General features: G+C 68.2%; 435 protein-coding genes, 3 tRNA genes, 5 pseudogenes and 3 riboswitches (1 of these 446 cut by a window edge). Of the genes and pseudogenes, 227 read left to right on the top strand and 216 right to left on the bottom strand.

The window, feature by feature from the left end; translation table 11 throughout:
• The 4 genes from ACLJO0_RS29070 to ACLJO0_RS29055 form a co-directional block, all read left to right on the top strand.
• A protein-coding gene (locus ACLJO0_RS29070; RefSeq protein ID WP_410581780.1) for a winged helix-turn-helix domain-containing protein crosses the window boundary here: on the top strand, window positions 1–459 show its 3' portion. The gene continues 198 nt to the left of window position 1, outside the view; only the last 459 of its 657 coding nucleotides appear in the window; the start codon falls outside the window, past its left edge; the stop codon is at window positions 457–459.
• Window positions 460–1,622: 1,163 nt separating this feature from the next.
• A complete protein-coding gene (locus ACLJO0_RS29065; RefSeq protein WP_410581779.1) occupies window positions 1,623–2,396 on the top strand; it encodes a S1 family peptidase in 774 nt (257 codons plus the stop codon).
• Between the two features lie 464 nt (window positions 2,397–2,860).
• A complete protein-coding gene (locus ACLJO0_RS29060; RefSeq protein ID WP_410581777.1) occupies window positions 2,861–3,466 on the top strand; it encodes a YiiX/YebB-like N1pC/P60 family cysteine hydrolase in 606 nt (201 codons plus the stop codon).
• A 155-nt stretch (window positions 3,467–3,621) separates the two neighbouring features.
• Window positions 3,622–4,767 carry a hypothetical protein gene (locus ACLJO0_RS29055; protein WP_410581776.1) on the top strand — a complete coding sequence of 382 codons (1,146 nt, stop codon included), beginning with the start codon at window positions 3,622–3,624 and terminating at the stop codon, window positions 4,765–4,767.
• Window positions 4,768–4,824: 57 nt separating this feature from the next.
• Here ACLJO0_RS29055 and ACLJO0_RS29050 read toward each other — a convergent pair whose 3' ends face one another.
• On the bottom strand, window positions 4,825–5,331 hold the full coding sequence (locus ACLJO0_RS29050; RefSeq protein WP_410581774.1) for a helix-turn-helix transcriptional regulator: 507 nt from the start codon (window positions 5,329–5,331) through the stop codon (window positions 4,825–4,827).
• 74 nt (window positions 5,332–5,405) lie between these two features.
• On the opposite strand from ACLJO0_RS29050, the gene ACLJO0_RS29045 reads away from it, so the two are divergent.
• The 7 genes from ACLJO0_RS29045 to ACLJO0_RS29015 all read left to right on the top strand — a co-directional run bounded on the left by ACLJO0_RS29045 (window position 5,406) and on the right by ACLJO0_RS29015 (window position 12,653).
• Window positions 5,406–5,708, top strand: coding sequence for a hypothetical protein (locus ACLJO0_RS29045; RefSeq protein WP_410581772.1), 303 nt, complete (start codon window positions 5,406–5,408; stop codon window positions 5,706–5,708).
• Window positions 5,709–5,741: 33 nt separating this feature from the next.
• Window positions 5,742–6,158, top strand: a complete 417-nt coding sequence (locus tag ACLJO0_RS29040) for an SRPBCC family protein (RefSeq protein ID WP_410581770.1) — start codon at window positions 5,742–5,744, stop codon at window positions 6,156–6,158.
• Between the two features lie 95 nt (window positions 6,159–6,253).
• Window positions 6,254–7,219: a S41 family peptidase gene (locus tag ACLJO0_RS29035; RefSeq protein ID WP_410581769.1), complete on the top strand. Its 966-nt coding sequence runs from the start codon at window positions 6,254–6,256 to the stop codon at window positions 7,217–7,219.
• 220 nt (window positions 7,220–7,439) lie between these two features.
• Window positions 7,440–8,672: a lipase family protein gene (locus ACLJO0_RS29030; RefSeq protein WP_410581767.1), complete on the top strand. Its 1,233-nt coding sequence runs from the start codon at window positions 7,440–7,442 to the stop codon at window positions 8,670–8,672.
• 79 nt (window positions 8,673–8,751) lie between these two features.
• On the top strand, window positions 8,752–9,543 hold the full coding sequence (locus ACLJO0_RS29025; protein WP_410581766.1) for an ArsR/SmtB family transcription factor: 792 nt from the start codon (window positions 8,752–8,754) through the stop codon (window positions 9,541–9,543).
• A gap of 32 nt (window positions 9,544–9,575) precedes the next feature.
• Complete coding sequence (locus ACLJO0_RS29020; protein ID WP_410581764.1) at window positions 9,576–10,355, top strand: DUF3800 domain-containing protein; 780 nt, start codon at window positions 9,576–9,578, stop codon at window positions 10,353–10,355.
• 102 nt (window positions 10,356–10,457) lie between these two features.
• Window positions 10,458–12,653: a terpene synthase family protein gene (locus ACLJO0_RS29015; RefSeq protein ID WP_410581762.1), complete on the top strand. Its 2,196-nt coding sequence runs from the start codon at window positions 10,458–10,460 to the stop codon at window positions 12,651–12,653.
• Between the two features lie 431 nt (window positions 12,654–13,084).
• Here the strand turns inward: ACLJO0_RS29015 and ACLJO0_RS29010 are convergent, their stop codons facing one another.
• Window positions 13,085–14,272 carry a beta-1,3-glucanase family protein gene (locus tag ACLJO0_RS29010; RefSeq protein ID WP_410581760.1) on the bottom strand — a complete coding sequence of 396 codons (1,188 nt, stop codon included), beginning with the start codon at window positions 14,270–14,272 and terminating at the stop codon, window positions 13,085–13,087.
• 303 nt (window positions 14,273–14,575) lie between these two features.
• Here ACLJO0_RS29010 and ACLJO0_RS29005 point away from each other — a divergent pair, with 303 nt between their 5' ends.
• From ACLJO0_RS29005 to ACLJO0_RS28990, 4 genes are all read left to right on the top strand, one after another.
• On the top strand, window positions 14,576–15,196 hold the full coding sequence (locus tag ACLJO0_RS29005) for a sigma-70 family RNA polymerase sigma factor (protein ID WP_410581759.1): 621 nt from the start codon (window positions 14,576–14,578) through the stop codon (window positions 15,194–15,196).
• Window positions 15,197–15,659: 463 nt separating this feature from the next.
• Complete coding sequence (locus ACLJO0_RS29000) at window positions 15,660–16,280, top strand: GAF and ANTAR domain-containing protein (RefSeq protein ID WP_410581757.1); 621 nt, start codon at window positions 15,660–15,662, stop codon at window positions 16,278–16,280.
• 31 nt (window positions 16,281–16,311) lie between these two features.
• Window positions 16,312–17,025 carry a GAF and ANTAR domain-containing protein gene (locus ACLJO0_RS28995; RefSeq protein WP_410581755.1) on the top strand — a complete coding sequence of 238 codons (714 nt, stop codon included), beginning with the start codon at window positions 16,312–16,314 and terminating at the stop codon, window positions 17,023–17,025.
• Window positions 17,026–17,077: 52 nt separating this feature from the next.
• Window positions 17,078–17,977: a LysR family transcriptional regulator gene (locus ACLJO0_RS28990; RefSeq protein ID WP_410581754.1), complete on the top strand. Its 900-nt coding sequence runs from the start codon at window positions 17,078–17,080 to the stop codon at window positions 17,975–17,977.
• Window positions 17,978–18,074: 97 nt separating this feature from the next.
• Here the strand turns inward: ACLJO0_RS28990 and ACLJO0_RS28985 are convergent, their stop codons facing one another.
• A complete protein-coding gene (locus tag ACLJO0_RS28985; RefSeq protein WP_410581752.1) occupies window positions 18,075–19,067 on the bottom strand; it encodes a small ribosomal subunit Rsm22 family protein in 993 nt (330 codons plus the stop codon).
• Window positions 19,068–19,201: 134 nt separating this feature from the next.
• On the opposite strand from ACLJO0_RS28985, the gene ACLJO0_RS28980 reads away from it, so the two are divergent.
• Together ACLJO0_RS28980 and ACLJO0_RS28975 are read left to right on the top strand one after the other, a co-directional pair.
• Window positions 19,202–19,618, top strand: coding sequence for a YciI family protein (locus ACLJO0_RS28980; protein ID WP_125791289.1), 417 nt, complete (start codon window positions 19,202–19,204; stop codon window positions 19,616–19,618).
• 30 nt (window positions 19,619–19,648) lie between these two features.
• Window positions 19,649–20,917, top strand: a complete 1,269-nt coding sequence (locus ACLJO0_RS28975; RefSeq protein WP_410581750.1) for an RNA polymerase sigma factor — start codon at window positions 19,649–19,651, stop codon at window positions 20,915–20,917.
• An 82-nt stretch (window positions 20,918–20,999) separates the two neighbouring features.
• On the opposite strand, the gene ACLJO0_RS28970 is transcribed toward ACLJO0_RS28975, so the two are convergent.
• The 6 genes and pseudogenes from ACLJO0_RS28970 to ACLJO0_RS28945 form a co-directional block, all read right to left on the bottom strand.
• Window positions 21,000–21,440, bottom strand: a complete 441-nt coding sequence (locus tag ACLJO0_RS28970) for a sigma factor-like helix-turn-helix DNA-binding protein (protein WP_410581749.1) — start codon at window positions 21,438–21,440, stop codon at window positions 21,000–21,002.
• A 77-nt stretch (window positions 21,441–21,517) separates the two neighbouring features.
• A complete protein-coding gene (locus ACLJO0_RS28965; RefSeq protein ID WP_410581748.1) occupies window positions 21,518–22,390 on the bottom strand; it encodes a nuclease in 873 nt (290 codons plus the stop codon).
• A gap of 107 nt (window positions 22,391–22,497) precedes the next feature.
• Window positions 22,498–23,775, bottom strand: a pseudogene (locus ACLJO0_RS28960) (L-lactate permease).
• Between the two features lie 43 nt (window positions 23,776–23,818).
• Window positions 23,819–24,601 carry an IclR family transcriptional regulator gene (locus ACLJO0_RS28955; RefSeq protein ID WP_125782250.1) on the bottom strand — a complete coding sequence of 261 codons (783 nt, stop codon included), beginning with the start codon at window positions 24,599–24,601 and terminating at the stop codon, window positions 23,819–23,821.
• A 282-nt stretch (window positions 24,602–24,883) separates the two neighbouring features.
• Window positions 24,884–25,291: a CoA-binding protein gene (locus ACLJO0_RS28950; protein WP_125782248.1), complete on the bottom strand. Its 408-nt coding sequence runs from the start codon at window positions 25,289–25,291 to the stop codon at window positions 24,884–24,886.
• A gap of 34 nt (window positions 25,292–25,325) precedes the next feature.
• On the bottom strand, window positions 25,326–25,898 hold the full coding sequence (locus ACLJO0_RS28945) for a hypothetical protein (protein WP_410581746.1): 573 nt from the start codon (window positions 25,896–25,898) through the stop codon (window positions 25,326–25,328).
• A gap of 130 nt (window positions 25,899–26,028) precedes the next feature.
• Between ACLJO0_RS28945 and ACLJO0_RS28940 the strand changes: the two genes are divergently transcribed.
• Both ACLJO0_RS28940 and ACLJO0_RS28935 read left to right on the top strand, forming a co-directional pair.
• The gene (locus tag ACLJO0_RS28940) at window positions 26,029–26,826 is read left to right on the top strand and encodes a 2-keto-4-pentenoate hydratase (protein ID WP_410581744.1); all 798 of its coding nucleotides are present in this window, start codon (window positions 26,029–26,031) and stop codon (window positions 26,824–26,826) included.
• Window positions 26,823–27,584: a 2-keto-4-pentenoate hydratase gene (locus tag ACLJO0_RS28935; protein WP_410581743.1), complete on the top strand. Its 762-nt coding sequence runs from the start codon at window positions 26,823–26,825 to the stop codon at window positions 27,582–27,584. Before ACLJO0_RS28940 ends, ACLJO0_RS28935 begins: the two co-directional genes overlap by 4 nt.
• Here the strand turns inward: ACLJO0_RS28935 and ACLJO0_RS28930 are convergent.
• From ACLJO0_RS28930 to ACLJO0_RS28920, 3 genes are read right to left on the bottom strand one after another with little or no spacing between them, the layout of a single operon-like run.
• Window positions 27,565–28,449: an alpha/beta fold hydrolase gene (locus ACLJO0_RS28930; RefSeq protein ID WP_410581742.1), complete on the bottom strand. Its 885-nt coding sequence runs from the start codon at window positions 28,447–28,449 to the stop codon at window positions 27,565–27,567. The two genes, ACLJO0_RS28935 and ACLJO0_RS28930, sit on opposite strands and share 20 nt — an antisense overlap.
• A 32-nt stretch (window positions 28,450–28,481) precedes the next feature.
• Window positions 28,482–28,673 carry a hypothetical protein gene (locus ACLJO0_RS28925; protein WP_410581741.1) on the bottom strand — a complete coding sequence of 64 codons (192 nt, stop codon included), beginning with the start codon at window positions 28,671–28,673 and terminating at the stop codon, window positions 28,482–28,484.
• A 45-nt stretch (window positions 28,674–28,718) separates the two neighbouring features.
• Window positions 28,719–30,620, bottom strand: a complete 1,902-nt coding sequence (locus ACLJO0_RS28920; protein WP_410581740.1) for an ABC transporter ATP-binding protein — start codon at window positions 30,618–30,620, stop codon at window positions 28,719–28,721.
• A 536-nt stretch (window positions 30,621–31,156) separates the two neighbouring features.
• Between ACLJO0_RS28920 and ACLJO0_RS28915 the strand changes: the two genes are divergently transcribed.
• A complete protein-coding gene (locus ACLJO0_RS28915) occupies window positions 31,157–31,576 on the top strand; it encodes a hypothetical protein (RefSeq protein ID WP_410581738.1) in 420 nt (139 codons plus the stop codon).
• Here ACLJO0_RS28915 and ACLJO0_RS28910 read toward each other — a convergent pair.
• Complete coding sequence (locus ACLJO0_RS28910; protein ID WP_410581737.1) at window positions 31,489–32,004, bottom strand: cupin domain-containing protein; 516 nt, start codon at window positions 32,002–32,004, stop codon at window positions 31,489–31,491. The genes ACLJO0_RS28915 and ACLJO0_RS28910 overlap by 88 nt on opposite strands.
• Before the next feature lie 117 nt (window positions 32,005–32,121).
• Here ACLJO0_RS28910 and ACLJO0_RS28905 point away from each other — a divergent pair, with 117 nt between their 5' ends.
• The 4 genes from ACLJO0_RS28905 to ACLJO0_RS28890 are packed head-to-tail and all read left to right on the top strand — an operon-like array spanning window position 32,122 to window position 37,221.
• The gene (locus ACLJO0_RS28905; protein WP_410581736.1) at window positions 32,122–32,535 is read left to right on the top strand and encodes a TetR/AcrR family transcriptional regulator; all 414 of its coding nucleotides are present in this window, start codon (window positions 32,122–32,124) and stop codon (window positions 32,533–32,535) included.
• Window positions 32,536–32,573: 38 nt separating this feature from the next.
• A complete protein-coding gene (boxC, locus tag ACLJO0_RS28900; RefSeq protein WP_410581735.1) occupies window positions 32,574–34,166 on the top strand; it encodes a 2,3-epoxybenzoyl-CoA dihydrolase in 1,593 nt (530 codons plus the stop codon).
• 7 nt (window positions 34,167–34,173) lie between these two features.
• Window positions 34,174–35,595, top strand: coding sequence for a benzoyl-CoA 2,3-epoxidase subunit BoxB (gene boxB / locus ACLJO0_RS28895; protein WP_410581734.1), 1,422 nt, complete (start codon window positions 34,174–34,176; stop codon window positions 35,593–35,595).
• Window positions 35,596–35,613: 18 nt separating this feature from the next.
• Window positions 35,614–37,221, top strand: coding sequence for a benzoate-CoA ligase family protein (locus ACLJO0_RS28890; protein WP_410581733.1), 1,608 nt, complete (start codon window positions 35,614–35,616; stop codon window positions 37,219–37,221).
• 77 nt (window positions 37,222–37,298) lie between these two features.
• Here ACLJO0_RS28890 and ACLJO0_RS28885 read toward each other — a convergent pair whose 3' ends face one another.
• A complete protein-coding gene (locus ACLJO0_RS28885) occupies window positions 37,299–37,760 on the bottom strand; it encodes a MarR family winged helix-turn-helix transcriptional regulator (RefSeq protein WP_410581731.1) in 462 nt (153 codons plus the stop codon).
• 101 nt (window positions 37,761–37,861) lie between these two features.
• Here ACLJO0_RS28885 and ACLJO0_RS28880 point away from each other — a divergent pair, with 101 nt between their 5' ends.
• Genes ACLJO0_RS28880 through ACLJO0_RS28865 form a run of 4 tightly spaced genes read left to right on the top strand, consistent with a single transcriptional unit; the run spans window position 37,862 to window position 41,003 of the window.
• On the top strand, window positions 37,862–38,821 hold the full coding sequence (locus ACLJO0_RS28880) for a ring-cleaving dioxygenase (RefSeq protein WP_125791305.1): 960 nt from the start codon (window positions 37,862–37,864) through the stop codon (window positions 38,819–38,821).
• Window positions 38,818–39,450, top strand: a complete 633-nt coding sequence (locus ACLJO0_RS28875; RefSeq protein ID WP_410581730.1) for an alpha/beta hydrolase — start codon at window positions 38,818–38,820, stop codon at window positions 39,448–39,450. The genes ACLJO0_RS28880 and ACLJO0_RS28875 overlap by 4 nt, the downstream gene beginning before the upstream one ends.
• A 9-nt stretch (window positions 39,451–39,459) precedes the next feature.
• Window positions 39,460–40,608 carry a dipeptidase gene (locus ACLJO0_RS28870; RefSeq protein WP_125791307.1) on the top strand — a complete coding sequence of 383 codons (1,149 nt, stop codon included), beginning with the start codon at window positions 39,460–39,462 and terminating at the stop codon, window positions 40,606–40,608.
• Between the two features lie 38 nt (window positions 40,609–40,646).
• On the top strand, window positions 40,647–41,003 hold the full coding sequence (locus ACLJO0_RS28865; protein ID WP_410581727.1) for a lipopolysaccharide assembly protein LapA domain-containing protein: 357 nt from the start codon (window positions 40,647–40,649) through the stop codon (window positions 41,001–41,003).
• Here ACLJO0_RS28865 and ACLJO0_RS28860 read toward each other — a convergent pair.
• Window positions 40,991–41,920, bottom strand: coding sequence for a cupin domain-containing protein (locus ACLJO0_RS28860; protein WP_410581726.1), 930 nt, complete (start codon window positions 41,918–41,920; stop codon window positions 40,991–40,993). The two genes, ACLJO0_RS28865 and ACLJO0_RS28860, sit on opposite strands and share 13 nt — an antisense overlap.
• A gap of 82 nt (window positions 41,921–42,002) precedes the next feature.
• Between ACLJO0_RS28860 and ACLJO0_RS28855 the strand changes: the two genes are divergently transcribed.
• Window positions 42,003–42,401, top strand: coding sequence for a pyridoxamine 5'-phosphate oxidase family protein (locus ACLJO0_RS28855; RefSeq protein ID WP_410581725.1), 399 nt, complete (start codon window positions 42,003–42,005; stop codon window positions 42,399–42,401).
• Here the strand turns inward: ACLJO0_RS28855 and ACLJO0_RS28850 are convergent.
• On the bottom strand, window positions 42,364–43,233 hold the full coding sequence (locus tag ACLJO0_RS28850; RefSeq protein WP_410581723.1) for a maleylpyruvate isomerase family mycothiol-dependent enzyme: 870 nt from the start codon (window positions 43,231–43,233) through the stop codon (window positions 42,364–42,366). The genes ACLJO0_RS28855 and ACLJO0_RS28850 overlap by 38 nt on opposite strands.
• An 80-nt stretch (window positions 43,234–43,313) precedes the next feature.
• Between ACLJO0_RS28850 and ACLJO0_RS28845 the strand changes: the two genes are divergently transcribed.
• The 8 genes from ACLJO0_RS28845 to ACLJO0_RS28810 all read left to right on the top strand — a co-directional run bounded on the left by ACLJO0_RS28845 (window position 43,314) and on the right by ACLJO0_RS28810 (window position 55,291).
• The gene (locus ACLJO0_RS28845; protein ID WP_410581722.1) at window positions 43,314–44,096 is read left to right on the top strand and encodes an Abi-alpha family protein; all 783 of its coding nucleotides are present in this window, start codon (window positions 43,314–43,316) and stop codon (window positions 44,094–44,096) included.
• Window positions 44,097–44,103: 7 nt separating this feature from the next.
• Window positions 44,104–45,348, top strand: coding sequence for a DUF445 domain-containing protein (locus tag ACLJO0_RS28840; RefSeq protein WP_410581720.1), 1,245 nt, complete (start codon window positions 44,104–44,106; stop codon window positions 45,346–45,348).
• Window positions 45,349–45,688: 340 nt separating this feature from the next.
• Complete coding sequence (locus tag ACLJO0_RS28835) at window positions 45,689–48,661, top strand: patatin-like protein (protein ID WP_410581719.1); 2,973 nt, start codon at window positions 45,689–45,691, stop codon at window positions 48,659–48,661.
• 235 nt (window positions 48,662–48,896) lie between these two features.
• Complete coding sequence (ectA, locus tag ACLJO0_RS28830) at window positions 48,897–49,388, top strand: diaminobutyrate acetyltransferase (RefSeq protein WP_125791314.1); 492 nt, start codon at window positions 48,897–48,899, stop codon at window positions 49,386–49,388.
• Window positions 49,389–49,426: 38 nt separating this feature from the next.
• Window positions 49,427–50,677 (top strand): diaminobutyrate--2-oxoglutarate transaminase, encoded by a 1,251-nt coding sequence (gene ectB / locus ACLJO0_RS28825; RefSeq protein WP_396559817.1) that lies wholly within the window; start codon window positions 49,427–49,429, stop codon window positions 50,675–50,677.
• Between the two features lie 34 nt (window positions 50,678–50,711).
• A complete protein-coding gene (locus ACLJO0_RS28820) occupies window positions 50,712–51,101 on the top strand; it encodes an ectoine synthase (RefSeq protein ID WP_007033454.1) in 390 nt (129 codons plus the stop codon).
• 24 nt (window positions 51,102–51,125) lie between these two features.
• Window positions 51,126–52,025: an ectoine hydroxylase gene (gene thpD, locus ACLJO0_RS28815; protein WP_410581718.1), complete on the top strand. Its 900-nt coding sequence runs from the start codon at window positions 51,126–51,128 to the stop codon at window positions 52,023–52,025.
• Window positions 52,026–52,501: 476 nt separating this feature from the next.
• Entirely contained in the window at window positions 52,502–55,291 is a 2,790-nt protein-coding gene (locus ACLJO0_RS28810; protein ID WP_410581717.1) for a BTAD domain-containing putative transcriptional regulator, read from the top strand.
• A gap of 238 nt (window positions 55,292–55,529) precedes the next feature.
• On the opposite strand, the gene ACLJO0_RS28805 is transcribed toward ACLJO0_RS28810, so the two are convergent.
• The 6 genes from ACLJO0_RS28805 to ACLJO0_RS28780 all read right to left on the bottom strand — a co-directional run bounded on the left by ACLJO0_RS28805 (window position 55,530) and on the right by ACLJO0_RS28780 (window position 60,112).
• Window positions 55,530–56,180, bottom strand: coding sequence for a DUF4190 domain-containing protein (locus tag ACLJO0_RS28805; protein ID WP_410581716.1), 651 nt, complete (start codon window positions 56,178–56,180; stop codon window positions 55,530–55,532).
• A 161-nt stretch (window positions 56,181–56,341) separates the two neighbouring features.
• Window positions 56,342–57,226, bottom strand: coding sequence for a hypothetical protein (locus ACLJO0_RS28800; protein WP_125782202.1), 885 nt, complete (start codon window positions 57,224–57,226; stop codon window positions 56,342–56,344).
• Window positions 57,223–57,699, bottom strand: a complete 477-nt coding sequence (locus ACLJO0_RS28795; protein ID WP_125782200.1) for a DUF6932 family protein — start codon at window positions 57,697–57,699, stop codon at window positions 57,223–57,225. Before ACLJO0_RS28795 ends, ACLJO0_RS28800 begins: the two co-directional genes overlap by 4 nt.
• A 92-nt stretch (window positions 57,700–57,791) precedes the next feature.
• On the bottom strand, window positions 57,792–58,226 hold the full coding sequence (locus tag ACLJO0_RS28790) for a hypothetical protein (protein ID WP_410581714.1): 435 nt from the start codon (window positions 58,224–58,226) through the stop codon (window positions 57,792–57,794).
• 7 nt (window positions 58,227–58,233) lie between these two features.
• Complete coding sequence (locus ACLJO0_RS28785) at window positions 58,234–58,950, bottom strand: cell envelope biogenesis protein OmpA (protein WP_410581712.1); 717 nt, start codon at window positions 58,948–58,950, stop codon at window positions 58,234–58,236.
• A gap of 322 nt (window positions 58,951–59,272) precedes the next feature.
• On the bottom strand, window positions 59,273–60,112 hold the full coding sequence (locus ACLJO0_RS28780; RefSeq protein WP_410581711.1) for an SGNH/GDSL hydrolase family protein: 840 nt from the start codon (window positions 60,110–60,112) through the stop codon (window positions 59,273–59,275).
• Window positions 60,113–60,385: 273 nt separating this feature from the next.
• On the opposite strand from ACLJO0_RS28780, the gene ACLJO0_RS28775 reads away from it, so the two are divergent.
• A complete protein-coding gene (locus ACLJO0_RS28775) occupies window positions 60,386–61,069 on the top strand; it encodes a DUF3159 domain-containing protein (protein WP_125791321.1) in 684 nt (227 codons plus the stop codon).
• A 108-nt stretch (window positions 61,070–61,177) separates the two neighbouring features.
• On the opposite strand, the gene ACLJO0_RS28770 is transcribed toward ACLJO0_RS28775, so the two are convergent.
• Together ACLJO0_RS28770 and ACLJO0_RS28765 are read right to left on the bottom strand one after the other, a co-directional pair.
• Window positions 61,178–62,128, bottom strand: coding sequence for an N-acetylglucosamine kinase (locus tag ACLJO0_RS28770; RefSeq protein ID WP_410581709.1), 951 nt, complete (start codon window positions 62,126–62,128; stop codon window positions 61,178–61,180).
• Window positions 62,125–63,168, bottom strand: coding sequence for an SIS domain-containing protein (locus tag ACLJO0_RS28765; protein ID WP_410581708.1), 1,044 nt, complete (start codon window positions 63,166–63,168; stop codon window positions 62,125–62,127). Before ACLJO0_RS28765 ends, ACLJO0_RS28770 begins: the two co-directional genes overlap by 4 nt.
• Before the next feature lie 140 nt (window positions 63,169–63,308).
• Between ACLJO0_RS28765 and ACLJO0_RS28760 the strand changes: the two genes are divergently transcribed.
• Both ACLJO0_RS28760 and ACLJO0_RS28755 read left to right on the top strand, forming a co-directional pair.
• Window positions 63,309–64,064 carry a GntR family transcriptional regulator gene (locus tag ACLJO0_RS28760; RefSeq protein WP_005160527.1) on the top strand — a complete coding sequence of 252 codons (756 nt, stop codon included), beginning with the start codon at window positions 63,309–63,311 and terminating at the stop codon, window positions 64,062–64,064.
• Between the two features lie 255 nt (window positions 64,065–64,319).
• Window positions 64,320–65,825 carry an MFS transporter gene (locus ACLJO0_RS28755; protein ID WP_410581706.1) on the top strand — a complete coding sequence of 502 codons (1,506 nt, stop codon included), beginning with the start codon at window positions 64,320–64,322 and terminating at the stop codon, window positions 65,823–65,825.
• 83 nt (window positions 65,826–65,908) lie between these two features.
• On the opposite strand, the gene ACLJO0_RS28750 is transcribed toward ACLJO0_RS28755, so the two are convergent.
• The gene (locus tag ACLJO0_RS28750) at window positions 65,909–66,847 is read right to left on the bottom strand and encodes a threonine/serine dehydratase (RefSeq protein ID WP_410581705.1); all 939 of its coding nucleotides are present in this window, start codon (window positions 66,845–66,847) and stop codon (window positions 65,909–65,911) included.
• A gap of 150 nt (window positions 66,848–66,997) precedes the next feature.
• Between ACLJO0_RS28750 and ACLJO0_RS28745 the strand changes: the two genes are divergently transcribed.
• Entirely contained in the window at window positions 66,998–67,720 is a 723-nt protein-coding gene (locus ACLJO0_RS28745) for a hypothetical protein (protein ID WP_410581703.1), read from the top strand.
• Between the two features lie 72 nt (window positions 67,721–67,792).
• Here ACLJO0_RS28745 and thiE read toward each other — a convergent pair whose 3' ends face one another.
• Window positions 67,793–68,458: a thiamine phosphate synthase gene (gene thiE, locus ACLJO0_RS28740; protein ID WP_410581702.1), complete on the bottom strand. Its 666-nt coding sequence runs from the start codon at window positions 68,456–68,458 to the stop codon at window positions 67,793–67,795.
• Window positions 68,459–68,488: 30 nt separating this feature from the next.
• Window positions 68,489–68,596, top strand: a riboswitch (TPP riboswitch).
• Here thiE and thiO point away from each other — a divergent pair.
• From thiO to ACLJO0_RS28720, 4 genes are all read left to right on the top strand, one after another.
• Entirely contained in the window at window positions 68,590–69,663 is a 1,074-nt protein-coding gene (gene thiO / locus ACLJO0_RS28735; protein ID WP_410581701.1) for a glycine oxidase ThiO, read from the top strand. (Overlaps the previous riboswitch by 7 nt.)
• Window positions 69,663–69,863 carry a sulfur carrier protein ThiS gene (thiS, locus tag ACLJO0_RS28730; protein WP_005160548.1) on the top strand — a complete coding sequence of 67 codons (201 nt, stop codon included), beginning with the start codon at window positions 69,663–69,665 and terminating at the stop codon, window positions 69,861–69,863. Before thiO ends, thiS begins: the two co-directional genes overlap by 1 nt.
• A gap of 1 nt (window position 69,864) precedes the next feature.
• Window positions 69,865–70,623, top strand: coding sequence for a thiazole synthase (locus ACLJO0_RS28725; RefSeq protein ID WP_410581700.1), 759 nt, complete (start codon window positions 69,865–69,867; stop codon window positions 70,621–70,623).
• A 107-nt stretch (window positions 70,624–70,730) separates the two neighbouring features.
• Complete coding sequence (locus tag ACLJO0_RS28720; protein WP_125782174.1) at window positions 70,731–71,165, top strand: MarR family winged helix-turn-helix transcriptional regulator; 435 nt, start codon at window positions 70,731–70,733, stop codon at window positions 71,163–71,165.
• On the opposite strand, the gene ACLJO0_RS28715 is transcribed toward ACLJO0_RS28720, so the two are convergent.
• The 3 genes from ACLJO0_RS28715 to ACLJO0_RS28705 are packed head-to-tail and all read right to left on the bottom strand — an operon-like array spanning window position 71,143 to window position 73,754.
• Entirely contained in the window at window positions 71,143–71,949 is an 807-nt protein-coding gene (locus tag ACLJO0_RS28715; RefSeq protein ID WP_410581699.1) for an ion transporter, read from the bottom strand. The two genes, ACLJO0_RS28720 and ACLJO0_RS28715, sit on opposite strands and share 23 nt — an antisense overlap.
• Before the next feature lie 26 nt (window positions 71,950–71,975).
• Window positions 71,976–72,806 carry a bifunctional hydroxymethylpyrimidine kinase/phosphomethylpyrimidine kinase gene (thiD, locus tag ACLJO0_RS28710; RefSeq protein ID WP_410581697.1) on the bottom strand — a complete coding sequence of 277 codons (831 nt, stop codon included), beginning with the start codon at window positions 72,804–72,806 and terminating at the stop codon, window positions 71,976–71,978.
• Between the two features lie 24 nt (window positions 72,807–72,830).
• On the bottom strand, window positions 72,831–73,754 hold the full coding sequence (locus tag ACLJO0_RS28705; RefSeq protein ID WP_410581695.1) for an NADP-dependent oxidoreductase: 924 nt from the start codon (window positions 73,752–73,754) through the stop codon (window positions 72,831–72,833).
• Window positions 73,755–73,842: 88 nt separating this feature from the next.
• On the opposite strand from ACLJO0_RS28705, the gene ACLJO0_RS28700 reads away from it, so the two are divergent.
• Both ACLJO0_RS28700 and ACLJO0_RS28695 read left to right on the top strand, forming a co-directional pair.
• Window positions 73,843–74,241, top strand: coding sequence for a winged helix-turn-helix transcriptional regulator (locus ACLJO0_RS28700; RefSeq protein WP_410581694.1), 399 nt, complete (start codon window positions 73,843–73,845; stop codon window positions 74,239–74,241).
• A 95-nt stretch (window positions 74,242–74,336) separates the two neighbouring features.
• Window positions 74,337–75,854 (top strand): alkaline phosphatase family protein, encoded by a 1,518-nt coding sequence (locus tag ACLJO0_RS28695; protein WP_410581692.1) that lies wholly within the window; start codon window positions 74,337–74,339, stop codon window positions 75,852–75,854.
• 63 nt (window positions 75,855–75,917) lie between these two features.
• On the opposite strand, the gene thiD (ACLJO0_RS28690) is transcribed toward ACLJO0_RS28695, so the two are convergent.
• Window positions 75,918–76,739, bottom strand: coding sequence for a bifunctional hydroxymethylpyrimidine kinase/phosphomethylpyrimidine kinase (gene thiD, locus ACLJO0_RS28690; RefSeq protein WP_410581691.1), 822 nt, complete (start codon window positions 76,737–76,739; stop codon window positions 75,918–75,920).
• Complete coding sequence (thiC, locus tag ACLJO0_RS28685; RefSeq protein WP_396559777.1) at window positions 76,736–78,394, bottom strand: phosphomethylpyrimidine synthase ThiC; 1,659 nt, start codon at window positions 78,392–78,394, stop codon at window positions 76,736–76,738. Before thiC ends, thiD (ACLJO0_RS28690) begins: the two co-directional genes overlap by 4 nt.
• A riboswitch (TPP riboswitch) is annotated at window positions 78,388–78,521 on the bottom strand. (Overlaps the previous gene by 7 nt.)
• Window positions 78,522–78,786: 265 nt before the next feature.
• On the opposite strand from thiC, the gene ACLJO0_RS28680 reads away from it, so the two are divergent.
• A complete protein-coding gene (locus ACLJO0_RS28680; protein WP_410581814.1) occupies window positions 78,787–80,955 on the top strand; it encodes a glycoside hydrolase family 15 protein in 2,169 nt (722 codons plus the stop codon).
• 88 nt (window positions 80,956–81,043) lie between these two features.
• Here the strand turns inward: ACLJO0_RS28680 and ACLJO0_RS28675 are convergent, their stop codons facing one another.
• Window positions 81,044–81,616 carry a peptide deformylase gene (locus ACLJO0_RS28675; protein ID WP_125791338.1) on the bottom strand — a complete coding sequence of 191 codons (573 nt, stop codon included), beginning with the start codon at window positions 81,614–81,616 and terminating at the stop codon, window positions 81,044–81,046.
• A gap of 157 nt (window positions 81,617–81,773) precedes the next feature.
• On the opposite strand from ACLJO0_RS28675, the gene ACLJO0_RS28670 reads away from it, so the two are divergent.
• Together ACLJO0_RS28670 and ACLJO0_RS28665 are read left to right on the top strand one after the other, a co-directional pair.
• Window positions 81,774–82,085, top strand: coding sequence for a DUF3263 domain-containing protein (locus ACLJO0_RS28670; RefSeq protein WP_005160574.1), 312 nt, complete (start codon window positions 81,774–81,776; stop codon window positions 82,083–82,085).
• Window positions 82,082–82,726 (top strand): LytR C-terminal domain-containing protein, encoded by a 645-nt coding sequence (locus ACLJO0_RS28665; protein ID WP_410581688.1) that lies wholly within the window; start codon window positions 82,082–82,084, stop codon window positions 82,724–82,726. Before ACLJO0_RS28670 ends, ACLJO0_RS28665 begins: the two co-directional genes overlap by 4 nt.
• Before the next feature lie 51 nt (window positions 82,727–82,777).
• On the opposite strand, the gene ACLJO0_RS28660 is transcribed toward ACLJO0_RS28665, so the two are convergent.
• Both ACLJO0_RS28660 and ACLJO0_RS28655 read right to left on the bottom strand, forming a co-directional pair.
• The gene (locus tag ACLJO0_RS28660) at window positions 82,778–85,057 is read right to left on the bottom strand and encodes an AAA family ATPase (RefSeq protein WP_410581687.1); all 2,280 of its coding nucleotides are present in this window, start codon (window positions 85,055–85,057) and stop codon (window positions 82,778–82,780) included.
• A 13-nt stretch (window positions 85,058–85,070) separates the two neighbouring features.
• Window positions 85,071–85,685: a nitroreductase family protein gene (locus ACLJO0_RS28655; protein WP_410581685.1), complete on the bottom strand. Its 615-nt coding sequence runs from the start codon at window positions 85,683–85,685 to the stop codon at window positions 85,071–85,073.
• 81 nt (window positions 85,686–85,766) lie between these two features.
• On the opposite strand from ACLJO0_RS28655, the gene ACLJO0_RS28650 reads away from it, so the two are divergent.
• Window positions 85,767–86,411, top strand: coding sequence for a TetR/AcrR family transcriptional regulator C-terminal domain-containing protein (locus ACLJO0_RS28650; protein ID WP_410581684.1), 645 nt, complete (start codon window positions 85,767–85,769; stop codon window positions 86,409–86,411).
• Window positions 86,412–86,654: 243 nt separating this feature from the next.
• On the opposite strand, the gene pssA is transcribed toward ACLJO0_RS28650, so the two are convergent.
• From pssA to ACLJO0_RS28635, 3 genes are all read right to left on the bottom strand, one after another.
• Window positions 86,655–87,635 (bottom strand): CDP-diacylglycerol--serine O-phosphatidyltransferase, encoded by a 981-nt coding sequence (gene pssA, locus ACLJO0_RS28645; RefSeq protein WP_125791343.1) that lies wholly within the window; start codon window positions 87,633–87,635, stop codon window positions 86,655–86,657.
• 3 nt (window positions 87,636–87,638) lie between these two features.
• Complete coding sequence (locus ACLJO0_RS28640) at window positions 87,639–88,367, bottom strand: phosphatidylserine decarboxylase (protein WP_125791344.1); 729 nt, start codon at window positions 88,365–88,367, stop codon at window positions 87,639–87,641.
• A 475-nt stretch (window positions 88,368–88,842) separates the two neighbouring features.
• Entirely contained in the window at window positions 88,843–89,124 is a 282-nt protein-coding gene (locus ACLJO0_RS28635; protein WP_410581682.1) for a GlsB/YeaQ/YmgE family stress response membrane protein, read from the bottom strand.
• Window positions 89,125–89,246: 122 nt separating this feature from the next.
• Here ACLJO0_RS28635 and ACLJO0_RS28630 point away from each other — a divergent pair, with 122 nt between their 5' ends.
• Window positions 89,247–89,810 (top strand): ArsR/SmtB family transcription factor, encoded by a 564-nt coding sequence (locus ACLJO0_RS28630; RefSeq protein ID WP_410581680.1) that lies wholly within the window; start codon window positions 89,247–89,249, stop codon window positions 89,808–89,810.
• On the top strand, window positions 89,807–91,042 hold the full coding sequence (locus ACLJO0_RS28625) for an MFS transporter (RefSeq protein WP_410581678.1): 1,236 nt from the start codon (window positions 89,807–89,809) through the stop codon (window positions 91,040–91,042). The genes ACLJO0_RS28630 and ACLJO0_RS28625 overlap by 4 nt, the downstream gene beginning before the upstream one ends.
• Before the next feature lie 68 nt (window positions 91,043–91,110).
• Here ACLJO0_RS28625 and glp (ACLJO0_RS28620) read toward each other — a convergent pair whose 3' ends face one another.
• Window positions 91,111–92,304, bottom strand: coding sequence for a gephyrin-like molybdotransferase Glp (gene glp, locus ACLJO0_RS28620; protein WP_410581676.1), 1,194 nt, complete (start codon window positions 92,302–92,304; stop codon window positions 91,111–91,113).
• Between the two features lie 74 nt (window positions 92,305–92,378).
• On the opposite strand from glp (ACLJO0_RS28620), the gene ACLJO0_RS28615 reads away from it, so the two are divergent.
• The 5 genes from ACLJO0_RS28615 (at window position 92,379) to groL (ending at window position 97,410) form a co-directional block, all read left to right on the top strand.
• On the top strand, window positions 92,379–93,056 hold the full coding sequence (locus ACLJO0_RS28615; RefSeq protein ID WP_125782145.1) for a TIGR00266 family protein: 678 nt from the start codon (window positions 92,379–92,381) through the stop codon (window positions 93,054–93,056).
• Between the two features lie 4 nt (window positions 93,057–93,060).
• Window positions 93,061–93,684 carry an AIM24 family protein gene (locus ACLJO0_RS28610; RefSeq protein WP_410581674.1) on the top strand — a complete coding sequence of 208 codons (624 nt, stop codon included), beginning with the start codon at window positions 93,061–93,063 and terminating at the stop codon, window positions 93,682–93,684.
• Window positions 93,685–93,798: 114 nt separating this feature from the next.
• The gene (locus tag ACLJO0_RS28605; protein WP_005164266.1) at window positions 93,799–94,005 is read left to right on the top strand and encodes a cold-shock protein; all 207 of its coding nucleotides are present in this window, start codon (window positions 93,799–93,801) and stop codon (window positions 94,003–94,005) included.
• 56 nt (window positions 94,006–94,061) lie between these two features.
• Window positions 94,062–95,519: a serine/threonine-protein kinase gene (locus tag ACLJO0_RS28600; RefSeq protein WP_410581672.1), complete on the top strand. Its 1,458-nt coding sequence runs from the start codon at window positions 94,062–94,064 to the stop codon at window positions 95,517–95,519.
• 262 nt (window positions 95,520–95,781) lie between these two features.
• Complete coding sequence (gene groL / locus ACLJO0_RS28595) at window positions 95,782–97,410, top strand: chaperonin GroEL (RefSeq protein WP_125782140.1); 1,629 nt, start codon at window positions 95,782–95,784, stop codon at window positions 97,408–97,410.
• 420 nt (window positions 97,411–97,830) lie between these two features.
• On the opposite strand, the gene ACLJO0_RS28590 is transcribed toward groL, so the two are convergent.
• Entirely contained in the window at window positions 97,831–99,528 is a 1,698-nt protein-coding gene (locus tag ACLJO0_RS28590) for a hypothetical protein (RefSeq protein ID WP_410581670.1), read from the bottom strand.
• A 146-nt stretch (window positions 99,529–99,674) separates the two neighbouring features.
• Window positions 99,675–99,887 carry a PspC domain-containing protein gene (locus tag ACLJO0_RS28585; protein ID WP_410581669.1) on the bottom strand — a complete coding sequence of 71 codons (213 nt, stop codon included), beginning with the start codon at window positions 99,885–99,887 and terminating at the stop codon, window positions 99,675–99,677.
• A gap of 129 nt (window positions 99,888–100,016) precedes the next feature.
• On the opposite strand from ACLJO0_RS28585, the gene ACLJO0_RS28580 reads away from it, so the two are divergent.
• The 5 genes from ACLJO0_RS28580 (at window position 100,017) to ACLJO0_RS28560 (ending at window position 103,321) form a co-directional block, all read left to right on the top strand.
• Window positions 100,017–100,145 carry a hypothetical protein gene (locus tag ACLJO0_RS28580; protein WP_255431416.1) on the top strand — a complete coding sequence of 43 codons (129 nt, stop codon included), beginning with the start codon at window positions 100,017–100,019 and terminating at the stop codon, window positions 100,143–100,145.
• Between the two features lie 169 nt (window positions 100,146–100,314).
• Entirely contained in the window at window positions 100,315–100,788 is a 474-nt protein-coding gene (locus tag ACLJO0_RS28575; protein ID WP_410581667.1) for a DNA polymerase beta superfamily protein, read from the top strand.
• Entirely contained in the window at window positions 100,788–101,582 is a 795-nt protein-coding gene (locus ACLJO0_RS28570) for a transporter substrate-binding domain-containing protein (RefSeq protein ID WP_410581666.1), read from the top strand. The genes ACLJO0_RS28575 and ACLJO0_RS28570 overlap by 1 nt, the downstream gene beginning before the upstream one ends.
• A gap of 79 nt (window positions 101,583–101,661) precedes the next feature.
• Complete coding sequence (locus ACLJO0_RS28565) at window positions 101,662–102,255, top strand: hypothetical protein (RefSeq protein ID WP_410581665.1); 594 nt, start codon at window positions 101,662–101,664, stop codon at window positions 102,253–102,255.
• Between the two features lie 157 nt (window positions 102,256–102,412).
• On the top strand, window positions 102,413–103,321 hold the full coding sequence (locus tag ACLJO0_RS28560) for a M23 family metallopeptidase (protein ID WP_410581663.1): 909 nt from the start codon (window positions 102,413–102,415) through the stop codon (window positions 103,319–103,321).
• Window positions 103,322–103,381: 60 nt separating this feature from the next.
• Here ACLJO0_RS28560 and ACLJO0_RS28555 read toward each other — a convergent pair whose 3' ends face one another.
• Window positions 103,382–104,326: an o-succinylbenzoate synthase gene (locus tag ACLJO0_RS28555; protein WP_410581662.1), complete on the bottom strand. Its 945-nt coding sequence runs from the start codon at window positions 104,324–104,326 to the stop codon at window positions 103,382–103,384.
• A gap of 57 nt (window positions 104,327–104,383) precedes the next feature.
• On the opposite strand from ACLJO0_RS28555, the gene ACLJO0_RS28550 reads away from it, so the two are divergent.
• On the top strand, window positions 104,384–107,206 hold the full coding sequence (locus ACLJO0_RS28550) for a BTAD domain-containing putative transcriptional regulator (RefSeq protein ID WP_410581660.1): 2,823 nt from the start codon (window positions 104,384–104,386) through the stop codon (window positions 107,204–107,206).
• A 114-nt stretch (window positions 107,207–107,320) separates the two neighbouring features.
• Here the strand turns inward: ACLJO0_RS28550 and ACLJO0_RS28545 are convergent, their stop codons facing one another.
• The 3 genes from ACLJO0_RS28545 to ACLJO0_RS28535 form a co-directional block, all read right to left on the bottom strand.
• Entirely contained in the window at window positions 107,321–108,136 is an 816-nt protein-coding gene (locus ACLJO0_RS28545) for a DUF72 domain-containing protein (protein ID WP_410581658.1), read from the bottom strand.
• 52 nt (window positions 108,137–108,188) lie between these two features.
• Window positions 108,189–108,944, bottom strand: coding sequence for a DUF4253 domain-containing protein (locus ACLJO0_RS28540; protein ID WP_125782124.1), 756 nt, complete (start codon window positions 108,942–108,944; stop codon window positions 108,189–108,191).
• 335 nt (window positions 108,945–109,279) lie between these two features.
• Complete coding sequence (locus ACLJO0_RS28535) at window positions 109,280–110,926, bottom strand: DNA repair helicase XPB (RefSeq protein WP_125782122.1); 1,647 nt, start codon at window positions 110,924–110,926, stop codon at window positions 109,280–109,282.
• An 86-nt stretch (window positions 110,927–111,012) separates the two neighbouring features.
• Here ACLJO0_RS28535 and ACLJO0_RS28530 point away from each other — a divergent pair, with 86 nt between their 5' ends.
• The gene (locus ACLJO0_RS28530; protein WP_410581656.1) at window positions 111,013–111,648 is read left to right on the top strand and encodes a hypothetical protein; all 636 of its coding nucleotides are present in this window, start codon (window positions 111,013–111,015) and stop codon (window positions 111,646–111,648) included.
• Here the strand turns inward: ACLJO0_RS28530 and ACLJO0_RS28525 are convergent.
• Window positions 111,645–112,604, bottom strand: a complete 960-nt coding sequence (locus ACLJO0_RS28525) for an ABC transporter substrate-binding protein (protein WP_410581655.1) — start codon at window positions 112,602–112,604, stop codon at window positions 111,645–111,647. The two genes, ACLJO0_RS28530 and ACLJO0_RS28525, sit on opposite strands and share 4 nt — an antisense overlap.
• A 191-nt stretch (window positions 112,605–112,795) precedes the next feature.
• Here ACLJO0_RS28525 and ACLJO0_RS28520 point away from each other — a divergent pair, with 191 nt between their 5' ends.
• The 3 genes from ACLJO0_RS28520 to mdlC all read left to right on the top strand — a co-directional run bounded on the left by ACLJO0_RS28520 (window position 112,796) and on the right by mdlC (window position 117,862).
• On the top strand, window positions 112,796–115,495 hold the full coding sequence (locus ACLJO0_RS28520) for a nitrate- and nitrite sensing domain-containing protein (RefSeq protein ID WP_410581654.1): 2,700 nt from the start codon (window positions 112,796–112,798) through the stop codon (window positions 115,493–115,495).
• 16 nt (window positions 115,496–115,511) lie between these two features.
• Entirely contained in the window at window positions 115,512–116,189 is a 678-nt protein-coding gene (locus ACLJO0_RS28515) for a copper homeostasis protein CutC (RefSeq protein WP_410581653.1), read from the top strand.
• 89 nt (window positions 116,190–116,278) lie between these two features.
• Window positions 116,279–117,862 carry a benzoylformate decarboxylase gene (gene mdlC, locus ACLJO0_RS28510; RefSeq protein ID WP_410581652.1) on the top strand — a complete coding sequence of 528 codons (1,584 nt, stop codon included), beginning with the start codon at window positions 116,279–116,281 and terminating at the stop codon, window positions 117,860–117,862.
• Between the two features lie 269 nt (window positions 117,863–118,131).
• On the opposite strand, the gene ACLJO0_RS28505 is transcribed toward mdlC, so the two are convergent.
• The 5 genes from ACLJO0_RS28505 to ACLJO0_RS28485 form a co-directional block, all read right to left on the bottom strand.
• Window positions 118,132–119,001, bottom strand: a complete 870-nt coding sequence (locus ACLJO0_RS28505; protein ID WP_410581651.1) for an ABC transporter ATP-binding protein — start codon at window positions 118,999–119,001, stop codon at window positions 118,132–118,134.
• Between the two features lie 19 nt (window positions 119,002–119,020).
• Entirely contained in the window at window positions 119,021–119,854 is an 834-nt protein-coding gene (locus ACLJO0_RS28500) for an ABC transporter permease (protein WP_410581650.1), read from the bottom strand.
• Window positions 119,851–120,621, bottom strand: a complete 771-nt coding sequence (locus ACLJO0_RS28495) for an ABC transporter permease (RefSeq protein WP_410581648.1) — start codon at window positions 120,619–120,621, stop codon at window positions 119,851–119,853. The genes ACLJO0_RS28500 and ACLJO0_RS28495 overlap by 4 nt, the downstream gene beginning before the upstream one ends.
• Window positions 120,622–120,629: 8 nt before the next feature.
• A complete protein-coding gene (locus ACLJO0_RS28490) occupies window positions 120,630–121,577 on the bottom strand; it encodes an ABC transporter substrate-binding protein (protein WP_410581813.1) in 948 nt (315 codons plus the stop codon).
• Between the two features lie 308 nt (window positions 121,578–121,885).
• Window positions 121,886–122,842, bottom strand: coding sequence for an ABC transporter substrate-binding protein (locus ACLJO0_RS28485; RefSeq protein WP_410581812.1), 957 nt, complete (start codon window positions 122,840–122,842; stop codon window positions 121,886–121,888).
• Between the two features lie 712 nt (window positions 122,843–123,554).
• On the opposite strand from ACLJO0_RS28485, the gene ACLJO0_RS28480 reads away from it, so the two are divergent.
• From ACLJO0_RS28480 to ACLJO0_RS28455, 6 genes are all read left to right on the top strand, one after another.
• Window positions 123,555–126,689 carry a nitrate- and nitrite sensing domain-containing protein gene (locus tag ACLJO0_RS28480; protein ID WP_410581646.1) on the top strand — a complete coding sequence of 1,045 codons (3,135 nt, stop codon included), beginning with the start codon at window positions 123,555–123,557 and terminating at the stop codon, window positions 126,687–126,689.
• 20 nt (window positions 126,690–126,709) lie between these two features.
• On the top strand, window positions 126,710–127,168 hold the full coding sequence (locus tag ACLJO0_RS28475; RefSeq protein WP_085939650.1) for a roadblock/LC7 domain-containing protein: 459 nt from the start codon (window positions 126,710–126,712) through the stop codon (window positions 127,166–127,168).
• A gap of 25 nt (window positions 127,169–127,193) precedes the next feature.
• Entirely contained in the window at window positions 127,194–127,979 is a 786-nt protein-coding gene (locus ACLJO0_RS28470; RefSeq protein ID WP_125782102.1) for a DUF742 domain-containing protein, read from the top strand.
• Window positions 127,960–128,568, top strand: coding sequence for a GTP-binding protein (locus ACLJO0_RS28465; protein WP_125782100.1), 609 nt, complete (start codon window positions 127,960–127,962; stop codon window positions 128,566–128,568). Before ACLJO0_RS28470 ends, ACLJO0_RS28465 begins: the two co-directional genes overlap by 20 nt.
• Window positions 128,569–128,997: 429 nt before the next feature.
• A complete protein-coding gene (locus ACLJO0_RS28460; protein WP_020631857.1) occupies window positions 128,998–129,420 on the top strand; it encodes a roadblock/LC7 domain-containing protein in 423 nt (140 codons plus the stop codon).
• Between the two features lie 6 nt (window positions 129,421–129,426).
• Entirely contained in the window at window positions 129,427–130,011 is a 585-nt protein-coding gene (locus tag ACLJO0_RS28455; RefSeq protein ID WP_410581644.1) for a DUF742 domain-containing protein, read from the top strand.
• 481 nt (window positions 130,012–130,492) lie between these two features.
• Here ACLJO0_RS28455 and ACLJO0_RS28450 read toward each other — a convergent pair whose 3' ends face one another.
• A complete protein-coding gene (locus ACLJO0_RS28450; protein ID WP_410581642.1) occupies window positions 130,493–132,736 on the bottom strand; it encodes a helicase-associated domain-containing protein in 2,244 nt (747 codons plus the stop codon).
• 93 nt (window positions 132,737–132,829) lie between these two features.
• On the opposite strand from ACLJO0_RS28450, the gene ACLJO0_RS28445 reads away from it, so the two are divergent.
• From ACLJO0_RS28445 to ACLJO0_RS28425, 5 genes and pseudogenes are all read left to right on the top strand, one after another.
• A complete protein-coding gene (locus tag ACLJO0_RS28445; protein WP_007033389.1) occupies window positions 132,830–133,012 on the top strand; it encodes a hypothetical protein in 183 nt (60 codons plus the stop codon).
• Between the two features lie 101 nt (window positions 133,013–133,113).
• Entirely contained in the window at window positions 133,114–134,508 is a 1,395-nt protein-coding gene (locus ACLJO0_RS28440) for an NAD-dependent malic enzyme (RefSeq protein ID WP_410581641.1), read from the top strand.
• Between the two features lie 141 nt (window positions 134,509–134,649).
• Window positions 134,650–136,197 (top strand): alpha/beta hydrolase, encoded by a 1,548-nt coding sequence (locus ACLJO0_RS28435; RefSeq protein ID WP_410581640.1) that lies wholly within the window; start codon window positions 134,650–134,652, stop codon window positions 136,195–136,197.
• Window positions 136,198–136,214: 17 nt separating this feature from the next.
• A complete protein-coding gene (moaC, locus tag ACLJO0_RS28430; RefSeq protein ID WP_396563245.1) occupies window positions 136,215–136,685 on the top strand; it encodes a cyclic pyranopterin monophosphate synthase MoaC in 471 nt (156 codons plus the stop codon).
• A pseudogene (locus ACLJO0_RS28425) lies at window positions 136,682–137,598 on the top strand (molybdenum cofactor biosynthesis protein MoaE). The gene moaC and the pseudogene ACLJO0_RS28425 overlap by 4 nt, the downstream one beginning before the upstream one ends.
• A 207-nt stretch (window positions 137,599–137,805) precedes the next feature.
• Here the strand turns inward: ACLJO0_RS28425 and ACLJO0_RS28420 are convergent.
• From ACLJO0_RS28420 to moaA, 4 genes are all read right to left on the bottom strand, one after another.
• Window positions 137,806–138,441, bottom strand: coding sequence for a transglycosylase family protein (locus ACLJO0_RS28420; RefSeq protein WP_125791375.1), 636 nt, complete (start codon window positions 138,439–138,441; stop codon window positions 137,806–137,808).
• A 456-nt stretch (window positions 138,442–138,897) separates the two neighbouring features.
• Window positions 138,898–139,749, bottom strand: coding sequence for a phosphatidylinositol-specific phospholipase C/glycerophosphodiester phosphodiesterase family protein (locus tag ACLJO0_RS28415; protein WP_410581639.1), 852 nt, complete (start codon window positions 139,747–139,749; stop codon window positions 138,898–138,900).
• 125 nt (window positions 139,750–139,874) lie between these two features.
• Window positions 139,875–140,129: a MoaD/ThiS family protein gene (locus ACLJO0_RS28410; RefSeq protein WP_185926969.1), complete on the bottom strand. Its 255-nt coding sequence runs from the start codon at window positions 140,127–140,129 to the stop codon at window positions 139,875–139,877.
• Window position 140,130: 1 nt separating this feature from the next.
• A complete protein-coding gene (moaA, locus tag ACLJO0_RS28405; protein ID WP_199748724.1) occupies window positions 140,131–141,195 on the bottom strand; it encodes a GTP 3',8-cyclase MoaA in 1,065 nt (354 codons plus the stop codon).
• A gap of 78 nt (window positions 141,196–141,273) precedes the next feature.
• Here moaA and ACLJO0_RS28400 point away from each other — a divergent pair, with 78 nt between their 5' ends.
• The 7 genes from ACLJO0_RS28400 to ACLJO0_RS28370 all read left to right on the top strand — a co-directional run bounded on the left by ACLJO0_RS28400 (window position 141,274) and on the right by ACLJO0_RS28370 (window position 146,518).
• Entirely contained in the window at window positions 141,274–141,747 is a 474-nt protein-coding gene (locus ACLJO0_RS28400; RefSeq protein WP_410581637.1) for a MarR family winged helix-turn-helix transcriptional regulator, read from the top strand.
• Window positions 141,748–141,780: 33 nt separating this feature from the next.
• Complete coding sequence (locus ACLJO0_RS28395) at window positions 141,781–142,185, top strand: TOBE domain-containing protein (protein WP_410581635.1); 405 nt, start codon at window positions 141,781–141,783, stop codon at window positions 142,183–142,185.
• On the top strand, window positions 142,182–142,943 hold the full coding sequence (modA, locus tag ACLJO0_RS28390) for a molybdate ABC transporter substrate-binding protein (protein WP_410581634.1): 762 nt from the start codon (window positions 142,182–142,184) through the stop codon (window positions 142,941–142,943). The genes ACLJO0_RS28395 and modA overlap by 4 nt, the downstream gene beginning before the upstream one ends.
• A gap of 85 nt (window positions 142,944–143,028) precedes the next feature.
• Window positions 143,029–143,796 carry an ABC transporter permease gene (locus ACLJO0_RS28385; protein ID WP_396563434.1) on the top strand — a complete coding sequence of 256 codons (768 nt, stop codon included), beginning with the start codon at window positions 143,029–143,031 and terminating at the stop codon, window positions 143,794–143,796.
• The gene (locus tag ACLJO0_RS28380) at window positions 143,793–144,860 is read left to right on the top strand and encodes a sulfate/molybdate ABC transporter ATP-binding protein (protein WP_410581633.1); all 1,068 of its coding nucleotides are present in this window, start codon (window positions 143,793–143,795) and stop codon (window positions 144,858–144,860) included. Before ACLJO0_RS28385 ends, ACLJO0_RS28380 begins: the two co-directional genes overlap by 4 nt.
• A 10-nt stretch (window positions 144,861–144,870) precedes the next feature.
• On the top strand, window positions 144,871–145,665 hold the full coding sequence (locus ACLJO0_RS28375) for an HAD-IIA family hydrolase (protein WP_125782068.1): 795 nt from the start codon (window positions 144,871–144,873) through the stop codon (window positions 145,663–145,665).
• Between the two features lie 37 nt (window positions 145,666–145,702).
• Window positions 145,703–146,518: a metallophosphoesterase family protein gene (locus ACLJO0_RS28370; protein WP_410581631.1), complete on the top strand. Its 816-nt coding sequence runs from the start codon at window positions 145,703–145,705 to the stop codon at window positions 146,516–146,518.
• Window positions 146,519–146,605: 87 nt separating this feature from the next.
• Here ACLJO0_RS28370 and ACLJO0_RS28365 read toward each other — a convergent pair whose 3' ends face one another.
• Entirely contained in the window at window positions 146,606–146,980 is a 375-nt protein-coding gene (locus tag ACLJO0_RS28365) for a YccF domain-containing protein (RefSeq protein WP_410581630.1), read from the bottom strand.
• Complete coding sequence (locus ACLJO0_RS28360) at window positions 146,980–147,741, bottom strand: PhzF family phenazine biosynthesis protein (RefSeq protein ID WP_410581628.1); 762 nt, start codon at window positions 147,739–147,741, stop codon at window positions 146,980–146,982. Before ACLJO0_RS28360 ends, ACLJO0_RS28365 begins: the two co-directional genes overlap by 1 nt.
• Before the next feature lie 133 nt (window positions 147,742–147,874).
• Between ACLJO0_RS28360 and ACLJO0_RS28355 the strand changes: the two genes are divergently transcribed.
• Complete coding sequence (locus ACLJO0_RS28355) at window positions 147,875–149,533, top strand: AMP-binding protein (RefSeq protein WP_410581627.1); 1,659 nt, start codon at window positions 147,875–147,877, stop codon at window positions 149,531–149,533.
• A 77-nt stretch (window positions 149,534–149,610) separates the two neighbouring features.
• Window positions 149,611–150,756 carry a hypothetical protein gene (locus ACLJO0_RS28350; RefSeq protein ID WP_410581625.1) on the top strand — a complete coding sequence of 382 codons (1,146 nt, stop codon included), beginning with the start codon at window positions 149,611–149,613 and terminating at the stop codon, window positions 150,754–150,756.
• An 86-nt stretch (window positions 150,757–150,842) separates the two neighbouring features.
• Here the strand turns inward: ACLJO0_RS28350 and ACLJO0_RS28345 are convergent, their stop codons facing one another.
• Both ACLJO0_RS28345 and ACLJO0_RS28340 read right to left on the bottom strand, forming a co-directional pair.
• Window positions 150,843–151,814: a R2-like ligand-binding oxidase gene (locus ACLJO0_RS28345; protein ID WP_125791385.1), complete on the bottom strand. Its 972-nt coding sequence runs from the start codon at window positions 151,812–151,814 to the stop codon at window positions 150,843–150,845.
• The gene (locus ACLJO0_RS28340) at window positions 151,811–152,422 is read right to left on the bottom strand and encodes a TetR/AcrR family transcriptional regulator (protein ID WP_410581623.1); all 612 of its coding nucleotides are present in this window, start codon (window positions 152,420–152,422) and stop codon (window positions 151,811–151,813) included. The genes ACLJO0_RS28345 and ACLJO0_RS28340 overlap by 4 nt, the downstream gene beginning before the upstream one ends.
• Before the next feature lie 94 nt (window positions 152,423–152,516).
• Between ACLJO0_RS28340 and ACLJO0_RS28335 the strand changes: the two genes are divergently transcribed.
• Window positions 152,517–153,170, top strand: coding sequence for an HAD family hydrolase (locus ACLJO0_RS28335; RefSeq protein ID WP_410581622.1), 654 nt, complete (start codon window positions 152,517–152,519; stop codon window positions 153,168–153,170).
• Here ACLJO0_RS28335 and ACLJO0_RS28330 read toward each other — a convergent pair.
• A complete protein-coding gene (locus ACLJO0_RS28330; protein ID WP_125782053.1) occupies window positions 153,106–153,351 on the bottom strand; it encodes a hypothetical protein in 246 nt (81 codons plus the stop codon). The two genes, ACLJO0_RS28335 and ACLJO0_RS28330, sit on opposite strands and share 65 nt — an antisense overlap.
• A 132-nt stretch (window positions 153,352–153,483) precedes the next feature.
• Here ACLJO0_RS28330 and ACLJO0_RS28325 point away from each other — a divergent pair, with 132 nt between their 5' ends.
• Window positions 153,484–153,870, top strand: coding sequence for a cold-shock protein (locus tag ACLJO0_RS28325; protein WP_016337551.1), 387 nt, complete (start codon window positions 153,484–153,486; stop codon window positions 153,868–153,870).
• A 250-nt stretch (window positions 153,871–154,120) separates the two neighbouring features.
• Here the strand turns inward: ACLJO0_RS28325 and ACLJO0_RS28320 are convergent, their stop codons facing one another.
• Genes ACLJO0_RS28320 through ACLJO0_RS28310 form a run of 3 tightly spaced genes read right to left on the bottom strand, consistent with a single transcriptional unit; the run spans window position 154,121 to window position 157,355 of the window.
• Window positions 154,121–154,585, bottom strand: coding sequence for a DUF2771 family protein (locus tag ACLJO0_RS28320; protein ID WP_125791617.1), 465 nt, complete (start codon window positions 154,583–154,585; stop codon window positions 154,121–154,123).
• Between the two features lie 28 nt (window positions 154,586–154,613).
• Window positions 154,614–156,539 carry an MFS transporter gene (locus ACLJO0_RS28315; RefSeq protein WP_410581620.1) on the bottom strand — a complete coding sequence of 642 codons (1,926 nt, stop codon included), beginning with the start codon at window positions 156,537–156,539 and terminating at the stop codon, window positions 154,614–154,616.
• Between the two features lie 51 nt (window positions 156,540–156,590).
• Window positions 156,591–157,355: a glutaminyl-peptide cyclotransferase gene (locus ACLJO0_RS28310; protein ID WP_410581618.1), complete on the bottom strand. Its 765-nt coding sequence runs from the start codon at window positions 157,353–157,355 to the stop codon at window positions 156,591–156,593.
• A 49-nt stretch (window positions 157,356–157,404) separates the two neighbouring features.
• On the opposite strand from ACLJO0_RS28310, the gene ACLJO0_RS28305 reads away from it, so the two are divergent.
• Window positions 157,405–158,352, top strand: coding sequence for a DUF3027 domain-containing protein (locus ACLJO0_RS28305; protein WP_410581617.1), 948 nt, complete (start codon window positions 157,405–157,407; stop codon window positions 158,350–158,352).
• On the top strand, window positions 158,342–161,149 hold the full coding sequence (locus ACLJO0_RS28300; protein WP_410581616.1) for a sacsin N-terminal ATP-binding-like domain-containing protein: 2,808 nt from the start codon (window positions 158,342–158,344) through the stop codon (window positions 161,147–161,149). Before ACLJO0_RS28305 ends, ACLJO0_RS28300 begins: the two co-directional genes overlap by 11 nt.
• Before the next feature lie 73 nt (window positions 161,150–161,222).
• Here the strand turns inward: ACLJO0_RS28300 and ACLJO0_RS28295 are convergent, their stop codons facing one another.
• Window positions 161,223–161,450, bottom strand: a complete 228-nt coding sequence (locus ACLJO0_RS28295; protein WP_125791618.1) for a DUF2530 domain-containing protein — start codon at window positions 161,448–161,450, stop codon at window positions 161,223–161,225.
• Window positions 161,451–161,530: 80 nt separating this feature from the next.
• Between ACLJO0_RS28295 and ACLJO0_RS28290 the strand changes: the two genes are divergently transcribed.
• From ACLJO0_RS28290 to ACLJO0_RS28275, 4 genes are all read left to right on the top strand, one after another.
• The gene (locus ACLJO0_RS28290) at window positions 161,531–162,988 is read left to right on the top strand and encodes an NCS2 family permease (RefSeq protein WP_410581615.1); all 1,458 of its coding nucleotides are present in this window, start codon (window positions 161,531–161,533) and stop codon (window positions 162,986–162,988) included.
• Window positions 162,989–163,055: 67 nt separating this feature from the next.
• Window positions 163,056–163,487, top strand: a complete 432-nt coding sequence (locus ACLJO0_RS28285; protein WP_037317984.1) for a MarR family winged helix-turn-helix transcriptional regulator — start codon at window positions 163,056–163,058, stop codon at window positions 163,485–163,487.
• 107 nt (window positions 163,488–163,594) lie between these two features.
• Window positions 163,595–164,854, top strand: coding sequence for an MFS transporter (locus tag ACLJO0_RS28280; protein ID WP_410581613.1), 1,260 nt, complete (start codon window positions 163,595–163,597; stop codon window positions 164,852–164,854).
• Window positions 164,851–165,288 (top strand): hypothetical protein, encoded by a 438-nt coding sequence (locus tag ACLJO0_RS28275; protein ID WP_410581612.1) that lies wholly within the window; start codon window positions 164,851–164,853, stop codon window positions 165,286–165,288. The genes ACLJO0_RS28280 and ACLJO0_RS28275 overlap by 4 nt, the downstream gene beginning before the upstream one ends.
• Here ACLJO0_RS28275 and ACLJO0_RS28270 read toward each other — a convergent pair.
• From ACLJO0_RS28270 to ACLJO0_RS28230, 9 genes are all read right to left on the bottom strand, one after another.
• Window positions 165,285–166,298 carry a hypothetical protein gene (locus ACLJO0_RS28270; protein ID WP_410581610.1) on the bottom strand — a complete coding sequence of 338 codons (1,014 nt, stop codon included), beginning with the start codon at window positions 166,296–166,298 and terminating at the stop codon, window positions 165,285–165,287. The two genes, ACLJO0_RS28275 and ACLJO0_RS28270, sit on opposite strands and share 4 nt — an antisense overlap.
• Window positions 166,299–166,972: 674 nt before the next feature.
• Window positions 166,973–167,962, bottom strand: a complete 990-nt coding sequence (locus ACLJO0_RS28265; protein WP_410581608.1) for a hypothetical protein — start codon at window positions 167,960–167,962, stop codon at window positions 166,973–166,975.
• A gap of 45 nt (window positions 167,963–168,007) precedes the next feature.
• Window positions 168,008–168,847: an SDR family NAD(P)-dependent oxidoreductase gene (locus ACLJO0_RS28260; RefSeq protein WP_410581606.1), complete on the bottom strand. Its 840-nt coding sequence runs from the start codon at window positions 168,845–168,847 to the stop codon at window positions 168,008–168,010.
• Between the two features lie 217 nt (window positions 168,848–169,064).
• Window positions 169,065–169,814, bottom strand: coding sequence for an arylamine N-acetyltransferase family protein (locus tag ACLJO0_RS28255; RefSeq protein WP_410581604.1), 750 nt, complete (start codon window positions 169,812–169,814; stop codon window positions 169,065–169,067).
• A gap of 91 nt (window positions 169,815–169,905) precedes the next feature.
• Window positions 169,906–170,529, bottom strand: a complete 624-nt coding sequence (locus ACLJO0_RS28250; RefSeq protein ID WP_037317970.1) for a superoxide dismutase — start codon at window positions 170,527–170,529, stop codon at window positions 169,906–169,908.
• Between the two features lie 195 nt (window positions 170,530–170,724).
• Window positions 170,725–172,596, bottom strand: a complete 1,872-nt coding sequence (locus ACLJO0_RS28245; protein ID WP_410581602.1) for a serine hydrolase domain-containing protein — start codon at window positions 172,594–172,596, stop codon at window positions 170,725–170,727.
• 150 nt (window positions 172,597–172,746) lie between these two features.
• The gene (locus ACLJO0_RS28240) at window positions 172,747–173,415 is read right to left on the bottom strand and encodes a heme oxygenase (biliverdin-producing) (RefSeq protein WP_410581600.1); all 669 of its coding nucleotides are present in this window, start codon (window positions 173,413–173,415) and stop codon (window positions 172,747–172,749) included.
• 73 nt (window positions 173,416–173,488) lie between these two features.
• The gene (locus tag ACLJO0_RS28235) at window positions 173,489–174,082 is read right to left on the bottom strand and encodes a TetR/AcrR family transcriptional regulator (RefSeq protein WP_410581598.1); all 594 of its coding nucleotides are present in this window, start codon (window positions 174,080–174,082) and stop codon (window positions 173,489–173,491) included.
• A 24-nt stretch (window positions 174,083–174,106) separates the two neighbouring features.
• Complete coding sequence (locus ACLJO0_RS28230) at window positions 174,107–175,606, bottom strand: glutamate-cysteine ligase family protein (RefSeq protein ID WP_410581596.1); 1,500 nt, start codon at window positions 175,604–175,606, stop codon at window positions 174,107–174,109.
• Between the two features lie 216 nt (window positions 175,607–175,822).
• On the opposite strand from ACLJO0_RS28230, the gene ACLJO0_RS28225 reads away from it, so the two are divergent.
• Both ACLJO0_RS28225 and ACLJO0_RS28220 read left to right on the top strand, forming a co-directional pair.
• On the top strand, window positions 175,823–176,638 hold the full coding sequence (locus ACLJO0_RS28225) for a TrmH family RNA methyltransferase (protein WP_410581595.1): 816 nt from the start codon (window positions 175,823–175,825) through the stop codon (window positions 176,636–176,638).
• 28 nt (window positions 176,639–176,666) lie between these two features.
• On the top strand, window positions 176,667–177,269 hold the full coding sequence (locus ACLJO0_RS28220; RefSeq protein ID WP_410581593.1) for a DUF2537 domain-containing protein: 603 nt from the start codon (window positions 176,667–176,669) through the stop codon (window positions 177,267–177,269).
• A 32-nt stretch (window positions 177,270–177,301) separates the two neighbouring features.
• Here the strand turns inward: ACLJO0_RS28220 and ACLJO0_RS28215 are convergent, their stop codons facing one another.
• Complete coding sequence (locus ACLJO0_RS28215; RefSeq protein ID WP_410581591.1) at window positions 177,302–178,042, bottom strand: hypothetical protein; 741 nt, start codon at window positions 178,040–178,042, stop codon at window positions 177,302–177,304.
• Window positions 178,043–178,152: 110 nt separating this feature from the next.
• Here ACLJO0_RS28215 and ACLJO0_RS28210 point away from each other — a divergent pair, with 110 nt between their 5' ends.
• Entirely contained in the window at window positions 178,153–178,518 is a 366-nt protein-coding gene (locus ACLJO0_RS28210) for an MmcQ/YjbR family DNA-binding protein (protein WP_410581590.1), read from the top strand.
• A 36-nt stretch (window positions 178,519–178,554) separates the two neighbouring features.
• Here the strand turns inward: ACLJO0_RS28210 and sepH are convergent, their stop codons facing one another.
• From sepH to ACLJO0_RS28190, 4 genes are all read right to left on the bottom strand, one after another.
• The gene (gene sepH / locus ACLJO0_RS28205; protein ID WP_410581588.1) at window positions 178,555–179,439 is read right to left on the bottom strand and encodes a septation protein SepH; all 885 of its coding nucleotides are present in this window, start codon (window positions 179,437–179,439) and stop codon (window positions 178,555–178,557) included.
• A 190-nt stretch (window positions 179,440–179,629) separates the two neighbouring features.
• Complete coding sequence (locus tag ACLJO0_RS28200; protein WP_410581587.1) at window positions 179,630–180,796, bottom strand: ATP-binding protein; 1,167 nt, start codon at window positions 180,794–180,796, stop codon at window positions 179,630–179,632.
• Window positions 180,793–181,452: a response regulator transcription factor gene (locus ACLJO0_RS28195; protein ID WP_410581586.1), complete on the bottom strand. Its 660-nt coding sequence runs from the start codon at window positions 181,450–181,452 to the stop codon at window positions 180,793–180,795. The genes ACLJO0_RS28200 and ACLJO0_RS28195 overlap by 4 nt, the downstream gene beginning before the upstream one ends.
• A gap of 241 nt (window positions 181,453–181,693) precedes the next feature.
• Complete coding sequence (locus ACLJO0_RS28190; RefSeq protein ID WP_410581585.1) at window positions 181,694–183,508, bottom strand: alpha-L-fucosidase; 1,815 nt, start codon at window positions 183,506–183,508, stop codon at window positions 181,694–181,696.
• A 228-nt stretch (window positions 183,509–183,736) separates the two neighbouring features.
• On the opposite strand from ACLJO0_RS28190, the gene ACLJO0_RS28185 reads away from it, so the two are divergent.
• From ACLJO0_RS28185 to ACLJO0_RS28165, 5 genes are all read left to right on the top strand, one after another.
• Window positions 183,737–184,282 (top strand): hypothetical protein, encoded by a 546-nt coding sequence (locus tag ACLJO0_RS28185; RefSeq protein ID WP_410581584.1) that lies wholly within the window; start codon window positions 183,737–183,739, stop codon window positions 184,280–184,282.
• Entirely contained in the window at window positions 184,279–185,379 is a 1,101-nt protein-coding gene (locus tag ACLJO0_RS28180; RefSeq protein ID WP_410581583.1) for a peptidoglycan-binding protein, read from the top strand. The genes ACLJO0_RS28185 and ACLJO0_RS28180 overlap by 4 nt, the downstream gene beginning before the upstream one ends.
• Window positions 185,376–186,062 (top strand): ABC transporter ATP-binding protein, encoded by a 687-nt coding sequence (locus ACLJO0_RS28175; RefSeq protein ID WP_410581581.1) that lies wholly within the window; start codon window positions 185,376–185,378, stop codon window positions 186,060–186,062. Before ACLJO0_RS28180 ends, ACLJO0_RS28175 begins: the two co-directional genes overlap by 4 nt.
• On the top strand, window positions 186,059–187,279 hold the full coding sequence (locus ACLJO0_RS28170) for an ABC transporter permease (RefSeq protein WP_410581579.1): 1,221 nt from the start codon (window positions 186,059–186,061) through the stop codon (window positions 187,277–187,279). The genes ACLJO0_RS28175 and ACLJO0_RS28170 overlap by 4 nt, the downstream gene beginning before the upstream one ends.
• 93 nt (window positions 187,280–187,372) lie before the next feature.
• Complete coding sequence (locus ACLJO0_RS28165; RefSeq protein ID WP_410581577.1) at window positions 187,373–188,560, top strand: glycosyltransferase 87 family protein; 1,188 nt, start codon at window positions 187,373–187,375, stop codon at window positions 188,558–188,560.
• Window position 188,561: 1 nt separating this feature from the next.
• On the opposite strand, the gene serC is transcribed toward ACLJO0_RS28165, so the two are convergent.
• Window positions 188,562–189,689 (bottom strand): phosphoserine transaminase, encoded by a 1,128-nt coding sequence (serC, locus tag ACLJO0_RS28160; protein WP_125791413.1) that lies wholly within the window; start codon window positions 189,687–189,689, stop codon window positions 188,562–188,564.
• A gap of 115 nt (window positions 189,690–189,804) precedes the next feature.
• Between serC and ACLJO0_RS28155 the strand changes: the two genes are divergently transcribed.
• Together ACLJO0_RS28155 and ACLJO0_RS28150 are read left to right on the top strand one after the other, a co-directional pair.
• Window positions 189,805–190,122, top strand: coding sequence for a hypothetical protein (locus tag ACLJO0_RS28155; protein WP_125791414.1), 318 nt, complete (start codon window positions 189,805–189,807; stop codon window positions 190,120–190,122).
• The gene (locus tag ACLJO0_RS28150) at window positions 190,122–190,544 is read left to right on the top strand and encodes a hypothetical protein (protein WP_410581575.1); all 423 of its coding nucleotides are present in this window, start codon (window positions 190,122–190,124) and stop codon (window positions 190,542–190,544) included. The genes ACLJO0_RS28155 and ACLJO0_RS28150 overlap by 1 nt, the downstream gene beginning before the upstream one ends.
• 83 nt (window positions 190,545–190,627) lie before the next feature.
• Here ACLJO0_RS28150 and ACLJO0_RS28145 read toward each other — a convergent pair whose 3' ends face one another.
• The 7 genes from ACLJO0_RS28145 to ACLJO0_RS28115 form a co-directional block, all read right to left on the bottom strand.
• Window positions 190,628–191,974, bottom strand: a complete 1,347-nt coding sequence (locus ACLJO0_RS28145) for a serine hydrolase domain-containing protein (RefSeq protein WP_410581573.1) — start codon at window positions 191,972–191,974, stop codon at window positions 190,628–190,630.
• Window positions 191,975–191,988: 14 nt separating this feature from the next.
• Window positions 191,989–192,609 carry a response regulator gene (locus tag ACLJO0_RS28140; RefSeq protein ID WP_410581571.1) on the bottom strand — a complete coding sequence of 207 codons (621 nt, stop codon included), beginning with the start codon at window positions 192,607–192,609 and terminating at the stop codon, window positions 191,989–191,991.
• The gene (locus ACLJO0_RS28135; RefSeq protein WP_410581569.1) at window positions 192,606–193,766 is read right to left on the bottom strand and encodes a sensor histidine kinase; all 1,161 of its coding nucleotides are present in this window, start codon (window positions 193,764–193,766) and stop codon (window positions 192,606–192,608) included. The genes ACLJO0_RS28140 and ACLJO0_RS28135 overlap by 4 nt, the downstream gene beginning before the upstream one ends.
• On the bottom strand, window positions 193,763–194,575 hold the full coding sequence (locus tag ACLJO0_RS28130) for an ABC transporter permease (RefSeq protein WP_410581567.1): 813 nt from the start codon (window positions 194,573–194,575) through the stop codon (window positions 193,763–193,765). Before ACLJO0_RS28130 ends, ACLJO0_RS28135 begins: the two co-directional genes overlap by 4 nt.
• Window positions 194,572–195,411: an ABC transporter ATP-binding protein gene (locus tag ACLJO0_RS28125; protein WP_410581565.1), complete on the bottom strand. Its 840-nt coding sequence runs from the start codon at window positions 195,409–195,411 to the stop codon at window positions 194,572–194,574. The genes ACLJO0_RS28130 and ACLJO0_RS28125 overlap by 4 nt, the downstream gene beginning before the upstream one ends.
• Window positions 195,412–195,517: 106 nt before the next feature.
• Complete coding sequence (locus ACLJO0_RS28120) at window positions 195,518–196,426, bottom strand: endonuclease domain-containing protein (RefSeq protein WP_410581563.1); 909 nt, start codon at window positions 196,424–196,426, stop codon at window positions 195,518–195,520.
• A 116-nt stretch (window positions 196,427–196,542) separates the two neighbouring features.
• A complete protein-coding gene (locus ACLJO0_RS28115) occupies window positions 196,543–197,142 on the bottom strand; it encodes a TetR/AcrR family transcriptional regulator (protein ID WP_410581562.1) in 600 nt (199 codons plus the stop codon).
• A 127-nt stretch (window positions 197,143–197,269) separates the two neighbouring features.
• On the opposite strand from ACLJO0_RS28115, the gene ACLJO0_RS28110 reads away from it, so the two are divergent.
• From ACLJO0_RS28110 to ACLJO0_RS28100, 3 genes are read left to right on the top strand one after another with little or no spacing between them, the layout of a single operon-like run.
• The gene (locus ACLJO0_RS28110; RefSeq protein WP_410581561.1) at window positions 197,270–198,769 is read left to right on the top strand and encodes an MFS transporter; all 1,500 of its coding nucleotides are present in this window, start codon (window positions 197,270–197,272) and stop codon (window positions 198,767–198,769) included.
• Window positions 198,770–198,805: 36 nt separating this feature from the next.
• Complete coding sequence (locus tag ACLJO0_RS28105; RefSeq protein WP_410581810.1) at window positions 198,806–200,497, top strand: SDR family oxidoreductase; 1,692 nt, start codon at window positions 198,806–198,808, stop codon at window positions 200,495–200,497.
• 23 nt (window positions 200,498–200,520) lie between these two features.
• Entirely contained in the window at window positions 200,521–201,111 is a 591-nt protein-coding gene (locus ACLJO0_RS28100) for a TetR/AcrR family transcriptional regulator (RefSeq protein WP_125791425.1), read from the top strand.
• A 51-nt stretch (window positions 201,112–201,162) separates the two neighbouring features.
• Here the strand turns inward: ACLJO0_RS28100 and ACLJO0_RS28095 are convergent, their stop codons facing one another.
• Window positions 201,163–202,314: a citrate synthase 2 gene (locus tag ACLJO0_RS28095; protein ID WP_410581559.1), complete on the bottom strand. Its 1,152-nt coding sequence runs from the start codon at window positions 202,312–202,314 to the stop codon at window positions 201,163–201,165.
• 291 nt (window positions 202,315–202,605) lie between these two features.
• Between ACLJO0_RS28095 and ACLJO0_RS28090 the strand changes: the two genes are divergently transcribed.
• The 6 genes from ACLJO0_RS28090 to ACLJO0_RS28065 are packed head-to-tail and all read left to right on the top strand — an operon-like array spanning window position 202,606 to window position 207,006.
• The gene (locus ACLJO0_RS28090; protein ID WP_125791427.1) at window positions 202,606–202,908 is read left to right on the top strand and encodes an urease subunit gamma; all 303 of its coding nucleotides are present in this window, start codon (window positions 202,606–202,608) and stop codon (window positions 202,906–202,908) included.
• Between the two features lie 11 nt (window positions 202,909–202,919).
• A complete protein-coding gene (locus ACLJO0_RS28085; protein WP_410581557.1) occupies window positions 202,920–203,213 on the top strand; it encodes an urease subunit beta in 294 nt (97 codons plus the stop codon).
• Window positions 203,213–204,934: an urease subunit alpha gene (locus ACLJO0_RS28080; RefSeq protein WP_410581556.1), complete on the top strand. Its 1,722-nt coding sequence runs from the start codon at window positions 203,213–203,215 to the stop codon at window positions 204,932–204,934. Before ACLJO0_RS28085 ends, ACLJO0_RS28080 begins: the two co-directional genes overlap by 1 nt.
• Window positions 204,934–205,608, top strand: a complete 675-nt coding sequence (locus ACLJO0_RS28075; protein WP_410581554.1) for an urease accessory protein UreF — start codon at window positions 204,934–204,936, stop codon at window positions 205,606–205,608. The genes ACLJO0_RS28080 and ACLJO0_RS28075 overlap by 1 nt, the downstream gene beginning before the upstream one ends.
• A complete protein-coding gene (gene ureG, locus ACLJO0_RS28070) occupies window positions 205,598–206,305 on the top strand; it encodes an urease accessory protein UreG (RefSeq protein WP_410581553.1) in 708 nt (235 codons plus the stop codon). The genes ACLJO0_RS28075 and ureG overlap by 11 nt, the downstream gene beginning before the upstream one ends.
• On the top strand, window positions 206,302–207,006 hold the full coding sequence (locus tag ACLJO0_RS28065) for an urease accessory protein UreD (RefSeq protein WP_410581551.1): 705 nt from the start codon (window positions 206,302–206,304) through the stop codon (window positions 207,004–207,006). The genes ureG and ACLJO0_RS28065 overlap by 4 nt, the downstream gene beginning before the upstream one ends.
• Window positions 207,007–207,063: 57 nt before the next feature.
• Here the strand turns inward: ACLJO0_RS28065 and ACLJO0_RS28060 are convergent, their stop codons facing one another.
• Window positions 207,064–208,155, bottom strand: a complete 1,092-nt coding sequence (locus tag ACLJO0_RS28060) for a lipase family protein (RefSeq protein ID WP_410581550.1) — start codon at window positions 208,153–208,155, stop codon at window positions 207,064–207,066.
• Window positions 208,156–208,246: 91 nt separating this feature from the next.
• Here ACLJO0_RS28060 and ACLJO0_RS28055 point away from each other — a divergent pair, with 91 nt between their 5' ends.
• Window positions 208,247–208,867 (top strand): TetR/AcrR family transcriptional regulator, encoded by a 621-nt coding sequence (locus ACLJO0_RS28055; RefSeq protein WP_410581549.1) that lies wholly within the window; start codon window positions 208,247–208,249, stop codon window positions 208,865–208,867.
• Window positions 208,868–208,952: 85 nt separating this feature from the next.
• Here the strand turns inward: ACLJO0_RS28055 and ACLJO0_RS28050 are convergent, their stop codons facing one another.
• The 7 genes from ACLJO0_RS28050 to ACLJO0_RS28020 are packed head-to-tail and all read right to left on the bottom strand — an operon-like array spanning window position 208,953 to window position 215,716.
• The gene (locus ACLJO0_RS28050) at window positions 208,953–209,546 is read right to left on the bottom strand and encodes a GTP-binding protein (RefSeq protein ID WP_125791436.1); all 594 of its coding nucleotides are present in this window, start codon (window positions 209,544–209,546) and stop codon (window positions 208,953–208,955) included.
• Window positions 209,524–209,904: a DUF742 domain-containing protein gene (locus ACLJO0_RS28045; RefSeq protein ID WP_125789372.1), complete on the bottom strand. Its 381-nt coding sequence runs from the start codon at window positions 209,902–209,904 to the stop codon at window positions 209,524–209,526. Before ACLJO0_RS28045 ends, ACLJO0_RS28050 begins: the two co-directional genes overlap by 23 nt.
• Before the next feature lie 20 nt (window positions 209,905–209,924).
• Window positions 209,925–210,350 carry a roadblock/LC7 domain-containing protein gene (locus ACLJO0_RS28040; RefSeq protein WP_005156032.1) on the bottom strand — a complete coding sequence of 142 codons (426 nt, stop codon included), beginning with the start codon at window positions 210,348–210,350 and terminating at the stop codon, window positions 209,925–209,927.
• A complete protein-coding gene (locus ACLJO0_RS28035) occupies window positions 210,347–212,974 on the bottom strand; it encodes a nitrate- and nitrite sensing domain-containing protein (RefSeq protein ID WP_410581546.1) in 2,628 nt (875 codons plus the stop codon). The genes ACLJO0_RS28040 and ACLJO0_RS28035 overlap by 4 nt, the downstream gene beginning before the upstream one ends.
• Before the next feature lie 2 nt (window positions 212,975–212,976).
• The gene (locus ACLJO0_RS28030; protein WP_410581544.1) at window positions 212,977–213,765 is read right to left on the bottom strand and encodes an ABC transporter ATP-binding protein; all 789 of its coding nucleotides are present in this window, start codon (window positions 213,763–213,765) and stop codon (window positions 212,977–212,979) included.
• Entirely contained in the window at window positions 213,762–214,715 is a 954-nt protein-coding gene (locus tag ACLJO0_RS28025) for an ABC transporter permease (protein WP_410581543.1), read from the bottom strand. The genes ACLJO0_RS28030 and ACLJO0_RS28025 overlap by 4 nt, the downstream gene beginning before the upstream one ends.
• Entirely contained in the window at window positions 214,712–215,716 is a 1,005-nt protein-coding gene (locus ACLJO0_RS28020; protein WP_410581542.1) for an ABC transporter substrate-binding protein, read from the bottom strand. The genes ACLJO0_RS28025 and ACLJO0_RS28020 overlap by 4 nt, the downstream gene beginning before the upstream one ends.
• Window positions 215,717–216,105: 389 nt before the next feature.
• Here ACLJO0_RS28020 and ACLJO0_RS28015 point away from each other — a divergent pair, with 389 nt between their 5' ends.
• From ACLJO0_RS28015 to ACLJO0_RS27995, 5 genes are all read left to right on the top strand, one after another.
• On the top strand, window positions 216,106–216,477 hold the full coding sequence (locus ACLJO0_RS28015; protein ID WP_125791441.1) for a hypothetical protein: 372 nt from the start codon (window positions 216,106–216,108) through the stop codon (window positions 216,475–216,477).
• A 557-nt stretch (window positions 216,478–217,034) separates the two neighbouring features.
• Window positions 217,035–217,739, top strand: a complete 705-nt coding sequence (pdxH, locus tag ACLJO0_RS28010) for a pyridoxamine 5'-phosphate oxidase (RefSeq protein WP_410581540.1) — start codon at window positions 217,035–217,037, stop codon at window positions 217,737–217,739.
• Window positions 217,740–218,084: 345 nt separating this feature from the next.
• Window positions 218,085–219,368: an MFS transporter gene (locus ACLJO0_RS28005; RefSeq protein ID WP_125791443.1), complete on the top strand. Its 1,284-nt coding sequence runs from the start codon at window positions 218,085–218,087 to the stop codon at window positions 219,366–219,368.
• Between the two features lie 23 nt (window positions 219,369–219,391).
• The gene (locus ACLJO0_RS28000; protein ID WP_410581539.1) at window positions 219,392–219,976 is read left to right on the top strand and encodes a DUF3558 domain-containing protein; all 585 of its coding nucleotides are present in this window, start codon (window positions 219,392–219,394) and stop codon (window positions 219,974–219,976) included.
• Between the two features lie 95 nt (window positions 219,977–220,071).
• Entirely contained in the window at window positions 220,072–221,457 is a 1,386-nt protein-coding gene (locus ACLJO0_RS27995; RefSeq protein WP_410581538.1) for an APC family permease, read from the top strand.
• Here ACLJO0_RS27995 and ACLJO0_RS27990 read toward each other — a convergent pair whose 3' ends face one another.
• The 4 genes from ACLJO0_RS27990 to ACLJO0_RS27975 form a co-directional block, all read right to left on the bottom strand.
• Complete coding sequence (locus ACLJO0_RS27990) at window positions 221,458–222,291, bottom strand: MBL fold metallo-hydrolase (protein ID WP_410581537.1); 834 nt, start codon at window positions 222,289–222,291, stop codon at window positions 221,458–221,460.
• Complete coding sequence (locus ACLJO0_RS27985; protein WP_410581535.1) at window positions 222,288–223,118, bottom strand: MBL fold metallo-hydrolase; 831 nt, start codon at window positions 223,116–223,118, stop codon at window positions 222,288–222,290. Before ACLJO0_RS27985 ends, ACLJO0_RS27990 begins: the two co-directional genes overlap by 4 nt.
• Window positions 223,118–223,681: a TetR/AcrR family transcriptional regulator gene (locus ACLJO0_RS27980; protein WP_410581534.1), complete on the bottom strand. Its 564-nt coding sequence runs from the start codon at window positions 223,679–223,681 to the stop codon at window positions 223,118–223,120. Before ACLJO0_RS27980 ends, ACLJO0_RS27985 begins: the two co-directional genes overlap by 1 nt.
• Window positions 223,682–223,812: 131 nt before the next feature.
• On the bottom strand, window positions 223,813–225,321 hold the full coding sequence (locus tag ACLJO0_RS27975) for a fatty acyl-CoA synthetase (protein WP_410581809.1): 1,509 nt from the start codon (window positions 225,319–225,321) through the stop codon (window positions 223,813–223,815).
• A 73-nt stretch (window positions 225,322–225,394) separates the two neighbouring features.
• On the opposite strand from ACLJO0_RS27975, the gene ACLJO0_RS27970 reads away from it, so the two are divergent.
• The 4 genes from ACLJO0_RS27970 (at window position 225,395) to ACLJO0_RS27955 (ending at window position 228,677) form a co-directional block, all read left to right on the top strand.
• The gene (locus ACLJO0_RS27970; protein ID WP_410581533.1) at window positions 225,395–226,300 is read left to right on the top strand and encodes an aldose 1-epimerase family protein; all 906 of its coding nucleotides are present in this window, start codon (window positions 225,395–225,397) and stop codon (window positions 226,298–226,300) included.
• Window position 226,301: 1 nt separating this feature from the next.
• Window positions 226,302–226,784 carry a GNAT family N-acetyltransferase gene (locus ACLJO0_RS27965; protein WP_410581532.1) on the top strand — a complete coding sequence of 161 codons (483 nt, stop codon included), beginning with the start codon at window positions 226,302–226,304 and terminating at the stop codon, window positions 226,782–226,784.
• Window positions 226,785–226,795: 11 nt separating this feature from the next.
• Entirely contained in the window at window positions 226,796–228,025 is a 1,230-nt protein-coding gene (locus ACLJO0_RS27960; RefSeq protein ID WP_410581530.1) for an amidohydrolase, read from the top strand.
• Between the two features lie 67 nt (window positions 228,026–228,092).
• Window positions 228,093–228,677: a hypothetical protein gene (locus ACLJO0_RS27955; protein ID WP_410581528.1), complete on the top strand. Its 585-nt coding sequence runs from the start codon at window positions 228,093–228,095 to the stop codon at window positions 228,675–228,677.
• A gap of 4 nt (window positions 228,678–228,681) precedes the next feature.
• Here ACLJO0_RS27955 and ACLJO0_RS27950 read toward each other — a convergent pair whose 3' ends face one another.
• Complete coding sequence (locus tag ACLJO0_RS27950; protein ID WP_410581808.1) at window positions 228,682–228,975, bottom strand: hypothetical protein; 294 nt, start codon at window positions 228,973–228,975, stop codon at window positions 228,682–228,684.
• 67 nt (window positions 228,976–229,042) lie between these two features.
• A complete protein-coding gene (locus ACLJO0_RS27945) occupies window positions 229,043–230,188 on the bottom strand; it encodes an acyl-CoA dehydrogenase family protein (RefSeq protein ID WP_410581526.1) in 1,146 nt (381 codons plus the stop codon).
• Window positions 230,189–230,292: 104 nt separating this feature from the next.
• On the opposite strand from ACLJO0_RS27945, the gene ACLJO0_RS27940 reads away from it, so the two are divergent.
• The 4 genes from ACLJO0_RS27940 to ACLJO0_RS27925 all read left to right on the top strand — a co-directional run bounded on the left by ACLJO0_RS27940 (window position 230,293) and on the right by ACLJO0_RS27925 (window position 234,825).
• A complete protein-coding gene (locus ACLJO0_RS27940; RefSeq protein ID WP_125791456.1) occupies window positions 230,293–230,883 on the top strand; it encodes a TetR/AcrR family transcriptional regulator in 591 nt (196 codons plus the stop codon).
• A gap of 43 nt (window positions 230,884–230,926) precedes the next feature.
• Window positions 230,927–231,868: a carbohydrate kinase family protein gene (locus tag ACLJO0_RS27935; protein ID WP_410581525.1), complete on the top strand. Its 942-nt coding sequence runs from the start codon at window positions 230,927–230,929 to the stop codon at window positions 231,866–231,868.
• A 192-nt stretch (window positions 231,869–232,060) separates the two neighbouring features.
• Window positions 232,061–233,362 (top strand): citrate synthase, encoded by a 1,302-nt coding sequence (locus ACLJO0_RS27930; RefSeq protein ID WP_125684045.1) that lies wholly within the window; start codon window positions 232,061–232,063, stop codon window positions 233,360–233,362.
• A gap of 113 nt (window positions 233,363–233,475) precedes the next feature.
• Window positions 233,476–234,825 (top strand): cryptochrome/photolyase family protein, encoded by a 1,350-nt coding sequence (locus ACLJO0_RS27925; RefSeq protein ID WP_410581523.1) that lies wholly within the window; start codon window positions 233,476–233,478, stop codon window positions 234,823–234,825.
• A gap of 53 nt (window positions 234,826–234,878) precedes the next feature.
• On the opposite strand, the gene ACLJO0_RS27920 is transcribed toward ACLJO0_RS27925, so the two are convergent.
• The 8 genes from ACLJO0_RS27920 to ACLJO0_RS27885 all read right to left on the bottom strand — a co-directional run bounded on the left by ACLJO0_RS27920 (window position 234,879) and on the right by ACLJO0_RS27885 (window position 240,672).
• Window positions 234,879–236,069 (bottom strand): ABC transporter permease, encoded by a 1,191-nt coding sequence (locus ACLJO0_RS27920; protein ID WP_410581522.1) that lies wholly within the window; start codon window positions 236,067–236,069, stop codon window positions 234,879–234,881.
• Entirely contained in the window at window positions 236,066–236,992 is a 927-nt protein-coding gene (locus ACLJO0_RS27915) for an ABC transporter ATP-binding protein (RefSeq protein WP_125791622.1), read from the bottom strand. Before ACLJO0_RS27915 ends, ACLJO0_RS27920 begins: the two co-directional genes overlap by 4 nt.
• Window positions 236,989–237,219 (bottom strand): hypothetical protein, encoded by a 231-nt coding sequence (locus tag ACLJO0_RS27910; protein ID WP_410581520.1) that lies wholly within the window; start codon window positions 237,217–237,219, stop codon window positions 236,989–236,991. The genes ACLJO0_RS27915 and ACLJO0_RS27910 overlap by 4 nt, the downstream gene beginning before the upstream one ends.
• A complete protein-coding gene (locus ACLJO0_RS27905; RefSeq protein WP_410581518.1) occupies window positions 237,216–237,680 on the bottom strand; it encodes a hypothetical protein in 465 nt (154 codons plus the stop codon). Before ACLJO0_RS27905 ends, ACLJO0_RS27910 begins: the two co-directional genes overlap by 4 nt.
• Window positions 237,677–238,222 carry a hypothetical protein gene (locus tag ACLJO0_RS27900; RefSeq protein ID WP_410581516.1) on the bottom strand — a complete coding sequence of 182 codons (546 nt, stop codon included), beginning with the start codon at window positions 238,220–238,222 and terminating at the stop codon, window positions 237,677–237,679. The genes ACLJO0_RS27905 and ACLJO0_RS27900 overlap by 4 nt, the downstream gene beginning before the upstream one ends.
• Window positions 238,219–238,488, bottom strand: coding sequence for a helix-turn-helix transcriptional regulator (locus ACLJO0_RS27895; protein ID WP_410581515.1), 270 nt, complete (start codon window positions 238,486–238,488; stop codon window positions 238,219–238,221). Before ACLJO0_RS27895 ends, ACLJO0_RS27900 begins: the two co-directional genes overlap by 4 nt.
• A gap of 82 nt (window positions 238,489–238,570) precedes the next feature.
• The gene (locus ACLJO0_RS27890; protein ID WP_410581514.1) at window positions 238,571–240,112 is read right to left on the bottom strand and encodes a glycerol-3-phosphate dehydrogenase/oxidase; all 1,542 of its coding nucleotides are present in this window, start codon (window positions 240,110–240,112) and stop codon (window positions 238,571–238,573) included.
• On the bottom strand, window positions 240,109–240,672 hold the full coding sequence (locus tag ACLJO0_RS27885; RefSeq protein WP_410581807.1) for a TetR/AcrR family transcriptional regulator: 564 nt from the start codon (window positions 240,670–240,672) through the stop codon (window positions 240,109–240,111). Before ACLJO0_RS27885 ends, ACLJO0_RS27890 begins: the two co-directional genes overlap by 4 nt.
• Before the next feature lie 97 nt (window positions 240,673–240,769).
• On the opposite strand from ACLJO0_RS27885, the gene ACLJO0_RS27880 reads away from it, so the two are divergent.
• On the top strand, window positions 240,770–242,389 hold the full coding sequence (locus ACLJO0_RS27880) for an FAD-binding oxidoreductase (RefSeq protein WP_410581513.1): 1,620 nt from the start codon (window positions 240,770–240,772) through the stop codon (window positions 242,387–242,389).
• Here the strand turns inward: ACLJO0_RS27880 and ACLJO0_RS27875 are convergent.
• The 4 genes and pseudogenes from ACLJO0_RS27875 to ACLJO0_RS27860 all read right to left on the bottom strand — a co-directional run bounded on the left by ACLJO0_RS27875 (window position 242,367) and on the right by ACLJO0_RS27860 (window position 246,479).
• Entirely contained in the window at window positions 242,367–243,011 is a 645-nt protein-coding gene (locus tag ACLJO0_RS27875; RefSeq protein ID WP_410581511.1) for a gamma-glutamylcyclotransferase family protein, read from the bottom strand. The genes ACLJO0_RS27880 and ACLJO0_RS27875 overlap by 23 nt on opposite strands.
• 68 nt (window positions 243,012–243,079) lie before the next feature.
• A pseudogene (locus ACLJO0_RS27870) lies at window positions 243,080–243,403 on the bottom strand (alcohol dehydrogenase catalytic domain-containing protein); the annotation flags it as partial.
• Between the two features lie 8 nt (window positions 243,404–243,411).
• Window positions 243,412–244,677 (bottom strand): peptidase C39 family protein, encoded by a 1,266-nt coding sequence (locus ACLJO0_RS27865; protein ID WP_410581510.1) that lies wholly within the window; start codon window positions 244,675–244,677, stop codon window positions 243,412–243,414.
• Between the two features lie 80 nt (window positions 244,678–244,757).
• Window positions 244,758–246,479 carry a TIGR03767 family metallophosphoesterase gene (locus tag ACLJO0_RS27860; protein WP_410581509.1) on the bottom strand — a complete coding sequence of 574 codons (1,722 nt, stop codon included), beginning with the start codon at window positions 246,477–246,479 and terminating at the stop codon, window positions 244,758–244,760.
• Window positions 246,480–246,656: 177 nt separating this feature from the next.
• On the opposite strand from ACLJO0_RS27860, the gene ACLJO0_RS27855 reads away from it, so the two are divergent.
• On the top strand, window positions 246,657–247,091 hold the full coding sequence (locus ACLJO0_RS27855; protein ID WP_125789340.1) for a hypothetical protein: 435 nt from the start codon (window positions 246,657–246,659) through the stop codon (window positions 247,089–247,091).
• A gap of 159 nt (window positions 247,092–247,250) precedes the next feature.
• On the opposite strand, the gene ACLJO0_RS27850 is transcribed toward ACLJO0_RS27855, so the two are convergent.
• Window positions 247,251–248,513, bottom strand: coding sequence for an ABC transporter substrate-binding protein (locus ACLJO0_RS27850; RefSeq protein ID WP_410581508.1), 1,263 nt, complete (start codon window positions 248,511–248,513; stop codon window positions 247,251–247,253).
• 100 nt (window positions 248,514–248,613) lie between these two features.
• Window positions 248,614–250,251, bottom strand: a complete 1,638-nt coding sequence (locus ACLJO0_RS27845; RefSeq protein WP_410581507.1) for a long-chain fatty acid--CoA ligase — start codon at window positions 250,249–250,251, stop codon at window positions 248,614–248,616.
• 451 nt (window positions 250,252–250,702) lie between these two features.
• Here ACLJO0_RS27845 and mihF point away from each other — a divergent pair, with 451 nt between their 5' ends.
• Entirely contained in the window at window positions 250,703–251,014 is a 312-nt protein-coding gene (mihF, locus tag ACLJO0_RS27840) for an integration host factor, actinobacterial type (protein WP_005155963.1), read from the top strand.
• Window positions 251,015–251,123: 109 nt separating this feature from the next.
• Complete coding sequence (locus tag ACLJO0_RS27835) at window positions 251,124–252,263, top strand: isochorismate synthase (protein WP_410581505.1); 1,140 nt, start codon at window positions 251,124–251,126, stop codon at window positions 252,261–252,263.
• Between the two features lie 86 nt (window positions 252,264–252,349).
• Here ACLJO0_RS27835 and ACLJO0_RS27830 read toward each other — a convergent pair whose 3' ends face one another.
• Together ACLJO0_RS27830 and ACLJO0_RS27825 are read right to left on the bottom strand one after the other, a co-directional pair.
• Window positions 252,350–253,039 carry a 4'-phosphopantetheinyl transferase family protein gene (locus ACLJO0_RS27830; RefSeq protein ID WP_125791631.1) on the bottom strand — a complete coding sequence of 230 codons (690 nt, stop codon included), beginning with the start codon at window positions 253,037–253,039 and terminating at the stop codon, window positions 252,350–252,352.
• Entirely contained in the window at window positions 253,036–254,376 is a 1,341-nt protein-coding gene (locus tag ACLJO0_RS27825) for a cation:dicarboxylate symporter family transporter (RefSeq protein ID WP_410581503.1), read from the bottom strand. The genes ACLJO0_RS27830 and ACLJO0_RS27825 overlap by 4 nt, the downstream gene beginning before the upstream one ends.
• Before the next feature lie 126 nt (window positions 254,377–254,502).
• Between ACLJO0_RS27825 and ACLJO0_RS27820 the strand changes: the two genes are divergently transcribed.
• Window positions 254,503–255,672 carry an acyl-CoA dehydrogenase family protein gene (locus ACLJO0_RS27820; RefSeq protein ID WP_410581501.1) on the top strand — a complete coding sequence of 390 codons (1,170 nt, stop codon included), beginning with the start codon at window positions 254,503–254,505 and terminating at the stop codon, window positions 255,670–255,672.
• A gap of 87 nt (window positions 255,673–255,759) precedes the next feature.
• On the opposite strand, the gene ACLJO0_RS27815 is transcribed toward ACLJO0_RS27820, so the two are convergent.
• The 4 genes from ACLJO0_RS27815 to ACLJO0_RS27800 are packed head-to-tail and all read right to left on the bottom strand — an operon-like array spanning window position 255,760 to window position 259,076.
• Window positions 255,760–256,101 (bottom strand): hypothetical protein, encoded by a 342-nt coding sequence (locus ACLJO0_RS27815; RefSeq protein WP_410581499.1) that lies wholly within the window; start codon window positions 256,099–256,101, stop codon window positions 255,760–255,762.
• A 58-nt stretch (window positions 256,102–256,159) separates the two neighbouring features.
• Window positions 256,160–256,801, bottom strand: a complete 642-nt coding sequence (locus ACLJO0_RS27810) for a TetR/AcrR family transcriptional regulator (RefSeq protein WP_410581497.1) — start codon at window positions 256,799–256,801, stop codon at window positions 256,160–256,162.
• A complete protein-coding gene (locus ACLJO0_RS27805; RefSeq protein ID WP_410581496.1) occupies window positions 256,792–258,336 on the bottom strand; it encodes an ATP-dependent acyl-CoA ligase in 1,545 nt (514 codons plus the stop codon). Before ACLJO0_RS27805 ends, ACLJO0_RS27810 begins: the two co-directional genes overlap by 10 nt.
• Window positions 258,333–259,076: an enoyl-CoA hydratase/isomerase family protein gene (locus ACLJO0_RS27800; protein WP_410581494.1), complete on the bottom strand. Its 744-nt coding sequence runs from the start codon at window positions 259,074–259,076 to the stop codon at window positions 258,333–258,335. The genes ACLJO0_RS27805 and ACLJO0_RS27800 overlap by 4 nt, the downstream gene beginning before the upstream one ends.
• Window positions 259,077–259,123: 47 nt before the next feature.
• Between ACLJO0_RS27800 and ACLJO0_RS27795 the strand changes: the two genes are divergently transcribed.
• The 8 genes from ACLJO0_RS27795 to ACLJO0_RS27760 all read left to right on the top strand — a co-directional run bounded on the left by ACLJO0_RS27795 (window position 259,124) and on the right by ACLJO0_RS27760 (window position 265,873).
• Window positions 259,124–260,713: an amidohydrolase gene (locus ACLJO0_RS27795; protein ID WP_410581492.1), complete on the top strand. Its 1,590-nt coding sequence runs from the start codon at window positions 259,124–259,126 to the stop codon at window positions 260,711–260,713.
• Between the two features lie 5 nt (window positions 260,714–260,718).
• The gene (locus tag ACLJO0_RS27790) at window positions 260,719–261,168 is read left to right on the top strand and encodes a GNAT family N-acetyltransferase (protein ID WP_125791639.1); all 450 of its coding nucleotides are present in this window, start codon (window positions 260,719–260,721) and stop codon (window positions 261,166–261,168) included.
• Between the two features lie 22 nt (window positions 261,169–261,190).
• Window positions 261,191–261,874, top strand: coding sequence for a metal-dependent transcriptional regulator (locus ACLJO0_RS27785; RefSeq protein WP_125684091.1), 684 nt, complete (start codon window positions 261,191–261,193; stop codon window positions 261,872–261,874).
• A 188-nt stretch (window positions 261,875–262,062) separates the two neighbouring features.
• Window positions 262,063–262,449: a transcriptional regulator gene (locus ACLJO0_RS27780; RefSeq protein ID WP_410581805.1), complete on the top strand. Its 387-nt coding sequence runs from the start codon at window positions 262,063–262,065 to the stop codon at window positions 262,447–262,449.
• A 10-nt stretch (window positions 262,450–262,459) separates the two neighbouring features.
• Complete coding sequence (locus ACLJO0_RS27775) at window positions 262,460–263,518, top strand: zinc-dependent alcohol dehydrogenase family protein (RefSeq protein ID WP_410581491.1); 1,059 nt, start codon at window positions 262,460–262,462, stop codon at window positions 263,516–263,518.
• Window positions 263,519–263,604: 86 nt separating this feature from the next.
• Window positions 263,605–263,742, top strand: a complete 138-nt coding sequence (locus tag ACLJO0_RS27770) for a hypothetical protein (protein ID WP_410581818.1) — start codon at window positions 263,605–263,607, stop codon at window positions 263,740–263,742.
• Window positions 263,730–264,359: an alpha-ketoglutarate-dependent dioxygenase AlkB family protein gene (locus ACLJO0_RS27765; protein WP_410581490.1), complete on the top strand. Its 630-nt coding sequence runs from the start codon at window positions 263,730–263,732 to the stop codon at window positions 264,357–264,359. Before ACLJO0_RS27770 ends, ACLJO0_RS27765 begins: the two co-directional genes overlap by 13 nt.
• Before the next feature lie 257 nt (window positions 264,360–264,616).
• Window positions 264,617–265,873 (top strand): DUF222 domain-containing protein, encoded by a 1,257-nt coding sequence (locus tag ACLJO0_RS27760; RefSeq protein WP_410581489.1) that lies wholly within the window; start codon window positions 264,617–264,619, stop codon window positions 265,871–265,873.
• A 252-nt stretch (window positions 265,874–266,125) separates the two neighbouring features.
• On the opposite strand, the gene ACLJO0_RS27755 is transcribed toward ACLJO0_RS27760, so the two are convergent.
• The 5 genes from ACLJO0_RS27755 to ACLJO0_RS27735 are packed head-to-tail and all read right to left on the bottom strand — an operon-like array spanning window position 266,126 to window position 270,408.
• Window positions 266,126–266,983: a biotin-dependent carboxyltransferase family protein gene (locus ACLJO0_RS27755; protein ID WP_410581487.1), complete on the bottom strand. Its 858-nt coding sequence runs from the start codon at window positions 266,981–266,983 to the stop codon at window positions 266,126–266,128.
• Window positions 266,980–267,585, bottom strand: coding sequence for a 5-oxoprolinase subunit B family protein (locus ACLJO0_RS27750; protein WP_410581485.1), 606 nt, complete (start codon window positions 267,583–267,585; stop codon window positions 266,980–266,982). Before ACLJO0_RS27750 ends, ACLJO0_RS27755 begins: the two co-directional genes overlap by 4 nt.
• Entirely contained in the window at window positions 267,585–268,343 is a 759-nt protein-coding gene (locus ACLJO0_RS27745) for a LamB/YcsF family protein (protein WP_125792846.1), read from the bottom strand. Before ACLJO0_RS27745 ends, ACLJO0_RS27750 begins: the two co-directional genes overlap by 1 nt.
• Window positions 268,343–269,137, bottom strand: a complete 795-nt coding sequence (locus ACLJO0_RS27740) for a putative hydro-lyase (protein WP_410581483.1) — start codon at window positions 269,135–269,137, stop codon at window positions 268,343–268,345. The genes ACLJO0_RS27745 and ACLJO0_RS27740 overlap by 1 nt, the downstream gene beginning before the upstream one ends.
• A 26-nt stretch (window positions 269,138–269,163) precedes the next feature.
• Window positions 269,164–270,408, bottom strand: a complete 1,245-nt coding sequence (locus ACLJO0_RS27735; RefSeq protein WP_410581482.1) for an MFS transporter — start codon at window positions 270,406–270,408, stop codon at window positions 269,164–269,166.
• A gap of 182 nt (window positions 270,409–270,590) precedes the next feature.
• On the opposite strand from ACLJO0_RS27735, the gene ACLJO0_RS27730 reads away from it, so the two are divergent.
• Entirely contained in the window at window positions 270,591–271,253 is a 663-nt protein-coding gene (locus ACLJO0_RS27730) for a GntR family transcriptional regulator (RefSeq protein WP_410581803.1), read from the top strand.
• A 106-nt stretch (window positions 271,254–271,359) separates the two neighbouring features.
• Here the strand turns inward: ACLJO0_RS27730 and ACLJO0_RS27725 are convergent, their stop codons facing one another.
• Together ACLJO0_RS27725 and ACLJO0_RS27720 are read right to left on the bottom strand one after the other, a co-directional pair.
• On the bottom strand, window positions 271,360–272,586 hold the full coding sequence (locus ACLJO0_RS27725) for an RICIN domain-containing protein (protein WP_410581481.1): 1,227 nt from the start codon (window positions 272,584–272,586) through the stop codon (window positions 271,360–271,362).
• A 109-nt stretch (window positions 272,587–272,695) separates the two neighbouring features.
• Window positions 272,696–273,943, bottom strand: coding sequence for an ROK family protein (locus ACLJO0_RS27720; protein WP_410581479.1), 1,248 nt, complete (start codon window positions 273,941–273,943; stop codon window positions 272,696–272,698).
• Window positions 273,944–274,028: 85 nt separating this feature from the next.
• Between ACLJO0_RS27720 and ACLJO0_RS27715 the strand changes: the two genes are divergently transcribed.
• Window positions 274,029–275,417, top strand: a complete 1,389-nt coding sequence (locus ACLJO0_RS27715; RefSeq protein ID WP_410581477.1) for a GH1 family beta-glucosidase — start codon at window positions 274,029–274,031, stop codon at window positions 275,415–275,417.
• A 182-nt stretch (window positions 275,418–275,599) separates the two neighbouring features.
• Window positions 275,600–276,253, top strand: coding sequence for a DUF2306 domain-containing protein (locus tag ACLJO0_RS27710; RefSeq protein ID WP_410581476.1), 654 nt, complete (start codon window positions 275,600–275,602; stop codon window positions 276,251–276,253).
• Here the strand turns inward: ACLJO0_RS27710 and ACLJO0_RS27705 are convergent.
• Window positions 276,225–277,367, bottom strand: coding sequence for an acyl-CoA dehydrogenase family protein (locus ACLJO0_RS27705; RefSeq protein WP_410581475.1), 1,143 nt, complete (start codon window positions 277,365–277,367; stop codon window positions 276,225–276,227). The two genes, ACLJO0_RS27710 and ACLJO0_RS27705, sit on opposite strands and share 29 nt — an antisense overlap.
• Window positions 277,364–279,715 (bottom strand): bifunctional salicylyl-CoA 5-hydroxylase/oxidoreductase, encoded by a 2,352-nt coding sequence (locus ACLJO0_RS27700; RefSeq protein WP_410581473.1) that lies wholly within the window; start codon window positions 279,713–279,715, stop codon window positions 277,364–277,366. The genes ACLJO0_RS27705 and ACLJO0_RS27700 overlap by 4 nt, the downstream gene beginning before the upstream one ends.
• Window positions 279,716–279,763: 48 nt before the next feature.
• On the opposite strand from ACLJO0_RS27700, the gene ACLJO0_RS27695 reads away from it, so the two are divergent.
• A complete protein-coding gene (locus ACLJO0_RS27695; RefSeq protein WP_410581471.1) occupies window positions 279,764–280,168 on the top strand; it encodes a RidA family protein in 405 nt (134 codons plus the stop codon).
• A gap of 67 nt (window positions 280,169–280,235) precedes the next feature.
• Here the strand turns inward: ACLJO0_RS27695 and ACLJO0_RS27690 are convergent, their stop codons facing one another.
• Complete coding sequence (locus tag ACLJO0_RS27690; protein ID WP_410581469.1) at window positions 280,236–281,090, bottom strand: PaaX family transcriptional regulator C-terminal domain-containing protein; 855 nt, start codon at window positions 281,088–281,090, stop codon at window positions 280,236–280,238.
• Between the two features lie 73 nt (window positions 281,091–281,163).
• On the opposite strand from ACLJO0_RS27690, the gene ACLJO0_RS27685 reads away from it, so the two are divergent.
• Genes ACLJO0_RS27685 through ACLJO0_RS27675 form a run of 3 tightly spaced genes read left to right on the top strand, consistent with a single transcriptional unit; the run spans window position 281,164 to window position 282,682 of the window.
• Window positions 281,164–281,838, top strand: coding sequence for an oxidoreductase (locus tag ACLJO0_RS27685; RefSeq protein WP_410581468.1), 675 nt, complete (start codon window positions 281,164–281,166; stop codon window positions 281,836–281,838).
• A 37-nt stretch (window positions 281,839–281,875) separates the two neighbouring features.
• On the top strand, window positions 281,876–282,229 hold the full coding sequence (locus tag ACLJO0_RS27680) for a PLD nuclease N-terminal domain-containing protein (RefSeq protein ID WP_410581467.1): 354 nt from the start codon (window positions 281,876–281,878) through the stop codon (window positions 282,227–282,229).
• 36 nt (window positions 282,230–282,265) lie between these two features.
• The gene (locus tag ACLJO0_RS27675) at window positions 282,266–282,682 is read left to right on the top strand and encodes a nitroreductase family deazaflavin-dependent oxidoreductase (protein ID WP_125791657.1); all 417 of its coding nucleotides are present in this window, start codon (window positions 282,266–282,268) and stop codon (window positions 282,680–282,682) included.
• A 72-nt stretch (window positions 282,683–282,754) separates the two neighbouring features.
• Here the strand turns inward: ACLJO0_RS27675 and ACLJO0_RS27670 are convergent, their stop codons facing one another.
• Complete coding sequence (locus tag ACLJO0_RS27670) at window positions 282,755–283,936, bottom strand: acyltransferase family protein (protein WP_125791658.1); 1,182 nt, start codon at window positions 283,934–283,936, stop codon at window positions 282,755–282,757.
• A 97-nt stretch (window positions 283,937–284,033) separates the two neighbouring features.
• Entirely contained in the window at window positions 284,034–285,368 is a 1,335-nt protein-coding gene (locus tag ACLJO0_RS27665) for an FAD-binding oxidoreductase (RefSeq protein WP_410581465.1), read from the bottom strand.
• 70 nt (window positions 285,369–285,438) lie between these two features.
• Between ACLJO0_RS27665 and ACLJO0_RS27660 the strand changes: the two genes are divergently transcribed.
• Complete coding sequence (locus tag ACLJO0_RS27660) at window positions 285,439–286,323, top strand: LysR substrate-binding domain-containing protein (protein ID WP_410581464.1); 885 nt, start codon at window positions 285,439–285,441, stop codon at window positions 286,321–286,323.
• Here ACLJO0_RS27660 and ACLJO0_RS27655 read toward each other — a convergent pair.
• The 3 genes from ACLJO0_RS27655 to ACLJO0_RS27645 all read right to left on the bottom strand — a co-directional run bounded on the left by ACLJO0_RS27655 (window position 286,292) and on the right by ACLJO0_RS27645 (window position 288,953).
• Entirely contained in the window at window positions 286,292–287,386 is a 1,095-nt protein-coding gene (locus tag ACLJO0_RS27655) for a methyltransferase (RefSeq protein ID WP_410581463.1), read from the bottom strand. The genes ACLJO0_RS27660 and ACLJO0_RS27655 overlap by 32 nt on opposite strands.
• Before the next feature lie 125 nt (window positions 287,387–287,511).
• Complete coding sequence (locus ACLJO0_RS27650) at window positions 287,512–288,336, bottom strand: NAD(P)H-binding protein (RefSeq protein ID WP_410581462.1); 825 nt, start codon at window positions 288,334–288,336, stop codon at window positions 287,512–287,514.
• Window positions 288,333–288,953, bottom strand: coding sequence for an antibiotic biosynthesis monooxygenase (locus tag ACLJO0_RS27645; RefSeq protein WP_410581460.1), 621 nt, complete (start codon window positions 288,951–288,953; stop codon window positions 288,333–288,335). The genes ACLJO0_RS27650 and ACLJO0_RS27645 overlap by 4 nt, the downstream gene beginning before the upstream one ends.
• A 52-nt stretch (window positions 288,954–289,005) precedes the next feature.
• Here ACLJO0_RS27645 and soxR point away from each other — a divergent pair, with 52 nt between their 5' ends.
• A complete protein-coding gene (gene soxR / locus ACLJO0_RS27640) occupies window positions 289,006–289,452 on the top strand; it encodes a redox-sensitive transcriptional activator SoxR (RefSeq protein WP_125791663.1) in 447 nt (148 codons plus the stop codon).
• Here soxR and ACLJO0_RS27635 read toward each other — a convergent pair.
• Window positions 289,442–290,662, bottom strand: a complete 1,221-nt coding sequence (locus ACLJO0_RS27635) for an RNA polymerase sigma factor (protein ID WP_410581459.1) — start codon at window positions 290,660–290,662, stop codon at window positions 289,442–289,444. The two genes, soxR and ACLJO0_RS27635, sit on opposite strands and share 11 nt — an antisense overlap.
• On the bottom strand, window positions 290,650–291,018 hold the full coding sequence (locus ACLJO0_RS27630; RefSeq protein WP_125789303.1) for a YciI family protein: 369 nt from the start codon (window positions 291,016–291,018) through the stop codon (window positions 290,650–290,652). The genes ACLJO0_RS27635 and ACLJO0_RS27630 overlap by 13 nt, the downstream gene beginning before the upstream one ends.
• Before the next feature lie 160 nt (window positions 291,019–291,178).
• Here ACLJO0_RS27630 and ACLJO0_RS27625 point away from each other — a divergent pair, with 160 nt between their 5' ends.
• The 4 genes from ACLJO0_RS27625 to ACLJO0_RS27610 all read left to right on the top strand — a co-directional run bounded on the left by ACLJO0_RS27625 (window position 291,179) and on the right by ACLJO0_RS27610 (window position 294,205).
• Window positions 291,179–291,511, top strand: a complete 333-nt coding sequence (locus tag ACLJO0_RS27625; RefSeq protein ID WP_125789302.1) for a PadR family transcriptional regulator — start codon at window positions 291,179–291,181, stop codon at window positions 291,509–291,511.
• Complete coding sequence (locus ACLJO0_RS27620; RefSeq protein ID WP_410581456.1) at window positions 291,508–292,320, top strand: ATP-binding cassette domain-containing protein; 813 nt, start codon at window positions 291,508–291,510, stop codon at window positions 292,318–292,320. Before ACLJO0_RS27625 ends, ACLJO0_RS27620 begins: the two co-directional genes overlap by 4 nt.
• Window positions 292,317–293,000: an ABC transporter permease gene (locus ACLJO0_RS27615; protein WP_410581454.1), complete on the top strand. Its 684-nt coding sequence runs from the start codon at window positions 292,317–292,319 to the stop codon at window positions 292,998–293,000. Before ACLJO0_RS27620 ends, ACLJO0_RS27615 begins: the two co-directional genes overlap by 4 nt.
• A gap of 437 nt (window positions 293,001–293,437) precedes the next feature.
• The gene (locus ACLJO0_RS27610) at window positions 293,438–294,205 is read left to right on the top strand and encodes an SDR family oxidoreductase (protein ID WP_410581453.1); all 768 of its coding nucleotides are present in this window, start codon (window positions 293,438–293,440) and stop codon (window positions 294,203–294,205) included.
• A gap of 7 nt (window positions 294,206–294,212) precedes the next feature.
• Here ACLJO0_RS27610 and ACLJO0_RS27605 read toward each other — a convergent pair whose 3' ends face one another.
• The gene (locus ACLJO0_RS27605; protein ID WP_410581451.1) at window positions 294,213–294,749 is read right to left on the bottom strand and encodes a TetR/AcrR family transcriptional regulator; all 537 of its coding nucleotides are present in this window, start codon (window positions 294,747–294,749) and stop codon (window positions 294,213–294,215) included.
• 77 nt (window positions 294,750–294,826) lie between these two features.
• Here ACLJO0_RS27605 and ACLJO0_RS27600 point away from each other — a divergent pair, with 77 nt between their 5' ends.
• Together ACLJO0_RS27600 and ACLJO0_RS27595 are read left to right on the top strand one after the other, a co-directional pair.
• Window positions 294,827–295,321 carry a hypothetical protein gene (locus ACLJO0_RS27600; protein WP_410581449.1) on the top strand — a complete coding sequence of 165 codons (495 nt, stop codon included), beginning with the start codon at window positions 294,827–294,829 and terminating at the stop codon, window positions 295,319–295,321.
• A gap of 51 nt (window positions 295,322–295,372) precedes the next feature.
• Window positions 295,373–295,534, top strand: a complete 162-nt coding sequence (locus ACLJO0_RS27595; RefSeq protein ID WP_410581447.1) for a hypothetical protein — start codon at window positions 295,373–295,375, stop codon at window positions 295,532–295,534.
• 10 nt (window positions 295,535–295,544) lie between these two features.
• Here ACLJO0_RS27595 and ACLJO0_RS27590 read toward each other — a convergent pair whose 3' ends face one another.
• From ACLJO0_RS27590 to ACLJO0_RS27570, 5 genes are all read right to left on the bottom strand, one after another.
• Window positions 295,545–296,246 (bottom strand): hypothetical protein, encoded by a 702-nt coding sequence (locus ACLJO0_RS27590; RefSeq protein ID WP_410581445.1) that lies wholly within the window; start codon window positions 296,244–296,246, stop codon window positions 295,545–295,547.
• A 212-nt stretch (window positions 296,247–296,458) separates the two neighbouring features.
• Entirely contained in the window at window positions 296,459–300,454 is a 3,996-nt protein-coding gene (locus tag ACLJO0_RS27585; RefSeq protein ID WP_410581444.1) for a TIGR02680 family protein, read from the bottom strand.
• The gene (locus ACLJO0_RS27580) at window positions 300,451–301,671 is read right to left on the bottom strand and encodes a TIGR02678 family protein (RefSeq protein WP_125791675.1); all 1,221 of its coding nucleotides are present in this window, start codon (window positions 301,669–301,671) and stop codon (window positions 300,451–300,453) included. Before ACLJO0_RS27580 ends, ACLJO0_RS27585 begins: the two co-directional genes overlap by 4 nt.
• On the bottom strand, window positions 301,668–303,161 hold the full coding sequence (locus ACLJO0_RS27575; RefSeq protein WP_125782313.1) for a TIGR02677 family protein: 1,494 nt from the start codon (window positions 303,159–303,161) through the stop codon (window positions 301,668–301,670). The genes ACLJO0_RS27580 and ACLJO0_RS27575 overlap by 4 nt, the downstream gene beginning before the upstream one ends.
• An 87-nt stretch (window positions 303,162–303,248) precedes the next feature.
• A complete protein-coding gene (locus ACLJO0_RS27570) occupies window positions 303,249–303,575 on the bottom strand; it encodes a hypothetical protein (RefSeq protein WP_410581442.1) in 327 nt (108 codons plus the stop codon).
• A 108-nt stretch (window positions 303,576–303,683) separates the two neighbouring features.
• Here ACLJO0_RS27570 and msrA point away from each other — a divergent pair, with 108 nt between their 5' ends.
• Both msrA and ACLJO0_RS27560 read left to right on the top strand, forming a co-directional pair.
• Complete coding sequence (msrA, locus tag ACLJO0_RS27565) at window positions 303,684–304,178, top strand: peptide-methionine (S)-S-oxide reductase MsrA (RefSeq protein ID WP_125782317.1); 495 nt, start codon at window positions 303,684–303,686, stop codon at window positions 304,176–304,178.
• The gene (locus tag ACLJO0_RS27560; RefSeq protein ID WP_410581441.1) at window positions 304,157–304,648 is read left to right on the top strand and encodes a molybdenum cofactor biosysynthesis protein; all 492 of its coding nucleotides are present in this window, start codon (window positions 304,157–304,159) and stop codon (window positions 304,646–304,648) included. Before msrA ends, ACLJO0_RS27560 begins: the two co-directional genes overlap by 22 nt.
• On the opposite strand, the gene ACLJO0_RS27555 is transcribed toward ACLJO0_RS27560, so the two are convergent.
• The 3 genes from ACLJO0_RS27555 to ACLJO0_RS27545 all read right to left on the bottom strand — a co-directional run bounded on the left by ACLJO0_RS27555 (window position 304,598) and on the right by ACLJO0_RS27545 (window position 307,396).
• The gene (locus tag ACLJO0_RS27555) at window positions 304,598–305,284 is read right to left on the bottom strand and encodes a DarT ssDNA thymidine ADP-ribosyltransferase family protein (RefSeq protein ID WP_410581440.1); all 687 of its coding nucleotides are present in this window, start codon (window positions 305,282–305,284) and stop codon (window positions 304,598–304,600) included. The two genes, ACLJO0_RS27560 and ACLJO0_RS27555, sit on opposite strands and share 51 nt — an antisense overlap.
• Entirely contained in the window at window positions 305,281–306,711 is a 1,431-nt protein-coding gene (locus tag ACLJO0_RS27550; RefSeq protein WP_410581439.1) for a UvrD-helicase domain-containing protein, read from the bottom strand. Before ACLJO0_RS27550 ends, ACLJO0_RS27555 begins: the two co-directional genes overlap by 4 nt.
• A 118-nt stretch (window positions 306,712–306,829) precedes the next feature.
• A complete protein-coding gene (locus tag ACLJO0_RS27545) occupies window positions 306,830–307,396 on the bottom strand; it encodes a TetR/AcrR family transcriptional regulator (protein WP_410581437.1) in 567 nt (188 codons plus the stop codon).
• Window positions 307,397–307,474: 78 nt separating this feature from the next.
• Between ACLJO0_RS27545 and ACLJO0_RS27540 the strand changes: the two genes are divergently transcribed.
• Window positions 307,475–307,861 (top strand): cupin, encoded by a 387-nt coding sequence (locus ACLJO0_RS27540; protein ID WP_410581435.1) that lies wholly within the window; start codon window positions 307,475–307,477, stop codon window positions 307,859–307,861.
• A gap of 12 nt (window positions 307,862–307,873) precedes the next feature.
• Here ACLJO0_RS27540 and ACLJO0_RS27535 read toward each other — a convergent pair whose 3' ends face one another.
• On the bottom strand, window positions 307,874–309,616 hold the full coding sequence (locus ACLJO0_RS27535; protein WP_410581433.1) for a DNA/RNA helicase domain-containing protein: 1,743 nt from the start codon (window positions 309,614–309,616) through the stop codon (window positions 307,874–307,876).
• Between the two features lie 504 nt (window positions 309,617–310,120).
• On the opposite strand from ACLJO0_RS27535, the gene ACLJO0_RS27530 reads away from it, so the two are divergent.
• Window positions 310,121–310,255 carry a hypothetical protein gene (locus tag ACLJO0_RS27530; RefSeq protein WP_410581431.1) on the top strand — a complete coding sequence of 45 codons (135 nt, stop codon included), beginning with the start codon at window positions 310,121–310,123 and terminating at the stop codon, window positions 310,253–310,255.
• Between the two features lie 103 nt (window positions 310,256–310,358).
• Entirely contained in the window at window positions 310,359–310,502 is a 144-nt protein-coding gene (locus ACLJO0_RS27525; protein ID WP_410581429.1) for a hypothetical protein, read from the top strand.
• A 23-nt stretch (window positions 310,503–310,525) separates the two neighbouring features.
• Here the strand turns inward: ACLJO0_RS27525 and ACLJO0_RS27520 are convergent, their stop codons facing one another.
• The 10 genes and pseudogenes from ACLJO0_RS27520 to ACLJO0_RS27475 form a co-directional block, all read right to left on the bottom strand.
• Window positions 310,526–312,622 carry a DEAD/DEAH box helicase gene (locus ACLJO0_RS27520; protein ID WP_410581427.1) on the bottom strand — a complete coding sequence of 699 codons (2,097 nt, stop codon included), beginning with the start codon at window positions 312,620–312,622 and terminating at the stop codon, window positions 310,526–310,528.
• Entirely contained in the window at window positions 312,619–313,938 is a 1,320-nt protein-coding gene (gene brxD, locus ACLJO0_RS27515) for a BREX system ATP-binding protein BrxD (protein ID WP_410581426.1), read from the bottom strand. The genes ACLJO0_RS27520 and brxD overlap by 4 nt, the downstream gene beginning before the upstream one ends.
• Window positions 313,935–316,634, bottom strand: coding sequence for a BREX-2 system phosphatase PglZ (pglZ, locus tag ACLJO0_RS27510; protein WP_410581425.1), 2,700 nt, complete (start codon window positions 316,632–316,634; stop codon window positions 313,935–313,937). The genes brxD and pglZ overlap by 4 nt, the downstream gene beginning before the upstream one ends.
• Window positions 316,634–320,332, bottom strand: coding sequence for a PglY protein (locus ACLJO0_RS27505; protein ID WP_410581424.1), 3,699 nt, complete (start codon window positions 320,330–320,332; stop codon window positions 316,634–316,636). The genes pglZ and ACLJO0_RS27505 overlap by 1 nt, the downstream gene beginning before the upstream one ends.
• A 15-nt stretch (window positions 320,333–320,347) precedes the next feature.
• Complete coding sequence (gene pglX / locus ACLJO0_RS27500) at window positions 320,348–323,998, bottom strand: BREX-2 system adenine-specific DNA-methyltransferase PglX (RefSeq protein ID WP_410581422.1); 3,651 nt, start codon at window positions 323,996–323,998, stop codon at window positions 320,348–320,350.
• A 689-nt stretch (window positions 323,999–324,687) separates the two neighbouring features.
• Window positions 324,688–326,244, bottom strand: a pseudogene (locus ACLJO0_RS27495) (S8 family peptidase).
• Window positions 326,245–326,288: 44 nt separating this feature from the next.
• Entirely contained in the window at window positions 326,289–327,074 is a 786-nt protein-coding gene (locus ACLJO0_RS27490; protein WP_410581420.1) for a hypothetical protein, read from the bottom strand.
• Window positions 327,075–327,139: 65 nt separating this feature from the next.
• Window positions 327,140–328,144, bottom strand: a complete 1,005-nt coding sequence (locus tag ACLJO0_RS27485) for an AAA family ATPase (protein ID WP_410581418.1) — start codon at window positions 328,142–328,144, stop codon at window positions 327,140–327,142.
• Window positions 328,145–328,258: 114 nt separating this feature from the next.
• Entirely contained in the window at window positions 328,259–332,617 is a 4,359-nt protein-coding gene (pglW, locus tag ACLJO0_RS27480; protein WP_410581416.1) for a BREX system serine/threonine kinase PglW, read from the bottom strand.
• A gap of 325 nt (window positions 332,618–332,942) precedes the next feature.
• A tRNA-Arg gene (locus ACLJO0_RS27475) sits at window positions 332,943–333,015 on the bottom strand.
• A 371-nt stretch (window positions 333,016–333,386) separates the two neighbouring features.
• On the opposite strand from ACLJO0_RS27475, the gene ACLJO0_RS27470 reads away from it, so the two are divergent.
• The 5 genes from ACLJO0_RS27470 to lspA all read left to right on the top strand — a co-directional run bounded on the left by ACLJO0_RS27470 (window position 333,387) and on the right by lspA (window position 337,394).
• Window positions 333,387–334,040: a response regulator gene (locus ACLJO0_RS27470; protein WP_034305786.1), complete on the top strand. Its 654-nt coding sequence runs from the start codon at window positions 333,387–333,389 to the stop codon at window positions 334,038–334,040.
• Complete coding sequence (locus tag ACLJO0_RS27465; RefSeq protein WP_410581414.1) at window positions 334,040–334,654, top strand: trimeric intracellular cation channel family protein; 615 nt, start codon at window positions 334,040–334,042, stop codon at window positions 334,652–334,654. Before ACLJO0_RS27470 ends, ACLJO0_RS27465 begins: the two co-directional genes overlap by 1 nt.
• 85 nt (window positions 334,655–334,739) lie before the next feature.
• A complete protein-coding gene (locus ACLJO0_RS27460) occupies window positions 334,740–335,432 on the top strand; it encodes a response regulator transcription factor (RefSeq protein WP_037340466.1) in 693 nt (230 codons plus the stop codon).
• Window positions 335,429–336,853 (top strand): ATP-binding protein, encoded by a 1,425-nt coding sequence (locus tag ACLJO0_RS27455; protein ID WP_410581411.1) that lies wholly within the window; start codon window positions 335,429–335,431, stop codon window positions 336,851–336,853. The genes ACLJO0_RS27460 and ACLJO0_RS27455 overlap by 4 nt, the downstream gene beginning before the upstream one ends.
• Window positions 336,854–336,875: 22 nt before the next feature.
• Window positions 336,876–337,394 carry a signal peptidase II gene (lspA, locus tag ACLJO0_RS27450; protein WP_125791698.1) on the top strand — a complete coding sequence of 173 codons (519 nt, stop codon included), beginning with the start codon at window positions 336,876–336,878 and terminating at the stop codon, window positions 337,392–337,394.
• Here the strand turns inward: lspA and ACLJO0_RS27445 are convergent.
• Window positions 337,372–337,755: a VOC family protein gene (locus ACLJO0_RS27445; protein WP_410581409.1), complete on the bottom strand. Its 384-nt coding sequence runs from the start codon at window positions 337,753–337,755 to the stop codon at window positions 337,372–337,374. The two genes, lspA and ACLJO0_RS27445, sit on opposite strands and share 23 nt — an antisense overlap.
• A 92-nt stretch (window positions 337,756–337,847) precedes the next feature.
• Here ACLJO0_RS27445 and ACLJO0_RS27440 point away from each other — a divergent pair, with 92 nt between their 5' ends.
• Both ACLJO0_RS27440 and ACLJO0_RS27435 read left to right on the top strand, forming a co-directional pair.
• Window positions 337,848–338,648: a DeoR/GlpR family DNA-binding transcription regulator gene (locus ACLJO0_RS27440; protein ID WP_410581407.1), complete on the top strand. Its 801-nt coding sequence runs from the start codon at window positions 337,848–337,850 to the stop codon at window positions 338,646–338,648.
• Window positions 338,649–338,755: 107 nt separating this feature from the next.
• The gene (locus ACLJO0_RS27435; RefSeq protein WP_410581405.1) at window positions 338,756–340,186 is read left to right on the top strand and encodes a trypsin-like peptidase domain-containing protein; all 1,431 of its coding nucleotides are present in this window, start codon (window positions 338,756–338,758) and stop codon (window positions 340,184–340,186) included.
• A gap of 317 nt (window positions 340,187–340,503) precedes the next feature.
• Here ACLJO0_RS27435 and ACLJO0_RS27430 read toward each other — a convergent pair whose 3' ends face one another.
• The 6 genes from ACLJO0_RS27430 to ACLJO0_RS27405 form a co-directional block, all read right to left on the bottom strand.
• Window positions 340,504–340,917: a hypothetical protein gene (locus ACLJO0_RS27430; RefSeq protein ID WP_410581404.1), complete on the bottom strand. Its 414-nt coding sequence runs from the start codon at window positions 340,915–340,917 to the stop codon at window positions 340,504–340,506.
• On the bottom strand, window positions 340,914–341,981 hold the full coding sequence (locus ACLJO0_RS27425; protein WP_410581402.1) for a molybdopterin-dependent oxidoreductase: 1,068 nt from the start codon (window positions 341,979–341,981) through the stop codon (window positions 340,914–340,916). Before ACLJO0_RS27425 ends, ACLJO0_RS27430 begins: the two co-directional genes overlap by 4 nt.
• Window positions 341,978–342,586, bottom strand: a complete 609-nt coding sequence (locus tag ACLJO0_RS27420) for a methyltransferase domain-containing protein (RefSeq protein ID WP_410581401.1) — start codon at window positions 342,584–342,586, stop codon at window positions 341,978–341,980. The genes ACLJO0_RS27425 and ACLJO0_RS27420 overlap by 4 nt, the downstream gene beginning before the upstream one ends.
• Window positions 342,583–343,227: a DUF2064 domain-containing protein gene (locus ACLJO0_RS27415; protein WP_410581399.1), complete on the bottom strand. Its 645-nt coding sequence runs from the start codon at window positions 343,225–343,227 to the stop codon at window positions 342,583–342,585. The genes ACLJO0_RS27420 and ACLJO0_RS27415 overlap by 4 nt, the downstream gene beginning before the upstream one ends.
• A complete protein-coding gene (locus ACLJO0_RS27410) occupies window positions 343,224–343,880 on the bottom strand; it encodes a glycosyltransferase family 2 protein (protein ID WP_410581398.1) in 657 nt (218 codons plus the stop codon). The genes ACLJO0_RS27415 and ACLJO0_RS27410 overlap by 4 nt, the downstream gene beginning before the upstream one ends.
• Window positions 343,881–344,025: 145 nt before the next feature.
• On the bottom strand, window positions 344,026–344,562 hold the full coding sequence (locus ACLJO0_RS27405) for a copper resistance protein CopC (protein ID WP_410581396.1): 537 nt from the start codon (window positions 344,560–344,562) through the stop codon (window positions 344,026–344,028).
• A 342-nt stretch (window positions 344,563–344,904) separates the two neighbouring features.
• Between ACLJO0_RS27405 and ACLJO0_RS27400 the strand changes: the two genes are divergently transcribed.
• The 9 genes from ACLJO0_RS27400 (at window position 344,905) to ACLJO0_RS27360 (ending at window position 352,893) form a co-directional block, all read left to right on the top strand.
• Window positions 344,905–345,480, top strand: coding sequence for a hypothetical protein (locus tag ACLJO0_RS27400; protein WP_410581394.1), 576 nt, complete (start codon window positions 344,905–344,907; stop codon window positions 345,478–345,480).
• 51 nt (window positions 345,481–345,531) lie between these two features.
• Window positions 345,532–346,386, top strand: coding sequence for a copper resistance D family protein (locus tag ACLJO0_RS27395; RefSeq protein WP_410581801.1), 855 nt, complete (start codon window positions 345,532–345,534; stop codon window positions 346,384–346,386).
• A 26-nt stretch (window positions 346,387–346,412) separates the two neighbouring features.
• Window positions 346,413–347,375 carry a plastocyanin/azurin family copper-binding protein gene (locus ACLJO0_RS27390; RefSeq protein WP_410581392.1) on the top strand — a complete coding sequence of 321 codons (963 nt, stop codon included), beginning with the start codon at window positions 346,413–346,415 and terminating at the stop codon, window positions 347,373–347,375.
• A 73-nt stretch (window positions 347,376–347,448) separates the two neighbouring features.
• Entirely contained in the window at window positions 347,449–347,904 is a 456-nt protein-coding gene (locus tag ACLJO0_RS27385; protein WP_410581390.1) for a hypothetical protein, read from the top strand.
• A complete protein-coding gene (locus ACLJO0_RS27380; RefSeq protein WP_410581388.1) occupies window positions 347,901–348,506 on the top strand; it encodes a cupredoxin family copper-binding protein in 606 nt (201 codons plus the stop codon). Before ACLJO0_RS27385 ends, ACLJO0_RS27380 begins: the two co-directional genes overlap by 4 nt.
• 58 nt (window positions 348,507–348,564) lie before the next feature.
• Complete coding sequence (locus ACLJO0_RS27375) at window positions 348,565–349,917, top strand: hypothetical protein (protein WP_410581386.1); 1,353 nt, start codon at window positions 348,565–348,567, stop codon at window positions 349,915–349,917.
• Between the two features lie 10 nt (window positions 349,918–349,927).
• On the top strand, window positions 349,928–350,626 hold the full coding sequence (locus ACLJO0_RS27370) for a response regulator transcription factor (RefSeq protein ID WP_125782353.1): 699 nt from the start codon (window positions 349,928–349,930) through the stop codon (window positions 350,624–350,626).
• Complete coding sequence (locus ACLJO0_RS27365) at window positions 350,623–351,672, top strand: sensor histidine kinase (RefSeq protein ID WP_410581384.1); 1,050 nt, start codon at window positions 350,623–350,625, stop codon at window positions 351,670–351,672. The genes ACLJO0_RS27370 and ACLJO0_RS27365 overlap by 4 nt, the downstream gene beginning before the upstream one ends.
• A 54-nt stretch (window positions 351,673–351,726) precedes the next feature.
• A complete protein-coding gene (locus tag ACLJO0_RS27360; protein ID WP_410581382.1) occupies window positions 351,727–352,893 on the top strand; it encodes a serine hydrolase domain-containing protein in 1,167 nt (388 codons plus the stop codon).
• Window position 352,894: 1 nt separating this feature from the next.
• On the opposite strand, the gene ACLJO0_RS27355 is transcribed toward ACLJO0_RS27360, so the two are convergent.
• Window positions 352,895–353,698 carry an MBL fold metallo-hydrolase gene (locus ACLJO0_RS27355; RefSeq protein ID WP_410581380.1) on the bottom strand — a complete coding sequence of 268 codons (804 nt, stop codon included), beginning with the start codon at window positions 353,696–353,698 and terminating at the stop codon, window positions 352,895–352,897.
• Between the two features lie 71 nt (window positions 353,699–353,769).
• Window positions 353,770–354,831: an NAD-dependent epimerase/dehydratase family protein gene (locus ACLJO0_RS27350; protein WP_410581378.1), complete on the bottom strand. Its 1,062-nt coding sequence runs from the start codon at window positions 354,829–354,831 to the stop codon at window positions 353,770–353,772.
• A gap of 128 nt (window positions 354,832–354,959) precedes the next feature.
• Here ACLJO0_RS27350 and ACLJO0_RS27345 point away from each other — a divergent pair, with 128 nt between their 5' ends.
• Window positions 354,960–355,460: a molybdenum cofactor biosynthesis protein B gene (locus ACLJO0_RS27345; RefSeq protein ID WP_005155592.1), complete on the top strand. Its 501-nt coding sequence runs from the start codon at window positions 354,960–354,962 to the stop codon at window positions 355,458–355,460.
• On the opposite strand, the gene ACLJO0_RS27340 is transcribed toward ACLJO0_RS27345, so the two are convergent.
• Window positions 355,457–355,735 carry a hypothetical protein gene (locus ACLJO0_RS27340; protein ID WP_410581377.1) on the bottom strand — a complete coding sequence of 93 codons (279 nt, stop codon included), beginning with the start codon at window positions 355,733–355,735 and terminating at the stop codon, window positions 355,457–355,459. The genes ACLJO0_RS27345 and ACLJO0_RS27340 overlap by 4 nt on opposite strands.
• Window positions 355,736–355,790: 55 nt before the next feature.
• Between ACLJO0_RS27340 and ACLJO0_RS27335 the strand changes: the two genes are divergently transcribed.
• Window positions 355,791–355,979, top strand: coding sequence for a hypothetical protein (locus ACLJO0_RS27335; RefSeq protein WP_410581375.1), 189 nt, complete (start codon window positions 355,791–355,793; stop codon window positions 355,977–355,979).
• Between the two features lie 6 nt (window positions 355,980–355,985).
• On the opposite strand, the gene mscL is transcribed toward ACLJO0_RS27335, so the two are convergent.
• The 5 genes from mscL to ACLJO0_RS27310 form a co-directional block, all read right to left on the bottom strand.
• Entirely contained in the window at window positions 355,986–356,390 is a 405-nt protein-coding gene (gene mscL, locus ACLJO0_RS27330) for a large-conductance mechanosensitive channel protein MscL (RefSeq protein WP_125791720.1), read from the bottom strand.
• Between the two features lie 93 nt (window positions 356,391–356,483).
• The gene (locus ACLJO0_RS27325) at window positions 356,484–357,125 is read right to left on the bottom strand and encodes an SAF domain-containing protein (protein WP_410581373.1); all 642 of its coding nucleotides are present in this window, start codon (window positions 357,123–357,125) and stop codon (window positions 356,484–356,486) included.
• Window positions 357,126–357,241: 116 nt separating this feature from the next.
• Entirely contained in the window at window positions 357,242–357,553 is a 312-nt protein-coding gene (locus tag ACLJO0_RS27320; RefSeq protein WP_410581372.1) for an FmdB family zinc ribbon protein, read from the bottom strand.
• 672 nt (window positions 357,554–358,225) lie between these two features.
• A complete protein-coding gene (locus tag ACLJO0_RS27315) occupies window positions 358,226–359,155 on the bottom strand; it encodes an inositol monophosphatase family protein (protein ID WP_410581370.1) in 930 nt (309 codons plus the stop codon).
• Window positions 359,156–359,174: 19 nt separating this feature from the next.
• Window positions 359,175–360,167, bottom strand: coding sequence for a hypothetical protein (locus ACLJO0_RS27310; protein WP_410581369.1), 993 nt, complete (start codon window positions 360,165–360,167; stop codon window positions 359,175–359,177).
• 161 nt (window positions 360,168–360,328) lie between these two features.
• Here ACLJO0_RS27310 and ACLJO0_RS27305 point away from each other — a divergent pair, with 161 nt between their 5' ends.
• The 14 genes from ACLJO0_RS27305 to ACLJO0_RS27240 all read left to right on the top strand — a co-directional run bounded on the left by ACLJO0_RS27305 (window position 360,329) and on the right by ACLJO0_RS27240 (window position 372,059).
• Entirely contained in the window at window positions 360,329–360,799 is a 471-nt protein-coding gene (locus tag ACLJO0_RS27305) for a hypothetical protein (protein ID WP_410581367.1), read from the top strand.
• A gap of 295 nt (window positions 360,800–361,094) precedes the next feature.
• The gene (locus ACLJO0_RS27300; RefSeq protein ID WP_410581365.1) at window positions 361,095–361,364 is read left to right on the top strand and encodes a hypothetical protein; all 270 of its coding nucleotides are present in this window, start codon (window positions 361,095–361,097) and stop codon (window positions 361,362–361,364) included.
• A complete protein-coding gene (locus ACLJO0_RS27295; protein ID WP_410581364.1) occupies window positions 361,342–361,629 on the top strand; it encodes an AMED_5909 family protein in 288 nt (95 codons plus the stop codon). Before ACLJO0_RS27300 ends, ACLJO0_RS27295 begins: the two co-directional genes overlap by 23 nt.
• Entirely contained in the window at window positions 361,532–361,972 is a 441-nt protein-coding gene (locus tag ACLJO0_RS27290) for a helix-turn-helix domain-containing protein (RefSeq protein ID WP_410581362.1), read from the top strand. Before ACLJO0_RS27295 ends, ACLJO0_RS27290 begins: the two co-directional genes overlap by 98 nt.
• Window positions 361,973–362,309: 337 nt before the next feature.
• Entirely contained in the window at window positions 362,310–363,893 is a 1,584-nt protein-coding gene (locus tag ACLJO0_RS27285; RefSeq protein WP_410581360.1) for an FtsK/SpoIIIE domain-containing protein, read from the top strand.
• Window positions 363,890–365,539 (top strand): replication initiator, encoded by a 1,650-nt coding sequence (locus ACLJO0_RS27280; protein ID WP_410581358.1) that lies wholly within the window; start codon window positions 363,890–363,892, stop codon window positions 365,537–365,539. The genes ACLJO0_RS27285 and ACLJO0_RS27280 overlap by 4 nt, the downstream gene beginning before the upstream one ends.
• Window positions 365,540–365,552: 13 nt before the next feature.
• Window positions 365,553–365,756, top strand: coding sequence for a helix-turn-helix transcriptional regulator (locus ACLJO0_RS27275; protein ID WP_410581356.1), 204 nt, complete (start codon window positions 365,553–365,555; stop codon window positions 365,754–365,756).
• On the top strand, window positions 365,753–367,141 hold the full coding sequence (locus ACLJO0_RS27270) for a tyrosine-type recombinase/integrase (protein ID WP_410581355.1): 1,389 nt from the start codon (window positions 365,753–365,755) through the stop codon (window positions 367,139–367,141). Before ACLJO0_RS27275 ends, ACLJO0_RS27270 begins: the two co-directional genes overlap by 4 nt.
• Before the next feature lie 363 nt (window positions 367,142–367,504).
• The gene (locus ACLJO0_RS27265) at window positions 367,505–368,737 is read left to right on the top strand and encodes a sensor histidine kinase (RefSeq protein WP_410581354.1); all 1,233 of its coding nucleotides are present in this window, start codon (window positions 367,505–367,507) and stop codon (window positions 368,735–368,737) included.
• Window positions 368,734–369,378, top strand: a complete 645-nt coding sequence (locus tag ACLJO0_RS27260; RefSeq protein ID WP_125791724.1) for a response regulator — start codon at window positions 368,734–368,736, stop codon at window positions 369,376–369,378. Before ACLJO0_RS27265 ends, ACLJO0_RS27260 begins: the two co-directional genes overlap by 4 nt.
• 80 nt (window positions 369,379–369,458) lie before the next feature.
• Window positions 369,459–369,917, top strand: a complete 459-nt coding sequence (locus tag ACLJO0_RS27255) for a DUF6463 family protein (protein WP_410581353.1) — start codon at window positions 369,459–369,461, stop codon at window positions 369,915–369,917.
• 12 nt (window positions 369,918–369,929) lie between these two features.
• Window positions 369,930–371,312 carry a pyridoxal phosphate-dependent decarboxylase family protein gene (locus ACLJO0_RS27250; RefSeq protein ID WP_410581351.1) on the top strand — a complete coding sequence of 461 codons (1,383 nt, stop codon included), beginning with the start codon at window positions 369,930–369,932 and terminating at the stop codon, window positions 371,310–371,312.
• On the top strand, window positions 371,305–371,592 hold the full coding sequence (locus ACLJO0_RS27245; RefSeq protein ID WP_410581349.1) for a DUF1905 domain-containing protein: 288 nt from the start codon (window positions 371,305–371,307) through the stop codon (window positions 371,590–371,592). The genes ACLJO0_RS27250 and ACLJO0_RS27245 overlap by 8 nt, the downstream gene beginning before the upstream one ends.
• Before the next feature lie 59 nt (window positions 371,593–371,651).
• Window positions 371,652–372,059, top strand: coding sequence for a VOC family protein (locus ACLJO0_RS27240; protein ID WP_410581348.1), 408 nt, complete (start codon window positions 371,652–371,654; stop codon window positions 372,057–372,059).
• Between the two features lie 176 nt (window positions 372,060–372,235).
• On the opposite strand, the gene ACLJO0_RS27235 is transcribed toward ACLJO0_RS27240, so the two are convergent.
• Window positions 372,236–372,793, bottom strand: coding sequence for a helix-turn-helix domain-containing protein (locus ACLJO0_RS27235; protein WP_410581346.1), 558 nt, complete (start codon window positions 372,791–372,793; stop codon window positions 372,236–372,238).
• 77 nt (window positions 372,794–372,870) lie between these two features.
• Between ACLJO0_RS27235 and ACLJO0_RS27230 the strand changes: the two genes are divergently transcribed.
• From ACLJO0_RS27230 to ACLJO0_RS27215, 4 genes are read left to right on the top strand one after another with little or no spacing between them, the layout of a single operon-like run.
• A complete protein-coding gene (locus ACLJO0_RS27230; protein WP_410581344.1) occupies window positions 372,871–374,031 on the top strand; it encodes an MFS transporter in 1,161 nt (386 codons plus the stop codon).
• A 9-nt stretch (window positions 374,032–374,040) separates the two neighbouring features.
• Entirely contained in the window at window positions 374,041–374,199 is a 159-nt protein-coding gene (locus tag ACLJO0_RS27225; RefSeq protein ID WP_125782406.1) for a CopG family transcriptional regulator, read from the top strand.
• Window positions 374,196–374,543, top strand: coding sequence for a VOC family protein (locus ACLJO0_RS27220; RefSeq protein WP_410581342.1), 348 nt, complete (start codon window positions 374,196–374,198; stop codon window positions 374,541–374,543). Before ACLJO0_RS27225 ends, ACLJO0_RS27220 begins: the two co-directional genes overlap by 4 nt.
• A complete protein-coding gene (locus ACLJO0_RS27215) occupies window positions 374,540–375,787 on the top strand; it encodes an MFS transporter (protein WP_410581340.1) in 1,248 nt (415 codons plus the stop codon). Before ACLJO0_RS27220 ends, ACLJO0_RS27215 begins: the two co-directional genes overlap by 4 nt.
• 28 nt (window positions 375,788–375,815) lie before the next feature.
• Here the strand turns inward: ACLJO0_RS27215 and ACLJO0_RS27210 are convergent, their stop codons facing one another.
• Window positions 375,816–376,310, bottom strand: coding sequence for a hypothetical protein (locus ACLJO0_RS27210; RefSeq protein ID WP_410581338.1), 495 nt, complete (start codon window positions 376,308–376,310; stop codon window positions 375,816–375,818).
• Between the two features lie 106 nt (window positions 376,311–376,416).
• Here ACLJO0_RS27210 and ACLJO0_RS27205 point away from each other — a divergent pair, with 106 nt between their 5' ends.
• Window positions 376,417–376,701, top strand: coding sequence for a helix-turn-helix transcriptional regulator (locus tag ACLJO0_RS27205; RefSeq protein WP_410581336.1), 285 nt, complete (start codon window positions 376,417–376,419; stop codon window positions 376,699–376,701).
• Between the two features lie 74 nt (window positions 376,702–376,775).
• Here the strand turns inward: ACLJO0_RS27205 and ACLJO0_RS27200 are convergent.
• The 4 genes from ACLJO0_RS27200 to glp (ACLJO0_RS27185) form a co-directional block, all read right to left on the bottom strand.
• Window positions 376,776–376,848, bottom strand: a tRNA-Ala gene (locus ACLJO0_RS27200).
• Window positions 376,849–376,919: 71 nt separating this feature from the next.
• The gene (gene glpR, locus ACLJO0_RS27195; protein ID WP_410581334.1) at window positions 376,920–377,738 is read right to left on the bottom strand and encodes a gephyrin-like molybdotransferase receptor GlpR; all 819 of its coding nucleotides are present in this window, start codon (window positions 377,736–377,738) and stop codon (window positions 376,920–376,922) included.
• Between the two features lie 161 nt (window positions 377,739–377,899).
• Window positions 377,900–378,571, bottom strand: a complete 672-nt coding sequence (locus tag ACLJO0_RS27190) for a GNAT family N-acetyltransferase (protein ID WP_410581332.1) — start codon at window positions 378,569–378,571, stop codon at window positions 377,900–377,902.
• Window positions 378,571–379,842, bottom strand: a complete 1,272-nt coding sequence (gene glp, locus ACLJO0_RS27185) for a gephyrin-like molybdotransferase Glp (RefSeq protein WP_005155621.1) — start codon at window positions 379,840–379,842, stop codon at window positions 378,571–378,573. Before glp (ACLJO0_RS27185) ends, ACLJO0_RS27190 begins: the two co-directional genes overlap by 1 nt.
• Window positions 379,843–380,060: 218 nt before the next feature.
• Here glp (ACLJO0_RS27185) and ACLJO0_RS27180 point away from each other — a divergent pair, with 218 nt between their 5' ends.
• Together ACLJO0_RS27180 and ACLJO0_RS27175 are read left to right on the top strand one after the other, a co-directional pair.
• Window positions 380,061–380,633 carry a 5-formyltetrahydrofolate cyclo-ligase gene (locus tag ACLJO0_RS27180; RefSeq protein ID WP_410581800.1) on the top strand — a complete coding sequence of 191 codons (573 nt, stop codon included), beginning with the start codon at window positions 380,061–380,063 and terminating at the stop codon, window positions 380,631–380,633.
• A 31-nt stretch (window positions 380,634–380,664) separates the two neighbouring features.
• Window positions 380,665–382,038, top strand: a complete 1,374-nt coding sequence (locus tag ACLJO0_RS27175) for a UTP--glucose-1-phosphate uridylyltransferase (protein ID WP_410581331.1) — start codon at window positions 380,665–380,667, stop codon at window positions 382,036–382,038.
• Here ACLJO0_RS27175 and ACLJO0_RS27170 read toward each other — a convergent pair.
• The 6 genes from ACLJO0_RS27170 to ACLJO0_RS27145 form a co-directional block, all read right to left on the bottom strand.
• Entirely contained in the window at window positions 382,035–382,757 is a 723-nt protein-coding gene (locus ACLJO0_RS27170; RefSeq protein WP_410581329.1) for a class I SAM-dependent methyltransferase, read from the bottom strand. The two genes, ACLJO0_RS27175 and ACLJO0_RS27170, sit on opposite strands and share 4 nt — an antisense overlap.
• The gene (locus ACLJO0_RS27165; protein WP_410581328.1) at window positions 382,750–384,930 is read right to left on the bottom strand and encodes an MMPL family transporter; all 2,181 of its coding nucleotides are present in this window, start codon (window positions 384,928–384,930) and stop codon (window positions 382,750–382,752) included. Before ACLJO0_RS27165 ends, ACLJO0_RS27170 begins: the two co-directional genes overlap by 8 nt.
• Before the next feature lie 120 nt (window positions 384,931–385,050).
• Window positions 385,051–385,320, bottom strand: a complete 270-nt coding sequence (locus ACLJO0_RS27160; protein WP_410581326.1) for a hypothetical protein — start codon at window positions 385,318–385,320, stop codon at window positions 385,051–385,053.
• Entirely contained in the window at window positions 385,317–385,658 is a 342-nt protein-coding gene (locus tag ACLJO0_RS27155) for an ArsR/SmtB family transcription factor (RefSeq protein WP_125791740.1), read from the bottom strand. Before ACLJO0_RS27155 ends, ACLJO0_RS27160 begins: the two co-directional genes overlap by 4 nt.
• 28 nt (window positions 385,659–385,686) lie before the next feature.
• Window positions 385,687–386,442: a GNAT family N-acetyltransferase gene (locus ACLJO0_RS27150; RefSeq protein WP_410581324.1), complete on the bottom strand. Its 756-nt coding sequence runs from the start codon at window positions 386,440–386,442 to the stop codon at window positions 385,687–385,689.
• An 82-nt stretch (window positions 386,443–386,524) separates the two neighbouring features.
• The gene (locus tag ACLJO0_RS27145) at window positions 386,525–387,259 is read right to left on the bottom strand and encodes a DUF2786 domain-containing protein (protein ID WP_125791742.1); all 735 of its coding nucleotides are present in this window, start codon (window positions 387,257–387,259) and stop codon (window positions 386,525–386,527) included.
• Between the two features lie 94 nt (window positions 387,260–387,353).
• Here ACLJO0_RS27145 and ACLJO0_RS27140 point away from each other — a divergent pair, with 94 nt between their 5' ends.
• Window positions 387,354–388,796: a phytoene desaturase family protein gene (locus ACLJO0_RS27140; protein WP_410581323.1), complete on the top strand. Its 1,443-nt coding sequence runs from the start codon at window positions 387,354–387,356 to the stop codon at window positions 388,794–388,796.
• Here the strand turns inward: ACLJO0_RS27140 and ACLJO0_RS27135 are convergent.
• The 3 genes from ACLJO0_RS27135 to ACLJO0_RS27125 all read right to left on the bottom strand — a co-directional run bounded on the left by ACLJO0_RS27135 (window position 388,781) and on the right by ACLJO0_RS27125 (window position 391,670).
• Complete coding sequence (locus ACLJO0_RS27135) at window positions 388,781–389,341, bottom strand: TetR/AcrR family transcriptional regulator (protein ID WP_410581322.1); 561 nt, start codon at window positions 389,339–389,341, stop codon at window positions 388,781–388,783. The genes ACLJO0_RS27140 and ACLJO0_RS27135 overlap by 16 nt on opposite strands.
• Window positions 389,320–390,120, bottom strand: coding sequence for an SGNH/GDSL hydrolase family protein (locus tag ACLJO0_RS27130; RefSeq protein ID WP_410581320.1), 801 nt, complete (start codon window positions 390,118–390,120; stop codon window positions 389,320–389,322). Before ACLJO0_RS27130 ends, ACLJO0_RS27135 begins: the two co-directional genes overlap by 22 nt.
• Window positions 390,121–390,188: 68 nt before the next feature.
• Window positions 390,189–391,670 (bottom strand): GAF domain-containing protein, encoded by a 1,482-nt coding sequence (locus ACLJO0_RS27125; RefSeq protein ID WP_410581319.1) that lies wholly within the window; start codon window positions 391,668–391,670, stop codon window positions 390,189–390,191.
• A 105-nt stretch (window positions 391,671–391,775) separates the two neighbouring features.
• On the opposite strand from ACLJO0_RS27125, the gene ACLJO0_RS27120 reads away from it, so the two are divergent.
• A complete protein-coding gene (locus ACLJO0_RS27120; protein WP_125791747.1) occupies window positions 391,776–393,299 on the top strand; it encodes an aldehyde dehydrogenase family protein in 1,524 nt (507 codons plus the stop codon).
• Window positions 393,299–393,682 (top strand): DUF779 domain-containing protein, encoded by a 384-nt coding sequence (locus ACLJO0_RS27115; RefSeq protein ID WP_410581317.1) that lies wholly within the window; start codon window positions 393,299–393,301, stop codon window positions 393,680–393,682. The genes ACLJO0_RS27120 and ACLJO0_RS27115 overlap by 1 nt, the downstream gene beginning before the upstream one ends.
• On the opposite strand, the gene ACLJO0_RS27110 is transcribed toward ACLJO0_RS27115, so the two are convergent.
• A complete protein-coding gene (locus tag ACLJO0_RS27110) occupies window positions 393,636–394,208 on the bottom strand; it encodes a TIGR03086 family metal-binding protein (RefSeq protein ID WP_410581316.1) in 573 nt (190 codons plus the stop codon). The genes ACLJO0_RS27115 and ACLJO0_RS27110 overlap by 47 nt on opposite strands.
• A gap of 40 nt (window positions 394,209–394,248) precedes the next feature.
• Here ACLJO0_RS27110 and ACLJO0_RS27105 point away from each other — a divergent pair, with 40 nt between their 5' ends.
• Entirely contained in the window at window positions 394,249–394,944 is a 696-nt protein-coding gene (locus tag ACLJO0_RS27105) for an MOSC domain-containing protein (RefSeq protein WP_410581314.1), read from the top strand.
• Window positions 394,934–395,545, top strand: coding sequence for a TetR/AcrR family transcriptional regulator (locus tag ACLJO0_RS27100; protein ID WP_410581313.1), 612 nt, complete (start codon window positions 394,934–394,936; stop codon window positions 395,543–395,545). Before ACLJO0_RS27105 ends, ACLJO0_RS27100 begins: the two co-directional genes overlap by 11 nt.
• Window positions 395,546–395,600: 55 nt before the next feature.
• On the opposite strand, the gene ACLJO0_RS27095 is transcribed toward ACLJO0_RS27100, so the two are convergent.
• Both ACLJO0_RS27095 and ACLJO0_RS27090 read right to left on the bottom strand, forming a co-directional pair.
• A complete protein-coding gene (locus ACLJO0_RS27095; RefSeq protein WP_410581312.1) occupies window positions 395,601–397,181 on the bottom strand; it encodes a beta-N-acetylhexosaminidase in 1,581 nt (526 codons plus the stop codon).
• 108 nt (window positions 397,182–397,289) lie between these two features.
• Window positions 397,290–399,161 (bottom strand): propionyl-CoA synthetase, encoded by a 1,872-nt coding sequence (locus tag ACLJO0_RS27090; RefSeq protein ID WP_410581311.1) that lies wholly within the window; start codon window positions 399,159–399,161, stop codon window positions 397,290–397,292.
• A 185-nt stretch (window positions 399,162–399,346) separates the two neighbouring features.
• On the opposite strand from ACLJO0_RS27090, the gene ACLJO0_RS27085 reads away from it, so the two are divergent.
• Entirely contained in the window at window positions 399,347–401,119 is a 1,773-nt protein-coding gene (locus ACLJO0_RS27085) for a serine/threonine-protein kinase (protein WP_410581310.1), read from the top strand.
• A gap of 78 nt (window positions 401,120–401,197) precedes the next feature.
• On the opposite strand, the gene ACLJO0_RS27080 is transcribed toward ACLJO0_RS27085, so the two are convergent.
• Entirely contained in the window at window positions 401,198–401,539 is a 342-nt protein-coding gene (locus ACLJO0_RS27080) for a hypothetical protein (RefSeq protein WP_410581308.1), read from the bottom strand.
• Between the two features lie 55 nt (window positions 401,540–401,594).
• On the opposite strand from ACLJO0_RS27080, the gene ACLJO0_RS27075 reads away from it, so the two are divergent.
• Window positions 401,595–401,807 carry a hypothetical protein gene (locus ACLJO0_RS27075; protein ID WP_410581307.1) on the top strand — a complete coding sequence of 71 codons (213 nt, stop codon included), beginning with the start codon at window positions 401,595–401,597 and terminating at the stop codon, window positions 401,805–401,807.
• Window positions 401,808–401,879: 72 nt separating this feature from the next.
• Here the strand turns inward: ACLJO0_RS27075 and ACLJO0_RS27070 are convergent, their stop codons facing one another.
• Window positions 401,880–403,451, bottom strand: a complete 1,572-nt coding sequence (locus tag ACLJO0_RS27070) for a dolichyl-phosphate-mannose--protein mannosyltransferase (protein ID WP_410581306.1) — start codon at window positions 403,449–403,451, stop codon at window positions 401,880–401,882.
• Between the two features lie 68 nt (window positions 403,452–403,519).
• Between ACLJO0_RS27070 and rsmI the strand changes: the two genes are divergently transcribed.
• Window positions 403,520–404,356 (top strand): 16S rRNA (cytidine(1402)-2'-O)-methyltransferase, encoded by an 837-nt coding sequence (gene rsmI, locus ACLJO0_RS27065; protein WP_410581305.1) that lies wholly within the window; start codon window positions 403,520–403,522, stop codon window positions 404,354–404,356.
• Here the strand turns inward: rsmI and ACLJO0_RS27060 are convergent.
• Window positions 404,353–404,829 carry a QsdR family transcriptional regulator gene (locus ACLJO0_RS27060; RefSeq protein ID WP_410581798.1) on the bottom strand — a complete coding sequence of 159 codons (477 nt, stop codon included), beginning with the start codon at window positions 404,827–404,829 and terminating at the stop codon, window positions 404,353–404,355. The genes rsmI and ACLJO0_RS27060 overlap by 4 nt on opposite strands.
• A gap of 177 nt (window positions 404,830–405,006) precedes the next feature.
• On the opposite strand from ACLJO0_RS27060, the gene ACLJO0_RS27055 reads away from it, so the two are divergent.
• Window positions 405,007–405,966 (top strand): quinone oxidoreductase family protein, encoded by a 960-nt coding sequence (locus tag ACLJO0_RS27055; protein WP_410581303.1) that lies wholly within the window; start codon window positions 405,007–405,009, stop codon window positions 405,964–405,966.
• Between the two features lies 1 nt (window position 405,967).
• Here the strand turns inward: ACLJO0_RS27055 and ACLJO0_RS27050 are convergent, their stop codons facing one another.
• The 5 genes from ACLJO0_RS27050 to ACLJO0_RS27030 all read right to left on the bottom strand — a co-directional run bounded on the left by ACLJO0_RS27050 (window position 405,968) and on the right by ACLJO0_RS27030 (window position 410,509).
• Entirely contained in the window at window positions 405,968–407,245 is a 1,278-nt protein-coding gene (locus ACLJO0_RS27050) for an aminodeoxychorismate synthase component I (RefSeq protein WP_410581302.1), read from the bottom strand.
• Between the two features lie 109 nt (window positions 407,246–407,354).
• The gene (locus ACLJO0_RS27045; protein ID WP_125782683.1) at window positions 407,355–407,969 is read right to left on the bottom strand and encodes a glycoside hydrolase family 25 protein; all 615 of its coding nucleotides are present in this window, start codon (window positions 407,967–407,969) and stop codon (window positions 407,355–407,357) included.
• 92 nt (window positions 407,970–408,061) lie between these two features.
• The gene (locus tag ACLJO0_RS27040) at window positions 408,062–408,826 is read right to left on the bottom strand and encodes an ABC transporter permease (RefSeq protein ID WP_125791760.1); all 765 of its coding nucleotides are present in this window, start codon (window positions 408,824–408,826) and stop codon (window positions 408,062–408,064) included.
• Window positions 408,816–409,826: an ATP-binding cassette domain-containing protein gene (locus tag ACLJO0_RS27035; RefSeq protein WP_125791761.1), complete on the bottom strand. Its 1,011-nt coding sequence runs from the start codon at window positions 409,824–409,826 to the stop codon at window positions 408,816–408,818. Before ACLJO0_RS27035 ends, ACLJO0_RS27040 begins: the two co-directional genes overlap by 11 nt.
• A gap of 89 nt (window positions 409,827–409,915) precedes the next feature.
• Complete coding sequence (locus ACLJO0_RS27030; RefSeq protein ID WP_410581299.1) at window positions 409,916–410,509, bottom strand: PadR family transcriptional regulator; 594 nt, start codon at window positions 410,507–410,509, stop codon at window positions 409,916–409,918.
• A 62-nt stretch (window positions 410,510–410,571) separates the two neighbouring features.
• Here ACLJO0_RS27030 and metG point away from each other — a divergent pair, with 62 nt between their 5' ends.
• The 3 genes from metG to ACLJO0_RS27015 all read left to right on the top strand — a co-directional run bounded on the left by metG (window position 410,572) and on the right by ACLJO0_RS27015 (window position 415,002).
• On the top strand, window positions 410,572–412,365 hold the full coding sequence (gene metG, locus ACLJO0_RS27025) for a methionine--tRNA ligase (protein ID WP_410581298.1): 1,794 nt from the start codon (window positions 410,572–410,574) through the stop codon (window positions 412,363–412,365).
• Between the two features lie 7 nt (window positions 412,366–412,372).
• On the top strand, window positions 412,373–413,209 hold the full coding sequence (locus ACLJO0_RS27020) for a TatD family hydrolase (protein WP_410581296.1): 837 nt from the start codon (window positions 412,373–412,375) through the stop codon (window positions 413,207–413,209).
• A gap of 413 nt (window positions 413,210–413,622) precedes the next feature.
• Window positions 413,623–415,002 carry a transglycosylase family protein gene (locus ACLJO0_RS27015; RefSeq protein ID WP_410581294.1) on the top strand — a complete coding sequence of 460 codons (1,380 nt, stop codon included), beginning with the start codon at window positions 413,623–413,625 and terminating at the stop codon, window positions 415,000–415,002.
• Window positions 415,003–415,064: 62 nt separating this feature from the next.
• On the opposite strand, the gene ACLJO0_RS27010 is transcribed toward ACLJO0_RS27015, so the two are convergent.
• Both ACLJO0_RS27010 and ACLJO0_RS27005 read right to left on the bottom strand, forming a co-directional pair.
• Complete coding sequence (locus tag ACLJO0_RS27010; RefSeq protein ID WP_410581293.1) at window positions 415,065–416,087, bottom strand: DUF222 domain-containing protein; 1,023 nt, start codon at window positions 416,085–416,087, stop codon at window positions 415,065–415,067.
• 145 nt (window positions 416,088–416,232) lie between these two features.
• On the bottom strand, window positions 416,233–416,817 hold the full coding sequence (locus tag ACLJO0_RS27005) for a GNAT family N-acetyltransferase (protein WP_410581292.1): 585 nt from the start codon (window positions 416,815–416,817) through the stop codon (window positions 416,233–416,235).
• 40 nt (window positions 416,818–416,857) lie between these two features.
• Between ACLJO0_RS27005 and rsmA the strand changes: the two genes are divergently transcribed.
• The 5 genes from rsmA (at window position 416,858) to ACLJO0_RS26980 (ending at window position 423,927) form a co-directional block, all read left to right on the top strand.
• Window positions 416,858–417,694 carry a 16S rRNA (adenine(1518)-N(6)/adenine(1519)-N(6))-dimethyltransferase RsmA gene (gene rsmA / locus ACLJO0_RS27000; protein ID WP_410581290.1) on the top strand — a complete coding sequence of 279 codons (837 nt, stop codon included), beginning with the start codon at window positions 416,858–416,860 and terminating at the stop codon, window positions 417,692–417,694.
• 247 nt (window positions 417,695–417,941) lie between these two features.
• Window positions 417,942–418,032, top strand: a riboswitch (SAM riboswitch).
• A gap of 210 nt (window positions 418,033–418,242) precedes the next feature.
• Window positions 418,243–419,253: a methionine ABC transporter ATP-binding protein gene (locus tag ACLJO0_RS26995; RefSeq protein ID WP_410581288.1), complete on the top strand. Its 1,011-nt coding sequence runs from the start codon at window positions 418,243–418,245 to the stop codon at window positions 419,251–419,253.
• Window positions 419,254–419,375: 122 nt separating this feature from the next.
• Entirely contained in the window at window positions 419,376–420,341 is a 966-nt protein-coding gene (locus tag ACLJO0_RS26990) for a 4-(cytidine 5'-diphospho)-2-C-methyl-D-erythritol kinase (RefSeq protein WP_125791768.1), read from the top strand.
• A 67-nt stretch (window positions 420,342–420,408) separates the two neighbouring features.
• Window positions 420,409–422,184 (top strand): ATP-binding cassette domain-containing protein, encoded by a 1,776-nt coding sequence (locus tag ACLJO0_RS26985; RefSeq protein WP_410581286.1) that lies wholly within the window; start codon window positions 420,409–420,411, stop codon window positions 422,182–422,184.
• A gap of 51 nt (window positions 422,185–422,235) precedes the next feature.
• Window positions 422,236–423,927 carry a fatty acyl-AMP ligase gene (locus ACLJO0_RS26980; RefSeq protein WP_410581285.1) on the top strand — a complete coding sequence of 564 codons (1,692 nt, stop codon included), beginning with the start codon at window positions 422,236–422,238 and terminating at the stop codon, window positions 423,925–423,927.
• A gap of 60 nt (window positions 423,928–423,987) precedes the next feature.
• On the opposite strand, the gene ACLJO0_RS26975 is transcribed toward ACLJO0_RS26980, so the two are convergent.
• The 4 genes from ACLJO0_RS26975 to ACLJO0_RS26960 all read right to left on the bottom strand — a co-directional run bounded on the left by ACLJO0_RS26975 (window position 423,988) and on the right by ACLJO0_RS26960 (window position 426,054).
• Window positions 423,988–424,317, bottom strand: coding sequence for a DivIVA domain-containing protein (locus ACLJO0_RS26975; RefSeq protein ID WP_125791771.1), 330 nt, complete (start codon window positions 424,315–424,317; stop codon window positions 423,988–423,990).
• The gene (locus ACLJO0_RS26970; protein WP_410581284.1) at window positions 424,317–424,676 is read right to left on the bottom strand and encodes a DivIVA domain-containing protein; all 360 of its coding nucleotides are present in this window, start codon (window positions 424,674–424,676) and stop codon (window positions 424,317–424,319) included. The genes ACLJO0_RS26975 and ACLJO0_RS26970 overlap by 1 nt, the downstream gene beginning before the upstream one ends.
• Window positions 424,677–424,835: 159 nt before the next feature.
• Window positions 424,836–425,432 carry an aminoacyl-tRNA hydrolase gene (gene pth / locus ACLJO0_RS26965; protein WP_410581282.1) on the bottom strand — a complete coding sequence of 199 codons (597 nt, stop codon included), beginning with the start codon at window positions 425,430–425,432 and terminating at the stop codon, window positions 424,836–424,838.
• 10 nt (window positions 425,433–425,442) lie between these two features.
• On the bottom strand, window positions 425,443–426,054 hold the full coding sequence (locus ACLJO0_RS26960; RefSeq protein WP_125791774.1) for a 50S ribosomal protein L25/general stress protein Ctc: 612 nt from the start codon (window positions 426,052–426,054) through the stop codon (window positions 425,443–425,445).
• A gap of 341 nt (window positions 426,055–426,395) precedes the next feature.
• Between ACLJO0_RS26960 and ACLJO0_RS26955 the strand changes: the two genes are divergently transcribed.
• Both ACLJO0_RS26955 and ACLJO0_RS26950 read left to right on the top strand, forming a co-directional pair.
• Complete coding sequence (locus tag ACLJO0_RS26955) at window positions 426,396–427,517, top strand: hypothetical protein (RefSeq protein ID WP_410581281.1); 1,122 nt, start codon at window positions 426,396–426,398, stop codon at window positions 427,515–427,517.
• A gap of 97 nt (window positions 427,518–427,614) precedes the next feature.
• A complete protein-coding gene (locus ACLJO0_RS26950) occupies window positions 427,615–428,232 on the top strand; it encodes an NAD(P)-dependent oxidoreductase (RefSeq protein ID WP_125791776.1) in 618 nt (205 codons plus the stop codon).
• On the opposite strand, the gene ACLJO0_RS26945 is transcribed toward ACLJO0_RS26950, so the two are convergent.
• The 5 genes from ACLJO0_RS26945 to ACLJO0_RS26925 form a co-directional block, all read right to left on the bottom strand.
• Window positions 428,226–429,101, bottom strand: a complete 876-nt coding sequence (locus tag ACLJO0_RS26945; protein WP_410581279.1) for a TIGR03621 family F420-dependent LLM class oxidoreductase — start codon at window positions 429,099–429,101, stop codon at window positions 428,226–428,228. The genes ACLJO0_RS26950 and ACLJO0_RS26945 overlap by 7 nt on opposite strands.
• 128 nt (window positions 429,102–429,229) lie before the next feature.
• Window positions 429,230–430,210 (bottom strand): ribose-phosphate diphosphokinase, encoded by a 981-nt coding sequence (locus ACLJO0_RS26940; protein WP_037340645.1) that lies wholly within the window; start codon window positions 430,208–430,210, stop codon window positions 429,230–429,232.
• Complete coding sequence (glmU, locus tag ACLJO0_RS26935) at window positions 430,207–431,694, bottom strand: bifunctional UDP-N-acetylglucosamine diphosphorylase/glucosamine-1-phosphate N-acetyltransferase GlmU (protein ID WP_410581277.1); 1,488 nt, start codon at window positions 431,692–431,694, stop codon at window positions 430,207–430,209. Before glmU ends, ACLJO0_RS26940 begins: the two co-directional genes overlap by 4 nt.
• Before the next feature lie 44 nt (window positions 431,695–431,738).
• Window positions 431,739–433,487, bottom strand: coding sequence for a diguanylate cyclase domain-containing protein (locus ACLJO0_RS26930; RefSeq protein WP_410581276.1), 1,749 nt, complete (start codon window positions 433,485–433,487; stop codon window positions 431,739–431,741).
• A 43-nt stretch (window positions 433,488–433,530) separates the two neighbouring features.
• Window positions 433,531–433,602: transfer RNA gene (locus ACLJO0_RS26925), tRNA-Gln, on the bottom strand.
• A gap of 174 nt (window positions 433,603–433,776) precedes the next feature.
• On the opposite strand from ACLJO0_RS26925, the gene ACLJO0_RS26920 reads away from it, so the two are divergent.
• From ACLJO0_RS26920 to ACLJO0_RS26910, 3 genes are all read left to right on the top strand, one after another.
• Window positions 433,777–434,727, top strand: a complete 951-nt coding sequence (locus ACLJO0_RS26920; protein WP_125674120.1) for an acyl-CoA desaturase — start codon at window positions 433,777–433,779, stop codon at window positions 434,725–434,727.
• Between the two features lie 98 nt (window positions 434,728–434,825).
• Entirely contained in the window at window positions 434,826–435,419 is a 594-nt protein-coding gene (locus ACLJO0_RS26915; protein WP_037318732.1) for a TetR/AcrR family transcriptional regulator, read from the top strand.
• Window positions 435,420–435,501: 82 nt separating this feature from the next.
• Window positions 435,502–436,137 (top strand): hypothetical protein, encoded by a 636-nt coding sequence (locus ACLJO0_RS26910; protein WP_410581275.1) that lies wholly within the window; start codon window positions 435,502–435,504, stop codon window positions 436,135–436,137.
• A 6-nt stretch (window positions 436,138–436,143) separates the two neighbouring features.
• Here the strand turns inward: ACLJO0_RS26910 and ACLJO0_RS26905 are convergent, their stop codons facing one another.
• Window positions 436,144–436,536 (bottom strand): NUDIX hydrolase, encoded by a 393-nt coding sequence (locus ACLJO0_RS26905; protein ID WP_410581273.1) that lies wholly within the window; start codon window positions 436,534–436,536, stop codon window positions 436,144–436,146.
• Between the two features lie 3 nt (window positions 436,537–436,539).
• Window positions 436,540–437,061 carry an isochorismatase family protein gene (locus tag ACLJO0_RS26900; RefSeq protein WP_410581271.1) on the bottom strand — a complete coding sequence of 174 codons (522 nt, stop codon included), beginning with the start codon at window positions 437,059–437,061 and terminating at the stop codon, window positions 436,540–436,542.
• 67 nt (window positions 437,062–437,128) lie between these two features.
• Between ACLJO0_RS26900 and ACLJO0_RS26895 the strand changes: the two are divergent.
• A pseudogene (locus ACLJO0_RS26895) lies at window positions 437,129–437,383 on the top strand (SDR family oxidoreductase); the annotation flags it as partial.
• A gap of 16 nt (window positions 437,384–437,399) precedes the next feature.
• Here ACLJO0_RS26895 and ACLJO0_RS26890 read toward each other — a convergent pair.
• From ACLJO0_RS26890 to ACLJO0_RS26880, 3 genes are read right to left on the bottom strand one after another with little or no spacing between them, the layout of a single operon-like run.
• Window positions 437,400–438,584, bottom strand: a complete 1,185-nt coding sequence (locus ACLJO0_RS26890) for a PQQ-dependent sugar dehydrogenase (RefSeq protein ID WP_410581270.1) — start codon at window positions 438,582–438,584, stop codon at window positions 437,400–437,402.
• Between the two features lie 21 nt (window positions 438,585–438,605).
• A complete protein-coding gene (locus ACLJO0_RS26885) occupies window positions 438,606–439,268 on the bottom strand; it encodes a response regulator (protein WP_410581269.1) in 663 nt (220 codons plus the stop codon).
• Entirely contained in the window at window positions 439,265–440,431 is a 1,167-nt protein-coding gene (locus ACLJO0_RS26880; protein ID WP_410581268.1) for a sensor histidine kinase, read from the bottom strand. The genes ACLJO0_RS26885 and ACLJO0_RS26880 overlap by 4 nt, the downstream gene beginning before the upstream one ends.
• A gap of 131 nt (window positions 440,432–440,562) precedes the next feature.
• On the opposite strand from ACLJO0_RS26880, the gene ACLJO0_RS26875 reads away from it, so the two are divergent.
• Window positions 440,563–441,192 carry a class I SAM-dependent methyltransferase gene (locus tag ACLJO0_RS26875; protein ID WP_410581267.1) on the top strand — a complete coding sequence of 210 codons (630 nt, stop codon included), beginning with the start codon at window positions 440,563–440,565 and terminating at the stop codon, window positions 441,190–441,192.
• On the opposite strand, the gene ACLJO0_RS26870 is transcribed toward ACLJO0_RS26875, so the two are convergent.
• Window positions 441,119–441,883 carry a helix-turn-helix domain-containing protein gene (locus tag ACLJO0_RS26870; RefSeq protein ID WP_410581266.1) on the bottom strand — a complete coding sequence of 255 codons (765 nt, stop codon included), beginning with the start codon at window positions 441,881–441,883 and terminating at the stop codon, window positions 441,119–441,121. The two genes, ACLJO0_RS26875 and ACLJO0_RS26870, sit on opposite strands and share 74 nt — an antisense overlap.
• 86 nt (window positions 441,884–441,969) lie before the next feature.
• Between ACLJO0_RS26870 and ACLJO0_RS26865 the strand changes: the two genes are divergently transcribed.
• Both ACLJO0_RS26865 and mfd read left to right on the top strand, forming a co-directional pair.
• Window positions 441,970–442,884: an LLM class flavin-dependent oxidoreductase gene (locus ACLJO0_RS26865; protein ID WP_410581264.1), complete on the top strand. Its 915-nt coding sequence runs from the start codon at window positions 441,970–441,972 to the stop codon at window positions 442,882–442,884.
• 56 nt (window positions 442,885–442,940) lie between these two features.
• Window positions 442,941–446,495, top strand: coding sequence for a transcription-repair coupling factor (mfd, locus tag ACLJO0_RS26860; RefSeq protein WP_410581796.1), 3,555 nt, complete (start codon window positions 442,941–442,943; stop codon window positions 446,493–446,495).
• Window positions 446,496–446,707: the final 212 nt, after the last annotated feature.

Genomic DNA, 446,707 nt, shown 5'->3' with positions numbered 1-446,707 from the left:
CGCCGGGATGGCTGGGAGGTCCCGGTGCTGTTCCTGACCGCGCGCGACACGGTCGCCGACAGGATCGCCGGGCTGGCTTTGGCCGACGACTACCTGGTCAAGCCCTTCGCGATGGCCGAACTGATCGCGCGAGTACGCAGCCTGTGCCGCCGCGGCGACTCAGGAGCGGCGCCGGTGCTGGATTTCCTCGATCTCCAACTGGACGTCGGCAGGCACGAGGTGCGACGCGGTGGCGTCACCTTGACGTTGACCGGTAAGGAGTTCGCGGTCCTGCACCGGCTGGTGGTATCGGCGGGCGAGCCGGTCCGGCGACGCGACCTGACCGACGCGGGCTGGGACGAGCTGGTGCCCCCGTCGCCCAACGCGCTCGAAGTGCTGATCGCGCAGCTGCGGCACAAGCTCGGACCGCCGCCGGTGATTCACACCGTGCGCGGCGTCGGGTACGTCCTGCGTGGGTGATCACTTCCAGACCGGGTGGACGCAGGCCTTTGGTCATGCCACGGATCAGCGATCTTCAGCTGGATCTCCTGGTTGTCGGCAGGAAGGCAAGTTCGGTGATGCGCCCGGATCCCTGCGAGTTCGTCGAAGCGGTCGAGGCGGGCGCGTGCCTAGCGTTGCCGGTGGGGCACACCGGTTTCAGAAGGCTGAATGAACACACGTCCGCGAACCGGCCCACCTCCCGCGCCTCGATTCGGCGCTTTACGAACATCGCGCACTTGCCCCCGGCCGACCGACTCGGAGTCCCGCATGCGCTCATCGTGAGGGGAAGGGCAAACGTATCGTGGCGTGGGGCCGGTGTCGCTTCTGTGTAGGCGTTCTCCTGGTAGTGAGGGCCTCTTTGCCTACTCTGACGGTAGAGAAGGAGGCTTTCGCTACCGTCGGATGTGATCCTTGGTGACTGTGGGACGGCTGTGACCTCGGCGGCCGGTCGTGAAGTACATGAAGGCCTTCTTCCTTGTTGACTGTCCATAAGGGACACTTTTCGAGACGGATGTGCCCGATTTGGGCGAGTTGCACGGTTTTCGGTTGGGGTCGTGAGTGGCGATTCGGGTTATTGAGCCGAAGGTCGAACGTGTCTTGTCGGGCGGAGTGTCCAAGGCCCGGGGGCCGTGTCGCGAAAGCCACTTTCGCGACGCCAGGCGTCGCGAAAGTGGCTTTCGCGACACGCCTTGGCATCACGACACGTTTGCCTTACCCCTCAGTAGAACCCGAATCGCCACTCACGACCCTCTCGCGAAACCGTGCAACTCGCCCACATCGGGACACTCAATCGCCGCTGGCGCCCAGAATTCGGCCTGCCCTACCTCGACTTTGCCGGGACCCTGGCGTCTAGCGCAAGGACGGAGGCCTTCATGTACTTCGGCAAGGCGTGACTCGCGTGCTTGGGGACGTGACTCGCGTGTCTGGATGCCGCACTCGGGTGTGCGGAGCACCCAGCCCGCCGTCTCGCCCGAGACACGGCACCTTTGCCTTACCCATCAAATAGATGGTATGTCCGATTCAGAACCATCGGGGGTACCGGATACTTTACGGCGCACTACGGTCGAGTGTTGATAGATCTGACACTGCTGAATCCCGTCCCATGCTGGACTCGCCTTTTCATCGCAGGAGGCCGAAAGATCATGTGGATCCGACGTATGTCCATGATCGCCGCCGCCGTCTTCGCCGGGTCGCTCTTCGCCGGGCCCGCGGCAGTGGCCGAGTCGCCGGCCGGGCCGCCGATCGAAACTTTCATCATCGGCGGCAAGGTCGTCACCACTCCCTACTCGTTCTTCGCGTCGCTGCAACGCAATGGCCGTCATTTCTGCGGAGCGTCGCTGATCGCACCGCAATGGCTTGTCACCGCGAGGCACTGCGTCCAGGGCTCCACCGGTGGCGGTTTCTCCGCTCGGATAGGCGCGGTCCACACCGGCTCCGGCGGCGAGGTCATCACCGCGGCAAGCGCGACCCTCGGCGCGAACGACATCGCCGTGGTGAAGCTGTCGAGAGCGGCCACCGCCACGCCGATCAAGATCGCAGCCGCGAGCCCGGCCGTCGGCACCGTCAACAAGCTGATCGGTCACGGGCAGACCTGCGGTACGCCCGGTTGCGGTGGTGCGTCGCCACAGCTTCGCGAGGTGGACACCACCACCGTCCCGGACTCGAGGTGTACCGCCAATTTCAAGCCGGGCAAGGAGATCTGCTTCCAGGGTGCACCCGGAACCAGTGCCTGCTACGGCGACTCCGGCGGACCGTCCATTTTGGGCGGTGAGCTGACCGGCGCTACCAGCCGATCCGGTAACAACAGCAGCAACTGCCTCAACGGTCCCGGAATCTACAACAGCGTTCCCGGGTATCGGGCCTGGATCAACCAGGTCACCGGTGGTGCGGTGACCGCGTGGGAGTCGACGCTATAGCTCCCCGAGGGCGGTGACCTGAGCGCCCGGCCGGCGATCGCTCGTCGAGGATCGTCGGCCGGGCGCGCTCGACCGTGGACCGCCACCGGCCGAATCCGCAAGGCGAAGCCGATCAGACAAGGGCCTCCTTGTTCGGGAAGTGTGTGAAGACCCGTCTTGGGTGCCACATCTGCCGCGTCCGCGATCTCGCGCGACGCGGCTCGCGCTTTCGGCGCACTTTCATCGCGATGAAAGTGCGGCGTCCGGCGGGTGGCGCGACTTGCCGCGAACTTCTTCCTTAGCGTCGTGGTCCGGCCTGGTCTGTCAGGTGTTCGCTGGACTCCCAAGGCTCTCCCGAGCGGTTAGGTTCATGTCTGTCAACGGACGGGGGCCCGGTAGCAACGCCGGTTCCGATGACGTCTTCCCATCGGAAGTCTTGTGTGCGAACACAATTCGCCTGTCCACAGCTTGAAGAGGGGATATCCATGTCCAAGATCGGGAGAATTCTGGTCTCGTCCGCGGCGTCCGCCGTGATGGCGGGAACGGCGATGTTCGGCCTGCTCGCCGCGCCCGCCCAGGCCGCGGAAACGGCCGCGTCGAGCGAGATCGGCATCGCCTCCTCCGACGACGGTGCCTGCAAGACGAAGAAGACGGTCGGAAACGCGCGGAACAAGGGAGATGTCTTCCACTCCTACGCCAAGACCTCCGTGTTCAAGCACAACCACGTCGGCATCTACTACACGACGAAGACGATCGTCGAGGCGCCAGGCAAGGGCAGCAAGAGCCGGTCCGTCACGGCGTCCACGCTGAAAAAGTGCGGCCCCATCTACAAGATGTCCGTCAACGCCAAGCAGTCCAGCCGGGACAAGGCAGCCAACCACGCCTACAACAAGTTCCGCGGTCTGGCCTACGACACGGACTTCGCGAACAACAAGTACAACAACAACGGGAAGCTGAACTGCTCCGAGCTGGTGTGGAAGGCCTACAAGGATTCCGTCGACATCGACCTGGACAAGAACGGCGGGCTGGGCGTCTACCCCGACAACATCAAGGATGACGGCAGCACCGTGGTTTACCAGACCATCAAGTAACGACATTCGATGACCGGTGCGGCCTGCCGAGTGCGGGTCGCACCGCCCACCGTCTGAGAGGATTCGGCCCGGTGCGCCTCCCCCGACTCGTCGCGCTCGCCGCCTGCGCACTTCTGGCCGTGACGGCCTGTACATCACCGGATGGCGGAGCGGAAGTGAACATCACCGATCCCGATGTGGTGAAGCTCGGCGAAACCGTCGTCGCGTTCTACCTCAGCCCGGATACCTCGGCCGACAACCCGCCGGAAAAGCGGCAGCCTGCCTATCTCGTCCTGGTGCGGGCCGACGGAAGCAACCAGCTGATCGAGACCAGCGGCATGGCCGAGTCGCATATCGCGTGGTCGGAGACCGGGCTGTTCTTCAGCGACGACACCCGCGACTACATCCTCGGCAAGGACGGTCTGGTCCGCTTCGAGAACAAGAAGGCAGGGCACCAGCAGTCGGCTTTCGCCTTGCCCGGCGACAAGGGTTTCGTCTCGGTCTACAATGAAGGCTTCTCCGAATCCGGCTACACCAATCAGGTGGCCGTCACCACTTCGACCGGTTCCCGGCTCTACCGGGTCGAAGGAAACTACTTCATGAACGCGCTTTGCGGCGGTGTCCTCAATGGAATCGCCACCGACGGTGGAGCTCATTTCGCGGATTCGGCCAAGATTCCCGGCATGCGCTCGAAAGCCGATCCCGGTGCGCAGCCGGAGCTGCTTTCCCAGCTGTACCCGGCAACCGAAGGCCGGGAAAAGGTCCTCGCCTGGCGAGGAGCCTTCGACGCGGGAGACCACAACCGTCACGTGCCCTGTCACGACGGTGTCATCACGTTCCTTTCCGATTACACCGACGCCGACGGCAAGCCCCGGACCACCATCGTTTCGTGGAATACCGGCAACGGTCAGTACGCCGAACAGCCCATGGTCGACGCCGAGGGACGCCCCGTCACCGAGAAGCTGGTCGACCCCGAGACGTTCTCCCAGAAGACTTACGACGCCAAAGCCGTGCGGGAAGGCCACCTCGAATGGCTCGCCGCCGACGGCCGGATCATGAGTACCGAAATCGCCTCCGGGGTCACCGCGCCGCGGTTCGGCACCGGGTTCACCTCGGACAGCGATTCGTCCAGCCAGGCGATCTTCACGGACCGGTCGATCACCCTGATGCAGGAGACGTTCGACGGCGAGACCCCTGTCAAGATCAAGCGGTTCGATCGCGTCACCGGGAAGCTGATCACCGAGATCACCGTGCCCGGACTGGCGGAACGGTTCGGCATCCGGTTCAACCTGCGCGGTATGGCCGTTCCGCCTCTTTCCTGAGTCAGCTGCCCGAGGGTGGGTCAGCCATCGAACAAAGCCGTCGCTTCTTTGGTGCTATCAGGCGAGCAGCCCGCGTAGTGCGGTCGGCGTATGTCCCAGGTGTGCGCGCACGGTTCGGCACAGGTGGGCTTGGTCGGCGAAGCCGAGGTCCGCGGCGAGGACGGCGAGGCTGGTGTCGCCGTTCTCCAGCCGGTCCAGCGCGCGGGCTACGCGGACCCGGTTGCGGTAATGAGTCAGCGACACTCCCAGTTCCCGGGTGAAGGCCCGGCTCAACCGGTACGGCGAGACACCCAGCAGGGCGGCGAGCGGGATCAGGCCTGCCGCGGCGGGATGGCCGTCGCCGATCACGCCTCGGGCTTGGGCCACCAGCGCCTGGTCGCCGGCGCTTGCCCGGTCGACCGCCGGGATGGTCGTGGCCACGACCTGGCTGACGATCGTGGCCACCAGGCCGACCAGGCCCTCGGCCGCCGCATAGCCGGTGTCGGCGGCGCGGGTGGCGGCGAGGAGCCGTCGATGGGCGAGGTCGAGCGTGCCGTCCACGTACAGCGACGAGCGCTCCAGCACTGGCGCGTCGCCGGCCAGGGTGCGCCAGAGCGCGGGTTCCAGGCTGATCGAAGTACACCGGTCACCGCCGCGGGATGGGAGAAGTGTTCCTCCTCGCCGGGCATCCCGAGGTAGCCGACGGTGTGGTCGAGGTCCGTGCCGACACCGCGGACCCGGCGGCGGAATCCGCCGTGGCGCACGAGCACGAGCCGCACGTCTTCGCGCGGCTGCTCGACCGACCAGCCGCGGTGATCGTCCCGGCAGTCCACCGTCGCGACGGTGAACTCCGGACGGGTGGCGAGATCGACGAAGGAGAGCACTCGCCGACGTTAGGTGGAGGGTCCGACAGTTTCCGCAAGGATCTTCAAGACCCGCGGATCGGTTCGGGGCAGGCTTGAAGCATCCGGCAGGGAAGTTAAGGGAGGACGGACATGGCGTCCATCAGCAAGGAAATCGTGATCGAGTCCGGTGCCGACGACGTGTGGGAGGTGATCGGCGACTTCGCCGCGGGTCCCTCGCGGATGGCGCCGGGGTTCGCGCTGGACACCAAGGCCGAGGCCGACCACCGGGTCGTCACCTTCGCCGACGGCACGGTGGTCCGGGAAAGGCGGGTCACCGTCGACCACGACACACGCCGGATCGTCTACTCGGTCGTCGGCGGCAGCGTCCGACCGGAGCACGACAGCGCCGCCATGCAGGTCTTCGCCGACGGCGAGCGGCGGTGCCGGTTGGTGTGGACGCGCGACGTGCTCCCCGACGAGCTGGCCGCGCCGATGGCCGAGGCGATGTCCCGCGGTCTGGATGCCGTCAAGCGGACCCTTGACGGCGACCGCGATCAGCGGACGTGATCTCAGCCTGCCGGTAAGGTCGACGTCCTCAGAGGGGAGTCGGCGATGGTCGTGGTGCGGTGGCCTGCTCGTTCTTTTGTCGTTGATCGGCGCGGATGAAGCGCGTTCCGGGCATCGTGCTCGGAATCGTGCTGGTGCTCGGATGCGGGAGCGGTGACAAGGCGATGGGAGACATCCCGTCGTCGGCGAGCGGTTACCTGGAACAGGCGCTGGATCTTTTGGAGCAGCGGGCACTGGACCGAGGCCGGGTCGATTGGCCCAAGGTACGGACCAAGGCTCATGCGATGGCGCACGGCGCCCGAACCCCCGCGCAGACCTACCCGGCCATCAACCGGGCGATCGCCGCACTGGGCAACTCCCACACCGCCCTGATTCCGGCCGGTGCCGTTTCGGCGCCCTCTGTCGCCCGGATCGCCGTGCCCCAAGGCCGGTTGATCGAGGGGCGGTACGCGCTTCTGACCATCCCGGCGTTTCAGTCGGACGAGGCAGGCGCCGTGCGTTACGTGGCGGCGGGGCGGGACGCGGTGCGCGGCCTCGACGCGGCGGCACCATGTGGCTGGCTGATCGACCTCCAGGGCAACACCGGCGGCGACATGTGGCCGATGCTCACGGTCCTGCGCCCGCTCCTCGGTGACGGTCGAATCGGCGCCTTCACCGCGCCAGGCCAGGACGCGCTTCCCTGGGAGGCCCGCGGCGCCGACATCCTGCTGAGTGGACGTGTCTTGGGCACCAATCCCGATCGGCTGACTCGGACTTCACCGCCGGTGGCCGTATTGACCGACTCGTCCACCGCCAGCTCCGGGGAGGCGGTGGCCATCGCGTTCCGGGGCCTGGACCGAGCACGCGGTTTCGGTGAGGACACGATGGGCCTCTCCACCTCCAACGAAACCGTCGTGCTGGCCGATGGTGCGTACCTGCTCATCACCACCGCGGTCATGGCCGATCGCGGGGGACAGGTCTACGGGCACAAGGTCACGCCGGATTCCCGCGTTTCTTCCGGCGCCGGGGGCACGATCGCCGCCGCCACCGAATGGCTTTCCCGCCGGCCCGGCTGCGACTGAACGCCGGCCGGAATTGTCACTCCGCGCTGAGGCGGCGAGTGAGGACGAACTCGGCGAACTCGCAGAGCGATTCCATCGTTTCCCCATGACAAAGCGGAGAACGGCCGGTCGGCCGCGGTTGACAACTTGAAGACCGGTCGGTCTTCATCTCTTGAAAGTCCGCGGTCGATCCGTTCCCCTTGGGCTCCTGCCCGGTCCCGACTCACCGTGGAGCTGCCGTATGCCCGTTCCCTTTCGCCGTGGCCTGATCGCCACCGTCGCCGCGACGCTGGTCGCGGTGGCGCTCACCGCGCCGTCGGCCGTCGCCGACACGACTTCGGTCTACAGCCCGGTTTCGCCGTTGCCCGCGGGGCAGAACGGTGACGTGCTCAAGTCGCAGCCCTCGAACTACAACGGCGCGAAAGCCACCCGCGTCCAGTATCTGTCGCGAGACAACAAGAACAAGCAGGTCGCGGTCAGCGGCACGGTCCTGGTGCCGAACACCGCGTGGAGCGGGTCGGGGGAACGGCCGATCGTGGCCTACGCGCCGTTCACCTTCGGCATGGGCCCGCAGTGTGCGCCCTCGAAAACGCTGGCAGGCGAGGGCTCGCAGGACATGGTGTCCGGTTTCCAGGGCAGTTTCGTCAACGCGTTGCTCGGCGCCGGGTTCGCGGTGGCGCAGACCGACTACATCGGACCGTGGGTCGAAGGCAGTGGTGAGCATCCGTACGTGAACCGGCTGTCCGAAGCGCACACCGTGCTGGACGTGATCCGCGCGGCGCAGCGGCTGCCGGAAACCGGTTTGCCCGCCGGCGGCCCGGTGGGCATCGCCGGTTACTCCGAAGGCGGAAGCGCCGCCGCGGCCGCGGCAGAACTCGCCGCCACCTACGCGCCCGAACTGAACGTCAAGGGCGTCTACTCCGGCGCGCCGCCCGCCGACAAGGCCGCGCTGGCCAAGTCGCTGGATGGCGGCATGTACGTCGGGTTCCTCGGCTACGCGCTGATCGGCATCAACCAGGCCTACCCCGAAGCCAGGATGATGGATCTGGCCAACCCGGCGGGCGCGCAGCTGTTCCTGGAGGCCCGGCAGACCTGCACGATGGACTCGGTCTTCAAGTTCATGGGCAAGCAGACGAGTTCGCTGACCAAGAGCGGTCAGCCGGTCTCTTCGTTCCTTTCCCAGCCGCCGTTCGACGCGATCGTCGCGGAGAACAGGATCGGGACCATCAAGCCCGCCATGCCGGTCATGGTCGAGCAGAGCCCGATGGACGACGTCATCCCCGCCGCCGTCGGCAAGCAGATGGCGAAGGACTGGTGCGGCAAGGGCGCCAACGTCCAGTGGAAGGACCTCGCGACCCTCACTCCGTTCTTCTCCCACGCCCTCGGCATGATGACCGCTCCCGGCGACGCCACCGAGTGGCTCAAGAGCGTGTTCAACGGACAGGCGGGCAACGGGAACTGCGGCCGCTTCTGACCCGGAGTCCTTGACATGCACCCGCGCGGCTGCCTAATCTAAACAGGCAGCCGCGCGGCTGCATATCAGGGAGAGCGGTATGGACGAGGTCTTCAAGGCGCTGGCGGACGCCAGCCGTCGCCGGCTGCTCGACGACCTGAACGCGCGCAACGGGCAGACCCTGCGCGAGCTGTGCGCGGGGCTGGACATGGCGCGGCAGTCGGTCAGCAAGCATCTGGCCGTGCTGGAAGCGGCCAACCTGGTGACCACGGTCCGCCGCGGCCGCGAGAAGTTGCATTACGTGAACGCGGAGCCGATCAACGCGATCGCCGAACGCTGGATCGACCGGTACCACCAGGGGCGGGTCGACGCGCTCGCCGACCTCAAGAAGGCATTGGAGCAGCAACCCATGAGCACCGACGAATTCGTGTACACCAGCTACATCAAGACGACGCCGGAGCGGCTTTGGCAGGCGCTCACCGATCCGGCCTTCACCAAGCGGTACTGGGGCTGTGAGTTCACTTCGGACTGGAAGCCCGGGTCGACGATGGCCTGGGACCAGCTCGGCGTGAAGCTGGAAGACCCCGAACAGGTCATCCTCGAATCCGACCCGTACCGGCGGCTGTCCTACACGTGGCACACCTTCACCCCGGAGTTCGCCAAGTCGGTCGGTCTCGACGACGACGTGTCGGCGAAGCTCCAGGCCGAGTCGCGGTCGAAGGTCACGTTCGACCTCGAACCCGTCGGCGACACGGTGAAGCTGACCGTCGTGCACGACGGTTTCGACCAGGGCAGCACCGCGCTGGAGATGGTCAAGGGCGGCTGGCCGTCGATCCTGTCGAGCCTCAAGACGCTGCTCGAGACCGGTGAGCCGCTGCCCGACCCCGCGTAACCCGTTCGACGGAACCGCCGTGATCGGGCACGATGCGCGACGTGCCCCTGGAGATCGCTTGCGACGAGTCCGGGTCCGAGGGTGAGAAGCTGATCGGCGGGCAGACCGACGTCTTCGCGCACGCCGGGGTCCGGCTGAGTCCCGAAGAGGCCGCGGACTGTCTGGCCGAGCTGCGGCGCAGGATCCGCTCGCCCGCGCTCGAGTACAAGGCCAACCACCTCCTCCGCACGAAGCACCGGCGGGTCCTCGAATGGTTCCTCGGCCCGCGCGGCCCGGTCCACGGGCGGGCGCACGTGTACCTCGTGGACAAGAAACTGCTGCTGGCGAACGAACTCCGCGCACTCGCCGGCCCGGAGGTCCGGCCGGACGACGAACTCCTCGCCGCGTTCAACGACGTGCTGCGGACCAGGAACCGCCGGGATCCGGCGACGGGGTCGTTCTTCGCGATGGTCGGGGACACCGCGGAACTGCGGGCGAAGGTCGCCGAGGCGCGCGACGCCAAGCCCCTCGATCCGCTGGTGCCCGCGATCCTCCGCGCCGTCGAGTACTGGAGCGCGGGCGGGGAGCGGGTCTTCCTCGTCCACGACGAACAGCCGTCGCTCAAGGGTGAACGGCTCGCCCGGATCGAGTCGACCCCGGGTTCGGCCGGGGTGAGGTTCGTGGATTCGCGGACCGATCCGCGGGTGCAGGCCGCCGATTTCCTGGTCGGCGTCGCCCGCCGGATCGCCGAGGACGAATTGAACGGGAACGGTGACCGGGTATTGAGCGGATTGCTCGCGCCGTATGTCGATTCGGCGTCCATCTGGGACTGATTCACTCCATGGCACACCGAATCCCTCGGGTGGCCGTTGCCCGGGAGCATCGCGGACTGGAAACGTCGGGGCATATCCGACACCCGCGGGAGGCAGTCGCCGATGCAGGCTTTCACCTTGCCCGAGTTCTACGTGCCGCATCCGGCCGGGATGAATCCGCACCTCGAAGCGGCGCGAACGCACAGTATGGCCTGGGCAAGGCAAATGGGCATGCTCGATTCACCCGCCCCGTCCGGTGACGTCGTCTGGACCGAGCAGGCGCTGGCGAAAATGGATTACGCGCTGCTCTGCGCGCACACCCATCCGGACTGTGACGGGCCGTCCCTCGATCTGGTCACGGACTGGTACGTCTGGGTGTTCTTCTTCGACGACGATTTCCTCGCGCAATTCAAGTACACCCGGAACACCGAGGGTGCGAAAGCCTATTTGGACCGGCTGGAACTGTTCATGACCGGGCCGGGGGAAACCTCTCCGGAACCGGAAAATCCCGCCGAAGCCGGGCTCAAGGACCTTTGGGCGCGCACCATTCCCTCGATGTCGGAAGCCTGGCGGCGGCGTTTCGTCACCAGTACGCACAACCTCATGGTCGAATCGCTCTGGGAACTGGACAACATCGACCGCGGCCGGATCGCGAACCCCATCGAGTACATCCAGATGCGCCGTCGCGTCGGCGGGGCGCCGTGGTCGGCGAACCTGATCGAGTACGCCGTCGGCGCCGAAGTGCCGGACAGGATCGCGGCGACCAGGCCGATGGAGGTCCTGCGCGACACCTTCGCCGACGCCGTCCACCTTCGCAACGATCTCTTTTCCTACCAACGAGAAGTACGCGAAGAGGGGGAGAACTCCAACGCCGTCCTCGTCTTCGAGAAGTTCCTCGACTGTCCGACCCAGGAGGCCGCCGAACTCACCAACGACCTGCTGACCTCGCGGCTGCAGCAGTTCGAGAACACCGCGCTCGTCGAAGTGCCCGCGCTGCTGGCCGAACGCGACGTCTCGCTGGCCGAACAGATCGGGGCCGGCCGGTACGTCAAAGGCCTGCAGGACTGGCAGTCCGGCGGTCACGAATGGCACGCGCGGTCGAGCCGGTACATGAACGAGGGCCCGGTGTCCGGCGCCAACGGGCCGAGCGGGCTCGGCACCGGATCGCCGCGGCTCTCGCCGGGCAGGCTGGGGCTGGTCCAGCGGGTGCGGCAGCAGGCGCCGCCGCCGTTCGCGAAGGTGGGGCATCTGCCGCTGCCGGAATTCCGCATGCCGTACCCCGTGCGCACCAGCCCGCACCTCGCCGCCGCCCGCGAGTACGCGCCGGGCTGGGCACGGGAGATGGGGATGTTCGAGGAAGGCGGGATCTGGGACGAGCGCCGGATGCGCGGCATCGATCTGCCGCACTGCGCCGCGATGATCCACGCGGACTCGGATCTCGACCAGCTCAAGCTGTCGTCGGACTGGCTGACCTGGGGCACCTACGGCGACGACTACTTCCCGGTCGTCTTCGGGATGAGAAGGGACCCCGTCGCCGCGAAACTGTGCAATGACCGCCTTTCCCTCTTCATGCCGCTCGACGGCGAGCCGGTGCCGAAGCCGTCGAACCCGGTCGAGCGCGGCCTCGAGGACCTGTGGAACCGCACCGCCGGACCGCTGACCCCGCCCGCGCGGGCGGAGTTCCGGCAGGCGATCGAACGGATGACCGCGAGCTGGGTCTGGGAGGTGGCGAACCAGGCGCAGAACCGCGTCCCCGACCCGGTCGACTACGTGGAGATGCGGCGGCGGACGTTCGGTTCGGATCTGACGAAGAGCCTCGCCCGGCTCCGGCTCGGCGACGTCGTACCGCCGGAGATCTACCAGAACCGGGTGCTGTTCGAACTCGACACCGCCGCCCAGGACTACGCGACCTTCGCCAACGACCTCTTCTCCTATCAGAAGGAGGTCGAATACGAGGGCGAGGTGCACAACCTCGTCTACGTCGTCGAGCGCTTCCTGGAAGTCGACCGGATGGAGGCCCGCGACATCGCGGCCCGGCTGATGAACGCGCGGATGGACCAGTTCGAGCAGCTCGCCGACGAGGGTCTCCCGCGGATGTGCGACGACCTCGGGCTCGACGACGACGTCCGCGCGGTACTGACCAGGTACGCGGACAACATGAAGGACTGGATGGCCGGGATCCTGGAATGGCACCGGAAATGCGTGCGGTACACGCCGGAGGAGCTGAAGCGCCTCAGCACCCCCGAGCCGCCGAAGTTCTCGCTCGAGCCGAGCGGGATCGGCATGTCGGCCTGGCGGATCGGGAGCGGGGCGCGCTGAGAGGGCTGGCTTCGGCTGATCGCGGGACCTGGGTCGCACGCCTCTGGTCCCAGTAGCCCCACCAGGCACAACGAAGGCGCGCGAAGGACTTCCCCAAGTACGTGAAGGACCCCTTCACGTACTTCAAGTGACCAGGATGCCGGAAGGCGTGGGTCGAGTTGGTCGTGAGTGGCGATTCGGGTTCTGGCGATGCTTCTCTTAGGCACCTACTGCGTGACTTGCGGCGTTTCTTGCGTGAAGTACATGAAGGGGTCCTTCCGCCCGCAGCAGCGGGTCTATCTCACGCCGGGCCAAGCTCAGCCCGGCATGCCGTGAGGGGCTCCTTCCCTGCCCTCAGAGTAGGCAAGGAGCCCTTCACGGACCTGCGATCCCGGCCCGCCGCCCGCCGTGGGGACCTGGAACACGGTTGGCCAGAGCCGGGCGCGGTCGCCTCAGAACGCGGTCAGGATGATCCGCGCGGTACGCGGGTCGCCGTCGTGCACCAGCGACTCGAAGTGCCCGACGTCGTCGAAGGCGAATCCGTACGCCTTCCCGTCGACCATCTGTTCGTGCACGATCCGCGAGTAGTGGTCGGTCACGGGCTGCTTGTAGAACTGGCCCGCGTCGTAGGTCGGCTGCGTGTGCAGGGAGCCGAGGGTCGAGCGGTGCAGTGCCGCGCACAGCGTCCGCGCGATCGGGCCGACGACCTGGTCGTTCGGCGCGTGCAGCCGTCCGTCGCAGTTGAAGACGTCGCGGGTGCTCGGCTTGCTGAACGACGCCACCGTCGCACCCGAGGTGTCGGTGAAGCGCAGGACGTCGTCCCCGCCGGTGCGGCCGGTGAACTTCTTGCCGGGTTCGGCCTCGAACGGGACCACGGTCAGCGGGGTCGACTTGTAGGTGTTCCAGGCGCTCGTGACGTAGCCGTCGAGGTAGTTCGCGCCGAATTTGCCGGTGTCGAGGCCTTTGCCCGGCGCGAGGACCCGCAGCCGGTTGTACACCAGGTTCGAGAAACCGGACTGTCCTTGGACGGCGTTGAAGATCGCCTCGCGGCCGCCCGCCTTGAGGCGTCCGGCCTCCTTGTTCGTGCCTGCCCCGTTGGTGAGCCCGACGGCGTGCGGCACGCTGAACATGTCGACCTGCGAGCTGTTGATGAACAGCCCGCCGTTGTCGTAGGTGAATTCGCTCCAGTCGAACAGGATGTCGCGGTTCGGGTCGCCGTCGGCCCACGGCGCCGGCTGTACCAGCCCGTCCGGGGTCAGGAAGAACTTGATCTTCTGCCCGAACGACATGTAGACGCGGCCCGAGAGCATCCGCGGGATCCGCAGCGTGGTCGAGCCGCCGTTGCCGGGGCCCGCGATCGCGACGTCCGGCGCGGGGCTCGGCGGATTCGCCCCCGCCGGCCACGGGGTGAAGGCGCCGGCGGCGTTGACGTAGCCGAGTTTGCCGGTGTTGAGGTTCGTGCCGAGCACGTAGAGGTGAACCGTGTCGGAGCGGTTCGAATTGTTGGTGACGGTCAACGGCAGCGGATCGGGGCCCGCGGCGACCGCGGTGGGCGCCGAAAGCGCCGAAACCCCGGTGACCAGGGGCAGGGTGACCGCCAACGCGGTCAAGACGCGCCGGATCTTCTTGCGGATGCGCACAGTTCACTCCTCGGCGGAATCCCGCCGCGGAACGCGAACGTGCCGCGGCGGTGCTTGCGGATGTCGGCCGGGGGCGCGTTCCCGGCCTGGGTGTGACCTTGGCGAGGCGTCTCAGCACGGGAAGTTACGGCGCCGGGCCGGGAGTTGTCCAGACCACTGGTGGGAATCTGTCCGGTTTCGCGCCGGAACGGACAATTGGTCGCGGACCTTCGTCGATTGAGGTGGCCGGTCCTCTCGACTACCGTTGTCCGCGTTCCGTCCTGGACCTCGGCGGCCGGATTTTCTCATCCGTGGGAGCGGGACATGAACGACGATTTTCCGATGCGAGGAACGGGCGGCGGTGAGCCGTGGATTTCCCCCGCCTGCTGGGACGGCCTCGCCAGGGCGGCGGCGGACGGCGGGCCGCACGGGATGGACGACCTCATGGCCGCCGTCGACGCGTGGGCGCGGAAGTACGCCGAGATCCGCCTCGGCGGCCGCGACCTGACCTATCTCGAACCGGCCGACGTGGCGCAGGAGATCTGCCTCGCGGTCTTCGTCGCGGTTCCCGGGCACGGCCTGCGCGGCGGTTCCTTCCTGTTCCTCCTGCGCGCCATCGCGGCGAACAAGGTCGCCGACGCCTTCCGGAAGGCGTCGCGGAGCAAACAGGTGCTGACCGGTGAACTCCCCGAACGTCCGGCGGTGGCCGCCGACGAACCGGAGCAGCGTGCCCTGCGGACCGATCTCGGCGTCCGGCTCGGCAGACTCATGCGGACACTGCCCGTCTCCCACCGGGAAGTGCTGGGGATGCGGGTGATCGGTGAACTGACGTCGAACGAGACCGCCGCGGCGCTCGGTACGACGTCGTCACGCGTGCGGGTGACCAAACACCGCGCGATCAGCAGGCTGCGTGCCTGCGCTCAGCGCCAGGACGCCTTGAGCTGAATACGGACCAGTAGCCGGAGAAAGGGATTCCCCCGTTTGGCCCGGGTCTCGAGAATGCGAACGCACATTGCCCCTCCAGAGCTCGCCGATGAGCGCCGTTCGCCGGGGGCCGGGACGAGCGGTCTCGCGTTCCACCCTAGGGGCGGGCCGTGGGACCGAAACCGGCTGAACGGGCGATTGCCGCCGTCCTGGTCGTCCGTTCGTCTCTTCGGACCACCGCATTGGTGCCGGAGACGAGGTAGCGGGCGCGGCAAAAGGACGAAAACGTGGGAGAATCGGCCGTGGCGCCGACGAGTGGTCCGCACTGTTCGCCCCGGCCCGGCGGGTTCGTCCGGCACCGGACAATGCCGGGAGGCGCCATGGGGTTTCGACGGCATGATCGCGCGGCGCTGGTCTGGGCGAAGATGGGTTTTCTCGCTTCGGAAACAGATTCGGCGGTTTCCGTGGAACACGCCTGCGTAGTTTGCGGAAACTCCTCGAAGCGGCCGGTGTCGGGCTGACCCTCGCCGTCGGCGGAGGAGTCGCCGAGCCTTTCTTCGCCACCGACGAACGCAGCCGCGAATTGGAAGATCTGCAGTTCACCTTGGGCGAAGGCCCGGCATGGGAGGTCGCGCGCGGCGGTATGCTCCTCGGCGTAACCGATGTGACCAGTTCGGAGCCGTCACTCCGATGGTCGATGTTCGCGCCGGAAGCGATCGACAGAGGCGTGAAATCGATCATCGCGGTGCCGATCCGGACAGGTGCGATCAAATTGGGTGTCGTCGACTGTTGCCGCGAACTCGCCGGGTTCCCGTCGAGGGAAGGACAGGCGGAGGCACTCGTTTGCGCCGACGCGGTGATCGCCCTCGCCGTCGCCGATGTCGGTACCGGCGGGCCCGGTATGGCCGAAGTGATCGATCGCGTATTCGCCGGACACCACGACCGGGTGCATCAGGCCGCGGGAATGGTGTCGGCCCAGCTCGGCATCGGGCCGGTGGACGCGCTCGCCCGCTTGCGTGCCCACGCCTACGCCGATGACCGGAACCTCGACGAGGTCGCCATGGACGTGGTGCGGCGCCGGATCACCTTCCGGTCCGAGTCATGACGGACGTGTGCCTAAGGAGATATCAGAAACGATGACCCACCTCGCGGCAGGCTTGCGGGAAACCTTCGTGCAGTTGGCGGACACCCTTGTCGACGATTTCGATCTCATCGAGTTCCTCGACCTGCTCGCGCTCAGATGTGTCGAACTGCTCGGCGTCTGTACCGCCGGACTGCTGCTCGCAGACACGCACGGCACACTCACCATGGTGGCCGCGTCCGACGAACAGACCCGCACACTCGAACTGTTCCAATTGCGGAACTCCGAGGGGCCGTCCCTGGACTGCTACCGGCACGCCGAGCCGGTGGTCTGCCCGGATCTGACGCGCGCGGGGGAAAGCTGGCCGAAGTTCTCCCGTGCCGCGGAAGACGCGGAGTTCCGCTCCGTGTACGCGTTGCCGATGCGCCGCCGCGACGAAGTGATCGGCGCGCTGAACCTGTTCGGCACCCGCCCCGCTTCGCTGGACGACGCCGGTTTGAGGCTCGGGCAGGCGCTCGCGGACATCGCCACGATCGGCATCCTGCACCATCGGCTGTTGCAGCGGCAGGAAACCATCACCGCGCAGCTGCAAACGGCGTTGAACAGCCGGGTGATCATCGAACAGGCGAAAGGGGTGCTCGCCGAACGGCTGCGGGTTTCGGTCGACGACGCGTTCGGCGTATTGCGCGCCTACGCGCGGAGCAACAATCGCAAGATCCATTCCGTGGCGACCGGGATCATGGACCGCACAGTGGAAATCCCGCGCTGAACGATACCGTTTCGGCGCTTGTCCGCCCGCCGGTGATACCTAGACTGGATGGGTGTTCTCCCTGGAACAGCTGGTGAGTTTCGTCGCGGTGGCCGAGGAACTGCACTACGGCCGGGCGGCGGAGCGGCTCTCGATGACCCAGCCGCCGTTGAGCAGGCGGATCCAGTTGCTGGAACGCGAACTGGGGGTCGAGCTTTTCGACCGTACGCACCGCATGGTCCGGCTGACACCCGCCGGACGGGTTTTTCTCGCCGAGGCAAGGAAAATACTGCGTTCGGCGCAGGAGGCGACGCTGTATGCCCGCCGGGCGAAGAAAGGTGAGGTCGGCGTCGTCACGCTCGGTTTCACCGCCACCGCGGCCTATTCGTATCTGGATCGCGTCATCGCCGCGGCGAACGCCGAGGTGCCCGGCGTCGATCTCGTGCTGCGGGAAATGGTGACGGCGGCACAGGTGGAGGAATTGCTGGCTGGCGGGCTCGATCTCGGCATGGTCCGGCCGCCGGTGACCGGTGCCGACGTCGTGACCCTGCCGCTGTGGCGGGAGCCGCTGCTGGCCGCGCTGCCGTCCGCGCATCCGTTGGCGCGGCGCAAGAAGAATCCCGACGTCCGCGATTTCGACGGCGAGCCGTTCATCATGTATTCGCCGTCGGATGGCCGGTACTTCCACGATCTGCTCGTGGCGGTGTTCCGTGCCGCCAGGGTGCTGCCGGACTACACGCAATACCCCTGTCAGGTGCATACGGTGCTCGCGCTGGTGAAGGCGGCCCTCGGCGTCGCGCTGGTGCCTGCCGCGGCCGCCGCGCTGCGGTTCGAGGGCGTCGTGCTCCGCCCGGTGGGCGGCGTCGAGGGCCGTCCGGTGGAACTCGAACTGATGTGGCGGCGGGGCAACGACAATCCGGCGCTGGGCGCGTTGCTCGCCGTCATCGGTAATCCGGCGCGACGAGGTCCGTGAAGGGGGCGGCATGTGACTGGAGGCGGAACACGCGAGTTACGGCTCCAATCACGCGAGTTACGGCTCCAGACACGCGAGTTACGGCTGGAAACACGCGTCATCCGGGCCAGGCGTCGCCCCATTCGGCGTCGCGGGCCTCGCGGTAGGCGTCACCGTGCCGTTTGGTGACGATCGTTTCGGTGAGCCCGGCTTCGGCGCACAGGGTCAGGCTGACCATGCCCTTGCGTTTGGCCGGATGGCGCAGGATCCGGCCTTCGGCCCGTTCCGGCGCCGTGCGTGAGGCGACGATGTAGGAGAACTTCTCGTCTTCGAAGCCCAGCGTCCCGGACTTGAGCTGGCGGTGCAGGCCGGTGCGCGGGAGGCGCGCGGAGAAATGGCACCAGTCCTTGCCGCGCGGGATCGGGCACGCGCCCTCGTGCGGACAGGGCGCGACGAGGGAAAGCCCGAGTTCGACGAGCTGATCCCGCGCCTCGACGATCCGTTCGTAGCCCGCGGGCGTGCCGGGTTCGATCAGCACCAGCATCCCGGCCTTCGCCGACAGCCAGCGGACGGTGTCGGCCCGGCGGGCTTCGGGCAGCTCACCGAGGACGTAGGAGAGGGTCACCAGGTCGGCGTCCGGTGCGGGTGCGGCCGGGTCGATCAGGCCGCGCTGCCAGGTCGAGCCGCGGACGGCCTTGCCCCCGGCGTTCCCCGCGAGCCGCCGTCCCAGCGCGATCGCGCCGGGGACCTGTTCGACGACGGTGGTCTCCTCCAGCGACGGCCACACGTCGGCCGCCGCCCAGATCGCCGCACCGGTCCCTCCGCCGACGTCGATCTGCGTGCGCGGAGCGAACCCGGGAGCGCGGAGGGCGGCTTCGGCGAGAACGGCGTGTATGGCCGCGTACGTGGCCGGCATCCGGTAGCCCGCGTACGCCGCGATGTCGACCTCGGAAGAGAGGATGGGCGCGCTCGCGGGGCTGTTCTCGCGGTAGCGCGTGCTGAGCCGCTCGACGGACTGCGTCAGCCTGGTCTGCGGGTACTTGCCCAACTCTGCGTCGAGGGCTGAGCTGAGGTCTGAGGGGAGAGCGGCCACGACGGGTGATTCTCCCATGTGCGGTTGACCTGCGGTTTTCCGGCTGCTCGAATACTCGCGGAAAAAAGTTCGGGGACCGTGTCGAAACCAGGGGTGCCCGATCGACGCGTTGATGTGGCAGGGGACGAGCCCCGCCGGGAACGGAGACTCAGATGCGGTTCATGGTGATTGTCAAGAGCGATGAGAAGACCGACGTGGCCGGTGCTCAGCCGAGTGCCGAGGAGTTGCAGGAGATGGGGAAGTTCAACGAGGAGCTGGTGAAGGCGGGCGTCATGCTCGCGGGTGAAGGACTGCTCCCCAGCGCCGAGGGTGTCCGCATCCAGTACTCCGGCACCACCGAGGCCAGGGTCGTCGACGGGCCTTTCGCCGAGAGCAAGGAACTCATCGCGGGTTTCTGGATCCTGCAGGTCAAGGACAAGGCCGAGGTCATCGAATGGATGAAGCGCGCGCCGTTCCGCGAGGGCGAGATCGAGATCCGGCGGGTCGCCGAGATGGAGGACTTCGACAACGCCACGCCCGAGATCGTCGAGCACGAGCAGAAGCTGCGGGAACAGGCCGAGGCGAAGTAGTGGTTGCGGTCGTCACGCCGACGATGTTGATTGGTCGGCGTGACGGCAACAGCAGACCCCCGGTCGGCGATCGACGCGGTATGGCGGATCGAGTCGGCCCGCCTCATCGCCGGCCTCGCGCGGATGACGCGCGACGTCGGCCTCGCGGAGGAACTCGCGCAGGACGCGCTGGTCGCCGCGCTCGAACAGTGGCCGGAGTCGGGCGTCCCGAGGAATCCGGGCGCCTGGCTCATGACCACGGCCAAACGCCGGGCCGTCGACACCTTCCGGCGCAACGAGCGGTACGAACGGAAGCTCGGCGAGATCGGCCGCGAGCAGGAGTTCGAGGAGGAACCCGACTTCACCGCGGGCCTCGACGACCATATCGAGGACGATCTGCTGCGGCTGGTGTTCACCGCCTGCCACCCGGTGCTTTCGACCGAGGCCAGGGTGGCGTTGACGCTGAAGATGATCGGCGGGCTCCAGACGCACGAGATCGCGCGGGCGTTCCTCGCCAAGGAGACCGCCATCGCGCAGCGCATCGTCCGCGCGAAGAAGACGCTCGGCGACGCCAAGGTGCCGTTCGAGGTGCCGGAGGGGACCGATCGCGTCGCGCGCCTGGAGTCGGTGCTCGAAGTGATCTACCTGATCTTCAACGAGGGCTACTCCGCGACGGCGGGCGAGGACTGGATGCGGCCGGCGCTGTGCGAGGAGGCGCTGCGGCTCGGCCGGATCCTGGCCGGGCTGATGCCGAAGGAACCCGAGGTGCACGGGCTCGTTTCGCTGATGGAGATCCAGGCATCGCGGTCGGCCGCGCGCGTCGGGCCGAACGGCGAACCCGTGCTGTTGCTGGATCAGGACCGGACGAAATGGAACCGGCTCCTGATCGGCCGCGGTCTCGCCGCGCTGGACCTCGCCGAGTCGCTCGCGGACGGCGCTTTCGGCGTCTACGCCGCGCAAGCCGCCATCGCCGCCTGCCACGCGCGGGCGCGGACGGGCGAGGAGACCGACTGGGCGCGCATCGCGATCTTGTACGAAGGGCTCGGGAAGCTGAACCCGTCGCCGGTGATCGAACTGAACCGCGCGGTGGCGCTGTCGATGGCCGTCGGACCCGAAGCGGGCCTCGCGGTGGTCGACAAGCTGACGTCGGAGCCCGCGCTGAAGTCGTACCACCTGCTGCCGAGTGTGCGCGGCGACTTCCTGGCGAAGCTCGGCCGTCTGGACGAGGCCCGCGCCGAGTTCGAGCGCGCGGCGGAAATGACCGGGAACGACCGTGAGCGCACCCTCCTGCTGAACCGCGCGGCCGAGTGCACCCCCTGACCTCCTCGCAATTCGTCACCTACTTGCGTTCGATGTCGCGCCGAACCGGCGCAAGTAGGTGACGAATTGCGAAGGGGGCGCGTCAGGCGGGCGCGGGGCGCAGCGCGGTCAGGGCCCGGTGCTGGCCCAGCCGGACGGTCTGGACGGTGCAGCCGAGCGCCAGCGCGGTGTCTTCGGCGGAAAGCCCGACGAGCGACCGCAGCACCATGATCTCGCGCTGCTGGCCCGGCAGGCCCGAAAGCGGGTTCGGCAGTTCGGCGGTGCTCCGGTGGAAGCCGTCCACGAGGCCGCGCGTGACGTCGTAGGCGAACGTGAGGTGCGCGGCCGCCCCGGCCGCTCCGGCGAGGATTTCGCGGCAGCTGTCCTTCGCGATCGCGTCGGCGATGTCGTAGGTGCCGGAACGACGTCCGATCCGCGCCCGGCAGTAGCGCACGACCAGGACGCGGACGACGTCGACCAGCTTCGAGGCTGTCTCCGTCCGCCCGCCGGCCTCCAGCGGCCGCCGCGAACCGTGTCCTTGCATCGGCTCCCTCTCCCACCTTTCAGATGAGCACGGCGGAGGGGGAGGGAGGTACGGTCTTTTTGCCGACACGGGCCGGTTCAGGCCTCGATGAAGACGATCCGCTCGGGCTCGGTCGTCAGGTTCACGGTCTGCCGCTTCACGGTCACCAAGGTCTCGAATTCCGTGGCGTGCCCGTCCGGGACGGTGAACAGGCGGTCGTTGCGGGAATCGAGGAAGTCGGAGAAGCCGGTGAGCGAGACCCCGCCGCTTTCGTCGAGCGCGAGATAGTCGACGAGCCTGCGGAACAGTTTGGGCAGGATCACCAGTTCGTCGGCCAGTTGCCGCCGTGACGAGAGCTTGAACCCGGAGTTCGTGACGTCCTGCGGCCACAGCCCACGCCCGTCCTTGCGGGCCTTGACCGCGGCTTCGGCCAAGGCGTCACGGAGATCGGGATACAGCAGTGAATAGAACGTCGGGTAGACGAGGCCCGCCGCCACCTGCCGGTAGTTCGCGGAGTTCTTCAGCGTTTTGACGTCGAGATGGACCTTGGAAAGGTCCGCGGACCTTCCCGGCCGTTGTCCGGGAAAGGCGAACGCCACCGCCCGTCCGTATTTGTCGGCGAATCGCGTCAGTATGTGACCCGGCACCTTGATCGGGGTCGCCGAAGTGACCCTTCCCCGTTCATCGCGTTCGACCGTTTTGAAGCCGAGGACCTTCAGCAGGTTCGCCGCGGCGGCGTCGGCGAATTCCGCGGGCTGATGCCACATCCCGCCGGTTCCCCTGGCCTGGTAATGCGTTTCGAGCGCGTCGATCGCGTCGAGCCGCAACTGCATCCCGCCCCGCGAATTGAGCCGGACCTTCAGGCCCGCCTTCTTCGTCGCCTGGGGATCGTCGGGATAGAACCGCACCGAATCGCCGTCCGGTGAGGCTCCGACAAGCTGGAACGTACCTTTGATCAGCGTCATGGGCATGAGGACAACGGTAGTTCCCATTCCGGTGAACGAACCTGGTGTTCATCCATCCAGCCCAATGGCCGGTAAAGATCGGGTGACCATTGTGGACATTCCCGTGTTCCCGTTCACGACGGGATCATGAACTCCAGCACGGTCGCCTGCGGCAGCGCGATGACCCCGACCACGGCGGTCAGCGCGACCGACCACAGGAACGTCTGCCGCAGCAGCGCGCCTTCCTTCCCGGCCTGCCCGATCGCGGTGGCGCCGATGGACAGGTCTGTGGCGAGATCATCTTGCCCATCACGCCGCCGGAGGTGTTCGTCGACGCGTCCGATCCGGTGAGGGAGACGCCCAGCCGGCCGATGTAGGCGGAGAACAACGGGAACAGCACCCCGGTGGTCGCCAGCGCCCACCGCATCCGGTGCGGTATCCGGCGGTAGGTGGCCAGCAGCAGCCGCGGTTTCGCGCCCATCGCGAAGCCTGCCACGATCGCCGCGATCAGGGCCACGGTTCCTGGCGAGTAAAGGAAATCGACGGTCAACGTCGCCGCGTACGGGGTGTCCTTCGGCGTGATCGGCGCGTGCTGGACGACCTCCTTGTGCAGCCCCGGCCACGCGAACACCCAGTCGGCCTTGTGCGGCAGCTTCGTCAGGTCCAGCCATTCGGGCAGGTTCTCGAAGATCGTGCCGATCCAGAATCGCTGATGAAGTTCGAGGTGACGAACTGCATGACCGCGAACGAAAGGCCCGCGGTCAGCACGGCGGGCCAGACCTCGATCATCCGTTTCCAGCCCGTGAGGACCACGATCAGGAATCCGGGAAAGGGCAGCTGGCGCCCGACCATCGACGAGAACAGTTCCGTCGCCTGTTCGGAGTTTCATGTCGAGGATCGGCGCGGTCAGCCTGCCGAGCACGATCAGCGGATCGCCGAGGCCGCCGAACGCGACCGGCGCGGTGTTCGCCGGCAACGCGAGCACGACCGCCTTCACCGGCGGGAAACCGAGTGCGGCCATCATCGCCGCGGTGATCGCGATCGGCGAGCCGCCGCCCGCGATTCCCTCAAGCAACGCGCCGAACCCGAACGCGATCGCCCGTCGCCTGGAGGCGGCGGTCCTCACTGAATCCGGCGAGGACCGCCTTGATGTCGTCGAATCGTCCGGTCGCGACGGTGACGTTGTGGAAGTACACGGCGTGGAACGCGATCCAGGCCACCGATCACGCCCCGAACACGAGGCCCATGGCCGCGGAATCGAAGGCGAGCCCGGCGGGCATGCGGTACAGCAGTACCGCGACCAGCAGCGCGGTGATCGGCGCCAGCGCCGCCGAGAGCCACGCCGATCGGCGCAGGACTCCCAGCGTCACCAGCAGCACGACGATCGGCGACACCGCCGGCGCCGCGGACAGTCACAGCCCGCCCGCCGGCTGGTAGTCCTGGACTCAGCCCACCTCAGCCCCTTTGCGCCCGGACGTAACCCAGCCGGAGTGAAAGCGCGGCCGCGGTCCCGGCCACCGTCGCGCCCAGTTCGTCGGTGCGGCGGAGCACCCGGCCGGCCGGGCCCGCGATGCTGATCGCGGCGATCGGCCGTCCGGTGTGGTCGCGGACGGCGGCGGCCACGCAACCGACGTCCGGTTCGTTTTCGACGTCGTCCACGGCCCAGCCGCGGCGGCTCGTCCTCGCCAGGTCGTCGAGCAGCCGGACCGGATCGTTGATCGTCTTGAGCGTGAGACTGTCGAGTTTCATCCGGCGGATGCGTTCGACGCGGTCCTGTTCGGGCAGTGCCGCCAGCCACGCCTTGCCCAGTGACGTCGCGTGCTGCGGACGGCGGGTGCCGAGACGGCAGGCGAGGGTGACGGCGTTGGCGCTGCGTTCGGTGGCGACGTAGACCATCGTGTCGTTGTCCGGGACGGCGAGGTACGTCGTCTCGCCGCTCCGCTCGGCGAGCGACGCGAGATAGCGCGGCGCGCAGCGGTGGAGATCGGTCGCCGCCATCGCGCGGGCGCCGAGTTCGACCAGCCGGGTGCCGAGCCGCACGCGGCCGGTGGCGCGATCGGCTTCGAGGTATTCGAGGTTCTTGAGGGTGCCGACGATGCGGTACGCGGCGCTCCGGGAGAGACCCAGTTGCCGGGCTATCGCGTTGGTGGAAATCTCCTGGTTCTTGCCGACGTGCTCGAGAACCGCTAGTCCGCGCTCGAGTGTGCCACTGGAATCCAGGCCTCGTGGTGTGCCCACTTCGCCCCTCCGTTGGACCGGGGTACCGATGATCGGCACCTGTTTCCGCTAAGCGGGTTCGGACGTTAACAGCTCGGCCCGACGTTGGGAAGGTTTCTTAACAAAGTGGCTACCGGACAAGTTTTCCCTGTTCGGGGCGGTTCGGTCAAGATCACCGGTTCGGCCCAATCCGTTCGGCGGGTTCCGATTCGGCGTATGACTTCAGGGGTCATTTTTCTGTTCACGGACATGAAAGAACCCTCGCCGGAAAATCGCGGCGAGGGTTCGGCCCGGAGTACGTTTCTAACGCACCGACAGATTCGCGACCGCTCGGACGACGGCCGTGCAGCGGTCTTCGACATAGGCCAGACCGCCTTCTTCGGCGATCCGGCGGGACTCGGCGGAGACGATGCCCTGTTGCAGCCAGAGCGCCTTGGCGCCGATCGCGACGGCCTGTTCGGCGATCGGCGGGGTGTCTTCGGACGGGCGGAAGACGTCGACCAGGTCGACCGGCTCCGGGATGTCGGTGAGGGAGCGGTAGACCTTTTCGCCCAGCAGCTCGTCGGCCGAAGGGTGGACGGGGATGATCCGGAACCCGTGTGCCTGCAGTACGGCGGCGACCCCGTGCGAGGCCTTGGCCGGATCACGGCTCAGCCCCACGACGGCGATCGTCTTCGATCCGGCGAGGATCTCGGTGGCGCGATCGGTCATACCCGGTTCAACGACGGCGGGCGGCCGTGAATTCCTAGAGTTTCCAGAGCCGCAGGCCGCGCACCCGGTACACCGGCCAGACGACGTGCCAGGCGCGGCGCCGCAGGAACACCGTCGAACAGGTAAGGACGCTGCGCGCGGACGTCGTCGCGACGTCGTGGCGGTCCGGCCAGCTCTCGCCGTGCCGCCCGGCGGCGATCCGGAAGACGTTGACCAGACCGCGGCCCTGCAGGTCGAACTTCGCGCCGGTGTCGCCGGAATCGGGGGTCAAGGAGGCGATCTCCTGGCCGAACGCGGCCGCGGGCGCCGGTCCCGCGTCGGCGGGGAGGTCACCGATGGTCGAGGAGACGGCCTTGCCGTAGAGACGGCGGGTGTAGCGCTGGAGCAGCAACCGCTCCCACAGCGGCAGGACCCGGCGGTGCTTGAGCAGCGCCGAACACTCCGCGTGCCCGATGGCGAAGATGTCGGTCAACTCGTCGTAGGCGTTGTGCGCGGTGGGCTCGTTGAGGTGCACCCGCACCTCGTAACGGATGCGGGCGGTGAGCTCGTCGAGCTCTTCGCGGCGGTCGATCCTGGCCTTCGCCCGTGAGAGCGTCCAATCGGACATGGGAGCAGGCTAGGTGATGATCGGGGTCGTGCGAGACCCTTTCGGCCTAATCTGTTCGTACCGGCCAGTGGAACGGCCGTCTTGTGCGGGCACTGGCGACGCGGGAGAGTCCGACTGTCGGAAGGAGCCCATGGACGCCAGCACGCTGCAGGAGGCCGCGGCCGCGCTGCTCAGCGCGTACGAGACCGGCAAGCCGATCGCGCCCCTCATCGAGACGTATCCCGCCGCGACCTTGGAGGACGCGTACCGCATCCAGCAGCGGCTCGTCCATCATTGGGCCGAACGCGGCGACGGTGTGCGCGGGCACAAGGTCGGTCTCGCGTCCGCCGCCATGCAGCGGCAGATGGGCGTCGACCAGCCCGACTACGGCCATCTGACCGGTTCGATGTTCCACCTCGAACATCAGCCGATCCCGATCGGCGGGTTCCTGCAACCGAAGATCGAACCGGAAATCGCGTTCGTGCTCGGCTCGCGGCTCTGCGGGCCAGGAGTCACGGTGGCGGACGCGCTGCGGGCGGTGGACTTCGTCGTCCCGGCGCTGGAGATCGTCGATTCCCGTATCCAGGACTGGAAGATCAGCATCTTCGACACCATCGCGGACAACGCGTCCTCCGGCGGGGTCGTGCTCGGCAGCAGGCCGACCGCGATCGGCGACGTCGACCTGCGGCTGGTTGGCTGTGTCCTGCACCAGAACGGTGAGATCGCGGCCACCGGCGCCGGCGGCGCGGTGCTCGGCTCGCCGGTGAACGCGCTGGTGTGGCTCGCGAACACGATCGGACCGCTCGGCGTCGCGCTGGAACCGGGGCACGTCGTGCTGCCGGGCTCGATGACCCGCGCGATCCCGGTGAGCCCCGGCGACACCGTGGTCGCGACGATGGCGGGGCTCGGCAGTGTCACCGCGAAGTTCTCCGGGGAGGAGCGGCCGTGAGCCTTGACGTGCGGGAGGCGGCGGAAGCGCTGCTGTCCGGGGAAGAACGCGAGCCGCTGACGGATTCGTGGCCAGCTTTGGACGTCGAAACCGCGTACGCGATCCAGGACGAGGCGCTCCGGCTCAGGCTGGAACGCGGCGAGACGCTCATCGGCGTCAAGCTGGGTTTGACTTCGCAGGTGATGCGGCAACGGATGGGGATCGACACGCCGTTGCTCGCGTGGCTGACCGACGCGATGGTCCTGCCCGCCGGTGTCCCGGTGCCGTCGCTGATCCACCCGCGTGCGGAACCCGAGCTGGTTTTCGTGCTGGGTGAACGACTTTCGGGCCCCGGCGTGACCGCGGCGACCGCGATGACGGCGGTGAGCCGGGTCCACGGCGGCATCGAGGTCGTCGACAGCCGCTACCGTGACTACCGGGGCAAGCTGCCGGACGCCGTGGCGGACAACGGTTTCTCCGCGTACTTCACGCTGGGCCCGGTCGGCGTCGATCCGTCTACAGTGGACCTTTCGCTGGAGGCGGCGCTTCTGGAGGTCGACGGCGCCATCGTCGACACCGCCACCGGCGCGGCCGTGCAGGGCCATCCGGCGGAAGCACTGGCGCTGGCGGCCAACACCCTCGGTGCCAGGGGGCTCGCGCTGGAGCCCGGCTGGATCGTGCTCACCGGCGGGATGACCGACGCCGTCGACCTTCGCCCGGGTTCACGGGTGGCGGCGCACTTCTCGCATCTGGGCTCGATCACGCTCGCCGGGTCTTGACGTCGGCGCGGTCGGCCGTGCGGACCAGTCCGCGCGTCAATCGCGGCCAGATCGCCCGCGGGAGGTCGTGCCCCATCCCGGGTACGATGTCCACTTCGGACTCCCGCAGCGCGCGGGCCGTCGCCCGGCCGCCGGAAACGTGCACGAGCGGATCCTTCGAACCGTGCACGACGAGCGCGGGCACGTCGAGTTTCCGCAACGCGCGGAAGCGATCCCGGCTCGAAACGACGGCAGCCAGCTGCCGCGCCGACCCGCCGGGATTCACGCCGCGATCGAACGACCGCTCCGCGCGCTCACGCATCCGCGCCTCGTCGAACGGGTAATCGGGCGAGCCGATCACGCGGAAGGTGCGCACCAGGGACTCGACGTACTGCGCACGATCACGCGGAGGCGCCGAAAGCAGCATCGCCATCGCCTTGGCGCTCGGCCGCCCGACGAACCGGTTGCCGGTGGTCGACATGATCGACGTCAGCGAACGCACCCGTGACGGATACTCGATGGCCAGGGTCTGCGCGACCATCCCGCCCATCGACGCGCCCACGACGTGCGCGCTCTCGACGCCGAGTTTCGTCAGGAGTCCGGCGGCGTCGCCCGCCATGTCCGCCAGGGAGTACGGCGCCGTGCGCAGGGCGTACGCGAGCGGCAGGCTCGCCCGCCCGGTCATCCGGCTGGACCGGCCGGCGTCCCGGTTGTCGTAGCGGATGACGAAGAACCCCTCGGCCGCGAGGTTCTCGCAGAGCTCGTCGTCCCACCAGATCATCTGCGAGGCCAGGCCCATGATCATCAGCAACGGCCTGCCGTCCGGCGAACCGAACGTCTCGTGGCACAGCTCGACGCCGTTCACTTCGGCGATCATCTCCGGCATCAGCACAGTGTGACCGGCGACGGCGAAAACGGCTACGCGTCTTCGATGTGAACAGCCTGGCTCTCCGGCCCGGCGGCTCTTTGAGTGCCCGCCTCGTCGGCGATTTCTTCCGGCTCGGTGTCCCCCGGTTCGCCTCCGTCGGGCTCGCTGAGCTGGACGGCTTCCTCGGACGCGTCGGCGGGGCTGGGGCCGTCTGCCGCTTCGCGGTCTTCCTGGTCGGACATGGTTCCTCCGCTGGATCGGGGCTTTCTCACCGACCGGTTACCCGCTCACTCGCCGCGATACGCACGGGCCTGGATTTCGTAAAGTTCGTGGTAGAGCCCTCCTTCTTCGATGAGTTCGGCGTGCGTGCCCTGCTCGATCAGCCGTCCTTTCTCCAGTACCAGGATCCGGTCGGCGGAGCGGATGTTGGCCAGCCGGTGGGTGACCAGGACCGTCGTGCGCCTGCCCGCCCCGGAAACGCTCGCGTGCCGCAGACCGGCGAAGACCCGCGCCTCGGCCTTCGCGTCGAGCGCGGCCGTCGGCTCGTCGGCGACCAGGACGGCGGCGTCGCGATAGATCCCGCGGGCGATACCCATCCGCTGCCACTGCCCGCCCGAGAGGTCCTGCCCGTCGTTGAACTTCTTGGACAGCACCGTTCTCTCCTTGGCAGGCAAGGATTCGATCACTTCGTCGGCGCCCGAGGACGTGATCGCGTCGTGCCACGCGGCGCGCTCCGGGTCCTCCCGGCCGAGCCTGCCGACGGTCACGTTGTGCTCCGCCGTCATCGGCCATTCGGCGGGATCCTGCGCGATCACGGCGATGTTGGCGTGCACCGACTCGTGATCGGCGTCCGCGAGATCGACGTCGTCCCAGTACACCTTCCCTTCCGAGGGCGGATACAGCCCGGTGAGCAGCTTGCCCAACGTGGTCTTGCCTGAACCGTTCTCGCCGACGAGGGCGATCACCTCGCCGCGCCGGATGGTCAGCGAAACCTCGCGCAGCGCGGGATTTTCCTGGCCCGGATAGGTGAAACCGACGTTCTCCAGCCGGATCTCCGCCGGATCCGGTGGAGCGGCGACACCGTCCTTCGCCGGGCCGCGTTTCTCGGATTCCACGAGCAGCCGCTGGAAGAAGGCGATGTAGAACGACTCCTCGTACAGGGAATTCACCGCGTGCATCGTGATGGACAGCGAATTCGACGCCGACCGCATGGCGAGCGCGGCCGTCCCGGCGAGGGCGAGCTCCATCTGCCCGGTATAGAGGAGGAGGCCGAGCACCAGATACGCGATCGCGGTGCCCACCCCGGCCGCCGCGCGCCCGGTCAGCCGGACCAGGTTGCTGCGATGCGCGAGCCGGACCTCTTCGCGCATCAGGCTTTCGGTGATCCGCCGGTACTCGTGGAGCAACGGCTCCTGCAAGGTGAGGGCGTGCCGTTCGAGGGCGAAGGTGCGCCAGGTGGCCACCTCCTCGACGATGTCCTTCCGGATGTTCCGGCCGACGGTGTCGAGATAATGCCGGTAGTTCAGCCGCGCGACCTTCGCCGCCGCCCAGCCGTCGGCCACCGCGGCGAGCAGCAACACCGGCGCGAGCCACGGATTGAGCAGGCCCGCCGCCACCAGCGCGGCGACCAGCGAGATCAGCGCCGAAGTCAGATCCGCGACCCAGCGCAGGCTCATCTCGATCGAGCGGACGCCGTACCGCGCGCCCTGCCTGGCCAGCTCCCGGAAATCGGCGTCCTCGAAGGCCAGCAACCGGACGCGGACCATCGCAGCGGTGACCTCGTCGCCCGCCGAAGTCACGACCCGCGGCCGGAGCGCCCCCTCGACCGCGGCCACGGCGGTGTCGAGCAGGGCACGCAACGCGTACGTGCCGACGACGACCAGCAGCGCGGGCAGCGATTCCAGCACCCTGTCCGGCGTCGGCCCGTTCTCCAGCAGCGCGATGAACACGTTCGCGGTGGCGAGCAGGCCGAACGCCGTGACACAACCCGAAAGCAGGTGGACGACGCCGGCGAGCAGGGTCAGCCGCGGCGACGTCCGCCAGGCCAGCCGCAGCACGATGGCCACCGCGGACGGGAGCGTGCGGATGGCCTTGACCATCCCCGCTTCGGCCACGGTCTCGTCGACCGTGGCCCATTCGGGCATCTTCAGGTTCTCGACCCCGATCAGGGGCACGGTCGCTTCGGGCACTCGTCCTTGTCTACGCGCACCCACCGACAATTCCGACCGCTCGCGGTAGCAAAGGTCCCTTGCTCCCACCGCGCAGCGGGACGGCGGTGGTGACTGTGTGGATTTTGGGTCGTCTAACGCACCAAAATCCACACGGTCGGTAGGCGCCGCTACGCGGGGTGAGGGGTGTGTGGGTACAGGGACGCTCAGTGGCCCTATTTCCACACACCTTCCCGATGCCAGCCCGGTCATGCCTCGGCGGTCGCCCGCGGTAGCAAAGGTCCCTTGCTTCCCCGTGCGTGAGGCGGCCCGCCCACCTCAGGTGACTGTGTGGATTTCTGGTCATCCAACGCACCAAAATCCACACGGTCAGTACGCACCGCTACGCGGAGTACAGGGTGTGTGGATATAGGGACACTCAACGTCCCTATATCCACACACCCTCCCGATGCAGACCCGCTCACCCCCATCGCACGGGACGAAAGTCCCCTTCACCCGCCCCAGCCCGTGAGCTACGCTCTCGCTAGAGCGATCTATCAAATCGCAAGGGGGCAAAAATGGAAGCTCTTCAGAACCGGGGACTCACCGCGTTGCGGCTGATCCTGGCCTTCACGCTGCTGTCCACCACGTTGCACTACGCGCACAACGTGATCAGGGCGGCGGACTATCCTCAGGTCGAGGGGGTCTCGGTGGGGCTCGCCGCCACCTTGGTCGTCGTCGCCTACGTTCTCTTGACGACGTTCGGCGTGCTCGGCTACCGCGACTACCTGCGCGGACGTTACTGGCGGGCGCTCGCGTTCCTGATGGTCTTTTCGCTGTCCGGGCTGGCGAGCCTCGGCCACTTCCTGGTCGCCGTGCCGCAGATCCCGGCCTTCTGGTTCGCCACGATCTACACCGACACTGCGGCCGCGCTGCTGCTGTGGGCCTTCGTGACCTGGGCGGCGACGAAACTCAACCGGACTTCCGTGCCCGCGTGACGGTCAGCCGCCGTAAGTGATGTGGTGGGGCGCGGCGACCCGGTTGATCTTCGCCGGATCGATCGCCCCATCGGTGAACACGGCAGGCCCCGCTTCGGAAAGGTCCTCCAGATAGTGCTCCAGCCGCCGGGAGACGAGATCTGGAGAACCCGAGGCGGTTCGGAAACGCGTCGCAGGGCGTGCGGGACACCGCGCGGGAGCAGGGCGAACGTGCCCTTGGTCGCGATGTGGCTCTCGTCGTCGAAGTCGATGCCGAGTTCGCCTTCGAGGACGTAGATGCACTCGTCGGCCTCGTGGTGCACATGCCGCGGGATGTCCATGGCGACGGTGACCTCGAGCAGCGAAAACCTTGTTTCGGTGTCCTCCGTCATCGCCTTGACACTGAACGCGCGCGGCAGCGGCACGCGGCCGGGCGGGTTGTCAACCAAGCCGCGAGCCGACGCGGAACGCAATCGCGCTCGGGTGGTCGACGCCGCGCGGGCGTTGTTCGCCGAACGCGGGGACGACGTGCAGATGCTGGAATCGCGCGCGCGGCAGGCGTCGGCGTGGGAACCGTGTACCGGCATTTCCCGGACCGCCAAGCGCTGGTCGAGGCGGCGGCGGAGCACCGGTTCGCGGAGATCGAGCAGTACGTCCGGGCGCACTGCTTCGGTGAGGATTCCGATCTGGAGCGCTATTTCCGGTATGCCGGCGAGCTGTTGTCCCGCGATCGCGGGCTCACCGCCGCCATCGATTCGGCCCGCGGGCGGCCGGGGAGTGAGCCGCGCGGTACCGCTCGCGAGCGGCTCGAAACCGTGGTCGCCGAGGTCATCGCCCACGATCAGGCCGCCGGTCTCCTTCGTTCGGATTGCCCGGTCGCCGACGTCTATCTGCTGGTCGGCGCCCTGTCGTCGGTCATCCGCAAGGGTGGCGACTGGGCTCGTTTCCTCGACCTGCTCCGTGACCAACTTTCTACATAACATTGACGGTAGTCAGTGCCATGTAGACAATCGGAAGGGTGACGCGGACCACACCGGTGACGTTCGAACGTCATCCCAGCGGCTACCGGCACTGGAAACTGTCCACCGACGGCGACGTCGCGTGGCTCGAACTCGATGTCGACGCCGACGGGGGTCTCGTACCGGGTTACGAGCTCAAACTCAACTCGTACGACCTCGGCGTCGACATCGAGTTGTACGACGCGACGCAGCGGCTGCGGTTCGAACATCCCGAAGTCCGCGTGGTCATCGTGACCAGCGCGAAGGACAACGTCTTCTGTGCCGGGGCGAACATCCGCATGCTGGCGTCGTCGTCGCACGAGTGGAAGGTGAACTTCTGCAAGTTCACCAATGAGACCCGGAACGCCATGGAGGACGCCACCGCGCACTCCGGTCAGATGTACGTCGCCGCGGTCAACGGCACCTGCGCCGGCGGCGGCTACGAAATCGCGCTCGCCTGCGAGAAGGTCCTGCTGGTCGACGACAACTCCTCGACCGTGGCGCTGCCGGAAGTGCCCCTGCTCGGCGTTCTTCCCGGCACCGGCGGGCTCACCAGGGTGGTCGACAAACGCGGCGTGCGGCGGGACCTCGCCGACGTCTTCGCCACTCGCCCCGACGGGGTGAAGGGGCGGACGGCCGTCGACTGGCGGCTCGTCGACGAGCTCGTGCCGCGGCAGGGTTTCCGCGAAGCCGTGCTGGCCAGGGCGAAGGACTTCGCACGGACGAGCGAGCGGCTCGACGGCGAAGGCGTCGAACTGAAGCCACTCAAGCACCGTTACGTCGACCTAGCCCGCGGCAAGACTGAAGCGACGATCACCGTCAAGGGGCCCGAGGACGACGACGGCTGGCTACTGGACGTCACCCGCGAACTGGACGACGCGATCCTTCGCCTGCGCACCAACGAACCCGAACTCGGCACGTGGGTACTTCGCACCGAAGGCGATCCTGCGAAGGTTCTCGAACACGAGCGCGCCGTGTTCGACGCGAAAGACTGTCTGAGCAACGAAATCGTCCACTACTTCAAGCGGACGCTGAAGCGCCTCGACGTCACCAGCCGCAGCCTGATCGCCCTCATCGAGCCTGGTAGCTGCTTCGCCGGGATTCTCGCGGAACTCGCGCTCGCCGCGGACCGCCAGTACATCTTGGACGGTCCTCCGATCGACGACGAAGAAAGCGAAGAACGCGCCTCGATCACGTTGTCCGAGGCCAACTTCGGCCGCTTCCCGATGGGCAACGGCCTGTCGCGCCTGGAGTCCCGGTTCTTCGGCGACCCGGACCACGTCACGAGACTCGCGGAAGTACGCGACCGGCCGCTGAACCCGGCGGAGGCCGCCGAACTCGGCCTGGTCACCGACGCCCCGGACGACCTCGATTGGGAGGACGAGATCCGGATCGCGCTGGAAGGACGGGCTTCGCTCAGCCCGGACGCCTTGACCGGAATGGAGGCGAACCACCGGTTCGTCGGCCCCGAGACGCTGGAAAGCAAGATCTTCGGCCGCCTGGCCGCTTGGCAGAACTGGATCTTCACCCGTCCGAACGCATCCGGTCCCGAGGGCGCTTTGCGTCGCTACGGTACTGGTCAGAAGGCCGTCTTCGACAGGAAGCGGGTTTGAACAGCTCATGCCCACCAAGATCGATTACGACGCCAAGATCCCCAACAACGTCGACCTCTCCGGTGATCGGCGGCTCCAGCGGGCGCTGGAGGGCTGGCAGCCGAAATTCCTGGACTGGTGGGGCGAAATGGGCCCCACACTGCGGACGCAGGGCGTGTACCTGCGCACCGCGGTCAGCGTCGGCCGGGACGGCTGGGCGCATTTCGACCACGTCAACGTGCCCGACTACCGGTGGGGGATCTTCCTCGCGGAGCCGGATCCGGACCGCGTCATCACCTTCGGCGAGCACCAGGGCGAACGGGCGTGGCAGCAGGTCCCCGGCGAGTACCGCGCCGACCTGCAGCGGCTGATCGTCATCCAGGGGGACACCGAACCCGCGTCGGTCGAGCAGCAGAAACTGCTGGGGCTCACCGCGCCGAGCCTCTACGATCTGCGGAACCTTTTCCAGGTCAATGTCGAAGAAGGCCGTCATCTGTGGGCGATGGTGTATCTGCTGCACGCCTACTTCGGCCGCGAAGGCCGGGACGAGGCGGAAGGGTTGCTGCTCCGGAATTCCGGAAGTCCGGACGCCCCGCGGATCCTCGGCGCCTTCAATGAGGAGACCGCGGATTGGCTCGCGTTCTACATGTTCACCTATTTCACCGATCGCGATGGCAAATACCAGCTCGGCACCCTCAAGGAAAGCGGCTTCGATCCGCTTTCCCGCACTTGTGAATTCATGCTCAAGGAAGAGGCGCACCACATGTTCGTCGGCACCACCGGGGTCGACCGGGTGGTCACCCGCAGTGCCGAACTGATCCGCGAGCACGACACCTTCGACATCGCCGGGCACGGCGGTATCCCGCTGGACGTCATCCAGCGTTACCTCAACTTCCACTACACCGTCTCGCTCGACCTGTTCGGCGGCGAGACCTCGACCAACGCGGCGAACTACTACACCGCCGGGCTGAAAGGCCGCTGGCAGGAGGCGCGCCGCAAGGACGACCACAAGCTCACCGACGCCGCCGGAACGCTGTCGAAGCCGAGGGCCGACGGCACCTGGGGGACCGAAGAACACCCGGCCATCCTGCTGCTGAACCTCGACCTGCGGGAGGAGTACCGCGCCGACTGCCAGACCGGGGTCAACCGCTGGAACAAGATCCTCGACGAGGCCGGGATCGACTTTCGATTCGTCCTCCCGCACCCTGGATTCAATCGCGAAGTCGGCATAAACTCCGGCCACCATGTGACGCCCGACGGCACCGTTGTCGACGAGCGGACCTGGCTGGCCGGCAAACGCAAGTGGCTGCCCACACCCGAAGACCTGACTTTCGTACGATCGCTGATGCACCCGGTGTACGAGCGAGGAAAGATCGCGAGCTGGGTGGCGCCGCCACGCCAGGGCATCAACGGGAAACCGTTCGACTATGCATACGTTCACCTGAGCTGAGCGATAGAAGGTGCGCCCGTGACCGCTGCTGCTACCGGGTTCAACGCGGTGAGCTACCTGCTCGACCGGCACCTGGCGGAAGGGCCACCGGCCAAGCAAGCGGTCGTTTCCCCGCGGCGAAGTCTCACGTACGCGGAGCTCGCGGCCGAAACCCGCCGGGTCGCGGCCGGGCTGAAGGCGATCGGCGTCCGCCCGGAGGAGCGGGTCCTGTTCTGCATGGTCGACGACGTCGAGCTGCTCACCGGGATCCTCGGCGCGATGCTGGCCGGAGCGGTCGCGGTGCCGGTGTCCACCATGGTCACCGGGCTCGACCTCGGCAAGATGCTCGCCGATTCGCGGACCAGGGTCCTTTGCGTTTCCGGCGAGTTCGCCGCGCAGGCGACGATCGCGCTGGGGTTGGCGCCGGAAGTCACCGACGTCGTGCTGGACAGGGCGAAGGCGGCCGAACTGCCGTCCGGCGTCCGCGCGCACCAGTGGAGCGATCTGTCCACAGTGGATGATTCCGGTTTCGTGCCGTCTCCGACCTGGGAGGACTCGCCCGCGCTCTGGCTGTACACCTCGGGCACGACGGGCAAGCCGAAGGGCGCGATGCACCGGCACGCGGGTATCCGCGCGGTCTGCGAGACGTACGCGCGCGGCGTGCTGGACATCGGGCCGAACGACCGGTTCCTCTCCGTCCCGAAGCTGTTCTTCGCCTACGGCCTGGGGAATTCGGCGTTCTTCCCGCTCGCGGCCGGCGGGACGGCGCTGCTCGAACCGGCGAGGCCGACCCCGGGGCTGATCGCCGCCAGGGCCCGCAAGGAGCGGCCCACGTTGTTCTTCGCCGTCCCGACCTTCTACGCCGCGCTGCTCGCCAGCGACATCCCCGACGACACGTTCTCCTCGGTGCGCCAAGCGGTTTCAGCAGGGGAACCGTTGCCCGCCGTGCTGTACGAACGATTCCGTGACCGGTTCGGCGTCGAAATCCTCGACGGCATCGGCTCGACGGAGGCGTTGCACATCTTCCTGTCCAACCGGCCGCGTCAGGTCCGCCCCGGCAGCACCGGGATTCCCGTGCCCGGCTACGAGATCGCGCTGCGCGACGAGCACGGCAGGCCCGTGCCGGACGGCGAGCCGGGCGAGCTGTTCGTCGCCGGGCCGTCGATCGCGACCGGGTACTGGGCGCGGTACGAGACGACGAAGCAGGTCTTCCAGGGCGAATGGCTGCGCACGGGCGACAGCTTCGTGCGCAACGCCGACGGCAGCTACACCTGTCTCGGGCGGTTCAACGACATGCTGAAACCGGGCGGGATCTGGGTGTCGCCCGCCGAGGTCGAGGACAGGCTGCTGAAACACCCGGCGGTCGCCGAGGTCGCGGTCGTGGCCGCCTTCGACGCCGACGGCATCGAGAAACCGGTCGCCTGCGTGGTCGGCGTGCCAGGTCACCGGCTGGACGCGGACGAGCTGATCGAGTTCTGCCGGGCCGGGCTGGCGTCGTTCAAGCGGCCCCGCAGCGTCGTCGAGCTGGGCGAACTGCCCAAGACGGCGACCGGGAAGATCCGGCGCAACGTCATCCGGGAACTGGTGCGGGACATGGACGAGGTCCGGGCCTACCAACCCGACCCCGCCTCGCCTCTCCCCGGCTGAAATCCCCCGCAATTCGGCACCTGCTTGCGGTACTTGCGCGTGCAAGCATCGCAAGCAGGTGCCGAATTGCGGGGGTGTCAGGCGCCGTTGACGGTGCGCAGGGTTCGCATGGCCTCGGCCAGGTCGTGCGCGTCGTCGCCCAGGGGGGTCAGGACGATGCGCCGCAGGATCTCCGCGCACGCCTCCCGCGCCTTCTCCGCGACGTCGAGGCCGTGGTCGGTGAGGACCGCGAAGGTGACGCGGCGGTCGTCCGGGCTGGGCACGCGGCAGATCAGGTCCGCGGCCACCAGCCTGTCCGCGACCTTGGTGAACCCGCCGCTGGACAACGCCGCCTCGACGGCCAGCCGCGTCATCGGCATCCGGTGCTCGGGTGACCGGACGAGCCGCAGCAGGATGTCGAACGACGCCGGCGCCAGGCCGAACCGTTCGGCGATCTCGCCCATCAGCTTGGTCTGCGTGGCCAGGTAGCCCTCGATCACCAGGCCCCACCAGGTGACCACTTCGTCGTCGTTCGGTTCCTCCGATTTCACCGCTGTCACGCGAGCGAGGGTACACCAAGAAGTCTTTCTGGAATATATCTTGCGCGCGAGAGGTTATCGGGTTAGCTTGATTTCACCGGCTACCGAAGGAAGGGGCCACCATGTCGATCAAGACCTCGGGCCTGCACCACGTCACCGCCATCGGCGGCGATCCCCAGCGCAACGTGGATTTCTACACCCGGGCCCTCGGCCTGCGGCTGGTGAAGACCACGGTCAACTTCGATGACCCCGGCACCTTTCACCTTTACTACGGCGACGGGGCCGGCAAACCCGGCTCGCTGATGACGTTCTTCCCGTGGAGGGACGCGCCGAAGGGCCGTCACGGCACCGGTCAGGCGACCACGACGTCGTTCTCCGTGCCGGAGGCGTCGCTCGGCTGGTGGAAGCAACACCTCGCCGAAAGCCGTGTCGAGACCAGCCAGATCCGCAACTCCGACGGCGAGGAGACGCTCACCTTCGCCGACCCGGACGGCCTGAAGCTCGCGCTCGTCGCGCATCCGCAGGGCGATCCGCGTGACCCGTGGGACACGAAGCTCGTGCCCGCCGAACACGCGATCCGCGGCCTGCACTCGGTCACGCTTTCTGTGTCCAAAGAGGACGCGACCGCCGGGATGCTGACCGACGGGCTCGGCCTGACCTTCGAACACCAGGAGGGCAACCGTCTGCGGTTCTCCGCAGGTGAAGGCGGCCCCGGCGCGCTCGTCGACGTCCTCGTCACGCCGGACGCCCCGCGCGGGCTGGTGGCGGCGGGCACCGTGCACCACGTCGCCTGGCGCGCGCCGGACGAGCAGACCCAGGCAGCCTGGCGCGACGAGCTGATCGACGACGGTGTGAACGTCACGTCCATTTTGGACCGTCAGTACTTCCGCTCGATCTACTTCCGCGAGCCGGGCGGCACCCTGCTCGAGGTCGCGACCGACGAACCCGGTTTCGCGATCGACGAGCCGCTGCTCGAACTCGGCCGCGCGCTGAAACTGCCGCCGTGGCTGGAGCCCAAGCGCGAAGACATCGAGGCGATGCTGCCGAAGCTCGACCTCCCGAGCGAGAACAACCCGCGATGACGGGCTTGGCGCACAAGTACGTCGAAGGTTCGCCCGACGAGCCGGTGCTGCTGCTCCTGCACGGCACCGGCGGCGGGCCGGACGACCTCGTGCCGATCGCCCGGCAACTGAGCCCGACGTCGGCGCTGCTCGCGCCGGCCGGGCCGGTGTCGGAACACGGCGCGGCCAGGTGGTTCCGCAGGCTGGCGGAGGGCGTTTTCGACCACGAGGACGTCGTCTTCCGCGCCAACCAGCTTGCCGGCTTCGTGCTCTCCTCGCGCGAGGAGTACGGCCTCGGCGATCGGCGGCTGGTCGCGATCGGGTTCTCCAACGGCGCCAACATCGCCGCCGCGGTGACCCTGCTCCGGCCGGACGCCGTCCGGGAGGCGGCACTGTTCGCGGCGATGTCTCCGCTTCCTTCGCCGCCACGTCACGATCTGTCCGACACGCGAGTGTTCCTGTCGAACGGCGAGCACGATCCGATGGCGCCGCCGGCTTCGGCGGACGCGCTCGTCCGCGACCTGCGCGAGCGCTCCGCGGACGTCGTCGCCCACCGCCATCCCGGCGGGCACCAGGTCACCGGCAACGGTTTGGTAGCGGCCGCGGGGTGGCTCAACGGGGGCGGGGGAGAGCAAAGCACGGGTACGTAACATCGTCGGATGACTAACGGGGACCTCGTCCGCGCCCAGGCCCTGCTCGAAAGGGTGCTCCTCGCGGACGGGCACAACGATCTGCCATGGGAGCTGCGGGTCACGACCGGGCCGGATCCGGTCGCGGCCGTGGCGGGCACGGATCTCACGGTCCGTCAGCCGCATCTGCACACCGACTTCCCGAAGCTCGCCGAAGGCAGGCTCGGGATGCAGTTCTGGTCCGTCTACGTGCCTTGCCAGTTCGAGGGGCACAGCGCGGTGACGGCGGTGCTCGAACAGATCGAGATCGTGCACCAGATGGCCGAGCGGTACCCCGATCGCCTCGCCCTCGTGGACACCGCGGACCAGGCCGAAGCCGCCTTCCGCGACGGCAAGATCGCGTCGCTGCTCGGCGCCGAGGGCGGCCACAGCATCGCGGAATCCCTTGGCGTGCTGAGGATCCTGCGCCGCCTCGGCGTCCGCTACATGACGCTGACGCACAACTACAACACCACATGGGCCGATTCCGGCACCGACGAACCGGCGCACGGCGGGCTCACCGAGTTCGGCCGTGACGTGGTCCGCGAGATGAACAAGATCGGCATGCTGGTCGACCTCTCGCATGTCGCGCCGAGCACGATGCGCGCCGCGCTGGAGGTCAGTTCCGCGCCGGTGATCTTCAGCCACTCCTCGTGCGTCGCGGTCAACGACCATCCCCGCAACATCCCCGACGACGTCCTGGAAACCCTGGCCGCCAAGGACGGCGTCGCGATGGTGACGTTCGTGCCGGGCTTCATCTCGCCGAAGGTCGCCGAGTGGGACGACCGGCTGCGCCAGGACATGGAAGCCGCGGGCAAGGACTACCGGAACATCGACCAGCGCACGAAGTTCACCGCGGAGCGAGGCGGGCCCGAGAAGCCGAAGGCGGGCATCGACGACGTCGTCGCGCACATCGAGCACGCGCGCGAAGTGGCCGGAGTCGACCACATCGGACTCGGCGGCGACTACGACGGAGTCGCGACGCTGCCCGAAGGCCTCGAAGACGTTTCGAAGTACCCGGTGCTGTTCGCCGCGCTGCTGGAACGCGGCTGGAGCGAAGAGGACTGCGCGAAACTGGCCGGGAAGAACACCTTGCGCGTGCTGCGCGCGGCGGACGAGGTCACCCGTTCGGACGCTTGAGAGCGCGATCAAGCCCGTTTCGGCGGACACTGTCCTGCATGACGCAGCCGCAGGAGGGTGCCGCCGAGGTTCCGGTCAACCCGTCCGACACCGCTGGCGGCGGACGCCACAGCGGTAAGTTCGACGCCGCCCCGAAACTCAAACGGACCAGGGTCAGCGGTACCTGGATCGCCGTCATCGTGGCGCTGATCGTGCTGGTGTTCCTGCTCGTGTTCATCCTGCAGAACCAGGACACGGCCACCGTCCACTTCCTCGGCATGTCCGGCAGCATGCCGCTGGCGGTCGCGATGCTGTTCTCCGTGATCGCCGGCGGGGCGCTGGTCGCGCTCGTCGGCGGCGCCCGGATCATGCAACTGCGCAAGCAGGCCAAGAAGTCCCGGCATCAGCTGCGCTGAAGAGCACCGCGCCGGAAGTCGCTCGGGTTCACGCCGCGCACGCGTTTGAACGCCGCGCTGAACCCGAACGGATCGGAGTAGCCCACGGTGCGGGCGATGTCGGAGATGGTCGCGGATCCCGGACCGGCCAGGAGGTCCGCCGCGAGCGTCATCCGCCAGCGGGTGAGGTAGGTCAGCGGCGGTTCCCCGACCAGGTCGGCGAACCGTTTCGCCAGCGTCGACCGCGAGACCCCGGTCCGTCCGGCCAGCGCGCCGACCGTCCACGGCGCGGCCGGTTCCGCGTGCAGCAGCCGTAACGCGTCGCCGACCACGGGATCCCGCTGCGCGGCCCACCAAGCCGGGGGCCGTCCGCCGGGCCGGTCGAACCATTCGCGCAGTGAGCAGACCAGCAACCAGTCCAGCAGCCGGTCGAGGACCACCTGCTGCCCCGGCGCGTCGATGGCGACCTCGGCGGCGAGATGCTCCAGCACGGGGTCGCCCGCGCCCCCGGAATCCACCCGCAGCACGACGGGCAGCGCGTCGAGCAGCGGGCGGCCGATCTCGCCGCGCACCGGATACGCGCCGACGATCAGGGTCGTCTCCCCGCCGGGATCGTCGACCCAGCCGAGACGATGCCGCGTCCCGCCCTGCTCGGGCGTCGCGCAGTGCTCGCCGCACGCGATCGGCTCGGCCGAGGTGCCGACTTCGTCGACGAAGGTGAAGGTCGAAGGGCCACGCACGATGGCCGACTCGCCGGCGCGCAGCGGCTCGGGCGGACCGTCCTCCGGCACGATCCAGCCCGCCCCGGTGAGCACGGCGCACAGGGTGAGCGGCGCACCGTCCACGAAGTGCAGCGACCAGGGCGGGGACAGGGTCGAACTGCCGAACAACGAACCGTGGGACCGCACACCGCGGATCAGGTCACTGAAGACGTCCACCCCGGCGAGGTTAGACGAATACACAGGCGATCCGGCCTCTCACCTATGGGCACGTCCAAATCCGCCGGGTTGAATCGAGACCATGCTGACCACTGACGACCTTGAATTCCTCCGCCGCCCCCTGCACGGGTTCCTGACCGTGGCGGGCGGCCCGGTCCGGCCGGTGTGGTTCGAGGCCACCGGCGAAGGCGCGATCCAGCTGTTCACCCCGAGTGACTCGCCCAAGGTCCGGCGGCTGGACGACGATTCCCGCGCCTCGATCATCGTGGCCGCGCCGGTGGGTGAACGCGAGCGCTGGGTGTCGGCCACCGGCCGCGTCACGGTGGAGCCCGACGGGGCGCACGAACTGGCCGCCCGCCTCGCCGAGCGCTACTGGGACCTCGAAGACCCGGCCCATTCCGGCGAACTCGCCGGGATCCAGAGCCTGGATCTCGTCCGGCTCGTCATCCGGCCGGAGAAGGTGAGCCGTTACCTGATGTGATGATCGACGTCATCCCGAGCACGATGGCGCAAACGTTTTCGTCGCCCTTGGCGGTGACCCGGTCGCGCTCCGCCGGGTTCCGGGTGCACAGCCGCCAGAAGGTGTCCGCGTCCGTCGTCACCGAGGCCAGCGGCGAGCGCGACGTCGGCGCGACGCGGTCGAGCGCCCAGCCGTCGGCGGTCCGCTCGGCCGTCCACTTCCCGCCGCCCTGACCGGTCACGGTGTAGCCGACCTGCCTGCCGACCCGCGCGTCGACGTCACGCAGCGTGTGTGGCAGCGCCCGCATGAAAGTGTCGACCACCGGGCCGCGGAATTCCGTCTCGTCGAGCGTCCGCGCGCCGACGGCCTCGCGGATCTGCTGCTGGTGCACCCAGAACTCGGTGTACTCCCGTGCGACGTCGAGCCAGACCGGCGCCGGTTCGTCCCCGGCCCAGCTCACCGGCTCGCCGACGGCTTCGAGGTCGGCGCGGCCCCACATCTCGGCGATCTGCGAGGTGCTGTCCACCAGCATCGCGAACAGCACTTCGGGGGACAGCCGCCGGCACGCGACCACCCATTCGTCGTTGATCCGGTCGATGAAGTCCTCGAACCGTTCACCCTCGCGGGGCACCGTCGCCCGGTAGTCGTCGCGGTCGCGGGACAGCCTGCCGAGTTTGTCGCCCAGGATGTGGGCGGCGAGATCGTGCACCGTCCAGCCCGTGCACACCGTCGGCGCGGCCCACTTCTCCGCGTCCAATCCGGTGAGCACGTCGAGCAGAGCCTGCTCCTCGCGCGCGAACAGCGGGAGGACGTCGATCGGCGGACCCCAGCGCGTGAAGCTCATGCTGTTCATCCAAACACCCGCGTCGATCACAATTTCGGCCATTCGGCCTACTCGCAGGTAGCATCAGCGCGAACGTGAGGGGAGTGCCCGTGAGCAACGAACGACCCGCCGGTGACGACCTGGCCGCTTTCGCCAAACGCGCGGGGCAGCTGGCGGGCTGGGCCGCCCGCACGGGCTTCGAGTTCACCCGCAAACTCCCCGGCGTCGAAATCGCGGAGCAGGTGATCAAACAGGGTGAGCGGCAGCTGCTTTCGGAGCTGCGCCGCCGTCTCGACGAGGTCGACGACCCGTACCACGCCGCGCTCACCGCCGCGTCCGCGATGAACCGGCCCGCTGCCAACGGTGCGCGCCCGGTCGAAGCGACCATCACCCTCGTGCACAGCCGCGCCCAGCTCGAACCGCTCCGCGCGGCGATGGCCGAACTGCTCAACCACTCCATCGGCTTCGGCCGCGAGCGAGCCCGCGAGTACCTCTACGCGATCATCCTGCGGCAGCTCACGCCGGACGAGGCCCGCATCCTTTCCGCGCTTTCCGACGGCTCGCCGTTCCCCGCCGTCGACGTCGCCGAGCGGACCAACCTCGGTGGAGCCGGGCGGTTCGTGCTGCGCAACGCCTCCACCGTCGGCAAGGCCGCCGGGGTGTCGCTGCCCGACCAGGTGCCCGGCTACCTCACCAGGCTGATCGGGCTCGGCCTCGTCGAGCTGGACGAAGAGGTGCCCGCGCTCGAGACGCAGTACGAGATCCTGTTGACCGACGAGACCGTCCGTGAGGCGGAGAAGTCGGTGAAACGGGCCAGGTTCGTCAAACGCACGGTCCATATCTCCCGGCTCGGCGCCCAGTTCTGGCAGGCCTGCGACCCGAGCGCCGGCTGACCTCGGCATGGGTGCGTTCCTCGACGGGATCCTCGCCGACTTCGGGCGGCACTGGCCGCTCTACGTCTCCATCCCGATCGTGGCCGCCCTGATCGGCTACACCACCAAACTCGTCGCGATCCGGATGATGTTCCAGCCGGTCGAGTTCGTCGGGATCAAGCCTTTCCTCGGCTGGCAGGGCATCGTGCCGAAACGCGCCGCGCGGATGGCGAGCATCGCCTGCGACACGATGACCGAGCAGCTGATCAAGCCGGCGGAGGTCGTCGCCAAGCTCGATCCGCAGAGAATCGCGCGTGAGATCGAAAAACCGCTCCAGGCGGCCGTCGAGGACATCGTGCGCGACGTCGCGGCCCACTACCAGCCGGGGCTGTGGGAATCGCTGCCGGTCGGCATGCAGCGGCTGGTGATCCAGCGCGTCCAGGCCGAGTCGCCGCGGATGGTCGCGGCCGTGCTGGAGCTCATCAAGTCCGATGTGGACAGTGTGTTCGACCTCAAGGGCATGGTGGTCACCGCACTGGTCAAGGACAAACGGCTGCTGAACCGGATCTTCCAGGAGGCGGGTGACAAGGAGTTCAAGTTCATCGCCCGCTCCGGCATCTTCTTCGGCGGGCTGATCGGCGTGATCCAGATGATCGCGTGGATCCTGTTCAAATTCCCGCTGATCATGCCGCTGTTCGGGCTCTTCACCGGCTGGTTCACCGACTGGCTGGCGCTGCGGATGATCTTCTACCCGATCGAGGAACGCCGGTACTTCGGCGTGCGCTGGCAGGGCCTGTTCCTGAAGCGGCGCGGCGAGGTCGCGGAGGCGTACGGCGCGCTGATCGCCAAGGAGATCATCACCCCGCACAACGTGATCGAGGCGGTGCTGCGCGGCCCGCTGTCGGACCGGGTGCTCGGCCTGATCCAGCGCCAGCTCGACGAACAGCTCGGCCGCCGCGTCGGCGTCGGGAAACCGCTTGTGGTGTTCGCCGTCGGCAGCAAGCGGTATCAGGACATGAAGCTGAACATCGCCGAGAAGATCATGGACAAGCTGCCGGAGACCATGCGGTACATCGAGGACTACGCGAACGAAGCGATGGACATCCGGAACGTGCTGGTCACCAAGATGAAGGAACTGTCGCCCCGCGAGTTCGAGGGCCTGTTGCGGCCTGCCTTCCAGCAGGACGAATGGATCCTGATCGCGACCGGCGCCGCCCTCGGCTTCGCCGTCGGTGAAGCGCAGGTCCTGCTGCTGGAGCACTTCGCCGCCTGACGCGCCCGCAATTCGTCACCTACTTGCGAGACTTCGCGTTCGCGGCCATCGCAAGTAGGTGACGAATTGCGGGGTTGGGGGGTGAGTGGCGATTCGGGTTAGAGCCAAGGGTGTCTTTGGTACCTACGTGGTCGAGGCTGCGGTTGATGCCAGGCCCGGTCCGTGAAGGTCTCCCGTCGAGCTCCGGGACGGCACGTATCCAGGCGCGGCGACCGCGCACCTGATTGCGGGGGCGTGAAACCGCCCTTACGGGCGCACGAATTCCGGCACTAACGGTGGTACACCGGTTCGCCCGTCCGGTCTAAGGTGCTCGGTGCACAAAGCCTTGGGGAGGGCGCACATGGCCGACGCGGGGAGTCCGTGGCCGCAGGAGATCCGGCTGGCGATGACCATGGTGGGCGGGGCGAGCCTCGCGGTCTGGATGGGCGGGGTCGCCACCGAGACCTCGCATCTGCTCCAGGCGTCGAGATCGCCGGAAGCCGAAGGGCCGTACCGCGCCCTGCTCGATCTGCTCAACGCCACCGTCTCGCTCGACGTGCTCACCGGCACGAGCGCGGGCGGCATCAACGCGGCGTGTCTCGGGCTGGCCGAGGCGTTCCGGTCGAGCCCGCAGGTGCTGCGTGACACGTGGATCAGCACCGGCTCGCTCGACAATCTGATCCGAGATCCCGGCGAGAAGGAACCGCGTTCGCTGCTCGACGGCGACAAGGTGCTGCTCGGTGATCTGAAGGACGCGCTGCACCGGATCACCGACAAGGCGACGGTGAAACCCGACTGCCCGGACATCACCGTCCTGCTCACCGGCACGATGATCGACGGCGAGACGACCAGGTTCGACGACGCGCTCGGCAACCTGGTGCGGGACACCGAACACCGCCTCCTGTTCCGCTTCGATGGTCCTTTATGGACAGACGACGTGGTCGGCCCGCTCGCGCTCGCGGCCCGGTCCACCGCGTCGTTCCCCGGCGCCTTCGAACTTTCCCGGATGCCGATCGGCGAGAAGACCGGTCCGTTGCATCCGGACATGACCCGGTACACCGACGTCACGCGGTCGCATTGGCTGACCGACGGCGGGGTGCTGCTGAACAAGCCGTTGCGTCCGGCGCTGCGGGAGATCTTCGAACGGCAGTCGCATTCGGACGTCCGGCGGCTGCTGCTGTACGTGGTGCCGACGGCGGAACGCGAGGCCGAGCGGGTCCCGGTCGATCCGGAGCGGCCGCCGTTGCTGGGCAGCGCGATGAGCAAGGTCGCCGGCACCGTGCTGAGCCAGACGATCAGCGCCGAACTCGAGGACCTGACGCGGCACAACGACGCCGTCGTCCGTACCAGGGGGACCCGGGTTTCCCTTGCCGCGATGGGGGTTCGCGGCGGCCCGGAGACGCTGGTCGACCAGCGGCTGATGAACGACTACCGCGATCGGCGGGTGCAGGAGGACGCCACCGCGCTGGTCCGCGACGCGACCCGCAGGCTCTCACTGTCCGATGTGGAGGATCAGGGCCGCCAGTGGGCGTCCGGGACGGCGGCGCAGCTGCGCGCGGCCGCGGCGGCGGGGCTGCGCGACGGCCTGCCCGCCGAGCCGCCGAAGGACACGTGCGAACTCGACGACCTGATCGCCTTCCGCACCACCGCGCTCGACGATTCGGTGGCCACCGGCCTGCAACTGGTGAACGCGGGCTTCCGGCTCGATCCGTCGCCGGAGCACGCGGTCCAGCTCAACCGTTGCCGCGTGCTGCTGCACGAGGCGCGGCACAGGGCCGCGCGGGGACGACGGCTCTCGGGCTGGGTCGCCGAACAGGATCCACCGGCGGCCGACACCACACTGGCGGCCTGGATCGAGGGTCTCGCCAAGGAATGGGCCGCGCTCGGCCGCTCGGACACGCTGAAGGAGGCGTGGCCACTCGTGGTCGCCGCGCTCCGGCAGGCGACGCCGATCCTTTTGCCGTTGGCGCAGGCGAAACCCGACACCGAAGCCGCCGACACGGTCAGCACGCTGCTGGCGTGGACCGGGCTCACCTCGGACGAGGAGAGTGCGTGCGACACCATCGTCACCTCGCGGCTGGTGCGCCTGCACATCGCGACCAGGGGACTGCTCGCGCAGCCGCCGTCGGTCGACCAGCGGGTGGATCTCGTCCAGGTGAGCGCGGATTCACGGACGCTGCTGGACATGAAGCGAAGCCGTTCGTGGGACAAGCTCACCGGTATGCAGGCCGACTACTTCGGCGCTTTCTACAAGGCTTCCTGGCGCGCGAACGACTGGATGTGGGGCCGGGTCGACGGCGCGGGCTGGCTGGTCCAGTGCCTGCTCGACCCGAAGCGCCTGCGGCTGCTGCGTGACGTCGTCGGGCGGGAGGCGTTCCGGACGCAGGTGCGGGACACCTTCGCGAAGATCGGCTGGCGGCAACCGGGGACCGAAGACGGTCTGTCGCAAGAGGAAGCGGACGCTCTGCGCGGGCAATTGGCCGAGGAGCTGGCTTTCCTCGGCCTCGACGGTGAACTCGCCGACGTGGAAACCGAAGCCGCCCTGCCGATCAGCATGCCGGTGACGGCGATGGTGCTCGCCAGGGTCCGGCAGCTGGAGATCGCGCGCGAGGAGCTGCCCTGCGTCGGCCTCCACTGTGGACACGACGTGAAGACGGCCAAGGGGAACGGGAAACCGTCGGAACGGTTCCGGCGCCTGATCGAGAACGAGCCGGAAACCGACGAGCAGACCCAGCGCGCGTTCCAGGCGTGCCAGGTCTCCGGCGAACGGTTCGAACACGAACGCGGGACGATGTTGCTGACGAAGACGCTGGTCAAGGCCGGTGCCGCCGGGATCAACGCGGCCGCGGGGGCGACACGGGTGCCGAAGTCGGTCCAGCCCGCCGCGACCTTCGCCAAGGCCGCCGGCCGCAGCGCCTGGTGGATCACGCGCGGCGCGGCCACCCTGCCGTCACCGTGGAACGTGCTCGCCGCGATGATCACCGTGCTGGCCGGGTTCGTCATCGGTGGGCAGGGCGGCCCCGTCCTGCAGTGGGTCGGCGTGCCGGTGGCCGCGGGCGCCATCGTGTTCCTGGTGGTCAGCCTGATGACGTTGCGCAAGACGTGGCGGATGGTGCTCACGGTGCTCGGCGTGCTGGTGGGGGCCGCGTTGCTGTTCGCCGCGTTCCTGCCACCCGTCCGCGAGCCGCTGTTCGGCTGGCTCGGCGACGTCGTCGCGGGCTGGCGGCGCGGCGAGGCGCCGGTCTGGTGGCTGGCCGTCTGCCTCCTGCTCGTACTACCCGCCGTATGGACGCCGATCGGTTCCGTCTTCCGGGGGCGTGCACGCCGCAAATAGCCCTCTTCTTGCGGCAACAGGGGCCCGAATCGCGCCCTGACCCTGCGACGAAGTGGTAACGGTTGGTATCGTCACATGCAGTGAGACCGCACCGCGGCGGCCTTACCCACAAGTGCTGCGCTTCAAACGTTACCGTTACCTTTGTCACGTGTGTTTCAGGGTTGTTGCAGGTAGCCGCGTTGCCGCCGCCGCGCTGATCTGACCGCGCCCGAATCCTCCGGTACGTTTCTTGGACATGTCCGGAAAGCACTTGATCGAAAATCCGACCAAGGCGGACGGTGCCGCGCTCTGGAGAATCGCCCGCGATTCGAAGAAGCTCGATCTCAACACGCCTTACGCCTATTTGCTGTGGTGCCACGATTTCGCCGACACCTCGGTCGTCGCGAAAGTCGACGGCACCCCGGTCGGCTTCGTGATCGGGTATCGGAAGCAGGACACCGGGTTCGTCTGGCAGGTCGCGGTCGACGCGTCCCAGCGAGGAAAAGGCCTGGCCGGAGCCCTGCTCGACGAGCTGTTCAGCCGCCTGACCGCCCAGGGCGTGCGCTACCTCGAAACGACGATCACCCCGGACAACGAGGCTTCGATCCGGTTGTTCGCCTCGTTCGCCAAGCGGTGGGATGCCACCGTGGAACGCCAGGATCTGTTCTCCGCGACGGATTTCCCGGCCGAGGAAGGAACGCACGAGCAGGAGGACCTGTACCGAATCGGTCCGCTCGGCAGTAACTAGAACGTAAATCCGGGGATCTCAGGGAGAAAGAAAACGTGATGAGTATTTTCGAGGAACTCGAATCCGAAGTACGCAGTTACAGCCGCGGCTGGCCCGTGGTGTTCGACAGGGCGCAGGGGAGCTACCTGTACGACGAGGACGGCAAGGCCTATCTCGACTTCTTCGCCGGCGCCGGCGCGCTCAACTACGGGCACAACAACCCCGCGCTGAAGCGGGCGCTGATCGACTACATCGCCCGTGACGGCGTGACGCACGCGCTCGACATGTTCACCGTGGCCAAGCGGGACTTCCTCCAGACGTTCAAGGAGAAGATCCTCCAGCCGCGCGAGCTCGACTACAAGGTCGTCTTCCCCGGCCCCGGTGGCGCGAACGCGGTCGAGGCCGCACTGAAGCTCGCCCGCAAGGTGACCGGCAAGGAATCGGTCATCAACTTCACCAACGCCTTCCACGGAATGACGCTGGGCGCCCTCTCGGTGACCGGCAACTCGATGAAGCGCGGCGGCGCGGGTGTCCCGCTGGTGCACGCCACCCCGATGCCGTACGACAACTACTTCGACGGCTCCATCCCGGACTTCCTCTACTTCGAGAAGCTGCTCGAAGACTCGGGCAGCGGCCTGAACGAGCCCGCCGCCGTCATCGTCGAAGGCGTGCAGGGCGAGGGCGGCATCAACGCCGCGCGCGTCGAGTGGCTCAAGGCGCTGGACGACCTGTGCAAGAAGCACGGCATCCTGCTGATCCTCGACGACGTCCAGATGGGCTGCGGCCGCACCGGCCCCTTCTTCAGCTTCGAGGACGCGGGCATCAAACCCGACATCGTCTGCCTGTCGAAGTCCATCGGCGGCTACGGCATCCCGATGGCGCTGACACTGATCCGCCCGGACCTCGACGTCTGGGAGCCGGGTGAGCACAACGGCACCTTCCGCGGCATCAGCCCGGCGTTCGTCACCGCGACCGAGGCGCTGCGCGTCTACTGGAGCGACGACGAGCTGGAGAAGTCGACCAAGGCCAAGGGCGAGCGCATCGGCGCCGCCTTCCAGGGCATCGTCGAGGCGTACCCGGACGCGAACCTGTACGCGAAGGGCCGCGGCCTCGCCCGGGGCATCGAGTTCGCCAACGGCGACCTCGCGGGCAAGGTCTGCGCCGCCGCGTTCGAGCGCGGGCTGCTGATGGAGACCTCCGGCCCCGACGGTGAGGTCATGAAGGTGCTCCCGCCGCTCACGCTGACCGACGAAGAGCTCACGAAGGGCCTTTCGATCATCGACGAGGCCGTCGCCACTGTCCTGAACTGACCGCCCTCAACCAGGAACGAGAAGGAGTTTTCCGTTGCTTGTCAGAACACTCGACGAGGTCACCGACACCGACGCCGACATCAAGACCCCGAACTGGCGCAGCAAGCGCATCGTGCTGGCCAAGGAGGGCGTCGGCTTCTCGGTGCACGAGACCACGCTGTACGCCGGGACGGTCAACGACTTCTGGTACGCGAACCACATCGAAGCGGTGTTCATCACCTCCGGTGAAGGCGAGCTGGAGAACACCGCGACCGGCGAGGTCTTCCAGCTGAAGCCGGGCACGTTGTACCTGCTCAACGACCACGACAAGCACCAGGTCCGGCCCAAGACCGAGATCAAGTGCGTCTGCGTGTTCAACCCGCCCATCACCGGCCGCGAGGTCCACGACGAAAACGGCGTGTACCCGCTCGTCACCGAACCCTAGAAATCGCTCGAGGAGGCGACTGCATTGACGCTGACCGACACCCGAGTCGACGACAGTTACCCGACCCGCATCACGGGTAAGCCCGAACATCTGCCCAGGACGCACCCCACCGTCTGGGGCGGCGAGGCCGACGGTCCCCTGGACGCGGCCACTCTCGCCAACCACGAAACGCGTGGTTACACCGTCGTCGACCAGTTGCTGTCGCCTGGCGAGGTCCAGACGTACTGGCAGGAACTCGTCCGGATGTCCTCCGGCGACCACAGCGGCGACGAGCGCGTCATCACCGAGGCCAAGACCGGTGAGGTCCGCTCCATCTTCGACGTCCACGAGACCAGCGAGCTGATCGCGGAACTCGTCCGCGACCCGCGCGTCCTCGACCGGGCCCGGCAGATCCTCGGCTCCGAGGTCTACATCCACCAGAGCCGCGTGAACTACATGCCCGGCTTCAAGGGCACCGGGTTCTACTGGCACTCGGACTTCGAGACCTGGCACGCCGAAGACGGCATGCCCGCGCCGCGCGCGGTCAGCTGCTCCATCGCGCTCACCGACAACTACCCGTTCAACGGCGGGCTGATGGTGATGCCGGGTTCGCAGCGGACCTTCGTGCAGTGCGCCGGGGAAACCCCGGAGGACAACTACAAGAGTTCGCTGAAAGAGCAGCGGGTCGGTGTCCCTCGCGAAGAGGACATCACCAAACTCGCCGCCGAATACGGGATCGACCAATTTACCGGACAGGCCGGTTCGGCGCTCTGGTTCGATTCGAACGTGATGCACGGTTCGTCGAACAACATCACGCCGTACCCGCGTTCGAACATCTTCGTCGTGTTCAACAGCGTCGAAAACGCGCTGCGGGAGCCGTTCGCCGCGATCGAACCGCGTCCGGCGTTCATCGCCGGCCGCGACTCGACTCCCCTGTCGCGCTGACGAAACCGCAGGTCGCGAAGGCCATGACGGGGCGCCTGTAGCCGTCGGTGTGCGCCCTGTTACGTTGTCGCCACGTGAGCGGGCCAGTGGGTTTGCTCACGTAGGTGTTGTCGACGACCGAACGGGTTCTTCGCTCGGGGTGAGCCCACCCGGACGGACGTGGACGCCGATGTCCGGTGTGGGTCGCGCCCCCAGGCGGCCCAAATCGGACATCCCCCGGCTCCGTGCCATCAGATCGGGACTGATGGCACGGAGCCTTTTCATTTCCGGGGCCACGCGGCCGTCCCGCGGAATCGGAGTCCACAGTGGACGAATAATGCCCGCTTAGGTGCCTTTGTCCGGATCGGCCGGGTCGCTCCCTGCCCTGAAAGTGGGGAAGGAGGCCTTCACGGCCTGGAGCGTCCTGGTTGGCGGCGTCTTCGCGCGGTAGGTTGGCTACTCCGGTAAGGGGAGAGATCGGAGGAGGGGGGCTTGTCATGGCCGAAAGCGGTTCCCCTGCCCGCTTCCAGCTCCTCGGTCCCGTACGGCTCCTCGACGGCGATCGCCCGGTCCCCGTCGGCGGTCCCGGCGTCCGCGGTCTGCTCGCGTTGCTGGCGCTGAAGGTCAACAAGGTGGTCGGGCTCGACGAGATCATCGACGCGCTCTGGGGCCACGATCCGCCCGCCACGGCCCGCACGATCGTCCACGGCAACGTCTCGCATCTGCGGCGCGTGCTCCGCGACATCCAGGGCGACCATCCGCGCGGTGCCCGGATCCTCACCGCCCCGCCCGGTTACCAGCTCACCGTCGAACCCGGCCGGATCGACGTCCACCGTGCCCGGTCGCTGCTGGAGCGCGCTTCGGCCGAAGACCCGGAGAAGGCGTCCGAACTGCTCGCCGAGGCCCTCGCGTTGTGGCAGGGGCCGACGCTGGCCGGGGTTCCGGGTTCGGTCCGCGCCCCCGAACTGGAGGATCTGCGGCTCGCCGTCCACGGCGCCAGGGTCGACGCGGATCTCGAACTCGGCAGGCACGCGGAGCTGATCGTCGAGCTCAGCCCGCTGGTGCGCGCGAACCCGCTCGCCGAACGCACGGCCGGTCAGCTGATGCGCGCGCTCTACCACGCCGGGCGCCGCGGCGACGCGCTCGAGCTCTACCGCACGGTGTCGCGGGCGACCTTGCGCACGCTCGGCGTCGAACCCGGCGCGGATCTGCGCTGGCTGCACGAACGGGTCCTCAACGACGACCTGCCGGTCAAGGTCGTCGCGGAACCGAAGGCCGAGTCGGCGCCCGTCCAGCAGCTGCCGCCCGCCGTGCCGAACCTCGCCGGGCGCGAGGCCGATCTGGCGTGGCTCGACGAGCTCGCCGAGCGGGCCGAAGCGGGTGAGACGGCGGTCGGCGTGGTCACCGGGACCGCCGGGATCGGCAAGAGCAGCCTGGTGGTGTGGTGGGCGCATCGCGCCGCCCGGCGCTTCCCCGACGGCATCCTCTTCGCCTCGCTGCGGGGTTTCGATCCGCATCATCCGCCGCTGGAACCCGCCGATCTGCTCATCCAGTTCCTGCTCGGGCTGGGTGTCCCCGCCGAGGGGGTGCCCGAGCAGGTCCACGAACGCATCGCGCTCTACCGGTCGATGATCGCCGGCCGCCGGATGCTGGTGATCCTCGACAACGCCCGCACCGCCGAGCAGGTCCGGCCGCTGCTGCCGCCCGGTTCGCGGTCGATGACGCTGGTGACCAGCCGTTCCCGCCTCGACGGGCTCGCCGTGTCCAACGCCGCCAAGCTGCGGGTGCTCGGCACGCTCGCGCCCGGTGACGCCGTCCGGCTGATCGAGGAGCTCGCCGGTCCCGCCGGATTCGACCTCAACCACGCGCTCGCCCGGCTCTGCGGCTATCTCCCGCTCGCGCTGCGGATCGCGGGCGCCCGGCTCGCCGCCAGCGCGCAGTGGTCCGCGCAGGATCTGGTCGACGAACTCGGCAACGAACGCACCAGGCTGGCCGCGCTCGACGTCGAGGGCCCGGACGACGGGGTCCGCGCGGCGTTCGACGTTTCGTTCCGGGGGCTGCCGCCCGAGGTCGCGAACACCTTTCTGCGGCTCGGCGTCGTCCAGTGCGTTTCGGCCGGTTCGCATCTGACGGCCGCGATCGGCGGGATCACCGTCGCCGAGGCGCGACGGCATCTGCGGGTGCTCGCCGCGCACAACCTGCTCGCCGAAACCGGCCGCGACTCCTTCGTCCCGCACGACCTCGTCCGCCTGTTCCTGCGCGAACTGGCGGAGAACGAACTCGACGAGGCCGACCGGGAAGACGTCCTGACGCGATCGGTGCGGTTCTATCAGGCCGTCGCCGACCGGGCCCGGCGCAAGATGCTGAGGATCGTCGACCCGCTCGACTTCACCGGCGCGCTGAGCGACGCGCAGACCCCGCCGATCACCTCCTTCACCGACGCGCAGGACTGGTTCACCGCGGAATGGGAGAACCTCCTGGAGGTTCTCGAAGCCGCCCGTGCCGGCGGCCGTCACGACGACGTCTGGCGGCTGGCCAGGGTCGCGCACACCTATCGCGCGGTGTACCCGCTGCTGGACGAATGGCGGCGGCTGATCGAGATCGGGCTGGAGGCCGCCGAGCGGTCCCGTGACGTCCTCGGCCAGTGCTGGATGCTGATCTCCCGCTGCGCCATCGCGCTCACTTTCGAACTGCCGCAAGGATGTCTCGCCGACGCCGAACGCGCGCTGGAACTCGCGACCGCGATCGGCGACAACCGGCTGACGGTCTCCGCGAACATCCACCTCGGCTCCGCGCTGACCTTGCTGGGACGGTACGACGAGGCGATCAGGACGTTGCGGCAGGCGGTCGAGGAGACCGATCGGACCGGCGATCTCGAACTGCGCGGGCAGGCGCTCAACAACTGCGCCGAGGCGGAAAAACGAGCGGGGCGATTCATCGAGGCGATCGGGCATCAGGTCGCCTCGCTGGATATCGACCGGACTCTCGGCGACGAAAGCTACGTCGTCGTCTCGCTGAACAACCTCGCCGAATTGAGCATGCGGATCGGCGAACTCGCCGCCGCCGAACGGTACGTCTGGGAGGCCGTGGACCTGACGATCAGCAGGCGGTTCGTCCTCCAGGAAGGCGTGCTGCGGCTGACACTGGGCCGGGTGCTGCGGGCCGGGTCGGATGTGGACGGTGCACGCGAGCAATTCGCGCTCGCGCTGAAAATCCTCTCGGACGCCAATCCGAAACTCGCCGGACTCGTCCGTGCGGAACTCACGGACCTCGGCGAAAGTCCGTGAGTGATCCTTAGCGGATTCTTAGTGGCCTCGCCGCTCGCGCGCGTAGGGTCCCGTTCAGCGTCGATCGAGCCCTAGGGGAGGGGCACGCGATAGAGATCGGCGCTCGGACGGGCACCTTCTCGCGGCCCGTCTGAAGAGTCGCCAGGAGCGGCTCGTGGCGGTCCGGCCGGTGGAGGTGGGGGCGATACCGGCCGGCCGCCAGGCGAACCCTCGCAATCAGGTGCCGAATTGCGGCGAGTCAGCCGGTGCCGGCGGTGCACAGGGCGATGGTCTGGCCCTTGTTCTCCGCGACCTTCTGGCCGTTGACCAGTATCGAGCAGGCGATCTGGTTGCTGACCGACGAGTTCCGGGTGTCCGCGGTGACGGTGAGCATGTATTCACCCGAGTTGAACGACGCCGTGCCGCGCCATTCGTCGGTGCTCGCGGGGGTCGTCTCGGTACGCTGGTCGTTGAGCGAGCCGAAGCGGACGGTCGCGCCACCCGAAGCGCTGACGACGAACTCGACGGTGTTCTTGTCCCCGGCGACGGCCGGGATGTGCAGTCCCGACTCGCCGGTAGCGAAGAAACTGGTGTAGACCAGTAACCCGCCCGCGGCCACCAAACCGGCGATGGAAAGCGCGAGTCCCGCGATCCCCATTCCCTTCTTGTCGGCTTCACCCTTCTTGATTTTGGTCAAACCGATCACGGAAAGAGTCAACCCGATTACGGCGAGCGGCCATGCGGCGATCCCCGCGACCGGGACGAAGGCGACTCCGAGCGCCGCGAGCCCGATCAGGAAACCCGCGATGACCAGGCCGTTCTTGGGTTTCCGGTGCCTTGTTCCGTGCGCGGCGAACCCGGCGCCATAGCGGGTGGCCGGCGGGTGCGGGAGTGGTGGATCGGTCGGCATACATGCCCTTTCGGAGGCTTCCGTCCGAAGACGTTAACCCATCGTTCGGGGTAATGGCCGAAATTGTTACCTGCCGGAAAAAGTCATCATTCAACGATGATCAAGCGAATACCGACATTTTCTGACGAGAATTGTGGCATCGCCGAATGTCGGAAACCCGATCACTGATCGAACAGGCTGACTTCCGGGGTGATCTCCAGCAGTTCGTGCACCGGACGGCCGCGGCGGCCGTCGATGGTCGTGGTGCGTACGACACGCAGCCGCGCGGTCACCGGCCGGTCCAGGTTCTCCTTGATCTCGTCGAGCAGATCCGGCGCGACCGCGCCCTGGATCGTGCCGCCCGATTCGCGTTCGAGATAGAAGATCCGGCGCCGGGTGCGGACCCCGTCCAGCCTGCCGCTGACCGTCTCGTAGCCGACGGCCTCCCGCGACTCGCGCAGGCTCCCGGACAGGATCCTCGCCTGCTCGGTGGTCATGCTGCGGGTCAGCTCGTCGCCGGCGGTCGGGGTCAGCGCCATGCCGATCCCGGCGTGTTTGCTGACCGCGTTGACGATGTCGCTGACCGCGTTGCGGACGGTGTCACGTTGCAGCAGCACCGCGTCCAGCGCGCCGTCGTCGGAGCCGTTGGCGGGCAGGAAGTCGCACAGTTCCTTGACCGCGCGTTCGGACAGCGACTCGAGCCCGTCGTGGATGAGCGCGTCGTCGAGCGCCGGTTCCGGGAAACCGAAGAAGATCGCGTTGCCCGCCTGGCCGCGCTGGATCAGCGGGGCCTTTTCCCGGTCCGCGGGCTGGACGAAGGTCACCTCGCCCGACGGATTGCGGATGATGTGCCCGATCTTCGCCGTCGCGTCCTGCAACGCGCGGCTGATGTCGGAGAAGGTGTACGCGTCCAGATGCGACTCGCCGAGCACGGACACGCGAAGCAGTGGCGAACGCGACGTCCGCTCGAACTTCGCGTACGCGGCCATCGCCGACGCGCGGGCGAGGTCGTCGAGCCAGGTGCCGCCGGGGATCTCGTCGGCGATACGCCGGAATTCGTTCCTCACCAGATCACTTCCGGAATTCCCCTGCCACCCGATGCCCACACTTCCTCCCAGATCTCCTCGTCGCCGGGGCGGCAGAGGAAGCCGTCGAGCATCCCGCCGACGGGCTGGACCTGGTCGAGATACATGGCGGGCTGGCCGACGATGACCCCGCGCAAGGTCAGCAGCCCGTACAGCGCCGAGCGGCCCGCGTCGTCGAGCCGTTTGAGCGCGCCCCATTCGTCCGGGATCAGCACCACGTCGAGCCCGATCGGCGCGTGCGGGGTCCTGGCGGTCAGATCGCCGCCGATCCACGCGCGGCCGGTTGGCATGATCCGCCGGGCGACACCCAGGTAACTGTTCAGCGCGCTGAACAGGATCTCGCGGTCGTTCTGATGCGGCGCGTCGAACACCAGCCGCTCGTAGACATCGGCCAGATCGGCGGGATGGCGGCCCGGAGGCAGCAGGTTGTGCGGCGTCCAATAGGGGAGCGCCAAATCGGAGCCTCCTTCGTGTGCCGGAGCTCTCGATCGAAGAAACGTATCCGGCGTCACGCTCACAGTGCGTAGCCGAATTTACCAGGCGGGTGTCAGCCGCCCTGCCCCGGCCGGTGCTCGGGCGCGCGTCCGGCGGGCGGCCAGTCCTCGTCGCTCGGCCAGACCGGTTCTGGTTCGTGCCCGCTCTCGCCGTTCTTGGCGGCCGGTTCCGGCTGCTCCGGGTGGTAGCCGTGCACCAGCTCCGGGGTCAGCTGCCCCTCACGGTGGCCTTCCGCCTCCTGGTCGAACGGCTCGTCGTCTTCGTGGATCCGTGCGGGCGGGATGAACTGCGTCCGTTCGGTGGACAGCAGTTCGGGCACGGGTTCGGGTTCCGGTTCGGGCGCGACGGCGCGTACCGGCTCGTGCGCCACCGGTTCGGTGGCCGGACGCTCACGTCGTTCGCCGCGCATCAGCAGCCAGGTGACACCACAGCCGAGGGCGAAGGCGATGAGCAGCCAAAGCCAGATCTGCCCGAAAAGCCAGAGCATTCAGCCATCACCTCTGTTCTGCCGTGATGTCGACGCGGCGGCCCTCGCCGCTCGCGCCGTCGGAGTTCCTGCGCTGGGTGGAGTACGCCTGGTCGCGTTTGACCCCGTTGCGCTCCAGCAATCGCTCCACCGTCAGCGCCCGGTTCAGCGCGAGCCGCCGGTCCGAACCGGTCGCCACCTGCCCGGTGATCCGGAACCGCAGATCGGCGGGGGCGTCCGTGAGCAGCTTCGCGATCTCCATCGCGCCGCGCTCGCCGTCCGCGGTGAGTTCGGTGGTGTCCGGTTCGAACGTGATCGGCGTGGCCGTCAGCAGGCGGTCGAGCTCGGCCTGGAACCCGGCCTTGTCCGTCGGCTTGGCCGAAGTCGGCGTCGGGCTCGGCGATGGGCTCGGCGGCGGCTGGCTCGACGGTTCGCCGCTGGTCGTCACCGGACCGGCGGGCGGGGCGGTGTCACCGGAGATCTCGACCGTCCGGACCCCGTCGATCCGCTGGATGGCGTCCATCGCCTGCGCGGCCTTGTCCGGCGGGAAGCCGGCGAGGTTCGCGTCGCGGCCGGAGAAGCTCACCTGGCCGCCGGAGACGCCGACGTCGGCCAGCGCGTCCTTCGCGCGCGCCGTCAGCTCGGCCTCGATGTCGTCCGAGGCCGACCAGACGGTGATCGCCGTCAAAGCGAGCGTGACCAGCAGCGCTGTAGGCAGCAAGCGGCTCCAGCGTGTACCGGGCATGAAGGGACTGTAAGCCGCGTCCGGCCGGTTAGCGAACCGGCTTTCGTCACGTTCGGCCCAGTGTTCCGCCACCGTCAGGGCTGCTCCGCGAGAGGCGGCCGCACGTCTCTGGCCTGCGACGTCGGGCGAGTCCGGGAAGGGCGGCAGACCGCGCGCCGGCGTCGGCTCGGGTGCACCGGACGGTCAGTACATGACCCTTCTGGGTGACACCGAACGAAGGCACGTGGTGGATCGGGTGGGTCGCCAGCCCAAGTACATGAAGGACCCCTTTCACCGCGCTAGGCGCAAGGAAGGGGTCCTTCATGTACTTGGGGAACGCGCTTCAGCTCGCGTGGTGGTGGATCTCCCGCAGCTGCTCCGCCGGAATCGCGACGCCCGTCGCGTCGATCTGCTCCAGCGGGAGCAGCGGCGCGAGCTGGGGGCGCTTCGGGGACAGGCCGTCGCCCATGGACTCTCCCCTGAGCTGACGCCGGATCCACGGCAGCAGGTGCGCCTTCGTCCACTCGAGGTCGGAGCGGCGCGAAGTGATCCAGGTGCTCGGCTCCTCGGACGCCGGCCACGGCTCACGCCAGTCGTCGGCGGCCGGGACGCCGAGGACCTCGGCCGCGCGTAGCGCGATCCGCCGGTGGGCCTCGGGGGTGAAGTGCAGCCGGTCGTCGCTCCAGGCGCGGCGGTCGTGCAGCGGGGCCATCGCCCACATGTCGACCATCTTGGCGCCGTGCCGGTCGGCGATCGCCCACAGATGCGCGTTGTAGATGCCGACCTTCCCCCGGAGGACGTGCATCACGGACAGGTATTTGGTGTCCGGCCCGTTGAAGATGAGCACCGGGATCCCGGCCTCGCGCAGCTTGGCGACCCCCGCCTCAAGCCGCGCGGCGACGGCGTCCACGTCCGCGCCGGGCACGATGATGTCGTTGCCGCCCGCGCACAGGGTGACCAGGTCGGGCTTCACCGCAAGCGCGATCGGCAGCTGCTCTTCGAGGATCTCGTCGAGCATCTTCCCCCGGAGGGCCAGGTTCGCGTACTGGAAATCGGGCCTGCCTTCGGCGAGGATCTCTGCGAGCCTGTCCGCCCAGCCCCTGAAGCTGCCGTCGGGCAGGTCATCGTTGAGTCCTTCGGTGAAGCTGTCACCGATCGCCACGTAGCTGTCGAATCCGTACACGTTGGGTCCCCTTCCGTCCGTGTGCCCCCGGTTGGTACTTGTACACCACAACTAACAGCTGAGAGCGCCCCTGCAATCCCACCTGAGCGAAACCCGTGATTCAGGCCGTTGACACAGTCTCTTATTTTGTCGGACGTCCATGCATCCCCATTACCGGGATGTACACGTCTGCGCAGCGCAGATTCCCCTCAAGTGGGCGTAAACCGGACAGTGTATGTGGCGAACGTCTCCCCGCCTGGGTATTCGGGGTCATGGATCCGGCAGGCTGTAAGGGTGACCTCACGACCCCCGCGCGAGTCGCTCGCCCAGATCCTCGGCGGGCGGCGTGGCGCCATCGACGCGAGCATCCCGCCCGCGGCCTTCGTTGTCGGCTGGCTGATCGCGGGCCAGTCGATCGCCTGGGGCGCCGGGGTGGCCATCGGGGTGGCGGTGCTGCTCGGGGTCTACCGGGTGGTGCGCGGCGACAAGGCCCGCGCGGTCGTGGTGAGCCTCGCCGCGGTGATCGCCGCCGCGCTGATCGCCCTGCACACCGGCCGCGCCGAAGACTTCTTCCTCATCCAGCTGCTGTCCAATGTGGCCAGCGCGCTGCTGTGGGCGGCCAGCATCGTGGTGCGGTGGCCGTTGCTCGGTGTCGTGGTCGGGCTCGTCATCGGGCAGAAGACCCGCTGGCGCCGCGACCCCGCGTTGCTGCGCGCGTACTCGCGGGCGAGCTGGGTGTGGGTTTTCCTGCAGTACACGCTGCGGGTCGCGGTGTACGGCTCGCTGTGGTGGAGCGGGCAGGTGGTCCCGCTCGGCATCGCGCGGACGGTGCTGTCCTGGCCGCTGGTCGCGGTGACGGTCGCCGTGAGCGGCTGGGTGCTGTATCGCACGCTGCCCCCGGAACATCCCGGTCTGCGGGTGGTGGAAGAGAACGGGGATTCCTCGGATTCCGAGCCGGATGGGCTACCCAGGACATAAGGCGGCCCCCGGCGAGGGGGGAGGGTCCGGGGGCCGGGTCCTACGGTACCCGGAGTTCGGCCCCGGAGTCGATGGTTTGGTCTTTTCGGGCTTGTTTTGGGTGTTTTTTCAGGATGGCGCCGGTCTCGGGGCGTCTTCCCCATACGCCTCGACGGCGGCGAGCCAAGCGGCACCGAGTACCCCGTCAGTGCTGGTCAGTGCCTCGATCCCGGTCAGTTCGGCGCGCACTTTTCGCCCGACCGGCCCCTCCGGCGACAACACACTGCCCACCAGGACGATCGGTGTGGTTTCCCCGGGATCCCGCGCGGCCATGACGTTCGTCACCAGAAGAGCGGCCGCCCGGGTGGTGATCTCATCCGCCGCGGGGTCGCCTTCGCGGTCGGCCTCGCTCACGAACGGGGCGAACCTGGCGAGCCGGATCGGCGCCTCGGAGTTGGCGCTCGTGACGAGCGCGTGCCGCAGCGGCGACCGGTCGCTCGCGGGGTCCACTGCGGACGGTCCGAGCGCTTCGGTGAGAACGGAGCGCGCGAGCGGGCCGAGTTCGCCGCCGCGGCTCAGAACATCCAAAGTGGAGCGAACGGCTTCCCTGCCGAGCCAGTACGCGGAACCTTCGTCACCCAGCAACCAGCCGTAGCCGCCGGCGGTCGAGACCATCCGCCTGCCGCGGACCCGGCCGGCGATCGACCCGGTGCCCGCCACGAGAACCGAACCGTCCGGCGCGGAAGTGGCCGACGCGTAGGCGACTTCGGGGTCGGGGACCGTCCGCACCGGACTGATCCCCAGGTCCTTCCAAGCGGCTTCGAAGATCTCCGCGACCGCCGGATCGCTCAGCTTGCTGACCCCCGCCATGCCGACGACGCACGCCTTGGTCGCCGCCGGGTCCAGCCCGCCCAGCGCGCCGGCGATCGCGCTCGCGATCCGCGCGGCGGCTTCCGACGGCGGATGGGAGTTGGGATTCGCCCCGCCCGCGCGCCCGGTCCCGAGGACGGCGCCGGAGGCGTCGACCGCGATCGCTCGCGTCGACGTGCCTCCGGCGTCCACACCGACGACGTGGGTCACCGGGTCTTGGTCACCTTGAGCAGCCCGCGCGGGCTGTCCGGGTCACCGCCGCGCGCCAGCGAGAGGCCGAGCGCGATCCGCTGGATCGGCAGGATCTCCAGGATCGGGGCGACCTCTTCGGCGGACGGCGCGACACCGATCCGCAGCGCGGCGGGGACGTCGGCCGAAGCGGAGCCGACCGCGAGCACGTCCGCGCCGCGTTTGCCGACGGCTTCGAGGACCTCCTGCATCGCGCCGACGCCGTGGCCCTGGCTCGTCACGGCCAGCACGGCGGTCTCGCCGTCGACGGCGGCGACCGGACCGTGCAACAGGTCCGCGCCGCTGTACGCGCGCGCCGCGAGGTAGCTGGTTTCGGCCAGCTTCAACGAACCTTCCAACGCCGTGGCGTAGGAGTAGCCGCGGCCCGTGGTGAGCACCCGGTCGACGAAGCGGTAGCGGTCCACCGCGCGCTGCACGCCTTCTTCGGAGCCTTCGAGGGTCTGCTCCGCGAGCTCGCCCAGCTTCTTCGCGTCCTCTCCCTTGCCGCCGCGGACCGCGTCGATCAGAAGGTAAAGCGAAAGCAAGGTGGCCGAGTACGTCTTCGTGGCGGCGACGGCCTTTTCCAGCCCCGCGCCGATGTCGACACCGAGTTCGGCGGCGGCGCGCAGCGGCGAGGACAGGGTGTTGGTGACCGAGACGGTCAGCGCTCCCTGGCGACGCGCGGTTTCGGTGACCTCGATGAGATCCGGGGAACCGCCGCTTTGGCTTACTGTGATGAAGAGAACGTCCCGCAGATCGGGACGGGCGCCGTACAAAGTCGCGGTGGAGGGCGAGACGAGACCGCAGGGGAGACCGAGGAGTACTTCGATCAGGTACTTCGCATACAGGGCGGCGTGGTCGCTGGAGCCGCGGGCGGCGAGCAGTGCGAACCTGGGCGGACGCTTGGAGATGGCTTCGGCCACCTCGGCGATTTCGGCCTGTCGCTCCACGATTCCTGCCAGAATGGCGGGTTGCTGGGAGATCTCCGCGGCCATGTGCTCGCCGGGGCGCTGTTCGGTCATCTCGTTCCCTTCGACCGGGACGTACTTCGTCCCCCGAGTAGGTCTAGACCAATGCTAGCCCGAATGGACGTTTGTGGAGAAGGGTACGTTTCCTAGCGGGGACGGTGCGCGTTCGAGTGGGAAGGCTTAGGGAGTCGGTCATGTTGGAGACAACCACCGCGAGTGAGGCGGGCGCTACGGCAGGGATGCGCGGACAACGCGAACCCAAGTACTGGGCGCTGAAACAGCATCTGCTCGATCTGCTCGACGCGTTGCCCCCGGGTTCGCCGATTCCGACGGAACGGGCGCTCGCGGGAGAATTCACCGTATCGCGCACCACGGTCCGGCAGGCCCTCGCCGACCTGACCGCCGAAGGCAGGCTCCACCGCGTACAGGGCAAGGGCACCTTCGCCGCCGAGCCGAAGCTCGCGCAGCGCCTCCAGCTGTCGTCCTACACAGAGGACATGCGCAAGCAAGGCCTCAAGCCGTCGTCGAAGCTCCTCGAAATCGACGAACTACCGGTCGAGGCCGACCTCGCGAAACTCCTCGGAATCCGCGTCGGCGCGAAGATCCTTCGCCTTCGCCGTCTCCGGCTGGCCGATTCGCAGCCCATGGCGCTCGAGACCACGCATCTCCCACTCGGCCGCTTCCGCGGTTTGCGCAAACACGTTTCCGCAGGTGGCTCGCTGTACGCGGTGCTGAGGGAGCACTACGGCGTCGAGCTCGAAAGGGCCGAGGAAACCATCGAGACCGCCCTCGCCGGACCGCATGAGGCGGAGATGCTCGGCGCCGACGTCGGAATGCCGATGTTGCTCCTTTCGAGGCATTCCTTCGCCACCGATGGAAAACCGGTCGAGTTCGCCAGGGCGATCTACCGGGGTGACCGTTACAAGTTCGTCACCACGCTCTTGCCTTGAGGCGCGCTGACTGCTCTTTGAGCGCGCGCTGACGCAAACGTTTCGCAGGGCGCGGGCGCCCTACAAAACGTTTCCGTGGCCTTCGGCCAAAAGAGGGCACGCGCCGTGCGGACTCCCCGTTCGCGCTGGCGCGCTCCCGAGGAGTCGGTCCGCCGGTCCCTGGGTTTCGGTTCCTTTCTCTGACGTGTCAGATAGTTTGCTGCTTCGGTGGCTTGGGGTTGCTGGTCGTGATTCAGTCGTCTTATGAGTGATGGGGTGGCGACGGGGATTCGGTGGGGGACGCCGGTGGCGCGCGGCGTACTCGCCACGACCATCGTCGGCTCGGGCATGGCGATGCTCGACGGGACGATCATCAACGTCGCCCTGCCGAGGATCGGCGAAGAACTCAACGCCTCCGTCGCCGGTCTCCAATGGATCCTCGACGGCTACCTGCTCGCCCTCGCCGCGCTGATCCTCGTCGCCGGATCACTCGGCGACCGCTACGGCCGACGCCGCATGTTCATCGTCGGCGTCGTCTGGTTCGGCATCGCCTCCGGGCTGTGCGCCGCCGCGACGACGACCGAGATGCTCGTCGCCACCCGGATCCTCCAGGGCATCGGGGGAGCTTTGCTCACGCCCGGCTCGCTCGCGATCCTCCAAGCGTCCTTCGCCCACGAAGACCGGGCCCGCGCGATCGGCGCCTGGTCCGGGCTCGGCGGCATCGCGGCCGCGATCGGCCCGCTGCTCGGCGGCGTGCTCGTCCAGGTGTGGTCGTGGCGGCTGGCGTTCCTGATCAACCTGCCGCTGGCCGCCGTCTGCGTCCTGCTCGCCCGGCGCTACGTGCCTGAGTCCCGCGACGAGGAGGCGACCGGGCATCCCGACTTCCTCGCCGCCGCCGTCGGCGCGATCGGGCTGGCCGGGCTGACCGGCGCGCTCGTCGAGGCGCCCGGACGCGGTATCGGTGACGTCGTCGTCCTGGTGTCCATCGTGCTCGGCGTCGCCGGGCTGGTGTCGTTCCTGGTGATCCAGCACCGCTCGGCCGATCCGCTGGTGCCGCCGAAGCTGTTCCGCGACCGGACGTTCAGCCTCGCCAACGCGCTGACCTTCGTCGTCTACGCGGCACTCGGCGGCGTGATGATGCTGATGGTCATGCAGTTACAGGTGTCGCTGGGCTACACGCCGACCGCGGCCGGCCTCGCCGGACTGCCGATCACCGTCATCATGCTGCTGTTCTCCGGCCGGTCCGGCGCGCTCGCGCAGAAGATCGGGCCGCGTACACAACTGGTCGTCGGCCCGATCCTGGTCGGCGTCGGCATGCTCCTGCTGATGCGCGTCGGGCCGGGATCCTCGTACCTCGGTTCGGTGCTGCCCGCGGTCGTCGTGTTCGGCGCCGGGCTGGCGACGGTCGTCGCGCCGGTGACCGCGACGGTGCTGGCCGCCGCGCCGGACCGGTACGCCGGCGTCGCCTCCGGGGTCAACAACGCCATCGCCCGGTCCGGTGGCCTGCTCGCGATCGCCGTGCTGCCCGCCGTCGCCGGACTGTCCGGCGCCGCCTACACCGATCCGGTGGCGCTGACCGCGGGCTGGCGGACGGCGTTGCTCGTCTGCGCGGCGCTGGCGATCGGCGGCGGCCTGATCGCGCTCGGCATCCACAACGGTGTCCTCGACACGCCTTCCGCACCCGACGCCACCGACACCGACGAGTCGCCGCATCCCGGCGAATGTCTCCACTGCGGGGTCGACTCGCCGCCGACGCACGTCCGCCCCGCCGGACACACGTGATTGAAGGCGTAACTCACGAGTTACGGCCCCGATCACGCGAGTTACGGCTCTAATCACGCGAGTTACGGCGCGGGACACGCGAGTTACGCCAGCAGGGTGGCCAGGGTCGCCGGGTCCAGGTTGCCGCCCGAAACGACCGAAACGACTTTGCCGGGCGGTAGCGCGTCGCGGTGCGAGAGGAACGCCGCGGTCGCGGTGGCGCCGCTCGGCTCGGCGATCAGCCGCGCGCGGTGCGCCAGCGTCCGGACGGCCTCCCCGATCTCCGCCTCGGAAACGGTGATGACGTCGTCGAGCACCGCCTGGAGGTGGGCGAAGGTCAGGTCCGAAGGCTGGGCGCGCAGGCCGTCGGCGCTGGTCCGGGCCCGCAGGTCCATCGGCCACTCGATCCGCCTGCCCGCGCGGAAGCCCTCGGCGGTGTCGGCCGCCAGCTCCGGCTCGACGCCGATGACCTTCGCGCCGGGAAGCAGTTCCTTGATCGCCGTGCCGACGCCCGAGGCCAGCCCGCCGCCGCTGAGCGGGACGAGCACGACGCCGGCGTCCGGCAGGTCTTCGGCGATCTCCAGGCCGACGGTGCCCTGTCCGGCGATGACGTCGCGGTGGTCGAACGGCGGGATCATGGTGAGCCGCCGTTCTTCGGCGACGGCGAGCGCGGAGGACTCCTGAGCGTCGATCGGGACCTCGATCACTTCGGCGCCGAGCGCCTTGGTGGCTTCGATCTTGGCGCGCGGCGCGACATCCGGAATGAGGATCACCGCGTGGATTCCGAATCGCTTCGCCGAGTAGGCGACCGCTTGCGCGTGGTTGCCACTGGAGAACGCGACGACGCCGCGGGCGCGCTGATCTTCGTTCAACGCGGCGATCGCATTGTACGCCCCGCGCACCTTGAAAGCGCCGATCGGCTGAAGGCTTTCCGGTTTGAGCCACAGCGGCGCCCACGTTTGTTCCAGTAACGGTGTGCGCACCGCGACGCCTTTGACACGGCTCGCCGCGTCGCGGATTTCCTCGATCGATACCAGGTCCATACGGCCGATTATGTCAAGGAGTTGTGAGCCGTGGACAGTCCTTTTTGGACAGATGGCGTGGCGCTCCTCACGTGCGGACAACGAGGGGAGCATCCCGTGCGCCTTACTCGTTAGGACTGGGTGAGGATCGACTAGCTGCAGAACGGGATCATGACCAAGGAGACTTCCGAGAAGGACACCGAGAAAACCGAAAAGACGGAAAAGCAGGGCCGGATCGTCCAGGTGACCGCGGCCGCGATGGCCGCGATCACCGCGGCACTGCTGGGTTCCACGCTCGGCGTCGCCGGAACGGTGGCGGGTGCCGGGCTGGCGAGTGTGATCACCACGCTCGGCGGCGAGCTGTACCTGCGTTCGCTTCAGCGGACGAAGGACGCGGCGCTGAAGGCGCGTGTGGTGCTGACCGTGCCGGGACGGCGCCGGGTGCTCGACCCCGGCGAGCAGGAAACCGTCCGGTTGAAGCCGTCCGAGGACGAAGAGGAACCGTCGGGGCGGAAGTTCAAGCCGCGCTGGGCGGTGATCGCCGGGGTCAGCGTGGCGGCGTTCGCGGTGGCGCTCGTCGCCATCACCGGCTTCGAGGGGGCGACCGGCAAGACCTTCGGCGGCGGCACCGGGACGACCATAGGGAAGATCATCGGCGGCGGGCAGGCGCAGAAACGCCAGGACAAGCACGACACCCCGCCGGCGACCTCGCCTTCGGAAACGCCGGGCAAGCAGCCTGAGACGACACCGCCGACCACGCCGACGCCGTCCACGACACCGACGGCTCCGACGACCACTCAGGCGCCGCCGACGACGCCGTCCACGGCGCCTTCGACCTCGCAGGCGCCCCCGACGACGCCCTCGGCCCCCGCTTCGAACACCCCCGCGCCCTGATCCCTCCCGCAATTCGGCACCTGGTTGCGGTAGTTCGCATCCCCGACTACCGCAACCTGGTGCCGAATTGCGTCAGGAGAGGGCGGAGCGAAGCGTGCGGGCGGCCGCTTTCGGGTCTTCGGCCTCGGTGATCGCCCGGACGACGACGATCCGCGACGCGCCGGCGTCCAGCACCTCGGGCAGCCGGTCGGCGTCGATCCCGCCGATCGCGAACCACGGTCGCGACGTCCCCAGGCGCGCGGTGGAGCGCACCAGGTCGAGCCCCGGGGCGGACCGGCCGGGCTTCGTCGGGGTCGGCCAGCAAGGGCCGGTGCAGAAGTAGTCCACGCCGGGTTCCTCGGCCGCGGCCTCGGCCTGTTCGGCCGAATGGGTGGACCGGCCGATCACCACGTCGTCGCCGAGGACCCGGCGGGCGAGCGACACCGGGATGTCGTCCTGGCCGAGGTGCAGCACGTGCGCGCCGACGGCGAGCGCGACGTCCGCGCGGTCGTTCACCGCCAGCAGCTTGTCGTGCTTCTCGCACGCCTCCGCCAGCACTTCCAGCGCGGCGATCTCGTGTTTCGCCTCGATCGGGGCGCCGCCGGTCTTGTCCCTCAGCTGGATGATGTCGACGCCGCCCGCCAACGCCGCGTCGGCGAATTCGGCGAGATCGCCGCGGCCGGACCGGGCGTCGGTGCAGAGGTACAGGCGGGCGTCCGCGAGCCGGGCGCGGATCAGCGAACCAGACAGGGTGGGCATGGCGGGGACGGTACCCGCGCGCTACGGTGGGGTGGTCCGCACGGGAGCCCGAGGACGGGCTGAGAGGGAGCCGAGACCGCTCCGACCGTGGAACCTGATCCGGGTCATGCCGGCGCAGGGAGCGTGCGTTCATGAGAGAACTTTCGGTTGTCGGCGGCGGGGTCATCGGCCTCTCGGTCGCTTGGCGCGCGTCCGCGCGCGGCCATCGCGTCACCGTGTACGACCCCGAGCCGGGGCGCGGCGCGTCGTGGCTCGCGGGCGGGATGCTCGCGCCGGTCACGGAGGCCTGGCCCGGCGAAGAGGACGTCCTCACACTCGGTGAAGCGTCGCTTCGGCGCTGGCCGGATTTCGCCCGTGACCTGGCCGAAGAGGGCATCGACCCGGGCCTTTCGCCGCACGGCACGCTCGTCGTCGCGCTGGACAGCGCCGACGCGGGCAACCTCGAGATGCTCGCCGCGTACCTCACCGAACTCGGCCGCGAGGCCGAGCAGCTGACCGGCCGCGAGGCCCGCCGCGCCGAACCCGGTCTCGCCGGGTCCGTCCGAAGTGGACTGCTGGTGCCCGGCGATCTGGCCGTGGACAACAGAAGGCTGCTTCACGCTCTCACACATGCCTGCGGCAGGCACGGCGTCGAGTTCCGCCACGAAACGGTCACGGATCTCGAAGCCCTCAACGGCGACGTCGTCCTCGCCGCGGGCGCCTGGACCGGACGCCTGCACCCCGCGCTCGCCGGCGCCGTCCGCCCGCTGAAGGGCGAGATCCTCCGCCTGCGGCCGCGGCGGGGCTGCCTGCCGCCACCGAAGAGGACCGTCCGCGCGATGGTCGAGGGCCGCCCGATCTACCTCGTCCCGCGTGACGACGGCCAGCTCGTCCTCGGCGCGACCCAGTACGAGGCGGGTTTCGACGAGACCGTCACCGTCCGGGGTGTTCGTGAGCTGCTCGAAGGCGCGGAGCGCGTCTTCCCCGGCATCACCGAGTACGAACTCGTCGAGACCGCCGCCGGGCTTCGCGCGGCGAGCGTCGACACGATGCCTTTCATCGGTGAGCTGGGCGAAGGCGTCTTCGCCGCGACAGGTCACCATCGCAACGGTCTCCTGATGGCCCCGGTCACCGCGGACGCCGCGGTCGCCTGGCTGGACGGCGTGCCGTTGCCGGACGAGGTCGCGGCGGCAACGCCGTCACGGCGAAGCGAGGAGCGGGTGTGATGGAGATCCAGGTCAACGGCCAGTGGCGCGAATTCCCCGACGGGACCACCGTCGAAGGCGTACTGGAGGCACTGGGCACGGCGACGAAAGGTGTCGCGGTCGCGGTGGACGGCGTCGTCGTCCGGCGCGGCGAATGGCCGGAAGCGGTGGTGCGCAAGGGCGCCAGCGTCGACATCCTCACCGCTGTGCAAGGAGGCTGACATGAATGGTGACGCCCTCGTCATCGGCGAGCACAAGCTCTCGTCGCGGTTGATCATCGGCACCGGCGGCACGTCGAACCTCGCCGTCCTGGAACGCGCGCTGGTGGCGTCCGGGACGGAACTGACCACCGTCGCGATGCGGAAAGCCGACGCCGAAGGCGGCTCCGGCGTCCTAGAACTGCTTCGGCGGCTCGGCATCCGGCTGTTGCCCAACACCGCCGGGTGCCGGACGGCCGCCGAAGCGGTCCTCACCGCCCAGCTCGCCCGCGAAGCACTCGAAACCGACCTCATCAAGCTGGAGGTCCACGCCGACGACCGCACGCTGCTGCCCGACCCGTTCGAGACCGTCGAAGCGGCCGAACAGCTCTCCGCGGAGGGCTTCACCGTGCTGGCGTACACCAACGACGATCCGGTTCTGGCGCTGCGGCTGGAGGAGGCGGGCTGCGCGGCCGTGATGCCACTCGGCGCGCCCATCGGCACCGGTCTCGGCATCCGGAACCCGCACAACATCGAGCTGATCGTGGCGCGCGCGGGAGTCCCGGTGATCCTCGACGCCGGTATCGGCACGGCTTCCGACGCGACGCTGGCGATGGAGCTCGGCTGCGACGCCGTCCTGCTTTCCACCGCCGTGACCAGGGCCGCGGACCCGGAACGGATGGCGTCGGCGATGCGGGCCGCGGTCACCGCCGGACGGCTCGCCGCCGGTGCGGGACGGATTCCCCAGCGGTTCTGGGCGCACGCTTCGAGCCCGCCTCGATAACCCTTTTGTACGGTTCACGGCCTTGACAGCGAGTGCGCTCCGGATGCCCGTATGGTTGACGGCACTTTCCGGAGGCGCCCGCCGCCGTGTACCCAGAGGAGCCAGTGGTGACCACGTCAGCGGTCCAGGACGTTTCGGGCAGGTTGTTCCTGGCGGTCGGCCGGTTGTCCCGGTCTCTTCGCCAGGCGGGCGTGCCAGGACCCGGCCACGGCGCGATCTCGGCGCTCGCCACGCTCGTGAACTACGGCCAGCTCCGCCTGGGTGATCTCGCGGCGAAGGAGGGCGTCGCCGCGGCCACCATGTCGAGGATCGTCGCTTCGCTGGTCGAAGCGGGCTACGTCAGCCGTGAATCGGACCCGATCGACAGGCGCGCCTGGCTCGCGGAGGCCACCGAAGAAGGCGAGAGGCTGGTTTCCGGTGTCCGGTCGACTCGGGTGAACGAGCTGGGCAAACGCCTCGAACGGCTGACCCCGGAGCATCAGGCGGCCTTGGCAGCGGCCCTTCCGGCGCTCGAAGCGCTCATCGCGGACGAAGAGCGCTGAGCTCCGCGACTTCGGCGCGAAGGGCGCGGAGCTCGTCGAGGATTTCCTTGTTCGCCACAGCCTGTGTCTCGGCCTGCTTCGCCTCTTCCTCGCGGATGTCCTGGCGAAGCTCGTCCTCCATCCCGCTGACCACGACGGCGATGAAGAGGTTCAGCACCGCGAAGCTGGACACGAGGATGTAGACCACGAAGAACACCCACGCCATGGGTGCTTCCTTCATGACCTCCTTGGCGATGTCCGGCCAGGCCTCGCCGGTCATCACCTGGAACAGCGTGAACAGCGAGGTGCCGAGATCGCCGAAGTTCTCCGGTGAGATCGCGCCGAACAGTTTCGTCGCCATCACGCCCGCGACGAAGATGATCAGCGCGAGGAGTGCGGCGATCGACGCCATGCCGGGGATCGCCGCGAGCAGGCCGGTGACGACCTTCCGCATCGACGGCACGACCGAGATCAGCCGCAGCACCCGCAGGACCCGCAACGCCCGCAGCACCGCGAACGGGCCGGTCGTGGGGATCACCGCGATACCGACGACGACCAGGTCGAAGATGTTCCACGGGTCGCGGAAGAACTTCGCGCGATAGGTGTAGAGCTTCGCGCCCAGTTCGAGGACGAAGATCCCGAGCGCGATGTAGTCGACCGTGTGCAGCAGGCTCCCGTACTCCGCGAGCATTCTCGTGGAGGTCTCCAGGCCGAGGGTGACGGCGTTGAAGACGATCACCGCGATGATGAAGTGCTGGAAGCGGCGGTCTTCGACGACCCTGGCCACCGTTTCGCGTCCGGTCACGGCGCAGATGGTAACCGGACGGGTGCTCAGTGCTCCGGCGCAAGCCGCCAAAACGCGGAAACCGGACCGACCTTCGCGCCCATCGGGTAGGCGTTTTCGACCGCGTGTGAAACGAACCACTTGCCGTAGCGGGCGGCCTCCACGACGGACATCCCCTTCGCGAGACCGGCCGTCAGCGCCGACGCCATGGTGTCCCCGGCGCCGTGCGTGTGCTGCGTCGCGAACCGCTCGCCCGGCAGTTCGACGAACGTCGAGCCGTCGAAGAGCACGTCGACGCATTCCGGGTCGGAGACGAGATGGCCGCTCTTCACGAGCACGTACTTCGGCCCGAGCCGGTGCAGGACGACGGCCGCCTGGTGCATCTGCTCGCGGGTGGTCACGGTCATCCCGGTCAGCAGGCGGACCTCGTCGAGGTTCGGCGTGAGGACGGTCGCGCGCGGCAGGAGCTCGTCCCGCAGCGCGACCAGCCCGGCCTCGTCGAACAGCGGATGGCCGTGCATCGACGCCGCGACCGGGTCGACCACGAACGGCACCTTGGCGTCGCGGCCGATCTCGGCCTTGTCGCATGCCGCGGCGACGGCGTGGATGATCTCGGCCGAAGCGAGCATGCCGGTCTTGGCCGCGTTCACGCCCATGTCGGCCGCGACGGCCTCGATCTGGCCCGCGACGACATGCGCCGGGATGTCGGTGCGGTCGTGCACGCCGAGGGTGTTCTGGACGGTCACGGCGGTGACCGCGACCAGACCGTGCACGCCACAGGTGAGGAACGTGCGCAGATCCGCCTGAAGGCCGGCGGCACCGCCGGAATCGGACCCCGCGATGGTCAGCGCCGACGGCGGGCTCGGGTTCTCGCTCATGGGGTCCATTTTCCACGCGCGATCTCAGAGGGTCAGGACGAGCTTCCCGGTCACCCTGCCGCCTTCGCCGACTTCGTGCGCCTTCGCGACGTCTTCGAGTGGGAAAGTCTGGTCGACGTGGACACGCAATTCACCCTTCTCGATCAGATCGGTCAGGGCCAGCAGGCCGATCTCGTCGGGTTCGGCGAGCATCCCCGACGTCCGCACGCCCAGCTTCTCGGCCTTCGCGGCGACAGCTTCGCTCACGCCGCCCGGGACCGCGACGATCAGGCCGCCCGGTTTCACCGCGTCCAGCCAGCGCAGGTCGCTCTGCTCGCCGACCAGCCCGAACACGACGTCCACGTCGGCCGCCGTCGCCGTTTCGTCGCGGTAGTCGATCGGCTCGTCGACACCGAGCTCGCGGAGGAAGTCGTGCTTCCCGGCGCTCGCCGTGCCCAGGACGTACGCGCCGCGCGCCTTCGCCACTTGCACGGCGAGGTGTCCGACCCCGCCCGCGGCGGCGTCGATCAGCACCCGCTGTCCCGGCCGGACGTCGGCGATGTCCACGAGACCCTGCCAGGCGGTGAGCCCGGCCAGCGGCAGCCCGGCGGCGTCCTCGTGGGTGAGGTTCGCGGGTTTGCGCACGAACTGGCGGGCGGGGGCCGTCACGTATTCGCCGTAGCCACCGGCCTGCCGGGGGAACCACGGGAAACCGAGGACCTCGTCGCCGACGGCGAACCGCGTCGTGCCGACGCCGAGTTCTTCCACCACCCCGGACACGTCCCAGCCGAGGACGAACGGCGGCTCGCCCATGAAGACGCCATACGCCCGGGTCTTCCAGTCGACCGGGTTGATCCCGGCCGCTCGCACGCGCACGAGCACCTCCGTCGGGCCGGGGGACGGCCGATCGGTTTCGGTCACCTCCAGCACTTCCGGGCCACCAAGCCGCTGCTGGGTCACGACGCGCATCGAAAGCTCCTCCGTTGTTGGTGCCCTCCATGTTCGGCCGCATGGTCACTTTTCGCTAGAAGGCACTTATAGGTAAACTAGGTACCTGATGGAAACCACCTGTGAAGTGCCGGAATCGCCGTGGGACATCTACCTGCGGAACTGCCCGTGCCGAGACGTCCTCGATCTGCTCGCCAACAAGTGGACCGCGCTGGTGCTCGGCGCGCTGTCACGGCGGCCCCACCGGTTCGGCGAACTGCGCCGCGCCGTCGGCGGGATCAGCCAGAAGATGCTGACGCAGAACCTGCGCGCCTTCGAACGCGACGGTCTGGTCACGCGCACTGTCTTCCCGACCACGCCGCCGACCGTCGAGTACGCGCTGACCGAGCGCGGGTCGAGCGCGGGCACGCTGCTCATGGCGGTCAGCGAATGGTCGGTCGCCAACTTCGACGGGATCCTCGACTCGCGCAAGGAGTACGACTCGCGGGTGATGGAGCCCGTCGGCTGAAGTCCTTCGCGGGGGCACGCGGACTTCATCGAGAAGACAGTTCGGCGCACTAACTTGACGAACAATTGGTTCGTACAAGTTATCTGGAGGCTTTCGTGCGCAGAACGCTTTCCCTCCTGTCGGCACTGGTGGCCGTCGCCGGATTGACCTCCGGCGTGGCCACCGCCGCGGCCAAGACGCCGAAGGTGCTGGTCATCGGCCTGGACGGGGCCCGGTTCGACAAGCTGATGGCCGCCGATACGCCGAACGTCCACGCGTTGGTGGAGCGCGGCTACGCCTCGCGCAGTTCGCTGTACGGCAGCGGGATGGCGCCGACGGTCAGCGGTCCCGGCTGGTCCACGATCCTCACCGGTGTCTGGCCGGACAAGCACAAGGTGAAGGACAACTCCTTCACCGGCAACGACCTCGCCTCGCATCCGAGCTGGCTCGCCCGCGCCGAAACCGCGAACCCGGCGCTCGACACCTACGCGGCCGTCGACTGGACGCCGATCAGCGACCGGATCCTGCGTACCGGCCAGGACCGCAAATTCGTCCAGAACGGCGACAGCGACGGCTACGAGAAGACCGACGAACAGGTCGCCGTCGACGCGGAGAAACACCTCAAGCAGGACAAGGCCGACGCCTCGTTCGTCTACTTCGGACAGACGGACATCGCGGGCCACGACCACGGCGCGGACTCCCCGCAGTACGAAGCCAGCCTGCGCACCGACGACGCCCTGATCGGCCGCCTGCTCGCCGCCGTCGACGCGCGCGCGAACCGCGCGAACGAGGACTGGCTGATCATGATCTCGTCGGACCACGGCCACACGCCCTCGGGCGGGCACGGCGGCGACACCCCCGAGGAACGGATGACGTTCGTGATCGCCGCCGGTGGCGCGGTCCCGGCCGGAACCCCCGCCGTGGCACCGAAGATCGTCGACATCGCGCCCACGGTGTTGCGGCACCTCGGCGTGGTGGCTCCGGCGGTTTACGACGGCTACGCGCTCGGCGCCGCGCCCTCGGACGTCTTCGACACGGCCGTTTTGAAGGCACGGCAGGACGAAACCGGTGTCCCGGCGGGAGTACTCGGCTGGACGCACGACGCGCCGGGCGGCTGGACCGTGCGCAACGCTTCCGGCATGCCCGCCGGCGTGACGGAGTGGCAGGGCTGGTCCTTCACGACCGATGACTTCTGGACGCGCACCGCCCCCGGCCAGCAGCGCGAGGCGAACGCGCGGGCGCGGGGCGTCTTCGCGGTCGCGGATCCGGACGAGTGGGACGACAAGGGTTCGCCTTCTTCGCGCGGGACCTTCGACTCTTCTCTGGTCTCGCCTTCGGCTGACGTTTCCGGGAAGTCCACTGTGGACGTCTCGTTCGTGTCGCACTACCGGCAGGACGGGACGCAGCGGGGTGCGCTGACGGCGTCGTTCGACGGTGGCCCGGAGCAGAACGTGCTGGCCTACGGGCCGGAATCCGGTACGGCGAACAAGGGTGGCGACGTGCTTTCGGTGCCGACGGCGGCTTCGGTCAAGGTGCCCGCGGGGGCTCGTTCGGTGAAGCTGACTTGGCGGCTTTATGCGGCGGGGAACAACTGGTACTGGGCCGTGGACGCTCCTCGCGTCACGATCCGGTAACGCGTGCAATGAAAGGTCCTTTCCTTGCAAATTTTGCAAGGAAAGGACCTTTCATTGCACGCCTCAAGCGTCGCTGAGCCGCCAGAAGGGTGAAACCGGACCCACCCCGGCCCCCAGCGGATACGACTCCGCCACACACCGCTCGATGAACTGCTTCCCCTCGGCGACGGCCGTCGGCACGTCCGCCCCCTTCGCCAGCGAAGACGTGATCGCCGAAGCCATCGTGTCCCCGCCGCCGTGCGTATTCCACGTGTCGAAGCGAGGCCCGCTCAGCTCCACCCAGGATTCGCCGTCGGACAAGAGATCCACACAGTCCTGAGCAGCGTCGAGATGCCCGCCCTTCACCAGAACCCACTCGGAACCGAACTCCAGCAACGCCTCCGCTGCCTCACGCTGAGTCGACGGCCCGGTCACGGAAACGCCGGTCAGCAGCCGCACCTCGTCCAGGTTCGGCGTGATCAGCGTGGCCCGCGGGAAAAGCTCGGTGCGGATCGCCTCCAGCGCCTCCTCGCGCAGCAACGCGTGCCCGGTCATCGAAGCGGCGACCGGGTCCACGACGAACGGCGTGTTCGACGAGCGTCCGATGTGGACCTCGTCGAGTGTCTTCGCGACGGCGTTGATGATCTCGGCGGTCGCGAGCATGCCGGTCTTCGCCGCGTCCACGCCCATGTCCGTGGCGACGGCCTTGATCTGCCCGGTCACGACGTCGACCGGGATCTCGCTGAAACCCTGCACGCCCAGCGAGTTCTGCACGGTGACCGCGGTGAGCGCGACCATCCCGTGCACCCCGTTGGCGAAGAAGGTACGCAGGTCGGCCTGGATGCCCGCACCACCACCGGAATCCGATCCGGCGATGGTGAGGGCGGTCCTGGGTGTGGCTGTCACTGATTGACCACCGGCAGGTACACCTTGTTGCCCTGCTCGGCGAACTCGTTCGACTTCTCCGCCATGCCTGCCTCGATGGCCTCCACAGTGGACAGTCCGTGTTCATCGGCGTACTTGCGGATGTCCTGGGTGATGCGCATCGAGCAGAACTTCGGCCCGCACATCGAGCAGAAGTGCGCCGTCTTCGCCGGTTCCGCGGGGAGCGTCTCGTCGTGGTACGCGCGGGCGGTGTCCGGGTCCAGTGACAGATTGAACTGGTCGTTCCAGCGGAATTCGAAACGGGCCTTGGAAAGCTCGTCGTCCCACTCCTGCGCGTACTGGTGCCCCTTGGCGAGGTCGGCGGCGTGCGCGGCGATCTTGTAGGTGATGACGCCGGTCTTGACGTCGTCGCGGTTCGGCAGGCCGAGGTGCTCCTTCGGCGTGACGTAGCAGAGCATCGCCGTGCCGTACCAGCCGATCTGCGCCGCGCCGATGGCCGAGGTGATGTGGTCGTACGCCGGCGCGATGTCGGTCGCGAGCGGGCCGAGGGTGTAGAACGGCGCCTCGCCGGTCAGCTTCTCCTCGAGTTCGACGTTCTCCTTGATCTTGTGCATCGGCACGTGGCCGGGGCCCTCGATCATCACCTGGACGTCGTGTTCGCGGGCGATGTGCGTGAGCTCGCCCAGTGTCTCCAGTTCGGCGAACTGTGCGCGGTCGTTGGCGTCGGCGATCGAGCCGGGCCGCAGGCCGTCACCGAGGGAGAACGTGACGTCGTACTCGCGCAGGATCTCGCAGAGTTCGGCGAAATTGGTGTACAGGAACGATTCCTTGTGGTGCGCGAGGCACCAGGCCGCCATGATCGAGCCGCCGCGCGAGACGATGCCGGTCACCCGGCGCGCGGTCAGCGGGATGTAGCGCAGCAGCACCCCGGCGTGCACGGTGACGTAGTCGACGCCCTGCTCGCACTGTTCGATGATGGTGTCGCGGTAGACCTCCCACGACAGCTTTTCCGGCTCCCCGTTGACCTTTTCCAGCGCCTGGTAGATCGGCACGGTGCCGACCGGCACCGGCGAGTTGCGGACGATCCACTCGCGTGTCTCGTGGATCCGCTTGCCGGTGGAGAGGTCCATGATCGTGTCGGCGCCCCAGCGGGTGGCCCACACCATCTTGTCGACCTCTTCCTCCACGGAGGACCAGACGGCCGAGTTGCCCATGTTGGCGTTGATCTTCACCAGGAACTTCTTGCCGATGATCATCGGCTCGGTCTCCGGATGCTTGCGGTTGGCGGGGATCACCGCACGGCCGCGCGCGACCTCGTCCCGCACGAATTCCGGCGAGCAGCGCTCGCGGGCCGCGACGTACTCCATCTCGCGGGTGATGACACCCTGTTTCGCCCAGCCGAGCTGGGTGTTGTGCTCACGACCGTCGGCCCAGCCGGCACGCAATCGATGGAGTCCACTGTGGACATCGATCTGCGCGTCGTCGTCGGTGTACGGGCCGGAGGTGTCGTAAACGTCGAAATGCTCGCCGTTCGAAAGGTCGATCCGCCGCGCGGGGACCCGGAGACCGGATTCCGTCTGGTGGTAGATCTTGCGGGAACCGGTGATCGGCCCGGTGGTCACGGTCGGCGTGATGCCCTGGGCACCCTTTTCAAAGGCACTGTCAAGCGTCGTCAACGACGTTCACTCCCTACGCCGGCATTACCCGGTCAGGTTCATGCGGTCGGCGGCGCCGGGTCTTCCAGAAAAAAGACTCCAGCCGCCCTCTCAGCCCGCCATGGCGCGAGCTCCCGCGTTGTTTGGTTGTGCCCCGACCATGCCACGCCGGGGCTCGGACAATCAACCCTCCGGGGGATCGGTCACTCCGAAGCCGCAAGTCGGTGACTGGTTGCGGTCCATGCGGGGGCCTCTACCGCAACCAGTCGCCTACTTGTACCGCAACCAGTCGCCTACTTGCGTGATCGACATGTCGACAGCGTTAGCGGTTCACCGGTTTGGAGCATGTGCTCGCGGGGGATTCACGACAGAATCCCGGAGGTTCTGCACCGTTACAGAAGTCTGGGGTGGATATGCGAAAACTCATGCTCCCGGCACTGGCAGGCGTGCTGGTCGCGGGGCTGGTCCCGGCGGTGGCCGCGGCACAGGGCGGTGAGGCGCCCGGTGCGCCCGGCGCCCATCCGAGCTGGCTCCCGGCGGACAAGACCGGCTTCGGCACCGCCCGCGAACGCGCGAGCAACGTCTGGTTCACGCTTCAAGGTGGACGGCTCTCCGAGGTCTACTACCCGGATCTGTCCACGCCGAGCGTCCGCGCGCTCGACCTCGTCGTCACCGACGGGACGAGCTTCGCGACGGTCGATTCCTCGGCCAAGGCGCAGCAGGTGCGCCGCACCGATGGCCTCACCTACGAACAGACCATCACCGACGACCAGCGTCGTTGGAAGCTCCGCAAGACCTATGTCACCGACCCGGCGCGCACGAGTGTGCTGATCGACGTCGACTTCGTTTCGCTGACCGGCCGTCCGTACCAGGTGTACGCGGTCGCGGATCCCGATCTCACGAACGAAGGATCCGACGACTCCGCACGCACCGATGGGGTGAACGCGGTCGCGTCCGACGTGAAGACCGCTGCCGCGCTGACCGCGGAACCGGCGTTCTCGCGCACTTCCGTCGGTTACGCGGGTTCCTCCGACGGCATCACGCAGCTGACGAAGTCCTTCGCGCTCAAGGATTACGCGACCGCGGCCAAGGGCAACGTGCTGATCACCGGGCAGACGGCCGCCGACGGTGTCCGCTCACGGGACTTCACGCTTTCGCTCGGCATGGGTGCGAAGGACTCCGACGCACTCGCCACCGCGAAAGCCTCGCTACGGCGCGGATTCGCCGACGCCGCCCGCGCGTACGACCGCGGCTGGAAGCACTACCTCCGCCAGGTGAAGGACGCGCCGTCGTCGCTCAAGACCAAGCAGGAACGGGACCTCTACCAGGCGTCCGTGCTCATGCTCGCGGCGAGCGAGGACAAGATCCACCAGGGGGCGCTCATCGCGTCGCCGAGTATGCCGTGGCGGTTCGGGAACAACGACCCGGAATGGTCGCCGTCGGGCACCTATCACCTGGTCTGGCCACGCGACCTCTACCAGATCGCGACCGGCCTGCTCGCCGCCGGCGACCGCGACGCCGCCAACCGGTCGATCGACTACATGTTCGGCACGCAGCAGCTGCCGGACGGGCATCTGCCGCAGAACAGCCACGTCGACGGCACGCCGTACTGGACCTCCATCCAGCTCGACGAGACCGCACTGCCGATCGTGCTCGCCCAGCAGCTCGGCCGCACCGACGCCAAGACCTGGCAGGGTGTGCGCAAGGCGGCGGAATTCCTGTTGTCCTACAAGGCGGACAACGGGCACGCGTCGCCGTACAGCCAGCAGGAACGCTGGGAAGAACAGGACGGCTACTCGCCTTCGACGATCGCCGCGGTGATCGCCGGACTGGTCTGCGCGGCCGACATCGCCAAGGCGAACGGCGCCGCCGCCGACGCGAAGCGCTACCTCGACACCGCTGACGCGTTCAAGGCGAAGCTCGCCCAATGGACGGTGACCACGAACGGCCCGCTGTCGAAGGACCCGTACTTCGTCCGGCTGACAAAGGACGGCAACGCGAACAACGGCACGAAGTACAACCTCGGCAATTCCAGCGTGACCATGGACCAGCGTGCCGTGACCGACGCCGGTTTCCTCGAACTGGTGAGGCTGGGCATCTACCGCGCCGACGATCCGGTGATCAGGAACAGCGTCAAGGTCACCGACGCCGACATCGCCTTCACCACCCCGACGGGTCAGTTCTGGCACCGGTACACGAAGGACGGCTACGGCGAGAAGGCCGACGGGGCACCGTGGGACTACACGTTCCCGGCGGAAAGCCGGACCACTTTCGGGCGACTGTGGCCGCTGCTCGCGGGTGAACGCGGCGAGTACGACCTCGCCGCCGGTGACCGCGGTACGGCCGCGAAGCGCCTTCGCGACCTAGGGCGCGTCAGCAGCTCCGGGGACACGATGCCGGAGCAGGTCTGGGACGAGAACGCGCCTTCGGGGCAGCCCGGCTTCCCGGCGGGCACGCCGACCGCGTCCGCGACACCGCTGGCCTGGACGCACGCCCAGTACCTGCGGCTCGCGTGGTCGGTGCAGGCGGGGAAGGTGATCGAGCAGCCGCGGGTGGTGCGGTGCCACTTCCTGGGCTGCTGACCCTCGCGTAAACGCCATGAAAGGTCCTTTCCTTGCAAAATTTGCAAGGAAAGGACCTTTCATGGCACGCGGAACAGGTGCGAGAGGGTCAGTCGCCGGCCGATTCGGGCTGTGCCTCCGGCAGCCAAGAGTTGCCCGGAACGCCCCATTTGTTCGACTTGAGCATTTTCTTCGCCGCGCGAGCGTGGCGCCCGACCAACCGGTCGAGGTAGATGAAGCCGTCCAGATGATCGGTCTCGTGCTGCAGGCAGCGCGCGAAGTAGCCGGTTCCTTCGACCTCGATCGGATTACCGTCGACGTCGAAGCCGGTGACCTTCGCCCACGAAGCGCGTCCGGTCGGGTACGACTCGCCGGGCGCCGACAGGCAGCCTTCCCAGTCGTCGTCCGGATCCGGCATCGTCTCCGGGATCTCCGACGTCTCGAGCTTCGGGTTCACCACGAGGCCCTTGTGGCGGGTGCCCTCGTCGTCGGGGCAGTCGTAGACGAACACGCGCAGGTCGAGGCCGATCTGGTTGGCCGCGAGGCCCACCCCTTCGGCGGCGTACATGGTCTCGAACATGTCGTCGACGAGGGTGCGCAGCTTGTCGTCGAACTCGGTGATCTCCCGAGTCGGGTTGTGCAGCACTGGCTCGCCGGCGATCACGATGGGATGGACGGTCACGCGCGCAGTTTAGTCGGACCCTTCTGGTACACCCTTACCCATGACGCGCCGACGCCGATACCGAGGCCGGGCGCCGGTTCCGTGGTCTAATGGCGCCGCGGAATGACAAGCCTGTGGTTTCACGCCGCCGAGCACTGACCTGATTGCGAGGAGTCGGATGGACGCCGCGGAGTCGATGGCCGAGCCCGACCAGCCGTCCCCGTCGGAGACCGTGAACGGCCTCAGCGAGCGCGAGCTCGACATGCTCGCGTTCGAACGTCAGTGGTGGAAATACGCCGGCGCGAAGGAACAGGCCATCCGCGAACGCTTCTCTATGTCGTCGACGCGCTATTACCAGTTGCTGAACCGGCTGCTCGAGAAGACCGAAGCCATGCAGGCCGACCCGATGCTGGTGAAGCGCCTGCGAAAGACGCGAGCGGCCCGGCAGCGCAATCGCGCGGCCCGGCGACTGGGGATCGATCTCTCATGAGTCTGTTTTCGGGGCTGTCCCGGCCGATGAAGGCCGCCGGACTGGCCTTGGTGGGTGTCGCCGTGATCGCCGCCGTGATCGGCGGAATCACCCTGACCAGCGGCGGCGGTGACTCGGACACCGCCACGCCGCCCGGCACCACGCCCACGACGGCAGAGTCTTCGGACGGTGCGACGCAGCCTTCGTCGCCGGCGCCGGGGTCGCCTCCGGCCAGCACACCGCCCGCCTCGTCGGCGCCGCCGTCGAGCGCGCCCGCGAGTTCCGCCCCGCCGGCGAGTCAGCCCGGTCAGCCGGGTCAGCCCGGTCCTGGGCAGCCCGGTGGCGATCAGCAGGCGTCCCACAAGTGGGTGACCGTGCGGGTCTACAACAACAGCACGATCCAGGGGCTCGGCGAGCAGGCCGCGAAGGACTTCCGCGCTTCCGGCTGGAACGTCTCCGAGGTCAAGGGCTATCCGGGCAGGCTCCCCGAGACCGTGGCCTACTTCCGGCCGGGTACCGACGAGGAAGCGGCCGCGAAGGCGCTGGCGCTGGAGTTCGGTTTCCGCGCCGAGCCCAGGTTCAAGGAGATCGAGAACATCGGCCCTGGCGTGATCGTCATCCTCACCAAGGATTACAAGACCAACGACAAAGACGGCACCTAGCAGCTACGGAAAGGGCCCTCTTCCTCGCGAGGAAGAGGGCCCTTTCCGTGCTCAGGCCTGGTTCCGCGCGTAGGCCTCCAGCGCCGCGAGCTGTGCCGGGTCGAGCGACGGCCGGACGGCCTCGGCCGCCTTCGTCAGATGCGTGGCGGTGACCTCCTTGGCCTCCAGCGACTCGCGCATCGCGGTCAGCGCGGCCTCCCTGATCAGTGCCGCGCAGTCCGCCGCCGAGTAACCGTCCAAAGTGGCCGCGTACGCGGCGAGGTCCACATCGGACGCGAGCGGCGTGTTCTTGGCGCTGGCGGCCAGGATCGCCTCGCGCGCGTGGGCGTCCGGCGGCGGGACGTAGACGCGGCGCTCCAACCGTCCCGGCCGCAGCAGTGCGGGGTCGACCAGTTCCGGCCGGTTCGTCGCACCGAGGACGACGACCTCGCGCATCGGCTCGACACCGTCCAATTCGGTCAGCAGGGCCGCGACGACCCGGTCCGACACGCCCGAATCCGAGGACTGGCCGCGACGCGGGGCGAGCGCGTCGATCTCGTCGAGGAAGATCAGGGACGGCGCGGCCTCGGCGGCGCGGCGGAAGAGTTCCCGCACCGCACGCTCGGACTCGCCGACCCATTTGTCCATCAGTTCGGCGCCCTTGACCGCGAAGACGTTCAGCGCGCCGGTGCCCGCGAGCGCACGGACCAGGAACGTCTTGCCACCGCCCGGCGGGCCGTACAGGAGCACGCCGCGCGGCGGATCGACGCCGAGGCGGGCGAACGAGTCCGGGTAGCGCAGCGGCCACAGCACCGCCTCGGTGAGCGACTGCTTGACGTCCGTCATGTTGCCGACGTCGTCGAGCGTCAGTCCGCCGGTGGCCAGATTGTCCGAAGTGGACATCGAGATGGGGCGGACGGTGGTCAGCGCGTCGAGCAGGTCCTGCTGGGAGATCCGTGGTTCGTCGGCGTCACGCTGCCGCAGCGCGGCTCGGAGGGCGGCGTCGCGGCGGAGCGCGATGAGATCCGCGGCCACGAAACCGGGTGTGCGCTCGGCGATCGGGCCGACGTCGACGCCGGACTCCAGCGGGGCTTCGCGCAGCAGCACACGAAGGAGTTCCGTGCGGGTTTTCGAGTCCGGGAGCGGCAGGCCGAGTTCGCGGTCGAGCAGGTCCGCGGCGCGCAGCCGGGGATCGGCCGACTCGGCCCGTCCCGTGGTGGCGATGACCGCGAAACCCTTGCTGCGCAAGGCTTTACGCAGGTCGTCGAGGACGATCGTCGCGAGCGGCGGCGGCTGGGACGCGGGCAGCAGCGCGTCGATGTCGGTGATCAGCAGGACGGCGGGGTCTTCGTCGTGGGTGGCCTGTTCGATCGCCTCACGCAGCCGAGCGGCGGCCACGTTCGGATCGAGGACGGCGATGTTCGGCGCCGCGATCGACACCACCCGTACCTTCTCGGCCTGCGCCACGGCGCGGACCAGCGTCGCCTTCCCGACGCCTTCCGGCCCGGACAGCAGGACCCCGAGATGCGCCGACGTCCCGAGCTTCGCCAGCAGCTCCGGACGGTGGAAGGCCAGGTCGAACCATTCGGCGAGCTTGCGCGCGGCCGATTCGGAGCCGGCGAGATCCGACAGGGGAGGCACGGACTCCTCGGCCACTTCGTCGACCCGCTCGTCTTCGACGATCTCGGCGTCGATGAAGTCCTCGTGTGGCGTGGAGGGCGTGCTGCGCACCAGCGTCGTCCCGGCGCGGGCCGGGACGGCGGCGGGCGCGGCCTCGCCAGTGCGGGCGCCGTCACGCCAGCTGACCACAGTGGACGGTCCGACGGCGACCGGTCCCGGCGGTTCGGTGGCGGTGACGGTGAGCAGTTCGTTCGTCCACGTCATGCCGATGGCGCGGGAAAGCTGGCCGCGGACCGCGGAGACGTCGGAGCCCGGTGCGGGCGCGAGGTCTTGGGGGAGCAGGGAAACGGCGTCGCCGATGGTCAGGACCTTGCCGATCAGGGCGAGCCTCAGGGTGTGCGGGGAGAGCGAGACGCTCGCCATCCTCGAACCCGACACGGTGACCGTCTTCGCGGCCGACACCTCCGCCGGCGCGACGACCACTTCCGCCCCCTCGGTCACGCCGAGGTTCGACATCGTGACGTCGTCGAGGAGGATCACGCCCGGGATGCCCTCCGCGTCCGACGGGGCGGCCAGCGCCGAGCTGACGCGGGCGCCGGTGACGCGGACGGCGTCCCAGGCCATCAGGCCGAGCGCGTCGAGGACTTCGGGGTGCAGCCGGACGACGCCGCGGCGGGAGTCCAGGGCGGACGGGGTGTGCCGGACGGTCAGCGTGATCTGGGGTGCGCTCACCCCGCCACCCTATCTACGCGGCGGGCCCCCAGCGGTCGAAGGACAGGATCTCCCCGGCGGGTCGCCGGACGGCCGGGGAGAAGTCGCGCTGGGTGGTGTGGGCGACGGCGAGCAGGCTGATCTGCGCGACGTCGCCGGGGATCCCGAGCAGCTCCGCGACCTCGGCCTCGCGCGCGGGCAGGTGGTACGCGCACATCGAACTGCCGAGCCCCTTCGACCGCAGCGCGAGCTGGAAGCTCCAGATCGCCGGGTACACCGAGCCGTAGTAGCCGTTCTGGATGACGGGATCCGACGGCGGGCGGCCGATCATGCAGGGGATGGCGAGCGCCGGGACGCGCCCGAGGTTGTCGACGAGGTGCCGAGCCGACCGCATGATGGCGTCGCTCGTCAGGTGGCCGTACTTCGCGATGGTCGGAATCGCCTCGGCGCGGACGATGTTCGCGACCTCGGCCCGCAGCTCCGGGTCGCGAACAATCACCCACCGCTGGGAGTCGAGCAGCATCCCCGCGGCGGGCGCCTGCTGCGCGATGCGGACGCAGTCTTCGAGAAGTCCCTCCTCGACCGGCCGGTCGAGGTCGAGCTTGCGGCGGACCGAGCGGGTGGTGGTGAGCAGCGTTTCGGTGTCCATGACATCCCTCCAGGTGACTTACGACGTAAGCATACGAGGTAAGTACTTACGGCGTAAGGGGGTGCCGGTAAACTGGGACACATGGCGCTGAGCAGGGAGAAGGTGCTCGACGCCGCGTTGCGGCTGGCGGGCGAACACGGATTGGCCGGATTGTCGATGCGGAAACTCGCCGCCGACGTCGGCGTGGAAGCGATGTCGCTCTACAACCACGTGGCCAACAAGGGTGATCTGCTCGACGGGCTGACCGCGCGTGTCTTCGAAAGTGTGCCGCTGCCAGGAGCCGGGCCTTGGGACGAGCGGCTGCGGGCGCTCACCCATGGTCTGTACACGGCCTTCTCGCGGCATCCGGTGGTGGTCCGGGCACTGGCGACCGACGCGGCGAACCCGCGTTCGGCGGGCGCGTTGAAGTTCATCGACGCGATGTTCTCGGCACTGCTGGACGCCGGATTCGACGAACGTGGCGCGGCGCGGGGCTACCGGTCGCTCATCGGGCTGGTGTTCGGCGCCGTGCTGACCGAAACGGTGGGACTCTCCGGCGCCGCTCCGGAGGCGACCGAACTGGAACGGGCCGAGCCAGTGGTGGCGTGGTTCCAGCGATCGGTGACGGCGGACGGGCTGCCTTCGCTGCACCGGGCGCTGCCGTCGCTGATGGAAGGCGACTGCCTGCGGGATTTCGAGTTCCAGCTGGACCTGGTGATCGGCGGGCTGCGCGCTTCGGTGCGCTGAGCCTTGGCTTGTGCCCGGTGTGTCGCGAAAGCCACTTTCGCGACCCCAGGCGTCTCGAAAGTGGCTTTCGCGACACACGAAACGGACGAGCAGCCGCAGTCGCCCCCGGTTGTCCACAGGCTCACCCGCTTGTGGACAACTCCCGCCTCCGACCCCCGTTTCCCCCGGCCCCGTCAGTGGGCACCGATACGCTGGGCGCGGGGCCGTCCCCCAGGGACGGGCGGGGGGCTGGGGTGGCGCGGGTCAGCGCTTCCGGAGGCCGATCCGGCGCCACGAGCGGCGCCGTGGGCCGCGGCCGTTGTCTCGGTCCTTGTCGGTGCTGATGGTGCGCGGAGTGCGGGCGACGTGCTGTTCGCCTCGCTGGAGCCGGACGCGCTGGGCGGCGCCTGCCACCACCCGCCGCAGCGGCGGGCGGCGCAGGCCAAGACGGCGGCGGCTCGAAGAGCGCCGGATCGCGCGCCGTTCCCTCGGCGGCGCCATCCACGCTTCGGGATGCTGCGCGAGCCAGCGGTACCGGTACACCGAGTACGGGATGTGCGCCAGGTACAGGATCAGCGCGATCGCCAGCGCCACCAGCGGGAACTGGATGATCGCGGCGGCCAGCAGGCCCACCCCGACCAGCAGCGGCGCGATCGCCTTCGGCGGCGCCTTCACCGTCTTCAGCGAAAGCGTCGGGATCCGGCTGATCAGCAGCGCGGCCACGGCGATCGTCCACACCCACACCATGTACTGGTGCGACCACCAGCCCTGCCCGAACTGCAGCTCCAGGATCAGCGGCAGCATCGCCAGCAGACCGCCGGCGGGCGCGGGCACACCGACGAAGAACTCGCCCGCGTACGGCGGCTGCTCGGTGTCCTCGATCAGCGTGTTGAACCGCGCCAGCCGCAGGATCATGCAGACCGCGAAGATCAGCGACGCCACCCAGCCGATCCGTTCGCCCTCGGCGTGCCAGACGTACAGCACCAGCGCGGGCGCGACACCGAACGAGATGCCGTCGGACAGCGAGTCGAGCTCCTGCCCCATCTTCGACGTCGCGTCCAGCAGCCGCGCGATCCGGCCGTCGAGACTGTCGAGCACCGCGGCGATCCCGATCGACGCGATCGCCATCGGGTAGTTGCCGATCAGCGCGAACTGCACCGACGACAGACCGGCGCACAGGGCGAGCACCGTGATGGCGTTCGGCAACAGCCGGACGCCGGGAGTTGTCGTGGTCACGCGGACCATGGATCAGCCTTCCGGGTGCGGCGCCGTGGGCAGCTCGGCGATCGGCGTCTCGCCGCCGATCGTGCGCTGGCCCTTCGAGACGAGGACCTTGCTGCCCGGCGGCAGGTACAGGTCGACTCGCGAGCCGAAGCGGATGATGCCGTACGTCGAACCGACGCCGACCTTGTCACCCTCGCGGATCTCACAGAGGATGCGCCGCGCCACCAGCCCGGCGATCTGCACCACGACGAGCTCGTGACCGTCTTCGGTGCGCATGAGCACGGAGTTGCGCTCGTTGTCGTCGCTCGCCTTGTCCAGGTCCGCGGACAGGAACTTCCCGGGCCGGTAGGCGACCCGCTCGATCACCCCCGACGCCGGGATCCGCTGGACGTGCACGTCGAACACCGACAGGAACACGCTCACCCGCATCCGCGGTTCGGCGGACAGCCCCAGCTCGGGCGGCGGCACGGCTTCCTCGATCAGCGAGACCAGGCCGTCCGCCGACGCGACCGCGAGGCCGGACTGGGCGGGCGGCACCCGCTTGGGCTCACGGAAGAACGCGGCCGTGGCGGCCGTCGCGAGCGCGCCGAGGACGCCGAGGGGCTTGGAGAACTTCCGCAGCACCAGCGTCGCGGCGAGGCCACCGAGCACGAACGGCCTGCCGGCCGGGTGCATCGGCGGAACGGTCTCGCGGGCCAGCTTCACGGCGTGCGTGAGTGGGTTTCCAGTGGATTCCGGCCGGTTGCCGCTCATTGGTCGGGTTCACCGCAGTTCGTGTCGGGGGGTTGGGTATGAAGAGCCACCACGCTACCGCCCTGTCCGGGCCAGGGCCGTGCCTCCCCCGGAAGGGTTTCCCCGGCGTGGGTGGGAGGAACCACATCCCGGTAACGGTCGGTGGAAATGAGCGATAACTCTAGGTGATTGAAGCCGATCGCCGACCCTGAGGACCCACGAATGCCCGCCAGTCCGGACCCCGCAGGCGAGCGACTCGCCGAGCTGTTCCGAGCCTGGAAGAGGGACATTTCGGCGGCGCCGATGCCTTCGCTCATCGACCCCGTCCGCGCGGCCTCGGTCATCGCCGAGGCACGCGCGTCCGGATGCATATGCCCCCCGACGGCACATGCATCCGGACGCGGCCGCTGGAACTGAGCGAACGTCCCACTCTAGTTCGCCGGACGCCCGTGATCACCCGTCGCGAGAAAACCGTTACCAACCGTCACTCCCTTGATCACCTGCGAGAGGTGTCGCGCCGCCCGGAGCCGCGCACCAGCCGCAGCAGGGCGAGCAGCACGATCGAACCGAGAATGGCGACGCCGAAGCTGGGGAAGTCGAACTCGAAGCTCCGCTCGGTGCCCGTCGCGAGCCGGTAGATGAAACCGCCGAGCGCCGCCCCGAGCACGCCGACCAGGATGCTGAACAGGCAGCCACCCCGCCGGTCCGGACCCCCGACCACGACGTTGGCCAGCCACCCGGCGATGGCGCCGAACACGATCCACGAGAAGAAACCCATGCCGTCGAGGTTACGTGGAGCGCGCGAGTCGAACCCGGTGGCGCCGTCACCCCGACCCACGCGGCCCGGCAGCACACAAGAGAACTTGTACAAGAGTCGTTGTGCAACTACTGTTGTGCGTTATGGCCGACCGTGAGGTACGTGAAGTCCACGATTCGAAAGTGCTCGCCGCGATGTCGCATCCGTTGCGGCGCCGCCTGCTCGACGTCCTGCGCCTCGACGGCCCGTGCACGGCGTCCGTGCTCGCCGAGCGGACCGGGCAGGCGGTCGGGAACGTCAGTCACCACCTGAAGGTGCTCGCCGCCGGCGATCTGGTCGAAGAAGCGCCGGAACTCGCCCGCGACCGGCGCGAGCGCTGGTGGCGCCGCGTGGGTTACGCGGTCTCCTGGTCGCCGTCGGACTTCCCCGACGATCCGGTCGCGGCCGCCGCCGAATCCCTCGCCCTCGAACGCCAGGTTTCCCTGGCACGCCAATGGTTCGCCGAACGCGACACCTACCCCGAGGAGTGGCATCGCGCCGCTTTCGCCACCGACAGCTGGGCGAAGATGTCGGTCGCCGAACTGGCCGAACTCGAACAAAAGGTCCACGAGCTGATCAAGTCCTACAGCGGCCGTGAGATCCCGGACGACGGCCAGGAACGCCGACCCGTCTTCATCGCCACGCGCGCCGTCCCGGCCCGCCCGTGACCACCCGCGAACGCGGCGGATTGCTGCGCTCACGCGATTTCCGGCTGTTGTGGACCGGCGAGACGACCAGTGTGCTCGGCAGTTCCATCGCCGTCGTCGCGCTGCCGCTCGTCGCGGTGGTCACCCTCCAGGCGAGCACGTTCGCGGTCGGGCTGCTGACCGCGGTCGCCTGGCTGCCGTGGCTGCTGATCGGCCTGCCCGCCGGCGCCTGGGTCGACAGACGGCCGAAACGCCCGATCATGCTGGCCTGCAACACCGTCTCCATGCTCGTGTTCCTGAGCGTCCCGGTCGCCGCCTGGTTCGGGTGGCTCACGATGACCCAGTTGCTCGTCGTCGCCTTGGCGGGCGGCGTCGCGAAGGTGTTCTTCAACGTCGCATACCGCGCGTACCTGCCTTCGCTGGTCGAGAAGAAGGACCTCCAGGAAGCCAACGAAAAGTTGCAGGGGAGTGAGTCCGCCGCGCAGATCGGCGGACCCGGTCTCGCCGGTCTGCTGGCGCAGGGTTTCGGCGCCGTCGCCGGGGTGCTCGCCGACGCCGTCAGTTTCGGGATCTCCGTACTGTGCCTGCGATCCATCCGCTATCGCGAGCCCGAACGTCCGGCGAAGACGCGTTCGCGGCTGCGGGACGAGATCCGCGAGGGCCTCGACTTCGTTGTCCACGACCGGTACTTGCTGGTCTTGGCGGTCTTCGGCGCGGTCTCGAATGTCGCGCTCATGGGTTACCAGTCGATCGAAGTCGTCTTCCTCGCCCGCGACCTGGGCGTGGGAGAGGCGACCGTCGGGCTGGTGCTCGCGCTCGTCGGCGCGGGTGGCGTCGCCGGTGCCGCGCTTTCGGGCAAGCTCGCCGCGCGGATCGGCACCGCGCGCGCCTTCGTGCTCTGCGAGGCCTTCGGGGCACTGATGATGTTGCTGGGACCGCTCGCCCAAGGCGGCTGGGGGCTCGCGTTCTTCGTCGCCGCCGGGTTCGCGCTCAGCGCCGGGGTCGTCGGCTCGAACGTCCTCAACGCCACCTTCAAACAGCGGTACGTCCCGGCGTCGATGTTCGGCCGCGTCACCGCGAGCATGTCCGTGCTCAGCTTCGGCGCGATCGCGCTCGGCGGCCTGCTCGGCGGGATCCTCGGCGAGACCGCCGGGGTGCGGCAGACGCTGGGCCTGATGGCCGGGTTCGAGGTCGTCGCCGTCTTCGCGCTCCTGTTCACGCCGATCGGCCGGTGCCGCGACTTCCCGACCTGACCCCCGCAATCAGTCACCTACTTGCGACGGTGTCCGGGCGCAAGTAGGTGACTGATTGCGGGCGGGCGTCAGAGCAGCAGGACGTCCACCTCGTCGCCCTGCTCGACCGAGTCCACGTCCTCCGGCAGGACGATCAGGCAGTTCGCCTGCGTGAACGACGCCAGCAGATGCGATCCCGGCCCGCCGCGCGGCCCGACGATGCCGGTGACCTCGCCTTCGGAATGCGTGTAGAAGCCTCGCCGGAACTGACGCCGTCCGGCGGGGGAGGTCATCGCCTCGGTCAGCCGGGCCCGCACCCGCTGCCGGTCGACGCCCGCGTGCCCCATCGCCGCGAGCAACGCCGGCCGCAGGAACGCTTCGAACGAGACGAGCACGCTCACCGGGTTGCCCGGCAACGTCACCACCGGCACGCCGTTCCACCGTCCGCAGCCCTGCGGCCCGCCCGGCTGCATCGCGACCTTCCGGAACTCCACGCCCTGCCCGGTCAGCGCGTCTTTCACCACTTCGTACGCCCCCGCGCTGACCCCGCCCGAGGTCACCAGCAGGTCCACGTCCGCCAGCCGCGGCTCGATCACCGCGCGGAACTCGTCCACGTCGTCGACGACACTGCGCAAGACCTCCGCCTCGCAGCCGAGCGCGCGGATCGCGGACGCCAGCATGATGCTGTTCGACTCGTAGATCTGCCCGTGCCGCAAGGGTTCCGGCGCGTCGACGAGTTCGGTCCCGGTGGACACGACGAGCACCTTCAACGGCCTGAACACGGGCACCTCGGCGAGCCCGACGGCCGCCGCGAGCCCCAGCTGCGCCGGGCCGAGCACGGTTCCGGCCGAAAGCGCCACCGTGCCTTCGACGACGTCTTCACCGAGGCGCCGGATATGCGCGCCCGGGACGGCCGTCCTGAGGATCCGGACGTCCGTCACACCACCGTCGGTGTGTTCCACCATCACCACCGCGTCGGCGCCCGGCGGCAGCGGGGCGCCGGTCATGATCCGGTGCGCGGTGCCCGGCTCCAGTTTCGTGATGTCGACGCGGCCGGCGGGGATGTCCTCGGCGACCGGCAGCGTCACGGGCGCTTCCGCGATGTCTTCGGCGCGGACGGCGTACCCGTCCATCGCCGAGTTGTCGAAAGGCGGCAGCGACACCCCCGCGCGCACGTCCTCGGCGAGGACGAGCCCGGCGGCGGAGGCGAGCGGAAGGCGGATGACAGGGGCGTTTCCGAGCAGGCCGGTGACGGTCTCACGGTGGGCGTCGACGGAGATCACGCCGACCATCCTCCTCGGTCGGGGGGCGCATGCAAGACTCTGCGCGTCACAACGACCACCGGGGAGAAGAAGACATGCAGGTTCAGATCCGTCACCAGCCGTCGTTCGCGGTGGCGAGGCTCGTCCTCGCCCCGGGCGAGCCGGCGCAGGTCGAGTCTGGCGCGATGATGGCGACGAGCTACGGCGTGCAGGTCCAGTCGCAGGCGCAGGGCGGCATCATGAAGGGGCTCGGCCGCGCCTTCCTCTCCGGCGAGTCCTTCTTCATCTCCACCTACACCGCCCCGCAGAACGGCGGCTGGGTCGACGTCGCCGCGAACCTGCCCGGCGACATGCAGATCATCAACCTCGACGGCCGCACCGGCTGGTGCGTCACCCGCGGCTCGTGGCTCGCGTCTTCGCACGGCGTGCAGACCGAGACCAAATGGGGCGGGCTCAAGAACCTCGTCGGCGGCGAGGGCGGCTTCCTGACCCACGCGACGGGACAGGGCCCGCTGGTCGTGGCCTGCTACGGCGCGCTGGAGACGGTCACCCTGCAGCAGGGCGAGGTGATCACCATCGACACCGGGCACGTCGTCGCGTTCGCCGACACCCTCCAGTACCAGATCCGCAAGGTCGCCACCGGCGTCATCCAGTCGATGAAGAGCGGTGAAGGCCTCGTCTTCGACTTCGCCGGTCCGGGTCAGCTGCTCACCCAGACCCGCAACCCGTCGGCGCTGTCCGCCTGGGTGATCGCCCAGGTCCCCTCCCGCTGAGCGCATGCGGGTCCAGACGAGGCACACCCCGAACTTCGGGGTCGCACGCGTGCTGCTGTCCCCCGGCGAGGCCGTCCAGGCCGCCGGGGACACCATGCTGGCCAGCAGTTTCGGCATCACCGAAACCATTCCCGCCCGCGGTGGTTCACGGGCGGGCAAGGCCGCGCCTTCGGTGTTCAACGCGCCGGAGGGCGGCGGCTGGATCGACTTCGCGCCGCTGACCGCCGGCGACGTCCACCCGCTGGAGTTCACCGGCGGGGCGGGCTGGTGCGTGAGCCGGGACGCGATCCTCGCCCGGCCGGCGACCGTCCGGCTCGATCCCGGCTGGGCGCCGCTGCAGAAACTCTTCGGGGCCGACTCCGGTTTCCTGGAGCACTACAGCGGAACCGGTCCGCTCGTGCTGGCCGCGCAAGGCCCGGTGGACGCCTTCGAGCTCACCGCGGGCGAACTCGTCACCGTGCGACCGGACTTCCTGCTCGCCTACCCGGACACCGTGCAGTGCCGTCTCCGCGCGGTCGACCAGTCCGGCCCGCAGTCCGTCCGCACCGGCGAAGGGCTCGCGCTGGACTTCGCGGGACCAGGACGCGTCCTGGTGCAAGCGCGCAATAGGCGGCTTTCCCGCGGATGACCTTAAGACGAATTGAGCATTGCCGACGCCGGTGATTCGGGTAGCGTGAACTGCACTCGAAACCGCCGTCCGGGGCAGGCGAGGCCGGCGGATCCTGTGCTGAGGGAGTGCGTCGTGGCAGTCGGCACCGTCAAATGGTTCAACTCGGAAAAGGGCTACGGATTCATCGAATCCACCGAAGGGCCCGACGTCTTCGTCCACTACTCGGCCATTCAGGCCGACGGATTCCGGACGCTCGACGAGGGTGATCGCGTGGAATTCGAAGTCCAGTCCGGGCGGGACGGTCGGAGTCAGGCGGCGGACGTACGCAAGGTCTCCTAGCGGGACTTCGGCCGACCCCCGGCGGCCTCCGGAACTGGCGCGTTACGCTTCGCTGCGTGACAGGCGATGAGTCGGGGGACCTGACCGGTCGCCGGCTGGGCAACTACCGCATCGACGGTGTGCTCGGCAAGGGCGGCATGAGCGTGACCTACAAGGCCACGGACGTGCGGCTCGGACGCAAGGTGGCACTGAAGGTCATCGGTGATCACCTCGGGGCCGACGCCGAGTTCCGCGAACGCTTCGTCGACGAGGCGCGGAACACGTCCGCGATCGACCATGCCAACGTCGTGCCCTTGTACGACTTCGGCGAGCTCGAAGGCATGCTCTACATCGCCATGCGGATGGTCGACGGCGGGGACCTCGCCGGGCTGATCTCCGGCGGCCCGATCGCGCCCGCCCGCGCGCTGACCATGCTCGACCAGGTCGCCGACGCGCTCGACACCCTGCACAACCGGGGTCTCGTGCACCTCGACGTCAAACCGGCCAACGTCCTGGTCACCAGCAAGGAGACCTCGCGCGAGCACGTCTACGTCGCCGACTTCGGCCTGACCCGCCGCGGCGCCACCGGGCATCGCACCCGCGGCGGCGACTTCCTCGGCTCGCCCACGTACGCGGCCCCCGAACACCTGCGCGGCGAGCCGCTCGACGGCCGCACCGACCAGTACGCGCTCACCTGCGTCCTCTACGCCTGCCTGACCGGCAGCCCGCCCTTCAAGGGCGACGTGCAGACGGTCATCAAGGGGCATCTGAACGGGGAGCCCCCGGCCATCTCGCGGATCGTCGGCCTGCCTGCCGGGATCGACGAGGTCGTCCGGAAGGGAATGGCGAAGAATCCCGCCGATCGCTACCCCAACTGTGTTGAGATGATCGCGGCCGCCAGGCGCGCGCTCGGTCCGCTCGCGACTTCGAACGAGCCGCCCGGCCCGCCCGGGGCCGCGGCGCCGGTCCAGCAGACCGCACCGCAGCAGGCGCCACGGCAGAACACGCCGCCACAGGGAGAGGGGGGCCCCGTGCACCCGTACGGAGGACAGCAGCCCGGCTACGGCCAGCAGGGACCGGGACCGCAGGGTCCCCCGCCGCAAGGCCCGCCCCAGCAGGGCCCGCCGCCCGGTTACGGCCCGCCGCAGCAGCAGGGCGGCTTCCAACAGGGCGGATACCAGCAAGGACCGCCCCCCGGTTACGGCCCGCCGCAGCAGCAGGGCGGCTTCCAACAGGGTGGCTTCCAGCAGGGCCCGCCCCCCGGCTACGGCCCCCCGCCGCAGCAGCAGGGCGGTTTCCAGCAGCAGCCCAAGAAGAGCGGCGGCGCCAAGTGGATCTGGATCGTCGTCGGCGCCCTCGTGGTCGCCGGCGCGATCGTCGCGGCGATCTTCATCTTCAGTGATTCGAACAGCGGCAACGGCACGCAGACCACCGCGCCGAATATCCCGGTCGGGCCCGGCGGCTCGCAGTCGCAGGGTCCCGGATCGTCGCTGAAGCCCCCGCCCTCGTCGATCCCCATCAAGCCGAGCAACTGAATACCACCGCGCTGACCTGCGGTTCTTGCACTCGACCGTGGAGAGTGCTAAACACGACATTGGCACTCGACGCCGTCGAGTGCCAGGCAGAGCGGTCACCGATCGCTCGCCTGAAGGTCGGGACGGTGAGGCCGCACCCTTGATCGGGTGGGTCGTCCGTCGCGGGCACCGAGCCTGGCCGAGGAAGAGTCCTGCCGCCGCGCTTCTGTGACATACGAGGCAGAGCGTGCGGCGGCGCCCAATACCGGAGGACCACACCGCAATGGCCAAACTGATCGCGTTCGACGAGGACGCCCGCCGCGGTCTTGAGCGCGGCTTGAACATCCTCGCCGAAGCCGTCAAGGTGACCCTCGGCCCGCGGGGCCGGAACGTCGTGCTCGAAAAGAAGTGGGGCGCGCCGACGATCACCAACGACGGTGTCTCCATCGCCAAGGAGATCGAGCTCGAGGACCCGTGGGAGAAGATCGGGGCCGAGCTCGTCAAGGAAGTTGCCAAGAAGACCGACGACGTCGCGGGTGACGGCACCACCACCGCCACCGTGCTCGCCCAGGCTCTCGTCCGCGAGGGTCTGCGCAACGTCGCCGCCGGGGCCGACCCCATCAGCCTGAAGCGCGGCATCGAGGCGGCCGTCGAGGCCATCACCGAGCAGCTGCACAAGATGGCCGTCCAGATCGAGACCAAGGAGCAGATCGCTGCTACCGCCTCGATCTCGGCCGCTGACCGCACCATCGGCGAGCTCATCGCCGAGGCGCTGGACAAGGTCGGCAAGGAAGGCGTCGTCACCGTCGAGGAGAGCAACACCTTCGGGCTCGAGCTCGAGCTCACCGAGGGTATGCGCTTCGACAAGGGCTACATCTCCGGTTACTTCGTGACCGACCCGGAGCGTCAGGAAGCCGAGCTCGAGGACCCGTACGTCCTCCTCTTCGGTTCCAAGATCTCCACCGTCAAGGACGTCCTGCCGCTGCTGGAGAAGGTCATCCAGTCCGGCAAGCCGCTGCTGATCATCGCCGAGGACGTCGAGGGCGAGGCCCTGGCCACCCTCATCGTCAACAAGATGCGTGGCACCTTCAAGTCCGTCGCCGTCAAGGCCCCGGGCTTCGGTGACCGCCGCAAGGCGATCCTGCAGGACATCGCGATCCTGACCGGTGGCCAGGTCATCTCCGAGGACGTCGGCCTCAAGCTGGAGAACGCGGACCTTTCCCTGCTGGGCAAGGCGCGCAAGGCCGTCATCACCAAGGACGAGACCACCATCGTCGAGGGTGCCGGCGACGCCGACCAGATCCAGGGTCGCGTCAACCAGATCCGCGCCGAGATCGACAACTCGGACTCGGACTACGACCGCGAGAAGCTCCAGGAGCGGCTGGCGAAGCTGGCCGGCGGCGTGGCCGTCATCAAGGCCGGTGCCGCCACCGAGGTCGAGCTGAAGGAGCGCAAGCACCGCATCGAAGACGCAGTGCGCAACGCCAAGGCCGCCGTCGAAGAGGGCATCGTCGCCGGTGGTGGCGTCGCTCTCATCCAGGCCGCCGAGGCAGCCTTCGCCGGTCTGAAGCTCGAGGGCGACGAGGCCACTGGTGCCAACATCGTCAAGGTCGCCGTCGAGGCGCCGCTCAAGCAGATCGCGATCAACGCCGGCCTCGAAGGCGGCGTCGTGGCGGAGAAGGTCAAGTCCCTCCCGCAGGGTCACGGCCTCAACGCCGCCACCGGTGTCTACGAGGACCTGCTCGCCGCCGGCGTGCCGGACCCCACGAAGGTCACCCGCTCCGCGCTGCAGAACGCCGCTTCCATCGCGGCGCTGTTCCTGACCACCGAAGCCGTCGTGGCGGACAAGCCGGAGAAGGCCTCGGCCGCTCCCGCCGACCCGTCCGGTGGCATGGGCGGCATGGACTTCTGAGTTCGAGCCCGTAACACCGGAAAGCCCGGACGCGCCTCGCGCGTCCGGGCTTTTCCTTTGTCCTGAGGCGCCCGAAGTACATGAAGGGCCCCTTCCTGTACCTAGGCGCAAGGATGGGGTTCTTCATGGACTGGGGAAGGGATTCTTCAGGTGCTGACGGTGCGACACGCCTCGTTTGACTTACCCCTCAATAGAACCGTCCTTACCACTCACGAGCCCGCCCACGTTGGCGGTTTCGTGTGATCCGATGGGACACCACGCGTGCCTGGACGGACGGCACGTGTGATCAGGCGGACGACACGCGTGTCTGGATGGACGACACACGTGCAGCCGGGTTCAGCCGCGAGGCGTCCGCCCGATCACGCGTGTCGTCCCTCCGGTCACGCGACATCGCCGATCGCGCACCCGGCGGTACGTGCCTTACCGTTGCCTGTCCACCACGTACTTGCCGCCTTGCTGGCGGCGGTCCTTCTCGTACGGGTCGATGGCGTTCGGCTCCGCGGCCTTCCTCGGCTCGAGGCCCGTCCGGTCGGTTTTGCCCGCCTCCCCGGCCGCGCCTTCCGTTTCCACGGTCTCGGGATTGGGGTCGATCTTCCCCCGGTCCTTGTTGGCGCTTTCCCAGTCGGCGAACAGTTTCTTGAGGTCGTCGGAAAGCTCGCCGTCGGTTTTCGCGTAGGCTTCGGCCGCCTTCCTGAGCTGTTCGCCGGCGAGGAGGAAGCGAGCACAGCTCGTCCTCATGAACTGTTCGACGGCGTCGCGGATCTCCAAGGTCGTGTCGTCGCCCGTGCACGTCTGTGCCTCGCGGCCCGCGAGGTGCCGGTCGGCGACATCGGCCCCGGAGAGAATCCGCAGTTGTGCCGAATAGGCTTCGGCCGCTTCGAAGCAGGTTTGCGCCACCCGCAGGAGGAAGTGGACCTCGACCCTGATCCCCTTGTACTTCGCGCGGTCGGTCTGGTTCGGCAGCGTGTTCGCGGTGAGGTCGTAGAGTTCGAGGTTGTAGCTGTGCACCCCCGCGATCGCCTTTTGCAGCGCCAGCACGTCCCCGCCGAAGTCGTCTTCGAGGCCGCTCAACGCGTTGTGTTCGTCCTGGATCGAGGTGGTGAGCTTCTGCAGGATGTCCTGGAGTGACATGGCGTCCTGCTCGACGGTGTGTCCCTTGAGTGCACCGCCGACGAAGCCCGCCAAGGTGAGGACGGCGCCGACCGGGCCGAGGGCCTTCCCGCCGGCCTCGTTGACGGTGCTCACGACCTTGCTGAGCTTCGCCCCCGCGGCCAGCAGATTGCTCACGATCCCGTGGATCGCCTTTGCTCGATCGAGCTTCTCCAGGATCGCGTCCGCGGTGGAGACCGTGAGGATGACCTTTTCGTCCAGTTTCTTGGTGGCCCAGTTGAGTCGTTTGATGATGTTGAGCCGGGTCACCTGGATCGTCGTGGCGCGCGTGGAGTACAGCGTGGACAGGCTGGCGAGGATGAGTGCCTGGTTCAGGATGGTCGGCGCGATCGAGGCGAAGAACCCGGCCTTGAAGGCCTTGGCGGCGAGTCCGGTCCACTCGATGAACCATTCTTCGTTCTCGCTGGTCGTACCGTCCAGCCACTCGACGTTCCGGACGACCTCGCCCTGTCCGAGCAGTTCGGTCACCCGCCCGTTCTTGTCCTGGAAGCCGAGGTTGCCCGCGACGTTCAGGAAAGTGTTGTGGGCGGTCTCCAGCTTCGTGAGATCAGGCCCTTCCAGCTGCGGGACGAACTTGGCGATTTCCTGCCGCCGGTTCCAGGCCAGCCGCTCGATCTGTGCCAGGTTCCGTTCGACATGGCATTCGACGTACTTCTGGGTCTGCGGATTCCAGCCCTGGCAGTGGACGTCCTTGTAATGGCCGAGCATGCCGTCCATGACCCAGGTCAGGTATCCGCAGATGTCGTCGGCGCCTGACAGGTGACCGTACGATTCGGCGGGCCACTGCCAGGCCCAGGGCTCCGCCGAGCACGGGACGGTGGTCGAGAGACCCGTCATGGCGTCGACGGCGTCTTCCATCCAGCGCTTGGTGAGCGCCTTGAGGAGGTCGTCCAGCGCGCCGTCGAGCATCCTCTTGTACTCGCTGAGGGTCAGATACTTGCCGGCCATGAAGGCCCCCGCTTCCCGCTCCCTGTGACAAAGTCATGGGGAGTGTAACGGCGAAGGCGTGATCGCGCGGCCGAACCGGAGGAAAAGCGAAAAGCCCGGACATCCCCATGTCCGGGCTCTTCACCTCGTCCCCCTTGCCCCCTCGCTCAGGATTCGCCGGGCTGCTCCGGAGTCAGTAACCACGCGGCGGCGTAGACCGGGATCGCGAATCCGGCGGTGAAGAAGACGCTCGCCACGAGGGCGATGCGCAGGATCGCCGCGTCGACGCCGAGGTAGGCGGCCCAGCCGCCGGCGACGCCCGCGAGCATCTTGTCGGTACGGCTGCGGTAGAGCTTCTTGGTGGCCACGCTGTTCGTCATGGCTCCATGTTCGCCCCGGGACGACCCCCGGCACATCGGGGAACGGCCCCGACCCGACCCTGGAATCCGACCCTGAGGGGCGCGAAAACCGGATGCCCCGGGGGTGTCCGCGCGAGTACAACTTGCCAGGTGAAACACGACAGCCCCGAATTCGCCGCCATCGCCGAGCAGGGCACGATCCTGCGCTGCCAGGTCGGGTCCGGGCTGCACGGCACCGCCGTGCTCGGCCAGGACGACCGGGACGAACTCGGCATCTGAATCGAGCCGCCGGACCACGTGATCGGCCTGAAGCGGTTCGAGCAGTACATCTTCCGCACGCAGCCCGAAGGCGTCCGGTCCGGTCCCGGCGACCTGGACCTGATCGTCTACTCGCTGCGCAAGTGGCTGCGCCTGGCGGTCAACGCCGAACCCGACCGTCCTGTTGCCGTTGTTCGCGCCCGAGAACGAGATCGTGCGCATCGACGAGCTCGGAGCCGAGCTGCGCGAGAACGCGCACCGGATCGTCTCGCGCCGCGCGGGCCTGCGGTTCCTCGGCTACTCGCGCGCACAGCGCGAGCGGATGCTGGGACTGCGGGGCAAGCCGGGGCGGCCGGAGCTGATCGAGAAGTACGGCTTCGACACGAAGTTCGCCATGCACATGGTGCGCCTCGGCGTGCAGGGGGTGGAACTGCTGGAGACCGGACGGATCACGCTGCCGGTCCCCGAGCCGTGGCTGAGCTGGCTCCGTGATCTGAGGCAGGGCAAGAAAACCCGCGAGGAAGCGCTGGAGGCGGCCGAGTCCCTCGAACGCCGTCTAGACGAGCTCGTGCGTGTGGCGTCGCCGTTGCCGGAGGAGCCGGACACCGGCTGGGTCGACGATTGGCTGGTGCGGACCTACCTCAGGGCGTGGAAGATGCCTTGATGACGATCAAGGCGAAAGCACTCATCTTCGGGGTCGCGGTGCTGACCGTGCTGGGAATCGGCACGGCCGGCGCCGCGCCCGAAGGCCATGGCGCGCAAAGCAGGCTCGACGTCGTGCAGGCCCGCGGCGAACTCCGCGTGTGTTCGACGGGGGACTATCGCCCGTTCACCTATCGCGACGCCGCGGGCGCGTGGAGCGGGATCGACATCGACCTCGCGGGCGACCTCGCGAAGCGGCTCGGCGTCCGGCTCCAGCTGGTCCAGACCACATGGAAGGCGATCGCCGACGACGTCGGGCGCAAATGCGACCTGGCGATGGGTGGCGTGTCGGTGACCTTGGACCGCGCGAAGAAGGGCTTCTACACCGTTCCCTATCTCCGGGACGGCAAGACGCCGATCACCTTGTGCGAGAACGAAAAGCGATTCCAGACCGTGGAGCAGATCGATCAGCCGGGCGTCCGCGTCATTGTGAACCCCGGCGGTACCAACGAACAGTTCGCCGACGCGAACCTCAAACGCGCGACCATCGTGCGGCATCCGGACAACAACACCATCTTCGCCGAGATCCTGGCGGGCCGCGCGGATCTGATGATCACCGACGCGACCGAAACCCGTTGGCAGGCGAAGCGGGATCCGCGGCTGTGCGCGGTGCATCCCGACCGGCCGTTCACCTTCTCCGAGAAGGCGTACCTGCTGCCGCGCGACGTCGTGTTCAAGGAGTGGGCCGACCAGTGGCTGCACCTCGCGTTGAACGACGGCACCTACGCGCGCATCGCGAAACCCTGGCTGGGCTGAAACCGGTTTGAACCACTTCCGTTACCCATCCGTATCCCTGGATGTGGGTGAGGAGGACTCAGACCGGAGGAAGACATCGATGATGAACAGCGCCGGGAAACACCGCAAGCGTGCGACGATCGGCATCGCGTCCGTTCTCGGGGTGGCCGCCATCGCCGCGGTGATGTTCGCGGTCAGCACTCCGGACGGGCAAGCCGCGGAAAGCTGTCAGGGACTGGACACCGCGCTCCGTGGCAACCTCGATTTCATCGCGGGCCAGCAGGCGGATCCGGACGCCGTCTCCGCGGCGCGGATCGCGAACCGGCAGGCCGTCGTCGACCTCATCCAGCAGCGCCGCGAAGCCGCGGGTTGCACCGAAGAGGTGCTGGCGGACGGCGGCAAGCAAGAGCAGGACGCCGGGATGGACGAAGCCGTGGCGGGTGAAGGCGAAGTCGTTTGCCCGGGTTCCACGGTGACGCTGTCCGGGGAGGGCGGGGCACCCGCCGCGTCCAGCAGCGAGTTCCCGGCGGGCACCCAGCTGAAAGTGACGAACCTGGACAACGACAAGTCCACGACCGTCGAGGTCACCGGCGTTTCCGGCAGTTGCGCGCTGCTGAACAACGCGGCCTTCGAACAGGTCCGTGAACCCGGGAAGTTCCTGATCCGCCGGGCCACCATCGAGCGGGTCGGCTGAGACACCCGCACCGGAACGGGGAAGACGCGGACGGATCCGGTGCGGAGGCGGCGCGAGTCCTCCTGGTCCCCTCGGCCAGGAGGGCTCGTGGTCGTTTGTATCTCGCTTGTACGCCCTTTCGGGACGCTTCTCACGAAACGCCGAGAAAGGACACCCGATGAGATTCAGACGAGTGGTCACGGCGGCCGCCACCGCCTTGCTTGGCATGGCCGGACTGGCGATCACCGCGACGTCGGCCGAGGCCGCCGTCGGACCGCGTCCCAACTTCCAGCTCCCGTTCCCCTGCAACCAGGTGTGGAACGGCGACAACGACAACAGCAGCGCGCACCGCGCCTACGAAATCGACTTCAACCGCGGCAGCTCGGCGGGGGCGGACCTCGGCGACACCGTGGTCGCGGCCGCGGCGGGCAAGGTCGTCATCTCGGCGCACCAGGGTTCGGAGAACGGCTTCGGCAACCTGGTGAAGATCGACCACGGTGGGGGATGGTCGACCTACTACGCGCATCTGAAGGTCCGTTCGGTCGCACTGAACGCGCAGGTCGCGCAGGGGCAGAAGATCGGCGAGGTCGGCAACACCTCCAAGCCGGGCAACAACATCAGCCCCCACCTGCACTACGAAGTCCGCACCAACGACTCGTCGTGGCCGAGCAATATCAAGCCCGCGTACTTCAACGGTGTGAGGTTCGGCTACCCCAACGCCAACGTCACCTCCAAGAACACCTGCAGCGGCAACGGGAACCCCAACCCGTACGACGCCGTCGAGGTGTGCGGCGACGGTTACAAGGTCATCGACTCGCAGGCACTCGGCAGCGCGGCGACGACGTACCTGCTGTACAACGGCACGAACAAGTACAACTGCGTCACCACCATCAAGTCCACCTCGGTCGGCACGGGCAGCGCGGTTTCGGCCTTCCTCGAAGTGGAGGGTTCGGCGCGCAAGAGTGATTCCGGCAGCTTCGAGTACTACGCGGGTCCGGTGAGCGCGGCCGCCGGCGCGAAGTGCGTCAGGTGGGGCGGCTCGGCCGGGTCGGCCAGCTACGAATCCCCGCTGGAGCACTGCGGCTGACCGAGCCTTCGAACGCCATGAAAGGTCCTTTCCTTGCGAAATTTGCAAGGAAAGGACCTTTCATGGCGTCGGGAGGTGGGCGCGGACGCGGGTGAGGCGGGCTTCCCAAGCCGCGCGGACCTCCGGAGCGGCGGCGTGCGCGGCGAACAGGTCCGGGGCGGGAGCCTGGCGCGGCACCGGCAGGCGTCCGTCCACAGGGGACAGTGAAGCACCGCAGACGTCCCCGGTCAGCAGGGACATCGTGCCCAGCCCGCAGGCGAAGTCCAAAGTGGGCAGTGCGCCCGCGAGCGCCAGCCCGGCGGCGAGCCCGACGCTCGTCTCGACGGCGGAGGAGACCACGCACGGCAGGCCGCAGGCTTCGGCGACCTCCAGCGCGCGCCGGACCCCGCCCAGCGGCGCGACCTTCAGCACGGCGATGTCGGCCGCTCCCGCCACGGCCACCTTGAGCGGGTCTTCGGCCCGGCGGATCGATTCGTCCGCGGCGATCCGCACGCCGACGCGGCGCCGGACGTCCGCCAGTTCTTCGATCGACGGGCACGGCTGCTCGGCGTACTCGAGCCCGCCCGCCGCTCGGTCCAGTTCGCCGATGGCCTTGACCGCGGTGTCCACGTCCCAGGCCATGTTCGCGTCGACGCGAACCGCGCCCCGCGGACCCAGCGCGGCTCGCACCGCCTCCACCCGGTCGCAGTCTTCGGCGAGGCTCACCCGCGGGTCGGCGACCTTCACCTTCGCCGTGCGGCAGCCCGACGCGGACACGAGTTCGTACGCCTTCTCCGCCGACACCACCGGGACGGTCGCGTTCACCTCGACGCTCTCCCGCACCGGTGAGGGCCATCCGCGTTCGCTCGCCTCCAGCGCGGAGGCGAGCCACGGCGCGCTTTCGGCGTCGGAGTAGTCAGAGAACGGGCAGAACTCGCCCCAGCCCGCGTCGCCGCGGATCAGCAGTCCTTCACGGACGGTGATGCCGCGGAACCGTGTGCGCAAGGGGATCGCGTAGACGTCCATCGGCACCGATCATGCCACCGCTGGAATCATGTGCCGATTCAGGCGTTAACGGACAGAATGAGCGATGTGGCACTCGATTTTCGCGTGCTGGGGCCCACCGAGGTCACGGCCGACGGGCTGCCGGTTCCGTTGGGCGGCAGCAGGCCGCTCATCGTGCTGGCAGGCCTGTTGCTGCGCGCGAACACGGTGGTGCCGGTCGAGGAACTGGGCCGCTGGCTGTGGCCGGACGACCGGAGGCGGTCCAAGGGAGCCCTGCAGACCTACATCCTGCGGGTCCGCCGCGCGCTCGGCGACGAGGTCACCATTCGCACCGAACGCGGCGGCTACCTGCTCGAACTCGACGAAAGCCTGCTCGACCTCGCCCGCTTCCGCGCGCTCACCGCCGAGGGAACGCGGGCCGCTGGAGACGGCGATCCGCGTCGCGCCGCGGACCGGTTCGAGGCCGCGCTGGCCGAATGGCGCGGCCCGGCGCTGCAGAACGTCCACTCCGAAGCGCTGCTTCGGGACGAAGCCGACCAGCTGGGCGAAGAGCGACTACGCGTCCGTGAGCAGTGGGCCGACGCGCTCATCGCCCTCGGCGATCACGCCACCGTCGTCCCCGAGTTGACCAAGTTGTGCCGCGAGAACCCGCTGCGTGAGCGGCTGCACGAACAGTTGATGATCGCGCTCTACCGCTCCGGCAGGCAGGCCGAGGCGCTGAACGTCTACCGCCGGATCGGCGCGGTGCTTGCCGAAGAACTCGGCCTGGATCCCGGCGCGTCGCTGCGGCGGGCGCACCAGGCGATCTTGACCGGCGAAGAGTCCGGCAAGACCACATTGGACTCCGAGCTGACGCGATACCGGCTCGGCTCCGAACCGCTGATCCCGCGTCAGCTCCCGGCGGATCTGCGGGTGTTCTCCGGTCGGCAGCGCGACCTCAAGGCACTGCACGAACTCGTCCCGGAAGCGCCTGCCACCGAGCGGTCGACGTCCATCGCGTCGATCGAGGGGATGGGCGGCATCGGCAAGACGACCCTCGCCATCCATTTCGCGCACGAGGTCGGCGATCGCTTCCCCGGCGGACAGGTGTACCTCAACCTGCGCGGATACGGCCCCGGCGAGCCGGTCGAAGCCGCCGCCGCGCTCGAAACCATGCTCGTCTCCGTCGGTGTCCCCGCCGACCGGATCCCCGCCGGCGCCGACGGCCGCGCGGCAACCTGGCGCACCCACAGCGCGGGCCGCCGGATGCTGATCCTGCTCGACAACGCCGCGAGCACCGAACAGATCCGGCCGCTGCTGCCCGGCCCCGGCTGTCTGGTGCTGGTGACCAGCCGATGGCAGTTGCAGGCGCTCGTGGCGACCCACGGCGCGCGTCGCGTCGCGCTGGGGGAGCTGCCGGACGAGGACGCGATCGCCCTCGTCGCTTCGACGATCGGGCTGGACAGGGTCACCGAGGATCCCGAGGCCACCGAACGGTTCGTCCGCTACTGCGGCGGGTTGCCGCTGGCCATCCGGATCCTCGCCGTGCGGGCGGCGCAGTTCCCGGACCTCCCGCTGCGGGAGTTCGTCCGGCTGCTGGAAGCCGAACAGGACAGGCTGGGCTCGTTCGACCTCGCCGACGGCGACGAGACGAACATCCGGGCCGTCTTCTCGTACTCGTACCGGGCGCTCGACGAACGCGCCGCGCGGATGCTGCGGCTCCTCGGCCTGCCCACGGGCGGCGATTTCAGTGCGGCCGCGGCCGCCGCGGTGGCCGGGGTCGACATCGCGGAAGCGCACGAGGATCTGGCGAAACTGGCCTCCGCGCACCTGATCGCGCGGCCCCGTCCCGGCCGGTACCAGTTCCACGACCTCATCCGCGCGTACGCGGCCGAACTCTCGGCGGAACTCGACGGACCCGAGGCGCGGAAGGGCGTGCTGGACAGGCTGCTCCACGCGTCGCTCGCTTCGGCGCTGAACGCGTCGCGGCTTTTGCGTTCGGACCGGCACTACCGGCTCGTCGAACCGGAGCGCTTCGACGGCGCCGGACTGAAGTTCGGGCACTACGAACAGGCGCTCGACTGGTTCGACGAGGAAGCGGGCAACCTCATCGCCGCGGTGAACATCGCGTACCGGGAGCGGCGGTACCGGGAATGCTGGCAGCTGGCGTGGCTGCTGCAGTCGTACTTCATCGTGCGGTCCCGGCTGGAGGACTGGCGTTCGGTGTTCGGCGTGGCGCTCCGCGCCGCCCGTGACATGGGGGACCGCTCCGGTGAGGCCGCCATCCTCAGCGGACTCGGAGTGGCCTGTGGGGTCGCCCGCCAATACGAGGACAGCATCGCCTACCTGAAGCAGGTCGTCGAACTCCAGCGACAGGTCGGCGACCGGCAAGGCGAGGCGCGGGCCCTCTACAACCTCACGCTGGCCAGCCAGGACCCCGACACGGCCTGGGAATACGGGACGCGCGCGTTGCGGCTCATCCGGGAGAGCAACGTCGGCCCCGGCATGGAGGCCAGCGCGCTGCAGGCCCTCGGCGACATCTGCGCTCAGGCCGGCCGCTTCGAGCAGTCCCTCGACTTCGCCGATCAGGCCTTGGCGCTGGAGTCGCACGCGCTCCCCGACGAAGCCCGCTTCACCCTGCACACCAAGGGCATCGCGCTCGTCGGGCTCGGTCGTGGCGACGAGGGCATCGCCTGCATGCGGCAAGCCGTCGAGATGTTCTTCGCCCACGGCGAGCTCTACGAGGCGGCCGACGTGCTGGCGCAGCTCGGCGGAATCCATCTGCGGCGCGGTGATCCCCCGGCGGCGCGCGAATGCTGGCTGCGCTCGGTCCGGGTGCTGACCGAACTGTCGCATCCGGACGCCGAGGACGTCCGCACGAAGCTGGCCTCGCTCGTGGGCGACGCGGCCAAGGCGAGGTGAGGCACGGGCGACCGGCGTGCCGACCCCCAGTCGCAGCACGCGAGTACGCCCGTGACCTCAGGCCTCACTTAACAGGACACCGCTCACTGCGCGCTGACTGTGCAGCGTGCGCGGTCAAGCCAGGAGTTCCGCGAGGGCGATCGCGTTCTTCGGCGCCTCGACCTTGACGTCATTGTCGAAGTAGACGTACGTGTCGCGGCCCCAGCCCTTGATCTTCCGGGCCCACTGTTTCAAGGCCTTGTCGCTGTACCCACTGACGTACAGTTCCTCGTCGCCGTGCAGGCGGACGTACGCGAATTCGTCGCTCGTCATCTCGTCGACGAACGGGAACTTGCCCGCGGTGTCGGCTACCACGAGCGCGATGCCGTGTTTCCGGAACAGTGCGAGGCTTTCGGGCTCGGCGAAGCTCGGATGCCGTACTTCGACGGCGTGCCGGAGCTTCCGGCGCGGCTTCGGATCGGTGTGCGGTTCGGCCTTCAGCTTGTCGTCGTGTTTGTGCGCGAGCGCGGCGGCGGCGTGACTGGTGCGCGGCAACAGCTCGAAGAACCCCTCGACCCGCTCGGCGTCGAACGCCAGCCGCGGTGGCAACTGCCAGAGGAACGGACCCAGTTTCCGGCCGAGCGCCAGCACCCCGGACGCGAAGAAGTTCGCCAGCGGCGTCTCGACGTCACGCAGCTGCTTCATATGCGTGATGAAGCGGCCGCCCTTGACGGCGAAGACGAAGTCGTCCGGTGTCTGTTCGGCCCACGCCCGGTACCGCTCGGGACGTTGCAGCGAGTAGAACGAGCCGTTGATCTCCGCCGAGTTCATCCGGGACGACAGGTATTCCAGCTCGCGCCGCTGCACCAGGCCGCGCGGGTAGAAGTCCCCGCGCCACGGTGGGTAGCGCCAGCCCGAAGTGCCGATCCTCAGCTCCGCGACGTCGATCACCGCCTTCCCGCGTTGCTCTGATTCCCCCTCTCCCGCGCGCGCAAACGCGCCCTCACGCCCACGAGAACCGCCACCTGCGGGTCTGGACCAGACTGGAGGCGAACTCGCGCAGATTGCCCGGCTGACCGGCGAACGCGGGCAGGCAGAACGAACGGTGCTCGGCGGCGACCGTGAGCGCGCGGCCCTGGGTGCGCGGCGGCGCGGCCACCGACAGCTCCATCGAATCGAAGCCCAGCACCGTGAGCGTCGCGCCGAACCGGTCTTCCCAGCTGCGCAGGACCGCGGACAGCTCGTGGACCTGATCGGTCGCCTTGATCATGCCCGTCCAACCGAGGATCGCCGGGATGTCGGCGGGCCGCTCGGTCTGCACCAGCGCCAGCCGATGCTGCCCGCGCGCGGCGAGGATCGAACCGGTGTTGCCCGCCTCGGCCAGCGGATCCGCCCGGCGCGACGGACGGCGCGCCAGACCGGGGAACTTCGCGCCGAACGGGCGCAGGCAGGCGCCGTCGCAGCACGACGTGTCCCACCAGCGGGCCAGCACCTCCGCCGGATCCACCGAGGAGATCCGGTGATCGGCGGGAGCGAGCCTGCCGCGGTCGTCGATCCAGTCCTCGCCGTTGGCCGCGAAACGCTGGTCGTGCGGGATCAGCACCGGCCACAGCCCCGAACGGTCGAACTCCGCGACGCAGCCGGTGTAGCGCTCCGGCCTGGCCAAAGGCAGATCCGAAACCCAGATCCGGCCGTGCCACCGGCCGGGCGGCAGGGTCTGGACGGGCGGCGTACCCGGGCGGAACGGTGCGATCGTCATCGGCTTCCCCTCGAACTGGTGTTCGGTCAACTCTACCCGAACACTAGTTCGAAGCACCGACAGTTTTCGATACCCCGTTTGCGGGATGTCGAGGGTGCCGCCCCATGCGTCACTGGTGTCACAGCGGCCGCAGGGGAGTGTCCACAGTGGACATTCGAGCCCCGGTAGCACCACAAGCGGCGCGTGAAGGACCCCTTCCCCCCGGCTCAGCGGAGGAAACTCGCCCTTCGCGTCCACCCAAAGTCCGTGAGGGCCTCCTTCCCTACCCTCAAAGTAGGGAAGGAGGCCCTCACGGACTTCGGCGCCGCCGGGGGGGCAAGCGGTAGCAAAGGTCCCTACATGGGGCGCAGCAGGTCGTCCGCGTCCACGATCCGGTACGCGTAGCCCTGTTCGGCCAGGAACCGCTGCCGGTGCGCCGCGTACTCCGTGTCGACGGTGTCCCGCGAGACGACCGAGTAGAAATGCGCCTGCCGTCCGTCGCCCTTGGGCCGCAGCAGCCGTCCGAGCCGCTGGGCCTCCTCCTGCCGCGAGCCGAACGTCCCGGAGATCTGGATCGCGACCGAGGCCTCCGGCAGGTCGATCGAGAAGTTCGCGACCTTCGAAACGACCAGTGTCCTGATCTCACCGCGCCGGAACGCGTCGAACAGTTCCTCGCGTTCCTTGTTCCGGGTCGCGCCCTGGATCACCGGCGCGTCGAGTTCGTCGCCGATCATCTCCAGCTGGTCGAGGTAGGCCCCGATGACCAGTGTCGGCTCACCCGGATGCCGGTCGACCAGCGATTTGATCACCTTGGTCTTGGTGTCCGCGGTCGCCGCCAGTTTGTACCGCTCTTCGGCCTCGGCGGTCGCGTACGCGAGCCTCTCGGCGTCCGTCAGGGTCACCCGGACCTCGGTGCATTCCGCCGGCGCGATCCAGCCCTGCGCCTCGATGTCGCGCCAAGGGACGTCGTATCGCTTCGGGCCGATCAGGGAGAAGACGTCGCCTTCGCGCCCGTCTTCGCGCACCAGGGTCGCTGTCAGCCCGAGCCGCCGCCGCGACTGGAGGTCCGCGGTCATCCGGAACACCGGCGCGGGCAGCAGGTGGACCTCGTCGTAGACCACCAGGCCCCAGTCCCGCGAGTCGAACAGGTCCAGGTGCCGGTACTCGCCCTTGGTCTTGCGCGTCACCACCTGGTAAGTCGCGATGGTGACCGGCCGGATCTCCTTCTTCTCCCCGGAGTATTCGCCGATCTCCTCCTCGGTGAGCGAGGTGCGCGCGATCAGTTCCCGCTTCCACTGCCGTCCGGCGACGGTGTTCGTCACCAGGATCAGCGTGGTCGCCTTCGCGTGCGCCATGGCCGCGGCGCCGACCAGCGTCTTGCCCGCGCCACAGGGCAGCACGACGACGCCGGACCCGCCCGCCCAGAACGCCTCGGCGGCCTTGCGCTGGTAGTCGCGCAGCTCCCAGTCGACCTCGGCCAGCTCGATCGGGTGCGCCTCGCCGTCGACGTAACCCGCGAGGTCCTCCGCGGGCCAGCCGACCTTCAGCAGCGCCTGCTTCAGCCGTCCGCGTTCGGACGGGTGCACGATCACGGTGTCTTCGTCGATGCGCGCGCCCAGCATCGGGCTGATCTTCTTGTGCCGGAGGATCTCCTCCAGCACCGCGCGGTCGATGGTCGACATGACCAGGCCGTGCGCCGGGTGGTTGGCGATCTGCAACCGGCCGAACCGGCCCATCGTGTCGACGATGTCGATGAGCAGCGGCTGGGGCACGGGGAACCGTGAGTAGGACGTCAGCGCGTCGACGACCTGTTCGGCGTCGTGGCCGGCCGCACGGGCGTTCCACAACGCCAGTGGCGTGATCCGGTAGGTGTGGACGTGCTCGGGCGCGCGTTCCAGTTCGGCGAACGGCGCGATGGCGATCCGCGCGTCGTCGGCCTGGCTGTTGTCGACCTCGAGGAGCACGGTCTTGTCGGATTGGACGATCAGCGGGCCATCGGTCACACCGTCCTTTATACGTTCCGGCCACACCGGCTCCCGTCGCGGCACCGCTGGTGGAAGGATGTGCCTCAGGCGAGGAGGAGGGGACCTTGACGACAACACCGACCGGCGGGACGCCCGAGTACGACCCGTTCAACGCGCCCGCGCCGCTGCCTCCGATGCCGGAGGTGGGACCGCCGACACCGTTCCCGAAGCCGCGACCGCTGAGTGTGCCGGCCAAGGTTTCGATCGTGCTCGGCGTCGTCGCCGCGCTGGGCCTGGGGAGCCTGGCCGCCTGGGGGATTTCGCAGTCGAGCAGGTACTCCAAGGTCGAGGCGGGCAAATGCCTGTACCTGACCGACGAGGCGGGCGGCAACCAGAGCTACACGACCGCCAGCTGCACGTCGAGCCGTGCGACCTTCCGCATCGACGAGGTGCGCACGGGCTCGTCCGGCTGCCGCGACTCCGACTACATCCAGTTCGAGCTGTACGGGAGTTCGTCGAGCAAGAAGGCCCAGAAGACGCTCTGCCTGGCGCTGAACGTCGAGACCGGGGACTGCCTGCGCGACGTCGTGCACGAGACGCGGATCGCGAAGGTGCGCTGCACGGACATCAGCGCGGAGGCGCGAGCCGTCGTGACGCGGGGGTCGTCGGAGAGCGCGTGCTCGTCGGACGACACGGCGCTGCACTACACCGGACCGCCCGAGCGCACCGTGTGCCTGCGGCCGACGGGGGAGAACATTTAAGGCCGCGGCACCAGCGCCTGCACGTCGAGCCGGGCGCCGATCATGCCCGAGTTGTGCATCAGGTCGGCGACGCGTTGCAGCCGGATGCCGTTGAGGGAGACCGGGTAGGTCCCGAGCGAGATCAGCGAAGCCGTGGTGCGGTCGATGTCGGAGAACGTCGGCAGCGCGTCGCGGACGACGGCGGAGTCGGCCGCTCGCACCTGCGCTTCGCCGAGCACCTTCCGGAACACCGCGAGCGTGCGGGCGTTGCCCTGGCCGAAGGCCCCTGACGAGACGTAGGCCGACATCGGGAAGTCCAGGGTCGCGCCGCGGGCGCCGTCGGCGAGGATGCTCGCCCCGAGTTCCTTCTCGGCCCTGGTGATGTACGGCTCGACCATCCACGCGGCGTCGACTTCGCCCGCCTGCAACGCCTGCGGCATCCGGTCGAACGGGTGCTGTTCGAACTGGATCCGGGTCACGTCGATGCCCGCGGTCCCGAAGACCGAGCGGGCGGCCAGCACACCGACGTCGTCGAGCATGTTCACCGCGATCTTCGGTGACTTCTTGAGCGTCGGCTCGGTGTAGTCGGAGCCGGGGAGTGTGACGAGCGCCATGGTGTTGCGGCCGGCGGTGTAGGCCTCGCCCTGGAGTTGCAGTGGCGTCCCGGCCGCGGCGGCGCGGAAGATCGAGACGTCGCTGGCGAACGCGATGTCGACTTCGCCCGCGGCGAGCTTGCCGATCGCCTGGTCGCCGGGGACATCGACGAGGGTGACGGAAAGGCCCGCGGCGGTGAACTTCCCTTCGGCGACGGCGACCCGCAGGGGTGCCGTGTCGATGGGGCTTCCGACGCCGACGCGTAGTTCCGTCCGTTCGAGTGGCGCGTCGGTACTTGCGTCACCACCGGAAAACACTCCGCAACCGGCGATCGCCAGCAGGGCCGCTACCAGCGGAATCGCCAAGACGCGCATCTTCGTCACCGCTCACCTACCGAGAGAATGTGCTCCTCCTTCTGGATCGTATGGTCCGTGCCCCATACGATCGCCTGCGGGAGACGCCGGATTGCGCGGCTTTCGATCGTCCTCGAACCTTGTTACTCTACAGTAGGTTCGGGCTCTCGTCCCCGATGTCAGCCATGGGAAAGGGTCCCGTGGTGGGAAAAGGAAACCAGGTGGCCCGTCGCGACAAGCGTCCCCGTGGGGGCGACGCGGCGGAACGGCATCCTCGTGTCGGCGGACGATGGCGGCTCCGGAACTGGCACCTGCGCACCAAGCTCTTCGTGGTGCTCCTGATCCCCGCGCTCGCGGTGGTCGCCCTCGTCGGGCTCCGGGTCAACTCGGATCTGCGTGACGCCCGGCAGCTGGCCGAATTCGCCACCCGCGGCCGGGTCGACAGCACCGTCGCCGAAGCCGTGCACCAGCTCCAGCGTGAACGGGACCTCACCGTCCGGTTCGTCGCGGGCGATCGCAAGGGCGACGTCTCCGAACTGACCGAGCAGCGCAAGCGCGCCGACGAGGCCATCGGTACGTTCGACCGCACCCTCGGCGAAAGCAAGAACAGGCTCGGCGGCAAGGCCGCGACGAGTCTGCAACTGACCAGCGACCGCCTGCGCGTGCTCACCGGACTCCGGTTTTCCGCGGAACACTCGGCTTTTCCCGCCGACGCGGTGCTGCGCTCCTACAGCGAACTGATCTCCGGCCTGCTCGACATCAGCGATGCCACCGCCGCCGACGTGTCCGATCCGGATCTGGGGAAGCTCCGCCTCGCGGGCAACGCCCTCGCGCGGGTCAAGGATCAGATGTCGGTCAAGCGCGCGATCATGGCGGCCGCGCTCGCCCAGGGCGGTCTCAACCGCGACCGGACCCGCGCGCTGCTCGGCGCGGAGGCCGAACTCGCCGCCGCCCGCAACGACTACCGCACCTTCGCGACACCCGAGCAGCAGCGGATGTACGACGACACGGTGATCGGGCTGATCGTCGACATCGGCAACGACATGGTGGAGTCGGCGCTCATCCGCGCCGAGAACGATCAGGGGCTCGGCGGGCTGGACCCGAACCAGTGGGACACCTCGGCCACCTACACGGTCAATCTGGCCCACCAGGTGCAGCAGGCGCTGCTCGTCCAGTTGCAGGAACGCACCGACACCCTGGCTGCACAGGCGAGAACGTCCGCGATCTGGGACGGCGGCATCGTGCTCGGCGTACTGCTCGTCGCCGGGGTGCTCTCGGTGATCATCGCGCGTTCGCTGTTGCGGCCGCTGCGGATCCTGCGCCGCAGCGCGCTCCAGGTCGCCGAACACCAGCTCCCGGCGGCCGTCGCAGGTCTGCTCAGCGATCCCGAACCGCAGCCGGAGAACCTGCGGCGCCGGCTGGCCGTCGCGCCGGTCCCGGTGTTCAGCCGCGAGGAACTCGGCCAGGTGGCGCGCGCGTTCGACGCGGTGCACGGCGAGGCCGTCCGGCTCGCCGGGGAACAGGCCATGCTGCGGGAGAACATCAACGCGATGTTCGTGAACCTGTCGCAGCGGAGCCAGGATCTGGTCGAGCGGCAGCTGTCCGTGCTGGACCGCATGGAGGCCGACGAACAGGATCCCGACACGCTCGCCGGGCTCTTCGAGCTCGACCACCTCGCGACCCGGATGCGCCGCAACAGCGAGAACCTGCTGGTGCTCTCCGGGACCGACGTCGTCCGTGAGGACGGTGGCGCCGTCGTCGCCGACGAGATCATCGGCGCCGCGCTCTCGGAGGTCGAGCACTACCAGCGGATCGAACTCGGCGCCGCGCCGCGGATCGCGGTGCGCGGCGAGGCCGTCAACGACCTCGTGCACGTGGTCTCCGAACTGCTGGAGAACGCGACCCGCTATTCGGACCGGAGCACGATGGTGCAGGTCGAGGGGCACGAGACCGAACGCGGCGAATGGCAGATCGAGATCACCGACCACGGCGCCGGGATGCCGCAGGCGGAGATCGACCGCACCAACGCGCGGCTGGCGAATCCGCCGGACGTCGACGTCGAGGTCTCGCGGCGGATGGGCCTGTTCGTGGTCGCGACACTGGCCGTCCGGCACCGGATCGACGTCCGCCTGCGGTCCGCCGACGGCGGCGGGATCACCGCGGTGGTCGTCGTGCCCGCCGCGCTCATCGTCGAAGCGCCCCAGCCCGCCCAACTGCCGGAGCCCCCGCCCGTCGTCGTCGTTCCCGAGCCGGAACCCGAGCCGCCGCTGGAAGTCCCGCCGCTGCCGGAACTCCAGGAGAGCGTCGAGGAGTCGCGGTTCGCGCCCGTGCTGGATCCCGGGCCGCTGCGGCGCGCTCCCGTCGTCGAACGCGAGACCCAGCCGGAGTGGCCGTCTTCGGACGACGACGCCGCCAACCATCTCGAGCTGGACTCGCCGACCGAGCGGATGCCCAAGTACCAGAGCGTGCTTTCGCAGTGGTTCGACCACGGCGGCCCGCGCGAAGGGCCTTCGCCCGCCGAACCCGGCCCGCCCTCCTTGCCCTCGTTCGAACCGGTGAAGGCGGCCGAGGAGAGCGCCGCACGGGAGGAACCCGCGCAGGACCCGGACGAGCCGACCGAGCCGACGCTGAAGCCGGTGCGGCCGAAGGCTCTGGTGCCGAAAGAAAGGGCGCCGGAGCCGGAACCCGCTTGGCCGACACCCGCCGAGCTGGAACAAGAGGACGGGGCGGAGGAGACCTGGCCGGTGCTGCCCGCCGTCGTTCCCGAGGCCCGGTCGCAGGACGACAGGCCGGAGAAGCCGCGAGGGGAGAGGCCGATACTCTCACTTTCCCCCGAAGCGGTCCGCGAACGGATGACCAGCCTGCAAGGCGGATTCCGGCGCGGTCGCCACGCCAGGGGTGACGACAACCCCTCGGACTAAGCGAATTGGAAGGTCCATGAGCCCGAAAACCGGCCTGCTGGAAGTGATCGCGCTGACCGCGGCGGACGCGGAGCGCGCACAGGAGGGCGGGGCCGATCGCCTCGAACTGGTCAGCGACATGGCCAGCGACGGTCTCACGCCGTCGGTCGAGACGCTGCGCGACGTACTCGCCGCCACCGACCTTCCGGTGCGGGTCATGCTGCGCGACAACATGTCCTTCGCCGCCGGTGATCTCGACGGACTGCGCGCGGACGCCGTGCGGCTGATCGACGCGGGCGCGCGGGAGTTCGTGCTCGGTTTCCTGGACCTGGAAAGCGAAATCGACGTCGACGCCTGCGAGACCTTGGTCAAGGAGCTCGACGGGCTGCCGTGGACCTTCCACCGCGCCATCGACCGCGCGCGGGACCCGTTGCGCGCCTACGACCAGCTGACCGCGCTCGGCTGCGACACGGTGCTCGCGGCCGGGCATCCGCACGGCGTGGCGCACGGACTTTCGGTGCTGCAGCGGCTCGCCCGCCGCTCGGACGGGCCGCGGCTGCTGGTCGGCGGCGGCCTGCGCGCGCAGCAGGTGCATCTGCTGCGGGCGGGCGGGGTGGGCGCGTTCCACGTCGGAAGCGCGGTCCGTCCCGGCGGCTGGGAGTCCGATGTGGACGTCGCGGCCGTTCGCGCGTGGGCGGCTCTGGTCAAGGAGTAGGCCGTACGCAAGGGGTCAGGTCCAGACCACATACGGTGATATGAGGTTGCATCTTCAACTATCGGGTTCCGACCAGATACCGTGTGGTCATGGCTACCCGCACCGTACGTGACGCGACCAGGGAACTGCTGCGCGATCTGGGCCTGACCACCGTTTTCGGCAATCCGGGCACGACCGAGATCGCCTTCCTGACGGAGTGGCCGGACGACTTCACCTACGTTCTCGCGCTCCATGAGGCGTCCGTCGTCGCGATGGCCGACGGGTACGCGCGGGCGACGCGGCGGGCGACGCTGGTGAACCTGCACTCCGCCGGCGGGGTCGGCCACGCGCTCGGGCACATCTTCACCGCGTACCGCAACAACGCGCCGCTGATCATCGTCGCCGGCCAGCAGACCAGGTCGCTCCTGCCGGACGATCCGTTCCTCGGTGCCGTCGAGGCGGCGAACTTCCCCAAGCCGTACGTGAAGTGGAGCTGCGAACCGGCGAGGGCCGAAGACGTCCCGGCGGCGCTGGCGCGGGCGTACCACGTCGCGACCCAGGCGCCCATGGGGCCGGTGTTCGTCTCGGTGCCCGTGGACGACTGGGACGTCGAGACCACGAAGCCGATCGTCTCCCGGCCGACGATCCGCGGTTTCGCGCCCGATCCGTCCGCTTTGGACGAATTGGTGTCCGCTTTGGACGCCGCCGAGCATCCGGCCATCGTGGTCGGCGCGGGTGTCGACGACGAGGGCGCCGTACCGGATCTCGTGGAGCTGGCCGAGAAGGTCGGCGCGGGCGTCTGGGCGTCGCCGATGGCGGCGCGTTGCTCGTTCCCCGAGGACCACCCGCAGTTCTTCGGTTTCCTGCAGCCGGAACGCAAAGCGCTCGCGAGCGCACTGATCGACCACGACCTCGTGGTCGTCATCGGCGCCCCGGCGTTCATCTACCACGTGTACCGCGGCGAGTCGGAGATCTCGATGCCGCCGCTGTTCGTGGTCAACGCCGACGAACAGGTCCTCGCCAGGGCCGAGGCCGGCACCGGCATCCGCGCGACGCCGAAGCTCGCCATCCGCGCTCTGCTGGAGCGCGCCGCGCCGCGGGAGGCGCCGAAATCCCGCACCCGGATGGAAAAGCCCGCCGCGGTCACCCCGATCACGCCGGGCTTCGCCTACTCGGTGATCTCGGAAGTCCTGCCGGACAACGCGATCGTCGTCGAAGAGACCCCGAGCCACCGCAACGAACTGCACGACCACCTGCCGATCAAGTCCACCGACTCTGGCTTCTTCACCGTCGCCAGCGGCACCCTGGGCTACGGCCTGCCCGCCGCCGTCGGCGTCGCGCTGGCCCGCCCGGACCGCAAGGTCGTCGCCATCCTCGGCGACGGGTCGAGCATGTACTGCGTCCAGGCACTGTGGACGGCGGCGCAGCAGCACCTGCCGGTGACGTTCGTGATCTTCGACAATTCGCAGTACGCCGCCGTGCGCATCCTCGGCGAGGCCGCGGGCGGCGAGAAGGTGCCGGGCGTCGACCTCGGCGGCATCGATTTCCCGGCGCTGGCGAAGAGCCTGGGGCTGGGAACGTCGGTCGTCGAGAAGGCCGAAGACCTCAAACCGACGCTGGAAGCCGCGCTGCCGGACGAGCGGCCGCATCTGGTGCACGTCCGCATCGACGCGAACCCGCGCACGCTGTACTGAGGCGCTGGGGTCGCTGGAAGTACATGAAGGCCCCCTTCCTTGCGCTAGACGCAAGGAAGGGGGCCTTCATGTACTTGTCGAGGGTGGCGTGCCGGGGCGGGACCCGGGTACCTTCTCGACTGTCCATAAGGGACACAGTCCGAGCCGACAGTGCCCGATTTGGGCCTTTTGTGTCGCACATCTGGTCATTAATCGGACATTCACCCGACAGGAAGTGTCCCTTGTGGACACTCGGGACACGGCCGCATTTGACTCACCCCTCGGATGAGTCAGCTCTTCGCGCGCACCTCGGAGGCGGCAGCGTCGGCTTCGGCGTCCTGCTGCGCGAGTTCGTACTCGGCCGCGTCGGAAGCCGCGGTGACGGCCTCCGGGGCGCCACCGTGCAGCAGCCGCGCCACTTCACCGCGCAGCGTCACGAACTCCGCGGACTCGCGCGTGGTGATCTGGTCCCGCTCCGCGGGCAGCCCGACCGGCAGATCCGCGACGATCTTGGCGGGTGACTTCGACAGCACCAGCACCCGGTCCGACAGGTAGACGCTCTCGTCGATGTCGTGCGTGACAACGAGAACCGTGCTGCCGTTCTCGCGCTGCACGCGCCGGGTCAGGTCTTCGAGTTCGAACCGCGTCTGCGCGTCGACCGACGCGAACGGCTCGTCCATCAGCAGCAGGGCGGGACGGCTGGCCAGTGCTCGCGCGATCGACACGCGCTGCTGCATACCGCCCGAGAGCTGCCACGGGAACTTCGAGCCGACTTCGGACAGGCCGACCGAATCCAGCGCCTCCTGCGCCCGCGTCCGGCGCTCGGAGCGGCTCAAGTTACGCCACCGCAAGGGGAATTCGACGTTCTTCGCGACCGAGAGCCACGGGAACAGTGAGCGGCTGTAGTCCTGGAACACCACGGCCAGATCCTCCGGCACGCCGGAGACGTCGTCGCCGTGCAGGCTGACGCGGCCGGACGTCGGCTTGATCAGCCCGGCGATGCAGCGCAGCAGCGTCGACTTGCCGCAACCCGACGGGCCGACGATGCTCGCGAGCTGCCCCGCTTCCACGGTGAACGACAGATCGTTGACCGCGATGTGCGCCTTTTCTCCCGCGCCGTAACGGTGGTTCAGCCCGGAGACTTCGAGCATGGTTGACATCTTGCTGACCCTTCGAAAACTAGAGACGGCCGTTGCGGGTGGGCTGCCAGCGGAGCACTCTCTGCTCCACCGCGAGGAAGGCCGCGTTGAACCCGAAGCCGAGGAGCCCGAGCAGGACGAGCCACGACCACATGAGCGGGAAGTCGAACGCCTGCTGGGCGTCCATCAGTGACCGGCCGATGCCGTTGTAGGAGCCGACCAGTTCCGAGATCACCATCAGCAGCAGGGAAATGGACAGGCTCAGCCGCAGCCCCGCGAAGATCTTCGGCCCGGCGGCGGGCAGCACGATCGAGCGCACCCAGTACGACCGCGGGGTCCGGAACGATTTCGCGGTGTCGATCTTCACCTGGTCCACCGAGCGGACACCGTCCACGGTGTTGAGCAGCACGGGCCAGATCGCGCCGAAGATGATCGATCCGGTCTGCATGCCCGGCCCGAGTCCGAAAAGGACGATGAACACCGGGATCAGCGCGGGCGGCGGCACCGAGCGGAAGAACGCGAAAAGCGGTCCGACGTAGTCCATCCCGGTCTTGGACCGGCCGAACATGACCCCCAGGGCGACGCCGAGCGCGCCGGCCAGCAGCCAGCCGCCGAGTGTCCGGCCGAGGCTCGGCAGGACGTTGGCGAACACGGTGTCGGTGAGGAACAGTTGTGAGGCCGGACCGGTGAACCACAGTTTCGCCGACGTGGTCAGGATTTCGGTCGGCGGCGGGAAGAACGGGCTCTCCGCGAGCCGGGTCGCGAGCTCCCAGATCCCGAGCAGGGCGAAGAAGAGCAGCCAGTTGCGGACGAGGATGCCGATACCCCGGCCCACGCGCCTGCCGACGCGGCTGGTCAGCGTGAGGGTCGTCACGAGACCGCCTCCCGGTCGACCGTGCTCCAGCGGAACGCCCGCCTGCCGATCATCTCGAGTCCGCCGTTGATGAGGAAGCCGAGCGCGCCGACCACCACGGTGCCCGCGAGCACGAGGTCGAACCTGGTGGAGCCGGTGCTGGCCTGCATGATGAAGTTGCCGATGCCGAGTTTGGCCCCGGCGAGGAATTCGGTGCTGACCACCGCGATCAGCGCGATGTTGGCGGACAGCCGGACCCCGGTGAACACGAACGGCGCGGTATGCGGCAGCGCCACCGACGTCAACGTCCGGAACTTGCTGGTACCGCAGGCTTTCGCGGTCTCCTGCAGGACGGGGTCGATCTCGCCGAGCGCGTAGATCGTGTTGAACATGATGGGCCACAACGACGCGTACACGGCCAGCGTGATCTTCGCTTCGGGGCCACCGCCGATCAGCAGGAGCACCAGCGGGATCAGCGCGACGGCGGGGATCGGCCGCAGGAACTCGATGACCACCGCGGTCGCGGTGCGCAGGCCGGGGATGCTGCCCAGCAGCAGACCGGCGGGTACGGCGATGGCGACCGCGATCAGCAGGGCGATCGCCCACGCGAGGAACGTGGCGATCAGGTCCCGGATGAACTGGGTCTCGCCGAACTGTTCGAAGATCGTCACGAGGACGACGGTCGGCGGGGGAAGGAACTCTTTACGGACCAGGCCGGCCTGGACGATCACTTCCCAGATGAGGAAGAAACCGGCCAGACCGGCCAGAGCACGGAGAAGTCGTGGCACCTTGACCTTTATCCAGCTTGAGGGGCGAGCATCGGAGCGGCGTCGAGCTTGGCCGAGATCACTCCGGTCTGCAGCAGCAGATCCGGCACGCGCTGCAGGCGACGGGCGTCCAGGGTGGCCCCGAACGTCGGCAGCGTGAGCAGTGAGGCGGTTTCGGCGTCGACCTTGGCGTACTTGACGATCATCGGTTCGATCTTGGAGCGGTCGGCCGATTCGCGCACGGCCTTGGCCAGTGCGCGCTGGAACGCGGCCAGCGTCTTCGGGTTCTTGTCCACGAAGGAGCCGAGCGCGCCGAAGCCCGCCAGGGGGAAGTCCGTGGTGGCGCCGGTCGCGATGTCGACGACCGGGGTCGCGCCGACGACCTTGGACGCCTGGGTCAGGAACGGCTCGGGCAGGTAGCCCGCGTCGACCTGGCCCGATCCGAGCGCGGCGGCGATGTTCGGCAGCGCCATCGGCACCCACTGGACCTTGCTGGTGTCGACGCCGTGGTCCTTCATCACCGAGACGGTGAGCAGGTGGGAGGCGGTGTTCTTGTCGGTGATCGCGATCTTCTTGCCCGCGAGGTCGTTGATCGTCTTGACCGTGGAGTTCGGCACCGTGACGACCGCGTTGCTCTTGGGGCTGGCCGACACGGAGTCGGCGACGAGCCGGATGTCGGCGGCGCCCTTGCTCTTCGCGACGAAGAACGGCATGTAGGTGGAGAAGGCGATGTCGACCTCGCCGCCGATCATCTTGGTCATCGCCTGCTGGCCGCTGGGGGCGTCGACCGCTTCGACCTCGAGACCTTCGGCCTTGAAGTAGCCGGCTTCCTGCGCCAGCCGCAGCGGCGCGAGGTCGACGACCGGCAGCAGGGCCACCTTGATCTTCGGCTTCTCCAGTGCGCCGTCACCACCACCGGACGCTTTGGACGTGTCATCGCCGCCGAGGGCGCCACAGGCGCCCAACGTGGCCAGCATGAGCGCGCTCAGGGCGACGCCGACGGCACCTCGGCCTCTACGCGCACCACTCCTGCTCATGGCGTTTCGAAACAAAGCCAGCTCCTCGGAAACAATGAATCACCGTTGGGGTTTTTTCATCCGTGTCGTGGCTTCAATTCGCCAGGCACGCGGTCACCTTAGAGATTTGCCCACCTGCTCACAATGGGTGTTGTCAGCGGATGATCATTTTAGGCCATTCGCCCGATCACCTGATCACCCGCTTGGACAACATTACTTTCAGTGATCGAATTGCGGGTGGAACCGCAATTCGAAGTAACCGCGTGTCATCAACTGGTGGTCTGCGGCGCGATCATCGGGCCGACGTCGATCTTGGTCTGGATGGCGCCCATCTGCAGGAGCAGATCCGGGACCCGCTGGATGCGGCGGGGGTCCAGGGTGGACTGGAAGGTCAGCAGCGTGGTCAGCGCGGCGGTGTCCTGGTCGATCTTGGCGTACTTGACCAGCAGCGGCTCGATCTTGGAGCGGTCCGCCGCGTCCCGGGTCGCCTTCTGCATGGCGCGCTGGAAGGCGGCCACGGTCTTCGGGTTCTCGTTCACGAACTTGCCGAGCGATCCGTAGCCCGCGGTGGGGAAGTCCTGGGTGGCGCCGGTGGCGGTGTCCACGACCGGGACGGTGCCCGCCTGCTTCGCGGTCTGGGTGATGAAGGGCTCGGTCAGGAAGCCGGCATCGATGTCACCGTTCTTGAGCGCGGTCCCGATGTTCGGCAGCGGGATCGGCACCCACTGCACCTTGCCGGCGTCGACGCCGTGGTCCTTCATGACCGATTTGGACAGTGTGTCCGACACGGTGTTCGGCGCGGTGATGCCGATCTTCTTGCCCGCCAGGTCGCTGACGCTCTTCACCGTCGACGTCGGCAGGGTGACCAGCATCGTGCTCTTCGGACCGGCGGAGGAGGCGTCCGCGACCAGCTTGATGTCGGCGGTGCCCTTGCTCATCGCGATGAAGAACGGCGTGTAGCTCGCATACGCGATGTCGACCTCGCCGCCGATCAGCTTGGTCAGCGAGACCTGGCCGGTCGCGGCTTCGATGGCCTCGACGTCGAGGCCCTCGTTCTTGAAGTAGCCGCCGTCCTGCGCGAGGCGCAGCGGGGCGAGGTCGATGGTCGACATCACGGCGACCTTGATCTTCGACTTCTCGAGATTCCCCGAGCCGCCGGAGGAGGACGAATCGTCGCCGCCGAGGAGGCCGCAGCCGCTGACCGATACCGAAACGACGGCCGCCATCGCGAAGGCGAGGGCTCCACGCCGGCCCAGGCTGACGCTCAAGGCCTTCTTCGAGCTTGCAGAGCCAAGCAAAGGGGTGCTCCTGATCAAGGGAGGGACACGTGATGACGTGGCCTGATGTGGAATTCGGAAGTGACTCTTTGTCGAGTCACGGGCCCACTGTAGAGAACGGACACAGCGCTCACAATGGGTGGTCATCCCATGATCCCAAGTGGTAACGATCACCCGAACAGGTTGTTTGTCAGAAGTGAACACAACGGGGCGTGTTCGCGGCGGGGACTTGTTGACAACTGAGCGCCAACGGGTCAAGACCCGTACGGGGTCTTCTTGCGCGTCTTGACCGAAGGGTTACATCTGGCCCTCCCGTTCGCTACCCTCATGCACCGGTAGTGAGGTGTGGACCACTGATGTAGTGAAAGAGAGTGCCTTGGATGGCCGAACGCTCTGGACCTTTCCCGAGGTGCAAGGCACTCTGTGTTGAACACGTCGAACACGTCCGTGCTTCACTGGTGCGTCCCCGCGCACTGGCGGGTTGGGCCGAATAGACCAATGGCGTCAGGCAGGGTTTCGGTCAAGTGCACTTGAGAGACTGCGTCAAAGACGACTTCCGCATTTCCAGGAGTGGACCCGCACGCCGTGCGCGCCCCTCCAGGGTGACGGGAGCGAGCGGATAGTGGTCTCCGACAACCGACCCAGACAGCAGCAGTACGGCATGTCCAAAATGGGCTTTCCCGGCCCGGATGAAGATGATGGTGGTGCGGCGGTGCCGAACGAAGACACCGCGGGGGTGGGAGGGGCCCCTGCGCGGGATACCGGAGACGGTCCTGGCGGGAAGGCCGGGTCGTTCCTGGGCCTGCGTAACTGGCGTCTGCGATCGAAGCTCGCGGCCGTTCTGATCATCCCGACGCTGACCGCGCTCGCGCTCGGCACGCTGCGCGTGATCGACGACAGCGGCGAGGCGGCGAGGTTCCAGGACACGGCCGACCAGGTCGCGTTCGCCGACAAGATCACGCTCGTGGTGCACGAGCTGCAGAGCGAACGCGCGCTCGCCGTCGCCAAGATCGCCTCCGGTGACCCGTCGCGCCAAGCCGGTCTCGACGCGCAGATCTCCAAGGTCGACCGCGCGGTCGACGATCTGCGGGCTTCGGCGAACCAGATCAACCCGGACGATCAGGACACGAGGGACCGTTATTCGCGTGGTCTGCAGCGGCTCGACGCCCTGCGCCCGCTGCGCGGCGCGATGAACACCTCGCTGCTGGGCGACACCCCGGTCCTCATCGCCTACTCCGGCATCCTCGACTCGCTGGTCCAGCTCGGCCGCGAGGTGACGACCGCGGTGGCGAACCGCGACGTGCTCCGGCTCGGCGTGACCGTGCAGGCCGTCAGTGAGAGCAAGGAGTTCATCGCCCGCGGTGACGCGGCGCTGCTGATCGCCTCCTTCCGCTCCTCGTTCCCCGGCGACCTGTTCGACCAGGCGCGGTCGGCGGTCGCGAGCGGTGACGCCTCGACGGCGGCCTTCCTCGCCAACGCCAGCCCCGAACAGCGGCAGCTCTACTCGGACACCTTCTCCGGCCCCGAGGTCGACGACCGCCGCCGGATCACCACGATGGCGTTCTCGCTGCACCAGCAGAACGAGCCGCCGTCGATCGACAACGTCGCGCTCGGCAACGACAGCCGGGTCGCGCTGGACAAACTGCGCGCGGTCGAGACCAATCTCCTCGGCCAGCTGCGGGCACAGGCCGACGAACTGGCGACCGACGCGATCAACTCGGCCTGGATCGGCGGCGCGATCGTGCTGCTGGCCCTGCTCGCGGCGCTGTTCCTGATGCTCGTCATCGCCAGGCTGATGCTGCGCCCGCTGCGGATCCTGCGGAAGACCGCGCTCGACGTCGCGTACACACGACTGCCGGAAACCGTGCAAGCGATCCTCGACGACCCGGACCCGGTCAACGCCTCGAAGCGGTCGGTCGAGCCGGTGCCGGTCACCTCGCGTGACGAGATCGGTGAAGTGGCGCGGTCCTTCGACGTCGTCCACGCGCAGGCCGTCAAGATGGCCGCCGAGCAGGCCCTCCTGCGAGAGAACGTCAACGGCATCTTCGTGAACCTGTCCCGCCGGTCGCAGCGGCTGGTGGAACGTCAGCTCGGCGTGATCGACCGGCTCGAGGCCGACGAGCAGGACCCGGACCACCTGGCCAGCCTGTTCGAGCTCGACCACCTCGCCACGCGGCTGCGCCGCAACGGTGAAAGCCTCCTGGTGCTCTCGGGCGCCGGTCTCGCGAAGTCGGTGCCCAAGCCGGTGCCCGCCGCCGACGTCATCGGCGCCGCGGTCTCGGAGATCGAGCAGTACGCCCGGATCGAGATCGGGATCGTCCCCGAGGTCGCCGTCCAGGGCCTGACGATCCACGACCTCGTGCACGTGCTCGCGGAACTGCTGGACAACGCCACCTACTTCTCCGAGCCGGAGACGAAGGTGACCGTCCGCGCGGTGATCACCCGCAAGAAGGCCCTCGCCATCCAGGTCACCGACCACGGTGTCGGCATGACCGAGGAGCGGCTCGCCGAGGTCAACCAGCGCCTGGCCGACCCGCCGGACCTGGACGTCTCGGTGACCCGGCGGATGGGCCTGTACGTGGTCGCGCGCCTGGCGCGCCGCCACGGCATCGAGGTCCGGCTGCGGGAGAACGAGGACATCGAGGGCGGCGTGATCGCGCGGGTCGTCGTGCCCGCCGAACTGCTCACGCAGATGCGCCCCGGCGTGCGGACCCCGCCGCCGTCGAACCGCTCGGAAACGTCGATGCCTTCGATGCCGTCGGTGTCCGAGATGTCGACGTCGCTGCCGAACATCTCCGCTTCCGACCGCGGCCTGGAGATGACCCCGCCGCCGCCGTCGAAGCCGCCGGCTTCGCAACCGATCGCGCAGCAGGGCGGGCTCGTCCCGCTCGACCAGCCGATCAGCCTCGACGACCTGGTCGCGGGCAAGAACGCGGCCGGACCGTTCCTCAGCCCGGCGGTCCCCGCCGAGGAGACCCCGGCGTGGCCGACGGCGGACGACATCTCGCCGCAGAACGGCGACGGCGCCTCCAGCGGCACCGAGACCCAGTTCTCGTCGCTGGTGCTGCCGAAGCGGGAGCCGAAGTACAACCCGGTCGAAACGCCGAACAGGGCAGTGGGGTTCTCGGAGTCTTCGGCTTCCGAGCGGTCTTCGGACGAAGGCAAGTCCGCGCTCGACGACGACGTGCCCACCCGGCGGCTGCCGATCTACCAGTCGGTGCTGTCCCGTTGGTTCAGCGAAGGCGACGAGGCAGGCGCCGACTCCCCGACCACCTACACGGAGCCGGTCGAGTCCGCCCTGCCCGAGCAGACCCGCGACACCGCCGCCGACACGGTGGAACCCGACGACGGGGACACTGGCGACACTCCCGAAGAGGCATTGCCCACTCGGACCCCTCGGACTGTTCCGCCGGAGACCGCGCTCGGAGACAATGGCTGGCGCAGCGCGTCGGACGACGGCTGGCAGGCGGCGCAGGTCCTGTACGAAGACCGGAACGACGAGATCACCCCGGCGGGCCTGCCCAAACGGGTGCCGAACCAGTACCTCGTCCCCGGCTCGATCGGCGGGAACGAGCCGAAGAAGGAAGACTCGTTCGCCGACAAGACCTCCGGAATGCCGGGAACGGGTGCGATCGCCCGCTCGGCGACTGCGGCGAGGAGTCGGATGGCAAGCTTCCAGCAGGGCTACAAGTCGGGACGGCACGCGTTGAAGGATCGTCCGATCGACGCGCTGGATGACAACGGCGTTCCGGTGACCGGCGGAGGTTCCTCCGCCGATGACAGCAGTAAGGAGTGACAGTGACACGGGCGGGTGCGATGCAGCCGGGTGGTCCGGCGCAGCCTGGCGGCCAGGCGCAGGGTAAAGGACACACGAGCAGCTTTGCCTGGCTGATCACGGATTTCGTGCACCGGGTCCCGGGCGCGGCGCATGCCGTGGTGGTGTCGGCGGACGGTTTGCTGCTGGCCTCTTCGAAGGGACTTCCCAAGGACAGGGCCGATCAGCTGGCCGCGGTCGCGTCGGGGCTCACGAGCCTGGCGCGCGGTGCGGCGAAGGTGTTCGAAGGCGGCACGGTCGCGCAGACGGTGGTCGAGATGGCCAACGGCTTCCTCTTCCTGATGTCGGTGTCCGACGGGTCCTGTCTGGCGGTCCTCGGATCGCCGGAGAGTGACATCGGCCTGGTCGTCTACGAGATGACCTTGCTGGTGGAACGGGTGGGGCAACAGCTGACACCGGAGATGCGCGCGCAGCTGCAGGGCGCGTCGGTCCGCCGCTGAGCGACCGGGAACCGAGGAGAATGCCGTGGACGACGGGCGCTTGAGGGGCGATGGCCGGCTCGGTGACGACTTCTCCGGCGGGTGGTCGGAACGTGACGACGGCCGGGAGGACTGGACGTCCTTCCGGGACCGGGTCGACCGCGAATGGCGATCGCGACGGGCACAGGGGTCGGACAACGACCCCGTGTCCCCGGACGAGGCCTCCCGCTGGCTGACCGATTCGAACGCGGGACAGGGACCCGCCGATTTCAGCGTCACGGACTACCGGGAACGCCTGCTCGGCGGACCCGGGGCCGAACTGTTCGGTGGTGGCAGCGGTCCGCTCTACGATTCCGGCGAGTTCGCCAAGTTCTCCTTCGACAAGGAGGAGGAACGCCGGGCGGCCGCGGCCGCCGCGGATCCGCTCGCCGCGGCACTGCCGCAGCAGGCACAGAACGAATACGTCGACGAGCAGTACACCACCGACGTCGAATCATCCGGCCTGGTCCGGCCGTACTTCCGCACGCGGGGACGGACCAAGCCGACGTACGACCTTGCCATCGAGGCGTTGATCTCGACCAGTGAACAGGGACGTGTGCTCGACCGGGTACGCGTCCCCGAACACCGGTCGATCTGCGACCTTTGCCTGGACACCCGGTCCGTCGCCGAAGTCGCGGCGCTGTTGCGCCTGCCGCTCGGCGTGGTCCGGGTGCTGATCGGAGACGTGGCCGGCCTCGGCCTGGTCCTGGTGCACACTGCCAGCCAGAACGTTGGTGACCGGCCCAGTATCGAGTTCATGGAGAGGGTGCTCAGTGGGCTTCGGAGAATTTGACTCCGACGCGAATGCGCCGCAGGTGGCCGGGCCGACGTCGTCGGCCAAGATCGTGGTCGCTGGCGGATTCGGCTCGGGGAAGACCACGCTGGTCGGAGCGGTTTCGGAGATCGATCCGCTGACCACCGAGGCCATGATGACCGAGGCCAGTACCGGCGTCGACGACAATTCGGCCACCCCGAACAAGTCGACGACGACCGTGGCCATGGACTTCGGCCGGATTTCGCTGGACTCGGATCTGGTGCTGTACGTGTTCGGTACGCCGGGCCAGCACCGGTTCTGGTTCATGTGGGACGACCTCGCGGTCGGCGCCATCGGTGCCGTCGTGCTGGTCGACACGCGACGGCTCGCCGACGCGTTCCCGTCGATCGACTTCTTCGAGAACCGGAAGCTGCCGTACGTCGTGGCGATCAACTGCTTCGACCGGCTGCTGCACCACCAGATCGAGGACGTCCGGCACGCGCTGACGATCTCGCCGTCCGTGCCGATCATGGCCTGTGACGCCCGGGAACGTGACTCCGCCAAGCAGGTGTTGATCTCGGTCGTGCAGCACGCCATCGCACACGATTCGGCGTTGCGCGCGGGCTGAAAGGGACGAAACCCCTGAGCGGATGCGGCCGTTGGAGTGAACTCGGCAGGCTTCACCCGCTTCGGGGAGCGGCGCCACCAACCGGAGCGGACGCGGGGCGATCCCTTTCACGCGATCCGGTGCGGTCAGCATTCGATCGGGTGATCGGAACGTCGGTGACCTGCGGGGACACCGATTCACGCCCGGTCGCATCCGGCCACCAAGGGATGACCCACGAATGCGTGGTTCGCCATGGGTCGACGCGGTGAGCGGCTGGACGCTTACGTTCGGTTAACGCCGTCGGCCGGGTGGCGGGCTCGACACGATCGACGGGACGAATACGCTGGGTGGAGGCGTCTTTCGGCCCGCCGGTACCGGGATCGGTGCTGGTCGGGGAGAGTCGCCCGGACCACGCCGCCCAGGTGGTCTTGACGCAGCGAGGAGGGACTTGTGACGGCATCCGGACAGCAGCAGAGCTCGTTCGGCTGGCTCATCACGGATTTCGCGCGCCGGGTTCCCGGTGCCGCGCACGCCGTGCTGGTCTCGGCGGACGGTCTTCTCCTCGCGCCGTCGGAAGGGCTGCCGCAGGAGCGGGCCGAACAGCTGTCCGCGGTCGCCTCCGGGCTGATCAGCCTCACCGCCGGCGCCGCCCGCTGCTTCGACGCGGGCGGGGTCAACCAGACCGTCGTCGAGATGGAACGCGGCTACCTCTTCCTCATGTCGGTCGCCGACGGCTCCTCACTCGCCGTACTGGCCGCGCCGACCTGTGACATCGGCACCGTGGCCTACGAGATGACCCTGCTCGTCGAGCGGGTCGGCCAGCAGATCACGCCCGAGCTGCGCGCGCAGCTGCAGGGCGGCGTACGTGGGTAAGCGCCGATGAAGATCACCGGATTCACCGAACCGGAACCCTCCGGCTGGGACTCCCTCTACCAGGGCACCGAACGCGAGGCCTTCGATTCCCCGAGCCGGTTCGAGCTGAGCTCGATCAGCACGGTCATGCCGCGACGCCCGCCCGCGCCTGCCCCCGCCCCGGCGTCGATGCCTTCGCCCCTTCGCCAATCGCCGCCGCCGCGCGTCACCGCCGACGACGCCGCGCCCGCTTCGGTCTACATGCCGCCGTCGCCGGGCTCGCGGGTCCGGCCCTACACCCGCACCGGCGGACGCACCCGCACCGCGCACGACCTGGCGCTGGAGGCGCTGGTGTCGACCAGCGACGACGGCCGCCGGTACCGCGGCGTGCGGACCCCCGAACACCGGCAGATCTGCGATCTCTGCCTGGACACCCGGTCGATCGCGGAGATCGCCGCGCATCTGCGGCTGCCGCTGGGCGTGGTGAAGGTGATCGTCGGCGACATGGCGGACGCCGGTCTGGTGCTGATCCACCAGACGGAGCTGATCCTCGGCGACTCTTCTTCGCGCGCTTTCATGGAGCGAGTGCTTCAAGGCCTTCGCGCCCTCTGACCCACGCAACTAGTCACCTACTTGCGCTCCGAACAGCACGCAAGTAGGTGACTAGTTGCGTGGGCTTCGCGCTCTCTTTGCGATGTCGGCTCGGGCTCGGCCGCGGGTCGGATGTCCCCAATGTCGCATTGGGGACACTGAGCGTCTCCAATGCGACATTGGGGACCTGGCTCCCGGATCGCCGACTTGCGGCCCGGCAAAGGGAAGTCGATCTGACTACTTTGGGGTGAGCATCAGTCGCTTCGTCGCCGGTGCGATCAGGGCCAGGAAGGACAGCGGCTCCGGCCACTGTCGGCTGATCGAGGATTTCGTGCACGAGATAGCCGTCGAGACGGACTGCTGACGGACATGCGTAAGGCCAGGGTCCCGGTCTGCCCCGGGTGCACCTGGCCTTGCGACTCGCCTGACGTCCGCGACGTCACGCTCCGAACACAGTTCGGATCAGTCGTCGCGGCAAAGCACGTCGTGATCGCGGAGCGCGTCAGTCTTCGACGAGGGCGGCCGACGTGATCCGGTGCAGCGGGTAGCGCTCGTGGTCGGTCCCTTCGAGGACCCCGCCGCCGACCCGCAGCGGCCGCACCACCCGCTGGCTCGCCGTCCCGCGTGAGTCGACGAAGCCGATCCACACCTCGCGGCGCTCCATGGTGGCCTGGGACAGCAGCGCCAGCGTCGCGGACGTGTCCCCGGCGCCGCCTCCCTGTGGCGCGCGCACCGTCTCGCCCCGGCGGCGCGCCGAAGCGGCGTCGCCGGCCCGGACGTGCGCGACGATCTTGCCGACCTGGTCGTCGGTCAGCCCGGCAGGCTCTCCGGGGGCCCGGCGCGCGGCGCGCGCCTTCGCGGGCAGGCGACGTCCGGAAGGCCTGATGTCCATGACGCGTCCGTCGGGACCTTCGGCGGCCGGAGCGAACCCGGCGGCGCGGAGCGCGTCGAGGACTTCGGCGAGTGGGTACGCGCTGATGAGCACTGTCGGCGCGATCATGCGCAAGCCGTACTCCGTCGCGACCGGGCTGCCCATGACCTCGGCGAGCAGCGACGCGTCGTCGCAGCGCAGGAATGATTCGGCGGCCCCGCCGCGCAGCCGCCCGTGCCGCCGGGCGACGTCGTCGATCAGGTAGCTCAGCGATTGGGGCACCGGCGTCGCCGACCGCGTCGTGAACAGCTGGTGCAGTTCGCCCGCGGTCCGCCCGGTGTCGAGCGCGCGCCGCACGGAGGTCTCGGTGATCCGGTAGACGGTCGCGTGCCCGGAGGATTCGATGTCGGCGACGGCGGTCATGTCGGCCGCGAGTTCGGCCTCCAGCGGACCCGGCGCGACCACGGTCAGATCGGCCTGGACCAGGACGTGGTCCACCGGACGCGGCAGTGCGTCGATCATCGCCTCGACCGCTCCCGGCCGGTCCTCGGCCAGCAGCGCCCGGGTCGCCGTGGTGAGCCCGCCGAGCCCGATCAGGCCGAGCGCGGCCCCCTCGGCCATCGTCCAGCGCACGGTCTCGTCCCGCAGCCGCCCGCCCCGCCGCGGCGCGCGCCAGGCGAGCGCGGCGACCAGTTCGTCGGTGCTCTTCACGCCCGCGCCGTCGGGAAGCGCGGCGAGCGCGAGGAGGATCCGCCGTCGTGACGTTGGCGCCAGCGGACGGCGCAGATCCTCCGACAGCGGCGCGATCGGCTTGTCCTTCGCGTCCCGCCCGCCGGCGAGGCCGGGCAGCCGGGGCAGTTCGAGCCAGGCCTGCGCGATCGTCATCCAGCGCTGCGCGGTCGGCGACGCGAGCCATGAATCCGTGAGCGTCGTCGGCACCCATTCCGGCGTGGTCGCTTCGCTGTCGGCCACCAGCCCGGCGCCGACGGCGATCTCCGCCAGCAGGGTCACCCGTGTCTCGTCGACGTCGAGATCCTTGGCGAGCTTCTTCAGTTCGCGGACTCCGAGCCCGCCGGACTTCAGCACCGGCGGCGGCGTTTCCGACCATGCGCGAAGCATGCTTTCGGTCTGGCGCAAGAACTCCATCGCCTCGCCGGCCGCCGTCGCGTCCACTGTGGACGGCTGATGCGGATGCGTGGGGAGCTCCGGTTCGCGCAGCGACGCCGGGTCGAACACCGACCCGCCGCGCAGCGCGATCCCGATCTCACGCGGCAGCTCGACCGTCTGGTCGTCCCGGCGCAGCAGCAGCCCACGGGCGAGCAGGCGCTGGACCGGGTTCCGCGCCCGCTCCAGCGGGACGTCGGCCGACGCGTCGCGGGTGCGGCCGATCGGCGGCCCGGCGGCCAGCGTCGTCAGCAGGGCTCGTTCGTCCTCGCCGACCTCCGCGAGCGCGGCGTCGATGTCCGTTCCGGCGAGCGAGGGCGACGACGACCCGAGCCCGGCGGGGAAGGGGCCGAGCGCGTCACGGGCCGACGGCGGGACGCGCAGCGCGTCGTCCTCACCCCAGACCAGGGCCCGCTTGCGCAACAGCGCCAGCGGCTCGCCGATCTTCGTGCCGACGAGCCGCGCGACCTCGGCCGCGGTGACCGGATCGGTGTCCGCTCCGGCCAGCAGGAGAGCGTCGAGGACGGAGAGAGTGAAGGTGTCGAGGTCTTCGCAAGCACGCGCGACGGAGCCCGGCGTGCCGGCCCGGGTGGCGAGCACGATGGTGTCGGACGGGGGTGGCGTGGACAGGTCGCGACGCGTGCACAGCAGTGCGGCGAGAGCGTCGTCGGACTCCTGGCGCAGCCAGTCCGCCAGGGATGGCGCGGGCATAGACGACCAGGATACCGGGCGGGTGGTGGCCCGCCAGTGGCGTTCGGGCAGACTGTCCCGTGAGAACGGCTTGACCATGCTCTGGAGGACGTTGTGGCGAAGGGCGATAACAAGAAGCGCGCGGGCATCGACCCCACGTGGCCCGGTGAAGACGGGGAGCACCCCGTCACCGAGCTCGCGTCCGATCGGCAGGGCGCGCTGTCCCCGTTCGGCGACGTGACCTTCCCGCTCGAGAGCGTGCCTTACGTGCACCCCGAGACCGAGATCAACCGGTAGAAAAGCTACTCGCCGGTTACCCCTGCGAAGGTCCGTGGCGGTCGTCACGGGAGTAGGTTTTCGATCGACCTATTCGAGCGTTCCTCAGCGGGGGTAGTGCCATGCCGGTTCCCGGTCCCGGATATTCGATCACCGTCCGGGTGGAGGCCCCCGCGTCGTCCACCGCGGCGGGTGACCTGACGACCGCCGTCGGCAGGGTCGGCGGGGTGCTGACCGCGTTCGACGTCGTCGAGTCGCACCCCGAGTCGATCGTCGTCGACATCAGCGCCAACGCCCTGTCGGAGAACCACGCGCAGGACATCACGCAGACCCTGGACTCGCTCCCGGGCGTGCGTGTGCGCAAGGTCTCCGACCGGACGTTCCTGATCCACCTCGGCGGCAAGATCGAGGTCACCCCCAAGGTCGCGCTCCGCAACCGTGACGACCTCTCCCGCGCGTACACGCCGGGCGTCGCCCGCGTCTGCCAGGCGATCGCGGCGAACCCCGAGGACGCGCGCAGCCTGACCATCAAGCGCAACACCGTCGCGGTGCTCACCGACGGCTCCGCGGTGCTGGGCCTCGGCAACATCGGCCCGGCCGCCGCGCTCCCGGTGATGGAGGGCAAGGCGGCGCTGTTCAAGAAGTTCGCCGACGTCGACGCGTGGCCGGTCTGCCTGGACACCCAGGACACCGAAGAGATCATCATGATCGCGAAGGCGCTCGCGCCGGTCTACGCGGGCATCAACCTCGAGGACATCGCCGCGCCGCGCTGCTTCGAGATCGAGAAGCGCCTGCGTGAACAGCTCGACATCCCGGTGTTCCACGACGACCAGCACGGCACCGCGATCGTCGTGGTCGCCGCGCTGCGCAACGCCCTGCGCGTGGTCGGGAAGAACATCGAAGACTGCAAGATCGTCGTCAGCGGCGTCGGCGCGGCGGGCTCGGCGATCATCCGCTTGATCCTCGGCAAGAACCCGGGTGACATCGTGGCCGCCGACATCGACGGCATCGTGCACTCCGCGCGGGGCAACCTCGACGAGAACCTGACCTGGATCGCCGAGCACACGAACAAGGAGCAGCAGGCGGGCACGCTGCACGAGGCGCTCGTCGGCGCCGACGTGTTCATCGGCGTCTCCGCGCCGAACCTGTTCGGGGCCGAGCAGGTCGCGACCATGAAGTCCGACGCCGTCGTGTTCGCGCTGGCCAACCCGGACCCGGAGATCGACCCGCTGGAAGCGCAGAAGCACGCCGCCGTGGTCGCCACCGGCCGCAGCGACTTCCCGAACCAGATCAACAACGTGCTCGCGTTCCCCGGTGTCTTCCGCGGTCTGCTCGACGCGCAGGCGCACCACATCGACGACTCGATGCTCCTCGCGGCCGCCGACGCCATCGCGGACGTCGTGGACAACGGCAAGCTGAACGCTTCGTTCATCGTGCCGAGCGTGTTCGACAGCGCCGTCGCCCCCGCGGTCGCCGAGGCCGTCAAGAAGGCCGCCAAAGCAGCGCGCCCGAAGTGATACCAAATCTCCCTTGCTCCATTCGGAGTCCTCGTCATCACTGAGGCCGACCTCGTGGCCGACCTCAGGGTGACGACTCCGCGCCTGGCCCGCTCATAGGCTCGATTCCGACCAGGAAGTCGATCTTGACGGGGGTTGGGGATGAAGCACTCTGTCCTGAGCAGAATCGGGACACTCACGGCCGCGGCGGTGACCGTGGCGGTACTCGTACCGGCCACGGCGTCCGCCGCGGTTTCGCCGGTGAACTGGGGACCGTGTCCGGAGGACGTGGCCGCGCCGGGCGTCGAATGCGGCACCTTGAAGGTCCCGCTCGACTACCGGAAGCCCGACGGCGCCACCATCGACATCGCCGTGTCGAAACTCGCCAGCACCAAGCCGGCGAAGCGGCGCGGGATCATGCTGACGAATCCGGGCGGGCCCGGCGGTCCGGGGCTGGCCATGCCCGCCGGGCTGAGGACCGCGGGTATGCCGTCGAGCGTGCTCGACGCCTACGACATCATCGGGTTCGATCCGCGCGGGATCGGGCGCAGCACGCCGGTCACCTGCGATCTCAAGCCCGAGCAGCAGGTGAGCAACGTGCCGCCATACGCACGTGACGCGGCGGCGGTGGCCGAGCGGGCGACGTACGTGGCCGGTATCGCGAAGCAGTGCGGTGAGTCGAAGACCGCCGCGAACCTGCCGTACATCACCACGGCCAACACCGCCCGCGACATGGACCGTATCCGGGAAGCCCTCGGCGAGAAGAAGCTCTCGTACTACGGCGTCTCGTACGGCAGCTACCTGGGCGCCGTGTACTCGACGTTGTTCCCGCAGCAGACCGATCGCGTCGTGATCGACAGCGTGACCGGCCCTGGCGGGCTCGATCCGGTCACCTCGCGTCGCCTGGCGGAGGGGTTCGAGGACCGCTTCCCGGACTTCGCGAAATGGGCGGCGGCGCGGCACGCGAGCTACGGGCTGGGCCGCACGCCGCAGCAGGTGACCGCGAAGTTCTACGAACTCGCCGCCAAGCTCGACGGCGGCGCGGTCCCGGGCGTGGACGGCGCGGCGTTCCGGATGGGCACGTTCGGCGCGCTCTACTCGACCAGGTCCTTCCCGGTGCTCGCGCAGCAGTGGCAGGCGTTCGATGGCGAAGGCGTCTCGAAGCAGGCCGCCGAGACGGCGCAGATCGACGTGTCGCAGCTGCTGTCCGGACAGTTGCACGTGGTCTGCAACGACGCGAACTGGCCGGAGGACGTCGCGACCTACCAGCGCAACGTTGCCAAGGACCGGGTGAAGTACCCGATGTTCGGCGCGGCTGGGGCGAACATCTGGGCCTGCGCGTACTGGCCGTCCGAGCAGATCGAGCCGACGGTACGGATCGGCGACCGGGGACCGTCGAACATCCTGATGGTGCAGAACCTGCGTGACCCGGCGACTCCGCTGAGCGGTGCCAAGGAGATGCGCCGCGCACTCGGTGACCGGGCGCGGATCGTGACCGTGGACGAGGGCGGGCACGGCGTCTGGCTGAGTGACGAGAACGCTTGCGGCAACAACGCCGTCAACCGGTTCCTCGTGGAAGGCAAGCGCCCCGCGCGCGACACGGCCTGTGCCGCGGACAAGGGAGGGCTCTTCGCTTCGATGACGCCGGAGCAGCGGCAGGAACGCGAGAAGGCGCTCGACGAGGTTCGCTCGAAGCAGCGGATGTTCTGAGGACTAGCCTGCTTGGCGTGAGTGAACTCAGCCACGTCGACCATACGGGTGCCGCCCGTATGGTCGACGTTTCCGGCAAGACGCCCACCGCCCGCACCGCGCTGGCGGGCGGCACCGTGCACACCACGGCCGAGGTGCTCGGCCTGCTGGCGACGGACGGGCTCCCCAAGGGCGACGCCCTCGCGACCGCCCGGATCGCGGGCATCATGGGCGCGAAGAAGGTGCCCGAGCTGATTCCGCTGTGCCACCAGATCGCGCTGTCCGGGGTGAAGGTCGAGTTCGCCCTCGCCGAGACCGCCGTGCACATCACCGCGACCGCGAAGACGAACGACCGGACCGGCGTCGAGATGGAGGCGCTGACCGCCGTCGCCGTCGCCGGGCTGACCCTGCACGACATGATCAAGGCCGTCGATCCCGCGGCGACCCTCGACGATGTCCGCCTGATCCGCAAGGACGGCGGCAAGACCGGGACCTGGGAGCGGCCGTGAACCGCGTCGCGCGGGTGATCGTGGCGTCGAATCGCGCCGCGAAGGGTGTCTACGAGGACACGACGGGTCCGGTCATCACGGACTGGCTCGCCGCACGCGGCTGGGACGTGCCAGGGCCCGTGGTCGTCGAGGACGGGGAGCCGGTCGGTGAAGCGTTGCGCGCCGCCGTCGCGGCCGGGGTCCAGGTGATCGTGACGACCGGTGGCACCGGCATCTCGCCGACGGACCGCACCCCGGACGTCACCCGCGCCGTCCTCGACTACGAACTCCCCGGCGTCGCGGACGCGATCCGGGCCGCCGGACTGCCCAAGGTGCCCACGGCCGTGCTCTCACGCGGGATCGCCGGCGTCGCCGGCCGGACCTTGGTGGTGAACCTGCCCGGCTCACGCGGCGGCGTGAAGGACGGCCTGGGCGTACTGGACGGGATCCTCGACCACGCCGTCGACCAGCTGGCGGGCGGCGACCACCCACGGGAGGCACAGCAGTGAGCGTTCGGGTCGCACGGACCGCGGTGGTCGACGAGCCGCTTTCGGTCGAGGAACACGCCCGGCTGGTGGACGACGCGGCCGCGGGCGCCGTCGTCACCTTCGGCGGGGTCGTGCGGGACCACGACGGCGGGCGTTCGGTGGAACGGCTCGCCTACGAAGGCCACCCCAGCGCCGCCGACGTGCTCGCGGAGGTCGTCTCGGACCTCTCGGGAAAGTGGACGGGCGTACGCGCGGTCGCTGTCAGTCACCGGCTGGGCGCGCTGGCCATCGGGGACGTCGCACTGGCCTGCGCCGTCGCGGCCGAGCACCGGGGACAGGCCTTCGCTGCCTGTTCGGAGCTGGTCGACGAGGTCAAGGCGCGGCTGCCGGTGTGGAAGCACCAGCACTTCAGTGACGGCAGCGACGAGTGGGTCAACTCGCCGTAAGGGGTGACCGAGCCGCAAGCCGCCGCAATGAAAGGCCCCTTCATTGCACGCCGGCTACGCGGACAGGAGGGGTGCGGGCCTGAGGTGCCGGACCCCGGACACGACAAAGCCCCACCGCCGGGGGAATGGCGCGGTGGGGCCTTGTCAGTCGTGACGTGGCCGCGCGGGGAATCCCGCGGGCATCACGACTTACCGGTGCTCAAGAGCTCACTTGGTGGCGAGCTTCTGGCCGACGACGATGAAGTCGGCGTTCGGCACGTACTCCTTGTTCAGGTCCTGCAGCTTCTGGAAGCCGCCCTGGACGTTGAACTTGGAGGCGATCTTGGACAGCGTGTCGCCGGCCACGACGGTGTAGTCACCCGCCGGGTTGGAGTTCGCGACATTGGCGGCGGCCGGGGCCGGGGCCTGCTGCTTGGTGACCGGAGCGGTCGACTTCTTCGGGGTCACCTTCTTGGTGGCCTTCGGGGCGGTCGACTTGGCCTTGGCGGGGCTGGCGGAGCCGCCCTTCTTGCCACAGTGCGGCCACGCGCCGATGCCCTGGCCCTGGAGGACCCGCTCGGCAACGGCGATCTGCTGCTCGCGCGACGCGTTGTGCGCGCTGCCGGTGCCACCGTAGGCGCGCCAGGTGCTCTGCGAGAACTGCAGACCACCGTAGTAGCCGTTACCGGTGTTGGTGTTCCAGTTGCCGCTGCTCTCGCACTGCGCGATGGCGTCCCAGTTGGTCGCCGACGCGGGGGTCGCGGCGATGGCGAGGGGGGCGCCGACCGCGACGCCCGCAATGGCAACGCGAGCGATGTGACGGGTGGCGGCGGACATCTTGCGGTGCTTGCCTCGGTAAGACATGTGAGTACATCTCGCTTCCTGCGCCTACGAGTCTGTGCTGAGGGAAGGACTCGCGGGTCCTGACCGGCCGTCTCAGGCCGGCTGACTTCACCGGACGCACGCCGCGTCGGTTCTGTCCCCTCGTCCCTGTCCGGAAATGCTTTCGCTCGGGGTTGGGTCCGGGAATCCGTTGGACAGGGCTCGGCGCTACGGGTTCCCGGTGTTGCGTGGTCGGTCGGGGCCAACCGAAAAGCGACGGTACGTAACGAACGGCCTGATCGGAAATTATTCGAGCTGTGACCTACATCACAGTAACAGCACGCAACCCATAACGATTCGGCTGTTCATGCAGGTCAGCGGGCCGTTACCGGACCGTTTCCTGGCCGAGATAATTCACGGATCGTGAGGCTTGCATCACGTGGATTAAGGGCTGACTGGCCCATTCGTGCGCCTTCGCGCGCTATTGGGCCGCGCACTTTAGCGAGACCTCAAGAAGTTCGCCAGCCCTGGCAGGTCGTCCGTATTCAGGTGGTCGACTCCGGCGTCGGCCAGCTCTTTCCAAAGCGCGTCCCGGGCAGGTCCAGCGGTATCCGGCGTCGCCCAAAAGCGCACTCGCTGGCCCGCCGCGTGGGCGCTTTTGACCAGTTCGTGTAGTTTTGCCCGCTCCGCGGCCGGGAAAGTGCCTTCACCGGTCCAGGTGAACAGCCCGGTCCAGGAGTCCGAGACCAGCGGGGTCATCCGGCGGTCCGAGCCGATGCCGAGGTCGTTCTGGTCCTTGATCCGGCCGTCGTAGAAGGCGAACCGGAACTTCTGCCCGAGCATCACGTCCTTGGGCCGCCCGCCGGAGATCACCGCGGTGACGGCTCGCTTCTGTACGTGCCCGAACGCGTACAGAGAGAAGAGGAAGGAGTAGTGCGGGTCGTAGAGCCGCTTTTCCAGCGCCGCGTACGTGCTGTTCGCGTCCCCCTTGACGTCGATCAGCAGCTGGAACTCCTGCCGTTGCCGGTAGACGCCGACACCGTGGTTGGCCAGGACGCGCTTGCGCAGTGGCTCCAGGTAGAGCGACTCCAGCGTGCGGTCCGGGCGGGTGTCGGCGAGATCGTGCGCGACCAGCAACTGCCCGTCCACCAGGAAGATGTCGGCCTCGACGCTGGTGAAGCCCTGATCGAGCGCGTCCTGCAGCGGGCGCGTGTGCTCGTAGTCGTTGTGGCTGTGCGCCTGCGGCAGCGGCCGGACGCCGCGCTCGTGGGCGGAGGCGGGCGCGGTCGCGAGGCTCGTGGCGGCGACCGCGGCGAGCAGCGCGGCGAGGACACGGCGGGGAGTGATCACTGGCGCATCCTCGGCTGCTTCGGCGACCGGCCGGTGAATTCCGGACGGACCGCAGGTCAAAGGCCCCGGAACGGCTCGCGGGGGAGCAAGGGACCTTTGCTCTCGCTTTCCCGCGTTTCCGCAGGTCAGCCGCCCGCGAACGGCGGCAGGACGTCCAGTTCGGCGCCTTCGGTCAGCGGCCGCGTGAGATCCCGCACGGCGACGCCGTCCAGCAGGTATGAGACGGCGTCGAGCAGCTTCGCGAGCTTCTCCGGGTGAAGTTCACGCAGCCGGGCGACGGCGTCGGCGACGCGGGCGCCGTCCGGCAGGGTCACTTTCTCCTCGTCGAGGCCGGTGGCCGCGCGAGCCGAGGCGAAGTACCGCACCACGATGGTCACCATGTCAGCCGCCGATCGCGCTCATCGGCCGGATCGGCTGCGCGAAGCCGGCCTCGTTGATCTCGTGTCCGGCGAGCTTGCCCCACATGGTCGCCCGCCAGGCGTCCGCCACCTCTTCTTCGCGCGCGCCCGCGCGCACGAGGGCGCGGAGGTCGGTCTCGTCGTTGCTGAACAGGCACGAGCGCACCGCGCCGTCCGCGGTCAGCCGGGTGCGCTCGCAGGCAGCGCAGAAGGGGCGGGTCACCGACGCGATCACGCCGACGTCGCCCGGGCCGCCGTCGACCAGCCAGCGTTCGGCGGGCGCCCCGCCACGCGCGGCGGGGAACGGCGACAGCGAGAACTCCTCGCCGAGCATGCCGAGGATCTCCTCGGCGGTGATCATGTCGGCCCGGTTCCAGCCGTGCTGCGCGTCCAGCGGCATCTGCTCGATGAACCGCAGGTGGTAGCCCTCGGCGAGGCAGAACTTCAGCAGCGGCACGGCCTGGTCCTCGTTCAGCCCGCGCATCAGCACCGCGTTGACCTTCACCGGGTCCAGCCCGGCCTCCCTCGCGGCGGCCATGCCGGCGAGCACGTGCGAAAGCCTGTCGCGGCGAGTGATCGTCTCGAACAGCGCGCGGTCGACGGTGTCCAGCGAGACGTTGATCCGGTCCAAGCCGGCGTCCGCGAGCGACTTCGCGCGCTTCGCGAGCCCGATCCCGTTGGTGGTCATGGAAAGCCGCGGCCGCGGTTCGAGTGCCGCGACGCGCTCGACGATCTTCTCCAGCCCCTGGCGCAGCAGCGGTTCGCCGCCGGTGAGCCGGATGTCGGTGACGCCGAGCCGTTCGACGGCGATCCGCAGCAGGAACACGAGTTCGTCGTCGGTCAGCACGTCCGCGCTCGGCATCCATTCCAGCCCCTCGGCGGGCATGCAATAGGTGCAGCGCAGATTGCACTTGTCGGTGAGCGACACCCGCAGGTCGGTCGCGACCCGGCCGAAGGTGTCGATCAGCGCGGGATTGTCCGGCCTGGGCACGGTTGGGCCGCCGCGTGTACCGGGGACACGGGGAAACCCGAGATCGACTGCTGTCATTGTCACCAGACTAACCCCGAACGGGGCGAAACCGACTGTCTAGAATCCCTTTTCGCATCGAATCGGAAGGGTTTCCGGATGGCGAAATATCCGCTCTCGGCGGAGGAATTGGCCAGGTTCGCCGATCTCGGCAGGGAAGGCGGCACGCTGACCGTCCTCCGGCACGCGCGTATCGCCGAGCGGATGGGCCTGTCGGCCACCGATCACAAGGTGCTCGAGCTCGCCGGCCAGGCGCCGGGACCGTTGACAGCAGGCAGGATCGCCGAGCTGACCGGGTTGTCGACGGGTGCTGTGACCGGCGTCATGGACAGGCTCGAAAAAGCGGGCCTCGCCCGCCGCGTCCGTGACACCGTCGACCGCCGGAAAGTCCTGATAGAGGTCGTTCCGGACGCGCTGGAGCGGCACGCGCCGCTCTTCGAATCCGCGTACACGAACATGAAGAACGTCCTCGAACAGTTCTCCCCCGAGGAACGGAAAGTGCTCGAACGTTTCCAGAGCGCGTTGCTCGATGGCCTCCGCGACGAACTCCCCGGCAATTCCTCGCCCGCATAGCTTTTCCGCATCTGCGGAAGTAACCTGCCAGACATGCCGCAATTCCGGTTGTCTGAAGCCGCTCGCCTGCTCGGTGTCAGCGATGACACCGTCCGCCGCTGGGTGCGCGCGGGCCAGTTGACCGCGTTCGACGACTCGGCGGGCCGCAAGGTCGTCGACGGCGCCGAACTCGCCGCGTTCGCCAAGGCGCAGGCCGAACAGCCCGAGGATCCTTCGAGCGTCGGCCGCTCCGCGCGGAACCGGTTCGTCGGGCTCGTCACCGAAGTGCTCACGGACAAGGTGATGGCGCAGGTGGAGCTGCAGTGCGGCCCGCATCGCGTGGTCTCGCTGATGAGCGCCGAGGCCGTCCGCGAACTCGGCCTGCGGCCGGGGGTGCTCGCGGTCGCCGTCGTCAAGGCGACCACCGTCGTGATCGAAACCCCGGAAGGAACCCGATGAGGAAGCTCGCGCCCGTCCTGGCCGCGCTGGCGCTGGCCGCGACGGCCTGTGGTTCGGACGGGCCCGTCACCGCGACCGTCGAGTCGAGGACGCTCACCGTGTTCGCGGCGGCGTCGCTGACCGAGTCGTTCGGGGTTCTGGGCAAGCGGTTCGAGGCACAGAACTCCGGGGTGACCGTGAAGTTCAGCTTCGAGGGCTCCTCGGCGCTGGTCCAGAAGCTGACCCAGGGCGCGAAGGCCGACGTCTTCGCGTCCGCGGACCAGGCCAATATGGACAAGGCCGCCAAGGGCGACGTGATCGACGGGCAGCCGTCGGTGTTCGCCACCAACCGGCTCGCCATCGCGGTCGGGAAGGGCAATCCCAAGGGCATCAAGGGCCTGGCGGATCTCGCGAAGGACGGGCTGACCGTGGTCGTCTGCGCGCCGCAGGTGCCGTGCGGGTCGGCGGCGAAGAAGGTCCAGCAGACGTCCGGGGTCACGCTCAAGCCGTCGAGCGAGGAGCAGGACGTCAAGTCCGTGCTCGCGAAGGTGCGGTCGGGCGACGCCGACGCCGGGCTCGTCTACGTCACCGACGCGACCTCGGCGGCCGCGAACGTGGACAAAGTGGACTTCCCGGAAGCCGCGGGCGCGATCAACGACTACCCGATCGCGGTGGTGAAGGACGCTCCGCAGGCTCAGCTCGCCGGGCTGTTCAGGGACTTCGTCCTCGGCGAGGAAGGCAAGAAGGAGCTCGCGAAGGCCGGTTTTGGCGCGCCCTGACCCCGCAAGTAGTCACCTGCTTGCGGTGGATGCGCGCGCAAGTACCGCAAGACGGCACCGACTTGCGGGAGCCGGGGTGCCGTGGGTGCTGTGGCCGCCGGCGGTGTGCGCGCTGGCGCTGGTGGTGCTGCCGGTCGTCGGCCTGCTGGTGCGCTCGGATCTGAGCCGCTTCCCGAGCCTCATCACCTCGACGTCCTCGCTGAACGCGCTCAAGCTCTCGTTGATCACCGCCGGACTGTCCACTGTGGCCAGTGTGCTGCTCGGGGTCCCGCTCGCCGTGGTGCTCGCGCGCTCGCGGGCGCGCGGCGTGCGCGTGCTGCGCGCGGTGGTGCTGCTGCCGCTGGTCCTGCCGCCGGTGGTCGGCGGCCTGGCGCTGCTGTACCTGTTGGGCCGCAAGGGTTTCCTGGGCATCCTGGTGACCACGCTGACCGGTGAGCAGGTGCCGTTCACCACGGCCGCGGTGGTCATCGCGCAGACGTTCGTCGCGATGCCGTTCCTGGTGGTCAGCCTCGAAGGAGCCCTTCGCGGTGCCGGTGACCGGTACGAAAGGGTCGCGTCGACGCTGGGTGCCAAGCCGTGGACGGTGTTCCGCCGGGTCACGCTGCCGCTGCTGCTGCCCGCACTCGGTTCGGGCATCGTGCTGAGCTTCGCGCGGGCGCTGGGCGAGTTCGGCGCGACGATCACCTTCGCCGGCAGCCTCGAAGGGGTGACCCGGACCCTGCCGCTGGAGGTCTACACGCAGGCAGAGGTCGACGTCGACAGCGCGGTGGCGCTCGCGTTGCTGCTCATCCTGGTCGCCGTCGCGGTGATCGCGCTCGCCAGGCCGCGCGCGCTCGAAGGGGTGCGGTCGTGACCCTTTCGGCGGAGATCGCCCTCCGGCGCGGCGAGTTCACCTTGGACGTCGGTTTCGAAGTCCCCGACGGCGGTGTGCTCGCGCTGCTCGGTCCGAACGGGTCGGGGAAGTCCAGTGTGCTCGGTTGCCTCGCCGGGCTGCTCCGGCCCGATCGCGCGCGGATCACCCTCGACGGCCGCGACCTGGCGGGCCTGCCGCCGCACGCGCGCGGTATCGGCCTGCTTTCCCAGGACGCCCTGCTCTTCCCGCATCTGTCCGCTTTGGACAACGTCGCCTTCGCGCCGCGCTCGACGGGTGCCGGACGCGCCGAGGCGAAGAGGCTCGCGCGGGAGTGGCTGACCGAAGTGGACGCGCTCGAACTGGCCGGACGGCGGCCGGCGCAACTCTCCGGCGGGCAGGCGCAGCGGGTCGCGATCGCGCGGGCACTGGCGGCCGAGCCGGGGCTTCTGCTGCTCGACGAGCCTTTTGCCGCGCTGGACGTCGACGCGGCACCCGCGATCCGAGGCCTGCTCCGGCGGGTGCTGCGCTCCGGACCGCCGACGGTGCTGGTCACCCACGACCCGCTCGACGCGCTGGCGCTGGCCGATCACGTGGCCGTCCTCGGCGACGGCCGGATCGTCGAACGCGGCGAGACCCGCAAGGTGCTCTCCGCGCCGCGCACGGCGTTCACCGCGCGGATCGCCGGGCTCAACCTGGTGCCCGGCATCGCCGCGGAGGGCGGTTTGCGCACGTCAGGCGGGTTGTCGCTGGCCGGGATCCCGGCGGAGGACGTCGTCGTCGACGAGGCGGCCGTCGCCGTGTTCGCCCCCAGCGCCGTCGCGGTGTACCTGCGGGACGGTGAGCACCGGGGCAGCCCGCGCAACACCGTCGAGGGATTCGTCGACGCGCTCGAACCACACGGACCGGTGATCCGCGTCCGGACCCGCGGTGACGACTGGGCGGCGGGCCTCGCCGCCGACCTGACCCCCGCCGCGGTCGCCGAACTGGCGCTCGAACCCGGGACACCGGTCAATCTTTCGGTCAAGGCGGCGTCCGTGGCTGTTCACGCCGTCTCCGATCATTAGGGTGGGACCCATGAACGAGCGCCGTTGGACATACCTCAGCGACATGGATGGCGTGCTGGTCCAGGAGGAGCACCTCGTACCCGGCGCGGACGAGTTCCTCAAGGAACTGCGCGCCAACGACATCGGCTTCCTGGTGCTGACCAACAACTCGATCTACACCCCGCGCGACCTGCGGGCGAGGCTCGAGCGGACCGGTCTCGACATCCCTGAAGAGGCCATCTGGACCTCCGCGCTGGCGACCGCGAAGTTCCTCGCGTCGCAGCGGCCGAACGGTTCGGCGTTCGTGATCGGCGAAGCCGGGCTCACCACGGCGCTGCACGAAGTCGGCTACGTGCTGACCGAACGCGACCCGGATTACGTCGTCCTCGGCGAGACGCGCACGTACAGCTTCAGCGCGATCACCCGCGCGATCAGGCTCATCGAGGGCGGCGCGAAGTTCATCGCCACCAACCCCGACGCCACCGGCCCGAGCATGGAGGGCTCGATGCCCGCCACCGGCTCGGTCGCCGCGCTGATCGAAAAGGCCACCGGCCGCTCGCCGTACTACGTCGGCAAGCCGAACCCGCTGATGATGCGCTCGGCACTGCGGCGGCTCGGCGCGCATTCGGAGTCGACGCTGATGATCGGCGACCGGATGGACACCGACGTCCACTCGGGAATCGAGGCAGGCTTGCAGACGATCCTGGTGCTGACCGGCATCTCTTCGCGGGAGAGCGCCGAGCACTACCCGTACCGGCCGACCAAGATCATCGACTCGATCGCCGATCTGGTCGGGCGCACCGGCGACCCCTTCGCCGAAGGCTGAGCGACACATCCGGATGCGGAGGGCTTATCGTCAGACGATGCACGACGATCAGCCCGCGTCCCCGACCTATGTGGTCGGTGACGTGCACGGACACCGGGACGAGCTTGCCGAGACGCTCCGGGAGAAAGGGCTGCTCGACTCCGACGACGACTGGGCCGGTGGCGAAGCGACCCTCTGGTTCCTCGGCGACTTCGTCGACCGTGGGCCCGACGGCGTCGGCGTGATCGACCTGGTGATGCGGCTCGAAAGGCAGGCCGCCGCGGCGGGCGGGCGCTGCGGGACGCTGCTGGGCAACCACGAGATCCTGCTGCTGGGGATGTACCACTTCGGCGACACGGAGGTGCCGTCCGACTTCGGGCCGCGCAGCTTCGCCCGCAGCTGGGAGATCAACGGCGGACTGCTCGAAGACCAGGACAGGCTCACCCCGCAGCACATCGAATGGCTGAGCTCCCGCCCGATGCTGACGCTGGCCGCGGACCACCTGCTGATGCATTCGGACACGCTCGAGTACCTCGGGTGGGGCGAGAACATCGACGAGATCAACGCGCGTGGCCGCGAGATCCTCCAAGGCAGCGACATCCAGGCCTGGTGGGACGTGTGGCGGCGGATGACCACGCGCTACGCCTTCCGCGGCCCCGAAGGTGCCGACGTCGCGCAACAGCTCATGGACCGGCTCGGCGGCGAACGGATCGTGCACGGGCACAGCGTCATCGCCGACCAGCTCGGCATCCACCCCGCGCAGATCGAGGGGCCGTACCTCTACGCGGGCGGGAAGGCGCTGGGGATCGACGGCGGGTTGTTCGTCGGCGGGCCTTGCCTCATCGTTTCGCTGCCTTGGGAGCCCGAAGACTGAGCCTCACACGTCCCCGAGCGTGCTAAGAAAGGACCTTTCCTTGCGAAATTTGCAAGGAAAGGTCCTTTCATAGCGTTGGCGGAGGGCCTACGGCAGCTCCACGATCTCCTTGCCCAGCGGCATCAGCGAGACCGGGATCATCTTGAAGTTCGCCACGCCAAGCGGGATCCCGATGATCGTGACGCACAGCGCGACCCCGGTCAGCACGTGCCCGATGGCGAGCCAAAGCCCGGCGAAGAGGAACCAGATGACGTTGCCGATCGTCGACGCGGCCCCGGAGTCGCGCCGGTCCACGACGGTGCGGCCGAACGGCCAGAGCGCGTAGGCCGCGATCCGGAACGACGCCAGCCCGAACGGGATGGTGACGATCAGGATGCAGCAGATGACACCGGCGACGATGTAGCCGAGTGCCATCCACAGGCCGCACAGCACGAGCCAGATGACGTTCAGGATCAGGCGCATCAGACGTGCAACTCCCCGCTGGCCACGGTGACCGCCTGCCCCGAAAGCAGGACGCGGTCGCCTTCGAGACTCATCCGCACGATGCCGCCGCGGGCCGAGGCCTGTTCGCCGACGAGCTTGTCCCGGCCGAGGCGAGCGGCCCAGTACGGCGCGAGGACGCAGTGCGCGGAGCCGGTGACGGGGTCTTCGTCGATGCCGACGCCCGGCGCGAAGAACCGGGTGACGAAGTCGATCCCGTCGACGTCGCCCGGGGCGGTGACCATCAGCCGCCCGTTCCAGTGCCCGCGCAGCGCGGCCAGGTCCGGTGCGAGCGAGCGCACCACGGACGCGTCGTCCACCACCGCGAACAGGTTGTGCTTGCTGCGCCCGACGTACTCGAAGGAGACGCCCGGCAGGATCGGCGACAGGTCGTCGTCCGACTCGCGGGGCGGATCGGACGGGAAGTCCATCGACACCCAGCCGTCTTCGGCGCGGCAGCGCAACTCGCCGCTTCTCGTCGTGAAGGTCTGCTCGCCGCCGAGGACGTGCGTGGTCGCCAGCGTCGCGTGCCCGCACAGGTCGACTTCGGTCTCCGGCGTGAACCAGCGAAGCGACTTCGGGCCTTCGTCACCGACCTCGACGAAGGCCGTCTCGGCGTGCTTCAACTCGGCGGCGACCGACTGCATCCAGCCCGCGTCGCCCGGCGAGTCCAGCAGCACGACGCCGGCGGAATTACCGGCGAAGGCTTCGGAGGTGAAGGCGTCGACGATGTAGAGGCGCATGATCCCGACGATATCGGCCACGGCCCGGCCCGGCCTCCGGGTTTCCCCTGAGGTGGTCTCCACTTGCAGGTGGCCGTGGTCACGCCACGTTCTTAGACTCGACGCGTCGATGCCGCCGAACGCAGGAGTCTCCATGCCCGACGCCCCCGCCTTGCCGAGTTACGCATCGGGAATCTCGGACACCCCGCTGCTGGGGGACACCATCGGGGACAACTTCGACCGCACCGTCGCCGCCTTCGGCGACCGGGACGCGCTCGTCGACCGGGCGGCCGGGAAACGCTGGACCTACAACGAACTCGCCGCCGAGGTGAACGCGCTCGCGCTGGGCCTGCTGGACCTCGGGATCGCCAAGGGCGACCGCGTCGGCATCTGGTCGCCGAACCGGTGGGAGTGGACCTGCGTCCAGTACGCCACCGCGAAGATCGGCGCGATCCTGGTCAACATCAACCCGGCGTACCGTTCGCACGAACTCGAGTACGTGCTGAACCAGGCCGGGATCAAGCTCATCGTGGCCGCGAACTCGTTCAAGACCTCGGACTACGCGGGCATGATCGCCGAAGCGGGGCCGAAATGCCCGGCGCTGGAACACGTCGTGCTGCTCGACGGCCCCGCGTGGCCGTCACTGCTGGACATCGGTGCCAAAGCCGATCACGCGCCGCTGGCCAAGCGCCAGAGCGAGCTCTCCGCCGACGACCCCATCAACATCCAGTACACGTCCGGCACCACGGGTTTCCCCAAGGGCGCCACGCTCAGCCATCACAACATCCTCAACAACGGCTACTTCGTCGGCGAACTCTGCAACTACACCGAAGCCGACAAGATCTGCATCCCGGTGCCCTTCTACCACTGCTTCGGCATGGTGATGGGCAATCTCGCGGCGACGAGCCACGGCGCGTGCATGGTCATCCCGGCGCCCGCGTTCGAGCCGAAGGCCACCCTCGAAGCCGTCGCGGCCGAGAAATGCACGTCCCTGTACGGGGTTCCGACGATGTTCATCGCCGAACTGGCCGACCCGGATTTCGCTTCGCACGACCTGTCCTCGCTGCGCACCGGGATCATGGCGGGCTCGCCTTGCCCGGTCGAGGTGATGAAGCAGGTCATCGATCGGATGGGCATGGCGGAGGTGTCGATCTGCTACGGCATGACCGAGACGTCGCCGGTGTCCACGCAGACGCGCGCGGACGATTCGGTGGAGCGGCGGGTGTCGACGGTCGGCCGGGTCGGACCGCATCTGGAGGTCAAGGTCGTCGATCCGGAGACCGGGCTGACCGTGCCGCGCGGCGAACCGGGCGAATTCTGCACCCGCGGCTACTCGGTGATGCTCGGTTACTGGGAGCAGGCCGACAAGACGGCCGAGGCGATCGACGCGGCGCGGTGGATGCACACCGGCGACCTCGCGATCATGGACGCCGACGGGTACGTCAACATCACCGGCCGCATCAAGGACATGGTCATCCGCGGCGGCGAAAATCTGTACCCGCGCGAGATCGAGGAGTTCCTCTACACCCACCCGGACATCCTCGACGCGCAGGTCATCGGCGTCCCGGACGAGAAGTACGGCGAGGAACTGATGGCGTGGGTCCGCATGCGCGAGGGCGCGGAACCGCTGACGGCCGAAGCGGTGCGGGAATTCTGCGAGGGGAAGCTGGCGCGCTACAAGATCCCGCGGTACGTCCATGTCGTCGAGGAGTTCCCGATGACGGTCACCGGAAAGGTGCGCAAGGTCGAGATGCGTGCGGAGTCGATCAGCATCCTCGAGTTGGAAAAGGCGGCCGCCGCGAAGCACGCCTGACATATCGAGGCAACCCGTCACAGTTTCGACGCGTGTTCCCTTCGCGGTGGATCCGAACCGCCGCGAAGGGGAGAAAAATGAAACTCGAGCGAAGCAGAAGAGTTCTCGCCCTGGGCGCCTCGCTGGTCATCCTGCCGCTGATGCTGCCCGGCCTGGCGGCCGCCGGCGCCGCGACCGGCCCGATCGACCTCGGAACCCTGCCGGGAGACCAGTACAGCCAGGTCAACGCGGTCAACGACGACGGGGTCATGGTCGGCTCGTCGACGCCGTTGGAAGGTCAGATCAAGTACCACGCGGCGAAATGGGACGCGCGGGGCCGCATTTCCGCGTTGCCGAGCCTCGGCGGCGAGCAGAGCAAGGCGACGGACGTCAACAGCGCCGGGGTCGCGGTCGGCTGGGCGGACGAGGACTTCTCGAACCGGGCGGCGGTCAAATGGACACCGGACGGGACGGTCACCGCGCTGCCGTACCTGCCCGGCGGGGATTACGCGACCGCGAACGCGATCACCGACGGCGGGGTGATCGTCGGCGCCGGACGGGCCGCGGACGGCAAGATCCACGCCGTGCGGTGGAACCCGGACGGCGAGGTGGTGGACCTTGGCGGACTGCCGGGCGGTTCCTACGCCAACGCGGACTGGATCACCCCGGACGGCCGGACCATCGCCGGAACGGCGTCCGACTCCGCCGGGCGCAACCACGTCGTGCGCTGGAACCTCGCCGGTGCGATCACCGATCTTTCCCCCGGCAACCCGTACAGCACCCCGGAGGACATGAACGACTTCGGCGTGATCGTCGGCAGTGCCGAGCTGAACGGCAATCCGAAGCCCGTGCGATGGGAGCTCGACGGTCGGATGACCTGGCTGGAGTACCCGGAGAGCGGACCGGCCTGGGCGAACGCGGTCAACGACGCCGGTGCCGCCGCCGGCGGCGGGTACCTGGTGTTCGGCACCGAGAGCCCGGTCAAATGGGACCGGGCCGGAGCCCGGACGACGCTCTCGACCCAACGCGGACTGGGTTACGACATCGACCGGGCCGGGACGGTCGTCGGACTGGAGAACAACATCGCGACGAAGTGGGATTCGGCCGGCACGCGGACGGTCCTCGGCACGCTGCCGGGAGGTACCTACAGCGTCGCCGACCACATCACGGCGAACGGGACGATCGTCGGCCTGTCCGACAACGAGAACGGCCGCACGCACGCCGTCTACTGGCCCGCGAGGTAGGGGCTGAAGGGGACTTTCCCCGCATGCGACGGGGGGAAAGCTCCCTTCGCCGCGTGAGATGCGGGGAAAGTCCCCTTCAGCTCTCCTCAGGCCGCGGTGTTGGCGGCAGCCTCGGCGATCGCCTTCGCGTCTTCTTCGCCGAAGGTCTCTTCGAGGTTCTCCGGCGAATAGTCGAGGTCGATCTGCTCCACCGGCATCCCGCGCGCGGATTCGATCGCGCCGAGACGACGCTGTGCCCGGTCCGCCGCGTACTGGATGATCTCCTCCGGATCGTTGTCGAACGGGATCTCCTCGAACTGGTCCTGCACCCACTGGATCATGCCCAGCGCGTGGGGAAGCAGTTCGCCCATCCGCTGCTGAACCGCGTCCCACAGCGAGTCGTCCCCGGCGACATGACGGCGGCAGGTGAAGGTGCCCCAGGCCATGTGGCGGCGTTCGTCGTCGCCGATGCGGCGCACCAGTTCCTGCATTCCCGGCAGGATGTCGTGCTGGGTACAGATCAGCTGCCACGAGTAGTACCCGGTCAGCGCGAGACTGCCTTCGATGACGTGGTTGTAGGTGACGCTCGCGCGGATCTGGTTGAGCGGACTGGGATCGTCCTCCAGCGCCCGCAGCGACTGCGGCAGCTCCTCGTAGAAAAGCTTGCGGTAGTGGGGATTCTCCGCGACGTACGGATGCAGGTCCTCGGTGAGCCCGACGGCGTCCATCCACCGGCGGAACACCTCGGTGTGCTTGGCCTCTTCGAAACAGAACTGCGTCAGGTACATCTCGTCGCCGAAGCGGCCCGTCGCGGACATCGCCCGCATGAACGGCTGGATGTCTTCGGTGACGGCCTCTTCCCCCGCGATGAACTGCGCCACCAGGTAGGTCGCCGACCGCTGCTGCTCCGGGTTGAGGGTGTCCCAGCCCTCGCGTTCACGGGAGAAGTCGATGTCGGCGGGGTTCCAGAACTTGTTGTTGCCCTTGACGAACAGCCGCAGCGGGAACGAGTCCCAGTTCAGCCCGCCCTTGCGCAGTGAGGAAAACCCGGTCCGCAGCTCGGAAAGAGTGCCGGTCATGACGTCCCCTTCGAATCGGTGGTCAGCGCCCGTATCGCGGGTGCCAGCACGGCGACAACGGAAGCCGCCGCCTCGTCGGCCGAATGCGTCGGCATGACGAGATGGGACAGGGAAAGCCGCACGACGGTCTCCGCCAGCAGCGCGGCGGACTCCGGCGAGAGCGACGGCTCGAACTCGCGGTACTGCCCGGCCGCGACCTCGGTGGCCGCGGTCAGGATCGGTTCGCCCTTGGTGGTGAGCAGCGGCAGGAGGTCCTCGCCCGCTTCGGTGCCCAGCGTGGTCGCGACGAGCCGGTTCTCGCGGGCGTGCTCGATCGTGTAGACGACCGCCTCACGGATCCCGTCGCGCAGATCCCGCGCGTGCTGGACGCGCAGCCGGATGCCCTCCAGGAATTCCGACGTCGTCCGGAGGACCACGGCCTGGGCGAGCGCGGCCTTGGTGCCGAACTCGTTGTAGACGGTCTGCCTGCTCACCCCGGCGCGTGCGGCGACGTCCACCATCCGCAGGGCCGTGAAGCCGTGTTCGGTGAGCAGTTCGGTGGCCGCGTCGAGCAGCGCCTCCCGCAGAGAGGCCTTGGTCCGCTCGGAGAAGCTCGTGATCTCGCCCACACTTCCAGCTTGACACAGATCACATCGATGCCAAAGAAGTTGACGAGCATCAAGCCGGTGTAAATCAGTCGGCGGTGGCGGCTACCGTGATCGGGTGGGCATCACCGTGGGGTTCGACCTCGACATGACCTTGATCGATCCGCGGCCGGGCATGGTCGCGGTGATGAACGCGCTCGGCGTGGAGTCCGGCCTGCCGCTGGACGGCGAGTTCTTCGCGGCCAACCTGGGCCCGCCCCTCGACGACAGCCTGCGCGGCTTCGGGGCGCCGGAGGAACGCATCCCGGAGCTGGTGGCACGGTTCCGCGCGATGTACCCGGACACCGTCGTGCCGGTGACGGTCGCGATGCCCGGGGCCGCCGAAGCACTGCACGCGGTCCGCGAGGCGGGCGGGCGCACGGTCGTCGTCACCGGCAAATACGCGCCCAACGCCAAACTCCACCTGGACGCCCTCGGACTCGAGGTCGACGTCCTGGTCGGAGAGCTGTGGTCGACGGAGAAGGCCGCCGCGCTCACCGAGCACGGCGCCCGTGTCTACGTCGGGGACCACCTCGGCGACATCCGCGGCGCGCTGGCCGCGGGCGCCGTCCCGGTCGGGGTCACGACGGGCCCGTGCACCAAGGACGAACTGCTCGCGGAAGGAGCCGACGTGGTGTTCGACTCGCTGACGGAGTTCCCCGGCTGGTTCAGCTCTTTCGGCGAGCCTCGCGAACCAGGGCGATCAGGCCAAGGGCCAGCCCCAGCGGAGTGATGACGCCCGCCGCGGCGGACAGCCACACCGGCAGGTTCTCCAGTCCGGCGGCGAACAGGACGAACACCGCTGTGACGGCGATCATGCCGAGCGCGAACAGGCCGATGCCCACGCGCATCAGGATCGGTTTGCCGGGCTTTTCGGGGACGGCCACAGCGGCCTCCTTTACTGCGGTCTCCATGAACCAAAGGGTATCCGGCGGTATCCGCTTCTCCACAGGGCATGTGTCGAGATACGCTTATGGGACGCGCGCCCTGGGTACGCCCCCGGGCGCGTTCGTTGTGAGCGGGACAGCAAAGGATTGGTGAGGGAAGTGCCGACCGGCAAGGTCAAGTGGTACGACGCGGAAAAGGGTTTCGGTTTCGTCACCCAGGATGGGGGCGCCGACGTCTACATCCGCAAAGCCGCGCTGCCACAGGGCGTCGAAGGACTCAAGGCCGGGCAGCGCCTCGAGTTCGGTGTCGCCGACGGCCGCCGCGGGCCGCAAGCGCTCTCCGTCCGGCTGCTGGACCCGCCGCCCTCGGTCGCCGAGGCGCGCCGCCGCCCCGCCGAGGAGCTGCACGGGCTCATCGAGGACATGATCAAGCTGCTCGAGCTCAAGGTGCAGCCGGACCTGCGGCGCAACCGCTACCCCGACCGCAAGAACACCAAGCAGATCGCCGAGATCATGCGCGCCGTCGCCAGGGACCTCGATCCCTGATCGGCGCCGTCGCCAAGCGCTATGAAAGGTCCTTTCCTTGCAAAATTTGCAAGGAAAGGACCTTTCATAGCGCTTGCTGCCCGCACGGTGTCTTAGGTACCTACCGGACTCTGACCGCGGTCGATCGCCGGGTGCCCGGTCCGTGAAGGCCTCCTTGCCTACCCTGAAGGTAGTAAAGGAGGCCTTCACTACCTTCACGCGATCAGCTCAGGAGCAAGCCCGCGCGCGATAGCAAAGGTCCCTTGCTCCCTCAGGCGGCCGGCGCCTCGACCTGCAGCGACCAGATCGCCGTCGTGACCGCCTCGGCGTCCTCCGGACGTCCGGTCTGGCTGATCACCGAAGCCTGCGCGACCTCGACGACGAGGATCTGGTCGTCGGGCCGGGGGGTCGTCACGGTGTAGGCGAACCGGTCCAGCGACGTGATGATGTCCTGTTTGAGCTCCTGCGGCTCGCCCTTGCCGTTCACGTACTGCACCGTCACCTTCCACGGCGTTTCCGCGATCGCGCTCGGCACGGAGATCTGCACCGGTTTCCCCGGCCGGATGCGGAGCTTGCCCGCGGCGTCGGGTTTGGTCGTGCACTGGGCGCTCTTGATGTCGCAGGAGGCCAGCGGGGTGACGTTCACCGTGTTGCCGTCGGCGAAGAAGGTCACCTCTTCGGGGGCCGGGGCCGAACAACCGGCCACCACGAAACCACCCGCCGCGAGCAGGGCCAAAATACGAAGTCGCCGCATACGGTGAAGATTACGAGCCCGGCCGCCACCGGGAGTCACCGGGCTGCGAGGGGATCGGCGATTCGCTGGTCGGCTCCGGGCGCAGCGGCCGGTCGCCGCCGAGTCCCGGGATCAGCGAAGTGCCGCGCCGGACCATGAACGTCTGCGTGAACCCGACGGCCAGCAGGATCGAAAGCACCAGGAAGCCGATCCAGTACGTCGGCGGCAGCAGCAGGCCGACGGCGCCGCCGAAGCACCAGGACATCTGCAGCACGGTCTCCGACCGGCCGAACGCCGACGCGCGCGATTCTTCCGGCAGGTCTTCCTGGATGACGGCGTCGAGGCTGATCTTCGCCAGCGCGCTCGCGGTCGCGCCGACGAGCGCGACGATCGCCGCCGTCGCCAGCCCGGCCGCCACGGTGGCGATGATCGCGATGCCGAGACAGGCTCCGACGCAGGCCAGGATCACTTGATCCGGTTTGCCGAAGTGCAGCCGGGAGCCGAGCGCGTTCCCCAGGAAACCGCCGGCACCGGCCGCGGCGCCGATGATGCCGAGCAGCAGCAACTGGTCGAACGGGCTCTGCCCGCTGCCCTCGGCCTGCGCCTTCACCGCGAACGCGGAGAACATCATCAGGAACCCGGTCAGCACGCGGACGGTGCCGTTGCCCCACAGCGAGACGACGATCTGCCGCCCCATCGGCTGACGCTGCTTCTTGACCCGCCGTTCGGGATGCGCGGACAGCGAAGCGGGCACCTCGCCTTCGGTCTTCTCGACCCAGGACGGGATGCGCATCGACTGCACCGCGGCCGCGACACAGATCGCCATGGTGAACCACAGCGCGCCCTGCGAACCCCAGATCGCGTTGACCCCGCTCGCCAGCGCGCCGAACGCGCCGGCGGCGATCAGGCCGAACACGGTGAGCCGCGCGTTCGTCTTCGAAAGGGTGATCTCGGGCGGCAGCACCCGTGGGGTCATCGCGGCCTTGAGCACGGTGAACGACTTCGACAGCACCATCATGCCCAGCGCCGCCGGGTACAGGAGCCAGTCGTCGAAGTGCAGCGCCATCACGATCGCCATCAGCGCCTGGCCTGCCGAAGACACGCACATGGCGAGACGGCGGCCGCGCTGGATCCTGTCCAGCGCCGGGCCGATCACCGGCGCGACCAGCGCGAACGGGGCGATCGTGATGAGCAGGTAGAGCGCGACCTTGCCCTTGCTCTCCCCGCTGGTGGCGGCGAAGAACAAGGTGTTGGCCAGCGCGATCGCCATCGCCGCGTCGCTGGCGTAGTTCAGCATCACCGCGTACGTCAGCGAAGTCAGGCCCGATTTGTCGGCGCCGTCCGCCTTCGTGGCGCGCTGGAACGCGCCGACGGCCTGCCCGGTGAGCTGACGGCTGCGCATCGCCGCGACCCGGGTGACCGTGATCTTCTTCGGCATCTTCGGCAGGGAGCCCGCCCGCGGCGGGACCGCGGTCGTCGGGTTCTCCTGCGGCAGCTCTTCGGCGTAACGCGGCTCGCCCGCGTAACCGCCGGTGTCGTAGTGCTCGTACTCGCCGCTGCCCGGCGGGTGGTCGTCGTAGAACCCGCCCGGACGACGCCGGACGGGTTCGGTCTGCCGCTGCGAGGGATCCGGATACGGCCGCGCGCCGCGGGGAGGCGTCCGCGGCGGGGGCGGTGGCGGCGGTGGCTGGTGGTGTCCCATCGGGATCGCGCTGGTGCGCGCCTCGTCCGCGGTCGGCCCGGCGGGATACGGCTGGTACTGGGGGCGGGCCGCTCGCGGCGGGGCGGGCGGCACCGGCTGCTGGTCGACCCTGGTCGGCGGCGGCGCGGACCAGTTGCGTGCCTGCGCGGAGCCGGGCTCCGGCGTCCACTTCCGCTTGCTCTTGCGGCCACGCTCCTTGCCCGACCGGCCGGAAGACGTGCCGTCGGGTCCAGAGTTCGAGCCGAAGATTCCCACCCTGCAATCCTGCCTTACGCGGGACCCGCTTCGCGCGTTCACCACTGCTTTCTAGGCGGCAGGGACGAATTTCACGCGGAACATCCGTGGCCAGAGCTTGCCGGTGAGCACGAACTCGTCGGTCCCGGGCACCGCCGCGATGCCGTTGAGGACGTCGGCGGAACCCCGCTCTGCCTGTTCGAGCAGCCCCGACGCGTCGATCTCGCCGGTGACCCGCCCGGTCGCGGCGTCGATCCGCAGGATCCGGTCCGTCTGCCAGACGTTCGCGTACACGGAGTCCCCGACGCATTCCAGTTCGTTCAGCTGGTCACGCCCGACGTCGACGCTACCCGTCGGAGCGAAGGACACGGGGTCGCGGAAGGTCAGCTTCGACGAGCCGTCGCTCATCACCAGCTGTCCCGTGCTCTCGCGGTGACACAGGCCCCAGCCCTCACCGGTGTAGTTCACCCGCCTGAGCTCGGCCAGCGTCTTGGCGTCGCGTTCGATCGCGACGCCGTCCTGCCAGGTGATCTGCCAGACCGTCGGCCCGAGCACGGTGATGCCCTCGCCGAACAGACCGGGCAGGTCCTGCCGGACCGTCGGCGCCGCGCCAGCGGGCCCGGCCCGCATCGACGACTTCCCGACCAGGCCGGTCCCCTCGTACAGCGTCTCGCCGGAGAATTCGAGTCCCTGGGTGAAGGCGGCCGGGTCGTGAGGCAGCTTCGACAGCACCTGCACCTTGAACTTCTCCGGCGGGGCGGCCTCGCTCACCGGCGCGGCGGCGCAGCCACCGAGGACGGCGGCAAGCAGGAGCGACATGGTCATCAGCGTGCGCACGCGGACAGCCTGACACGGACCGCGATATCGCGTGCGGCAGAATGGGGGCATGACCCTGCTGTTGACCCTGGACGACGGCTCCATCCAGCGCAAACTCGCCGAGGCGGTCGATCTCGCCCGCACCGCGGTGCTGGCGGACGCCGGTGCCGAACAGGTCGGCGCGCACGTCGGCGTCGACCGGGAGGACGCGGTTTCCGCGAGCCACCTGTTCGAGGCGACCGTGTCGGGTTATCGAGGTTGGCGCTGGTCGGTCACGGTCGCCCTCGCCGGCGAGGAAGAGCCGATCACGGTCAGCGAGGTCGTGCTGATCCCCGGTCCGGAAGCGCGTGTCGCCCCGGCGTGGGTGCCGTGGGATCGCCGCGTCCAGGCGGGCGATCTCGGTGTCGGCGACATCTTCCCGGTGGAGAAGGACGACCCGCGGCTCGCCCCGGCGTACCTGCAGTCCGACGACCCCGCGGTCGAAGAGGTCGCCAAGGAGGCCGGTCTCGGCCGGGTACACGTGCTGTCGCGGCACGGCAGGCTCGACGCCGCCGCCCGCTGGCACAGCGGTGAGTTCGGCCCGCGGTCGGACATGGCGCGCAGCGCGCCGGACGTCTGCGGGAGCTGCGGCTTCTTCGTGCCGCTCGCCGGGTCGCTCAGCGCGGCCTTCGGCGCGTGCACGAACGACATCTCCCCGGCGGACGGCCACGTCGTCGACGTCGAGTACGGCTGCGGCGCGCACTCCGAGATCGAGGTCGAGGTGACCTCGTCGGTGCCGGTCGCGGAACTGGTCTACGACGACTCGCTGATGGACTTCGAGCCCATGCCGGAAGCGCCCGCCGCGCCTGAGGCTGCGGAGCCCGAGGCCGCCGAGGCCACGGTCGTCGACGAGTCCGAGGCCCCGGTGGTCGAGGCACCCGAGACCGCCGAAGTCCAGCCGGAGGTCGAGCCCGAGGCCGTCGCTGTGGACAGCGCCGACGAAGCGCAGGTCGAAGCCGAAAGCGCCAGTGAGCACTGACCCGTTCGGCACCGAGCGGCTGCGCGCCGCCGTCCTGCGAGCGTGGGCCGACTCGCCGACGCGCTTCACCGAGGACACGAACACCGAGAACGACCTGCGGGTCGGCGGCTACCGTGACCGGCTGTTCGTCGAGCTGGCGCAGAACGCAGCCGACGCGGCCTTGGCCGCCGGCGAACGCGGCACGCTCCGGGTGTCCATTGTGGATGGTGAGCTGCGGTTCGCCAACACTGGTGCGCCGCTGGACGCACGCGGCGTCGAATCCCTTGCCTCCCTTCGTGCTTCGGGCAAGGGGGAGGAGACCGTCGGCCGTTTCGGCGTCGGGTTCGCCGCCGTGCTCACCGTTTCCGCCGAGCCGCGGATCGTTTCGGCGACCGGCGGGGTCGCGTTCTCGGCGGAACGCACGCGGGCCGAAGCCGGGCGCACCGGCGACGTTCCCGTGCTCCGGCTTCCGTGGCCGGTCGCGGACGACGAACCTCCGGTGCCCGAAGGTTTCACCACCGAGGTCCGGCTTCCGCTGCGTGAGGGCGTCGACAGCCGAGCACTGCTGGCGGAGCTGAAGAACGACATCGGCGACCTCCTGCTCACCCTGTCCTGGCTGGAGAGCATCGAGGTCGAGGGCGGTGCCTGGCGCCGGTCCGATCTCGGCGACGGCGTCGTCGAGCTCACGTCACCGGACGGTTCCGAGCACTGGCAGGTCCACCGCGGCGACGTCGTCTGGGCCGTCCCGCTGGACGGAGCCGGTTCGCCGCGGCCGCTCGGCGAAGACGTCCTGCACGCGCCGACCCCCACCGACGACGAGCTTTCCCTGCCCGCGAGGCTGATCGCGACGCTGCCGATCGAGCCGTCACGCCGTCGCGCGCTGCCGGGGCCGGAGCTGACCGCGGCGCTGAAGAACGCCGCGCGGGAGTACGTCGCTCTCGTTTGTTCCTTGCCCGCCAAGGAACGCCTGCTGCTCGTGCCGGGTGGCGGCTTCCCGCGTTCCACTGTGGACGGAACGCTGCGGGAGTCCATCGTCGAAAATCTCGCCGACTCGCCGTGGCTTCCCACGCAAGCAGGTGACGACTTGCCGGGGCGTCGGGCGCGTGTCCTGTCGGTGGACGTACCGGGGCTGGCGCCGTTGCTGGCCGATCTCGTGCCCGGGCTGATTTCCCTGTCCGGTGTGGACCTTCGCGCCGTCGGTGCGCAGTCGCTTTCCCCGGCCGAAGCCATCGAGCGGCTGACCGGGATCCAGCGCGAGCCGTCGTGGTGGCGCTCGCTTTACGACGTGCTGCTCCCGGCGCTCGAAGCGCATGACCTCACCAAGGACGACCTCGGCGCCTTGCCGGTGCCGATGTCGGACGGCCGCACTCTGCCCGGCGTGCGCGACGCGTTGCTCGTCGGCGGCTCGGCGGAACTGCTCGAACTTCTGTCCGATGTGGACATCCTCGGGCTGCGGCTCGTGCATCCGGCCGCCGCGCATCCATTGCTGGAACGCTTGGGCGCCAAGCACGCCGAGGCGAGTGACCTGCTCGAGGCCGACGCGCTGAGCGCTGCCGTCGAGCGCAGTGCCGAAGACGTCCGGTCCGGTTTGGACGGTATGGCGCTCGCCGGCGCGGTGCTCCGCCTGATCGCCGAAGTCGGCGACGAGGCACCCGAATGGGCGGGCGCGCTGGCGTTGCCGAGCGAGGACGGCTGGCGGCGCGCGGACGAACTCGTCCTGCCCGCCTCGCCGCTGGGCGACATCTTCGATCCCGAGGTGTTCGAGGAAGACGGCGCCTTGTCCGTACTGGACGAGGAATTCGCCGAGGACTGGCCGACGGCCACGCTCGTCGCGGTCGGGGTACTCGATTCCTTCGCGATCATCACCGACGACGAACCGCTGGAACCCGAGCACGGCCTGCCCGACGAGCACGAATGGTGGGATTCGCGGGAGCGGCCGCCGTCACGGGTGCTCGCCGTACGCGATCTCGACCTCGTCGGCGACGACGCCTGGCCGGAGGCGCTGCGGTTGCTCGCGTCCCGTCCGGAAACCTGGCGTGCCCTCGCCGAACCCGGTGGGCACACCGGTTGGTGGCTCGCGCGGTACGCGCTGCTCGACGGGCACGCGCCGCTCGATTGGCGGATGCCGGAGGCCGCCGCGCTGGCCGGGCTCTACGACGTCGTCCCGGATTCGGGGCTGAGCAAGGAAGTCCTGCTCGCCGCCGGGGTGCGGACAGAGCTGGGAACGGACGCCGAAGACGTCGAAGATCTGTTGGAGCGGCTGGGCGATCCCGAGCGCAAGGTGAGCCCTGGTCTCGCTTCCCGGGCGCACGCGGCACTCGCCGAGTACACGGTGGACGTCGCGCCGCCGGATCGTGTCCGGGCGGCGGACGGTTCGGCCGTCGACGCTCGCGATGCCGTCGTGCTCGACGTGCCGTGGTTCGCCGCCGTGCTGGCGCCGGACCGGATGGTCGTCTCGGCGAGCGGCGCCGCCGCGCTGGCGGAACTGCTGGACCTGCCGGTGGCGAGCGGCCTCGGCGCCAAGGTCACCGAGGGCGGCGAGTACGTGCCGTGGACGGAGCTTTCCGCGCTCCGGCTGGCCGCCGACCAGCTGGGCGTCGAACTGCCCGACGGCGGCGTGCTGCTGCACGAGTCGCTGACGGTGACCTTCGAGGACGCGGAGCACGAAGTCGCCTGGTGGTCCGACGGCACGCTGCACGCCGCCGACACCCCCGAAGGCCTCGGCCGCGCCTTCGCCTGGGCCACCGACCGGTGGGCCGACCGCCACGTGCTCACGGCCCTGCTCGACGACCCCTCGCCTTCGGCCCTGCTCAACTGACGCAATTCGTCACCTACTTGCGCCGTGTGCGGAGCACACCCATCGCAAGTAGGTGACGAATTGCGGGGGAAAGCTAGAAGCGTTGGGCGCCCTTCGAGCCCCGGCGGGCGGCGGCGCGCTGCCAGGCGATGATCGCGAGCCCGACGAAGCCGAGCACGAGGCCGGAGAACGCCGTCTGCACCCAGATGCCGTCGGTCACAAAGAACAGGACCACGGTCGCGACCGCCCAGAGCGAGGTACCTACGATCACGACCGGCGTCAGGTCGGTCAGCCGCTTCGGCAGCTCCGGCGTTGGCCGCAATGAACCGTTTACTTCCCCGGAATTGATCGATTCGCCCACGTGGGGAAGGGTACCCGGCAACGGGCGAAGGGTGGTACGCGATGGCGGAGCAGCGCACCCGGTCCACACTGGACCGGTTCTTCAAGATCAGCGAGCGCGGCTCGACACCGGGGCGTGAGGTCCGCGGCGGGATCGTCACCTTCTTCACGATGGCCTACATCGTCGTCCTCAACCCGCTGATCCTCGGCAGCTTCTCCGCGGACGACGCGGGCGCGCACAAGGACGTCCTCGGCAACATCCTCCCCGTGCCGCAGGTCGCCGCGGTGACCGCGCTGGTCGCCGGGGTGCTGACCATCATCATGGGCCTGGTCGCGAACTACCCGTTCGCCATCGCCACCGGCCTCGGCATCAACAGCCTGATCGCGGTCACCTTCGCCTCCCAGATGACCTGGCCCGAGGCGATGGGCCTGGTGGTGATCGAGGGGCTGGTCATCGTCCTGCTGGTCTTCGCCGGCATCCGGACGGCGGTGTTCAACGCCGTGCCGCCGCCGCTGAAATCCGCGATCGCGGTCGGCATCGGCCTGTTCATCTGCCTGATCGGCCTGGTCGACGCCGGATTCGTCCGCCGCGTCCCGGACGACGCGAAGACCACCGTGCCGGTTGGGCTCGGCATCAACGGTTCGATCGCGTCGTGGCCGACGCTGGTGTTCGTCGTCGGCCTGCTGGTCACCGGCATCCTGGTGGCGAAGCGGGTCAAGGGCGCGATCCTGATCGGTGTGCTCGCCTCGACCGTGCTGGCGATCGTCGTCGAGGCGATCACCAAGGTCGGCCCGTCGAAGGGCGTCAACCCGCTGGGCTGGAACCTCGGCTACCCGGCGCTGCCGGATCAGGTACTCGGCATGCCGGACCTCTCGCTGGTCGGCGACATCTCCTTCGGCGCCTGGACGCGGCTGCCGATCATCACCGTCGTGCTGCTGGTGTTCACGCTGGTGCTGGCGGACTTCTTCGACACCATGGGCTCGATGACCGGGCTGGCGAAGGAAGGCGGCCTGCTCCCGCCGGACGGCAAACTCCCGAACGTCGGCAAGGCCCTGTTCGTCGACGGCACCGCCGCGGTGGCGGGTGGCTTCGCGTCGTCGAGTTCGAACACCGTCTTCGTCGAATCCGCGTCCGGTATCGCGGAGGGCGCCCGGACCGGGCTCGCGAACGTCGTCACGGGCGTGCTCTTCATCGCGGCCATGTTCCTGACCCCGCTCTACCAGGTCGTCCCGGTCGAGGCCGCCGCTCCGGCGCTGGTCGTCGTCGGCGCGCTGATGATGAGCCAGGTCAAGGAGATCGACTTCTCCGACTTCACCATCGCGCTGCCCGCGTTCCTGACCATCGTGATCATGCCGTTCACCTACTCGATCGCGAACGGCATCGGCGCCGGCTTCGTCAGCTACGTCGTCATCCGCTTGGTCACCGGGAAGGCGAAGGGCGTGCACCCGCTGATGTGGGGTATCGCGGTGATGTTCGTGGCCTACTTCGCGGTCGGGCCGATCCAGGCCGCGTTCGGCTGACCAGCGGTTTTGCCAGCCGTGGGCGATCTCACGGGCCGACGACCCGATCGTGAGGTAAGCTAACTATATGTCCGGAGACACGCACGAGCGCTCATTGGCGAGCCGCCTGCGTCTCGCGGTGGTGCGGCTCAATCGACGGCTGCGGGCCCAGCGGGCCGGTGACGGCATCTCGCTGACCCAGGTTTCCGCGTTGTCGACGCTGCACAAATGCGGTGCGCTGACCCCTGGCCAGCTCGCCGCGAAGGAAGGCGTCCAGCCACCCTCGATGACGAGGGTGATCGCCGCGCTCGAGGAGATGGGTTACGTCGAGCGCAGGCCGCATCCGACCGACGGCCGCCAGGCCATCGTCGAGTTGTCCGATCGCGGCCGGGCCTACGTGATCGAGCAGATCACCGCGCGGGAGATCTGGCTGGACAAGCAATTGGCGGAGTTGAGCGCCGAAGAACGCGAAGTGCTCTCTCGCGCCGCCGAGATCATCGACAGGATGGCGGGGAACTAACAGCGGTGACGACCACGGGTAACGAAACACAGTGTCCTTCGAAGACCACCGTTACCCGGGAACCCGCTCCACCACCGCCTCCCGCGCCCGAGAAGCCGCGCGGGAGCATGTTCTCCTCGCTGAAGGTCCGTAACTACCGGCTCTTCTTCACCGGCCAGGTCATCTCGAACATCGGCACCTGGATGCAGCGCATCGCGCAGGACTGGCTGGTGTTCACCCTCAGCGGCAACGACCCGATCGCGCTCGGTATCGCGGTCGCGCTCCAGTTCCTGCCGACGCTGTTCCTCTCGCTGTGGGCCGGGGTGCTTGCCGACCGCGTCGACAAGCGGCGGCTGCTGATCGGCATCCAGATCGCCGTGCTGGCGCAGGCGGTCGTCCTCGGCGCACTCGACCTGAGCGGGATCGCCGCGCTCTGGCACGTGTATCTCCTCTGCTTCACGCTGGGCGTGACGGCTTCACTGGAAGTGCCCGCGCGGCAGTCGTTCGTCGCCGAGATGGTCGGCAGGGACAAGGTCACCAACGCCGTCGCGCTCAACTCGTCGATCTTCAACATGGCCCGTATCGTCGGCCCGGCCATCGCGGGTTTCGCGATCACCTGGGTCGGCACCGGCTGGCTGTTCATGGCGAACGCGGTGAGCACGGGCGCCGTCATCGCCGCGCTGGTGATGATGAATCCGGACAAGCTCTTCCGCGGCCCAGCCATCCCGCGCGAGAAGGGGCAACTCGTCGAGGGCCTGCGGTACGTCCGGCGGCGCAGTGACCTGATGACCGTGATGGTGCTGGTGTTCTTCGTGAGCACGTTCGGCATCACGTACTTCACCTCGCTGCCGATCGTGGCCGCGAACGTCTTCCACACCAACGCCGACGGCTACGGCCTGCTGTCGACACTCGTCGCCGTCGGCACCTTCACCGGCGCGCTGATGTCGGCCCGCCGCAACACCCGCGGCGGTCCTCGCGTGCGGCTGCTGCTGATCTCGGCGTTCCTGCTCGGCGCGTTCGAGGTGATCACCGCGTTCATGCCGACGTACCTGACCTTCGGCCTCGCGCTGATCCCGCTCGGTTTCGCCACGATCACCTTCCTGAACACGGCGAACGCGCTGGTGCAGACCGCGGTCAGCCCGGAGATGCGCGGCCGCGTGATGGGCCTGTACGTGCTGGTGCTGATCGGCGGCAACCCCGTCGGCGGCCCGATGACCGGCTGGATGGCCCACGCCTTCGGCGGCCGCTCGCCGTTCTACATCGGCGGTGCGATCTCGGCGATCGCCGCCGTGGTCTGCGCCGTCGTGCTGATCCGGCGCGGCGGGGTGAGCCTGCCGGTGCGGCGGTTCGGGAACGGGTTGCGCGTGCTGAAGCGGGAACGGGTGTGAACAGGCTCGGTGTCGAGCCGTCGGTGACGTCCTGGAACGACGGTGAGGCCCGCTTCCTGGACTGGACGATCGACGGCGTCGCGCTGCGCTCGATGGTTCCCGTGCAGGAGCAGACTCCGTTGTTCCTGCACGACGAACGGTGGCGTGAGTCGGCGGTCGAGACGCTTTCGCGGTTGCTCGGCCACCTGCCCGGCGATTTCGACGACGGCCGTGTCGCGCTGCTCTTCTGCCCGCTGTGCGGCGACTTGGGTTGCGGCGGGTACAGCGTCGAGGTCGTCTTCGGCGATGGCGTGGTCGAGTGGCGGGCTTTCGGCCACCAGTACGACTACGAGCCTTTCGACCCCGACCAGGAGTTCTCGTTCACCGGGGCCCGATTCGACCGGAAGGCGTACGAGAGCCTGCTCGGCGACCTCTTGTCGAATTACCGGGTCTAACGGCCGAGCAGCGGCGGCACCATCTTCTCGGCGAGCGCCGGGAGATCGCCGGTTCCCTTGAACTTCAGCGTCTGCCCGTCGGGATCGTCGGTGAGCTGCACGACGACTCCCCGCCCGTCGACCTGGGCGGGCAGCCCCGCGATGGTCGTGGTCGGGACGACAGCCGAGGACAGCGCGCTGTAATCCGCGGTCACGCCGTTCAGCTCGCACGCGGCGAAGAAGTTCGGCTTCGCCTTGTCGGCGGGCACGCCGAGCGCGCGGCCGAGTTCGCCGCACAACAGCCACGAGATCACCGGCAGCGGCCGGTCCTTGATCGGGCCCGGCTCGGTCTTCTCCAGTGGGATCTCGCCGTCTTCGCCGATTTTCGGCAACTTCGGCCCAGACGGCATGGCGCCGGCGATCAGCGCCTCGGCTAGCGCTCTCGCCTTCTCTTCCGATCCAGGGCTCTCGGTGATCCTGCCGCGAACGGAGACGTGCAGCACCGGCGAGGCGCCGTTGTGCGGCGCGACCTCGACGAGCTCGACGCTCAGGCTGGTGCCGTCCTTGTCCGTGGCGATGACCGCGAGCTTGCCCGCGACGGTGGTCCTCGTGGGCATGCCCCGGCTCGTGTCCTCGGGCAGCGCGGCGATCATCTGCGCGCTGACGTCGAGCTTCGCCGTGACCGCGTGACAGGACCTTCCCGCTTCAAGGAGCGTCGGGCCGCCGAGGATCTCCTCCCAGCGCTGCTCCGGGATCGCCTGGCAGAGCACCTGCGCGCCGGTCTCGTCCGTCAGCGCGGCCACCATCTCACCCGTCGGCATCAGGACCGGGCGGAGCGCCTGCCCGGACGTGGACGGCCAGACCGCGGGCAGCTTGGCCTCGGGCTCGTCGTTTTCGTTCAGCACGGTGATGGCGACGACGATCCCTACACCGAACAACAGCAGGACACTGGTCAGCGCGCAACCCGCCCAGATCCACATCGGACGGTCGGTCTTGCGCGCGATGGCGCGGTAGTCGTGCGGGGTGGCCACGGGGAGAAACTAGCCCGTCGGACGCCCGCTGTCCGGCGAAACGCCAACCCGATGGGTGGATGCGGAGGGTGGGCCTTCGGGAAGGGGTGCGGCTGACTTCGATCAGCGCTGGTTAGTAAACCGGCGAAGTGGACCCGGCAGCCTTCCGGACGGTGGGTGGGCCGGGTTTCGCGTATCCACCATTTCTCTCGCGCGTGTCTTCCAATGGCCCCACGCTGCCAGCACCAGGCGAGAGCGTCCGGGACGACGAGCAGCGGCTCTTCGAACGCGCGTAGGTGTCGATACTCGAGGACGTCGTGGCATCCGGCCTCTTTCCCTTGAGGGGTAAGGCAAACGTGTCGTGTCTCGGGCGAGACGGCGGGCTGGGTGGCGCGACACCGCACTCGCGTGCTCAGACCCGGAACTCGCGTGTTCAAAGACGTAACTCGCGTGTTTAAAGACGTAACTCGCGTGTTCGGACTCCGCACACCCGAGTGCGGCATCCAGACACGCGAGCCACGTCCCCAAGCACGCGAGTCGAGGTCACAGCCGTCCCACTGTCACCAGGAACCACATCCGACGGCAGCGAAAGCCTCCTTCACTACCGTCAGAGTAGGCAAAGAGGCCCTCACTACCAGCAGAACGCCCACGCAGAAGCGACACCGGCCCCACACCACGACACGTTCGACTCCCCGTCAACTGCCCAGTAGTGGCGGCAAGATCTTGCCCGCCAGTTCCCGTAGTTCCACCTCCGAGCGATCCCGCCACGAGAACCGCAGCCCCTGCCCGGAACCGTTGTCCGTCAACAGAACGCTCAACTGCCCGCCGCTAGCCGAAGCCGGACGACCAGCCACCGGTTCACCTCGCGGCTCCGTCCGGAGGACGGCGTGCTCGACCCGGATGGGCGAGTCGTCCGTCGCGGTGGCCGTGCATTTCCCGTCGGAGTACGGCTCCGTGGCCTCGGCGGGAAGGCCGAGCGCGCGCTGGATCTGCGTGCACAGTTTCCACGAGATCTCGGGCAGCGGAGCGTCGAGGATGCCCGCGCCCGGCTCGACGGGTTTCCGTTCGATGACGTCACGTTCGTTCGCGGCTGGCAGTTTCGGGCCGGGGCCGAAAGCGCCGCCGAGTACCGCCTCGGTCAGCCCGAGCAGCAGGCTTTCGCTCTGGTCGTGCTGCGGCGGGACACGCGTCCAGCTGGTCTCGATCCGCAGCACGCGCACATCGGTGTCGGAGAGTTTGGCCTCCACAAAGGACGGTGAACCGCCTAGGACGACCGTCGCCGGGCGTCCGGCGACGGTCACCTCCTTGCGTGTGCCCAGCCCGGGCGAGTCGGCCACGGCGGTCCGGTTCAAGGAGATCCGCACCCAGCTGTCCAGGCCGACGGCGTGGCACGACTCGCCGTGCTCCACCTCGCGCGCGACGTCGCCGCTCATCAGTACTTTCCAGCGGTCCGCCGGGATCGCCTGGCACAGCACCTGGGCCGCGGTCTCCTGCGGCAGCGCCAGCAGGAACTCCCCGGACGGCATCGGCACCGGGCGCAGGGGACGGCCGTTCGCCGTCGGCCATTCCTTGGGGAGTTCCTTCGGCCCGAGCCCTTCTTCGTAGGTGTCGGCCTTCGTCATGCACCCCGCGCAGAGTCCGGCGATCACGATCGCCAGGAAACCTTTGACACCCCATGTGGTCACGCGCGCACGCTAGCGGATCGACGCAGGTCGGCGCCTCGAAAACGGTCACTTCCACCTGGCCGAGGGAGGCGGCTCCAGCGCCTCCCGCAGATCGCCGCCCACCGCGTCCGCGATGTCTTCGGCGGTCCAGGCGTCGCGTTCGAGGACAGGGTCCTTGATCGCGGTCTGCCGAAGCACGCACAGGATGTCGCCGCGGAACCGGAGGATCTGCCCGGTGACCCCCGCCGAAAGGTCGCTGAGCAGGTACGTCACCAGCGGCGCCACCCGTTCCGGGGTGTGCTCCGGGGTCTGGACGACGGTCGGGTCGTTCCGGGCCATCCGCGTCCAGGCCACCGGCGCGACGGCGTTGACCCGGATGCCGTGTTCGGCCAGATCGGCCGCCCAGGACGCGGTCATGGAGGCGACGGCGCCTTTCGAGGCCGAGTACGCGGCCGCGCGGCGCTGGCCGATCATCGAGCCGGAGCCCACGTTCACGATCACCCCGCCGCCCTGGTCGCGCAGTACTTTCGCGGCGGCGGTCCCGCAGAAGAGCGGGCCGAGCACGTTGACTTCGACGACTTCCCGCATCCGGGCCGGGTCGTCCGCCCAGGGGTCGGCCCGGTAGTTGACGCCGGCGTTGTTGACCAGGCCGTCGAGCCTGCCGAATTCGGCGACGCACCGGTCGATCAGCCCGGCGGCCTGCTCGGCATCGGCGACCGAGCCGCCGTTGGACACGGCGCGCCCGTCCAGCGCGCGGATCTCCCTCGCGACCTCGTCCGCGAGCCCCGCTTCGACGTCGTTCACCACGACCGCCGCGCCCTGCGACGCCGCGTGATGCGCGAATGCCCTGCCCAGGCCTTGTCCGGCGCCGGTGACGACCACGGCCTTGCCGCTCAGAAGACTCATGAGGACAGTCTGCCGTCACTCGGAAGGGTGAGATCGGCGTCTCTCGGCCGTACCCCTTGCCCGAGGAGATGAGGTTAGGCTAACCTCATACATGTCCGCTTCGTGGTGGGAGCGGCAGTCAGTTCGGGAACGGACGAAGCCCCGCAACCGGGTCACCCCCGGAGGCGGGGCTTCGTTCATTCCGGCGGGTTCATGGTCGATGACCATGCCGATTCGGTCAAGGCACCCGGTCGAGTTCGATCCCGAATTCCTTCCGGTAGGCCTCGAGGATCTCCTGGTCACTCGAAAGCCTGGTTTCCTCGCGGACGCCGTGGGTCGTGACGATCAGCTTGTCACCCGCCAGCGTGACCCGGCCGTGCCTGGCCGGCAGCGAACAGGTCGGTCCCCGCGTGAAATGCGAGTCGGGTGACGTCGCCTGCCAGAACGACGTCGGGACGAACTCGTCCAGCGCCCGCGGCCGCCGCTCGATCCGGTACTGGGGCTTGCCGTCCTGGAGGACGTCGATGTCGCCGTGGGGCGCGTCGAGGACCAGGAACTCGCCCTCCGGGTCGGCCTGCGCCTCGGTGGCGGACAGCCGCAGCGGGAACCGGCTGAACCGGCCGAAACCGACGTCGGCCAGCCACGGCTCGTCCAGTTCGACGCTGACGACGGCGTGGTCGAACGGCGGCCCGAGGGTGCCGTCCGGCCGGAAGACCTTCGCCGCCCTCAGGACGGCGTCGAAGCCCAGTTCCCGCAGCAAGGCGGCGAAGAGCCCGTTCAGCTCGTAACAGAAGCCGCCGCGGCGCCGCCGGACGATCTTGTCGAACAGCGCCTCGGTGTCCAGGACGATCGGCTCGCCGAGGTGGATGCTCAGGTTCTCGAACGGCACCGTCGCGAGATGGTGCTCCTGCAGCGTCCGCAGCGCGGCGACGTCCGCGGTGGCGGGCCTGTCGACTCCGAGTCGATCGAGGTATGCGGCGACGTCCATGCGTCAACCTTGACACCTCGACCGTGCTGGAGGTCAAGACGAAAAACGGGGCCCTCCCGGTTAGGGAGAGCCCCGTGTCGTGGCGAGAAGATCAGCCGAGCAGCAGGCCGTTGCCGCCGGCGACGGCGTTGTCGAACCGCTTGGAGATCTCGGCCCAGTTGAAGATGTTCCACAGGGCCTCGACGTACTTCGGCTTCACGTTCTTGTAGTCCAGGTAGAACGCGTGCTCCCAGACGTCGACCAGCAGGATCGGCGTGGTCGGCAGGACCAGGTTGTTGTGGTGGTCACGCAGCTGCTGGGTGATCAGCGTCTTGCCGATCGGGTCCCAGGAGAGCGCGGCCCAGCCGTTGCCCTGGATCGTGGTGGCGACCGCGGTGAACTGCGCCTTGAACTTGTCGAAGGAGCCGAACGCCTCGTCGATCGCGGAGGCCAGCTCGCCGGTCGGCTTGTCGCCGCCTTCCGGGGAGAGGATCTTCCACCACACGACGTGGTTGGCGTGCCCGGCGAGGTGGAACGCCAGCGTGGTCTGCAGGCCGACGATGTCGCCGAAGTTGCCGGCCTCGCGGGCCTCGGCGATCTTGTCGAGCGTGTCGTTCGCGCCCTTGACGTAGGTCGCGTGGTGCTTGCTGTGGTGCAGCTCGTTGATCTCGCCGGAGATGTGCGGCGCCAGGGCGCTGTAGTCATAGTCGAGATCGGGGAGCACGTAGCGGGCCATCGGCCCTCCTTCTGTCTTCGACACAAGTTTCCAAGGACGAACTTAGTCGTCTTCACCCGTTCGCGGCGACCGGGGGCGCCGCGTTTCTCCCCAGGTGGAACGACCCGTTCGTAGCGGCTGTACCCGTTGGGACCACCGCCTGAAACCCACCCTGCTAGCTCCAGTTAGCTGGAGGTCAAGGCGATGTGACGGCGGTCATCGAGCCAGGTAGGGCAGCCCGACCAGATGATAGGAGGCGATCACCCCGAGGAAGGCCGTCAAGGCCACGGAAACCACCGTGTAGGTGATCCTGGCGGGGGTGTTCCACCAGCCGCGGAGCCACGCGAGTGCCGTGCAGACGACGGCGGCGCCGGTCAGGAGCAGGACGACGTCCGGCAGGAGCAAGGTGACGCTCAGCAAGGGGGAGTGCCCGGAGGTCAGCGCGACGGCGGCGGCACTCAGATCGCTCATGAGGAGGGCGAAGCCGGCTGTGAACAGCAGGACGGCCAGTGCCGCGGACCAGGCGGCGACGGTCGCGAACCGGGCGCCCGACGGGTTCCGTTCCCGGCCGCGCCGGACGAACGCGCGGATCGGCCAGAACACCAGCGCGCCCAGCAGGAGCAGCAGCGCGATCCCGAGGATCAGCAGGTGGGTGGAGGACGATTCGAGCCACGACATGCGTTCGTAGGAGGAGTTCGGGTCGTCACCGGCGAAGAGCAGGACCTGACCGCCGGAGTCGCGGAAAGCGATCCGCTCGCCCGCCACGTCGGTGAACAGCCCGGGCTCGGTCTGCGTCCATCGCCGGGTGCCCTCGCCGAGACCGGATGTCGTCAGCGCGCCGTCGCCGTCCGCGGTCACCGTGATACCGCCCGCGAGCGCGCGGACCTTCGTGAAGCTGTCGTAGTCCAGCCGGGTGTTGTTGTAGCTGCCTTCGAACCGTGAGACGTCACCCGCGAGCGCCACGGGCGCGGGAACGGGAGCGGCGGGCTGGAGCCGGTCGACGAAGGCCTTCAGTACCTCGGCGGTGACCGCGGCGGCGTCGCCGGAGAACGCGCCGCCGTTGAATGCCAGGTACACGCCGGTGTTCTTCTCCGGGATCAGTTCGAGCACGCTGAGGAACCCCGGCGAGTCGCCGGTCTTCTCCACCAGGCGCAGGCCGTTCAGATACCGCTCGGAGAAGCCGAACCCCATCGCGGGCAGCCGCGGGTCGTTGCGGAACCGCGCGCCGTGCAACTGGTCGAGCAACGGGCGGCTGAACGTGCCGGGAACGAGGTTCGCGGACAGGTAGCGGCCCATGTCGGCCGGAGTGGCGACGTTCCCGTCACCGGCGGGCGGTTCGGGGCCGAAGTTCGCCGGTGGGACGACCTGTGCCGAGCCGTCCCAGCGGTAGCCGGTCGCCAGTGGCATGTCGGGAGTGGGCTGGGCGACGCTGCTGTCCTTCATGCCCGACGGCTCGAAGATGTGCTGCCGCACGTAGTCCGCATAGGACTGTCCCGACGCCAGTTCCACGAGATGCCCGGCCAGCGCGAAGCCGTAGTTCGAATAGATGGCGACCTCGCCGGGTGGGCGGACGCGCGTGGGCATCTCGTTCGCGAGGTGTTCCGCGAGCGATGGCAGTTTCTCGTCCCGCGGCGTGAACATCCGGTACACGCGGTCTTCGAAACCCGCGGTGTGGGTCAGCAGGGAGAACAGGGTGACCGGGCGGCCGGGGAAGGTTTCGGGGATCTTGAACGACTTCAGATACGTGTTGACGTCGGCGTCCAGCGCCAGCTTGCCCTGTTCGACGAGTTGCATCGCGGCCGTGGCGGCGATCGACTTGCCGACGGAGTTGATCAGGAACCCGGTGCGCTCCGGGTCCACCTTGACCTGAGTGTCCACAGAGGACACTCCGTAGCCTGCGGAGAACACCGTCTTGCCGCCTTCGACGACCACCACGGCGGCGCCGGGAATGTGGTGCTCGGCAAGGCTTCGCGGGAGGATCTCGTCGAAGACGCCCGCCGCGGAGGCGGGCGTGGCCGCTTGGGCGGCGGGAGCCGTCAAGACCGTCGTGATGGTCAGCAGTGCGGCGGTGGCCGCGATTCGGAACATGTGCTGAAAACTAGGGATTTCCCCGGGGTAAAGGGATCCGGTGGGCCGCCGGTCGCGGGGTGGGGCCTGCCCTACCCCGCGACCCGCTCCGCCATCGGGAAAGGAGACCGGGATGGCGCGCGGGACCGAGGCCGGGCGTCACCCAAGAGGTCAAGCGGCCCGGTACGCGTCCAGCTCGCTCGCCAGCTCGTCGAACACCGCGATGTTGCACTCGAAGGCCACGATCGCCTCCTCGATGAGCCGCGCGCGCTCGTTCTCGGTCCACGGCGCCGAGTTCAGCTGTTCGCGGTAGTTGTCCCGGAACTTGGGCGCGCTGCCCAGCTTGTCGAAGTGGTAGAACAGCGACCCCGCTTCGGTGAGCTCGTACTTGCGCTCCAGCAGCCGCCGGATGACCTGGCCGCCGGCGATGTCGCCGAGGTAGCGCGTGTAGTGGTGGGCGACGAACCCGCCGGACCAGTCCGACGCCTCGGCGACACGCCGCGCGTACCGCTCGGTCGAGGGCAGCGGGCGGACGGTCTCGCGCCAGTCCTGGCCGACGAGGTGTTCGAGGTCGCGTTCGAGGCTCGGCAGCCGTCGCAGTTCCTCGAAGACGAACTTGCCAGCCACCGGGTCCTCCGACAGCTTGTCGGCGGCCTGCTCGATGGCCTGGTAGATGAAGTAGTACTGGATCGCCAGCCGGGTGTATCCCTCGAGCGAGAGTTCGCCGCCGAGCAGCGCGTTCATGTATTCGGAGTGGTTGGCCCGCTCGTGGGCGGGCAAGGTGGAGGCGCGCAGGGTCGCGGAGAACGGCCCGGATTCGACGTCGGTGGTCACCGGCATGGACAGAGCCTCCAAGCATCGATCTGACATGCTGTCAGAAAGAGCGTAAGGCACAATCGCGGGTTAGGCTACCCTAATTTTTCGGGTCTTCGGTCATCCCGACCGCTCTGAGCACGAATCGGACCGCTCCTTCGATCGCGTCGTCCAGCTGTTCGGGTGGCACGTCGACGACCTGGCGGCTGCCGAGCGCGGCGGTGATCATCGGGATCAGCACGTCGGGATCCTCCTCCGGGACGCCCTCGGCGAGGATCTCGCGCAGCTGGCCGGTGATGGGGTCGGCGTGCGCGCTGATCCGCCGGTACGCGGCGGGCGCCAGCGCTGACGCGAGCGCCGTCCCCGGCGGCAGGTGGTACTCGGCCAGCACCCGCAGTTGCAGTCGGACGAACGTCGAAAGCTTCTCGACCGGGGTGTCCGCGGTCGCGACGGCCGCCGTCAGCCGTTCGACGTATCGCGTCGCCTCATCCTCGACGAAGGCGACCAGCAGGCTTTCCTTGTCCGGAAAGTGGTTGTACATCGCCGTGCGGCCGAGGCCCGCTTCGGCGGCGACACCCGCGAGCGTGATCGCGTCGAACCCGCGCTCGTACAGCTGCCCGCGCAGGACGTCGAACACCCTGCTGCGGACCTCGCGCCGGTGCTCCTCCAGCGACCGGCCGATGATCTTGGGCACGAGCCACCTCCCTGGGAGATGACTCTAAGCCTCAAGCGACCACGTGTGCACCGGAGTCTCCGTGGCCGACAGCTCCAGGTACCGGCCCAGCATCCGGTGCAGCGCGGTTTCCCGCTCGGCGCCGCGCTCCTCCGCGCGCAGGACGTACTCCCGCTGCCACGCCGCGCCGGTCCGCCTGGTGAGACACCGCTGCTCGATGATGCCCAGATAGCGCTCTCTCGCCTCGTCCGAAACATCCGATCGGCGTAGTCCCTCGTGCGCCAGCGGCAGCAGGACCCGCAGCACCAGCTCGTCCGGCGGGATCCAGCCGATCCCCGGCCAGTACAGCTGCGCGTCGAAGCCCCGGCGCGCCCCCGCGTACATGTTCTCCTCGGCCGCCTGGAAGGACATCTGTGTCCACACTGGACGGTCGGCTTCGGCGAGGGCCCGTTGCGCGCCATAGAAGAAGGCGGCGTTCGCGACCATGTCGACGACGGTCGGGCCCGCGGGCAGCACGCGGTTCTCCACCCGCAGATGCGGCAGGCCGTCGACGACGTCGTAGACCGGCCGGTTCCAGCGCCAGACGGTGCCGTTGTGCATCCGCAGTTCGGTGAGTTTCGGGGCCTGCCCGGAGTCGAGCGCCTCGATCGGATCCTCGCGGTCGGTCTCGGGCAGCAAGCCGGGGAAGTACCGGACGTTCTCCTCGAACAGGTCGAAAATCGAGGTGATCCACCGCTCGCCGAACCACACCCTCGGCCGCACGCCCTGGTTCTTCAACTCCTCCGGCCGGGTGTCCGTGGCCTGCAGGAACAGCGGGATCCGCGTCTCGTGCCAGAGCGCCTTGCCGAGCAGGAACGGCGAATTCGCGCCCACCGCGATCTGGACGCCCGCCAGTGCCTGTGCCGCGTTCCAGTGCGCCGCGAACTCCTCCGGCGCCACCTGAAGATGCAGCTGGACGGAGGTGCAGGCGGCCTCGGGGAGGATCGATTCGGAGTAACTGCGCAGCCGCTCGGGCTGTCTTCCGGGCAGCGGCGCACCCTCCATCGAGAGCACGGTGCGCTCGCCGCGCGCGGCGAAGATCCGGTCGTTGAGCAGCGAATACCGGGCGTTGTTGGTGAGCCACTTCTGATCGAAATGCTCGTGCCGCAGCGTCGGGAGGATGCCGATCATCGCCAGCGAGGCGCCGGATTCCTCCGCCTTGCGCGAGGCTGCGCCCAGATACGCGTGGAGGTCGTCCTCCAGTTGCAGCGCGGACTCGCCTGCCAGCGGCCGCGGCGGCACGTTGAGCTCCAGGTTGTGCTGACCGAGCTCGGTGGTGAACGAAGGATCGTTCAGCGCCTCGAGCACCGTCGTGTTCGTCATCGACGGGCGCAGCTCCGCGTCGACGAGGTTGAGTTCCACCTCGAGCCCGATATTCTTGCGCGGGAAGGAAAAACTGCCATCGGTGAGCATCCGGGCCAAGGTGTCGAGGCAGCGCTGTACCTTCCGGCGGTAACGTCCGCGATCCTGCGGCTCACAGGGGTCCGCCGAAAGATTCTTACCCATGTTCGTCGAGCTCCTCATTGGCCACGCTCCGCGGGATCCAGGCGGGACTGCCAGGCGGCCCAACGGTTTCACGCCTCGCTGTCGCCCGGCTAGCGGCCAAACTGGTGCTCTCTGTCACTAGGGGTTAACTGACAGCAAAATACATCCATTCGTACCACTTACCCGTGGACGATCGGACGCAAACGGCGCGCAGCGGGCGGATGACACACTCTCCTGGTGGCTGAACTGATCACCATCGACGACCGCGACGACCCGCGGCTCGACGATTTCCGCGACTTGTCCACAGCCGATCGGCGTCCCGATAGGCCGGGTGGGCGTGGCTTTGTGATCGCCGAAGGCACCGTCGTGGTCGAGCGGCTGCTCAACTCCCGCTATCCGGTCCGCGCCCTGCTCGGCGTGGAACGGCGGTTCCGGGAACTGGGCGGCGACCTGGCCCGCGTCGACGTCCCCGGTTATGTGACGTCGGCCGAGACGATGGCCGAAGTGGTCGGCTTCCACCTGAATCGCGGGATACTGGCCGTCGCGGACCGGCCGGTCCCGTCGCCGACGGTCGAGGACGTCATCAAGGGCGCACGCGTGCTCGCCGTCCTCGAAGGCGTCGGTGACCACGAGAATCTCGGTTCGCTGTTCCGCAACGCGGCCGCGCTCGGGGTCGACGGGATCCTGCTCGGCGCCGGTTGCTCCGACCCGCTGTACCGGCGCAGCGTCCGCGTTTCGATGGGGCACGTCCTGCGCGTGCCGTTCGCCACCGTCGGATCCTGGCCCGGTGACCTGGAACTGCTGCGGGAACGCGGTTTCCGTATCGCGGCCCTCACTCCTCGTGCGGATTCCGTTTCGCTGCGCCAGTTACGCGACCAGACCCCGGGGAAGGTGGCGCTGATGCTGGGAGCCGAGGGCCCCGGCCTGACCGACGAGGCCATCGCCGCCGCCGACGTAGCGGTGCGGATCCCGATGCCCGAAGGCGTCGATTCGCTGAATGTCGCCACGGCGGGCGCGATCGCGTTCTACGAGACGCGTCCACCGCTATCGTGAGCACCCGAGGCGATCACGAGGAGAACCCATGGAATTGCGGATCCGTGAGGGACGTGCGGTGCTGGCCGGGCGTGGCGGCGACAGCACGCACGAGGTGGACCCGCATTCACTCGCGATCGGTTCGGATCTCGCGCAGGCGTTGCACGAATGGGCCCGCGTCGCGTCCGCCGTCGGCTCCTCCGGCACCGAGGCCGCTTCCGTGGTTTCCCAGCGTGGCCGCCAGCTCGCCCAGCGGGTCGCCGCCACGATGGGCACCTCGGTGCGGTACGTCGACCCCGTCTCCGGCGACGGCGTGATCGTCGACCCGCCCACCCCCGCGCCCCGCAGCGAACTCGCGCGGCGGCTTTTCGGCACCCCGGATCCCGCCGGGGAACCGACGCCGTGGCTGACCGGGCTGACCGTCTCCGCGTTCATCGCGGCCGTGGTCGTCGTGGCGATGCTGGCGCTGGCGAACACCCTCGCGCGGGAGACCAACGGCTGGCTCGCACTGCTCGCGTCCGTCGTCGTCACCGCCGGGATCACGCCCTCGCTGTGGCTCGCGCGGCGGGTGCCGATCGTGCGGTGGGCGTCCTTCGGCGCGGCCGCGGGAATCGTGATCGCGTGGATCGGCGTGCTGATCGTCGTCTTCTAAAGATCGAAAACGGTGCCGATCGGCTCGTCGTGTCACACGCGTTTGTAGAACTTGAGACTCAGCCCACCCGCCTGTGTCGCAGACTGTCCGTAAAGCTCATAGCCGTGATACGCGGCGATCTGCACCACCAGGTCGGCGGGAATCTGATAGGAGCGCATCGCGAATCCCACGTGGAGGCTCCCGTCGAATTCCCGGGCGAGCCAGCCGACGCGGATGGTGCGCGGGAAGAGGCTGGTGATGAAAGCGGCCGGGATGGCACCGGCGAGAGCCGCCGTGAACAGGAGGCCGACGATCGGAGCTTCGTGGTCCGACGGCATTCCGGCGATCACCGCCGCCGCGCAGAGGAGGACGAGGACGCAGACGGGTGCGATGTGGTTCAGCCAGGCGTAGCGGAACCGGAGTCCCGTGGGTGCGGGCAGTGGAAGCCGCGGCGGTGACGGATCCCGGCTGAGCAGGAGGACCCGGTCGTTCGGATCGGTGAAGTCGGCCGCGACACGCAGGCCCTCCGTCTCGGCGACCTCCGCGACACGCCGGGCGGAGAGGTTCGCGTGCTTGAGGCTGATCCAGACGTCGTCCGAGCCGCTCAGGTGGTTGAGCAGCCAGCGTTCGCGGTCCTTGTCCGGTCTGTCCGGTCCGTCGAAGGCGGGGACCGGCGGGACGTGCCGCGGCGCGAATCGGAAGCTCAGGTAGCCCTGGAACATCGGCGCGATCTCCAGGTAGCCGCGGCTCAGGGCGATACCGCGGAGATTCCCCGGGTCGATCCGCCACTCCATCGGCGAGACATGAGCGTACGGCGCCCCCGTGAAAACCTGGAAACGCAATCGGACGGCGCGTGCGTACCAATCCTGCATGGAATCCCCCTGGTCCGAGGATACTGAGATCCATGGCCGGTGACCCGCTCAATTCACTCAGACGCCTGTGTCTCGCGCTGCCGGAGACCTCCGAGCGGCTCAGCCACGGCGAGCCGACCTGGTTCGTGCGCGGCAAGAAGACGTTCGTCATGTACGCCGACCGGCATCACGACGACAAGGTCGCCTTCTGGTGCCCGGCGCCGCCCGGGGCGCAGGAGGAACTGGTGGGCGCCGAGCCGGAGCGGTTCTTCCGGCCGCCGTACGTCGGGCATCGGGGCTGGCTCGGGGTCCGGTTGGACATCGACGTCGACTGGACCGAAATCGAGCGGATCGTCACCGACGCGTATTGCCTCGTGGCGCCGAAATCCCTGATCGTGCAGGTCCCTGGACGCACGTAATGGCCCCTCCACCGGAAGGGGCCATTACGTGCGAATTCAACCTCGTTGTGATCGGACGCCCAGTAGGACGTCTTCCCAGGATGGAACGATGGGGTGGTTCTTCTTCCCCTTCGCCCGTGGAGCTGGCTCGGCCACTTCCTCCGGCTCGTCAGCCGGAAGTGGTGGCTCGACATCTTCTTCGGGTTCCGCGATCGGCGCGTCGATCACCTTCGCGACCGGCTCGTCGGGTACCCCGTTCGAAGTACCCTTTGCCGCTGAGAACGCATCAACGCTGTCGAGGGTGGGCTGGATGACCGCTTCCCTGCCGGGGTCCAGCGCCCGGACCGTGCGCGGGGCGCGGTAGGCGTTGGGGTTGAGCAGGACTTCGGCGTTCTCGTCGAGGGCCTGCACGGTGCCGCCGTGCGCGCCGGGCGAGAACGACCAGTGCGCGCGGTTGTCCGAACGGCCTGCCTTCCAGCTCAGCACGACGACCCACTTGCCGTCGTCGCCTCGCCAGGAGTCCCAGGTCGCCTGGCTGTAGTCGTGTCCGCGCTGCCCGAAGGAATGCGCCACGACCTCGCCGAGCGTCTGCACGTCGGGGCCGTCCTCGCGGACCGGATGCGCCCGCTGAGCCAGTTCGGCGGTGCGGGATCGCTCGAGCAGGACCGGGTACGCGAACCGCTCGACGCGCTGCACGGTGACGCCGGCGCCGCTCGCGACCTGCTCCACGGACTCACCGGCCCGGATTCGTGCCTGGATCTCGCGTGGCCGCATTTGGCTCTCCAACTCGATCTCGATCTGGCCGAGGCGGGTGATGTCACCCCTCGCCGCCGCTCGCAGCCTCTCATCCGCGGGGAGCAGGAAACGCGTGCGGCTCGCCGGGTCTTCACACACGATGGACTTACCGTCCTCGTGCAGCCCGACCACCCGTAGCGCTCTCATTCTCGCCTCCCCGACTTCTTCACCTTTGTGGGTGTCCACGTTAAAACGGCGCGTCGCCTTGACGTGTGAGGCGCGCCGATGTCATGTGTCCTGCTCACTATTTTGTTCATGACGGCAAGTGCATTCTGTAACGGCGACACGCGGCTCGCCGCGTGACGCGCTGGACACGCACAGTCACGATCGGGGGAATCTACGGAAGCCGCACCCGGACGACGAGTCCGCCGCCGCGTCCGCCCGGTTCCGCGCCGGCGGTCCCGCTGTGCGCCTTCGCGATGGACCGGACGATCGACAGGCCGAGCCCGGCGTTGCGGGAGTCGCCGGTCCGGTCGCCCGAGAGCCGCCGGAACGGCTCGAACAGCGCGGGTACGGCGTCCAGCGGCACCTGCGGGCCGGTGTTGCGCACCACCAGCGCCGGGTCGCCGCCGATGTCGACGTGGACCCAGCCACCCTTGCGGTTGTAGGTGATCGCGTTGTGCACGAGGTTCGTGATCAGGCGCTCCAGCAACACGGGATCGCCGGACACCGTCCGCGGCCGTAGCCGCGACTCCACGGTGACCCCCGCTTCCTCGGCCATGGCCGCCGCGGACCGGATCACCGTCGCCGCGACCTCGTCCAGCCGGACGGGGCCGCGTGCCGCCAGGCCGCGGTCGCTGCGGGCCAGCACGAGCAGGCCCTCGATCATCCGTTCGCTGCGTTCGTTGGTGTAGATCAGGTGCTCGCCGAGTTTCCGGACCTCGGGGCTCGCGTCGGGATCGGCCATCGCCACCTCGACCAGCGTGCGCTGCACCGCGAGCGGGGTCCGCAGTTCGTGGGAAGCGTTGGCGACGAAGCGTTTCTGGCTGTCGAACGACACGGCGAGCCGGTCGAGCATGCCGTCGAAGGTGTCGGCGAGTTCCTTGAGTTCGTCGTCGGGGCCGTCGAGATCGATGCGCCGGTCGAGGTTTTCGACTTCGAGTTTCCGTGCGGTCGAAGTGATCGCGTGCAGCGGCCGCAGCACCCGGCTCGCCATCAGCCAGCCGAGCAGCACCGCGAGCGCGCCCGCGATCGCCAGCGCCACCAACGATTGCCACAGCAGCGTCGAAAGGACGTCCGAGCGGTACTCGGTGATCGAGGTCGCGACCAGTTGCGTGGCCTGAGCGCGCTCCACGGGCAGGATGGTCGTCTCGTCCATCGGATACGGCTGGGCCATCTCGAACCGGCTCCCCGCGGTCGCTCCGTTCGCGAACGCGGCGGTATCCGGCAGGGTCGAGCTCACCAGCAGGTAGTTGACGATCAGCAACGCGAGCCCGACGAGCAGGAACGCCCCGCCGTAGAGCGCCGTCAGCTTGGTGCGGACGGAGAGCCGGAGCGGTTTCACGACCCGAACCGGTAACCGGCGCCGGGCACGGTCTCGATCAGTGGTGGTTCACCGAGTTTGCGCCGCAACGTCATCATCGCCACCCGGACGGCGTTCGTGAACGGGTCGGCGTGTTCGTCCCACGCCTTCTCCAGCAGTTCCTCCGCGCTGACCACGTTGCCTTCGGCGCGCATGAGCACCTCCAGTACCGCGAATTCCTTGGGGGACAAGGGAAGGAACCGGCCGTCGCGGGACGCCTGGTGACGCGGCAGGTCGAGGACGACACCGCCGCGTTGCAGCACCGGCGGCAACGCCGGCCGCGCGCGCCGCGACAGCGCCTGCACCCGCGCGACGAGTTCGGCGAACGCGAACGGTTTCGTCAGGTAGTCGTCGGCGCCGAGACCCAGCCCGGCGACCCGGTCGTTGACGTCGGCCGCGGCGGTCAGCATCAGGACCCGGGCCTCGCCGCCGGTCCTGATCACCGCGGCGCAGACCTCGTCGCCGTGCACGACGGGGAGATCCCGGTCGAGCACGACGACGTCGTAGCCGTGCACCCCCACCCGGTCCAGGGCCTGCGCGCCGTCGTAGCAGACGTCGACGGCCATGGAGAACCGTCGCAGGCCCTCGGCGATCGTGTCCGCCAGGAGCCGCTCGTCTTCCACCACCAGCACTCTCACCTGGCCAGTCTGCCCCGGATGGGGGTAAGCGCGGGATAAGCGCCTGGTCGCGTGGGTCGGCTCAGCCGAGGAAACTCGACCTTCGCGCCTTGCCGAGGTACATGAAGGACCCCTTCACTGCGCTAGGCGCAAGGAAGGGGGCCTTCATGTACTCAGGTGGGCAAGGACGCTGGCCAAGCCCTCGTGAGTGGCGTTTCGGTGAGAACCCGAAACGCCACTCACGACCACCTGTACCGAACGCTCAGCCCGCCGGGTGCAGCTGCCGCGCAGGGATCACCTGCTGAGGGGTGTTCGGACTGGACCACAGCAGCTTCATCGATGCTTCACCGCCTCGTTCGGTGTGTTCGAGCCGGATCGCGTACGACTTCCCGGCGACCAGGTCCAGAGTCGCTTTGTCGACACTTGGGCCGTGTGGAGTGGTGTTGTCGATCAGGAGTTTCCCGTCGACCCACAGCCGCACGGTGTCGTCCGAAACCGTGGTGAACGTGTACTTCCCGGTGTCCCGCGCGGTGACGCGGCCGCTCCAGCGCGACGAGAAGGACTCCGCCGGGATCTTCGCGTCGGGTGATCCGGTGAACTTCCAGTTGTGGTTCACGCCCGGCTCGATCCGGCGCACCGTCGGTGTCCCGGTGAAGTCCGCGTTCGGCCAGTACTCGGCGGTCAGTCCGGTCCCGCGTCCGGCGGGGGCCTGGGGCAGCGGATCGACACTCAGTTCGATGACGGTCGCGACGTCGTTCGTCCGGCCGCCCGACGGCGTGAGTTTCACGCTTCCGGGCGACTGCTCGACCTTCACGCGCTGCCCGCTGCCGAGCACCCGCGCGTCGCGAACCCGGAAAGGCGCCACCGTGTCGAGCGTCAGCGAACCGCCCGAAGCGGGCCAGTCGAACACCGACGCGTAAAGCTTGCCGCCCCGGCGACTCACCACACCCCAGCCCGGTTCGGCGACGAGCCCCGGCGCGCCCGCTCCGTAGACGGCGGCGGAGTGGCCATTCGTCCGCAGCCATTGGCCCATCTGCTTCAGCCTGTCGATGGATTCCTGCGGCACCCGGCCGTTGCGATCGGGTCCGACGTTGAGCAGGAAGTTGCCGCTGCGGCCGGCGATCGAGAGTAGTTTCCTGGTCAGATCCGCCGAGGATTTCCAGTTGTGGTCCCAATCGGTGTACCCCCAGCTGCCGTTGAGGGTCATGCACGACTCCCACAACTGCCCGTCGACCGGCTTGTCCGGGATCTCCTGTTCGGGAGTTCCCGTGTCGCCGTCGACCACCCGGCGTTTGCCGACGCGGTTGTTGACCACAATGGACGGATCGAGGCTGCGAACGTACGCCTCCAGCTCCTCACCGTCCTTTTCGGTCCATGGGTTGTTGGGCCGGTCGGTGCTCCATTCGCCGTCGAACCACAGCACCGCCGGGTGATAGTTGTCGACGAGTTCCTTGAGCTGGGCGTACATCCGCTCCTTGTACTTCGGGAAAGTCGCCGGATCGGGGAAGTCCGGGTCGTGCCAGTCCCAGATCGAGTAGTAGAAACCGAGTTTCACGTCCCGCGCGGCCGTCGCGCGTTTCAGTTCGGCGAGGATGTCGCGCTTCTTGTCGAACGCCGAGTGGTCGCGGAGGTTGAACTTGTTGACCTTCGTCGGCCACATCGCGTAGCCCTCGTGGTGCTTCGACGTGATCACCACGTACTTCTGCCCGGCGTCCTTCGCCGACTGCGCGATGGCGTTCGCGTCGAACCCGGCCGGGTTGAACTTCGCGGCGATCTGCTCGTATTCGGCGCGCGGGATCTGGCAGTTCCGCTGGATCCACTCGGCGTCCTGGCAAACGCTTCCATCTGGGCGTTGGTACTTCCCTTGAAGCTGCGAGTACGCACCGAAGTGGATGAACTGGCCGAAGCGGTCGTCGCGCCACCAGCGCGTCCGGTCGGCGGTGAACGGGTCGTCGTAGGCGTGGTCGGTCCCTGGTCCGGACGGCAGCGTCGCGGCTTCCGCCGCGGGCAGGACGCCCAGGGCGGTGGTCGCGACGACAAGGGCCGCCAGGGCCCGGAGTGGGTTGCGGCGATTCATGCACTCCTCCTCGATGAGGTGTGGACGTCGGGACTCTAAGAAGCCAGAGATCCGATGTGAACCCCCAAAAGGCTCCTGACTGGCCTGGTTCACCCGTAAAGACGGCAGATAGGTCGGATCTTTGTTCCGCTGATTGGGACGGTAAGCGCGACATAAGCGACTTCGCTTACCGCGCCGGAATCGGCCTCTCCGTAGAAATCGGTGCGCAAGACGACCGAAGGAGCAGCGATGCGGAAACGACCGATGGCGGCACTGATCGCCGGAGCGGTCCTCGCGCTGGTGGCCGGCTGCGGCGGTGGCGGGGACGGCGGCGACAAGGTCGCCTCGATCTCCTCCCCACCCGCCGCGGGCGCGGGCGACGGGAAGCAGGCCGACAACGTGTCCGACGAGGACAAGATGCGCAACTTCGCTAAGTGCATGCGCGAGCACGGGATCGACATGCCGGATCCCCAGACCAACGGCGACGGGCAGGGCACGATCTCCATCGAGGCCGGCGAAGGCAGGCCCGACGAGAACAAGATGAAGGCCGCGGACGAGGCGTGCCGCAAGTTGCTGCCGAACGGTGGCGAGATCAAGCCGCCCACGCCGGAAGAGCTCGACAAGATGCGCAAGGAAGCGAAGTGCATGCGCGAGCACGGCATCGACTTCGCGGATCCCGATCCCAGCGGCAAGGGTGCCGCCATGACGATGGACATGGGCGATCCCAAGAAGTTCGAAGAAGCGGCGAAGGCCTGCGGTCTCGGCATGACCATGAGGGCGGCCCCGGCGAAATGAGCGAACACGAAGGACCCGGCGGCGCACGGCGTTCGCGCCGGGCGCGCTGGTTCATCATCGCGGCGGTCCTCGTCGTCGTGGTCGGGACGATGTCCGTGGTCGTGCTTACCAGGGTCACGTCGGAGGCCCAGCAGGTCGGGCAGGCGCCACCACCGGTGGAGACCGCGAAGGTCGAGAAGACCGACCTGCGGGAGGAGGAAGAGGCGAACGGAACTCTGGGCTACGGCGCGGAAAACGCCCTCGCCGGCCGGAAACAGGGCACTATCACGTCCCTTCCGGACACGGGCGCGGTACTCACCCGCGGCAAGACTGTCTACGGCGTCGACGCCAAACCGGTGCCGTTGTTCTACGGCACCCTGCCGTTCTTCCGTGACCTCGCGGACGGGGCCGCGGACGGCCCGGACGTCAAGCAGCTGGAAGAGAACCTGAAGGCGCTCGGTTTCGGCGGTTTCGGCACGCCGGACAAGAAGTTCACCTCGGCCACCACCGCCGCGATCAAGAAATGGCAGAAGTCGCTCGGCGTCGAGCAGACCGGCACGTTCGGCCAGGGCGATGCCGTCCTCGCACCCGGTGAGATCCGGGTTTCTCAGGTCGCCGCGCAGCTCGGCGGCCCGGGAGGCGGCGAACTCCTGAAGTACACCGGCACCGAGCGTCTCGTCGAGGTCAAGCTCGACGCCGCCAAGCAGGCCATCGCGAAGGAGGGGGACAAGGTCGGCATCGACATCACCGGCGGCAAGAGCACGACCGGGGTGATCACCGAGGTCGGCAAGGTCGCGGAAACCGGCAAGGACGGCGCCGGGCAGGACGACGGCAAGCCGAAGATCAAGGTGAAGATCAAGCTGGACGATCCGGCAGCGGCGGGGTCGCTCGATTCGACGCCCGCCTCGGTGCGGTTCACCAAGGAAGTCCACAGTGGAGTGCTGGCGGTTCCCGTCGGAGCGCTGCTCGCGCTCGCCGAAGGTGGGTACGCCGTCGAGGTCGACGAAGGCGGCAATCGGCGCCTCATCGCGGTGAAGACCGGTTTGTTCTCCGGCGGCCGCGTCGAAATCACCGGCACCGGCCTCGCCGCCGGGATGCGGGTGGTGACGACCTCATGACCCCGGTGCTGGACGTGCGCGGCGCCTCGCGTACCTATCCGGGTGGGGTACGGGCACTGCACGAGGTATCACTGTCCATTCAGGACAGAGAGATGGTCGCCATCGTCGGCCCGTCCGGCTCCGGCAAGTCGACGCTGCTGCAGCTGATGGGCACGCTCGACCGGCCGACCAGCGGCGTCATCGAACTGCGCGGGAACGACGTGGCGAAACTGCCCGACCGCAAGCTTTCCGCGTTGCGGTCACGGTGGATCGGGTTCGTGTTCCAGCAGTTCTTCCTCAGCGAGGGGGTGAGCGCGGTCGACAACGTCGCGACGGGGCTGCTGTACGCGGGGGTGCCGCGGCGGAAACGGCACGAACGGGCGCTGGCCGCGCTCGACCGGGTCGGCCTCGCGCATCGGGCCGGGCATTTCCCGAGCGAGCTCTCCGGCGGGGAACGGCAGCGGGTGGCGATCGCGCGGGCGGTCGTCAACTCGCCGTCGATCCTGCTGGCCGACGAGCCGACCGGGAACCTCGACACGGGCAACGGCGCGGCGATCCTCAACCTGCTCGCCACGTTGAGCTCGCAGGGGACGACGGTCGTGATCATCACGCACGACCGGGAGATCGCGGCGGGCATCCCGCGGCGGATCGAGCTGCGCGACGGCCGGATCCGGCTCGACACCGGGACGGGGGTGCTGGTGTGAGCGCACCCGTCCTCGACAAGACGCCGACACCGAATCCGGCCAGGCTCGGCCCGCGCGACGTGCTGACGCTCGGCGCGCACGGAATGCGGACGCGGCCGATGCGCGCGGTGCTGTCCGCACTCGGCATCGGCATCGGGATCGCCGCGATGGTGGCGGTGCTCGCGATCCCGGCGTCGGGCGCGAAGGCGTTGCAAGACCAGCTGGCCGCGCTCGGCACGAACCTGCTTTCGGCTGGACCGGGCAAGACGATGTTCGGTGGTGACGCCACGTTGCCGGACAGTGCGGTGCCGATGGCGAAGCGGATCGCCCCGGTGACGGCGGCGTCCGCGACCGGCACCACCGGCGGGACGGTGCGGCGCACGGACAAGATCGCCAAGGACGAGACGTCCGGCCTCTCCGTCTACGCGGCGACGCCGGATCTCCTCGACGTCATCGGCGGTGCCGTCCGCACCGGACGGTTCCTCCGTGACGCGACCCGCGACTATCCGGTCACCGTGCTGGGTTCGGTCGCGGCCGCGCGGCTCGGGATCGATCGCATCGATCCGGCCAAACCGCCACAGGTGTTCATCGGCGGTCAGTGGTTCACGGTGGGCGGCATTCTCGGGCCGACGCCGCTGGCACCCGAGATCGAGCGGTCGGCGCTGGTCGGCTGGGACGTCGCCAAACGGCTCCTGGGCTTCGAGGGGCATCCGACCACCGTCTACGTCCGGGCGAAGGACTCGCAGGTCGAGAACGTGCGTTCGGTGCTCGCGCAGACGATGAACCCGCAGGCGCCGAACGAGGTCGAGGTGCGTCGGCCGTCGGAGGCGCTGGAGGCGCAGAAGCTGACGGAGAACACCTACAGCGCGCTGTTCCTCGGGCTCGGCGGGGTGGCGTTGCTGGTCGGCGGCGTCGGGGTGGCCAACACGATGGTGATCTCAGTGCTGGAGCGGCGCCGGGAGATCGGCCTCCGCCGCGCGCTCGGCGCGACGAAACGGCAGGTGAGAGGCCAGTTCTTGGCCGAGTCGGTGCTGCTGTCCGGGCTCGGCGGGATCGCCGGGGTCCTGGTCGGCGTGCTGGTGACGGCCGGGTACGCGCTGAGCCAAGGCTGGCCGGCGGTGCTCCCCGTCGGCACCCTGCTCGGCGGGGTCGGGGTCTCGGCACTGGTCGGTGCCGTCGCCGGTGCCTATCCGGCGATGCGCGCGGCCCGCCTCCCGCCGACCCAAGCCCTCGCCTGACCACGCAATTCGGCACCTGGTTGCGACGGTGCGCATCGCGTACTACCGCAACCAGGTGCCGAATTGCGAGGTAGCGGTGGGTAATCTCGGCGGGTGCTGGTGGGATTGTCGGGGCGGAAACTCGTGGGGGCGTTGATCGCGCTCGAAGCCGTCGTGGTCGGCGTGCTGTTCGCGTTCAAGGTGTTCGACGGCCAGGACCTCGAGGTCTACATCGGCGGCGCGCGGCTCCTCGTCGACTCGGGCGACCTGTACGGCACGTGGGTGCAGACGCACGGGGGCTGGCTGCCCTTCACCTACACACCGTTCGCGGCCGCGGTGTTCCTGCCCGGCACGCTGCTGTCCGCCGCGCTGGCCACGAGGCTGGTCGGGCTCGCGTCGATCATCGCGGGCGGGATCGTCGTCTACCTCTTCGTCGCGAAGCTCAACGGCTCGCTCACCGACCGTGCGAACGTCCGTGGCCGCGCCATCGCCGTACTGGCGGCGATCGGGGCGCAGGCCGTCGGCGGGATCATGGAACCGGTCCGCTCGACGCTCGGCTTCGGCCAGATCAACACCCTGCTGATGCTGATGGTCGTCCTCGACGCCCTGCTCCCGGGCCGCGCGCGGACCAAGGGCCTGCTGATCGGGGTCGCCGCGGCGATCAAACTGACCCCGGCGTTCTTCATCCTGTTCTTCTTGTTCCGCAAGGACTTCCGCTCGTCCGCGCGGGTCGTGGCCGGGTTTCTCGGCGCGGGCGCGCTGATGTTCCTGGTCGCGCCGGACGCGTCCGCGAAGTTCTGGACGAACATCCTCTTCGACACCAGCCGCATCGGCGATCGCGGCTATGTCGGCAACCAATCGCTGCGGGGGATGCTCGCGCGGTTCGGACTCGGCTCGGCGGAGGACGTCGTCTGGGTGCTGGCGGCGGTGGTGGTGGTCGCGCTGACCGCGTTCGTGATCGTGCGCGTCGCGGAGCCGGTGTTCGCGCTGACGGCGTGCGCCATCGGCGGGCTGCTGGTCTCGCCGGTGTCCTGGACGCACCACTGGATCTGGTGCGTGCCGATCCTCGTGCTGCTGGTCTGGACCCGGTCGATCGTTTCCTACGCGCTCGCGGCCGTGACGGTGGCGCTGTTCGTGATCGCGCCGATGTGGCTCGCGCCGCGGCCCGCCGGGAGTTTCGGCTGGTGGCTGGCGACGGAATCCTTCGTGCTGTACGGCCTTGTGCTGCTGGTGCTCCTCAAATCCGTGAGGGCCTCCTTCCCTACGCTCAAGGTAGGGAAGGAGGCCCTCACGGAAAGCTAGCTCAGCCCAGGCGCTCGACGACGTACTCGATGCTCTGGGTCAGCTTCGTGATGTCGTCCGGGTCGATGGCCGGGAACAGGCCCACGCGCAGCTGGTTGCGGCCCAGCTTCCGGTACGGCTCGGTGTCGACGATCCCGTTGGCACGCAATACCTTCGCGACCGCCGAGGCGTCCACCTCGTCGGCGAAGTCGATGGTGCCGACGACCTGCGAGCGCAGCGACGGGTCACTGACGAACGGCGTCGTGTAGCTGGTCTTCTCGGCCCATTCGTACAGCCGGGTCGACGAGTCGCGCGTGCGCGCGGTCGTCCACTCGAGACCGCCGTTCGAGTTCATCCACTCGATCTGGTCGGCCAGCAGGAACAGCGTCGACACCGCCGGGGTGTTGTACGTCTGGTCCTTGCGGGAGTTGTCGAGCGCGGTGGTCAGCGACAGGAACTCGGGGATCCAGCGGTCGCTCGCGCCGATCTCGCCGATGCGCTCGACCGCGGCGGGCGAGGCCAGCGCGATCCAGAGGCCACCGTCGGAGGCGAAGGACTTCTGGGGCGCGAAGTAGTAGACGTCGAAGTCCTCGGCTTTGACCGGCAGGCCGCCCGCGCCGGAAGTGGCGTCGATGGCGACGAGGGCGCCTTCGCTGCCTTCGGGGCGGCGGACCGGCACAGCGACACCGGTCGAAGTCTCGTTGTGCGCCCAGCCGACCAGGTCGGCACCGGCCTCGTAGGCGATCTCGGGTGCGCTGCCCGGGTCGGCCTTGACGACGATCGGGTCGGCGAGGAACGGGGCGCCCTTGGTCACCGTGGCGAACTTCGAGGAGAACTCGCCGTAGGTGAAGTGCTGCGCACGTTCCCGCACGAGCCCGAACGCGGCGGCGTCCCAGAATGCGGTCGTCCCGCCGTTCCCGAGGACCACTTCGTAGCCTTCGGGCAGGGAGAACAATTCGGACAGACCCGCACGCACGCGGCCGACGAGGGACTTCACCGGCTTCTGACGGTGCGAGGTGCCGAGGTAGGTGGCACCGGATTTCGCCAGGTTGGCGAGCTGCTCGTCACGGACCTTGGACGGTCCGCAGCCGAAGCGGCCATCGGCAGGCTTCAGGTCCGCGGGGAGGGTCAACTCAGGTGCGTCGGTCATGAGGCCAGTCTCTCAGGTCGGGACGGCCCTGCTGACAGTCGGTGCCGCGTGTCCGGGATGTGGGATCGGCGGACCGGCTCCCCTCGGCGCCGGCCGCCGGGTAGCTTCTCGCCTCATGGCGACAGTGCACGAACGATTCCCGGTGCCCCCCGAGGCGTTGTGGCAGGCCCTTCCCCACGGGGTCGACGCGGTCAAGGGGCAGGCCCCGTATTACGACGCGGCAGCGGGCTACGTCACCTTCTCGACCAAGCTCGGCTGGCTCAGCTACGGCCAGACGGTCACGGTGAAGGTCGAGCGGACGACGGAGGGTTCGGGTCTGGCGATCCAGACGAGCCTCAAGTTCGGCTTCGTCGACTGGGGTGAGGGCAAGCGCATCGCCCGCAACTTCATCGCGGCCGTCGGCGTCGCGGTCGGGCACACCCCGGCCGCCTGATGCCGGACCCGTGGAGACCGAGGTGGGGTTTCCTGTTCCTGTACTTCCTCGTCTTCGGCATCCACGCGGTCTTCGCCGAGTGGGATGAGACGGCGGCCATCGGCGCACCGCTCGGTTTCGTGGCGGCGCTCGTGCTCGTGTTCGTTCCCGGCCTGCCGCGCTGGGTCCACGGAGACGAGCCGGGGGAGATCTCTTCGCCGAGGACCCGCCAGTGGTGGACGGCGCTGCGGTTCACGATCCGGCGCCGTGAAGGTGTGCTCGACGTCGTGTTCGGCCCCTGGGCGCTGGCCACCGCCACACTGGATCCAGACGCCGGGACCGCGCGCGGGTGGGCCGTTCTCGACGGCCGCCCGGCGAAGTTCGTCATCGAAGACTGCGTGGACGAACTCACCGAGTCGCTTCGCCGACGGCGCCGGATGTGAGTCGTCGGCGATGCCGGCTACGGCGATGTCCTGGTGTGCGCCGACGGCGGCCGCGAGTTCACGACCGCCGCCGTGCGCTTCCGTTAACGCCAGCCGTCGGGGTCGACGCCGCCAGGGATGGGCGCGGCCGGGTCGAACGGCGTCCGCGAGAAGATGAACGTCGCGAGGTCGAGATGGTTCGGCTTCCCCGCCGAGTCCCGCCCGACCCGCAGCGTTTCGCCCGCGTAGTAGGCGTCGAGGCCGACCCAGGTGTCTTCGCCGACCGGCGCGAACCGCGACGCGCGGCCGGGACCGTCGGTCGGCGCGAGGGAGAACAGGCCGCCGGGGAGCAGGCGCAGGTGGTACGGCGTCGGGCCCCAGTGCCACAGCCCGGTCAGCTCCAGCAGCTTCGGGTCCACAGTGGACGGTTGCCATTCCGCGGGCATGGACGGCTCGTGCTGTTCGGTCAGGTTCATCAGGTCGAGGCACAGCTGCGTGATGCCGACGCCCGCCGTCGAGTTCGTCAGCACCAGCGCGCCGATGCCGGCGTTCGCGTCGACCAGCGAGCAGGCGAGGAAGCCCGGCATCGAGCCGGTGTGCCCGGCCAGCCGCCTGCCCTCGGTGCGGACCAGCATGACACCGAGGCCGAATCCGGTGGTCCAGGCGTCGCCGTCGTCCACGGTGACCATTTCGCGCATCTCCGCGACGGTCTGCTCGCTGAGCACGCCGCCGGTGTGGCCGCCGAGGAACGCCGTCCAGCGGGCGAGGTCGGTGATCGTCGACCACAGCTGCCCGGCAGGCGCCATCGCGCCCGCGTCCGGCGACGGTTCCGGCATGAGGAGGTCGGCGAAGGGGTGCACGGCGAACCCGTTCGCGTGTGCGCCTTCGGGATGCGGCGAGGTCCGGGTCATGCCGAGCGGGCCGAGGATCTCGGCGCGGATGACGTCGAGCCACGACTGCCCGCGGTGCCGGGCGACCAGCTCGCCGAGCACGCCGTAACCGACGTTGCTGTAGTGGAACTTGCTGCCCGGCCGCAGCCGTGTCGCGCCGTCCTTGAGGCTCTCGACGAGCGCGTCCCAGTCGGCGCCGACCGTGCGCTCCCACCAGGAACCGGGCGATTCCGCGGTCAGGCCCGAGGTGTGGGAGAGCAGTTGCGCGATGGTGGCCGAGCCGAACGCGGTGCCGGGAAGGTGCTGTTCGAGCGGGTCGTTGAGGTCGAGCTTGCCTTCGTCGCGCAGCCGCATGACGGCCGTCGCGACGAGGGTCTTGGTGATCGAGCCGAGGCGGTACTGCGTGTCGCCACCGGGTGTCTCGCCGTCGACGCGTCCGCGTCCTCCGGACCAGGCGATTTCGCCGTCGCGGACGACGGCGGCGACGATGGACGGGGCGCGGCACGAGGATTGCTCGTGCGCGAGGCGGCGTAGCAGCGCCAATTCGGTCGAGGCAAGCATGAGACGCATTCTGCCTACCCGAGCAGGCCCAGTCGCATAGCGGTGGTCACAGCGGCCGTGCGGTCCGAAACGTCCAGTTTGCCGAACGTCCGGAGCAGGTGGGTTTTGACCGTCGCTTCGCTGATGTGGAGCGTCCGGCCGATGTCGGCGTTCGTGTTCCCCCGCGCCACCAGCCGGAGCACCTCGATCTCGCGTGCCGACAACGGCGACGCCGCCGGATTGCGCACCCGGTTCACCAGCTTCCCGGCGACCGAAGGCGCCAAGACCGTCTCGCCGCGTGACGCCGCTCGGATCGCGCCGGCCAGCTCCGCGCGCGAAGCGTCCTTCAACAGATAACCGGAGGCTCCCGCTTCGACCGCGCGCAGGATGTCCGCGTCCGTCTCGTAGGTGGTGAGCACGACGACTCGCTGACCCGGCCGGTCCGCGAGGATCTTCCGCGTCGCGCCGACGCCGTCGAGACCGGGCATCCGCAGATCCATCAGGATCACGTCCGGCTGCTTGATCCGGCTCAGCGCGACGGCCTCGTCGCCGGAGCCCGCTTCCCCGATGACGCTCAGATCCGGCTCGGCCTCCAGCATGCCGCGCAGGCCTTCCCGCACCACAGGGTGATCGTCGACCAGCATGATCGTGATCACGCGGGCACCTCCAGTTCCAGCGTCGTCCCCGCACCGGGTTCGCTCTCCAGTGTCACGATGCCACCGACCTGCCCCGCCCGGGCCCGCATCCCCGCCAGACCGAAGCCGCCGGTGGGCTCGGCGGGGTCGAATCCGGCGCCGTCGTCGGTCACGCGGAGCCGGGCTTGTCCGTCCACAACGGACAGATGGAGTGAAACCACGGCCGCGCGCGAATGCTTGCGGATATTGCTCAGTGCCTCTTGCGCCCCTCGCAGCAGGACGACCTCGGTGGCCATCGGGAGCGCGGGCAGCGGGCCGTCGACCTCGATCGACGCCTCGATCCCGGTCTCCTCCGTCAGCCTTTCGACCAGCCTGCGCAAGGATTCCTCCAGTGAAGCGGCGGCGAGCGCCGACGGCATCTGCGCCGCCACCATCGCCCGCGCCTCGGCCAGATTCTCCCGTGCCGTCCGCGCCGCGAGATCCAGATGACGGCGGGCCGCCTTCGGATCGGTGTCCATTTCGGACTCGATGGCCTGGGTGAGCGTGACGATACTGGTGAAGCCCTGCGCGAGCGTGTCATGGATCTCGCGAGCCATGCGCTCGCGTTCGGCGGCCATGCCCGCCTCGCGGGAGAGGCGCGAAACCTCCGCCTGACTGGCTTCCAGCTGTTCGATCAGCGCGGCCCTGCCTTTGCTCTGCGCGATGATCTGCGTGATGTAGCGGCCTGCCAGGAGGTTGAAGATGATCAGGATCGCCGTCATCGGCACCAGGATGCGCAGCGCGGGCTGGTCGAGGCCGCCCTGGGCGATCGAAGACAACGGCTCCAGCAGCACCGCGACCGTGGTGAGGACCGACGCCGTCTTCGTCGGCACCGTCATGTAGAGCACGGGGCAGGCGAAGAACAGGATGAAACTCGAAGTGGTGGTGGCGAACGTGGCGGCCGTCACCAAGACCATCAGGACCCCGGCGAACAACCAGGGGATCTCCTCGTGGTCCGGGCCTTTGATGAGGCCGCGTCCCCGGACCAGGTAGGTGATACCGACACCGATCAGGCACAGGATCGCGACCGTCTTGTCGGAGGTGTTGTCGTCCCCGACGAGGACCAGCGCCGTCGTCGCGACGAAGGTGATCCCGAAGAGGACCTCCCAGAGCCAGAAGAGCCGCTCCCAGGCGTTCACTTGCCTTCGTTCGACCAACGGAACGTCAGCTTCGCCAGCAGCAACCCCGCGACGCACCACGCCGTCAGCACCAAGGCCACCATCGGAAGTTCCCATGCCCCCGCCATCTCCTGTGCCGCCGCTTCGGCCGGCAGGAACACCGAGCGGAAGCCCTGGCAGATCCACTTCACCGGGAAGAACGAAGCGATGTCGACCATAACCTTCGGCAGGTTGGTGATCGGCGTGACGAACACCCCGGAGATGAACTGCAGCGAGATGTAGATCAGGTTGGTCACCGCGACCGCGCCGCTGACCGTCTTGGTCACCGAACTGAGCGCGATGCCAAGGAGCGTGCAGCTGGTGATGCCGAGTACGAAGACCCACAGCGCGGTCAGCAGCTTCGCCGGGTCGGTCGGCAGCTCCAGATCGAACAGGAGGCTGCCGACGATCGACATCAGCACCACCTGGGCGATGCTGGTGAAGCCGACCAGGATGATCTTGCCGATGAAGTAGGAAGCGGCGGGCATCGGCGTGCCCCGCAGCCGTTTCAGCGCGCCGAGCTCACGATCGGACGCGAGGTTGATCCCGATGCTGTTGAACGACGTCGAGACGATGCCGGAGCCGATCATGCCCGCGGCCAGCACCTGCCCGGTGGTGATCGCCATACCGGGCATCGACGAGTTCAGCATCGAGCCGAGCAGGATCATCAGCAGGGACGGGAAGGCGAAGGTGAAGATCACCTGTTCCCGGATGCGGAAGAACTGCTTGAGTTCCGCGGCGCCCCGGACGAGGCCGAGCGAGAAGGTGCCCGGGAGGGTCAGCGTGCTCATCGGGCTTCTCCGATCAGGTCGAGGTAGGTCTCTTCGAGGGTGGGCCGGTGGACGGTCAGCTCCGACGGCTCGCGGCCGTCGGCGGAGAGCTCGCGGATCAGCTTGGCCGGGAAATGGGTGCGCTCCTGATGGCCGCCCCGCTCGTCCGTCCAGCGGACGGTGGCCTCCGCGGTGGAGCGGCCGCCGAGCGTCTGCGGCGTCCCCTCGGCGACGATCGCGCCGCGCGTGATGACCGCGACGCGATCGGCCAGCGCCTCGGCCTCGTCGAGATAGTGCGTGGTGAGCAGGATCGTGGTGCCTTCGTGGGCGAGACTCCTGATCAGCTCCCAGAACTGGCGCCGCGCCGCCGGATCGAACCCGGTCGTCGGCTCGTCGAGGAACACCAGCTCTGGCCGCCCGATGATCCCGAGCGCGACGTCCACACGCCGCCGTTGCCCGCCCGAAAGGCTCTTGACGCGGGCGCCCGCCTTCTCGGTCAGGCCGACCTTCTCGATCACTTCTTCGATGTCACGGGGATCGGGGTAGTAGCGGGCGAAGTGCCGGACGGTCTCGGCGACGGTGAGCTCGGCGGCGTCGTTGGCCGTCTGCAACACGATCCCCAGCCTCGCCCGCCAAGCCCGGCCCGCCGTGCCGGGATCCTCACCGAGCACGTCGACGTCGCCCGACGTCCGCCTGCGGTGGCCCTCCAGGATCTCGACCGTCGTCGTCTTGCCCGCGCCGTTGGGGCCGAGCAGGGCGAACACCTCACCCTGTTCGATGTCGAGGTCGATCCCCCCGACGGCCGTGTGGCCCGGGTACTCCTTGCGCAGGCCACGCACTCTCACTGCCGTTTTCATCCGTCGATCGTGCTGTGCGGGGCGGGGCTTGCGGGACGTCCGCAGGACTGAACCCGGTTGTCAACCGAACGATGGACACCGGTGTCACCTCCTTCTTCGCAATTAGTCACCTACTTGCGTTGCGTTGGCTTGTCTGGAGTGCGGTCTTGACGCGAGCGACCATGCCCTTCGGATCGCCGTAGAGCTCCTCTTTCGTGATCACGACGAACCTCCAGCCGTCGGCTTCCATGAGTGCCCGTCGTTCGGCGTCGAAGAGGGGTTGCTCCCCTTCGAGATGCCAAGCGCCGTCGTACTCGATGGCGAGTTTCGCCTTCCGGATCGCGAGGTCGAGCCGCCCGAGAAACCGTCGATCGCGATACACCTCCACCTGGGGCTCCGCCTCGATGTCGTGACTCCGCAGCCAGATCCGGACCTCGGATTCGGGGATGGATTCGGCTCTCGCGTCGGAAAGCGCCAGCGCTTTCCGTGCCCTGACGATGCCGTGGTCATGACGGTGCTCGAAGTAGTTTTCGAGCTGCTCGCGTTCGACGAATCCGGTATGAAGCAGCGCGTCGACCAGACCGACCACCCGGGGGAACGAGCGATGGAGCCGGGTGTTGGCCAAGATGTCCATGGTCATGCGCAGCGGACTCGCGATGCGGCCGTCCCGCCAAGGCTCGAAATCTCCGCCGATCAACCTGGATCGTTTCAAGTGCATCCCACGCTGGAAATGGAACCCTTCCTCCTCGGGTATGACGAACTCGACCGGATCGCTGTCGAGGGCGAACGGAAAACCGCGCACCGTCGCGGCCGAACAACCGGTCAGTACCGCGCCGGCGGGTGCGGCGAGGATCGCCGCCTTGCACCGGAGCACATGATCCTGCGGGATGCGGATCGGAACGTAGACGTTCTGGAACAACCGGTTGTAGGGCCCCGATCGGAGCTGTGAGCGGGTGAGGTCACCTTCGCTGATGGCGCGGCTGCCAAGGAAGGGACCGCTGAAGTCGGCGACTTCCGCGTAGTGGCTTTTGGACATGATCCGACGATGACATCCGCGTCCGGAGGCGAGGCCATTTCAAGATCAACTCCGACTCACTTGTCCACACCGTTCCTCGCCTGTGGACAACTCCCTCTACCGGCTCAAGTAGGTGACTAATTGCGGTGGCGGGTGGGGCTCAGCAGCGTGCGGACGGAGGTTTCGAGGGAGGGCAGGAGGGCGGCCGGATCGGCGGAGGTGAGCATCCGGTTCGCGAAGCCGTCCGAGAGGGCGAGCACGGCGTCGGCCAGGTCGCTCGCCGCGAGGTCGTCCCGGACGTGGCCCGCAGACTGGGCTTTCGAGATGTACTCCGTCGTGATCTCGGCGAGTTCGTCGTAGCCGGTGCGGATGAATTCGGCCCATGACGGCCGGACGGCGGCGCGGGCGGTGAAGGCGTTGATGACGATCACCTCCGCGCGGCGCTGTTCGTCGAGCGGCATCGCCTCGGTGAGCAGGCGCAGCAGCAGGTCCAGCAGGTTCCCGGACTGATCGAGGGTTTTCCAGCGCTGCTCCAGGAACTCGCTGGTCATGTCGAGGGCGAAGCGGAACAGATCTTCCTTGGTGGAGAAGTACTTCTGCACCGCGCCCGCGGACACCCCGGCCTCGCCGGCGACCGAGCGCACGCTCACGGCCTCGACACCTTCGCGCGCGACGATGCGCAGGAGGGCGCCGGCGATCTCGCGGCGGCGTTCGGCGCGGTCGACGATCTTCGGCACGGACGCATTCTCCTCTCCGTTGGCCGATTTGCCCTTCGCAACCTGTCGCCGGAAGTCGGTAGCTGGGGATGCCTTGCCTACTCGGCCCTCTTTAGAATACATTCGTATCCGAAAAGGGGGTACTGGGGTGGACGAAGTCGCATACAAGCGGCGGGCGGAGGAGAACCAGCTCGCCGCCGCGCTGACCAAAGGGCCGGCGGAGGTCCTCGATTTCCTTCTGCCGTTGTGGGTGGGGAGCCAGCTCGGCGCGTCGGCCGCGGAGGTCGGGGCGCTGACCGCGTTGGAGACGCTGGTGTCGTTCGCCCTCCGGCCGATCGCGGGCTCGCTCGCGGACCGGTTCGACCGTGGCCGGGTCGCGGCCGTCGGCGCCGTCCTCTATGGACTGTCCTTTGTGGTCTACGCGGTGACGCCGGGAATCGGGGTCGCTTATCTGGCCGCGGTTCTCGGTGGCGCGGGCGGGGCGCTGTTCTGGGTCGCGTTGCGGGCTCGGGTGGGGGAGGGGCTCGCGCGGGACGACGGCGCGTTCAGCAAGCTGTTCGCGGCCGAGGGCGGCGGCACGTGGATCGCGTTCGTGGTCGCGCTGACCGCGATCGCCTGGATCGACTACCGGGGTGTGTTCTGGCTCGGTGCGGCTGCCTGCGCGGTGGCCGCGGTGGTCTTGCTGAACGCGCCGTCCGCGCCGGTGCGCGAAGCGGGCGCGCCACGGCTTTTCCAGCTGGGTAAGAGGATGCGCCCGATGCTGGCGCTCGTCGCGTTGACCGCGATGGCCGAGGCCGGGGTCGCCTTGTTGCTCCTGATGCATCTGCAACGCGGGCATCAGCTGCGGCTCGGCGAGATCGCCGCCGTGTTCATCCCCGGCTTCATCGTCTACAGCCTGCTGCCGGACTACCTGCACGGCTTCGTCCGCAAGGTCGGGCGGACGAGGGTGCTCGCCTTGGCGATGGTGGCGAGCGCGGTCTTCGCCGCCGGCTTGTCCTTCGCGCCGAGTCCGGCGGTGCTCGCGGTCATGTGGGTCCTGTCCGCGGCGGCGTTCGCGGCTGCCATCCCGGTCGAGCAGGCGGTGGTCGCCGAGGCGGCCGGGCTCAGCCTCGGCCGGGCGATGGGGATCTACGAGAGTGCGACGCTACTGGGAGCGACGATCGGGACCTTCGTGGCGGGCCGGCTCTACGGCTCGGACGCCGGATGGCGCGTCGCCTGCTTCGGCGCGGCGGCGCTCCTGCTCTTCGGATCTTTCGTGGTTCGTGGCGCCGTACGGCGTGTCGGAGTTGCGGAGTTTCCCGTGGAACCACGAAAAACGGTGTCACAAAAGGAAAAGCCGGTCACCCGCACGGTCGTGGAGAGTCCGCAAGCGGCCGAATCGGTGACGGAGGAGGCGAACAAGCGCTCGAATCCGCTCCGCAACTGGGCGGTCCATGTCGCGGTCTACGTCGTCGCGCAGACGGCACTGGCGGTCGCCGGATACAGCTGGCCCGTCGAAGCGTTGTTCGGCGGCCCTCACACGGCCGACTGGTTCTGGAACTCCAGTGGTCACTGGCTGCTGAACATCGGCCGGATCTGGACCTTCGTCCTGGTGATCGACACCGTGTGGACGGTCGGCCGCGCGTTGCTCAAGAAGCGACCTTATTGACATGTTGTCTAACATGACACTATGTCTCATACGTGGGTGACGGCCAGCGACGGTGTCCGCCTCTCGGTCCGGGTGACCGGTGTCGACGACGCGCCCACGGTGGTGCTCGTCCACGGTTACCCGGACAACGGCTCCATGTGGGACGGCGTCGCGGCCCTGCTGGAGCGCCGTTACCGGGTCGTCGTCTACGACGTCCGTGGCGCCGGCCGCTCGGACAAGCCTTCGGGACGAGCGTCCTACAAGTTGGACCAGCTGTCCGATGACCTCGCTTCGGTCATCGACGAGGTCCAGCCCGAGGGCAAGGTCCATCTGCTCGCGCACGACTGGGGTTCCATCCAGACCTGGCATTCGGTCACCGGCGAGAAGCTGCGCGGACGGCTCGCGTCGTTCACGTCGATCTCCGGGCCGAGCCTCGATCACGCGGGAGCGTGGTTCCGCGCGCAGCTGCGCCCGAGCCCGAAGCGGCTCAAGAACGCGCTCGCGCAAGGAGTGCATTCGACGTACATCCTCGGTTTCCAGCTCCCGCTGATCCCGCAGCTGCTGTGGCGCACCGGCGCGATGGGCGCGCTCATCGGCCGGATGGATCCGGCGGCCGCGGCGCCGTCCACTTCGGACGGCCTGTACGGGCTCAACCTCTACCGCGCCAACATGTTCACCCGCCTCTCCCGGCCCCGGCCGCGTAACGCCGAGATCCCGGTGCAGGTGCTCGCGCCCACCGGCGACAAATTCGTCACCACGCCGTTGCAGACCGAGATCGAGCGCTGGGCGCCGGACCTGCGGGTGCGCCGGATCGTCGGCACGCACTGGGTGGTCCGCGAGAAGCCTCAGGTGATCGCCGACGCCACCGCCGAGCTGATCGACCACGCCGAAGGCGGCGAGGAGAGCCGCGCGCTCAAACAGGCCAGGACGAAAGGCTTCGCGCACAAGCTCGTCGTGGTCACCGGCGCCGGCAGCGGGATCGGCCGCGCGACGGCGCTCGCGTTCGCGGACAAGGGCGCCGACCTGGTCATCACCGACATCAACGGCTCGGCCGCGGCGGACACCGCGAAACTCCTTCGGGACAAGGGTGTCACCGTCGGCGAGTACACAGTGGACTCTTCCGACGCCGACGCGGTCGAGAAGTTCGCCCAGCAGGTCAAGGAGGAGTTCGGGGTTCCGGACATCGTCGTGAACAACGCGGGGATCGGGCTGTCCGGACCGTTCCTCGACACGACGGTCAAGGACTGGGAGCGCCTCATCGACGTGAACCTGTGGGGCGTCATCCACGGCTGCCGCGTCTTCGCCGAGCAGATGCGCGAGCGGGCCGAAGGCGGCCAGATCGTCAACGTCGCCTCGGCCGCCGCCTACCTGCCGTCGAAGATCCTTTCCGCCTACGCCACCACGAAATCCGCCGTGCTGACGTTGAGCGTGTGCCTGCGGGCGGAACTCGCCGCCGAGAACATCGGCGTCACCGCGATCTGCCCCGGCATCGTGAACACCAACATCACCAGCACCACCCGGTTCGTCGGCGTCGACGACGTCGAGCAGAAGCGGCGCCAGAAGTCGAGCGGCAAGCTGTACGCGAAACGCGGTTTCGGCCCGGAGAAGGTCGCGCGCGACATCCTGCGCGCCGTCGAGAAGGACAAGGCGATCCAGCCGTCGACGCCGGAGGCCAAGGCCGCGCTCGTCCTCTCCCGGCTCACCCCCGGACTGCTGCGGGCCGCGGCGAAACTGGATGTCACCCCGTGACCTCTGCCAGACGTCCTCGCCGGATGTCGGCGGAAGCGCGCCGCGAGGACCTGATCCGCGCCGCACTGGACCTGTTCGGTTCGCGTGCGCCCGAACTCGTCACGGTCGACGACATCATCGCCCGCGCCGAGGTTTCGCGGCCGCTGTTCTACCGGTACTTCTCGAGCCTGCGGGAACTGCAGGTCGAGGCGCTGAAAACGGTCACCGTAGGGCTCATCGACGGCCTTGCCGGACTAGAGGAAGGCCCACCCGAAACGCGGCTGCGGGCCGCCGTCCGCGGACTGATCGACGTCGCCGACCACTACCGCGCGGGCTACGTCGCCTTGCTGCGCAGCGGTTCGGTGATCGCGACCTCGGAGACGGACGCGGCGATCGACGAGGTCCGCAACCGTGCCGTCGAGCTCATCCTCGACGCGCTGGGTGTGTCGGAGCCCTCGCCTATGCTCCTGCTGACCTTGCGCTGCTGGACCGCGGTGGTGGAGGGCTCGCTGCTGAGCTGGCTGCAGGAGCGGGCCGTGCCGCGCGAGGTGCTCGACGGCTGGCTGGTCGATCAGCTGACGGCCATGCTGTCGGCGACGGCGCGGCACGATTCTTCGGTCCCGCAGATGCTATGAAAGGTCCTTTCCTTGCAAATTTTGCAAGGAAAGGACCTTTCATAGCGCGTGTCAGGACTGCTTCGCGACCAGGTCCCAGCCTTCGACGTCTTCCGGCTTACGCGGCTCGGGGCCGACGTACTTCGCCGACGGGCGCACGAGGCGACCGGTCTTCTTCTGCTCCAGGATGTGCGCGGCCCAGCCGGCGGTGCGCGCGGAGCTGAACATCGCGGGCATCATATGCGGCGGAACCTGGGCGAAGTCCAGGATCACGGCCGCCCAGAACTCGACGTTGGTCTCGATCGGGTGATCCGGACGCCGCTCGCGCAGCTCCTTCAGCGCCACCTGCTCCAGCTCCGCGGCCGCCTCGTAGCGCGACGCGCCGAGCTCTTTGCAGGTGCGGCGCAGCACGCGCGCCCGCGGGTCCTCCGCGCGGTACACGCGGTGCCCGAAGCCCATCATCCGTTCCTTGCGGTCCAGGATGCCCTTGACCAAACCGACCGCGTCGCCGGTCTTCTCGACCTCTTCGATCATCGGCAGCACCCGCGCCGGCGCGCCGCCGTGCAGCGGGCCGGACATGGCGCCGATCGCGCCGGACAGTGCCGCGGCGACGTCGGCGCCGGTCGAGGCGATGACGCGCGCGGTGAAGGTCGAGGCGTTGAGGCCGTGCTCGGCGGCGGAGACCCAGTAGGCGTCGATGGCCTTGACGTGGGCCGGGTCGGGCTCGCCGCGCCAGCGGACCATGAAGCGCTCGGTGATCGACTTCGCCTCGTCGACCCGGGTCTGCGGGACGGCGGGCTGCCCGATGCCGCGCGCGGACTGGGCGACGTACGAAAGCGCCATCACCGAGGCACGGGCCAGCTGGTCGCGCGCCTCGTCGTCGGTGATGTCGAGCAGCGGCCGGTACCCCCAGATCGGGGCGAGCATGGCCAGCGCGGCCTGGACGTCGACCCGGACGTCGCCGGTGTGCACCGGCAGCGGGAACGGCTCGGCGGGCGGTAGCCCGCGGCCGAACTGGCTGTCGACGAGAAGTCCCCAGACGTCACCGAAGGTCACCTTGCCGGCGAGGTCCTCGATGTCGACACCGCGATAGCGCAGCGCGCCACCGTCACGGTCGGGCTCGGCGATTTCGGTCTTGAAGGCGACCACGCCTTCGAGACCCGGTCGGAAACCGTCGTCGACCTTCTCCGACGGCTGATTGGTGCTGATCGTGGAGGCACTCACTGTGGTGAAACCTTTCGATGCGCATTCCCCGGCTTTGTGTTCACGCGTGGACGGGATACACGCAGCGTAGGCGCGCCTCATCGCACGGATGGACAAACTTTGCTCCACGTCGCGGCCTGGGGCAATCGAAAGATGTGGTGCTTTCGGTCACGATTACGAGAACGATTCAGTGAAAACGCGCCTCGTACGCGAAGAGTTACGGTGCCGTTCACTTTGCGTGTACCGGCCGCCGAGGTAAATCCTGTGTTTCGAGAACCGGCGGCGACCGGTTTCCGGTGATAGACCTTTCCCATGCACCTGAGCCCCCAGGAGCGGGACAAACTGCTCATCCACGTCGCGGCGGACGTAGCGCGCAAACGCCTGGAACGCGGGGTTTCGCTGAACTACCCCGAGGCGGTCGCGCTGATCACCGACCACGTGCTCGAAGGCGCTCGCGACGGCCGGACGGTGAGTGAACTCGTCGCGAGCGGGCGTTCGGTGCTCTCGCGGGCGCAGGTGCTGGACGGAGTGCCGGAAATGGTCGATTCCGTCCAGGTCGAAGCCACTTTCCCGGACGGAACGAAGCTCGTCACCGTGCACGACCCGATCGTTTAGAAGGGGGACGGGTGCGACCAGGAGAGATCATCACCGGTGACGGACCGGTCGAGTTGAACCCGGGCAGGCCACGGGTCCGGCTGCTCGTGCGGAACCTCGGCGACCGGCCCGTCCAGGTCGGTTCGCACTACCATTTCGCGGCGGTCAATCCGGGGCTCGAATTCGATCGCGAAGCCGCGCGAGGACATCGTCTCGACGTGCCCGCCGGGACTTCGGTGCGGTTCGAACCGGGCGTCGAACGCGAAGTCGACCTCGTCCCGCTGGCCGGGAACCGCCTGGTGCCCGGATTGCGCGAGGAGTCCTGATGCCGTCGATCGATCGCGAGCGGTACGCCGAACTGTTCGGCCCGACGACCGGGGACAGGATCCGTCTCGCGGACACCGACCTGTTGATCGAAGTCACCGAAGACCGCAGCATAGGCCAGTCCGGCAGTGGCGACGAGGTGTTGTTCGGCGGCGGCAAGGTGATCCGCGAATCCATGGGCCAGGGGATGGCGACCCGGGCCGAAGGCGCGCCCGACCTGGTCATCACCGGCGCGGTGATCCTGGACCACTGGGGGATCGTCAAGGCCGACGTCGGCGTCCGCGACGGCCGGATCGTCGGCATCGGCAAGGCGGGCAATCCGGACACGATGGACGGCGTCGACCCGGCGCTGGTCGTCGGCCCCTCGACGGAAGTGCTGTCCGGCAACGGGAAGATCCTCACCGCGGGCGGGATCGACTGCCACGTCCATTTCATCTGCCCGCAGCTGACCGAGACCGCGCTGGCGTCCGGGCTCACCACCCTCGTCGGCGGCGGCACCGGCCCGGTCGAAGGCAGCAAGGCCACCACCGTCACACCCGGCGCGTGGAACGTCGGCCGGATGCTGCAGGCGATGGACGGCCAGCCGGTCAACGTCCTGTTGCTGGGCAAGGGGAACACCGTCCGGCACGAGGCGCTGCGCGAACAGCTGTCCGCCGGCGCGGGCGGGTTCAAACTCCACGAGGACTGGGGCAGCACCCCGGCCGCGATCGACGCCTGCCTCACCGTCGCCGACGAATCCGGTGTCCAGGTGGCGATCCACACCGACACCCTGAACGAGGCGGGCTTCCTGGAGTCCACAGTGGACGCCATCCGGGGCCGCTCGATCAACGCGTACCACACCGAAGGCGCGGGCGGCGGGCACGCGCCGGACATCATCCAGGTCGCCGGACTGCCCAACATCCTGCCGTCGTCGACGAATCCGACGCGCCCGCACACCGCGAACACCCTCGACGAGCACCTCGACATGCTCGTCGTCTGCCACCACCTGAACCCGTCCGTGCCCGAAGACCTGGCGTTCGCCGAAAGCCGGATCCGGCCGACGACCATCGCCGCCGAGGACGTCCTGCACGACCTCGGCGCGATCTCCATGATGAGCTCGGATTCGCAGGCGATGGGCCGGATCGGCGAGGTGATCATCCGCACCTGGCAGACCGCGCACGTGATGAAACGGCGGCGCGGCGCGCTGCCCGGCGACGGCGCGGCCGACAATCTGCGGGCTCGTCGCTATGTCGCCAAATACACGATCAACCCCGCGATCGCGCACGGTATGGAGCGCGAGATCGGCTCGGTGGAGATCGGGAAACTCGCGGATCTCGTGCTGTGGGAGCCGAAGTTCTTCGGCGTCCGGCCGCATGTCGTGCTCAAGGGCGGATTCCCGGCGTGGGCGGCGATGGGCGACGCCAACGCGTCCATCCCGACGCCGCAGCCCGTGCTGGCGCGGCCGATGTTCGGCGCGGCCCCGGTGGTGGCGGCCGCGAGCAGTTTCCATTTCGTGGCGCCGGAAGCCCTGGCAAGCGGGGTGGCGGAGCGCTTCGGCATCACGCGGAAGCTCGTGCCGATCTCGAACACCCGCTCCCGCGGCAAGGCCGACATGGTGCTGAACGACGCGACACCGGACATCCGGGTCGAGCCGGACAGTTTCGCCGTGCACGTCGACGGCGAGCTGATCGAGCCGCGGCCGGTGACGGAACTGCCCATGGCGCAAAGGTACTTCTTGTTCTGATGGATCTCGCCGCGCTCATCCTCGCCGACTCCCGGTTCCCCGGGGGTGGCCACGTCCATTCCGGCGGGCTCGAAGAAGCCGTCACCCGGAAGCTGATCACGCACGAACGCGACCTGCCGGGATTCCTCTCCGGACGGTTGCGCACGGCGGGTTCGCTCGCCGCGGTGTTCGCCGCCGCGTCAGCACACGCGGCCGCGCGGAACGTCCAGAGTGGACACTGGCGGCGGCTCGATCTCGAGTTGGACGCCAGGACGCCGTCGATCGCGCAGCGGGAGGCGTCCCGCGCGCAAGGTCGCGGGACGGCGAGGGCGGGCAAGGCGGCGTGGCCGTCGCCGGTGCTTTCCCAGCTGCTGAAGGAAACCCCGCGACCGCATCATCCGGTGGTGGCCGGCGCGCTGATCGGGGTTCCCTTCGACGCGGCGATGGCGGTGGCGTACCTCGCGATCAGCGGGCCGGCGAGCGCGGCCGTGCGGCTGCTCGGACTGGATCCGTTCGCCGTCAACGCCGTCGTGGCCAGTCTCGCGAAGGAAGTCCGGGACGTCTCCCTGCGCGCGGCCGAGGTCGCGGGCGACGATCCGGCCGATCTCCCGGCGCCGGGTTCTCCGGCGCTCGATCTGTTCGCCGAGGCACACGCCCGGCATCACCAGGAAGAGGTGCGTCTCTTTGCCAGTTGAGCATGGCCACGGACACGGTCACGTGCATCCCGTCAACTTCGACCCGACCGCGGCGGAACCCGACCACTACGAGCAGGCGCCGACCGCGGGCCGCGCGTACCGGATCGGGATCGGCGGGCCGGTGGGCAGCGGGAAGACCGCGCTCACCGCGGCGCTGTGCCGGGCGCTCGGCGACGAGGTGAACCTCGCCGTCGTCACCAACGACATCTACACCACCGAGGACGCCGACTTCCTGCGCAAGGCGGGCGTGCTCGACCCGGAGCGGATCGAGGCCGTGCAGACCGGCGCGTGCCCGCACACCGCGATCCGCGACGACATCACCGCGAACCTCGACGCCGTCGAGCGGCTGGAGGAGCGGTTCCCCGGGCTGGACCTGGTGATCATCGAAAGCGGTGGCGACAACCTCACCGCGGTGTTCAGCCGGGGGCTCGCCGACAGCCAGGTCTTCGTGGTCGACGTCGCGGGCGGCGACAAGGTGCCGCGCAAGGGCGGGCCGGGCGTGACGACCGCGGATCTGCTGGTGATCAACAAGATCGACATCGCGCATCTGGTCGGCGCGGACATGGACGTGATGACCTCGGACGCGCACCGGATGCGGGGTGAGCTGCCGGTGATCACGCAATCCCTTGTGGACACTCCGAACGCGCCGGTGGTGGCGAACTGGGTCCGCTCGCTGCTCCCGGTCCGCACGGGGTGAAGGCGCATGCGCGGCTGACCGCCTGTTTCGAGGGCGGCCGGACCGTACTGCGTGAGCTGCGTTCGATGGCGCCGCTCACACTTCTTCCCAAGCGGGGCACCGGTGTGACAGCGGTGGTGCACTTGGTCAACTCGGCGACGTCGCCACTGGGCGGCGACGAGCTGAAGGTGACCATCCGTGTCGGCCCCGGTGCTTCGCTGCGGCTTTCGGGCGTCGCGGCGACCATCGCGCTTCCGGGGTCACACGGGGAGGGAAGTATGTCCGAAGTGGACATCGAGGTGGAGGCAGGCGGGAAGCTGGAGTACCTGCCGGAGCCGACCGTCGTGACCGCGCGGGCCCGGCACTCGGCGGTGTTCAAGGCATCCCTGGCCGCCGATGCTTACCTGCATACGCGGGAGGTGCTCGTTCTCGGTAGGGCGGGTGAGCGGCCCGGGTCCTTGGTGACCACCCAGCAGGTGACGCGCGGTGAAGTCCCGGTGCTGCGGCAGACGCTGGAGATCGGTGACTCCACTTTGGACTCCAGTCTCGCGCATCTGGCCGGACGCAGGGTACTGGCGACCGATCTGGTCGTGGGGGGCCTCGCTGTCCCGGCTGCTTCTGGTGAGTGGTGGTCGCGAACGCCTTTGGCCGCGGGCGGAACGCTCACGACGTCGTTGGCCCCGGACGCCGTGACCGCGCTCCGGGTGTTCGAATGTCCGTGAGGGCCTCCTTCCCTACCCTGAAGGTAGTGAAGGAGGCCCTCGCGGACCGACTCCCCGTCAGAACTTGGTGCCCAGCCAGGTCATCGCGACCGGACCGCCGGTCGCGACGCCGCCGATGTGCTCCAGCAGCGGGAACTCCTGCCAGGTGACGTCGGCGCCGAGGGCGCGGTAACGGTCGCGCAGGCCCTGGCCGACCGAAAGCGGGATCAGTTCGTCCAGCGACGCGTGGTACAGGTAGACCGGCGCGCCCGGTTTGGTCTTACCCGCGAGGTTCTCGCCGAGCCGGGCCTGCCAGCGCGGGTCGGAGGAAACGTTCGGCACGGTCGTGAAGTCGTTGAGCCGTGCGAAAGGTGCCGCCGCGCCGAGTTCGACGGTGCACGCTTCCTTGACCTTCGCGACCATCCTCTCGCCCTTCGCGTTGAGCACGTCGTTGAACGGCAGTTCGGGGTACGCCGTCGAGTAGCCGACAGCGGCGCCGAGCACCAGACCGAACGCCGGGCCGCCGTCGTTGAACTTCAGGACCGCGTTCAGATCCGCCGGGACACCGCCTTCCGCGACGCCGACCAGGTTGACGTCGGGCGCGTAGGACGGCTGGAGCTCACCGGCGAAGGCCGCGGCCTGACCTCCTTGTGAGTAACCGAAAACGCCGACCGGCCCGGTCTTGGACAGGCCCGCTTCGGGGACGTTCGAGGCGGCGCGAGCGGCGTCGAGGACGGCCCGGCCTTCGGACTGGCCGACGGCGTAGGTGTGCGTGCCCGGGGTGCCCAGGCCTTCGTAGTCGGTCACGACGACCGCCCAGCCACGCGAAAGCGCTTGGCTCATCAGGAGGACTTCGTTCTCGGACCCGTTCGTCAGCCGGGTCGACGGCGCGCAGCGGTCGCCGAGGCCGTGGGTGCCGACGGCGTAGCTGACCAGCGGCCGCGCGCCCTTCGTCCATGGCGTGTGCGGGACCAGCAGGATGCCCGAGACCGTGTTCGGCTGTCCCGTCGCCGAGGTGGAGCGGTAGTTGAGTTTCCAGGCCTTCGCCGGGGCGGTGGCGATGACCGGTTTGTAGTCGACCAGATCCCCGGGGGCACTCGGCGCGGCTTGCGCGGCGGGCGCGCCTATCAGGGCGGCTGCGAGGGCTGAGACCAGAACTGTCCGAAGCACCGTTGCCTCCAGTTTGGTAATTACGATTTTCGCAATGTAGGCGGAGTTGCTAGCATCTGGCAATCCCTGTTACCGAATCGGGGGAGGTCGAGTGGCCCGCACCTACGGCGGGGTCGCGCCCGAGCAACGGCGCGCCGAACGGCGTGAACGCCTGCTCGTGGCGGCCCTGGACCTGTTCACCTCGACGGGCTACCAGCAGGCGAAGATCACCGAGTTGTGCACCCGCGCCGGCGTCTCGACGCGGAACTTCTACGAGGAGTTCGAGAGCAAGGAGAAGGTGCTGCTGACCCTGCACGAGCGAATCAACTCGCTCGCGCTGGAGCACGTCACCGGCATCCTGGAACGGCTGGAGGACGCGGACGCGGTCACCCGGATCGGGACACTGCTGGACGTCTTCGTCAGCTCGGTGACCTCGGATCCCCGGATGCCGCGGCTGAACTACGTCGAGGCCGTCGGCGTCAGCGCCGCCTTGGAGGCGCAGCATCAGGAATGGGTCGACCGGTGGGCCGCGTTCATCGAAGCCGAGGCCCGGCACGCCGCCGAGCACGGGGTGGCGCCGGACCGCGATTACCACCTGACGGCGATCGCGCTCGTCGGCGCGGCGACCGGACTGCTGCGCGAGTGGCAGGCGCACACCCCGCCGCTGCCGGTCGCCGACGTCGCCGCCGAACTCCGGGCCCTGATGCTCGCCGCGATCACCCGGCCCTCCTGACCCCCGGTCGCAATTCGGCACCTGGTTGCGGTGGTTCGAAGGCGAACTACCGCAAGCAGGTGCCGAATTGCGAGGGTGGAGACGGTCAGGAAGCGGCGGAGGCTCGCCGGAAGGTGTTGTGCAGTACGGCGAGCAGCGCGTCACGGACCGAAAGCCGTTGCCTCGCGTCGAAGGTGATCAGCGGGACGTCCTCGCCCACCGCGAGTGCCCAGCGCACGTCCTCGAGGTCGTGCTTGAGGGAGCCGTCGAAGACGTTCACCCCGACCACGAACGGCAACCCGGCCTTCTCGAAGTAGTCGACGGCCGGATAGCAGTCGTCGAGACGGCGGGTGTCGACGATGACGAGCGCGCCCAGCGCCCCCAGCACGAGGTCGTGCCACATGAACCCGAACCGGTCCTGCCCCGGCGTGCCGAAGAGGTACAGCTTCACCTCTTCGTCGATGGTGATGCAGCCGAAGTCCAGCGCCACCGTGGTGGTGGTCTTCGACGGCACGTTCCCGCCGGTGCCGTCGACGGCCGCGCCGGTCGAAGTCATGGCGGCCTCGGTGGTCAGCGGTTTGATCTCCGAGATCGCGCCGACGGTGGTCGTCTTACCGACGCCGAACCCGCCGGCGATGACGATCTTGACCGGTGTCGGCGGTTTGGCCGTCACCGGTTCAGCGAATGGATTCGAGTCCACGAATGACCCTTTCGATCATGCCGAGGTCCTGGGTGAAGGCTCCGGCAGGGCGACGGAGCACGACGTAGCCGAGCGCGGCGAGATCCGCCACGAGGACACGGGCCACGCCGATGTGCAGGCCGAGCATCGCCGCCACTTCGGCGACGGATTTCGTTTCCCGGCAAAGGGAAACGATCTCCCGTCGTTCGAAGGTCAGCCTCGCGTGCGAAGCCGCGCCGAGCCTGCTCGTGAGCACTTGAGCCTCGATTTCGAGCGTGCCGTCCACCGGCTGCGCGCGGCCGGCGGTGAGCAGATACGGGCGTAGCGGCGAGATGCCCTGTTCGGCGCCTCGCGGCTGAGGTACCTGGTCGTCGCTCATTCCCTTGTCCCCTCGTCAGTTCAGCTGCCGACGCTCTTCTTGAGTTCCTCGATCAGCGCGGGGGTGAGCACCTCGGTTGCCCGGTTGGCGAACATCGCCATCTCGTAGGCGATCGTGCCGAGGCTGGCCTGCTTGGTGGCGAGCACACCGAGCGAACAGCCGATGCTGATCGTGCAGACCAGCAGGTAGCCCTGCTCCAGCTCGATGATGATCTTGTCGGGCGAACCGAGCGGGTGGCTCTCGGAGACACCGTGCGCCAGGCCGAGCATCGCCGAGCAGATCGCGGCCAGCCGGTCGGCGTTGGCCCGTTCCAGCTCGGACGACATCGCGATCAGCAGACCGTCGGCCGAGACGGCGATCGCGCCCATCGCGCTCGCCGTGTTCTGGGCGAAGCGCGTCACCAACCAGTTGAAGTTCCGGGCTTCGACGCTGACTCCGGTCGTCATCTCTTGCTCTTCTCTCTCTGTTCCATCTCCGGGTTGACGGCTTTCTCCAACCCGTCACTGAAGGCGTCGAACGCGGCACGCTCGGCCTCGGGGTCACGCATGCCCTTGGGCTTGGTGGTGTTCAGCGCCGCCCGCGCGGTCTGGTGCCGCGCGGCCGGTCCTTTGGACAGTCCCGGCGCCAGCTGCGCGCCGGGGACCCTTCTGGTGAGACCGCCGCGCGAGGCGGCGGGCACCGGTGTCGGGGTCGGCATCGACATCGGCGCTGCGGCTGCTGCCGGCGACGTGGTGGCCTTCGCGAGTCCGGCCTCGAAGCCGTCGAAGGCCGCTTTGGCCGCTTCTGGATCATGCCTGGACTTCTGCCGCGACGGTGCTTCGGGGGCGCCTGGCAGCTGCGCGCCCTTGACCCGGCGCCGCAGCCCGCCCCGGGTCTCCCCGGGATCGGCGGCGGTGAGCGTCGGCGCGGGAGCCTGGTACACGGGTGCGGGCGCCGGAAGCGGTACCGGTGCCGGCGCGGGTTCCGCGATCTCCCCGTCGGTCTTGCGGAACCACCGGAAGTCCTTGGGACGCATACCGTCGCGCGGGATCATCCCGGCGATCGCCAGTGTCGGCGGCTCGTGCCCGGGCGTCTTCGCCCGCGGCTCCGGCAAGGACGGCGGCGCGGGCTCGTCGGCCGGTTCCGCCGTCGGCCACACCGGCGGCGCCGGGACGGACTTCGGCATGGGCTGCCGGTACGTCAGCAGGTTCGGCGGGACGGTGAGCCGCGCGGTGATCCCCGCTCCCGGCTCGGTCTCGGTCAGTTCGACCTTGAGCCCGTGCCGCCGCGCGAGCCGCCCGACCACGAACAGCCCGAGCACGCTGGTCGGCGCCAGTTCGAGCCGCTCGCGTTCGACCAGCCGCCGGTTCTCCTCGGCGAGCCGTTCGGCGGTCATGCCGATGCCCTGGTCCACGATCACGATCAGGCAGGAGCCGTCGGGCAGGATCTTCGTGCCGACGTCCACAAAGGACTCCGGCGGGGAGAACGACGTCGCGTTCTCCAGCAGCTCGGCGAAGATCAGCACCAGATCGGAGCCGAACGGTGAGGAAAGCAGGACGTCGCCCATCGAACCGAGCCGGACCCGCTGGTAGTCCTCGATCTCCGCGAGCGCCGAACGCAGCGCCGTCGACAGCTCGATCGGACCGGAAATCCTTGCCTCGTCGCGATTCCCCGACACGACGAGGAGGTTGTCCGCGTTCCGGCGCAGGCGGGTGGAGAGGTGGTCGAGCCGGTAGAGGCTGGCCAGCAGGGCGACGTCCTGCTCGTTGCGTTCCAGTTCGTCGACCAGCGCCAGCTGCCTGCCCACGAGGTTCTGCGTCCGCTTCGCGACGTTGGCGAACATCAGGCCGACGTTGCGCCGCGTGAGGGCCTGCCGCTCCACCAGTTCGGCCGCGGTGGCCTGCACCCGGTTGAACGCGTCGGCCAGTTTGCCGAGTTCGTCCTGCGAGGACACGTCGATGGTGGCGAGGCGCGGCGCGAGTTCTTCGGCCTCCTCGGTGTCGGTGACGCGGACCAGTTCGGTGCTCGCGAGGTCCGCGACCGAGGTCGCCGCCGTGGTCAGCTTCCGCAGCGGATCCGCGATCGACCGGCTGACCGCGATCGCGAGACCGCCGACCAGCAGGAACAGCACCCCGGCGCCGATACCGATCGTCCACGCCAGGTTCTGGGCGGCGTCGGCCCGCGCGGTCGCCGCGTCGGTGATGCCGGTGGTGACCGCGTCCTGGGCGAGCCGTCGCTGGTTCGACTGGGCGTCGACGGCGCCGAGGATGTCCGGCAGCAGGTTCTGCACGGCCTGCGGGCCGCGGGCTTCCGCGAGCCTGGCTTCCAGCGCGTCGACCCGGCGGCCCGTCTCGCCCTGTTCGACCGCGACGACCTGCGTGGCCTGGACGACGTCGGCCTGTTGCACGAACCGTTCGAGGAACAGCGACGACTGCTGCTTCGCGTCGGCCAGCACCGGCGTCCCGGATTCGGGGGTGACCAGCACGATGATCAACGCCATACCGCGCAACGAGTTCTCCTCGTTCGCGCGCAGCAGCGCGTCGAGCGCCGTCAGCTGCTGGGTGCCCTCCGCGTCACTGGTCTGCTGCGGGACGAGGCGGAGCGAGTTGATGACCGCGTCGATCACCGCGTGATACGTCCGCGCCACACTGTCCAGTGAGGCCCCGCGCCGGAGCGCGTTCTCCCGGATCTCGTTCAGCGACCCGATCCGCACCAGCGCGGCGGCGAGCTCTTCCGGCGCGTCGGCGCTCAGCTGCGACCGGATCTGGTTCACCGTTTCCGCGACGACGCCCTGCTGCTTGAGCATCGCCGAACTGCTCGCCGACGAAGACGCGATGTAGTGCGCCGTCAGCAGCCGTTCCCGCTGCAGTTCCCAGGCCAGCGTGCCGAGCGCGCGGGCCTGCGACGCGACGTCGGCGGTGGTGCGCGCGGACCGGGCGTCGTCGATCTCCCCGGCGACGTAAGGCACCGACACCAGGACCACGGCGGTCAGCGGCAGCATCAGGAGCAGGTTGAGCTTGCCCCGGATGCCGAGTCTGCCGAGCAATCCGGACCGCGGCCCGCGTTCGGGCCGGGTCTTCCCGTGCCTCATGATCACCTTTCTCCCCGGCTCCGCCCGAGGTGTCCGCGGTGCTGCTCCCGGACGAGGTCTTCGATGGACGCGCGCAGCGCGACGAACTCCGGCGCGCGTTTGACCGCGAGTTCGCGGTCGCCGGGCAGGTCGACCACGATGTCGGCGGCCACCCGGCCCGGATCCGAGGCCAGCACCACGACGCGCCTGCCGAGGAACACGGCCTCTTCGACGTCGTGGGTCACCATCAGCACCGTGGTGTGCGTGTCGGCCCAGATCCGGCGGATCAGGACCTGCATGTCCTCTTTGGTCTGGACGTCCAGTGCGCCGAAAGGCTCGTCCAGCAGCAGCACGTCGGGCTCGCACGCCAGTGCCCGCGCGATCGCGACCCGCTGCTTCTGCCCGCCGGAAAGCTGTTTGGGCAACGACTTCCGCAGGTGGTCGAGCCCGGTTTCCTCGAGATACCAGTCGACCCGGCGCGCGCGTTCGGCCTTGTCGAGGCTCAGCAGTTCGAGTCCGAACGCGACATTGCCCTCCACCGTGCGCCACGGGTACAGCGCGCCGTGCTGGAACACCAGCCCGCGTTCCGGGCCGGGCCCGGTCACCGCGTCACCGTCGAGGGTGATCAGGCCTTCGGTCGGTTCGGTCAGCCCCGCGATCAGCGACAGCAGGGTCGACTTGCCGGATCCGCTCGCGCCGACCACGCAGACGAAATCGCCGCGCGCGATGTCGAGATCGATCCCGTCGAGCGCACGGGTGGTCTTGTCGCGGACCGTGTAGTCCTTGGCGACGGCCTTGAGCTGAAGCGTCACGCCGCCCACTTCCCGACGCGTGCCCGCAGCTGCCGGAGCGCGATGTCGATGACCAGCCCGAGCAGCCCGATCACGATCAGCAGCGCGAAGATCCGGTCGGTCTGGGTGAACCGCTGCGCCCGCATGATCCGCAGGCCGAGCCCGGCGGTCGCGTTGATCAGTTCGGCGACCACCACGAAGTTCCACGCGGCCGCGGCGTTGACGCGGGTCGCGTCGATCATGCCGGGCAGCGCGTGCGGCACGATCACCTTGCGCAGGACCTCGCCGCGCCGCGCGCCGAGCGTGTACGACACGTCGATCAGCGAACGCGGCACCCCGCGGACGGCGTCGGCGGTCATCAGCGTGTTGAAGAAGACCGTGCCGAGGAACAGGACCGCGACCTTCGACGGTTCGCCGAGGCCGAGCCAGATCATCAGCAGCGGGATGAACGCGCTCGCCGGCAGGTAGCGCAGCATCGCGATGACCGGCTCGAACAACGCCAGCCCCGCGTCGAACGTCCCCATCACGATGCCGAGCGGCACCGAGACGAGCACCGCGAGCCCGAAACCGAGCAGCACCCGCTGGGTGGTGGCCCAGAGATCGCTGAACAGCTCACCCGACTCGATCATCTTCAGCAGCGCGTCGAACACCGCGACCGGCGTCGGCAGGAACGTGGGCTTGATGGTGCCCAGCGCGTTGAGCGTCACCCAGATCAGCAGCGGGATCACGAACGAGGCCACCGCCAGCGTCCACCGCCAGCGCGCGGGGATCGGCGTCCGGAGCGAGAACAGCGGGGACGCGTCCGGCTTGAGGCCCGCCCGGCGGGGCAGCGGCGACCAGTCCGGCCGCGAGCCGCCCCGCGCTTCCTGCGCTTCGGCGAGCCGCTGCTCGTCTTCGAGACGGCGCGCTTCGGCCTCGTCAGCGGCGTCCGCCCGCCGAGTGGCCTGCTTCGCCGCGTCCGTGGTGCTCACTTCACCGCCTTGACGTACTGGTCGTCGAACAGCCCGTCGAAGTTCGGCCGGTTCTGGGCGAGCCCGTTGGAGACGATGAAGTCGGCGATCTTGCCGGCCTGGAAGTTCAGATGGGCGGGGGTGACGCCGGGGGTGAAGGCGTCGAGGTTCTGCTGCTTGGTGAAGATCGTGGTGCCCGCGTCGTAGCTCTTGTACTCCTCGACCGACACCGCACCGCGTTTGGCCATGATCCGCACGGCCTCGTCCCGGTTCTGCTTGATCCACTCGATCGTCTCGAACCAGGTGTTCACCAGCGCCTGGACCTCCTTCTTCCGCTCCTTCGACATCTGCTCCGAGACGACGAGGTGGTCCGGGATGGCGCCGGGGAACTCCGCGGACGTCGCGATCGCGCGGCTGCCGGGACGCTCGAGCGCCTTCGAGGTGAAGGGGGCGAAGGCCGCGACGGCGTCGACCTGTTCACCGACGAACGCGGCCGCGGCGGCGTCGGTCAGCAGCGGGACCACTTCGACGTCCTTCTCGGTCAGCTTCGCCTCCTGCAGCGCGAGCAGCAGGAGGTAGTGGTCGACGGTTCCCTGCTCGACAGCGATCTTCTTGCCCTTGAGGTCGGCGACGCCGGTGATCCCCTGACGGGCGATGATCTTGTCGTTGCCGGTGGAGTTGTCGTTGACCAGCACCACCGACAGCTTCGCGCCACCGCTGACCGACGCGAGCGTGTCGTTCAGGGTCTGGCTGTTCGCGTCGATCGCGCCGGAGGACAGTGCGTTGATGCTCTCGGTGTAGCTGTCGAACCACTTCAGGTCGACGTTCACGCCGTTCTTCTCGAACAGGCCCTTCTCCTGGGCGACCGCCCACGGGAACCAGCCCGGCCAGGCGCTGTAACCGATGGTGACCTTGCTGCCGGAGGCGGCCGTGCTGTCGGAACAAGCCGAAAGGGCGGTCACACCTGCGAGCGAAAGGGCGCACAACAACGCCGTCACGAGACGGCGGGAACGGGAAATCACAACGCACTCCTGGGGAAGGGGAGTAACACGGGCGTGGAAAGTTCCGGCGGTTCGAGCGCAGGACTGATCGACCGGCGTCGAGCTCCCTCGCGGAAGCCCGGCCGGCAATAGCGGATGGTGCGGCCGCACACCCGGCCGTCCCATCAAAACCTCTGAACACTCTGGATAGAGGTGATCACCCCGTTGCTCTCGGCGGCGATCCTATCGAGTGGCGCAAGGTCTACCTAGTGTGATCGTCGGCTCTTGCACGATTCGCTGTCACATTCTGCTAAATCCGGCCGTTCGCCCCAAAGAGCGGACTCTCGCCCGGTGGGCAACCCCGATCCCGGCGCCGTACGTCCATCGGGTGGCGGGTGAAAACTTCGCCCGTCTTCTGGAGGGAGCAGAGGATGAAAATTCGTTCGGCCGCGTTGTGCGTCGCGGGGGCGGCGCTCTTGTCCACCTTGGCCGGTGCGGGGCAGGCGAACGCGACCAGACCGTCCAGTCTGGTCCTGAGCCCGAGTGCCGTCGTCGCAGGTGGGACGGTCACCGCCGACATCTATTGCCTGCGCCCGTCGGGGGCGGGCGAGCTCGCGACGACCCTCGTCGCGGACGGTCTCGCCGCGCCGATTCCCTTGCGGGTGGTGGGAGACGGCGGCACCGGCGGCATCGGTGTCGCGTTGCGGGGCGACGGTCCGGCCGGGACGGTGCCGGGCAGGTACACGGCGTCGTACGACTGCTGGGGCTGGATCGTCCGTGCGGAGTTCACTGTCACGAACTGACAACGGGGCAGAAGAAGCGAAGGCCGGTTCCGGGACACAATTGCCGTCCCGGAGCCGGCCTTGGCCGCGCTTCTGGCACATCTCGCGGGTCTGTGTCGGCGGTGTTTCCCGGCCGCTAATTTCTGTCAAACGACAGAATTGGCCAGGCGCTGGATGGACGGCCTCTAGGCGTCCTGGAGTCGCCGAATTCGAATAGTTCGAAATGGTGGTAAGAATAGGGCGGGTTCGGCGAACGCAATTCCCTTCCCGTCCGCTCGGACCGGGTCTGTGCAGGCAATTCGCACCTTCCGCAAAGGTGAATTAGTCCGCCTTCTCGCGAGCGAGTGCCATTTCACGGACCGGCGGACGCGGCCTCGGCGGCCGACGATCGACCTGTATCGATCAGGGTCGGCCAGGTAACCGGCAGGTAACGGCTTGCGGTCCAGTGGCTACACACAGATGATCGGGCAGGGGTGGCGGGTGTCACCGTTCAGTGGGTTTCGCCGCCGCCGTCTAGGCAATACCGTCGGCGGCAAAGCCGAAGTCATGGGCCCCGATCGGGTACGGAGGTTTGGCGGATGATGCCGGAGATCAAGGACGACGCTGCTGGCGCTGTCGGCGCTGTCAGCGGTGACGACGCCGTCGTACGCCTGCCCGGGATGAGGGTGGCCTACGAAGGCGCCGCCTTCGACGAGTCCGCGTTGGCGGAGACCTGGACCGCCCAGTTGCAGGACTGGCTGAACCAGGCCGTCTCCGCCGGGATCCCCGAACCGAACGCGATGGTGCTCGCCACCGCCGACCCCGAAGGCAGGCCGTCCTCCCGGACCGTCCTGTGCAAGGGCCTCGACGAACGCGGCGTCGTGTTCTACACGAACTACACCTCCACCAAGAGCCACGACCTCACCGCGACGCGCTACGCGTCGATCACCTTCCCGTGGTACGCCCTGCAGCGTCAGGTCCACGTGCGCGGCGAGGTCGAGAAGGTCAACGTCGCCGAGACCGCCGAGTACTGGGCCTCCCGTCCGCGAGGATCACAGCTCGGGGCCTGGGCCTCGCCCCAGTCCCGCGTCGTCGACGGCCGCCGCGCCCTCGAGACCGCGCTCCACGGCATCGAGCGCCGCTTCGCCGACGTCGAGAACATCCCGTTCCCGCCGCACTGGGGTGGCTGGCGTATCCGGCCCGACGTCGTCGAGTTCTGGCAAGGCCGCGAAGACCGCATGCACGACAGGCTCCGCTACGTCCGCACTGACGACGGCTGGCAGGTTGAACGCGTAGCGCCGTAATTTCTGTCGAGCGCTTCCGCAAACGCGCCGAAGGGGCACCCGGGTCGCTTGCAACTCACGTTGCGAGCGGAGGGTGCCCCTTCATCGCGTTTCCGGGGGCCTTCGGCCCAAAAGAGGGCGCTCGACGGTGAAGTCTCCCTGTCGCGCTGGCGCGCTCCCGGGAGACGCGTGGGGGCACCAGAGTCGGGTGTCGGGGTGTCGCGAAAGCCACTTTCGGGACGCTAGGCGTCGCGAAAGTGGCTTTCGCGACCTTCCCGTGGCGGCGGCCTGGCCTTCGTGCGTGCGTGGGGTGGGTGAGGTAAATCGCGCGCGGATGGTTAGTTAGCGCGGCTAAGCTGTCGGGTTGTGAGTGACGACGTGGGGGTTGACCAGCGCAAAGGTGTCCGCAAGCTCTTCGGCTCGATCGTCGTCGACACCAGGCCGCTCAAGATCCCCGCGTTCCGCCGCCTCTGGCTGTCCACCGCGGTCACCGCCGTCGGCAGCCAGCTCACCGCCGTCGCGGTCCCCAAACAGGTCTTCGACCTCACCGGCTCGTCGGCGTACGTCGGCCTGACCGGCCTGGTCGCCCTGGTCCCGCTGCTCGTCTTCGGTCTCTGGGGCGGCGCCATCGCGGACGCCGTCGACCGCCGCAAACTCCTGCTCGTCACCAACGTCGGCGTCACTGTCACGTCGGCGGTCCTGTGGCTCCAGGCGTTCCTGAACCTCGGCTCCGTCTGGCTCGTCCTGGCCCTGCTCGCGGTCAACCAGGCGTTCTTCGCGATCAACATGCCGACCCGCGGCGCCGTCGTCGCCCGGCTGGTGCCGGACAACCTGATCGCGCCCGCGACCGCGCTGAGCAGCACGATGGCCACCTTCGGCGCGGTCTTCGGCCCGCTGCTCGCCGGTTCGCTGATCCCGATCCTCGGCCTTTCGACGCTCTACCTGATCGACGTCGTCGCACTGACCCTGACCCTCATCGCGGTCTGGAAGCTGCCCCCGATCCCGCCGCTCGGCGAGATCGCTCGCCGGGCCGGGATCCGCGACATCATCGACGGCTTCAAGTACCTGGCGAAGCAGAAGATCCTGCTGGCCTCGTTCCTCGTCGACATCATCGCGATGGTCGCGGGCATGCCGCGCGCGCTGATCCCGGAGATGGCGGAGCGCACCTTCGGCGATCCGCCCGGCGGTGGCCCGGCGCTGGGCTGGCTGTACGCCGCGCTCCCGGCGGGCGCGATGCTGATCGGTCTCTTCTCCGGCTGGCTGACCAGGATCCGCAAACAAGGCGTCGGCGTGATCATCTCCGTCTGCGTCTGGGGTGCCGCCATCGTCGGCTTCGGTCTCGCGCAGTCGCTGTGGCTCGCGGTCTTCTTCATGGCGCTCGCCGGCGCGGCCGACATGGTCAGCGCGATCTACCGGATGTCGATCCTGCAGCTCGCCACCACCGACGAGATGCGCGGACGGCTGCAGGGCGTGTTCACCGTCGTCGTCGCGGGCGGCCCGCGGATCGCCGACCTCACCCACGGCTGGGCGGCCGCCGGAGTCGGCACCGCCGCCGCGGCCTCCGGCGGCGGGGTGCTGGTCATCGTGCTGGTCATCGCCGCGGCGCTGCTGATCCCGTCGTTCTGGCGGTACCGGGCCCCGGCGGACTGAGCCATTCGGTCTATCGTCGGGCCATGCGTATTTCACGGGCGATCATCCTGTTCGCCGCTGTCATCGCGACCCTTTCCGCCTGTTCTTCCGGGGACACGCAGTCGGACAACGCGGCCAAGCCGTCGAGCCAGGCTCCCGCTCCCTCCGCCGCGCCGAGCTCTTCGGCCGCGCCCACCGGCGGCAACGGTTCGAAGGAGCCGTGCGCGCTGCTGCCCGCCGAGGCGGTCGGCAAGGCGGTCTCCCTTCAGGGCGTGACGTCGGCGCCGGGCCCGGTGCAGGACAACGCCGCCAATGGTGGCAAGGCCAAGAGCTGCGTCTACTCGGCGGCGGGCAAGCAGATCGGCGCGCTCGCGGTGACCCGCTTCGAGGGCAAGAAGCTCAAGCCCGCCGAGATGGTCGCCGCGCTGAAGAAGGCGAAGGCGGGGTCGAAGGACGTCGCCGGTGTCGGCGAGGGCGGTCTCTACTACGTCGACGAGAACAAGACCGCGACGCTCGCGGTAGCCGAGCTCGTGGGCGACGTGCCCGTGCTGGTCAACTACACCGGCCCGGCGAAGATGACGCAGGAAATGATGACCCCGCTCGTGAAGACCGCGGTCGACGCCAACTGAGCGAATTACCCAAAGGCGTGCTTCGTCAACCCGTGACGAAGAACTGACCAAACCGGACTGTCGGCACCAGACGTGATACGGCACACTCTTGCCGCATGGCGGACACGACGACAACAGAACAGACCGGGCCAGCCGGTCAGCCGAGCCTCAAACGGGTCATGGGTTCCAAGCTCCTGCTGTTCTTCGTGGTGGGGGACATCATCGGGACGGGCGTCTACGCGCTCACCGGACAGGTCGCCGGCCGCGTGGGCGGCGCGCTGTGGCTGCCGTTCCTGATCGCGTTCGTGGTCGCGATCATGACCGCGTTCAGCTACCTGGAACTGGTCGGCAAGTACCCGCAGGCGGCGGGTGCGGCGCTCTACACGCACAAGGCGTTCAAGCTCCGCTTCCTCACCTTCATGGTGGCGTTCGCGGTGATGTGCTCGGGCATCACGTCGGCTTCGTCGGCGGCGAAGGCCTTCGGGGACACCTATCTCGCCGAGTTCATCACCGCGCCGATGCCGCTGGTGGCGATCCTGTTCGTGATCGGGCTCGCGCTGATCAACTTCCGCGGCGTCTCCGAATCGGTGAAGACCAACGTGGTGCTGACCTGCATCGAGATCGGCGGTCTGCTGATCATCATCGGGGTCGGCGTGTGGGCGGTGCTGAACGGCAACGGGGACGCGTCGCGGCTGGTCGAGTTCGACACCGAGAACCAGACGATGCTGGTGGCGATCACCTCGGCGACGTCGCTGGCGTTCTTCGCGATGGTCGGCTTCGAGGACTCGGTGAACATGGCCGAGGAGTGCAAGGACCCGATCCGGATCTTCCCGAAGGCGATGCTGTGGGGCATGGTCATCGCCGCGACCATCTACATCCTGGTCTCCGTGACCTCTTCGCTGCTGGTGCCCGCCGACGACCTGGAAGCCGCCAAGAGCAGCGCGCTGCTGAAGGTGCTCGACGTCGGGGCCCCCGGGTTCCCGCGTGAGGTCTTCTCCGCGATCGGTCTCTTCGCGGTCATCAACTCGGCGCTGATCAACATGCTGATGGCCAGCCGTTTGCTCTACGGCATGGCGAACCAGCGGATCATCCCGAAGCAGCTGGGCACCGTGCACCCGTTCCGCCGCAGCCCGTGGGTGGCGATCGTGTTCACCAGCCTGATCGCGATCGCCCTGGTGTCCTTTGTGGACATCAGTGTGCTCGGCGGGACGACGGCGTTGCTGCTGCTGGCGGTGTTCGCCATCGTCAATGTCGCGGTACTGGTGCTGCGGAAGGAGAAGGCGGCGCACAAGCACTTCCGCGCGCCGACCATCATCCCGGTGCTGGCCGCGATCTTCTGCCTCTACCTGGTGACCCCGCTGTCCGGGCGGCCCGCGCGCGACTACAAGGTCGCCGCGATCCTGCTCGGCGTCGGCATCGTGCTGTGGGGGATCAACTGGCTCGTCATGCGGGCCACCCACAGCGAAGAGGACCGGCAGCCCGTCGAGCCGCCGGTCGGCTGATCACTCACGACCCCGGCTGAGCGACTGGTACTCGATCGGGCTGTGGGCCGAGAACACGGTGACCTCGTCGGCGTGTTCTCGGCTCAGCTCCCGCAGCCGCTCGACGTTCTCCAGCCGCGGTTTGCGCAGGGTCTGCACCATGTTCTGGAACGCGGTCATCCCCGGCGGGCAGTGCGGCTTCACCGGATCCATTTGACCGTGGAAGAAGTACGCGTCGCCCGCGTGCAGCAGCCAGCCGTCGCCGGTGTCGACCGCCACCCCGGTGTGACCCTTGGTGTGGCCCGCGAGCGGCACCAGCAGGATCTCCGGCGGCAGGCCCTTGAGTTCACGGACGGCCTGGAAGCCGAACCACTCGTCCCCGGCCTCGTCGTAATGGCTCCACAAAGGACGGTGGGCGAACTGGTTGGCGCGGAAGCGGAACTTCTCGCTCGGGTTGGACGGTGACGTCGCCGCGTCGTGCTCCGCGGTGCGGACGTGCACGACGGCGTTCGGGAAGTCCGCGAGCCCGCCCGCGTGGTCGACGTCGAGGTGGGTGCAGATGATGTGCCGCACGTCCTCCAGCTTGTGCCCGAGCGCCTCGACGTGGTGGGCCGCCGTCTCCGTCTCGACCGGCTTCGCGCCGACCATCATCGTGAACGGCGTGCCGAGCCACGCGCCCGGATTCGCGACCCCCTTGCGGCCGAAACCGGTGTCCACCAGCACGAGACCGTCGCCGGTCTCGATGAGCAGGCAGTGCGCCACCAGCTCCGAGCGGCGAAGCAGACCGGGCTGGCCGTCGAGCAGCTTGCCTCCCGGTGCGCGCATCGTGCCGCAGTTCAGGTGGTGCACCTTCATAACCTGCTCCTCTGGCTGAGCCGTTCGAATGCGGTGACGTCGTGCGCGGCGAAGACCGTCACTTCGGCACCGTTGTCACTGACAAGTTCGCGCAGCCGGCGCTGGTTGTCCAGTCGTGCCGTCTTCTCCGTCTGCATGTACGACTCGAAGAAGCCGAGTGCGAAGGGGATGTGAGGGTTTCGCTCCAGTTCGCCGCCGTGGAAGACGGCGTCACCGGCGTTGAGGAGCCAGCCGTCACCGGTGTCGACCGCGACGCCGGCGTGCCCGCGGGTGTGCCCGGCGAGGGGGATGATCAGGACGTCCGGGACCCCTTCGAGCTCGCGGACGGCGTCGAACCCGAACCACGGCTCGCCGTCGGCGCGGTACGACTTCCACTTCGGACCGTGGCTGAACTGGACCTTCCGGTAGCGGCTCGCTTCCTTGCGGTCGATCGGCTTCTCCAGTGCCTGGAGTTCGCGCGCGTGGACGTGGACCCGCGCCTGGGGGAAGTCGACGAGCCCGCCCGCGTGGTCGAGATCGAGGTGGGTGAGCACGACGTCGCGCACGTCGGCCGGGTCGAAGCCGAGCTTGCGGATCTGGGTGGTGGCGCTCAGGTCGTCGTCGCTGTCGGGGTGGACGAGCCGGACGAAACCGGCGCCGAGCCATTCGGCCGGCCTGCCGACGGTCGGTGTGCCGACGCCGGTTTCGACGAGGACGAGCCCCGTGTCGGTCTCCAGCAGAAGGCAGTGGCAGACCAGTTCGGCGCGGCGGAACAGCCCCGGCCTGCCGTCGACGAGTTTGCCGCCGATCGGCCGCAGGGTCCCGCAGTTGAGGTGGTGGACGCGCATCAGGACAACTCCCGTTCGAGTGTGGTGGCCAGATGAGGGGCGATCGCGCGCAGCGGCGCGGTGTCGTGCAGGGTCTTGGCCAGCAGCAAACCGCCCTCGATGGCGGCGAGGACGACGGTCGCCAGCTGGTCCGCCTTGTCGGTGTCCAGCGCGTCGGCGATGACGGTGTGCCAGGAGTTGTAGCCGTCGGCGCAGGCCTGGCGGATCACTTCGCTGTCACCCGACGCGTCGAGCGCGACCGTCGCGAGTGGACAACCGCGCTGGAAATCCGACTCCTCCAGTGAGGTCGCCAGCGCGTCGATGATGGTCTCGATCCCGGTGACGATGTCGGGCGCGTTCGCGGCGATCGTGCGCAACTGATCGCAGAGGCGATCCGCGGACTGGCGGATGGCCTCCGCGGCCAGCTGCTCCTTGCCGCCGGGGAAGTGGAAGTAGAGCGATCCCTTGGGCGCGCCGACGGCGGTGACGAGCTGGTTGAGCCCGGTGGCGTGGTAACCCTGCTGGTGGAAGAGCTCGGCGGCGGAGTCGAGCATGCGCTGCCTGGTGTCGGTGCGGCGGACCATGCGGCCGACTGTAGCTCAAACTATGACGACCGGTCTAGTAAGCACGCAGGGACGCACTCGCGTGATCAGACACGGGTCTCGCGTGATCGGCGGCGTAACTCACGTGATCGGAGGCGTAACTCGCGTGTGCGCTAGACGCCGATCGCTGACGCCGAGCCGCCGAACTGTTGCCGCAACTCGCGTTTGAGCAGCTTCCCGGACGCGTTCTTCGGCAACTCGCCGACGAAGTGCACCGACTTCGGCACCTTGTGCGCCGCCAGCGACTTCTTGGCGAATTCGATCAGTTCCGCTTCTTCGACGGGCTCCTTCGCGACGACCACCGCGGCGATCGCCTCGATCCAGCGTTCGTGCGGCAGGCCGACGACGGCGACCTCGGCGACGGCGGGATGCGCGTACAGCACGTCCTCCACCTCGCGTGACGCGACGAGGACACCGCCGGTGTTGACGACGTCCTTGATCCGGTCGACGACGAACAGGTAGCCCTCCTCGTCCTGGCGCACCAGATCACCGGAATGGAACCAGCCGCCCGCGAAAGCCTCCACCGACTCCTCGGGTTTGCCCCAGTAACCGGTGCACAGCTGGGGAGAGCGGTACACGACCTCGCCGAGTTCGCCCGGCGGGACGTCGTTCATCTCGGCGTCCACCACGCGCGTCTCGACGAAGAGCACCGGGCGGCCGACGGAATCCGGCCGCGCGTCGTGCTCTTCGGGACGCAGCACCGTCGCGAGTGGACCGATCTCCGACTGGCCGAAGCAGTTGTAGAAACCGACTTCCGGCAGCCGTGAGCGCAGCGCGTTCAGCACCGGGACGGGCATGATCGACGCGCCGTAGTAGGCCTTGGTGAGACCGCTCAGATCCGCGTCCGCCAGACCGGGGTGATTCGCGAGTCCCACCCAGACGGTCGGCGGGAAGAACAGCGAAGTGACGCCCTGGCGCGGGATCCGCGTGAGGATGTCGCCGAGGTCGGGTGACTCGACGAGGTGGTTCGTCGCGCCGACGGCCAGGCCGGGCATCAGGAAGACGTGCATCTGCGCCGAGTGGTACAGCGGCAGCGCGTGCAGCGGCACGTCGCGGTCGCTCAGGTCGAGCGCGGCGATGCAGGACGAGTACTCGTGCACCAGCGCGCGGTGGGTGAGCATCGCGCCCTTCGGCCGTGAGGTCGTCCCGGACGTGTAGAGCAGCTGGACGAGATCATCATCCGTGACCCCGGATTCCTCGTGCGGAACAACGGTTTCGTCCAGTGCCCATTCCAGTACGTCCAGTGTGGACACATGCTCGACGCTGACGTGTTCGGTCAGCGTGGGGTCGACGAAGGCGACGGCGGGCTCGGACTGCGTGAGCAGGTACTCGAGTTCTTCGCCGCGCGCGTTGAAGTTCACCGGCACGTGCACCAACCCGGCCCGCGCGCAACCGAGGTACAGCAACAGGTACGCGTCGGAGTTCTTGCCGAAGGCCGCGACACGGTCGCCGTGGACGAGCCCGCGGCCGAGCAGCTTCGCCGCGACCCTGCCCGCCGCGCGGTCGAGCTCCGCGTAGGTCCACACGCGATCGGCGAACGTGAGCGCGACCCGGCCCGGGACGCGCCGCGCGCTCCGCTCCAGGACGCGGCCGACGGTGCTGGGGTAGCCGGGAACGGTCATCGCGGCGGTCTCCTTCGTCCGGGCGTGGCGCTCCCACACTACTTCGGACAAGGCCGCCGGTAACCTCGTCAGCATGGCCAATCCCACCGGAGAGCAGTTCGAGATCACCCGCGGCAACGCGCGCGCCGTCGTCACCGAGATCGGTGCCGGGTTGCGCGCGTTCGAGGTCGGCGGCGTGCCGTACGTCGAGGCGTTCGCCGAGGACGAGAAGCCGCCGAAGGGTGCCGGGCAGGTGCTGCTGCCCTGGCCGAACCGCACCAAGGGCGGCCAGTGGGTGCACCAGGGGGAGAAGCAGCAGCTCGCGATCACCGAGGAGGCACGCGGCAACGCGATCCATGGCCTGACCCGGCACGAGGAGTGGGAGCTCCTCGAACACGCGGAGTCGTCGATCACCCTGGCCATCGACGTCCCGGCGCGGGAAGGCTGGCCGGTGCCGCTGCGCGCGACGATCACCTACGAGATCTCGCCGCGCGAACTGGTCGTGACGCACGAGATCCGCAACGAGGGCGAGAGCCCGATCGGCGTCGGGCTCGGCACGCACCCGTACTTCCGCATCGGCGACGTGCCCACCGACGAGCTGACCCTGACGCTGCCCGCGAGCCGGGTCCGGCCGTACGTCGGCGACGAGCAGATGCCGTACGCCGACGAACAGGACGTCGAGGGGACCGAGTACGACTTCCGGTCCGGCAAGGTGCTCGAAGGCGTCGACCTGGACACGGCGTTCGGCGGGCTGAGCGTGGCCGAGGACGGCAACCACCACCACGTCCTCTCGCACGGGGAGCGGGAGCTGCTGGTCTGGGCCGGGCCGGACTTCCGCTGGGCACAGGTGTTCACGCCGGACGATCTGGTCGGCCGCGGCCGGGCGGTGGCGATCGAGCCGATGACCTGCCCCGCCGACGCGCTCAACACCGGCACCGACCTGATCGACCTGGAGCCCGCGTCCTCGTGGACCGGGAGCTGGGGAATCAGGGTGCGCTGAGATGTCGTTTCTCCGCCTGGGCCCCGCGGACGCGGGCGAAGTGCTCACGCTGCAACGCGCTGCGTACGTCCCGGAGGCCAGGGAACACGAGAATCTCGACCTCCCGCCGCTGCTCGAGACGTTCGAGCAGGCCAAGGAGGCACTGGGCGATGCCGCGTGCTTCGCCTGGGGCGTCAGGGAATCCGGGCGATTGGTGGCGAGTGTCCGGATCGTCGTGGACGGCGAGGCCGGTCTCGTCGGCAGGCTCATCGTGGCCCCGGACAGGCAGGGACACGGGCTCGGCAGCTCGTTGCTGCTCGGCGCCGAAGCGGCCGCGCCGCCTTCGGTGACCGTGTTCCGCCTGTTCACCGGCGAGCGGAGCGCCGGTCCGCTGCGGATGTACCGGAAGCTCGGCTACGTCGAAACGCACCGGACGCCCGAGAAGCACTACGAGCTGGTCCACTTCGAAAAGCCCCGCGTGCGGACCGGCGGCCCAGTTCGTTAGCGTGTCAAAGTATGTCGAACAAAGCACAGGTCAAGGCCATCGTCGGTGGTTACGTCGTCCCGGTCGACGGTGATCCGATCGACGGCGGCACGGTCCTCATCGAGAACGGGAAGATCGTCGCGGTCGGCGCCGACGCCGACGTCGACGTCCCCGACGACGCCGAACTGATCGACGCCGCGGGCAGCTGGGTGCTGCCCGGGTTCATCGACGCGCACGCCCACCTCGGCGTCCACGAGGACGGCGAAGGCTGGTCGGGCAACGACACCAACGAGATGACCGACCCCAATGGCGCGCGGTTCCGGGCGATCGACGGGATCGACCCCTACGAGCCCGGCTTCGACGACGCGCTCGCGGGCGGCGTCACCAGCGTCGTCATCAAGCCCGGTTCGGGGAACCCCATCGGCGGGCAGACGATCGGCGTCAAGACCTGGGGCCGGACCGTGCTGGACATGATCTTCGCCGAGGGTGTCAGCGTGAAGAGCGCGCTCGGCGAGAACCCGAAGCGCGTCTACGGCGACAAAAAGCAGACGCCGTCGACCAGGCTCGGCGTCGCGTCGACCATCCGCGACGCGTTCACCGCCGCGCGCAACTACGCCGCCCAGCGCGACCACGCCGCCGGCGAGGGCAAGCCGTTCGACGTCGACCTGACCAAGGAGACGCTGGCCAAGGTCCTCGACGGCGAGCTTTACTGGGACCAGCACGTCCACCGCGCCGACGACATGGTCACCGCGATCCGGCTGGCGGACGAGTTCGGCTACAAGCTGGTGATCAACCACGGCACCGAAGGCCACCTGATCGCGGACCTGCTCGCCGAGCGGGACGTGCCGGTGATCCTCGGCCCGCTGTTCACCACCAAGTCCAAAGTGGAGCTGCGCAACCGCACCCTGCGCGCGCCCGGCATCCTCGCCAGGGCGGGCGTGCGGATCGCGATCACCACGGACCACCCGGTCGTGCCGATCAACTTCCTGGTGTACCAAGCGGCGCTGTCGGTGAAGGACGGCCTCGACCCGGAGACCGCGCTGAAGGCGCTGACCGTCAACCCGGCCGCGATGCTGGACCTCGACGACCAGGTCGGCGCGCTGAAGCCCGGCCTCGACGCCGACGTGGTCCTCTGGTCGGGTGACCCGCTCGACGTGATGAACCGCGCCATGCGGGTGTTCGTGCGCGGGCGCGAGGTCTACCACTTCGACTCCGACGCCGGGGTCGGCGTCACCGAGGAACGCCGGTACCGCGAAGGCTGACTTCGGTCTTGCCAGGGCGGCCCATCTGTGCTCTCATGTGTGACACACTGGGGAGGGTGTGTAACACATGAAGCGCTGGGTTCTTGTCCTGGTAATCGGGTTCGGCTTCTTGGGTGTCTGCCTGCTGTGGGCGACCGAAGACTCGAGCGCCGTCAAATGCGACGGCAGGCTCATGTCGTACGGCGACGTCTGCGAGACCACCAAGGGTGGCCGCACCGTCCGTACGGAGACCTACGACCAGATGAAGCACGGTGCGGAGGTCCGTGAGAGGGCCTTCAAGAACCATGGTCTGTGGGTGGGCGGAGTCGGGGTCGGGCTGACCGGGCTGGGCGCGACGATGCTGATCCGCAAGAAGCGTCGCGCGTCGCGGGCCGGTGTGGCGGCGCCGCAAGGTGGGCAGCCGCAGCCTCAGCCCCAATGGCAAGGACAGACGCAGCCTCAGTGGCAAGGACAGGCGCAGCCGGGATTTCCGCCGCAGCAAGGAAACCCGCGGCCGTACGCGAACCAGGCGGTTCAGCAGTACCCGCAGCAGCAGCCCGGCCCGCCGGCGCAGGCCGTTCAGCCGTATCAGCAGCCGTACCCGCCGCAGGGCGGCTGGCCGCAGCAGCAACCGCAGCAACCGCCGCAGCAGTTCGGCCCGACAGGGCACTGAATGGCTACGCCAGAAGCCGATCGGGCTCCAGTTTCACCGGAAACGGCTCGGCGGCGGCGAATTCGCCGGGCATGGCCGGAGCGTCCTGGTAGCCGAGTTCGCCTGCCGCACAGAGGGCGATGATCAGATCCGGTCGCCTGGCGAAACCCGGCTCGCCGGGCGGCACCAGCCCTAGGTCCACGTCGATGTCCTGGATGAACTCGAGGTGATCGGGCAGCCGGCCTTCCACGAGCTCGGTGAATCCGGAATCGGGCTCACCGAGCGCCGCGTACTCCGCGATCGACAGCAGGCGATTCAGAAGGCCGACCTCTCCGCATGTCTCACGATCACCACGTGACCACTGGTGTTCGTATCAGCGCGGAGAGTCAGGCCTTCCGGAGTTCCCGCGCGATCACCATGCGCTGGATCTGGTTCGTGCCCTCGAAGATCTGCGGCACCTTCGCCTCTCGCATGTACCGCTCCACCGGGAAGTCCTTCGTGTATCCGGCTCCACCGAGGACTTGGACGGCGTCGGTGGTCACCTTCATCGCGCCGTCGGTCGCGACGAGCTTCGCGATGGAGGCCTGCCGCTGGAACGGCAGCCCGCGGTCGCGGCGGCGGGCGGCGTCGAGGTACATGGCGCGGGAGGTCTCGACGGTCGCGGCCATGTCGGCCAGCAGGAACTCCAGGCCCTGGAACTCGATGATCGGCCGCCCGAACTGCGTGCGCCCCTTCGCGTATTCGAGGGCCTCGTCCAGCGCGGCCTGCGCGAGCCCGACGGCGCAAGCGGCGATGCCCAGCCGTCCGGAGCTGAGCGACGACAGCGCGATTTTCAGGCCCTGGCCCTCTTCGCCGATCCGGCGGTCGGCGTCGACGGCGGCGTCGTCGAACATCAGCTGCGCGGTGGTCGAGCCGGTGAGGCCCATTTTCCGCTCCGGCGGCGCGGCCGAGAGGCCCGGCGTCGCCGCGTCGACGAGCAGGCAGGTGATGCCCTGCCCGCCGTCGTCGCTCGTGCGCACCATGGTCGTGTAGAAGTCGGCCTCACCCGCGTGGGTGATCCACGCCTTCGTGCCGTTCACGACGTACTGGTCGCCGTCGAGCCGCGCGCGGGTCGAGAGGGCGGCCGCGTCGGAGCCGGCGTGGGTCTCCGAAAGCGCGTACGCGCCCAGCAGGCCGCCTTCCAGCATCGCGGGCAGCCAGCGGTCGCGCTGCTCGTCGGTGCCGTTGTGCGCGAGTGCGAAGCAGGACATCGTGTGCACGGACAGCCCGACGCCGACCGACATCCACGCGGTCGCGATCTCCTCGAGAACCTGCAGGTAGACCTCGTACGGCAGGTCCCCGCCGCCCCATCGCTCCGCGTACGGCAGCCCGAGCAGCCCGGCCTGTCCGAGCAGCCGGAACTGCTCGCGCGGGAAGTGCGCGGTCTCTTCGTACTTGCTCGCGATCGGGGCGAGCTCCTCGCGCGCGATCTCCTTGGCCAGGTCGAGCAGGTCCTGGGCCTCGGTGCTGGGCAGAAGACGGTCCGCCGGCATGGCTCCTCCGAGCTGAACTGTACTCAAAACAGTACTGTGGGCTCGTTGAGAGTACAGTATGAACTGTCTGGGGACCCACGATCCGGGTAAGGGATAGTGATCCGATGACCCCGCGCCGCCAGCCCACCGCGCGCCAGAGAGCACTGCTCTCGGAGCTTGAAGAGCTCTTCCTCGCCGAGGGGTTCTCCCAGTTCACGCTGGACGATCTCGCCGCAAGGCTCCGCTGCTCGAAGTCGACCCTCTACGCGCTCGCGCCCAGCAAGGAGCAGCTCGCGGTCAAGGTCGTCACCCACTTTTTCAAGGGCGCCGCCGAGCTGCTGGAAGAGCGGATCGACGGGATCGACGACGCCCGCAAGATCCTCGGGGAGTACCTCGCCGGGATCTCCGAGTACCTGAATCGCGCTTCGGCCGCTTTCATGACCGATATCGCCGAATTCGCGCCGGCGCGGGACGCGTATCAGCTCAACAGCCGCGCCGCGGCCCAGCGGATCCGGTCGTTCATCGACCGCGGCGTCACCGACGGAGTTTTCCGCGAGGTGCACGCGCGGTTGATCGCGGAAATGGCGGGGCTGATCATCGAGGGAATCCAGACCGGCGTCATCGGCCAGCGCGCCGGGGTGACCGACGCCGAGGCGTTCACCGCGCTTTCGGAACTTCTCCTTGGCGGGATCGCGACAAAAAATGTCCTGAACTGACAATTCTGGTGGTCTTGCCGCCGCCTCGGCTAGCATCGCGCCCGTGATCGTCGTAGGTGGAGAGGCGCTGGTCGACCTCGTTCCCGGTGCACCGTTGGATTCCACTGTGGACGGTGGGTTGCGCGCGCTGCTGCCCCGGATGGGTGGTGGTCCCTACAACGTCGCGCTCGCCGCCGGGCGGCTCGGCGTCCCGACGGGGTTCTTCTCGCGGGTCTCGAACGACCGGTTCGGTGTCGCGCTGGTGGACCGGCTGCACGCCTCCGGTGTCGACACCACCTTGCTGCAACGGGGAAACGAGCCGACGACGCTCGCCGTGGTCGCGCTCGACGAGAAGGGTTCGGCGCGGTACACCTTCTACACCGAGGGCACCGCGGACAGGCTCGTCGGCGACCCCGGCCCGCTGCCGGAGAATGTGACGGCGCTCTCGCTCGGCACCCTCGGCATGGTCCTGGAGCCGGGGGCGAGCACCTACGAAACCGTGTTGCGCCGCGAATCCGACCGCGGTGTGCTGACCGTCCTCGATCCGAACATCCGTGCGGCGCTGATCACCGATCCGGCGGCGTACCGGGCGAGGTTCCAGTCCTGGCTGCCGCATATCCGGCTGCTCAAGATCTCCGACGACGACACGGAATGGCTTGCCGAAGGCGCTGATCCGGTCGACGCGGCAAAGGTCTGGACCTCTTGCGGAGTCGATGCCGTCGTGCTCACCCGCGGCGCGCAGGGGCTGTCCGTCATCACACGAGCGGGCGAAATCGCGCAGGTCCCGTCACGCCGGGTCGACGTCGTCGACACGATCGGCGCCGGTGACACCGTGCAGGGCGCCCTGCTGGCGTGGCTGTACTCGAACGGGGTGCGTGACGTGTCCACACTCGACGCCGGCGGCTGGCGTGCGGCGCTCGAATTCGCGGCGAAAGCGGCGTCGATCACCGTCTCGCGGAGCGGGGCGGAACCGCCGACGGCCGGGGATATGGCATCCGCCGTGTGAACCTGGTCCCAAAGGGGCTGTTGTGAGCAACTCACCCGCTGCGCGTTGACCCCATTCTCGACTAGCGTGGAGGGGAATTCATACCCCAGCGGGGCGGTGTGCAGCGAGGCCATGGGTCACGCGCGAGAAAGAGGGCGTACCTGTGGGACCTACAGGCGCCGCCGGCCCGTGCTGAACGTGAGAGGGACTTACATGTCCGACGCGACGACGGGCGAGACCGCGACGCTGCGCCTGCCCAATGGTGAGCACGAGTTCAAGGTGATCCACCCGGTCGAGGGCGCGCCTGGGATCGAGCTGGGGAAGCTGCTGGCGACGACCGGGTACATCACGCACGACCCGGGCTTCGTGAACACCGGTGCCGCGTCGTCGGCCATCACCTACATCGACGGTGACGCCGGCATCCTGCGCTACCGCGGGTACCCGATCGAGCAGCTGGCCGAGAAGTCGACCTTCATCGAGGTCTCGTACCTGCTCATCTACGGCGAGCTGCCCACCCAGACGCAGCTGTCCGAGTTCACCGAGAAGATCCAGCGCCACACCCTGCTGCACGAAGACCTCAAGGCCTTCTTCAGTGGCTTCCCGCGCGACGCGCACCCGATGCCGGTGCTCTCCAGCGCCGTATCCGCGCTGTCGACCTTCTACCAGGACTCGCTCAACCCGTTCGACGAACCGAACGTGGAGCTGTCCACCATCCGGCTGCTGGCCAAGGTCCCGACCCTGGCCGCGTACGCGTACAAGAAGTCCGTCGGCCAGCCGCTGCTGTACCCGGACAACTCGCTCGGCCTGGTCGAGAACTTCCTGCGGATGACCTTCGGCTTCCCCGCCGAGCCCTACGAGGTCGACCCGGACGTCGCCAAGGCGCTCGACCTGCTGTTCATCCTGCACGCCGACCACGAGCAGAACTGCTCGACCTCTACCGTGCGCCTCGTCGGCTCCTCCGAGGCGAACCTGTTCGCCTCGATCTCGGCCGGTATCAACGCGCTCTTCGGCCCGCTGCACGGTGGCGCCAACAGCGCGGTGCTGGACATGCTCGAGGGCATCCAGGCCGAGGGCGGCGACGTCGCGAACTTCGTCACCCGCGTGAAGAACAAGGAAAAGGGTGTCCGCCTGATGGGCTTCGGGCACCGGGTCTACAAGAACTACGACCCGCGCGCGAAGATCATCAAGAACACCGCGGACGAGATCCTTTCCAAGCTCAAGGGCGGCGACCAGCTGCTCGACATCGCGAAGAAGCTGGAAGAGACCGCGCTCTCGGACGACTACTTCATCGAGCGGAAGCTGTACCCGAACGTCGACTTCTACACCGGCCTGATCTACCGGGCGCTCGGCTTCCCGACGAAGTACTTCACCGTGCTGTTCGCGCTCGGCCGCCTGCCGGGCTGGATCGCGCACTGGCGCGAGATGATCCAGGACCCGGCCACCAAGATCGGCCGCCCGCGGCAGATCTACACCGGCTACGCGTCGCGGGACTACGCGCCCATCGCGGAGCGCTGATCCCCCTCCGTCAAGCGCCATGAAAGGTCCTTTCCTTGCAAAATTCGCAAGGAAAGGACCTTTCATTGCATCCGGGCGTGCAGGGTCGGAGGAGCGCGCTTAGGGTTTCCGGAGTGACCAGAGAAGCCCCGGTAGTGCTGTGGTTCCGCCGCGACCTCCGCCTCGGCGACCACGCCGCCCTGCTGGAGGCCTCGAAGCACAGCAAACATGTCCTCGCGCTGTACGTCCTCGACGACGCGCTCCTCGAACCGTCCGGTGCCCCGCGTGTCGCGTTCCTGCACGGCTGCCTGAAGGCGCTGGACGATCAGCTCGGCGGACGGCTGATGCTCGTCAAGGGCGACCCTGCCGTGGAGGTCGTCAAGGCCGCGCGCGAGATCGGCGCCGCGACGGTGCACGTCAGCGCGGACACCGGACCGTACGGCCGCCGTCGCGACGACGAGGTCAAAAAGGCGTTGGCGGAGCACGACATCGCCTGGGTCGAGACGGGTTCCTCGTACGCGATCACCCCCGGCCGCGTCGTCAAGCCCGACGGCGACCCCTATCGCGTGTTCACCCCGTTCTACCGTGCGTGGGTGCGCCACGGCTGGCCGCGGCCCGCCGACACCGGAAGGTCCATAGTGGACTGGGTGGAGCCGCCGCGTTCGGTCAAGTTCCCGAAATCCCCTTCGCTCAACGGGATGGAGCTGCCGGAGCCCGGCGAGAAGGCGGCGCTGGAGCGCTGGCACGAATTCCTGGACGACGGCGTCGAGACCTACGACGAGGATCGCGACCGGCCGGATCGTCCCGGTACGACAAGGCTTTCACCGTATCTGCGCTGGGGTTGCGTCCACCCGCGCACCTTGCTGGCCGACCTCGCCGGGAACGAGGGATCCGGCGCGAAGGCATTGCGCGGTGAGTTCGCCTGGCGCGAGTTCCACGCCGACGTCCTGTGGCATCGCCCCGAAACCGCGCGGAAGAACTACGATTCCCGCTTCGACGCCATGGAATACGAGAGCGACGACGAGGCATTCCGGCGGTGGTGCGAAGGACGCACCGGCTTCCCGATCGTCGACGCCGGGATGCGGCAGCTGCTCGCCGAGGGCTGGATGCACAACCGCGTCCGGATGATCGTGGCGAGTTTCCTGGTCAAGGACCTGCATCTGCCGTGGTGGCTCGGCGCCCGGCATTTCATGAAGCATCTGGTCGACGGCGACCTCGCGTCGAACCAGCTGAACTGGCAGTGGGTGGCGGGCAGCGGCACCGACGCCGCGCCGTACTTCCGGATCTTCAATCCGACCACGCAGGGGGAGAAGTTCGACCCCTCCGGCGACTACGTCCGCCGCTACGTCGCCGAACTCCGCTCCGTGCAAGGAAAAGCCGTGCACAAACCCGCCGACGTGCCCGGCTACCCCGCGCCCATGGTGGACCACGCTCACGAACGCCAGGTCGCCCTGGAGCGCTACGGCGCCATCAAAGGTCCGTGAGGGCCTCCTTCCCTACCCTGAGAGTAGGGAAGGAGGCCCTCACGGACTTGAGGTCAGCCGCGCAGGGCTTCCGAAAGCTTGATCCGGCTGCCGACCCGCAGGACGCTGTTCTGGTAGATCCGCGCGCCCAGCCAGGTGAACAGGGCGATGGCGGCCACCGTCAGGCCGAGCGACAGCGCGATCTCCCACACCTCGACGGTCCCGGCCGCGATCCGTGCGGGCATCAGCACCGGGGAAAGCAGCGGCACCAGGGAAAGGACCTTCGTCCCCGTGCCGTCCGGCGCCTGCGTCAGCAGGTTGAACCCGACGATGAAGCCGAGGATCAGCACGATGTTGACCGGGCCGATGACCGACTGCGTGTCCTCCTGCCGCGAGACCAGCGAGCCCATCGCGCCGTAGACGGTGGCGTACAGCAGGAATCCGAGCAGGTACCACAGCACACCCCACAGCAGCGCGCCCGTCGCGACCCCGGACAGCGTCAGCACGTTGGTCGCGGAAGCGACGATCAACCCGGCGCCGCCGATGATCACCAGCTGGGTCAGCCCGACCAGGCCGAGCCCGATCACCTTGCCCAGCAACAGATGCCACGGCCGTACGGTGGACAGCAGGATCTCCACGACCCGGCTGGACTTCTCTTCGACCACCCCTTGGGCGACCAGCGTCCCGTAGGTCACGATGCTCATGTACAGCAGCACCGCCACGATCAGCCCGATCACCATCCGCTGCGACTTCTCGGGGTCCGGCGGTTTGATCGAGTCGACCTTGACCTGGGTCTGGTGGACCGTTTGCATCACTTCTTCCGGCGACCGCTGGGCCTCGGAAAGAATGCCGTTCAGCACTTCCTGCTGGGACACGCCGTTCAGCAGGGAACGCAGCTTGGTGTCCAATTCGGACTTGACGAGCACGTTGAGCTCGGTGGCGTTGCCGGACAGCAACGCGTCGAGATCACCGTTCTCGACCTGCGTCCGGCCCTGCGCCGGATCGGTGACGGTGACGGTCTCGATCTTCTCGCCGATCGCCGCACCCGCCGTCTGGAGCTGCTGCGCGATTCCGGCGGTCTGGCCGGACAGGCCGACCTTGCTCTTGTCCTCGTTGCTGATCAGCGTGGACTGCAGCAGGACGTAACCCATCAGCATCACCAGCAGCACGGCGGTGCCGATCACGAAGGACCGGGTGCGCAGCCGGGTGTTCAGCTCGCGTTTGGCGATGAGCCAGACCGCGCGCCACGAAGAGACGGTGTTCATGCGGAAACTCCTTGTGCCGCCGGCTTCTCCGCGACCGCGTCGCGGAAGAGGTCGGTCAGCGAACGCCTGCGTTTGGTGAATTCGGTGACCGGGCCCGTGGCCAGCGCCGCGGCGAGCACGGCCTGGTCGTCGGCGCCCGCCTCGAGTTCGAGGATCGCCGTCGGGCCGTTCTGCTCGACCGAGCGCACGCCGGGAACAGCCGAAGCCCAGCCGGGCGCGGCGTTGGGCGCGGTGACGACGAGCCCGTTGCCCGCGCCGGCGGTCAGTTCCCCGACGGTGCCGGAGGCGACCATCCGTCCACTTCGGATGATGCCGACCCGGTCGCACAGCCGCTCGACCAGATCCAGCTGGTGGCTGGAGAACACCACCGGCACCCCGGTCGCGGCCTTCTCGCGCAGCACGCCGCTCATCACGTCCACGGCCAGCGGGTCGAGGCCGGAGAACGGCTCGTCCAGCACCAGCACCCGCGGATCGTGCACCAGCGCGGCCGCGAGCTGCACGCGCTGCTGGTTGCCGAGGCTCAGCTTCTGGACCTCGTCCTTGCGCCGTTCGGTCAGCCCGAGCCTGGCGATCCAGTTCTCGGCGCTGCGGTGGGCGTCGTTGGCCGACATCCCGTGCAGTTCGGCGAGGTAGACCAGCTGCTCCAGCACCTTCATCTTCGGGTACAGCCCGCGTTCCTCCGGCATGTACCCGATATGCGTGCGGGTCTCGTGGGTGATCGGGGCGCCGCCGAGGAGCACCTGCCCGGAGTCGGCCGACAGCACCCCGAGGACGATCCGCATCGTGGTGGTCTTGCCCGCGCCGTTGCTGCCGACGAACCCGAACAGCTCGCCGGGCTGGACCTCGAAGCTCACCTCGTCCAGCGCGACCTTCGCGCCGTACTTCTTGGAGATCCGGTCGATCTCCAGTTTCCCCTCGCTCATTTCCACTTCCCCTCTTCGAAATACCGCACCAGCGCCGTGAATCCCCGATGGACGCCGGAAACCGTGCGGTTCCGCTGGATCAGCCCGTCCAGCTTGACGTTGCCCATCACCGAGGTGGCCCGGTACACCAGGACCGCCCGGCCCGCGCCGGCGAGGACCCCACTCGCCACCAGCACGACGGCGACCACGCCGACGGACACCTTGTAACGCTTCTTGTCCCCGGTCATGCCGGAGTCACCCCCTCGAAGTCGGTGAAGTCATCGGGGTCGTCGTCCGGCAGCCGCCAAGCGAGCCAAAGTGCCGGCAGCGACGTTCCGAAGACGAGCAACGCCGCTGTCATCGCGGCCAGCAAGGAACCGGAATCCGGCTGCCCGGCCGCGTAAAGCCCGTAAGCGAGATCCACCGCCATCAGGAGGCAGATCCCTTGGAAGGCACTGTAATGCGCCCTGTCGCGCCAGAGCAGTTCGCGTTCGTCGAGATCACCCGCGCCGGAGCCGGGTCTGCCGACTGCCTTGCGCAGTACCGCCGCGGTGCCCACGCAGAGACACAATCCCGGCCCCATCAGGCCGACGGCGAACCACAGCGTGGGCTCGCGGAGCAGCGCGGCACCGGCGATCACGACCAGATGGCCGATCACGGCCGCGACGGCGAGACGACGGCGGTCCGATCGCGTCCGGGTGGTGGTCATGCGGGGCTCACCTCGTCGAAGTCCTCCGGATCGTCGTCCGGCAGCGTCCAGCCGAGGATGACGCCGGCGAGCGTGGTGCCGGTGACCAGCAGTGCGCAGGCCATCATCGCGCCGCGGACGCCGCCGTCCTCGGTGTCGGCGATGATCAGGCTGTAGAGCACCGCGATCATCATCAGCCCCACCAAGATCTGATAGCTGATGAAGGTCACGCGGTGGCGCCATTCCCGCTCGCGTTCGTCGAGCCGGAGCGAGAACCCGCCGCTCATCTTGCCGGTGAGGATTCGCAGCAGGTAGTACGCGCCGCCGGCGACGACGCAGCCACCGAACCAGCACACGACGAACAACGTCGAGGGCTGAGAACGGAACGTGGCGGCACCGATGATCAGGATCAGGTTGCCCGTCAGCACGAGCACACTCAACGTCCGCCGCCGTTTCCGCGTGCGCCAGGTCGGCAGTCGCAGCGCCCGCTTGCGTTCGATCTCGTCCAGCCGTTCCAGCCGGCGCTCCCAGTACGCCGCGAGACGGCCTCGTTCCTCGCTCATGTTCCCCCCTCCCGGTAGACCTGAGTGGACAGTGGCGTGAACGGTTCGCGGCTGAACACGGCCTCGACCGGGAGGTCGAACACCGTGCAGATGCGAAACGCCAGGTCCAGGCTCGGGTAGTGGTCGCCCCGTTCGAGCGCGCCGATGGTCTGTGGGTTGACCTCGACGGCCGCGGCGAGGGCGGCCCTGCTCAGTCCACGCTCCGCCCGGAGCACGGGCAGCCGGTTGTAGATCGGCAGCTCTTTGCCGCGTCTGACCGGACTCATGGAACATACTGTTGCAAAAACCCAACGACTCGTCAAGCTGGGCGCACACTTCGCCGCAAGTAGGTGACTAATTGCGAGGGGGTCAGGCGAGGCCGGCGAGGGACTTGCCGACGAGTTCCCGGACGCGGGTGCGGGCGGCCTCGGCGTCCGGGGTGACCAGGCCGAGCCGGGTGCGGCGCTCCAGGACGTCCTCGACGTCGAGCGCGCCCTCGTGCCGCACGGCCCAGACGACCTCCGCCGCGCTGATGTCGGTGCCGTCGAACAGGGGCAGGCCCAGTTCGGGGTCGACCTCGCCGAGTGCCGCGACTCGCGGTGCTTCGGTGCCGTACTTCGCGACCAGCCGGGCAGGTGCGTCCACAGTGGACAGGCGGTCGCGCGGTGTCGCGCCGAGCAGCGGGAGCCGGGAGGTGGTCGACGGCCCGGCGAGGAGCCCGGAGCGCTTCAACGCGGCATCGACGGCGTCCTCGGCCATCTTCCGGTACGTCGTCAGCTTGCCGCCGACGACGGTGAGCACGCCGTCGGCGCCGGTCACCACCGCGTGTTTGCGCGAGAGATCCGCGCTCCTCCCGCCACTGCCTTCGACCAGCGGCCGCAGCCCGGCGAACGAGCCCGCGACGTCGGCGCGGGTCAGCGGGCGGGTGAACGCCGTCGACGCCACTTCGAGCAGGAAGTCCACATCGGACTCCGGCACGGACGGCACGCGCGGGACGGCGCCGTCGATCGGCTCGTCGGTGACCCCGACGAACACGCGGCCGTCGGGTTGCGGCAGCAGGAAGACGAACCGGTTGTTCTCGCCGGGGACGGGCACGTTGACCGACGTCGCGCCGATCCGTGCCGCTCCCGAAGCCAGGATGAGGTGTGAGCCGCGGGACGGCCGCAGCCGCACCGATTCCGCCAGTTCGCCCGCCCAGACGCCCGTCGCGTTGATCACCTGACGGGCGCGGATCTCGATCTCCTGGCCGGTGAGCCTGTCCCGGGCCAGTACGGATTCCGCGTCGAGCCGGAGCGCCTCGACCTTCGTCAGGATCTTCGCGCCGCGTGACGCCGCCGTGCGCGCCAGGCTCACCACGAGACGCGCGTCGTCGGTCAGCGCGCCGTCGTAGGCCAGCAACGCGCCGCGCAGACCTTGCGGAGTCAGGCCGGGCGCGAGCGCCAGCGCCTCCGCGGCCGGGATCGACCTCGGCCGCGGCAGCACCGACGCCGGGGTCCCGGCGGCGCGGCGGAGGCCGTCACCGGCGACGAGGCCGGTCATGATGAACGCCTGCTGGCCGCGGGAGGTCTTGCGGTACAGGGGGAACAGCTGCGGGATCGCCCTGGTGAGATGCGGGGCGGTGCGGGTCATCAGTATCCCGCGTTCGACGGCGCTTTCGTGCGCCAGCGCCAGATCGCCCTTGGCCAGGTAGCGGAGCCCGCCGTGAACCAGTTTGCTGGACCAGCGCGACGTCCCGTACGCCAGGTCGTACGCCTCGACGAGGGCAACCGAGAGCCCGCGCGCGGCCGCGTCCAGCGCGATCCCGGCGCCGGTGACCCCGCCGCCGACCACCACCAGATCGACCCGCTCACCGCCGGCCAGCGCCGTGAGTTCCCGTTCGCGCCGGAGTGCGTTGAGCGAGCCGGGCGTCACGGTCGCAACGCCGCGTCGAGCATGAGAGCGAACTCCGTCATCAGCTTCTTCTCGTCCACGTCCGACGTGGCGGGACGGTAGGAGAACGCGAAGGACTGGATGAGCAGCAACAGGGTGCGAGCCTGCGAAGGCAGGTCGCCCTTGCGGATCGAGCCGTCTTCGTGGCCGGAGCGCAGCAGGTGCAGGATCACGCCTTCGGCGAAGCGCTGGGTCTTCCCGAGCCGCTCGACGATGTAGGGCAGCACCAGTTCGGGGTCGAGGTCCAGCAGCGTGCGGAACAGCGGATCGCCCGACAGCACGGCGACCGCGGCCGAGGAGCTCTGCACGAGCTTCTCGCGGAAGCTGGCCGGTTCGATGTCCGGTTCGGCGGCGCCCTGCAGCAGTCCGCCGAACTCACGGGTCATGAGGGTCGCGAGCACACTGCGGACATCCGGGAACCGGCGGTACACGGTCATCCGGCTGACCTTCGCGGTCCGCGCGATCTCGGCGAGCGTGGTCCGCCGCACGCCGACCGCGAGCACGCACTTCTTCGCGGCGTCGAGCAGAACGTCGTCGGACACGCGCGTCGAGGCCTGGCGGGAGCGGGTGTCCGCCAGTGCCGAAACGCCTGTTTCCGCAGGTGAGTGACGTTTTACGTCCATATGTAACACTGTAGTCGTGACGGAGCTTATTGACCACCGGTTAAGACGATCCTGGACGCCCGAAGCCGGTGACGCGGCCCACCTTCCGGCGAAAGCCCTGCGGTGGCTCGTCCAGCGTATCGGCCCGCTGGGCTCCGCGGCGCCGTTCGCGCCCGATTCGGCGCTGTCCGTTCCCGATTCGGCGCTGGGCGAACAGCCGAAACGAGACCTCGAAGGACTCGTCGGCGCCGGCCATGTCCTGGTGGTGCCGGGGGAACGGCTCGCGCGGGCGGGCGGTCTGTCCTATCTAGACCTGATGCGGCGCCGGGGCTTCGGTGATTTTCCGGTGCCGGACGCCGTCGTCCTGCCGGAGAATCCCGCCGAAGTCCAGTCGGTACTGGAAATCTGTGCACGGCACGACGTCGGCGTCGTCCCGTTCGGCGGCGGGACGTCGGTGGTCGGCGGGGTTTCGGCGCTGCGTGGGGACAAGAGCGCGGTGATCGCGCTCGACCTCACCAGGCTCGGTGAACTGGTCTCCGTCGATCCCGTGTCCAGGATCGCGGTGCTCCAAGTGGGTGTCACCGGGCCGGAGGCCGATCGGCTGCTCGCCGCGCACGGCTTCACCCTCGGGCACGTGCCCCAGTCCTACGAACGCGCCACCATCGGTGGCTTCGCCGCGACCCGGTCCGCCGGGCAGGCCTCGTCGGGTTACGGCCGGTTCGAGGACATGGTTTCGGGTGTCCGGCTCGCGACACCGCGTGGCGAATGGAAGCTCGGTGTCGCCCCGGCTTCGGCGGCGGGACCCGACCTTCGGCACCTCGCCATCGGCAGCGAAGGCGCGCTCGGCGTGATCACCGAGGTCGCCCTCCGTGTCCGTCCGGTGCCGGAAGTGCGCCGTTATGAGGGTTATGTCCTGGACGGCTGGGAGAACGGCACCGCCGCCGTCCGGGAACTCGCCCAGCGGCACGTGCTCGCGGACGTCACGCGACTGTCCGATGTGGACGAGAGCGAGGTTTCGCTCGCGCTCAACGACAGCTTGAAGACCAAGGCGTTGCGCCGGTATCTCAAGGCACGGGGAGTCCACGCGCCTTGCCTGCTGATCGTCGGCTGGGAGGGCGCGTCGAAACGCGAAGTCGCCCGGCGCCGTCAGGAGACCACCGGTGTGCTGGCCCCGTTCGGTGCCGTCCGCATCGGCGCTGCCCTCGGCGAATCCTGGCGCCGCGGCCGGTTTTCCGGGCCTCGGCAGCGGGATGCCTTGCTGGACAACGGTGTCTGCGTCGAAACCCTGGAAACCGCAGCGTACTGGGCGGAACTGAGCGACCTGCGTGACGCCGTCCGCGCCGCGCTCACCGCGACCCTCGGCAACGCGATCATCATGTGCCACGTCTCGCACGCCTACGAGACGGGCGCGTCGCTCTACTTCACCGTGCTCACCGCACGCGACGAGGCCGACCCGATCGGCCAGTGGCAGCGGGCGAAGGCGGCGGCGTCGGAGGCGATCACCGGCATCGGCACCATTTCGCACCACCACGCCGTCGGCGTCGACCACGCGCCTTATCTGGCGGCGGAAATCGGGACGCTCGGTGTCGAAGTGCTGCGAGCGGCGAAGAAGGCCGTCGACCCGACCGGGATCCTCAATCCCGGGAAGCTTCTCTGACCAAGGTCGAGGCCTGGACCAGCGTGCAGTCCAGCCCGTGCGTTTCGGCGGGGATGCCTTCCAGCGCCGCGGCCCGGCGCTGTTCGAGGTCGGCGACGCGGATATGCCCGCCGTCCACGAGGATCGGCAGGCGGATGTCCGCGGCGCCGACGTACGCCACGACGTCGTCGAGCACGGTGCCGTCGTCGAGGGTGATGGCGGGCGCGGTCAGCCGCACCAGGTCGTAGCGCTGTCCGTTGCCCTCACAGCGATCGAGGACCGCGAGCTGGTCCGGCGTCGCGAACCAGACCGAGTGCTCCTCGACGACCCCCGGCGCGGCGGCGAGCGTCGCGGGCCGCTGCCCGTCCCTGAACCGCAGCCCGGACGCCCAGACCGCGGCGAGGTCGGTGCAGCGCGCGTGGCAGACGACGACCGGACCCGTCAGGCCCATGTTCTCCCGCAGCCAGGTGATCTTGGACGGGCACGCGTTCGATCCGTAGGCGAGCACGGCCTGGCATTCGCGCCAGCCCTCCGGCGCGGTGTCGAGACTGTGCCCGGCGCCGTCGAAGTGGACGAACGAATGCCCCGGCCGCGCTCCCGGATACGGGTCGGCGGGGAAATCGGCGTCGGTGAAGAGTTTCACCACGTCACCGCGCTGCGGAGGACGTCGCCGTGGTGCATCCGCTCGAAGGCCCGCTCGACGCCGACGAGCACGACCGTGCATTGTCCACTGTGGACAAGCGTCTTCTCGGGAAACGCCCCGACACCGAGCGCGGAGGGCAGGGCGGTGCCGTCGGCCAGTGTCGTCGGCCGGGTGGCGTTGAACGTCGAGAAGCAGTACCAGGGCCTGCCCCGGCAGGTACCGCAGACCGCGCGCCAGTTCAGGATCACGTAGTCGCCCGGTTCGAGGTCCGTGACGCCGTCGCCGACGGCCTCCACGAAACCAGCGGCCTCGTACGGCATGCCCACCTCCGAGTAGTCGACTCCGTAGCTTGCCACGAGGGCAGCCCGGATCGCGACATCCGCTCGGGTGGGGAACCGATTCAGTGCCCCGGAGTGATGATGTAGGCGACCCCGCCAGGACCGCTGGAAACGCCGCCATTCGTGTTGTACCGCTTGGTGCGCTGCCAGATCGTCTCGAACTGGTGTCGTTTGTAGACATGCCGGACGCGGTCGTTGCTGCTCGCCGCCGGATCGTTCGCGATCACGTCACCGTCCTTCGTGAAGCCGACGACGACCATGATGTGCCCGGCGGTGCCGTAGCCCGCGCCGTCGAGTTCCTCGGCCTTGAACGACTGCGACGTGATCACCGGGATGCCGCGCGCGATGTAGTTTTCGAGTTCGTTCAAGGAGTGCAAACGGGTGATGTGCCCACGCAGTCCGAGTGACGCGGCGTACGCGGTGTTGAACGGCCAGTTGCCCGTTCCGTCGTAGGCGTAGTCGAACGTGTAGCGGGCGGCGTACGCGACGGTCGGATCGACGTAACCCTCCGGAATCCACGTCATGTCCTCGCGCTTGGGCCGTTTGCCCCAGTACTCGGCGACCATTTCGGTGGACGTGGGGCTGCACCAGTTCTCGCCGCCACCGCCATACTCCGGGAACTGTCCTTTGTGGATGTTCTGCGCGTACGCGGGCACCTTGAGCTCGATGCCGGTGGCGCGGCCCGGCTTGGTCGCCTTGACCTCGAAGCGGTCCGGGACCAGCGACGTCATGGCGCCGACCGACGACACCGACGGCGTGGCGCGGGAACCGGCTTCGCGGTACAGGCTGACTCGCAGCTGGTACGAGCGGAGTGCGACACCCGCCTTCATGACCAGCGTGTCGACGTCGACCGCGGCGTTGGCGTCACTCTGGCCGTCGACGCTGGTGCGCTTGATGTCGGCGTCCCCGCTGGCCCAGCGGCCCATGACGTACCAGGAGGTCTCGGCGCCCGCCGCGGTGCGGCCTTTCGCCTCGACCTTGAGCCAGGTCTTGGCCGGCGTCTTCGCGTTCCAGGAAGCGACCAGCTGTGAGGCATCGAAGCCCTGCGTGTGGCTCCGCGACGTCCACTGGCCGTATTCGTAGGTCTTGGTGGTCCCGAGTTCGGGTTCGGTGTGCTCGATGGTGCCGATCGGGCGGTCGATGCGCAGCGCTCCGTGGTCGAGATCGAGGCCTTCCAGCCTGCCGTCGCGGAAACCGTGGTGACCGGACCATTCGTGGTAGTCGATCGACTCGTCGTCCGGGCGGCCGGGCCCCGCTTCCGCCGTCTGTGCCGTCACCGCTGTCATCGTCGCGATAGTCAGCAGCGTGACCAGCCCTCGTATGCGCATCCCGGCTCCATCCCTCGAGTCCACCCAGTAAGGAAGGAATTTTCGCCGGTTACGCCGGGTATGTAAATAGTTGAGGGGCCTCAGGCGAGCGGGTTCGGCAGCAGGAGTTCGGTGTTCTGGTCCTGAGGGGTACCGACGGCGGACAGCGAAGCGTGGATGTCGTTGTACGAGAACTCCCGGTACAGCGACGCAAGCGCTTGCGTCGAGGTGTCCGAGTACGGTGCCTCGTACGGGGCTTCCGCCTCGATCAAGGTCGTGAACAGTGAAAGCGTGCCGTCGGTGTTGTCGGCGACCTCGATGATCCGCGCGTGCTGCGGGAAGTCGATGTGCGAAGCGGTGTTGATCTCCCAGAAGCTCTGCTTCGCGGTCTTGCCGGCGTGCGGGGTGATCTTGTTGTGGTGCGTGTGCCCGTTGACCCACGCCAGCACGTTCGGGAACCGGTGCAGCAGTGAGACGAACGTGTCACCGTTGAGCCGCAGCTCCAGCGGATGCCGCGCGTCCGGGAGCACGTTGCCCATGGTGTCGCTGGTGTGATGGCTGAAGAGGATGAACAGCTCGTCCGTCACGTTCTGAGTGACCTTGCGCCCGAAGAAGTCGTAGTACGTCGAGCTGTTGCGCTTGAGTGTGTTCTCCACCCAGGTGAACTGCCCGAGCCCGATGGACCCGTCGGCCAGCCCGGCCATCGTCGTGGTGTCGAGGCTGATGCCGACGACACCCGGCGCGATGCGGAAGGTGTAGTACACGTTCCGTCCGTCGGCGTTGTTCTCGCTGAACCCGTGGCCGACCGGGCCGGGGCCGGTGTTGGCGGAGTCGAGGTGGTGCCGCACGAACTCCGCGGTGCTGAACGGCCGCCGTCGCACGTCCGGGGTGACCTCGCGGATCGTGCCGGAGCCGCCGAACAGCTCCGTGACCGGGACACCGGAGCCGGACCCGATCGCCTTGGCGAGTTTCCGTGACGTCGTCTCGTCCTTGCCGATCACCTTGAAGCGGCCGGTGTACCAGGCGTCCATCCCCGGCAGGTCCGGCACCGTGCCGACGATGCTGTCGTCGTGGTTGCCGAAGGTGCAGAACCACGGGACGTCGAGACCGGGCGAGGTGAAGGTGTTCGAGGCCGCGCCGAGCAGGCCGGGCAGCTGCGGGAAACCCTTCTTCGTGTACGCGTCGTCCAGCGGCTTGCCGGGATTCCAGTAGTGCGAAGACCCGGACGTCTGGACGCCTTCGTGCAAGTTCGGGTCGCCAGAGGTCGGGTTCACCGTGCCGCCGTTGAGCACCTTGAGGAACCATTCGAGCTCGATCAGCTCGTGGTTGTCGGTGTTGTCGCCGGTGGTGACCATGAAGTCGATCGGCCGTCCGGTGAACGGGCCGGCCTTCAGGCTGTTCACGCGCTCCACCAGCGCCGTCGTCGCGACCGGGCCGAGCGTCTCCTGCGGCCGGTGCGCCGAGCCGACGAACGGGTGCAGGTACTCGAACCGCGCCGGGCTCTCGGCGTCGGTGAAGTGCAGGTCGGTGAACTGCGCGAACGAGGCCATCGCGCGACGTCGCTCGTCGCGGCCGGATTTCGGCGCGGCGAGGTCGCCCCGGACCACGAGCGGCCAGCCGGGGCCCGCGGTCAGCCGGGTGTAGCCAGGACCGGTTTTCAGCGGGGCCGCCGCCGCTTCGAGGGTGGTTCCCGCGGTGCGCACCGCGCGGGCCGAGGTGCGCGCCAGCGCCCGGTCGAGCGCGTTTGCGGTCGGCGTGCACAGCAGCAGGCCGACGCCGGCGGCGCCCGCCGCGGCGAAGGTGCGCCTCGAGATGTCGGACATGGCGGTGCCCCCAGTCGTCTCGGATGGTCGTCGCGGAAGGACGATGCCGCACGACGTTAGCCGTGGGGTGAACGTGGGAAAAGGGTAATGCGAAGATTTGTCACGTTCGGCCGAATACTCAAGGAGCCAAGCGGGCTGGTTACGCTGGCCGCTCGGCGAAACGAGGAGGTGGCCCCGGTGGGTGCTTCGGCTTGGTCTGTCCGCGGCCGGTTCGACGGCGACCCGGGGGCGGCGCTGGACGCGATGAAGGCGCGCGTCTTCGCGGAGGGTGACTACCTCTGGGAAGGCGACGAACTCGGCCGCCCGGATTCGATCGACGACCTGTACGAGGTGGAGAGCGTCCAGGAGTCCGGGACTCATTCCGTGCTCGACGTCCACGAGTTCATCAGCGCCACGGGCGAGGACGACTTCGGCACCATCCGGCCCTTGACCGACGCCGAACTCCTCGCCGCGTTCGGCACCGAGGAGCCGTCCGTCGCCGCCTTCGACGAACTCGACAAGGCGGGACGCCTGCCGTTCGAACGACGCCCGCGCTGGAGCGCCAACTGCGCGCTGCTCTACGAAGACGACGTCGCCGTCGAGCTGGCGATCTGGGGCGTGTCCGGGGACTAGGTTTCGTCGAGACGGGAGATGTCACCGAGGGTGAGGGTGTGTCTGTCGTGACCGCACCGGTCACGCGGGGACCGTGTGGATTTCGGGTCATCCAACGCACCAAAATCCACACAGTCGGTGTCTTGTGGAAGGCTCGCGGTCATCCACGCTCGCGGCGGCTCACACGGACAGGCGGCCCAGCTCGGCTTTGACGGCCTCGACCGCGGCCTTCGTCTCGGCGACCGGATCCGCGCCGTCGCGGGCGATCCGGCCCAGCGCGTCGACGAGCGCGGTGTTCGCCGTCGGTGTCCACAGTGGACCGGCGGCGCGGCCGTTCTCCTTGACCAGCTTCGCCGCGTCGGCCGCCGTACTGACCTTGTCGAGCACGCTCAGCCGCGCGGGCAGGTGGAAACCGAACCTGGTGGCGAACTCCTGCTGGAAGTCGGTGCGCTCCAACCACAGCCACTTGACGAAATCCTTGGCGGCGTTGGGGTTCAGGCTCTTGGAGTGCACCATCGCGCTCAACCCGCTGACCGGGACGGACGGCGCGCCCGCCGCGTCGAGCCGGGGGAAGGCCAGGATGCCGAAGTCGTCCTTCACGGTGTCCTGGATCTTCGGCAGGTTCCACAGCCAGGTCCATTGCATGGCGGTGAGCCCGTCGATGAACGGGAGCGGATCCGCCCAGTCCGTCGAAGCGCCGAGCAGCAGCGAACCGTTGAGCTCGTGGAGTTTCGCGAACGTCGTGGCGGCGCGCGGATCGTCGAAACCGACGGATTTGCCGTCCTTGACGTAGTCGAGCCCGGCCGACCACAGCAGCGGACCGGCGAGCGCCGCGGCGCCCGCGTCGTTGCCGGCGAACAGGCCTTTGACGCCGTCCTTGGTGAGTTTCTTCGCCGCGTCGACGAGTTCGCCGAGTGTCTGCGGCGGCTGCACTCCGGCCTCCTGCAGGAAACTCTTGCGGTAGAAGAGAACCTGGGCGTCGAGCGCCTGCGGGATGCCGTAGAGCTTGCCGCCGACCGTCTGCGCCGCCAGTACGGAGGGGTTGAAATCCCCGCGCACGGGTCCGATGACGTCGTCGAGCGGGACGAGGAGGTTCTGCCGGACGCGGTCGACGGTGACCTGGCCTTCGAAGACATCCGGGACCGGCCCCGCCTGAAGCGCGGCGTTCAGTTTCGCTTCGTAGTCGTCGGGATTCCACTGCACCGCGACCTTGGACTTCTGGTACGCGGCCGCGTAGCGCGTGACGGCTTCCTGGACACCGGCTTCGGGATACGGGTGATACCACTGCGTGAGATCCACGGGCTTCGGTTTCGGCCTGGTCACCCCGGCGGAGTAGGCCGTCGAAGGCGGCGGGTTTCCTGTTTGGACGGTGTTGGATCCACAGGCGGAGAGCAGGGTCGTCCCCGCCAGCGCCAGGAACGTTCGCCTGTTTGTCTTACGCACCAACAAAACCCTTCGCCGAACGCAGTGAAGGCCATCTTCAGGGAACAGCGTCCCTCAAGATGGCCTTCACGGAAGCGCAGGCGCGCGGGAGATTAACCCGTTAGAGCTGACTGACGTCGAGTTTGCCTTCGGAGTGGAACGCCCGCAGCCGCTTCTTGTCGAACTTGCCGACACTGGTCTTCGGGACTTCGTCCACAAAGGTCCAATTCTCCGGAAGCTGCCACTTCGCGACCTTGTCGGACAGGAACTCGCGCAGTTCCTCGGCCGTGACGTTCTCGCCCTCCTTGAGCACGACGGCGACCAGCGGCCGCTCGTCCCACTTTTCGTCGGGGATGCCGACCACGGCCGCCTCGGCCACCGCGGGATGCGCCATCACCTGGTTCTCCAGGTCCACCGAGGAGATCCACTCGCCGCCGGATTTGATGACGTCCTTCGCGCGGTCGGTCAGCGTGAGATAGCCGTCGGGGCTGATCTTGCCGACGTCGCCGGTGCGCAGCCAGCCGTCGTGGAACTTCTCCGGATCGGGCTCGTCACCGCTCGTGCCGCTGTAGTACGACGCCGCGATCCACGGGCCCTGCACTTCGAGCTCGCCGACGCTTTCGTTGTCCCACGGCAGTTCCTCGCCGTTGTCGCCGATCAGCCTGGCGCTGACGGACGCCGGGAACCGGCCCTGGGTGTAGCGGTAGTCCCACGCCTTCTCGCCGGTCGCGGCGGCGGGCGGACGCGCGACGCTGCCCAGCGGCGACGTCTCGGTCATGCCCCAGGCGTGCAGGATCGGCACGTCGTAGCGGTCTTCGAACGCGTGCATCAGCGACGGCGGCGCGGCCGACCCGCCGACGACGACCTCGCGCAGATGCGAGATGTCCTGCGGGTTCGCGTCGAGATGGGACAGCAGGCCCTGCCAGATCGTCGGGACGGCGCCGGCGAAGGTCGGCTTCTCGACGTCGAGCATCTGTGCGATCGGGGCGGGCTGGAGGAAGCGGTCCGGCATCAGCAGCGAGGCGCCGACCATCATCGCCGCGTACGGCATGCCCCACGCCATCGCGTGGAACATCGGGACGATCGCGAGGGCCTTGTCGTGCTGCGCCAGCCGCATGCTGTCGGACATCGTGACCTGCATGGAGTGCAGCCAGATCGACCGGTGGGAGTATGCGACGCCCTTCGGGTCACCAGTGGTGCCCGAGGTGTAACACATCGCGGCGGCGGACCGCTCGTCCACGTCGGGCCAGTCGAAGGTGTCCGGCTGGCCGGCCAGCAGCTCGTCGTAGGAGTGCACCTGGACGCCGTCGGGCGCGGGGAGGGTGGCGGCGTCGCCGTTGGCCACGATGACGTGACGCACGGTCTTCAGCTCGGGCAGCTGCTTGGCCAGCAGCGGGACCAGCGTGCCGTCGACGATGACGACCTGGTCCTCGGCGTGGTTGGCGACGAAGACCAGCTGCTCGGGGAACAGCCGGATGTTGAGCGTGTGCAGCACCGCGCCCATGGCGGGGATGGCGAGGTACGCGGCCATGTGCTCGGCGTTGTTCCACATGAACGTGCCGACGCGCTGGTCACCGGTGATGCCGAGGCTCCGGAGGGCGTTGGCGAGCTTCGCGGCGTGCTTGCCGAGTTCGCCGTAGGTCTCCCGGCGGGCTTCTGAACCGGTCCAGGTGATGACTTCGCTTTCGGAGTGCACCGTGGTGCCGTGGCGGAGCAGCCTGCCCAGTGACAGCTGCCCGTCCTGCATCGTGCTCAACATCGCGTACTCCCGTGGTGCTCGTTCTCCGGTGAACTGGGGTTGCGCCGACTCTAATCCGGGAGGGGTGAACCGGTCAGTAACATCGCAGGCAACCGTTCGGTCACAGTGTCGCGCTAACGGGTGTTCGCCGGTTCAGGCCAAGATCATCAATAATTCGCATTTTTCCTGCCATGAAACGAAAAATGGCTGACAGTGCGAAGTACTGGCATCGCTCATAAGGGTGATGAACACGGGCGAATCGCCGCCCGAACGGCGTGTTTCCGCAGGCTGGGGCGGGTTGCCCGTGACGTGGTCGAGGGGTAATAAGTGCGTGTCGGTTTCACGGCCGAGGAACGGGTGGCGTTTACTGGAGCCGTGGTTACAGAGACGGCTGGCCAGCGCTTGCTCTTGCAAGCATGGTTAAAGGCCGTCGGCCGCGAAAGCGGAGACCTGAGATGAAAGGACTACTACGTTGGCTCTGCCCACGTTGACTCCGGAGCAGCGCGCCGATGCCCTCGCCAAGGCGGCTGAGGCTCGCAAAGCGCGCTCCGAGCTGCTTGCGTCGATCAAGTCCGGCAAGGAGAGCATCGACAAGGTGCTCAAGCAGGCCAAGGAGAACAAGACCATCGGCAAGACGAAGGTCACGCAGCTGCTGAAGGCCGTGCCCGGCCTGGGCGCGGTCAAGGTCGCCGCCCTGCTGGAGCAGGCCGGGATCGACCCGGACCGGCGTGCCGCCGGCCTGGGCGAGCGGCAGCGCGAGGCCCTCCTCGAGGCGCTGAAGTAACGCTTCCGCCCAGGTCACAGGGCTGCCCGGGGGAAGGTGTTGTCACCAGAGGCTGTTGCCCGGACAACACTTTTCCCTGGTCTCAGCCGGAGCCTGGGACGCTGGTGAGGTGACGACCAGTACCGCACCGGCGACCCCGGCAGACCTGGCCGCCCGCTACGAGCGGGGCGACTTCCTCCTGGCCACGGCGCGGCACGCGCTCCTCGCGAGCGGGGCCGCGGCCACCGCGACCGACACCGATCCGGCGCGGCTTTCCGGGGCACTCCCCGGTCTGTTCGCCGACACCGGCGCGTCGATCGCGGTCGGCGTGCTGCCCTTCGACACCACCTCGACGCCGGGGCATCTGGTCTTGCCCCGTGCGGTCCAACGCGCGACGTCCGACCACGCGGCCGTCCCGCCGCGCACCGCGCTTCCGCAGCCGGTCAAGGTCACTTCCGTGCCCGAGCCGGAGGCGCATCTGGCCGCCGTCCGCGCGGCCGTCTCGGCGCTGAGCGACCGGGACCTGCGCAAGGTCGTCCTGGCCCGCGCGCTCGATCTCGACTTTTCCGAGGCCGTTCCGGTCGCCGACGTCGTCCGGAACCTGGCGAACGGGAACCCCCGGCACACCACGTACGCCGCGCAGCTGCCCGGCGGGCGCACGCTGGTCGGCGCCACCCCGGAACTCCTGGTGTCCCGCACCGGCGGGGCCGTCCTGTCCCGGCCGCACGCCGGGTCGATGCCCCGGTCGGCGGACCCGGCGATCGACAAGGCGAACGGTGAGGCGCTTCTCGCGTCCGAAAAGGACCACGTCGAACACGCCGTGGTGGTGGAGTCCGTCGTCGAGATCCTGCGGCCGTTCTGCCGCACCCTCGACGTCCGCGGCCCCGAACTCGTCTCGACGCCGGCGATCTGGCATCTCTCGACCACCGTCACCGGTGAGCTGCTCGACCAGGACATCACCGCGCTGGACCTCGCCGCCGCGCTGCATCCGACCCCCGCCGTCTGCGGTACGCCGACCGATGCCGCACGCTCGCTGGTGCGGGAACTGGAGCCGTTCGACCGCGAGTACTACGCGGGCGCCGTCGGCTGGGTCGACGCGGCAGGAGACGGCGAGTGGGCCGTCGGGATCCGGTGCGCGGAGATCGCCGACACCTCCATGCGGCTGTACGCAGGCGGCGGCATCGTGCCCGCATCCGACCCGCGGACCGAGCTCGACGAGACTTCGGCGAAGTTCCGCACCCTGCTCGCCGCCATGGGCCTGGAGATCTAGAACCGCCGCAATTCGTCACCTACTTGCGCCCGATCGATGCCCGGCGCCGGTAAGCGCCCACGCAAGTAGGTGACGAATTGCGGGGGTCAGAGGGTCGCGAAGGCTTCGGTGACCGAGATGTCGTCCGAGGTCAGCAGCGCGACGGCGGCCCGGTAGCCCTCGGCCGCCTTCAGGTCCGCGAGCCGGGTCCGGTCCGGGTCGAGGGCCTGATGGCTCGACCGGACCAGCCGCGCCTGCTCGTCGTAGCCGGAGAACGTGATGCTCTGCAGCGGGATCTTGAGGCCCTTCCCGGTGGCCTTCATGACCGCTTCCTTGCGCGTCCAGTAGGTGAAGAACGCCGTCGCGCGCTCGTCGTCGGAGAGCCCGGAGATCGCGGCCAGTTCGGCGGGGGTCAGCGCGTACTCCATGAGCGAGTCCTCGGCCCGCCTGGTGGCCGTCTCGACGTCGAGGCCGACCGCGGTTCCCGCGGTGGCCGCGACGCCGATGAGGTCGCCGGAATGCGAGATCGACAGCATCAGCGGCGCGCCGGGCACCCGGGGGCGGCCGTGCGGCTTTCCGCAGTCATCGCAGGTCGCGTCGAAGCTCACGTCCTCGACGGCCAGGCCGAGTCGCTCGGCGGCGACGGTCTTCGCCAGCACGCGGCCGGTCAGGAACCGGCGTTTGTCGATGTCCTGGCGGTAGCTTCCGTACCGGCCTTGCTCCAGCTCGTCGAGCAAGGCAAGGAACCGGGGTTCGGCGGGCAGGGGCGGGGACCAGCGGACCGCACATTCGATCACGTCTCCTTCTTACCCGATTCCGCCGTTGCATCACTCGCGTTTTCGTCGAGCAGCGTCGCTTCGTCGAACGGCGATCGGCCGTCCAGCGTCCGGTCGAGCTGCTCGCGGTCGATCTCGTTGGTCCAGGTGCCGATCAGCACGGTCGCGACCGCGTTGCCCGCGAAGTTCGTCAGCGCGCGGGCCTCGGACATGAACCGGTCGATGCCGACGATGAACCCGACGCCGTCCACCAGCTCCGGCCGGTGCGAGGACAGCCCGCCCGCCAGCGTCGCGAGCCCCGCGCCGGTGACCCCGGCGGCCCCCTTCGACGCGATGATCATGAACACCAGCAAGGAGATCTGCTCGCCGATGGTCAACGGTTTGTCGAGCGCGTCGGCGATGAAGATGGACGCCATCGTCAGGTAGATCGCGGTGCCGTCGAGGTTGAACGAGTACCCGGTCGGCACGGTGATGCCGACCACGGGTTTGGAGACGCCGGCGTGCTCCATCTTCGCGATCAGCCGCGGCAGCGCCGACTCGGACGACGACGTCGAGAGGATCAGCAGGAACTCGCGGCCGAGGTATTTCAGCAGCTTGAAGATGTTGACCCTGGCGAGCAGGCCGAGGATCAGCCCGAGCACCACGAACACGAACAGCGCGCAGGTGATGTAGAAGGCGAGCATGATCACCGCGAGGCTCTGCAGCGCCTTCCAGCCGGTTTCGCCGACGACGGCGGCGATCGCGCCGAACGCGCCGACCGGGGCCGCCCACATGATCATCGCCAGGATCCGGAACACGAGCCGCTGGATGTGCTCGATGCCGCGGCGGATCGGCTCCCCCTTCGTGCCGAGCTTCTGCAGCGCGAACCCGGCGAGCAGCGCGACCAGCAGCGTCTGCAGGACCTCGCCCTCGGTGAACGCCGAGACCAGCGTCTTCGGGATGATCCCGAGCAGGAACTCGACGGTGCCCTCGCTCTTGGCGATCTGGTCCTGGCCCTTTTCGGCGATCTCGGGGGTCAGGTGCAGTCCGCTGCCCGGCTGGAGGATGTTGCCGACGACCAGGCCGATGACCAGCGCGACCGTCGACATGATCAGGAAGTAGCCGAGCGCGAGCCCGCCGACGCGGCCGACCTTCGCCGCCTTCGCCACCGAGCCGACGCCGAGCGCGATCGTGCAGAAGATGATCGGCGAGATCATCATCTTGATTAGGTTCACGAACCCGGTCCCGAGCGGCTTCAGTTCCTTGCCGAACTCGGGGAACAGGATGCCGACCGCGATGCCGAGCGCCACCGCCGCGATGACGGCTATGTAGAGGTAATGGGTGCGATCCCGCTTCGCCGCGGGTGCTGCCGTGCTCATGGGTGCCCTTCGACGAGGTGGGGACAGGTTGCGAAAACTTATGACAACTCCTCGGCGAACGACAACCGAAGCGGTACGCTGAACTAAGCGAGCGCTTAGTCACTGTCGAACAGGAGCGGGCTGACCATGGATTTCTCTCTGAGCGTCGAGGAACGCGAGGTGCGCGACTGGGTGCGCACCTTCGTCCAGCGCGACCTGATGCCGCGCGAGCAGGAGGTGCTGCGCCGCGAACGCGCCGGCCAGCCCGGCCTGACCTCCGACGAGCTGCGCGAACTGCAGCTGAAGGCCAAGGAATCCGGCTTCTGGGGTGTGCAGACGCCTGAGGAGTACGGCGGCATGGGCCTGTCCGCGGTGATGACCGCGCTGCTGGAGGCCGAACTCGGCCGCACGTTCGTGCCGTTCCGCTTCGGCGGCTCCGCGGACAACATCCTGTACTACGCCAACGACGAGCAGAAGGAGCGCTACCTGCTCCCGACGATCTCGGGCGAGCGCAAGTCGTGCTTCGCGATCACCGAACCCGGCGCGGGTTCGGACGCCAAGGCCATCCGGACCTCCGCCCGCAAGGACGGCACCGACTGGGTCATCAACGGCGAGAAGACCTTCATCACTGGTGGTAACGAGGCCGACTTCGTGATGGTGTTCGCGATCACCGACCCGGAGAAGGGCGCGAACGGCGGCGTCACCTGCTTCCTCGTCGACCGCGACGCGGGCTGGAAGTCCGAGTACATCGACACCATGGGCGAATGGGGTCCGGCGGCGCTGGTCTTCGAGGACGTCCGCGTGCCGGAGACACAGATCCTCGGCGAACTCGGCCACGGCTTCGACCTGGCCATGCAGTGGATCGGCGCCGGCCGCTACCTGCTGCCCGCCCGCGCCATCGGCTCCTGCGAGCGGCTGATCTCGATGGCCATCGAGCACGCCAACACGCGGGAGACGTTCGGGCAGAAGATCGCCGAACGCCAGGCCATCCAGTGGATGATCGCGGACTCGGGCACCGAACTGGAGGCCCTGCGCTGGCTGGTGCTGCACGCCGCCTGGCAGGTCGACCAGAAGCTGGACTCGCGGCACGCGCAGTCGATGGCGAAGCTGTACGGCGGCGTGAAGGCGAACGAGATCGTCGACCGCGTCCTGCAGATCCACGGCGGGATGGGCTACACGCGGGAACTGCCGGTCGAGCGCTGGTACCGCGAACTGCGGCTGCTGCGGATCTACGAGGGCACCGACGAGATCCAGCGCCGGACCATCGCTCGCAACCTGCTCAAGGGGCACGTCAAGGTCGGCGGCACCTTGGGCTGACGCTGTCTGACACCTCTCCCAAGTGCAATGAAAGGTCCTTTCCTTGCAAAATTTGCAAGGAAAGGACCTTTCATAGCGTCGGTCTCTCTAGTCTTCTTCTTCGTCTTCGTCCTTCTGATTCCGCATCGCGATCGGGACCCCCGCAAGGTCCTCTTCGTTGCAGAGAAGTTTCACGTCGTAGTACGGCGAACCCTTGCGGTCGTCGTAGTCGAGATGGACGGCCAGCACATCGACCGGTTCCCCGAGCCACTCCTGAGCCTGGCGTAGCCATGTCGCGCACCGTTCGAGCGCCGTGGGCAGGTCGTCGTCCCGGAATCCCACCGGGCGGTAGGGGACGTCCTGCACCTGATCACGGGGGTTCGAAGGCACCGGCAACGCCGGCGAGAGACCCGAGTCGTCCAGTTCGAGTTGGATCGTTTGCTCAGTCACCCTTCGAGCGTCCCCCAGAGAAGCCGTCTGAGCAAGGCGTACCGACCTAAAGTCGCCGCTAAACGGGCACTCGCCACACTCTTGAGACCACTTCACGGCAGTTTTGCAGCGCCGTGACGTCCAGCCGGCGTTCGCAGGCGAGCGCCCGCAGCGCCAGTTCCGCGTAGTGGGCGGCCAGCTGGTCCAGGGTGAGCGGCCCGCTCGGCGAGTACCAGCGCGCGACCCCGCTGCACATCTCCACCAGCGCGAGCCGGGTGACCGAAGGCTGATCGGTGCGGAAGACGCCCGCCGCGACCCCGTCTTCGATGGCGTCCGCCCACAGCCTTTCGTAGGCGTCGCGCAGCCCCACCACCCCGGCCCTGGCGCCGGGGGTGAGCGCGTGGACCTCGTTGTCCACCACGCGGGTGTCATCCGGCTGGATGGCGTGCGCGAGCACGTGCAGCGCCACCAGGGATCCGAGCCGCGACACGGGATCGGCGAGCCCGGCGGTCGCCTGCTCGGCCGCGTCGAGCAGGCGCCGCAGCGACTCGTTCATGATGGTCACCAGCAGATCCTCTTTGGTGCCCATGTAGTGGTAGAGGCTGGCGGACGACAGCTCGGCCTCCTGCGCCAGATCCCGGATGCCGGTGCCGTGGAACCCCTTGGTGGCGAACAGTTTCACCGCCGCCTGCCGCACGCGGTCGCGGGTGTTCAGAGCCATGTCTGGGTGGTCCTGTCCCAGGAACCCGCGCGGAGGTCCTCCGCCTTCTTCAACTCGCCCTTCGCGACGCGTTCCGACGGCGTCATCGGCAGTTCCGTCACGATGGCCCAGAACCGGGGAACCTTGAAGTAGGCCAGTTTCGCCGAGCAGAACTCCGCCAGCTCGGCCGGTTCACACCTGTGTCCCTCGTTTTCGTCGAGGACGAGGTACGCCTTGACCTCCTCGCCGCGGATGTCGTCCGGCACCGCGATGACGGCGGCGAGCTTGACCGCCGGATGCAGCTGCAGTGCCCGCTCGACCTCGTCGGCGGAGATGTTCTCACCGCTGCGGCGGATCATGTCCTTGGTGCGGCCCACGTAGTACACGCGGCCTTCGGCGTCCATTGTGGCCAGATCGCCGGTGTGGAACCAGCCGCCGTCGAACGCGCGCCCGGTCGCTTCGGGGTCGTCGTGGTAACCGTGCATCAGGCCGACGCCGCGGATCAGCAGCTCACCGGTTTCCCCTCGTGGCAGCGGTTTCCCGGCCTCGTCCGCGATCATCACCTCGCGGGTGGGCGCCGGCCTGCCGAGGCAGCCGGTGCCGACCGTCTCCTCGTGATCCGCCGGGTACATCCGGATGTCACCGCCGGTCTCGGTCATGCCGAAGGCCTCGTACCACGGTGTGCCCCAGCGTGCTTCGAGCGTGGCGTGCAGGTCACGGGGGATGGCCGAGGCGCAGATCGCGCGGACCTGGTGTGCCTTGTCCAGCTCGCTTTCCGGCTGGCGCAGCAGGAGGGTGGGCATCAGGCCGAGGCAGTAGAACCAGGTGACGCCGTGTTCACGGACCTTCTCCCAGAAGGTGGACGGGTGGAAGCGGTCGAGCACCACCAGCGTCGCGCCGCCCGCGAGCCCCAGCGCGACGTTCCACTGTGGATCGATGTAGTGGAACGGTTGCGCGGTCAGGATGACGTCGTCGGCGCCGACCATGGGGAAGTCCGTGGCCAGGCTGATGGACAGGGTCGTCCAGTACCGGTTCGGCAGTACGCAACCCTTGGGCGCGCCCGTGGTGCCCGAGGTGTACTGGATGTTGACCGGGCGTTCGCCTTCGCTCACGAAGTCCGGGGTGGCCACGGAACCGGTCAGTTCGCCGGGCGTGAGCACGCGTTCCAGCGAGGTCTCCGGCGCGATCTTGTCCAGTAGCTCCAGGAACTCCTCGGCCGCGACGGCGAACCGGGCGCCGGAATGCCGGAGCACGTGGGCGCCGTCGAACTCGCGGTATCCGGTGTTGACCGGGACGAGCACGCCGCCGATCTTGGCCAACGCGAGCCACAGCAACGGGAACTCGGGCTGGTTGCGCAGCATCACCGCGACCCTGTCGCCCGGCTCCACGCCCAGCGCCAGCAGCGCGCGGGCGAACTCCGTGCTGCGAGCGTCGACGTCGGCGAACGTGAAGCTCTCACCGGTGGAGTCGAAGATCCACGCCGTCTTGTCCGGCCAGCGCGCGGCGGCCCTGGTGGTCAGTCCGAGGAGGGTGTCGATCCCGGCGAGCGAGGTCATGTCCGGCTCCGGAAGGCCTCGGCCGAGGCGGCGACCTCGGCGGAGTGTTCGGTGATCAGCGCGTGGCTGACTTCGAGTTCGAGCGCGGCGTCGAGCGAACTGTCGATGCCGGAATCGAGGGCGCGTTTGGCCATCGTGGCCGCGGCCGCCGGATGCGCGGCGATCCTGGCCGCCCACGCGAGCGCGGTGTCCATCAGGTCGTCGGCGGGCAGGACCGCGTTGACCAGGCCGAGTTCATGCGCCTTGGTGCCGCTCACCCGGTCACCCAGCAGCAGGAGTTCCTTGGCCTTCAGCGGGCCGACCAGCAACGGCAGTAGCCGCGACGCCGCGCCGGTGACGCTCAGGCCCAGCGAGACCTCGGGGAAGGCGAACACCGCGTCTTCGGCGGCGAGGATCAGGTCGCAGCCCATCGCGAACTCGGCGCCCGCGCCGATCGCGTAACCGTGGACGGCGGCGATGACGGGCTGGCGCAGTCCACGGAGGCGGCGCGTCACGTCCTGTAGCCGGTCGAGCCTCGGGCGTGAATCACCCTCCGGGGTGGGCTCCTTGAGGTCGTGCCCGGCGCAGAACGCGCGCCCCCGCCCGGCGAGGACCACCGCCCGCGCGTCGGAGTGGGCGGCCGCGTCGAGGGCCTCCAGCAGGTCGTCGACCAGTTCGGGGACCACCGCGTTGAGGCGCTCCGGGCGGTCCAGCCAGATCAAAGCGATGCCGTCGTCGAGTGCGTAGTCCACGGTGCTCATGACACCGAGCCTAGACGACCGATCGATCGATCGATAGGGTCGAATCCATGCGGGTCGACACGGTCTACGAGAACGCCCGGTTCCTCACTGGAACGGGGGAATCCGTAGCGCTTGCGGCGCTGAACGGACGAATTGTCGCATTGGGTCACGATGCTGCCGCGCTTTCCGCGAAACGTCGCGTCGACCTCGGCGGGTCGGTGGTGGTGCCCGGTTTCCACGACGCGCACAACCACATGGCCTGGTTCGGCATGGCGCTCGACGACGTCGCGTTGTCCGATTGCCGCAGCGTCGACGAGGTGTACGACGCCGTCGCGCGGCGCGCGGCCGAAACGCCGCCGGGCGGCTGGATCATCGGCAGCGGCTACGACCAGAACAAGCTCGTCGGCGGCCACCCGACGCGGCAGGGGCTGGACCGTGCCGCCCCCGGCCACCTCGTGCGGCTCAAGCACACGTCCGGGCATATGACCGTGGTCAACTCGGCGGTCCTGGAACGGCTGGACCTGGGGAACGTGCCCGTCGGCGGCGACGTCGTCCGCGACGAGGACGGTTCGCCGACCGGGCTGCTGCGGGAACAGGCCCAGCTCATGCTGCGGCCGCTGACCTATCCGACGCCGATCGAGACCGTCGTCCGCGGCCTGGACAGGGCGAGCGAGCAGTACCTGGCCGAAGGCATCACCAGCGTCCAGGAGGCCGGGATCGGCGGGGGTCTCGTGGGGGAGACCCCCGCCGAACTCGCCGCGTACCAGCTGGCGCGTGATCGCGGCGTGCTGCGGGTGCGCAGCACGGTGATGGTCGCGGCGAGCGTGCTGCACGAGCTCGACGCGGGGGCGGGCTTCGGCCTCGACCTGGGGATGCGCACCGGGTTCGGCGACGAATGGCTGCGGATCGGCGCGATGAAACTGTTCGCCGACGGGTCGCTGATCGGCCGGACCTGCGCCATGCACGAGCCGTTCGCGGGCGAGCCGGACAACGTCGGCTACTTCCAGGTGCCCGAGGACGAGATCGCGCGGACGATCACCGCCGCGCACAAGGCAGGCTGGCAGATCGCGACGCACGCCATCGGCGACCGCGCGATCACTGTCGTCCTCGACGCCTACGAAGCCGCGCTTAAGGCCGACCCGCGGCCCGACCACCGGCACCGCATCGAGCACTGCGCGGTGCTGCGGCCCGAAGAGCTGCGGCGGCTGGCGTCGCTGGGGCTGATCGCCTCGCCGCAGGGCCGGTTCGTCAACGAGATCGGCGACGGCATGCGGGCCGCGCTCGGCCCCGAGCGCGAGCCGTGGTGCTACCGGCTCAAGAGCCTGCTCGACGCGGGATGCGTGCTGCCTGCCAGTTCCGACCGCCCGGTCGTCGAGGGCGCGCCGCTGCTCGCGCTGGCCGACATGGTGCGGCGGAAGACCGCTTCCGGCGTCGTGCTGGGTCCCGATGAGCGGCTCACGCCCGCCGAAGCCCTGCACGCGTACACGTACGGCTCCGCGTACGCCGCTTTCGCCGAGAAGGACCTGGGCACGCTGGAGGTCGGCAAGCTCGCGGACTTCGCCGTCCTCTCGGCCGACCCGACCGACGAGTCCACTTTGGATTCGATCAACGTCGTCGCCACCGCCGTCGGCGGCGACATCGTCTACGAACGGAGCTGAGACCCATGCCGGTGCGGGACGCGGTCGCGGACGACATCGAGGAGATCTGCGCGCTGATCGAGGAGCACGCGGTCTACGAGGACAAACACGATCTGAAGCTCGACAGGCAGGAGATGGCCGGGTTCCTCTTCGGGCCCGATCCGAAGGCCTGGGTGCTGCTGGCCACCCCGCCGGACGAGCCGGCCAAGGTCGCGGGCTTCGCCTTCTGCAGCTGGAACTTCTCCACCTGGGAGGCCAGGCCCGGGATCTGGCTCGACGACCTCTTCGTGCGCCCGGAACACCGCCGTTTCGGCCTCGGGCGGGAGCTGCTCGACGAGCTGAGCGCGCGGACGCCCGGCCGGGTCGAATGGGACATGCAGGAGGGCAACGAGAAGGGCGAGGCGTTCTACGCCCAGCTCGGCGCCGAGCCCGTCCCCGGCTGGATCCGGTACCGCTGGCGGCCGCACGCGAAGTGAGCCAAGCCGTAAACTCGCACACATGGGTGAAGGGGCAAGCCGCAGGTCGTCGTCCGTTGAGGACTACGTCCGGGTGATCTACGGGCTGGTGGAACGCGGTGAGGCCGTCACCAACACGTCGCTGGCCGGACGGCTGGAGGTCAGCCCGTCTTCGGCGTCCGGCATGGTCACCAAGCTGTCCCAGCTCGGGCTGGTCGCGCACGTCCCGTACCGGGGCATCGAGCTGACCACCGAAGGCAGGCTGCTGGCCCGCTCGGTGCTCCGCCGCCACCGGCTGATCGAGACGTACCTGGTGTCCGAGCTCGGCTACACCTGGGACGAGGTGCACGCCGAGGCGGACGCGCTCGAACACGCGGTGTCGGACAGGCTCGTCGAACGGATCGCGGCGAAGCTCGGCAACCCGGTGCGCGACCCACATGGCGACCCCATCCCCGCCCCCGACGGCAGCGTCGAGGAGATGCCGATGCGCATCCTCGACGACCTCCCGCCCGGCGCGGTCGGCGAGATCGTCCGCGTCTGGGACACCGACCCGGAACTCCTGCGCTACCTGACCGAGCATTCGATCGGCCTCGGCGAGCGGATCGAGGTCGTCGAACGCCAGCCCTTCGGCGGCCCCATGGTGGTCAAGGTCGGCTCACCGCCGGACGCGGCGACGCACGCGATCGGCAAGGAGATCGCGCAGGCACTGTCGGTCGCGCTGCGCTGACCGGCGTGTCCACTGTGGACGCGTTTCGAATGGTGCGCGCGGTGTGAATTTTCCGTACGTCCCTGCATAATTCGGCCCTTGGCACTTCACCCACATGCCGGGCCGATAGGTGATCTAAGGCCCTTCCGATCATGTGTTCACGCGCCTAGGCTGCGCTATTCCGGGTGGCTAGCGAGCGTACGAAGGCGATGAAGATGACCGGTCAGCGGACACACACCATCGACCGGGGGGTGGCGGAAGGACGTGAACTCAGGAGGCTGCTGGAGACAGGGCCCTTCGCGGACGCCCTCAGGGTGGCGATCAGGGTGAGGGGTCTCGGCCTCGATCGGATCCGGTACCGGTTGAGAGGGCGGGGGTGCTCGGTCAGCCTCGCGACGCTGAGCCACTGGCAGTCCGGCCGCTGCCGTCCCGAACGGCCGGAATCCCTGCTGGTGCTGAAGAATCTCGAGGACGTCCTCGGGGTGCCGGAGCGGTCCCTGTCGCGGCTTTTGGGACCGCCGCGCGGACGGGCGGCCCGGTGTACGGTGCCCGGCGAGGGCCTCGTGATGCAGCGAAGCCGGGAGATGGGAACGTAGAGGAGTAGAGGTGCGGGCGGTCGTCTTCGAGGAGTTCGGGGTCCTGCCCGAGGTACGCGAGGTGCCGGATCCGGCCACGCCGCCGGGCGGGGTGGTGATCGCCGTCGAGGCGACCGGGGTGTGCCGCAGCGACTGGCACTCCTGGCAGGGTCACGACACGTCGGTGAAGCTGCCGCACGTCGCCGGGCACGAACTCGCCGGCCGGATCGCGTCGCTCGGCGAGGGCGTCCGCGGCTGGTCGGTCGGCGACCGGGTGACGGTGCCGTTCGTGTGCGCCTGCGGCACCTGCGCGCAGTGCGCGGCCGGTGACCAGCAGATCTGTGACCGCGAGTTCCAGCCGGGCGCGACCCACTGGGGCTCGTTCGCCGACTATGTCGCCATCGAAAACGCCGAGGTCAACCTCGTGGCGCTGCCGGACTCGATGTCCTCGGCCGAAGCGGCGGCGCTGGGCTGCCGGTTCGGGACGGCGTTCCGGGCGGTGCTGCGCCAAGGCGGGGTCCGGCCCGGCCAGTGGGTGGCGGTCTACGGCTGTGGCGGCGTCGGCGTGTCGGCGATCCTGCTGGCCGTCGCGGCCGGTGCTTCGGTGGTCGCCGTCGACCCGTCTCCGCAGGCCAGGACGCTGGCGTCGCGAATGGGCGCGCTCTTGGTCGTCGATCCGTCGCGCTTCGAAGGCCACGAAGCGGTCGCCGCGCATGTCCGGGACCTGACCGGCGGCGGCGCGCACGTCTCCCTCGACTGTCTCGGCTCGCCGACCACCTGCGCGGCCTCGGTCGGCAGCCTCCGGAAGCGTGGTCGTCACGTCCAGGCCGGGCTGATGCCGCCCGCGCAGGGCATCGCGCCGATCCCGATGCACCGCGTGATCGGCGGGGAACTGGAGCTCGTCGGCATCCACGGGCTCCAGGCGCACGAGTACCCCGAGATGCTGCGGGTGGTGGAGACCGCCGGAATCGATCTCGAAGGCATGATCGGCAAACGGGTCGGCCTCGACGACGTCCCCGCCGTGCTCGCCGAAATGAACGACCCGGTGCCGGCCAAGGCCGGGGTGACCGTGGTCGAACTCGCTGTGTGACCGGGTGAACGCACTACGGTCAACCGGCCGATCGGAGTAGTCCGAAAGGTGGCTTCTGTCGCCGGTTTGTGGCACCTTCTCCGGCCGTGACAGTCATGGATGCCCCGTCTCGGCCGCGTTTCGTCCAGCGGGTGCTGCGCCGGTTCGCCGAGGCGGGCGTGATGGCGCGGGGCCACCGGCTCATCGGCGCGCGCCCTGGCAAACTCGACGCGTGGACGCGCTGATCCCTCGCCCGCGTACCGAGGTCGCGCCCGGTGCCGTGCACGTGCCCGACTGGCTCGATCTCGACGAGCAACGCCGGCTGGTCGAAGCCTGCCGAGGCTGGCGCGGCTACCGGCGGACACGGCTCCCGAACGGCGGCGTCATGTCGGTGCGGACGGTGTGCCTCGGCTGGCACTGGCACCCGTACCGGTACTCGAAGGTGACCGACGACGGCTCCCCGGTGCTCCCGTTCCCTTCGTGGCTGGGTGATCTCGGGCGGCGGGCGGTTTCCTCCGCTTACGGTCCGTCGTCGTACGAGCCGGACATCGCGCTGGTGAACTTCTACGACTCCGCCGCGAAAATGGGGCTGCATCAGGACAAGGACGAGGCCTCGCTGGAGCCCGTCGTGTCGCTGAGCCTGGGGGACGCCTGCGTCTTCCGATTCGGGAACACGGTCGATCGCGGGCGGCCGTACACGGATGTGGATCTTCGGTCGGGGGATCTGTTCGTGTTCGGCGGCGAGTCGCGGCTGGCCTTCCACGGGGTGCCTCGCGTCTTGCCGGGAACCGCTGATCCGGAGTTGGGGTTGGTGGGGCGGTTGAACATCACTTTGCGGGTTTCGGGTCTTGTGAGTGATTGAGGACGGCTGGAGGTCGGGTCACCCGCTGCGCTGCGCTGGTCGGTTGCGGTGTGTCGTCCGTCCAGTCACGCGAGCCGTCTGTCTAATCACGCGAGCCGTCCGTTCGGTCACGTATTTTGCGCGGTGCTAGGTGTCTTAAGGTCTCTTCGCGCCTTTAAGGTCGCTTCGCTTCTTTATCTGCATGTGCATTTCGGATTCTTTTCACGCTAGGCCGTTCGTGCTCGCACGCCTGTTCGATTCGGTGTATCGTGGGGGTCGTGGCCAGCAACGACGCAACCCCGACGACGCCCACCGAGTGGTGGCGCGTCGACACCGCGACGCTGCACGCCCGCAAACAAGAACTCGAAATCCAGAAGCGTCAGATAGACGCGGAACAGAACGCGATCCTCGCGGAAATCAATTCCCGCGGCGTGCGCGGCTGTTCGGGTCATTCGACACTAGCGGCGCTGATCTTCGAGGACTTTCATGTGACGGACAAGGAAGCCGGTGCCCGCGCCGACCGCGTCCTCGCCCTCCATCCCGGCCCGGCTATCGGCGGAGACCCCGAACCACCCCTAGCACCATTGACGGCCGCAGCCGCCGCGGAGGGCGCGATCGGCGGTTCGCAGATCGACGTGATCATCCGCACTCTCGCCCGCATCCCCTCCACTGTGCCCGACGAAGATGTACGAGCCGGGGAGAAGATCCTGGTCGATTTGGCTCGTCATGCGGGGCCGCGGCAGATCGCTCGCGCCGGGCGGCGCTTGCTGGACGAACTCGACCCCGACGGGAAAGAACCCCGCAACGAGGATCCGAAGGACACGCGTCCGGAGATGCGGTTCGTCAAACACCGTGACGGCACGCTCGGCCTCAAGGCCAGGCTTGACCTCGAAACGTATGCCCGGTTGAAATCCGACCTCGACCCCATGGCCAAGCCGCACAAAGCCATCGACGGCGTCCGGGACTCCCGCACCCAGGACGAACGCTACGGGGATGCCTTCACCGACTACGTCCGCCTGAAAACCACCAGCCGCAACCTCCCCGGCCAAGCCGGAGAAGCCACCCACATCCTCATCACCATGTCCTACGACGACCTCATCCGCGACCTCGGCGAAGCACACCTCGACCTCGTCGGACCGATCAGCGCCACCGACGCAAGGATCCTCGCCTGCGACGCCCGCGTCCGACCCGGCGTCCTCGGCACCGCAGGCGAACCCTTGGACATCGGCCGCTCCAAACGCACCGTCTCACTCGCCCAGAAGTATGCGTTGACCCTCCGCGACGGCGGCTGCGCCTTCCCCGGCTGCGACATGCCCGTGCCCCGCTGTACCGCCCATCACATCGTCTTCTGGCGTCACCACGGTGAAACGAAGATCGACAATCTAGTGCTCCTGTGCACCAAGCACCACCGGCTCATCCACCACAGTGAATGGAAAGTCCAGATCGCCCAAGACGGACTGCCCGAATTCACCGCCCCCACCTACCTCGACCCCACCGGAACACCAAGGAGAAACACCATGCACCTCAGGATTTAGGCCGAAACCTCCGAATCCGAGTCTCTCAGGCAGTGAGCGAGCAAGTGTAGTAGCTCGCGCCTTTGCCAATGAGCGTGCGCGGATCCAAAGTAATCGGAGTGCTGGCCGAACGTGCATCACGGCTCACTTCGTGGGGTGAAGTCCTGCGCGTCGAGTATGGGCCATCCGTATTCATCCACCTCAAGGGCGAGCGCGACTGTCCCGAGGTGGTATGTCGGGCGACATTTAGGGGACTAAATGCGAGACAAAACCTTAAGCGAGACGAAAACGCACCCGTTGCCCCGGTCGCACTTGCGCGGCCTGGTCCAGATCCGCTTCGTCCACCACCGCGATCACCGGATAGCCGCCGGTCACCGGGTGGTCGGCCAGGAACAGGATCGGCTGCCCGGAAGGAGGAACCTGCAACGCGCCCGGCACGGCGGCCTCGGGTGGCAACTCGCCGCCTCGCGCACGCGACAGCACGGGCCCCTCGAGTCGCACGCCCACGCGATCGACGTCGGCGGTGGCGACGTAACCGGAAGAGACCAAAGTGGACAGTGAGTCGGAAGTGAACCACGAAGCCCGAGGGCCGGCGGTGACTCGCAAGACGGGCTCATCCGCGAGGGGAGCGCGAGGTGCCAGGTCGACAGCGGGGTGGGGCAGCGCCCGCTCTCCCACCGGCAAGGTCATCCCGGCCGAAAGCGCGGGTGGGCCGAGCTTTCCGAGGGTGTCGGTCGCCCGCGCGCCCAGCACCGGAGGGACGTCGATGCCGCCGCGCACGGCGACATAGCAACGCAGACCTCGAGAAGCCATCCGGAGAACGAGTTCGTCGCGGGGGCCGACCGGGATCGGGGAGTCCGGGCCGAAAGCTCGCCCGCCCGCGGTGATCGAGCAGGGCGCGCCGGTGACGGCGACGGTCGCCGGAGCCGAGAACCGCAGGACGAGGCCGCCAAGGACGCACTCCAGAGCCGCGTGGCCCTCAGGGTTTCCGACCAGCCGGTTCGCCAGCCGCAGCGAACCGCGGTCGGCGGCACCGGACCGGCCGACGCCGATCGCGGCCAGCCCTGGTCGCCCGAGATCCTGCACGGTGGTGAAGACCCCGGGGTGGATCACGTCGATCTTCGCGGTCATGAAGTGAACCGGATCCGGGTACCCGGTGCCAGCAGGTTCGGCGGCTCTCGCTCGACGTCCCACACCGGCAGTGAGGTCCGCCCGATCAGCTGCCAGCCGCCGGGCGAGGCGTTCGGGTACACCGCCGTGTACTCGCCCGCGATCGCGACCGAACCGGCGGGCACGCGGGTGCGCGGGCTCGTCCGGCGCGGCAGGTGCAGTGCGGGGTCGAGTCCGGTCAGGTAGGCGAAACCCGGTGCGAAGCCGCAGAACGCCGAGACGTAGGTCCCGTCCTCGTGCCGCCGGACGACCGCCTCGGCCGACATGCCGGCGGCGGCCGCGACGTCGACCAGGTCCGGGCCGTCGTAGCGCACCGGCACGATCATCTCGGCGGCCTCGCGTGGTTTGACGTCCACTGTGGACCGATCGAGGACGTCGCCCGCGAGCCGGTCGTGATGGGTCCTGCCCGGGTCGAACCGGATGAGCAGGGTCCGCGCGGCGGGGACCAGTTCGAGGACGCCGTCCGGCGGGTCCTGCTCCAGTGACGCGTGCAGCCCGAGCACCTCCGACGGATCGTCGAAGTCGACCATGGCCGCACGCGCCCCATAGGGCAGCACCCGCATCACGCGGCCTCGAGGAAGGATCCGATGTGGACACCGGAAGCGTCGAGCCCCGCGCGGATCCGTCGCGCCAGCTCGACGGCGCCGGGCGTGTCGCCGTGCACGCACAGCGAATGCGGTTGAAGTGCCAGCTCGGTCCCGTCGATGGCGACGACCTTGCCGGTGGTCGCCATCGCGACCGCCCGCTCGGCCACCTCGTCGGCGTCGTGGAGTACGGCGCCCGCGAGCTTCCGGGAGACCAGAAGGCCTTCCGGCGTGTACGCGCGGTCCGCGAAGGCCTCGGCGTACGCGGGGAACCCGGCTTTTTCCGCCTGCTTGGCCATTTCCGACCCCGGCGGGCACAGCAACGCGAGCCCGGGGTGGAACCGCCGGATCCCCTCGACGACCGCGGCGGCCTGCTCGGGATCCACCGCGGCGGTGTTGTACAACGCTCCGTGCGGTTTGACGTACCGGACCCGCGTGCCCGCCGCGCGGGCGAACGCGTCCAGCGCGCCGATCTGATAAAGCACGTCGTCGGCCAGGTCGGCGGGGGCGACGTCCATCGCCCGCCGCCCGAAGCCGGCCAGGTCGCGGTAGGCGACGTGGGCGCCGATCACGACGCCCCGTTCCGCCGCGCGTTGGCAGACGCGCCGCATCACCGACGGATCGCCGGCGTGGAAGCCGCAGGCGACGTTCGCGCTGGTGACGATGTCGAGCATGGCGTCGTCGTCACCCATTTTCCAGGCACCGAAGCCCTCGCCGAGATCACTGTTGAGGTCCATCAGGCCACCCTGAACTCACTGTCGAGTTTGTCGGTCACGAACATGTAGCCCGGCGCGTGCGTGATCGCGAACGGCGGCCGCGAGGCCATCAGCGCCGCCTGCGGGGTCACGCCGCACGCCCAGAACACCGGCACGTCACCGGGTTCCGCGTCGACCGGATCCCCGAAATCCGGCTTGCCGAGATCGGCGATGCCGAGCGCGGAGGGATCGCCGATGTGCACCGGGGCCCCGTGCACGGCGGGCATCCCGCGGGTGAGGCGCACGGCGTCGTCGACGCGGTCTTCGGGGATCTGCCGCATCGAGACCACCATCGGCCCGTGCAGGCGTCCGGCGGGAACGCACTCGCGGTTCGTCACGTACATCGCCACGTTGCGGCCCTGGTCGACGTGCCGCAGCGGGATGCCCGCGGCGGCCAGCGCCGATTCGAAGGTGAAACTGCAACCGATCGAGAACGCGACCATGTCGCTGCGCCACAACCCGCTCGTGTCCGCGAGTTCGCCGGCCAGCGCGCCGTTCTGCCAGACGCGGTAGCGCGGCAGGTCGGTGCGCAGATCCGCGCCGGGCGCCAGCCGCGTCGACGGGTCGCCGGGATCGCTGACGTCGAGCACCGGACAGGGCTGCGGGTTCCGCTGGCAGAACAGCAGGACGTCGTAGGCCCAGTCCTCGGGGACGGCGATCAGGTTGGTCTGGGTGAACCCGGTGGACCAGCCGGTGGTCGGGCGGGCGGTGCCCGCGCGGAACAGGGCGCGGGCCTCGCCGGGGGACAACGTCGCCGGTTCGTCGAAGGTGGTCATCGCGGTACCTCCTCTTCCGATTGTGGTCACAGGAGTTCGCGGCCGCGAGTCTCGGGCAGGCCGAGCAGTGCCAGCGCGGCGATCCCGTAGCCGACCGCGCCGAACACCATCGCGCCGCCCGCGCCGAGGAAACCGACCACGGCGGGGAAGGTCGCGCCGATGGCCCGGCCCAAGTTGTAGGTGAAGCCCTGTCCGGTCCCGCGTAGCGCCGACGGGTACAGCTCGGCGAGGAAGGCGCCGAACCCGCTGAAGATCGCGGACATCGAGAATCCGAGCGGGAAGCCGAGGAACAGCACGAGCGTGTTCGCACCCGCTGGGATCTGTGTGTAGGCGACGATGAGACCCGCCGACAGCACCGAGAACAGCAGGAATGTCTTCTTACGCCCCAAGATATCCGTGAGATAGCCGCCGGTGACGTACCCGATGAACGCACCGGAGATCAGGAACGCGAGGTAGCCACCGGTTCCGATGACGGTGAGGCCGCGGGTGGTCTTCAGGTAGCTGGGCAGCCAAGTCGCGAGCGTGTAGTAGCCGCCCTGGACACCGGTGGCGAGCAGCGCGGCGAAGAACGTCGTGCGCAGCAGATCCGGCTTGAAGATGCCCGCCAGCGAACCGCGTTCCTTCTTCGTGGCACGGGCGGCTTCCGCGACGGGAGCGTCCTGGACGTTGCGCCGGACCCACAGCACCAGCAGCGCCGGGATGACGCCGGTCCAGAACATCACGCGCCAGGCGATGTCCGGGCTGAACAGGCTGAAGACGACGGTGTAGACGACGACCGAGAGCGCCCAGCCGACAGCCCACGCACTCTGCACGAAGGCGACCGTGCGGCCGCGATACTTCGCCTGCGAGTACTCCGCCACCAGCGCGGCGCCGGCGGCCCATTCGCCACCGAAGCCCAGACCCTGCAGCGCGCGGAAGATCAGGAGCGTCTCGAAGTTCGGCGCGAATCCGCAGAGCACGGTGAAGATCGTGTACATCGCGATGGTGATCTGAAGGGTGCGTACGCGGCCGATGCGGTCGGCCAGGATGCCCGCTCCGATGCCGCCGATCGCCGAGACCACCAGCGTCGTGGTGCCGAGCAGGCCCGCCTCGCCGCCGGAGAGGCCGTAGTAGGCGGTGATCGCGGCCAGGCCCAGCGGCAGGGTCTGGTAGTCGAACGAGTCGAGCCCGTATCCGCCGAACGCGCCGACGAAGGCACGGCGGCCTCGCGAACCGAGCGTGCGGAACCAGGCGAAGGGGCGAGTGTCTTCGGTAGTGGCTGTCGCGTTCATCGGCACCTCCAGAGGTGACTTTTCAGGGTGGCACGGGTCACATGAGTAGGCACTTTAGGGATTGTTCAACAATTCCACAAGAGGATCCTTGGCTGAGACTCTTGTGCCTAGGTAGGATCGGTCACGTGACGATTGCGGAGGGTGGTCCTGCCTCGGTAGAGGGACTCGAGGCTGATCGCGGCATGATCAGCCGCACCAGCACGGCCGAACGGGTCGCGGGTGTCCTTCGCACGCGTATCGCGGAGGGGTTCTTCCTGCCCGGCGTCCGGCTGTCGGAACACGACATCGGCTCGGCGCTCGGCGTCTCCCGCAACACGCTGCGCGAGGCCTTCCGGCTGCTCACGCACGAACGGCTGCTGACCCATGAGCTCAACCGCGGTGTCTTCGTGCGGGTGCTGCCCGTCGAGGACGTCGTCGACCTCTACAAGGTGCGCAAGGTCGTCGAGTGCTCGGCGGTGCGGGCGGTGACGGAGAAGCCCCCGACGTTCGCGAAGCTCGCGCGCCTGGTCGAGGACGGCAAGCTGGCCGAGCGGAGTGAGCGCTGGCAGGACCTCGGCACCGCGAACATCCGGTTCCATTCGGCGATCGCGGAACTCAGCGGCAGCGAACGGATCGACGAGCTGATGCGCGGCATTCTGGCCGAGTTGCGGCTGGTGTTCCACATGATGGCCGACCCGCGGCGCTTCCACGAGCCGTACCTCAAGCGCAACGCGGAGATCCTCGAGCGCATCGAAGCCGGCGACGGACTCGGCGCCGAAGAGCTCCTCGCGCAGTACCTCACCGACGCCGAAAACCAGCTCGTCGAGGCCTACGCCGAACGCTCCCAGACGCAACCCGGCACCTGATTGCGCTAGTTCGCGTGCCACTCTACCGCAATTCGGCACCTGATTGCGATAGTCGGCGAGGCGAACTATCGCAACCAGGTGCCGAATTGCGGGGGTTCGGTGACGTCTAGGGAGTGGTCCACTTCTGGTTCGCGCTGCCGCCGCAGGTCCAGATCTGGAGTCTGGTCCCGTTCGCGGAGCTGTTGCCGGTGGCGTCGAGACACTTGTTCGCCTGCGGGTTCACGATGTCGCGCGCGCCGCTGATCGCCCACTTCTGCGCGCCGGATCCGTTGCAGTCCCACAGTTGCACGGCCGTGCCGTCGGCGGTGCCTCCACCGGAGACGTCCATGCACTTGCCGAGCGCGCGGATCGTGCCGTCGCCGCCGATGGTCCAGTTCTGCGCGGCATTGCCGTTGCAGTCAGTGATCTGGACCGGCGTGCCGTTGGCGGTGTTCGCGCCCGCGACGTCGACGCATTTCCCGCCGATCCCGGTGATCCGGCCGCTCCGCCCGGCCGTGTCGCTGGAATTGACGTGCACGTAGTCGACGACGAGACGTTGCGGGAAGACCGTGCTGGAGTTCGGGTCACCCGGCCAGTAGCCGCCGACCGCGAGGTTCAGGATCAGGTAGAAGGGGTGGTCGAAGACCCAGCGGTTGCCGTTGAGGTCGGCCGGGGTGCGGGTCTGGTAGAGGTTGCCGTCCACGTACCACTTGATCTGGTTCGGTGCCCAGTCGACGGCGTAGGTGTGGAAGTCGTCGGAGAAGTTCGGGCCGTTGTAGGCCGCGCCGATGCCGCCCGCGCCGGAGTAGCCGGGGCCGTGGAGGGTGCCGTGCACCGTGTTCGGCTCGAAGCCGACGTTCTCCATGATGTCGATCTCGCCGCTGTTGGGCCAGCCGACGTTGCCGATGTCGGCGCCGAGCATCCAGAACGCGGGCCACATCCCCTGTCCGCGCGGCAGTTTCATCCGCGCTTCGAACCGGCCGTAGGTCTGGGTGAACTGGCCCTGTGTGGACAGTCGCGCCGAGGTGTACTCGCAGCGCCCGTACCAGCAGTTGTAGTTGCCGGGGTTCTCCTTCTTCGCGGTGATGACGAGGTTGCCCTGGCCGTCGAGCGCCGCGTTGTTCGTCCCGGACGTGTACCACTGCCGCTCGTGGTTGTTGACATTGTCGCCGGTCTCGAAATGCCACTTCGACGTGTCGATACCCGCGCCGGCGGGCCCGTTGAAGTCGTCGGTGAAGGTCGCGGCCGTGACCGCGGCCTCGGCGGCCGGGGATTGGGCCGTCGCCGGGAGTAAGCCGAGGAGGACGCCGGCGGCGAGGAGTGCCGCCCAGCGAAAACGGGAGGAGATGGACATCGTTGTCGCCTCTCTTCGCAGGCAGAGAACTACTTTGTTGTGCCTGGCAACAAAGTATGCATGGTCTCTACCACTGCGACAAGACGTATTTTTCGAACTCGAATTAAGGTCAGGCGGCGGTGCCGCGCTTCGATCCGGCCGTCCGCGGGTCCGCGCCCTGGTCGAGGAGGGCGGCGACCGGGAGGGTGGCGGCTCCTATGGCGACGGCGTCCGGGCCGAGCTGTCCGAGTCCGATCTCGGTCTGGCCGAACACGTGCGCCAGCGCGTGCTCGCCCGCCACACGCCGGATCTCGGGCAGGTACTGCTCGCCGAGCGTCAGCCCGGCCCAGCCGCCCAGCACGATCCGCTCCGGATTGAACAGGTTGATCAGATTGCCGATGCCCGCGCCGAGGTAACCCGCCGTCTCCTCCAGCACCTTGGCCGCGGCCTTGGACTTGCCCGCGGACTCCAGCAGGGCGGCGAACTGCGTCTGCTCGTCCTCGCCCGAGGCGGCCTTTCCGCCGCGCGCCTTGCGATAGCGGGCGAGAACGCCCTCCGCGCCGACGTAGGACTCCAGGCAGCCGCGCGATCCGCAGCGGCACTCCTGTCCGCCGTAGACGATCGTCGTATGGCCCCATTCGCCCGCGCTGCTGGTGGAGCCCCGGTACGTGGTGCCGTCGGTGACCACGGCCGCGCCGACCCCGGACCCGATCAGGACGATCACCGCGTGCCGGGCGCCGCGGCCGGCGCCGAACCACATTTCGCCCTGGCCCTGGGTTTTCGCGCCGTTGTCGATGAACAGCGGCAGCTCGACACCCTCCGCGCGCAGGAGATCGGTGAGCGGGACCTCTTTCCAGCCGATGGTGGGCGCGTGCACACGCAGCGCCTCACCCTGTTCGACGGTGCCGGGGACGCCGACGCCGACACCGAGCACGGTCGCCTCGTCGATCCCCGATTCCGTGATCACCTCGCGAAGTCCGGACGCCACCTGGGTGACGGCCGCCGCCGCGTCCGGCCGGGGTGAGGCGAGCGGATGCTCGACGGTGGCGAGCCGGTTCATGGTGAGGTCGAACAGTTCGACCTTCACGCCGGTCTCGCCGATGTCGACGCCCGCGACATGGCCGTACGCCGGGTCGACGCGGAGCAGCACACGCGGCCTGCCGCCGTCGGACTCGACGAGCCCGGCTTCGGTGATGAGGCGTTCTTCGCCGAGTTCGGCGGTCACGTTGCTGACGGTCGCGGCGCTCAAACCGGTCAGACCGCTCAATTCGTGGCGGCTGAGCGGGCCGTCGAAGTAGAGTTTCGACAGCAGGAGGGAACGGTTGTGCCGCCGCAGGTCACGGACGGTGGTGCGCTTGGCAGGCATGCGGATACCCATCTTATGGCGGCGGACCTTTCCAGGATGCCCCACGACCTTAGCCTCCGCCATGTATCAACTGGTGAAATAAGGCGGGAAGAGGGTCATGACGGGGGACGACGAGCTCATCGGCACCTTGCCGCCCGGCTTCCGATGGGGGGTCGGCAGCTCGGCGTACCAGGTCGAAGGCGCGGTCGCCGAAGACGGAAGAACACCGTCCATCTGGGACACCTACGCCCAGTCCCCGTGGTCCGTCGACAACGGTGACACCGGCGAGGTCGCCTGCGATCACTACCACCGGATGCCCGCCGACGTCGCGCTGCTCAAGGAACTCGGCGTCGACACCTACCGGTTCTCCGTTTCCTGGCCCCGTGTGCAGCCGCGCGGTCGCGGCGGCATCAACCCCGCGGGTATCGCCTTCTACGACCGGCTGGTCGACGAACTGCTCAACAACGGCATCGACCCCTGGCTGACGCTGTACCACTGGGATCTGCCGCAGCACCTCGAAGACGCGGGCGGCTGGCCCGCGCGCGACACCGCCGTCCGGTTCGCCGATTACGCGATGCTCGTGTTCGAGCGGCTGTGTGACCGGGTCCGCCACTGGACCACACTGAGCGAGCCGTGGTGCACGGCCATGCACGGTTACGTCCACGGGGTGATGGCGCCCGGCCGCCGGGACGCGAAGGCGGGGATGGCGGCGGCGCATCACCTGCTGCTCGGCCATGGTCTCGCCGTGCGGCGGATGCGGGAACTCGCCCCGCCCGGGACGAAGTTCGGCATCACGCTCAACCTGAGCACCGCCGATCCGGCCACCCCCAGCGAGGCCGATCGCGAGGCCGCCCGGTTCGAGGACGGCCTCGGGACGAGGTTCTACCTCGACGCGCTCGTGCACGGCCGGTATCCGGAGGACGTCCTCGAGGCCCTTGCGCGGCAGGGCATCCGTCTGCCGTCCGAGCCGTGGGACCCGTCGATCATCGCGGCACCGCTCGACTTCCTCGGCGTCGACTACTACTTCGGGACGCGGTACTCCGGGGTGGAGGAGAACGGGAAAGCGGTGGAGCACTTCGGGATGCCGTCGTTCCGCAAGGTGCCGTTCGGGGCGCCGTCGACGGTACTGGGCTGGGAGATCCTCCCGCACAAGCTCACCGAACTGCTCGTCCGGATCAGCCGCGACTATCCCGGTCTGCCCCTTTATGTCACCGAAAACGGCGCGGCGTTCGCCGACGTCCCCGACGAGACCGGATTCGTCCGCGACGAAGACCGCGCCGCGTACCTTTCCGCGCACATCGCCGCCACGGCCGCCGCGCGGCAGGCGGGCGCGGACGTCCGCGGCTACTTCGCCTGGTCCTTTTTGGACGGTTTCGAATGGGCGTACGGCTACGCGAAACGGCTCGGCCTGGTGCGAGTCGACCGCGAGACGCAGGCACGGACGATCAAACAGAGCGGGCTGGCGTACCGCGACATCGTCGAGCGGGTGCGCGGCGGACGGCGGTAGGGTCCGCCCCACCCTTGATCCGGCGGTCCGCTCCCTGTTTCCCGATGGTCCCGCGTCCTAAGTTCGGCAGCGAAAGTCGTTCGCCGGTAAAGGAAACGTGGGGGACAGTGATGACCGTCAGGATCGAGCAACGTGACCAACGGGAGGCGGCGCCACGGAAATCGTGGTGGCGAAGGGCATCGATGGCGCCGTTGGGGCCGTTGGCCGTCATCGTCGTGGTGTTCCTGGCCTTCTCGATGCCGCCGTACCTGGCGATGGACCCGTCGCTGTCACGGGTCCCGCAGCCGGCCGGGTTCACGTCGCACTACTGGTTCCTCGCGGCGCACGTGCTGTTCGGCTCGATCGCGATGGTCGGGGCGCTGCTCCAGATCTGGCCGTGGTTCCGGGCGAAGTACCCGGCGGTGCACCGGAAGATCGGCCGGGTGTACGTCTTCGCCGGGGTGCTCCCGGCAGGGCTGCTCGCGCTGACCGTCGGCGCGATGAGCCCGTTCGGCCCGGTGACACGGGTGGCCAACGTGCTGGCCGGGGTGCTGTGGCTGGCGTGCACGTTCGCCGGCTGGCGCGCGGCACGGCAGCGCCGGTTCGGCGATCACCGCCGCTGGATGATCCGCAGCTTCGCGCTGACCATGTCGATCATCGTCAGCCGTCTGGTCGGCCCGGTCGCGGTGATCGTGCTGCAACCGCAGCTGGAGACCACGTTCGGCGGCAGCGAACTCGCCTTGACCCAATCGGTCGCCGGGATCACCGCCTGGCTGAGCCCGACACTGGTCATGCTCGCCACGCAGTGGTACCTCGATCGCCGCCCGGCTAAGAAGAAGTCAGCGATCGCGCGATGATCGTCCGCTGCACTTCGGACGCGCCCTCGTAGATCCGCGGCGCGCGGACCTCGCGGTAGAGGTGTTCGAGCAGATGACCTCGCCGCAGCGCCCGCGCGCCGTGGATCTGCACGGCGGAGTCGACGACGTACTGCGCGGTCTCGGTGGCGAACAGTTTCGCCATCGCGGCGCGGCCGGCGAGGTTCCGCTCGCCCGCGTCGTAGGCGGCGGCCGCGGCGTAGACCAGCAGACGCGAAGCCTCGGTGCGGGTCGCCATTTCGGCGAGGGTGTGCGCCACGGTCTGCTGCTTCAGGAGCGGGCCGCCGAACGCGACCCGGGTCTGCGCGTGGGCGACGGCGGCGTCGAGCGCGGCCTGCGCCATCCCGACGGCGAACGCGCCGACACTCGGCCGGAACAGGTCCAGTGTCCGCATGGCCACGCCGAAACCGCGGTCCTGTTCGCCGAGCAGCTCGTTCCGTTCCACGCGGACGCCGTCGAAGACCAGGGTGCCGATGGGATGCGGGCTGACGAGGTCGAGGTGCTCACCCGACAGCCCGGCGCGGTCGGCCGGGACGACGAACGCGGACACGCCGCGCGAGCCCGCTTCCGGTGTGGTGCGGGCGAAAACGCTGTAGAAATCGGCCTCGGGGGCGTTGGAGATCCACATCTTCTCACCGGTGAGACGCCAGCCGTCGCCGTCGGGCTCGGCGGCGAGTTCCAGCGCCGCCGCGTCCGAACCCGCGTTCGGTTCGGTGAGCGCGAAAGCGGCGACGGCGTCACCCGCGGCCACGGCGGGCACCCACTTCGAGACCTGCGAGTCCTGTCCGGACTGAAGCACCGGATACGTGCCCAAACCCTGCAACGCCAACGCGGTCTCGGCTTCGGTGCTCTGGCTCGCGAGCGATTCCCGCAGGATGCACAGATCCGTCGCGGCGGCTTCCCGGCTCGGGCTGCCGCCGTCGACGCCGGGGAACAGCCGGGAGAGCAGGCCGAGCGCGCCCATTTCCTTGAGCAGCGGCCGGTTCACCGCGCCTTCGGTGCCGGATTCGGCCAGTGGGCGGAGCTTTTCGGTGCCCAGCCGCCGGACCTCGTCGGCGAAGGCCTGCTGTTCGGGGCTCAGTGCGAAGGCTGTCATCGGTCGCTCCCAGGTCGCCAGCGGGCGTGTGCGGTGCCGGGTTCGCCCGAACGCAACAGCTCCAGCCGTGGTTTCGGCCCGTCGGTGCGGCCGCCCTGCGGTTTCCGGCTGCCCGCCGCGAACTGCTTCGGCCACGGCATCGGATAGCCCTGTTCGGCGGCGGCGTGCAGTGTCCACTGTGGATCGTAAAGGTGTGTCCTGCCGAGCGCGCACAGATCCGCGCGGCCCGCCAGGATCAGCGAGTTGACGTCGTCGTAGGAGGAGATCGCGCCGACGGCGATCACCGCGATCCCGTACTCGCGCCCGATCTCGTTGCGGATCCGGTCCGCGTACGGCGTCTGGTAACTGCGGCCGTACTCGGGTTTCTCCTCGCTGACGACCTGACCGGTCGAGACGTCGATGCCGTCCGCGCCGTGTTCGGCGAACGCGCGGGCGATCTCGACGGCGTCGTCGACGTCAATCCCGCCGTCGTACCAGTCGGTCGCGGAGATGCGGACCGTCATCGGCCGCTCCGCGGGCCAGGCCGCGCGGACGGCGTCGAAGACTTCGAGCGGGAAGCGCAGCCTGTTCTCCAGCGAGCCGCCATATTCGTCGGTGCGCCGGTTGGTCAGCGGCGACAGGAAAGACGACAGGAGGTAGCCGTGCGCGCAGTGGAGTTCGAGGAGGTCGAACCCGGCGCGCGCGGCGGCAGCGGCGGAGTGCGCGAACTGGTCGCGGATCTCTTGTAGCTCAGGGATCGAGAGCTCGCGCGGGGTCTGGTTCGCGTCGCTGTACGGGATCGCGGACGGGGCGCGGATCTCCCAGTTGCCCTCGGGCAGCGGCTGGTCGATGCCGTCCCACATCAGTTTCGTGGAACCCTTGCGCCCGGAGTGGCCGAGTTGGACGCCGATCCGCGCGGGCGTGTGGCCGTGGACGAAGTCGGTGACTCTTGCCCAGGCTTGTTCTTGTTCTTCGGTGTAGAGGCCGCCGCAGCCCGGGGTGATGCGGCCGGTTTCGGAGACGCAGACCATCTCCGTCATCACCAGCCCGGCGCCACCGAGCGCCTTGCTTCCCAGGTGTACCAAGTGGAAATCGGTCGGGACGCCGTCTTCGGAGGAGTACATGTCCATCGGCGAGACGACGACGCGGTTCGGCAGGTCGAGGTTCCCGATCCGGAACGGCTGGAACATCGGCGGCCGCACGTCGGAGTCCAAAGTAGACGCGAACCAGGTGTCCAGTTCGGCGGCGAACTCGGGATCGCGCAGCCGGAGGTTGTCGTAGGTGACGCGGCGGCTGCGGGTGAGGATGTTGAACGCGAACTGCGCGGGGTCCTGGTGGGTGTACTGGCCCATGTTCTCGAACCACTCCAGGCTCGCCTGTGCGGCGCGCTGGGTGGAGGTGACGACGGGGCGGCGTTCGGCCTCGTAGGCTTCCAACGCACTGTCCATATCGGACTGTTCGTGCAGGCAGGCGGCGAGCGCGAGTGCGTCCTCCATGGCGAGTTTCGTGCCGGAGCCGATGGAAAAGTGCGCCGTATGCGCGGCGTCGCCGAGCAGGACGACGTTCTCGTGCTGCCAGCTCGCGCAGCGCACGGTGGCGAACGCGGTCCACTTCGAGTTGTTGGCGAACACCTGATGGCCGCCGAGGACGTCCGCGCACAGTTCGCGGATGACCTCGATGGACTTCTCGTCGCTTTCACCCGGCGCCAGCGCGGTCGCGGCGATCTCACCGAACGCGCGCTGCCAGACGTCCTCGTGCAGTTCGAGGATGAACGTGCTCGCGGTGTCGCTGTACGGGTAGCCGTGGATCTGCATGATCCCGTGCGGGGTTTCGAGGACGTGGAACTTGAAGGCGTCGAACACGAGATCCGTGCCGAGCCAGATGTACTTGCAGCGCCTGGTCTGGATGTCAGGCCTGGTGGTCTTGGCCAGCGCGTTGCGGGTCGGGGAGTTGACGCCGTCCGCCGCGACGACGAGGTCGTACTCGGCGCTCGCCTCGGCCGCGCTCGGCGCCTCGGTGTGGAAACGGACGTCCACGCCGAGCTCCGCGCAGCGTTCCTGGAGGATGCCGAGCAGCCGTTTGCGGCTCATCGCGGCGAACCCGTGCCCGCCGGAGGTGTGCACCGTGCCGCGGAAGTGGACGTCGATGTCGTCCCAGCGCGCGAACTCGGCCCGCATGGCGGCGTGGATCACCGGATCGGCGTGTTCGATCCCGCCGAGCGTCTCGTCGGAGAACACCACCCCGAACCCGAAGGTGTCGTCGGGCGCGTTGCGCTCCCAGACGGTGATCTCGTGATCGGGATGGAGCTGTTTCGCCAGCGTGGCGAAGTAGAGCCCCGCCGGGCCGCCGCCTAACACCGCGATACGCACGTCGCTCAGGGTATGTCGCGGTATGTACGACCGTCAACGATACGGGATATGCTGACCCGTATGGAGCGCATCAACCCGCCCGAGCTCGGCCGCCCCTCCGGCTTCTCGCACGCCGTCGCCGCGACCGGGAAATTCGTCTTCCTCGCCGGTCAGACGGCGTTGGACGAGGAGAACCGCATCGTCGGCGACGGCGTGGTCGCGCAGTTCGAACGCGCGCTGTCCAATCTGCTCACCGCGTTGCGCGCGGCGGGCGGGGCGCCGTCGGACCTGTGCAGCGTGACCATCTACATCGTCGACATGGACGACTACCGCGCCCACGCGCGCGAGATCGGCGCGGTGTGGAAGCGGCTGGTCGGGAGCGAGTACCCCGCGATGGCGGGGATCGGCGTCAGCCGGCTTTGGGACGCCGAGGCGCTGGTGGAGGTGCAGGGCTTCGCGGTGGTCGCCGCGTGAAGCGACATGAAGGAGTCCTTCATCTCACGTCGGCGGGGCCGGGGAGCGGGGAAGACGCGCCCGTTCGTCACCCGTCGGGCAGCGTGCGCGAGACGTGCGCGGCCGCGGCTTCGCCCAACCGCGCGTGCAGCGTGAAGAACAGATCCGCGGCCCGGATCCCGGCCCAGCCGGACGGCAGCAGTTCGGCGGGCAGCCCCGGGTCGAGGTAGGGCAGCCGCCGCCAGTCGGTCAGCACCCGCACGTAGTCGGCGAACGCTTCGGCCTCGTCCGTGGTCTTGCGCCGCTGCCAGCGCCGGAGCGCGGCCGCGTGCTCGTCGAGGAACGCGGTGTACAGCGACTCGAGCTGGTCGAGGTCCCACCAGTCGCGGATCTTCTCCCGCACGTCGCCGAACGCGAGATGCTCGGCGTGGAAGAGATCGGCGTAACCCTCCAGTTCGAGCCGTCGCAGCATGTCGGAGGTCGCGTCACGCAGATGCGCGGGCGCGATCCAGACCCCGGACGACGCGGTCCCGAAGCCGAGCCGGGCGAGCTGCGTGCGAAGAACGTGCCTTTTGTGCCGTTCGGCTTCCGGGACGGAGAACACCGCGAGCAGCCAGCCGTCGGCGGGGGTGGCGCGTTCGCGGCGGAAGATCCGCTCGTCGCCTTCGCGCAGGATCGCCAGCGCGGTTTCGGAAAGTTCGTAACCGGCGGCCCCGTCGCGGCGCACCGCGGAAAGGATCCCGCGCCGCTTCAGCCGTGAGATCGACGACCGGACGGCGGGTTCCTCGACGTCCACACCGGCCAGCAGATCGATCAGCGAGCGGACTGAAAGCCAGCCGCCTTCGCCGCGTGAATAGAGGCCGTACACGGTCACGATCAACTGGCGCGGTTGCGCCGTTCGCCCCGCGCCGTCGACTTCGGTTGCCTCCGACACGGCCGTCACCCGGTCACCATAACAACGAAGGCGCGCTCTCGTTTCGGCCGTGACCGAAGCGTTCCGCACTTAGCGTGGCGACATGGAGAATCCGCTGATCGAGGCCCCTGTCCCGCCGGTGCCTCAGGACGTCGAGCCGGGTGGTGTCGGGTGGTTGCGGGCGAAGGTCGCCCGGTTCAGCCGTCCGGAGGACCACGCGCGGCGGCGGGCGCTGGTGCTCGACGAGCTCGCGACGATGGGGGCGTTGCGGGACAAGGCTTTCGCGCTCACTCGGGAAATGCGGGACGGCGGGGTGGACCGGATCCTGTGGACGGTCCCGGTCGCCGTGCTGGCGGCCGAGCTCGGCCTGCCGGACGTTTCCCGCGACATCGCGACGGTTTCCGGCAGCTATCACCCGCATACGGGAATCGGGGACGACGCCGAAGGAGCGATGCGACGGCTGATCGAGGTCTGTGGCGGCGACGTCGACGAGCGGACGGCCGCGCGGATCGGGCTCCTGGTCCAGGCCTGTGACGCGACGGCCAAGCTGCTCGGGAAGGCGCTGGCCGCGCACCGGTCCGATGAGGACGCCGAGGGTTTGCTCGATCGGGTGCTGCGGGAGGATCCGCCGGTCCGGATCACCCGGCGGTGGGTCGGCGGCGAGGTGGTCGAGGTGGACCTGTCGGAACGGCCGTTCGGAGCAGGGCCCAAGCGGTGCCCGGGAGAAGCGCGGGCGCTGCAAGTGGCCGCGGGAATTCTCGACGCACTCCTGTGCTGATACTTACCCCGGTCATCTGGAACCGGGGAGTCTTTCGATGCTGTATTTCACTGGTTTATTCGGCGTTCTCACGCTCGGTCTGTGGATCTTCTGCCTTGTCGACGTGATCACCACGGACGAGGGATCGTGCCGCAACATGCCGAAGGGGATGTGGCTGCTGATCGTCCCGCTGATCGTCCCGCTGATCGGCTCGATCGTCTGGCTGGTGGCCGGTCGTCCGCAGGGCGCCGCCCGCGCCCGGCGCGGCCGGTATGAGCGGGAGACGCCGGCGTTCCCGGAGTACGACCGGCCGGGCCGGTTCGCCGCGACGAGTGCCGAAGACGACGAAGAGTTCCTCCGCAAGTGCCGGGAACGGGCCGAGGCGCAGCGCCGCAAGGCGCGCGAAGGCTGAGTAGCCTCGGCGGAGAGATCGACACTGGAGGAAAGCATGTCCGAAGCGTTGGACTGGAACAAGAACATCATCAAGGAGTTCCGCGAGAACGAGGGCAAGGTGGGTGGCCCGTTCGAGGGCGGTTCCCTGCTCCTGCTCACCACCATCGGGGCGAAGAGCGGCGAGCCGCGGACCTCGCCGCTCGCGTACGCGGAGGAAGACGGCAAGTACATCGTCGCCGCGTCGTACGCCGGGGCGGACAAGAATCCGGCCTGGTACCACAACATCGTGGCGAACCCGAAGGTCACCATCGAGGTCGGCACGGAGAAGTTCGACGCGACCGCGACCGTGGTGCTCGAAGACCGCGCCGAGCGTGACCGTCTCTACGCGAAGATGGTCAGCCTCATGCCGGGCTTCGCCGACTACGAGGAGAAGACCGATCGGGTGATCCCGATCGTCACGATCTCCCGCTGATTCAGGCATTCAGTCATCTGGATGCGGTAGTCGCTCATGCGAACCATCGCATCCAGATGACGAAACGCGGGGTCAGCGCGCGCCGCTGGGGGCTTCGACGGCGCTCGGGCGTTTGAGTTCGGCTTCGGCCGCACGCAGTGCCTTGCGCTCCTGGCGGCGCGCGATCAGCTTCTTGCCGGTGAGGATCATCGGCTGCTCGACCCAGCGGTGGATGAGATCCGCGATCCCGAGCCCGACCGCGAACACGGTCAGCGCGCTGATCATCCGGTGCTCGCCCAGCGGCGGGATGGCGGCGACCACGGCGAAGTGCACCGGGCCCTGCAGCAGGTAGAGCGAGTACGAACGCTCACCGACGAAGCGCATCACCTTCGTCGCCAGCAGCCAGCGCAGCGGCCCCGGTGAGACCAGCACGACCAGCAACATCGCCGAGAGCAGGCCGTAGGCGATCAGCAGGCCCAGGTTGCTGCCGGTCTCCCACCACAGGCTTTCCATGTTGACGTGCAGGACGGCGAACGCGCCGAACACCGGGATCGCCGCGAGCGGATGGGTCAGCGGTTTGATCACCGCGTAGGACCGGCGGTAGTGCATCGCGATCGCCAGCACGCAGCCGATCAGCAGGATCGCGTAGTGCACGGTCGACCGGTAGATCGGCACCTGCGGCCCGTTGAGCACCCAGCCGCTGGTGACCCCCACCAGCCCGGCCATCAGCGCGAACGCGGCGAACGCCAATGCGAGTTTGCGCCAGGCCGCGGCCAGCCCGACGGCACCCGCGACCACCAGCAGGAACGGCCAGACCAGGTAGAACTTCTCCTCGATGCCCAGCGTCCACGAGCCGCTGAAGAAGTTGTCCGGCCCGTTCGGGCTGCTGGCGGGGAAGAACTCGTTGAAGAAGGTCAGGTAGTACTTCAGCGCGTGCGGCAGCTCGCGGGTGAAGAACTCGCCACGCAGCCACACGAACACCACGATGCCGCCGAGGATCACCAGGTACGGCGGCAGGATCCGGAAGACCCGCCGCAGGTAGAACGCCGAAAGCGAGATCCGGCCGGTCCGGTCCTGTTCACGCAGCAGCAGCGTCGTGATCAGGAAACCGGACAGCACGAAGAAGATGTAGACACCGACCCAGCCGGACAGCCAGTTCCATTTCGGACCCGCGAAGTGGAAGAGGATCACGATGGTGGCCGCGATCGCGCGCAGCCCGTCGAGCGCGGGGAACCGACGCATGGCGAGGAACTCGTCATGGTCCAAAGTGCGCACAGTGCCCCCTAATGGCGGTATCGGCCCGGAAGTATACGGGGCCCGCCCACTGCGCCTTCGCCCCGGATCGAGGCCATCTACCAGCGGATTTCGGGGATCACCCAGCGTCACGCGCCGGTTCGACGTTATGCGTCAGCCGGAACCGGTTCGCCGGGTCGACGGCGGCCTTGACCTGGGCGAGCCGCCGCAGATCGGCCGGGGAGTAGACCTTGGGCGCTTCCTCGTCCGCGCCGCTCTCGCCGTAGACGAAGGTCAGCAGTTTGCCGGTCGACCAGGGCTTCAGCGCGTCGAACAGCTTCCCGTGGGCGGCCTTGATCTCGGCCATGCCGGCGTCGTCCACTACGGACAGTGCCCGCACGGTGAAGCGGGCTTCACGGTCCCATCCGACGCCGGGGTGCTCGGGCGGGTCGGACAGCGCGCCGCCGAGCAGATCCAGCAGGACGACGGTCGGCACCGGGGCGTCCGGGCCGGCGTGTTCGAGGATCGCGTCGAGCATCGAGTCGTTGAGTTCGGAAACGGTGACGTTGTCGGCGCGGTAGCCGTGCGGGAAGGGCGGCTCGTTCGCGATCTTGCCCGATTCGGTGAACGGGAGCTCAGCGAGCGTGTCACCCAGTACGGGGGCGGCGGCGCGCAGCGGCGCGACCAGGCGTTCGCCCTCGGCGGCGTCGCCGAGGTAGGCGACCCGGATCTGGGCGACGTGCTGCCCGCGCAGCGGTCCGGGCACCATCGGCAGATCCGGCATCGGGACCATGCCCAGCGAAGAAGTCATCTCGCGCGGCATCTCCGCCGCCCAATCGCGCCAGGCGTGGAGCACCGCGGACAGCGATTCGGTGCCGAACTGCAGGCTGCCGCCGTACAGCCGGGTGACCGGGACGAGCCGGAATTCGAGCGCGGTGACGATCCCGAAGTTGTCGCGGCCACCACGCAATGCCCAGAACAGGTCCTGTTCGGTGTCCGGGGTGGCGCGGCGGAGTTCGCCGTCGGCGGTCACGACCTCGATCGCGGTCACCTGGTCGGCGGCCAGCCCGTACTTGCGGCCGAGCAGGCTGAACCCGCCTCCGAGGGTGTAGCCGACGACACCGACACCGGGGAAGGAACCGCTGAGCGGCGCGAGCCCGTGCCCGGCGGCCGCCTCGATGACCGCACCCCACCGCACGCCCGCGTCGACTCGTGCGACGCGAGCGTCGATCCGGATCCCGGTCATGCGATGGGTGGTGACGAGGACGCCGCCTTCGAAGGGGACGCCCACGCCGTGCCCGGTCGAATGGACGGCGATCGGGAGGTCGTGCTCGCCGGCGTAACGGACGGCCTCGACGACGTCGGCGGCCGAAGCGGCGGGCACGATGACGTCGGGGCGGCGGGGCACGGCGGTCTGGAAACCGGCGAGTTCGTTGTCGTAATCCGGGTCGCCGGAGCGGAGCATCGTGGTCATGGCACCAGGGTGATCTCGATTCGGCCAGAAGTCCAAGATCTAGTTTGTCTGGAAACTAGAATCATCGGTTATGGAACTGCGTCAGCTCGAATACTTCGTCGCGGTGGCCGAGGAAGCGAATTTCACCCGCGCGGCCGAGCGGCTGCACGTCGCGCAGCCAGGCGTCAGCGCCCAGATCCGCCGTCTCGAACGCGAACTCGGGCAGCCGCTGCTCGACCGGTCTGCCAGGTCGGTGCGGCTGACCGAGGTGGGTGCCGCCGCGCTCCCGCACGCGCGGGCCGCGCTCGCCGCCGTCGCCGGGGTGCGGCAGGCGGTCGACGACCTCACCGGCCTGGTCCGCGGCCAGGTCGCCATGGGCATGGTGTCCTCGCGGGGGCCGGTCAACCTCCCGGATCTGCTCGCCCGCTTCCACGAACGGCACCCCGCCGTGGACATCACGCTCGCCGAGGCCACCTCCGACGTCCTGCTCGCGGGCGTCGCCGACGGCCGCTTCGACATCGCGCTGATCGGGCTCTCCGGGGAACCGCCGCCAGGGATCGGTTTCGAGGTCGTCCTCGACGAGCCGCTCGTCGCCATCTCCGGGCCGGAGGATCCGCTCGTCGCGAAGGCCACGATCACGCTGTCGGAGCTGGAAAGCCGCTCGCTGGTGAGCCTGCCGAAGGGCACCGGCATGCGCGCGATCGTCGACGCCGCGTTCCTCGCCGACGGCGCGCAGCCGCGGGTGACGCTGGAGGCGGGCGATCCGAACGTCGTCGCCGAACTGGTCGGCCGCGGGCTCGGTGTCGCCGTGGTGCCGATGTCGCTGGCGACGCACTACACGGATCTGCACGCCATGGAGATCACGCGGCCTGCCGGGCTGCGCGCGAAACTGGCGCTGGCCTGGCGGACGGAGGGGCCGGTCAGCCCCGCCGCCCGCGTGTTCATCAGTCAGGCGCGGGCGCTGCTCGGGTTGTGAGCCGCCACAGCGAGGTCACCTCCCGCGCGCGGGCGTCGTGCAACGGATCCGACCGATCGGTGACGCGCCGATGCCGCGGCCGGATGTCCTCCCGGCCCCGGATTTCGAGGCCGGACCGGTCGAACGCGGCCAGAAGCTCGTCGCGCGTGCGCAGGCCCAGCAGTTCGGCGAGGTCGGACAGGATCAGCCACGCCTCCCCGCCGGGCTCGAGGTGCCGGGGCAGCCGGTCCAGGAACGCCTTGAGCATCCGGCTTCCCGGGTCGTAGACGGCGCGTTCGAGCGGAGTCCGCGCGCGGGACGGCAGCCACGGCGGATTGCAGACGACCAGCGGCGCGCGGCCCGGCGGGAACACATCCGTTTCGAGCGTTTCGATCCCGCCGAAACCGAGGCGTTCGAAATTCTCGCGCGCGCAGGCGAGCGCGCGGGGTTCGTTGTCCGTCGCCACCACGCGCTTCACCCCTCGGCGCGCGAGGACCGCGGCGAGCACGCCGGTCCCGGTGCCGATGTCGAAGGCCAGTTCCTTGGCGGGCAAGGGAGTCCTCGCCACCAGATCGACGTATTCGCCGCGGACGGGGGAGAAGACCCCGTGGTGCGGATGGAGCTTCGCGCCGAGCGCCGGGATTTCGACGCCCTTCACCCGCCACTCGTGCGCGCCGATGACACCGAGCAGTTCGCGCAGGGACACCAGCGACGCGGTTTCGGAAGGCCCGTAGACCTCGGCGCAGGCCTCGCGCACGTCCGGCCCGCGACGCAACGGCAGGACGTGGCCGGGATCCAGCGGGACCAGCAGCCTGCCGAGGAGCCGCGCCCGGCGAGACTGATGGTTCCGCTGGTCCTGAAAGGGTTTCCCGGCCGCCGTTCCGCAACGGCGGGACAGCGCGGCGAGGAGGTTCCGCGCGCCGGGGAAGTCGCCGTACCAGGCGAGTCCGGTGCCGGAAGTGGCCAGTCGGAACGCCTCGTCGGCGGTGATCCCGTCGTCGACGGCGACGACGGTTCGAGGCGGTTTCACGCCGACGGTGGTCAGCCAGTGCCGACCACCGTCCTTTGTGGACAGGGGGTTCATGGTTTCCGTTCCTGGATCCGCCCGCGGCGAAGAGACCCCGCGGGTGTGGCTCGTCGGGGGACAAGGTCAGGAACGGCGGCTAGTGGACCACCGCGGCATGAACCGGCGTCGACACGAACCCGAGCCTACCGGAACGCGGCGGCGTGATCGGCGGCCCAGACGTCGAACTCCAGCGCCGGCCTGCCGGTGACGTCCTGGACGGCCGAGGTCGCCTCGGCGGGATTCGTGATGAGCTCCCGGAATCCGGTCAGCATCGTGTCGACGATGAAGTCCGGCATCTTCTCGAGCATGGCCGCCCTGGCCTCCTCCAACGGGGTTTCCTCCCAGCGCGCCGGGCGGCCGGCGGCCTCGCCGATGAGGCGCACCTGCTCGCTCTGCGTGACCGGCCGCGGCCCGGTGAGCACGTACTTCGCCCCCGCGTGCCCGTCTCCGGTGAGCGCTTCGACGGCCACCGCGGCGATGTCCCGCTCGTGGATCATCGTCATGGCCGCCTCGCCGTACACCCCGCGGACGACGCCGTCCGCGCGAATCGACGGCGCCCAGCCGAGGGTGTTCGTCGCGAACGCGTGCGGCCGCAGGAAGGTCCAGTCGACGCCCGCGGCTTCGATCGCCTCCTCGACGGTCCGGTGCCAGGTGCCGATGGCGTTGTCCTGTTCCGCCAAGGAATCGTCGACGGCTCCCGAGGACAGGAACACCACGCGCTTCACCCGCTCCCCGAGCAGTGCCACGGTGGGCACCAGTGCCTCGGCGGATCCGGCGAGCATCAGGAACACCGTGTCGACGCCGTCGAGAGCCGGTGCGATCGTTTCCGGATCGGTCAGGTCACCGCGGACCCCGTCCGGCGGCGGATTCCGGCTCAGCGGCCGGACAGGGACGTCCCGCGCCCGCAACTGGGTGACCACTTGCGAGCCGACGTGGCCGGTGGCACCGGCGACCAGGATCGGCTTCATGCCGCCACCGCCGAGACGATCGGGCGGTACCGCTTGACCGACCCGCCCGACATCCCCGGGTAGGTCTGCACCTTCTTCCACACGTCCGTGGTGCCGATGCCGTCGGATCCGGGGGCCGCGAGCGCGGCGCGGTGTGCTTCGGCGCTGGTCCACTCGGCGTAGTTCACCACCCGGGTCCCGTCGGTGCTGACGTGGAAATGCCCGCCGATGCCGCCTTCCGGCCGCGCGGGTTCCGACGCCAGCGCTTCGAAGACGAGGTCGATCCAGTCGCGCTGTCGTCGCTCGTCAGGGCCCTCGAACTCGACCGAGACGATCACGAGGCAGCCGGGCACGCCCTCGCCGCGCTGCCCGCGGTAGAGCTGGAACACGGGTGCGCCGTCGAGGTCCTGGATCGCGTCTTCGCTGGTCCACTGCTCGTAAGTGAAGGCGCCGTCATGGTCGATGCCCTCGTAGGCGGTGAAGGAGACGAGCCCTTCGGCTCCGTTCGCCCGCGCCTCGAACGCCGCCCGCGCCGAGTCGGCGTCCGGGTACTCCCTCGCCACCGCGACCAAGCCGGCCGCCGGCTCCGGCCAGTGTCCCTTGTGGATGGTCATGTTCTCGATCCCCTGTTTCGTCATGCCTCCAGCATGAAACTTAAACAAGGGTTTAAGTCAAGCTAGGATGGCGGACATGGCCGAACTGCCGTCCGAACTCACCATCGGGGAACTGTCCCGGCGCAGTGGTGTCGCCACCTCCGCCCTGCGGTTCTACGAGCGCCAAGGCCTCATCGGCAGCAGGCGGACCAGTGGGAACCAGCGCCGCTATCCCCGCACCATGCTCCGCGTGGTCGCGTTCATCCGCGCGTCGCATCACCTCGGCATCCCGCTGGAGGTGATCGGCGACGTGCTCGCGTTCCTGCCGGAGGGTGCCGCGCCGGACCAGGCCTTCTGGCAGCGCGCCTCGGAATGCTGGAGCGCCGAACTCAACAAGCGCATCGAGCAGCTGGAGTGCATGCGCGACCGGTTCACCGAATGCATCGGTTGCGGCTGCCTGTCCTTCGAGCAGTGCGTCCTGGTGAACCCCGGTGACGTCCTCGCCGCCAAGGGGCCGGGCCCGGCGCGGCTGATCAACGACTGACCAGGGCCATCTTCCGCTCCAGCAGCCGTCTTTCGGCGCTGTTCCCGGCTCTTCGGATGGCCGCTTCGTACTCCCGCGCCGATTCCGTCTCGCGGCCGGCGCGATGCAGCAGATCGGCGCGGATGGCGTGGTAGAGGTGGTATTCCTCCAGATCGAGTCCGTCGATCGCGGCGAGCGCCGCCGCCGGGCCGTCGACTTCCGCCACCGCGACGGCCCGGTTGAGCGCGACGATCGGGGTCGGGTTCAGCTCCAGCAGCAGGTCGTACAGCTGGACGATCTGCGACCAGTCCGTGCTCGCCGTGTCGGCGGCGTCGCTGTGGACGGCGTTGATGGCCGCCTGGATCTGGTACGGCCCCGGCTGGTTCCGCCGCAGGCACGCGCGGACCAGCGCCTGCCCTTCGGCGATCAGCTCCCGGTCCCAGCGCGACCGGTCCTGTTCAGCCAGCAGTACGACGTCGCCGTCCGCGCCGGTGCGGGCCGCGCGGCGGGATTCGGTCAGCAGCATCAGCGCCAGCAGCCCGGTCGCCTCCGGTTCGTCCGGCATGAGGCCGGTCAGCAGCCTGCCGAGCTGGATCGCCTCGGCGCACAGGTCCTCCCGCACCAGCCGCTCGCCCGAAGTGGCCGCGTAACCCTCGTTGAACACGAGGTAGATCACGGCGAGCACCGAACGCAGCCGATCCGGCAGGTCGGCGTCGCCCGGGACGCGATACGGGATCTTCGCGTCGCGGATCTTGCCCTTCGCCCGGACGAGCCGCTGCGCCATCGTCGCTTCGGGAACGAAGAACGCGTGCGCGATCTCGCCGGTGGTCAAACCGCCCAGCAGCTTCAGCGTCAGCGCGACCTGCGAGGGAACGGCCAGCGCGGGGTGGCAACAGGTGAAGATCAGCCGTAAGCGATCGTCACGCACCGGGCCCTCCTCCGCTGGTTCGTTGTCGGCGTTGAGCAGCGCGGCCTGCGCGTGCTTGTCGTCGCGTGCCGCGTCCCGCCGCAGGCGGTCGACGGCCTTGTTGCGGGCGGTCGTGATGATCCAGCCCGCCGGGCTCGGCGGTGGACCGGTGGACGGCCACCGGTCCACCGCCGCGGCGAAGGCGTCCTGGACCGCGTCTTCGGCGATGTCGATGTTGCCGAAGACCCGGACCAGCACGGACACCGCGCGGCCGTACTCCTCGGTGAAGACACGGCCGATGTCTTCGGTGGTCAGGGGACGCACGAAGGATCTTCCACGCCCTGGAACGGCCGGACCTCGACCGGCAGGTAGGTGATCTCGGCGACCCGGCGGCCCCAGTCGAGCGCGGCGTCCAGATCCGGTACTTCGACGATGGTGAAACCGCCGAGGTGCTCCTTCCCTTCGACGTACGGGCCGTCCGTCATCGCGATCTCGCCGTTCTCCTTGGCCCGGAGCACGGTCGCGGTGGTCGGCGGGTGGAGTCCGGCGGCGAACACCCAGACACCCGCGGTCTTCATCTCGTCGTTGAGCGCCTGGATCTTGCGCATCACCGGTTCGAGCACCTCCGGCGGCGGGATGGGGCCGTCGGGGTGGTACAGGCTTATCAGGTACTGGGTCATGGCGTCCTCCTCAATCGTGCGGTTGTCACTCCCTATACGAAGGGCGTTCCGCCGATTCGACAGTGACGGCGATTTTTCCGCGTTTTTTCTTTTCGCGCACATCGGCGCAGGTCAAACTAACTTGTAGTGCTATCTAGGTAGTACTGCTACATTGCTCGCCGTGGATCAGGACCGGCGAGGCCAGTGGTTGCGGGGAGTGCTGGCGCCCTGCGTGCTGGCGCTGGTCGCGGAGCGGGAGTCCTACGGCTACGAGCTGGCCCAAGCGCTCGACGCCGCCGGGCTGGGCCCCATCCAGGGCGGCACGCTCTACCCGGTGCTGCTGCGGCTGCAACGGTTCGGCCTGGTCACCGCGAGCTGGCGGGACGGGACGGCCGGGCCCGCGCGCAAGTACTACCGGATCACCGCGGAAGGCCGGGAAACACTGCGGCACGCCACCGCCGACTGGCAGGAGTTCTCCGCCGGGGTGGCCTCGATCTTGCGGGAGGGAAGATGAACCACGACGGATGGTTTTCCGCGCTGACGCACGAGCTGCGTCGTCGCGGCGTCGGCGAGGACGCGGCACGGCAGGTGGTCGCGGAGGCAGCGGTCCACCTGCGGGAAAGCGGCGGAGACCCGATCCGGGCCTTCGGACCGCCCGCCGCCTACGCCTCGGCCGTGGCCGAAAGCGTGGGACGGCCGAGGCGCCGTCCCGGCGAGGTGCTGCTGGAGGCTCGTGGCATCACGAAGAAATACGGCCGCCGGACGGTGCTGGACGACGTCGGCCTCGTGGTGCGGTCGGGGGAGATCGCCGCGGTGATCGGGGCGAACGGTTGTGGCAAGAGCACCTTCCTGAGCATCTGCGCCGGGCTCACCGGCGCGGACAAGGGCGAGGTCCGCGTGCGCGGTTCGCTCGGCTATTGCCCGCAGGACGGTGGCACGGCGGACTTCCTCGACGCGGGAGAGCATTTCGTCCTGATCGGCGCCGGCCGCGGGATGGCCCGCGAGGAGTCGGCCCGGGTCGGCGCGGCCCGTGCCGCGGCGCTGGACTGGACGCCCGCGCGGGGCGGTCAGGCCCGGCACCTTTCCGGCGGGACCCGGCAGAAGCTGAATCTCGTGCTCGCCGGGCTCGGTGAACCGGACGTGCTCCTGCTCGACGAGCCCTACCAGGGTTTCGACAAGGGCGCCTACCTCGACTTCTGGCAGCAGGTCTGGCAATGGCGGGAGGCGGGCAAGGCGATCGTGGTGGTCACCCATCTGCTGAACCAGCTGGACCGGGTCGACACCGTCCTCGAACTCTCCCCGGCAAGGAAGGCCGTCGCGTGAAGAAGATCCTGACGGTCGCGGAGATGGCGCTGCGCGAACTGCTGCGGCGCCGGTCGGTCCTGCTGATCCTGGTGCTGCTGCCCCTGCTGTTCTACCTGAGCAGGCGCGGAGATCACCTCGGCCAGTCCATCCGGTTCGTCTGCCTCGGTCTCGGCTGGGCGCTGAGCACCGCCGCGCTGTTCGCCGGCAGCGCGAGCCGTGCCATGGAACCTCGGCTGAGACTTTCGGGTTACCGCCCGCATCACCTGTACGTCGGCCGCTTGAGTGCACTGTGGACGGTCGGTTTCCTTTTGTCCATGCCGTACTTCGTGCTGGTCCTCGTCGATCAGCACGACGTCCGGTACGGCCCGGTCGCGCTGATCATGGCGCTGACGGTCGCCGTGTCGGCGCCGTTCGGGCTCGCGCTCAGTTCGGTTCTGCCGCGGGAACTCGAAGGGACGCTGGTCCTGCTGATGGTCGTCGGGTTGCAGATGATGGCCGACCCGTCGAGCCTGATCGCGCGACTGCTGCCGTTCTGGTCCAGCCGGGAGATCGGCACCTACGCCATCGACCACACGGACATCGGTTACCTGACGCGGGGTGTCGCGCACGGCGCGGTCTCGTTCGTGCTCCTGCTCGGCGCGGTCGCCGTCGCGTCGGGGTTCCGGTTGCGGCGTCGTTCGCACCTCAAGTTCGTTTAGCGTCCTGCAACGAAAGTTCGCGCCGTAATCCGTTATTGGGGGTAAGTCAAAGTTGGGAGGTTGCGAGAGCCACTTTCGCAACGTTGAACGTTGCGAAAGTGGCTTTCGCAACGTCGGGTGCAGGGTGCGGTAGCGAGGAGGGGTCTTTCGCTATGCCGGTGCTGTTGCTGAGACCCGTGGTCGGGATGTGTCGCGAAAGCCACTTTCGCGACCCCAGGCGTCGCGAAAGTGGCTTTCGCGGCACGGTCGCCCCACGGCTCGCGAGCGAATCCCCGCGCATCACGCCGAACCACCACACGAACTTCCGGCTCGGGACACTGGCGGATCGTCCTGCCTGGTACTGCCGGACCCAGGTTGACCAGACCGTGTCGGCGCCGGGCGGCACCCGGTTTCCTGGACTCAGAACGCGAGAACGAGTCCACTTAGGAGACACAGAGATGACGAACTCCCCGGCACGGCACGCGAACAGGGTCGCCGTGATCACCGGCGCGTCCAGTGGGATCGGCGAGGCGACCGCACGGCGGCTCGCCGCATCGGGTGCGGCGGTCGCGCTGATCGCCCGGCGGGCGGACCGGCTGGAGACGCTGGCCAAGGAGATCGAGCGCGACGGCGGTACCGCGCTCGTGCTCGCGGCCGACGTCGCCGACGCCGAGGCGATGCGGGCCGCGGCGGTCAGGATCGAGGCGAAACTCGGCCGCGCGGACCTGCTGTTCAACAACGCGGGCGTGATGCTGGCCGCGCCGATCGACGAACTCGCGACCGGCGACTGGCAGCGCATGATCGACGTCAACATGACAGGCCTGATGAACGCGATCGGCGCGTTCGTCCCGCATCTGGTCGCTTCGGCGGCCGAAAAAGGTGTCGCGGACCTGGTGAACACCTCATCCATCGGTGCGCAGGCCGTCTTCCCGTCCTTCGCCGTGTACGTCGCCTCGAAGGCGTACGTGACGCACTTGTCGAAGAACCTTCGCGCCGACCTCGGCCCGAAGAGCGTGCGGGTGGCGGCGATCGAGCCCGGCCTGGTCGAAACCGAACTTCAGGGACATGTCACCGACGCCGGCGCGCTGGAGTGGCTGGACGGCGCGCGCGAGTCGCTGACCTGGCTGAAGCCGGACGACATCGCCGAGACCGTGGCGTTCCTGACGTCGCTCCCGGCGCGGGTGAACCTCCAGCAGGTCACCGTGATGCCGACCGCGCAGGTCTGAGCCGGGTTCAGGGGAACAGGATCCGGGCGATCGCGCGGGCCGCGGTGTCCGGATCCTCCAGGTGCTCGGTGCGCAGCGCGCCGGTGAGCCACAGGTTCGCGAACCCATGCATCAGCGACCACGCGGCGACCCCGGCCATCGCGTCGTCGCTGACCGACGACGCGCCGCTGGTCAGCAGAAGCCCCGCGCGGTCACGGGCGGCGGCCAGAGCCTCGTCGTCCTCGCGGTGGAGTTCGGGGCGGAACATCACCTCGAAATGCGCGCGATGCTCGATCGCGAAGCGCACGTAAGCGACGCCGACCTCGACGAAGTCCCGCTCGCCCTCGGCCGCGAGCGCGTCGGCGAGCAGGTCGAATCCCTCGGCGGCCAGTGCGGTGAGCACCCCGGCCTTGTCGCCGAAATGGTGGACCGGCCCGGCGTGGGAGACCCCCGCGCGCCGGGCGAGGTCGCGGAGGCTGATCCCGGCCGGGCCGTGTTCGGTGATGGCCGCGACGGCGGCGTCGAGGACGGCCCGGCGGAGGTCGCCGTGGTGGTAGGGACTCATGCCCGTGAATCTAGTCATTGACAAGATGGCCCGCAACGGCGCATCTTGTCAGTGGAAAGTTTCACTGCTCGGAGGGCATGCTCATGGATCCCGGTCTCGTACCCGTACTGATGCTGATCGCCGTCACGGCGACGTTGTCCCTGCTGGGCGCCGCCGGTGTCCGGCGGCTGAAGCCCTGGCCGGTGGCCGTGCGCGGCGGCGTCGCGGCACTGTTCGTCACCACCGGCCTCGCGCATTTCATCGGCATGCGCGAGGAACTCGTCGCGATGGTGCCGCCCGCGTTGCCCGCGCCCGGGCTGCTGGTCGCCGTGACCGGTGTGCTCGAACTCGCGGGCGCCGCGGGAGTGCTGTGGTCGCGGACGGCGCCGTTGGCCGCCGCCGGGCTGACCCTCCTGCTGCTGGGGATGTTTCCGGCGAACGTGTACAAGGCACTGCACGGGCCGGTGACGTCGGTGATGGACGAACTGGTGCCGCGGAGCCTGATGCAGGTGGTCTTCCTGGCCGCGACCGGGTCACTGGTGGTGTATTACGCGCGTACGCCGAACAGACCCTTTGCCCAAAGGAGACCTTAAGTCTTTCCCAAGTCCGGGTCGTGCCCCGGAATTGGGCCCTACCATCCCAGAATGAAGATCTCATTGTGGATCGGATTCTGTGGGCTGTGCATCCTCGCCGGGCACATGCTTCTCGGGGCACTCGGTGTCGTACTGCTGATGAGCTGTCTCCCGGCGGGGCGCGATCACGAATCCGGTGACAGAAAAGAGAAAACGCCCGTCTGGCTGGTCTGAGGAGAAATCCTCAGCCCAGCGTGCTCACGAAAGCGAGCGCGCCCAATGCCGGAATCGCCACCGCCGTGAGCAACATCGTCTTGCGGCTCGGTCGGGGACTTTCCAGTAAGGCGCGGATACCGGCCGGAACCAACGCGACACAAAGTCCGGCGGTTCCGACGATCGAAACGAATTCGGTTCCCTTCAACACGCCCAAAGGCAGAAGTCCCATCGTCGCCAGCCCGATCGAGGCGACGACGCCGAGCACCTTCGCGCGGTACGCGGCGAAGGCGAGGACGTACCAGCCGAACATGATCGTGAACGACAGGAAACTGAACAGATGCAGGTCCTGGTAAGACTCGCTGACGACGCTCTCGGCGAAGCCGGGGCCGCGTCGTCCGGCCAGTCCCAGCGCGGCTTGGTCGATCCCGGCGTGGAAGGTCCGTTCGAAGAGTCCGATGAGGACGGACAAACCACCCCAGGCGGCCAGTGCCCGCCTGGTGCGGCCGATTTCCGTGGCGAGCGCGATGATCGCGGGGAACAGCACGACGTTGCCCGCCAGGAAACACGTGTACGCGGCCATCAGCAGGGCGGGATGCTCACTCATCGCACGGAGCTGCTCCGGGAAGAAGAAGTCGAAGGGTGACCGCAGCAGCGTTCCGGTGAGCAGCAAGACCGGGCCGAGGACCATCGAGAACGCGGCGACACGGCGTCCGGGGAAGGTGTGGTTCATATCGGTCAGCCTGCTGGGAGACGGCGCTTTCCGGATCGGACCGTGGGCTGGACTCCGTTATCGGACCACGGGTTGAGCCGATCCGGGGTTCTCCGCCGTGCGCTGGGGAACCGCGGGCAACATCCTCGGCGCCTGGTTCCTCACCTTCCCGGCGGCGGGGGCGGTCGGAGCCCTTTTCGCGTGGCCGCTGCTGGCGATGACGTCCTGACCGGTCAGCCCACTCCGGCGGGCAGGAGGTCGTGCCCGTTCCAGGTGAACCGCGCCGTGGTCACCGCGTCGTCGCCGTCACCGCCGGTGATGAGCTGGTGGATGCCGACGCCGCCGAGTTCGGCGTAAGTGCACCATTCGTGGTCCGACGTCAGCATCAGGTCGAGGTCCAGCGCGGACAGCAGGCCGAAAACCTGCCCCCGGTTGGTGGTGTCGACACCGACGAACACCTCGTCGAGCAGGATCACCCTCGGCGCTTCGGGCGCGGCCTGGTAGTGCGCGGCGACGGCGGCGAACAGCGGCAGATGCAACGCGATCGCCTTCTCCCCACCGGAAAGCGCGCCGTGCAGCTTTTTGGTCAGCAGCTGCCAGCCCGCCCCGTTCGCGCGGTCGACCTTGACCACGAACCGGTGCCAGGACGTGTAGTCGAAGACCTGCGCGAGCTGCTGCTCCCAGCTCGTCGCCGTGTCGTCCGCCTTCGCCTGTTCGACGCGCTCGCGGAAGAACTTGTGCAGTGACACGCGGTCTTCGGCGGTCAGTTGATCCGGATCCTTCAGCAGCAGGTCCCGCGCGGTCTTGGTACCCGGCGGCAGATCGGGGGAGACCTGCCAGACCAGCCGGACGGCGACCCTGGACGCGGTCCGCACGCGTTCGAGCCGCGCGTTCATACCGTCGACGAGGTCGTTGGCCTGCCGGATACGCGCCGCGAGATGACGGCGGGTGTCACCGGTCAGCGTCTTGTCGAACAGGTCGCTTTCGCGGTCGGTGATCTCGTGCCTGCTCTGCTCCGCTTCGGCGTAAAGGATCTTCAGCAGTTCCGCCGCGCCGACCCGCAGCCCGTCGACGACGGCGGTGAAGATCTGGACGTCCTCGTCGGTCTCCAGATCGAGTTCCGCCCGCGAGCTGAGCGTGTTCCGGCAGGTGTGCACGGCCTCGGACAGCCGGTGCAGCGCCTCGCCGAGGTTGCTCGGCGCATGCGGCACGGACGGCCACGCCGCGGCCACCAGCCGGGCCGTGTCGAGTGCCGACCGCACGCCGTCGGAGGCGGACAGGGTGGCCTGGAACTTCGGCAGGTCCTCGATCCCGCCGTCCGCGGGGAAGACGCCGGTGGCGAGCTTCCGGAACCGGAGCGCGGCGGCGTCCTGCTTCTTGGTGGCGTCCTCGCGGGCGGCCGCGTCGGTCGTGCGCCGGACGCCGAGCGCGCCGAGGCGGACCGCGAGTTCCTTGGCTTCGGAGTTCGCGGCGCGGAGTTCGACGGCGAGTTCGCGCAGTTTCGTGCGCAGGCCGTCGATTTCGGCGAGCACCTCACGCTGGCCGGTGCCGACGCTGCCCTCGATCGCGTCGAGCATCGCGGTGAGCTTGGTGCGTTCGGCCTCGGCTTCGGAAGCCTCGTCCTCACGCCGGGCGGCGTTCGCCTCCGACCGGTCCGCCTGCTCGGCGCACAGCTCGGCCCGCTGCTGCGCGGTGATCAGGTTTCCGTGCTCGTACAACCAGTTCTCGCCCTGATCGGAATAGGTGCGCAGGGCCGTGGCGAGCGCGGTCAGCGGCGCGCGTTCGGTCGGCAGCCCGCTCTCCGAAGCCTGCGCGGTCAGCTCGTGCAGGGCGGTCTTGGCCTCGATCTCCAGCGCGGAGACGGCCGTCTCCCCGTACCGGACGGCCGCGTCGGCGGCGGTCAGCTCCGCCTCGGCCGCGGTCGATTCCCCGGTCGCGGCAAGGAGATCATCGTGGCCGGGGCGGGCGGCGCGTTCGATCTTGATCAGCTCGCGCCTGCCGCGCAACGCGGCCAGCTCGCCGTCCAGTTCGGCGATCGTCTTCTCACGCAGGGAGATCTCATCCCGCAGGCCGGCGATCCGGCGTTCCCTGGCGCGCAGGCGGACGGCGGCGCCGATGTACGCCGGGGCGTCCTTCGTCCAGCTGCCCGACAGGCCGCCCATCCGCCAGGCGCCGTCCGCGCCGATCGCGGCGGGACCGGTGGGAAGCACGTCGTCGAAGGCGACCACTTCGAGGATCCGGCGGATCTTCGCCGGGGAGAGTTCCGCGTCGGGTTCCGGTACGAGGATGTCGGCGAGTGAACGGCCGGAGGTCACCACCGGCAGCGTCCCCGTCTCCGCGAGGACGTCGTGCCCTTCGACGACGCCGTGGGAGTTCACCCAGGCGTCCAGCAGCCCGGCGCCTTCGAGTGCGGCCTCGATCCCCGCGTGCGTGCTTTCCGGGACCGAGCCCGCGAAATCGACCAGCCGCCACAGCGGCGCGCCGCTCATCTCCGCCCGGTCCGCCGTGCGGGTGCGCGGCGCCTCGGGCGCGAGGACGTCCTCCGTTTCGAGCACGCCGGCCTCGACGAGGAGTTCGTCGTGCTCGGCGCGCGCCGCGGCCAGCGCGGCGCCGGTCGCCGCCTCCCGCCGGATGATGTCCTCCAGCACGGTCTCGGCGACCGCGCTGATCCTGCCCAGCAACGAGACTTCCGCCTCGGCGTCCCCGACGAGCGCTTCCACGTCGGGGAACCGCAGCTCACGGCAGCCGATCGCCCATTCGGCGAGCCGGGTGCGCAGATCGCTCAGCGCGAGCTCCCGCGTCGCCGTCGTGAGGTCCAGCCTTTCCTGCGCGGCCGAGAAATCCGACCTCGCCCGGTCGAGATCCGCTTCCGCCTGGTGACGGCGGCCGACGGCGCGATCGCGGGTGTCCATCGCCCGGCCGACGCTCTCGACCTGGTCACGTTTGCCGCGGACGGCGGCCTGCAGCAACGGACGGAGCCTGGCGGGTTCCGATTCCTTCAGTCCGGAGACGAGTTCGTCGTGCACCCCGGCCAGATTCGCGCGGGTCGCGGCGGCACGGACCTCGGTCTCCATCGAGCGGACGAGGTCGGCCTGCCGTTTCGCGACCTGCTTCGCCGCCCGCGACCGCTCCTCGTCGGCGTTCGCTTCGGCGCGGAGCCGATCCGCGTCCGCGCGCAGCGTTTCCGCCTTTTCGCGCGTGGACAGGGTTCGCTGCCGCAGCTTGTCGAGTTCCTGGCCTTTTCGGTACGAGTCGGACTCGGTCAGCCCGGCGAGGCGGGCTTCGATCTCTTCGACGTCCTTTTCGAGCTTCGCCGCCCGTGCCTCGGCGGCTTCCTTCTTCGCGGCGACCTCGTCGTACTCCTCGGCCGAACGACGGGCGGCCGCGGCGAGTTCGTCGAGTTCGGTGGTCGCGGCGATGAGGTTCGCGGCGCCCGCGCGCAGCACCCGCTGGGCGTAGGTCTTCTGCCGCGCGGCGAGCGCGCGGGTCGCGTCGACCTCGGTCTCCAGCGAGCCAAGCCGTTCGCGCTGCGCGTCGAGCCGCTCGAATCCCTCGGCGAGCTCCGCGATCTCCTGCTGCCCCAACGGCGGAAGCGCGCGGGAGAGCAGGTTGGACAGCAGGCTCGGGTCGAGCCGCTGCGAAAGTTTGGGCATCCGCAGCTGGAGCAGCGCGGTGATCAGCGCGTCGTACCGCTGTTCGCTCAAGGTGGGGAACAGTTTCGCGCGGATCTCCGCGCGGTATTCGGCCGCGCCGGCGTGCACCGTCCCGTGCTCGCCGAGGGCCTCCTCCAGCGCGTTCTTGGTCAGCGGCTGGCCTGCCTCGTTGACCAGCGGCAAGCCGTCGCCCACCCGCAGGCCGGTGGTGAAGAAGTCGGCGTGCACCGTGCTGGTGTGCGTACTCGCCTGAAGCCGCGCGCCGCAGGTGAACCACTTGTCCCCGGCCATGCCGAATTCGAGCCACACGTACCCGACACGCGTGGCGCCGGAAGCGCCTTCGCCCATCAGGTTCCAGTGCATGCTGCGTTCGCTGGTGCCGAAGGTCGACAGCCGGTTGGCGCGCAGGCTCGCGTCGAACAGGAACGGCAGCAGCAGTTCCAGCGCCTTCGACTTCCCGCTCCCGTTGGGGCCGCGCAGCAGCAGCCGCCCGTCGTGGAACTCGAAGATCTCGTCGTAGTAGCGCCAGATGTTGAGGATGCCCGCACGGGACGGGATCCACCTCGTCACGGTCACGGCGCCTCCTCGTTTCGGTCGGTGTACCTCGCGGCGGCCGGGAGTGGCCGGACGAGTTCGCCTTCGGTGCGGATCAGGCCGAAGCCGGTCAGCACCGCGAGCGCGTCGACGGTCAGCCGTCGCACGCCGTCCTTGCCCCGGTAGGTCTTGGCCCAGCGCGGGAACCGTTTCAGCAGTTTCGCGGTGGCGTTGCGCAGGTAGTCGGTCGTCCGCGGCTCGTCGAGCGCGTCGAGCAGCAGGAGCGCGGCGACCTTGGCGTTGCTGCCGTCGTCCGGGAAGCGCTCGTCGGTGGCCAGCCCGTCGACGTCGACGAGCAGCACGCCCTCCGCGCGTTCTTCGAGGACGAAACCGCCCTGCTCCGCGGCACGCCGCAGCAACTGGCGCCCGGTCGGCGAACCGAGGTACGCGCGCTCCTCCGCGGTCAGTTCGGCGAAGTACAGCACCGGGTCGTCCACGAGACGGCGGAAGACCGTATGGCGCAGCCACAGGTTCCGCTGGACGTCCGACGCGCTCGGCGTGTCCTCGTGGCGGCCCGACGAGAGGCCGTAGCGCTGCTCGTACGACACCGCCTCCAGCAGTTCCTCGAACCGCGACGCGACATCGTCGGCGGGCACGGCCAGCTGCGACGGCCCGACCGGCGCGGCGAGCATCCGCAGCAACAGGGTCGCGTCGACCCGGAACAGCACCTTCGCGGTGGTTTCGTCCACAAAGGACTCCGGGTCGCCGTCGGCGGTTTCGAGGACGCCGAAGGACTCCAGCAGTTTGAGGACGTCCACGAACGCGAGCCGTTCCGCCCTGGTGGCGACGTCGAACGTGGTCACGAGGTCGTCCGCGGCGCTCGCTTTCGCGACCCGGCCGGCGAGCAGGCCGATCGTGGTCACCGGCACCGTGAGCAGTTCGGCCGCCACCACGCACAACAGGACGTAGCGACGGCGGTCGAAGGCCGCGCGCCCGGAACGCACCCGTCGCGCCGGGCGGGTGGGATCGGCGGCCGCGCGGATCTTGACCAGCCGGGCGTAGCCGAGCCGGGGTTCGACGGTGAGCGTCCAGCCGCAGTAGTAGTCGAACCACTGCCGGATGGGTTCGCGGCGGCGCCGGATGAGGTCGAAGGTCTCGGGGGAGCCGCGTTCGCCGATCAGCGGGGTGGCCAGCAGCGCCCGGATCCCGCGCGCGACTTCCTCGCGCTCCGCGATCACCAGTTGGTTCGTGAGGCTCACGCACCGCCTCCGGCCGTACTGATCTCGATCTCGTAGTCGGGGCCGCGAAAGACACCGCTCGTGGTGGTCAGTCGCGCGACAGCGCCGTTTCGCGACGGCCTCAGGACGATCTCGATCTGGCCGTCGGACGTCGTGCTCCGCCGGGTGCCGTCCGTGCCGGGGCTGCTGCCCAGTGCCTGGCCCAGCAGGTCCAGCAGCCGCTCGAAAACGGTGTGGTCGAGCTTCTCGAACGCCGAAAGCCGCACGACCCCGCCGGTGTCGAGCATGCTCCACGCCGACTCGAGTTCGGCACGTTCCGCGATCGCCTGCCGGACCCGGGCAGCCCGGATCTCGGTGACGTCGCGAACGCGCCCGGTCCGGGTGAACCTCTCGGTGCGGCCGGCCGACCGGAGCAGCTCCGACACCTCGACCGGCGGCGCGTCGAGCCACGACGCCGTCGTACTGACCACTTCCGGATCCGCGTGGGCGAGGTGCGCGTGCCGCGCGGAACTGAGCCCGAACATCGTGGACCACAGGCGATGCAGGTCCTCCTGCGCCGGGACGACGGTGAACCACCGCGCCAGCTCACGGAAATCGGCGACCGCACTGCTCGCGCGCCGCCGCGATTCGGTGATCCGGTCCAGCACCTGGAGCAACGTGATGATCGCCCGCCGCGCGACCTTGTGGAGCTCCTCGACCCGCGGCGTCGCCCCGTCTTCGGGCAGGAACCACGCGCGAAGCCCGTCCCAGCGGGCCTTTCGGAGCTCCAGCCAGCGCTGGTCCGGGCTCGGCAGGGCGGCGCCGTTGAGCGCGCGCCGGTGCACCCGCTCGACGCCGTGGTCGTCGATCTCCTTGATGCGGGTGGCGATGGTGTGGGTGTGATGCTCGAGGTCGTTCAGGAACTCCTGCAGATACGCGACCGTCGATGCCTTGACCTCGTGGAACGTCGCGAGGTCGGCTTCGGCGTGCAGCAGGCGCTGGAGGTCGCCGTTGAAGCGTTTCGTGTTGTCGCGGAACGCCTCGAGGTGGCTCTCGACTTCGGCGAGCGTGCTGAACACGCGCCTGTCGGTGCCGTCTTCGAGCTGCTTCGCGAGCTCACCGAGCCGCTCACCCAGCGCTTCGAGCGTCGCGGTCTGGAGGGCGCCGGTCGCGTTGAGCACCTCGTTCGCGCGGACCACACCCGCGTACGCCGCTTCGCCCTGCCGAGTGAGCGAGTACTGGAGATTGCGGCGCTCGTACTCGGACGCAGTCCGGTAGTCGCCCGCGTGGTTCTGGACGACGTCGAGGTGGCCTTGACTCCTCAGCTGGTCCAACGCCTTGACCAGGTCTTCGTCGTCGAGCGTCTCCAGCCAGCCGACTTCCCGCAGCCTCGTGCGGACGTCGTCGATGCCGAGCGCCGTCACGAGCCGCTCGTTCGCCTCGCCGAAGGCGTGCAGGATCGCCAGTGGAAGCCCTGATCTGCTGCCGTCGGTGAAACGGAACAGCTCGGGCGGAACACGGAGCGGATCCATGCGTCCTCCGGCGGATGGTGCGTGGAGCTACACGTTAGGGGGTCACCCAGACGAGTCCGAACGGCCCATCTTTTTCACGCAGAGTGCTCAGGTCGTGAACAGTTCCAGACGCACAGTGGTCCCTTGGACGGTGACCTTGCGGACCACGCGGCGGCCGTCCACGAGCCGGTCGTCGTTCATCACTCCGGGAGCGAAGTTCGACGCTTCGAGCAGCTTGGGCACGTCCTCCGCCGGAAGGGTGAGGACGACCTCGTACCTCGAGTCGATGCCCCGGTCGTACTTCGTCTCCAGCACCTTCCCGCTCGCGGGCATCGAGATCCCGCCGAACCGGAAGGCGTCCTCGGGTTTCGGGGTATCCGGTGCCGTCGCGCAACCGGCCAGGAGGAGGGCGAGGACCGCCAGCAGGGTTTTCACCTAGCGTGAGACGCACGGCGGACGTAAGCGTTCCGTCACACCCGGACGGGGATGACAGGCGCGGTCCGGCACGTTGTACTGGATGTCAACGACCAGAGGAGATCAATCGTGACGGAAAAAGCTGTTCTCGCGGGCGGCTGCTTCTGGGGCATGCAGGACCTGTTCCGCCGGCACCCCGGGGTCGTCTCCACCAGGGTCGGCTACACCGGCGGCGACGTGCCGAACGCGACCTACCGCAACCACGGCTCGCACGCCGAAGGCATCGAGATCGTCTTCGACCCTGCGCAGCTTTCGTACCGCCAGATCCTGGAATTCTTCTTCCAGATCCACGACCCGACGACGCGCGACCGCCAGGGCAACGACATCGGCACCAGCTACCGGTCGGCGATCTACTACACCGACGACACCCAGAAGCAGGTCGCCGAACAGACGATCGCCGACGTCGACGCCTCCGGCAAATGGCCGGGCAAGGTCGTCACCGAGGTGACCCAGGCCGGTGACTTCTGGGAAGCCGAGCCTGAACACCAGGACTACCTGGAGCGCATCCCGAACGGCTACACCTGCCACTACGTGCGGCCGGAATGGCAACTGGGCGAACGCTGATCGTCGCGCTGCACGTCTCTTCCGTGCACGCGTACGAGGGCCGTCCCTCCTTGGGGGCGCGCCCTGATCCGCTGCCGGTCTCGCGCGACCACGTCGTGGTGCGCGCGGGACTGGGGCTGGTGGGGGACCGGTACTTCAACCACCCCGCGCATCGTTCCGCCGCGGTCACGCTGTTCTCGGCGTCCGTGCCCGGCGACCCACTGCTGGCCCGGCGGAACATCGTGCTCTCGGGGTTCGACGTGGACGCTTTGCCGCGGGGTTCGGTGGTGGCTTTGGACTCGGGTGATGGTCCGGTGCGCTTCGAGGTCCACCGGCCTGCGAACCCGTGCGCTTGGATGGACGTCGTCTATCCCGTTGGTACGTTTCGGGCGCTGCGGGGCCGCGGCGGGAAACGCTGCGTGCCGCTGGACGACGGCGTCTTACGCGTCGGGCCGGTAGAGATCTCCGTGCGCGAGTTCGAGCGGCCTTGAACCCTTTCTGAGCTGCGACGACAGCTTGTCCGTCTCAAAGAGGTCAGGTGCGATGACGAACGGCGGGTACCCCTGCAACCCGAGTTCGCGAAGCCGGAAGTTTTCCAACACCGCCTGTTCTTCGCTCTGGAGGATCACACTCCGCACAGCGGTGATCGGGATAGGGCCTGGAATCAGTACTTCCGCTTGATCGTCTGTCGGCCACCACGACGGGTGGTGGGGATCGCGCAGACGTTGACCTACACGCTCGGCGAACATCGCCTTGAATCCGTCGAGGCCGTCTTGGATACCGCTGCCGGAACGCCTTGCGGCGTTGTGCGGGCAGAACCTGGTGCCCGGTGTGCCGAGCAGTATCGGATCCACTGTCAGTATCACCCACTCGAGGAACTGCTCGTCTCGCTTGCGCGCTTCCTTGAAGTACCAGGCGTTCGGGTATTCGAGGCTGAAGGATATGTGACCGAGGTGCCCGTCCAGCCTGCGTTCGTCGGTGGGGCGGTAACCATCGGCGGAATCTCGCAGGTACTCGACGTCTCGCAGGGTTCCGCTCGCGAGGATGTGCGCCAGGCTCGCCGCCCTGGTGAAGTGACACAACCTGGTGATCCCTCGCTGTCTGACTTCGTTCAGTACCTCGTTCACGAGCTCATCAGTTCGTAGATGCCGGACTCGGCTGCAGGAAGCACACTGGTCAACTGGCCGTGATGGATGAGGACAACGTCAGTGCGCGCGCGGGTCACGGCCACGTACAACTCGCGGGCCTGTCGCACTTTGGCCTCCTCCAAGCCGAAGGCTTCGATGCTGCCTTCTGGCGGCATCTCGTCCTCGGCTCGAAATGGGAGTACGACGGTGTCGAACTCCAGACCCCTCGCCTCGCTGTACGGGCCGTAGTAGACGCCGGGGGACTGGTCCCATTTCGTCATGCCTTTGTGGAGCCGGAGCGTTCGCTGCCGGTTTACCAGCCTGGCGATGCGCTCGGTGAGGTCACCATCTCTGGAGAGCACTGCCACGCGCTGGTCTTTTTTCTTCGTACTCCGGTCGATACACAGGTTCGTCGCGAAGCGTGCCGCCACTTCGATCAGCCGGATGTCGGAGTCGACATCGGTCAGGAGAGGGGCCTTGCCACTGCGCACAGGTGCAGTCGGCTTCACCAGTTCGATCCCGTCGCCGAATCTCGGATAATCGGATATTGCCTTTGCAAGCTGTGCGATCTGGCGCGTGTTGCGGTAGTTGCGATCGAACCGCACCAGCCTTCCGCCGGTGACCTTGAGCCCGAGAGACTTCCAAGACATCCGGCTGCCGTAGATCTGTTGTGCATAGTCGCCGAAGAAGGTCAGAGACCCGTCTTCGGGTATCAACGCAGCAAGCGACCGGATCATCTCGGGGGTGAAGTCCTGCCCCTCGTCCACCACGACATGCCGGTAACCGTGCACTGCCACCTCGCTGTTCAAAGCGCGCAAGAGTTCACTCGCCAGGCTCGACCAGTCAAGATCGAAGCCTTCGTTGGCGAGGAGTTCCTGATACCGACGGTAGACCTTGTAAACGACCAGCCGATCTGCCTTGAGCAGGTTCGATCCGCGTCCGACCCGTTCGAGCTCGCCGCTCAAGTAATCGGCGAAGTCACCGACGCCGTTGCCGTTGAGCCAATCGAACTCGTCCGCGAAGAACCGCACAGGCTTCCTGAAGGTGGCGGAGCGTTCGGTGGTGCCAAGTCGTACATCCTTCAAGGCTCGCGCTATCAAGTTGTCCCGGGTGGTGAAGTCGCAGATCCGCGGGTTTGTCTCGAAAGACTCACGAAGGACACGACGCGCGAAAACATGATACTGCTCGACAGTGACGCCGGATCCTTCGTCCACCAGACTCTTCAAGTAAGTGACCAGGGCTCCGTTGAACGTGATGAGCAAAGTCGGTCCCCCCAGGCTAGGTACTGTCGCTAGGTAACGGGCTCGCCGAACCGCCATGACCGTCTTTCCGCTACCGGCTACCCCCAGTGCGACGCAATGTCCTTTGCCTCGTAGGTAGACGACCTCACGCTGCTGCCCTTGTGGTTCAGGAAGCTTGTTCCCCATTCGGGGAGTATTGCAGGTTGATCAAGCTTCGCCTGCATGTCATGTAATTACGAAAATAGTAGCTGTCGAAGCCTGAAAGTTCAGATTCAGTGGGTGGTCCTATCGTCCGGCATATCGGTCACAGGTTCCTTAGGCCATGCTTGATGCGTTCCGTTGTCATGCCGCTTTGTCGCTGGTAGACGTACTGCGCAGCCGCCAGTGGAGCGAGCAGCGCGTCGGCCCTGAAATGCGCGTCCGCTTCCGGCTCGATCTCGCTGATCAGCGCGACCAGATGACTGTGGTGCAGCCGGTACGCGCCGGTCACGAACCGCGCCATCGGCGTCTCCGTCTCCGCGACCATGAGCAACTCGCCATGCGTCTCAAGCCTGTCGACGTACGCGTCCATGAACGCCTTCAGCCTTTGGGATGCGGGTGCCCCCGGCCCGAGCGGTGGCGGCCCGCTGATGAACGCTTCCTGGAACTCGCGCTCGTTCTCGTCGAGCAACGCCTGCGCCAACGCGCCCTTGTCCGGGAACCGCCGATACACGGTCCCGATCCCGACGCCCGCCTCCGCCGCGACCTCGTCCAACGCGAGCCCGTCGATCCCTTTGGCCGCCACAAGCCTGGCTGCCGCGTGGACGATCTTCTGCCGGTTGCGAGCCGCGTCCGCCCGCTCTGGAGTGCCGGCTCCTGCGATGGGAAGCACTCGGTGAGCCTAACCGGTGGACAAGTGGAACTTTCTCCAGTTAACTAAGTGGATAAACTTCCACTTAAGGAGAATTGGATGTCCGTCGAACACCTCACGAGCGATCACGCTTCGACCTGGTTTCAACGCCTCGACCAGCAGATCTTCTTGGCTGACGTCCTCTCGCAGGACAGCGGCGCGTCGATGTCCGTCGGCTTCGCCCGCTACGGAAAGGGTGAGAAGAACCCTTGGAAGATGACCTACGACGAAGCCCTCGTCATCACCTCCGGCACTTTCACCGTCGAAGGCCCCTCGGGTTCGGTGACGGCTCGGGCAGGCGAGGTGATCTACCTGCGGGCAGGGACCGAGGTGGTGTACGTGGCCGATGAGGACGCGGAACTGGTCTATGTCACCTATCCGCATTGGCTGGCCGCCACGGAGTCGTCCGTCGAGGCGCATCGGCTCAACGACTTCCACGAGGCCTGAGGTTCGAAGGCGCTACCCGGTCATCTCTTCAAGGAACTCCTGGGTCTCGGGGTCTTCCGAGAAAATGGCCGTCCCGCGCATCCCACGAGTGAGCAGGACCTTGTACGTATTCTTGATCAGCGCGCTGAAATGCAGCTCGTCCGCCCTCTTGACCTCGGAGTCCTTGGAGTTCGCGCGGACCGCGCACCACATTCCGTCGCGACGGACCAGATCCTTGCCAAAAATCACGCCCGACCAGTCATATTCGAAGCCCTGCGCGGTGTAGATGCAGCCGACCTGGCCGAAGCCGCGTTCGTCCGTCGCCCAGTAACTGGACCCGGGCACGTCGGGCACCGACTTCTCGCCCTTCGCGTTCCAGGGCCGTTTCCACTCGCCGAGCTGCACGTCGTCCACGAGGCGGAGACCGTCTGGCGTCTTGATGGGATCGCTCCACGGCCAGCAGAAACCGGCCGCCAGTCGGCCGACCCCGCCATGCTGGGACCGCTGCTGCAGCACCCAAGATTCGAGGCCCTCAGGTGACGCGGCGGTGGTCAAGGTGATGCCCTTGTCCAGAGAACCCGCGAGTTTACTCCAGGGAATTGGCGGTTCGGCGGAACCGAGTCCGAGTAGCCTGGCGACCCAGGTGTCGTAGGAAATCGAGCCGCCGCAACGCAACTGGTCGTGCAGGCGGACGACCTCCACTTCACAGCCGAGAGCGCGGGCGGCCGTGGTGATCTCTTTGAGAGAGCCCATCTCGCCTGGCCGTACGACCTGATGTTCGTCGAGGAGGAACACGGGAACGGTCGCCACGTTGATGAGCTCGTTGACCTGGCGATCGGCGCGCTCGCGCCGCTCCTTCTTCGTGAACCTGTCGACGCCCTTCTCTCGAATGCGATGTGCTTCGTCGCAGATCAGGACGTCCAGCTCGCGAGGCTCACAGCCCACGTAGGCGTTGAAGTACTTGAACAATCCCTGGACCCGGGTGTTGCCGCGACCCGCGTACTTGCGCATGGTCGAGGTGAACGACTTCGAGCCGGTCGCGTGGTGAACGGCTCGGCCTCGGCGGGCCAGCTCACCGAGAAGACTCAGCGCGATGACGCTCTTACCCGATCCCGGTCCTCCTTCGACGATGACAACCGTGCGCGTCTGCGCCGCCCGAGACCGCTCGACAGCCTGCAGTACGAGTTCGTACGCGACCTTCTGCTCGTCCAGAAGAACGAACTGCTCGCGGTCCTTGATCTCGGCTGCAGCCAGATCGAGCAACGGCTTGGTGGGACGGTGCGCGAAACCACTCAGTTCGTCCCCGGCCGAGACATTGGACTGTCTGGCGGCCGCGGCGTCGAGCACGGAGTTGAGGTGCTCGCCCATCGCCGCCTTGTCGTCCATGGTGAACAGTCGGCTGGTGGGACGAGGGGTGTCTTGGAGGAGACCGGACACGTCCGTCCGCCGTGCGTTGTGCAGGTATGCCACCGCGTGCACGGCCTGCGACCGCTCCACCAGCGCGGGTGTGTGGTCCACGAAGTATTGGCGATATCCGTGTACCTGTTCGGCAGGGTGGAGGTGTTTCCCGGGTAAGCCGGGAATGTTGATCACCTCGGACAGGTAAGACTCGGCCTTGGACCACTGCTTGACCTCGAGGAAGACGAACGAACTCTGCCCGCTGCGAGAGTGAACTCCGCACAGAACGACGTCGATCCGTTGCTTGCTGTGAGGTAGTTGATGTTCGAGGAGAACCTCGACGTCGCCGAGACCCGCGTCCACGAGATCCGTCAACACGATGGGCAGACTCCTTTGCCAGGAGGCCACCTCACTGGTTCCTATCCTGCCGCCGATGGCGAATCCGGCTTGCTCCTTCAGTCGGCTGTGCAGGTGTCCCGCGCGGGCTTCGATCAAGAGATCGGCCGCGCTGCCGCGCGCAAGAGCCACTCGTCCCTCCCCTGGGCGTGGGTAGCCCGAATGCTCCCCAGCTGTCGATCATAACCCGCTAGAGTGATCCTTGCCTTCACGCAATGGTGCGGACGGCCAAGGGGCGGGAACGGCCTGGGGAGGGTGACTTGCCGGGTCATCAAGACCGCGTATGACCTGCGCGAAGAGCTTCAGCGCAAGCGGATCCTCATAGAGCTCCAAACATGTGGGCATCCCCTTCCGGGCGTCCGATGAGTCCGGTGAACTCGGTTCGTGGAAGTGCAGCCTCTCGGTCCTCGCCAACACGTTGTGCGCTGCAGGGCTCGGACACCTGCAGGTGTTGCTGGAATATCGGCTTCCGTACAGCCGAAGCGGGTGGATGCCATCCTCTGCGGCGTTCATCCGGAGACCGGAAAGCCCTCCTATGTACTCGTCGAGCTGAAACAGTGGGAAAAGACGAAGGCCGCCGGCGTCGGTCTGGTGCTGACTACCTACGGCAAAGCAACCTGACTTACATCCGGCGGAACAGGTCAGGCGGTACTGTCGCCAGCTGCTCGACTTCGTCCGGGCGTTCGCGCGTATTCCAGGGGGCAAGTCAAGGGGGGTCGCGTACATGCACAACGTGGTGCGCGGAGTCGACTGGACGCTGGACGAGTTCGAGTTCGACGACTTCGGCCAGCTCTACACGTCGGATCTCCAGGCGGACCTGGTGGCCGATCTGTGGTCCTTGTCCTGCAGTAGTAGGCCCGCTAGGTGAAATCTGAATATATAGCGACTGGCCTAGTTCTCTGCTTGGGAAAATAGTTGCTGCTCGGATAAGAGGAACTGTGCGTGTTTCTGATCCGAAAGGCGTTCGGAAACGGTTTCATAGGCTAGCTCGCTTGGGAGGGCAGAAGAGAACTTGAGTCCATAGAGGGCGGACTTATTGACGTGTGGATGGGAGAGCACTGCACGTACTGACAGTGTGCGCAGCAATTCGGTATTCGACAGATATGGTTGCAAGCGCAAGGAATGATCGGTAATCCGCTGCCGAGGATCCACGACTTGCGGAAAGCTGGCTTGCAACGTCCGGTTGGCTGCGATACCAGCCCAAGTCCACCATCTGAGCTCACCAGACGAACGCCGGAACACAGTCGCGTTGTCAGCAACGTCTCCGGAGTGCTTCTCACGGAGCTCGGCGAGTACGGATGCTGCTCTGCGGGTGAACCGGACCCCCGCGGGATTGGCGCCCAGCAGGACGGATCGCTGGCCGCGGGTAAGGGCGAAAGACAGCCCGCCTTCGCCCCCACCCCACTTGGCGCGGCCGGGGAGGTCGCTCGGCTCGACAAAACAGCGCCTCCGCTTCCAGTCAATGTGCCCGACCTTCCACCCACGTCCAGCGAGAAGCAGGACACGTGGTCCGTCGTGGTTATCGGCCAGCAGAACATCGTCCCCCACTCGGCCGATCTCCTCTCGGCCGGTCAGGACTGTGAACTCCGGTGGCGCGCTGAACACGGCGAGAAGGTCCATGAAATGCCGTCGGCCGAACTTCTTCTCCGCCTCGAGCCCGATGAACGCCATCGCGCCGTCCCGCTCGAGGTAGCCTTCAGCCAGCAGATGATCAAAGATCTCGGTTTGGTGCTCATCGAACAACGGGAGGTCGCCCCACCACTCTCGCCAGGTTTGCGTCCCAATTTTATTCTCTTGCAGGGCAAGGGCGAGCATCTGCTGCGCGGCTATGTGCCGAGGGTGTGGCGGGGCCACGATCGGTTCCACCCAGCCTGCTGCCCACCGTTCGAGCAGGCCGGCTGTGCTGAGTACGGCTGATTCTTCGAGACACAGAAAGAGGCAGTTTCTGGTGCCCCCTGCACGACGTCCTGTCCGGCCCAGACGCTGGAGAAACGAAGCCACCGTTCGGGGAGCGTCGATCTGGATCACGTGATCGAGATCTCCGACATCGATTCCCAATTCCAGAGTAGAAGTCGCAACGATCACGCAGTCGCGAGCGTCTGCAAAGGCCTGCTCTGATCTGCGGCGTTCGTCTGCGGAGAGCGATGAGTGCGACAGGAACGTGGTGATTTCGCGGGTGCGTAGTGCTGCTCCGAGTTCTTCAGCGCGTCGGCGGCTGTCGACAAACACCAGTCGCTTCTCGCCTCGGTGCAGTGTTGCGATGACGGTGGCCGCGTTGTCAATTGAACCGACATGATCGACGGTGATGTCCGGCGTGGTCGTCGTGCCTCCGCTGGGCGCAACTACCGATCGTGGTCTGGAGTGTTGCGAGCCCTGAAGCCACCTCAGCAGTTCGTCCGGGTTGCCTACTGTGGCTGACAAGCCAATTCGTTGAAGCGGGCGGCCTGCGATCCGAGAGAGTCGTTCGAGGACCGCGAGCAGATGCCAGCCGCGGTCGTCGCCGGCGAAAGCATGGACCTCGTCGACTACGACCGCTCGAAGGCCCGAGAACAAGCGCCGGGAATCAATGTTTGTCGACACCAGCATCGCCTCGAGCGACTCCGGCGTGGTCAGCAGGATATCCGGCGGTTCCTGGAGTACCCGCTTGCGGGCGCCGGAGCTGACGTCTCCGTGCCATAGGTCAGCAGTGCGACCGAGCCAGCCCGCATAACTCGCCAGTCTGGGGTGAAGGTTATTCAGGAGGGCCCGAAGCGGACAGACATACAACACCGACAGGCTCGTCCATGACTGTTCTTCCATGGAGCTGAGCAGGGGAAACATCGCAGCTTCGGTCTTACCGCCTGCTGTGGGCGCCAACAGGATCGCATCGGATCCGTCAAGAAGCGGGTCGATCGCTTCGGCCTGTAGCGGGCGCAGCCCTGGCCAGCCCAGCGTGTTGACGATGTGGTGCACCAGCGCGGGAAGCAGCCGGTCGGACCCGGAACTCACGGGAGATCCAGATCGATGTCGTCGACATCGGCGACGCTGTTGCGCTCTTCCTCGGAGAGCTCAGAGCTCTTGACGGTTACCGGATAGTGCACTCTCGGGTCGAACTCCTCGTGTTCGTCGACCCGGTCGAGCACGTCCTGAACGAGTTTCCGGAGGAAGACGCGTGGTGCGACACCTACCTTGCCACCCATCCCGCCGGTGACGGCCCGAGCTAGTTCATCGACATAGGCGTCGTCCACGCGAGCGGCGATCCGTTCGGGCTCCTTGGCATCGCCGACATAGAGATCGCGGACGTTCCGACCAAGCTCCCCAAGCCGGTCCAGGTCGAATCCGGGAAGCCGGAGTTGAACCGCACGTGGGTTGTCGAAGCGGGCGTCGGTGGTGAAGTCGGTCGCAAGTCGCTGAGCGAGCGGTGGTAGGCGTTGGACGCCTTGTTGCCCGTCGAAAAACGCAGGAGTGCCAGTGATCACCAGGAAGAGTCCTGGAAAGCGGCCGGTGTCGATTTCGTCCAGCAACTGGCGGAGAGCGTTGAGGCCCTTCTCTCGCACATCACCCCGAACGCGCTGGAGGGTCTCGATCTCGTCGAGCACGACCAAAAGACCCGGGTGACCGCAATCCTTCAGCACGGTCAGCAGGCCTTGGAGAAAGCCGAGCGCCCCGAAATGGTCGAGGTCCCCGCGTACTCCGGCGGCTCGCTTAGCGGAGGCCGCCACTGACTTTTGCCCGCCCAGCCAAGCGATTACCGCTTCTGCGGTCGCCGCGTCATCGGCACGCTTCGCATGCCGGTATCCGCGGAGAGCCGAAGCGAAGGCGGGGGTTGTCCTGGCGACATCACCTAGGCGACTCTCCATGAGAGTGTCCACGGCTTGGGCGACGGCGTCTTCGTCATTCTCGTCGACTTCGCCGGTGTCGAGAACCTCCTCTTCGAGCGTGTAGAACCAGGAATCGATCACTGATCGCAACGCACTCGGTTGGTGGGTCGCCGTAGACAGTCGTTCGGTCAGCCGCCGGTACACGGTTTCGAGGCGATGTAACGGGGTTTCCGTCTCCGAGATCTGAATCTCACTCGTCGCCAACCCGGCCCGTTTCGCTCGTTCGGCCAGCCAGCGTGCGAAGAACGTCTTACCTGAGCCATATTCCCCGCGGATTGCATGAAAGGCCGCGCCACCGCGCTTGATCGTGCTCAGATCGTCGTCGAGCGCTCCGGTGAACCGATCAAGGCCCACAGCGAACAGGTCGAGTCCGAACTGTGGAACTGTGCCACGGCGCAACGCATCCACCACCTCGCGACGACGAACTGAACTGACCGCACTCACGGCTTGTCCAAGTCGAATTGTGTTCGAAGGAGCTCAAGGTTGAGTTCCACCGTTCGGCCGCCATCGATGAGTTCGAGCACCGGGTAGCTCTCCACGTTGAGCAAACGCTGAACGGTGGCGAGGAATCCATCGATGTTTCGAGCTGCCTTGCCTGCGGTGGAGGCAACTGCGGCAAGCGAGAGCTTGCCGCCTGCGTCGGCAAGGCTGTCGATTACGGCGGCCACGACGTCACTGCTGGGTCCACGACGTACGAATTTCTCTTGCGTGGAAAAGATCTTCGAAGCGGTTACCTGCTGGCCGAGAGTTTTCCGCGCAACTGGCACAGATGGTGTGGGCTCCGGCAGCACATGATCGAACAGACCTGGCCCGTCGGGGATAGCCTTTTGTTTCTTACGCGGCGCCTTGGTTGCCGCAGCGGTCTCCACAAGTACTTGCTCTGGGCTGCCCCGCCACCACGAGGGCGTTGTCTGTTCAGCGGGCAATCCTACCCAACCGTCCGGTAATGCGTCGACAGACGGCAGGAGGACCAAGACGGGAATACTGACCTCGGCCAAGGCGGCACCGCCATGGTACCCCGCGCGCTTTTGCGTGTATCGGATGTCCTCGCGCCACGGGAGAACCACCTTTCCATTCCCCTCGAGGACCCGCGGACCGCGCAGTGCGACTTCGCCCTCGCCCGGTGTTCCTGTCCGCCATCGCCCACCGTATTCAGCAGCTGCGGGGGATGGGCCGCCAGCGAGGCCACGCTCGAGAACGTGCCCGTGGTCCGATGTCACTACGACCGGCCGTCCGTAGCTGCGTGCCTGAGTGAGCAGGCTGGTCAGGTACCGGATGTCCTGGAGGCGCCAGGTCGTCCCATCGCCCTCTCGACCGGGGCCGAGCGTGTCATCGATCGTGTTGAGTACGACACCGACGACTTCGGCGCCTGCCAACGCCGCAACGAGCTCGGGATTGAGACTCTGGCCGGCGCCGCCGCCGACTTCGTTCTCGTGGAAGAGTCGCGCTTGCTTGTGATGTTTCTTCCAGAACGCGGCAAAGCCGTCTTTTTCTGTCGACTGGCCTCCTGCGATGGGTTTCCCGCACAAGAGGGACGGCCTGCTCACTGTCGTGATCGACGGAAACACCGACACCGCAGCCAGACGGGCGCCGGGTATGGGGCTGGTCTCCAGCCAGTTGGGGCGACGGCTCAGTTCGTCGCCCAGCTGCGCCGCGGCAGAAGCACTCATTCCATCGAGCACGATGATCACGGGAGCTGAGTCGCCGGCCAGCGGAACAGCGGCTGTCGTCAGGATGTCTTCGATCAGCAACGCGCCTTCGGACAGCTGCGCGCGAGCATACGGGACCCAGGAGGCCAGGCGGAGCGCGAATTCTTCGTCCGACGCGGTGCGTCGGGCCGTCACCTGCTCACAGAGGTTGCGGTAAGCTTTGGCGCTCACCGGTTCGCTTGCCGCGTCGCCTGCCCAAAGAACAGCTACGGCGTAGTCGACCCAGCCCCATTCGGCCACTTGCTGTTGTACACCTGCCGACACGGACGGGACTCCGGATTCCGGTGTCGCGAGCCACCGTGCGAGCCGGACGGCCATGGTCGCTGTGGTCTTCTGGGAATTGAACAATTCGGCGAGGCGATGTCCGCGGAGTTCGCCAAGCGCGCGGTTCGCAGCCTTCGGATCGGGGAGCGCCGCGCCCACCGAACGAAGACGTGTTCGCCATGCGGAGGGCAGTAAAGGGTTGCTAGACAGTGCCTCGGTAAGGCCGGTTTGCTTGGCCAGCTCGTCGGCACGTTCAAGCACGGTGAGGACCTCATGGCGGGCAGGGGAATCGGCAGGTCCGGCGGCTGTGATCCACCGGCTCAGCGTGCCGTCGACCGCCAGGGCGAAGGCTTCGACGGCATCTGAGCGGATACCGGGGAAGAGCCCACCGACCGACACCAAGGCGTCGCGCGATAGCGATTGATCGCTTAATGCCGAGCCGACGACCCCCAGCGCCAGAGCGTCGCGGCCTCGACCAGCCGCGACCAACGCGAGAACAGCCTCCGCCGCCAGGCCGAGACGCTCGACGAGCCAGCTGCGGATGCCGTCACGTTCAGTGTTGTCCAGTTCAGCCCAGCTGGTCGTTGCGGTGCTCCGGGACCACTCGAGCAGGCGGTCGAGGTCGAGGGTTGCGGCGTCGACGCCGAGCCGCTGTCCGACGAGAGCCAGCAAAGCGTCGTCATAGGTCAGCACGCCTCCACGGCGGGCCCAGCCGCTGGTGGGTTCGGCGTCGAGCAGTGCCTGGACGAGCCAGGTGGACTGCCAGACTCGGGGGTCCAAGCGATTGGCGCCGAACCGAAACTTCAGGCTCTCGACCGGGTCGATTCGCAGCAGGCTGGTGTCGAGAGCGTGTCCACGCAAGTCCCAGTCGAGCTCGGCAGGCTCTACACCGGTGGTGACTACCAGCACACCGGAGGCCGCTCCAGTGTGCTGGTAGTCCAGCCATTCGGCAGTGATCCCCAGTATCGAGGGCTGGTCGGTGACGCGCACTGCCCGCTCGTCTTGGCCACCTTCGACCGGCTTCAGCCGAAATTCGGTGCGTTCACCAGGCTCATACCTGCCATGGACAAGCACCAGGCATCGGCCTGGCTGCTTGTCCAGCGTGTGTCTGTGTTGCGTGAGCAGCGACTCGATCCCCGCTCGCGTGATAGGCGGAACCTGGGCCATCAAGCCTTCCCGTCGACAACACGCCACGAGATCTCTATCTCCTGACCCGGGTGTTCCTTGGCGAACTCACTGACCGATCGCTGCACAGCTGCCATCGTCTCAGCCACCTTTGCGGGAGTCGCGTCAGCGGTCACCCGGCGTGTCTGCTGGGCCGCGGGCGCGGGCGCGGGTGCCGGCGGAGGTGGCGCTGGCAGGGCTCCTGCTGCTGTGGTGGCGTCCTGGATGATCTTGAGAGCGATCGACCGGAATCCGTGCAGCATGGGGCCGAGTTGCCGGGTTTGTTCGTCGGCTTGTGCCGTCTCCGCTATGTCGGCCATTAGGCGTTCGGTGCGGTCTCGAATGCCGTCAGAACGGTCAAGATACGGCCGAATCGTTCGCAGTAGCTCGAAGTCTGCTGCGTCGAGTGCACTCAGGACAGCTTGGGCCGATGAGATCGTCCTCGCCAGCACACCGTCGTTGTCCGGGTCCGGCAGCTGCGCGAGTGTTCTGATCAGCTTTGTCGAGTCGGAGATACCGAACAGCTTGGCCAGCAGATCCGCTGCGGCTCGGGTTGCCACTACCCGTGGCGAGGAAGTTTCGATCCCGAGTTCGGATGCATGCTTGTGCAACGCCTCGTGCAGGCGGTGGACCGCGTTCTCGTGTTCACGGACCTGTTCGAGCACACTATTGGTCAGCTTGGTGATGTTGCGCGTGAATCGGGCTGCCGGAGCAGACACCCCGAGAATCGCTCCCGCACGGTTGCGGGCTGCCTCGAATTCATCCTCGGTGGGCAGTTCTTGTGCGCGCAGAGCCCAACCTGGACCGATGTTGCCGATGTCTGGAGCGTCTTGAGGGATGGTCTCGCGGACCCACGCTCGATCGGCAAGTAGGGCGTATACGGAGATGATCAGGTTCTCGACTGGCTTGTCGAGACCCTTGTAATCAAGCTCTTCCAGCCACCGTCGGATGTCGTCGACCGAGTAGTCGCCCGCGACCTGCATCCTCGCCGCGTGCTGCTCGATACGCTGTCGCCACTCGTTGCTCAGTGTGAGGGGGCCGTCGTGGACCTCACCCAAGCCGAGAGGGTGCACAATCTTGCGCATCAGGGCAAGGTTGCTCTTCTCCAGTTCAACGCGGCCGCCTTGTTCAGCTGCTTTGGTGATCCAGTTCAGTGCCGTACGAAGCTCTCCGACAGTGACAGCTTTGCGTTCCTTCTTCGGATCGAAGTCCGGGTGATTCGGATAGTTCGCACCCAGAATGCTGTCGGCCAGTTCGAGCATGTTGTACTCGAACGGAGCGCCGACATGGAGCCGTGGAGTGTGCTGCGGAAACATGCTGAGCACTCGCCCAGGCTCGCCCTCCGGGTCGATGAGGTTCGACTCGTCACCGCGGGAGAGGCCGTAGAGCTGAGTCAGCACGCCTCGAAGGCTCGACGTGAGGTTTTCCTTGTGCACCTCGAGCTGGGTGCGTAGGCGGATCCGGTCCTCGGCCGATCGGTTTGCTGCGACCGCTTCGAGTCGGCCACGCTCTAGCAGGTGGTTGATCTTCAGCAGGCGACCGAGCTGGTTGAACCGTTGCTCAGACCAGAAGGCCGGCAGCCACACCAGGGTGGGGTAGGCGTGGCCATGCTGTTTCAAGTCCTCCACGCGCTCGGCGTCTTGCCGGGGTGAACGTCCAGGTTCGTCGAAAGGATAGTCGATGACGAACCGGATTACGCCGTCAAGGCTGGGCCGGAACTGGAAGTCCGGCATCGACTGGGGGTCGCGGACGTTCTCGAACACGAACTCGGCGGTCCGTTTGGTGCCCCGCCAGACGATCTCACGCTCGCTTACGAAGACACCGGTGTCCTTGACACCCATTGCCTCCCAAAGCTGGCTGCGTAGCCACTTTCGCCGATTGGCGGTGTTGTCTTCGTCGTTCGCGCTGTCCAGCAGCGGTTCGATGTCGAGGTCGGACAGGTGCAGGCTGAACACCGGGTTCTCGTCACCGTCACTGCGCAGCTCGCCGAACTCGGTCTTGAGGTCACCCAGCCTGGTGGTCGCCAGGTCGCCCGGCTGAGCAGTGCGTGAGGTGATCGAACCGTAGTTCAATGCGGCCAGCCGCTGCCCGGTGAGCCGGGTCAATGCGGGCACGTCTGGAGCGAGGGATGCCAGCAGCAGCGTCTTGACCAGACGTTCGTCTGCGATGAACCGGGCATCGGTGGTCGAGCCGTACTTACCCTCCAGGTAGCGGCGAACCCTCCGGTGGAAACGCTGGCCTGCTTCGGCGTCCGTACGCAGCTTGTCGGTGAAGGCTGCCGTTGCATCTTCGGCGATGACGTCCCACAGGTCTCCGAGCGGAATGAGGTCGCCCAGCTTCATGTCCGCGCGCCGCCGATGAAGCATGTCCTGCAACAGCTTGAGTCCAGAGCGCTCACGCTGCAGTGCCCCGGAGAGCGCCACCAGCACGTTGAGCAGAGCCGGTGAGATCGGGTAGACGTCACGAAAGTCGGACCAGTCCGCGTGGGTGGCGCCGTTCGCGTCGAGCAGCGCTTCCTTGACGTTGGATTTGGTCGACTCGATGTTCTTGAAGGCCGAATCGAGTAGATGGGCCTTGCCGGGGAGCGGCTTGAGAACGCGCTCCTTGACGATCGCCGGAAGGTTGCGGTCTTCGAGGCTGATCGTGTCGAATCGCCCGGCGAGATACTGGACCTGCTGTTCGAGGTTGCTGACCTCGGAGCCCATGATGTCCGAGCCGATGAGGGTGCCGAGATCCCGCTGACGGGAGACGAACGAAATGATCGGCACTGGTCGATCGCTGTCCCCCGACTCGATCAGCTTGACCAGCTTGTTCACCTGAACGTTGACGAAGTCGCGGCGGGATAAGTAGCCCTGCAGCCAAAGGATCAGCTCGTCGAGGAACAGCACGACGCCGTCGTAACCGAGTTGCTGCGCGTGCCGGCTGATGACGGAAAGGCCGTTCTCCAGTGGGAGGTAGGCGTCCTTGTCTCCTAAGGCCCCGCGGGCATAGGAGGCCATTGGACCGGACAGGAGCGCAGAAACCAGAGCGTCGCGCCGCGGGTCTCCGGGCTGCGCACTGAATGCCTTATCAAGTTCTAGACGGGTCCAAGCGCTGGGAGCCGCTCCTTCGATTGGTTCCAGGTCGTCCAGGTCTGAAGGCTTGGCGTCCTCGGTCCCGAGCATCTCCGCGAACTTGACGTCGCCTACCGCGTCGCGCAGGTTCTTGGCATCCACGAGCATCGCGTCGTCTCGAAAGACCGCAGGGACCGGCTTGCCCGGCATGTTGTCCTGCACATGCTTGACGTAGCCACCGAGGATTGCCGCGTCCAGGTCGACCGACCCGATCAAGTGAAACGGCACCATGAGGAAGTTGCGACCGGCCAGCCACTCATCGTGTTCGGCGACGACTTTCCGCAGCTCAGGCTTCTCGCGTGCGGTCTTGTTGCCATTTAGAACGGCGTGCAGAACGGTCAGGAAGTGGCTCTTACCGGAGCCGTACGAGCCGTGCAGGTAAGCGGCATGCGAGTTGCCGTCGCGGACTGCCGCACGGATCAGAGCGAGCGCTTGGGTAAAGGCCCCGCGCAGCTGATCAGTGACGACGTAGTTGTCGACCAGCTCGTCGGTCGCCGTGAATCCCTTGGTCAGGTCGATCTTGAAGTCGCCCCGGTTGACCTCCTCCGGCATGTGGATCACATCCCGGAGGTACACCTCCTCGGTCATTCCCGTCCCCTCCCTCTAGCTCTTCCTGCGGCCGCGCCGCGTCTGCTCCGGCCGCCACTTGCTCAACGCCTCGTCGGTCAGCCCATGCTTGGTCTGCTGCTGCTCGAGCACGGTCTGGAACTCCTCCGCGGGGTTCCCACCCCACTCTGCGTCGTAGCCAGCGTGCCACTGCTTGACCCAGGGCATGAGCTCGGCCAGCCCTGCGAGCAGCGGCACGATCTTGTCGGCCGCCCATCCTTCCTGCTCGAGTCGGTCGTTGATCACATTGACCAGCGCGAGCGCCTGGTCCTTATGATCCCAACCTGCCCAGCCGAGCAGCAAGGTCGGGTCAGCTTCTGGGCCAGCTCCGGGGTAGGAGATGAACCGTTCCTTCGGTACGTCGAGCTTGCCTCGGTGTGACCAGTAGGAGGCAATTTGGAAGTCTGCAGAAGTGTAGTTGGGTGGGACCTTGATATCGAGTCGTTCGCCAGTGCTGTCCTCCTTGCGCTGCTGTTTCCAGACTGATTCCCACAGCGCCCGCTTGCGGAGGCCGCTTTCCTTATAGCGCATCGCGGCGACGTAAGGGACGTGCCTGGTGGCAATTACGTGTTCCAGAACCTCGGACAGTGGCAGGTCCCGCTTGCCAAGGTGGTCGGCTGCGTACAGGGCTGCGACAGAGTTGACGTCTTCGTTAGCGCGTAGGTGATCAGCAAGTTGGCTGACGGTGAGTGTGCGCGGGCCGGTCAGGCCGTCGCGGAGGGCGAACCAGAGGTCCTTGCTCTCGCACCTGTCGAGTAGCCAGGTTTCGAGGGCGTTGCGTTCCTTCTTTTCCCACGGCTCGGTAGCCCAACGGCGTTTACACTCTGGGCGCTCGATGAGCGCGATGTCTCGACGATTGGCGATCGCCTTGATCCGCTTCTCGATGACCCGCTTGTAGCCATCGTCCCAATGCTGAGGAAGTTCAGTCGTTGACTCCGATCCATGTCGCTCGAACCAAGCTGTCTTGAGTTCTCCGACCTCCGACCTGCGGGCCATGACGATCTCAAAGGCTCGTTCACCGGGTTTGAGTTTCGGTATGTTTTGGTCGTTTGCTCGTAGTTCTTGCGCCTCGGTCTCTGTGAGTAGCCCGTACAGCTGGTAGACCTCCCAGTCCAGTTCCTCTTGGTGGGCGATCACCTGGCCTCGCAGGCTGTCGTACGCGGCACGCGCCTTGTCGAGTCGTTCGCGACTGGGAACGACCTGTTCGACAATTGCAGATGGCTCGTGCTGCCGTAATTGTTGCGCTAGTGAGTCCAGTATGCGTCCAGAATTCAGTGGTAGATCGACCGCGAGGGGCACTTCTTCGATATTGGCTGCATTAAACGCATATCGCTCCATCCAATCTTCGGGTTGGATTCCTCGCCCAATGCCGCTGCCTCCTTTGGGGAAGCAACGCTGCTTTAGCCAGAAGCAGGCAGTCGAAGAGTTTAGTATTCCGAGCAACTCTACGTGATCGTCTTCTGATGTGGCCTTAAGCTTGATTACCGGCGCCGTCTGCTTGAAAACGTTACCCCCTCTATCCAGGGTAAAGTGATTATGTGTTGCCACCTCTGCGTACGCAATCGATAGCGGGGTTTGATACCTCTCTGGAATCCATCGATACCAAGTCCACCAAGGTGTCTCATCCTTTTCGCGTTCCCCCTTATTGAAACCGCTGATGTTGGACTCTAGTATGCGTCGCATTGACCAAAGATGGCGCGACCACGGCTCGGCGAAATTGAGTGGATAAGCCTCGTGATTTGCGTCGTAGGGAACTAATATATTCTGCTGCGGGTGAGCTAGCCAGTCTCGGACAATTTCGCCCGTTATGAGTGGCTTGTATATCTGGGCGGGAATTGGCAAGTGAGGAGATCGGTGGCCGGAAAAAAAGAATGCCTCGTCTTGTCCGGGGAAGCTGGCAAACCCAATGGGTCTGCTTAGCTTGCTTTTGAGTTTAGTTGGAAATTTGTCAATCGTTGCGAAGAGTTCCGACGCTCCGCCCCCAGACAGGCTCCATGGAAACTTGAATGTGACCACCCTGTCTAGGTCCACTGCGGACACCCACTCTGACTGACTGCCTGGGTTGGTGACCTGCGCTCGGATCGCTTGCCATACGAAGCCTCGTGATGCGTCGGATGGAATGCTAGGCTCGCCGCGAATGCCGAGGACTGCACGAATCGGCTTACTCTGACTCGAGCTTTGCTTTCGGCCGACGATGATAACCGTGGGTGTCCCATGCCCTGGGATGTATGCTCCAGAGGTGTCAATTATGTGTGTCAGGTCGATTCGTGACAGGTGCTCTTCGATCAGCTTCTTGCCAAATTCGCGCTTCATGAAAGAATTCGCGGTGATCTGGCCGACGTAGCCTCCTGCTCGGTCTGGGCTTGCAAGGTGGAACATACGTGCAGCAAAAGGCACCGATAGTGCGTATTTGCCAGAGCATACGTCGTTCCAGCGTTCACGATAGCTAGCGTTCTCGCCCTTGTCTTTCACTGTGATGTACGGCGGATTGCCGACCACGACATGGTAAGACGCTTGGGTGAGCAGGTCGCAGGAATCGACGTAGTCGTTTACGTCTTCAGTGCTATAGAAAAATTTCAGCTTGCCGATGGAACGCGTGTCCAACTGCTCGCCTTTGACATTGACGCCATGAATGAGCGAGTCGCCGACGGCGACGTTGATAGGGAATTCGCCGGCGGAGGCGAGAGTTTGGGTTCCGGAGGCTTTGAGGGCGGCGACCAAGAGGCGGAAGCGGGCGATCGAGGCTGCAAAGGGGTTCTTGTCGCAGCCGTGGACCGACTCAAGCGAGCGCCGGATCAGGATCCAGTCGTCGACACCGGGAGATGTGCGGCGCCATTCGTCGAGGAGGCGGTGGAAGATGCCCAGCAGGAAGTGGCCCGAGCCGCAGGCCGGGTCGATCGTGCGCAGGCCTTCGCGGGTTCGCTCGACACCGCCGCCGTGGCGGTGGATCTCCACGACCGGGTCGAGGCCGAAGGTTTCAAGAGCGGGCGTCAGAGTCAGGTCGAGGATGAACTCCTCGACGAACTCAGGGGTCTGCAGCAGGGCGTAGGTCTTTTTCGCGTGGTCTGACAGGTCCTGGTAGATGTCACCGAGGAAGCGAGTGTTCCAGGATTCGTCGGTGAACGTGTGGACGACCTCGCCGTCTGGGCCGCGGCGGCGCCAGAAGGCCAGGAGGGCGGTGGCAGCCTCGAACGAGGGCGTCAGCTCCCACAGCGGGTTGTACCGGCGATCGAACAGGCCGGCGGCGGTTGGGTGAGCTTCCGCCAGGTGAGTGAATGCGGCCTCGAGCCAGTCGCGATCGTTGAGGTGCGGGTTGGCGCGGAAGAACGCCTCTTGCCGCTCGTGGGCTGTGGCGAGCGCATCACCTGGGCCGGACAGAAACGGCTCCGGGATCAGGCGGTTGTCCTCACAGAACCGCACGTAGACACAGCCGAGCAGCCAGGCCACCGCGGCCTGCGTGACTCGATCGTCACGCCAGGTTTCGTAGATCGCGGCGGTGCGGTCCGCGTCGACGGCCTTCTGATACTCATCACGCAGCGGGCCGTCGAACTCCAGCTCGGCGCTGCGCTCGCGCAGGTCGTCTTCCAGAGTCTTGAGCTGCTTCCGCAGGTCCTCCAGCAGAGCCTTCTGATCGATCCCGGTCGCCATGCGCGTGTACTCCCTGTCCCTCGTGCTAACCGTGGCGTGATCGCTGGAGCCACGGAGCGCTACTCAACGTACCAATCCGTTACGTGAGCATGGACGGGTAGCACGCCTAACGTACGTAGCGCGCGGAGGCGGATAACTACGGAAGCTGGTCATTCTAGCTGGCAAGGTTCCGATGCGCGGGCGAAGCAGACATCAAACTGCGACGAGGCGGCGGTGAGCGCTGCGGGTGTGCTCATCGCGGACGGGTTTGCCTGCTGGTCGACGACGGCTCGTGGGTCGAGTTTCGAGGCTTTACGTCGGCAGGGTCGTGCAGCGCTGCGCGACAAAGCGATCCTCAGCGCCGACCGGCTGGGCCTGGACGAGCTCCGTGAAGGACTTCGTCCCGCATCTCGACGTGCTCGTCCGTGCGATCGAGCAGGGTTTCCGGTTCCGTGAGATCCCTGACAGGCTACACGGATCCACGTTCGCGTCGAGGCACTTGACATCGTCCTGATCCGGGACATCTCCGCTGCCTCGCAGGCCGCTATCGTATGGCTTACCTCGACGTTCCCGGCCGGCCGCCGTATTGTGGTTGACTAGCGGCTCCGTTGCCGATGTCGTGTATGTCATCTTTGCTTGACCGCAACGTGGCATGTCGGGTGCGCCCACTTGGTCGGCTGAGGCTGTCGGGAACCTTCTGAGTCGCGGATCTAGCCAAGTTCGATCTCGGGCTCGATCTCGGCGAGAACATCGAGTTGGGCGCTGAGCTCCGAATACAGTTCTGGAAGGGCTTCCGAGACCTCGAGCGCCACTGCCAAGGCATAGCGAACCGGCTCGTCGGTTGGATATGGCCGTCGCTGCGTATTTCGCACCACAACGACCAGTTCAGGGGGCTCATCCCTGTCCCAGGGGCCGACCCAGGCCTTCCGCGCCGCTTGATTGGCGCCGAGCAGGCGGGATCCGTTTGCTGGAGCCAGATCGACGTTGTTCAGATCTTTGGGGGCCTCTTCCAAGGAAGCTGCGAACTTCGCGCGTACTTGATCGACATCGACCCCGCGATAGGCATAGACGGACATCCGGCTGGACAAATAGCTGAGCCGTGTCGCTCGGGTTGGCGGGTCGAAGGCCAATCCGATGGCCATTCTCTTGTCGCCTCGGCTGAAGAAGGCTTTCGGAACTGGGATGGTATAGAAATGAACTTGGTCGGCGGCCAACGCTTCCTCACTCAACAGGACTGCACGATGGTCGCTGGAAACCTCGGCCCTTTCGACGTCGACGCTGCCGAAACCGGACAAACGTCGGCTATGATGTTCTGTTTCTTTTCCTGACTCGCCTTCGATGACCTTAGCTACCTGCTGAGCAGACGCCAGTAGCAGCGCGCGGACGCCGGTCGCCTGGAGCTGTGGGTAGCGTCCGAGCACGCGAAGAGCGGCGTGGGTGACGAGCGGGGCGGCGAAACTGGTACCGATGCTTCGCGCCAGAAGAGCGTCCGGTCGCCCGCCTGCGGCACCTACGACCCCTCCGAGCCTGGTGTCCGCGACCACACGCTTTCTGTCGCTGTCGTACGTGAACGTTCCCCCGGGTGCGGACAACTAGGGCTTCACGGCGTTCTCGATGCCGGGGCCTGTCCTGCTCGCCGGACTCGGTTCGCCGGGCTTTCCCATCTGCTGAAGCGCGACTGACTCCTGTGCTGCTCGAACACCTTGATGGCTGTACGGCACCAACGCGCCGACTGTCAAGGCCAGTGCGGACATGGCAGGAGGAGCCAGCCCAGTCTGATCAGACTCGAGCAACCCTTTCGCGTAAGTAGGACCGGAGTATTCGAATGGCGAGACGTTGCCTGAGCTGCAAACGATCACCAGGTTTCGTTCTCGTGCGAGCTTGTCCAGAACCGCGGCAATGCCGGACGGCGCCGGCGGATGGTAGGGATGCGTGGGGTCACCGATGGATAGGTTGATGACGCGGGCTCCGCGGTCGGCGGCCAGGACGATCACGTGTTCAAGCACCGAGGGCCAGAGTTCGGCGGTAGGGAAGAGGTTCTCGCCATCGAGCACTCTGACGCTCAGAATTCGTCCGGCTGCACGAAGTTCAGTGCGGTACGAGAGTTTCTGTTCAAGGGAGCCATAGATGGCGAGACTGGCGACAAAACTTCCGTGTCCTGATTCGTCTGCGCCGTCCGGCAGCCCGTCCGTGCCGCTGAGAGTTTCATAGACGGCAGGAGCCAACAGTGGATTTCCTGCTTGAATGCCCGAGTCGATGATCGCCACGAGGGGCGCGTTCGGCGCAGGAGGTCGGATACGAGGCAGCTTGTCTACGAGCCAGGTATCGATCTCGCTCTGGTTGAAGATCGGCGGGGGAGTAGAGAAGCTCGGCTGATTCGGTCCGTCCGGACAACATCCAGCACGACTCCTGCCGGGATCTCCGCTCTGATAAGTGACAGGCCGACCTCGTGGCGACATGTGCGATCGAGGACATCCGCTCCCGCATTCGTGAGCGCGAATCGCGTCTCCTCGTAGCGCTTGATCGTGTCTTCCCTGTCCTCGCTGCACCAGCAGGCGAGATCGATCCTCAGGACTTCGTCCGGACTGGCGGATGCTAGCCGCTCCGCGAGGTCCTCATCGATAACATCGGACGGCTCCAACTGGCGGATTCGGTCGATGGCATCGAAAAGGCCTTGATACCTGGGTTTTCCCCCTGGGGTGGACTCTGTCTCATAACGAGTACGCAGTTCGAGAAACGTGGTCATTTCCGGGTCAGACGAGAAGGCGGCCAGGGCTTGATCCCCGCGGGCCTCGAGGACACGCAGGCCCGCGCCCTCGATGGCATCGGCCACGTTGACGACCGCGTCGTTGCATTCGATGACCATGATCAGATTCGGATCGATACCCAGGATGGGTTCTCGTCGCGCGTGCAGGTCACGAAGCGAACCAAGCTGGTTGGCAAGGTCACGCGCGTGACGTTTGTGGTCCGCATAACGGGAGCCGCGTCCTCCGCCGCCGGTACCCTTTCTGCGTGGAAGCGGGTCCAAAGCGCGCGCGATCTTCAAGTGGGCGTGCTGGCGCTCAATGCCCAACGCAAGCTGCGGCGTCAGAGACATACCTTCCGGCATACCTGTTCAGAGACCCCGTGGCTACGCTCGGTATCGAAGATCAGCCGGATTGCCTAGTCTGACCCCACGTTCGTGACGACTCCGGCGAGCGTGTCCAAGCGCTCGCGTAGACGTTGCCACGCAGAGGTCATGGCTTCGTTGTCCACCGCAGGCTTGTCCGCGAGGACAGTCCGCCTCAGCGCGTCGAAGCACACCAGTTCGATTTCCGCGGGAGTGCAGTCGGCCAGCTTCTTTGCCCAGGTCAGCGGTGTGATTTCCGACCGATGGGCACGCAACCTCAGCTTGATCAGGTCGCTGGACTGCTTCTGGCCTAGCTTGCCGAATCCGATCACCTCGTCGAAGCGACGCCATACTGCGGTGTCGACCAGCTGTGGGTGATTGGACGTCGCGACAACCACCGATTCACCCTGCATGTCTTCGAGGAGTTGCAGGACTGTCGCGGCCACCCGACGCATCTCGCCATGGTCACCGGCCTGGCTGCGCTCCTGGCCTAGCACGTCGAACTCGTCCAGAAGCAGGACACAGGGCGTCTGCTCGGCGAAGTGGACTACCGATTCGATGTTTCGGGCGGTGTCACCGAGGAATGACGAGGTTAGGGCGGCCAGCGACGCCGTGGCAACTGGCAGGCTCAGTTCGGCGGCGATGGCGTGCGCAGTGGCGCTCTTCCCAGTTCCCGGCGCGCCGAGCAAGATCAGGCGAGAGCGAGGCCGCAGGCCGTGACTGGTCAGGATAGAGCGAGACCGGAACTCGCTGACGATTTCGTCCACCAGTGTTCGCACGTTCGAGGCCAGAACCAAGTCGTCCAGCTCGTGCCGAGGCTTCGTGAGGCGGAGCAGTGGACGTTCGTCGCGGCTCTTCGGTATCGCCTTCAAGGTCAAAGCCAGCCCGGCGCCAGGTCGCTGCTCTGAGTTCAGTTCACGTTCGAGCTCATCAGCGAGGAGTCTATGGTTCTTACGTCGCTCCTCGGCGATCAGCTCACTCGCGGCATGGCGGAAGCCCGCATCGTCCGACTGGATATGGCTAGCGAACAGGCGACGGATGAGGTCGCTGTGCGCCATGACCGTTCCTCCTAGATCCGGATCCCGGGACTACCGAACTTCGGAAGTCCCAACCTTACGTTCTCAGGTCCCTTCCTGCTCTAGGCGGGACGGACGTTGTTGAGGATGTGCAGCTCAGGCGACCTCGCCCTTGTGGAGCTCGTTGAGGTACTTGCTGCGCAGGAGCAGGACCTCGTGGTCACCTTCGGTACCGACAATCTGGCCCGCCAGACTGGGTGCCTCGCCGGCGGTCTCCATGGGGCACAGCAGCCATAGGCCATGTGGCGTTGCTTGTGGGTCACGAGCTGCACGCTGCAGCTCGGTGAGGATTTTGTGGCCGCCGGCGTCGAAATATCGGCCGATCAGTCCGGCATCATGCAGGAACAGCACACTTCGAGGTCCAGCTTCAGCCATGGTGGCCATGAGCCGGTTCTGAACGCGTTGCCAGCTCACCGACACGTAAGACGCGAGTCCTGGCGGCACTGTGCCGTCGCGACCGACGCGGGTGTCGGCGACCAGAACTCGGTCCCACCCCTGGTTCCGCTCCTTCACCAGTGCCCGGAGCTCGGTGAGGAATAACCGGCCAAGGTCGACGGCCTCCACATCATGTTCAGACGCGACGAGTGTTGCTGCCCCCGGCAGGTTCTTCGCCTTGACCTTGAGAGCCAGGAATCCACCCAGTCTGCGTCCGTCGACAAGCCTGGCTGTGATTAGCTCCGAGGAGCTGCGTCCAGTGTTGAGCGCGGCATGGTCGATCGACGTCAACGTGCGTGAAGACGATCGAGCCGGTCGCAGACTTTCCGCAGGCCTCGGTGGGCAGAAGCGATTCTTGACTGGATCGAAGGTCAGGCTGCTGCCGGCGTCACGCAAGGCCTCGCCAACGTCGATAGGTGAGGGGGTTCCCAGTGAGATCTCCGGGAAGCGGACCCTGACCTTCGCGAGAAGCGCGTCCAGGGTGATTCCGTCGTCGCTTACCCCAGCTGCGGCTTGCGAGATGCGCAAACCGCGAACGAGACCGAGGTCGAGCGGATAGAGCTCCAGGCGGCGCGACGCGGCTGAATGCGCGGACATCGAAGCGGCCAGGGAAAGAAGGCGAGTGTCGGCCAGCGGTGACATCCCCTCTGGTCGTTCGACTGCATGAAGTTCGCGCAGGGCTGTTGCCGAACTAGGCAGCGGATCGCGTTTCGAGATCCCGTCGGCCGCCTGCCCCAGTGCGATCGCGTAGTCGCCCAGCTCGTTGGGGCTTGGGTCGTCGGAGCCATCGAGGGACTCGGCAGCCAGGAGTACACGCTCGTTGCGCCGGAGAACCGCCAGTGCCGGCTCAGACCTCTCGGGCTCGTCCTTGCCCGGTAGCAACAGCTCGGTGTCCACCGCTGCCCGGATGATTGCCGAAGCATTGCGCAGCGCGATCACCGGATCGTTCTCGGTCGACCCATGCCTCGCAAGGAACTCGGCGGCCACCTCGGGTGCGGTGGCGATCCGACCGAGGTCGCCGAGGATCTCCACGACCTCGCGGCGGATCGTGTCCATCCAGTCGAAAGTCTGCCACTTCCTGAGGGAACTGATGTACTTCGTCGACACCGAGGGTTGTGTGAGTCCCACTGCGTCGGCGACAAGGCGTTGCACAGGCCAAGCACTGATGTCGGCGACCGAGCCGTCGACTCTCGGCAGCCCTAGTGTCAGACGCTCTACGTTGGGGCCTTTGTCTTTACTGTTGGGCTTGGGCTTGGTAAGCAGTCGTTCCAGCAGCAGTTCGACAGACTGGCGCTCGACATCAACCGGGACAGCCAGTTTCTCCGAAGCCGGCCCGTCCGTGGCACCGGTGTCTGTGCGAAGCTTCGCGCTCCACTGGCGGTGTCTCCTGGTCAATTCGCGACGTGTGAGCGCACCAGCCCCTCGGGCACGGGTGATCGTCGAGGCAGGGATGTCCAGCAGCTCGCCGACTGTCGTCGCGCCGAGACCGTCGGCCACCGAAGCAGCCCGAGAGCTGAGGCCAGCAGCGCTAAGCGGTGTTGTCAGCTTGGCAGCTTCTGCCGCGCGGTCGAGCACTTCGATGTCAGACCGGTCGGCTGCGGTGTTCCGTACCGTTTCCTGTGTGGTCGCAGGACGTGCTTTGTCGGCTTCGGTGAAGACCGAGCGCCAGAGGTCGTCCATTTCACGCAACGACGTGAAGCGGTGTGCAATGTCTCGATGCAGTGCCCGCTTGAAGAAGGCAGTAAGACCATCCCGCAGTCGGTCGTCGAACAAATGCCCTTCGATTTGGGGCGTCTCGTCCTGGGTCACAGTTGGCGCATTAACGCCTTCACCCCACTGTGGACGCTCACCAGTGGCCATCTCGTACAGCGTGACGGCGGCCGCGTACCGCTCGGCGTGGTCGTCGTAGAACTGTCGCCGCGTGGTGTGTACGAACGGGTCGATATAGCCGCGGGTACCCACGGTATCCGTCGGAGATGCTTTGGCCAGAGAAAAGTCGAACAGCTTCAGCTGTCGCGACCTGTTCGCCCGATGGTGGATGCCGAGGTTGTCCGGCTTGATGTCGCGATGGTGGATCTCGGCGGCTTCGAGCTGGTACATCGCCAGGATTAGCTCTCGGCCGAAATTGTCCAGGTCGTGGTAGCTGAGCCTGCCCTCCTCGCGCAGGTGCTTCGCCAGCGAAACCTCACCGGCGAGTTCCAGCTCCAGCGCGGTATGACCACCGATGAGGCGGGGTCCGTCGAGCAGCTGAACAATCGTGCCACCCGTGACCTTGCGGAGGGCCTCCGCCTCGTCATGCAGTCTTGCGGCTCTACTATCTTCATCCAATGCGACCTTGAAGACTCGCTCATCGACGACGGCGCCGTCGTCGGTTTCCCTGAGTCGCTCGACCTGCAGAGCGCGAGCGGTAGCCCCGGTGCCGAGAACGCGGCGTACGAACCATTCTTCGTCCACCTCCTGACCTGCGATCGCCTCAAGCGGGTCCACAAAGGACCTTCCGGCAGGTGTCGGCGTGGCGTCTTCCTCTGCGTCGTCGAGCCGGTCAAGGAAAGCCGCTGCCGAGTCGAGACGGAGGACGACGTCCGAGCGGCTGGCGTCGTAGATCAGGTCGCCGAGCTCTGAAGGCAAGGTGTCGTCCACGGCAGAGACCTGAAGGCCTCCGTCGGTGCCCACCCGCTCGACGAGCTCGGAACGACTCGAGGCGGGCGGTCGACTGGTCAGTATCAGGTATGACACCGAGCCGAGGCTGAAGATGTCCATATCCACTGGATCCGGGTACTGATGTTCGGCCTCCGGGGCCAAATACCGAAGGGCGGTGTCCTCGATGAACGCACCGTCCAGCGATGAATCTCCGATGGACCTCAGCGATGTGGTCTCGAAATCCCTTGCTGCTGTTTGCCAGTCGATCAGCCGGAGTACAGGATTGGAGCCGTCTGGCCGGCAGGAAACGTAGATCGACCGGGGTGATAAAGCGCGGTGATACAGCATCCGGTCATGGGCGTATTTGAGGGCTTCAGCAAGCTGGCGGACCAAACCAAGGCGTGTTTCCGAGGTCAAGGAGTCGCTGAACGTTGCCAGGTATGCGTCAAGCCTGAGGTCCGACTCGTGGTGTCGGAACAAAATCGCAGGCCGGCCCTGGTGCTCCCCGAACTGACGCGCTTGGGCGATGCCTCGGTGGTCGATGCCCTGCAGTACCTGGTACTCGCGTTTGGCGGCCCGGTGGGCCTTTTCGGCATCGGCCTTGCTAGTGCCCGAGCTGATCAGATAGATCCTGAGGCGGCCCTGCTCGTCGAGTTGGCCGTCGTCGCGCCTGACCAGCCTGTCTTCCCAGAATGGCCCGGCGTCGAGTGCTTTCGGGTCGAGCTTCCAGAAGTCGCCGTAGCGCAGATGCGCGGTGGCGGGAAGGATGCCGATGGCCGTCATCAGCTGCGGCAAGACGCGTGACGCGAACTCCGGACGGATCCTGTCCGCCTCGCGGTGCGGAGGACGTGCGAGGAGGTCGTCCCAGACAGCGGGGAGACCGCTGTTCGCGTGGCGTGCGTAGACGTTCGGCGTTTGGAACTCGTCCAGTTCGCTGCGAAGCCCGGCATCGGTCAGGAACACGATCGGTTCGATCCACGGAACCCGGCCGGTGTAGCCAACCTTCTGTGCCGCGCGGGTCAGCTGTCCTCGCAGCTCCTTTGCTTTGAGGTTGGTCATCTCGAGCGGATTCGGCAGAGTACGGACTCGGCCGCTGTGCCGGTCGGTGAACCGCCAGGTCGAGCCGTGGTTGACCACCCTGCCGGGATGCGCCTTGAGCTCGAGTAGATAGAGGCCTGAGGGGACTGCAATCAGCAGGTCACACTCGTTGCTGCGGCTGGAGGCCGCGGTGAACGAGAACGTCGCCCAGGCACGGTAAGGCTCGGCGTCCGGCATCTGGCGCTTGATGAAGTCGAGGCCCTCCTGTTCCCAGGCATAGTCCGACTGCTTGCGCTGATACCAACGTACTGACGAGGAGCCTGAATTGGCGCCCGGTGTCACACTGCCTCCCTCGATCCCTGCCGTACCCGCTGGTCGAACGGAGTGTAGTCGGAGCCACCGACAGATAGCGGTGCCGTCAGGATGCTCGCCGAACCGTAGTCTGCACGGCCACATTTTCTCGGCGGTTCAGAGGCCTGCCTGGTCGAGTTGTTTCGATGAGGCTCGGGTTGCGAGCATGCGCTGACGTAACGCCATGCTTCGCTCCTTGAACCTGTCATGACGACCGTTGCCGCTTGATCGTGACAACGACTTGAACCGCGCAAACGCAATACGCCAGAACAAGGAGAATGCCATTCCGGCATCTCTCCCATACCTATTCTTAGTGTGCCCCCGGCAGGATTCGAACCTGCGACACCCGCTTTAGGAGAGCGGTGCTCTATCCCCTGAGCTACGAGGGCATGTACTGCCACGCGCAGCCTACCGTGCAGCCACGCGAACGAGCACGGGAGGGCGTCGTCACATCGGAGGGCGCCGAGCGGCCAGCGAGGTGAACACTGCGAAACCCCCGAACGGCGGTTGTGTGCAGGCGCGAGAGGGAGCATGTGGCCGGACAGCGCCACTGGCCGCCTAGTGACACTCGACCTGCGGATCCGCCCAGGAGCAGCCACACTCTGCACCAGCAAGCCAGGGTCTGAATCGACGCCTAGATCGACACAGATGACCCGCGGGGGTCACTCGTACGTGTCTGGTTTCGAAACCCTGAACAACAGTAGGTAATCTTCGTTAACGGGACGCGAGACGCCGCTCCCCCGGCTGCCGGAGGGCTTCGTTGATCAAGCTCATGTTCGCCGACGACGAGGAACTGGTCCGTTCGGGCCTGCGTGCCATGATGTCGGGCGCTGCCGACATCGAGATCGTGGGCGAGGCGAGCGACGGGAGATCAGCGGTCGAGGTCGCCCGGCGGTACCACCCTGACGTCGCGTTGCTCGACATCAAGATGCGGGCGCCTGACGACGGCATTCGCGCGCTGAGGGCCATTCTCGCCCTGCCGGATCCGCCGACCGTGGCCATGTTGACCACGTTCGACATCGACGACTACGTCAGTCTCGCGCTCAGGCTCGGGGCCAACGGCTTCCTCCTCAAGGACATCGACCCGGCTGCGCTCCTCAGGGCGGTGAGAGACCTCGCGCGCGGTGGCGCGGTGCTCGACCCTGGGGTCGCGGCGCGCATGGTCCAGTCGCATCGGGACGAGCAGCGGGCCGCGCAGCCGGCGCGCAAGCTGCTCGCGTCGTTGTCCGACCGGGAGCGTGAGGTCGTCGGGCTGATCGGGCAGGGGCTGTCCAACGCGGAGATCGGCGGACGCCTTCACCTGTCCGAGGCCACGGTCAAGGGTTACGTCTCGGCCGTCCTGTCCAAGATCGGCGCGGCGAACCGGGTGCAGGCCGCGCTGCTGGCCTACCGCGGTGGTCTGCTCGACCAGTAATGATCCTCACCGCGCTCGAGTTCCTCGGCTTGATCGCGTTCGCGGCTTCGGGGGCCCTCGCGGCGGTTCGGTCCAGGTTGGACGTGTTCGGGGTGGTCGTCGTCGGGCTCACGACCGCGCTCGGCGGCGGGATCATCCGTGACGTCCTGCTCGGGATCACGCCGCCCACGAGCCTGCGGACGTGGCCGTATCTCGCGGTCTGCGGCGGGACGGCGCTGGCCGTGTTCGTCTTCCATCCGCAGATCGCGAAGTTGCGGCGCGCGGTGCTGCTGGCCGACGCGCTCGGGCTCGGGGTGTTCGCGACGGCGGGGACCACTATCGCGTTGAACGCGGGGGCGACTCCCTACGCGGCGTGCCTGATCGGGATGACGACGGGTATCGGTGGCGGCGCGGTGCGTGACCTCCTCCTCCGGGAAATCCCGCTCGTGCTGCGGAAGGAGATCTACGCGGTCGCCGCGCTCGCGGGGGCCGTGCTCGTCGTGCTCGGTCACGCTCTGCGACTGCCGCCGGGGCCGGTGACCGCCGTAGCAGCCGCGGCGGTGGTAGGGGTCCGGATGCTCGCTTTGTGGCGCAGATGGAACGCACCCGTTGCGAAAGGGCCCGAGACCGGCTGAAACGTCTTCTGGACTGCCGGATTTCCTTTGTTGGTTCTGTGTGTGTTCTTAGGCGAGTCTCAGCACTCTGCGTAAGACTGTCGCCATGCGCATCCTCGTAGTGGACGACGACAGGGCCGTCCGTGAATCACTCAGGCGATCCCTTGAGTTCAACGGCTACCAGGTGGAACTGGCCGGGGACGGCGCGCAGGCCCTGGAAGCGATCATCGCCAACAGACCCGACGCGATGGTCCTCGACGTGATGATGCCGCGGCTCGACGGCCTGGAGGTCGCCCGACGCCTGCGAAGCACCGGTGACGACCTGCCCATTCTCGTGCTGACGGCACGGGACACCGTTTCCGACCGGGTGTCCGGTCTCGACGCCGGCGCCGACGATTACCTGCCGAAGCCCTTCGCGCTCGAAGAGCTTCTCGCTCGCCTTCGCGCGCTTCTGCGCCGGGCCATCCCGGATCCGCAGGCCGGCCAGAACGCCGAGGTCCTCTCGTTCGCGGACCTCACCTTGGACCCGGGGACGCGCGAGGTGCGCCGGGCGGGCCGGGAGATCAGTCTCACCAGGACCGAATTCGCGCTGCTGGAGCTGTTCCTCTCGTACCCGAAGCACGTTCTGACCCGCAGCCGGATCCTGGAGGAAGTGTGGGGATACGACTTCCCGACGTCGGGCAACGCGCTGGAGGTCTACGTCGGCTATTTGCGCCGAAAGACCGAGGCTGGGAACGAACCGAGGCTGATCCACACGGTCCGGGGAGTGGGCTACGTGCTGAGGGAAACCCCGCCGTGACGGACGCGGTCCCGGTCGTCGACGTGTCCGAAAAGGATCCGCGCGGCGACCGCTGGAGCACGCGGCGCTTCTCGCTCCGCGGCCGGGTGACGCTGCTCGCGGCCGCTTCGGTGGCGGGCGCGGTGGCACTGGTGTCCCTCGGCGCGTATCTCGTCGTGAAGGACAACCTCTATCAACAGGTGGACGACAATCTGCTCGCCCGCGCCCAGGCCGCGGTCGACTCGCCGCAGGTGCAGACCGAGCTGCAGCAGGTGCCCGGAGCCTTCCTGGCCAGCGCGGACCTGCAGATCGGCCAGCTGACGGTCGGGGAGAAGATCCGGCTGACCTTCCCGCAGTCCGGCAGCCGCCCGCCCTACGGCCATGACGAGATCGCGGTCGCCACCGGGGAGTCGCCGTTCTCCCTGCGCACCGACCCGAAGACCGACAGCCGCGTCGTCGCCCTCCCGCAGGGAGCGGGGCAGGCGATGGTGCTCGCCCAGTCGCTCGGCCCGACCAAGCGCACCCTGAACGAGCTTTCGGTGGTCCTGTTCCTGATCGGTGGCGCCGGGATCCTGGTCGCCGCGGCCGCGGGGACGGCCGTCGCGAGAGCCGGCTTGAGGCCGGTCGACCGGCTGACGTCGGCGGCGGAACGCGTCGCCACCACCGGTGACCTGCGGCCGATCCCGGTCAGCGGCGACGACGAACTCGCCCGCCTCACCCAGAGTTTCAACACGATGCTGGGCACGGTCGCCGAATCGCAGGAACGGCAGCGGCAGCTCGTCGCGGACGCCGGGCACGAACTCCGGACCCCGCTGACGTCGCTCCGCACGAACCTGGAGCTTCTGCTTTCGGCGAGCAGGCCGGGGGCGCGGACGCTGTCCGACGAGGACCGCAGTGACATCGAGGCCGACATCCGCGGCCAGCTCGACGAGCTGACCCAGCTGATCGGCGACCTCGTCGAACTCGCGCGCCAGGACGAGCCGCGGATCGAGCACGAACGGGTCGAGATGGTCGACGTCGTCGAGCGCGCGCTGGACAGGGCGCGCCGCCGTGCGGGCGAGATCGAGTTCGACGTCTCGCTCCAGCCGTGGGTGCTGACCGGCGATACCAGCGCGCTGGAACGCGCGGTGCTGAACCTGCTGGACAACGCGGTGAAGTTCTCGCCGGAGGGGTCGACGGTCGGGGTCCGGCTGTACCCGGTCGGCGACGGCACCGCGGTGCTCGAGGTCGAGGACGCGGGGCCGGGGATCGCCGACGAGGACCTGCCGAAGGTGTTCGACCGCTTCTACCGTTCGTCGGAGGCGCGGACGCTGCCCGGTTCGGGGCTCGGCCTGGCGATCGTCCAGCACGCGGCGCAGCGGCACGGCGGCGACGTCTACGCGGGACGAGCTCCCGCGGGCGGCGCGCTGATGACCCTGCGGCTCCCGGGCGCCACTGCCTGACAGGTGATTACTCTGACGGGTGATGAGCACCGAGAACGAGCCTGAGCTGCCGCCCCGTCGTCTGCTGTGGACACTGCTGGTGGCCGCGGTGCTGCTGGTGGCCGACCAGCTGACCAAATGGTGGGCGGTCGACGCCCTCACCGACCGCGCGCCGATCCCGGTGATCGGCGACTTCATCCGGTTCCGGCTGCTCTACAACCCGGGCGCGGCGTTCTCGCTGGGCGCTGGCTCCACCTGGATCTTCGCGATCCTGGCCGCGGCCGCGGTGGTCGCGCTGCTGTGGATCTCGCGCAAGGTCCGTTCGGCGGGCTGGGCGATCTCGCTCGGGCTGCTGCTCGGCGGCGCGACGACGCATCTGGGAGATCGCCTGTTCCGCGAGCCCGGTTTCGCGCGCGGGCACGTCGTGGACTTCATCGACTACAACGGCTGGTTCGTCGGGAACGTCGCCGACATCGCGTTGTTCTTCGGCGCCGTCTCGCTTTTCGTGTTGAGTTTCCGCAACGTCCCGATCGACGGCGTCAAGGAGACGGCGGCGGAGTAACGAGGCAGAACTCGTTCCCTTCCGGATCCGCGAGCACGACGAGCCCGTCTTCGGGGCGCGCGAGTACGCGCGCGCCCAAGGAAACGAGCCGTTCGACGTTGTCTCCGGTCAAGTCCAGGTGCACGCGGTTCTTGACGACCTTCGATTCCGGAACCCGGTTGAAGAAGAGCCGCGGACCCGACGCTGCTTCGACCAACACCGAAGGGTCTTCTTCGGGGCCGGAGAACCCGAGTAAACGAAGGCGCTCAAGCTCTTCTTCGTCATAGGGTGCGACTTCGTAGCCGTCGAGCACGGACGCCCAGAATCGCGCCAGCGAAGCCGGGTGATGGCAGTCGAAGACGACGTCGCGAAGCCTGGCCATGGCCTCATGGTGGCAGGCTGATCCGCTCGTCGCGGCATGTTTGATCGTGTAGGATTTTGTGTAGTTGATCCAGTGTGGTTATCGGAGGCTTCGTGCTCGCGCGGCAGCGACAGGCGGTGATCCTCGAAGAGGCGCGCCGGACTGGGGCGGTCCGGGTCAGCGATCTCGTCGCGAGGCTCGGCGTTTCGGATATGACGGTGCGCCGCGACCTCGACGTGCTCGCGGGCCGAGGGCTGGTCGAGAAGGTCTACGGCGGCGCCACTTCCGTCGTGGGCAAGAGCACCGACGAACCGGGTTTCGAAGCCAAATCCGTGCGCCAGCGCGCGCAGAAGGAGGCCATCGCCGCCCTCGCCGCCGGGCTGGTCCGGCCGGGCACCGCGATCGGCATCTCCGCGGGCACCACCACGTGGACGCTGGCCAGGGCACTCGACGAGGTCCCCGGCCTGACGATCGTCACGAACTCCATCCAGGTCGCCGACGTGCTGCGCGGCGCGAACCAGCCCGATCGCACGGTGGTCCTCACCGGCGGCGTCCGCACCCCGTCGGACGCGCTGGTCGGGCCGGTCGCCGTGCAGAGCTTGCGATCGCTGCATCTGGACGTCGTCTTCCTCGGCGTGCACGGGATGGCCGACGGCCCCGGTTTCACCACGCCGAACCTCACCGAATCCGAGACAGACCGCGCGCTCGTCGAAGCGGGCCGCAAACTGGTCGTGCTCGCCGACCACACCAAGTGGGGCATCGTCGGCATCTCCACCATCGCCGGGCTCGAAGAGGCCGACGTCGTCGTCTCGGACGACGGTTTGTCCGACAGCGCAAGGGAAACGCTCACCGAGCAGGCGGGTGAGCTGATGATCGCCGAAACGTCGGAGACGGCCGAGGCCGAAGAAGCGTGAGGCCGGCGGCCGGCAGGCTGCGCGCCACCCGCTGACAGGGCCATACTCATGTGCGATGCACAGCTTTGGCTCAGGAACTTCTCAGGACCATCCCGCAAGGTGAAGACATGACCGAGAACGACCCCAGCGGCCACGACGCCGACAAGGCGCGGCCCGCCGGCGCTCAGCCGGACGCGGAGCAGAGCGCGAGCTGGGCGGCGCAGCCCGCCCCGCAGCAGACTGACGCGACCGGGCTCGGCGGCCACGCCACTCCGCACACCGGAGCGCAGCAGGCCTACACCCCGGAACAGCAGTACAACCCGTGGTCGCCCCACGCCCAGGCGCAGCAGGCGCCCGCGCAGGAGCACCAGACGCAGGGCCAGTACACCCAGGGCCACCAGGTGCCGGGCCACCAGACGCCGTACACCCAGCCGGGTCCGTCGGTGTACGCGGTGCCGCAGCAGCGCCAGGCCTCGAAGTCCACTTCGGGCAAGCTGCTCGCCGGTGTCGCGGCGATCGCGCTCGTCGTCGGCGGGGTCGCGGGCGGTACGGTCGGCTATCTGACCGGTGACGCGTCCGGCGGCTCTTCCGTGAACGCGCTCGACGCGCCCAAACCCGCCCAGCAGACGGGCAATCTGCCCGCCGGTTCGGTCGAGGCGGTGGCGCAGAAACTGTCGCCGAGCGTCGTCGAGCTCCAGGTGTCCGGGCGGTCGGGTGCGGGCGAGGGCTCCGGTTTCGTGCTCAGCACCGACGGCTACGTGCTGACCAACAACCACGTCGTCGAGGTCGCCGCCGGTGGCGGGCAGATCCAGGCGGTGTTCCAGGACGGCAAGAAGGGCACGGCGACCGTCGTCGGCCGCGACCCCACGACGGACATCGCCGTGGTGAAGGTCAGCGGCGTCAGCGGGCTGACCCCGGTGGAGCTCGGCCGGTCCGACGATCTCCGGGTCGGGCAGCCGGTGGTGGCCATCGGATCGCCGTTCGAACTGACGGGCACGGTCACGTCGGGCATCGTCAGCGCGCTGAACCGGCCGGTGAGCGCCGGTGGCGGCGGCGATCAGACCACGGTGATGTCGGCGGTGCAGACCGACGCGGCGATCAACCCGGGTAACTCCGGCGGCCCGCTCGCGAATATGGCGGGCCAGGTCATCGGTATCAACTCGGCGATCTACAGCCCGAAGTCCGCGCAGGGCCAGGGCGGCGAGAGCGGCGGCAACGTCGGCATCGGTTTCGCGATCCCGATCGACCAGGCACGCCGCACCGCCGACGACATCATCAACACCGGCCAGGCGAAGCAGACGTTCATCGGCGCGCGAGTACAGACCGCGCCGACCGGAGGCGCGCAGCTCGGTGAGATCACGGCGGGCAGCCCCGCGGAGAAGGCGGGCCTCAAATCCGGTGACGTCGTGACGAAACTGGACGACCGGTCGATCCCCAACGCGGACGCGCTCGTCGCCGAGATCCGCACCAGGGCACCGAACGACAAGGTCAAGTTCACCCTCGCCGACGGCAAGGTGATCGAGGTGACCCTCGGCGGCCAGCCGGTCACGCCGAACTAGCACTCCCCAACGCTCGGCCGCAGTGCGCGGCCGAGACCAAACCCCGGCTCGAACCCCCAGCGGGCCGGAACCAGAGGCCACGCGCGACCGGCTGCCAATCCCGGTCGCGCGTGGCCCTTTTATTGAGGGGTAAGGCAAGGTTGGGAGGTTGTGCGGTAGCGAGGAGCGGGCTTTCGCTATGCCGGTGCTGTTGCTGAGACCCATGGTCGAGATGTGTCGCGAAAGCCACTTTCGCGACGCCTGGGGTCGCGAAAGTGGCTTTCGCGGCACGGTCGCCCCACGGCCCGCGAGTGAATCCCCGCGATCTGCGTTACCCCTCAATAACGCGCTTTTCGGCGGAGGAACACAGCCACGAGCACGCCGAGCCAGACGGCCGCGAGGCTGACCAGCAGGCCGGTGACGGTGTCGGCGTCGTGCAGGCCGGGGTTCGCGGCTCCGCCGAAAGGCCGCCACAGCAACGGAAACGCGACCAGCGTCAGCACCCCCGTGAGCACCGCGCCCGTCTTCACCGGAGCCTGCGAGCGTTCCGGGAGGAACCTGCTCAGCGCGAATCCCACGGCACCGACCAGCGGCGCGAGCAGCACGTCGTGCACCAGGGGACCGCCGACGAGCCAGCCGAGTGTTCCGAAGACGTCCGGGCGCAGTGGCAAGGCATACTCGGAGAACAGCACCGCGCCCCACGCGAGCGCGCCGAGGCCGGGCAGGAACAGCAGCAGTCGCAACGTCTTCACAGCGTCTCCAACTTGGTGACCCATTTCGTCTGCAGGACGCCCGGCCGGTTCGGGGCGATGATCCGGCACGGGAAGCCGTGGTCGGCGTCGAGGACTTCGCCGTTGAGTTCCAGCGCCAGCAGGGTGAGCTCGTCCGCGGTGTGCTCGCCGGGGAGTTCGCTGATCCCGTACGGACCGGCCTTCTCCAGTGAGAACACGCGGACCGGCGTGCCCGGTGTGCTTCCGGCGTGCCGCAGCAACTCCGGCAGCGAGACACCGCTCCACCGCGCGGACTCGCTCCAGCCTTCGACGCAGGCGATCGGCAGTTCGGCCGAAGTTCTCGGCAGCGCGCGGAGTTCTTCCAGCGAGTAGGTCTTCGTTCCGTTGGGGGTCACCACTGAGAGCCGCCAGGCTGGGTCCTTTGACGTGACCAGTACGCCTGCCGCCGCGGCGGTCCGGTTCACCGGCAGCCCCTGCGGTCCCTTGCCGCTCCGCCAGGACAGGCCGGAAACGTTACGTAGCAACGGAACCGTCGCCCCGGCTGTCGCGACGACGGCGACGCCCGCGGCCAGCCAGGTCGTGCGGAGGAAGGCACGGCGAGAAGGTTCGGGTGGCTTGGTGACCGAGCGGCGGACGATCGGGAGTTTCACCGCGATATGCACCAGGATCGACCCGATCGCCACCCACGCGACCGCGTAGTGCAGCTGCGGGAAGTAGAACGTCCACGGATAGTTCTGGGCGACGTTGAACAGGCCGGTGACGAGTTCGAAGAAGGCGGCCGCGGACAGCACCAGGATCGACAGGCGTTCGAGCGCGTGCGGCAGCGAACGGAGCACCGGACGCTCGAACAGTCTCGGGTAGACGCTCCAGAGTTTCGCCAGCAGCAAGGGAATCGACGCGATCCCGGAGAGCACGTGCGTGCCCTGCGTGACCCGGTACAGCCAGACCGGGCTGCTCGGCCAGCCGAACCACGACGGCGGATGCTGGATGAGATGGCTGATCAGGCCGGTGACGAAGCACAGGGTGAACGTGACGGCGAGCGCGAGGCCGATCCGGGACGTCACGCGCTCCGAAGGTGTGTTCATGCTTTCTCCAGGCAGGCGAACCAGCGGTGGCCGTGGCTGGTGGCCCACGCGACCCGGAACGCGGTGCGGGCGGCGAGTTCCGCGATCGCTTCGACGCCGACCCACGCCCAGGTGAACCAGGCGCCGTCGTCGGGGCGCAGCCGCACGCGGTCCTGACGGAGGCCGCGCCCGGGCGGGTCGAGTTCGACGAGCACCGTCCCGCCGTCGCCGATCAGTTCCGCCATCCGTGTGAGGAGGCGGTGCGGATCGCCGCCGATGCCGATGTTCCCGTCGGCGAGCAGGACATGCCGCCAGCGCCCTTCGCCGGGGAGCCGGTCGAAGACGTCCCGGTGGAGCGCGGCGGCGCCCCTGGCGTGGGTGAGCCGTACGGCGGTCGCCGAAATGTCGACGCCGAGCGACGCGACACCGCGTTCGGACAGCGCGGCGGTGAGCCTGCCGGGTCCGCAGCCGACATCCAGTGTCGGACCGTCACAGGCACCGAGGAGGACGTCGTCACCGTCGCAGGGGATGGCCGTCCAGCGGTCCACCGGCAGGTCGACACGTTCGCCGGTCGCCAGTTCCAGCCAGCAGCGGTGGCCGAGCAGGCCGCGGTCGAAGGCGGTCACCGGACTTCGGCCACCGCTCGGGCGAACCGGCCGCGGGGTGCCGTGACCGCGACCCGGCGCGCGTCCGCCATCGTGTCCACATCGGACAGTGTGGGCAGGCTGCCGGGACGCAGGCCCACCTCGGTCAACGCGCGCAGGGTTTGCGGGCCGGTGTCGTCGCGCGACATCGGGATCCCGGCGAGAGCCTTGGCGTGTAACGGGTCCTTGAGTCCCAGTGCCCACCAGCCGCCGTCCTCGGCCGGTCCGAGGACGGAATCTTCGGGCCGGTTCGCGGCTTCGGCCAGGAGTGCCGGGGTGACCTGCGGGGTGTCCATCCCGATTTGCAGCACCGACTCGCCGGGACGGGGCGCGTCGGCGTGGGCGTTGACGAGCCGCATGTCGAAACCTTCCCCGCGTTGGGGGATCACCTCCGTTTTCCGGAGTACGGCGGCGATTTCCATACCGCGGGCTGCCCTGCCGAGTTCGCCGGTCATGGCGACGACCACCCGTGCTTCCGAGGTCAGCAGGGCGGCTTCGAGAGTGTCGAGCAGCGAGGCGGCCGCGATCTCGGCGGCCTGCTCCGGCGTCGCGGGCGGGCAGAGCCGCGTCTTCGCGAAACCGGGCACTGGCGCTTTGGCGACGATCAACAGGCAGAAGGTCATCGGCTCAGCACCCGCCCGAAGTCCCGGGCCGCCCGCAGGGTTCCCCGCAGCGAGCCGGAGACCTTCGACTTCGTGCCCTTCGCGCGTTCACCGTAGGACACGTCGAACTCGGCGACCCGCCAGCCCGCGCGGCTCGCCCTGATCAGCAGTTCGAGTGGGTAGCCGAAGGCGCGATCGGTGACGTCGAGGTCGAGCAACGCCTGCCGCCGGACGGCGCGCAGCGGCGCGATGTCGCGGACCGGCAAACCCTTGTGCCGCAGGAGGGACGAGATCAGCGCGTTGCCGGCTCTCGCGTGCCACGGCCAGACGCCGGGGCCGGTCGGCACCCGCCGCCCGACCGCCAGTTCGGCGTCGGCGAGGCCGCCGACCAGCTTCGGCAGTTCGGCGAGGTCGAGGGAACCGTCGGCGTCGGCGAAACAGACGACGTCCGCCGTGGCCGCCTCCAGCCCGGTGTGCACCGCGGCGCCGTAGCCGCGCCGGGGTTCGTGGACGACCCTCGCCCCGAGCCCGGCCGCGATCCCGGCGGAACCGTCCGTGGATCCGTTGTCGACCACGATCGCCCGATACCGCTCGGGCAGGGCCGCCAGCACCCCGGGGAGGGCGCCGGCCTCGTCGAGACAGGGGAGCACGACGTCAACCTGGTCATCGTTCACGCACAGCACGTTAAGTCCGAGATGGACGGACCAGAACCCTTGCGCTGCTTACCGAATCATGACGTCGGCGAAGTTCTTACCGAGTTCTGACGATGCCTTTCCCCGGGCGGCCTGGCGGCTGGAACAGGGTTAGGGTGCCCGGCCGTCACGGCTTCGCGATCAGCCTGGCCACGAACGCTCCGGCGACAGCGACCAGCGCGGCCCCGCCGATCCATGGCCACAACGGAACGGAGTCGTCCGTCGCCGGGCGGGCGGCCGCGGTGTCGGTGCGCACCACCGGATCGGCGGCGGCCGTGCCGGAGCCTGCCGCGGTGAGCGTGAACGGGACCGAACCCGATACGGGATGGCCGTCCGCGGACACCACGCGGTACTTCACCGTGTAGACGCCCGCGGCTCCCAGCGGCCGCAGGGGCGCGGACAGCTTCTCCCCGGTGACCACCGGCGCCCCGCCTTCCCAATGCGACGAACCGTCCGGGCCGAGTACGGCCAATTCGGTGAATCCGCGGTCGAGCGGCTCGTTGAAAACCAGAGTGACAACGGAAGGAGCGGAGGCGATCGAGGAGTCCTTCGCCGGATCGCTGGAGACGAGCACGCTGTGCGCTATGGCGGGCTGGGCGCCGGCCAGCGCGGTGAACGCCAGCACCAGGACGGCCACAAAGGCGCCGCGCGGGGAAAGCGACATGGTTCTCCCTCAAGAATGCGTCGGACGACGGGGAATGGGAGCCATCGTCGGCGACGAAAGGATCGGACGCGTTGCGGCGGCGGGAGTTCGCGCTACAACCGTGTTAACGAAAACTCACCGGCTTTCGGGAAAGAACGACGGCGCATCCCGGTGCTTCACTCGAATGGTCGTGTCGAGCGGGCATTCGGCGGCAGAACTCACAGCCGTCCGGCGGCACGGAGCCCGCTTCCTTTACCTGGCCTTCATGTGACGATCATGCCGGGTAACGCGGCGACTGGTTTCCTTCTGGCCCATCGAACCTGCTCTTTTCCCGGTCAATTTCCCGTAGGGGAGGACGTATTCGTGGCCTTACGAGGAATCGCCCCGCGCCGTGATCAGCTGATCGCGGCGAGCCTCACCGGCGCCGTCGTGATCGTGGTCGGGTACGCCTCGGGTCTCGGGCTGAAACCCGGGACGGCGGCTGCGGAAAACCCGCCGGTGTTCGCCCAGCCCGCGCCGCCGGCGAGCACGCCTTTGCCCGGCGGCGAACCGCCCGCCCCCGCCCCTGTTCCTTCCCTGCCGGCGGTTCCGGTCACCGGCGTCCCCGCCCCGGTGGCCCCGCCGGAGCCGACCGTACCCGGTGGCGGTGTCGAGGTCAGCCCTTCGGTGCCGCCACCGGACCCCGTGCCGTCGCATCCGCATCCCGGCCCGCCGTCGGCGACGCCACCGCCGCCCGGCACCGAGCTTCCGGCCTGTCAACCCGGTGTGGCGCAACAGCTTCTGGACACCGTCGGCGCGCTTCCGTTGCTCGGCGGGGTCACCGGCGGCCTCGGGGTGACGGGGCCGGACGGCCTCGGTGCGACGCTGCTCGGATACTGCCGCGCGCCCGACGGGACGGTCGTCCTCGAAACGGTTCCCGTCCCGCCCGTGGTCCGGTGAGCCGTGGTCAAGACCTGGTACGTACTCGCGCGCTGCGTGGACTACTTCGGCATGACCCTGTTCGCGGGCGGCCTGTTCTTCTTCGCGTTCCTGTGGCCGCCCGGCGCCGAACACAGCCGTGCGCGCAAGGTCGTCGGCATCGGCTGGCTGCTCGGTCTCGCCGGCACGGTGGCCGGGCTCGGCCTGCAAGGTGCCTGGGCGGCGCAACGCCCGGCCGCCGACCTCTTCGACTGGGACCTGCTCGGGCAAGTGCTCGATACACAGTTCGGCCGCGTCTGGTTCGCGAAGGCGTTGCTGTGGCTCCTTGCCGGGGTCGTCCTCGCGGATCTGTTGCAGCGAGGGCGGAGCGCGGCGAAATCGACTGCGTGGCGGGTCGGCGCGGGTGTGGTGACGCTGGGGTTGCTGCGCACGACGGGATTGACCGGGCACGCGGTCGAGAGCGGCAGGCCGCTGCTCACCCAGGTCGCGGATCTCGTGCATCTGGCTGGGATCTGCGCGTGGATCGGCGGGCTCGCGGTGCTGCTGTTCGGGGTGCTGTCCCGGCGTGATCCCGGAGAACTCGCCGCCGTCGTACCGCGTTATTCCCGGCTGGCGATGCTCTCCGTACTCGCGGTGGTCGTGGCCGGTGTCGTACTCGCGTGGCAGACGGTCGGCAGCTGGGATCGACTGTCCACAACGGACTACGGTCGCACACTGCTGGTGAAGCTGCTCGTTCTCGCCTTCGTCCTCGTTATCGCGCAGGGCAGCAAGAGCTGGGTGTCGCGGCGACTGGACTTCGCCGTCGTCCTGCGCGGCGACGCCGCCACTGTCCGCCCCTTCGTCTATTCCGTCGCCGCCGAGACCGCGCTCGTCATCGTGGTCCTTCTCGCGGCGAGCCTCCTCGTCACGGCCAGCCCCGGCCGGTGACCGCCCTACAGAAAGGAGTGTCCTTCATGGACAACCCAGAGCTCAAGAACCCCGCCGCCGAGGCGCCGCCGTCGGTGTCCACGCGGCGGACCTGGCCGGTGGCGGTGGCGATCCTCGCCCTGGGTGTCGCGCTGTTCAGCCTCGCCACCCTGCGGGGCGGGCAGCAGGCGGACACCGGTCAGACCGCCGCCGTCGACCTTGCCGCGCTGTCCAAGCAGGGGCCGCTGGCGGTTCCGCTGTACCAGGGACTTTCCCAGGAACAGGCGGCGGAGCCGAAGGCGGCCAAGACCGTCGAGATGATGGGGTACAAGTACAGCCCCGCGAGCCTTTCCGTCGCCGTCGGCGACACGGTGACGTGGACCAACCACGACACCGCGCCGCACAACGTCGTCATCACCGACGGCCCGGAGAAGTTCACGTCGCCGACGTTGCAGCAGGGGCAGACCTTCAGCCACACCTTCACCAAGGCGGGGGACTACTCCTACTACTGCTCGGTGCATCCGGACATGAAGGCCTCGGTCAAGGTGGAGGGCGCGGGCACTCCGCCGACGACACCGACGAGCGCGCCGCCGACCTCGACGAGCAGCAAGCCGCCGACGTCCTCGTCGCATTCGATGCCGACTACCAGCCCCGGCGGGGGATCCTGCGTGCCGAAGGGAATGCTCCAGCCGATCATCGACCACGTGAAGGCGGCGCATCTGCAAACCTCGCCTGGACAGCAAGTGCAGGACATCCTCAACCTGGACCAGTACATCAAAACGCATACGGTGTGGCTGGAAACCGTCCTCGCCCCGGTGCTGGACGGGTCGGCCGACAAGGTCGTCGCCGACACGCTCGCGCCGATCGTCGCGCACGTCAAATCCGCGCATCTGGAGACGTCGCTCGGCCAGCAGGTCACCGATCTGCTGAACCTCGACCAGTACATCAAGACGCATACGGTGTGGCTCGAAACCGTGCTCACGCCGCTGCTGAACCAGGCGAGCTGCTAGTGGCGGGCCCGGCCGGTAAGCGGCCGGCCGGGCCCTTCGCCAGTATCCACGTTCCCCAGCACGGAGACGAGCGATGTCCGACACCGAACTCCTGCCCGCCCCGGCCGCGGCCGGTCACACGCTGCGCCCGGACCGCTGCGTCCTCGAACCGTCGTTCAGATTCCTGCGCTTCCCGTTGGCCCGTGGGAGGTTCACCGCGACCGCGGGCTATCTGGGGGACCTTGGGCTCTTCGTCGAACTGGACGTCCCTTCGCTGCGCACCTATCCGTGGCCGTTGCGGTACTTCATCCTGAGGCGCCGCACGACCCGTGTGCTCACGTTCACTTCCGACGAACTCGTCGTCGACGAGAACCGGGTGCGGATCGAAGGCCGGCTCGGAAACCGCGGACTCGTGCTCGACGGATCGCTACGCCATGTCGACGAAGAACGGATCATCTTGTGGGCCAAAGGAATCCTGCCCCGGCCACGGCGCGCGCCCTGGTACGTCCGCCGGATCCACGTCGAGATCGCGATCGAGTTCGTCCGATGAAGCGGGTCACCGGTGTCGTGCTGGCGGCGCTCTTCCTGATCCTGCGAGCCATGCCGGCGGAAGCGGCCACACAGCAGGTGATGATGCAGGATTACGCTTACGGTCCGGCCGCACTGACCGTCCGGGTCGGGGACACGGTCACCTGGATGCAGCACGATCAGGCGCCCCACGACGTCGTCACGACGAGCGCTCCCGTCGCGTTCCGCAGTCCGCAGCTTTCGGCGGGGCAGAGGTGGAGCCACACCTTCACCAAGCCCGGAACGTATTCGTACTACTGCTCGGTGCATCCGGACATGCGCGCGACGGTGACCGTGCTCGCCGCGGAGACGCCATCGAAGCAGCCGGCTCCCGCGCCCGCGAAACCGGCCACGACCCGTCCGACGATGTCGGCGAGTCCGACAGTGAGCACACCGACGGTGAGCAGTGTGTCCGCGGCTCCGGTGGCTCCCGCGCCTTCGTCCTCGGCTGAGAACGCCCCGCCCGTCGCCCAGCAGGCGGTGGCTTCGGAGCCGTCGCTCGACCCGATGCTGCTGATCGCCGGGATCGTCACGGCGGTGGCGGTGCTGTGCCTGCTCCTGGTCGGGTCGAGGCCGGCGGGGTGAGTCTTACCGAGTTCTGACGGACGGCGTCACCGGGCCGTCGGCGGCCGAAAACGCGGTTATGGTGCCGGTGATGTCCACAGTCACCGCCCCTTCCCGCACCGGCCGCCGGGCCGATCTGATCGCCGTCGGGCTGGCGATGCTCGTGGTCGCCGCCGCGATCGCGGTCGGCCTCCACTACAACCGTCCCGGTTCCGGGGTGGTGATCTACGCCTTCGCGCCGCCGCTGTTCGGGCTGTGGCTGCCGCATGTGGGGCCGGGTTCGGTGGCCGCGGTCGTGCTCGCGCTCCTGGTCGTCACCAAAGGTCCCTTGCTCTCCGCGCGGCTGCGCTGGCGTCCGCTGCTCGCGCTCGGCTACGTGACCGCGCTGCTGTGGACGTTCTCGCTGGCGATGATCGACGGCTGGGCGCGGGGGTTCACCGGCAGGCTCACCACGGAACACGAGTACCTGCACGAGGTTCCCGGGATCACCGACATCCCGAAGATGCTGAACGAGTTCTCCTCGCGCATCCTCGATTTCCAGCCGGATTCCTGGACGACGCACGTCTCCGGACATCCGCCGGGCGCGACGCTGGTCTTCGTCTGGCTCGACCGGCTCGGCCTGCACGGCGGGGCCTGGGCGTCGACGCTGGTCGTGCTGATCGGCTGCCTGGCCGTGGTCGCCGTGCCGGTGACGCTCTCCGCGCTGGGCAGGCAGGACGCCGCGAGGACGGTCCTGCCGTTCGCCGTCCTGACCCCGGGCGCGATCTGGATCGGCGTGTCCGCCGACGGTCTCTTCGCGGGTGTCACCGCGACCGGCATCGCGCTGCTGGCGCTCGCCACCCGGCGGCGGATCCTCGCGCTCCCCGGCGGTCTGCTGCTCGGGTTCGGCCTCTTTCTCTCCTACGGCCTCGTGCTGCTGGGCGTGATCGTGCTCGCTGTCGTCGTGCTGACCCGCCAGTGGCGGATCCTGCTGCTCGCCACGGCAGGCGTGGCCGTGGTCGTCGTGGCGTTCGCGCTGGCCGGGTTCTGGTGGCTCGACGGCTATCACCTGGTGGTCGAGCGCTACTACCAGGGGATCGCGACACTGCGCCCGTACTCCTACTGGGTGTGGGCCGATATCGCGGCCGTGCTGATCGCGATCGGCCCGGCCGTGATCGCCGGGACACGGCGGGCGGGCACGGAGTTCCTCGCCGAGCCGAAACGGTCGTTCCGCGAGCCGGTCACCCTGATCGTCCTGGCCGCGGTGCTGACGATCGCTTTCGCCGACCTGTCCGGCCTGTCGAAGGCGGAGGTCGAACGCATCTGGCTACCGTTCGAGGTGTGGCTGCTGCCCGCGGTGGCGCTGCTGCCGCCGAAGGGACGGCGGTGGTGGCTCGCCGCGTCGGCGGCGACGGCGCTGGTGGTCAACCATCTGGTGCTGACGAGCTGGTGAGGTGGGCTGCATGACAGAGCAGGGCCGCGTACTCGTGGTCGACGACGACGAGACCGTGCGGGACGTCGTCCGGCGGTACCTGGAGGTCGCGGGCTTCGACGTCGACGTCGCCGGTGACGGCACGGAGGGGTTGCGGCTGTTCTCCGCGACCGGGCCCGATCTCGTGGTCCTCGACGTCATGATGCCCGGCCTCAACGGACTCGAGGTGTGCCGCCGCCTGCGGCAGGTGAGCCAGGTGCCGGTCGTGATGCTGACGGCGCTCGGCGAGGAGGAGAACCGCATCGCCGGGCTCCAGCTCGGCGCCGACGACTACGTCACGAAACCGTTCAGCCCCAAGGAACTCGCGTTGCGCGTGGCCTCGGTCCTGCGGCGGGCGCGGATGCCGAGGCCCGAACCGGCGGCACGTGTGATCACCGACGGCGACCTCGCGTTGCAGATGAGCGCCCGGCAGGCGGCCATCGGTGGCGTGGAACTTCCTTTGACGAGCCGGGAATTCGACCTGCTCGCGTTCTTTCTCACCCATCCCGGTGTGGCGTTCTCCCGCGCCGATCTCCTGGAGAAGGTCTGGGGCTGGGACTTCGGCGATCAGTCCACAGTGACCGTCCACGTGAGACGGTTGCGCGAGAAGATCGAGAAGAATCCCGCGAAACCCGTCCGCGTCGCCACCGTATGGGGCGTCGGCTACCGGTACGACCCGGTGCGGCGATGATCGGCTCCGGTGAGTCGTTCGGCGAGATGCTGGCGCACGCCTGGCATATCCTGCCGTTCGCGCTGATGTTCGCGGTGCCGGTGGTGCTGCTCGGCGTTTTGGCGCTGTACCTGCTCAGGCGCGGTTCGCTGGCCAGCACGATGACGATCCTCGTGCTGATCCCGGTACTCGCGACACTGATCGCGGTCCTCGGGATCAGCGGGTTCATGTTCACCCCCGCGCTGACCACGATGACGCTGGTCTGCCTGCTGGTCGCGCTGGTGACCGTGCCCGCGGCGCTCGTGCTCGGCCGCGCGATCGCGCGCCGCAGCGTGTGGGAACGGGAAGCGCGGGAACGCGAGCGCGCGGCCGAGGCGTCGCGTCGTGAACTGGTCGCGTGGATCAGCCACGATCTGCGGAGCCCGCTGGCCGGGATCCAGGCGATGGCCGAGGCGGTCGCGGACGGAGTCGTCGCCGAACCGGTCGAGATCACCGGCTACGCGCGGCGGATCAGCGGCGAGACCACGCGGCTGTCCGGCATGGTCGGTGACCTGTTCGAACTGTCGCGGATCACCGCCGGCGCGCTGCGGCTGACCATGGCCGCCGTTCCGCTGCGCGACGTCGTGAGCGACGCCGTCGCCGCGCAGGTGCCGCTCGCCGAGCAGAAACGCGTGCGGATGATCGAATACGCCGACGTGTGGCCGGTGGTCTCCGGCAGCGACCCGGAACTGGCGCGGATCGTGCGGAACCTCGTGTCCAACGCAGTGCGGCACACCCCGCCGGACGGAACGGTCGCGGTCCAGATCGGCATCGAAGGCGGCGAGGCACTGCTGGCGGTCTCCGACGGTTGCGGCGGGATCCCCGACGACGAGATCGGCCGGGTCTTCGACGTCGCGTTCCGCGGGACGACGGCGCGCACCCCCGAACGCGGCGGGCTCGCGAGCGGTGGCGGACTCGGGCTGGCGATCGCGAAAGGCCTCGTCGAAGCCCATCGCGGCCGCATCGGCGTCCGCAACCACGGTCCCGGCTGCCGGTTCGAAGTCCGGCTGCCGCTGTCCATGCCCTGACCGTGTCAGCAGCGTGTCACCGCGGTGTCAGCGCGGACGGCGATCGTTGCCGCCATGACGACTTCAGCGAGCACATTCTTCCGGCGGGCGGGGATCACCGCGGTGGCGGCCGCGCTACTGGCCGGGGCCATCCCGGGAGTGGCCGCCGCGGACACTGGACGGGATCGCCCGGATCTGCGGGCGATGGTCCAGGAGATCGCCGCCTCCGGTTTCGCCGGGGCGCAGCTACGGGTGCACGACGCGCGAGGTGACTGGACCGGCAGCGCGGGGGTGCGCGAGCTGGGTTCGGCCGCCAAGCCGCCGACGAACGGGCGGTTCCGGATCGGCAGCAACACCAAGACCTTCGTGTCCACCGTCGTCCTGCAGCTGGTGGGGGAGGGCAAGGTGGGCCTGGACGCGCCGGTGGCGGGCTACCTGCCCGAGTTCGGCCTCGACCGGCGGATCACGGTGCGGATGCTGTTGCAGCACACCAGCGGTCTGGTGGACTACACCGGCGCGATCCGGCCGGACGGCACCGTCGTACCGGGAATCCCCTTGATGGGCAAGGAGTTCCTGGACAACCGCTATCACACGTACCGGCCGGAGGAGCTGGTGCGGTTCGGGCTGTCCAAGACGCCGCTGTTCGAGCCGGGAACGGACTGGACCTACACGAACATCAACTACGTCCTGGCCGGACTGGTGATCGAGAAGGTCGCCGGCCGCCCCTACGGCGACGAACTCCAGCGTCGGATCCTGCGGCCGCTCGGACTGCGGGACACCGTCGTACCGGGCACGTGGCCAGGGATCCCCGGGCCGCACGCGCACGGCTACTACCGCTACGAGGAGAAGCCCGGGCAGTGGAAGACGGTCGACATCACGAACCAGAACCCCTCTTGGGCGTCCAGCGCCGGTGAACTGATCTCGACCACCAAGGACCTCCACACGTTCTTTTCCGCGCTGCTGGGCGGAAAGCTGCTGCCCGCCCCGTTGCTGGCCGAGATGCGCAAACCGCACCCCAAGGGCGGCTACGGCCTCGGGTTGTACGTCCAGGAAGCGAGCTGCGGCACCGTCCTCAAGGGGATGGGCGGTTTCCACGGCTACGGGACGCTGATGGCCAGCACCCCGGATGGCAGCAGGACCTTCGAACTGTCCATGACTTACGGGGACTCCGAGGCCGACCTGGGGCAGGCCTACTACAAGGCGGACCAGCTGCTCACCGACAAGGTGCTCTGCGGCAAGTAGCTCAGAGTCGCAGGAAACCCATGTCCGGGAAGTGGGCCGGCGCGATGATCGCGCCGGTCTCTTCGGCTTCGGCGAGGAAACGCTGCCGCGTGCGGAGCGCGAGATCCGGGTCGACGTCGCCGAGGAAGCTCACCCGCGTGTCCGTCAGCTGGGCGGGCGTGTGCAGGACGTCGCCGAGCAACAGCAGGCGCTCGTCGTCCGCGGTGATGTCGAGGACGTAGTGGCCGGGCGTGTGACCGGGGGCGTGCCGCGCCACGATCCCTGGCGCGATCTCGACGTCGTCGCCGCTGATCGCCTCGGTCAGCCCCGCGGCGCGGGCGGTCTCCATGCCGACACGGCTCCATTCGCCCGTCCCGGTGGGCGCGATGAGGGCGTCCCAGTCCAGTTGCCCGAAGACGACCTGAGCGCCAGGGAAGGTCAGGTCGCCCTCGGGGGCGATCCAGCCGATGTGGTCGTTGTGCAGGTGGGTGAGGAAGACGGTGTCGATCTCGTCGATGGGGCAGCCCGCCTTGTCCAGCGCGGCCGCGAGGTCGCCGCCCGTGCCCATCGGCGGCGTGGGGTCGCCCTTGGCGGGCGTCATCCCCGGCGGGAAGGCGAATTCGCGCGGGCCGAGGCCGGTGTCGACGAGGATCGTGCGGCCGTTGCCGCGGATCAGGTACGCGCCGGTCGGGACGTGCACGGTGCCGTCCTCGTCGAAGACGTCCGGGTGGGCTTCGGGGTCGAGACCCGGGAAGAACGCGAGCGGCAACCTGATCAGGCCGTCCCCGAGCGCTTCGATCTCGATGTCTCCGACGGTGATGCCCACCAAAACCCCCAAAAAGTCGATTTCCGTTGCCGGGAACGACAACCCGGTGGGGGCCGGGTCTGTTCCCGGTTTCAGAGACCGACCGGTTCCCGCAGCTCAGCGGTGGCGAAACCGGCGATGCCTTCGGCGAAACCGGTTCGCGCGGTGAAGCCGAGCAGCCGTTCGGCGCGGGCGGGATCGGCGACGACGTGCCGGACGTCGGCGGGACGGGCGCCGCCGGCGACCTTCGGAGCCGGTCCGTCGCAGGCCTTCGCGAGTTCTTCGGCGAGTTCGCCGACGGAGTGCGGTTGCCCGGAACAGATGTTCAGCGGCGTCAGGTCACCTTCGGGGCCGTCCGTGTGTAGCGCCAGGACGTTCGCCCTGGCCACGTCGTGGACGTGCACGAAGTCGCGTTGCTGCGCGCCATCCTCCAGCACGATCGGCGCTTCGCCGCGTAAGAGGGAGGACCGGAACAGCGACGCGACGCCCGCGTACGGGGTGTTCTGCGGCATCCGTGGCCCGTAGACGTTGTGATAGCGCATCGCCCAGACCGTCCCGCCGGTTTGGCGGGCCCACGCCGCCGCCAGATGTTCCTGCGCGAGCTTGGTGGCCGCGTAGGTGCTTCGCGGCCGAAGCGGCGCGTCCTCAGGGACGAGCCGCCACTCGAGTTCCGCGCCGCACGTCGCGCACGTCGGCTCGAAGCGTCCGGCGTCCACATCGGACTGTTTCCGCGGCGACGGCGGGACGATCCCGTGGCTGGCGCATTCGTAGCGGCCTTCGCCGTAGACGACCATCGACGAGGCGAGCGCCAGTTTCCGGACCCCGGCCCGGTGCATCCCCGCCAGCAGCACGGCCGTCCCGTAGTCGTTGTTCAGCGCGTACGACGGCGCGTCGGACGGATCGACGCCGTGCCCGACGACGGCAGCCTGGTGACAGACCGCCTCGACGCCGTCCAGCGATTCGGCGACCAGGTCCGCGTCGGTGACGTCGCCACGCAGGAACCGGTGGCGGCCGGTGTACCCGGGCGGACGCGACGAACCGTGCGCGGTGCGCAGGAGGGTGTCGAGGACGACGACCTCGTGACCTTGATCGGACAGCAGATCGGCGATGTGGGAGCCGATGAACCCGGCCCCGCCGGTTACCAGTGTTCGCACCTTCCCGACGCTAGGGGCGATCCGCGACGGCGGCGCCGGATCCCCGGCTCACGTCAGGGAATCGTCACAACTCGTGGCCCGCGGCACCACGGGAGCGAAGATCAGCCGAAACCGGATACGGTGTGCCTATGGAACGGAGCGCACAACGGCTGGGCCGCGCACTGGTGGTCATCGTGGACGACAGGGTCGCCCACGGCGAACACGAGGACAACACGGGACCGCTGGTCACAGAGCTGCTCGAAGAGGCCGGCTTCATCGTCGACGGTGTCGTGGTGGTCGAGGCCGAGACGGCCGCGATCCGCAACGCGCTCAACACCGCGGTGATCGGCGGCGCCGACCTGGTGATCACCGTCGGCGGCACCGGGGTCTCCCCGCGCGACCGCACGCCGGACGCGACGGCCGGTGTGCTCGACCGCCCGATCCCGGGCATCGGCGAGGCACTGCGTGCCTCCGGTCTCGCCGCCGGCGCGGTGGACGCGGGCATCTCCCGCGGGCTCGTCGGCGTCTCCGGCAGCACGCTGGTGGTCAACCTGGCTGGTTCACGCGCCGCCGTCCGCGACGGCATGGCGACGCTCTCGTCGCTGGTGCCGTACGTGATCGACGAGCTGTCCGGTCTCGAAGAGGCCTAGTTCTTCGGAGCGGGTCCGGGCTCTGTCCCGGGCTCGCCCTTTTTGTCCTGGTGCAACACCCCTTCCACCTTCTCGGTGACGTTGCCGATCTTGTCCTCGAACCGGCCGCCGGTGACCTTGTTCGCCCCGGCAGACGCCGCCGAGACACCCTTGGCCGCGACGTCGCCGGCCTTCTCGGCCAGCGGCCCGGCCTTCTCGCGGACTTCGCCCGCGACCTCTTCCGCTTTGTGGATGGCCTGCGCGACCAGCCCCTTCGCTTTGTCGACAATGCTCATGCGCTGATGGTCCCACCGGGCGGCGTACCCCGCGACCGGTGCGAAAATGGACGTCATGCCAGGTGAAGACGAAGACAAGCGCCCCGCCGCGGCGGCCTCTCGCGCGGAGAAACAGCGCCGGTTCGACGAGATCTTCGGCGACGTCCTGCCGGACACGACCTCCGACGAGCGAGAGCCGGGGCAGCGTTCCCCGGACTCCGACTCGTGGTTCCTGGAGAACCGGCCGCCTCATCACGACCGGTGATCCGGATCAGCTCGCGCGGTTCTGCTGCGCGCGCAGCAGGTCGCGGATCTCGGTGAGCAGTTCGACGTCGGTCGGCTCCGAAGGGCCCGCCTCTTCACCGCGCTTGCGCCGCTCCTGGACGTGCTTGACCGGCAGCACGATCACGAAGTAGACGACGGCGGCCACGATCACGAAGTTGATCGCCGCGTTGATCACGCCGCCGAAGTCCATGAACGTCGAGTCGTTCGCGCTGAGGATGTTGAACCCCAGCCCCTTGGCGGCGTCCGAACCGCCGATGGCGTTGATCAGCGGTTTGATCAGGCCGTTCGTGAAGGCCGTGACGATCGCTGTGAACGCGGCGCCGATGACCACCGCGACCGCCAGGTCGACGACGTTCCCGCGCATCAGGAAGTCCTTGAAGCCCTTGATCAAGACGCTCTCCTCTTCACCTGGGACGGTTCGCCGACCGTCCCTTCTCCATACCGGGGGGACGCAGGCGCCCGCCTCCACAGGGCAGGGCGCGAGCTAGCGGAGGGTAACCGTTATGGACCGTTCCAGCGAAGTGGCCGCGACCCGTGTCGCGATCGCGGCGGGCAGGGAAAGCAGCACCAAAGGTCCCTTGCTCCCGGCATCGGAGGTCTTCGGATCATGGTCGCCCTGCTCGCCGACCGCCGCCACGACAGCCATGCTGGCCAGCACAGACGCCTCCCGCCCGGCTTCGGCGGCCGCGACGACGTCGACCCGCTGACCCGGCCTGAGCAGTTCCGCGACCCCGGCGTCGGCGAGCCTCACCGGGACGGTCGAACTTTCGGGATCACCCGATCCGGGGATGGCCGCGTCCACCAGGCGGACGTCCGTCAGCGGCTCACCCACCCGTGCCGCACCGATGAGCATCCGGCCCTCCGCGGAGTCGGACCGGCCAAGGGCGCCCTGTGGACGGACGTCGTCCGGGAGGTCGACGAGCTTGAGGTCCCCGGCGCGCAGCACCGTCCCGGCCGGGAGGTCACGCGCGGAGACGACGGTCGCGATGCCGGGCGTGCCGCGGGCGGAGGCGGGCAGGAACAGCGTGACCAGGCCACTGAGCAGCAGGGACAGGGCGAGCCAGCGGCGGAGCAGCCGCGCGGGCCTGCCGTGGAGTCTTCGCAGGACGGGCAGATGGTGGAGCACGGGATTCCCCCTCGTCGATCGGTGATGATCTCGACGCTAGGGGCGGTTGCGGTGCCCTGGAAAGAACGAAAACCCCCGGCTGTGGATAACCGGGGGCCTGTGGACAACTCGGGAGGTCAGGAAGCGGCGGCGGCCGTTTTCGTCGTACCCGTGGAGGAGGATGCCGCGCTCTTGGTCTCCGACTTCGACTCGGTCTTCGGCTCCGACTTGGTCTCGCTCTTGGCCGGGGCCGTGGTCGTGTTGGCCTTCGAGTCGCGTGAATCATTGCGGTAGAAACCGCTGCCCTTGAAGACCACACCGACCGAGCTGAAGACCTTGCGAAGCGCGCCCGAGCACTGCGGGCACACGGTCAAGCTCTCGTCGGAGAACGACTGCACGGCCTCGAAAGCGTGGTCGCATTCCTTGCAGGCGTATTGGTAGGTGGGCACTGCTGCTCCTTCGTGCACTGGCACTCAGCCGACAAGAGTGCTAACACAACACGGTACCGGGGCATTCCGGCGCAGGTCAAACAAGGTTTCCCAACGTCACACGACGCCCTGGTCACACCCTCTGTTCCGTACCTGTTCCGTGCCGGACCGAGATCTGCTCTGGGCCAGGGTACGAGCCGTCATGAGCTGGACGGTCTCCGATCGTGCCGCCTGAGAGCCTCGCCTTCCTGCTCCGTGCTCACTCTGGCGGCCTCTCCGGCTGCCCCGTGTGCCTGTTTGCTCCGCTTCCCTCGCCCCTGCCATCTCTAGCGCCGGTTCGGTCGTGTCAAGGCACGCTTTCCCGCCTTGATGCGGGCGGGCCGGTGTTAGACGCTGAGAAGCGAGGGACCTCCTGGTGGCCACTGAGCGTCGGCCAGGTGGGTCGGGTGATCTGGCCGTGTTGCTCCTGGGTCTCCGTCGTCGTTGGCGGCGCGCTGCGGGTGCTGCCCTGCGGCGGGCTCGCCCGGCGGCGCCTGCCGGAGCGGAGCGGGAGGCCGGCGTCGCCTTCTGGGCGTAGCCCGCCGGACGGGTGGTGACCCGCGCGCCGCCAACGGCGGCGCCTTGATCCCATAGAGCCAAATTCGGCAGGCAACGCATTTGTACGTCGCTGGTCGAGGTGAGGGCGCTGAGGCGCTACACGCGCAGTGTCTTCAAGATCTCCTCGGCAAGACTGGCGTTACCGGCGGCAATGAACTTTTGGCGGGGGTTCATCGCGGCGGCAATGTCGGCGAGGGAGTCGAGGTGGTAGTCGAGGGAGATCGGTTGGCCGTGTAGGTCGATGACGGTTCCGCCTGCCGCGTGAAGTACGTAGTGGCCCGGCGAGAGGTCCCAGATGGCGAATCCCTTGGCGAATTCGATGGTGGCATCGGTCAACCCGGCCGCGACATGGCACAAACTCACCGACCCGAAGTCGACACCAACGCGGCCCATCTTCTTGTCTCCGGCGGACGGCGCGCTGAGGGCCGCGAGGAAATTCTCTTGCTGTGCAAGGGGTACGAACCGCGCGTCTGGCCGCATGAGATAGTTGGTGACCAAGGCTTGCGAGAGGCTGGCTTGCGAAGGTTGGTCGAGAACGTATTCCGCCTGATCAGCCGTGACCATGAAAGCCCGGTCGATACCGTCGCTGTCTCGCGCGCCGATGTAGAGCTGAATGTGGTGGAAGATGTCTCCGATCACCGAAATGATCGGCCTTGCCAGTGCGCGAGAGTAGATCATGATGTGCGTGTAGCCGTGGAGACCTCGTACCGCGAGTTCGCTGGTGTCCAGCGGGTCGACAAGCACGCATAGATCCGGGTCGGAGTCCGACCCGATCACCTCGGGGTCGGCTTCTTCGGAGGCGTACACAAAAGAGGGGATGTGCTGGACAATCGCTTCCTTGTAGCGCTGGTGCATCCACAAGTCGAAGTCTGAAAGAAAGTTGTCGCTATGGCGAAGGTTTTCGTGCTCGCCCCGCTTGCCTGAAAGGGCGGCATAAACGAGCCGCGGGCGTATTTCAAGCATCATTTCCCTGACCAGGTCGGCGATACGTGCCGCCAAGTCGGGAAGTGATGTTTCGTCGTTCATCTAGTAGCCGCCTTTACGGTTAGCGCAGTTCTAATGGGGGTTCAATTCCGGGAGGGCTCATGGTTGCAGCGATGAAGATAGCCGAGAAGTCCACCTTGCGCAGGTTTTGCGCACCGGCCAGATCGTCGAATTTGTCCGCGCGTGGGTCGTCCCCCTGGGTCATTGCCCCGAAAACTGCGAAGTACAGGTCTGCCGTCGGATAGCGTGATCGGACCTGTTTTGCAAGGTAGCCGATAGCGTCGGAATGTTTGACTTCGAAATCGCACAGCACAATCGTGGGATTCTCTTTGGTGTCCGGAAAGACGGAAGCGTCGTCAAGTTCGATTCCTCCGCCGCGAACCTTGTTGCATCGCAGATATCCGATTGGGCACCGCGAAAATCGCGCGGATGAAAGAAAGGTGGCCATTACCAATCCGGCTTCGTTGATCCCAAAACAGATATCGACATCGAGGCGGCTGCCGAGATGCTTGATCTGGGCGCCAAGTTGCTCAATACCCTGACCGAACGTACTCCAGTTTAGATCCAGCAAACGACCCGGCTGGGGGTTCGGTAACGAAAGTACGTCGATTTTCGCTTCGCCGAATTCGACTCGGGGGACAGCGAGGGAGTATTCCTCGCCGATTTGGTTCCCCTGAGCGGCCCGCCGTTCTTTGTTGGCGACTCGTTGAGAATTAGACGTTTGCGCGGGCTCGGCCGCTCCCGCCTGCGGTGGCTCGGGTACGAACTCGATCCCGCCGTCGTGTGGCTCGAAGAGTTGTTCGGCCTGCCATCCGGGCAGCATCGCTTCAAGGATCCGACAGTGGTCCGCATAGGGCAGGCCAACGAGTTCGCCGGATAGCCATCGGTAGAACTGGGCCTTGCTGGGGTAGCTGCCCTTCAGAGTCTTGTCGACCTTCTCGGCCACCTTGTCGTACTCGCGGCAGAACGCGCGATAGCTCTGCAAGTGTCGTCCTCTGAGCAGGACTTTGAGAACGATCGGGCGGGCTTCTTGCGTGGCGGTATCGGGGCTCACGAGACCAAACTACCACGGGAGACGAGACAAGACGAGACCAAGTGAGTACGAGACGCTCTGAGGTGAGACCTAGACGGTGTCGTGACGGGACATTCATTTGGCCGATTGTTGTAGGTACGCCGGTAAAGGCGTATCCGACAAGCGGGAAGGTTCAATACGACATGGCGATCGAAAAGGGCATCCGATTCAGCGTTGAGCACGATGAGGCGTTTCCTCAGGGCTTGGTGATGGTGGGCGAGGTGTCGCCGGACAATGAGTATCAGTCGCGTGAGGACAAGGCGCAGGGGCGGCCGGTGAGGCAGCGAATCGATGAGACGACCGGAAAGCGGCAGTGGAAGTTCACGGCTACGGACCTGGGCGAGACCAAGGCAAAGCGCGCGTCGTTTGAGATCACGCTACTGGCCGATGTGCAGCCGGTGCCGACAACGGCGGAAGTGATGCCGGGAATGCGGCCGGTGGAGCTGGACGGTTTGACCGCTGAGCCCAAGGTGACCGGACAGGGTGAGTTCAAGTACCTGTCCTATGTGTTCCGCGCTACCGGGTTCAAGGCGGCAGCGAGTGGTACGGGCTCAACCTCGGGAGGAAAGGCGCCTCGGCCGACGGCCGGTGAGTCCTCGGCCAAGGCCGCGTGACGGCACTGACTTCTACAGGGAAGCGGTGTCGGGATGCCGAACAAACAGGTATCAGCGTGGGAGTCGGCGTACCGCGCCTATCGGGACGCGTCGGACGCGGTGGCTCGGTCGCGGGGCACGAACCCGGAAGTTGCGCGGGAGATGGCGGCGGTGTCGTGGTCGGTCGCGCACGCCTGGCGGGCTCTGGCCGGTGACCGCGATCAGCCGTGGTGGGTAGTCGCTGCCGTGGGCTCGGCCGCGCAAGCCTTTGAGGAGCAAGCGCGGGAGTGGGAACGCAGGGCGGGAGGTGACGAGTATGCGGGAGGGACTCGGTCCGACGTGGGTGATCAGCCCATGGGACGAGGTGACGGTGGAGGAGACTGGTTCGAGTCCGTGGGCGCCCCCGGCGCTGGTCCTGTCGGGCGTGGCTGGCCTGCTGATGATCAGGCCGCCGGACGACCGGGGCGCCTGGCCGGATCGGGTCGTCTTCCTTCGCCGACTCCGCGATTGCGCGGACGAACTGGCGGTACTGCTCGAAAGCCGCGCGGCGAACGGGGCCTGTGATGACAACTCCCGGCAGGAATGAGCCACAAACGCTCAAGGATGCGCACCATGTTGCGGCGGCTACTCGACCGCTGCCGGGTGCGAGCCTCGTGACTTGGCTGAAATGGCGTCGGGCCAACGCGAAGATGTACCACGCGCTGTCCGATGTGGACAGGTTTCATCATCACGAGATTCGGTACTGGGTTTCACATGAGGACAACGAAGCGGAGGCACTGGCGGAAAAAATCGAGGCTCAGAAAACAGATTCAGGCGGTACAGGTTCAAGGCTGGAAAGTGGTGGGAATTAACGTGAAGAACGGCAACGCGACCCCGGATTGGGTCACCTTTCCGGATGTTGAGGCCGGGAGGTATGTGCCCCTTGGGGCGTTGCTGGCTCGGGTTCGGGCTATGCGTGGCTTATCGCAGGTCGCGGTAGCGGAGCGGGCAGGCATGAAGGCGCAGACCTTGTCGGCGGTCGAGCGCGGGATCTACGGCATCGAGCGCGTTCCGATGATCCTGCGCCTCGCGGACGCCCTGGACATTCCGCGAGTGCAGCTCTTCGAGTGGTCCGCTCGGCACGTCGAGACCGCGAGCAGTCGATACGCGAGGTACGCGTCTGGGCGCCCGGAGCGTGCGCACCCGCGCAGTTGATTATTTAGAGAAAAACTGAACATCGACAAATTTTCACACGTGGGGACGTGTGGCGGATAAACACGTCCCCACGTGGCTAAAAATGTCCCTATAAAACGCAGAACCGGCCCTTGGCTACCAACCTGTTCCGGTTCTGCGCCTGTCCACTGGAGCAGTGAACAATGACGAAGATAAATGACGGCATACAGTGCGAGTCAACGGGGGTCACCCGAACGCGCTGTACGGAATGCAAGCGGTTCGCTCGGCTGCTGCCGGGTGAGGAGAAGTGCTCCCCGTGTATGGGGATGCTGCCGCTGCCGATCGTGGTTCCCGCCGCTGGTCTGCGGGGTGGTCGGCGATGAATACGCAGGAGATCATGACCACGCTTGCCGTGGGTGGCGGCCTGGCGGTGGTGCTGTGGGTGCTGGCCAAGGTCGGTCGTGTCCTGGCGAGTGTGTTCGAGGCGCTGGCCGCGTTGGCGGTCCTCGGCGTGGCGCTGTGGGGCGTGCTGCGGGCGGTCGGCTGGATTGTTCGGCAACTTGTCGGGCACTGGCGTACCTGCCTGGCGCTGCTGGGGTTGTGGGCCTGGTGCACGGTGCTGGGCTGGGTGTCCCTCGTCGTCACGGTCGGCGTGCTGGCGGCGGTGCTGCTGGTGTGGTGGCGCTGGGACGCGGTCGGGTATGACCAGTGGTGTGGGCGGTGGCTGCGGGCGTGGTGGCTGCGCTGGGCGCTCTACGGGCGCAAGCTGGCCGGTTGGCTGCACGCCTGCGGGCTGACGGTGCGCGATGACGCGATCCCGGTCGACGTGACGGTGAACCTGGTGTCTCGTCGGCGCAAGCGTGAGGCGGTCGCGAAAGCCCGTCAGGCCTCCGGGGTGGCAGTGCCGAAACTGCTGTCGGTCCGCTCCGGCCCGTCGTGGGATGAGGTCCGTATCCGGCTGGTCCCTGGGCAGAAGCCGGAAGACTTCGACGAGGTCGCGCGGGAGCTGGCGGTGGCGCGCAAGGTCACCCGGTGCCAGGTGCGGGAGCTTGAGCCCAATGTGGTCTCCATCGACTTCATGCGGCGCGATCTGCTCGACACTGCGGTGACGTGCCTGCCAGTTCCGGAATTGGTGTCCGTGGACGGCACAGGGGTGGATCTGCGGGCGGTGTACGCGGGATCGACCGAGTATGGCAAGCCCTGGACGGTGCCGCTCATGGGCCGTGGCGCACACACGTTGGTGGCTGGCGCAACGGGTGCAGGTAAGGGCTCGGTCATGTGGTCTCCGCTGGTGTCGGCGGCCCCGGCGATCCGCGCTGGTCTGATCCGGGTGTCGGGGATCGACCCGAAAGCCATGGAGCTGTCCTATGGGCGCGGGATCTTCACTCGCTACGGGCAGAGCGGTAAAGAAGCCCTGGAAATCCTTGATGCGCTGATCGATGAACTGGAGAACCGTAAGCGTGTCTTTGCCGGACGTACCCGTGAGGTTCCGCTTTCGACCGAGTACCCGTTGGAGCTGCTGGAGTTCGATGAGATCGGCGCTCTGACCCGCTACACCGACCGCAAGACCCGTGAGGCGATTGTGGAGCGGGTGGCGGTCCTGGCCACCCAAGGGCGGGCGCTGCTGTTCACGGTGCGCGGCTATGTCCAGGAGCCTACGAAGGACACCGTTCCCGTGCGGGAGTTGCTGCCCCGGCGGGTGGCGCTGCGGCTGACGTCGAAGACACAGGTTCCGATGGTTCTCGGGGACGGAGCCTACGAACGCGGGGCGTGGGCGAACCGAATCCCCGAGGGCTCGGCCGGTGTCGGCTACGTGTGGGGAGAGGGCATCCGCGAGCCCCTGCGTGTCCGGGCGGGCTGGGTGTCCGATCAGACGATCAAGCATCTGGAGCACTACGTCACCAACGGCGGCGCCTCGGTCATCCACCTGTCAGACCGGCGCGGCGAGAGGGGGACGGCATGACCACGACAAACTCGCAGGTCGGAGTAGGTCTGGCCTCCCCGCCGGCCACGAATGGACGAATCCGCGGTGCCTTGTCGGCGGAGGTCGTGAAGGCCACCGCGGAGAAGCACGGCGTGTGCGTCCGGCCCTTCACGATGGAGGTCGGAGACACCGAAACCGGCGAGATTCGCTATGTGCCCGTGCCGTGCGGGTCGACGATCGAATCGGTGTGCCTTCCTTGTGCTCGCAAGGCAAAGGCGCTCCGTCAGGCGCAGTGTCGTGAGGGCTGGCACATGACCGAGGAACCCGTCATCGCCCGCGAGACGCCATCGAAGACCCAAACGGAGCTGGTGGCGTTCCGGGCTGATCTGGCGGCGGCCTATCGGGAGGCGCTGGCGGTCGGTGATGAGGTCGAGATGGAGGAGCTGCGGGCAGAGGTCGCCTCGGTGGATGAGGAGCTGCGGGCGTCCGGGATGACGGGTCGCCTGCCTGCCCTCGACGTCCCGGAGAAGCGTCCGGTGAAGCGGTCGACCAAGCGGCGGCAGGACGCACCGAACCTGCCTCGACGCAAGGTGTCCTCGGCGACCGTGGGTCGTGAGTTCGCGGGGAAGTTCCGGCCGTCGATGTTCGTCACGCTCACCTGCGACACCTACGGCCCGGTGCGGTCGGACGGTTCGCCGGTGAACCCGTCGACGTATGACTACCGGCGGGCTGCTCGGGACGCGGTGCACTTCTCGGCGCTGGTGGACAGGTGGTGGCAGAACCTGCGGCGCGTGGTCGGCTGGGATGTGCAGTACTTCGCCACCGTGGAACCCCAACGGCGGGCGGCTCCGCACCTGCACACCGCGCTCCGGGGCTCCATCTCCCATGAGGTCATCCGGATGGTCACGGAGGCCACCTATCACCAGGTGTGGTGGCCCAACCATGACGAGATCGTCTACACGGACCGGGAACCGTTGTGGGACATGAATTCCCGCTCTTTCGTAGACCCGGATACGCGCGCTCCGTTGCCGTCGTGGGATGAGGCCGTGGAGGCGGTGGAGGAACCCGCGCACGTGGTCACGTTCGGCCGTCAGGTGCACTCTAAGGGGATCTTGGGCGGGACCGAGGAATCCGGGCGTCACATCGGCTACCTCACCAAGTACCTCACGAAGTCCACGGGTGAGGTGGTCGACGCGGACACTGCCGCGCAGCGTGATCATCACGACCGTCTTCACGCGGAACTGTCGGTGACTCCGTGCTCGCCCCGGTGTGCGGTGTGGCTGCTGTACGGCATCAATCCCAAGGGAGCCAACGGAAAGACCGTCCCCGGGCATTGCAAGGGACGCGCTCATCGTCGAACGACGCTCGGGCTTCCGGGGCGGCGGGTGCTGGTGTCGCGGAAGTGGTCGGGCAAGACCGTGGCCGATCACAAGGCAGACCGGAAGGGCTTCGTCCTGGACGCGCTGGCCGCTGTCGGGATCACCAAGGAAGCGCCGAACCCTGAGCGGTTGGTCTGGCGCAAGGTCGAACCCGGCGACACCCACTGCCCACCACGGGACCACCTGGTGATGCGCGCCATCTCCGAACGCATCACCTGGAAGGCCGAGTACGACAGGGCGCTACTCGCCGCGCAAGGGCCACCCGGCGAACGTCCGGAAACTTCGGCAACTCCGCTAGCGGCCTGAATTGGGGGACACGATGAACGACAACGCGATTCAGCTTGAAACTCTTCTCAGTACGCCGGAACTGTGCAAGTTCCTGGGCATTAGCCGAGACACCTTGTACGAGTGGCGGGAGATCAACACGGCACCTCCGGCTATCAAGCTGCCTAACGGTCACCTTCGCTTTTCGCTCACGGCGGTGCGAGAGTGGCTGAACGGCAGGCAGGAGCGTGCGGCATGAAACCGACGCGCCAGGTCCGGCTGTGGGAGATCAAGACCATGCCGCCGGACAAGAAGACCGGCAAGAAGCGTCGGCGGCCTTACGGCGTCCGCTGGATCACGGCGGGCAAGGAACACTCGGAATGGTTTGCTACCAAGGCATTGGCCAAGGCGGAACTCTCCAAGCTTCAGCAGGCCATGAATCGGGGCGAAGCCTTCGATATCGAGACTGGGCTACCCGAATCGATCTACCGGGAGGAACGATCACCGACGTTGCTGCGGGTGGCGCGTGAGTACCTTGAGCAGGTCTGGCCGGATATGTCCCCTCGGTCGCGTGATCGGCTCGTAGATGGCCTGGCTGTTGCTGTGCAAGGGTTTCTGACCGATGACCCGGGCACCGAACCGGCTTTGGTGCGGCGTGCGCTGACGACGTTTGTGCTGCCGCCCGAAGTCTCCCGCGTTGAGCCGTCGGACGAGATTCGAGACGTTGCGGCCTGGCTTGAGGGTCACTCGCGGAAGGTGGGTGACCTTGCGAGCGAAGACGGGATCTTGGAGCTTGGGCGTGCGCTTCGACGGAAGCTCGATGGTCGGCAGGCGGCCACCCGGACAGTCGACACCCGTAAGAGCGCGGTGCTTCCAGCTCTCGACTTCGCTGAGCGGCGCGGCTACCTCGGAGGGAATCCACTGTCTGGGGTGAAGTTGGTCCACTTCGGTAGTGAGCGAGAGGTTGATCCTGGAGTCGTCGTGAACCCGGTCCAGGCCCAGGAGCTGCTGACTGCGGTCACCTACGTTCGGCCGCGTGGTGGGAACCGGTCATGGCGGCCCTTCTTCGCCACGCTCTACTACGCCGCACTTCGGCCCGGTGAAGCCCGCTTCCTCGCTGACGTGCATTGCAAGCTGCCTCAGTCGGGTTGGGGCGAGTTGGTCCTGCCGAGTTCCCTCGGGAGTTCCGCCGCGCGATACAGCGACGACGGACAGACGTACCAGGTTCGATCGTTGAAGCACCGTCCGGAAGAACACCGGCGAACTGTCCCGATCCCTCCGGTACTCGTTCGGATCTTGTCCGAGCACATCGACAGGGAGGGCCTGGCGGCGAATGGTCGGCTGTTCCGAACCAGCGAGGGCGGTCCGATCAGCCAGTCTTCCTACAGCGACATTTGGAGGTTGGTCCGGCCGCTGGCCCTGCTGCCGGGAGAGGTCGCCTCGCCGCTGGCTGCTCGGCCTTATGACCTTCGCCATGCGGCGGTCTCGTCGTGGATCGCTGCGGGTGTCGCTCTGCCTGATGTCGCGGAGCGAGCTGGGCACACGGTCGACATGCTGACGAAGATCTACGCGAAGTTCGTCCACGGGACGCGAGACGCTGCCAACCGTCGGATCGAAGGCTTCCTGGACGATGGCGGCGAGTAGCGAGCTAGAGTGGATATGCCCTCGGACAAACACCAGGTCCGGGGGCATATCCGCGTTCCGGCTCTGTTCCGTACCTGTTCCGTGGACGCCACCAAGCTGCCGGAGACAGTCACAGACGGTGCCAGACGCCGATACTTCGGCAACGCGGTGATTCTGTTGCGAGACAAGGAAATGTGCCCTGAACCTGCCGGGCAGGCGGTTGCGGAGTGTAACCGGATTTTCGCCGGTACTCTGCCGACAAGAGTGCTAACACAACACGGTACCGGGGCATTCCGGCGCAGGTCAAACAAGGTTTCCCAACGTCACATCCCCGCCTGGTCAGCGATCTGTACCGCGCGGTGAGCGGTGTCTACGATCATGGCCGTGACGTGGACCGACCGCGTGGACCGGTGGACGCGGACACACCCGACGGTTCTGGACGCCCTTATCGCCGTTGCCATCGCGGCACTGCTGGGACCGCCTTCGCTCGAGATCCTCCTGGTGGCCGACTCCCCGGCCTGGGCGCTGTGGGTGGCGGGCCTCTGCGGGTTCACGGTGCTCGCCACCGTCGCGTTGCGGAGGATCGCCACTCGAACCGCGTTCATCTCCGCCGGACTCGCGATGGCGGTGACCGTCGCGCTGCCGAACACGGTGGTCCGGCCCGCGCCACTGGGGCTGGTGAGTGCGAGCGACAGCATGGAGATCCCGCTGTTCTTTCTCCCGACGTCGGCGGCGTACCTGGTGCTCCTATACGCCGTCGCCGCGCGACGGCCGCTGCGCGAAAGCCTGCTCGCCCTCGGGATCAGCGTGGTCGGAGCGTTGCTGTGCACGGCTCGGACGGCGACGGCCTACGGCGCGCTCCCCACGGGGTGGCTCACCCTGCTGCTGGCCGTTCTCGCCCTGGTCGCGGCGGTGTCGGGCACCTGGGTCGTTGGCCGTTTCCGGTTCGACCGGCGGCGGCGACTAGCCGACGAGGCCGCGGAAACCGCCGAGCGTGCCGCGGCAGGCGAACGTCAGCGCATCGCCCGCGACATGCACGACATCGTCGCCCATTCACTGGCGGTCATCGTGCGTCAGGCCGAAGGCGGCTCCGCCATCGCCTCCAAGTCGCCGGATCGCGCGGCGCAGGCGCTTTCCGTCATCGCCGGGACCGCCCGCGAGGCGCTGGCCGACATGCGGAACACGTTGCGTGTGTTGCGGGAGACCGAATCCCCGCCTTCGCTCGCCGGAATCCCGGCCTTGGTGGAGCGTGTCCGCGCGACGGGCGTCGATGTCCGGCTGACCGAACAGGGCCGGCCCGACGTGCTGACGGCGAGCGCGGCCATGGCGGCGTTCCGGCTCGTCCAGGAAGGCTTGACCAACAGCGTCAAACACGCGGGCCCGCATACGGTTGTCACAGTCACGATCACGCACACCCCGAGCGCGTCGGTGTTCGTCGTGGAGGACGACGGAGCCGGCGCCGGCGAGCGGCCGTCGCTTCCCGGCACGGGCGCCGGCCTCAACGGTGTCCGGGAACGCGTGCGAGCCGCGGGCGGTACGTTCGAGGCCGGTCCCGTCGACGGCGGTTTCAGGGTGCGCGCGGAGTTCCGCGTCGGCGAACAAGGAGCTTCGAGATGACGATCGACGTCGCACTGGTCGACGACCAGGAACTGGTCCGGACCGGCTTGGCCATGGTCGTCGACGCGACCGACGACATCCGGATCGTCGTCCAGGCCGCCGACGGGGTCGAGGCGGTCGCGAAGCTCGCCGAGACACGGGTCGACGTCGTGCTGATGGACGTCCAGATGCCGCGTATGGACGGGGTCGAGGCCACCGGAGTGGTCGCTGCCCGCGAGAACGCGCCCAAAGTGATCCTGCTGACGACGTTCGACCTCGACGAGTACGCCATCGCCGGCCTGCGCGCCGGCGCGAGCGGTTTCCTGCTCAAGGACGCGTCGGCCGACGAAGTGCTGCACGCCATCCGTGCCGTCCATGCCGGCGATGCCGTGATCGCGCGCTCCACGACCCGTCGCATGCTGGACCAGCTCGCGGTCGCACGTGAGACTTCTCCGTTGCTGAACCGGCTCACCGGGCGCGAACGCGACGTGTTGCTGGAGATCGCGCAGGGATACTCCAACGCCGAGACCGCGAAGCGGCTCTTCCTCTCCGAAGCCACGGTGAAAACGCACGTCGGTCACGTCCTCGCGAAGCTCGGGGTCCGCGACCGGGTGCAGGCGGTGATCTTCGCGTACGAGAACGGACTCGTGCGTCCGGGCTGAGCCGATCTCATCATTTCGGTGGAGGTGCCGGCGACCTCAGGCCGAGGATTCCCGTCGAGCAGGCGAGCAGCCTGATGCGCATGACGACAATCGACAAGACGACCGAAACGACCACCACCCGCGTCCGGTGGCGCGACCCTGCCACCTGGGGCGGGATTCTCGCCCTGGGCGGTGGCCTCTTCCACACCGTGGTCGCCGCTACGATGCGCCAGGACGTCTGGGCGCGGATCTTCGACGAAGGATTCTTCAACACGGTCACGCTCGACCCTTCGCCCGACCGGCTCCCCATGGCCGAGGCGTTCTGGCTCAGCCCGGGCAGTTTCGGGGTGCCGTTGCTGCTGCTCGGCGCTTTCGTGGTCCGGTCGACCCGGCGCGGCGAACGCGTGCCCGGCTGGCTGGGCTCGGGCGTTGTCGCCTGGGCGGTCCTGCTCGGACTGCTGGGTGGTTTCGACGGCGGAACGATCGCCCTGCTGCTCATCGGCGCTCTGTTCCTGGCCGGTGCCTGGTTCAAGAAGGAACCCTCACGGCCGCGGTCGTGAAAGCATGAGTGAATGACGCTCCGCGGCAAAGAAGAGTTTCGCGGTCTGCTGGCCGACGTCGCCGCCCGCGTGGCGGGCTACCGCGAAAGTGTCGCCGACGGCCCGGTCTTCCCACACGACACGACGGGTGTCCGGGAAAAGCTCGGCGACCTGCCCGAGAATCCGGTCCCACCCGCCGACGTGATCCGGCGGCTGGCCGACGCCGTCGAGCCGGCGCTGGTGGCGAACACCGGGCCGCGGTACTTCGGGTTCGTCACCGGCGGAGCGCTCGAAGCGGCGACGGCGGCCGACATGCTGGCGACCGGTTGGGACCAGCCCGCGTTCAACAAGGTCACCTCGCCTGCCGCCGCGATCGTCGAGGAAGTGGCGGGCGAATGGCTCAAGGACGTTCTCAGTCTCCCGTCCGGTGCCTCTTTCGGGTTCGTGACCGGTGGGCAGGGCGCGAACACGGTCTGCCTGGCCGCCGCCAGGCATCACGTGCTGGCGCGCGCCGGATGGGACGTCGAACGCCGTGGATTGCACGGGGCCCCGCCGTTGCGGGTCATCGCCAGCGAAGAGCGGCACGCGACGATCGACCGGTCTCTCCGCTTGCTCGGCTTGGGCACCGACGCCGTCAAGCCGGTGCGCGCGGACGGCCAAGGCGCCATCGACGTCGCCGATCTCGAGAAGGCGCTCGACGGGCCCGCAATCGTTTGCCTCCAGGCCGGGAACGTGAACACCGGTGCTTTCGACGATTTCGCCGCCGCGACGGAGATCGCCCACCGGCACGGAGCCTGGGTGCACGTCGACGGCGCTTTCGGGCTCTGGGCGGCCGCCGCTCCCTCGCTCAGGAAGTTGACCGCGGGATTGGAAACGGCCGACTCGTGGGCGGTCGACGGGCACAAGTGGCTCAACGTTCCCTACGACAGCGGTTACGCCTTCTGCGCCCATCCCGAGTCGCACAGGGCCGCGATGGCGCTCACCGCCGCGTACCTGACCGGCCAGGGAGACGGCGGGGTGCGGGCGCCGAGCGACTTCGTGCCGGAGTCCTCCCGCCGCGCACGAGGGTTCGCCACGTGGGCGGCGCTCAGCGAACTGGGCCGCGCCGGGATCGCCGAAATGGTCGAACGATGCTGCGCGCTGGCCAGAAGGTTCGCCGAGAAACTCGAAGCGAGCGAAGACATCACCGTCGTGAACGACGTGGTGCTGAACCAGGTCCTCGTCAGCTTCGGCGACGAAACGGACAGGGTCGTCGACGCCGTCCAGCGTTCCGGCGAGTGCTGGATGGGCGCGACCACCTGGCACGGGAGGCGCCTGATGCGTATCTCCGTGTCCAACTGGAGCACCACCGAAGCCGACGTCGACCGCGCTGTGGCCGCGATCCGGGCGGCAAGGAAGCGTGGAAAGCATGGCTGACACGACACCGCGGGCGATCGACGTGACGTTCACCGCCGAGGTCATCCCCGACTCGAACAGCGGCTGGCCGTGCGTGAACATGCCGGCCTCCGCGGAGTTCTTCGGGACCGGCAAGGCCGTCAAGGTCAGCGGCACCGTGGACGGCCACGACTACGAGGTGAGCATGCTGCCCATCGGTGGCGGAGTGCACATGATGCCGCTGCGCAAGCCGTTCCGGAAGATCATCCAGAAGGACATCGGCGACCGGGTCACCGTGCATCTGACCAAGCGGATCTCCTAGCCGCGGACCGATCAGGAATCGAGAAGCGCGGCGAACCGGTCTCACCTAGCGTGACCGTCATGGACATCGCCATTCACGGGAGCTTCCTCCCGCAGACCGACCCCGAAGCCGCGCTGGCGTTCTACCGCGACACCCTCGGCTTCGAGGTGCGCAACGACGTCGGCTACGACGGCATGCGCTGGATCACCGTCGGCCCTCCGGGGCAGCCCGTGTCGATCGTGCTGCACCCGCCGGCCGTCGACCCGGGTATCACCGAGGACGAGCGCCGCGTCATCGGCGAGATGATGGCCAAGGGCACCTACGCGAGCATCCTGTTCTCCTCCGACGACCTCGACGGTCTTTTCAAACACCTCCAGGAGGCGGGCGCCGAGGTCATCCAGGAGCCCACCGACCAGCCGTACGGCCTGCGTGACGGCGCCGTCCGCGACCCGTCCGGGAACTTGATCCGTATCCAGCAGCGCGTCTGAGTGCTGGTAGGCGGAGCAGAGGACTCACCCGAAAGGTGACCAAACGCCTGAACCCGCCCGGCCGAAGGCCCCGCTATCGCGGTGGCAGGGCGCCTTCTCGCCATCGTGGGGTGGATGACGAGGTCGCGTCCTGCCGACGTCGATCGCGGTCGCGGGTTCCACCAAAGGCACTGACGTCACCGGGTGCGGGCGCGGACGTGGACCCGTTCGCCCTGTTCGCCGAACAGGCTGAGCACCTCGACCCGCCCGCGGCCGGTGGCACCGAACCAATGCGGTGTCCGGCAGTCGAACTCGGCGGCCTCGCCGGGACCGAGCACGACGTCCTGATCGCCGAGTACGAGCCGGAGCCTTCCCCGCAGCACGTAAAGCCATTCGCGGCCGGCGTGCGTTCGTGGTCGGGGCTCGTCGTCGCCCGGCGGGATCGTCATCTTGTAGGCACGGGGCCCGTTCTCGTGCCGCGTGAGCGGGATGAGGACACGGCCGTCCGAGGGCGGTTCGAGCACTCTCGGTGACGAGACGATCTCGTCGACGCGCAGGCCCAGCGCGGCGATCACCGGCAGCAGCAGTTCGAGACTCGGCTTGCGCTGTCCGGATTCGAGCCGGGACAGGGTGCTGGTGGAGATACCGGTGGCGCGGCTGAGTTCCATCAGCGTCGTGCCCTTCTTCTCCCGGGCGCGGCGCAGCCGGGGCGCGATCGATTCGATCGCCGCGGTGACAGTGGGGTCGCTCTCCATTTCGCCAGCACACCAGGTCGTCCCGGTTCCGGCAAAGTTCTTTGCCGAAACAGCCAGAAGCGGCCGATGCTGGCGCCATGATCGAGACCAAGCGCCTCCCCCTCGGGGTCTATCTCCTTGCTTTCAGCCTGTTCGCGATGGGGAGCGCCGAGTTCCTGATGGCCGGGGTCCTGCCCTCGGCCGCCACAGATCTCGGCGTCTCCCTGTCGTCCGCGGGCGCGCTCATCACCGCGTTCGCCCTCGGCGTCGTGCTGGGCGGCCCGCCGTTCGCCGTGCTGAGCCTGAAGTGGCCTCGGAGAACGGCATTGATGACCACGCAGGCCGTCTTCGCCGCCGCCATCGCGACCGGCCTGCTCGCCGACGACTACTGGATCCTGCTGGTCACCAGGTTCGTCGCCGGTCTGGCCTACGCCGGTTTCTTCGCCGTCGCGGCCGTGACCGCGATCAGCCTGGTGACTCCCGACCGCAACGCCCGCGCCTCCGGCGTCGTCGTCGCCGGACTCAGCGTCGCCATGGTGGCCGGGGGGCCGGCGGGCACCCTGCTGAGCAACCTCACCGACTGGACCGGCGGCTTTTGGGGCGTCGTGCTGCTCACCGTGCTGGGCGTGGTCGCGTGCGCCGTCGGCCTGCCCGTCACCGCGTCCGCCGCGCCGAGCCTTGCGGGGGAACTGCTCGCCATGCGGACGCCACGCCTGTGGGGCATCTACGCGATCACGATCCTGAGCACCGCCGCGTACATGGTGTCCTTCAACTACCTGGCGGCGATGCTGGTGGACGTCCTTCCGGCGGTCTGGATCCCCGCGGTCCTCGCGCTGTTCGGGATCGGTGCCTTCGCCGGGCTGTCCCTCGGCGGCCGGATCTCCGACAAGCGCCCGCACGACGCCCTGCTCGGCGGCGCCATCGGCATCGCGGTCTTTTCGGCGCTGCTCGCCCTCTTCGCCTCCTCCGCCTGGGTTGTCGTGCCTACGGTGTTCCTGCTGGGAGTCGCGGCCTTCGTGCTCAACCCGGCGCTCTACGGGCGGGTGTTCACCATCGCCTCCTCCGCCCCGACCCTCGCCGGCGCGACCACGGTCTCGGCTTTCCAGCTGGGCATCAGCCTCACTCCGGCCTTCGCCGCCGGGGCTCTGAACCTTGGAGCTTCGCTGGCCGCCATCCCGTGGATCGGCGCCGCACTGGCGCTGGCCACCATCCCGCTGGTCCTCCGCGATCGCTCGCATGACCGCATGCTCACTTGCTAGCATGCGAGCATGACCCAGGTCGCCAAACGGCAATTCAACGTCTATCTGCCGAACGACCTCATCAAGCGGGTGAAACACGCGTCCGTCGACGCCGACGAATCGCTTTCGTCGTTCGTCGAACGGGTGCTGGAGGAGTACCTGCGGACCAGCGAGGAACGCGCACGATGAAGGTTATGCCGATCCGGTACAGCTCGGACGTCGAGGCCATGACGCGGTTTTACGAGGTACTCGGCCTGCGGGTCGGGCCGGTGTCGCGCCCCGGCGGCTGGGTCGAGATGCCCGCTGAGGGCGGGATGCTGGCCATCCACCGGTCTTCCGGCGACGACGTGGGCCGATGCGAACTGGCCTTCGAAGTCGACGAACCCCTGGAAGACGTCGCGGAGCGCCTGCGGGCCGCCGGATTCGAGCCGGGACCGCCGATGGACGAAGGCTTCGGGCATTCGATGCGCGTCCAGGATCCCGACGGTGTCTGGGTGCAGCTCAACCTGTACGACCGAGACCTCTACACGTGATCGGAACCCGGCGCGCGAGTCCGCTGTTCCTCGCGGTCGGCATCGTCGTGCTCGAGTTCGCGGCGGCCGTCACCGGATTCGTCGCCTCCACCCTGCTGCCCGTCGTCGCCGGCGATCTCGACGCGAGGAGTGACCTCGGGCTCCTGATCGCCGGCTCGACGCTGGGACTCTTCGTCGCACTTCCCCTGGCGAGCCGGGTTCTCGCCCGCCTGGGGCCGCGCGGCACTCTCGCCATCGGGATGATCGCCTACCTCGGCGGGCTCTTCCTGGCCGCGATGTCGCGGACGGCGTGGATGTTCGCCCTCGGCCAGTTCTCCGCCGGCCTCGCCAGTGGCCTGCTGGCGATCTTCGGTGTCAGCTCGGCGATCCGGCATCTCGATGACCGGCTGCGGATCCGCGTGATCGCGGCGTCCTCGGCGATGTGGATCGTCCCCGCCCTGGCAGGCCCCGCGGCGACCCTGGGCTTGGAACGGCTCGTCGGCTGGCGATGGACCCTGTTGTTGCCGGTGCCGTTCGTCCTTTTCGGACGGTTGCTGGTCGTACGCGCCGCCCGCGACGACACACGCGACGACGCGCCCCGGCCCTTGCTGCGGACGTTGTCGGTGCCGCTCGGAGCGGCGCTTGTCGTGTTCAGCAACGGCTTCTGGCCGCTCGCGCTCGCCGGGGCGGCGGTCACCGTCGCCGGGATGATCGCGATCCTGCCTCCTGGCACCGCGCGACTGCGGCCCGGAACCCCGGCCGCGCTCGGCGCGATGGTGCTGTTCGCGATCGGCTATTTCGGCGCGGACAGTCTGATCACCGTGCTTCTGACGAGCGAGCTCCAGGTGAGCCTCGGCCAGGCGGCGATCGTCCTGAGCGCCGCCCCGCTCGGCTGGGCCGTGACCAGCCTGGTGGCCGCGAAGTTCCCCTCGGCGCGCTTTCCCGTCGTGGGCTTGAGCCTGACGGCCCTCGGCACTGCTGTCGTTGCCTTCGGTGGTTCGTTCGCCGTAGCACTCATCGCTTGGACCGTCGCCGGAATCGGCGTCGGATTGGCCTATCCGGGGCTGTACCTCAGAGCCACGACCGCGAACGCGAGCGGTTTCACCGCGGCGGAACTGGCGACCGCCGTCATCACCGCGGAATGCGTCGGGCAGTTGCTGGGGCGGGCCGTCGGTGGCACCTTGAGCTCTTCGGGCACTGGGCTGCTCGCTTCGTACGCGCTTTTCGCGGCTGCCCTGGCTGCGGCCGCGTTCGCAGCGAGGTGAACATCCATGGGCCGGGACCGGTCGCCGATCACGGCCAGTACGGCCGGGCCTGTTCCGCCGCGCGGACGATGGCAGTTCCATCGATTGTCGTAGCGGTGGCGCCGATGCCCATTTTCTGCCACTCGATCACGAAGTCGAAGGGGGCGGGCGGTGGAAGTGGCCAAAGCCAAAGACGTTGGTCACCCTGGTAATACCGGTCGTCGCTGCTGAATCCGCCGCCCGCGTCGACGAGCCTGGGAGTTTCCGGTCGATCAGCGGGATTCGCCCAGCCTTGGAAGCTGTTGCCGACCGTGGTGGCCTCCGAGCCATCAGGAAAGCGGACGCCGAACTTCAGATCGGCATCCGTCGGTTCGGGAGGGAATCCTCTGGAGGCATGTCTGTCGGTCAAACCTTTCCAGACCGTCTCGTCCACTGAACCCCGCCGGACGGCCAACTGCAGGCTGAAACAGCAGCCTTCGCGAAAGGCGAGAGCGTGCTGTAGTGCGACGACTGTGTCGTCCGTCCTGACGACGAACTGCTCCATCGGTGCGGGATGGCCCAGTATGTCGCGGGGCGGTCCCTGCCAGGCGGCAGTGTGCATATGGTCACGGTACCTTTGGAGCTGAGTCGGTACTCGGCGATTTCGGGGCGTGGACGGGCGGCAATCAGCCCATTCTCGATGTGATACTTCATCGAATAACGAAGTGCGACGATATCGTGAGCGAAGAACGATGACGCAGAAGAAATTGGCCGACGAATTCGGTTTGTCGGAGCGGACGATACACCGATGGGAAACCGGCAGGCACCGCAACCCGCAGCTGCTGTCGGTCCGGCGGGTGGCCGACGCGCTTTCCTTGGACCCGGTCGAACACGAATCGCTGATCGACGCGGCAGTCTCCGTCTCGGCCGTCTGTGAAGGTCGTGCGGGACGATGATGACGATGGCCTGCTGCTGTACGGGTAGCAAAAAGGCCCTTCCCATATCCCCGGGAAGGGCCTTTGAGCTGCTGTGGAGCTGAGGGGAATCGAACCCCTGACCTTCTCGATGCGAACGAGACGCGCTACCAACTGCGCTACAGCCCCTGGTGAAGCTTGCCCCTCATTTGGAGCTCCATGAGCCTATCAGTGGCTCATGGAGCCCCAAAATCCGGGGGTCACTCTCCGGCGGCCCGGCGGAAAGGCCTGGTCCCGGGCTCGTCGAGCTCGTGGAAGGCCGGATCCTCGTCGTCGAGGTCGACGACGACGGCTTGGCGCCGGAGGCGGGACATCGGGGACGGTTTGCGCTCCACGACGGCCGGGCGTTCGGCGGCGACGACCTCGACGTCCTCGTGGGATTCGTGGGGTTCGTGGGGTTCGTCGTCGGCGGTCGCCGGGCGGCGCGGGGCGCGGGTGTTGTTGAAGCGGGCGAGGCGGCGCTGCCGGATCTCGTTTTCGATGCGGACCTGGCGGCGCAGGTACGCGAGGTAGCCGATGAGGCCCGCGTCCACGACACCGTTCGCCCACCAGACCGTCGGGGTCAGGAAGCCGGCGACGGCCGCGGTGGTGACGACCAGCACCAGGAGCGCGATGACGACCCGCTGCCGGAACGCGTATTTGGCGCGGGCGGCCATATCCGCCGCCTCCGGGTCGAATCCGCCCCGGCCAGGCCGGTAGCCGGCGCCTTGGCGTTCTCTTTCGGGACGGGCCGCGTGCGAGGGCTGGGGAAGCGGTTCGGCTTCCGGCTCCTCGTCTTCGAGGTCGGCGTCGAGCTCCGCCTCGAGTTCGGCCAGGTCGTCTTCTACCGATGGTTCCGTGTTCTCCGCCATCGCGAACTCCTCCGGTCCCTCGTGGCGTGTGCTCCCGCTCCGCACGACTCGCGCCGCCAAGGCCGAGTCCGTCGTCCGTGCGACCTGCTGGCGCTTGCGGGCGACCATGGGCACGAGAACGACGAGCCATGCCGCTGCGAGCGCGACGATGATCACCGAACTGGGCATCTCCCGTCACCTCCCCCGATCCACTGCTGTAGTCACGCTAGCCACAACAGTCACACACGCCGCGCAGACTCGCCGGTTTCGATCACGGAAAATGCATCACCAAATTAGGTGAATCTCACAGCTTGTGGTAACGCGGTCACCGGAACGACCCGGTGACGGGGTCAAACGCGCTCCGCGAGGCCCTTCGCGACGAGCCGCGACACCAGTCCGTCACCGGTTTCCTCCTTGGTGACGGCGTAGCAGAAGTGGTCGCGCCAGCCGCCCGCGACATCGAGATATCGCTCGAAAAGACCTTCTTGGCGATACCCAGCTTTGGCGAGAACCCGCAGGCTGGGGGTGTTTTCGGGGCGGACGGTCGCCTCGAGCCGGTGTAGCCCGCCGAAGTCGAAGACGTGGTCGGTGACGAGGGCGACGGCGCCGGTCGCGACGCCGCCGCGGACGATGTCCGATGACACCCAGTAGCCGATCCAGGCGGATCGGAGTGATGCCCGGATGACGTTACCCACAGTGATCTGCCCGGCGAAGCGTCCATCCACCGTGATGGTGAACGGGAGACATTGCCCGCGCCGGGCCAGCCCGCGCAGGGCCAGCCATTGCGACGGCCACGACCAGTACGCGTTGCGATCCGGCCACGGCCCGACACCGGTCGGTTCCCACATTTCGAGGTGCCCGCGATCCCGCAGTCGGACGCGGCTCCACTCGCCGGCGTCCCGTAGCCGGATCGGCCGGACGGCGAGGATCCCGGCGGGCACCCGGAGTGGCCCCAGCTTCGCGGGCCAGCCCGGATGCCTGCTCTCGATCGGATACGCGACGCCGGAAATCGGTGCGCCCATTACGCCCGCTGGGCCAGGAAGGTCACCTTGACCTGCTCGCCCGCGGCGACCTCGGTGAGGTCTTCGTCGATGTTGATCAGGCAGTTCGCTTCGGCCAGCGACGCCAACAGATGCGCGCCGGAGGTGCCGAGCGGCTGCACCAGGTACTCGCCGTTGCCCTCGTCGCGCAGGAGTTGCCCGCGCAGGAAACCCTTGCGGCCCTTGGTCGAGGTGATCGGGGAGAGCAGCCGCGCGCCGACGATCCGGCGGTGCGGGTTGCGGGTGCCGCGCGCGGCTCGGATCAGCGGGCGGACCAGGACCTCGAACACGACCAGCGCGCTCATCGGGTTGCCGGGGATCAGGAACGTCGGCACCGAATCGGGGCCGAGCCTGCCGAAGCCCTGCACCGAACCGGGATGCATGGCGACGCGGGTCATGTCGATGTGGCCGAGGTCGGACAGTGCCGCGTGCACCTCGTCGCCCGCGCTTCCGCCGGCACCGCCCGCGACGACGACGATCTCCGACATCAGCAGGCGGCCTTCGACGATCTCGCGCAGTCGTTTCGGATCGCCGGGGACGATGCCGACGCGGCTCACCTCGGCGCCCGCGTCGCGCGCGGCGGCGGACAGCGCGTAGGAGTTGACGTCGTAGACCTGCCCGACCGACGGGGTCCGGTCGATGTCGACCAGTTCGTCGCCGACCGACACGATCGAAACCCGCGGCCGCGGGTAGACCAGGACCTTCGCCCGGCCGACCGCGGCGAGCAGGCCGACCTGGGCCGAGCCGATGGTGTCGCCCTTGCGTACGGCGACGTCGCCGATCTGCACGTCCTCGCCGGTCCGGCGGACATAGCCCGCGGACGGCACGGACTTGTGCACGGTGACCTTGGCCTGGTGGCCGTCGGTGTAGGCGGTCGGGACGACGGCGTCGGCGAGCGTCGGCAGCGGCGCGCCGGTGTCGACCCGCACGGCCTGGCCAGGCTGTAGCCGCCGCGGCTGGCGCGAACCGGCCGCGATCTCGCCGACCACCGGCAGCTGCACCGGCTCTTGGCCCGCGGTGCGGACATCGACACTTCGTACCGCGTAGCCGTCGACGGCCGCCTGGTCGAAACCGGGCAGCGCGTGTTCGGCGACGACCTCTTCGGCGCACAGGAGGCCTTGGGCCTCGGAGATGGCGACCCGGACCGGACGCGGGCGTACCGCGGCGTCCAGGGTCAGCGCGATCTGATCCTCGACGGAACGGAACTGTCCCGCGTCTTCGGTCTCTGCCGCTTCGGCGATGGGCTCCGTCATGACTGGGGGATCTCGATCCGTTCGTTCGACCAGGCACGCGATGAAGGCCCGTCGGTGAACTGAAGTTCACCACCGTTACCAGGAGTGATGCGGTCCGAAGCCGCGGAAATCGCCCGATCGGGCAAGCTCCTCGTGGTCCGTGCCGCCGGGGTGGTCGCTGCGCCTGTCATAGGCGTGAAGCCTAACCTGACCGCGTGGTCGCGCCTGGCAATGAACACCTGAGCAAAGCGGAGTGGCGTTCCCGGATAACCGCCGAACGACGTTCGCAGGTGGCGGAAGAGCGGCTGCGGGAGGCTACGGCGCTCACCATCGCGGCCGCTCGGCTGCCGGGCGAGGTCGTCTGCGCCTATGTCCCATTCGGGACCGAACCGGGCTCGACAGGGCTGCTTGATCAACTTCTCGACCTGGGGAAACGTGTACTGCTGCCGATCGTCCCCGAAGCGCCGGGGCCGCTGGAGTGGGCCGTCTACGAAGGCCCGCCGAGCCTCGGTCCCGGCCGGCTGCGCGGGCTGCTCGAACCGACGGGGCACCGCCTCGGTCCCGACACGCTGGGGACGGCCGATCTGGTGCTGATCCCCGCGCTCGCCGTCGACGATCAGGGTGTCCGGCTGGGCCGGGGCGCCGGCTACTACGACCGGTCGCTCGCCTTCGCCGCGCCCGGTGCGGCGCTGATCGCCGTCGTCCGGGACGCCGAACTCGTGCGTGAGTTGCCCGCGGAACCGCATGACGTCCGCATGACCGGGGTACTGACCCCGGACCACGGCCTGGCGCCGCGACCGGTAATAGACTGACGCCCCGACGCAGTGGTTCAGAAAGGGCACAATGAGCTCTGACGCGCACCTGTCCGATCAGTTCGCCGAAACGCTGTCGAAAATGCGTTCCGCGGGGGCCCACGCCATGGAGCTGGCTGCCCTGCGAAGGCGTCTCGAGCAGCTGTCCGAACCCGGCGCCGGTCAATTGCCGGGAAACGAACTCGAGCCCCTCGAAGACATCAGCAGGCTCGTCGACCTGCCCGAGCCGGACGCCGAAGAAGCACGCCGGGTGCTGGACCGCACCGCCGTCCTGAAGCTCAACGGCGGGCTGGGCACGAGCATGGGGCTCACCGGTCCGAAGTCGCTGCTGGAGATCAAGCCGGGTAAGACGTTCCTCGACGTCATCGCCATGCAGGTGCTTTCGACCCGTGAGAAGTACAACGCGCGGCTTCCGCTGATCCTGATGAATTCGGCGGGCACCCGCGAGCCTTCGCTGGAGTTGCTGAAGAAGTACCCCGATCTCGCCGACGACGTCATCCCGGCCGACTTCCTGCAGGGCCGCGAACCGAAGATCACCGCCGACGGGCGGCCCGCCGAATGGCCGTCGAACCCGGAACTGGAATGGTGCCCGCCGGGACACGGCGACATCTACATCGCGCTCGCGGTGAGCGGGATGCTCGAAACGCTGCTGGCGGAGGGCATCCGCTGGTGTTTCGTGTCCAACGCCGACAACCTCGGCGCGCTGCCGGACGCGCGGATCGCCGCGTGGCTCGCGAGCGAGAACGTCCCGTTCGCGATGGAAACCGTGCTCGGCACCGCGGCCGACCGCAAGGGCGGGCACCTCGCGCGGCGCGCGGGCCGGATCGTCCTGCGGGAATCCGCGCAGGTCCCCGACGGCGACGACTCGTTCGGCGACGTCGGCAAATGGCGCTTCTACAACACCAACAACATCTGGGTCGACCTCGAACGGCTGAAAGCCCTGCAGGACGCCGACCCGGCCGCGCCGCAGTTGCCGCTGATCGTGAACCGGAAGACCGTCGATCCGGCCGATTCGGCCAGTACGCCGGTGATCCAGCTCGAGACGGCGATGGGCGCGGCGATCGGCTCGGTCGAGGGCGCGCGGGCCATCGAGATCCCGCGAAGCCGCTTCGCGCCGGTGAAGACCACCGACGACCTGCTCGTCGTCCGGTCCGACGCGTACGTGCTCGACGAGGGCGGGGAGATGATCCCGGAGTTCACCACCACCCCGCCGTTCGTGTCGCTGAGCAAGGAGTTCTACAAGCTCCTGCCGGACTTCGACGCGCGGATCCCTTCCGCTCCTTCGCTGAAGGAGTGCACGAGCCTCTCGGTGGACGGCGACGTCACCTTCGGGAAGAACGTCGTCGTCCGCGGCGACGTGAAGATCACCGGGCCGAAAACCGTTCCGGACGGCGAAGTCCTCTAGGCCCGCTGGGCGATGAACACGTACTCGCGTCCTGGACGGTCGGGGGCGTCCCGGACGTCCAGGACGCGAAAGCCGTGTTCGGCCAGCAAGGATTCGAGATCTTCACGTTCGCGGAACCACAGCTTCGAGTCCGAGGTGACGACCTCGCCGTCGGCGAACCGGTAGCTGTACCGGAACGACACGAACGGGAGGTCCACCTCGGTGACCTCACGCCATTGGTCGACCTCGCCGACGCCGGGAACGTCGATGATGTCGTGCGCGGTGTCCGCGGCCCAGTCCTCCCACACGCGGCGACCGGGGCGCCGGATCTCGAACACCAGGTGACCGCCGGGCACCAACGCGGTGCGGACGCCTTCGAGCGTCCGGCGCCATTCGCCGTCGGTCAGGAAGACCTGTGCCACGTTCCCGGTCATCACCGCGAGATCGGCGCCCGCCGCGCCCACGTCCTTCGCGTCGCCGTGGATCCAGGTGATCTTCCCTTCCGGGTCCTTGGCCTTCGCGATCTCCAGCGACGCCTCGGCCGGATCGACCCCCACGACCTCGATTCCGCGCCCGGCCAGGAGAACCGCCAGGCAGCCGGTGCCGCAGCCGACGTCGAGCACTCTCTTCGCCCCGAGTTCACCGATGATGGCGAGGTAGTGGTCCAGGTCGTCGCGAGCGCCGTCGAAGGCGTCGTAGATGGGTGCGAGCCGGGCGTGGGCGAAGAGCGCGTCAGGCATTCGGCGACGATAGTTCCGGGACGCGTTCGGGGGCCACGGATTTACCGTCGCGCCGCCAGGCCCGTTCTCCCAGCGCCGTCAGGAAAGCGGGCAGCAGCACGCCGCGGACCAGCGTGGCGTCGATCAGCACGGCGACCGCCATCCCGACGCCCATCATCTTGTACTCGATCGCGCTCAACGTGATGAAGACGCTGACCACGCCGACCATGATCACCGCCGCGCCGCTGATCACTCCCGCGCTGGTGCCGGTGCCGCGGACGATCGCGGTGACGGCGCCTTCTGCCCGGCGTTCACGGATCCGGCTGAGGATGAAGATGTGGTAGTCCATGCTCAGCCCGAACAGCAGGACGAACATAAACATCGGCAGCCAGCCGACGACCCCGCCGTACGGAGTGAATCCCAGCAGGGAAGCGAAATGGCCGTCCTGGAAGATCCAGGTGAGCACGCCGTACGCCGCGCCGATCGACAGCAGGTTCAGCAAGATCGACCCGAGCGCCACCGCCACGGACCGGAAAGCCAGCAGCAGCAACACGAACGCCGCCAGCAGGACGAATCCGAACACCAGCGGCATCCGCTCGACGACTCGGTCGGCGAAGTCGCGGGCGCTCGCCGTGCGGCCCGAAACCGCGAACTCGACGCCGTCCACCTCGCCGATCGTCTGCGGGAGTACCTCGGTGCGCAGTTTCGCCAGCGCGGCATCGGCTTCCGCGTCGCGGCCCGCGCCGGACAGCGGGACCCGGACGACCACGGCGTCATCGACGTTCGCCACCGTGACGGGTTTGTTGAGCACGCCGGAGGTCTCCCCGATCCGCCGGTCGAGATCCGTGATCGCCGACCGCAACGCCGGGCTGTCGACCGGGCCGCCGTTCTCGGCCGTCAGCACCACCATTGCGGGATAGACGGCTCCCGGGAAGGCTTCCTGGGTGCGGACGGCGACGTCGATCGCCGCGACCGACCGCGGCAGGCTCTCCGCCGGTGTCGGATCCTGCAGCCGCATGCCGAGGGCGGGCAGCGTGAGCAGGATCAGCAGCGCCACCGCGACTCCGCCCCACAGCGACGGCCGCCGGGTGACGACGCGGGCCGTCGCGGACCAGAACCGTGACTTCTCCGCGGCGGTGCGGCGCTTGCCCAGCCAGGGAATCCGGCCGCGATCGACCTTGTCACCCAGCAGCGAGAGCAGCGCCGGGAGGACGGTGACCGCGCCGAGCACGGCCAGCCCGACCACGAACGCGGTGCTGATCGCGAGACCGGTGAAGTTGTCGAGTCCGGTGAACACCAGCCCGCTCACGCAGAGCACCACCGTGACGCCGGAGACGACAACGACGTGCCCGGAGGTCCGCGCCGCGATGCGGATCGCGTCGTCGACGGAGTGGCCGCGCGCGCGTTCTTCCCGTTGCCGCCTCAGGAAGAACAGCGAATAGTCGACGCCGACCGCCATCCCGATGAGCAGGGTGATCACCGTGGTCGCGCTGTTGATCGGGGTGAAGTCGTCGACGACGGACAGGAAGCCGAACGTCGCCGCGACGGTCGTGCCCGCCAGCAGCAACGGCACCGAGGCCGCGACCAGCGCGCCGAAGACGATCAGCAGGATCACCAGCGTCAGTGGCAGCGAAAGGAGCTCCGACCGTTTCACGTCCTCCCGGATGCCCTTGTCGACCACGGTCGACAGGCTGAGATCCCCGGACTGGCCCAACCGGACCGACGGATGCCGGGAAGCGACCTCGTCGACCAGCGCGGACGCGGTTTCGAAGTTCGGGCGGATCTCCTTCTCCCCGCCCGCGATCGAAAAGCCGACGAGGCCGGACGCGCCGTCGGCCGAGATCCGCTCGCCACCGTCGGTGGCCAGCGGTGAGCGGACGTCGCTGACGGAACCGGATCGGGTGAGGGTGGTGACCAGGTCTTCGGTCGCTCGCCGGAGTTCCTCGTCGGTGGCGAACGGTCGTGAGCCAGGCTCCTTAGCCTGGACGAGAACGTTCTCGCGTAACGGTTCGAAGGTGTCCTGGGCATTCAAAGCGGTCTGTGCGCGACCAGACTCGCCGGGATCTGTGCTTCGCCGGCTTTCACCGTCCAGCAGCATTCCCGGCAGCAGGGCGACGACCACGAGGGCGACCCAGCCGACGAGGGTGACCGCGCGGTGCCGCCGGGACCAGGCGGCGATCTTTTCGGGCAGCATGAACTACAGTCCTTTGCGTGAAGGAGTGAGATGCCTCGGGCGAGGTTTTTGCTTCTTCTTTCCTGGGCCGTCGAGTTGCCGCTCGGCGGCCCAGGGTCTTTCACCGGTGTCAAACCGTGTCTAGTCGACCTCCTTGAGGATCCGCTCGACCGTGCCCACGCTCTTCTGCAAATCCGCGAGGCGTCCGTCGAGTTCGGTGAGTTTGCGTTCGGTCTCTTCCTGCGCTTGGACGGCTTTTTCGGCGAGCCTGCGGTACTCGTGCTCGCGGGCGAGGGCGCCCCTTGCCCGGATGGTCGCGCCGAACTGCCACACGACCACCGTGATCACCACGGTGAGGAACACGAAGATGCCGATCAGCCCGGCGACTTCCTGCCATTGATGCCACTTCACGGTCGTTCCCCCTCGTCGCCGGTCGCCGGTGTGCTCAGCGTCGGCGCCGCGGCGGCGATGGTGTCCGGGCTCAGCTCGATCACGAACGGATTCACCTCGTAGAACTTCATCGCTTTCCCGTCCTCCGACAGCTCCAGTGCGGCCGACACGAGCCCGGCCGCTTCCAGTTTGCGCAGGTGGAGCTGCAACAGCGCCCGGCTGATGCCGAGCTCTCGCGCCAGCTGGCTCACATACGCGCGCTCCGCGCGCAGCGCCGCGACGATCCGCAGCCGGTGCGGATTCGCCAGCGCCCCCAGCACCCGCAGCAGCTCGTCGCCGGACGGTCCGGTGGCGGTCATGCCGCACTCCTGCACATGCCAAGGAAATCTAGCAGGTGCCGGGTTGATCTACCAGGTGCTCCAGCCAGGCGTTCGGCTCCACGTAGACGCCGAGGTCCAGTGCCGAGGAGGCGAGCACCGGCGCGATCCCGCCCGGCACGGCCGTGAGGCCGTCCCGGAGCTCGACGCCGGTCCACGCCTTCCATTGGGCGAAGGTGCCGGTGACCGTCATCGCGAACGGCGCCACTTTCACGAACCGGGCGCCGAGCCGTTCATGCGTGCGCAGCCACGGATCCTCCGGCAGCCCGTCCGGTCGACGGCGGGCGATGTAGTCCTCAAAGGACAGTCCTGGTGCCTTCTCCTTCCCGGCCGGACGGACCGGCACGACGAGTTTGCGCATACCTGTTTCCGAGGCGCGCTTTTTCAGTGCTTCCAACGCTTTTGTGGCCAGGCCGCCGCCACGACGGCCTGGCGCGACCATCACTTCGAGTGTGATCAGAGTCTTCGTCTCACGGGTGCTCAGCAGATCTTCCGAGGCCCAGATCAAGGCGGCGTCCCAGCCGTGGTCCGGCAGTTCCGGGCGTTCGGGCGTCGGAAAGCCGACCGGGACGGCGGCCGCTCTCGCCACCGGGACATCGTCTTCCAGCAGCACCAGGAAGTATTCCGGCCAGCGGGCGGCGAGGTGGGACGACTTCGCCAGCAGACCGGCCGGGTCGTGCTGGAGGAATTCGCCGCCGACACCGCCGAGGGCGAGCGCGGGCTCGCGCAGGTCGGGCCGGGTGGCCAGGTCTTCGATCACGATCATGTCCTCAGTAGAGCCGAGGACACGCGATTCTCACGAGGTGGTTTTCGGGCACGGCGTCATCCGTGCGAGGTGGTGCGACCGGTCAGCGTACGGGTAGCGCGCGGCGCCGTCCAGTGATTCCGGTGGTGTTGAGGTTGGCGCGCTCGCCGGCGGAGTGACCGTCGAGGTAGCCGCTGCCGGACAACCGCCTCGGCGGTGCCGAGCGCAGGTCTCCGTATTGCTCGTCGTACGCCTGTTTGACCATCGCCGTCCGGTCCTGGATGACCAGTTCGGCGGAGCGATGGCCGGCCGCGGTGGTGTGGGTGCGGGCCGCGGTGTCCTCACTGTTGCGGAGCCGCTCGTAGACCGCGCCGGAGAATCCGTGGAGCCAGGTGCGCCGGTACGCGGCAAGGGATTCACCCGCGAACACCCGGTTCTCCGGGCGGACCCGGGTCAGCTGGGTGGTCGCCTGCAGCAGCAGGCTCGTGTACAGCAGCTCCGTCCGTTCCAGATCGGAGCGGAAGCCGAACACCGTCACCGCGGTGACCGACTGGCCGAGCCGGTGCAGCAGGGCCCGGCAGCGCAGCGGATGCGCGATGTTCGTGAGCAGTCCCGCCTTGTCCCGGCTGTACGGGTTGTCGATCGGGATCATGATCTGGGTGATCTCGTCCGCCGTCGCCCCGGAAGCGGCCAGCAAGGCCTGGTCGATGCCGTATCTGGCGATCAGTTCGGCGGCCTTGGTGTTGTACGACTCGGCTTCGGCCTCGGTGACCGCCGGGTCCTCCGCCTTGGCGAGGAGTTTCCGGACGCGCGCGAGCAGCGTGTCATGGTCGGGCATGGCCCTCCTTCCTGATTGGGTTGGAGCGGATCAATCTAGGAGAGAGGTCCGACAATATTCGGGCGGGATGTCCGCATCCCGGCAAGGGGGCGGTATGGCGATCGACGTGTCGGTGGTCGGTGCGGGCCCGAACGGGCTCGCGGCGGCGGTCTTGCTGGTCAGGGCGGGCCTGTCGGTCGAAGTGCACGAGGCGGCGGGCGAGATCGGCGGCGGGACGCGGACGGCGTCGCTGTTCGACGACGAAGTCCGTCACGACATCTGCGCCACCGGGCATCCGCTGGCGGCGGCGTCGCCTTTCTTCCGCTGGTTCGGTCTCGCCGGGCACGGAGTCGACCTCCTGCGGCCGGAGATCGCGTACGCGCACCCGCTCGACGGTAACCGGGCCGGACTCGCCTATGAAGATCTCGACCGGACCTGTGATGCCCTTGGTACGGACGGCCCGCGGTGGCGCCGCTTGCTGGGACCGCTGGCCCGGCACAGCCGTGAACTGGCCGATCTGCTGCTCGGGGACCTGCGTCATCCGCCCCGCGACCCTCGGATCGCCGCCCTTCTCCCGGCCCGGATGGCGATGCTCGCTTCCGGATTGGAGCGACGCTTGTTCACCGGTCCCGAAGCACCCGCGCTGCTCTCCGGTGTCTCCGCGCATGTGATGAGCCGTCAGCCTTCGCTCGCCGCCGCGGGCGCGACGCTCCTGCTCGGCCATCTCGCGCATTCGACGGGCTGGCCCATCGTCCGCGGCGGAAGCCAAGCCATCACCGAGGCTCTCGCCGCCGACGTCCGCGCGCACGGCGGCCGGATCCACACCGGCAGCCGGATCACGGATCTGCGGCAGTTGGCGAAGTCTCGCACGGTGATCCTCGACATCGCCCCGCGTGGTTTCCTCGAAATCGCCCGTGACCTGCTGCCGCCGCGATACCGGAAGGCGCTGGAGTCCTATCGCTACGGACCCGGCGTGGCGAAGGTCGATTTCCTGGTGTCCGAACCGGTTCCGTGGGCGGTACCGGAGGTCGGCAAGGCGGGCACCGTCCATCTCGGCGGAACGCGCGACCAGGTGTACGCCGCCGAAAACGCCATCGTGCGCGGGGAAGATCCGGAAGACCGGTTCGTGCTCGTCTCCGATCCGATGGCGATCGACCCGTCCCGCGGGGTGCCGGGCAAACGGCCGGTGTGGGCGTATTGCCATGTGCCGCACGGGGATCCGCGGGACGCCACCGATCTCGTCCGGCGGCGGATCGAACGGTTCGCGCCGGGATTCTCCGACACGATCCTGGCGGGCCGCTGTGTCACCGCGCCGGAACTCGAGGCCTACAACGCGAACTATCCCGGCGGTGACGTCGCCGCCGGAGCGGTGGACCTGCGGCAGATGCTCGGACGGCCGGTCCCGCGCTGGAATCCACATCGGACCCCGCTCGGCGGCGTCTTCCTGTGTTCGGCAGCGACGGCGCCGGGGCCCGGCGTGCACGGGATGGGTGGCTGGCATGCCGCGAAATCCGTACTGGGCAAGGACTTCGAACGTCTGGTTCACGACCCGAGGTAGGCGTCCAGCGTGACGGCCAGCGCCCTTTCCGGTGTCGGCGCGAAGCTCGCACCGGCCAGCCCGCCCCACAACCACAGCTGGGCGAGACCGTGCAGCGACGCCCAGAGAGAGGACGCGAGCAGCCGCGGATCGGTCGAGGGATGCCAGCCGCCTTCCTGCAGCTCGGCGACCATCGCGGCGAAGAAGTCGAACACCGCGCTGCTCACCCGCGTGAGTTCGGGATCGTCCGCGTCGATGAGGTCGCGGCGGAACATCAGCTCGAACATCGCCGGATTGGCCAGCGCGAAATCGAGGTAGCCGTGGCAGGCCGCGATGAGCCGTTCGCGTGGTGTCCCGTCCGGCAGGCCGGTGCCGCGATCGAGCAATTCGGTGTAGCCGCGGGTGGCGACCGCCGAAAGCAGGGCGGCGCGGCCGGGGAAATGCCGCAGCGGCGCGCCGTGCGAAACGCCGGCGGCCTTGGCGATCCCGCGCAGCGTCACGGCGCCGACGCCCTCTTCGGCCAGCAGGTTCGCCGCGGTGTCGATCAGGCGGGTTCGGGCGCCCACGACCGGGTCTCCTCGTGGACGGGCAGGAGTTCGGGGCGTTTCGGCAGGAAACCGTCGCCAGGCTGACGGCCGACGAGCCGGTTGCGGAAACGGGTGACCGCGACCGGGAGGACCTCCCGCGTCAGCCACCGCAGATCCGCGCGCAGGCCGGAGCGCCCGGCCGAACCGGGCAGCGGCGCGAGCCACGCCGGGTCGTGGCTGACGCCGAGTTTGCCGAGCACGTGCCCGGCCAGGCGCCGGTGGCCCTGCTCGGACAGATGCAGCCGATCCGGGCCGAAATAGCGGGAATCGTGCGCGGCGTCGTCCGGCCAGAGGTCGACGAGGGTCGCTCCGTAGCTGACGGACGCCTCGCGGACGGCGTCGTTCAGCGCGGTGAGGCGCGGGCGCATGCGGTGACCCATCGGCATGCGGTGCGAGATGTCGCTGAGGGTGAAGGTGACGACCACCGGCGCGATCTCGGTGCAGGCGCGGATGGCCGTGTCGACGCGGCGGGCGACCGTGCGCGCGTCCCAGCCGCGGCTCATCACGTCGTTGCCGCCGCCGAACAACGCGATCAGATCCGGCCGGAGCCTGGTCGCCGCCGCGGTCTGCTCGGCGTGGATCTGGTCGAGCCTGCGGCCGCGGACCGCGAGATTGGCGTAGCGGAAACCGGGCTCGTCCTCGGCGAGACGTGCCGCGACGAAGTCGGCCCAGCCGCGGTAGAAGCCTCCCGACGGATGCGGATCGGCCAGCCCTTCGGCGCAGCTGTCGCCGAGCGCGACGAAACGTTGGTAGCCCATCCAGATCTCCGTAACCGCGAGTTCACCTTGTAGACACTGTCTATCAAACTGATGTAGACGCTGTCTACTCAGTGCTCCAGACGAGCACGGTGGGTGAAGGCGACGGCACGCCGCGGATCGCCGTCCGGGAGCACCCGGCACAGCGCGTCGACGATCTCCAGGTCGTCGGCGCCGCACGGCGTCTCCCAGTACGACCACAGGGCCGTCGCGTCCCCGCTGCCGAGCACGACGCGGCGGACCGACGCGGTGACCGACTCGCGCTCCTCGCGCATGGCGGGCGACTCCGATTCGGGCAGCAGCGGACCACGGAACGCTTTCGCGGCGCCGAGGACGTCGCCCGTCCTGAGCGCCGCGCGGACCCGCAGGAAGTCGGCGTCCACCTCGGCGGAAAGCCGGTACGGCCGCGTCTGCACGATGTCCGACCCGAGCTGTGTCCGCAGCCGGTGGATCTCCGCGCGCACGGTCACCGGGTTGCCGCTCTCGCCGTAGAGCAGCAAGGCCAGCCGCTCCGCCGACAGACCGCCCGGATGTAGGGCGAGCAGGGTGAGGATCTCCGCGTGCCGCAAGGTGAACGGCACCTCACGACCGTCCACTGTGGTCGATGGCGGCCCGTCGGTGAGGAACTCCAGCGCGAGCCGGGGACGCCTCGACGGAACCCGGTTCCGGAGGCGCAGCAGGTAGCCCTCGCTCAACGGCTCCACCGTGCCGAGCCGTCCGTCGGGCAGGGTGACCGCACCGCCGCCGGGCCGGATTTCCACGGTGGAGGGAAGATCGCCGCAGGCTTCGGCCGCCAGCACGCGACCCTTCGCCGACAGCAGGGCTCCCGGCGCGCCGCGTAACGCCTCCAGGTGAGTCATGTTCGCGGCCCGCAGCCGTTCGTCACGCATCGCGAGCCGCGCGCGCAACTGGCCTTCGGCGAGCTGCGCGGCCGCCGTCACCAGTGCGAGCATCGCGGGATGGACCGTCCTCAGCGGACCGCTGACGTCGATCGACCCGAGCAGCGCGCCGGTCTCCGGGTCACGCACGGGCGCCGCCGCGCAGGTCCAGCCGTGATAGGTCCGCACCAGATGCTCGGCCGAGTAGATCTGCACCGGTTCCCCGGTGGCGAGCGTGGTGCCCATCGCGTTCGTCCCGATGACGTCTTCACTCCACCGGGTGCCTTCGGCGAGCATCACGCCGTCCGCGCGCCGCAGCACGCCCGCCGCGCCCTCACGCCACAGGATGTGCCCGGCCGCGTCGGTCACGATCATCATGTGCTCGGCGTCGTCGGCGATGCTCACCAGCGTCTGCCGCAGGATCGGCAGCACCGGTGCCAGCGGATGCTCGTCGCGCAGCCCGTGCACTTCGCCGGAGTCGTAGACCAGCGGCGCGACGCCCTTGTCCGGGTCGACGCGCGCGGCGAGCGAGCGATCCCACGAAGCCGACACGATCGACCTGGGGGAACGCGGCGCGGGAACACCGGAGAGGACGGCGTCGTGGACGTCCTTCAGCAGCCGCGCGTACGCCTGGGGGTCACGCGGCGACGCTTCACCTCCGGGCAGCTCCGCCACGTTTTCGAGGATAGGTGACCGCGCTCACTTCGTTGCAACGTGCGTGCAACCTCACCCGGCCTAGGTTCCCCGCCATCCGTCACCCCTAGCGATGAGGCAGGAAAGATGGCCAAGTACGCGGCACCGAACACCGAAGGCAGCGTCGTCAGCTACGAGTCGCGCTACGACCACTACATCGGAGGCGAGTACGTACCGCCCGCGAGCGGTCAGTACTTCGAGAACCCGACCCCGGTGACCGGACAGGTGTTCACCGAGATCGCCCGCGGTACCGCCGCCGACGTCGACCGCGCGCTCGACGCGGCCGAAGGCGCGGCCGCGGCCTGGGGCCGGACGTCGGTGGACGAGCGGTCGAACGTGCTGCTGCGGATCGCCGACCGGATGGAACAGAACCTCGAAGCGATCGCCGTCGCCGAATCGTGGGAGAACGGCAAACCGGTCCGCGAGACCCTCGCCGCCGACATCCCCCTCGCGATCGACCACTTCCGCTACTTCGCCGGCGCCCTGCGCGCCCAGGAGGGCGGCATCTCCCAGATCGACGACAACACCGTCGCCTACCACTTCCACGAGCCGCTCGGCGTCGTCGGCCAGATCATCCCGTGGAACTTCCCGCTGCTCATGGCGGTCTGGAAGCTCGCGCCCGCGCTCGCCGCGGGCAACGCGATCGTGCTCAAACCCGCCGAGCAGACCCCCGCGTCGATCCACCTGCTGATGTCGCTCATCGGTGACCTGATCCCGCCGGGCGTGCTGAACATCGTCAACGGTTTCGGCGTCGAGGCCGGCAAGCCGCTCGCGTCGAGCAACCGCGTGCGGAAGGTCGCGTTCACCGGCGAAACCACCACCGGACGGCTGATCCTGCAGTACGCCAGCGAGAACATCATCCCGGTCACCGTCGAACTCGGCGGCAAGAGCCCGAACATCTTCTTCGACGACGTCGCCGCGGCCAACGACGCGTTCTACGACAAGGCGCAAGAAGGTTTCGCGCTCTTCGCGCTGAACCAGGGCGAGGTCTGCACCTGCCCGTCGCGGGCGCTGATCCAGTCCGGCATCTACGACCGGTTCCTCGGCGACGCCGTCGAGCGGGTCAAGAAGATCAAGCAGGGCCATCCGCTCGACACCGAGACGCAGATCGGCGCGCAGGCCTCCAACGACCAGCTGGAGAAGATCCTTTCCTACATCGACATCGGCCAGAAGGAAGGCGCGAAGATCCTCACCGGCGGCGAGCGCAGCGACCTCGGCGGCGAACTGTCCGGCGGGTACTACGTGCAGCCGACGGTGTTCGAAGGCGACAACAAGATGCGGATCTTCCAGGAGGAGATCTTCGGCCCGGTCGTCTCGGTGGCCAGGTTCGACGACTACGCCGACGCGCTGAAGATCGCCAACGACACGCTGTACGGCCTCGGCGCCGGTGTCTGGTCGCGTGACGGCAACACCGCCTACCGCGCCGGCCGCGACATCCAGGCGGGCCGGGTGTGGGTCAACAACTACCACGCCTACCCGGCGCACGCGGCCTTCGGCGGCTACAAGGCGTCCGGGATCGGGCGCGAGAACCACAAGATGATGCTGGACCACTACCAGCAGACCAAGAACATGCTGGTGTCCTATTCGGACAGTGCGCTCGGGTTCTTCTGATGGCCGAGCGGGTCGGCTTGACACCGGCCGCCGCGGATCTTCTGCGGCGGTTGGTGTCACGCAGGGGGCCGGTGATGTTCCACCAGTCCGGCGGATGCTGCGACGGGAGCGCCCCGATGTGTTACCCGGCAGGCGAATTCCGCACCGGGGCGGCCGATGTCCACCTTGGTGACCTGAGCGTCGAGGGCATCGCCGACGTTCCGGTGTGGATGTCGGGCCCCCAGTTCGAGTACTGGAAGCACACGCATCTGACCATCGACGTCGTGCCGGGCCGGGGGAGCGGATTCTCCTTGGAGGCACCCGAAGGGGTCCGCTTCCTGGTCCGCTCCCGGCTGTTCAGTGACGAAGAGTCGGCTGAGCTGAACGGCCCAGCAATGCGATGAGCCGGTCGCCCGGCGTGGCGCCCGGCGGTGCCTCGACAGCGTGGTCGAAGGCGCCGCCGGGCCCGCGCACCGGCATCACGTCGGGGTAGCGGCTCGCCACTGTCAAAGCGGCCGTCGCGAGCTCGTCGTCCCAGTGGTGTTCACGGCCGAGGGCGGTATTGAGGTCCCAGTCGTGGGTGAGCGTGTCGACTAACAGCACGGCCAAGGCGTTCTTGCCGGGGAGCGGACCGAAGTTCCCGAAGTCGAAGGTCTTTTCGAGCGCCGGGCCGCCGAAGGCCGCGAGGAACTCGGCGGAACTCTCTTCGTAGGACGTGGCGAGGTCGCCGTCCGCTGTCGGCCGGGTCTTCCTGGGAAGGCCTGTCGCCTGTGCGGCGCGGTGCTCGTTGTTGTCGATCAGGTGTTTCACGATGTCGCGGACGGTCCATTCGGCGCAGGGGGTCGAGCGGTCCCAGTCGTCCGCGCCGATTCCGGCGATCGTGGTTCCGGTGGCGTGATGTGCCCGGGTCGTCAGTGCGAGGAAGTCCATGGAGTCAAAGTATACGAACGATCGTGCTATCTTCTAGGGTGTGAGCACACTCGAGGTGAACGAGGTCTTCGTCGGGCGGCCGTCGGTTCTGGGCACGAAGCGCGACGTCCCGGTGTACAGCGCCATCGCGAAATCGCGGGTGGAGGCGCCGTTCTTGAAGCTGGACGAGATCAATCTTGCCGGTGACGATCAGGCCGACCGAAGTGTCCACGGCGGCGTCGACAAAGCGGTTTACGTCTACCCTTCGACGCACTACGCGGCCTGGTCGGAGCAGGGTTTTCCGGTGGTCGAGGGCGATTTCGGGGAGAACGCGTCGGTGACCGGCGCCGATGAGTACGACGTGCGCGTCGGCGATGTCTGGGCTTGGGGAGAGGCGCTGGTCCAGGTCTCGCAGCCGCGGACGCCGTGTTTCAAACTCGCGATGAAGACCGGGCGTAAGGACGTCATCCCGGCGATGATCGACTCCGGCCGCAGCGGCTGGTACCTGCGGGTGCTCCGGACGGGCGAGGTCCCCACCTCGGGACGGATGACGCTCGAAGAACGCGATCCGGTGAACCCGACGATCGCCGAGGTGTACGTCGCGTCGTTCACCAACGTCGCCCAGCTGGACGACGACCGCCAGGACGCGTACTGGGCGCTGCTGGACCGGGTGCTCGCGGCGCCGGCGCTTTCCCGGCAGTACCGTGACGGCCTGGAATCGGCGAAACGGCGGCGAGAGGAACGGAATGCCGGTTGACGGCCGGGTGGCCCGCGGCGACGCGACGAGGCGGATCGTGCTCCGGCGCGCCGTCGACATCGCGTCCGTCGAAGGGCTCGACGGGTTGTCCCTCGGCAGGCTCGCCACCGAGCTGGAACTGAGCAAATCCGGGGTGTTCGCGCTGTTCGGTTCCAAGGAGGAACTGCAGCTCGCGGCGGTCGAGACGGCGAGCGCGATCTTCGCGGAGAACGTCGTGGAGCCGACACTGGAGGTCGAGCAGGGCATCGCCCGGCTGCGCGCGCTGTGCGCGAACTGGCTCGACTACTCGGAACGTCGTGTGTTCCCGGGCGGCTGTTTCTTCTTCAACGCCGGCGCCGAGTTCGACGCGCGGACCGGCCGGGTCCACGACGCGGTCGCGAAGGCGAGCCGGGGCTTCGCCCAGTTCATCCGGTCGACTGTCGTCGAGGCGCGGAAGGCGGGGGACCTGCGGGAGTCCATCGATGTGAACCGGCTGGCCTTCGAACTGCACGCGCTCGGCCGGGCCGCGAACGCCGATTCGGTGATGTTCGGCGGCACGGAGCCCTACGCGCTGGCTCGCGCCGCCATCACCGCCCGTCTCGACGCCGCGGCCGTGCGATGAAAGGCCCCTTCATTGCGAAATTTGCAATGAAGGAGTCTTTCATCGCACTTGAGGGCTACTTCCAGTCGACCTGCGTGGACCGGTAGAAGTCGATCCCCTGCTGAACCCACCGCGGGCTCTGCTTCGCCAGCCGGAGCCGGTACGCGTCCCAAGTCCGGGAAGCCTTCGGTGACCAGCCGATCTCGGCGTGCCCAGGCAGCCTCGGGAACGCCATGAACTCGATGTTGTCACTGGTGATCAGCGTTTCGGACCACAGTGGCGCCTCGACGCCGATGACGTTCTTCTCCGACACGCCCCGCAGATACGTGGCCGGATCCCAGTCGTAGCCGTCCTTGACCTCGATCAGCGCGGCCCAGTCCAGGCCGAGCGGCGTCCCCGGGTGGTACTTCATGTCCAGGTACGCCTTGTTCGCGGGCGACATCAGGATCTTGTTGCCACGCGCCGCGGCCTCGGCCACGTGGGCGTCCGTGCCGGTCGTGCCCCAGAACTGCGGAACGGCCGAAACCGGCGGTTTCGTTTTGGCGATGTCATGCCAGCCGGTGATCGTCTTGCCGTACTTCGCGACGATCGGATGCACCTTCGTGGCGAAGGTCTGGTAGTCCGCCGGGGTGGTCGAGTGGGCCTCGTCGCCGCCGATGTTGATGTACTTCCCAGGGGTGATCGCCGACAGTTCGCGGATGACGTCGTCGACGAACTTGTAGGTGATGTCCTTGTTGATGCACAGCGAGCTGTAGCCGACCTCGATGTCGGTGCGCGGCGGCACCGCGACCCCGTCGCAGTTCAGTTCGGCGTAGGAGTGCTGGGCCGCGTTCGTGTGCCCCGGCATGTCGATTTCGGGAACGATCGTGATGTGCCGCGAAGCCGCGTAGCGCACCAGGTCCTTGTACTGCTCCTGCGTGTAGTACCCGCCGGGGGCGCCGCCGACGGCCGTCTGCCCGCCAACGGTCGCCAGCTTCGGCCAGCTCTTGATCTCGATCCGCCAGCCCTGGTCGTCGCTCAGGTGCAGGTGAAGTGTGTTGATCTTGTACTGCGCGATCTGGTCGATGTAGAGCTTGACCTGCGCCGGCGTGAAGAAGTGCCGGGCGACGTCGAGCATCGCGCCGCGGTAGCCGAAGCGCGGATAGTCGAGCACTGTGCCGCCCGAAACCACCCATGACCGCTTCTGGACGGTCTTCGCCTCGATGGCCGACGGGAACAGCTGGCGCAGTGTCTGCACTCCGAGGAACAGGCCCTCGTCGGTGTTCGCCTTCAGTGTCACGCCGGAAGAGGAGACCTTGAGCTGGTAGCCCTCGGTGCCGACCCGGTCGCTCGCCCGGCCGGTTTCGAGGGAGATGGCCGGGCCGCCGCCGCGGTGGCCGGTGACGACGGGCAACCGGTAGCCGGTGGCCGGCCGGAGCAGCCCGGCCAGGTACTCGGCGACCTGCTTGCCTTCGCGGTCGGTGCGGATGACGGTGGCGGGGTTGAGCCGGAAGTTCGCGCGAGGATCGGGCTTCGCGTCGACAGGCGCGGGGACGACCTCGGCGACGGTCCGTTCGGCTTTCGCGTGCTGTCCCGCGCTCGCCGTCGCGGGCAGGCCGAACGTCACGAGACTCAGGACGGCCACGCCGAGCACGGTTCTGGACAGGCGTTTACTCATGGAGCACCTCCGGTCGGGTACCTGGAGACTCTCTGCTCATAGAGGTATAGACCAATAGGGCAAACACGACAACACCCGATCGGACCAGTACGCCGTGCCGATCACCGGTCACCCGCCGCGCAGGACCGCTTTCAAGGCATCGAGAACACTCGCGTCTTCGATGGTCGAGGGCACCTGCTCGTCGCGGCCGTCGGCGATCCCGCGCATGGTCTTGCGCAGGATCTTCCCGGAGCGCGTCTTCGGCAACGCGTCCACAATGGACACGTCACGGAACGCCGCGACCGGCCCGATGTCGCGCCGCACCAGCGCGACCAATTCGGACTTGAGCGTTTCGGCGTCGAAATCCACGCCCGACTTCAGCACCACGAACCCGCGCGGAAGCTGCCCCTTGAGCTGGTCCCGGACGCCGATCACCGCGCATTCGGCGACGGCCGGGTGGGAGGCCAGCACGGCTTCCATCGAACCGGTCGAAAGCCGGTGGCCCGCGACGTTGATGACGTCGTCGGTGCGGCCCATGACGAACAGGTAGCCGTCTTCGTCGACGTACCCGGAGTCACCCGTCAGGTAGTGGCCGTCGTACCGCGAAAGGTACGCCTCGCGGTACCGCTCGTCGTCCTGCCACAACGTGGGCAGCGATCCGGGCGGGAGCGGCAGCTTGATGGCGATGGCACCCTCCTGGCCGGCCGGGAGCGGGTCGCCCGCCTGGTCCAGGATCCGCACGTCCCAGCCCGGCACCGGTTTCGTCGCCGAACCGGGTTTGACCGGCATCGGCTCCAGCCCGCGCGGGTTCGCCGCGATCGGCCAGCCGGTCTCGGTCTGCCACCAGTGGTCGATCACCGGCACGCCGAGCTTGTCGTGCGCCCAGTGATAGGTCTCCGGATCGAGCCGTTCACCGGCCATGAACAACGTCTTGAACTCGCTGAGCTGGTATTTCTCGATTTCGGCCGCGTCAGGGTCGACCTTCTTGATCGCCCGCAACGCCGTCGGCGCGGTGAACAACGCCTTCACCCCGTGGTCGGCGATGACCCGCCAGAACGCGCCGGCGTCCGGGGTCCCGACCGGTTTGCCCTCGTACATGACCGACGTCGCCCCGATGAGGAGCGGCGCGTACACGATGTAGGAATGGCCGACGACCCAGCCGACGTCGGACGCCGTCCACCACACGTCACCGGGCCGGATGTCGTAGATCGCGCCCATCGACCAGGCCAGCGCGACCGCGTGCCCGCCGGTGTCGCGCACGACGCCCTTCGGCTTCCCCGTGGTGCCGGAGGTGTACAGGATGTACAGCGGATCGGTGGCGGCGACCGGTACCGGGTCTGCGGGGGAGGCCTTCGCGACCAGTTCGGTCCAGTCCGCGTCGCGCGCTCCCATCTCGGCGCGAGCACGCTCCCGCTGCAACACCACGACCTTGTCCGGCTGATGGGCGGTTCCCGCGAGCGCCTCGTCGATGATCGGCTTGTATTCGACGACCCGCGCCGGCTCGATCCCGCACGAGGCGGCCACGATGACCTTGGGTTTCGCGTCCTCGATCCGCGCCGCCAGCTCCTTGGGCGCGAACCCGCCGAACACCACCGAGTGCACCGCACCGAGCCGGGCGCACGCGAGCATCGCGACCGCGGCCTCGGGGACCATCGGCATGTACACGATGACGCGGTCGCCCTTCCCGACACCGAGAGACGCGAGCGCGCCCGCGAAGCGTGCGACGTCGTCCAGTAGTTCCGCGTAGGTGAACCGGCGTACCGAATCGGTGACGGGAGAATCCCAGATCAGCGCGATCTGCTCGCCGCGGCCGTCCCGAACGTGCCGGTCGAGCGCGTTGAACGCCGTGTTCAGCTCCCCGTCCGGGAACCAGCGGTAGAAGGGCGCCTTCGACGCGTCGAGGGCCTGCGTCGGCGGACGGGTCCAGTCGATCGCCTGTGCGGCTTCGAGCCAGAAACCCTCCGGGTCTTCGAGGCTCCGCTGATACGTCTCGGCGTGCATCGAATGCTCCTTCGCGCTCGGGTACCGGACCCCATCATGGACTTCCGGCCACGTCGATGCCCGGTGATAACGGCGGGGAGACGCCCGCGACAACCCGGCAACCCTGTGCGCGCATGGAGCGTCCTAAGCTGGACTAGGGGTAAAAACGCCGGAAACGGCCTCGACGAGCGAGGGGAGCAGGGTCCATGGGACTAGCGAGCGCGCTGCTTTCGTTCGCGCACAGCCTGTTCGGGCCAGGGATCTGGCCAGGGGACTGGGTGTGGGCGACGAGCACCGCGGGAGCGCTGGTCGCGCTGCTGCCCGCACTGGGAGCGATGGTCGTCGCGATCATCCGCAAAGGCACCGGCAATCGCTACGACGTGGTGACCCTGTCCATCTTCGGCGGGATCGGCGTCGTCGCCGTCTTCCTGCTGCCGTGGCTGCTGGCCACCGGTGTTTCGCAGGTCTACCAGGAGGCCGCGTCGTCGAAGTCGGGCGGTAAGTCCGGCTTCTCCGCCGGCGACCTGTCGACCTTCAACTCCGACTACAGCCCGCTGATCGGCGCGCAGAGCGAGTACCTCGGTCGCGGCCAGAACGTGTACGAGGTCCTGTTCTATCCGAGCGGGATGCAGCTGAGCTACATCTTCTACCTGATCCTGCTGGTCGGGTTGCCCGCGCTGTCGCTGCTCTTCGTGATGCTGCAGGCGCGGACCGCGTTCCGTCGCGGACCGAAGTGGCCTTCGCGGTTCTTCTGGATCCCGTTCGTGCTGATGGTGCTGGCGAGCATCGGCATGGGTGCGAACACCGCCGTGCACTTCTGGCTCGGGTTCCTGCCGTTCAGCGTGCTGGGGCTGATCCCGGTCGCGCTGGTGGGCCCGCCGCCGTGGTCGGTGATCAACCGGCCGGACCCGCAGCCCCGGCAGAAGGTCGAGCCGTACCGCCCGGAGCCGCCCGCTCCGAAACCGCAGCCGCAGCTGCCGCCCCCGCCCGCCAAGCAGTATCCGGCGACCGCGCTGGCACAGGCGCCCGAACCTCCCGCGCTGGCCGCGGTCCCCGGCCCGGTCCCGGCACCTCCGGGTTCCCGCAACTCCGGCGGCGGCCGCTACAAGCGCGTCCGGCGGCTAGGCCACGGCGGCTTCGGCACCGTGTGGGAAGCCGTCGACACGCAGCTGAACCGCACTGTCGCGCTGAAGATCGCGCACGCGCCGGACCGGGACACCGAAGAGCGGATGCAGCGCGAGGCCCGTGCGTTGGCCGTGGTGAACCACCCCAACTGCGTCCGCGTGTACGACCTCGTCGAGGAGCCCGACGGCCTCGCGCTGGTCATGGAATACCTCGAAGGGCGCTCGCTGGCCGAGATCGTCGACTCGCAGGGGCCGCTCGACGACATCGCCGCCGGACGGCTCTGGTCGACCATGGCGGGCGCGCTCGCCGCGGCGCATGAGAAGGGTGTGCTACACCGGGACCTGAAGCCGTCGAACATCATCCTCGACCGCAACGGGCTGGCGCATCTCATCGACTTCGGGATCGCCCGCAGCCAGGGCGACTCGAAGATGACCGCGACCGGGATGATGATCGGCACGCCGGACTTCGTCGCTCCCGAGCAGGCGATGGGCTCTGCGGCGAGCCCGGCTTCGGACGCTTGGCAGCTCGCCGCGACGGTCAGCTACGCGCTGTCGGGCCAGCCTCCGCGGGGCACCCGGGAGACCCCGATGGCCGCGCTGATGGCCGCCGCCCGTGCCGAACCGGTGTCGAAGCTGCCGAATCGCAGCGCGCACGCGCGGATTCTCATCGCTTCGCTGGACCAGGAGCCCCGCCGCCGCCCGACGCTCAGCGCCGTGCGGCGCGACGTCGAAGGCTGGCTCGCTCGCGCGGGCAAGTCGCCGGACGGCCCGGTCACCCAGATCGTCCCGCGCCGCCCTCCGCAGTCTCAACCGCAGCCCCATCAGCAGCCGCAGCCCCAGCGCCCACCGCGCTGACCTGCGAAAAGAGAGCAAGGGGCCTTTGCTAGCGTTGGTTAGCGCACTAACGAACGCTAGCAAAGGTCCCTTGCTCTCCTACTCGATGATGACCCAGGTCCCGCCGCGCCAGCCCATGGTGAAGATCTTGGGATCCCCGTCCATGATCGTCGCCTTCGGCGCGATCGCGTTGGGCGGGATGGTCACCTGGTCGGGCCCATTGCTCTTCACCTTCGCGCGGTCGACCCGCGTGGCTTTCAGGTTCTTCAGATCCGCGGGCGTGAACATCTCGAACAACATCGGCGTGAGGCTGCGGCACTCCTTCATCCCGCCGTCGTAGGCGGGCGCCGAAATCCGGCACACGGTGTCCAGGTCTTTGGCGCCCAGCGCGTGATGGAACTCCTCCATCACGCTCGCGGCGCCGTCCGGCGTGTGAGCCACCGCCCCGCCGGTGGCGGGCTTGGTGACCGTCCCGGCGGTCGCCGAAGGGGCTGTAGTGCTGGCGCGCGTAGTCGACGTAGGCGCGCTCGAGCTGCTACTCGGCGCTTCGGAAGTACTCGGAACGGCCGAAGTCTGCGGCGACGCGGTCCCGGGTGTCTGCTCTTCGCAGCCCGCGATCAAGAACAAGGCCGCGGCCGCGCAGGCCGCTCCGAGCGGTCGGATCGTCATGATGCCCCCTGTCGGACTGCTGTTGACCAGGGGAGAGTAACAACTCCCGTCCAAGTGTCACACTTGAATCGGGAAAGTCAGCCCGCGATCCAGGCCGCATGACAGCTGAGGATCACTTCCAGGACGGCAGCCACAGCTCGGCGTTCCAGTGCTCGTTGGTGATCGCGTTGCCGTTGAGGATCGGCCACAACCACGCGAAATTGGCCACGACGAGCCCCACGTAGAGGGCGACGACGAGCATGCCGGTGCCCCGGCGTTCGAATCCGCGTTTCGCGCCGCCGAGGATGTGCCCGAGGATCAGCGTCAACCCGAGTATCAGGAACGGTGCCAGCGGCGTCGCGTAGAAGTAGTACATCTGGCGGTCGAGGTTGGTGAACCAGGGCAGGAACCCGGCCAGGTAGCCGACGAGCACGGCGGCGTAGCGCCAGTCCGCGCGGAAGACCGACCGCCACACGCTCCAGCCGAGCATCGGCAGCGCCAGCCACCACATCGCCGGCGTCCCGATCAGCATCGTCGCCCGCACACAGGTCGACTCGCCGCATCCGGTCGCGTCGGTGCCACCCGCGTACGCGTAGAGCATCGGCCGCAGCCCCATCGGCCAGGTCCACGGCTTCGACTCCCATGGATGCGGTTTGTCCTTGGGAGTCACCAGGTTCGCGTGGAAGTCGAGGACGTTCATCGAATAGTCGCCGAGCGACCGCAACGCGGGCGGCATCCACGCCCAGAAACCGGGGTCGATGTCCTTGATCGCCACGTAGTTGCGGTCGGTCGCGGTCTCGCTCGCGAACCAGGCCCAGTAACAGGCGAGGTACACCAGGATCGGGATGACGACGATCGCCCACAGCGCGGGCAGCACGTCGCGGCGCAGTGTGCCGACCCAAGGCCGCTGCACGCCGGCGGCCCGGCGCGCGGCCACGTCGAAGAACACGGTGAGCAGCCCGAAGGCGGCGATGTAATAGAGCGCCGACCATTTGACGCCGAAGGTCAGCCCGATCATCAGGCCGCCGGCGAACCGCCACCACCGGAAACCCAGCTTCGGGCCGAACCGGGATTCGTCGATCCAGCCTTCGCGGACGGCCACGGCGAGCCGCCGCCGCACCTGGTCGCGGTCGCACAGCACGCAGGCGAACGCGGCGAGTACGAACAACGCGATGAAGATGTCGAGCATGCCCATGCGTGACTGCAGGTGCAGGACGCCGTCGCTGATCACCAGGATCCCGGCGACCGCGCCGAGCAGGGTGGAACGGGTGAGCCGCCGGGCGATCCGGATGGTGAGGAACACGATCAGCGTGCCCGCCAGCGCGGGCATGATCCGCCAGCCCCAGGCGTTGTAGCCGAACAGCCACTCGCCGATCGCGATGAGATGTTTCGCCAGCGGCGGGTGCACGATCAGTTCGTAGCCGTAGTTGTCTTCGTAACCGCCGTTGCGCAGCATCTGCCACGCCTGCGGGACGTAGTGCTTCTCGTCGAAGACCGGCGTGCCCTTGTCCGTGGGCGTTCCCAGGTTCTGGATCCGGACGATGCCGCCGATGAGCGTCAGCACCAGCGTGACGACCCAGCCGCGCAGGCGATCGGTCGGCATGCCGCGGCCGAGGAGTGAGGCCTCCCGATCGCTCGGTGGCCGGAACGCGTCGACCGGATCCGGCCGCATGCTCTCGTTGTCACGGGTCAGCAGTGCGGTCACGGGGCATGATCCTACGGGCGGAAGAGTGAACTCGGTGTCCGGATCTGCGAACCGGTTAACCTTCGGGAATGACCGAAGGACGCCTCGTGCTGGCAGCCACCCCGCTCGGAGACGTCCGTGACGCTTCGCCGCGCCTGTCCGAAGCTCTCGCGACGGCCGACGTGATCGCCGCGGAGGACACCCGTCGCCTGCGCTCCCTCACCGCCGCCCTCGCCGTTTCGCCGGTCGGCCGCGTGGTCAGCTTCTACGAGGATGTCGAGACCGCGCGCCTGCCGAAACTGCTCGAATCGCTCAAGTCGGGCGAAACGGTGGTCTTGGTGACCGACGCCGGCATGCCGAGCGTCTCGGATCCCGGATTCCGCCTGGTGGCGGCCTGTGTCGAAGCGGACGTGCCGGTGACCTGCCTTCCCGGCCCGTCCGCGGTGACCACGGCGCTCGCGCTGTCCGGCCTGCCGTGTGACCGTTTCTGTTTCGAAGGTTTCGCCCCGCGCAAACCCGGTGAACGCGCGAAATGGCTCGGTTCGCTGAAGGACGAGCCCCGCACGGCAGTGTTCTTCGAGTCTCCGCACCGCCTGGCGAGCACGCTCGCCGACGCCGCCGAAGTCCTGGGCTCCGACCGTCGAGCCGCCGTGTGCCGCGAACTGACCAAAACCTACGAAGAGGTCAAACGCGGCAATCTGCCGGAGTTGGCCGCCTGGGCCGCAGACGGGGTCAAGGGCGAGATCACCGTCGTTCTCTCGGGTGCGCCGCCGCGTTCGGTGAGCGTCGAGGACCTGGTCTCCGAAGTCTCGTCGCGGGTCGCGGCCGGTGAACGCCTCAAGTCCGCCGCCGCCGAAGTCGCCGAAGCGACAGGTGTGTCGAAGAAGGAGCTTTACGACGCCGTGCTCGCCTCTCGTAAGAGCTAGGACAGCAAGGCCGTCACGGCCGCATACGCCTTCGCGGCATCGGGCTCCGCGCCGGTGATGACGTCGGTGTAGATGAACGACTCGCCGATCCGCACCAGCAGGTACGCGAGATCCTCGACCGGCAAGGGCGGGGCGAGCCGTCCGGCCTCGACCTCTTCGTCCAGGAACTCGCGCATTTTCGCGATCGCGCGACTCTGCACCACGCTGGCCTTCGTCGTCAGGATCCGCAGCGCCCGCTCCGGCTCGTTGCGCAGGAACTCCCGGAACGGTTTCGAGCCGTTCACAGTCCGGACGAAGGTGCCGACGAGCTCCGCGATCCCTTCCGCGCCGCGTCCGAGTTTGCCCGAAGCACGCGCTTCGAAGACTTCAACGGTCATCGACCACAGGATCTCGCCGAGCAGCTGATCCCGGCCGCCGACCCATCGGTGCAGGGTGGCGCGGCTGATCCCCAGCTCGCCCGCGAGGTCGCCCATGTCCACCCGGCGCCCTTCCAGGAACCGGGCGCGCGCGATCGTGAACGCGCGCAGAGCGTCTGGGCGCGGCGAAGTCAGCTGGCGTTCTAGTGCGGTTTCGATGAGTGAAACATATCACGCCATGTCTCAGGGATGAGACATATGCAAGAATGTCTCATCTCGACGAGGAGGATGCGGATGCGCGCAGTACAGGTGACCGAATTCGGCGGACCCGAGGTGCTCAACCTCGTCGATCTGCCCGATCCCGTCCCCGGCCCGGGGCAGCTGCTGGTGGAGGTCGACCGGATCGGCGTCAACTACGCCGACACGCACCAGGCCGAGAACTCCTACCTCGCGCCGAGCAAGCTCCCGCTCGTGCCCGGTGGCGAGGTCGTCGGCCGGACCGCCGACGGCAAGCGTGTCGTCGCGCTGCTCAACGGGGGCGGTGGCTACGCCGAGCGCGCGGTGGCCGACGAGGTCACCAGCTTCGAGGTGCCCGACGGCGTCGATGACCTGACCGCGCTGTCCTTCATCGTCCAGGGCGCCACCGCCTCGCTCCTGCTTCGCAAGACCGCCCACCTCGAACCCGGCGAATCCGTCGTCGTGCACGCGGCCGCGGGTGGGGTCGGCTCCATCGCCGTGCAGCTCGCGAAAGCCTGGGGAGCGAGCCGGGTCATCGCGACCGCCAGCAGCGACGAGAAGCGCGCCCTCGCGCTCGAACTCGGCGCCGACGTCGCCATCGATTCGCGCGCCGAGAACATGACCGACGCGCTTCGCGAGGCGAACGGCGGCAAGCGTGTCGACATCGTGCTCGACATGACCGGCGGCACCGTCACGGACCAGAGCATCGCCGCCCTCGCGCCGTTCGGCCGCCTCGCGTTCTACGGCATGGCCAGCCGCGAGCAGCCGAAGCCGATCGAGGCCCGCAACCTCCTCGGGCACAGCACCACCGTGTCCGGCATGTGGTTGCCGCACGCCTTCAAACTCCCCGGAAACGTCTTCGGCCGCGCGCTCGACGAGCTTTTCGAACTGGCGCTCGCGGGCCGGGTTCGTGCCATCGCCGGCGGCGAGTACGCGCTGTCCGACGCACGCGCCGCCCACGAGGCCCTGCGGTCGCGCGGCACGATGGGCAAGCTCCTGCTGGACCCTGCCAAGTAGCTCAGCCGAGCAGACGCTCCAGCGGAGCGGATTTGTGCAGGCATTCCTGCCATTCCGCTTCGCTGTCGGAGTCGGCGGTGATCCCGCCGCCGACTCCCAGTTCGATCGTGCCTTCGTGGATTTCGAAGGTTCTGATCGCGACGTTCAGTTCCAGCCCGGCGATCGGCGACGCGAGTCCGATCGCGCCGGTGTAGACGCCGCGCGCGGCCGGTTCCAGCTCGGCTATCAGATCCAGCGCCCGGATCTTCGGCGCGCCCGTCACCGAACCCGGCGGGAAGGTGGCCGCGAGCAAGGCCGCGTCGTCGATCCCCTCGGCGAGCGATCCCTCCACAGTGGACTCGAGATGCCAGACGCCCGGCGCGGGCCGGACCGCGAGCAGTTCGGGGACACGCACCGTGCCGGTGGCGCAAACCCGGCCGAGGTCGTTGCGGACGAGATCGGTGATCATCACGTTCTCGGCGACGTCCTTGGTGGATTCCCGAAGGCGCTGCGCCAGGTGCTCATCCGAGGCGTCCCGCCGCGGCAGCGTGCCCTTGATCGGCGTCGACCGGACACGTTGTCCTTTCCTGGCAAGGAAAAGTTCAGGGGAGAACGAGACGACCGAGCCCCAGTCGCCGCCGAGGAACGCCGCCCGGCGGGCTCCGAGGCGACGGGCGCCTTCGGCGAACAAGGCGATCGGATCGCCGGTGAACTCTCCGCTGAAGCGTGCGCAGATGTTCGCCTGGAACAGCTCGCCGGCTTCGATCGCGTGCACACACGCCTTGACCGCGTCGTAGTGCTCCGACGGAAGCGGACGCGACAACGGGCCGGAACTCCAAGTCGGCGCTTCGGGAACCTCGGCGAGCGCGGATTCCACCGCGACCACTTCGTCGACCGGATCCGGGTCGCCGTCGGCAAGCAAGGCTTCGAACCACCACGAACCGTCCGCGTCCAGCCGCAGCACCCTGTCGACCCAGCCCCAGGCCGCCGGAGGAAGCGCGCCGGAACGGCCCGACGGATCGATCAGGTCATAACCCAGGTAACCGAACCAGCCGCCTCCGACGGCGCCGGGCACCGCGTCACGAACGAAAGGCATCCGAGCGGGGATCGAGAAGGCTTCGGCCGCATCCCGGACGGGAGTCAGGGAAGCGCTCAGCGCGATGACCGCGCGCGAAGAGAACCAGTCTCCGCACAGCGCGGCAGGCGGCGCGAGTCCGAGGTTCCTGGCGCGTACGCCGAGAACCGTCAGTGCCCGTTCGGGCCCGACGTCCGTCCGCAGCATCCGGCACATCAACCGCACGCGACATTGTCACCGTTCGAGTGGCCGGAAACGCAACCCGCCTCCGCCGGAAAGTGAGATCCGCGACCATGCGGTGACAACACGCATATCCGTCGTCACGGAGCGGGCACTACAGAAGCACATCCGTGAGTTTGAAGGGGTAGACCACGGCGTCCTGCGCGATCGGTCCGTCCACACCGGGCAGCCCGGTGCCGAAACCGTGCTGGTGCAGTCCCAGCCGCGAGTGGAACCAGCCCGGCCTTCCCGGGATCTCGTTGTGCCTGACCAGCCACAACACCACTTCGCTGTCCGCCCACTTGTCCGGCCGCAAGCGGTTCGTCCAGCAGTCGAGCCCGGCGTACACGAGAACGCGTTCGACGCGCGCGGCGTGCCTGACGTGTTTGATCCACGCCTTGATGAACCGGTCGTCGACGCTCGGCGCCTCCACTTCGAGCGCAGGCGCGAGCGAACCGGGTGCGAAGGCGCCGAGCGCGCTCGCCGTCCGCACGAAATGGTCGGCCTGGTCGTGGACGGCGCCGGGTCGTGCGTAGTGCCGTGCGCCGGTGTGGATTCCGGCGTGCTGCGCGCCCGCCAGATTGCGCTCCGCCGCGACGTCCCGCCAGTTGGTGTTCTCGGTGACGGTGACCGACGCGAACCGGATGTCGGCACCGCGCACCGCCGCCCAGTCCGTCACCGTCTCGCGGTGGGACAGGGTGACGCCGTGCTCACCTTCCGGATCGATCAAACTCACCTGCCTCGAATTTCGCCCCAGTACGACCGAAAGGTCACCTTACGTCGGCGGACCGGCCGTGAGGTGACCTTTCGGTACAGCGTGTCTCAGGCGTTTTCGCGTTGGAACGTCCTCGCGCCCCACCAGATGGCCAGAACGGCCATGACCAGCACCACGACGCTCCCGGTGAACAACGCGTCCATCGAGAAGTCGCCGCGGAAACTGTTCCGCTCGACATCCACCACATGCCGGAACGGATTGATCCGGGAAATCGTGTACAGCCACTCCGGCGCTGAGCCCGCGGTGATCGGGATCAGGATTCCGGAAAGCAGCAGCAACGGCATGAGGACCGCGTTGAGCAAAGCCGGGAAGGCGTCTTCGCTCTTGAGAGTCAGTGCCAGCGCGTATGAGCACGACGCCAGCGTGACCGACAGAAGGAAGACGATCGCCAGGCTGAGCACGACGCCGCCGAACGGCGCGTTCAGGTCGAAGACCAGATACGCCAGCGCGATGATGAGCAACGCCTGGACGACGGTCTGGAGCGCGTTGGCGAGCACCTTGCCCAGCAACAACGCCACCCGGCTCACCGGCGTGACCCGCATCCGCTCGACCACGCCCGAACGGAACTCCGCGAGAAGCCCGAACCCGACGAACGAACTGCCGAACAGCGCGAGCTGCGCGATGATCGCCGGAGTGAAGATCATCCAGCCGTCCACATCGGACACGCCCTGCGCGTTGAGCGCCTTCACCAGAAGCGGCCCGAAGAAGAACAAATAGAGGAGCGGCTGCATGATGCCGATGGCGAGCCACGTCGGGTTGCGCAACGCCGCGAGCATGTCACGGCGGAAGATCAACCAGGTGTCATGCAACATGCGTGGCCTCCTTTTCGGCGGCGTCGTCGACCGGCGCGCCCTCTTCGGCGTCGCGCAGGCTCCGTCCCGTGAGAGTCAGGAAGACGTCGTCGAGCGTCGGCCGGTGCACCTGCATGGACGTCATCGCGATGCCGCGCGAGTCCAGCGCCCGCAGCAATTCGGGCATCGCGGTGTCCCCGCGCGGCACCCGGAACCGCACGGTGCCGTCGGTGACGGTCATCTCGTGCGCTCCTTCGAGGCGGCCCGCGATCTCCGCGGTCTCCGCCGCCGATTCCGGTGAGACCCCGATCACGACACTGTCGCCGGAAACCCTCGCCTTCAACGAGTCCGGTGTTCCCTCGGCGACGATCTTCCCGTCGTCGATGACGATCAGCCGGTCCGAGAGCGCGTCGGCCTCGTCCAGATAGTGCGTCGTCAAGAAGACCGTGACTCCCTGCTCGTCGCGCAGCCTGCGGATGTGGTCCCACAGGTTCGCCCGGCTCTGCGGGTCGAGCCCCGTCGACGGTTCGTCGAGGAAGACGAGACCGGGTGAGTGGATGAGCCCAAGCGCGATGTCGAGCCGACGGCGCTGCCCGCCCGACAGGGTCGCGGTCGTGCGCTGGTCGAGGCCGGCCAGGTCCAGCTGCTCGGCGAGGACGGCCCCGCGTGCGAGCGCGTCCGCCTTGCTCATCCGGTACAGCCTGCCCTGGAACTCGATCTCCTCGACGACCTTGCTCGCCGGTGCGGTGCCGCCGCCTTGGGCGACGTAGCCGATTCGACGGCGCACCCCCAGCGGGTCGGTGAGCAGGTCACAGCCACCGACCGTCGCTTCGCCCGCAGTGGGCTTGAGGAGCGTCGTCAGCATGCGCAGGGTCGTGGTCTTCCCGGCGCCGTTCGGTCCGAGGAAGCCGACCAGTTCTCCGGCCGACACGTCGAGATCGACGCCTTTGACGGCGTGGACCTCGCCCCCATTGCGGCCCTTGCGGCGGAAACGCCGCTCAAGGCCGCGTGCCTTGATCATGTTTACCCCTTTCCGATGCTCGACTAGTCAAGTTTGACTAGTCGACCGGACGCACTGTGCCCCAGGTGTCGTTCCGTAGTCAAATTTGTTTACTTGGGCGGTGCGCCGAACACCGGTTCGTCGTCGCCCTCGCCCGCCATCACGTACTCGCCGGCTTCGAGACGGCCGATCAGATCCCGCATCCACGTCACGTTCGCTTCCGCGTGCGCGCTCCACAGGCGGTACAGCTCACTCACGTGAGGCGGTTTCCCCAGGTCGACGGCGTGTTCGCGGGCGTAATGAGTCGACTGGGCGTGCGCTTCCATATTCGCCAGCTGCTGTTTCAGCAGGGCCAGGACCTGCGCGCGGGGCAACGTCGGCATGAACGTGACCGCCGCCGACAGCGAGTACCCGGTCGCGTCGTCGCTCGACAACGCCCTGCCCAGCTGCACGAGGAACTCGGTCTCGCCGTCTTCGGTCAGCCTGTACGCGGTCCGATCGGGCCCGCCGCCCGCCTCGACGTCCTCAACCTGTTCCAGCAGGCCTTCGGTGGTCATCTTCTTCAATGCGTGATAGATCGAACCCGGCTGGACATTGCCCCATTTGTCGGCCGCCCACGAGAGAAGTTCGCGCCGGACCTGGTAGCCGTGTGCCTTCCCGTACATGCGCACGACACCCAGCACCAGCAGACGCGTGGCGGACACCGAGGCCTCCGATCCTCTCCCGGACAACAATGCCTTAGACGACGTCCGTAGGCTAAACAAGCATGAGCACCCCAGTGTTGACTGCGGTGGCCTGGCCCTACGCCAACGGCCCCCGCCACATCGGCCACGTGTCCGGATTCGGCGTCCCGTCCGACGTCTTCTCCCGCTACCAGCGAATGGCCGGCAACCGGGTGCTCATGGTGTCCGGTACCGACGAACACGGCACCCCGATCACCGTCCAGGCCGACAAAGAAGGCATGACCTCCCAGCAGACGGCCGACAAGTACACCCGTCAAATCGGCCAGGACCTGCAGGGACTCGGTCTCACCTACGACCTGTTCACCCGCACCACCACGGGTAACCACGCCGACGTCACGCAGCAGATCTTCCTCGCGCTGCACCGCAACGGCTACGTCGTCCCCAAGACGACCCGGGGCGCGATCAGCCCGTCGACCGGCCGGACCCTGCCCGACCGGTACATCGAGGGCACGTGCCCGATCTGCGGTTACGACGGCGCGCGCGGCGACCAGTGCGACAACTGTGGCAACCAGCTCGACGCCGCGGAGCTGATCAACCCGAAGTCGCGGATCAACGGTGAAACGCCGAAATTCGTCGAGACCGAGCACTACTTCCTCGACCTGACGGCGTTCGTCGAAACCTTGGGCAAGTGGCTGTCCAGCAAGACCGACTGGCGCCCGAACGTCCTCAACTTCACGAAGAACCTGATCGACGACATGCGGCCGCGGCCGATCACCCGCGATCTCGACTGGGGCGTGAAGATCCCGCTGGACGGCTGGCGCGACCAGCCGCTCAAGCGCTTCTACGTCTGGTTCGACGCGGTCATCGGCTACTTCTCGGCGAGCGTCGAGTGGGCGCGCCGCACCGGCAACCCGGACGCCTGGCAGGAGTGGTGGAACAACCCGGACGCCCGCTCCTACTACTTCATGGGCAAGGACAACATCACCTTCCACGCCCAGATCTGGCCCGCGCTGCTCTTCGGCCACAACGGCGAGGGTGACCGCGGCGGCGTGGCGGGCAAGTACGGCAAGCTGCACCTGCCCGACGAGATCGTTTCCAGCGAGTTCCTCACGATGAGCGGCTCGAAGTTCTCGACCTCGCGCGGCACGGTCATCTACGTCCACGACTTCCTGCGCGAGTTCGGCCCGGACACGCTCCGGTACTTCATCTCGGTCGCGGGTCCCGAGACCCAGGACACCGACTTCACCTGGGACGAATTCGTCCGCCGGACCAACTTCGAGCTGGCCAACGAGTGGGGCAACCTCGTCAACCGGTCCATCTCCATGGCCCACAAGAACGTCGGAGCCATTCCGCGTCCCGACGCGCCCACGGCCGCCGACGAGGAGCTCAAGGAGCTCTCCCGCAAGGCGTTCGACACCGCAGGCGCCCACCTCCAGCGGTCCCGGTTCAAAGCCGCGGCCGGCGAGGCCATGCGCGTCGTCACCGCCGCGAACCGGTACCTCTCGGATCAGGAACCCTGGAAGCTCAAGGACGACCCCGCTCGCCGCGACAGTGTCCTGCACACCGCGCTGCAGGTCGTCTCGGACGCCAACACGTTGCTGACCCCCTTCCTGCCCCACTCGGCGCAGAAGGTGCACGAGGCACTCGGCGGCACCGGTGTCTGGGCGGCCCAGCCCGAACTGCAGGAAGTCGAGGACCTCGACATCCCCGGCCGGATCAACCCCATCATCACCGGGGACTACAAGACCGAGCAGGCGCGCTGGAAGTCCGTGCCGATCGAGGTCGGCAAGCCGCTGGAGAAGCCGACCCCGTTGTTCGCCAAGCTGGACCCGGAACTCGGCGAGACCGGTCCCGAATGGGCGCCGATCTCGAAATGATCAGCTGATGGGTGCGGAGAAGAAGGAGCTGCCGCCGATCCCGGACAGGTTGCCGGTTTCGGTGGTGGACGCGCATACCCACCTCGACGCGTGCGGCGCGGTCACCGCGGCCGATGTGACGGCCATGGTCGACCGCGCCGAACGCGCCGGTGTTTCACGGGTGATCACCGTCGCGGACGATCTCGCGGCTGCTCGCTGGGCCGCGCAAGCGTCCACTTGGGACACTCGGGTGTGGGCCGCCGTCGCGATCCATCCCACGCGTACCAAGGAATTCGGCGAGGCCGAGAAATCCGAAGTGGAGAGTCTCGCGAAGGAGTCCAGAGTGGTCGCGGTCGGCGAGACCGGCCTCGACTACTACTGGGACTACTCGCCTCACGACGCGCAACAGGATGCCTTCCGGTGGCACATCGATCTCGCCAAGCGGATCGGCAAGCCGCTCATGATCCATGATCGAGACGCTCACGACGACGTCCTCCGGATCCTCGAGGAAGAGGGGGCGCCCGACCGCGTCGTCTTCCACTGTTTCTCGGGGGACGAGCACATCGCACGCCGGTGCGTCGACGCGGGATATGTCCTCTCGTTCGCGGGAACGGTCAGTTTCCGCAACGCCCGCGGACTCCACGAGGCGGCACGGATCGTGCCGGCTGACCAGTACCTCGTCGAAACGGACGCGCCGTTCCTGACGCCGCATCCGTTCCGTGGGCGACCGAACGAGCCCTACTGCGCCGCCTACACGGTTCGCCACCTCGCCTCGCTCAGGGGCGAAGCGGTGCACGAGGTGGCCGAATCGGTGCGAGTGACCGCTGAGCGGGTCTTCGGTTTGCCGACAGTCACCGCCGGTTGAACGGATTGCGACATTAGTGATCAGCAATGGTCCACTCTGATGAGTGACCAACGTCACGACACTCCGGGCGGTGTTTGCGCAACCCGGCGAGGTTCGTTACTGTCCCGTGATCGTGCCGGTCGGTACCCGCTCATGCGGTTTCCGGCTGTTACGCCCACAGTCACGTCAGTGCACGTCGGGGAAGCGGGACCAGGAGAGGTACGGCCTGGAACCGTGACGATGGCGCTGGCTGCGGGTGTCGGACTTCTAGAGGTGTGCCGAAGTGCGCATCGAGACGAAGGACGTAGTGGAGTGGTTGTAGAACTCCTCGACGTCTTGGGAAAGGGAACGACCCAGTGACTGGTAGCAGTAGGCAGGATGGCTCGCGCCTCGGCGCAGAGACGAACACCTTCGCTTCCTCCGGTTCGGTTGCCGTGCTCGACCGCGACACTCAGTACGGTCAGCTGGACTACTCCGACGATCCGCGCATCACGCATCAGGACGTCCTGGCCGCACTCGGCCCCGACGCCGACACCCTGATGGCCGAGATCAACGTCGACGTCGACGAGCTGATCCGGCTGATCAGCGCCGAGACCACCATGCTTCCGCCGATCGTCATTCCGGACGAGCTGGCCGAAGACCGCACCGCGGGCGCGCCGATGAAGGCCGCGACCAAGGACGAGGTCATTTCGAGCGCGACCCGCGTCTGGAAGAAGCGGTTCCTCAAGGGAACCGTCATGGCGGTGCTGCTCACCCTCGGCGGTGGCGGCGCGGCCGCGATGGCGATGAACAAGAGCGTCACGCTCGACATCGACGGCAAGCAGCAGACCGTCCACAGCTTCGGCGACACGGTCGGCGAGGTCCTCGAAGACGCCGGTCTTTCGGTCGGCGCGCACGACTCGCTCTCGCCCTCGCCGCAGGCCGAGGTAGGCGACGGCGGCGTCATCAAGCTGGAGCGCGGCCGCAAGCTCAACCTGATCGTCGACGGCGCACCGCAGCAGGAGTCCTGGGTCCGCGCGACCAACCTCGGCGAAGCGCTGAACCAGCTCGGTCGCGCAGACCTCGCCAAGGCCGGCACCTGGACGTCGCTCCCGCAGAACGGTGAGCTGCCGCTCGAGGGCGCCACCGTCGAGGTCAAGACGCTCAAGAACGTCATGATCTACGACGGCGCGAACGACCCGCGCAAGGTTCAGACCAACTCGGTCACCACCAAGGAATTCCTCGGTGAGCTCCGGATGACCCTCGGCCCGGACGACGAGGCCGTCGGCGGCCTCGACGTCAAGCTGGTCGACGGCGCCGAGGTCCACATCAGCCGGACCGGCGTCACCATGGTCAAGCAGAACGAGGAAATCGCTCCGCCCGAGCAGAAGGTCGACGACCCGGAGCTCGAAAAGGGCAAGACCAAGGTCGAAGACCCGGGCACTCCGGGCCAGAAGACCGTGACCTACAAGGTCACCAACCGCAATGGCAAAGAGGTCGGCCGCGAGAAGGTCTCGGAAGAGGTCATCACCGAGGCCAAGCCCAAGATCGTCAAGGTCGGTACGAAGAAGCCCGCCGATCCGGTCATCGGGGACGCCGGTGCCTGGGATCGCATCGCGCAGTGCGAGTCGACCGGCAACTGGTCCGCCAACACCGGCAACGGTTACTACGGTGGCCTGCAGTTCAACAAGAGCACCTGGGATGCCTACGGTGGCGATCAGTACGCCGCGTACCCGCACCAGGCCAGCAAGGCCCAGCAGATCGCTGTCGCCGAGAAGGTCCGTGAGGACCGCGGTGGCTACGGCGCTTGGCCGCACTGTGGCAAGAAGGCCTGACCGCCGAATAGTTCTCCTTTCCTGAAGGCCATCGTGTGGGTTCCGTCCCCGCAAGGTGGCCTTCAGGCCGTTAAGGGCTCCTGCGGCGGCGTAGCGCCTCCGGATCTCGGTCTCGACAGTCGTGCCCACCAGCGAGGCGGCCGTAGGTGGGCCACATTCCGGGATCGCTGGGCCTCGTTGCCCTCGCGTACGCCTCCGTCACCACGGTGTGGGCTTTGGTCGCCCTGAGACCGTGCTTGGGGCGGTCTGGGGCGGCTTACCGGGGTCGCGGTCGGCTCCGCGGGTGGAGGTTGCTCGGTGACCCGTTCCGACGCCTGTCGGGGCGTCGGGATGTCCGGGCTGCTTTCCGCGAGATCGACGATCTCCGAGAGTGCGTCACCGCGTCTCTCCGCCGGCGTGCGGTCGTCGGCTGCTCCGTTCGGAGCCGGATACGCCCGCGGCACCAGAAGCGCGTTCAGGCGGGCGCCTGTTTCGGGGTCGAGGTTGCCACGCAGGTCCCAACGACCGGTGCGCTTCTGACGTAACCAGAACTCGCTTCGCTGAAGTTTCGGGCTGGGATCCTCTTTGGGGTTCCCGTCCGGGTCGAGTTGGGCGAGCAACTCCGTCCCCGCCACCGTCACGTCGCGTGGTCTGGCGACGCAGGCGAGCTCGACCAGGCCCTTCTCGGCCTCGTGGCGCGTGCTCGCGGTGAGGTGGTCGGGCAGCCGCTTCATGACGGTGACGATCCGGTCTATGCCGGCCTCGGCCAGCGCGCCGGTGGAGGCCGCAGTACCGGTCAAAGGCGCGACGGGGTCGATCGACGTGCCGTCGCGCACCCGTCTCGAATTGAGCGCGACCGCTCGAGCGGTCACCTTCTGGGCCTCCGCTCGAGGCACCCGGGCCACATGCTCGTAAAAGGCGGCGATCGAGTTGTATCCGTAGAGCTCACGGACACCACGGGACTCGATCTCGGCCAGGATCTGGCCGACTTCGGCGATCAGACGTCGCCCTTCGCGTAGCCGTGTCTGCAACTCGTCGAGAAGCAGTTCGGCGTCACCTTCCGGCAGGTTGAGCGGGAAGGCCTTGGGAATGTTTGTGCTGGTCATCCCTCGATTGTCGAGGCAAATTCGAACGAATGCACGGTATCGATCGGGTGGATGATCATTACCCTCCGGGGGCGCCGACCTGCGCGTATCACCCTGGAGTGGGATAGGTGTCAGTTCGAAACGCCACAAGGATGATGGGGGCGGATCACGTCGGACCCCTGCCTGAGGGGTCGAGCTGTTCCCACTCCTCGCGGAGCACCCCGTAGACGACGGCGTCGTGCACGCCGCCGGACCAGCGTCGAGCGCGCCGGAACCGGCCTTCTTCGACGAAACCCAGCCGTCGTCCGACGGCGATCATTCCCGGGTTCCCCGAGAACGTCGCGAAGTCCAGGCGCAGCGTGTCGGTGCGGGAGACCAGGTACGTCGTCCACAGACGCAAGGCTTCGGTGCCGAATCCGCCGCCCCAGTACCGCTCGTCGTAGATGACCAGTCCCATCCGCCGCCAGTCGGTCTGCCGGCTTTCCCAGTACCAGCTGACCCGGCCGATCAACCTGCCGTCGCCCAGGTCGCACACGGCGAGGCTGGTGCGGGGATCGGGCCGTTCGGCCTTGGTGGTCGTGAGTTCGATGGCCGTGGATGCGACAGCAGCCGCGGTCGGGGTGCCGAAGTAGGGCCCGTTGGTCTTGTGCCAAGGCCGCGCGGGATCGAGCAGGTCTTCGAGTGAGGGGAGATCGGCTGGCCGCCAGTCGCGCAGCCGGACTTTCTCACCTTCGAGTACGACGTCGTCCACCGGCCAATCGTGGCTTGCCACGGCTGACTACGATCGTCGGGTGACTGAACTGCTCGGCCCTGCGGAGATCAGGGCGCTTGCGGCCGAGCTGGACGTACGTCCGACCAAGAAGCTCGGCCAGAACTTCGTGCACGATCCCAACACCGTGCGCCGCATCGTCGATCTTTCCGGGATCGGCGAAGGTGACGTCGTGCTGGAAGTCGGGCCGGGTCTCGGCTCGCTGACCCTCGGACTGCTCGCGACCGGTGCCGAGGTCGTCGCGGTCGAGATCGATCCCGTGCTGGCGAAGCGACTGCCGGACACCGTGGCCGAACGAGGCGGGGCCGAAAGGCTGAAGGTCGTCGGTGCGGATGCTTTGCGGATCACGGCGGACGACCTGCCCACGCAGCCGACCGCGCTCGTCGCGAATCTGCCGTACAACGTCGCGGTTCCCGTCGTGCTCCACCTGCTCGCCGAGCTGCCGTCGCTGACCAGCGGCCTCGTGATGGTCCAGACCGAGGTCGCGGATCGGATGGCGGCAGGGCCGGGGAGCCGGACTTACGGCGTGCCCAGCGTCAAGCTCGCTTGGTACGGGAAGACGCGCAAGGTCGCCGCGGTGCCCCGTGCGGTGTTCTGGCCGGTTCCGAATGTGGATTCCGCACTGGTCGCTTTCGAGCGGGGCGAAGTGGTGTCGTCCGTCGACCGGGAGCGGCTGTTCGCAGTGGTGGACGCCGCCTTCTCCCAACGGCGGAAGACTTTGCGCGCCGCGTTGGCGTCATGGGCCGGTTCCGCCGAGCGCGCGGGGGAGCTGCTCGAAAAGGCGGGGATCGACCCCAAGACCCGCGGAGAGCAGCTGGACGTGCACGAGTTCGCTCGGATCGCCGCCGCGGCCGTCTGACCGACCGCGGCAGATGTGACCGGCACCGCGCCGACGCGAGTTGGTCAAGGTCAGCACGAGTGCGTAAGTCTTCTTCTCGATCTGCCTGAGCCCGACGCGTCTTAGCAGGCAGCGCCCCTGCCGAAGTCCAAGGGCGCCTATCACTGTCTCATAATATGGACAGCGGATCCTGTATGATGGACGCGACCAGACGTGTGATCTGCGCCTACGCGCTTGCTTTCATCCAGTGGGATCGGTTTTACTCAGTGAACCATCCCGAGCGACTGAGAGACCTGGCTCGCCGAAGTCGCAGCAACCACCCTCCACAGGGCAGGTGCTACAGCCAGGACCGATGGAGGCTGTGCCTAATGAACAGGGTCACCCACCCGCTCCTGCTGACCAGGCGACGCGTTGTCGATGAAGGTCGCCGCACGGTAAGTGCGTGTCGACGCTCCACCGTTACTGCCTGAGTTCTTTCCCTTATCTCTGAATCCGTCCGTTCCGGACGGTTACTCGGTGACGGTCGGCGCGCTCGAAAGATGCAGCGCCCCATGCGCATGGAGCCCTTCGTGATCACTGTCGAAAACCTGTCCAAATCCTTTCCCCTCAACGGAAATCCCGTCGTCGCCCTGCGCGATGTGAGCGTGGACATCCAAGCGGGCTCGCTGTTCGGAGTGGTGGGTCCGGCCGGCTCCGGCAAGTCGACCCTCGCTCGTTGCATCGGCCTGCAGGAGCGCCCCGACCGCGGCGTCGTCCGGCTCGACGGCCTCAACACCGGAACCCTCGACGGACGTCGTCTTCGAGAGATCCGCCGTCAGGTCGGTGTCGTGAGCACCAAACCGGAATTGCTCGCCGAGCGCACCATCGCCGGCAACATCGCTTCGCCGCTCGAACAGCTCGGCCTCGACGGTCCGCAGCGCCGCAACCGGGTCGGCAACCTGCTCGACCTGGTCGGGCTCACTCCCCGGGCGGGGCAGCGGCCGGGCGACCTGACCGAGGGGCAGCTGCGCCGGGTGGCCATCGCCAAGGCTCTCGCCGCCGGGCCGTCCGTGCTCTTGGCCGACGACCCGACCGCGGGTGTGCAGCCCGAGGAGTCCGGCGCGGTCCTGACCGTGCTCGACCGGGCGCGTGCCGAGCTCGGAGTCACCGTGCTACTCACCACTCCCGACGCCGGCGTGGTCCGCCGTGTCTGCGATGACGTCGCGGTACTGGAGGCCGGGGCGATCATCGAACGGGGAACCGTGCTCGACCTGGTTTCCGACCCGAACAGCCGGACCGCGCAGGCGCTGCTTCCCGCGATCGAGACCGGGCGGGCGCAGGCCTCGAAGTACGACCGCGCGGTGGACGTCGTGCTCGTCGGCTTCGCTTCGGTCGGTGCGCTGCTGCCGGAAGCCGCCGGTCGCTTCGACGTCGAACTCGCCACCATCGGCGGCGGCCTGACCCGGATCGGTGACACGCCGGTCGGCCGGTTCCGCCTCGGTGTGCGCGGTGAGCGCGCGGACGCCGCGCTCGCCTGGATCGCCGAACGCGGCGGCCACGTGACCCACTCGGTCCGCGGACCGCAGGGCGTCGCCGCCTGATTTCGCCGCGAACGGGCCGTCCAGGACGAAAGCTGTCCGGGCGGCCCGTTTCGTGTCTGACACGTCCCGTTCTCTTTTCTCCTGGTGACAGCAGAAGTGGAGCGGCCACGTAGTCTTGACTGGTGCTCGCCGTCGTACCGCCCCCAGTGACCGTCAGGGTCCCCGCCAAGGTCAACCTGCACCTGTCGGTCGGTGACGTACGCCCGGATGGCTACCACGAGCTGGTGACCGTGTTCCAGGCGCTTTCCCTGACCGACGAGGTGACCGTCGCGGTCACTGAAGACCCAGGCGTCGAGGTTTACGGCGAAGGTGAAGGTGCCGTGCCGACAGGGGCCAACAACCTCGCCTGGAAGGCGGCGCAGGCACTGGCGGCCCACGTCGGCAAGGCGGACGGCGAGTCCAAGGTCCGAGTGGTGCTGCGCAAAGGCATCCCGGTAGCGGGCGGAATGGCCGGCGGCAGCGCCGACGCGGCCGCGACCCTGGTGGGCCTCGCGTCGCTTTGGAAGCTCGACATCTCCCGCGACGAGCTGGCGGGTATCGCCGCGAAGCTCGGCAGCGATGTTCCTTTCGCGCTCTACGGCGGAACGGCGTTGGGTACCGGCCGAGGCGAGCAGCTGGTGCCGGTCTTGTCGAGGCATACGTTCCACTGGGTTCTGGCGTTCGACCAGCGTGGTCTTTCGACTCCGCGGGTGTTCGGCGAGCTGGACAGGTTGCGTGAAGAGGGCAGCCCGCCTCGGATCGGTTCGCACACTCCGGTGGTCGAGGCGCTGGCGTCCGGTGATCCGCGGCAGCTGGCGTTGCTTCTCGGCAATGACCTGCAAGCGGCCGCCGTCTCGTTGCGTCCGGGACTGCGGCGCACGTTGCGGGCCGGGGTCAACGCGGGTGCGCTCGCCGGCACCGTGTCCGGATCCGGGCCGACCTGCGCCTTTCTCTGCGCGGACGCGCAGTCGGCCGTCGAGGTCGCCGCGGAGCTGTCCGGTGCGGGGGTCTGTCGCACGGTGCGTGTCGCACACGGGCCGGTCCCCGGAGCCCGGCTGGTCGGCGGGGATGACGCGCCGCGACCGTCGCCGCCTCGGGTCCACGCATGAGGGTGTCCGAAATGGACACCGACTAATTCGTTGTGTTGCAAGCTTTTTGGAAAGGATCGGCTGAGGCATGGCCAACTTGGTCAACCTGGAGTCGGTGAGCAAGTCCTTCGGGGTGCGCCCGCTGCTCGACGGTGTTTCGCTCGGTGTGGCGGAGGGGCAGCGTATCGGCGTCGTCGGTCTCAACGGGGGCGGGAAGACGACGCTGCTGGAGGTCCTCGCGGGGATCGCCGAGCCGGATACGGGACGTGTCAGTCAAGTTCGGGGCTTGCGGATGGCCGTGGTCACCCAGCGGACCGAACTTCCCGACGGCAGCACGGTCGGAGACGTCGTGCTGGAGCGCTACGGCGCGGAGCACGAGTGGGCCGCTGACGCGCGAGTCAGGTCCATTATGGATGGTCTGGGAATCACCGCTCTCGGAATCGAGAAGGCGACGGCGAACCTGTCCGGTGGCGAACGGCGCCGCGTCGCGTTGGCGGCGGCCCTCACCGGTGAACTGGACCTCGTCGTGCTCGACGAGCCCACCAACCATCTCGACGTCGAAGGTGTGCGCTGGCTCGCGGATCACCTGCTCAACCGCAGGATCGCGGTCGTGGTCGTCACCCACGACCGGTGGTTCCTCGACACGGTCGCGAGTGTGACCTGGGAGGTCGCCAACGGTCGCGTCGAGCAGTACGAAGGCGGATACGCGGACTGGATCTTCGCGCGGGCCGAGCGGGCGAGGCTGGCGGCGACGGCCGAGGAAAAGCGGCAGAACCTGGCACGTAAAGAGCTCGCATGGCTGCGTCGCGGCCCGCAGGCCAGGACGTCGAAGCCGCGCTACCGCGTCGAGGCGGCGGAGGCCTTGATCTCCGACGTGCCGGAGCCGCGGGATTCGGTCGAACTTCAGACGTTCGCCCGGCGCCGGCTGGGGAAGACCGTGCTGGAGATCGAGGACGCCACGTTGACCGTCGGCGGCGACCGCACCTTGCTCGATCACGTCACGTGGCGGATCGGGCCCGGCGATCGGATCGGTCTGGTCGGCGTCAACGGGTCCGGCAAGACGACACTGCTCAAGCTGCTCGGCGGTGACACCGAGCCCGAGACGGGTCGGCGCATCCAAGGCAAGACGGTCAGCCTCGCGCATCTGCGGCAGGAGCTCGACGATCTGCCGGGTGATCTGCGGGTGCTGCAGGCGATCGAAGAGATCTCGGGGCGGGTCGTGTTCGGTAAGCAGGAGCTCACCGCTTCGCAGCTGGCCGAAAAGCTGGGGTTCCCCGCGTCGAGGCAGTGGACGCCGGTCGAAGACCTTTCCGGTGGTGAACGGCGACGCCTCCAGCTGTGCCGTCTGCTGATGGCGGAGCCCAATGTGCTGCTGCTCGACGAACCGACGAACGATCTCGATATCGACACTTTGCAACAGCTGGAAGATCTGCTCGATTCGTGGCCGGGCAGTCTCGTCGTCGTTTCGCACGACCGGTATCTGGTGGAACGCGTCTGCGACACGATCGTCGCCCTGTTCGGGGACGGGCAGGTGACGCATCTGCCTGGCGGGATCGAGGAGTACCTGAACCGGCGCGCCAAGAGCCTTGAGAAGGCCGGTGTCGACCGGAAACAGGGCAACGGGCAGGCTTCCGGGCCCAAGAGGAGCGCCGCGGAACAGCGAGCGGCACAGAAGGAGCTGTCCCGCCTCGAGCGCAAGCTCGACCAGCTGCACGCGAAGGAAGAAAAGCTGCATGCGGCACTCCTCGGCGCGGCCACCGACCCGTCGAAGCTCATCGAGCTGAACACCGAGCTGAAAGCCGTTGAGACGGAGAAGGAGGAGGTCGAAGCCCAGTGGCTGGAGACCTCCGAAGCCGCGGAGTGAGTTCACTCGACGGCGAGCGCGTCTTTCGGCGCGGACAGTAGTGTGACGCGCATGAGTCGGTTCGTGGACACGCTCGTCGCCACCGCGGCGGGGCGAGGTCAGCAGCGGGGAATGGTCACCGGGGAGCCCAAAGAGCCGGTTCGGCGTACATGGGCCGAGATCCACGAGCAAGCCAAGCGGGTCGCCGGCGGTTTGGTGACGGCCGGGCTCGAGCCCGGTAAAGCGGTGGCGGTCCTGGCGGCGGCGCCGTCGCTGATCGCGCCGACGGTTCAGGCGGTATGGCTCGCCGGTGGCAGCGTGACGATGCTGCACCAGCCCACGCAGCGCACCGACCTCGCCGAATGGGCCGAGGACACCGTTCGTGTGCTGCGGATGATCGGATCCGGCCTGGTTCTGCTCGGTGAGCCGTTCGACCAGCTGGCGCCGATACTCACCGAGCACGGCATCGCCTTCCAGGTCATCACCGAGCTGCTCGAGGCCGAACCGCTGGCGGAGCCCGTGCCGACAGCTGAATCGGACACTGCGCTGTTGCAGCTGACCAGTGGGTCGACGGCCGACCCGAAGGCCGTTCGGATCACCTACGGAAACCTGTATTCGAACGTCAAGGCGATGGTCGAACGCGCAGAGTTCGATTTCGACGTCGACGTGATGGTCTCGTGGCTGCCCACGTTCCACGACATGGGGATGGTCGGCTTCCTGACGGTCCCGATGACGTTCGGTGTCGAACTCGTCAAGATCACGCCGCTCGAGTTCCTGTCGGGACCGTTGATCTGGCCGCAGCTGATCAGCAAGTACAACGGCACGACCACGGCCGCGCCGAACTTCGCCTACGCGATCGTGGGCAGGCGCATGGCCCGTGTCGAGGACGACAACGCTTACGACCTCTCGAAGCTGCGGATCGCGCTGAACGGCGCCGAGCCGATCGACGAGACGGCCGTGCAGACGTTCGTCGAGGCGGGGTCCCGGTTCAAGATGCCCGCCGAGTGCGTTTTCCCGGCGTACGGCATGGCGGAGGCGACCCTCGCGGTTTCGTTCGCGCCGTTGTTCACCGGTTTGACACTGGACGTCATCGAGGCCGATGCGCTCGAGGCGGACAACCGCGCGGTGCCGGTCCACGAAGGCGACCCGCGGCGCGGGACCGATGAGGTCCGGTCCTTCGCGGTGCTCGGGCCGCCGCTCGACGGGCTCGAAGCCGAGATCGTCGACGACAAGGGCACCGTGCTCGGCGAGCGCGAGGTCGGGGAGATCCGCCTGCGCGGCGAGGCCGTGACGCCGGGCTACCTGACCATGGAAGGCCCGCTCGCGACACAGGACGAGAACGGCTGGCTGCTCACCGGCGACCTCGGTTACCTGGTCGACGGCATGATCGTGATCTGCGGCCGTCGCAAGGACGTCATCATCATGGGCGGCCGGAACCTGTACCCGACCGACATCGAACGGGCGGCGACCTCGGTCGAGGGGGTCCGGGCGGGGAACGCCGTGGCCGTACGGATCGACGCCGGCAGCCGCCGAGAGCGGTTCGCCGTCGTCGTCGAATCGAAACTCGCCGGGGACCCGGAAACGGAGAAGGCGCTGGCGAAGGAGGTCGCGGCCAAGGTGCGCGGCGCCGTCGACATGCGGCCCTACGCGGTCGTGGTGCTTCCGGCGGGAAGCCTGCCCAAAACGCCCTCGGGCAAGGTGAAGCGGGCCGCGACCGCCACCCAGTTCGCGGACAAGATCGCCAAGAACGCGGCGACCAGCTGACACGAAAGGGCCGGGTCCGCGAATATCGCGGCCCGGCCCTTTCGCAGCACCTCCCGGTGGTCAGCGGCGTCGCCAGGGCGGCTTACGGGTGTGGGTGTGCTCCAAGGCGGGCGCGATGTAGTAGCCGGCCGACTGGGACAGCCCGGCCAGCGTTCCCTCGACGTCCCGGAGGAACGCGTCGACGGCTGTCGGGTCATAGCCTCGTTTCGAAAGCGGTGCTTTGGCGAACGCCACGTTGTGGACGTCCGAAACCGACAAGTCGTCCTCGCCGTCGAGAGTCGCCGCGACCCGCTCGAGGAACGCGTCGACCGCCGGTTCGTGATAGCCCCGGGCGCCGATCGGTGCCCGGTCGAACTGCCGGGTTCTGGCCTCGAACGCGGTTACGGGCACTAGCGTTCCCGCAGGAACTCGACGGGACCGCGGTCCGGAACGGCGCGTTCGGCGGTCGCCTGGTCCTCTCCACGCGCGCCGGGCACGCCGAGTACGTGCTGGCCGGTCCGATGGGCGAGCTGCTCTTCGATCTTGTCGAGGAAATCGTCGACTTCGCGTTCGTCGTAGCCGCGCTTGCCGATCAATGGGCGCGAGAACATGACGTGGTGGACCTCGGCGGCCGTCAGGTCGTCCCGGTCCGAGATCGTGTCGGCGATCCGCTCCAGGAACGCGTCGACCTCGTGTTTGGCGTATCCGCGCCGCCCGATCGGGGCGTTGGGGAAAGTGGCGCCGGTGATGTCTTCGGCCGTAAACGACATGAAACTCTCTCCGGTTTCGGTGGGGAATGCGATCTCCGCATTCCGTCCTAACGGGTTTGAGAGTTCCCCGGAAGAGCTCGCGCTATTCCACGACTCGATCAGGGGCGTGGTGAAACGCCTTCGAGTGACGAGTTGTAACACACCGCCATGTGAGCGGTTTCACCCAGCGTGGAAGGTGTTCTGGGCCGCGGCGAGACCGGTGCTGATAAGCGCTTCAACGGCGTCGGCGCAACGATCGATCTCGAAAGCGAGCTCTTTGCGTTCGACCGTCGAGAAGTCTTTCAGCACGAAATCCGCCGGATCCTGCCGTCCCGGAGGGCGGCCGACACCGAAACGGACACGGTAGTAGTCCTTCGTGCCGAGAGATTTGGTGATCGAGCGGAGACCGTTGTGACCGTTGTCGCCGCCGCCCAGTTTCATCTTGAGCGCACCGAAGTCGACGTCCAGCTCGTCGTGAACGACCACGACACCGGCCGGGGGGATCTTGTAGAACCGGGCCGCGCCCACGACAGAGCCGCCCGAGAGGTTCATGTACGTGCGCGGCTTGGCCAGGACCACTCGCTGCCCGGCGAGCCTGCCTTCGAGGACTTCGGCGCCGCTCTTGTGGGCCTTGAACTTGCCGCCGACGCGGTGGGCGAGCTCGTCGAGCACCATGAAGCCGACGTTGTGCCTGTTGCCCGCGTATTGGGGGCCGGGATTGCCAAGGCCGGCGAGCAGGATCTGCTCGCCGGCCCCGGGAAGTACTGCTTCGGTCACACCAGTGACTTTATTCGGCGTCCTCGGAGGAGGTCTCGGCCGCCTCGCCGGCGCCCTCGTCGCCCTCGAGCGCGGACTCGGACGGCGACTCGTTCACGGCGACGACCAGCGCATCGGGGTCGGTGACCAGCGAGGCGCCCTTCGGCAGGACGACGTCCGAGGCGTTGATCTGGGTGCCGGCGACGACGCCCTCGACCGAGACCTCGACCTGCTCGGGGATGTGCAGCGCCTCGACCTCGATCTGGATGGCGTCGAGGTCGGTGGTGACCAGGGTGCCAGGGCCGGGGGTGCCGGTGACGACGACGGGGATGTCGACGGTGACCTTCTCGCCTCGGATGACGACCAGCAGGTCGACGTGCTCGATGTAGTTCTTCAGCGGGTGGACGACGATGGTCTTCGTCAGCGCCAGCTCGCTCTTGCCCTCGAGGTCGAGGGTGATGACGGCGTTGCTGCCGTTCTCACGCACGACGCGGGCGAACTCGATGGCGGGCAGGGCGTAGTGGCGCGGTTCCGAGCCGTGCCCGTACAGCACCGCGGGGATCTTGCCGGCGCGACGCGTACGGCGCGCGGCACCCTTGCCGAATTCGGTGCGGGGCTCGACGGACAGGCGTACCTCGGACACGGTGTAGCACTCCTTCAATTCACCAACATGTTCAGCGAAATCATGCTGAGGTGGGGATGGTTCGGGGCGGTTCTGGTGTTCGGCGGCGAATTCCACAGGCGTGCTCGACCGCGTGTGGCCACTCAAGCCGCCGCGTCGATCACGTCGGGCACCAGGTGCTCACGGAACCCGCCTCGCCGAGACCGGGAAAGTGTAGACCAACCGGTCGTGTGGGGGTCCCGCCGGGTGGCTCGTTCAGGTGACAACTCGGTGACAGCTGCTTCGGGAACCCGCGGATGCGGTGGTGCGTGACCCCTTTTCTAAGGTGTGATCTCCTCGCACTTGAGAACAAAGGGGGCGGTATGCCGGCACGACGGTCGAGGATCGGCGCGATCGTCGCCCTGTGCTGCCTCGTGGCCGGTTGCGACGTCGCGATCGACGGCGCGGCGGGGATCTCGCCGGCCGAGCAACAGCGGGTGGACCGGCGTGCCGAGCAGCGCGGCGCTGTCGAGAGCGCGCTGAAGGCACTCGAACAGGCACCGGCCGTTGTCTACAAGTCGACAATCAAGGATGCTTCGGGTCAACCTTCCGAACTGCAGTTCCGGATCACTCGTAACGGAAGCGCGCACGGTGCGCTTCCGGTCGACGGCAAGGCCATTCAGGTCATCTCGGCGGACAAGCAGCTGTACGTCTCGGCGACCCCTGAGTACTGGAAGGCGCACGGGCTCGGCAACAGCGACCTGTACGGCACCGGCTGGGTGCGCACGGACAGCTCGGACCTGCCGGTGAACGCCGTCGAGGTGCTCAACCCGCGCAAGGCCGCGTCGACACTCCGGACCGCGGTGGCCGGGATGAACCCGCTGACCGATCCGGTCCGGTCGAAGTTGCCGGACGGGACCGAGGTCTACGACGTCGGGAGCGGGCTCGGGGCACTGCGGGTGACCGCAGCGGCGCCGCACCGCGTCGTCAGTTTCGCGCCTTCCCTCGTCGCGGCGGCGGGCGGTAAGACGCTCGGTGCCGAGATGCGGGTCGAGCCGCTCGCGGGGGACACGCTCAAAAAACTCCAGACCGATCTGGACGCCGCGGTCGGCGGGATCGGGCAGCCGTTCGACGCGCTCAGCCAGGTCAACGTCAGCGTCGTCAACGACAAGCTGGACTGCACGGACTTCGTCGGAAGCTGCCGGGCGACCATCGACGTCGCCAACACCGTCATCGGCGGCGTGAGCGGGACGCCCGTGCACCTGACGCTGACCGTCGACTTCACCGCGCAGTCCCTCGGCGCGCAGTCCTGCACGGCGGCCGCCGACGCGGCACCGGACACCACGACGAGCATGACCTGCGAGGTCAAGTTCAAGCTGCCGAATCGGAACGCCAGCTACCAGGTCCAGGCGAAGCCGTCGGCCCGCGGCGAAGTCCGGGTCCCGGTCGACGTCAACGGCGTTCGCGAAAAGCTCAAGTCCGAGTTCGCCACGCTGGGTGGCTGACCTGCACACTCACCTCGGGGTGCGTTGCATACGTTGAAGTAGCCGAACTCGCGTTCTTAACATCGGCGTGGTCGCCGATGAAAAGGGAGAAACGCGAATGGCGAAGTTGGTTGTTTTCGGAGGAACCGGATACGCGGGCGGGAAGATCGCCGAGGAGGCTCGCAGCCGCGGTCACGAGGTCCTGGCGGTGTCGAGGAACGCCGAAGGTGAGGGGACCCGGGCGGGGTCGCTGTACGACGAGGCCTTCCTCGCCGATGTCGCCAAGGGCGCCGATGTCCTGGTCATCGCGGTGCACGGGCAGAGCGGCCTGCTCGACGCGGTGCCCTCGATCGCCCAGGTCGCGAAGGACAACGGCGCGCGGATCGGCGTTGTCGGCGGAGCGGGCAGCCTGCACGTGGCCGAGGGCGGGCCGCGACTGATCGACACCCCCGAGTTCCCGGACGAGTACAAGGGTGAAGCCGGGGCACACGCCGAGGTGCTGGAAGCGTTCCGGAAGCTTCCCGAGGATGTCGACTGGTTCTACGTCAGCCCGGCCGCGGAGTTCGGCGCGTGGGCCGAGGGCGAGCGGACCGGTGAGTTCCGGCTCGGCGGCGACGTGCTCCTCACCGACGAGAACGGCGGTTCGAAGATCGGCGGTGCCGACTACGCGATCGCGTTCGTCGACGAGATCGACAAGCCGGAACACCGCCGTCAGCGTTTCTGCGTCGCTTACTGACCGGACAGTTCCTTCACGACCGGCGCGAACGTTTCCAGCATCGGCTCGAACACCGTGATGTAGGAGAAGCCGTACCGCTCGCGACGCTCCTGGAGCTGCCGGACGATCTCGGCGACGGTGCCGAAAAGCAACTGAGGTGTTTCGAGGAGAGTGTCGACGTCGAGGCCGTCCTGGTCTTTGACCTCTTCACGCCAGGCCTCGGCGGCCGCGCGCCGGTCGTCCGTGATCACGACCCGCTGGACGAGCATGTTCAGTTCGGGAGTCCGGCCGTTCGCGTGTGAGCGGAAGAAGGCGACGCGTTCGTCCATGCGATCGGCGTCGTCGAGACGGAAGGTGCCCGGCGGCTTTCCCGGCGCTTGACGAAGGCCCGCGAAGCCGGCGATATCGGCTTCGCGGGCGGCGAGGGAGAGCACGCCGTCGCTGTTGCCCGCGAGGAGCAGCGGCGGGGGCGTGACCCCTTCGCCGGCGAAGTGTTCGCGCAGGTGATCCAGGCTTTCGGCGAGGTGCTCGATCCGTTCCTTGGCCGGGATCCACGGCAGGCCGGCACTGTCGAATTCCGATTTCATGTGGCCGGAGCCGAGGCCGAGATCCAGCCTGCCGCCCGTCATCTTCACCGTCGTGACGACTTCGCGTGCGAAGAGCGCAGCGTTGTAGAAGGCCATGTTGGTGACGAGAGTGCCGACGCGTGGCCGTTGGGTCACGGCGGCGGCCATGGTCAGCGCCGGGAAAGGCGCGTTCCGTCCCGGCCCGAGATGATCGGGCACGGAGATGACGTCGAGTCCGAGGGCCTCGACGCGACGGCACTTCGCGACCCAGTCTTCGCGGTTCTCGGCGCCCCACAGGTTCACGCCGAATTTGAATTTCCCCATGAACCGCAACCTAGTCACGCCGGGTGTCCGGGCGCGCCCCGTTTCGCGAGGAGCCGAAAACGAAGCAAGGGACCTTTGCTGTCACTCTCCGGAAGAGAGCGATAGCAAAGGTCCCTTGCTGCGATGGGTCAGGCGTTGCCGTCGAAGAGGGACGTGACCGATCCGTCTTCGAAGACCTGCTGGATGGCCTGTGCCAGCAGCGGCGCGATGGACAGCACGGTCAGGCCCGGGAACCGCTTCTCCTCCGGGATCGGCAGCGTGTTGGTGACGATCACCTCGCGCGCCTTGCAGTTCGACAGCCGCTCGGTGGCGGGGTCGGACAGGATGCCGTGGGTCGAGGCGATGACGACGTCGGCCGCGCCTTCGTCGAGCAGGGCCTCGGTGGCCTTCACGATCGTGCCGCCGGTGTCGATCATGTCGTCGATCAGCACGCACAGCTGACCGCGGACCTTGCCGACGACGCGGTTGGCGACGGCCTGGTTCGGCTTGTCCGGGTCGCGGGTCTTGTGGATGAAGGCGATCGGCCGGTCACCCAGCTGAGCCGCCCACTTCTCGGCGAGCCGCACCCGGCCCGAGTCCGGCGAGACGACGGTGATGTTCTCGTCCTGGTAGGTCTTGTTGATGTGCGCGGCCAGCACGTTCTGCGCGAGCAGGTGGTCGACGGGGCCGTCGAAGAAACCCTGGATCTGCGCGGTGTGCAGGTCGACCGTCATGATCCGGTCGGCACCCGCGGTCTTGAACAGGTCCGCGATCAGGCGCGCGGAGATCGGCTCGCGGCCCTTGTGCTTCTTGTCCTGCCGCGCGTACGGGTAGAACGGCATGATCACGGTGATCCGCTTGGCGCTCGCGCGCTTGAGGGCGTCCACCATGATCAGCTGCTCCATCACCCACTCGTTGATGGGTGCCGGGTGGCTCTGGATCACGAACGCGTCGGTCCCGCGCACCGATTCGTTGAACCGGACGAAGATCTCCCCGTTGGCGAAGTTGTGCGCGGTCTGCGGAACGACCGACACGTTGAGGTGCTTGGCGACCTCCTCCGCGAGTTCCGGGTGTGCGCGCCCGGAGAAGAGCATCAGGTTCTTCTTCGGTGTACCGGACTTCGAGCTCATGCTGGCGACTCCCCGTCGTTTCCCTTATTCGAATCGGACACGGCGGTGGTGTCCTGCTTCGCGGCGGAAGCTGCTTCCGCCGCGGGTGTGCCCGGCCTGCGCCGGGACACCCAGTCTTCGATGTTGCGCTGCGGCCCGGTGGACACGGCGAGCGCGCCAGGGGGCACATCTTGCCTGATCACGGTGCCTGCCCCACTGTAGGCGCCGTCGCCGATGGTCACCGGGGCGACGAACGTGTTGTCCGCGCCTAGCCGCACATGGGAGCCGATCGTGGTGTGGTGCTTGTTCACGCCGTCGTAGTTGACGAAGACACTGGAACACCCGATGTTGCTGTTCTCGCCGATGGTCGCGTCGCCGACGTAGGTCAGGTGCGGAACCTTCGTCCCGGCGCCGATGTCGGCGTTCTTCGTTTCGACGAACGCGCCGAGTTTGCCCTTGCTCCCCAGTTTGGATCCGGGACGCAGGTAGGTGAACGGGCCGACCTTCACGCCGTCGCCCAATTCCGAATCGGAACCGTGCGTCCGCACGACCGACGCCCCCGCGCCGACGGACACGTTCTCCAGGGTGCTGTCCGGGCCGATCTGCGCGCCCTCGCCGACCGACGTCGAGCCCTTCAGCTGCACGCCGGGCTCGATGACGACGTCGCGCGACAGGGTCACGCCCGCGTCGATCCAAGTGCTCGCCGGGTCGACGACGGTGACGCCCGCCCGCTGCCAGCCGCGGACGATCCGGCGGTTCAGTTCGGCGCCGAGGACGGAGAGCTGCACGCGGTCGTTGACGCCTTCGGTCACCCACGGGTCGTCGATGACCAGCGCGCCGACGCCCTTGCCGTCGCCGCGGGCGATGCCGAGGACGTCGGTGAGGTAGAGCTCGCCCTGCGCGTTGTCCGTCGAAAGCCTCGAAAGCCCGTCGACCAGGATCGAGGCGTCGAAGGCGTAAACGCCGGAATTGATTTCGGCGATTTCGTGCTGTTCGGGGGTGGCGTCCTTCTGCTCGACGATCGAGGTGACGACGCCGTTCTCGTCGCGGACGATCCGGCCGTAGCCGGTCGGGTTCTCGACGACCGCGGTCAGCACGGTGACCGCGTTTCCGGTGGAGGTGTGCTCCGCGACCAGGGAAGACAGCGTTTCGGTGTCGAGCAGCGGGACGTCGCCGTAGCTGACGACGACGGTGCCGGTCAGTCCGGCGGGCAGTGCGGAGAGCGCGCACGAGACGGCGTGCCCGGTGCCCTTCTGTTCCTCCTGGACGGCCGTGACGACCTCGCGGCCGAGGGCCTCGCCGACCTTCGCCAGCCGCGCGCCGACCGAGTCGCGACCGTGGCCGATGACCACGACCAGATGGTCCGGGCTCAGTCCCGCGGCGGCCCGGACCGCGTGCTCGACCAGGGGGCGGCCGGCGATCGGGTGCAGCACCTTCGGGGTGGACGAGCGCATGCGGGTGCCCTCACCCGCGGCGAGGATCAACGTGCTCAGCGGGCCGGTCACGGCACTCCCAACATTTCACCAACGGTGGTTGTCGGGCATTGATCCTACGTGGGCTGCTCGGCGTCCCACGCGGGGTCGGTCGGAGCATCCTCACCGGGCCATCCGGTCGCCGGATCGATGGCCATCGAGTTCACCGACGAAACCTGGTTCCCGCCGCCGCGTTTCGCCTGGTACATGGCCGCGTCGGCGCGGGCGAGGACCTGTTCGGCCCGCTCCTGCGGGCGAAGGGAAACGAGCCCGACGGAGAGGGTGACGCCGTGCGAAAGATGGTGCGGCAGAGATGCGACGGCATTCACAGAACGACCGAGCGCCTGCTTCGCCGCCGACGCCGGAGCCCCAGGTAGAAGCACGATGAACTCGTCTCCGCCGTAGCGGGCGACCACATCGTCGCCGCGCAGGGCGTCGCGCAGCGTGCTCGCGATGACACGGAGCACGTTGTCGCCCTCGGCGTGCGACTGCTTGTCGTTGACGTCCTTGAAGCCGTCGAGGTCGACCAGCGCGACCGCGAGCGGCTGGGCGTCGGCGGACGACGCCAGCGAACGCAGTTTTTCGTCGAGCGCGCGCCGGTTCGGCAGCCCGGTGAGCGGGTCCTGCAACGCCTGCTGGGTGATCGCGCCGTGCTCGGCGGACAGGCGTTCGTGTTCCCGGCGCGCGTTGAGCGTGGCGATCTGCGATTCCCGCAGCGACCACATCTCCGTTTCCAGGATGGTCGCGTAGTCGATCAGCGACTGGCTCGCCCCGGACGCGTAGTCCGGGGTGGTGTCGAGCCTGGCCAGCTCGCGGGCGAGGTTCAACCGCATCGACGGCAGCGAGCCGTCCTCGTTGTCCTCGCGAACGTCTTTGAGTACCTGCAGCGCGTCTTCGCGGCGGCCCTCATTGTCCAGGCAGCGGGCCAGCGCGATGGCGATGATCTCGCGTTCGTGCGGGAACACCAGTTCCGGATGCAGCAGCGAGCTCAGCCGGTCGATATGGGATGAATCGGGTGACGCCAGCGCGGCCGCCGCGGCGAGTACGCCGACCTGGTCGATCGCGGGCACCCCGGCCTTGCGCGGGAACAGTGACTCGGTGAACGGGCCTTCGGCCGCCTGTGCCATCGACGCCGCGGTGCGGAACTTGTCCGCTCCCTCGTCATAGCGCTCGATGCGTTCGAGCCGCAGGCCCCAGCCCAGCAGCATCTTGACCCGGTTGATCAGCTGGAGCGCGATCTCGTGCGGGCTCGCGCTGTCGCGGATCGCCTGCGCGGCGCGGGCGATGGCCTCCTCGGCCGCCTCGTAGACGCCCAGCTGGTTCAGCACCAGCCAGCAGTCGACGAGGGTCGTGGACAGCATCCGATCCCAGTTGCGCCTGCCGATCTGGCGGTCCGGGACGGCGGAGTCGTCGAGGATGGCGAGCGCCCTGGCGATCTCGGTGAGGGCGGCGTCCTCCTGTTTGGCGATCACCAGGCGGCGGCCGCGCATCGCGTGCGCGTCGGCGCGCATCAGCGCGAGACCGTGCCTTCTGGTGTGCGCGAGCATCTCGTCGAGCCTGGGTTCGGCTTCGGCGGCGAGACCACGGGTGACCAGCCTGGCGGCCGCCGAGTAGCGCAGTAGCTGGGCGACCAGGAGAGGTTCGCCGCGGCGCTGTGTCTCGTCGAGGAGTTCGTCGAGGCTGGTGATGATGTCCAGCTGTTCGGTGAAGCCGACGCGCTGGATGGCCGCCCCGAGTTCGCGCGCGCGACCATGAAGCCAGGCGTCGGACATCTCCGCAAGCGCCGGCCGCCTGCTGCTGGTCGTCGCGTCCTCGGTCAGCCGCACACACCCCCACCGTTGAAAACGCCGCTGGTCATCTGTTCGTCTGCTCCGCCGCCAGGATTCGAACCTGAACTGTCAGAACCAAAATCTGAAGTGCTGCCGATTACACTACGGCGGATCGATCCTGGTCAGGATAGCCATGCCGGAGACGCCCGCGTGCGCCCGGGGGTTGCCTCACCTTCGCGGGCACTCCACAGGGGACGAAACCTCCTGTACCGTAACTTACGGCATCGTAGGTAAGGTCACCCTTAGGGAAAACCTAGAGGGTTGCGCATAGAAAAGAAGTGACTGCATGACGGCTACCCTGGACCGTTCCCAGAAGCCCGCGAAGGGCCCCAAGCCGGTAATCGAAGGACATCGATCGAGCGGCGTTCAGCTCTCGGTCTACCTCGGGGTCATCTTCCCGCTCGCCGCACTGCTCGCGGCCGTCCCGTTCGCCTGGGGCTGGGGACTGACCTGGGTCGACGTCGGCCTCTTCGTGGTCTTCTACGCGATCAGCGGACTCGGTATCACCGTTTCGTATCACCGCTACTTCACGCACGGCTCGTTCAAGGCCAAGCCGTGGCTGCGCGTCGCGATGGCGATCGCCGGCAGCATGGCCGTCCAGGGCCCCGTGATCACCTGGGTCGCCGACCACCGACGCCACCACGCCTTCTCCGACCGCGACGGCGACCCGCATTCGCCGTGGCTGTTCGGGACGACACCGGTCGCCATCGCCAAGGGTTTCTGGCACGCGCACATGGGCTGGCTGTTCGACCGCGACCAGACCAACGCGGAGCGCTTCGCGCCGGACCTGGTGAAGGATCCGGCCATCAAGAAGGTCGACGACCTGTTCTGGCTGTGGAGCCTGCTCACCCTGGTGCTGCCCGCGATCCTCGGTGGACTGATCACCTGGTCGTTCTGGGGCGCGGTGACCGCGTTCTTCTGGGCCGGTCTGGTGCGCGTCTGCGTGCTGCACCACGTGACCTGGTCGGTGAACTCGGTCTGCCACATGATCGGCGAGCGTCCGTTCGCCGCCCGTGACAAGTCGGCCAACTTCTGGCCGCTGGCGATCTTCTCCTTCGGCGAGTCGTGGCACAACCTGCACCACGCCGACCCGACCTCGGCACGGCACGGTGTGCAGCGCGGCCAGATCGACATTTCCGCGCGGCTCATTTGGATCTTCGAGAAGTTCGGCTGGGCCTATGACGTGCGCTGGCCGACCCCGCAGCGCCTCGCGCGCATCGCCACTGAAAGCAAATAGCGAGGTCGCGTTAGTCTTCTGCGATGGCGGGGAGAAGGCGGACCAAACGTGAAGCGGTCACCGGGGCGCGTCCTGTCGCCCCGGTGGCCCGGGTGCGGATGACGGGGACCGAGCGCAGGCAGCAGTTGCTCAACGTCGCCAGGGCCCTTTTCGCGGAGAAGGGTTTCGAAGGCACGTCCATCGAGGAAATCGCGCACCGCGCGAACGTCTCCAAACCGGTGGTGTACGAGCATTTCGGCGGCAAGGAAGGCATCTACGCCGTCGTCGTCGACCGCGAGACCCAGCTGCTGCTCGACCGGATGGTCTCCACACTCCACGGCGGGCACCCGAGGGTGATGCTGGAGCAGGCGGCGATCGCGTTGCTCTCCTATGTCGAAGACTCGCACGACGGCTTTCGCATCCTCGTCCGGGATTCGCCGGTCGCGAGTTCGACGGGCACGTTTTCCACGGTGCTGAACGACATCGCCAGCCAGGTCGAGCACATCCTCGCGCAGCAGTTCGCCGCGCGGGGTTACGACGAGAAGCTGGCCGCGCTGTACGCGCAGGCGCTCGTCGGCATGGTCGCGTTGACCGGGCAATGGTGGCTCGACGCCCGGAAGCCGAAGCGGGACGAGGTCGCCGCACATCTGGTCAACCTCGCCTGGAACGGTCTGTCCAATTTGGAACACAAACCGAAGCTGCGGCTGTACTGAGACCTGCGTCGCGCGGCCGTAACGTTTTCCCGGCGATGAGCGCTACGTCCCCCACAGAGATAATCCGACTGGGGGAAGCACCGTGGAAAACTATCCCGCGCCTGCCGTGGAGCAGCTGGAGCCGAAGAAAAGAACCTGGCTCAAACCGGTCATCCGGCTGGGCATCTTCGGCGTCATCGCCTTGATCGCGTTCTTCGTCGCGAATCCGTTCACGGCGTCGAGCACCGAGGTCGGCGCTTGCCTCAAAGGCGATGTCAGCAACGCGGACAGCGTCGAGAAATCCGAATGCGGAACGCCGGAAGCGAACTTCAAGGTCGTCGGCAAACAGGACGGAAAGTCCGAAATCGGGCTCAAGCTCTCGGGCGGATCCGAATGCGACGACTATCCGACGACCGACGCGTACTTCTTCCAGGGGAAGAAGGGCAGCAGTGACGGCACCCTGCTGTGCCTCGAAGATCTGAAGAACCCGGGTGAGCGGGCGCCGGTCGTCGGTGACTGCCTCCCCGCCGACGTGGTCGAGGCGAAGAAGCTCACGAAGGTGGACTGCGCGAACGCCGCCTACAAGGTCCTCGCCATCGAGAAGAGCACGGCGATCCTCGTCGACGACAGCACCGTGTGCACCCAGGTGCCGTCGACCGACGAGAAGATCGCATGGCAGCGGGCCGGCGCCGGCGGGCTCCCGCAGTCGCGGGTGCTGTGCCTGGACAAGCTCAAGTAGCGGTCGTCAGCGCAGGAGGCCGGTCTCCCGCAGGTGGTCGAAGATGATCTTGCCCACCGCGGAGAGCCGGTCCCTGTCTTCGTGGTCCAGCCACGCGAGTTCCTCGATCTCGCTGCCGGCCGCGAGCGTTCCGCTGAATTCGGCCGTGTAGCAGGTCGTCCGGACCACGAGGCCGGACGCGTGGCCATCGGCCTGCGCTTCGAAGACTCCGGCGGGCGCGATGCTCGCCGGATCGATCTCGACGGTCAGTTCCTCGCGGATCTCCCGGGCCAGCGTCTCGGCGTCGCTTTCCCCGGGTTCGCGTTTGCCGCCGGGCAGGTAGAACACGGACTTGCCGCGCGAGCGGGCGGTCAGGATCCGGCCGTCCCGCAGGTACAGCCAAGCGATCTTGTCGATCATGGTTCAGCCCAGTGCCGCGGCGGTTTCGGCGGTCGTGAGCACTTCGCCCAGCCGCGGGAACACCTTCGTGAGCGCGGATTCGTGGGAGATCGCGGCGATCCCGGCCATCGCGTCCGAAACGGCGACGGTCTCGTAGGCGTGGTCGATCGCGGCGCGCAGCGTCGATTCGACGCCGTACTCCGTGGCGATCCCGGCGAGCACCAGCGTCTTCACGCCGAGTCCGTGCAGGAGTTCGTCGAGTCCGGTGCGGTAGAACGCGCCGATCGTGTGTTTCGTGATCAGGTGCTCGCCTTCGCGAGGCGTCAGCTCGGCGACCAGTTCACTGCCGGGCGGCTGCTCGTCGACGCCCGGCCGGTGCGCCCGCACGTGGACGATCGGTGAGCCGGCCGCGCTGAAGGCGTCTCGCAGCAGGACGGCGTTCGACACGACTTCGGTGCCTTCGATCGGGACAGTCTCGAGTGCGACGATCCGCGTCTGGAGGTCGATCAGGACGAGCGCGGTCGTCGCCGGGTCGATCTTCGTCATGCGGGCAAGCCTAGTGTCCCTCTGCTGGAGATATGGGAGAGCACAGGGAAATCGTGGTCACCGGCGGCGGAACGGGACGGCCGGAGACCTGAAAGCGTTCGCCGCGAACTGGCAGGCCAATCTCGACGCGAACGTGCTCAGTGCCGTACTGGTCACCCGCGCCCTGCGGGAAACGTTCGCCGACGGCGCGCGGATCGTCACCATCGGCTCCATCGTCGTCCACACCGGAGCTGGTTCCTACGGTGCCGCCAAGGCCGCGCTGGAAGCGTCGAACGTCGACGTGGCAAGGGAATTCGGACCGCGGGGGATCACCGCGAACATGACTTGCAGGACACGGCCTAGGCGCCAGGGGTGACGCGGAGCAGCTTGTCGTCCTCACCTTCCGAAGTGGTGATGTAGAGCGCGCCGTCCGGGCCGCTGCGAACGGCGCGGAGCCTGCCGAACTTGTCGTCGAACTCCGGCGGCAGCGTCACTTCGGTGACCTTGCCGGTGTCGTCGAGGCGGAACAGCAGGAGCTTCTGCCCCTTCAACGCGGTCACGGCGAGCGAGCCTTCGAGCGGGCCCCACTGCGATCCGGTGAGGAATTCCGCGCCGCAGATGGCTTCGGTGATCTCGCCGGTCGTCCACAAAGGACTGACGGCGTCCGGGAAGCGTTGCTTGTCGGTCATCGGCACGCTCTCGTCGTAGCTGGTCTCGGTGCCGCCCTTCGACGGGTCCCAGCCGTAATTCGCGCCCGCGCGTTCCAGGTTGACCTCGTCGTCGATGGTCGGCCCGTGCTCGGCGGTGAACACCTGACCGGAGCCCGGCCGCACCGTGACGCCCTGGACGTTGCGGTGCCCGAAGGTGAACACGCGCTGCTCGTTCGGATTCGCCGACGAGATGAACGGGTTGTCCGGCAACGCGTTCCCGGTCTTCGCGTCGATTCGCAGCACTTTGCCGCCGAGACTCGTCCGGTCCTGCGGGTGCTGCGGGCGGGCCGTGTCGCCGGTGCCGACGAGCAGCGCGCCGTCCGCTCCGAACGCGGGACGGCAGCCCGAATGCCTGCCGCTGGAGTTCACCGGCAGCCCGGTCAGCAGGTCCTTGACCTTCGTGGCGCTCGCGCCGTCGTCGGAAAGCCGCCAGGTGACCAGCCGGATGTCGACGGCCTTGTCGCCTTCCTTGTGGGTCTGGCAGGTGATGAATTCGCGCGAAGTCGCGAAGTCCTTGCTGATCACCATCCCCATCAGACCGCCTTCGCCGCGTACGTGGACGTCGGAGAAGTCGGCGGTGACGTCGCGCTTCGTGCCGCCGTCGACCAGTGCCAGCTTCCCGGGGCGCTGGGTGACGAGGATCTTCCCGTCCGGCAGGAAGCCGACGTCCCAGCCGTGTTCGAGCCCGGCCGTCACCTGCTCGACCTTCAGCGACGTCACGGCGGGCTTCGAGGTGACCGGCGGGGCGCTCTGCACCGGTTCGCTCGACGCCCCGGAACAGGCTGTGACCAGCAAGGACAGGGACGCGAACGCGACGACGGCGGTTGTGCGCATGACATCAGCATGCCACCGTGCTCAACCGCCCGCGCGCACCAAACCGCTTTCGTAGGCGAACACGACCGCGTGCACCCGGTCGCGCAGGGAGAGTTTCGCGAGAATCCGGCCGACGTGGGTTTTCACCGTCGTCTCGCCGATATAGAGCTTCGACGCGATTTCGCTGTTCGTCAGCCCGCGCGCGATGAGCGCGAGGACGTCCTTCTCGCGTTCGGTCAGCTTCTCCAGTCGCTTGCTTTCGCCGCCGTCGAGGGCAGCGTCCAGATAGCGGTCCAGCAGGCGTTTCGTGACCGAAGGCGAGACCATCGAATCCCCGCGAAGCACACCCCGGATCGCGACGAGGATTTCTTCGGCCGGAGCGTCCTTGACCAGGAATCCGCTGGCGCCGGCACGCAACGCCGCGTACGCGTATTCGTCGAGGTCGAAGGTGGTGATCATCAGGACCCTCGTCCCTGGCAGAGCCGCGCAGATCCGCTCCGTCGCCGCGACACCGTCGAGGACCGGCATCCGGACGTCCATCAGGACCAGGTCGGGCCGCAGTTTCAGGGCGGTTTCCACCGCCTCGGCCCCGTTGGCGGCCTCGCCCGCGACGGTCAGGTCCTCCTGGCTCGTGACGATCATGCCCATCCCGACGCGGACCAGTTCCTGGTCGTCGCAGATCAGCACCTTCACCGCGGATGTCATCCCGCCTCCACCACCAGACTCGCGGCCACCCGGTAACCGCCGTCCCGGGTCGGCCCGGTGTCGAGTGTCCCGTGGAACATCTCGACCCGCTGCGCCATCCCCGCCAGGCCCCGCCCCGAAGACGGCAGCCGCGGCGCGGGCGGATCGGAACCGCCGGTGTTCGTCACCTCGATCCGGACGTCCCGGCGCGGGCCTTCCCCGCTGAAATCGATTTCGACGGTTCCGCTCGCGTCGCCGGGCGCGTGTTTGATCATGTTCGTCAGTGCTTCCTGGACTATCCGATACGCCTGGAGCGCGGCGCTGGGCGGCAGCCCGCCGGCGTCACCGGTAACCCGGAGGCCGACTTCGCGGCCCGTCGCGCTCACCTGCTCGACCAGTTCACGAAGTTCCGCGACGGCGGGTTGAGGACTTCGAGCGGTTTCGCCCGCATGGAGGACTTCCAGGAGCCGGCGCAATTCGGCCAGCGCGTCGCGACCCGCTTTGCCGATCGTGTCGAGCGTGCGGTCGACCGCTTCGGGATCCTTGTGGCGCATGAGTTTCGCGCCTTCGGCATTGAGCACGATGACACTCACGCTGTGCGCGAGGACGTCGTGCAGTTCCCGTGCGATGCGGGTGCGCTCTTCGGCGACCGCGGCCCGCGCGCGGGCGTCCTGCTCGGAGGCGGCCAGCTCCGCCTTCACCGCCTCCTCGTCCGAAAGACGTTGGCGCGCGCGGAAGAATTCACCGAGGGCCCAGGCCGCGACGTGCAGCGGGATCGTCGCGAAGATCGCAACCTCCGGTCCCTGTTCGGTGGTGGCTCCCCAGGTGAGGCCCCAGCCGACGTCGAGGGAGACGATGACGACGGCGATCACCGCGGCGAACCGGCGGTTGCCCGCGCGGACCAGCGTGTACAGCGCGACGGCCATCGCCAGTTCGCCGCGGCCGCGGTCGTATGCCCAGAACGCCACGAGGTACTGCGCGGTCACGCCCGTGACGATCAGCACCGCGACGATCTCGGGATGACGCCGCCGCCAGAGAAGCGGCACGAGGAAGAGGTACGGCACGAGCAGGATCGCCTTGGGGACCGGCGACGACCCCGTCGGCACGAGGAAGACGAACCACGCGAAGAGCGGCAGGTCGGTCACCCAGGGGTGGGCGCGGATCCGCTCGGACAGCCTGAGCACGTCCCGAACGTAACCGCGGCGGGCGGCCGAGCGCGTCGTCCTGGGGTACCCCCGGCGTCCTCCCGCGGTAGGACGGGACCGGACGTCGCGGCCGACGCGGGGCCACGGAACCCGTTCCTAGCGTCGGGATCATGTCGATCACCAGGGAATTCCTCCGCCATCCGATGCTCACCGGGGCCGTCGCGGCCAGCTCCCCGAAGCTGGCCGAAGCCATGACGACGGGCCTCGGGCTGGAAAACGCCCGGCTCGTCGTCGAACTGGGGCCCGGTACGGGCGTGTTCACCGGGGCGGTCCTCCGCCGGCTGCCGCCGGGCGCCCGGCTGGTCGCCGTCGAGATCAATCCCCGGCTCGCCGGGAACCTGCGGGAGCGGTATCCGGAGGTCGAGATCGTCCAGGGGACCGCCGAGAACTTGGACGAATACGTGCGCGACGCCGCCGACGTCGTGGTTTCCGGTCTGCCGTGGACGGTCATGACGGCGGAACGGCAGGAACGGATCCTCGACCAGGTGACCGGGATCCTGGTCCCGAACGGGCGGTTCACGACCTTCGCCTACGCGCACGCGGCGTGGGCACCGCCGGGCAGGCGATTCGCCGCCGCGCTGCGTGACCGGTTCGCGGTGACCGGGCGGTCGCCGGTCGTCTGGCCGAACCTGCCGCCCGCGTTCGTGCACCGCGCGGCGCTGCCGGTCAGCGCGTCAGGATCGCGGCGGTTTCGGCGTCGGCGGGAAGGAACGTCTCCAGTTTCAATTCCGACACCGTGACGTCGGCCGCGGTCGCGAACGTCGTGATGGCGGTGATCAGGCGCAGTTCGCCCGCCGAAGTGGACAGGCGCATCGGCACCGCGAATCCGAGGTGATCGGGCCCTGGCGGTCCCGGCTCCGGAACGTAACTTTCGAGTTCGGCCAGCAGCGCGGTGAGCCGCTCGTCGGGCGCGTGCGCGATCTCCTGCGTCAGCCGTTCCAGGATGTGCCGCGCCCAATCCGCGAGGTTCAGCACCCGCGGCGCCATCCCCTTCGGATGGAGCGCGAGCCGCAGGGTGTTGACCGGTTCCTCCAGCAGCTCCGGCGCGACGTCCTCGAAGAGCAGATCGAGCGCGTCGTTGCGGGCGACGAGCACGCCGTAGCGGTCGACCACGATGGCCGGATACGGCCGGTGCCCGTCGAGCAGCCGCCGCATGCCGTCGAGGACCGGCTTCAACCTGGGATCGTCCAGTTCCGTTTCGGGGAAACCGGGCGCGAAGCCGGCCGCGAGCAGCAGGCCGTTGCGTTCCCGGAGCGGGAGTTCGAGCGATTCGGCGACGCGCAGCACCAGGCCGCGGCCGGGGATCGACCGGCCGCCCTCCAGGAAACTCACGTGCCGCTGGGTGGTCCCGGCCCGTAACGCCAGTTCCAGCTGGGACAACCGCCGCCGCTCGCGCCAGGCCCGGAGCGCGGGGCCGAATCCGGAAACCATGGTCGTCATCTTGGCCGAGTCGCGCGCGGCTCGGCCATTCCCTCGAAGGAATTGAGACGATTCCCCGCCGCGGCGATGCTTCCGGCATGAAATTCGGTCTGGTCGTCCCCACCTATCGGCCCATCCTCGACGCCGGGCGCACCGCGCCGGAAATGGTCGCCGTCGCGGTCGAAGCCGAACGCCTCGGTTTCGATTCGGTCTGGGTCGGCGACACCCTCGCGAAGGCGCCCATCGATCCGTTGACGTTGCTCGGCGCGTTCGCCGCCAGAACGGAACGGGTCACCCTCGGCACCGCCGCGCTGCTCCCGGCGTTGCGGGATCCGGTCCTTTCCGCGAACGCGATCCTCTCGCTCGACCTGCTCAGCCGAGGCCGGCTCACGCTCGGCGTCGGCGCGGGGTTCGCGGGCCGCAGCGAACCCGAATTCGCGTTCACCCGCGTTCCGTGGGAACGCCGCCGTGCCCGGCTCGACGACATCGTCGCGTTGTGGCGGCACGTCTGGAGCGGGAAGAGCGGCCCGTTCCACGGCGAGGTCCTGCACTACGACACGCTTCCGGAGTACCCGGAGCCGCACCGTCCCGGTGGCCCGCCGGTGTGGCTGGCCGCGTTCACGCCGGGCGCGCTGGACCGCGCGGGACGGCTCTACGACGGCTGGTTGCCGTATCCGCCCGACGTCGCGGACTACGTCGACGGCCTCGCGAAGATCCGCGAAACGGCCGTCCGCCCTGTGACACCCGCGTTGTTCGCGACGGTGCTCATCGAGAATGACCCGATCAGGGCCCGCGAGCGGCTGGAGGACTACGCACAGCGGAATTACGGCGTTCCGCTGGACTTCGTCGAGAAGATCCAGGTGTACATCGCCGGGAGCGCCGAGCAAGTCGCCGACAGGTTGCGCGAATACCAGGACGCGGGGGCCGAACACGTCCTGATCCGCGTCGCGACGCAGGAACCGGCCGAGTTCGACGAGCAGCTCCCGAAGGTGGCCGGCGCACTGCCGAGGTAATCGCGCGGCGGACTGTCGGTGCCCCCACGTAGGCTGGGACGGTGACAAACGCTCCATTGTCCGGACTCCTTCATTCCATCCTTCCCGATCCGGCCCTTCGCGGGGTCGTGGAGCGGGCCGGTGCCCCGGTGCTCGAACTCCAGGGCGCGATCGCCACCCGCCAGCTGGTCGCGGGCGCCCTCGCCGCGGACGAGGGCGCCGGCCGCCCCGTGCTCGCGGTGACCGCCACCGGCCGCGAGGCCGACGAGCTGACCGCTTCGCTGAAGTCGTTCCTCGGCGAAGGCGCCGTCGCCGACTTCCCGTCCTGGGAGACGCTGCCGCACGAGCGGCTGTCCCCGCGGGCGGACACCGTGGGGCGGCGGCTGGAGGTGCTCCATCGCCTGAAGACGGGGGCCGACGACCTGCGCGTCGTCGTCGCGACCGTCCGCAGCCTCATCCAGCCCATGGCGCCAGGGCTCGGCTCGCTCGCGCCGATCGATCTGGTGGTCGGCGAGGAGCAGAGTTTCGAAGGGCTGCTGGAACGGCTGGTCGAGCTCGCCTACACGCGGGTGGACATGGTCGAGAAGCGCGGCGAGTTCGCCGTGCGCGGCGGCATCCTCGACCTGTTCGGGCCGACGGCGCAGCATCCGGTGCGCGTCGAGTTCTGGGGCGACGAGGTCAGCGAGATCCGCGCGTTCGCGGTGTCCGACCAGCGGTCGCTGCCGGGGGAGATCCGGCACGTCAGCGCGCCGCCGTGCCGTGAGCTGCTGCTCACCGAGCAGGTTCGCGCGAAGGCCGCCGAGCTGGCGACGACGTACGAAGCGGATGCCCAGCTCACCGAGATGCTCACCAAGCTTTCCGGCGGGGTCCCCGTCGAGGGCATGGAGGCGCTCATCCCGGTGCTGTGCGAGGGCGAGCTGGACCTGCTGACCGACGCGATGCCCCAGGGCACGCACGTGCTGCTGGCCGATCCGGAGAAGATCCGCGCCCGTGCGGCCGACCTGGTCCGCACCGGGCAGGAGTTCCTCGAAGCGTCCTGGACCACGGCCGCCGCGGGCGGACAGGCGCCGATCGACCTCGGCGCGTCGGCGTACCAGGACCTCGCGGAGATCGCGAAGCACGCTCAGGAGACGAAGCGCCCCTGGTGGACGCTGACGCAGCTGGCCAGCGACGATCCCGACGTCTACCGCGTCTCGATCGAGGCCGCGCCGAACTACCGCGGCGAGGTCGAGCGGGCGACGACCGATCTGCGCGCGCATACGGCCGCGGGCGGGACGGCGGTCCTCGTCGTCGCCGGGCACGGCACCGCGGCCCGCGCCGTCGAGCAGCTTTCTGCCGGAGAGGTGCCCGCGTCGCTCGCGGAAGGCATCACCGGTCCGCTGACGCCCGGCGTCGTGACGGTGACATGTGGCGGTCTTTCGGACGGCTTCGTCTCGCCGGAGCGAGCCCTCGTCGTGCTGTCCGAATCGGATCTGACCGGCCGCGGCTCCGGCGCCGGAACGTCCACAAAGGACTTCAGTACCAAGATGCCGTCGCGGCGCCGCAACGCCGTCGACCCGCTCGCCCTCAAAACGGGCGATTACGTCGTGCACGACCAGCACGGCATCGGCCGGTTCATCGAGATGGTGCAGCGCACCGTCGCCGGCGCCACCCGCGAGTACCTGCTGCTGGAGTACGCCTCCTCCAAACGCGGGCATCCGGGGGACCGGCTGTTCGTGCCGACCGACCAGCTCGACGAGGTCTCCCGCTACGTCGGCGGCGAGCTGCCGACGCTGAACAAGCTCGGCGGGTCCGACTGGAAGAACACCAAGGCCAAGGCCAAGAAGGCGGTCAAGGAGATCGCCGCCGAACTGGTGCAGCTCTACGCCGCGCGGCAGTCCGCGCCAGGGCACGCGTTCGGGCAGGACACGCCGTGGCAGAACGAACTGGAAGACGCTTTCCCGTTCACCGAGACCAACGATCAGCTCGCCGCGATCGACGAGGTCAAGGCGGATATGGAAAGCGGCGTCCCGATGGACCGCGTCATCTGCGGTGACGTCGGCTACGGCAAGACCGAGATCGCGGTGCGCGCGGCGTTCAAGGCGGTGCAGGACGGCAAGCAGGTCGCCGTGCTCGTGCCCACGACGTTGCTCGCGCAGCAGCACCTGAACACCTTCACCGAACGGATGGGTTCGTTCCCGGTGAAGATCAGGGGGCTCTCGCGGTTCACGAACAAGACCGAATCCGACGCGGTTCTCGAACAGCTGTCCTCCGGCGACGTCGACATCGTGATCGGCACGCACCGCCTGCTGCAGACCGGGGTCCGGTACAAGGACCTCGGCCTGGTGATCGTCGACGAGGAACAGCGGTTCGGCGTCGAGCACAAGGAGCACATCAAGGCGCTGCGGACACACGTCGACGTGCTGACCATGTCGGCAACGCCGATCCCGCGGACGCTGGAGATGTCGCTCGCCGGGATCCGCGAGATGTCCACGATCCTGACCCCGCCCGAGGACAGGCACCCGATCCTGACCTACGTCGGCACGTACGACGACAAACAGGTCGGCGCCGCGATCCGGCGCGAACTCTTGCGCGACGGCCAGGTCTTCTACGTGCACAACAGGGTTTCCTCGATCGAGAAGGCCGCGAAGCGCATTCGCGAGCTGGTGCCGGAGGCGCGTGTCGTCACCGCGCACGGGCAGATGAACGAGGACAAACTCGAGAAGATCATCCAGGGCTTCTGGGAGAACGAGTACGACGTGCTCGTCTGCACCACGATCGTCGAGACCGGGCTGGACATCTCGAACGCGAACACGCTGCTCGTGGAACGAGGCGACCTGCTGGGGCTCGCGCAGCTGCACCAGCTGCGCGGCCGGGTCGGGCGCGGGCGAGAGCGCGGGTACGCGTACTTCCTGTATCCGCCGGAGGCACCGCTCACCGAGACCGCGCACGACCGGTTGGCGACCATCGCGCAGAACACCGAACTGGGCGCGGGTATGGCCGTCGCGATGAAGGACCTCGAGATCCGCGGCGCGGGCAACATCCTCGGCGCCGAGCAGTCCGGGCATATCGCGGGCGTCGGTTTCGATCTGTACGTGCGGCTCGTCGGCGAAGCGGTCGACGCGTTCCGCCGTCACGCGGGTGCGGACACGGCGGAGGAGGAAGAACTCGCCGACGTCCGGGTCGACCTCCCGGTGGACGCGCACATCCCGCACGACTACGTCCCTGGCGAACGACTGCGGCTGGAGGCGTACCGCAAGATCGCGGCCGCGCCCGACCAGGCCGGGCTCGACGCGGTGCGCGAAGAACTCGTCGACCGCTACGGCCAGCCGCCAGCGGCGGTGCGGAGGCTGCTCGCCGTCGCCGCGTTCCGGCACACCTGCCGCGCGGCGGGCGTCACCGAGGTCGCCGTGCAGAGCACGTCGATCCGGTTCGCGCCGCTGCCGCTGGCGGATTCGCAGCTGGTGCGGCTGAAGCGCTTGTACCCCAAGGCTCTCTTCAAGGCGGTGACGAACACGGTCTCCGTGCCGAGGCCGACCGAGGGCCCGGCGGGCGGCCGGATCGGCGCCCCGACCCTGCGGGACGAGGAGCTGCTGGACTGGTGCGCGAAGCTGCTGACGAATCTGATGAAGTCGCCGGCGCCCGTCGCGTGACCAGGCCGTCGGGCCGGGACTGGGGCTCCGGTGCCTACTGGCTTGTGGCTTCTGGCTTCTGGCTTCGGCTGATCGCGGGACTCGGAACACACGCCTCTAGGCCCACCAGCCACTTCGAGTGACCAGGGTGCCGGAAGGCGTGGGTCGGGTTGGTCGTGAGTGGCGATTCGGGTTAGAACCCGAATCGCCCCACCCGCCGGGTTTGCACGCCC

Source organism: Amycolatopsis sp. lyj-108 (assembly GCF_046549005.1).
GTDB lineage: Bacteria > Actinomycetota > Actinomycetes > Mycobacteriales > Pseudonocardiaceae > Amycolatopsis.
Note: the sequence above shows the minus strand (reverse complement) of the source record. Positions and strands in the feature narration are given on the sequence as shown.

What these genes read in the sequence shown, in the direction of transcription:
- ACLJO0_RS29065 (WP_410581779.1), top strand. Translation starts at nt 1,623, where the DNA reads ATGTGGATCCGACGTATGTCCATGATCGCCGCCGCCGTCTTCGCCGGG.
- ACLJO0_RS29060 (WP_410581777.1), top strand. Translation starts at nt 2,861, where the DNA reads ATGTCCAAGATCGGGAGAATTCTGGTCTCGTCCGCGGCGTCCGCCGTG.
- ACLJO0_RS29045 (WP_410581772.1), top strand. Translation starts at nt 5,406, where the DNA reads ATGGGAGAAGTGTTCCTCCTCGCCGGGCATCCCGAGGTAGCCGACGGT.
- ACLJO0_RS29040 (WP_410581770.1), top strand. Translation starts at nt 5,742, where the DNA reads ATGGCGTCCATCAGCAAGGAAATCGTGATCGAGTCCGGTGCCGACGAC.
- ACLJO0_RS29035 (WP_410581769.1), top strand. Translation starts at nt 6,254, where the DNA reads ATGAAGCGCGTTCCGGGCATCGTGCTCGGAATCGTGCTGGTGCTCGGA.
- ACLJO0_RS29030 (WP_410581767.1), top strand. Translation starts at nt 7,440, where the DNA reads ATGCCCGTTCCCTTTCGCCGTGGCCTGATCGCCACCGTCGCCGCGACG.
- ACLJO0_RS29025 (WP_410581766.1), top strand. Translation starts at nt 8,752, where the DNA reads ATGGACGAGGTCTTCAAGGCGCTGGCGGACGCCAGCCGTCGCCGGCTG.
- ACLJO0_RS29020 (WP_410581764.1), top strand. Translation starts at nt 9,576, where the DNA reads ATGCGCGACGTGCCCCTGGAGATCGCTTGCGACGAGTCCGGGTCCGAG.
- ACLJO0_RS29015 (WP_410581762.1), top strand. Translation starts at nt 10,458, where the DNA reads ATGCAGGCTTTCACCTTGCCCGAGTTCTACGTGCCGCATCCGGCCGGG.
- ACLJO0_RS29005 (WP_410581759.1), top strand. Translation starts at nt 14,576, where the DNA reads ATGAACGACGATTTTCCGATGCGAGGAACGGGCGGCGGTGAGCCGTGG.
- ACLJO0_RS28995 (WP_410581755.1), top strand. Translation starts at nt 16,312, where the DNA reads ATGACCCACCTCGCGGCAGGCTTGCGGGAAACCTTCGTGCAGTTGGCG.
- ACLJO0_RS28985 (WP_410581752.1), bottom strand. Translation starts at nt 19,067, where the DNA reads ATGGGAGAATCACCCGTCGTGGCCGCTCTCCCCTCAGACCTCAGCTCA.
- ACLJO0_RS28980 (WP_125791289.1), top strand. Translation starts at nt 19,202, where the DNA reads ATGCGGTTCATGGTGATTGTCAAGAGCGATGAGAAGACCGACGTGGCC.
- ACLJO0_RS28970 (WP_410581749.1), bottom strand. Translation starts at nt 21,440, where the DNA reads ATGCAAGGACACGGTTCGCGGCGGCCGCTGGAGGCCGGCGGGCGGACG.
- ACLJO0_RS28965 (WP_410581748.1), bottom strand. Translation starts at nt 22,390, where the DNA reads ATGCCCATGACGCTGATCAAAGGTACGTTCCAGCTTGTCGGAGCCTCA.
- ACLJO0_RS28950 (WP_125782248.1), bottom strand. Translation starts at nt 25,291, where the DNA reads ATGACCGATCGCGCCACCGAGATCCTCGCCGGATCGAAGACGATCGCC.
- ACLJO0_RS28945 (WP_410581746.1), bottom strand. Translation starts at nt 25,898, where the DNA reads ATGTCCGATTGGACGCTCTCACGGGCGAAGGCCAGGATCGACCGCCGC.
- ACLJO0_RS28940 (WP_410581744.1), top strand. Translation starts at nt 26,029, where the DNA reads ATGGACGCCAGCACGCTGCAGGAGGCCGCGGCCGCGCTGCTCAGCGCG.
- ACLJO0_RS28930 (WP_410581742.1), bottom strand. Translation starts at nt 28,449, where the DNA reads ATGCCGGAGATGATCGCCGAAGTGAACGGCGTCGAGCTGTGCCACGAG.
- ACLJO0_RS28925 (WP_410581741.1), bottom strand. Translation starts at nt 28,673, where the DNA reads ATGTCCGACCAGGAAGACCGCGAAGCGGCAGACGGCCCCAGCCCCGCC.
- ACLJO0_RS28915 (WP_410581738.1), top strand. Translation starts at nt 31,157, where the DNA reads ATGGAAGCTCTTCAGAACCGGGGACTCACCGCGTTGCGGCTGATCCTG.
- boxB (WP_410581734.1), top strand. Translation starts at nt 34,174, where the DNA reads ATGCCCACCAAGATCGATTACGACGCCAAGATCCCCAACAACGTCGAC.
- ACLJO0_RS28880 (WP_125791305.1), top strand. Translation starts at nt 37,862, where the DNA reads ATGTCGATCAAGACCTCGGGCCTGCACCACGTCACCGCCATCGGCGGC.
- ACLJO0_RS28875 (WP_410581730.1), top strand. Translation starts at nt 38,818, where the DNA reads ATGACGGGCTTGGCGCACAAGTACGTCGAAGGTTCGCCCGACGAGCCG.
- ACLJO0_RS28870 (WP_125791307.1), top strand. Translation starts at nt 39,460, where the DNA reads ATGACTAACGGGGACCTCGTCCGCGCCCAGGCCCTGCTCGAAAGGGTG.
- ACLJO0_RS28865 (WP_410581727.1), top strand. Translation starts at nt 40,647, where the DNA reads ATGACGCAGCCGCAGGAGGGTGCCGCCGAGGTTCCGGTCAACCCGTCC.
- ACLJO0_RS28855 (WP_410581725.1), top strand. Translation starts at nt 42,003, where the DNA reads ATGCTGACCACTGACGACCTTGAATTCCTCCGCCGCCCCCTGCACGGG.
- ACLJO0_RS28850 (WP_410581723.1), bottom strand. Translation starts at nt 43,233, where the DNA reads ATGAACAGCATGAGCTTCACGCGCTGGGGTCCGCCGATCGACGTCCTC.
- ACLJO0_RS28840 (WP_410581720.1), top strand. Translation starts at nt 44,104, where the DNA reads ATGGGTGCGTTCCTCGACGGGATCCTCGCCGACTTCGGGCGGCACTGG.
- ACLJO0_RS28835 (WP_410581719.1), top strand. Translation starts at nt 45,689, where the DNA reads ATGGCCGACGCGGGGAGTCCGTGGCCGCAGGAGATCCGGCTGGCGATG.
- ectA (WP_125791314.1), top strand. Translation starts at nt 48,897, where the DNA reads ATGTCCGGAAAGCACTTGATCGAAAATCCGACCAAGGCGGACGGTGCC.
- ectB (WP_396559817.1), top strand. Translation starts at nt 49,427, where the DNA reads ATGAGTATTTTCGAGGAACTCGAATCCGAAGTACGCAGTTACAGCCGC.
- ACLJO0_RS28810 (WP_410581717.1), top strand. Translation starts at nt 52,502, where the DNA reads ATGGCCGAAAGCGGTTCCCCTGCCCGCTTCCAGCTCCTCGGTCCCGTA.
- ACLJO0_RS28805 (WP_410581716.1), bottom strand. Translation starts at nt 56,180, where the DNA reads ATGCCGACCGATCCACCACTCCCGCACCCGCCGGCCACCCGCTATGGC.
- ACLJO0_RS28790 (WP_410581714.1), bottom strand. Translation starts at nt 58,226, where the DNA reads ATGCTCTGGCTTTTCGGGCAGATCTGGCTTTGGCTGCTCATCGCCTTC.
- ACLJO0_RS28785 (WP_410581712.1), bottom strand. Translation starts at nt 58,950, where the DNA reads ATGCCCGGTACACGCTGGAGCCGCTTGCTGCCTACAGCGCTGCTGGTC.
- ACLJO0_RS28765 (WP_410581708.1), bottom strand. Translation starts at nt 63,168, where the DNA reads ATGACCGAACAGCGCCCCGGCGAGCACATGGCCGCGGAGATCTCCCAG.
- ACLJO0_RS28760 (WP_005160527.1), top strand. Translation starts at nt 63,309, where the DNA reads ATGTTGGAGACAACCACCGCGAGTGAGGCGGGCGCTACGGCAGGGATG.
- ACLJO0_RS28750 (WP_410581705.1), bottom strand. Translation starts at nt 66,847, where the DNA reads ATGGACCTGGTATCGATCGAGGAAATCCGCGACGCGGCGAGCCGTGTC.
- ACLJO0_RS28745 (WP_410581703.1), top strand. Translation starts at nt 66,998, where the DNA reads ATGACCAAGGAGACTTCCGAGAAGGACACCGAGAAAACCGAAAAGACG.
- thiE (WP_410581702.1), bottom strand. Translation starts at nt 68,458, where the DNA reads ATGCCCACCCTGTCTGGTTCGCTGATCCGCGCCCGGCTCGCGGACGCC.
- thiO (WP_410581701.1), top strand. Translation starts at nt 68,590, where the DNA reads ATGAGAGAACTTTCGGTTGTCGGCGGCGGGGTCATCGGCCTCTCGGTC.
- thiS (WP_005160548.1), top strand. Translation starts at nt 69,663, where the DNA reads ATGGAGATCCAGGTCAACGGCCAGTGGCGCGAATTCCCCGACGGGACC.
- ACLJO0_RS28725 (WP_410581700.1), top strand. Translation starts at nt 69,865, where the DNA reads ATGAATGGTGACGCCCTCGTCATCGGCGAGCACAAGCTCTCGTCGCGG.
- thiD (WP_410581697.1), bottom strand. Translation starts at nt 72,806, where the DNA reads ATGAGCGAGAACCCGAGCCCGCCGTCGGCGCTGACCATCGCGGGGTCC.
- ACLJO0_RS28705 (WP_410581695.1), bottom strand. Translation starts at nt 73,754, where the DNA reads ATGCGCGTCGTGACCCAGCAGCGGCTTGGTGGCCCGGAAGTGCTGGAG.
- ACLJO0_RS28700 (WP_410581694.1), top strand. Translation starts at nt 73,843, where the DNA reads ATGGAAACCACCTGTGAAGTGCCGGAATCGCCGTGGGACATCTACCTG.
- ACLJO0_RS28680 (WP_410581814.1), top strand. Translation starts at nt 78,787, where the DNA reads ATGCGAAAACTCATGCTCCCGGCACTGGCAGGCGTGCTGGTCGCGGGG.
- ACLJO0_RS28670 (WP_005160574.1), top strand. Translation starts at nt 81,774, where the DNA reads ATGGACGCCGCGGAGTCGATGGCCGAGCCCGACCAGCCGTCCCCGTCG.
- ACLJO0_RS28665 (WP_410581688.1), top strand. Translation starts at nt 82,082, where the DNA reads ATGAGTCTGTTTTCGGGGCTGTCCCGGCCGATGAAGGCCGCCGGACTG.
- ACLJO0_RS28655 (WP_410581685.1), bottom strand. Translation starts at nt 85,685, where the DNA reads ATGGACACCGAAACGCTGCTCACCACCACCCGCTCGGTCCGCCGCAAG.
- ACLJO0_RS28650 (WP_410581684.1), top strand. Translation starts at nt 85,767, where the DNA reads ATGGCGCTGAGCAGGGAGAAGGTGCTCGACGCCGCGTTGCGGCTGGCG.
- pssA (WP_125791343.1), bottom strand. Translation starts at nt 87,635, where the DNA reads ATGGTCCGCGTGACCACGACAACTCCCGGCGTCCGGCTGTTGCCGAAC.
- ACLJO0_RS28640 (WP_125791344.1), bottom strand. Translation starts at nt 88,367, where the DNA reads ATGAGCGGCAACCGGCCGGAATCCACTGGAAACCCACTCACGCACGCC.
- ACLJO0_RS28635 (WP_410581682.1), bottom strand. Translation starts at nt 89,124, where the DNA reads ATGGGTTTCTTCTCGTGGATCGTGTTCGGCGCCATCGCCGGGTGGCTG.
- ACLJO0_RS28630 (WP_410581680.1), top strand. Translation starts at nt 89,247, where the DNA reads ATGGCCGACCGTGAGGTACGTGAAGTCCACGATTCGAAAGTGCTCGCC.
- ACLJO0_RS28615 (WP_125782145.1), top strand. Translation starts at nt 92,379, where the DNA reads ATGCAGGTTCAGATCCGTCACCAGCCGTCGTTCGCGGTGGCGAGGCTC.
- ACLJO0_RS28610 (WP_410581674.1), top strand. Translation starts at nt 93,061, where the DNA reads ATGCGGGTCCAGACGAGGCACACCCCGAACTTCGGGGTCGCACGCGTG.
- groL (WP_125782140.1), top strand. Translation starts at nt 95,782, where the DNA reads ATGGCCAAACTGATCGCGTTCGACGAGGACGCCCGCCGCGGTCTTGAG.
- ACLJO0_RS28590 (WP_410581670.1), bottom strand. Translation starts at nt 99,528, where the DNA reads ATGGCCGGCAAGTATCTGACCCTCAGCGAGTACAAGAGGATGCTCGAC.
- ACLJO0_RS28585 (WP_410581669.1), bottom strand. Translation starts at nt 99,887, where the DNA reads ATGACGAACAGCGTGGCCACCAAGAAGCTCTACCGCAGCCGTACCGAC.
- ACLJO0_RS28570 (WP_410581666.1), top strand. Translation starts at nt 100,788, where the DNA reads ATGACGATCAAGGCGAAAGCACTCATCTTCGGGGTCGCGGTGCTGACC.
- ACLJO0_RS28565 (WP_410581665.1), top strand. Translation starts at nt 101,662, where the DNA reads ATGATGAACAGCGCCGGGAAACACCGCAAGCGTGCGACGATCGGCATC.
- ACLJO0_RS28560 (WP_410581663.1), top strand. Translation starts at nt 102,413, where the DNA reads ATGAGATTCAGACGAGTGGTCACGGCGGCCGCCACCGCCTTGCTTGGC.
- ACLJO0_RS28555 (WP_410581662.1), bottom strand. Translation starts at nt 104,326, where the DNA reads ATGGACGTCTACGCGATCCCCTTGCGCACACGGTTCCGCGGCATCACC.
- ACLJO0_RS28550 (WP_410581660.1), top strand. Translation starts at nt 104,384, where the DNA reads ATGAGCGATGTGGCACTCGATTTTCGCGTGCTGGGGCCCACCGAGGTC.
- ACLJO0_RS28540 (WP_125782124.1), bottom strand. Translation starts at nt 108,944, where the DNA reads ATGACGATCGCACCGTTCCGCCCGGGTACGCCGCCCGTCCAGACCCTG.
- ACLJO0_RS28515 (WP_410581653.1), top strand. Translation starts at nt 115,512, where the DNA reads ATGAGCCCGAAAACCGGCCTGCTGGAAGTGATCGCGCTGACCGCGGCG.
- mdlC (WP_410581652.1), top strand. Translation starts at nt 116,279, where the DNA reads ATGGCTACCCGCACCGTACGTGACGCGACCAGGGAACTGCTGCGCGAT.
- ACLJO0_RS28505 (WP_410581651.1), bottom strand. Translation starts at nt 119,001, where the DNA reads ATGTCAACCATGCTCGAAGTCTCCGGGCTGAACCACCGTTACGGCGCG.
- ACLJO0_RS28490 (WP_410581813.1), bottom strand. Translation starts at nt 121,577, where the DNA reads ATGCTGGCCACGTTGGGCGCCTGTGGCGCCCTCGGCGGCGATGACACG.
- ACLJO0_RS28485 (WP_410581812.1), bottom strand. Translation starts at nt 122,842, where the DNA reads ATGGCGGCCGTCGTTTCGGTATCGGTCAGCGGCTGCGGCCTCCTCGGC.
- ACLJO0_RS28480 (WP_410581646.1), top strand. Translation starts at nt 123,555, where the DNA reads ATGTCCAAAATGGGCTTTCCCGGCCCGGATGAAGATGATGGTGGTGCG.
- ACLJO0_RS28475 (WP_085939650.1), top strand. Translation starts at nt 126,710, where the DNA reads ATGCAGCCGGGTGGTCCGGCGCAGCCTGGCGGCCAGGCGCAGGGTAAA.
- ACLJO0_RS28455 (WP_410581644.1), top strand. Translation starts at nt 129,427, where the DNA reads ATGAAGATCACCGGATTCACCGAACCGGAACCCTCCGGCTGGGACTCC.
- ACLJO0_RS28450 (WP_410581642.1), bottom strand. Translation starts at nt 132,736, where the DNA reads ATGCCCGCGCCATCCCTGGCGGACTGGCTGCGCCAGGAGTCCGACGAC.
- ACLJO0_RS28440 (WP_410581641.1), top strand. Translation starts at nt 133,114, where the DNA reads ATGCCGGTTCCCGGTCCCGGATATTCGATCACCGTCCGGGTGGAGGCC.
- ACLJO0_RS28435 (WP_410581640.1), top strand. Translation starts at nt 134,650, where the DNA reads ATGAAGCACTCTGTCCTGAGCAGAATCGGGACACTCACGGCCGCGGCG.
- ACLJO0_RS28420 (WP_125791375.1), bottom strand. Translation starts at nt 138,441, where the DNA reads ATGTCTTACCGAGGCAAGCACCGCAAGATGTCCGCCGCCACCCGTCAC.
- ACLJO0_RS28410 (WP_185926969.1), bottom strand. Translation starts at nt 140,129, where the DNA reads ATGGTGACCATCGTGGTGCGGTACTTCGCCTCGGCTCGCGCGGCCACC.
- moaA (WP_199748724.1), bottom strand. Translation starts at nt 141,195, where the DNA reads ATGACAGCAGTCGATCTCGGGTTTCCCCGTGTCCCCGGTACACGCGGC.
- ACLJO0_RS28400 (WP_410581637.1), top strand. Translation starts at nt 141,274, where the DNA reads ATGGCGAAATATCCGCTCTCGGCGGAGGAATTGGCCAGGTTCGCCGAT.
- ACLJO0_RS28395 (WP_410581635.1), top strand. Translation starts at nt 141,781, where the DNA reads ATGCCGCAATTCCGGTTGTCTGAAGCCGCTCGCCTGCTCGGTGTCAGC.
- modA (WP_410581634.1), top strand. Translation starts at nt 142,182, where the DNA reads ATGAGGAAGCTCGCGCCCGTCCTGGCCGCGCTGGCGCTGGCCGCGACG.
- ACLJO0_RS28375 (WP_125782068.1), top strand. Translation starts at nt 144,871, where the DNA reads ATGAACGAGCGCCGTTGGACATACCTCAGCGACATGGATGGCGTGCTG.
- ACLJO0_RS28370 (WP_410581631.1), top strand. Translation starts at nt 145,703, where the DNA reads ATGCACGACGATCAGCCCGCGTCCCCGACCTATGTGGTCGGTGACGTG.
- ACLJO0_RS28365 (WP_410581630.1), bottom strand. Translation starts at nt 146,980, where the DNA reads ATGCGCCTGATCCTGAACGTCATCTGGCTCGTGCTGTGCGGCCTGTGG.
- ACLJO0_RS28360 (WP_410581628.1), bottom strand. Translation starts at nt 147,741, where the DNA reads ATGCGCCTCTACATCGTCGACGCCTTCACCTCCGAAGCCTTCGCCGGT.
- ACLJO0_RS28355 (WP_410581627.1), top strand. Translation starts at nt 147,875, where the DNA reads ATGCCCGACGCCCCCGCCTTGCCGAGTTACGCATCGGGAATCTCGGAC.
- ACLJO0_RS28350 (WP_410581625.1), top strand. Translation starts at nt 149,611, where the DNA reads ATGAAACTCGAGCGAAGCAGAAGAGTTCTCGCCCTGGGCGCCTCGCTG.
- ACLJO0_RS28345 (WP_125791385.1), bottom strand. Translation starts at nt 151,814, where the DNA reads ATGACCGGCACTCTTTCCGAGCTGCGGACCGGGTTTTCCTCACTGCGC.
- ACLJO0_RS28330 (WP_125782053.1), bottom strand. Translation starts at nt 153,351, where the DNA reads ATGGAGACCGCAGTAAAGGAGGCCGCTGTGGCCGTCCCCGAAAAGCCC.
- ACLJO0_RS28305 (WP_410581617.1), top strand. Translation starts at nt 157,405, where the DNA reads ATGACCCTGCTGTTGACCCTGGACGACGGCTCCATCCAGCGCAAACTC.
- ACLJO0_RS28290 (WP_410581615.1), top strand. Translation starts at nt 161,531, where the DNA reads ATGGCGGAGCAGCGCACCCGGTCCACACTGGACCGGTTCTTCAAGATC.
- ACLJO0_RS28285 (WP_037317984.1), top strand. Translation starts at nt 163,056, where the DNA reads ATGTCCGGAGACACGCACGAGCGCTCATTGGCGAGCCGCCTGCGTCTC.
- ACLJO0_RS28280 (WP_410581613.1), top strand. Translation starts at nt 163,595, where the DNA reads ATGTTCTCCTCGCTGAAGGTCCGTAACTACCGGCTCTTCTTCACCGGC.
- ACLJO0_RS28260 (WP_410581606.1), bottom strand. Translation starts at nt 168,847, where the DNA reads ATGAGTCTTCTGAGCGGCAAGGCCGTGGTCGTCACCGGCGCCGGACAA.
- ACLJO0_RS28255 (WP_410581604.1), bottom strand. Translation starts at nt 169,814, where the DNA reads ATGGACGTCGCCGCATACCTCGATCGACTCGGAGTCGACAGGCCCGCC.
- ACLJO0_RS28250 (WP_037317970.1), bottom strand. Translation starts at nt 170,529, where the DNA reads ATGGCCCGCTACGTGCTCCCCGATCTCGACTATGACTACAGCGCCCTG.
- ACLJO0_RS28245 (WP_410581602.1), bottom strand. Translation starts at nt 172,596, where the DNA reads ATGTTCCGAATCGCGGCCACCGCCGCACTGCTGACCATCACGACGGTC.
- ACLJO0_RS28240 (WP_410581600.1), bottom strand. Translation starts at nt 173,415, where the DNA reads ATGCCGGTGACCACCGACGTCGAATCCGGGCCGTTCTCCGCGACCCTG.
- ACLJO0_RS28230 (WP_410581596.1), bottom strand. Translation starts at nt 175,606, where the DNA reads ATGGGTAAGAATCTTTCGGCGGACCCCTGTGAGCCGCAGGATCGCGGA.
- ACLJO0_RS28220 (WP_410581593.1), top strand. Translation starts at nt 176,667, where the DNA reads ATGGAATTGCGGATCCGTGAGGGACGTGCGGTGCTGGCCGGGCGTGGC.
- ACLJO0_RS28215 (WP_410581591.1), bottom strand. Translation starts at nt 178,042, where the DNA reads ATGGAGTGGCGGATCGACCCGGGGAATCTCCGCGGTATCGCCCTGAGC.
- ACLJO0_RS28210 (WP_410581590.1), top strand. Translation starts at nt 178,153, where the DNA reads ATGGCCGGTGACCCGCTCAATTCACTCAGACGCCTGTGTCTCGCGCTG.
- sepH (WP_410581588.1), bottom strand. Translation starts at nt 179,439, where the DNA reads ATGAGAGCGCTACGGGTGGTCGGGCTGCACGAGGACGGTAAGTCCATC.
- ACLJO0_RS28190 (WP_410581585.1), bottom strand. Translation starts at nt 183,508, where the DNA reads ATGAATCGCCGCAACCCACTCCGGGCCCTGGCGGCCCTTGTCGTCGCG.
- ACLJO0_RS28185 (WP_410581584.1), top strand. Translation starts at nt 183,737, where the DNA reads ATGCGGAAACGACCGATGGCGGCACTGATCGCCGGAGCGGTCCTCGCG.
- ACLJO0_RS28180 (WP_410581583.1), top strand. Translation starts at nt 184,279, where the DNA reads ATGAGCGAACACGAAGGACCCGGCGGCGCACGGCGTTCGCGCCGGGCG.
- ACLJO0_RS28175 (WP_410581581.1), top strand. Translation starts at nt 185,376, where the DNA reads ATGACCCCGGTGCTGGACGTGCGCGGCGCCTCGCGTACCTATCCGGGT.
- serC (WP_125791413.1), bottom strand. Translation starts at nt 189,689, where the DNA reads ATGACCGACGCACCTGAGTTGACCCTCCCCGCGGACCTGAAGCCTGCC.
- ACLJO0_RS28155 (WP_125791414.1), top strand. Translation starts at nt 189,805, where the DNA reads ATGGCGACAGTGCACGAACGATTCCCGGTGCCCCCCGAGGCGTTGTGG.
- ACLJO0_RS28150 (WP_410581575.1), top strand. Translation starts at nt 190,122, where the DNA reads ATGCCGGACCCGTGGAGACCGAGGTGGGGTTTCCTGTTCCTGTACTTC.
- ACLJO0_RS28145 (WP_410581573.1), bottom strand. Translation starts at nt 191,974, where the DNA reads ATGCTTGCCTCGACCGAATTGGCGCTGCTACGCCGCCTCGCGCACGAG.
- ACLJO0_RS28130 (WP_410581567.1), bottom strand. Translation starts at nt 194,575, where the DNA reads ATGAGCACGCTGACCCTCCCGGGCACCTTCTCGCTCGGCCTCGTCCGG.
- ACLJO0_RS28125 (WP_410581565.1), bottom strand. Translation starts at nt 195,411, where the DNA reads ATGAAAACGGCAGTGAGAGTGCGTGGCCTGCGCAAGGAGTACCCGGGC.
- ACLJO0_RS28120 (WP_410581563.1), bottom strand. Translation starts at nt 196,426, where the DNA reads ATGTCCAAAAGCCACTACGCGGAAGTCGCCGACTTCAGCGGTCCCTTC.
- ACLJO0_RS28100 (WP_125791425.1), top strand. Translation starts at nt 200,521, where the DNA reads ATGTCGGCGGAAGCGCGCCGCGAGGACCTGATCCGCGCCGCACTGGAC.
- ACLJO0_RS28090 (WP_125791427.1), top strand. Translation starts at nt 202,606, where the DNA reads ATGCACCTGAGCCCCCAGGAGCGGGACAAACTGCTCATCCACGTCGCG.
- ACLJO0_RS28080 (WP_410581556.1), top strand. Translation starts at nt 203,213, where the DNA reads ATGCCGTCGATCGATCGCGAGCGGTACGCCGAACTGTTCGGCCCGACG.
- ACLJO0_RS28075 (WP_410581554.1), top strand. Translation starts at nt 204,934, where the DNA reads ATGGATCTCGCCGCGCTCATCCTCGCCGACTCCCGGTTCCCCGGGGGT.
- ACLJO0_RS28045 (WP_125789372.1), bottom strand. Translation starts at nt 209,904, where the DNA reads ATGAGCGACGACCAGGTACCTCAGCCGCGAGGCGCCGAACAGGGCATC.
- ACLJO0_RS28040 (WP_005156032.1), bottom strand. Translation starts at nt 210,350, where the DNA reads ATGACGACCGGAGTCAGCGTCGAAGCCCGGAACTTCAACTGGTTGGTG.
- ACLJO0_RS28035 (WP_410581546.1), bottom strand. Translation starts at nt 212,974, where the DNA reads ATGAGGCACGGGAAGACCCGGCCCGAACGCGGGCCGCGGTCCGGATTG.
- ACLJO0_RS28015 (WP_125791441.1), top strand. Translation starts at nt 216,106, where the DNA reads ATGAAAATTCGTTCGGCCGCGTTGTGCGTCGCGGGGGCGGCGCTCTTG.
- pdxH (WP_410581540.1), top strand. Translation starts at nt 217,035, where the DNA reads ATGATGCCGGAGATCAAGGACGACGCTGCTGGCGCTGTCGGCGCTGTC.
- ACLJO0_RS28000 (WP_410581539.1), top strand. Translation starts at nt 219,392, where the DNA reads ATGCGTATTTCACGGGCGATCATCCTGTTCGCCGCTGTCATCGCGACC.
- ACLJO0_RS27995 (WP_410581538.1), top strand. Translation starts at nt 220,072, where the DNA reads ATGGCGGACACGACGACAACAGAACAGACCGGGCCAGCCGGTCAGCCG.
- ACLJO0_RS27990 (WP_410581537.1), bottom strand. Translation starts at nt 222,291, where the DNA reads ATGAAGGTGCACCACCTGAACTGCGGCACGATGCGCGCACCGGGAGGC.
- ACLJO0_RS27985 (WP_410581535.1), bottom strand. Translation starts at nt 223,118, where the DNA reads ATGCGCGTCCACCACCTCAACTGCGGGACCCTGCGGCCGATCGGCGGC.
- ACLJO0_RS27980 (WP_410581534.1), bottom strand. Translation starts at nt 223,681, where the DNA reads ATGGTCCGCCGCACCGACACCAGGCAGCGCATGCTCGACTCCGCCGCC.
- ACLJO0_RS27975 (WP_410581809.1), bottom strand. Translation starts at nt 225,321, where the DNA reads ATGACCGTTCCCGGCTACCCCAGCACCGTCGGCCGCGTCCTGGAGCGG.
- ACLJO0_RS27970 (WP_410581533.1), top strand. Translation starts at nt 225,395, where the DNA reads ATGGCCAATCCCACCGGAGAGCAGTTCGAGATCACCCGCGGCAACGCG.
- ACLJO0_RS27965 (WP_410581532.1), top strand. Translation starts at nt 226,302, where the DNA reads ATGTCGTTTCTCCGCCTGGGCCCCGCGGACGCGGGCGAAGTGCTCACG.
- ACLJO0_RS27960 (WP_410581530.1), top strand. Translation starts at nt 226,796, where the DNA reads ATGTCGAACAAAGCACAGGTCAAGGCCATCGTCGGTGGTTACGTCGTC.
- ACLJO0_RS27955 (WP_410581528.1), top strand. Translation starts at nt 228,093, where the DNA reads ATGAAGCGCTGGGTTCTTGTCCTGGTAATCGGGTTCGGCTTCTTGGGT.
- ACLJO0_RS27945 (WP_410581526.1), bottom strand. Translation starts at nt 230,188, where the DNA reads ATGCCGGCGGACCGTCTTCTGCCCAGCACCGAGGCCCAGGACCTGCTC.
- ACLJO0_RS27940 (WP_125791456.1), top strand. Translation starts at nt 230,293, where the DNA reads ATGACCCCGCGCCGCCAGCCCACCGCGCGCCAGAGAGCACTGCTCTCG.
- ACLJO0_RS27930 (WP_125684045.1), top strand. Translation starts at nt 232,061, where the DNA reads ATGTCCGACGCGACGACGGGCGAGACCGCGACGCTGCGCCTGCCCAAT.
- ACLJO0_RS27920 (WP_410581522.1), bottom strand. Translation starts at nt 236,069, where the DNA reads ATGAACACCGTCTCTTCGTGGCGCGCGGTCTGGCTCATCGCCAAACGC.
- ACLJO0_RS27915 (WP_125791622.1), bottom strand. Translation starts at nt 236,992, where the DNA reads ATGAGCGAGGGGAAACTGGAGATCGACCGGATCTCCAAGAAGTACGGC.
- ACLJO0_RS27910 (WP_410581520.1), bottom strand. Translation starts at nt 237,219, where the DNA reads ATGACCGGGGACAAGAAGCGTTACAAGGTGTCCGTCGGCGTGGTCGCC.
- ACLJO0_RS27905 (WP_410581518.1), bottom strand. Translation starts at nt 237,680, where the DNA reads ATGACCACCACCCGGACGCGATCGGACCGCCGTCGTCTCGCCGTCGCG.
- ACLJO0_RS27900 (WP_410581516.1), bottom strand. Translation starts at nt 238,222, where the DNA reads ATGAGCGAGGAACGAGGCCGTCTCGCGGCGTACTGGGAGCGCCGGCTG.
- ACLJO0_RS27895 (WP_410581515.1), bottom strand. Translation starts at nt 238,488, where the DNA reads ATGAGTCCGGTCAGACGCGGCAAAGAGCTGCCGATCTACAACCGGCTG.
- ACLJO0_RS27865 (WP_410581510.1), bottom strand. Translation starts at nt 244,677, where the DNA reads ATGCGCATACGAGGGCTGGTCACGCTGCTGACTATCGCGACGATGACA.
- ACLJO0_RS27860 (WP_410581509.1), bottom strand. Translation starts at nt 246,479, where the DNA reads ATGTCCGACATCTCGAGGCGCACCTTCGCCGCGGCGGGCGCCGCCGGC.
- ACLJO0_RS27845 (WP_410581507.1), bottom strand. Translation starts at nt 250,251, where the DNA reads ATGTTGAGCACGATGCAGGACGGGCAGCTGTCACTGGGCAGGCTGCTC.
- ACLJO0_RS27825 (WP_410581503.1), bottom strand. Translation starts at nt 254,376, where the DNA reads ATGAGCACGGCAGCACCCGCGGCGAAGCGGGATCGCACCCATTACCTC.
- ACLJO0_RS27820 (WP_410581501.1), top strand. Translation starts at nt 254,503, where the DNA reads ATGGATTTCTCTCTGAGCGTCGAGGAACGCGAGGTGCGCGACTGGGTG.
- ACLJO0_RS27810 (WP_410581497.1), bottom strand. Translation starts at nt 256,801, where the DNA reads ATGGCTCTGAACACCCGCGACCGCGTGCGGCAGGCGGCGGTGAAACTG.
- ACLJO0_RS27805 (WP_410581496.1), bottom strand. Translation starts at nt 258,336, where the DNA reads ATGACCTCGCTCGCCGGGATCGACACCCTCCTCGGACTGACCACCAGG.
- ACLJO0_RS27800 (WP_410581494.1), bottom strand. Translation starts at nt 259,076, where the DNA reads ATGAGCACCGTGGACTACGCACTCGACGACGGCATCGCTTTGATCTGG.
- ACLJO0_RS27795 (WP_410581492.1), top strand. Translation starts at nt 259,124, where the DNA reads ATGCGGGTCGACACGGTCTACGAGAACGCCCGGTTCCTCACTGGAACG.
- ACLJO0_RS27790 (WP_125791639.1), top strand. Translation starts at nt 260,719, where the DNA reads ATGCCGGTGCGGGACGCGGTCGCGGACGACATCGAGGAGATCTGCGCG.
- ACLJO0_RS27785 (WP_125684091.1), top strand. Translation starts at nt 261,191, where the DNA reads ATGGGTGAAGGGGCAAGCCGCAGGTCGTCGTCCGTTGAGGACTACGTC.
- ACLJO0_RS27780 (WP_410581805.1), top strand. Translation starts at nt 262,063, where the DNA reads ATGAAGATGACCGGTCAGCGGACACACACCATCGACCGGGGGGTGGCG.
- ACLJO0_RS27755 (WP_410581487.1), bottom strand. Translation starts at nt 266,983, where the DNA reads ATGACCGCGAAGATCGACGTGATCCACCCCGGGGTCTTCACCACCGTG.
- ACLJO0_RS27750 (WP_410581485.1), bottom strand. Translation starts at nt 267,585, where the DNA reads ATGCGGGTGCTGCCCTATGGGGCGCGTGCGGCCATGGTCGACTTCGAC.
- ACLJO0_RS27745 (WP_125792846.1), bottom strand. Translation starts at nt 268,343, where the DNA reads ATGGACCTCAACAGTGATCTCGGCGAGGGCTTCGGTGCCTGGAAAATG.
- ACLJO0_RS27740 (WP_410581483.1), bottom strand. Translation starts at nt 269,137, where the DNA reads ATGACCACCTTCGACGAACCGGCGACGTTGTCCCCCGGCGAGGCCCGC.
- ACLJO0_RS27735 (WP_410581482.1), bottom strand. Translation starts at nt 270,408, where the DNA reads ATGAACGCGACAGCCACTACCGAAGACACTCGCCCCTTCGCCTGGTTC.
- ACLJO0_RS27730 (WP_410581803.1), top strand. Translation starts at nt 270,591, where the DNA reads ATGATCAGCCGCACCAGCACGGCCGAACGGGTCGCGGGTGTCCTTCGC.
- ACLJO0_RS27725 (WP_410581481.1), bottom strand. Translation starts at nt 272,586, where the DNA reads ATGTCCATCTCCTCCCGTTTTCGCTGGGCGGCACTCCTCGCCGCCGGC.
- ACLJO0_RS27720 (WP_410581479.1), bottom strand. Translation starts at nt 273,943, where the DNA reads ATGGGTATCCGCATGCCTGCCAAGCGCACCACCGTCCGTGACCTGCGG.
- ACLJO0_RS27715 (WP_410581477.1), top strand. Translation starts at nt 274,029, where the DNA reads ATGACGGGGGACGACGAGCTCATCGGCACCTTGCCGCCCGGCTTCCGA.
- ACLJO0_RS27710 (WP_410581476.1), top strand. Translation starts at nt 275,600, where the DNA reads ATGGCGCCGTTGGGGCCGTTGGCCGTCATCGTCGTGGTGTTCCTGGCC.
- ACLJO0_RS27705 (WP_410581475.1), bottom strand. Translation starts at nt 277,367, where the DNA reads ATGACAGCCTTCGCACTGAGCCCCGAACAGCAGGCCTTCGCCGACGAG.
- ACLJO0_RS27695 (WP_410581471.1), top strand. Translation starts at nt 279,764, where the DNA reads ATGCTGACCCGTATGGAGCGCATCAACCCGCCCGAGCTCGGCCGCCCC.
- ACLJO0_RS27685 (WP_410581468.1), top strand. Translation starts at nt 281,164, where the DNA reads ATGGAGAATCCGCTGATCGAGGCCCCTGTCCCGCCGGTGCCTCAGGAC.
- ACLJO0_RS27680 (WP_410581467.1), top strand. Translation starts at nt 281,876, where the DNA reads ATGCTGTATTTCACTGGTTTATTCGGCGTTCTCACGCTCGGTCTGTGG.
- ACLJO0_RS27675 (WP_125791657.1), top strand. Translation starts at nt 282,266, where the DNA reads ATGTCCGAAGCGTTGGACTGGAACAAGAACATCATCAAGGAGTTCCGC.
- ACLJO0_RS27665 (WP_410581465.1), bottom strand. Translation starts at nt 285,368, where the DNA reads ATGACCACGATGCTCCGCTCCGGCGACCCGGATTACGACAACGAACTC.
- ACLJO0_RS27660 (WP_410581464.1), top strand. Translation starts at nt 285,439, where the DNA reads ATGGAACTGCGTCAGCTCGAATACTTCGTCGCGGTGGCCGAGGAAGCG.
- ACLJO0_RS27655 (WP_410581463.1), bottom strand. Translation starts at nt 287,386, where the DNA reads ATGAACCCCCTGTCCACAAAGGACGGTGGTCGGCACTGGCTGACCACC.
- ACLJO0_RS27650 (WP_410581462.1), bottom strand. Translation starts at nt 288,336, where the DNA reads ATGAAGCCGATCCTGGTCGCCGGTGCCACCGGCCACGTCGGCTCGCAA.
- ACLJO0_RS27645 (WP_410581460.1), bottom strand. Translation starts at nt 288,953, where the DNA reads ATGACGAAACAGGGGATCGAGAACATGACCATCCACAAGGGACACTGG.
- soxR (WP_125791663.1), top strand. Translation starts at nt 289,006, where the DNA reads ATGGCCGAACTGCCGTCCGAACTCACCATCGGGGAACTGTCCCGGCGC.
- ACLJO0_RS27630 (WP_125789303.1), bottom strand. Translation starts at nt 291,018, where the DNA reads ATGACCCAGTACCTGATAAGCCTGTACCACCCCGACGGCCCCATCCCG.
- ACLJO0_RS27620 (WP_410581456.1), top strand. Translation starts at nt 291,508, where the DNA reads ATGAACCACGACGGATGGTTTTCCGCGCTGACGCACGAGCTGCGTCGT.
- ACLJO0_RS27610 (WP_410581453.1), top strand. Translation starts at nt 293,438, where the DNA reads ATGACGAACTCCCCGGCACGGCACGCGAACAGGGTCGCCGTGATCACC.
- ACLJO0_RS27605 (WP_410581451.1), bottom strand. Translation starts at nt 294,749, where the DNA reads ATGAGTCCCTACCACCACGGCGACCTCCGCCGGGCCGTCCTCGACGCC.
- ACLJO0_RS27600 (WP_410581449.1), top strand. Translation starts at nt 294,827, where the DNA reads ATGCTCATGGATCCCGGTCTCGTACCCGTACTGATGCTGATCGCCGTC.
- ACLJO0_RS27595 (WP_410581447.1), top strand. Translation starts at nt 295,373, where the DNA reads ATGAAGATCTCATTGTGGATCGGATTCTGTGGGCTGTGCATCCTCGCC.
- ACLJO0_RS27590 (WP_410581445.1), bottom strand. Translation starts at nt 296,246, where the DNA reads ATGAACCACACCTTCCCCGGACGCCGTGTCGCCGCGTTCTCGATGGTC.
- ACLJO0_RS27575 (WP_125782313.1), bottom strand. Translation starts at nt 303,161, where the DNA reads ATGGATCCGCTCCGTGTTCCGCCCGAGCTGTTCCGTTTCACCGACGGC.
- ACLJO0_RS27560 (WP_410581441.1), top strand. Translation starts at nt 304,157, where the DNA reads ATGGCAACTGGGCGAACGCTGATCGTCGCGCTGCACGTCTCTTCCGTG.
- ACLJO0_RS27550 (WP_410581439.1), bottom strand. Translation starts at nt 306,711, where the DNA reads ATGGGGAACAAGCTTCCTGAACCACAAGGGCAGCAGCGTGAGGTCGTC.
- ACLJO0_RS27540 (WP_410581435.1), top strand. Translation starts at nt 307,475, where the DNA reads ATGTCCGTCGAACACCTCACGAGCGATCACGCTTCGACCTGGTTTCAA.
- ACLJO0_RS27525 (WP_410581429.1), top strand. Translation starts at nt 310,359, where the DNA reads ATGCACAACGTGGTGCGCGGAGTCGACTGGACGCTGGACGAGTTCGAG.
- pglZ (WP_410581425.1), bottom strand. Translation starts at nt 316,634, where the DNA reads ATGGCCCAGGTTCCGCCTATCACGCGAGCGGGGATCGAGTCGCTGCTC.
- ACLJO0_RS27505 (WP_410581424.1), bottom strand. Translation starts at nt 320,332, where the DNA reads ATGACCGAGGAGGTGTACCTCCGGGATGTGATCCACATGCCGGAGGAG.
- pglX (WP_410581422.1), bottom strand. Translation starts at nt 323,998, where the DNA reads ATGGCGACCGGGATCGATCAGAAGGCTCTGCTGGAGGACCTGCGGAAG.
- ACLJO0_RS27490 (WP_410581420.1), bottom strand. Translation starts at nt 327,074, where the DNA reads ATGTCTCTGACGCCGCAGCTTGCGTTGGGCATTGAGCGCCAGCACGCC.
- ACLJO0_RS27485 (WP_410581418.1), bottom strand. Translation starts at nt 328,144, where the DNA reads ATGGCGCACAGCGACCTCATCCGTCGCCTGTTCGCTAGCCATATCCAG.
- ACLJO0_RS27465 (WP_410581414.1), top strand. Translation starts at nt 334,040, where the DNA reads ATGATCCTCACCGCGCTCGAGTTCCTCGGCTTGATCGCGTTCGCGGCT.
- ACLJO0_RS27460 (WP_037340466.1), top strand. Translation starts at nt 334,740, where the DNA reads ATGCGCATCCTCGTAGTGGACGACGACAGGGCCGTCCGTGAATCACTC.
- lspA (WP_125791698.1), top strand. Translation starts at nt 336,876, where the DNA reads ATGAGCACCGAGAACGAGCCTGAGCTGCCGCCCCGTCGTCTGCTGTGG.
- ACLJO0_RS27445 (WP_410581409.1), bottom strand. Translation starts at nt 337,755, where the DNA reads ATGGCCAGGCTTCGCGACGTCGTCTTCGACTGCCATCACCCGGCTTCG.
- ACLJO0_RS27435 (WP_410581405.1), top strand. Translation starts at nt 338,756, where the DNA reads ATGACCGAGAACGACCCCAGCGGCCACGACGCCGACAAGGCGCGGCCC.
- ACLJO0_RS27425 (WP_410581402.1), bottom strand. Translation starts at nt 341,981, where the DNA reads ATGAACACACCTTCGGAGCGCGTGACGTCCCGGATCGGCCTCGCGCTC.
- ACLJO0_RS27415 (WP_410581399.1), bottom strand. Translation starts at nt 343,227, where the DNA reads ATGACCTTCTGCCTGTTGATCGTCGCCAAAGCGCCAGTGCCCGGTTTC.
- ACLJO0_RS27405 (WP_410581396.1), bottom strand. Translation starts at nt 344,562, where the DNA reads ATGTCGCTTTCCCCGCGCGGCGCCTTTGTGGCCGTCCTGGTGCTGGCG.
- ACLJO0_RS27395 (WP_410581801.1), top strand. Translation starts at nt 345,532, where the DNA reads ATGACCCTGTTCGCGGGCGGCCTGTTCTTCTTCGCGTTCCTGTGGCCG.
- ACLJO0_RS27390 (WP_410581392.1), top strand. Translation starts at nt 346,413, where the DNA reads ATGGACAACCCAGAGCTCAAGAACCCCGCCGCCGAGGCGCCGCCGTCG.
- ACLJO0_RS27385 (WP_410581390.1), top strand. Translation starts at nt 347,449, where the DNA reads ATGTCCGACACCGAACTCCTGCCCGCCCCGGCCGCGGCCGGTCACACG.
- ACLJO0_RS27380 (WP_410581388.1), top strand. Translation starts at nt 347,901, where the DNA reads ATGAAGCGGGTCACCGGTGTCGTGCTGGCGGCGCTCTTCCTGATCCTG.
- ACLJO0_RS27375 (WP_410581386.1), top strand. Translation starts at nt 348,565, where the DNA reads ATGGTGCCGGTGATGTCCACAGTCACCGCCCCTTCCCGCACCGGCCGC.
- ACLJO0_RS27370 (WP_125782353.1), top strand. Translation starts at nt 349,928, where the DNA reads ATGACAGAGCAGGGCCGCGTACTCGTGGTCGACGACGACGAGACCGTG.
- ACLJO0_RS27365 (WP_410581384.1), top strand. Translation starts at nt 350,623, where the DNA reads ATGATCGGCTCCGGTGAGTCGTTCGGCGAGATGCTGGCGCACGCCTGG.
- ACLJO0_RS27360 (WP_410581382.1), top strand. Translation starts at nt 351,727, where the DNA reads ATGACGACTTCAGCGAGCACATTCTTCCGGCGGGCGGGGATCACCGCG.
- ACLJO0_RS27345 (WP_005155592.1), top strand. Translation starts at nt 354,960, where the DNA reads ATGGAACGGAGCGCACAACGGCTGGGCCGCGCACTGGTGGTCATCGTG.
- ACLJO0_RS27340 (WP_410581377.1), bottom strand. Translation starts at nt 355,735, where the DNA reads ATGAGCATTGTCGACAAAGCGAAGGGGCTGGTCGCGCAGGCCATCCAC.
- ACLJO0_RS27335 (WP_410581375.1), top strand. Translation starts at nt 355,791, where the DNA reads ATGCCAGGTGAAGACGAAGACAAGCGCCCCGCCGCGGCGGCCTCTCGC.
- ACLJO0_RS27315 (WP_410581370.1), bottom strand. Translation starts at nt 359,155, where the DNA reads ATGAACGACGAAACATCACTTCCCGACTTGGCGGCACGTATCGCCGAC.
- ACLJO0_RS27305 (WP_410581367.1), top strand. Translation starts at nt 360,329, where the DNA reads ATGGCGATCGAAAAGGGCATCCGATTCAGCGTTGAGCACGATGAGGCG.
- ACLJO0_RS27300 (WP_410581365.1), top strand. Translation starts at nt 361,095, where the DNA reads ATGCGGGAGGGACTCGGTCCGACGTGGGTGATCAGCCCATGGGACGAG.
- ACLJO0_RS27295 (WP_410581364.1), top strand. Translation starts at nt 361,342, where the DNA reads ATGACAACTCCCGGCAGGAATGAGCCACAAACGCTCAAGGATGCGCAC.
- ACLJO0_RS27290 (WP_410581362.1), top strand. Translation starts at nt 361,532, where the DNA reads ATGAGGACAACGAAGCGGAGGCACTGGCGGAAAAAATCGAGGCTCAGA.
- ACLJO0_RS27285 (WP_410581360.1), top strand. Translation starts at nt 362,310, where the DNA reads ATGAATACGCAGGAGATCATGACCACGCTTGCCGTGGGTGGCGGCCTG.
- ACLJO0_RS27280 (WP_410581358.1), top strand. Translation starts at nt 363,890, where the DNA reads ATGACCACGACAAACTCGCAGGTCGGAGTAGGTCTGGCCTCCCCGCCG.
- ACLJO0_RS27275 (WP_410581356.1), top strand. Translation starts at nt 365,553, where the DNA reads ATGAACGACAACGCGATTCAGCTTGAAACTCTTCTCAGTACGCCGGAA.
- ACLJO0_RS27270 (WP_410581355.1), top strand. Translation starts at nt 365,753, where the DNA reads ATGAAACCGACGCGCCAGGTCCGGCTGTGGGAGATCAAGACCATGCCG.
- ACLJO0_RS27260 (WP_125791724.1), top strand. Translation starts at nt 368,734, where the DNA reads ATGACGATCGACGTCGCACTGGTCGACGACCAGGAACTGGTCCGGACC.
- ACLJO0_RS27255 (WP_410581353.1), top strand. Translation starts at nt 369,459, where the DNA reads ATGACGACAATCGACAAGACGACCGAAACGACCACCACCCGCGTCCGG.
- ACLJO0_RS27250 (WP_410581351.1), top strand. Translation starts at nt 369,930, where the DNA reads ATGACGCTCCGCGGCAAAGAAGAGTTTCGCGGTCTGCTGGCCGACGTC.
- ACLJO0_RS27245 (WP_410581349.1), top strand. Translation starts at nt 371,305, where the DNA reads ATGGCTGACACGACACCGCGGGCGATCGACGTGACGTTCACCGCCGAG.
- ACLJO0_RS27240 (WP_410581348.1), top strand. Translation starts at nt 371,652, where the DNA reads ATGGACATCGCCATTCACGGGAGCTTCCTCCCGCAGACCGACCCCGAA.
- ACLJO0_RS27235 (WP_410581346.1), bottom strand. Translation starts at nt 372,793, where the DNA reads ATGGAGAGCGACCCCACTGTCACCGCGGCGATCGAATCGATCGCGCCC.
- ACLJO0_RS27230 (WP_410581344.1), top strand. Translation starts at nt 372,871, where the DNA reads ATGATCGAGACCAAGCGCCTCCCCCTCGGGGTCTATCTCCTTGCTTTC.
- ACLJO0_RS27225 (WP_125782406.1), top strand. Translation starts at nt 374,041, where the DNA reads ATGACCCAGGTCGCCAAACGGCAATTCAACGTCTATCTGCCGAACGAC.
- ACLJO0_RS27220 (WP_410581342.1), top strand. Translation starts at nt 374,196, where the DNA reads ATGAAGGTTATGCCGATCCGGTACAGCTCGGACGTCGAGGCCATGACG.
- ACLJO0_RS27210 (WP_410581338.1), bottom strand. Translation starts at nt 376,310, where the DNA reads ATGGAGCAGTTCGTCGTCAGGACGGACGACACAGTCGTCGCACTACAG.
- glpR (WP_410581334.1), bottom strand. Translation starts at nt 377,738, where the DNA reads ATGCCCAGTTCGGTGATCATCGTCGCGCTCGCAGCGGCATGGCTCGTC.
- ACLJO0_RS27190 (WP_410581332.1), bottom strand. Translation starts at nt 378,571, where the DNA reads ATGGGCGCACCGATTTCCGGCGTCGCGTATCCGATCGAGAGCAGGCAT.
- glp (WP_005155621.1), bottom strand. Translation starts at nt 379,842, where the DNA reads ATGACGGAGCCCATCGCCGAAGCGGCAGAGACCGAAGACGCGGGACAG.
- ACLJO0_RS27175 (WP_410581331.1), top strand. Translation starts at nt 380,665, where the DNA reads ATGAGCTCTGACGCGCACCTGTCCGATCAGTTCGCCGAAACGCTGTCG.
- ACLJO0_RS27170 (WP_410581329.1), bottom strand. Translation starts at nt 382,757, where the DNA reads ATGCCTGACGCGCTCTTCGCCCACGCCCGGCTCGCACCCATCTACGAC.
- ACLJO0_RS27165 (WP_410581328.1), bottom strand. Translation starts at nt 384,930, where the DNA reads ATGCTGCCCGAAAAGATCGCCGCCTGGTCCCGGCGGCACCGCGCGGTC.
- ACLJO0_RS27155 (WP_125791740.1), bottom strand. Translation starts at nt 385,658, where the DNA reads ATGACCGCCACCGGACCGTCCGGCGACGAGCTGCTGCGGGTGCTGGGG.
- ACLJO0_RS27150 (WP_410581324.1), bottom strand. Translation starts at nt 386,442, where the DNA reads ATGATCGTGATCGAAGACCTGGCCACCCGGCCCGACCTGCGCGAGCCC.
- ACLJO0_RS27145 (WP_125791742.1), bottom strand. Translation starts at nt 387,259, where the DNA reads ATGCCCGACCATGACACGCTGCTCGCGCGCGTCCGGAAACTCCTCGCC.
- ACLJO0_RS27140 (WP_410581323.1), top strand. Translation starts at nt 387,354, where the DNA reads ATGGCGATCGACGTGTCGGTGGTCGGTGCGGGCCCGAACGGGCTCGCG.
- ACLJO0_RS27130 (WP_410581320.1), bottom strand. Translation starts at nt 390,120, where the DNA reads ATGGGCTACCAACGTTTCGTCGCGCTCGGCGACAGCTGCGCCGAAGGG.
- ACLJO0_RS27120 (WP_125791747.1), top strand. Translation starts at nt 391,776, where the DNA reads ATGGCCAAGTACGCGGCACCGAACACCGAAGGCAGCGTCGTCAGCTAC.
- ACLJO0_RS27115 (WP_410581317.1), top strand. Translation starts at nt 393,299, where the DNA reads ATGGCCGAGCGGGTCGGCTTGACACCGGCCGCCGCGGATCTTCTGCGG.
- ACLJO0_RS27110 (WP_410581316.1), bottom strand. Translation starts at nt 394,208, where the DNA reads ATGGACTTCCTCGCACTGACGACCCGGGCACATCACGCCACCGGAACC.
- ACLJO0_RS27100 (WP_410581313.1), top strand. Translation starts at nt 394,934, where the DNA reads ATGCCGGTTGACGGCCGGGTGGCCCGCGGCGACGCGACGAGGCGGATC.
- ACLJO0_RS27095 (WP_410581312.1), bottom strand. Translation starts at nt 397,181, where the DNA reads ATGAGTAAACGCCTGTCCAGAACCGTGCTCGGCGTGGCCGTCCTGAGT.
- ACLJO0_RS27090 (WP_410581311.1), bottom strand. Translation starts at nt 399,161, where the DNA reads ATGCACGCCGAGACGTATCAGCGGAGCCTCGAAGACCCGGAGGGTTTC.
- ACLJO0_RS27085 (WP_410581310.1), top strand. Translation starts at nt 399,347, where the DNA reads ATGGGACTAGCGAGCGCGCTGCTTTCGTTCGCGCACAGCCTGTTCGGG.
- rsmI (WP_410581305.1), top strand. Translation starts at nt 403,520, where the DNA reads ATGACCGAAGGACGCCTCGTGCTGGCAGCCACCCCGCTCGGAGACGTC.
- ACLJO0_RS27060 (WP_410581798.1), bottom strand. Translation starts at nt 404,829, where the DNA reads ATGGGCGACCTCGCGGGCGAGCTGGGGATCAGCCGCGCCACCCTGCAC.
- ACLJO0_RS27055 (WP_410581303.1), top strand. Translation starts at nt 405,007, where the DNA reads ATGCGCGCAGTACAGGTGACCGAATTCGGCGGACCCGAGGTGCTCAAC.
- ACLJO0_RS27040 (WP_125791760.1), bottom strand. Translation starts at nt 408,826, where the DNA reads ATGTTGCATGACACCTGGTTGATCTTCCGCCGTGACATGCTCGCGGCG.
- ACLJO0_RS27035 (WP_125791761.1), bottom strand. Translation starts at nt 409,826, where the DNA reads ATGATCAAGGCACGCGGCCTTGAGCGGCGTTTCCGCCGCAAGGGCCGC.
- metG (WP_410581298.1), top strand. Translation starts at nt 410,572, where the DNA reads ATGAGCACCCCAGTGTTGACTGCGGTGGCCTGGCCCTACGCCAACGGC.
- ACLJO0_RS27020 (WP_410581296.1), top strand. Translation starts at nt 412,373, where the DNA reads ATGGGTGCGGAGAAGAAGGAGCTGCCGCCGATCCCGGACAGGTTGCCG.
- ACLJO0_RS27010 (WP_410581293.1), bottom strand. Translation starts at nt 416,087, where the DNA reads ATGACCAGCACAAACATTCCCAAGGCCTTCCCGCTCAACCTGCCGGAA.
- ACLJO0_RS26985 (WP_410581286.1), top strand. Translation starts at nt 420,409, where the DNA reads ATGGCCAACTTGGTCAACCTGGAGTCGGTGAGCAAGTCCTTCGGGGTG.
- ACLJO0_RS26980 (WP_410581285.1), top strand. Translation starts at nt 422,236, where the DNA reads ATGAGTCGGTTCGTGGACACGCTCGTCGCCACCGCGGCGGGGCGAGGT.
- ACLJO0_RS26970 (WP_410581284.1), bottom strand. Translation starts at nt 424,676, where the DNA reads ATGTCGTTTACGGCCGAAGACATCACCGGCGCCACTTTCCCCAACGCC.
- ACLJO0_RS26955 (WP_410581281.1), top strand. Translation starts at nt 426,396, where the DNA reads ATGCCGGCACGACGGTCGAGGATCGGCGCGATCGTCGCCCTGTGCTGC.
- ACLJO0_RS26950 (WP_125791776.1), top strand. Translation starts at nt 427,615, where the DNA reads ATGGCGAAGTTGGTTGTTTTCGGAGGAACCGGATACGCGGGCGGGAAG.
- ACLJO0_RS26945 (WP_410581279.1), bottom strand. Translation starts at nt 429,101, where the DNA reads ATGGGGAAATTCAAATTCGGCGTGAACCTGTGGGGCGCCGAGAACCGC.
- ACLJO0_RS26940 (WP_037340645.1), bottom strand. Translation starts at nt 430,210, where the DNA reads ATGAGCTCGAAGTCCGGTACACCGAAGAAGAACCTGATGCTCTTCTCC.
- ACLJO0_RS26920 (WP_125674120.1), top strand. Translation starts at nt 433,777, where the DNA reads ATGACGGCTACCCTGGACCGTTCCCAGAAGCCCGCGAAGGGCCCCAAG.
- ACLJO0_RS26915 (WP_037318732.1), top strand. Translation starts at nt 434,826, where the DNA reads ATGACGGGGACCGAGCGCAGGCAGCAGTTGCTCAACGTCGCCAGGGCC.
- ACLJO0_RS26905 (WP_410581273.1), bottom strand. Translation starts at nt 436,536, where the DNA reads ATGATCGACAAGATCGCTTGGCTGTACCTGCGGGACGGCCGGATCCTG.
- ACLJO0_RS26900 (WP_410581271.1), bottom strand. Translation starts at nt 437,061, where the DNA reads ATGACGAAGATCGACCCGGCGACGACCGCGCTCGTCCTGATCGACCTC.
- ACLJO0_RS26890 (WP_410581270.1), bottom strand. Translation starts at nt 438,584, where the DNA reads ATGCGCACAACCGCCGTCGTCGCGTTCGCGTCCCTGTCCTTGCTGGTC.
- ACLJO0_RS26885 (WP_410581269.1), bottom strand. Translation starts at nt 439,268, where the DNA reads ATGACATCCGCGGTGAAGGTGCTGATCTGCGACGACCAGGAACTGGTC.
- ACLJO0_RS26875 (WP_410581267.1), top strand. Translation starts at nt 440,563, where the DNA reads ATGTCGATCACCAGGGAATTCCTCCGCCATCCGATGCTCACCGGGGCC.
- ACLJO0_RS26870 (WP_410581266.1), bottom strand. Translation starts at nt 441,883, where the DNA reads ATGGTTTCCGGATTCGGCCCCGCGCTCCGGGCCTGGCGCGAGCGGCGG.
- ACLJO0_RS26865 (WP_410581264.1), top strand. Translation starts at nt 441,970, where the DNA reads ATGAAATTCGGTCTGGTCGTCCCCACCTATCGGCCCATCCTCGACGCC.